The organism is Polaromonas potterensis, from assembly GCF_033446725.1.
Classification (GTDB): Bacteria; Pseudomonadota; Gammaproteobacteria; order Burkholderiales; family Burkholderiaceae_C; genus Polaromonas.
The window spans coordinates 112,171-471,696 of sequence record NZ_JAWQLX010000001.1 but is presented as its reverse complement, the minus strand read 5'-3'; the positions used below and the strand labels follow the sequence as shown (position 1 = coordinate 471,696).

At 62.2% G+C, this 359,526-nt stretch carries 343 protein-coding genes, 3 pseudogenes and 2 riboswitches; of the genes and pseudogenes, 183 read left to right on the top strand and 163 right to left on the bottom strand.

All coding sequences use genetic code 11. From position 1 onward, the window contains the following. The coding region (locus tag R6254_RS02275) for an autotransporter-associated beta strand repeat-containing protein (RefSeq protein ID WP_318404076.1) at window positions 1-4,266 on the top strand (4,266 nt) is incomplete at its 5' end. 98 nt (window positions 4,267-4,364) lie between these two features. Here the strand turns inward: R6254_RS02275 and R6254_RS02270 are convergent. Then, window positions 4,365-4,541: a hypothetical protein gene (locus R6254_RS02270; RefSeq protein ID WP_318404074.1), complete on the bottom strand. Its 177-nt coding sequence runs from the start codon at window positions 4,539-4,541 to the stop codon at window positions 4,365-4,367. A 153-nt stretch (window positions 4,542-4,694) separates the two neighbouring features. Here R6254_RS02270 and R6254_RS02265 point away from each other — a divergent pair, with 153 nt between their 5' ends. Further along, window positions 4,695-5,546 (top strand): metallophosphoesterase, encoded by an 852-nt coding sequence (locus tag R6254_RS02265; RefSeq protein WP_318404072.1) that lies wholly within the window; start codon window positions 4,695-4,697, stop codon window positions 5,544-5,546. Between the two features lie 169 nt (window positions 5,547-5,715). Continuing rightward, window positions 5,716-6,267, top strand: coding sequence for a hypothetical protein (locus R6254_RS02260; RefSeq protein ID WP_318404070.1), 552 nt, complete (start codon window positions 5,716-5,718; stop codon window positions 6,265-6,267). A gap of 4 nt (window positions 6,268-6,271) precedes the next feature. Here R6254_RS02260 and R6254_RS02255 read toward each other — a convergent pair whose 3' ends face one another. Both R6254_RS02255 and R6254_RS02250 read right to left on the bottom strand, forming a co-directional pair. Next, window positions 6,272-9,088, bottom strand: coding sequence for an ATP-binding protein (locus R6254_RS02255; RefSeq protein WP_318404069.1), 2,817 nt, complete (start codon window positions 9,086-9,088; stop codon window positions 6,272-6,274). 313 nt (window positions 9,089-9,401) lie between these two features. Further along, the gene (locus tag R6254_RS02250) at window positions 9,402-10,226 is read right to left on the bottom strand and encodes a M14 family zinc carboxypeptidase (protein ID WP_318404067.1); all 825 of its coding nucleotides are present in this window, start codon (window positions 10,224-10,226) and stop codon (window positions 9,402-9,404) included. Window positions 10,227-10,326: 100 nt separating this feature from the next. Here R6254_RS02250 and R6254_RS02245 point away from each other — a divergent pair, with 100 nt between their 5' ends. Genes R6254_RS02245 through R6254_RS02235 form a run of 3 tightly spaced genes read left to right on the top strand, consistent with a single transcriptional unit; the run spans window position 10,327 to window position 12,281 of the window. Then, on the top strand, window positions 10,327-10,845 hold the full coding sequence (locus tag R6254_RS02245; RefSeq protein ID WP_318404065.1) for a flavin reductase family protein: 519 nt from the start codon (window positions 10,327-10,329) through the stop codon (window positions 10,843-10,845). Window positions 10,846-10,849: 4 nt separating this feature from the next. Then, window positions 10,850-11,359, top strand: coding sequence for a BON domain-containing protein (locus tag R6254_RS02240; protein ID WP_318404064.1), 510 nt, complete (start codon window positions 10,850-10,852; stop codon window positions 11,357-11,359). A 19-nt stretch (window positions 11,360-11,378) separates the two neighbouring features. After that, window positions 11,379-12,281 (top strand): DMT family transporter, encoded by a 903-nt coding sequence (locus R6254_RS02235; RefSeq protein ID WP_318404062.1) that lies wholly within the window; start codon window positions 11,379-11,381, stop codon window positions 12,279-12,281. Between the two features lie 12 nt (window positions 12,282-12,293). Here R6254_RS02235 and R6254_RS02230 read toward each other — a convergent pair whose 3' ends face one another. After that, a complete protein-coding gene (locus R6254_RS02230; RefSeq protein ID WP_318404061.1) occupies window positions 12,294-12,971 on the bottom strand; it encodes a GntR family transcriptional regulator in 678 nt (225 codons plus the stop codon). A gap of 50 nt (window positions 12,972-13,021) precedes the next feature. Here R6254_RS02230 and R6254_RS02225 point away from each other — a divergent pair, with 50 nt between their 5' ends. The 3 genes from R6254_RS02225 (at window position 13,022) to R6254_RS02215 (ending at window position 15,973) form a co-directional block, all read left to right on the top strand. Continuing rightward, window positions 13,022-13,771 (top strand): enoyl-CoA hydratase/isomerase family protein, encoded by a 750-nt coding sequence (locus tag R6254_RS02225; RefSeq protein ID WP_318404060.1) that lies wholly within the window; start codon window positions 13,022-13,024, stop codon window positions 13,769-13,771. A 67-nt stretch (window positions 13,772-13,838) separates the two neighbouring features. Continuing rightward, window positions 13,839-14,807 (top strand): Bug family tripartite tricarboxylate transporter substrate binding protein, encoded by a 969-nt coding sequence (locus R6254_RS02220; RefSeq protein WP_318404058.1) that lies wholly within the window; start codon window positions 13,839-13,841, stop codon window positions 14,805-14,807. Next, window positions 14,804-15,973 (top strand): CaiB/BaiF CoA transferase family protein, encoded by a 1,170-nt coding sequence (locus R6254_RS02215; protein WP_318404057.1) that lies wholly within the window; start codon window positions 14,804-14,806, stop codon window positions 15,971-15,973. Before R6254_RS02220 ends, R6254_RS02215 begins: the two co-directional genes overlap by 4 nt. A gap of 16 nt (window positions 15,974-15,989) precedes the next feature. Here the strand turns inward: R6254_RS02215 and R6254_RS02210 are convergent, their stop codons facing one another. Together R6254_RS02210 and R6254_RS02205 are read right to left on the bottom strand one after the other, a co-directional pair. Continuing rightward, on the bottom strand, window positions 15,990-16,442 hold the full coding sequence (locus R6254_RS02210; protein WP_318404056.1) for a YbaY family lipoprotein: 453 nt from the start codon (window positions 16,440-16,442) through the stop codon (window positions 15,990-15,992). Then, entirely contained in the window at window positions 16,442-18,553 is a 2,112-nt protein-coding gene (locus R6254_RS02205) for an acetoacetate--CoA ligase (protein ID WP_318404055.1), read from the bottom strand. Before R6254_RS02205 ends, R6254_RS02210 begins: the two co-directional genes overlap by 1 nt. Before the next feature lie 97 nt (window positions 18,554-18,650). Between R6254_RS02205 and R6254_RS02200 the strand changes: the two genes are divergently transcribed. From R6254_RS02200 to R6254_RS02165, 8 genes are all read left to right on the top strand, one after another. Beyond that, window positions 18,651-19,391 carry a TetR/AcrR family transcriptional regulator gene (locus tag R6254_RS02200; RefSeq protein WP_318404053.1) on the top strand — a complete coding sequence of 247 codons (741 nt, stop codon included), beginning with the start codon at window positions 18,651-18,653 and terminating at the stop codon, window positions 19,389-19,391. After that, the gene (locus tag R6254_RS02195; protein ID WP_318404051.1) at window positions 19,388-20,353 is read left to right on the top strand and encodes an ABC transporter substrate-binding protein; all 966 of its coding nucleotides are present in this window, start codon (window positions 19,388-19,390) and stop codon (window positions 20,351-20,353) included. The genes R6254_RS02200 and R6254_RS02195 overlap by 4 nt, the downstream gene beginning before the upstream one ends. 8 nt (window positions 20,354-20,361) lie before the next feature. After that, entirely contained in the window at window positions 20,362-21,126 is a 765-nt protein-coding gene (locus tag R6254_RS02190; protein ID WP_318404050.1) for an ABC transporter ATP-binding protein, read from the top strand. Next, window positions 21,126-21,887, top strand: a complete 762-nt coding sequence (locus R6254_RS02185; protein WP_318404048.1) for an ABC transporter permease — start codon at window positions 21,126-21,128, stop codon at window positions 21,885-21,887. The genes R6254_RS02190 and R6254_RS02185 overlap by 1 nt, the downstream gene beginning before the upstream one ends. After that, window positions 21,887-22,723, top strand: a complete 837-nt coding sequence (locus R6254_RS02180) for an ABC transporter permease (RefSeq protein ID WP_318404047.1) — start codon at window positions 21,887-21,889, stop codon at window positions 22,721-22,723. The genes R6254_RS02185 and R6254_RS02180 overlap by 1 nt, the downstream gene beginning before the upstream one ends. A gap of 38 nt (window positions 22,724-22,761) precedes the next feature. Then, the gene (locus tag R6254_RS02175) at window positions 22,762-23,568 is read left to right on the top strand and encodes a cyclase family protein (RefSeq protein WP_318404046.1); all 807 of its coding nucleotides are present in this window, start codon (window positions 22,762-22,764) and stop codon (window positions 23,566-23,568) included. Between the two features lie 87 nt (window positions 23,569-23,655). Continuing rightward, window positions 23,656-24,996, top strand: a complete 1,341-nt coding sequence (gene fahA / locus R6254_RS02170; protein ID WP_318404045.1) for a fumarylacetoacetase — start codon at window positions 23,656-23,658, stop codon at window positions 24,994-24,996. Window positions 24,997-25,108: 112 nt separating this feature from the next. Then, window positions 25,109-26,401 carry a solute carrier family 23 protein gene (locus R6254_RS02165; protein ID WP_318404044.1) on the top strand — a complete coding sequence of 431 codons (1,293 nt, stop codon included), beginning with the start codon at window positions 25,109-25,111 and terminating at the stop codon, window positions 26,399-26,401. 35 nt (window positions 26,402-26,436) lie between these two features. Here R6254_RS02165 and R6254_RS02160 read toward each other — a convergent pair whose 3' ends face one another. After that, window positions 26,437-26,781 carry a hypothetical protein gene (locus R6254_RS02160; RefSeq protein WP_318404042.1) on the bottom strand — a complete coding sequence of 115 codons (345 nt, stop codon included), beginning with the start codon at window positions 26,779-26,781 and terminating at the stop codon, window positions 26,437-26,439. A gap of 131 nt (window positions 26,782-26,912) precedes the next feature. After that, window positions 26,913-28,202: an AsmA-like C-terminal region-containing protein gene (locus tag R6254_RS02155; protein ID WP_318404040.1), complete on the bottom strand. Its 1,290-nt coding sequence runs from the start codon at window positions 28,200-28,202 to the stop codon at window positions 26,913-26,915. Between the two features lie 90 nt (window positions 28,203-28,292). Here R6254_RS02155 and R6254_RS02150 point away from each other — a divergent pair, with 90 nt between their 5' ends. Together R6254_RS02150 and scpC are read left to right on the top strand one after the other, a co-directional pair. Continuing rightward, a complete protein-coding gene (locus R6254_RS02150; RefSeq protein WP_318404349.1) occupies window positions 28,293-28,715 on the top strand; it encodes a hotdog fold thioesterase in 423 nt (140 codons plus the stop codon). 204 nt (window positions 28,716-28,919) lie between these two features. Beyond that, on the top strand, window positions 28,920-30,446 hold the full coding sequence (gene scpC, locus R6254_RS02145; protein WP_318404038.1) for a succinyl-CoA:acetate CoA-transferase ScpC: 1,527 nt from the start codon (window positions 28,920-28,922) through the stop codon (window positions 30,444-30,446). 98 nt (window positions 30,447-30,544) lie between these two features. On the opposite strand, the gene R6254_RS02140 is transcribed toward scpC, so the two are convergent. Further along, entirely contained in the window at window positions 30,545-31,111 is a 567-nt protein-coding gene (locus R6254_RS02140) for a cob(I)yrinic acid a,c-diamide adenosyltransferase (RefSeq protein ID WP_318404037.1), read from the bottom strand. Window positions 31,112-31,295: 184 nt separating this feature from the next. Here R6254_RS02140 and R6254_RS02135 point away from each other — a divergent pair, with 184 nt between their 5' ends. Next, window positions 31,296-31,655 (top strand): EF-hand domain-containing protein, encoded by a 360-nt coding sequence (locus tag R6254_RS02135; protein ID WP_318404036.1) that lies wholly within the window; start codon window positions 31,296-31,298, stop codon window positions 31,653-31,655. Window positions 31,656-31,694: 39 nt separating this feature from the next. On the opposite strand, the gene R6254_RS02130 is transcribed toward R6254_RS02135, so the two are convergent. From R6254_RS02130 to R6254_RS02100, 7 genes are all read right to left on the bottom strand, one after another. Continuing rightward, window positions 31,695-32,510 carry a mechanosensitive ion channel family protein gene (locus R6254_RS02130; RefSeq protein ID WP_318404035.1) on the bottom strand — a complete coding sequence of 272 codons (816 nt, stop codon included), beginning with the start codon at window positions 32,508-32,510 and terminating at the stop codon, window positions 31,695-31,697. Window positions 32,511-32,665: 155 nt separating this feature from the next. Next, window positions 32,666-33,364 (bottom strand): M48 family metallopeptidase, encoded by a 699-nt coding sequence (locus tag R6254_RS02125; RefSeq protein ID WP_318404034.1) that lies wholly within the window; start codon window positions 33,362-33,364, stop codon window positions 32,666-32,668. Then, window positions 33,357-36,668 carry a type I restriction endonuclease subunit R gene (locus tag R6254_RS02120; RefSeq protein WP_318404032.1) on the bottom strand — a complete coding sequence of 1,104 codons (3,312 nt, stop codon included), beginning with the start codon at window positions 36,666-36,668 and terminating at the stop codon, window positions 33,357-33,359. The genes R6254_RS02125 and R6254_RS02120 overlap by 8 nt, the downstream gene beginning before the upstream one ends. A gap of 36 nt (window positions 36,669-36,704) precedes the next feature. Next, a complete protein-coding gene (locus R6254_RS02115; RefSeq protein WP_318404031.1) occupies window positions 36,705-37,988 on the bottom strand; it encodes a restriction endonuclease subunit S in 1,284 nt (427 codons plus the stop codon). 73 nt (window positions 37,989-38,061) lie between these two features. Continuing rightward, a complete protein-coding gene (gene dinD, locus R6254_RS02110; protein WP_318404029.1) occupies window positions 38,062-38,916 on the bottom strand; it encodes a DNA damage-inducible protein D in 855 nt (284 codons plus the stop codon). Further along, a complete protein-coding gene (locus tag R6254_RS02105) occupies window positions 38,913-40,475 on the bottom strand; it encodes a type I restriction-modification system subunit M (RefSeq protein WP_318404027.1) in 1,563 nt (520 codons plus the stop codon). Before R6254_RS02105 ends, dinD begins: the two co-directional genes overlap by 4 nt. After that, window positions 40,472-41,065 (bottom strand): restriction endonuclease subunit S, encoded by a 594-nt coding sequence (locus R6254_RS02100; protein WP_318404025.1) that lies wholly within the window; start codon window positions 41,063-41,065, stop codon window positions 40,472-40,474. The genes R6254_RS02105 and R6254_RS02100 overlap by 4 nt, the downstream gene beginning before the upstream one ends. 179 nt (window positions 41,066-41,244) lie before the next feature. Here R6254_RS02100 and R6254_RS02095 point away from each other — a divergent pair, with 179 nt between their 5' ends. The 5 genes from R6254_RS02095 to R6254_RS02075 all read left to right on the top strand — a co-directional run bounded on the left by R6254_RS02095 (window position 41,245) and on the right by R6254_RS02075 (window position 45,670). Further along, window positions 41,245-42,669, top strand: a complete 1,425-nt coding sequence (locus R6254_RS02095) for an FAD-binding oxidoreductase (RefSeq protein WP_318404023.1) — start codon at window positions 41,245-41,247, stop codon at window positions 42,667-42,669. A gap of 216 nt (window positions 42,670-42,885) precedes the next feature. Then, window positions 42,886-43,605: a hypothetical protein gene (locus R6254_RS02090; protein ID WP_318404021.1), complete on the top strand. Its 720-nt coding sequence runs from the start codon at window positions 42,886-42,888 to the stop codon at window positions 43,603-43,605. A 63-nt stretch (window positions 43,606-43,668) separates the two neighbouring features. Beyond that, window positions 43,669-44,103: a ribonuclease HI family protein gene (locus tag R6254_RS02085; RefSeq protein WP_318404019.1), complete on the top strand. Its 435-nt coding sequence runs from the start codon at window positions 43,669-43,671 to the stop codon at window positions 44,101-44,103. A 71-nt stretch (window positions 44,104-44,174) separates the two neighbouring features. Continuing rightward, window positions 44,175-44,705 carry a GFA family protein gene (locus R6254_RS02080; RefSeq protein ID WP_318404018.1) on the top strand — a complete coding sequence of 177 codons (531 nt, stop codon included), beginning with the start codon at window positions 44,175-44,177 and terminating at the stop codon, window positions 44,703-44,705. Between the two features lie 272 nt (window positions 44,706-44,977). Continuing rightward, window positions 44,978-45,670, top strand: a complete 693-nt coding sequence (locus tag R6254_RS02075) for an alpha/beta hydrolase (protein ID WP_318404017.1) — start codon at window positions 44,978-44,980, stop codon at window positions 45,668-45,670. Window positions 45,671-45,818: 148 nt separating this feature from the next. On the opposite strand, the gene R6254_RS02070 is transcribed toward R6254_RS02075, so the two are convergent. Beyond that, window positions 45,819-46,874, bottom strand: a complete 1,056-nt coding sequence (locus R6254_RS02070) for an MBL fold metallo-hydrolase (RefSeq protein ID WP_318404016.1) — start codon at window positions 46,872-46,874, stop codon at window positions 45,819-45,821. Window positions 46,875-47,293: 419 nt separating this feature from the next. Between R6254_RS02070 and R6254_RS02065 the strand changes: the two are divergent. From R6254_RS02065 to sorU, 5 genes and pseudogenes are all read left to right on the top strand, one after another. Further along, a pseudogene (locus tag R6254_RS02065) lies at window positions 47,294-47,464 on the top strand (FAD-linked oxidase C-terminal domain-containing protein); the annotation flags it as partial. Between the two features lie 202 nt (window positions 47,465-47,666). After that, the gene (locus R6254_RS02060; RefSeq protein WP_318404348.1) at window positions 47,667-48,212 is read left to right on the top strand and encodes an RNA polymerase sigma factor; all 546 of its coding nucleotides are present in this window, start codon (window positions 47,667-47,669) and stop codon (window positions 48,210-48,212) included. Between the two features lies 1 nt (window position 48,213). Next, window positions 48,214-48,888 carry a hypothetical protein gene (locus tag R6254_RS02055; RefSeq protein WP_318404014.1) on the top strand — a complete coding sequence of 225 codons (675 nt, stop codon included), beginning with the start codon at window positions 48,214-48,216 and terminating at the stop codon, window positions 48,886-48,888. Beyond that, window positions 48,885-50,096 carry a SorT family sulfite dehydrogenase catalytic subunit gene (gene sorT, locus R6254_RS02050; RefSeq protein WP_318404012.1) on the top strand — a complete coding sequence of 404 codons (1,212 nt, stop codon included), beginning with the start codon at window positions 48,885-48,887 and terminating at the stop codon, window positions 50,094-50,096. The genes R6254_RS02055 and sorT overlap by 4 nt, the downstream gene beginning before the upstream one ends. 104 nt (window positions 50,097-50,200) lie before the next feature. After that, window positions 50,201-50,551: a SorU family sulfite dehydrogenase c-type cytochrome subunit gene (gene sorU, locus R6254_RS02045; protein ID WP_318404011.1), complete on the top strand. Its 351-nt coding sequence runs from the start codon at window positions 50,201-50,203 to the stop codon at window positions 50,549-50,551. Between the two features lie 162 nt (window positions 50,552-50,713). Here sorU and R6254_RS02040 read toward each other — a convergent pair whose 3' ends face one another. Continuing rightward, a complete protein-coding gene (locus R6254_RS02040) occupies window positions 50,714-52,006 on the bottom strand; it encodes a M20/M25/M40 family metallo-hydrolase (RefSeq protein ID WP_318404010.1) in 1,293 nt (430 codons plus the stop codon). A 314-nt stretch (window positions 52,007-52,320) separates the two neighbouring features. Between R6254_RS02040 and R6254_RS02035 the strand changes: the two genes are divergently transcribed. From R6254_RS02035 to R6254_RS02015, 5 genes are all read left to right on the top strand, one after another. Next, window positions 52,321-52,842, top strand: coding sequence for a sugar dehydrogenase complex small subunit (locus R6254_RS02035; protein WP_318404008.1), 522 nt, complete (start codon window positions 52,321-52,323; stop codon window positions 52,840-52,842). 10 nt (window positions 52,843-52,852) lie between these two features. After that, the gene (locus tag R6254_RS02030; RefSeq protein WP_318404006.1) at window positions 52,853-54,493 is read left to right on the top strand and encodes a GMC family oxidoreductase; all 1,641 of its coding nucleotides are present in this window, start codon (window positions 52,853-52,855) and stop codon (window positions 54,491-54,493) included. Then, window positions 54,490-55,878 carry a c-type cytochrome gene (locus R6254_RS02025; protein WP_318404005.1) on the top strand — a complete coding sequence of 463 codons (1,389 nt, stop codon included), beginning with the start codon at window positions 54,490-54,492 and terminating at the stop codon, window positions 55,876-55,878. The genes R6254_RS02030 and R6254_RS02025 overlap by 4 nt, the downstream gene beginning before the upstream one ends. 37 nt (window positions 55,879-55,915) lie before the next feature. Then, a complete protein-coding gene (locus R6254_RS02020; RefSeq protein WP_318404003.1) occupies window positions 55,916-56,302 on the top strand; it encodes a nuclear transport factor 2 family protein in 387 nt (128 codons plus the stop codon). A 66-nt stretch (window positions 56,303-56,368) separates the two neighbouring features. After that, complete coding sequence (locus R6254_RS02015; RefSeq protein ID WP_318404001.1) at window positions 56,369-57,304, top strand: homocysteine S-methyltransferase family protein; 936 nt, start codon at window positions 56,369-56,371, stop codon at window positions 57,302-57,304. Window positions 57,305-57,316: 12 nt separating this feature from the next. Here the strand turns inward: R6254_RS02015 and R6254_RS02010 are convergent, their stop codons facing one another. The 7 genes from R6254_RS02010 to mnmG all read right to left on the bottom strand — a co-directional run bounded on the left by R6254_RS02010 (window position 57,317) and on the right by mnmG (window position 64,556). Continuing rightward, complete coding sequence (locus tag R6254_RS02010) at window positions 57,317-58,255, bottom strand: ParB/RepB/Spo0J family partition protein (RefSeq protein WP_318403999.1); 939 nt, start codon at window positions 58,253-58,255, stop codon at window positions 57,317-57,319. A 34-nt stretch (window positions 58,256-58,289) separates the two neighbouring features. Further along, on the bottom strand, window positions 58,290-59,552 hold the full coding sequence (locus R6254_RS02005; protein ID WP_318403997.1) for a serine hydrolase domain-containing protein: 1,263 nt from the start codon (window positions 59,550-59,552) through the stop codon (window positions 58,290-58,292). Between the two features lie 8 nt (window positions 59,553-59,560). Then, window positions 59,561-60,127: an RBBP9/YdeN family alpha/beta hydrolase gene (locus R6254_RS02000; protein WP_318403995.1), complete on the bottom strand. Its 567-nt coding sequence runs from the start codon at window positions 60,125-60,127 to the stop codon at window positions 59,561-59,563. An 89-nt stretch (window positions 60,128-60,216) separates the two neighbouring features. After that, entirely contained in the window at window positions 60,217-61,155 is a 939-nt protein-coding gene (locus R6254_RS01995; RefSeq protein WP_318403993.1) for a ParA family protein, read from the bottom strand. After that, entirely contained in the window at window positions 61,152-61,778 is a 627-nt protein-coding gene (locus R6254_RS01990) for a LysE family transporter (protein WP_318403991.1), read from the bottom strand. The genes R6254_RS01995 and R6254_RS01990 overlap by 4 nt, the downstream gene beginning before the upstream one ends. Before the next feature lie 109 nt (window positions 61,779-61,887). Next, on the bottom strand, window positions 61,888-62,559 hold the full coding sequence (gene rsmG / locus R6254_RS01985; protein WP_318403989.1) for a 16S rRNA (guanine(527)-N(7))-methyltransferase RsmG: 672 nt from the start codon (window positions 62,557-62,559) through the stop codon (window positions 61,888-61,890). Continuing rightward, window positions 62,559-64,556: a tRNA uridine-5-carboxymethylaminomethyl(34) synthesis enzyme MnmG gene (gene mnmG, locus R6254_RS01980; protein WP_318403987.1), complete on the bottom strand. Its 1,998-nt coding sequence runs from the start codon at window positions 64,554-64,556 to the stop codon at window positions 62,559-62,561. Before mnmG ends, rsmG begins: the two co-directional genes overlap by 1 nt. A 326-nt stretch (window positions 64,557-64,882) precedes the next feature. Here mnmG and R6254_RS01975 point away from each other — a divergent pair, with 326 nt between their 5' ends. The 5 genes and pseudogenes from R6254_RS01975 (at window position 64,883) to R6254_RS01955 (ending at window position 68,430) form a co-directional block, all read left to right on the top strand. Next, entirely contained in the window at window positions 64,883-65,461 is a 579-nt protein-coding gene (locus R6254_RS01975) for an NADPH-dependent FMN reductase (RefSeq protein WP_318403985.1), read from the top strand. A gap of 92 nt (window positions 65,462-65,553) precedes the next feature. Further along, on the top strand, window positions 65,554-66,564 hold the full coding sequence (locus tag R6254_RS01970) for a Bug family tripartite tricarboxylate transporter substrate binding protein (RefSeq protein ID WP_318403984.1): 1,011 nt from the start codon (window positions 65,554-65,556) through the stop codon (window positions 66,562-66,564). A 102-nt stretch (window positions 66,565-66,666) separates the two neighbouring features. Continuing rightward, complete coding sequence (locus tag R6254_RS01965; RefSeq protein WP_318403983.1) at window positions 66,667-66,939, top strand: YkgJ family cysteine cluster protein; 273 nt, start codon at window positions 66,667-66,669, stop codon at window positions 66,937-66,939. A gap of 172 nt (window positions 66,940-67,111) precedes the next feature. Further along, window positions 67,112-67,492: pseudogene (locus R6254_RS01960) on the top strand (hypothetical protein); the annotation flags it as partial. A gap of 59 nt (window positions 67,493-67,551) precedes the next feature. After that, window positions 67,552-68,430 carry a hypothetical protein gene (locus R6254_RS01955; protein ID WP_318403980.1) on the top strand — a complete coding sequence of 293 codons (879 nt, stop codon included), beginning with the start codon at window positions 67,552-67,554 and terminating at the stop codon, window positions 68,428-68,430. Between the two features lie 39 nt (window positions 68,431-68,469). On the opposite strand, the gene R6254_RS01950 is transcribed toward R6254_RS01955, so the two are convergent. The 6 genes from R6254_RS01950 to R6254_RS01925 form a co-directional block, all read right to left on the bottom strand. Next, window positions 68,470-69,924: an aldehyde dehydrogenase gene (locus tag R6254_RS01950; protein ID WP_318403978.1), complete on the bottom strand. Its 1,455-nt coding sequence runs from the start codon at window positions 69,922-69,924 to the stop codon at window positions 68,470-68,472. 28 nt (window positions 69,925-69,952) lie between these two features. Next, the gene (locus R6254_RS01945) at window positions 69,953-70,723 is read right to left on the bottom strand and encodes an ABC transporter ATP-binding protein (protein ID WP_318403977.1); all 771 of its coding nucleotides are present in this window, start codon (window positions 70,721-70,723) and stop codon (window positions 69,953-69,955) included. Then, on the bottom strand, window positions 70,720-71,466 hold the full coding sequence (locus tag R6254_RS01940) for an ABC transporter ATP-binding protein (RefSeq protein WP_318403976.1): 747 nt from the start codon (window positions 71,464-71,466) through the stop codon (window positions 70,720-70,722). The genes R6254_RS01945 and R6254_RS01940 overlap by 4 nt, the downstream gene beginning before the upstream one ends. Continuing rightward, window positions 71,459-72,439: a branched-chain amino acid ABC transporter permease gene (locus R6254_RS01935; protein ID WP_318403975.1), complete on the bottom strand. Its 981-nt coding sequence runs from the start codon at window positions 72,437-72,439 to the stop codon at window positions 71,459-71,461. The genes R6254_RS01940 and R6254_RS01935 overlap by 8 nt, the downstream gene beginning before the upstream one ends. Before the next feature lie 8 nt (window positions 72,440-72,447). Beyond that, entirely contained in the window at window positions 72,448-73,323 is an 876-nt protein-coding gene (locus R6254_RS01930; RefSeq protein WP_318403974.1) for a branched-chain amino acid ABC transporter permease, read from the bottom strand. Between the two features lie 101 nt (window positions 73,324-73,424). Further along, window positions 73,425-74,624 (bottom strand): amino acid ABC transporter substrate-binding protein, encoded by a 1,200-nt coding sequence (locus R6254_RS01925; RefSeq protein WP_318403973.1) that lies wholly within the window; start codon window positions 74,622-74,624, stop codon window positions 73,425-73,427. 195 nt (window positions 74,625-74,819) lie between these two features. Here R6254_RS01925 and R6254_RS01920 point away from each other — a divergent pair, with 195 nt between their 5' ends. From R6254_RS01920 to R6254_RS01910, 3 genes are all read left to right on the top strand, one after another. Further along, window positions 74,820-75,797: an AraC-like ligand-binding domain-containing protein gene (locus R6254_RS01920; RefSeq protein WP_318403971.1), complete on the top strand. Its 978-nt coding sequence runs from the start codon at window positions 74,820-74,822 to the stop codon at window positions 75,795-75,797. Between the two features lie 104 nt (window positions 75,798-75,901). Continuing rightward, window positions 75,902-76,672: a class II aldolase/adducin family protein gene (locus R6254_RS01915; RefSeq protein WP_318403970.1), complete on the top strand. Its 771-nt coding sequence runs from the start codon at window positions 75,902-75,904 to the stop codon at window positions 76,670-76,672. A gap of 55 nt (window positions 76,673-76,727) precedes the next feature. Then, the gene (locus R6254_RS01910) at window positions 76,728-77,618 is read left to right on the top strand and encodes a bile acid:sodium symporter family protein (protein ID WP_318403968.1); all 891 of its coding nucleotides are present in this window, start codon (window positions 76,728-76,730) and stop codon (window positions 77,616-77,618) included. A 6-nt stretch (window positions 77,619-77,624) separates the two neighbouring features. On the opposite strand, the gene R6254_RS01905 is transcribed toward R6254_RS01910, so the two are convergent. The 3 genes from R6254_RS01905 to R6254_RS01895 all read right to left on the bottom strand — a co-directional run bounded on the left by R6254_RS01905 (window position 77,625) and on the right by R6254_RS01895 (window position 79,648). Further along, window positions 77,625-77,879 (bottom strand): hypothetical protein, encoded by a 255-nt coding sequence (locus R6254_RS01905; protein WP_318403967.1) that lies wholly within the window; start codon window positions 77,877-77,879, stop codon window positions 77,625-77,627. A 35-nt stretch (window positions 77,880-77,914) separates the two neighbouring features. Continuing rightward, window positions 77,915-78,100, bottom strand: a complete 186-nt coding sequence (locus R6254_RS01900) for a DUF1328 domain-containing protein (RefSeq protein ID WP_318403965.1) — start codon at window positions 78,098-78,100, stop codon at window positions 77,915-77,917. Window positions 78,101-78,310: 210 nt separating this feature from the next. Continuing rightward, window positions 78,311-79,648: a hypothetical protein gene (locus R6254_RS01895; RefSeq protein ID WP_318403963.1), complete on the bottom strand. Its 1,338-nt coding sequence runs from the start codon at window positions 79,646-79,648 to the stop codon at window positions 78,311-78,313. Between the two features lie 136 nt (window positions 79,649-79,784). Between R6254_RS01895 and gstA the strand changes: the two genes are divergently transcribed. After that, window positions 79,785-80,393 carry a glutathione transferase GstA gene (gene gstA / locus R6254_RS01890; protein ID WP_318403962.1) on the top strand — a complete coding sequence of 203 codons (609 nt, stop codon included), beginning with the start codon at window positions 79,785-79,787 and terminating at the stop codon, window positions 80,391-80,393. 354 nt (window positions 80,394-80,747) lie between these two features. Beyond that, a complete protein-coding gene (locus R6254_RS01885; protein WP_318403960.1) occupies window positions 80,748-81,851 on the top strand; it encodes an alkene reductase in 1,104 nt (367 codons plus the stop codon). A 21-nt stretch (window positions 81,852-81,872) separates the two neighbouring features. Here the strand turns inward: R6254_RS01885 and R6254_RS01880 are convergent, their stop codons facing one another. The 4 genes from R6254_RS01880 to R6254_RS01865 all read right to left on the bottom strand — a co-directional run bounded on the left by R6254_RS01880 (window position 81,873) and on the right by R6254_RS01865 (window position 86,284). Continuing rightward, a complete protein-coding gene (locus tag R6254_RS01880) occupies window positions 81,873-82,463 on the bottom strand; it encodes a hemerythrin domain-containing protein (protein ID WP_318403958.1) in 591 nt (196 codons plus the stop codon). A 108-nt stretch (window positions 82,464-82,571) separates the two neighbouring features. Then, window positions 82,572-83,900, bottom strand: coding sequence for a carbohydrate porin (locus tag R6254_RS01875; RefSeq protein ID WP_318403956.1), 1,329 nt, complete (start codon window positions 83,898-83,900; stop codon window positions 82,572-82,574). A gap of 54 nt (window positions 83,901-83,954) precedes the next feature. Then, window positions 83,955-85,370: a sensor histidine kinase gene (locus R6254_RS01870; RefSeq protein ID WP_318403954.1), complete on the bottom strand. Its 1,416-nt coding sequence runs from the start codon at window positions 85,368-85,370 to the stop codon at window positions 83,955-83,957. Between the two features lie 215 nt (window positions 85,371-85,585). Next, window positions 85,586-86,284 carry a response regulator transcription factor gene (locus R6254_RS01865; RefSeq protein ID WP_318403952.1) on the bottom strand — a complete coding sequence of 233 codons (699 nt, stop codon included), beginning with the start codon at window positions 86,282-86,284 and terminating at the stop codon, window positions 85,586-85,588. Window positions 86,285-86,364: 80 nt separating this feature from the next. Here R6254_RS01865 and R6254_RS01860 point away from each other — a divergent pair, with 80 nt between their 5' ends. The 4 genes from R6254_RS01860 (at window position 86,365) to R6254_RS01845 (ending at window position 92,938) form a co-directional block, all read left to right on the top strand. Further along, a complete protein-coding gene (locus R6254_RS01860; protein WP_318403950.1) occupies window positions 86,365-87,651 on the top strand; it encodes a TolC family protein in 1,287 nt (428 codons plus the stop codon). 58 nt (window positions 87,652-87,709) lie between these two features. Further along, on the top strand, window positions 87,710-88,966 hold the full coding sequence (locus tag R6254_RS01855) for an efflux RND transporter periplasmic adaptor subunit (RefSeq protein WP_318403949.1): 1,257 nt from the start codon (window positions 87,710-87,712) through the stop codon (window positions 88,964-88,966). Next, complete coding sequence (locus R6254_RS01850) at window positions 88,963-92,073, top strand: efflux RND transporter permease subunit (RefSeq protein WP_318403948.1); 3,111 nt, start codon at window positions 88,963-88,965, stop codon at window positions 92,071-92,073. Before R6254_RS01855 ends, R6254_RS01850 begins: the two co-directional genes overlap by 4 nt. A 328-nt stretch (window positions 92,074-92,401) precedes the next feature. Continuing rightward, complete coding sequence (locus tag R6254_RS01845) at window positions 92,402-92,938, top strand: Spy/CpxP family protein refolding chaperone (RefSeq protein WP_318403946.1); 537 nt, start codon at window positions 92,402-92,404, stop codon at window positions 92,936-92,938. Between the two features lie 82 nt (window positions 92,939-93,020). Here the strand turns inward: R6254_RS01845 and R6254_RS01840 are convergent, their stop codons facing one another. From R6254_RS01840 to R6254_RS01830, 3 genes are all read right to left on the bottom strand, one after another. Next, the gene (locus tag R6254_RS01840) at window positions 93,021-93,392 is read right to left on the bottom strand and encodes a glutaredoxin family protein (RefSeq protein ID WP_318403944.1); all 372 of its coding nucleotides are present in this window, start codon (window positions 93,390-93,392) and stop codon (window positions 93,021-93,023) included. Between the two features lie 137 nt (window positions 93,393-93,529). Then, on the bottom strand, window positions 93,530-94,045 hold the full coding sequence (locus R6254_RS01835) for a hypothetical protein (protein ID WP_318403942.1): 516 nt from the start codon (window positions 94,043-94,045) through the stop codon (window positions 93,530-93,532). A gap of 158 nt (window positions 94,046-94,203) precedes the next feature. Further along, entirely contained in the window at window positions 94,204-94,662 is a 459-nt protein-coding gene (locus tag R6254_RS01830; RefSeq protein ID WP_318403941.1) for a hypothetical protein, read from the bottom strand. Between the two features lie 484 nt (window positions 94,663-95,146). On the opposite strand from R6254_RS01830, the gene R6254_RS01825 reads away from it, so the two are divergent. The 4 genes from R6254_RS01825 (at window position 95,147) to R6254_RS01810 (ending at window position 99,471) form a co-directional block, all read left to right on the top strand. Continuing rightward, a complete protein-coding gene (locus R6254_RS01825) occupies window positions 95,147-96,010 on the top strand; it encodes an endonuclease/exonuclease/phosphatase family protein (protein ID WP_318403940.1) in 864 nt (287 codons plus the stop codon). A 172-nt stretch (window positions 96,011-96,182) separates the two neighbouring features. Further along, window positions 96,183-97,430, top strand: a complete 1,248-nt coding sequence (clsB, locus tag R6254_RS01820; protein ID WP_318403938.1) for a cardiolipin synthase ClsB — start codon at window positions 96,183-96,185, stop codon at window positions 97,428-97,430. Beyond that, a complete protein-coding gene (locus R6254_RS01815; protein ID WP_318403936.1) occupies window positions 97,427-98,392 on the top strand; it encodes a lysylphosphatidylglycerol synthase domain-containing protein in 966 nt (321 codons plus the stop codon). Before clsB ends, R6254_RS01815 begins: the two co-directional genes overlap by 4 nt. Window positions 98,393-98,676: 284 nt before the next feature. Continuing rightward, entirely contained in the window at window positions 98,677-99,471 is a 795-nt protein-coding gene (locus R6254_RS01810) for a TIGR03915 family putative DNA repair protein (RefSeq protein ID WP_318403935.1), read from the top strand. Between the two features lie 3 nt (window positions 99,472-99,474). On the opposite strand, the gene R6254_RS01805 is transcribed toward R6254_RS01810, so the two are convergent. Both R6254_RS01805 and R6254_RS01800 read right to left on the bottom strand, forming a co-directional pair. Next, window positions 99,475-99,777: a hypothetical protein gene (locus R6254_RS01805; RefSeq protein WP_318403933.1), complete on the bottom strand. Its 303-nt coding sequence runs from the start codon at window positions 99,775-99,777 to the stop codon at window positions 99,475-99,477. Between the two features lie 20 nt (window positions 99,778-99,797). Continuing rightward, window positions 99,798-100,136, bottom strand: coding sequence for a hypothetical protein (locus R6254_RS01800; protein ID WP_318403932.1), 339 nt, complete (start codon window positions 100,134-100,136; stop codon window positions 99,798-99,800). 206 nt (window positions 100,137-100,342) lie between these two features. Between R6254_RS01800 and R6254_RS01795 the strand changes: the two genes are divergently transcribed. Together R6254_RS01795 and R6254_RS01790 are read left to right on the top strand one after the other, a co-directional pair. Beyond that, complete coding sequence (locus tag R6254_RS01795) at window positions 100,343-100,777, top strand: MerR family DNA-binding transcriptional regulator (protein ID WP_318403931.1); 435 nt, start codon at window positions 100,343-100,345, stop codon at window positions 100,775-100,777. Continuing rightward, entirely contained in the window at window positions 100,774-101,217 is a 444-nt protein-coding gene (locus tag R6254_RS01790) for a PaaI family thioesterase (RefSeq protein ID WP_318403930.1), read from the top strand. Before R6254_RS01795 ends, R6254_RS01790 begins: the two co-directional genes overlap by 4 nt. Window positions 101,218-101,287: 70 nt before the next feature. Here R6254_RS01790 and R6254_RS01785 read toward each other — a convergent pair whose 3' ends face one another. Then, window positions 101,288-101,704 carry a PPC domain-containing DNA-binding protein gene (locus R6254_RS01785; RefSeq protein ID WP_318404346.1) on the bottom strand — a complete coding sequence of 139 codons (417 nt, stop codon included), beginning with the start codon at window positions 101,702-101,704 and terminating at the stop codon, window positions 101,288-101,290. Between the two features lie 177 nt (window positions 101,705-101,881). On the opposite strand from R6254_RS01785, the gene minC reads away from it, so the two are divergent. The 3 genes from minC to minE all read left to right on the top strand — a co-directional run bounded on the left by minC (window position 101,882) and on the right by minE (window position 103,886). Further along, a complete protein-coding gene (gene minC / locus R6254_RS01780; RefSeq protein WP_318403928.1) occupies window positions 101,882-102,637 on the top strand; it encodes a septum site-determining protein MinC in 756 nt (251 codons plus the stop codon). A gap of 166 nt (window positions 102,638-102,803) precedes the next feature. After that, a complete protein-coding gene (gene minD / locus R6254_RS01775; RefSeq protein WP_318403926.1) occupies window positions 102,804-103,619 on the top strand; it encodes a septum site-determining protein MinD in 816 nt (271 codons plus the stop codon). A 6-nt stretch (window positions 103,620-103,625) separates the two neighbouring features. Beyond that, entirely contained in the window at window positions 103,626-103,886 is a 261-nt protein-coding gene (minE, locus tag R6254_RS01770; protein WP_318403925.1) for a cell division topological specificity factor MinE, read from the top strand. Window positions 103,887-104,008: 122 nt separating this feature from the next. On the opposite strand, the pseudogene R6254_RS01765 reads toward minE, so the two are convergent. Beyond that, window positions 104,009-104,140: pseudogene (locus tag R6254_RS01765) on the bottom strand (carboxymuconolactone decarboxylase family protein); the annotation flags it as partial. A 63-nt stretch (window positions 104,141-104,203) separates the two neighbouring features. Between R6254_RS01765 and R6254_RS01760 the strand changes: the two are divergent. The 3 genes from R6254_RS01760 (at window position 104,204) to R6254_RS01750 (ending at window position 106,977) form a co-directional block, all read left to right on the top strand. Beyond that, window positions 104,204-105,010 carry an alpha/beta fold hydrolase gene (locus R6254_RS01760; RefSeq protein ID WP_318403923.1) on the top strand — a complete coding sequence of 269 codons (807 nt, stop codon included), beginning with the start codon at window positions 104,204-104,206 and terminating at the stop codon, window positions 105,008-105,010. A gap of 139 nt (window positions 105,011-105,149) precedes the next feature. Continuing rightward, window positions 105,150-105,965 carry an alpha/beta hydrolase gene (locus R6254_RS01755; protein ID WP_318403922.1) on the top strand — a complete coding sequence of 272 codons (816 nt, stop codon included), beginning with the start codon at window positions 105,150-105,152 and terminating at the stop codon, window positions 105,963-105,965. Between the two features lie 37 nt (window positions 105,966-106,002). Next, on the top strand, window positions 106,003-106,977 hold the full coding sequence (locus R6254_RS01750) for a magnesium and cobalt transport protein CorA (RefSeq protein ID WP_318403920.1): 975 nt from the start codon (window positions 106,003-106,005) through the stop codon (window positions 106,975-106,977). Between the two features lie 10 nt (window positions 106,978-106,987). Here the strand turns inward: R6254_RS01750 and R6254_RS01745 are convergent, their stop codons facing one another. The 5 genes from R6254_RS01745 to R6254_RS01725 form a co-directional block, all read right to left on the bottom strand. Next, window positions 106,988-108,211 (bottom strand): FtsX-like permease family protein, encoded by a 1,224-nt coding sequence (locus R6254_RS01745; RefSeq protein ID WP_318403919.1) that lies wholly within the window; start codon window positions 108,209-108,211, stop codon window positions 106,988-106,990. Next, the gene (locus R6254_RS01740; RefSeq protein ID WP_318403918.1) at window positions 108,208-108,924 is read right to left on the bottom strand and encodes an ABC transporter ATP-binding protein; all 717 of its coding nucleotides are present in this window, start codon (window positions 108,922-108,924) and stop codon (window positions 108,208-108,210) included. The genes R6254_RS01745 and R6254_RS01740 overlap by 4 nt, the downstream gene beginning before the upstream one ends. Beyond that, window positions 108,921-109,343, bottom strand: a complete 423-nt coding sequence (locus R6254_RS01735; RefSeq protein ID WP_318403917.1) for a hypothetical protein — start codon at window positions 109,341-109,343, stop codon at window positions 108,921-108,923. The genes R6254_RS01740 and R6254_RS01735 overlap by 4 nt, the downstream gene beginning before the upstream one ends. Window positions 109,344-109,375: 32 nt before the next feature. Continuing rightward, window positions 109,376-110,677, bottom strand: a complete 1,302-nt coding sequence (locus R6254_RS01730; RefSeq protein WP_318403916.1) for a M20/M25/M40 family metallo-hydrolase — start codon at window positions 110,675-110,677, stop codon at window positions 109,376-109,378. Window positions 110,678-110,807: 130 nt separating this feature from the next. Further along, window positions 110,808-111,386 carry an NnrU family protein gene (locus R6254_RS01725; protein ID WP_318403915.1) on the bottom strand — a complete coding sequence of 193 codons (579 nt, stop codon included), beginning with the start codon at window positions 111,384-111,386 and terminating at the stop codon, window positions 110,808-110,810. 202 nt (window positions 111,387-111,588) lie between these two features. On the opposite strand from R6254_RS01725, the gene R6254_RS01720 reads away from it, so the two are divergent. Then, a complete protein-coding gene (locus R6254_RS01720; RefSeq protein ID WP_318403914.1) occupies window positions 111,589-112,221 on the top strand; it encodes a hypothetical protein in 633 nt (210 codons plus the stop codon). A 158-nt stretch (window positions 112,222-112,379) separates the two neighbouring features. Here R6254_RS01720 and R6254_RS01715 read toward each other — a convergent pair whose 3' ends face one another. From R6254_RS01715 to dnaA, 5 genes are all read right to left on the bottom strand, one after another. Beyond that, window positions 112,380-112,991: a 3'-5' exonuclease gene (locus R6254_RS01715; protein WP_318403913.1), complete on the bottom strand. Its 612-nt coding sequence runs from the start codon at window positions 112,989-112,991 to the stop codon at window positions 112,380-112,382. A 94-nt stretch (window positions 112,992-113,085) separates the two neighbouring features. Continuing rightward, complete coding sequence (locus R6254_RS01710; RefSeq protein WP_318403912.1) at window positions 113,086-114,084, bottom strand: HNH endonuclease; 999 nt, start codon at window positions 114,082-114,084, stop codon at window positions 113,086-113,088. A 46-nt stretch (window positions 114,085-114,130) separates the two neighbouring features. Further along, window positions 114,131-116,758 carry a DNA topoisomerase (ATP-hydrolyzing) subunit B gene (gene gyrB, locus R6254_RS01705; protein ID WP_318403910.1) on the bottom strand — a complete coding sequence of 876 codons (2,628 nt, stop codon included), beginning with the start codon at window positions 116,756-116,758 and terminating at the stop codon, window positions 114,131-114,133. Window positions 116,759-116,862: 104 nt separating this feature from the next. After that, window positions 116,863-117,969 carry a DNA polymerase III subunit beta gene (gene dnaN / locus R6254_RS01700; protein WP_318403908.1) on the bottom strand — a complete coding sequence of 369 codons (1,107 nt, stop codon included), beginning with the start codon at window positions 117,967-117,969 and terminating at the stop codon, window positions 116,863-116,865. Between the two features lie 270 nt (window positions 117,970-118,239). Next, window positions 118,240-119,634: a chromosomal replication initiator protein DnaA gene (gene dnaA, locus R6254_RS01695; protein WP_318403906.1), complete on the bottom strand. Its 1,395-nt coding sequence runs from the start codon at window positions 119,632-119,634 to the stop codon at window positions 118,240-118,242. 978 nt (window positions 119,635-120,612) lie between these two features. Here dnaA and rpmH point away from each other — a divergent pair. From rpmH to R6254_RS01660, 7 genes are all read left to right on the top strand, one after another. Further along, on the top strand, window positions 120,613-120,747 hold the full coding sequence (gene rpmH, locus R6254_RS01690; protein ID WP_077595646.1) for a 50S ribosomal protein L34: 135 nt from the start codon (window positions 120,613-120,615) through the stop codon (window positions 120,745-120,747). 49 nt (window positions 120,748-120,796) lie between these two features. Continuing rightward, window positions 120,797-121,207, top strand: coding sequence for a ribonuclease P protein component (locus R6254_RS01685; protein ID WP_318404344.1), 411 nt, complete (start codon window positions 120,797-120,799; stop codon window positions 121,205-121,207). After that, the gene (gene yidD / locus R6254_RS01680) at window positions 121,204-121,557 is read left to right on the top strand and encodes a membrane protein insertion efficiency factor YidD (protein WP_412103088.1); all 354 of its coding nucleotides are present in this window, start codon (window positions 121,204-121,206) and stop codon (window positions 121,555-121,557) included. The genes R6254_RS01685 and yidD overlap by 4 nt, the downstream gene beginning before the upstream one ends. Continuing rightward, window positions 121,554-123,275 (top strand): membrane protein insertase YidC, encoded by a 1,722-nt coding sequence (gene yidC / locus R6254_RS01675; protein ID WP_318403901.1) that lies wholly within the window; start codon window positions 121,554-121,556, stop codon window positions 123,273-123,275. The genes yidD and yidC overlap by 4 nt, the downstream gene beginning before the upstream one ends. Before the next feature lie 40 nt (window positions 123,276-123,315). Continuing rightward, on the top strand, window positions 123,316-124,764 hold the full coding sequence (gene mnmE / locus R6254_RS01670) for a tRNA uridine-5-carboxymethylaminomethyl(34) synthesis GTPase MnmE (RefSeq protein ID WP_318403899.1): 1,449 nt from the start codon (window positions 123,316-123,318) through the stop codon (window positions 124,762-124,764). Window positions 124,765-124,877: 113 nt separating this feature from the next. Beyond that, a complete protein-coding gene (locus R6254_RS01665; protein ID WP_318403897.1) occupies window positions 124,878-125,369 on the top strand; it encodes a Crp/Fnr family transcriptional regulator in 492 nt (163 codons plus the stop codon). 362 nt (window positions 125,370-125,731) lie between these two features. Beyond that, on the top strand, window positions 125,732-126,388 hold the full coding sequence (locus R6254_RS01660) for a hypothetical protein (RefSeq protein WP_318403896.1): 657 nt from the start codon (window positions 125,732-125,734) through the stop codon (window positions 126,386-126,388). 90 nt (window positions 126,389-126,478) lie between these two features. On the opposite strand, the gene R6254_RS01655 is transcribed toward R6254_RS01660, so the two are convergent. Together R6254_RS01655 and R6254_RS01650 are read right to left on the bottom strand one after the other, a co-directional pair. After that, complete coding sequence (locus R6254_RS01655) at window positions 126,479-127,057, bottom strand: adenine phosphoribosyltransferase (RefSeq protein ID WP_318403895.1); 579 nt, start codon at window positions 127,055-127,057, stop codon at window positions 126,479-126,481. A 56-nt stretch (window positions 127,058-127,113) separates the two neighbouring features. Next, window positions 127,114-129,132, bottom strand: a complete 2,019-nt coding sequence (locus R6254_RS01650) for a monovalent cation:proton antiporter-2 (CPA2) family protein (RefSeq protein ID WP_318403893.1) — start codon at window positions 129,130-129,132, stop codon at window positions 127,114-127,116. Between the two features lie 117 nt (window positions 129,133-129,249). On the opposite strand from R6254_RS01650, the gene R6254_RS01645 reads away from it, so the two are divergent. From R6254_RS01645 to R6254_RS01630, 4 genes are all read left to right on the top strand, one after another. Next, entirely contained in the window at window positions 129,250-130,242 is a 993-nt protein-coding gene (locus R6254_RS01645; RefSeq protein ID WP_318403892.1) for a KpsF/GutQ family sugar-phosphate isomerase, read from the top strand. Between the two features lie 106 nt (window positions 130,243-130,348). Continuing rightward, entirely contained in the window at window positions 130,349-130,951 is a 603-nt protein-coding gene (locus R6254_RS01640) for a KdsC family phosphatase (RefSeq protein WP_318403891.1), read from the top strand. A gap of 53 nt (window positions 130,952-131,004) precedes the next feature. Continuing rightward, window positions 131,005-131,628: an LPS export ABC transporter periplasmic protein LptC gene (gene lptC / locus R6254_RS01635; protein ID WP_412103094.1), complete on the top strand. Its 624-nt coding sequence runs from the start codon at window positions 131,005-131,007 to the stop codon at window positions 131,626-131,628. An 87-nt stretch (window positions 131,629-131,715) separates the two neighbouring features. Further along, window positions 131,716-132,492: an SDR family oxidoreductase gene (locus R6254_RS01630; RefSeq protein ID WP_318403888.1), complete on the top strand. Its 777-nt coding sequence runs from the start codon at window positions 131,716-131,718 to the stop codon at window positions 132,490-132,492. A 136-nt stretch (window positions 132,493-132,628) separates the two neighbouring features. Here the strand turns inward: R6254_RS01630 and rbp are convergent, their stop codons facing one another. Together rbp and R6254_RS01620 are read right to left on the bottom strand one after the other, a co-directional pair. Further along, complete coding sequence (gene rbp / locus R6254_RS01625) at window positions 132,629-133,096, bottom strand: RNA-binding regulator (protein WP_318403887.1); 468 nt, start codon at window positions 133,094-133,096, stop codon at window positions 132,629-132,631. A gap of 834 nt (window positions 133,097-133,930) precedes the next feature. Further along, window positions 133,931-135,022, bottom strand: coding sequence for a LacI family DNA-binding transcriptional regulator (locus R6254_RS01620; RefSeq protein WP_318403886.1), 1,092 nt, complete (start codon window positions 135,020-135,022; stop codon window positions 133,931-133,933). Window positions 135,023-135,111: 89 nt separating this feature from the next. Between R6254_RS01620 and R6254_RS01615 the strand changes: the two genes are divergently transcribed. The 10 genes from R6254_RS01615 (at window position 135,112) to R6254_RS01570 (ending at window position 143,309) form a co-directional block, all read left to right on the top strand. Next, window positions 135,112-136,110, top strand: coding sequence for a Bug family tripartite tricarboxylate transporter substrate binding protein (locus tag R6254_RS01615; protein ID WP_318403885.1), 999 nt, complete (start codon window positions 135,112-135,114; stop codon window positions 136,108-136,110). Window positions 136,111-136,471: 361 nt separating this feature from the next. Continuing rightward, window positions 136,472-136,636, top strand: coding sequence for a hypothetical protein (locus tag R6254_RS01610; RefSeq protein WP_318403883.1), 165 nt, complete (start codon window positions 136,472-136,474; stop codon window positions 136,634-136,636). Between the two features lie 56 nt (window positions 136,637-136,692). Then, a complete protein-coding gene (locus tag R6254_RS01605) occupies window positions 136,693-138,021 on the top strand; it encodes an ATP-binding protein (RefSeq protein WP_318403882.1) in 1,329 nt (442 codons plus the stop codon). Between the two features lies 1 nt (window position 138,022). Then, complete coding sequence (locus R6254_RS01600; protein WP_318403880.1) at window positions 138,023-138,382, top strand: response regulator; 360 nt, start codon at window positions 138,023-138,025, stop codon at window positions 138,380-138,382. Beyond that, complete coding sequence (locus R6254_RS01595; protein WP_318403878.1) at window positions 138,379-139,797, top strand: ATP-binding protein; 1,419 nt, start codon at window positions 138,379-138,381, stop codon at window positions 139,795-139,797. The genes R6254_RS01600 and R6254_RS01595 overlap by 4 nt, the downstream gene beginning before the upstream one ends. Window positions 139,798-139,799: 2 nt before the next feature. Further along, entirely contained in the window at window positions 139,800-140,279 is a 480-nt protein-coding gene (locus R6254_RS01590) for an ATP-binding protein (RefSeq protein ID WP_318403876.1), read from the top strand. Between the two features lie 26 nt (window positions 140,280-140,305). Beyond that, window positions 140,306-140,650 carry an STAS domain-containing protein gene (locus R6254_RS01585; protein ID WP_318403875.1) on the top strand — a complete coding sequence of 115 codons (345 nt, stop codon included), beginning with the start codon at window positions 140,306-140,308 and terminating at the stop codon, window positions 140,648-140,650. Continuing rightward, window positions 140,647-141,534 (top strand): patatin-like phospholipase family protein, encoded by an 888-nt coding sequence (locus tag R6254_RS01580; RefSeq protein ID WP_318403874.1) that lies wholly within the window; start codon window positions 140,647-140,649, stop codon window positions 141,532-141,534. Before R6254_RS01585 ends, R6254_RS01580 begins: the two co-directional genes overlap by 4 nt. Window positions 141,535-141,567: 33 nt before the next feature. Next, window positions 141,568-142,767, top strand: a complete 1,200-nt coding sequence (locus R6254_RS01575; RefSeq protein ID WP_318403873.1) for a PP2C family protein-serine/threonine phosphatase — start codon at window positions 141,568-141,570, stop codon at window positions 142,765-142,767. A gap of 29 nt (window positions 142,768-142,796) precedes the next feature. Continuing rightward, window positions 142,797-143,309: a GNAT family N-acetyltransferase gene (locus R6254_RS01570; RefSeq protein ID WP_318403872.1), complete on the top strand. Its 513-nt coding sequence runs from the start codon at window positions 142,797-142,799 to the stop codon at window positions 143,307-143,309. 35 nt (window positions 143,310-143,344) lie between these two features. Here R6254_RS01570 and R6254_RS01565 read toward each other — a convergent pair whose 3' ends face one another. After that, window positions 143,345-144,547, bottom strand: coding sequence for an ammonium transporter (locus R6254_RS01565; protein ID WP_318403870.1), 1,203 nt, complete (start codon window positions 144,545-144,547; stop codon window positions 143,345-143,347). 173 nt (window positions 144,548-144,720) lie between these two features. Continuing rightward, a riboswitch (yybP-ykoY riboswitch) is annotated at window positions 144,721-144,915 on the top strand. Between the two features lie 5 nt (window positions 144,916-144,920). Between R6254_RS01565 and R6254_RS01560 the strand changes: the two genes are divergently transcribed. The 6 genes from R6254_RS01560 to otnI all read left to right on the top strand — a co-directional run bounded on the left by R6254_RS01560 (window position 144,921) and on the right by otnI (window position 150,784). Next, window positions 144,921-145,484 carry a TMEM165/GDT1 family protein gene (locus R6254_RS01560; protein WP_318403869.1) on the top strand — a complete coding sequence of 188 codons (564 nt, stop codon included), beginning with the start codon at window positions 144,921-144,923 and terminating at the stop codon, window positions 145,482-145,484. A gap of 276 nt (window positions 145,485-145,760) precedes the next feature. After that, window positions 145,761-146,930 (top strand): homoserine O-succinyltransferase MetX, encoded by a 1,170-nt coding sequence (gene metX, locus R6254_RS01555; protein WP_318403867.1) that lies wholly within the window; start codon window positions 145,761-145,763, stop codon window positions 146,928-146,930. Beyond that, window positions 146,924-147,532: a methionine biosynthesis protein MetW gene (gene metW, locus R6254_RS01550; RefSeq protein ID WP_318403865.1), complete on the top strand. Its 609-nt coding sequence runs from the start codon at window positions 146,924-146,926 to the stop codon at window positions 147,530-147,532. Before metX ends, metW begins: the two co-directional genes overlap by 7 nt. Then, a complete protein-coding gene (locus R6254_RS21995) occupies window positions 147,529-147,954 on the top strand; it encodes a hypothetical protein (protein WP_318403864.1) in 426 nt (141 codons plus the stop codon). Before metW ends, R6254_RS21995 begins: the two co-directional genes overlap by 4 nt. A gap of 40 nt (window positions 147,955-147,994) precedes the next feature. Then, window positions 147,995-149,929: a SulP family inorganic anion transporter gene (locus R6254_RS01540; protein WP_318403863.1), complete on the top strand. Its 1,935-nt coding sequence runs from the start codon at window positions 147,995-147,997 to the stop codon at window positions 149,927-149,929. A 30-nt stretch (window positions 149,930-149,959) separates the two neighbouring features. Continuing rightward, window positions 149,960-150,784 carry a 2-oxo-tetronate isomerase gene (gene otnI, locus R6254_RS01535; RefSeq protein ID WP_318403862.1) on the top strand — a complete coding sequence of 275 codons (825 nt, stop codon included), beginning with the start codon at window positions 149,960-149,962 and terminating at the stop codon, window positions 150,782-150,784. Here otnI and R6254_RS01530 read toward each other — a convergent pair. Continuing rightward, window positions 150,768-151,604 carry a DUF72 domain-containing protein gene (locus R6254_RS01530; RefSeq protein WP_318403860.1) on the bottom strand — a complete coding sequence of 279 codons (837 nt, stop codon included), beginning with the start codon at window positions 151,602-151,604 and terminating at the stop codon, window positions 150,768-150,770. The genes otnI and R6254_RS01530 overlap by 17 nt on opposite strands. 182 nt (window positions 151,605-151,786) lie before the next feature. Between R6254_RS01530 and R6254_RS01525 the strand changes: the two genes are divergently transcribed. Both R6254_RS01525 and R6254_RS01520 read left to right on the top strand, forming a co-directional pair. Next, on the top strand, window positions 151,787-153,340 hold the full coding sequence (locus R6254_RS01525) for a M20 family metallopeptidase (protein WP_318403858.1): 1,554 nt from the start codon (window positions 151,787-151,789) through the stop codon (window positions 153,338-153,340). 31 nt (window positions 153,341-153,371) lie between these two features. Beyond that, window positions 153,372-154,265, top strand: coding sequence for an alpha/beta hydrolase (locus R6254_RS01520; RefSeq protein WP_318403856.1), 894 nt, complete (start codon window positions 153,372-153,374; stop codon window positions 154,263-154,265). Window positions 154,266-154,367: 102 nt separating this feature from the next. On the opposite strand, the gene R6254_RS01515 is transcribed toward R6254_RS01520, so the two are convergent. The 8 genes from R6254_RS01515 to R6254_RS01480 form a co-directional block, all read right to left on the bottom strand. Continuing rightward, a complete protein-coding gene (locus tag R6254_RS01515; RefSeq protein ID WP_318403854.1) occupies window positions 154,368-154,835 on the bottom strand; it encodes a YidB family protein in 468 nt (155 codons plus the stop codon). Between the two features lie 304 nt (window positions 154,836-155,139). Beyond that, the gene (locus R6254_RS01510; RefSeq protein WP_318403853.1) at window positions 155,140-156,309 is read right to left on the bottom strand and encodes an MFS transporter; all 1,170 of its coding nucleotides are present in this window, start codon (window positions 156,307-156,309) and stop codon (window positions 155,140-155,142) included. Window positions 156,310-156,424: 115 nt separating this feature from the next. Continuing rightward, complete coding sequence (locus R6254_RS01505; protein ID WP_318403852.1) at window positions 156,425-157,639, bottom strand: hypothetical protein; 1,215 nt, start codon at window positions 157,637-157,639, stop codon at window positions 156,425-156,427. Beyond that, complete coding sequence (locus R6254_RS01500) at window positions 157,611-160,457, bottom strand: ATP-binding protein (RefSeq protein ID WP_318403850.1); 2,847 nt, start codon at window positions 160,455-160,457, stop codon at window positions 157,611-157,613. Before R6254_RS01500 ends, R6254_RS01505 begins: the two co-directional genes overlap by 29 nt. Beyond that, window positions 160,435-161,142: a hypothetical protein gene (locus R6254_RS01495; protein WP_318403849.1), complete on the bottom strand. Its 708-nt coding sequence runs from the start codon at window positions 161,140-161,142 to the stop codon at window positions 160,435-160,437. Before R6254_RS01495 ends, R6254_RS01500 begins: the two co-directional genes overlap by 23 nt. Next, window positions 161,139-162,497, bottom strand: coding sequence for a hypothetical protein (locus tag R6254_RS01490; RefSeq protein ID WP_318403848.1), 1,359 nt, complete (start codon window positions 162,495-162,497; stop codon window positions 161,139-161,141). The genes R6254_RS01495 and R6254_RS01490 overlap by 4 nt, the downstream gene beginning before the upstream one ends. Then, window positions 162,494-163,222 carry a 16S rRNA (uracil(1498)-N(3))-methyltransferase gene (locus tag R6254_RS01485; protein ID WP_318403847.1) on the bottom strand — a complete coding sequence of 243 codons (729 nt, stop codon included), beginning with the start codon at window positions 163,220-163,222 and terminating at the stop codon, window positions 162,494-162,496. The genes R6254_RS01490 and R6254_RS01485 overlap by 4 nt, the downstream gene beginning before the upstream one ends. A 97-nt stretch (window positions 163,223-163,319) precedes the next feature. Beyond that, window positions 163,320-164,387: an aminoglycoside phosphotransferase family protein gene (locus R6254_RS01480; RefSeq protein ID WP_318403846.1), complete on the bottom strand. Its 1,068-nt coding sequence runs from the start codon at window positions 164,385-164,387 to the stop codon at window positions 163,320-163,322. Window positions 164,388-164,496: 109 nt separating this feature from the next. Here R6254_RS01480 and R6254_RS01475 point away from each other — a divergent pair, with 109 nt between their 5' ends. From R6254_RS01475 to rsmA, 3 genes are all read left to right on the top strand, one after another. Then, window positions 164,497-166,956 carry an LPS-assembly protein LptD gene (locus R6254_RS01475; RefSeq protein WP_318403844.1) on the top strand — a complete coding sequence of 820 codons (2,460 nt, stop codon included), beginning with the start codon at window positions 164,497-164,499 and terminating at the stop codon, window positions 166,954-166,956. Continuing rightward, on the top strand, window positions 166,949-168,370 hold the full coding sequence (locus R6254_RS01470; protein ID WP_318403843.1) for a peptidylprolyl isomerase: 1,422 nt from the start codon (window positions 166,949-166,951) through the stop codon (window positions 168,368-168,370). Before R6254_RS01475 ends, R6254_RS01470 begins: the two co-directional genes overlap by 8 nt. 154 nt (window positions 168,371-168,524) lie before the next feature. Then, window positions 168,525-169,301 (top strand): 16S rRNA (adenine(1518)-N(6)/adenine(1519)-N(6))-dimethyltransferase RsmA, encoded by a 777-nt coding sequence (rsmA, locus tag R6254_RS01465; RefSeq protein WP_318403841.1) that lies wholly within the window; start codon window positions 168,525-168,527, stop codon window positions 169,299-169,301. Between the two features lie 339 nt (window positions 169,302-169,640). Here rsmA and R6254_RS01460 read toward each other — a convergent pair whose 3' ends face one another. The 3 genes from R6254_RS01460 to R6254_RS01450 form a co-directional block, all read right to left on the bottom strand. Continuing rightward, entirely contained in the window at window positions 169,641-170,042 is a 402-nt protein-coding gene (locus R6254_RS01460; RefSeq protein ID WP_318403839.1) for a barstar family protein, read from the bottom strand. 53 nt (window positions 170,043-170,095) lie between these two features. Continuing rightward, the gene (locus tag R6254_RS01455) at window positions 170,096-170,503 is read right to left on the bottom strand and encodes a guanyl-specific ribonuclease (protein WP_318403838.1); all 408 of its coding nucleotides are present in this window, start codon (window positions 170,501-170,503) and stop codon (window positions 170,096-170,098) included. A 187-nt stretch (window positions 170,504-170,690) separates the two neighbouring features. Further along, window positions 170,691-173,009 (bottom strand): NADP-dependent malic enzyme, encoded by a 2,319-nt coding sequence (locus R6254_RS01450; protein ID WP_318403837.1) that lies wholly within the window; start codon window positions 173,007-173,009, stop codon window positions 170,691-170,693. A gap of 335 nt (window positions 173,010-173,344) precedes the next feature. Here R6254_RS01450 and R6254_RS01445 point away from each other — a divergent pair, with 335 nt between their 5' ends. Then, a complete protein-coding gene (locus R6254_RS01445; protein WP_318403836.1) occupies window positions 173,345-173,659 on the top strand; it encodes a hypothetical protein in 315 nt (104 codons plus the stop codon). Window positions 173,660-173,880: 221 nt separating this feature from the next. On the opposite strand, the gene R6254_RS01440 is transcribed toward R6254_RS01445, so the two are convergent. The 4 genes from R6254_RS01440 to murU all read right to left on the bottom strand — a co-directional run bounded on the left by R6254_RS01440 (window position 173,881) and on the right by murU (window position 176,954). After that, a complete protein-coding gene (locus R6254_RS01440) occupies window positions 173,881-174,117 on the bottom strand; it encodes a DUF2061 domain-containing protein (RefSeq protein ID WP_318403835.1) in 237 nt (78 codons plus the stop codon). A 289-nt stretch (window positions 174,118-174,406) separates the two neighbouring features. Continuing rightward, window positions 174,407-174,799, bottom strand: coding sequence for a glutaredoxin family protein (locus R6254_RS01435; RefSeq protein WP_318403834.1), 393 nt, complete (start codon window positions 174,797-174,799; stop codon window positions 174,407-174,409). A 57-nt stretch (window positions 174,800-174,856) separates the two neighbouring features. Next, entirely contained in the window at window positions 174,857-176,242 is a 1,386-nt protein-coding gene (locus tag R6254_RS01430) for an aminopeptidase P N-terminal domain-containing protein (RefSeq protein WP_318403832.1), read from the bottom strand. A gap of 19 nt (window positions 176,243-176,261) precedes the next feature. Then, the gene (gene murU, locus R6254_RS01425) at window positions 176,262-176,954 is read right to left on the bottom strand and encodes an N-acetylmuramate alpha-1-phosphate uridylyltransferase MurU (RefSeq protein ID WP_318403831.1); all 693 of its coding nucleotides are present in this window, start codon (window positions 176,952-176,954) and stop codon (window positions 176,262-176,264) included. A gap of 210 nt (window positions 176,955-177,164) precedes the next feature. Between murU and tkt the strand changes: the two genes are divergently transcribed. Both tkt and gap read left to right on the top strand, forming a co-directional pair. Continuing rightward, on the top strand, window positions 177,165-179,267 hold the full coding sequence (tkt, locus tag R6254_RS01420; RefSeq protein ID WP_318403829.1) for a transketolase: 2,103 nt from the start codon (window positions 177,165-177,167) through the stop codon (window positions 179,265-179,267). Between the two features lie 53 nt (window positions 179,268-179,320). Continuing rightward, window positions 179,321-180,319 carry a type I glyceraldehyde-3-phosphate dehydrogenase gene (gap, locus tag R6254_RS01415; RefSeq protein WP_318403827.1) on the top strand — a complete coding sequence of 333 codons (999 nt, stop codon included), beginning with the start codon at window positions 179,321-179,323 and terminating at the stop codon, window positions 180,317-180,319. Window positions 180,320-180,412: 93 nt separating this feature from the next. Here gap and R6254_RS01410 read toward each other — a convergent pair whose 3' ends face one another. Together R6254_RS01410 and R6254_RS01405 are read right to left on the bottom strand one after the other, a co-directional pair. Next, the gene (locus tag R6254_RS01410) at window positions 180,413-180,829 is read right to left on the bottom strand and encodes an ABC transporter substrate-binding protein (RefSeq protein WP_318403825.1); all 417 of its coding nucleotides are present in this window, start codon (window positions 180,827-180,829) and stop codon (window positions 180,413-180,415) included. Between the two features lie 323 nt (window positions 180,830-181,152). Next, complete coding sequence (locus R6254_RS01405; protein ID WP_318403823.1) at window positions 181,153-181,800, bottom strand: response regulator transcription factor; 648 nt, start codon at window positions 181,798-181,800, stop codon at window positions 181,153-181,155. Between the two features lie 328 nt (window positions 181,801-182,128). Between R6254_RS01405 and R6254_RS01400 the strand changes: the two genes are divergently transcribed. From R6254_RS01400 to R6254_RS01375, 6 genes are all read left to right on the top strand, one after another. Continuing rightward, on the top strand, window positions 182,129-183,259 hold the full coding sequence (locus R6254_RS01400; protein WP_318403821.1) for a sensor histidine kinase: 1,131 nt from the start codon (window positions 182,129-182,131) through the stop codon (window positions 183,257-183,259). Between the two features lie 316 nt (window positions 183,260-183,575). Beyond that, the gene (locus tag R6254_RS01395; protein WP_318403820.1) at window positions 183,576-184,307 is read left to right on the top strand and encodes a hypothetical protein; all 732 of its coding nucleotides are present in this window, start codon (window positions 183,576-183,578) and stop codon (window positions 184,305-184,307) included. After that, complete coding sequence (locus R6254_RS01390; RefSeq protein WP_318403819.1) at window positions 184,304-184,927, top strand: GTP-binding protein; 624 nt, start codon at window positions 184,304-184,306, stop codon at window positions 184,925-184,927. The genes R6254_RS01395 and R6254_RS01390 overlap by 4 nt, the downstream gene beginning before the upstream one ends. Next, window positions 184,893-185,279 (top strand): roadblock/LC7 domain-containing protein, encoded by a 387-nt coding sequence (locus tag R6254_RS01385; RefSeq protein ID WP_318403817.1) that lies wholly within the window; start codon window positions 184,893-184,895, stop codon window positions 185,277-185,279. Before R6254_RS01390 ends, R6254_RS01385 begins: the two co-directional genes overlap by 35 nt. Further along, window positions 185,276-185,647: a hypothetical protein gene (locus tag R6254_RS01380; RefSeq protein ID WP_318403815.1), complete on the top strand. Its 372-nt coding sequence runs from the start codon at window positions 185,276-185,278 to the stop codon at window positions 185,645-185,647. The genes R6254_RS01385 and R6254_RS01380 overlap by 4 nt, the downstream gene beginning before the upstream one ends. A gap of 70 nt (window positions 185,648-185,717) precedes the next feature. Further along, on the top strand, window positions 185,718-186,077 hold the full coding sequence (locus R6254_RS01375) for a hypothetical protein (RefSeq protein ID WP_318403813.1): 360 nt from the start codon (window positions 185,718-185,720) through the stop codon (window positions 186,075-186,077). Window positions 186,078-186,203: 126 nt separating this feature from the next. Here the strand turns inward: R6254_RS01375 and R6254_RS01370 are convergent, their stop codons facing one another. Further along, the gene (locus R6254_RS01370) at window positions 186,204-187,088 is read right to left on the bottom strand and encodes a LysR family transcriptional regulator (RefSeq protein ID WP_318403812.1); all 885 of its coding nucleotides are present in this window, start codon (window positions 187,086-187,088) and stop codon (window positions 186,204-186,206) included. 109 nt (window positions 187,089-187,197) lie between these two features. On the opposite strand from R6254_RS01370, the gene R6254_RS01365 reads away from it, so the two are divergent. Both R6254_RS01365 and dkgB read left to right on the top strand, forming a co-directional pair. Continuing rightward, a complete protein-coding gene (locus R6254_RS01365) occupies window positions 187,198-188,400 on the top strand; it encodes an MFS transporter (RefSeq protein WP_318403811.1) in 1,203 nt (400 codons plus the stop codon). 29 nt (window positions 188,401-188,429) lie between these two features. Next, on the top strand, window positions 188,430-189,233 hold the full coding sequence (dkgB, locus tag R6254_RS01360; protein ID WP_318403810.1) for a 2,5-didehydrogluconate reductase DkgB: 804 nt from the start codon (window positions 188,430-188,432) through the stop codon (window positions 189,231-189,233). On the opposite strand, the gene R6254_RS01355 is transcribed toward dkgB, so the two are convergent. Further along, window positions 189,199-189,831 carry a GNAT family N-acetyltransferase gene (locus R6254_RS01355; RefSeq protein WP_318403809.1) on the bottom strand — a complete coding sequence of 211 codons (633 nt, stop codon included), beginning with the start codon at window positions 189,829-189,831 and terminating at the stop codon, window positions 189,199-189,201. The two genes, dkgB and R6254_RS01355, sit on opposite strands and share 35 nt — an antisense overlap. Then, window positions 189,831-190,232, bottom strand: a complete 402-nt coding sequence (locus R6254_RS01350) for a hypothetical protein (RefSeq protein ID WP_318403808.1) — start codon at window positions 190,230-190,232, stop codon at window positions 189,831-189,833. The genes R6254_RS01355 and R6254_RS01350 overlap by 1 nt, the downstream gene beginning before the upstream one ends. A gap of 162 nt (window positions 190,233-190,394) precedes the next feature. Between R6254_RS01350 and R6254_RS01345 the strand changes: the two genes are divergently transcribed. Genes R6254_RS01345 through R6254_RS01335 form a run of 3 tightly spaced genes read left to right on the top strand, consistent with a single transcriptional unit; the run spans window position 190,395 to window position 194,038 of the window. After that, window positions 190,395-192,059 carry a CHASE2 domain-containing protein gene (locus tag R6254_RS01345; protein WP_318403807.1) on the top strand — a complete coding sequence of 555 codons (1,665 nt, stop codon included), beginning with the start codon at window positions 190,395-190,397 and terminating at the stop codon, window positions 192,057-192,059. Then, window positions 192,049-192,408 carry a hypothetical protein gene (locus tag R6254_RS01340; protein ID WP_318403806.1) on the top strand — a complete coding sequence of 120 codons (360 nt, stop codon included), beginning with the start codon at window positions 192,049-192,051 and terminating at the stop codon, window positions 192,406-192,408. Before R6254_RS01345 ends, R6254_RS01340 begins: the two co-directional genes overlap by 11 nt. Beyond that, window positions 192,395-194,038: a M48 family metallopeptidase gene (locus R6254_RS01335; protein WP_318403805.1), complete on the top strand. Its 1,644-nt coding sequence runs from the start codon at window positions 192,395-192,397 to the stop codon at window positions 194,036-194,038. Before R6254_RS01340 ends, R6254_RS01335 begins: the two co-directional genes overlap by 14 nt. 60 nt (window positions 194,039-194,098) lie before the next feature. Here R6254_RS01335 and R6254_RS01330 read toward each other — a convergent pair whose 3' ends face one another. The 9 genes from R6254_RS01330 to R6254_RS01290 all read right to left on the bottom strand — a co-directional run bounded on the left by R6254_RS01330 (window position 194,099) and on the right by R6254_RS01290 (window position 199,983). Next, window positions 194,099-195,148, bottom strand: a complete 1,050-nt coding sequence (locus R6254_RS01330) for a pirin family protein (RefSeq protein ID WP_318403803.1) — start codon at window positions 195,146-195,148, stop codon at window positions 194,099-194,101. Between the two features lie 192 nt (window positions 195,149-195,340). Further along, complete coding sequence (locus tag R6254_RS01325) at window positions 195,341-196,102, bottom strand: ABC transporter permease (RefSeq protein ID WP_318403802.1); 762 nt, start codon at window positions 196,100-196,102, stop codon at window positions 195,341-195,343. Next, window positions 196,099-197,055, bottom strand: a complete 957-nt coding sequence (locus tag R6254_RS01320) for an ABC transporter ATP-binding protein (RefSeq protein WP_318403801.1) — start codon at window positions 197,053-197,055, stop codon at window positions 196,099-196,101. Before R6254_RS01320 ends, R6254_RS01325 begins: the two co-directional genes overlap by 4 nt. A gap of 119 nt (window positions 197,056-197,174) precedes the next feature. Further along, window positions 197,175-197,576, bottom strand: coding sequence for a GFA family protein (locus R6254_RS01315; RefSeq protein ID WP_489685525.1), 402 nt, complete (start codon window positions 197,574-197,576; stop codon window positions 197,175-197,177). Between the two features lie 36 nt (window positions 197,577-197,612). Continuing rightward, window positions 197,613-197,798 carry a hypothetical protein gene (locus tag R6254_RS01310; RefSeq protein ID WP_318403798.1) on the bottom strand — a complete coding sequence of 62 codons (186 nt, stop codon included), beginning with the start codon at window positions 197,796-197,798 and terminating at the stop codon, window positions 197,613-197,615. A gap of 20 nt (window positions 197,799-197,818) precedes the next feature. Further along, complete coding sequence (locus R6254_RS01305) at window positions 197,819-198,307, bottom strand: DUF1579 domain-containing protein (RefSeq protein WP_318403796.1); 489 nt, start codon at window positions 198,305-198,307, stop codon at window positions 197,819-197,821. A 57-nt stretch (window positions 198,308-198,364) separates the two neighbouring features. Then, window positions 198,365-198,805: a VOC family protein gene (locus tag R6254_RS01300; protein ID WP_318403794.1), complete on the bottom strand. Its 441-nt coding sequence runs from the start codon at window positions 198,803-198,805 to the stop codon at window positions 198,365-198,367. Window positions 198,806-198,863: 58 nt separating this feature from the next. Further along, window positions 198,864-199,490, bottom strand: coding sequence for a glutathione S-transferase family protein (locus R6254_RS01295; protein WP_318403793.1), 627 nt, complete (start codon window positions 199,488-199,490; stop codon window positions 198,864-198,866). A gap of 19 nt (window positions 199,491-199,509) precedes the next feature. Next, entirely contained in the window at window positions 199,510-199,983 is a 474-nt protein-coding gene (locus R6254_RS01290; RefSeq protein WP_318403792.1) for a VOC family protein, read from the bottom strand. Between the two features lie 113 nt (window positions 199,984-200,096). Here R6254_RS01290 and R6254_RS01285 point away from each other — a divergent pair, with 113 nt between their 5' ends. Further along, window positions 200,097-200,744: a TetR/AcrR family transcriptional regulator gene (locus tag R6254_RS01285; RefSeq protein ID WP_318403791.1), complete on the top strand. Its 648-nt coding sequence runs from the start codon at window positions 200,097-200,099 to the stop codon at window positions 200,742-200,744. Window positions 200,745-200,932: 188 nt separating this feature from the next. Here the strand turns inward: R6254_RS01285 and R6254_RS01280 are convergent, their stop codons facing one another. Both R6254_RS01280 and R6254_RS01275 read right to left on the bottom strand, forming a co-directional pair. Further along, window positions 200,933-201,823, bottom strand: a complete 891-nt coding sequence (locus tag R6254_RS01280; RefSeq protein ID WP_318403790.1) for a DMT family transporter — start codon at window positions 201,821-201,823, stop codon at window positions 200,933-200,935. A 152-nt stretch (window positions 201,824-201,975) separates the two neighbouring features. Then, a complete protein-coding gene (locus R6254_RS01275) occupies window positions 201,976-202,857 on the bottom strand; it encodes a pirin family protein (protein WP_318403789.1) in 882 nt (293 codons plus the stop codon). A 122-nt stretch (window positions 202,858-202,979) separates the two neighbouring features. Here R6254_RS01275 and R6254_RS01270 point away from each other — a divergent pair, with 122 nt between their 5' ends. Further along, the gene (locus R6254_RS01270) at window positions 202,980-203,990 is read left to right on the top strand and encodes a LysR family transcriptional regulator (protein WP_318403788.1); all 1,011 of its coding nucleotides are present in this window, start codon (window positions 202,980-202,982) and stop codon (window positions 203,988-203,990) included. A gap of 26 nt (window positions 203,991-204,016) precedes the next feature. Here R6254_RS01270 and R6254_RS01265 read toward each other — a convergent pair whose 3' ends face one another. Continuing rightward, window positions 204,017-205,156: a flavin-containing monooxygenase gene (locus tag R6254_RS01265; RefSeq protein WP_318403787.1), complete on the bottom strand. Its 1,140-nt coding sequence runs from the start codon at window positions 205,154-205,156 to the stop codon at window positions 204,017-204,019. A 168-nt stretch (window positions 205,157-205,324) separates the two neighbouring features. Then, window positions 205,325-206,017 (bottom strand): Crp/Fnr family transcriptional regulator, encoded by a 693-nt coding sequence (locus tag R6254_RS01260; RefSeq protein WP_318403786.1) that lies wholly within the window; start codon window positions 206,015-206,017, stop codon window positions 205,325-205,327. A 165-nt stretch (window positions 206,018-206,182) separates the two neighbouring features. Here R6254_RS01260 and R6254_RS01255 point away from each other — a divergent pair, with 165 nt between their 5' ends. From R6254_RS01255 to R6254_RS01235, 5 genes are all read left to right on the top strand, one after another. After that, a complete protein-coding gene (locus R6254_RS01255; protein WP_318403785.1) occupies window positions 206,183-207,076 on the top strand; it encodes a M24 family metallopeptidase in 894 nt (297 codons plus the stop codon). Window positions 207,077-207,102: 26 nt separating this feature from the next. Further along, window positions 207,103-208,362 carry an SMP-30/gluconolactonase/LRE family protein gene (locus R6254_RS01250; protein WP_318403784.1) on the top strand — a complete coding sequence of 420 codons (1,260 nt, stop codon included), beginning with the start codon at window positions 207,103-207,105 and terminating at the stop codon, window positions 208,360-208,362. A gap of 60 nt (window positions 208,363-208,422) precedes the next feature. Continuing rightward, the gene (locus R6254_RS01245; RefSeq protein ID WP_318403783.1) at window positions 208,423-209,115 is read left to right on the top strand and encodes an aspartate/glutamate racemase family protein; all 693 of its coding nucleotides are present in this window, start codon (window positions 208,423-208,425) and stop codon (window positions 209,113-209,115) included. A gap of 11 nt (window positions 209,116-209,126) precedes the next feature. Next, window positions 209,127-209,426 (top strand): hypothetical protein, encoded by a 300-nt coding sequence (locus tag R6254_RS01240; RefSeq protein WP_318403782.1) that lies wholly within the window; start codon window positions 209,127-209,129, stop codon window positions 209,424-209,426. A gap of 257 nt (window positions 209,427-209,683) precedes the next feature. Further along, window positions 209,684-210,325, top strand: coding sequence for a hypothetical protein (locus R6254_RS01235; RefSeq protein ID WP_318403781.1), 642 nt, complete (start codon window positions 209,684-209,686; stop codon window positions 210,323-210,325). A gap of 44 nt (window positions 210,326-210,369) precedes the next feature. Here R6254_RS01235 and R6254_RS01230 read toward each other — a convergent pair whose 3' ends face one another. Then, window positions 210,370-210,939 carry a DUF1439 domain-containing protein gene (locus R6254_RS01230; RefSeq protein WP_318403780.1) on the bottom strand — a complete coding sequence of 190 codons (570 nt, stop codon included), beginning with the start codon at window positions 210,937-210,939 and terminating at the stop codon, window positions 210,370-210,372. A gap of 163 nt (window positions 210,940-211,102) precedes the next feature. Here R6254_RS01230 and R6254_RS01225 point away from each other — a divergent pair, with 163 nt between their 5' ends. Continuing rightward, entirely contained in the window at window positions 211,103-211,411 is a 309-nt protein-coding gene (locus R6254_RS01225; protein WP_318403779.1) for a hypothetical protein, read from the top strand. A gap of 200 nt (window positions 211,412-211,611) precedes the next feature. Beyond that, window positions 211,612-212,100: a hypothetical protein gene (locus R6254_RS01220; protein WP_318403778.1), complete on the top strand. Its 489-nt coding sequence runs from the start codon at window positions 211,612-211,614 to the stop codon at window positions 212,098-212,100. 142 nt (window positions 212,101-212,242) lie between these two features. Here the strand turns inward: R6254_RS01220 and R6254_RS01215 are convergent, their stop codons facing one another. Together R6254_RS01215 and R6254_RS01210 are read right to left on the bottom strand one after the other, a co-directional pair. Continuing rightward, window positions 212,243-212,509 carry a hypothetical protein gene (locus tag R6254_RS01215; RefSeq protein ID WP_318403777.1) on the bottom strand — a complete coding sequence of 89 codons (267 nt, stop codon included), beginning with the start codon at window positions 212,507-212,509 and terminating at the stop codon, window positions 212,243-212,245. A 185-nt stretch (window positions 212,510-212,694) separates the two neighbouring features. Beyond that, window positions 212,695-213,471: a tRNA-uridine aminocarboxypropyltransferase gene (locus tag R6254_RS01210; RefSeq protein WP_318403776.1), complete on the bottom strand. Its 777-nt coding sequence runs from the start codon at window positions 213,469-213,471 to the stop codon at window positions 212,695-212,697. A gap of 229 nt (window positions 213,472-213,700) precedes the next feature. Here R6254_RS01210 and R6254_RS01205 point away from each other — a divergent pair, with 229 nt between their 5' ends. Then, a complete protein-coding gene (locus tag R6254_RS01205) occupies window positions 213,701-214,249 on the top strand; it encodes a ferritin-like domain-containing protein (RefSeq protein WP_318403775.1) in 549 nt (182 codons plus the stop codon). Window positions 214,250-214,298: 49 nt separating this feature from the next. Here R6254_RS01205 and R6254_RS01200 read toward each other — a convergent pair whose 3' ends face one another. From R6254_RS01200 to R6254_RS01140, 13 genes are all read right to left on the bottom strand, one after another. Continuing rightward, window positions 214,299-214,907: a class I SAM-dependent methyltransferase gene (locus tag R6254_RS01200; RefSeq protein ID WP_318403774.1), complete on the bottom strand. Its 609-nt coding sequence runs from the start codon at window positions 214,905-214,907 to the stop codon at window positions 214,299-214,301. Between the two features lie 252 nt (window positions 214,908-215,159). Continuing rightward, complete coding sequence (locus R6254_RS01195; RefSeq protein WP_318403773.1) at window positions 215,160-215,543, bottom strand: VOC family protein; 384 nt, start codon at window positions 215,541-215,543, stop codon at window positions 215,160-215,162. 305 nt (window positions 215,544-215,848) lie between these two features. Further along, window positions 215,849-216,478 (bottom strand): STM2766 family helicase-associated protein, encoded by a 630-nt coding sequence (locus tag R6254_RS01190; protein ID WP_318403772.1) that lies wholly within the window; start codon window positions 216,476-216,478, stop codon window positions 215,849-215,851. Window position 216,479: 1 nt separating this feature from the next. Further along, on the bottom strand, window positions 216,480-218,495 hold the full coding sequence (locus tag R6254_RS01185) for an STM2767 family DEAD/DEAH box helicase (RefSeq protein ID WP_318403771.1): 2,016 nt from the start codon (window positions 218,493-218,495) through the stop codon (window positions 216,480-216,482). A gap of 158 nt (window positions 218,496-218,653) precedes the next feature. Continuing rightward, window positions 218,654-220,468 carry a DEAD/DEAH box helicase gene (locus R6254_RS01180; RefSeq protein ID WP_318403770.1) on the bottom strand — a complete coding sequence of 605 codons (1,815 nt, stop codon included), beginning with the start codon at window positions 220,466-220,468 and terminating at the stop codon, window positions 218,654-218,656. A 544-nt stretch (window positions 220,469-221,012) separates the two neighbouring features. Further along, entirely contained in the window at window positions 221,013-221,264 is a 252-nt protein-coding gene (locus R6254_RS01175; protein ID WP_318403769.1) for a GlsB/YeaQ/YmgE family stress response membrane protein, read from the bottom strand. A gap of 283 nt (window positions 221,265-221,547) precedes the next feature. After that, a complete protein-coding gene (locus tag R6254_RS01170; RefSeq protein WP_318403768.1) occupies window positions 221,548-222,528 on the bottom strand; it encodes a Bug family tripartite tricarboxylate transporter substrate binding protein in 981 nt (326 codons plus the stop codon). A gap of 45 nt (window positions 222,529-222,573) precedes the next feature. Further along, the gene (locus R6254_RS01165) at window positions 222,574-224,148 is read right to left on the bottom strand and encodes a bifunctional 3-(3-hydroxy-phenyl)propionate/3-hydroxycinnamic acid hydroxylase (protein WP_318403767.1); all 1,575 of its coding nucleotides are present in this window, start codon (window positions 224,146-224,148) and stop codon (window positions 222,574-222,576) included. Continuing rightward, entirely contained in the window at window positions 224,148-225,011 is an 864-nt protein-coding gene (locus R6254_RS01160; RefSeq protein ID WP_318403766.1) for a fumarylacetoacetate hydrolase family protein, read from the bottom strand. The genes R6254_RS01165 and R6254_RS01160 overlap by 1 nt, the downstream gene beginning before the upstream one ends. A gap of 66 nt (window positions 225,012-225,077) precedes the next feature. Beyond that, a complete protein-coding gene (locus R6254_RS01155; protein ID WP_318403765.1) occupies window positions 225,078-225,608 on the bottom strand; it encodes a GlcG/HbpS family heme-binding protein in 531 nt (176 codons plus the stop codon). Window positions 225,609-225,661: 53 nt separating this feature from the next. Beyond that, on the bottom strand, window positions 225,662-226,561 hold the full coding sequence (locus R6254_RS01150) for a VOC family protein (RefSeq protein WP_318403764.1): 900 nt from the start codon (window positions 226,559-226,561) through the stop codon (window positions 225,662-225,664). Next, on the bottom strand, window positions 226,558-227,595 hold the full coding sequence (locus tag R6254_RS01145) for an amidohydrolase family protein (protein WP_318403763.1): 1,038 nt from the start codon (window positions 227,593-227,595) through the stop codon (window positions 226,558-226,560). Before R6254_RS01145 ends, R6254_RS01150 begins: the two co-directional genes overlap by 4 nt. A gap of 12 nt (window positions 227,596-227,607) precedes the next feature. Further along, on the bottom strand, window positions 227,608-228,033 hold the full coding sequence (locus tag R6254_RS01140) for a GlcG/HbpS family heme-binding protein (protein ID WP_318403762.1): 426 nt from the start codon (window positions 228,031-228,033) through the stop codon (window positions 227,608-227,610). A gap of 109 nt (window positions 228,034-228,142) precedes the next feature. Here R6254_RS01140 and R6254_RS01135 point away from each other — a divergent pair, with 109 nt between their 5' ends. Then, window positions 228,143-229,054, top strand: a complete 912-nt coding sequence (locus R6254_RS01135; RefSeq protein ID WP_318403761.1) for a LysR family transcriptional regulator — start codon at window positions 228,143-228,145, stop codon at window positions 229,052-229,054. A gap of 66 nt (window positions 229,055-229,120) precedes the next feature. Here the strand turns inward: R6254_RS01135 and R6254_RS01130 are convergent, their stop codons facing one another. From R6254_RS01130 to R6254_RS01085, 10 genes are all read right to left on the bottom strand, one after another. Continuing rightward, window positions 229,121-229,735 (bottom strand): DUF799 domain-containing protein, encoded by a 615-nt coding sequence (locus R6254_RS01130; RefSeq protein ID WP_318403760.1) that lies wholly within the window; start codon window positions 229,733-229,735, stop codon window positions 229,121-229,123. Between the two features lie 20 nt (window positions 229,736-229,755). Beyond that, entirely contained in the window at window positions 229,756-230,118 is a 363-nt protein-coding gene (locus tag R6254_RS01125; protein WP_318403759.1) for a DUF4810 domain-containing protein, read from the bottom strand. Between the two features lie 10 nt (window positions 230,119-230,128). Beyond that, window positions 230,129-230,461: a hypothetical protein gene (locus R6254_RS01120; protein ID WP_318403758.1), complete on the bottom strand. Its 333-nt coding sequence runs from the start codon at window positions 230,459-230,461 to the stop codon at window positions 230,129-230,131. Then, a complete protein-coding gene (locus R6254_RS01115) occupies window positions 230,458-231,465 on the bottom strand; it encodes a CsgG/HfaB family protein (RefSeq protein WP_318403757.1) in 1,008 nt (335 codons plus the stop codon). The genes R6254_RS01120 and R6254_RS01115 overlap by 4 nt, the downstream gene beginning before the upstream one ends. Window positions 231,466-231,822: 357 nt before the next feature. Beyond that, a complete protein-coding gene (locus R6254_RS01110; protein ID WP_318403756.1) occupies window positions 231,823-232,302 on the bottom strand; it encodes an aminoacyl-tRNA deacylase in 480 nt (159 codons plus the stop codon). 202 nt (window positions 232,303-232,504) lie between these two features. Next, the gene (locus R6254_RS01105) at window positions 232,505-233,764 is read right to left on the bottom strand and encodes an MFS transporter (protein ID WP_318403755.1); all 1,260 of its coding nucleotides are present in this window, start codon (window positions 233,762-233,764) and stop codon (window positions 232,505-232,507) included. 130 nt (window positions 233,765-233,894) lie between these two features. Next, a complete protein-coding gene (locus R6254_RS01100) occupies window positions 233,895-234,674 on the bottom strand; it encodes a cyclase family protein (protein ID WP_318403754.1) in 780 nt (259 codons plus the stop codon). 63 nt (window positions 234,675-234,737) lie between these two features. Further along, window positions 234,738-235,721, bottom strand: a complete 984-nt coding sequence (locus tag R6254_RS01095; RefSeq protein ID WP_318403753.1) for a Bug family tripartite tricarboxylate transporter substrate binding protein — start codon at window positions 235,719-235,721, stop codon at window positions 234,738-234,740. Between the two features lie 46 nt (window positions 235,722-235,767). Next, window positions 235,768-236,241 (bottom strand): hypothetical protein, encoded by a 474-nt coding sequence (locus R6254_RS01090; protein ID WP_318403752.1) that lies wholly within the window; start codon window positions 236,239-236,241, stop codon window positions 235,768-235,770. Then, window positions 236,238-237,374 (bottom strand): aminotransferase class V-fold PLP-dependent enzyme, encoded by a 1,137-nt coding sequence (locus R6254_RS01085; RefSeq protein WP_318403751.1) that lies wholly within the window; start codon window positions 237,372-237,374, stop codon window positions 236,238-236,240. The genes R6254_RS01090 and R6254_RS01085 overlap by 4 nt, the downstream gene beginning before the upstream one ends. Window positions 237,375-237,409: 35 nt before the next feature. Between R6254_RS01085 and R6254_RS01080 the strand changes: the two genes are divergently transcribed. Continuing rightward, on the top strand, window positions 237,410-238,102 hold the full coding sequence (locus R6254_RS01080; RefSeq protein WP_318403750.1) for a Crp/Fnr family transcriptional regulator: 693 nt from the start codon (window positions 237,410-237,412) through the stop codon (window positions 238,100-238,102). A 278-nt stretch (window positions 238,103-238,380) separates the two neighbouring features. Here the strand turns inward: R6254_RS01080 and R6254_RS01075 are convergent, their stop codons facing one another. The 5 genes from R6254_RS01075 to R6254_RS01055 form a co-directional block, all read right to left on the bottom strand. Next, a complete protein-coding gene (locus R6254_RS01075) occupies window positions 238,381-239,703 on the bottom strand; it encodes a TRAP transporter large permease (RefSeq protein ID WP_318403749.1) in 1,323 nt (440 codons plus the stop codon). Then, window positions 239,700-240,230 (bottom strand): TRAP transporter small permease, encoded by a 531-nt coding sequence (locus tag R6254_RS01070; RefSeq protein WP_318403748.1) that lies wholly within the window; start codon window positions 240,228-240,230, stop codon window positions 239,700-239,702. The genes R6254_RS01075 and R6254_RS01070 overlap by 4 nt, the downstream gene beginning before the upstream one ends. Window positions 240,231-240,260: 30 nt before the next feature. Next, on the bottom strand, window positions 240,261-241,238 hold the full coding sequence (dctP, locus tag R6254_RS01065; protein ID WP_318403747.1) for a TRAP transporter substrate-binding protein DctP: 978 nt from the start codon (window positions 241,236-241,238) through the stop codon (window positions 240,261-240,263). An 82-nt stretch (window positions 241,239-241,320) separates the two neighbouring features. After that, the gene (locus tag R6254_RS01060) at window positions 241,321-242,907 is read right to left on the bottom strand and encodes an indolepyruvate oxidoreductase subunit beta family protein (protein ID WP_489685524.1); all 1,587 of its coding nucleotides are present in this window, start codon (window positions 242,905-242,907) and stop codon (window positions 241,321-241,323) included. Further along, window positions 242,904-245,090: an indolepyruvate ferredoxin oxidoreductase subunit alpha gene (locus R6254_RS01055; protein ID WP_318403746.1), complete on the bottom strand. Its 2,187-nt coding sequence runs from the start codon at window positions 245,088-245,090 to the stop codon at window positions 242,904-242,906. Before R6254_RS01055 ends, R6254_RS01060 begins: the two co-directional genes overlap by 4 nt. A 236-nt stretch (window positions 245,091-245,326) precedes the next feature. Here R6254_RS01055 and R6254_RS01050 point away from each other — a divergent pair, with 236 nt between their 5' ends. Beyond that, the gene (locus tag R6254_RS01050; protein ID WP_318403745.1) at window positions 245,327-246,259 is read left to right on the top strand and encodes a LysR family transcriptional regulator; all 933 of its coding nucleotides are present in this window, start codon (window positions 245,327-245,329) and stop codon (window positions 246,257-246,259) included. 113 nt (window positions 246,260-246,372) lie between these two features. Here R6254_RS01050 and R6254_RS01045 read toward each other — a convergent pair whose 3' ends face one another. From R6254_RS01045 to R6254_RS01035, 3 genes are read right to left on the bottom strand one after another with little or no spacing between them, the layout of a single operon-like run. Then, window positions 246,373-247,035, bottom strand: a complete 663-nt coding sequence (locus tag R6254_RS01045; protein WP_318403744.1) for an SPOR domain-containing protein — start codon at window positions 247,033-247,035, stop codon at window positions 246,373-246,375. Next, a complete protein-coding gene (locus R6254_RS01040) occupies window positions 247,029-247,886 on the bottom strand; it encodes a biotin--[acetyl-CoA-carboxylase] ligase (RefSeq protein WP_318403743.1) in 858 nt (285 codons plus the stop codon). Before R6254_RS01040 ends, R6254_RS01045 begins: the two co-directional genes overlap by 7 nt. A gap of 43 nt (window positions 247,887-247,929) precedes the next feature. After that, entirely contained in the window at window positions 247,930-248,619 is a 690-nt protein-coding gene (locus R6254_RS01035) for an SET domain-containing protein (protein WP_412103087.1), read from the bottom strand. 74 nt (window positions 248,620-248,693) lie between these two features. On the opposite strand from R6254_RS01035, the gene R6254_RS01030 reads away from it, so the two are divergent. Beyond that, window positions 248,694-249,218 (top strand): TlpA family protein disulfide reductase, encoded by a 525-nt coding sequence (locus tag R6254_RS01030; protein WP_318403741.1) that lies wholly within the window; start codon window positions 248,694-248,696, stop codon window positions 249,216-249,218. Then, window positions 249,215-252,169, top strand: a complete 2,955-nt coding sequence (locus R6254_RS01025; RefSeq protein ID WP_318403740.1) for a DNA topoisomerase III — start codon at window positions 249,215-249,217, stop codon at window positions 252,167-252,169. The genes R6254_RS01030 and R6254_RS01025 overlap by 4 nt, the downstream gene beginning before the upstream one ends. Before the next feature lie 81 nt (window positions 252,170-252,250). Here R6254_RS01025 and R6254_RS01020 read toward each other — a convergent pair whose 3' ends face one another. Continuing rightward, the gene (locus R6254_RS01020) at window positions 252,251-253,243 is read right to left on the bottom strand and encodes an ABC transporter substrate-binding protein (RefSeq protein ID WP_318403739.1); all 993 of its coding nucleotides are present in this window, start codon (window positions 253,241-253,243) and stop codon (window positions 252,251-252,253) included. Window positions 253,244-253,322: 79 nt separating this feature from the next. Here R6254_RS01020 and R6254_RS01015 point away from each other — a divergent pair, with 79 nt between their 5' ends. The 7 genes from R6254_RS01015 (at window position 253,323) to R6254_RS00985 (ending at window position 260,069) form a co-directional block, all read left to right on the top strand. After that, window positions 253,323-253,976: a TetR family transcriptional regulator gene (locus tag R6254_RS01015; protein ID WP_318403738.1), complete on the top strand. Its 654-nt coding sequence runs from the start codon at window positions 253,323-253,325 to the stop codon at window positions 253,974-253,976. Window positions 253,977-254,012: 36 nt separating this feature from the next. Beyond that, a complete protein-coding gene (locus R6254_RS01010) occupies window positions 254,013-255,380 on the top strand; it encodes an L-serine ammonia-lyase (RefSeq protein ID WP_318403737.1) in 1,368 nt (455 codons plus the stop codon). Between the two features lie 98 nt (window positions 255,381-255,478). Further along, window positions 255,479-256,291: an ABC transporter permease gene (locus R6254_RS01005; protein ID WP_318403736.1), complete on the top strand. Its 813-nt coding sequence runs from the start codon at window positions 255,479-255,481 to the stop codon at window positions 256,289-256,291. Continuing rightward, the gene (locus R6254_RS01000) at window positions 256,288-257,352 is read left to right on the top strand and encodes an NAD-dependent epimerase/dehydratase family protein (protein WP_318403735.1); all 1,065 of its coding nucleotides are present in this window, start codon (window positions 256,288-256,290) and stop codon (window positions 257,350-257,352) included. Before R6254_RS01005 ends, R6254_RS01000 begins: the two co-directional genes overlap by 4 nt. After that, window positions 257,339-258,184: a GNAT family N-acetyltransferase gene (locus R6254_RS00995; RefSeq protein WP_318403734.1), complete on the top strand. Its 846-nt coding sequence runs from the start codon at window positions 257,339-257,341 to the stop codon at window positions 258,182-258,184. The genes R6254_RS01000 and R6254_RS00995 overlap by 14 nt, the downstream gene beginning before the upstream one ends. Before the next feature lie 32 nt (window positions 258,185-258,216). Beyond that, the gene (locus R6254_RS00990) at window positions 258,217-259,284 is read left to right on the top strand and encodes a dihydrodipicolinate synthase family protein (protein WP_318403733.1); all 1,068 of its coding nucleotides are present in this window, start codon (window positions 258,217-258,219) and stop codon (window positions 259,282-259,284) included. After that, window positions 259,281-260,069, top strand: coding sequence for an ABC transporter ATP-binding protein (locus R6254_RS00985; RefSeq protein ID WP_318403732.1), 789 nt, complete (start codon window positions 259,281-259,283; stop codon window positions 260,067-260,069). Before R6254_RS00990 ends, R6254_RS00985 begins: the two co-directional genes overlap by 4 nt. Window positions 260,070-260,158: 89 nt before the next feature. Here the strand turns inward: R6254_RS00985 and R6254_RS00980 are convergent, their stop codons facing one another. The 5 genes from R6254_RS00980 to R6254_RS00960 form a co-directional block, all read right to left on the bottom strand. Then, window positions 260,159-260,962: a gamma-glutamyl-gamma-aminobutyrate hydrolase family protein gene (locus R6254_RS00980; RefSeq protein ID WP_318403731.1), complete on the bottom strand. Its 804-nt coding sequence runs from the start codon at window positions 260,960-260,962 to the stop codon at window positions 260,159-260,161. 176 nt (window positions 260,963-261,138) lie between these two features. Beyond that, a complete protein-coding gene (locus R6254_RS00975) occupies window positions 261,139-262,590 on the bottom strand; it encodes a sensor histidine kinase (RefSeq protein ID WP_318403730.1) in 1,452 nt (483 codons plus the stop codon). 149 nt (window positions 262,591-262,739) lie between these two features. After that, window positions 262,740-263,414 carry a response regulator transcription factor gene (locus R6254_RS00970; RefSeq protein ID WP_318403729.1) on the bottom strand — a complete coding sequence of 225 codons (675 nt, stop codon included), beginning with the start codon at window positions 263,412-263,414 and terminating at the stop codon, window positions 262,740-262,742. A gap of 108 nt (window positions 263,415-263,522) precedes the next feature. Then, window positions 263,523-264,449 (bottom strand): N-formylglutamate amidohydrolase, encoded by a 927-nt coding sequence (locus R6254_RS00965; protein WP_318403728.1) that lies wholly within the window; start codon window positions 264,447-264,449, stop codon window positions 263,523-263,525. Between the two features lie 131 nt (window positions 264,450-264,580). After that, window positions 264,581-265,546: a tripartite tricarboxylate transporter substrate binding protein BugE gene (locus R6254_RS00960; protein WP_318403727.1), complete on the bottom strand. Its 966-nt coding sequence runs from the start codon at window positions 265,544-265,546 to the stop codon at window positions 264,581-264,583. A gap of 110 nt (window positions 265,547-265,656) precedes the next feature. Between R6254_RS00960 and R6254_RS00955 the strand changes: the two genes are divergently transcribed. After that, window positions 265,657-266,598 carry a LysR substrate-binding domain-containing protein gene (locus R6254_RS00955; protein ID WP_318404338.1) on the top strand — a complete coding sequence of 314 codons (942 nt, stop codon included), beginning with the start codon at window positions 265,657-265,659 and terminating at the stop codon, window positions 266,596-266,598. Window positions 266,599-266,611: 13 nt separating this feature from the next. Here the strand turns inward: R6254_RS00955 and R6254_RS00950 are convergent, their stop codons facing one another. Then, window positions 266,612-267,112, bottom strand: coding sequence for a MarR family winged helix-turn-helix transcriptional regulator (locus R6254_RS00950; protein WP_318403726.1), 501 nt, complete (start codon window positions 267,110-267,112; stop codon window positions 266,612-266,614). Between the two features lie 165 nt (window positions 267,113-267,277). Here R6254_RS00950 and recA point away from each other — a divergent pair, with 165 nt between their 5' ends. Together recA and recX are read left to right on the top strand one after the other, a co-directional pair. Continuing rightward, on the top strand, window positions 267,278-268,399 hold the full coding sequence (recA, locus tag R6254_RS00945) for a recombinase RecA (RefSeq protein WP_318403725.1): 1,122 nt from the start codon (window positions 267,278-267,280) through the stop codon (window positions 268,397-268,399). A 103-nt stretch (window positions 268,400-268,502) separates the two neighbouring features. Next, complete coding sequence (gene recX, locus R6254_RS00940) at window positions 268,503-268,976, top strand: recombination regulator RecX (protein WP_318403724.1); 474 nt, start codon at window positions 268,503-268,505, stop codon at window positions 268,974-268,976. Window positions 268,977-269,003: 27 nt separating this feature from the next. Here recX and blaOXA read toward each other — a convergent pair whose 3' ends face one another. Both blaOXA and argC read right to left on the bottom strand, forming a co-directional pair. Next, window positions 269,004-269,807 (bottom strand): class D beta-lactamase, encoded by an 804-nt coding sequence (gene blaOXA / locus R6254_RS00935; RefSeq protein ID WP_318403723.1) that lies wholly within the window; start codon window positions 269,805-269,807, stop codon window positions 269,004-269,006. A 107-nt stretch (window positions 269,808-269,914) separates the two neighbouring features. Next, entirely contained in the window at window positions 269,915-270,826 is a 912-nt protein-coding gene (gene argC / locus R6254_RS00930) for an N-acetyl-gamma-glutamyl-phosphate reductase (protein ID WP_318403722.1), read from the bottom strand. Window positions 270,827-271,027: 201 nt separating this feature from the next. On the opposite strand from argC, the gene sucC reads away from it, so the two are divergent. The 12 genes from sucC to R6254_RS00870 all read left to right on the top strand — a co-directional run bounded on the left by sucC (window position 271,028) and on the right by R6254_RS00870 (window position 285,883). After that, the gene (gene sucC / locus R6254_RS00925; RefSeq protein ID WP_318403721.1) at window positions 271,028-272,188 is read left to right on the top strand and encodes an ADP-forming succinate--CoA ligase subunit beta; all 1,161 of its coding nucleotides are present in this window, start codon (window positions 271,028-271,030) and stop codon (window positions 272,186-272,188) included. A 17-nt stretch (window positions 272,189-272,205) separates the two neighbouring features. Continuing rightward, entirely contained in the window at window positions 272,206-273,099 is an 894-nt protein-coding gene (gene sucD, locus R6254_RS00920) for a succinate--CoA ligase subunit alpha (RefSeq protein WP_318403720.1), read from the top strand. Between the two features lie 136 nt (window positions 273,100-273,235). Further along, window positions 273,236-273,937 (top strand): TerC family protein, encoded by a 702-nt coding sequence (locus tag R6254_RS00915; protein WP_318403719.1) that lies wholly within the window; start codon window positions 273,236-273,238, stop codon window positions 273,935-273,937. Between the two features lie 350 nt (window positions 273,938-274,287). Continuing rightward, entirely contained in the window at window positions 274,288-274,527 is a 240-nt protein-coding gene (locus tag R6254_RS00910; RefSeq protein WP_318403718.1) for a CHASE2 domain-containing protein, read from the top strand. A 15-nt stretch (window positions 274,528-274,542) separates the two neighbouring features. Next, window positions 274,543-275,331: a Stp1/IreP family PP2C-type Ser/Thr phosphatase gene (locus tag R6254_RS00905; RefSeq protein WP_318403717.1), complete on the top strand. Its 789-nt coding sequence runs from the start codon at window positions 274,543-274,545 to the stop codon at window positions 275,329-275,331. A gap of 40 nt (window positions 275,332-275,371) precedes the next feature. Then, complete coding sequence (locus R6254_RS00900; RefSeq protein WP_318403716.1) at window positions 275,372-276,022, top strand: FHA domain-containing protein; 651 nt, start codon at window positions 275,372-275,374, stop codon at window positions 276,020-276,022. Window positions 276,023-276,085: 63 nt separating this feature from the next. Continuing rightward, the gene (locus R6254_RS00895) at window positions 276,086-278,335 is read left to right on the top strand and encodes a CHASE2 domain-containing protein (protein ID WP_318403715.1); all 2,250 of its coding nucleotides are present in this window, start codon (window positions 276,086-276,088) and stop codon (window positions 278,333-278,335) included. A gap of 33 nt (window positions 278,336-278,368) precedes the next feature. After that, window positions 278,369-279,160, top strand: a complete 792-nt coding sequence (locus R6254_RS00890) for an MBL fold metallo-hydrolase (RefSeq protein WP_318403714.1) — start codon at window positions 278,369-278,371, stop codon at window positions 279,158-279,160. Next, window positions 279,157-281,562, top strand: coding sequence for a GspE/PulE family protein (locus tag R6254_RS00885; RefSeq protein ID WP_318403713.1), 2,406 nt, complete (start codon window positions 279,157-279,159; stop codon window positions 281,560-281,562). Before R6254_RS00890 ends, R6254_RS00885 begins: the two co-directional genes overlap by 4 nt. 161 nt (window positions 281,563-281,723) lie before the next feature. Beyond that, a complete protein-coding gene (locus tag R6254_RS00880; RefSeq protein ID WP_318403712.1) occupies window positions 281,724-282,257 on the top strand; it encodes a pilin in 534 nt (177 codons plus the stop codon). A gap of 84 nt (window positions 282,258-282,341) precedes the next feature. Beyond that, window positions 282,342-284,003: a PglL family O-oligosaccharyltransferase gene (locus tag R6254_RS00875; protein ID WP_318403711.1), complete on the top strand. Its 1,662-nt coding sequence runs from the start codon at window positions 282,342-282,344 to the stop codon at window positions 284,001-284,003. 590 nt (window positions 284,004-284,593) lie between these two features. Further along, entirely contained in the window at window positions 284,594-285,883 is a 1,290-nt protein-coding gene (locus tag R6254_RS00870) for a PglL family O-oligosaccharyltransferase (RefSeq protein ID WP_318403710.1), read from the top strand. Window positions 285,884-285,919: 36 nt separating this feature from the next. Here the strand turns inward: R6254_RS00870 and moaC are convergent, their stop codons facing one another. Then, the gene (gene moaC / locus R6254_RS00865; RefSeq protein WP_318403709.1) at window positions 285,920-286,408 is read right to left on the bottom strand and encodes a cyclic pyranopterin monophosphate synthase MoaC; all 489 of its coding nucleotides are present in this window, start codon (window positions 286,406-286,408) and stop codon (window positions 285,920-285,922) included. 45 nt (window positions 286,409-286,453) lie between these two features. On the opposite strand from moaC, the gene tfpZ reads away from it, so the two are divergent. Next, a complete protein-coding gene (gene tfpZ, locus R6254_RS00860) occupies window positions 286,454-287,236 on the top strand; it encodes a TfpX/TfpZ family type IV pilin accessory protein (protein ID WP_318403708.1) in 783 nt (260 codons plus the stop codon). 61 nt (window positions 287,237-287,297) lie between these two features. Continuing rightward, on the top strand, window positions 287,298-288,821 hold the full coding sequence (locus R6254_RS00855; protein WP_318403707.1) for a M48 family metalloprotease: 1,524 nt from the start codon (window positions 287,298-287,300) through the stop codon (window positions 288,819-288,821). On the opposite strand, the gene R6254_RS00850 is transcribed toward R6254_RS00855, so the two are convergent. The 3 genes from R6254_RS00850 to R6254_RS00840 form a co-directional block, all read right to left on the bottom strand. Then, window positions 288,780-289,130 (bottom strand): phage holin family protein, encoded by a 351-nt coding sequence (locus R6254_RS00850; RefSeq protein ID WP_318403706.1) that lies wholly within the window; start codon window positions 289,128-289,130, stop codon window positions 288,780-288,782. The genes R6254_RS00855 and R6254_RS00850 overlap by 42 nt on opposite strands. Before the next feature lie 81 nt (window positions 289,131-289,211). Next, window positions 289,212-289,661 (bottom strand): hypothetical protein, encoded by a 450-nt coding sequence (locus R6254_RS00845; protein ID WP_318403705.1) that lies wholly within the window; start codon window positions 289,659-289,661, stop codon window positions 289,212-289,214. A gap of 84 nt (window positions 289,662-289,745) precedes the next feature. After that, window positions 289,746-290,468: a TerC family protein gene (locus R6254_RS00840; RefSeq protein ID WP_318403704.1), complete on the bottom strand. Its 723-nt coding sequence runs from the start codon at window positions 290,466-290,468 to the stop codon at window positions 289,746-289,748. Between the two features lie 474 nt (window positions 290,469-290,942). Here R6254_RS00840 and R6254_RS00835 point away from each other — a divergent pair, with 474 nt between their 5' ends. Beyond that, window positions 290,943-291,374: a DUF3717 domain-containing protein gene (locus tag R6254_RS00835; protein WP_318403703.1), complete on the top strand. Its 432-nt coding sequence runs from the start codon at window positions 290,943-290,945 to the stop codon at window positions 291,372-291,374. Between the two features lie 83 nt (window positions 291,375-291,457). Continuing rightward, window positions 291,458-291,766 (top strand): DUF2007 domain-containing protein, encoded by a 309-nt coding sequence (locus R6254_RS00830; protein WP_318403702.1) that lies wholly within the window; start codon window positions 291,458-291,460, stop codon window positions 291,764-291,766. A gap of 119 nt (window positions 291,767-291,885) precedes the next feature. Here R6254_RS00830 and purB read toward each other — a convergent pair whose 3' ends face one another. After that, the gene (purB, locus tag R6254_RS00825) at window positions 291,886-293,274 is read right to left on the bottom strand and encodes an adenylosuccinate lyase (protein WP_318403701.1); all 1,389 of its coding nucleotides are present in this window, start codon (window positions 293,272-293,274) and stop codon (window positions 291,886-291,888) included. A gap of 158 nt (window positions 293,275-293,432) precedes the next feature. Between purB and R6254_RS00820 the strand changes: the two genes are divergently transcribed. Beyond that, a complete protein-coding gene (locus R6254_RS00820; RefSeq protein WP_318403700.1) occupies window positions 293,433-294,065 on the top strand; it encodes a glutathione S-transferase N-terminal domain-containing protein in 633 nt (210 codons plus the stop codon). A gap of 154 nt (window positions 294,066-294,219) precedes the next feature. Here R6254_RS00820 and R6254_RS00815 read toward each other — a convergent pair whose 3' ends face one another. The 10 genes from R6254_RS00815 to R6254_RS00770 form a co-directional block, all read right to left on the bottom strand. After that, window positions 294,220-294,669, bottom strand: coding sequence for a nuclear transport factor 2 family protein (locus R6254_RS00815; protein WP_318403699.1), 450 nt, complete (start codon window positions 294,667-294,669; stop codon window positions 294,220-294,222). Continuing rightward, on the bottom strand, window positions 294,666-295,448 hold the full coding sequence (locus R6254_RS00810; RefSeq protein ID WP_318403698.1) for an SDR family NAD(P)-dependent oxidoreductase: 783 nt from the start codon (window positions 295,446-295,448) through the stop codon (window positions 294,666-294,668). The genes R6254_RS00815 and R6254_RS00810 overlap by 4 nt, the downstream gene beginning before the upstream one ends. Before the next feature lie 92 nt (window positions 295,449-295,540). Next, window positions 295,541-296,044, bottom strand: a complete 504-nt coding sequence (locus R6254_RS00805; RefSeq protein ID WP_318404336.1) for a DUF3833 domain-containing protein — start codon at window positions 296,042-296,044, stop codon at window positions 295,541-295,543. A 53-nt stretch (window positions 296,045-296,097) separates the two neighbouring features. After that, a complete protein-coding gene (locus R6254_RS00800) occupies window positions 296,098-297,375 on the bottom strand; it encodes an MFS transporter (RefSeq protein ID WP_318403697.1) in 1,278 nt (425 codons plus the stop codon). Further along, window positions 297,372-297,983 (bottom strand): chalcone isomerase family protein, encoded by a 612-nt coding sequence (locus tag R6254_RS00795; protein ID WP_318403696.1) that lies wholly within the window; start codon window positions 297,981-297,983, stop codon window positions 297,372-297,374. Before R6254_RS00795 ends, R6254_RS00800 begins: the two co-directional genes overlap by 4 nt. After that, window positions 297,899-299,164: a cyclopropane-fatty-acyl-phospholipid synthase family protein gene (locus R6254_RS00790; protein WP_318403695.1), complete on the bottom strand. Its 1,266-nt coding sequence runs from the start codon at window positions 299,162-299,164 to the stop codon at window positions 297,899-297,901. Before R6254_RS00790 ends, R6254_RS00795 begins: the two co-directional genes overlap by 85 nt. Then, a complete protein-coding gene (locus tag R6254_RS00785; RefSeq protein ID WP_318403694.1) occupies window positions 299,161-299,946 on the bottom strand; it encodes a DUF1365 domain-containing protein in 786 nt (261 codons plus the stop codon). Before R6254_RS00785 ends, R6254_RS00790 begins: the two co-directional genes overlap by 4 nt. Then, window positions 299,943-301,271: an NAD(P)/FAD-dependent oxidoreductase gene (locus R6254_RS00780; protein WP_318403693.1), complete on the bottom strand. Its 1,329-nt coding sequence runs from the start codon at window positions 301,269-301,271 to the stop codon at window positions 299,943-299,945. Before R6254_RS00780 ends, R6254_RS00785 begins: the two co-directional genes overlap by 4 nt. 334 nt (window positions 301,272-301,605) lie before the next feature. Then, the gene (locus tag R6254_RS00775; RefSeq protein WP_318403692.1) at window positions 301,606-302,199 is read right to left on the bottom strand and encodes a glutathione peroxidase; all 594 of its coding nucleotides are present in this window, start codon (window positions 302,197-302,199) and stop codon (window positions 301,606-301,608) included. After that, entirely contained in the window at window positions 302,196-302,474 is a 279-nt protein-coding gene (locus R6254_RS00770) for a hypothetical protein (RefSeq protein WP_318403691.1), read from the bottom strand. Before R6254_RS00770 ends, R6254_RS00775 begins: the two co-directional genes overlap by 4 nt. Before the next feature lie 67 nt (window positions 302,475-302,541). On the opposite strand from R6254_RS00770, the gene R6254_RS00765 reads away from it, so the two are divergent. Both R6254_RS00765 and rfaE2 read left to right on the top strand, forming a co-directional pair. After that, the gene (locus R6254_RS00765; protein WP_318403690.1) at window positions 302,542-303,411 is read left to right on the top strand and encodes a ferritin family protein; all 870 of its coding nucleotides are present in this window, start codon (window positions 302,542-302,544) and stop codon (window positions 303,409-303,411) included. Between the two features lie 32 nt (window positions 303,412-303,443). Further along, complete coding sequence (rfaE2, locus tag R6254_RS00760) at window positions 303,444-303,944, top strand: D-glycero-beta-D-manno-heptose 1-phosphate adenylyltransferase (RefSeq protein ID WP_318403689.1); 501 nt, start codon at window positions 303,444-303,446, stop codon at window positions 303,942-303,944. 40 nt (window positions 303,945-303,984) lie between these two features. Here rfaE2 and R6254_RS00755 read toward each other — a convergent pair whose 3' ends face one another. Continuing rightward, complete coding sequence (locus tag R6254_RS00755; protein ID WP_318403688.1) at window positions 303,985-304,350, bottom strand: SPW repeat protein; 366 nt, start codon at window positions 304,348-304,350, stop codon at window positions 303,985-303,987. 106 nt (window positions 304,351-304,456) lie between these two features. Continuing rightward, window positions 304,457-307,372, bottom strand: a complete 2,916-nt coding sequence (glnE, locus tag R6254_RS00750) for a bifunctional [glutamate--ammonia ligase]-adenylyl-L-tyrosine phosphorylase/[glutamate--ammonia-ligase] adenylyltransferase (RefSeq protein ID WP_318403687.1) — start codon at window positions 307,370-307,372, stop codon at window positions 304,457-304,459. A 101-nt stretch (window positions 307,373-307,473) separates the two neighbouring features. Between glnE and R6254_RS00745 the strand changes: the two genes are divergently transcribed. From R6254_RS00745 to R6254_RS00730, 4 genes are read left to right on the top strand one after another with little or no spacing between them, the layout of a single operon-like run. Then, window positions 307,474-311,673 carry a YhdP family protein gene (locus R6254_RS00745; protein ID WP_318403686.1) on the top strand — a complete coding sequence of 1,400 codons (4,200 nt, stop codon included), beginning with the start codon at window positions 307,474-307,476 and terminating at the stop codon, window positions 311,671-311,673. Between the two features lie 2 nt (window positions 311,674-311,675). After that, a complete protein-coding gene (locus tag R6254_RS00740; RefSeq protein WP_318403685.1) occupies window positions 311,676-312,482 on the top strand; it encodes a carbon-nitrogen hydrolase family protein in 807 nt (268 codons plus the stop codon). After that, window positions 312,479-314,548, top strand: coding sequence for an ATP-binding protein (locus tag R6254_RS00735; RefSeq protein WP_412103086.1), 2,070 nt, complete (start codon window positions 312,479-312,481; stop codon window positions 314,546-314,548). Before R6254_RS00740 ends, R6254_RS00735 begins: the two co-directional genes overlap by 4 nt. Before the next feature lie 8 nt (window positions 314,549-314,556). Next, window positions 314,557-315,183: a response regulator transcription factor gene (locus tag R6254_RS00730; RefSeq protein ID WP_318403684.1), complete on the top strand. Its 627-nt coding sequence runs from the start codon at window positions 314,557-314,559 to the stop codon at window positions 315,181-315,183. A gap of 4 nt (window positions 315,184-315,187) precedes the next feature. Here the strand turns inward: R6254_RS00730 and R6254_RS00725 are convergent, their stop codons facing one another. Continuing rightward, window positions 315,188-315,346 (bottom strand): hypothetical protein, encoded by a 159-nt coding sequence (locus R6254_RS00725; RefSeq protein ID WP_318403683.1) that lies wholly within the window; start codon window positions 315,344-315,346, stop codon window positions 315,188-315,190. Between R6254_RS00725 and mltA the strand changes: the two genes are divergently transcribed. Both mltA and R6254_RS00715 read left to right on the top strand, forming a co-directional pair. After that, window positions 315,294-316,496 carry a murein transglycosylase A gene (gene mltA, locus R6254_RS00720; RefSeq protein ID WP_318403682.1) on the top strand — a complete coding sequence of 401 codons (1,203 nt, stop codon included), beginning with the start codon at window positions 315,294-315,296 and terminating at the stop codon, window positions 316,494-316,496. The genes R6254_RS00725 and mltA overlap by 53 nt on opposite strands. Before the next feature lie 26 nt (window positions 316,497-316,522). Further along, window positions 316,523-316,831 carry a hypothetical protein gene (locus R6254_RS00715; RefSeq protein WP_318403681.1) on the top strand — a complete coding sequence of 103 codons (309 nt, stop codon included), beginning with the start codon at window positions 316,523-316,525 and terminating at the stop codon, window positions 316,829-316,831. Between the two features lie 8 nt (window positions 316,832-316,839). Here the strand turns inward: R6254_RS00715 and R6254_RS00710 are convergent, their stop codons facing one another. Next, on the bottom strand, window positions 316,840-317,874 hold the full coding sequence (locus tag R6254_RS00710; protein ID WP_318403680.1) for a LysR family transcriptional regulator: 1,035 nt from the start codon (window positions 317,872-317,874) through the stop codon (window positions 316,840-316,842). A 175-nt stretch (window positions 317,875-318,049) separates the two neighbouring features. Here R6254_RS00710 and R6254_RS00705 point away from each other — a divergent pair, with 175 nt between their 5' ends. After that, window positions 318,050-318,922 carry an alpha/beta hydrolase gene (locus R6254_RS00705; protein WP_412103093.1) on the top strand — a complete coding sequence of 291 codons (873 nt, stop codon included), beginning with the start codon at window positions 318,050-318,052 and terminating at the stop codon, window positions 318,920-318,922. Between the two features lie 19 nt (window positions 318,923-318,941). On the opposite strand, the gene soxR is transcribed toward R6254_RS00705, so the two are convergent. Further along, window positions 318,942-319,403 (bottom strand): redox-sensitive transcriptional activator SoxR, encoded by a 462-nt coding sequence (gene soxR / locus R6254_RS00700; RefSeq protein ID WP_318403678.1) that lies wholly within the window; start codon window positions 319,401-319,403, stop codon window positions 318,942-318,944. Window positions 319,404-319,482: 79 nt separating this feature from the next. Here soxR and R6254_RS00695 point away from each other — a divergent pair, with 79 nt between their 5' ends. Genes R6254_RS00695 through R6254_RS00685 form a run of 3 tightly spaced genes read left to right on the top strand, consistent with a single transcriptional unit; the run spans window position 319,483 to window position 325,442 of the window. Next, complete coding sequence (locus tag R6254_RS00695) at window positions 319,483-320,703, top strand: efflux RND transporter periplasmic adaptor subunit (RefSeq protein ID WP_318403677.1); 1,221 nt, start codon at window positions 319,483-319,485, stop codon at window positions 320,701-320,703. Between the two features lie 44 nt (window positions 320,704-320,747). Then, on the top strand, window positions 320,748-323,993 hold the full coding sequence (locus R6254_RS00690; protein WP_318403676.1) for an efflux RND transporter permease subunit: 3,246 nt from the start codon (window positions 320,748-320,750) through the stop codon (window positions 323,991-323,993). Between the two features lie 27 nt (window positions 323,994-324,020). After that, window positions 324,021-325,442, top strand: a complete 1,422-nt coding sequence (locus R6254_RS00685; RefSeq protein ID WP_318403675.1) for an efflux transporter outer membrane subunit — start codon at window positions 324,021-324,023, stop codon at window positions 325,440-325,442. Between the two features lie 203 nt (window positions 325,443-325,645). Here the strand turns inward: R6254_RS00685 and R6254_RS00680 are convergent, their stop codons facing one another. Continuing rightward, the gene (locus R6254_RS00680; RefSeq protein ID WP_318403674.1) at window positions 325,646-326,131 is read right to left on the bottom strand and encodes an Lrp/AsnC family transcriptional regulator; all 486 of its coding nucleotides are present in this window, start codon (window positions 326,129-326,131) and stop codon (window positions 325,646-325,648) included. Between the two features lie 183 nt (window positions 326,132-326,314). On the opposite strand from R6254_RS00680, the gene R6254_RS00675 reads away from it, so the two are divergent. The 5 genes from R6254_RS00675 to R6254_RS00655 all read left to right on the top strand — a co-directional run bounded on the left by R6254_RS00675 (window position 326,315) and on the right by R6254_RS00655 (window position 335,896). Next, complete coding sequence (locus R6254_RS00675) at window positions 326,315-329,896, top strand: indolepyruvate ferredoxin oxidoreductase family protein (protein WP_318403673.1); 3,582 nt, start codon at window positions 326,315-326,317, stop codon at window positions 329,894-329,896. A 177-nt stretch (window positions 329,897-330,073) separates the two neighbouring features. Then, a complete protein-coding gene (gene yajC / locus R6254_RS00670; RefSeq protein WP_318403672.1) occupies window positions 330,074-330,406 on the top strand; it encodes a preprotein translocase subunit YajC in 333 nt (110 codons plus the stop codon). Window positions 330,407-330,475: 69 nt separating this feature from the next. Then, window positions 330,476-332,380, top strand: a complete 1,905-nt coding sequence (secD, locus tag R6254_RS00665; protein WP_318403671.1) for a protein translocase subunit SecD — start codon at window positions 330,476-330,478, stop codon at window positions 332,378-332,380. A gap of 27 nt (window positions 332,381-332,407) precedes the next feature. After that, entirely contained in the window at window positions 332,408-333,364 is a 957-nt protein-coding gene (gene secF / locus R6254_RS00660) for a protein translocase subunit SecF (protein WP_318403670.1), read from the top strand. Between the two features lie 27 nt (window positions 333,365-333,391). Then, on the top strand, window positions 333,392-335,896 hold the full coding sequence (locus R6254_RS00655) for a DUF1631 family protein (RefSeq protein WP_318403669.1): 2,505 nt from the start codon (window positions 333,392-333,394) through the stop codon (window positions 335,894-335,896). A gap of 120 nt (window positions 335,897-336,016) precedes the next feature. Here R6254_RS00655 and R6254_RS00650 read toward each other — a convergent pair whose 3' ends face one another. The 3 genes from R6254_RS00650 to R6254_RS00640 all read right to left on the bottom strand — a co-directional run bounded on the left by R6254_RS00650 (window position 336,017) and on the right by R6254_RS00640 (window position 339,002). Further along, a complete protein-coding gene (locus tag R6254_RS00650; protein WP_318403668.1) occupies window positions 336,017-336,538 on the bottom strand; it encodes a Smg family protein in 522 nt (173 codons plus the stop codon). Window positions 336,539-336,624: 86 nt separating this feature from the next. Beyond that, window positions 336,625-337,749, bottom strand: coding sequence for a DNA-processing protein DprA (dprA, locus tag R6254_RS00645; protein ID WP_318403667.1), 1,125 nt, complete (start codon window positions 337,747-337,749; stop codon window positions 336,625-336,627). Between the two features lie 32 nt (window positions 337,750-337,781). After that, window positions 337,782-339,002 (bottom strand): LysM peptidoglycan-binding domain-containing protein, encoded by a 1,221-nt coding sequence (locus R6254_RS00640; protein WP_318403666.1) that lies wholly within the window; start codon window positions 339,000-339,002, stop codon window positions 337,782-337,784. 188 nt (window positions 339,003-339,190) lie between these two features. On the opposite strand from R6254_RS00640, the gene def reads away from it, so the two are divergent. The 6 genes from def to R6254_RS00610 all read left to right on the top strand — a co-directional run bounded on the left by def (window position 339,191) and on the right by R6254_RS00610 (window position 343,958). Beyond that, entirely contained in the window at window positions 339,191-339,703 is a 513-nt protein-coding gene (gene def, locus R6254_RS00635) for a peptide deformylase (protein WP_318403665.1), read from the top strand. Between the two features lie 171 nt (window positions 339,704-339,874). Continuing rightward, entirely contained in the window at window positions 339,875-340,840 is a 966-nt protein-coding gene (fmt, locus tag R6254_RS00630; protein ID WP_318403664.1) for a methionyl-tRNA formyltransferase, read from the top strand. Between the two features lie 73 nt (window positions 340,841-340,913). After that, complete coding sequence (locus R6254_RS00625; RefSeq protein ID WP_318404333.1) at window positions 340,914-341,603, top strand: AzlC family ABC transporter permease; 690 nt, start codon at window positions 340,914-340,916, stop codon at window positions 341,601-341,603. Then, entirely contained in the window at window positions 341,600-341,935 is a 336-nt protein-coding gene (locus R6254_RS00620) for an AzlD domain-containing protein (RefSeq protein WP_318403663.1), read from the top strand. The genes R6254_RS00625 and R6254_RS00620 overlap by 4 nt, the downstream gene beginning before the upstream one ends. 183 nt (window positions 341,936-342,118) lie before the next feature. Next, window positions 342,119-343,312 carry a phosphoglycerate kinase gene (locus R6254_RS00615; protein ID WP_318403662.1) on the top strand — a complete coding sequence of 398 codons (1,194 nt, stop codon included), beginning with the start codon at window positions 342,119-342,121 and terminating at the stop codon, window positions 343,310-343,312. A 160-nt stretch (window positions 343,313-343,472) separates the two neighbouring features. Continuing rightward, window positions 343,473-343,958 carry a hemerythrin domain-containing protein gene (locus R6254_RS00610; protein WP_318403661.1) on the top strand — a complete coding sequence of 162 codons (486 nt, stop codon included), beginning with the start codon at window positions 343,473-343,475 and terminating at the stop codon, window positions 343,956-343,958. Between the two features lie 35 nt (window positions 343,959-343,993). Here R6254_RS00610 and R6254_RS00605 read toward each other — a convergent pair whose 3' ends face one another. Next, entirely contained in the window at window positions 343,994-345,109 is a 1,116-nt protein-coding gene (locus R6254_RS00605) for a fatty acid desaturase (protein WP_318403660.1), read from the bottom strand. 236 nt (window positions 345,110-345,345) lie between these two features. On the opposite strand from R6254_RS00605, the gene pyk reads away from it, so the two are divergent. From pyk to R6254_RS00575, 6 genes are all read left to right on the top strand, one after another. After that, entirely contained in the window at window positions 345,346-346,779 is a 1,434-nt protein-coding gene (gene pyk, locus R6254_RS00600) for a pyruvate kinase (protein ID WP_318403659.1), read from the top strand. Between the two features lie 205 nt (window positions 346,780-346,984). Continuing rightward, window positions 346,985-347,818 (top strand): alpha/beta hydrolase, encoded by an 834-nt coding sequence (locus R6254_RS00595; RefSeq protein WP_318403658.1) that lies wholly within the window; start codon window positions 346,985-346,987, stop codon window positions 347,816-347,818. A gap of 120 nt (window positions 347,819-347,938) precedes the next feature. Continuing rightward, window positions 347,939-349,003 (top strand): class II fructose-bisphosphate aldolase, encoded by a 1,065-nt coding sequence (gene fba, locus R6254_RS00590; protein ID WP_318403657.1) that lies wholly within the window; start codon window positions 347,939-347,941, stop codon window positions 349,001-349,003. 93 nt (window positions 349,004-349,096) lie between these two features. Further along, window positions 349,097-350,005 (top strand): phosphoribosylaminoimidazolesuccinocarboxamide synthase, encoded by a 909-nt coding sequence (locus R6254_RS00585; protein ID WP_318403656.1) that lies wholly within the window; start codon window positions 349,097-349,099, stop codon window positions 350,003-350,005. 68 nt (window positions 350,006-350,073) lie between these two features. Next, window positions 350,074-350,166, top strand: a riboswitch (S-adenosyl-L-homocysteine riboswitch). A 16-nt stretch (window positions 350,167-350,182) separates the two neighbouring features. Beyond that, complete coding sequence (gene metH / locus R6254_RS00580; protein WP_318403655.1) at window positions 350,183-352,990, top strand: methionine synthase; 2,808 nt, start codon at window positions 350,183-350,185, stop codon at window positions 352,988-352,990. 188 nt (window positions 352,991-353,178) lie between these two features. After that, window positions 353,179-353,994 (top strand): outer membrane lipoprotein, encoded by an 816-nt coding sequence (locus tag R6254_RS00575; protein WP_318403654.1) that lies wholly within the window; start codon window positions 353,179-353,181, stop codon window positions 353,992-353,994. Between the two features lie 132 nt (window positions 353,995-354,126). Here R6254_RS00575 and R6254_RS00570 read toward each other — a convergent pair whose 3' ends face one another. After that, complete coding sequence (locus tag R6254_RS00570; RefSeq protein ID WP_318403653.1) at window positions 354,127-355,665, bottom strand: YifB family Mg chelatase-like AAA ATPase; 1,539 nt, start codon at window positions 355,663-355,665, stop codon at window positions 354,127-354,129. Window positions 355,666-355,872: 207 nt separating this feature from the next. On the opposite strand from R6254_RS00570, the gene R6254_RS00565 reads away from it, so the two are divergent. The 4 genes from R6254_RS00565 to R6254_RS00550 all read left to right on the top strand — a co-directional run bounded on the left by R6254_RS00565 (window position 355,873) and on the right by R6254_RS00550 (window position 359,499). Next, entirely contained in the window at window positions 355,873-356,655 is a 783-nt protein-coding gene (locus R6254_RS00565; RefSeq protein ID WP_318403652.1) for a TorF family putative porin, read from the top strand. 37 nt (window positions 356,656-356,692) lie between these two features. Then, on the top strand, window positions 356,693-357,031 hold the full coding sequence (glnK, locus tag R6254_RS00560) for a P-II family nitrogen regulator (RefSeq protein ID WP_318403651.1): 339 nt from the start codon (window positions 356,693-356,695) through the stop codon (window positions 357,029-357,031). A gap of 28 nt (window positions 357,032-357,059) precedes the next feature. Further along, a complete protein-coding gene (gene amt, locus R6254_RS00555) occupies window positions 357,060-358,466 on the top strand; it encodes an ammonium transporter (protein WP_318403650.1) in 1,407 nt (468 codons plus the stop codon). A gap of 166 nt (window positions 358,467-358,632) precedes the next feature. Next, window positions 358,633-359,499 (top strand): aldose 1-epimerase, encoded by an 867-nt coding sequence (locus tag R6254_RS00550; protein ID WP_318403649.1) that lies wholly within the window; start codon window positions 358,633-358,635, stop codon window positions 359,497-359,499. Window positions 359,500-359,526: the final 27 nt, after the last annotated feature.

The window sequence follows — 359,526 nt, the reverse complement described above, 5'->3', positions numbered from 1 at the left end:
GGCGGGGTCGTCAACAACGCCAAACTGGCCTTCAACCGCACCGGTACGCTGACGATCGCCAACGCCATCTCCGGCAGCGGCTCTGTCCAACAACTTGGCACGGGCACCACCGTCCTCACGGGCGCCAACGCCTACACCGGCGTCACCACCATCACCGCCGGTACCCTGCAGGTTGGCAGCGGCGCCGGCACCGGCACTCTCGGCACTGGCAACGTCACCGTCGCCACCAACGCCAAGCTGGCCTTCAACCGCACCGGTACGCTGACGATCGCCAACGCCATCTCCGGCGCCGGCTCTGTCGAACAACTTGGCTCTGGCACCACCGTCCTCACGGGGACCAACATCTACAACGGCGTCACCAGCGTCAAGGCCGGCACGCTGCAGGCCGGCAAGGCCAATGCGCTGTCGGCCAACAGTGCCCTCACGCTGGCTACGGGAGCCGCCCTGAATCTGAATAATTTTTCTCAAACCATAGGGTCACTGGAAGGCAGCGGCAACGTCAACCTGGGTTCAGGCACGCTCACCACCGGCGGCAACGACACCTCAACCACCTACGGCGGCATCATTAGCGGCACCGCCGGCAAGCTCACCAAGGTGGGCACCGGCACGATGATCCTGACGGGCGCCAACACCTACGGCGGCGGCACCACCGTCAACGGCGGTGTGCTGCAAGGCAACACCACCAGCCTGAAGGGCAACATCGCCCTCAATAACAACGCCAATGTGGCGTTTGACCAGGCCACGGCCGGCACTTATACCGGCGCCATGAGCGGCATCGGCTCGCTCACCAAGACAAACAGCGGCACGCTGACATTGACCGGTGCCCATACCTACAGCGGCGGCACCACCGTCAGCGGGGGGGTGTTGCAAGGCAGCACCAGCAACCTGCAGGGCAACATCCTCAACAATGCCAATGTAACGTTTGAGCAGACCACAACCGGCACCTATGCCGGCGCCATGAGCGGCACCGGGGCACTGACCAAATCTGGCACGGGCACACTGATTCTTGGGGGTCTTTCGGGCGCCAACACCTACAGCGGCGCAACCCTCGTCAACAGCGGTGGCACCCTGCAGGTCGGTGCGCTCAATACGCTGTCGGCCAACAGTGCCCTCACGCTGGCCACAGGCGCCACCCTGAACCTGAACAACTTCAGCCAAACCATAGGTTCACTGGCCAACGGCGGCAACGTCACCCTGGGTTCGGCCACCCTCAGCACCGGCACGAACAACACCTCGACCACCTATGCCGGCGTCATCAGCGGCGCAGGCGGGCTCGCCAAGGGGGGCTCGGGCACGATGACGATGACGGGGGCCAACACCTACAGCGGCGCCACCAGCGTCAACGCCGGCACACTGACCGTGAATGGCAGCAACGTCAACTCCGCCGTCACCGTCAACAGCGGCGGCACCCTCAGCGGCGGCGGCACGGTCGGCAGCACCACCATCAACACCGGCGGCACGCTCAAAGGCAGCGCCGGCCAGGTGCTCACCACCGGCGCGCTGGTGCTGAACAACGGTGCCAATGTCGATGTGGCCCTGGGCACCCCCAGCAACACCGGCCTGTTCCAGGTCAACGGCGACCTCACACTGGGCGGCAAATTGAACGTCAGCGACCTGGGCGGTTTTGGTGCCGGCGTGTACCGCATCTTCAACTACAGCGGCGCCCTCACCAACAACGGCTTCCTGGTTGGCACGGCGCCAGGCGGCTCGGCGCTGACAGTGCAAACAGCGGTGGACAAACAGGTCAACCTGGTCAATACGGCGGGGCAGACCCTGAATTTCTGGGACGGCAACGCCTCTGCGAACGCGAACAACGGTGTGATCAACGGCGGCACGGGCACCTGGACCGCCAACGCTGGCAACTGGACCAATGCAAACGGCGCACTCAACGCGCCCATGACCCCGACACCGGGTTATGCGGTGTTCCAGGGCACGGCGGGCACCGTGACTGCCAGCAACAGCCAGGGCGCCCTGGCCGTGACCGGCATGCAATTCGCCAGTGACGGCTACACACTGAAAGGCGATGCGATCACGCTGAGCGGCACGCAAGCCATCATCCGGGTGGGCGACGGCAGCGGCAACAAATACACCGCCACCGTCGGCACCACACTCACCGGCAGCGCCGGGCTGGAGAAAACCGATGTGGGCACCCTGGTCCTGACCGGCGCCAACACCTACAGTGGCGGCACCACGGTCAGCGGCGGTGTGTTGCAAGGCGATACCACCAGCCTGCAGGGCAACATCACCAACAACGCCAATGTGACTTTTGACCAGGCCGCGGCCGGCACTTACGCCAGCGTCATCAGCGGCAGCGGCAGCCTGAGCAAACAAGGCACCGGCACCCTGATCCTGAGCGGGGCCAACAGCTACAGCGGCGGCACCACCGTCAGCGGCGGTGTGCTGCAGGGCAACAGCAGCAGCCTGCAAGGCAACATCGTCAACAACGCCAATGTGAGCTTTGACCAGAGCGCGGCAGGCACTTATGCCGGCGTCATGAGCGGCACCGGCGCTTTGAACAAAATCGGCAGCGGCACGCTGACCTTGAGCGGCATCAACAGCTACAGCGGCGCGACCAGCATCAACGCCGGCACGTTGACCGTGACTGGCGCTATGGCCAACTCGGCCGTCAGCGTCAACAGCGGCGCCACACTGAGCGGCAACGGCACGGTCGGCAGCACCACCATCGCGGCCGGCGGCGTGTTGTCACCGGGCAACCCCCTGGGCACACTCAGCGTCAAGGGCAATGCCACTTTTGCGACCGGCTCCACCTACCGCGTGGAAGCCAATGCCGCCGGCAATGCCGACCGTGTCAACGTGAGCGGCAGCGCGACGATCAACGGCGGCAAGGTCGATGTGCAAGCCGGTGCCGGCACCTATGCGGTCAACACCATCTACACCGTGCTCAATGCCGCGGCTGGCCGCACCGGCACCTTTGCCGGCGTCACCTCCAACCTGGCCTTCCTGACACCGACGCTGGGCTACGACGCCAACAACGTTTTCCTGAGCCTGACACGCAACGACGTCACCTACAAAGCCATCGCCGCGACCCCCAACCAGGGCAGCACTGCGGGCGCGCTGCAGAACGCGATCAGCGGTGCGACGGGCGACATGAACACGGTGCTCACGGCCCTGACCAGCCTGTCGGCCGAGCAGGCCCGTGCGGCTTATGACTCGGTCAGCGGCAACAGTCTGGTCGGCCTGCGTGGTGCGGGTTCCAGCTTCACCGCCGGTTTTGGCAACCAGATGCAGGCCCGTATGGGCGCGATGCAAAGCAGCAGCAGCGCTGACGGCGTGGCCAACTCGTTCAGCAACCGGCCGGTGCTGCTGGCCGCGAACGACCATGTGTCGGACCTGATGGCAGCCGGAACGGTGTCGGACTCGCCACAAAATTTCTCGCTGGCCGGTGGCGCGGCTTCTTCCAACCTTCCGTCAAAGAATGATCCCGCCAACGGCTTCTGGCTGCGCGGCAACGGCGGTTTCCAGCGCACCAGCAGCGACAACAACGCCGGCGCCAGCAAGGTGCGCAACAGCGGCCTGAGCGCGGGGTTTGACACCGAAGTGCGCGAAGGTCTGCGTGCCGGTGTGGCCCTGAGTGGCGGCAGCTCCGACCTGACCAGCGGCAACAGCAGCAGCGGCCAGTCACGCGGCAATGCCGTGGCGCTGTACGGCAGTTATGCCAGCGGCCCGTGGAACTTCAGCGGCTCGACCAGCCTGGCGCTTGGCCGCAACCACATGGACCGTGTCGTCACGGTGGGCGCCATCAACCGGGTGGCCTCGTCCGACTTTGGCAGCCGCACCTTGTCGGCTTATGGCGAAGCGGCTTATTCGATGGCGATGACGGGCGGCTGGACCTTGCAACCGCTGGCCGGGCTGTCGCTGAGCCGCAGCAAGGCCGATGGTTTCACCGAAACCGGTGCCGGTGCCTTGAACCTGCAGGTCGCGGGCCAGACCACCACCTCCACCAAATCCTTGCTGGGTGCCAAGGCGGCGTTTGAGGCCGGCAGCGTCCGTCTGGAGCCACGGGCCATCTGGGCGCATGAGTTTGGTGACTTGAATGCGCCTATGACGGCGCAGTTCCAGGGCGCGGTGAATGCATCACCCTTCCAGGTCTCGGGTGTGGCGCTGAAACGTGACACCTTGATCCTGGGCTTCGGGGCTTCGGGCAGCTTCGCCAAAAACATCGACCTGTTTGCCGATGTGCAGGCCGAACACAACAGTCGCCAGAACAACCTGGCGGTGCTGGTGGGTTTGCGGGCGCGCTGGTAAGCACCAGAAGTCCCGGGAGGCCGGTTTACAAGAAAATCGGCCTCTAGCCCATACCATTCGGGCACAAACAGCTACGCTATTGATAGCGAATCAAACCTTCAGCGGACCACACTGAGATAGGCAAATGCGGCGCGGCGCAGCTCCTGGGCCTGCTCCGGGTTGCGGCCGGCACGGTCACCGGCGCTTTCCATCAGTTTTTGCGCAAAGTCCTGGGCCGGGGCCAAGGCCTTGGAAAAAGGCAGCAAACGGGCGAGTCGAGCGATTAGCGTGTTCATGACAAAGTCACCTCAAGATGTTGAAAAATGGCGATGACTTGAGATTAAGGGTTTTCCCTAGGTTTGCAAGCCTGGAAGCGCCCGATTCCCATGCATAAAACGCATAGTTGCCGCAGCGGGCGGGCATAGCCGGGTTTCCCGCACAATCAAGGGGTGAATATCCAGCTCCTTTCCGACCTGCACCTTGAGTCCAATCCGCACTTCAAGGCCCAGTCCCTGCCCGGCGCCGACCTGCTGGTGCTGGCCGGAGACATAGGCTCTTACCAACAGGGCTCAAAGCTCAGCGAACTGGACATCAGCGACTTCGGCCTGGCGCGTTTTTCGCCCCTGCCGGTGGCGCAAGGCGGCGCGGGCTGGCCGACACCGGTGTTTTTCCTGCCCGGCAACCACGAATACGACGGGCTGGATTTTGAGGCCACCCACACACGCCTGCGCGAGACCTGCGAGCGTCTGGGCATGGTCTGGCTGGAGCGTGAAACCGTGGTTTTTCAGGGCCTGCGTTTTGTCGGCTGCACCTTGTGGGCCGACTTTGATGCACTGAGCGCCGACGCCGCCCGCGCCGGCGACATCACGCTGGGCGAGCAACTCCTGGCGCGGGAAAAAGCCTTTCGCGCGGCCAATTTTTACCTCAACAAAAACCACAGCTTTCACAAGGGCGAACCCATGCTGGCTGACGCCGTGCGCGAACAAGGCCTGCAAAGCCAGGCTTGGCTGCGGCAGGCGCTGGCCCAGCCCTTTGACGGTCCCACCGTGGTCATCACCCACTTTGCACCCAGCCTGCTCAGCGCCGACCCGCGTTATGGGCTGACCCCCGGCACAGCGGGATTCTGCAATTCGATCGACGAGTTGCTGCCGCTGGCCCAGCTCTGGCTGCACGGTCATTTGCACTGCCCCATCGACTATGTCAAAAGCGGCTGCCGCGTGGTGGCCAACCCGCTGGGGTATGCGCGCAATGGCGAGCAAGACGGCTACCAGCCCCATCTTCTGATCAAAATCGGGGCTTAGCCTTACCCCTTGGGCGCAAGCAGCTATTAAATCAATAGCATCCAAAACAAACGCAGCCACACGCCGATCCGCTCACGGTTTGTTTCAAATCTGCGCTCCTTTTTTTTGCCGCCGCTGTATCTTGTATTCACACCCGGGTGCTGTTGCCACAGGTGTGCGGGAGATGATCATGAGAAAAACCTGGACTTCCACCCTGGTCTGGCTGATCGCTGTGTCGGCCGCCCTCTTGCTGGCTTGGGTCGCCCCCAATGAAACCCGCGTGATGGGCCAGTTGCCCGTACTCACGGTCAACATCCCGGACCGGCAGGCGATGGCCCTGCCCCATGGGCTACCGGCCGAACGCACCTTGGCCCTGATCACTTTCCGCGGCACCCAGCAAGCGTCTATTGAAGGCTGGATCCATGGCCTGCGGCTCAAGGACGACCCGACCATCGTCTGGGTGCGTATGCCGGTGCTGAACGACCCCGGCGACGCTGACAAGCGCAGCGCCCTTGAAACCAAGCTGTCACGCAAGTACGCGGCCGATGCCGAACACGACCGGCTGATACCCGTCTTCACCGACCGTGAGCAGTTTGTCCGCGCCGCCGGCCTGAACGGCACCGACCAGGTCTACGCGGTGGTGCTGAACCGCCAGGGCGAGGTGCTGGCCCGGGTCGAAGGCGGGTTTGACGCCGGCAAGGCGCAAAACCTGCGCGAAACCCTGCTGGCACAGAACTTCTAGCGCGTCATGCGAGTACAGGCTGGGCCAGCCCTGGCGCCTGGCCCAAGGTGAAATAAAACGTGGCCCCCTGGCCCGGGGCCGACTCGGCCCAGACCCGGCCGCCATGCCGTGTGATGATGCGGTGCACCGTGGCCAGGCCCACGCCGGTACCGGCAAACTCGGTCACCGTATGCAGGCGCTGGAAGGCGCCAAACAGCTTGTCCGCATAGGTCATGTCAAAACCCGCGCCGTTGTCATGCACGGCATACACGGCCTGGCCGTCCGGGCCGCGCGCACAACCGAAGGTGATGCGGGCCTGCGGCTGCTTGGAACTGAACTTCCAGGCATTGCCCAGCAGGTTCTCCAGCACCTGCTGCAACAGGCGTGGATCGCCCTGGGCCCGCAGGTTGGGCGCGATCGCCAGTTGCACTTTCCGGTCGGGCTCACGCTCGCGGTAACCGCTGAGCACGGCATTGGCCATGGCACTCAGGTCGGCCCGGTCCCAACGCAGGCTGATGCGCGAGACCCGGGCCAATGACAGCAGTGCGTCGATCAACTCACCCATTTGCGCCACCCCGGCGCGTATGCGGCTCAGGTAATGCCGGCAACTGTCGCTGACCGCGCTGCCTTCGTTGAAGTCCTTCTCGAGCAGGCCGCTGAAACCATCGATGGCGCTGAGCGGCGTGCGCAAGTCGTGGGAGACCGAGTACGAAAACGCCTCCAGCTCCTGGTTGGCCATCTGCAACTCCGCCGTGCGTTGCCGCACGCGCTCTTCGAGTCCGGCGTTGAGGCGCAGGATTTCTGCCTGGGCCTGCTGGCGCTCCAGGCGCGAGCGGACGTTGCCAATGCCGAAGGCCAGGTTATCAGCCAGCTCCTGCAGCAGCTTGATTTCGTCGTCGGCGAGTTTTTCCACCGACGCGGAGTACAACGCCAGCAAACCGAAAGTGCGGCGGCTATCGCGCAAAGGCAAGACCACGGCGCTGCGGTAACCACGCCGCGCGGCCTCCTCCGGCCAATGGAAGTGGTTGGCGCCCCGCGTGATGTCTTCGCTGACCTTGGCCTGGCCGCTGCGTATGGCCTGGCCGGCCGGCCCACGACCGTTGGGCTGCTCGGCGTCCCAGCTCAGCTGAATGGTGGACAGGTAACCCGCCTCGTGGCCGGCATGTGCCATCGGCAGGATGCTGCGTTTCGCATCGTCCTGTGCATACCCGACCCAGGCCATCTGGTAGCCGCCCACATCCACCGCCAGGCGGCACACCTGCTGCAGCAGGCCGGCTTCGTCGTCCATGCGGGTCAGGGCTTCATTGCAGCGGTTGAGCATTTTCAATGCCCGGTTGGTGCGCGCCAGTTCCTGGTCCGCGAGCTGGCGCTCGGTGATATCGGTGAACACCACCAGCCCGCCTATCAACGCCTGCCCCTGGTTGCGCAGCGGCCGCAGGTTCATGCGCAACACCCGGTCGCCGCTTTTTTCGCTGCGCAGCTGCAAGTCCCAGTTGTCTATGCTTTCGCCGCGTATGGCACGGCTCAGCGGCCTGTCGTGCGGCGTGTAAATCGTCTGGCCGTCCGGCGAAATCAGCGTGTGGTGCTCACGCCAGTCCGTCAGCGTGGTGCCCGCCTCCACGGCAGGAAAAAGTTTTTTCGCCGCCGCATTGAACAGCAGGAAACGGCCATCGACATCGGCCGCAATCACGCCTTCACTCATGCTGTTGATGATCAACTCCAGCAAGTCGTGTTCCTTGCCGATGCGGGCCAGCGCGCCATCCAGTTCTCCCTGACGCAGCTGCAATGATTCGGCCATGCGGTTGAAGGTGCGGGCGAGGTGGCCCAACTCCCCCTGGCCCACCGGCCCGACCTCGACCCGGGCCGCCAGGTTGCCGACGGCCAGCTCATTGGCTTCGTGCAGGATGGCCTGCACCGGCGCGACGATCAGGCGCCGGCCCATCCACCAGGCGCACCCCATGCCGAACAAGGCCGTGCCGAGCAGGACGACCAGTTCCAGCACAAACACATGCCAGGATTTCGCGGCAATCAGCGCACGCGGCATGCTGACCACCACAAACAGCGCGCCGCTCGCGGCACCCGGCACGGGCGCAAAGGCGTAGAGACGCCGATGGCCTTCGGCATCCAGCGCTTCATCGGTGCCGGTCTGCGGGTCTTGCAAAAACCTGCGAACCGCGGCATCGCGCTGCACCGTGCCGACCAGGGCGCTGTCCGCAGGGTGTGTCGCCAGGATGGTGCCCTTGCGGTCGGTCAGGCTCACGCTGACGCCCGCATCAACGGTAACCTCGGCCAGCGCGGCGCTGAACGCATGCACGTCCACGGCGGTGAAGGCCACGGCGCTCAAGACCCCGGTCGGGCTGTACACCGGCATCACAAAACCCACACCCGCCTTGCCGATGCTGCGTTCGGCGCCGTAGTCGCCAATCTCGAATTGCCGGCTGACCAAAACCCGCTTGAACAGGGGGTGCGCACTGGCATTGATGCCGACCCGCATAGGCCGGGAATTGCAGATGACCGTGCCATCTGTCGCCGCCACACCCAAGCCGGCATAGGCCGGCTGCAGCGCCTGCAGGCTGCGCAGGTAGTCACCACACAAATCGGCCTGCTTGTTTTGAACGGTAGCGGAGTTGGCGATGTCGCCCAGCAACTGCTTGGCGGACTCCACCAGCGGCTGCTGGTGCGCCGCGACCAGCAGGGCATCGGACTGCAGACGGGCCTGGGCCAGCCGCAAAGCCGTTGCCTGGTTGTCGGCAGAAACCCAGCCAAACAGGCCGAACACCGGCGTGAGCGCCACCCCGACCAGCAACACCAAACGGGAGCGCAGCCCCCATGAACTCAACATGCCATCGCCTTCTTGTGCCTTTCTATTTTTCACAGGCGCCGTGCAGCCTGCTCGGCCGGCCGGACGACCCTGTCGGCCCCGTGAAACTGCGGCTGACATCGTAGCCCTGAGGACCAAACCTGGACCAGGTTCGCCGCGATGTTTTTTGCCAAACTTCGAAGCGCTCACCCCTTGTCCAAAACACACACGCCATCGCGTCTAGCTCTGCATGGGCGCCCCGGGTCCCTTTTTATAACGTGTGACAGCCATCCCCTCAAGGACTAACGGCTGGTTTTCCTAAAAATTCAGCCTGGGGCCGGCTCGCAGCGCCACCTCATGGTACGCGCGGTGAACGCGGCGGCGCATCAGGGCCCAGGCGTTCGCCCATCCAGCGCAACAGATCCAGCCACATCTGGCGCGTTTCGGCGTCCAGCGGTGTGCGTGTCGCGTTGGGCAGCTCGATGGTAACCACCGGCACGCCCTTGTGCACCCCCCCGTAGTTGCCCAGCGATCCCGGAAAGATCCCGACCTGGTCGAGGTACAGGCGCCCGAGTCGGGACGGCGGCACCGAGGGGCCGTCAAAATCCAGCACGCCATAAGGCGCATGAATGCTGACAATCAGGTTCGGTTGGAAGCGCTGCATCTCGCTGTGCAAAAACGCCGACTCCGGCTCCGACAGCGGCTGGTGGCCCGGCCAGCGGCGCGGGTCCTTGCGCGTGCGTTTTTCCCAGTAGACCTTGGCATCCCGCGCCCAGTTCGGTGTCGGGAAGTTGCGGTTCAGGTCCACGCCATTGGCATTGACGCGGCGCGGCGGCGTGGCCAGCAGGCCGTCGGGATTGAGCGCGGGGATAAAACGCCAGTGGATGGCCTGCGACCAGGGCGCGGCCGTCTGCTCGGCCAGCGCGATCCAGTGCAGCGCCACGGCAGCCGAAGACAACTCGTCGCCATGGATGGCGCCCAGCACCAGCACACGCAGCTTGCTGTCTTCCGGCTGGATGTCGCGTGCCCACAAGGTCCGGCCCTGAACCGACCGCGCCGTCGTGGCCTGAAGCTGGGCGGCCTCGCACAGGCTGCGCTTGACGTTCGGGAGTTTACGAACAAAGTCGTCACAAGGCCCCGCCGCATGGGCGCCAGCCGCTATAAAAAAGGAAGCGGCCAAGACGGCAGCGGGCCAACAGATTCGCATCCAGCAATTTTACGCGGCGGACCGTGGCCGTCGGGGCCGGGCGGCTGCCTGACGCTTCAGGTAAATTAGCCGGATGTTGCCCCCTGCTCCCCCACGTCAAGCCAGCCGACCGAGTTTTTCACCGCGCGAGTTCCGCGCCGCCTTGGGCATGTTTGCCACCGGAGTCACGATTGTTACTGCGCGCACCGCCAGCGGCGAGCTGGTCGGGCTGACGGCCAACTCCTTCAACTCGGTCTCGCTGACGCCGCCACTGGTGCTCTGGAGCCTGGCACAGGCGGCCGGGTCCATGCCCACCCTGAGCGCCGGCTCCCACTACGCCATCAACATCCTCGCGGCCGACCAGAAAGAACTGGCCGAACGTTTTGCCGGCAAACGCGATGGCCGCTGGACTGATGTGGACTGGACCGAAGGGGTGGGCGGCGCACCGCTGCTGACCGGGGCCGCCGCCACCTTTGAATGTTTCAACCGCAGCCGTTATGAAGAAGGTGACCACGTGATTTTTGTCGGCGAGGTGGAGCGCTGCAGTCACCGCGCCGGCGCGGCGCCGCTGCTGTTTCACGGCGGCCGCTTTTACACCGAACACCCCTTGTAAGCCCATGGCGCGGACCTGGCGACCCTTGACCTGCCTGCTTGGCATACTGGCCGCCCTGCTATCCACCAACGTCCGCGCACAAGCCCCACCCGAGAAAAAGAACTGGTTTGACGACCCGTTTTTCCAGCTCAGCAGCGGCCTGACGGCCTGTCCGGTGCCGCTGGGGCCGATGCTGACCGAGGAAGAACAACGCCAGCAAGCCCACGGCCGCATCGAACGCGGCACCCGTTGCTTCAGGGCCGGCCAGTGCCAGGATTTCAATGCCTACCGCTACGACAAAACACTGGCTGTGCCGGTGCAGGCCGCACTTCAGGCTGTGCCTGGGGTGGCCAGCAGCAGCGTCTGGGTCACCATCCAGCGGCGCTGGGTGTTTCTCGAAGGTTGCGTGTCGCAGCCCGCCCTGATCCCGCGCCTGGTGCAGGCGGCCCAGGCCGTGCCGGACGTGGAAGCCGTGGTGCCCCTGCTGATGACAGGCACCCGGGCCAAACCGCGTTATGCGGTCCAAGCGCCCTGAATTTCAACCTTTTTTCTATATGACCTCACGCAAAACCCAGCTCGACACCTTGTCCATGTCCCTGCTGCTGGCCTGCTGCCTGTTCTGGGGTTTCCAGCAGGTGCTGGTCAAGGCCACGCTGGTGGAAGTGGCGCCGGCTTTCCAGGCCTCGCTGCGTTTTGCGGGGGCGACCTTGCTGCTGCTGCTCTGGTGCGCCTGGCGCGGGGTCAAGCTGTTTGCGGCCGACGGCTCATTGCGTGCGGGCTTGCTGGCCGGCGGCCTGTTTGCGGCCGAATTTGCCTGTCTGTATGTGGGCCTGCAATACACCAGCGCCTCGCGGCTCACGGTGTTTCTCTACACCTCGCCGTTCTGGGTCGCCGCCCTGCTGCCCTTCTGGGTCAAGTCCGAAACCCTGAGGCCGGTGCAATGGGTGGGCCTGGCCTGTGCGTTTGCGGCCGTGGCGTTTGCCTTGCGGGAAGGTTTCAGCGCCGGTGCGGCCTCGACCTGGGTCGGCGACACCATGGCGCTGGTCGCCGGCATGTTGTGGGGACTGACCACGGTGGTGATACGTGCCTCGTCGCTGGCCAAGGTGTCGGCGGAAAAACTGTTGTTCTACCAGGTGGCGGTCAGCACCTTGGCCTTGCCGGTCTTGTCGCTGGCGCTGGGCGAGGCCTGGGTCTGGTCCTTCAGCCCGTTTGCCATCACCTCGCTGGTGTTGCAAACCGTGGTCGGCGCTTTTGCCAGCTACCTGGCCTGGATGTGGATGCTGGGGCGTTACCCAGCCACCAAAATTTCCGTGTTTGTGTTTTTAACGCCGCTGTTTGCGCTGCTGTTCGGCGCCTGGTGGCTGAAAGAAACGGCAAGCCCCAGCCTGCTGGCCGCGCTGGTGCTGGTGGCGCTGGGCATTGTGCTGGTGAACCGCAAGCCGCGTGTCGCCGCCTGACTTGTAGCTAACTCACTGCAGCTTGTGGCTCAGCACCAGGTCGGCAAACACCTTGCCGCCTTGCGAAATATGCTCGCGCATGGCCTCGGCCGCGGCCTCGGCGTCACCCGCCAGGATGGCGCTCACGACCGCCTCATGTTCGGCCTGTGAGCGGGCCAGCCGCCCCGCCTTCTCGAACAACTGCCCCCTGAAGGCGGACATGCGCAGCCGCACCGTGCGTGTCTGCTCCACGATAAACGGGTTGCTGCTGGCCGTGTAAATCACCTCGTGCAGCGTGGCGTTGGCGCGCTCATAAGCCGCTGCATCCTGGGCCGCGGCCTGCTCGGCCGTGCCCTGCAAGGCCAAGCGCAAGGCCCCGGCCAATGCCGGGTTGAGCCGCAGGGCGGCCAGCCGGGCCAACACACCCTCCAGTTCCCCCAGCGCTTCCATCATGGCCACCAGTTCACTGGCGCTGGGCCGGTGCACGTAAATCCCCGTGCGCGGAATGATGTCGACCAGCCCCTTGGCGCCCAAGAGCAACAAGGCCTCACGCACCGGGGTGCGTGAGGTTTCAAAGCTTTGCGCCAGGGCTTTTTCGTCAATCGCCATGCCGGGCGCCAGCCTTCCGGTCTGGATGTCCTGCTCCAGTTGCAAACGAATGCGGTCCTGCAAACGGTCGGGGTCTAGGGTTTTTACGGGTTGCCGAGTCATAGGGATATCCATTAAATTTTCAGATATATCTAATAGTCAATCTAATACACATGCTACCCCTGCTTCACATCGATGGCCCCATCGCCAGCATCACGCTGAACCGCCCCAAGGTCGCCAACAAACTCACGCCGGACGACTTGCCGGTCCTGATTCGCCACTTTGAGACTGTCAACCAGGCACCCGAGGTGCTGGTGCTGGTCCTGCAGTCCCAGGGAAAACACTTTTGCAGCGGCTATGATATATCAGAGGTCGGTCAAAGCCAAAACAAAGGCAGCGCCTTTGGCGACATGGTGGATGCACTGGAGGCCTGCCGGGCCGTCACCATCGCCTCCATCCACGGCGGCATTTATGGCGGCGCAACCGACATGGCCCTGGCCTGCGACTTCCGGGTCGGCGGTCAAACCGCGGAGATGTTCATGCCGGCCGCCCGCCTGGGCCTGCACTTCTACGAAAGCGGGCTGACGCGTTACGTGACCCGTCTGGGCCTGGACACCGCCAAACGCCTGTTCCTGACAGCCGAAAAACTCAAGGCCCAGGCCATGCGCGACTGCGGTTTCCTGACCCAGCTGGTCGACGGCCCCTCGCCCGAGGCCGCGGTGCAAGACCTCAGCCAGACCCTGGCCGCCATGGCACCTATCGCCCTGCTGGGCATGAAAAAACATCTGAACCTGATTGCCCGGGGCCAAACCGACCCGGACGCGATCGCCCGCGAGGTGCAACGCAGCATCAGCTCGGACGACCTGCGCGAAGGCGGCCTGGCCTGGCGCGAAAAACGAGCACCGCTGTTCCACGGCCGATAAAACCGGCCGCCGACCCGCATCCACAGCCTTGGGCGCGGGGTCTCAAAAAAACCATAGGAGACAAACCATGAACAAAATCCGATCCACGCTGGGCCTGGCCCTGCTCGCCCTGTGCACCGGGGCCCTGGCGCAAGGCTACCCGAGCAAACCTATCACCCTGGTCGTGGGTTTTCCGCCCGGCGGCGGGGCCGACACCGTGGCCCGTCTGGTGAGCGACAAAATGGGCCGCATCCTGGGCCAGCCCATCATCATCGACAACCGCGCCGGCGCGGGCACCACCATAGGCTCCGACCTGGTGGCCAAGGCGCCCGCCGACGGCTACACGCTGTTACTGGGCAGTGCCAACCTGTATGGCTCGGACCAGCTGCTGTACAAAAGTGTCAAATACGATGGCGCCCGCAGTTTCACGCCGATTTCGCGCTGGTCGTCCGCGCCTCTGCTGCTGGCCGTCAACAAGGATTTCAGCGCCCAGTCGGTCAACGATGTGATCCGGCTGGCACGCCAGAGCCCCGGGAAACTCACCTATGCCTCGTCCGGCAGCGGCGTGATCACGCATCTGGCCGGCCTGTCTTTCACGCAAGCCACCGGCATCGACATGTTGCATGTGCCCTTCAAGGGTGGTGCACCCGCCATCCAGGCGGTCGCCGCCGGTGACGTACAAATGACTTTCGGCACACCCCCGTCCATTCTTCCGCTGGTGCAAGCCGGCAAGCTGCGGATTCTGGCGGCCACGACGGCGCAGCGCTCGGCGCTGTTTCCCAACTCGCCGGGCATGGCCGATGCCGGTGTAAAGGGTTATGACTTCACGTTCTGGTTCGGGTTGTTCGGCCCGGCCGGTTTGCCCGCAGACATCAGCAAGAAGCTGTTTGATGCCAGCGTCGAAGCCCTGAAAGATCCGGAGGTCAAGGCCAGGCTGGAAAAGTCGGGCAATGAAGCGGCACCGTCGGCCTCCATCGAGGCCTTCCGCGAGTGGGCCCTGGCCGAGGGGCGTATCTCCAAGGGACTGACACAACAATCCGGAGCCTCCTTGCAATGACAAATGTCTCCGCCGTGCCCGCCGACGCGCCGCTGCGCGGCATCACCGTCGTGGATCTGACACGGGTGCTTGCCGGTCCTTTCTGCACCCAGATGCTGGCCGACCTCGGTGCCCGCGTCATCAAGGTCGAGCAGCCCGGCCAGGGTGACGACGCGCGCCAGATCGGCCCCTTTGTGGATGGGCAATCGGCTTATTTCATGTCGGTGAACCGCAACAAGGAATCGATTGCGCTGGACCTGAAAGCGCCGGCCGACCGCCAGGTTTTTGAAGCGCTGCTGGAAGGCGCCGATGTGCTGGTGGAGAACTTTCGGCCCGGCACCATGGAAAAACTCGGCTACGACTGGGAGATGCTGCACCGTCGTTACCCGCGCCTGGTGTTCACCTCCGTCTCGGGCTTTGGCCAGACCGGCCCCTACCGCACCTTACCGGCCTACGACATGGTGGTGCAGGCCATGAGCGGCATCATGAGTGTGACGGGCGCGCCCGACGGCGCCCCGGCGCGTGTGGGCGTGTCCATCGGCGACATGGGCGCCGGCCTGTATGCGGTTATCGGAACGCAGTCTGCCTTGCTGAAACGCGAACGTTCCGGCTTGGGCGAACGGGTCGACGTCTCCATGCTGGACTGCCAGGTGGCGCTGCTGGAGAACCCGATTGCACGTTACAGCGCCAGCGGCCAGGTGCCGGGTCCCATCGGCTCACGCCACCCGTCCATGACGCCCTTCGATGTGTTCAAGGCCGCGGACGGCTGGTTTGTCATCGCGGCCGGCAGCGACGCGGTGTTCCAGCGCCTGTGCCCCTTGTTGGAGCTGCCGGCCTTGCTGGAGGACCCGCGTTTTGCCAGCAATGCCGCACGTTGTGAACACCATCAGGCGCTGAAAACGCTGCTGGAGGCCCGCCTGGCCAGCGCGTCGCGCGCGCACTGGGGCGAACTGCTGACCCGCAACGGCATTCCCACCGGGGAATACAACACGGTGCCGGAGATCATGGCGCACCCGCAGGTCAAGGCGCGGGGCATGTTGACCTCGGTGTCCACCGCCGGCGGCACCGCCCTCACGGTGGCGGGCAACCCGGTGCGTGTCGGCAGCCATGGCGCGACGGTGCGCAGCCAGCCGCCCCTGCTGGACCAGGACCGGGCCGCAATCCTGGCCGAACTGGGTAGCCGTTAAAGCCGTCCGCTCTGGCTCAGGGCCGGGCGACCATGTGCAAGATCAAGTCAACATGGTTGCCCTTGCCTTGTGTGAGCACCGGGTAAATCTTGTCGTTGATAAACAGCAACTTGCCGCCCTGCTCGATACGTGCGGCCACGGCATAACGCATGCGGGGGTCAACTTTTGCGGGGTCCACCGTCAACTCGAAAGACAGCGGCACCTGGCTGCGCGTCGTGAAACGCTGCTCGGCCAGGATGTCGGCCTTGGTGTCCATGCGCGAGACATCACGCAGCTGCACAATCACCTCGCTATCGGGCGGCAGTGCGATACGCTGCAAATAAGAAATCGTGCCACTCACGCGCAAGCCGGTGGCTGCGGCCGGCGCGGCGGGCGTTGTGGCCGGCGGCGAAGAGGCCGGGCCGGTGGCACAAGCCGTCAATAAACCGAACACACCCAGCGCGGCCATCGTCATCAGTCGTCGTTTCATCATGCCCTCTTGCTCAGGTAGTTTTCCGAAAACTGAACATACCACGCCAGGCAGGCCGGGTTGGCCATGGCGTCGCGGTTGACGACCTTCTCCAGCGGCTGGCCCAGCAGCAGTTTCTTGATTGGCAACTCCTGCTTTTTGCCCGACAGGGTGCGCGGGATGTCGGCCACCTGAAAAATCGCGTTGGGCACAAAACGCGGCGACAGCGCGGTCTTGATCGCGTTGTTCAGCTTGGCCCTCATGGCCTCGTCCAGCGCCACACCTTCACGTAACACCACAAACAGCGGCATGTAACTGTCCTTGCCCAAATACTCCAGATCGACGACCAGCGAGTCGATCACCTCGGGCAAGGCCTCGACCGCGCTGTACAACTCGCTGGTGCCCATGCGCAGGCCGTGGCGGTTGATGGTGGCGTCGGAGCGGCCGTAAATGATGCAGCCGCCCGCCGGTGTGACCTTCAGCCAATCGCCGTGGCGCCAGACATTCGGGTACATGTCGAAATAACTGGAGAGGTAACGCGCATTGCCCGTGTCACCCCAGAAGTAGAGCGGCATGGACGGAATCGGCTGGCTGCAGACCAGTTCACCCACTTCGCCGATGACGGGCTGGCCGGCTTCGTTCCAGGCCTCGACGGCGCAGCCGAGCAGTCGGCATTGCATCTCGCCGGGGACTTGCGGCAGCTCGCGGTTGCCGCCTATAAACGCACCTGCGAAATCTGTACCACCCGAGATGTTGCACCACCAGATCGGCTCCCCCACGCTTTTCACTTCGTGTAATGCGCTGCCCCCTGAGGGGGTGGTGCTTGCTTGAGGCGGCCCGGCGCGGCGCACGTCCGGTGTGCCTATCTTTTCAAACTGCGCCGTACCCCAACGCTGCGACTCTTCCGACAAAGGTGAACCGGTGCTGCCCAGCGCACGCACTTGCGTCAGGTCACCACAACGCGACAGGTCTATACCGGCCTTCATGCAGTTGGCAAAAAAGGCCGCGCCGGCGCCGAAAAATGTGGCGCCGACTTGGGCGCCAAAACGCCACAAGGTGGTCCAGTCCGGCTGCTCCTTGCTGCCGCCCGGGTTGCCGTCGTAAATGCAGCAGGTCGTGCCATTGAGCAGGCCGCTCATCTGCGCGTTCCACATGACCCAGCCGGTGGAGCTGTACCAGTGAAAGCGTTCGCCCCAGGAGTTGGCCGCGTAGCTGCAACCGACGTCGTTGTGCAGCGTTTTCAACGCCAGCGCCACGATCACGGTGCCGCCGTGGCCGTGAACAATCGGTTTGGGCAGGCCGGTGGTGCCGCTGGAATAAACAATCCACAAGGGATGGTCAAACGGCAGCCAGAGCGGTTCAAAGGCCTGGGTTTGTGCATCATTTCGTGCTGTAGCCCTTTCAAACAGGACGCAATCAGCTATCGAATTGCTAGCGTTTAAATTGTTGTGAAGAATCACATGTTGCACGCTGGGCAAGGCCGCGCGCAACTCGGCAAGCACGGCGCTCCGGTCAACATCGCGCCCGCCATAAGTCACGCCGTCGCAGGCAATCAGCACCTTGGGTTCAATCTGCTTGAAGCGGTCCAGCACGGCGTTGGTGCCCATGTCGGGCGCGCAAATACTCCAGACGCCACCGATGCTGACCACGGCCAGAAACGCCACCATGGCTTCCGGAATATTCGGCAGATAAGCGGCCACACGGTCACCCGGCAACACCCCTTGCGCTTGCAAATGCAGCGCCAGCGAAGCGACCTGGCGGCGTAGCTCCGGCCAGCTCAACGCGCGCGCTTGCTCGCCGCCTGCCAGGCTTTTTTCGTTGTGGCTGATCAAGGCCGGAAAACCGGCGGCATGGGCTTTGCCCACATGCCGGAACACCTGCTGCGCGTAGTTGAACTGCGCACCCACAAACCAGCGTGCGCCCGGCATTTTCCTGTCGGCCAGCACGGCGCTGTGCTTTGTGGGCGACTGCAGTTCAAAGTAGTCCCAGACACTTTGCCAGAACGCGTCGAGGTCGGTGACCGACCAGCGCCACAAGGCATCGTAGGAATCAAACGACAGCCCGCGCGTATCGCGCAGCCAGTTCGTGTAAAGCCGGATCTGGGGAATAAAGGAAGGGGAAGTGGGGGCCATGCGCCACAGGTTAGCGCGGGCCGGCCGGATCGCCAAACTTAAATTATCAGGGTTTGTACGGGTGTGCAACTTTCTTGTACAAGCGTTCAATACTGGCATGACACCGCCCGTGAAACCGTCGTCCTCCGCAACACCCCACGCCCGCAAGGCACGGGATGCAGCGCCCCGCCCGGACCGCAAGCAGGCGATTTTGCTGGCCGCGGAAAAGCTGTTTGCCACACACGGTTACCACGCGGTGACGATACGCCAGATTGCCGACGAGGCCGGCGTGCCGTTGGCGCTGGTGGGTTATTACTACGGCCAGAAGCACGAGCTGTTTCACGCCATCTTTGTGCACTGGTCGGGCACCATCGAACAACGTCTGGCCGAACTCGCCGAAGCCCAGCGGCTCCCGCACGATCCGCACAAGCTGCACCGCATCGTCGAAGCTTTTATCGGACCGGTGCTGCGCCTGCGCGCCAGCCCCGAGGGTGAGTATTACGCGCGCCTGGTGTCCCAGGGCTTGAGCGTGCACTCCGAGGTGGGCGACCCGGTGCTGCGCGAATTTTTCGATCCCCTAGCGCATGCCTTCATCGCCGCACTGCAGCAAACACTGAGCGCCGACAGTCCCAGCGTCACACGCAGCACGGTGGCCTGGTGTTACCAATTCGCCCTCGGCGCCTTGTTACACCACATCCATGACCAGCGTGTCACCCGCCTGTCCGGCGGCGACGTGTTGGCCAACGACCCGGCCGCCGCACCGCTGCTGGTGGCCTTCATCGTCCACGGCATGCGCGGCGTCATCACGCATGCCGCCGTTCCTCTTCCCCCGTCCGCCAAAAAAAGGAGACAACCATGACCCCGTCCCAACCCTTGTTCACGCTCAATCGCCGCAGCCTGCTGGGCAGCGCAGTGGCCGCCCTGGGCGCCGCCACCTTGCCGGCGCAAGCACAAAGCGCCACCAAGATTGTGTTTGGTTACACCGCCGTGAGCGACTTTGTCACCGTGTTTGTGGCCAGCCAGGAAGGCTACTTCAGCAAACGCGGCCTGGACGTGGAGCCCAAGTTCATTCCGCTCAACCCCTCGATCCCGGCCGCGATCCAGTCCGACTCTTTGCAAATGGGCGGCCCCACACCCTCGGTGCATCTGCAGGCGGTGGACGCCGGCCTGGACCAGGTGGTGGTGGCCGGCGGCAATGTGGGCAGCAAGAGCAACACCAACCTGGCTTTTGTCGCGCGTTCGGGCAGCGGTATCAAGACGGCCCAGGACTGCATAGGCAAAAAAATCGGCGTGCCCGGCCTGGGTGCTTTTTTGCATGTGACCTTTCGCGCCTGGCTGAAAAACAGCGGTGTGGACTACACCAAAGTCACTTTCGTTGAAGCCTCTTTCCCGCAACACAGCGACCTGCTGCGTGGTGGCTCGGTCGATGGCGTGGTGACGGCCGACCCCTTCATGTCGCGCATTCTGGCGGCCAACACCGGTTACGTCGCGTCCTACTACAGCACCTTCCTGACCGAAGGCATGCCCAGCATTTTGTTCACCGCGCGGCGCGACTGGGCGCAGAAAAATCCGCAGGCCGTGAAGGCTTTCCGCGAAGCCGTGGTGGAAGCCGCCGCCTTCGTCAACAACCCGAAAAACGACAAGAAAGTGCGCGAACACATCGGCAAATTCATCAAGCTGCCACCCGAGGTCTTGGCCACCATGCAGGTCGGCACGCCCGGCCCGCGGATCAGCGAAAAACAACTGGTCTACTGGCGCGACATGATGCGCGAGCAGAACATGCTCAAGACCGACATCAAGCTGTCGCAACAACTGGTGTAAGGCGAAGCATGACACTGTTGCGTTTCGACCAGGTCGCGATCCAGCTCGGCGGCCGCGAGATTCTTTCACCCACCTCTTTCGAGGTCAAGCGGGGTGAATTTGTCTGCATCATCGGCCCCTCGGGCTGCGGCAAAACCACGCTGCTGCGCGCGGCCGCCGGCTTTCTGACCCCGAGCGCCGGCGCGGTGCTGCGGCACGGCAAGCCAGTGACCGAGCCTTCGCGTGAAGTGGCTTTTGTGTTCCAGGACTATGGCCGCGCCCTGCTGCCCTGGCGCACGGTGGCCGGCAATATCGCGCTGGCGCTGGAGGCCGCCAAAGTGGCACCGGCGCAGCGCCAGGCACGTATCGACGAAGTGCTGCGCACCGTCGGCCTCACAGCCCATGCGCAAAAGTTTCCGGCCCAGCTGTCGGGCGGCATGCAGCAACGCGTGCAGATCGCGCGTTGCCTGGCGCAACAACCCGAACTGATGATGATGGACGAACCTTTTGGCGCACTCGACGCGATGACACGCGCCGGCCTGCAGGACGAGTTGTCGCGGCTGGTACGCGACAGCGGCCTGACGGTGCTGTTTGTCACACACGACCTGGAGGAAGCGATTTACCTGGGCGACCGGGTGGTGGCGCTGCGTGCCAATCCCACGGCGCAAGCGCCCAGCCTGGCCGCGATGATCAACGTTGAAATTCCGCGTCCGCGCGACCAGCTCACGACCAAGGAACACCCCGAATTTTTGCGCCTGCGCCGCGAGCTGTACCAGTTCCTGGGGCACCACTGATGGCCATCCGTTTTCTGCAAACATTGCGCGCGCTGGTATTTCCGGCGCTGCTGCTGATCACCTTCGAATGGTGGGTACGCGGCCTGGGCGGCAGCAGCGATGCACTGGCACCGCCCAGCGCCGCCTTCCTGACTTTTCTCAGCGCGCTGCAGGGCAAAGACCTGTGGCAAGCCACAGGTTTCACACTGGGCACGGCCGGCCTGGGCCTGTTGCTGGGCGCCGGCCTGGGCATGTTGCTGGGGGTGATACTGGGCCTGTCGCCACGCGCCGCACGTATGAGTTTTTTGTCGGTCGAGGTCTTGCGGCCTGTGCCCTCGGTGGCGCTGATCCCGCTGGCCATGCTGGTGTTCGGCTTCGGCCTGCGTATGGAGCTCTGCGTGGTCGCCTTCGCCACCTTCTGGCCCATGTTGATTCTGTCGCAGGCAGCGGCGCGCCAGGTGGAACCCACCTTGCTCGAAGTCGCCAACGCACTCGGCCTGGGGCCAGTAGAACGCGTCTGCAAAATTGTGATTCCGGCCATGGTGCCGCGGCTGTTTGTCGCCTTGCGGCTGGGTGTCGCGATTGCGCTGGTGGTCGCGGTCACGGTGGAAATCGCCGCCAACCCGCACGGCATGGGTTACGCCATGATGATTGCGCAACAAAGCATGGATCCCGCGCTGATGCTGGCCTGGCTGTTCTGGATAGGCCTGACCGGTTTTGCCATCAATGCAGCAACTCTGTACTTGCAGCAGCGGCTGGCACGCCACATGGGAGCGCTGTGATGAGCCAAGGGATAGAAGCCACTGTGCCCGCGAGTTTCTCAGCAACAAAACCGGTGCGGCGCATACCCTGGTTGCCCGCGCTGGAGTCCGCCAGCGTGCTGGCTGCGCTGCTGGTCCTGTGGTGGCTGGCCAGCCACTTCCAGTGGGTGAACAAGGTTTTTCTGCCCACGCCCGAAGCCACCCTGGCGGCGCTGGCCCAGGGCCTGAACCTGGCGCCTGGCGACGTGCCCGGCGAACTCGGGGCCTTCACCCTGGGCACGGTGCAACGTATGTTGAAAGGCTGGTTGCTAGCATCGCTGCTGGGCATAGGCCTGGGTGCGCTCATCGGCATCTCGGCCACGGCGCGCGCCTGGGTTTTGCCCACCCTGGAGTTCATCCGGCCGCTACCGGCCTCGGCCATTTTACCGCTGGCGATTTCCATCTTCGGCCTGAGCGGCAGCATGGTTTTGTTTGTGGTGGCGTTTGGCTCGATGTGGCCGGTGCTGCTGGCCACCATCCATGGTTTTGCCAGTGTCGAGCCACGGCTGCGCGAAGTGGCGGCCGCGCTGCAAATGCGCAAGAGCGCTTTTATCTGGAAGGTGGGCCTGCCCAGCGCCATGCCCGACATCCTGGCCGGCATGCGGCTGTCGATGACGGTCTCGCTGATCCTGGCGGTGGTCGGCGAAATGATCGCCTCGCAGAACGGCCTGGGCCAGGCCATTCTGCTGGCGGCACGGTCTTTTCGCGCCAACGAATTGTTCGCCGGCATCGTTTTGCTGGGCGCCATCGGTTTTGTCAGCAACGCCTTCCTCGCCTTGGCCGAAAAACGGCTGCTGCGCTGGCAGCGCCGCCACTGAATCTAGTTTTTCATCCCGTACACCTTAGGAGAAGCACCATGGCCCGTAGATTTGTAGACTTGTCGATCTTTCTGGAAAACGATGTGCTGAGCGACCCGCCGGCCTTCCAGCCGAAGATCGAATATTTCACCCACGAAAACACCGCCGAACAAATTGCGAGTTTTTTTCCGGGCCTGCGCAAGGGCGACCTGCCCGATGGCGAAGGTTGGGCCGTGGAAAAGGTCAGCCTGTCCACCCACAACGGCACGCATCTGGACGCGCCCTACCATTTCCACTCGACCATGGACAAAGCGCTGGGCGAGAAAAAACCAGCGATTGCCATCCACGAGGTTCCGCTGGAATGGTGTTTCCAGCCCGGCGTGAAACTGGACTTTCGCCACTTCCCCGATGGTTATGTGGTGACCGCCGCCGATGTGGAAGCCGAACTCCAACGCATCGAGCACACGATACAGCCGCTGGAAATTGTGTGCGTGAACACCCGGGCCGGTTCGCGTTATGGCAACCCCGATTACGTGTCGTCCGGTTGCGGCATGGGTTACGAGGCCACCATGTATTTGCTGGAGCGCGGCGTGCGCCTGACCGGCACCGACGCCTGGAGCTGGGACGCGCCTTTTGTGCACACCGCCAAACTCTACGAAGAAACCAAAGACGCCTCGCTGATCTGGGAAGGCCACAAGGCCGGCCGCGATATTGGTTATTGCCACATCGAAAAAATGCACAACCTGGAAGCCCTGCCGGCCAACGGTTTTTTCATCAGTTGTTTTCCGCACAAGATTCGCGGCGCCTCGGCCGGCTGGACCCGTGCGGTGGCGATTTTTGATGACGCGCTGATGGCCTCGCGCTGAAACCGCGCGCCTGCCCCAATTTTAAGAAAAATTGACCTCTAGCCCTTATCCTATAAGCGCAAACAGCTACTAATTTGATAGCAAATCATGCACACACTGAATCACACCCATGACGCCGGCGCCCGCAGCTGGCTGGCCTCGGCCAATAGCGCTGGCGCCGACTTCCCGATCCAGAATTTGCCGTTCTCGGTGTTTCGCCGCCAGGGCAGCAACGAGGCTTTTCGCGGCGGCGTCGCCATCGGCGACCAGGTGATTTGCCTGGCGGCGCTCGCGCAATCCGGCGCCTTGCAAGGCCTGGCCGCCGAGGCCGCCACGGCCTGCGCTTTGCCTGCCTTGAATGATTTTTTTGCGATGGGGCCCGCCGCCTGGAGCGCCCTGCGCCACGCGCTGTTTGCCGCGCTCAAGGACGGCGCCAGCGGCCCGGCCAGCGACGCCGTGCGTGCCGCGCTACACCCGCTGGCCGGCATCGAACACACGGTGCCGACGCACATCGGTGACTACACCGACTTCTACACCTCCATCCACCACGCGCGCAATGTCGGCGCTCTTGCGCGTCCGGACGACCCGCTGACCAGCAACTTCCAGTGGATCCCGATTGCTTATCACGGCCGTGCCTCCAGCATCGGTGTCAGCGGCCAGACATTTCACCGGCCCATGGGCCAGGCGCTGTCCGCACCACCCGCGCCCGGCACGAAGCCGCAGCCGGTCTACGGCCCTTGCGCGCGCCTGGATTTCGAGCTTGAACTCGCGATCTGGATAGGCCAGGGCAATGCCCAGGGCGAGACCATTCCGCTGGCGCAGGCCGACGCACATATCTTCGGCTACGGCCTGCTCAACGACTGGTCGGCGCGCGACATCCAGTTCTGGGAAATGGCACCACTAGGCCCTTTCCTGGGCAAAAATTTCTGCACCACGATTTCGCCGTGGATCGTCACGCAGGAAGCACTCGCGCCCTACCGCCTGCCCTTCACACGTCTGGCCGATGAGCCGCAGCCGCTGGCCTACCTGGACGATGCGGGCAACCGCGCGCGGGGCGCCTTGTCGATCGAGCTTGAAGTGCAGGTCGAGTCGCAGCAGATGCGCGACCAAGGCCTGGCGCCTTCGCGCATCACACGCACCAACTTTTGCCACCAGTACTGGAACGTGAGCCAGATGGTCACGCAACACGCCATGGGCGGCTGCAACCTCAACCCCGGCGACCTGTTCGGCAGCGGCACCATCTCGGGGCCGACGCAAGACCAGGCCGGCGCCATCATCGAGCTGACCCAGGGCGGCAAGGCGCCGATCACGCTGACCAGCAGCGGCGAGCAACGCGCCTTTTTGCACGACGGCGACGCCGTGATCCTGCGCGGCTGGTGTGAAAAACCCGGCTTCGCACGGATTGGCTTCGGCGAAAGCCGGGGCACGGTGTTGCCGGCGCGGGCTTAAGCCCCGGTCCTTGGCCGGCGCGCTGCGTTTGCAGGCTCGCGCACATCCACTCTTGTGTGAGGCCAACATTGCCCCTAGCATTGCGGCACTTACAACTTGAGGAGAGAGATTGATGGGAATGTTGAGCTGGACAGAAAAAAGCAGCGCCGTGTTGCAACAAGGCGGTGTGATCGGGCCCGATGAGCGCCTGCCTTGGCCGCAAACCTCGGTGATGGGTGTGCAACACGTGATCGCGATGTTCGGCTCCACGGTGCTGGCACCGCTGCTGATGGGTTTTGATCCCAACATCGCGATTTTGATGAGCGGCATAGGCACGCTGATCTTCTTCATCATCACCGGCGGCAAGGTGCCCAGTTACCTGGGCTCCAGTTTTGCCTTCATCGGTGTGGTGATTGCCGCCACGGCCTACGCCGGCAAAGGCGCCAACGCCAACATCGGCGTGGCGCTGGGCGGCATCATTGCCTGCGGCGCGGTCTACACCCTGGTCGGTTTCATTGTGCAGGCGGTCGGCACCCACTGGATCGAACGTTTTATGCCACCCGTGGTGACCGGCGCGGTGGTCGCGGTGATTGGCCTGAACCTGGCCAGCATCCCCGTCAAAAACATGGCGGCCAGCAACTTTGACTCCTGGATGCAGGTGGTGACCTTTGTCAGCGTCGCGCTGGTCGCCGTGATGACACGTGGCATGGTGCAGCGCCTCTTGATCCTGGTCGGCCTGATCATGGCCAGCGTGATTTATGCGCTGCTGACCAACGGCCTGGGCTGGGGCAAACCGATCGATATCTCGGGCATCGCCAGCGCCGCCTGGGTCGGCATGCCGAACTTCACAGCCCCCGTGTTCACGGCCAACGCCATGATGCTGATCGTGCCCGTGGTGATCATTCTGGTTGCCGAAAACCTGGGTCACATCAAGGCCGTGACGGCCATGACCGGCAAAAACCTGGACGTCTACATGGGCCGCGCCTTCATCGGCGACGGTGTAGCGACCATGGTGTCGGGCAGCGCTGGCGGCACGGGTGTCACCACCTATGCCGAAAACATAGGCGTGATGGCGGCGACCAAGATCTACTCCACCGCCGTGTTTGTGGTGGCGGCGCTGATTGCCGTGGTGCTGGGTTTCAGCCCCAAGTTCGGCGCGCTGATCCAGGCGATTCCGCTGCCGGTGATGGGCGGCGTGAGCATCGTGGTGTTTGGCCTGATCGCGATTGCCGGCGCCCGCATCTGGGTCACCAACAAGGTGGACTTTTCGGACAACAAAAACCTGCTGGTCGCGGCCATCACCTTGGTGCTGGGCACCGGCGACTTCACCTTGAAGTTCGGCCAGTTCGCGCTGGGCGGCATTGGGACCGCCACCTTTGGCGCCATCCTGCTTTACGCCTTGCTGAACCGCCAGGCCAAAAGCTGATCCCCTGGGCGGGGACTAAGAGCCTGTTGACGCTCTTAGGTCGATGATGAGGCTGCCTTGGCTTGCGCCAGGGCGGCCTTTGTTTTTTTCAGCTCCAGCTCCAGGCTGGCGCGTTCATCAATCTCCTGCTCCAACACCTGATTCACCTGCGCCAGGTCCTCGGCCGAAGACTGGATACGGGTTTCCAGCAAGTCGGTTTTCTGCAGCGCCTGCGCAACTTCACCGCTTTGCAAATCGTCAGGAATTTCCTGCTTGAGCACGGTGTTGATCACAAGCAACTCGTCGGCCGATTGCGCCACCGTGTCTTTGACGGCGGCGTTCTGATCCAGCGCACGCTCCAGGGGCGTGGTCGCGGTAGAGGTTTTAGAGGGCTGGGGCATGGTGGAAGTTAGGGTTTGGGTGGGTCACAGCAGGCGAAGCGCCTCTCAGAACCGCTGCCAATATACCCCGCGTTGGGTTCGGCCCAAGCAAAGTCCCGCACCACGAGCGGGTTTTATGCAGCCATGTGGTTTCAAGGCGGCGACTTCCCGGGCGAGATTTTACCGCCTTTAGTGGGCTCGGACGGCGAGCTGAACAGCTTGCCCAGAGTCGCGCCCAGCCGGGCACCGATAGCCGTGCCGACACCGGGCAACACCGCCGTGCCCAGCACAGCGCCGGCCACCACACCCCGGGGCACCGAGACTTTCACCTTGTCCAGCGGGCCGCTGAGTTGCAGCGGCACCCCGACCACGCCATCCACCAGATCGACCGCAAACTCGGCCGCGATCTGCCGGTTGGCGATGCGGGCCTGGCCGGTCGCGGTGAGCGCACCTGAACGCGCGGTGATGCCGGTGTAAGTCACCACCATACCCTGCGGCGTGTTTTGTGTGTCAAGCTGGCCGGCGACGGCGTCCAGCGCGGTTTGCCCCTCGTGATTTTGGCCGAAACTCCGGATGGCCTTGTCCAGGTCCAGGCGCAGCAAGGTGGCGCGGCCCATGGTGAAGCGGGTTTGGGTGTGCAGCGATTGGGCGAGTTGGCCCAGCGTATCACCACTGGCCGACAAAGTGGTTTCGCCCGACACCTTGCCGGCCACCACAGAACGGCGGTTGAAGGCCGCCAGCGCCTGCGTCAGCTCGATCTCGCGCGGCTGCAACTGGCCGTCCAGCTGCAGCCGACCCTTGGCGCTGGTTTGCAGTTGCACCTTGCCATGCGCCGTGCCGCCGCCGCTATGGATGCGAAGCGTCCACACATCGCCCGGACCTTGCCGGCTCAGGGCCAGGTCAGTCGCGGGCTGAACACCCGGGCGCCTGAGCTGTGCCGTGCGCGGCCGCCAGGCTGGGTCGAAGTCGACCTCGCCCTCGTAGACCACAGCCACGCCGCGGCGCGACACCCAGCTCAGCTCACGAAACACCAAACGCGCCAGGGGAATACGCCCGACATCGGCGTGGGCCACGTCCAGCGTCTGGTCCAGCGCGCGCAAGGCCACTTGCGGCACCACGGCGCCGTCCAGCTCCAGGCGATTAACGATGAGCCGGCGATCCAGCAAGGCCGCCAGATTCGGATAAACCGTGATTTTTTTCGCCGTGATGGCTTGCGGCTGCTGGGTCGCCATATCGATCAGCACCACGGCCGGCACAGGCAGCAATTGCCAGCGCAAAGCGCCTACCGTCACCGGGACGCCCAGACGGCGCTGCAACTCGGTCGCGGCCCTGGCCGCCAACGATGCATCATTGGGCAGCCACAGCGCCAGGGCCAGCCACGCGGCGCCCGCCAGCGTTGCCAACACCCCGGCGCCCACCATCCATTTGTGTCTAGCTTCCATGTCAGCCCCAGCTTAGCCGCCGGGTCAGGCCCGCCGTGTAGGCTGCAATCTCTTTATAGTCAAGGCATTCAAGCCATGGGGACATTTGCAATGCGTATCTGGAAACAAGACATTTCGCTCGAACTGCTGACTGCCAATAACGCCAACAGCGCGGTGACCCACCTGGGCATCGAATTTCTGGAAGTCGGCGACGACTTCATCCGCGCCCGTGTGCCGGTCGATGAACGCACGCGCCAGCCGTATGGGCTGCTGCATGGCGGCGTGTCGGTGGTGCTGGCCGAAACACTGGGTTCTTGCGGCGCCGCATTTGCCGCGCCCGCCGGCCATCGCACCGTGGGCCTGGACATCAACGCCAACCACCTCAAGGGCACCACCAGCGGCTGGGTCACCGGCATCACCCGCCCCGTGCATATTGGCCGCAGCACGCAGGTCTGGGCCATCGAGCTGACCAACGACGCTGGCGAGTTGACCTGTGTGTCGCGTATCACCATGGCCATGTTGAGCCCACGTTAAGCATCCAATCGGCCTCCAGCCCCTGAGGGACGGGCGCCAACAGCTATGGATTCAGGAGCGGGTGCCGGCTGAGCCCGCCATCGCCCACGAAGTCCGCGCTGTCATCTAGGGTTTACCCTAGGTCCAAGGCCGCCGGCTGCTAAGATTTGGGGCTTCAGTTGTGCGCCGTTGCGCCTTCATCCTCTCTTACGGAGCCGTCCCCCGATGTCCATCGTTGACCGTGTGCGCCACCCTGGCCTGCAATCCCGAATCATGTCGGCTGAAGCGGCCGCCGCGCTGATTCCTGCCGGCGCCAACGTCGGCATGAGCGGCTTCACCGGCGCTGGCTACCCCAAGGCCGTGCCGCAAGCCCTGGCCAAACGCATCGAAGGCCTGCACGCCGCCGGCGAAGAGTTCCGCATCAGCATCTGGACCGGCGCCTCGACCGCGCCCGAGCTCGACGGCGCGCTGGCGCAGGTCGATGGCATCGAGATGCGCCTGCCCTTCCAGTCGGACCCGATCTGCCGCCAGAAGATCAACTCCGGCCAGATGCATTTCGCCGACATGCATTTGTCGCACGTGGCGCAACACGCCTGGTTCGGCTTTCTCGGCCACCTCCATGTGGCGGTGATCGAAGTCGTCGGCATCCTGCCTGATGGCCGGCTGATCCCTTCGATGGCCGTGGGCAACAACAAGACCTGGCTGGACCTGGCCGACAAGGTCATCATCGAGGTCAACACCATGCAGCCCGAGGGCCTGGAAGGCATGCACGATGTGTATTACGGCACGGCGCTGCCGCCGGATCGCAAGCCGATCCCGCTGGTCTACCCCGACGACCGCATCGGCGAGCCCTACCTGCGCTGCGACCCGGACAAAATCATCGCCATCGTCGGCGCGCACCAGGCCGATCGCAACTCCGGCTTTGCCGCGCCCGACGACAACTCCCAGCGCATCGCCGCGCACATCATCAACTTCCTGCAGCAAGAGGTCAAAAAAGGCCGGCTGCCCGAGAAGCTGCTGCCGCTGCAGTCCGGCGTGGGCAACGTCGCCAACGCCGTGCTGGCGGGCCTGAACGACGGGCCGTTTGAACACCTGACCGGTTTCACCGAGGTCTTGCAGGACGGCATGCTGGACCTGCTGCGCTCGGGCAAGATGGACTTCGCCTCGGCCACCGCTATCTCGCTGAGCGCCGAGGCGCTGGCCGACTTCACGGCCAACCTGGACTTCTACCGCGAACGCATCGTGCTGCGCACGCAGGAGATCAGCAACCACCCCGAGCTGGTGCGCCGCCTGGGCATCATCGCCATGAATGCCATGATCGAGGCCGACATCTACGGCAACATCAACTCGACCCACACCATGGGCTCCAACATGATGAACGGCATAGGCGGCTCGGGCGACTTTGCACGCAACGGTTATCTGTCTTTCTTCGTCACGCCCTCGGTCGCCAAGGGCGGCAGCATCTCTTGCATAGTCCCCATGGTGTCACACGTGGACCACACCGAACACGACGTGCAGATCATCGTCACCGAACAAGGCCTGGCCGATCTGCGCGGCCTGTCGCCACGCCAGCGCGCCAAACTCATCATCGAAAAATGTGCACACCCGGATTTCCGCGAAGCCTTGCTGGATTACACCGAACGCGCCTGGACAGACGGCCCCGGCCGCCACACGCCGCATTTGCTAGACGAAGCCCTGTCCTGGCATCAGCGTTATGTGAAGACCGGCGACATGCGGGCGACCCCGGCCTGAAGCCGCGCGGCGCGCGTTTCTTAAGAGAAATCAGCCTTCAGCCCTTATGGGATGGGCGCAAGCAGCTATTCAGTTGATAGCAACAAAAGCCGCTGCGCTTATTCGCTGGCGGCGCGGGCCAGACGTTCGCTTTTCCAGTACACGTCGTCGCCGCCGTTCATGCGGTTGAGCACACGCGACAACACAAACAGCAGATCGCTCAGGCGGTTCAGGTACTGGCGCGGCGACTCTTTCAGGGTCTCCAGCTTGTCCAGCGCCACCACCGCGCGTTCGGCGCGGCGCGCCACCGTGCGGCAGACATGGGCTTGTGAAGCCGCGCGCGAACCGGCCGGCAAGATAAATTCAGCCAGGCGCGGCAAGGTGGCGTTGTAAGTTTCCAGCGCCGTGTCCAGTTGCGCCACGGCTTCGGGCTTGAGCAACTCAAAGCCAGGAATCGACAACTCGCCGCCCAGGTTGAACAACTGGTGCTGCACGTCGACCAGCAACTCGCGCACATCGGCCGGCATCTCTTCACACAGCAGCACGCCGATCTGCGAGTTCAACTCGTCCACATCACCCATGGCATGCACCCGCAAACTGTCTTTGGAGACCCGCGTGTTGTCGCCCAGCCCGGTGGTGCCGTTGTCGCCGGTGCGGGTGGCGATTTGTGAAAGTCTGTTGGCCATAAGGAACTCGATGAAAGGTGGTGGACGCCTAAGCGCAAAGCCATCGCGGGCAAGGTTACGCGAGGCAAGAAAATGTGAGGTCGTACGCCATCATGTCAGCAAGGAAACACCCTGCAAAAGTGCTGGTCGCTTGTCAGTTGCTGCGATGCAATAACCCCTTCGTTTCATCTCCAAGGTCATCGGCATGCGCGTTCAAAAACATTCTATTCCCAACTTCGGCGTCCCCAGCGTCTGGCTGCTCGCTGCCTTGATCATGGGTGCCGCCGGCGCCGTGCGGGCACAAACTGCCCCCTCACCGATGGAAAACCACACACCCCCAGCGCACATCGCCACAGCGGGAACCTCCGGCACCATCCCGCCCAATACGATCACCAACCGGGAGCTGGATGCGGCCTTCAACCGGGCCGATACCAACCACGACGGCCGGCTGACACGTCAGGAGGCGGAACGGTTTCCGGCCCTGGAGCAACGTTTCGAGCAAATCGACAGCAACCACGACTCGTTCATTTCGCGCGACGAATTCATCAAGGCCGCAGGCTCCTGATCCCCTCAAGCGCCTGCGCCGGGCGCAGGCGGCTGTGCCTCAGACCGGGTACACCTTCACCGGCCGCGTGGCGACCGGGAAGCCGGCGGCACCCAGGGTGTCGGCAATGGTTTTGTTGGTGTCGAAATAGACCTGCCAGTAGTGGTTGGTATGGCAATGCGGGCGCACCGCCAGCTTGGGGCCAAACTCGTTGAACTCCAGGATCTCCACATCCACGCCGGGCGTTTGGGTGATGTTGGCCACCTGGGACACGGCCTCCTTGAGCAGGGCGATGGCTTTGTGCATATCGGCGCTGCCGGCCAGTTGCGCCACCAGTTCCACGCGGCGGTAGGGATTCGCGGTGTAGTTCTTGATATCGCCGCCCATGACCTTGCCATTGCCCACAATGGTTTTGACATTGTCCGGCGTGTTGATGGTGGTGCCGAACAAACCGATCTCCAGCACCGTGCCCTCCACCCCGCCGGCGTTGACATAGTCGCCCACCACATAAGGACGCAACACCAGCAGGAAAATGCCGGAAGCAAAGTTGCCGAGCAGCCCGCTCCAGGCCGCCCCAATCGCCACACCCGCGCCCGCCACCAGGGCCGCAAAACTCGTGGTCTCCACCCCGAAGTAACCCAGGATGGCCACCACCAGGATGATGTTCAGCGCCACCGTGATCAGACTCACCAGATAACGCTGCACCGTGGGGTCTATCTCCTGCCGCGTCATGCCCGCGCCCACCAGGCGTGTCACCAGGCCAATCAGCCAGCGCCCGATGATAAAAACGATGATGGCACCAATCGCCTTGAGACCAAAGGCCACCAGGATGGGTTGGGCCTGGTCTACCCAGCTGGTCAATTTTGCCGAATCCATGGCGCTACTCCATAATGTTTTATTGTTCGAAGCCTCGGGCATCTTAGGAGGCCGCTGGTATCCTGTAAACAACGCCCGAATCTGTGCGCCGTGACCGTTGCAGCAAAAAAACTCCTACGTGACATACGGCGCAGGTCTTACGACACAAATCAGCACTAACGAATCGTCGCCTCCAGCAATTGTTTGCGCGCTACCCACTGCGGGCAAACCTCAGTCAGCAAGGAAAAAAAACTTTCTGAATGGTCAGGATGCACAAGGTGACAAAGCTCGTGGTAAATCACATAGTCGATGCAAGCTGCGGGGGCCTGAATAAGCCCGCTATATAGCGTCATGGTGCCTCGCCGGGACAAGCTGCCCCAACGCTTGACCAGTTGCTGCACGCGCAAGGCTGGCTGCACAAAGCCACTGAATCGGTAATGACGGTGGCACTGCCCCAACTGTCGCCCAAGAATGTCTTTTGCCTGCTCATGGCGCCACCGCAGCACCTGGGTCTCGATGACTTCTGGCGTCACCAGCGTATCTGGGTGCAACTTGACAAGAAAGTCCGTGCCGGACAGCGTGACACCATCGTCCGTGGAAATTTCTATGCGTAGCTTGTATCGCCTGCCAAGATGCAAATGTGATTCGCCCATGACCCATGCACGCTGTGGTGTCCGCGGCTCAAAGCGTTGAAAAAAGGCTTTTTGCTCCGCAATCCAGCGCTCTCGCTTGATCAGTACTGCTTGAATTCGTTCTTGACTACATCCCAAAGGTGCCCGAACAATGACCTGCCCTGTCGGGTGTACCTCCACCGACAAAGTTTTGCGCCGGGCCTCGGTCGCAAAAACCTGAACGTCATCAAAATCGTCAACCATTGATACCCCGGTTTTTGGCCAATGCCAGCGCCTGATCAATGACGGCGTCCATGTGCGCCGTGCTCAACTTCACACCGCGCTCACCGCCTACGACGTCATACAGAAAATGATCCAGCTCAATGCGCGTCTGGTTCATAGCCTCCAGATTACGCCAGAAGTCCACCACGTTGTGCTCTGCGAGCACCGCAAGCGCGGCCTGCGCGGTGTCTTGCGCCAGCATCACACTTTGCTCTGGTGGCACGACGTCATCAAAAATTTTCTTGGCCAAACCAAACAATGCAATGCCATGGTCATTGCCACGCAGACTGGTCGGAATATCGTCGCGCGGCCGGTCCAGCACCGCGGAGCGAGCCTCTTTGGCTTTTTGCAAATAAGCCAACTCGTTAATACGTTTGGCGCGATAGTCGTCTATGGCCTGCTGAATCATGCGGGAAAACTTCTCGTAATACGCAGGGTCTACCTTGATGCGCTCTTCAATCACCCTTTTGGTGTTGAAGGCGATGATGTCAGCTTGTGCGGCGGGCGTAATGGCCTCCTGCTCGTCTATCGCGCGCTTGAGCGCCGCATCGTCCAGGATGTTCACCGCAGTCTTTAACACCAACACGTCATTCGCCTGCAAGTGTGTGTCCAGCAGCTTGCGAATGCGCGGTTCGTAGTCACGCTTGAAGTCCACCGCATCGGCAAAGCGCAATTGCGCCGCCTGCTTGAGTTTTGCAAAACGCAGCATGTCCGCCTTGTAACGGTCAATCACTGCTAGCGCGGTACATGCCAAAAAACGTTCACTGGACAAGGCCAGTTGTAGCAGGCGACCGAATGCACTTAAACGTTCGTAAAAATCATGGCGCACATCATCGTCGCGCAGAGTTTCAAGATAAGCGTTGGTGTCATGCTGGTTGGCAACCTGACGGAACAGCTCCAGCAAATGGGCGTGCGCCTCAGGCAATTGGGCCACCTCGGTTTGCATGCTGACCAGCATGCCTGCCAGGTCATTTTCGTCAAACCCAGCCAACGCCTGGTAGCTTGAAATCGCTTTGTCCAGCTCTTCCAGCACGCCGGCGTAATCAATGATCTGGCCGAAGTCCTTCTCAATCGTGGCACCAACGGGCTCCGTCCCATCCTCATCATCTGCGGCCTCTATCGGCGCTTCATACAGCCGGTTCACCCGTGCAATAGCTTGTAGCAACGTGTGTTCTTTGAGCGGGCGTGTCAGGTATAGCACCCGGTTCCGCGGCGCATCAAATCCGGTCAACAGCTTATCCTTGACGATCAGCAGCTCGGGCGTATCGCCATGCTTGAACGCATTGATGAGCGCCTTGTTGTATTGCTCTTCATTGCCGTGGCGCTTCATCATCTTGTCCCAGAAGCGGTACACCGCCTCGGTCGGCTCGTCGTCCACGTCTTCGCGGTCAGGGCGCCCGGCGGGGCCGGAAATCAGCACCTCGCAGCTCACATGGCCAATCTCATCGATGTACTCCTTGAGCTGAATCGCCGCCGCCCGGCTAGCCGCCACCACCTGCCCCTTGAACGGCGTGCCCTGCCAGGTGGTGCGATAGTGCTCGCTGATGTCAAAGGCCAGCATGTACAGCGTCGGGTTGGCCTGCTGAATCATTTTTTCGCGGGCGTACTTGCGCTTCAGGTCGCCCTTTTGTGCCTCGGACAAGCCCGCCGTCTGGCGCTCAAACCATTTGTCAATCGCGTGCTGGTCCTGTGTCACATCGACCATGCGGCTTTCGTACAGCAGCTTGACCACCGCGCCGTCACGCACGGCTTCGTCCATGGTGTAGCTGTCAATCAGACCTCCAAATTTGGTGAGCGTGTTGCGCTCACGCCGCGTGACCGGCGTACCGGTAAAACCGATGTAGCAGGCGTTGGGCATCAGCAGGCGCATCTTGGCCGCCAGCGAGCCAAAGTTGGTGCGATGGCCTTCGTCCACCAGCACAAAAACGTCAGGCAAATCCACCGCAAAGCTTTTTGCCAGGGTGCTCACGCGGTCAAACTTTTGGATCAGCGTGGTGATGATTTGCGACTTGGGACTTTGCACCAGCGCCAGCAATTCGCGCGCCGTTGCGGCACGCTTGGGCTCCAGACCACAGGTCTTGAAGGTCCCTTCAATCTGTTTGTCCAGGTCGTCCCGGTCCGTCACCAGCACAATGCGCGGATTCACCAGCCCCTGCTGCAGCGCCAGGCGGCGTGCCAGCATCACCATGGTTAGCGACTTACCCGAGCCCTGCGTGTGCCACACCACCCCGCCTGAGCGCCGCTGTGCACCGGTAGGCGTTACTTCCCAGTGAGTAATGCGCTCCATGATGCGGTCTATGGCCCGCACCTGCTGGTAACGCGCCACTTTGCGGATGCCCCCGTCAAACACTGTGTAATGAAACACCAGCGCGAGCAAGCGCTGGGGCGATAACACTGCGGCTAACGTACGGTCTTGCTCCGTCACACTGCGCGCCACCAGGTACGAGGCCGTGTCTTCCGCCACGCCAGGTTGCGGCCGCCCACCACTCAGGCGCTGCACCAATTCAAACAAATCGGCTTGCACGTCGCGAGGCAGCGGCTGCGCCAGCATGCGCGCGATGGATGCATCTTCGGCGTCCTCGCGCCAAGTGGACCAAAACTTGGCAGGGCTGCCCACGGTGCCTACGCGGGCCGAGTGGCCATTGATGGCCAGCAGCATCTGCGCCATCACAAACAGGTGCGGAGCCTGACTCTCGCCCTGATAAGTGATGAGCTGAGCCACGCCTTGCGCTACCTCCACGCCAGGGGCCTTGCATTCGATCACGGCCAGCGGAATGCCGTTGACGAACAGCACCAGGTCACAGCGGATGGTGTTCTGGCTGCGGCTGCGCTGCACCACCAACTCGGGCGACACCTGAAACGTGTTGTCCAGCGGATGCTGCCAGTCGATGTAACGCAGCGAGCGGCCACGCGAGTCGCCGTCAATGGTTTGCTCCAGCGTGGTGCCCAGGGTCAACAGGTCGTACACCGCCTCGTTGGTGCGCAGCAGCCCGTTGTAGGGCACGCTCTTGAGGCGCTGGATGGCGGTGCTGAGGTTTTCCTCGCTGAACAGATGCTCCCCCGTGGTGGTGTGGATGCGGTTGAAGCGTTTGAGCGCGTCGCGCAGCACATCGTCCAGCACCACATTCAGCAGTCGCGACCCGCGCAACTGCCGCGCCTTGGCCGGGCTCAGGTACTGCCAGCCCATGGCCAGCAACAGTTGCAGGGCCGGCGCCTGGCTGGCCATAACCTCGCTGGGGTCAAAGTCCGGGTCCGGCGGCGGGCTGGGAGCTGGGGCAGTAGTCATAGTAGAGCGATGGGTGAGGTTGAACGCGTTGATTCGCTACTTTTTTGATAGCTGCTTGCGAAGAGTATTCGCGGACTGAAGGCCTTTTTTGCTTGAAGATTTTCTCTGCGCAGACGGTTCCGGCAAACACCACTCGCCGGACAGCAGCTTTTGCATGAGGGCGCGCTTTTGGGCCTTTAACTCGTCAAGCTGCCGTCGCCGCAACGTGAGTTCCGTGTTCATATCTCGGAGAACTTCGGCCATTGCCCGCTGTTCATCGATGCCTGGCAGACTCACACGAGTATTGAAAAAGTCGGTCGCCGTGACGTTTAGTAAGCCATGGCTGCGTGCGCCTTCATGGGCAATGGCTCTCAATTCGCGATTGAGCAGCCCAGCGTCAAGCAAGCCAACCAAGAAATCAGAGTCCGTCTTTTCTTCGTCTGCAATGCCGAAGCACAGACACAGGGTAGACACAATTCCTTCGTCAAAAGCATCCAGTCGTTTGATGGCTCCAAAGGGGTAACCGATTGCAGCACTTCGGTTGTATGCAAACTCGCCACGCTGCAAAAGCAGGTAATGTTCGTTGTCGGTGGCAGCGATTTGTTTGGCGAAGTAGCTGCTTTGCTCCACCAGCCCACGCTGTGCAGAAACGGTGAGCGGTACCAAGCACGCGGTTGTGTTCTTGCGCGTAATGCGTTGCAGTACAGAACCGAGGCGAATCGGTTTCCACTTCCCCTTGAACCCCTTCAATCGCCTACGTCCGGTCAGCAGTTGTTGCATCAGGCCTTGTTTACGGCGTTCGAGCATGGCAACCACGGAAGACGTTGTTTCTATAGCCGCATCCCAATCGCTAAGGACTTGGGATACCAAAATTTGGAAACTAATCGGGGGCGCATAGACCTTAAAAGAACGCAGCAACGTAGCATTTAGATTATTTTGGCCACTGCTGTTGGAGAGGAGCCGAAGCTGCTTATAGCGGTACAGGAGCTGTTGAAACAGAAAGCGCGCATCCATCGCTGCCGTGGGAATCAGCGCCGCGCAATTCTGATTAATTGCAGCGTCAAAATTTAGCAATGCAACTTGGCCACGCGTCTTACCCTGACCAACCATTGCAAGCAAGATGGCATCTTTCGGAATCAGCTTTGACCCAAGTTGGCGTAATCCTTCGGGCGTAATGAACTCGTCAATGTCGGCTGCGTTCACCTCGCCGTTCTGCACTTGTGTGGTTTTGACCCAAGGAATTTCACCACCCCAAAACTCTGGGCGTGCACGAGACGGAGTTCCACCGGAAGTAATCCGCGCAACGCTCCCTAGTGGACGAAGCGTCATGTCAAGCCCCATGCGGCTTTCCGGACAACTATCAAGTAATCCTTAATAGTTGGATGCGTGGTGAAAGACCACATTCTGCGAGCGCTCATGCCTTGCCCTTCCCCGGCAACTGCTTCGCCTTCTCACGCTCAATCTGCTGAATGCTCTTGTCGGGCACGGGCATTTTCTCGGGCATGGTGCCGCCCAGCTCCTTGATGGTTTGCCGAACTTTGGCACCCACTTCGTGGTGGGTTCGGTTGGCTTGGGTTTTGCCCTGAATACCTTCGCGCTTGAGTTTCTCTTCGGTTTGCGTGGCGCGGAACAGGTTGGCGGCCAGCTCGGTGCTACCCATGTGGTCGAGGATTTTATGACTCTTTTTCAGGCCCTTGACGGCGTGGATATTTTTGGCGCCCAAGCCACCGTACAGACCTTTGTAGCCATGGTCCTGGAATACCGCATATTCGATCGGTGTTTCCACGCCTGCGCCTTTAGCTGCAGCAGAGAGGGCCTTGTTGTGTTCCGCGAGGTCGTTACGAATGGAAAGTCGAAGTTCATCTTCCGAAAGTTCGCTCAAACTGCCGGCGTCGCTCAGTTCCTGCCTGCGCGTCTGTAGCGCGAAGTAGGTTTGCCCATGGGCAATGACGGGCTTGCTGGGGTCCCCATTTTGAACGACCAGATAACAGGCGTACCGCGAGAGCTGAATGTCGTCCACCGTTCGCTGTGCGCCAGAACCGATCTCGACCATTTTGCTGACATCAGCAAAATGGTCAGCTTCGAGGTGCCCGCTTTGTCGGCAGGCCTCACGGGCCTTGTCCACCACCTGCAAGAAGTTGCGGTATTGAACGTAGTCAAGCACGGTGGCAAGTTCACGGGCCAACCAGTGTTCGCTGCCGTCAGCATCCGCGTGGCGTATGTCTTCAAATACGGTGCGTGGCACGGCAGTTTGGAGAATCTTCTTCATAGCCCTAACTCCTTCAGGTGTTGCTTCATCTTCACACGCACGGCGGCCAACTCGGCTTCCAGGCGGTCGATTTCGTGTTCGGTCTGCGCGAGGTCGATTTGCGCCTCTTCTTCGTAGGTATCCACGTAGCGCGGGATGTTGAGGTTGTAGTCGTTCTCGGCAATGGCGGCGCGGCTGACCAGACTGGTGAACTTGTCCACGCCTTTACGGGCACGCACTGCGGCCACGATGTGCTGGATGTGCGACTCTTCCATCTGGTTCTTGGTTTTGGCGGGGCTGAACTGGCTGCCGGCATCGACAAACAGCACGTCGTCTTCGGCCTCGCGCTCGCCACCACGCTCGCGGGCGCGATCAAACAACAAAATAGCGACGGGGATGCTGGTGGTGGGAAACAGGTTACCGGGCAGGCCGATCACAGCATCCAGCAGGTTGTCTTCAATCAGGCGCTGGCGGATGCGGCCCTCGGCCCCGCCCCGGAACAACACGCCATGGGGCACCACGACAGCGATGCGACCACGCTGGGGCAGCGCGACTTCCACCATGTGGCTGATAAAGGCAAAGTCGCCTTTGCTTTTGGGCGGAATACCGCGCCAGAACCGGTTGAAGCGGTCATGCTCGGCAACGTCTGCGCCCCATTTGTCCAGGCTGAAGGGTGGATTAGCCACCACGATGTCAAAGCGCAAGAGACGGTCGTTTTCGACCAACAGAGGGTTGCGCAGGCTGTCGCCACGCTCGATGCGCGCGGAGTCAAAGCCATGGATGAACATGTTCATGAGCGCCAGTGCGTAGGTGCTTTGGTTGAGCTCTTGCCCATACAGCGACACATTGCGATTGCCCACTGCGGTGGCCGCCTCCAGCAGCAGTCCGGCGGAGCCGCAGGCCGGGTCACAGATGCGCATACCGGGCTGTGGGTTGGCCAACACCGCCAGCAGGCGCGAAACGGCCATGGGGGTATAGAACTCGCCGGCTTTTTTACCCGCATCCGACGCGAAGCGCTCGATCAGGTATATGTAAGCGTTGCCGATGACATCTTCATTGACGCGGCTCGGGCTCAGGTCCAGATCAGCGAAGTCTTCCAGCATGGTTTTGAGGCGGCCATTGCGCTCTTTGGGATTGCCTAGGCGGTCGGTGTTGAAGTCGATGTTCTTGAACACGTCATCCAGCTTGTGCCGGTCGTGGTTGGCCTCGGCGATGTGACGCAAGGTAATGTCGATGAGTTCACCAATGTTGGGCGCGCCACGACGCTCCCAGAGGCTGGTGAAGTCCGCCCGGAAGCTGTCGAGCACTTTTTTGGTTTTGGGGTCGGTGAGGGTGACCATGGGCAACACAAAACGGTCGCGTTCCATGAGACGGGCAATGCGCTCTGGGTCTTTGCCGTATTTCTTTTCATAGCTGACGTAGTGGTCGTGCCAGACGTCGCTGATGTACTTGAGAAACATCGCCGTAAGGATGTAGTCCTTGTACTGAGCTGGGTCGATGGTTCCACGAAAGGTGTTGCAAACGGCCCAGGCCTTGCGGAAGATGTCTTGAGAGCTTGTATTGGTCGTGTTGGTGGTCATGTTGTGGTCACTTCCTGGGCCTTTGCCCAAAGAACTTGTTCTGCATACGCTTTGTTTTTTTTCATGAGCGCCTCCGAGAGCGCTCGCTCTTCGCGCAGGAGGCGAGCGACTTCTGCGATTTCGTGCTGCACGCGCATCGGCGGCATCGGAATCTGCAAATTCCTCAAGCTTTCCATCGACACCATACGGATCATGCTGCCGCGTGCCTGGGCATTGATGTCGCGCTGAACGGCTGGGGAATTGAGTAACCAGTGCAAATACCAGCCATGCGTTTGTTTCGGATTTTTGATACGAATGCGCACCAGCGGGGCGGCAAATATGCAGGGCTGGGCCACGGATTCCACATAGATGGCCTGCGTGCTCACGCCGCGCGGTCGAAAAAGCAGATCCCCCGCTTCGAGCTGCAATCTGGAAACGTCTCCGGTGAAATCTATCTGCGGCAGCACTGAATCCAGCACGAGTGCGTCACCAATGCTGTGGGCCATCGAAACAACCCGCACGGGACCAGCTGACTCAAGGGCAAGCGAGGTCCTGAATGGATGTCCGGCAGATAAATCCGCCACCTCCGACAAAATAAATACATGGTGCATGCTGCATATCATAAATGACAATTATGAATGTATGCCATGTAGTACGACTCATACTGCAATTACACTTTTCCACCCAGAGGATATTCCTGGTCAGTTGTTCTTTTTTGGGGTCGATTTACAAAAGCCGCCTTAGCAAACTAGATAAAGACTGAAAATAAGAAACTCAAATTGGAGACACAATGAACGCCCCCATCCATCCCGATCACCTGCTGCCCCAACTCAATCTGCGCGACACGCCCTCAGCGCTGATAGACGCGCTGAAGACCCGTTTTGCCGAACGTTGTTCCACCGCCCTGGTGGTGCGCGAGCAGCATGGCCGCGACGAATCCTCGTTTGCCGCGCCACCACCCGCCGCCGTGGTGTTCGCCGAAAACACCACCGACGTGGCCGATGCCGTGAAACTGGCCAGCCAGTACAACGTTCCGGTGATTCCTTTTGGTGTCGGCACCTCGCTGGAAGGCCATTTGCTGGCCGTGCAGGGCGGCATCAGCATCGACCTGAGCCGCATGAACAAGGTGCTGCATATCAACGCCGAAGATTTGACGGTGACCGTGCAGCCCGGCGTGACACGCAAACAGCTCAACGAAGAAGTCAAAAGCACCGGCCTGTTTTTCCCGATTGACCCGGGCGCCGATGCGACCTTGGGCGGCATGAGCGCGACCCGCGCCAGCGGCACCAACGCCGTGCGTTACGGCACCATGCGTGAAAACGTGCTGGCACTGGAAGTGGTAACCGCCAGCGGCGAGGTCATACGCACCGGCACACGCGCCAAAAAATCATCGGCCGGTTATGACCTGACCCGCCTGATGGTGGGCAGCGAAGGCACTTTGGGCGTGATCACCGAAGTCACCGTCAAGCTTTACCCCTTGCCGGAAGCGATCTCGGCCGCGATCTGCTCTTTCCCCAGCATCGAAGCCGCCGTGCGCACCACGATTGAAGTGATTCAGCTGGGTGTGCCGATTGCGCGCGTGGAACTGATAGACCACAACACCGTGCGCATGGTCAACGCCCACAGCAAACTCGGCTTGCGCGAAGAACCCATGTTGCTGATGGAGTTTCACGGTTCACCCAGCAGCGTGAAAGAACAGGCCGAGCTGGTGCAGGAAATTGCCAGCGGCCATGGCGGCAACGCTTTTGAATGGGCCAGCACGCCCGAAGAACGCACACGGCTGTGGACGGCTCGGCACAACGCCTACTTTGCGGCCATCCAGAGCCGGCCCGGCTGCCGCGCCATTTCCACCGACACCTGCGTGCCGATCTCGCGCCTGGCCGATTGCCTGCTGGAATCCGTGGCCGAGGTGGATGCCAGCGGCATCCCTTATTTCCTGGTCGGCCATGTGGGCGACGGCAACTTCCACTTCGGCTACCTGATCGATCCGACCATTCCCGAAGAACGCGAAGTCGCCGAAGCCCTGAACCACAAACTGGTGGAGCGCGCCCTGAGCCTGGAAGGCACGTGCACCGGCGAACACGGCGTGGGCCTGCACAAGATGGAATTCCTGGTCACCGAAGCCGGCAACGGCGCGGTCGACATGATGCGCACCATCAAGCGTGCACTCGATCCGAAAAACATCATGAACCCGGGCAAGATTTTCACGCTGTGAGCGTCGGGGCACAATCGGATCGCTCTTTTTTTGATGGCTGTAAACGCACAACCAACGAGGGCAAAACCTCGGCTTGACCCATAAATGCCCCGGACAAACCGTTTTTGATTCAGTAGCGCTTGCGCCGCCCTCATGCGACGCCCAATTCGCCAATGCCCGGTATCGGCGGCGGATTCAACCGGTCGATGCAAGCAGGCGCTCTGATGAGCGCTCGACATGCCCTATAGCAAACAGTTCTTCGACCTTCAATTTCACTTCGCGTCCCGCGTGGCGACGCTGTCGGGGATGCCTCTGGCAAGCGCGCTCCTCGATTACACGAACTTTTATATTCGATTTGGCCTCGGCCGCGAGTTCGACGCTGCCCATCCAGCTTGGCGGGAATATCTGAATGGCCTGGAGCGCCCGACGGACCAGGAAGACTGGACATTCAGCTTCTATCGGGCTTGTCGCCAAGATGTCAGGCCGCCATCGGTCATTGCGAGCGTTGGCTGCTTCTCATACGCCCGCTTGGGTAGCGACCACATCCGCCTTCACTTCCAGAACACTGAAACTGAGGGGCATTCCCCGTTGGCGTTGGAGCGTCGCGAGCATAGGCTGGCTGAGCTACGGACACTATTTTCGATGGTCCGCCAAAGTGAGCATCCGCAGGCACGAGTGGTGGGGACGTCGTGGTTATACAACCTTACTGCCTATCGACGGCTCTTCCCGGAGGCGTATCTCGCTACGGCAGTGGTGACCGGACCACGATTTAGAAACATGCCGCTGTGGGGCCAGTTTCTGGATAGACATGGGGCGGTGAAGCAAGGCTTGGCGGCTCCATTCCTGCGTCGGCTTGCCAATCAATCGACTCTGGATGAGCTTTCCTTGTGCTTTCCATTCCAAGCTCTCGAGCTCGAAGCGCCCGTATCTGCGTTCTATGTCTTTCATGGGCTGTAACCGGCGAGCACCCGTGACACCCCAGAAGACAAGGCAGAATACAGCCAAAAGCGGACATTGCACATGAATCCTTGGGTTGTTTACTGTGATGGCAGCGCCGTTCCCAACCCCGGTCGTATCGGCCTTGGAGCGGTGTTTACCGAGCCTGATGGCACGCGTCACACGCTTTCGCAAGCGGCGCATGAGGACGGCTGCAACAATGAAGCGGAGCTAAAAGCGCTGCTGGCGACTCTTCAGGAACTGAAGTTACGTGGTGCGGACACGCTTCTCATCCATTGCGACAACAGTGTCGTTGTCGAACAGGTCAGCGGCACAGCCAAGCCGATTGCCCGACTGGCTTCCTTGTTTGATGAAGCGCGAACACTGTTCAATTCGTTCGACCAGGCAAACCTGGTGTGGATACCGCGCCATCGAAACAGCGAAGCTGATGCACTCGCTCGTGCGGCACTAGGGATTGCTGAAAAGCGCGTCGTCAAAGTCTCCAAGAAACGACGTTAGTTCCCGGCAAGCTGAGGCTACAGTCGGCCATCACCTGCCATTCAATGTAGATCCCAGAAAACAGCTGCTCGATGCCGCTCTCGACCCAAATCGAGCATTCGCGCCTCACCCAAAAAACCAACACCATCTGCAAAACCGAAGGCAATAGCTGTTGTCAAAATAACTGTATTTATGTACAGTTATTCTTTTTCAACGAGAGGGAAGAAATGCTTAAAGGTAGCTGCTGCTGCGGAGCCATCAAGTTCACGCTGTCTAGTCCACCAACGATGATGGGTACATGTCATTGCACTCGCTGCCGCAAAGTTGGTGCCACTACGTTTGTATTCGTAAAACGTGACTCTTTCGAACTCGTTTCCGGCTCGGACTCCATCGCCACCTTCAAGCCAGAAGCTCCTTACAAGTACAACCGCTGCTTCTGTTTGCACTGTGGTACGGCTCTTGGTGAGGTAACGTCCAGCAGCGAGTCCTTCCCAGTGGCAGCCAATTGCTTCGACGACGAACTGGCCCTAACCAATCTTTTTCATGAGTTTGTCAAAGAGAAGCCAAATTGGTACGGCATATGTGACGAGGCAAAGCAGTTTCCGGGGCATCCACACAATTAACGTCACGTCCGTTCCTGGTCGGGTACAGCAGTCGCTATGGTTGGCATCTCCTCCTGTTTACTGTGGTTGCAGTTCCTCCGCCTTGGTTCATGGTCAGAGTTTTCTCCTCCAAGGCACCTTAGGACGACGGCACACGGCCAGCAGCGGACTCCCGGCATCCGCACAGAATCTGCCGATGAGCAGACGCTGGGACGGTCACGATGAAAGTGCTTGACGTCCAATACATCGCATAAAGCCCTATCGAAATCACTTGCCAAGAGGAGCAATTTTCAATGTTGACGCAGACGCTGCAAGACGGAGTTCATTCATTTGAGGTCTCAGTGCGCAAAGCCGCCCCAGGTTCTCCGGTGGTCCTTTTCGCAGTGGGATTGGGTGGTCAGCCGGAACGGCTCTCTACGCTCCTGGACGCCTTGACTGAATCTGGGTGCACGGTCGTCGCACCGCATTTCGATCGACTTGCTTCGACCACCCCAACAATGGAGGAGTTGACCCTCCGGGCAAGACGCCTCTCGCTCACACTCGACGCATTCGTTGAACCCACCGCTAAAGCAATAGGTGTGGGGCATTCGATTGGTGCAGCTACCCTCGTCACGATGGCCGGAGGTCAAATGTGGTTGGGGCCAGGTCGGCGCGTCAGCATCGCACCGGACAGCCGCTTGGCTCGTCTAGCCCTTTTGGCACCACCAACCGGATTTTTTCAAGCTCCGGCAGCACTCGATGCCGTACGAATCCCGGTTTTGGCCTGGGTGGGCTCGGCGGATAGCATCACTCCTCCAGCCCAAACGGAATGGCTGGCGCGTGCCATGCGCGATTGGACCGCAGTGGATGTCCGCATCACCGAAGGGGCCGGCCATTTCTCGTTTATGGACATCCCGCCGCCACACACCACGGAGTCGCTACCCAACAAGCAAGCGTTTCTCCGAGAGTATTCAAGCGAGATTTGCAAGTTCGTGGCGGCTAGCTAGAAAGCGAATTGCGACAAGTGGTGTGCGCATTTCTGCGGCCCCGTGCGCTCTATCAAGCACAAGATGTACATCAGTGCCTTGCTGACTCGAAAGACGGAAATGGGCCCAAAGCGGGTGCTCAGGCGGATCAAATTGCCCACCAACGCGATCAGTAGCGATAACGGGGTTTGAGCACGCGCGTCTCGCCAATCGCCATGACAAGAAACGCTTCGTCCGACACGCCTTGGGTACGGCGCTCGGCCGCCAGGGCTCTGGGCGGCTCGTCCAGCGCCTCGTCGGTCAATTCAAACGTGCCCCAATGCACACCGAGCGACTGCTTCGCGCCGAGGTCGCGGTGGATCTTGACTGCTTCTTCTGCATTCACATGTTGCGTCGCCATGAACCAGCGCGGCTCATAGGACCCGATGGGGAGCAAAGCGATATCGAAGCCACCGCCCTGCTCCGGCCTTTGCCGCGGCGCAAAACGGCTGCGCATGTCGGTGAAGTCCCGCGAGTAGCCGGTGTCGCCCGCATAAAAAAGGTGACAGTCTGGTGCGAAGACGGCAAAGCCGCCCCACAGCGTTGTCATCCGGTCGGCCAAGCCGCGCGCCGACCAATGTTGCGCCGGTACCAGCATGACTTCCACCTCGCCGCAGGGTCCCTGCAGCCTATGGCTTTGCCACCAGTCCAGCTCCACGGCGTGGTGAATGCCGCGCGCCGCCAACCAAGACTTGAGGCCCAAGGGCACGATGAACAAAGGCGGACCGCCACTCTGCCGGTTCAGCGCATCCACCGATGCTTCATCCAGATGGTCATAGTGGTTGTGTGAGGTCAGGACCAGATCCACATGCGGCAAGTCAGGCACCGGGATGCCGGGCGGCTGATGGCGTTTCGGACCCAGGAAGGAAACCGGTGAGGCGCGCTCCGAAAAGATCGGGTCGGTCAACAAGGTCAGCCCGCCCAGTTGCGCCATCACTGTCGCGTGGCCTATCCAGGTGATCGCTGGCTGCATCTGGGCCGCCGCCTTGGCGTTGCGGTGCAAAAAATCAAGGTCGGGTGCCAGCCTGGGGGTGGGCGCCTGCGGCGGTGGTGGCAGGCCCCGGCGCGATGCGTTCCAGCGCCAGCGCAACACCTCGGCGAGGCTTTTCGGAGTGAACTCGGTGTGGACGTTCTGAAATCCTTGCGGGCGGTGATGCGGCTTGTCCGGGTCGTAGTTGGGATTCATGCCCGCCAGAATACGGGGGTTCGCAGCATCTCGCTACTCAGCCAGGCGCAACAACTCGTCGGCGTCCCAGTTGTCGTAAGCATGTGTGCCGTAATGCAATGCCTTGATCTGGCCTTGCGGGTCAACCAGGAAATCAGCCGGCAACCCCAACACGCCGTTTTCTGCCTTTTTATACAGCTTGCCGGTGCGGAGGACGCCGCGCAGTCCGGCCCAAAGAACCGCGGGATGCAGAGCTGACCATCAGCCGCTTTCGCGCCCTCCCGAGCGAGCGTTATCCCTGCCTGATCGAGATCGCGGGCGCCGCCATCGAAAGTGATGCTGAAACTGAATTTCGCGCCGGCCTGGACGCGCTTCTCACCGGCCTTGCAAGCAGTCCATGAATCGCTCATCGTCGGCGGTCATGCCTTGGAATGGGCCAGCGCGCCCTGAGCCTGGAAGACACTTGCACCGGCGATCACGGCGTGGGCCTGCACAAGATGGATTTCCTGGTCACCGAGGCCGGCGACGGCGCGGTGGACATGATGCGCACCATCAAACGGGCGCTGGACCCGAAAAACACCATGAACCCCGGCAAGATTTTTACGCTGTGACCGCGTGTCGCGTCAGGGCCTCGCGATAGCTTCGCGAGGCCCTGCCTGTGGAGCCATTTTTTAAGCCAAATCAACCTCTAACCCTCACCCCATCTACGTGATCAGCTATCAATTTTGATATTTCAGGCGCCCGCTACTGGCGCCACCGAAAATTATTTTGCATCCGAGGGAATAAAACACCGCGTTCCACGCTCTTATGCGCATGATCCTGACGGCGGAGTCCCGCTACAACCAATGGGTGCGCGAGCACTACCGCTTTTTGCTGCGCAGCGCCTGGGCGCTGATGGGCTCGCGCGCGGTTGCGGAAGACGTGGTGCAAGACTGCTTCACCAGCGCCTGGAAACACCGCAAGCAGTTGCGCGACCCGGCGCTGGCGCGTGCCTGGCTGTTCCAGATCATGCGGCGCCACGCCTTGCGTCACATGGCGCCACAGCCGCTGGCGCTGGAAGACGCCGACCTGCTGGCCGACGAAACCGCGCCCGAAGGCAGCCTGGACGACCAGCTGGACGTGGTCAAGGCGCTGACACGTATCGCGCCCATCCACCGCGAGGTGCTGGTCCTGTTTTATTTCGACGACATGCCCACCGCGCAGATGGCGCAGGCGCTGGAAATCGCGCCCGGCACCGTGCTGTCGCGACTGGCGCGGGCGCGTGAAGCGCTGAAAACCGCGATGCGACCCGCCGCCTCCGCCCTCACCGCGGCCACCTTGGCCCCGGTGTCCCTGGACAGACGTCTGCGAAAGGTCTGAGATGCCGAATCAACGCCCCCCAGACAGCGCCTTTGATTTGCGCGCCCGCGCCGAACTGGCCCTCGCCTTCGACCCCGGCCAACCGCCCGCGCAACTGTTTCGCCACACGCCGCTGTGGTCGCGCCGCGGTGTGCAGCGTGCGGTGGCCGCCCTGTTGCTGGCCGCCACCGGGACCACGGCCGTGCTGGCCATGCGCCCGCCGGCCCTGGTGCGCAGCGCCATCGAACACGAATATTACGAACGCACCTTGCGCGGCAGCTTCATCGACAGCAGCCAAGTCCTGCAACACCTGGGCCTGAGTCCCACACAGGCGCTGCCGGGTTACCCGCAACTGATTCGCCCCTGCGACATCGAAGGCCACCTGGCCTACCACCTGACCTCCTTCTTTGAAAAAGGCGGCATGGTCACGGTGTTTGCCTTCGACGATACGACCGCCCTGCCCGAAGCCAGCGGCTGGTGGGGCAATGTGTATTGGCAAGTCATCACCGCGCGCAACGGCAAACCCCTGGTGCTGGTGGCACAAAAAGAAAAAGCCCTGGGTGTGGCGCAAGCCGCGCTGCAGGCCGCGCCGCCGCCCATCTCGTCCAGCGTCAGCTCCCCTCGTCCACCCACGGCGATCGCGCCGCTGGGGCCCTTTGTTTTTCCCACCCCACCCCCTTCACAGGAGACTCCATGACTGTTGCCCTCACTTCCCTGCCACGCCGCCGCCTGCTCACGGGCAGCGCCACCGCGCTGGCCGCCGCCGGACTGGCCAGCTGGTCACAAGGCGCGCTGGCGCAGGCCGCCGCGGCCAAGCCGCTGCCGGCCTATGTGGGCTGGAAGAATGCGTCCGACGTCATCGTGCACAGCAGCACCACGCTGGAGACCAAACGCAGCGCCTTCGGCACCAGCGGCATCACGCCCAGCAGCCAGCTCTACATCCGCAACAACCTGCCGGCGCCCGACGCCGCCATCGTGGCCGACCGTGACGCCTGGGAAATCGCCGTCGGCGGCGTGAAAAATCCGCGCAAGCTGAGCGTGCGCGAACTCAAGACCCTGGGCCTGGAGACCGTGACCACGGTGTTGCAGTGTTCGGGCAACGGCCGCGGCTTCTTCCCGAGCAAACCCAGCGGCACGCCCTGGACGGTGGGCGCCGCCGGCTGCGTGGTCTGGAGCGGCGTGCCGGTGCGTGCCGTGGTCGAGTCCCTGGGCGGTGTGAGCGCTGGCATGCGTTACCTGACCGGAACCGGCGGCGAAAAGCTGCCCGAAGGCATTGACCCCAAAAGCATCATGGTCGAGCGCTCGGTGCCCGCCGCCGCCATGCAGGATGCCTTGCTGGCCTGGGAAATGAACGGCGAACCGATCCCGCTGGCCCATGGCGGGCCGCTGCGTCTGATCGTGCCGGGTTACCAGGGCGTAAACAACATCAAGTACATCAAGCAACTGGCCTTCACGGCGCAGGAGAGCGACGCCAAGATCATGTCGCACGGCTACCGCATGTCGCCCCCAGGTGGCAAGGGTGACCCGAGCCAGCCTTCGGTGCAGGAGATGAGTGTCAAGTCCTGGATCAACTCGCCCCTGCCCGAAAGCGGCACGCTGGCCGCTGGCGGCGCGGTGCAAATCCAGGGCGTGGCCTTCGGTGGCCTGCATGCCGTCAAGGGTGTGGACGTGTCTATCGACGGCGGCAAGACCTGGCAGAAGGCCCGCTTTGTCGGCCCCGACATGGGCAAATACGCCTGGCGCCAGTTCGTGCTGCAGGCCAAGCTGCCCGCCGGCACACACACCCTGGCCAGCCGCGCCACCGACCTGGCCGGCAATGTCCAGCCCGAGACGCGTGGTGAAAACCAGAGCGGCTACAACAACACCAGCTGGGCCGACCACGCGGTCAAGGTGACTGTGGCTTAAGCGGCCGGCCCACTACCGTTTCACAGCGCTGGTACACCCTGGCCCCCGGGCCTGGGTGGGCCGCTGCTTGACGCAACCCCCTTCCTTTTTAAAACACCATCGCCATGATTTTCAAGACCTCCTCCTCCCGCCACCTGCGCGCCCTGGCCCTGCCGGCGCTGCTGCTGAGCTGCGGCCTGGCCGCTGCCGCAGGCAACGCCGACCAACTGGCCATCGGCAAAAAACTCTTCACCACCTCTGTGCCCGCCTGCGCGGTCTGCCACACGCTCAAGGACGCCGGTGCGGAAGGCGCTGTCGGCCCGGTGCTGGACGAATTGCAACCCGATGCGGCGCGTGTCGCCAAGGTCTTGCGCGATGGCCTGGGCAGCATGCCGTCCTTCAAGGCCAGCTTGAGCGAAGCGCAAATCCAGGCGCTGTCGGCCTACGTCGCCCAGGCCAGCCGCGGCGGGAAATAACCGGCGTCAAGTTGCGGCCGGCATGACGATGCCGGATCAACCAGACAAGCACTGACAGCACAAAGCCCTGGCGAGTTTCCTCGCCAGGGCTTTGTTTTTGATGACTGCCAGCTCTGGTCTAGCAAGCACTTCAGGCGAATTTCACCTGAAATGTGGCTTGCCTTATTTCGCCTTGCCTTGCGACAGGTCCATGACCATGCGCGTGGCCAGGTACAGGCGCGGCACGATGGTGTTGATCTGCACGTATTCGGCGTCGTTCGAATGTGCGCCATAACCACTCAGGCCCATGCCTTCAACCACGCCGCCCTTGGTCTGCAAAGCGGCAAATGCGGCATCGGTGCCGCCACCGGTTGCCACATCAAGCACCTTCATCGGCAGGCCCAGCTCTTCGTAGATGGCCTGGCCGAGCTTGGCCACGCTGCGGCTGGCGGCCGTGGCTTCCAGCGGTGGGCGGCGCACTTCAAACTTGAGCTGCACCTTGGAGGCGGGCAGCAGCTTGTTTTTGACCTTGTCCTGCAACGCGGTTTGCAGGGCGGTGAAGTCGGACACCTTGAGCGCGCGCGCATCGGCCTGGGCCTTGGCCAGGGCCGGGATCACGTTGCGGTTGGTGCCGACCTGGGCCACGGTCCAGTTCAGCTTCAGGCCATTTTCGGGCTTCGACAAGTCCTTCATCTGCAGCAACTGGTGCGACAGCTCGTACAGCGCGTTCACGCCGTCTTCGGGCTTGGCGCCGGCGTGGGACGATTTGCCTTCGACCGTCAGGTAGGCCGCGCCAATACCGCTGGTCGCCAGGCGCAGGCTGCCGTCGGTGCCGCCGCCTTCAAACGACAACACCACGTCCTGGTCCGCGGCCACGCGGGTGATGGTGCTGCGCGCGCCGGGCGAGCTGATTTCCTCGTCGCCGTTGATCAGCACGGTGAGTGTGCCGTAGTCCTTGAACTGGAGTTTTTGCAGCATCGCCACGGTGTGGATGATGGCCGCCACGCCCTGTTTGTCGTCCGAGATGCCGAGGCCGTAGGCGCGCTCGCCGTCGATGCGGAAGGGCTGGTCTTTCAGCATGCCGCGCAGGTAAACCGTGTCCATGTGCGCAATCATCATGATCTTGCGTGTGCCCTTGCCCTTGAACTCTACCTGCACCATGGGGCCGACCTTTTCCGGCGTGTCGTCCATGCGGTAGACATCGCTGGGCTGCAACACCTGCACCTGGCCGCCCAGTTGTTTGAAGCGCTCCGCCACCAGCGCGGCGATCTTCGCCAGGCCTTCCATGTCCTTGCTGCCCGATTCGATGTGCACCAGGTCACGCAGCGTGTCGAGCAGGGGCTGCTGCTGCTGCTGGGCCAGCGTATACACCTCGGCCACCGGGGCGGCGTACGCAGCGCCTGCGGCCAGGGCCAGCGCCACGGCGAGCACGCGTGGGCGGAAAGATGGGAAATGGACAAGGGCACCAGAACGCATAAACCACCTTCAAAATAATAAGTAAAAACCGATTATCACGGCCACTCGGCCTCACACACGCGCAGCGCCGAGAAAGATCATCGCCGGCGATGCTTTCATTTTGATAGCTGCTTGCGCTTATCCGGCAAGGGCCACAGGCATATTTGGCTTGAATTTTGGTCTCAGGCCGCAGCGTACCTACGAAGCCCGCCGATGCCGCCTTCGTACGCGGGTCACGGCTGGACTCATGAAAGGCTGCTGTGTTTTTGCAATTTCGGCCGGAAAGCGTAGGATGCCAAAAACAAGAAATAAAACCACAAAGGCAGGTACGCGCGATGAATACTCTCGACGACTTGCTGGACAACGCCGCCAGCCCTTCCCAGCCCACACGGCGTGTCTTGCTGGTGGGCCTGTTATCGGCCTACACTGCCTCCCTGATTCCCTGGGCGCTGGCGCAACCGGTGGCCAACGCAGAGCTTGGTTCGTTTGTCGCCGTCTCTTCCCTGCTGGCCGGACGCCAGGCGCTGGATACCGTTCTGGCGACACGCCTGTATGACGCGTTAAAGGCGGACGATCCCGGCTTTCCGGCGGGCGCCCAAGCCCTGCTCACGCTGATCAACGAACGCAAAATCGATCCCCTGCAATTGCAGCAGTTGCTGGACAGCGAACAGTCGCCACTCGCTGCGCTGCCGCGCAAAATCGTCACCGCCTGGTTCATGGGCATCGTCGGCAGCGGCGACAAGGCGCGTTGCCTGGCTTATGAACATGCGCTCAACGCCGCGGTGGTTGAAGATCGGTTGAAACCGCCGACCTACGCGTACGGTGTTTACGCCAGCTGGGAACAAAAACCAACCTGAGGAGCGCAACATGGCAGAGCAGTTGTCGGCTGACTTCGTTGTCATCGGCTCCGGAATCCTGGGCTCCATCACGGCGCAGCATTTTTTAAAGCGCGGTGCCTCCGTGCTGATCCTGGAGGTGGGGCCGCGTGTCACGCGCGATGAAATCGTTGTGCGTTTTCGCAACTCCCCGCGCAAAAGCGACTGGATGTCGCCCTATCCGCCGGCCCCCTGGGCACCCCATCCGGTGTACCAGCCCAAGGACGACGGCTACCTGGTCCAGGCCGGCCCCTATCCTTACCCCGCCGAATACATCCGCGTGGTCGGCGGCACAAGCTGGCACTGGGCGGCACAAGCCTGGCGCATGGTGCCCAACGACTTGCGGATCAAGAGTCTGTATGGCGTGGGGGTTGACTGGCCTTTCAGCTACGAAGAGCTGGACCCGTATTACCAGGAGGCCGAGGAGATCATGGGGGTTGCAGGCGCGCCCAACACCGGCTCGCCGCGCAACAAGCCGTTCCCCATGCAGCCCGTGGCCGAACCTTATGCCATGCGCCGCCTGCGTGAGCGGCTGGCACCGGTCTATGCGGTGGTGGGCAACACGGTCGCTCGCAACAGCCGCACTTACGCCGGCCGGCCCGCCTGCTGCGGCAACAACAGCTGCCAGCCGATTTGCCCGATTGATGCCCAGTACCACGGCGGCATTGCGGCGGCAGACGCCGAAGCTGCCGGCGCCAAACTGGTCCCGAATGCCAATGTTTACCGGATCGAACATGACGCGCAGGGGCGCATCGCGGCGGTGCATTATTACGACCCCGACAAGGCCAGCCACCGCGTCACCGGCAAAACTTTTATTCTGGCGGCCAATGGCATCGAAAGCCCACGACTCTTGTTGCTCTCCGCCAGCGACAAATACCCTCAAGGCCTGGCCAACAGCTCCGGCATGGTGGGCCGCAACCTGATGGACCACCCCAGCACCTCGCTGAGTTTCGATGCCGAAGAAGAGTTGTGGCTGGGGCGCGGACCGCAAAGCCCCAACTCCATCAACACCTTGCGTGATGGCGCCTTCCGCGCCGAACATGCACCGTACCGCCTGGACTTCACCAACATCTCGCGCGTGGCCGGCGCCACGCAGTCCCTGATCGACCAGGGTATTTATGGCCCGGAGCTGGAAAAGCGCTTGCGCTACAGCGCCGCACATGAACTCAACGTCAAGAACGTGCTGGAGGTGTTGCCGCACCCGGACAACCGCATCAGCCTGAGCGACCAGAAAGATGCCATGGGCATCCCCAAGCCGCAGGCGCACTACGCCATCGACGAGTACACACGCAAAGGCGCCGAGGTGTCCAAGGCCGACTTTGCGCGTATTGCCGAACTGATGGGCGGCAGCAACCTGCGCTACAGCAAGGAAGGCAGCTTCGCGAACAACCAGCACATCTGCGGCACCATGAGCATGGGCAAGGACGCTAAAACCTCCGTCGTCAACGAGTTCGGCCGTTGCCATGACCACGAGAACCTGTTCATCACCAGCACCGGCGTGTTGCCGACCGCTGGCACCTGCAACTCGACACAAACCGGGCTGGCGGTGGCGCTGCGCACGGCGCAACACATCTTGCCGAAAAGTGCAGCCCCCAGCACCCCGGCTGCATCCACGCAAGGGGCCACGCGATGAAAGCGCTGACGCACCTGGTCCTGCCTCTCGCCGCGCTGCTGCTGGCGCTTCACGGCCCGGCTGCAGCCCAGGCAGCAGCTAACGCCGACCCCGCGCTGGTCCAGCGCGGCCAATACCTGGCCACGGCCGGGGATTGTGTGGCCTGCCACACCGCCCCCGGCGGCAAAACCATGGCCGGCGGCCTGTTGCTGCCGACGCCGCTGGGGGCCATCGTGGCGACCAACATCACGCCGTCGAAAACCCACGGCATAGGCAACTACACGCTGGCGCAGTTCACCGATGCCTTGCGCAAAGGCGTGCGCGCGGACGGGCAGCACCTCTACCCGGCCATGCCTTACACGTCTTACGCGCTGGTCACCGATGACGACGCCAAGGCCATGTATGCCTACTTCATGCAGGCGGTTGCGCCCGTCGATAGCGCGCCGCCGGCCACAGCCCTGCCCTTCCCCTTCAACATCCGCTTGTCCATGGCCGCGTGGAACCTGTTGTTTCTCGACAGCCGGACCTTCTCCCCCGATGCCAGCCAAAGTGTCGCGTGGAACCGCGGCGCCTACCTGGCACGCGGACTCGCACATTGCAGCACCTGCCACAGCCCGCGCAACCTGATGATGGCGGAGGACTTCTCGCGCGACCTGGGCGGCGGCGATGTCGGCCCCTGGCATGCGCCCAACATCACCTCGGACAGCAACAGCGGCATAGGTGGATGGAGCGAGCAAGAGCTGGTGAGTTATATGCGTCAGGGTTATGCCGCCAACAAGGCCCAGGCCTCCGGCCCCATGGCCGAAGCGATTGACCACAGCCTGCGCCACCTGAGCGAGGCCGATTTGCGCGCCATGGCGGTCTATCTGAAAACCGTGCCGGCGCAACGCGATGCGGCCGATACCCAAGCGGTTTACGCCTGGGGCCAGGCCTCCGACGATCTGAACAGCCTGCGCGGCGTGGCCCTGCCCAAGGACCTCAACGAGATGACAGGCCCGCAACTCTACGACGCACACTGCGCCACCTGCCACCAGGCCCGCGGCCAGGGCAGTTTCGACGGCGGCCTGCCGCCGCTGTTCCACAACACGGCGCTGGGCCGCGCCAACACCAACAACCTGGTCATGGTGATGCTGGAAGGCATTCAGCGCCAGGCCGACACGACCGAAATCCGCATGCCAGCCTTTGCAAAAACCCTGTCCGACCGCCAGATCGCCACCCTGGGCAGCTACCTGGGCCAACGTTACGGTAATCCGCAAGCCCGCGTCAGCGCCGAGCAGGTGAAAAGCTTGCGCGCCGGTGGCGACTCGTCCAACCTGGTCTGGATGGCGCGGCTGGGCATGCTGGCGCTTGTTGTGCTGGTGATCGCCGCGTTTTTTGGCCTCAGGCGGCGCCAGCCCGAGCAGTAAGCGGACGGGTCAGCAGACTCAACTACAAGGAGTGGGCATGAGCACGCAACTGGAACGCAACAAACACAACGTCACGAGTTTTTACGAGTTGATGTTCAACCAGTGCCAGCCGGCCGAGGCGGTGCGCCATTTCGTCGGCCTGGCCTATACCCAGCACAACCCACAGGTCGCCGATGGCATCCCGGCCTTCATTGCCTACTTCGAACATATGGCCAGGGAATACCCCGGCAAACGGGTGCACTTCAAACGCGTGATCGCCGAGGGCGACTACGTGGTCCTGCACTGCCGCCAGGAATGGCCGGGCGGCGACGACTGGGCCGGCATCGACATTTTCCGCCTCGACCATGAGGGCAAAATTGTCGAACACTGGGATGTGCTGCAGCAGGTGCCCAAAACCGCGGCCAACAGCAACACCATGTTTTGAAAGCCCCGGTGTACTTGCCTGCGGCCGCAAGCCGATGCTGAGACTTCCTTGCGATTGGTGGAACCCATGCCCAAACCCGCGCTTCCCCAACTCGACGGCGGCTTGTTCCTGAGCGACGGCGGTCTTGAGACAACGCTGATCTTCCTCGAAGGCGTCCTGCTCCCCCACTTCGCGGCCTTTGTGTTGCTGCGCGACCCTGCCGGATGCGAACAACTGCGCGCCTATTACCGGTCATACCTGGCGCTGGCGGCCGCCACACCCCAAGCCGGGTTCGTGCTGGAAACACCGACCTGGCGGGCCAATCCCGATTGGGGCCGCCTGCTCGGCTACGACCCCGCAGCGCTGGCGCAGGCCAACATCGCCGCCACACATCTGGTCAGTGAACTTCGCGATGAATGGCGCTCACGCCTGGCGGGTCCGATCGTACTCAGCGGCATCATCGGGCCGCGCGGTGATGGGTACAAGGCCGACGCGCCGGACAACGTGGCCGCAGCGGCGGACTACCACGGCGAACAGGCCGAGGCGTTGCGCGACGGCGGCGTGGACATGCTGGCGGCGGTCACCATGACCACCAGCGCAGAGGCCCTCGGCATCGCGCGCGCCGCACGCTTGCTGGGTCTGCCGCTCGCGATCTCGTTCACGCTGGAAACCGACGGTAGGCTGCCCAGCGGCGAGACATTACGCGCCGCCATCGAAACCGTGGACGCAGACACGCCGCCGGCCTACTTTGCCATCAATTGTGCGCACCCGCTTCATATGGCAAGCTGTTTTGAGCCAGGCGGGTCCTGGACGGCGCGTATTCGCGGCCTGCGCGCCAACGCGTCGACACGCAGCCATGCCGAACTCGACGCAGCGACCGAACTGGACATCGGCGACCCGCTGGACCTGGCTGGCCGTTACCGCCGCTTGCGTGCCCCCCTGCCCGCGCTCAATGTACTCGGCGGTTGCTGCGGCACCGATCTGCGGCACCTGCGCGCGATACGCGACGCCTGGGTGCAATAAAGCCGGCGCGGCTTATTTGCCGCCGCGCAGGCGTTCGATCAATCCGTTGAGTTCATCCAGGGAGCTGAACTGGATCGCCAGCTCGCCCATGTCTTCACGCCGGCCATTGCGTTTGACCTGCTTTTTGACACGCACCTCGACCTCGGCCATCAACAGGTCGGCCAGCTCTTCCTCGACGCGGCGGGTGTCACGGGATTTTTCCTTGTGAACTTTTTGTGGCCTCAGGGAAAACTCGGCGCTGAGTTTTTTGACCAGGCTTTCGGCTTCACGCACCGACATTTTTTTCGCGGCAATCTGGTTGCCAGCGGTGATTTGCGTGGCGCGGTCCAGGCTCAACAAGGCCCGTGCATGGCCCATATCTATGTCGCCGGCCATCAACATGGTCTGCACCGGATCGGCCAGATTCAGCAGGCGCAGCAGGTTGGACGCGGCACTGCGGGAACGCCCGACGGCCTGCGCCGCCATTTCGTGAGTGAGCCCAAACTCTTTCACCAGGCGTTGCAGGCCTTGGGCCTCTTCCAGCGGGTTCAGGTCTTCACGCTGGATGTTTTCAATCAGCGCCATGGCCGCGGCCGACTCGTCGGGCACGTCGCGCACCAGCACCGGCACGCTGTCCAGGCCGGCAATTTTGGCGGCGCGGAAGCGCCGCTCGCCGGCAATGATTTCGTATTTGCCGTCGTTGATACCGCTGCTCAGGCGCCGCACCAGAATGGGCTGCATGATGCCCTGGACCTTGATGGACTCGGCCAGCTCGTAAAGCGCGCCTTCGTCCATGCGGGTGCGCGGCTGGTACTGGCCGGCGACCAGGTCGCTGAGCAGCAAGGAGGCCGGCAGCCCCGGACTGCTGGTGCTGCCCGGGCCGTTTTCGAGCACATTGGCCGACTCGCCGACGGTGGGGCCCAACAAAGCCTGCAATCCGCGGCCCAAGCCTTTGGGTTTTTTCGTGACCATGGTTTCCTTTTTTCTCAGATATTGGATAAGTGGCTTATTCGGCCGTGCTGCCGCCCAGCGACTGCAACACGCCGCGCCACAAGGCGTCACGCTCTTCATAAGGCTGGGCGTCCTGCCGGCCGCTGGCACGCTCCCAGACCGAGGTCAGCACCAGCACCACGCCGCTGGCGGGCTGCACGTAAACGGCCTGGCCGTGGATGCCCTGCATCGCAAACGTGCGCGCCTTCAGCGGCATCAGCCAGAACTGGTAGCCATAACCGAAATACGGCGTGGCCTGGCGCGGTTTGAACGCCGGCGGCTGGCGCGCGGGATCGGTGGCGTCCAGCAGGTAGTCGCGTGGCAGCACTTGTTGTGTGCCCACCTGGCCGTCGTGGGCCAGCAGCAAACCCAGCCGGCCCCAGTCACGCAGGCTGGCATTGAAGGCGCCATGGGCTTGTTCCTGCCCATCGACACCGACACGCCAGAAGGCGTCGTGTTCCGCGCCCATGGGTTGCCACAGCCACTCCTTGGTGAGTACGCTCATGTTTTTGCCGGTGGCGGCGACCAGCACACGGCCCAGCACATCGGTTTCGGCGCCGGCATAGACAAATTTTTCACCCGCCGGCGAATGCCGGTCGGTGATGGACTTCAGCACATCCAGCGGCTTGCCGGCGCCAGGGGCACCGGCACCCGCACGCGCCAGACGTGCGACATCGTCCTGGCCGTCATAACGTTCCGTGAACGTGAGGCCGGAGCTCATGCGCAGCAGCTGGCGGATGGTGGTGGCGCCGTAGGGGCTGCCGGCCAGGGCGCTGACGTATTTGTCGGCCGGATCGTCCAGCGAGGCGATCAGGCCCAGCGCGTTGGCCTTGCCCACCAGCAAGGAGGTCACGCTTTTGGCCATGGAGAAGGACAAAAAGCGCGCATCGTCCTTGCGGCCGTAGCGGTAATGTTCGGCGACGATTTCGCCGTTTTTCAGCACCAGCAAACCGGTCGCACGCTGACGCTCCAGGTACTCGGCCAGGGTGTAGCTGAGGTTGCGATAGCGGTAACGGATGGCCGGCGCTTGCGCGGCCTGCGGCAAGGCGCTGGCCTGCGCCGCGTGTGGCACCCCCCGGGTCAGGATACCGGGCACCTTGTTCAGCGCCGACCAGGCACCCACACGGTAGGGGTTGTCGTACCAGGTGCGGACCGTGCCCAGCGGGTAGTTCTGCGCCTGGCCCAGCAGCACTTCATCGGGTTCGGCGCTGGCCGGCGTGGCCAGCGCGGTGAAGGCGGCCAGCAGCAGCGCGGCGCGGCCAACCATGGTGCGGGGCATGCGGGCTTTCAAACCGCAGCCTGAGGCATGGGTGCCGCCAGCGCCTGCAGGCGCTGCAGCCGGGCGTGGACCTCGGGCCAGTCGCCCAGGCCGCTGTCGGCGTTGAGGTGGCCCAGGGGGCCGGCATCGATAAACTCGGCGCCCCAGGCCCCGGCGAATTCACGGGCGCGCTCAGGCCGGCAATAGGGGTCGCGGCTGCTGGCCAGCACCACGGCTGGAAACGGCAGCGTCTGCAAGGGCACCGGCGCCCAGCTCGTGAGCATCTGCCGCACTTCTTCGCGGTCCACGTCGGGCGGTGCCACCAGCAATGCGGCCTTGACGCGGTGGGTGTTGCGCGAGTGCGCGGCCCAGGCCGCGGTGAGGATACAGCCCAGGCTGTGCGCCACCAGCACGACGGCTTCGTCGCTGCCCAGCACCACGTCCTCCAGCCTGGCCACCCAGTCGCCACGCAGCGGCCGTTGCCAGTCGTGCTGCTCGACGCGCTGGTAAGCGTGCGCCGTCTCCCACAGGCTTTGCCAGTGGCCAGGGCCGCTGTTTTGCCAGCCGGGAAGAATCAGGACATTCGAAGGTTTCATGGTTGCCGTGGCTTACTTGCTCTGTTTTTGATAGCTACTTGCGCTCATCCCATATGGGCTAAAGGCCAATTTCTTATATAAATCAGGCCTCACATGACCTTGATGCGCTGCACCATCTCTTCGGCAAACGCGACAAAGGCCTGCGCGCCTTTGGACGAAGGATCAAACACCACGCCGGGCAAGCCGTAGCTGGGCGCTTCGGCCAGGCGCACATTGCGCGGGATCACGGTGTTGAAGACCTTGTCGCCGAAATGCTCCTTGAGCTGCTCGCTGACCTGCTGCTGCAAGGTGATGCGCGGATCAAACATCACGCGCAGCAGCCCAATGATGGCCAGGTCCTTGTTGAGGTTGGCGTGCACCTGCTTGATGGTGTTGACCAGATCGGTCAGGCCTTCGAGCGCAAAATATTCACACTGCATGGGCACGACCACGCCATGGGCGCAGCACAAACCGTTGAGCGTCAGCATGGACAGCGAAGGCGGGCAATCGATCAGCACGAAGTCATAGTCGGTGGCGACGGCTTCCAGGGCCCGCTTCAGGCGCTTTTCGCGGCGCTCGACTTCCACCAACTCGACCTCGGCACCGGCCAGCTCGCGGTTCGCGCCCAGCACGTCGTAGCCGCATTTGTCGCTATGCACACGCGCCTCGGCCACCGAGGCCGATTCGAGCAAGACGTCGTAGACCGTGAGTTCCAGCTTGCGTTTGTCCACGCCCGAACCCATGGTGGCATTGCCCTGCGGGTCCAGGTCAATCATCAGCACACGCTGGCCGACCTTGGCCAGGCCCGCTGCCAGATTGACTGAGGTGGTGGTTTTACCCACCCCGCCCTTCTGGTTGGCCACACAGAAAATTTTGGCTTTTTTGGCACCCACCGTTTTCACCTCCAGGGAGGGGTCAGCGCCCGAGGCGGCTGAGTTTGCGGGGGGCGGCCCGTCGCTGCGTTCGTTGGCCCCATTGGGGATCAACTTTTCCGGGGGCATGCCGGCAAAAAAGTGAGCGGTGGGCAGGGGCTGGGGTTCTGTGTTCATTTGGAGATGGCCAGCTTGATACCGAAGGCAATCAAAAACACGCCCGCGGCTTTTTCCAGCGCGGTCGAGATTTTAGGATTGGCCCGGATACGTTCGGCCAGGTAATAGGTGAGCAGCACGGCGATCAAGCCATACAAAAAGGTCAGGCTTGCAATGGTCGCGGCCATCACGGCAAAGGTTTTCAGGCCCTGGTGCCGGGCCGGATCGACAAACAACGGGAAAAAAGCCATGTAAAAAACAATCGCCTTGGGATTGAGTAAGGTGATCAGCAAGGCCTGGCGAAAGTAGTGGTGCGGCTTGATCTGCAGAAGGGGCGCATCGCCGGGTTTGGCCAGCAACATCTTGAGGCCGAGAAAAGCCAGGTAGGCCGCTCCCAGCCATTGCACCGCATGAAAGGCCGTGGGGTAAGCCGCCATCAAGGCCGACACGCCGGCCACCGCGGCCCAGAGCAGGAGCTGGTCACCGGCAATCACGCCGAAGGTGGCGCCCATGCCGCCGGCCAGGCCGCCTTTGCCGGTCGAGGTGATCAGCGCCAGGTTGCCGGGCCCGGGAATCAGCAGAAACACGATGATGGCGACAACAAAAGCACCGTAATCGGCAACGCCGAAAAATGAGCCCAGCATGGAAATCCCCAGAAATTGAGGTCTCGAGTTTACGTCAGCCCATGCGGCTGGCCTTCAGCGGATTGAACAAATCAACGCTGACTGGCCACTTCAACGCGGCCCGACCGCTTCAAACCGTGGGTTTAACCGTGGGTTGGGGCCGCAACCAGACGATGCAGCGCTCGGCATCCAGGCCGGGCACCCGCAGTTGTTCCACGTGAAACACCTCGACGGCTGGCGCCAGAGCGGCGATTTCGTCGGCCGGGTGTTTGCCTTTCATGGCCAACCAAACCCCGGTGGGGGCCAGCGCCCCGGCCGACCATTGCGTGAAATCGACCAGCGAGGCAAAGGCCCGCGAGCAGATCACGTCAAAGGGCTGGGCCACGTTTTCCACCCGGGCGTGCAAACCGGTCAGGTTCGGCAGCTTCAGTGCCAGGGCGGCCTGCTTGATAAAGGCGGCTTTTTTGGCCACCGTGTCCACACAGGTCACGGCGATGGCGGGACAACAGATGGCGATCACCACACCCGGCAAGCCGGCGCCCGAACCCACGTCCAGCAGGCGGCTGCCCTGCCCCAGCCCAACTTGCTGCAGATGACGCTGCAAGGGGGCGATGGCCGCCAGGCTGTCCAGCAGATGATGCGTCATCATTTCCGCCGGGTCGCGCACTGCCGTCAGGTTGTAGACCTTGGTCCATTTGCCAATCAGTGCCTGGTAATCCAGCAACTGGCCCACTTGCTGGTCGTTCAGCTCCAGCTGCAGCGCTTTCAGGCCCGCGCGCAAATCCTGTTCAGCGCCCGACATCAGGCGTCGGCCTGCGCGGCGGCAGTCAGGGGGGTGGTGTTTTTCCAGAGGTTTTTCTTCAGGTGCACCAGCAGCAGCGACACCGTGGCCGGCGTGATACCCGAGATACGTGAAGCCATGCCCAAGGTTTCCGGCCGATGTTTGGCCAGAGTTTGCCTTGCCTCGAAACTCAGGGCCGAGACCTGCAGGTAGTCCAGGTCGGCGGGGAGTTTGAGGTTTTCGTAATGTGAGGCACGTTCCACTTCGGTTTTCTGCAGGTCGATGTAGCCGGCGTATTTGACGGCGATTTCGATCTGCTCGATCACACTGCGCGCCATGTCGGCCTCCGCCGATGTTTCACGTGAAACAGCCGGTGCCAGTTCGGGATTCACATACTTGCCTTCGTTCAGGGACATCAGCGCGGCGTAGTTCACATCCGGGCGGCGTAGCAGGTCCAGCAGGTTGTACTCGTGTTCAATCGCCTTGCCCAACACCCGCTCGGCCTCGGCCACCGGCAGGCTGCGCGGGTTCACCCAGATGGCGCGCAGGCGTTCTGTTTCACGTGAAACAGCGTCGCGTTTGCGGTTGAAGGCATCCCAGCGCGCATCGTCGACCAGGCCCAGCTCCCTGCCCTTTTCGGTCAGGCGCATGTCGGCATTGTCTTCACGCAGCATCAGGCGGAACTCGGCCCGGCTGGTGAACATGCGGTAAGGCTCGGTCACACCCTTGGTGATCAGGTCGTCCACCAGCACGCCCAGGTAGGCCTCGTCGCGCTTGGGCAACCAGGCCTCCTTGCCCTGGCATTGCAGCGCGGCATTGATGCCGGCAAACATGCCCTGGGCCGCCGCCTCTTCGTAACCGGTCGTGCCGTTGATCTGGCCGGCGAAAAACAAGCCGCCAATGGCGCGGGTTTCAAAGCTGGTTTTCAGCGCGCGCGGGTCGAAGTAGTCGTATTCGATGGCGTAGCCAGGCCGCAGGATGTGGGCGTTTTCCATGCCGACCATGGAGCGCACCAGGTCGTACTGGATGTCAAACGGCAGGCTGGTCGAGATACCGTTGGGGTAAATCTCGTGGGTGCTCAGGCCCTCGGGCTCCAGGAAAATCTGGTGGCTGTCCTTGTCGGCAAAACGGTTGATCTTGTCTTCCACGCTTGGGCAATACCGCGGGCCCACGCCGTCGATCTTGCCGGTGAACATGGGGCTGCGGTCAAAACCGGAGCGGATGATGTCATGGGTGCGTTCATTGGTATGTGTGATCCAGCACGACACCTGTTTGGGATGCGCGATCTGCCCGCCCATGAAGCTGAACACCGGCACAGTCCCGGCGATGCCGCCCGGCATGCCGTCACCGGGTTGTTCGGTGCATTTGCTGAAGTCGATGCTGCGGCCGTCAATCCGCGGCGGCGTGCCGGTTTTCAGGCGCCCTTGCGGCAGCTTGAGCTCTTTCAGGCGTGCACTCAGCGACACCGCCGGCGGGTCCCCTGCCCGGCCCGCCGCGTAGTTGTTCAGGCCGACATGGATCTTGCCGTCCAGGAAGGTCCCAGCCGTCAGCACCACCGTGCGCGCACGAAACTTGATGCCGACCTGGGTCACGGCGCCCACCACGCGATCCCCTTCGACCATCAGGTCGTCCACCGCCTGCTGGAACAGCCACAGATTGGGCTGGTTCTCGATCATGCGGCGTATCGCGGCCTTGTAGAGAATGCGGTCGGCCTGGGCACGGGTCGCACGCACGGCCGGGCCCTTGGAGCTGTTCAGGATGCGGAACTGGATGCCACCCTCGTCGGTCGCCAGCGCCATCGCGCCGCCCATGGCATCGACTTCCTTGACCAAGTGGCCCTTGCCAATGCCGCCTATCGAGGGGTTGCAGCTCATCTGCCCCAGGGTCTCGATGTTGTGCGTCAAGAGCAGGGTCTTGCAACCCATGCGGGCGGAAGCCAATGCGGCCTCGGTCCCGGCATGGCCGCCACCGACCACGATCACGTCAAATTCTTGCGGATAAATATAAGGCGAGTGCATCACGCCTCCTTCAATAAAGCGGCCTTCAGGCCAGATGCCTGTACGCCATGGAGCTGCCCGATTTGGGTGAATGACCCGGGCCGGTCACGCCTGCTGCGGCCGGCGCAGCAAGGCGACCAGCCTGCCTTGCAGGACCAACAAAGCATTTTATCAGGCAGGCCTTGTTTAGTGCTGCGCCACGGACTCTGCCTTGCCCGTCTGGCCTCGATGATTGGCCGCTTAATTGCTATGAATTTAATAGCTGTTTGCGCTTGTCACTCATGGGCGGGAGGCCTAAAACGCTTGAAGCCCAGCCCCAGGGCGGCTACCGCGCCACAATACCCATCATGAAACTCCTCATCTTCGCTGGCAGCACCCGCCAAAACTCCTACAACCGCAAACTCGCGCAGGCCGCCGCCACGCTGGCACGTGCCAGCGGCGCCGAGGTCACCCACCTCGAACTGGCCGACTTCGACATCCCGATGTACAACGCCGACCTCGAAGCCCAGGGCACGCCGCCCGACGTCATGAAGCTCAAGCAGTTGATGTTCGAACACCCGGCCTGGATCATCTGTTCGCCCGAATACAACGGCAGCTACACCGCCCTGCTCAAAAACACCATCGACTGGGTCTCCAGCCCGGTCAAGAGCGACCCGGCCTGGCAGGAGGGCTTCAAGTCTTTCCGCGGCAAGGTGGTGGGTGTGCTCAGCGCCTCGCCCGGCGGCTTGGGCGGCCTGCGCTCGCAAAGCCACCTGGTGCCGCTGTTGCTCAACGCGCAATGCTGGGTCGCCCCCAAGGCCTTTGCCTTGGGCCACGCCGGTGAGGCCTTTGATGCCGACGGCAAGCTGCAGAGCGAAGCCCACCTGAAAAATGTGCAGGCGGTGATTGACCAGGTGCTGTTCGCCAGCAGCCGGCTGGCCAGCTGACACACGGACGCCCGCATTAGCGGAACCACGTAGGCCGAGGTCTCATGTGCGGGCCTATATTGGGCCCCACGATAACAACCGGGAGACCACCCATGCAAGACCTCAAAACGCGCCGCAGCGCCCTTCAATTCGGCCTCAAGGCCGGTAGCACCCTGGCGGCCGTCTCGGCCTTTCCCGGCCTGCTCAGCACGGCCCACGCGCAATCCGCCTGGCCCAGCAAGCCGATCCGCCTGCTTGTGCCTTTTGCGCCCGGCGGCAGCTCTGAAATCGTGGCGCGCTCCGCCGCCAATGAAATTGGCAAAAGCCTGGGCCAGACCGTGTATGTGGAAAACAAGCCCGGTGCCAGCGGCAACATCGCCATGCAGGAATGCGCGGCCTCGACCGACGGCCACACCATGATCCTGGGCCATATCGGCACGTTTGCGGTCAACCCCTATATTTTCGACAAGCTGCCGTTTGACACCAACAAGGACTTCAAACCCATCTCGCTGCTGGCCAAGGTGCCCAGCCTCTACGTGGTCAACGCCAACCTGCCGGTCAAAAACCTCAAGGAATTCATCGCCCTGGCCAAGGCCAAACCGGGCCAGCTCAACTACGGCTCGGCCGGCAACGGCAGCGCCGGCCACCTGGCTTTTGAATACCTGAAGATGGTGACCAACACCTTTGTGCTGCATGTGCCCTACCGCGGCACCGGCCCACAGCTCACCGATCTGCTGGCCGGCCGGCTTGACGCCGCCAGCGTGGGCGCGCCGGCCATCCTGGCACACATCAAGTCGGGCAAGTTACGCTGCATCGCCACCGGCACCAAGGAGCGCCTGCCGCAACTGCCCGATGTACCGACCGTGGCCGAAAGCGGTTACCCCGGCTTCGAGATGACCCAGTGGTACGGCCTGAATGCCCCGGCCAACATGCCGCAAACCGCCATAGACCGGATTGCCGAGGCCTGCGCCAAAGCCATGCGCAATCCGCTGGCCACCGAACGTTTGCGCGGCGACACGGCCCAGCCCGTGGGCGACACACCGGCACAATACGCCGCCTTCATCAAGACCGAGCAGGCACGCTGGAAGCTGGTCGCCGACCGCGCCAAAATCAAACCGGATTAAACCCCCCACACGCCCGGGCCTGGCGATTTAATGGTCAAATAGGGCTCTAGCCCAATCAACACGGGCGCAATAAGCTCCTGTTTTGATAGCGAATCGCCGCCCATGAATTGCCGACCCGGCTGCGGTGCATGCTGCATCGCCCCCTCCATCAGCTCGCCCATCCCCGGCATGCCCCAGGGCAAGCCGGCCGGGGTGCGCTGCGTGCAACTGGACGAGGCCAACCGCTGCCGCATCTTCGGCCTGCCCACGCGGCCGGCGGTGTGTGGCCAGCTGCTGCCCTCGGCCGAGATGTGCGGCGCCAGCGCGCCAGCGGCGCTGAGGTGGCTTACTTCGCTGGAGTTGGCCACAACGCCTCATCTGTTATCCCGGACCTGATCCGGCCTCCAAAGGGTTGCTCGTGCGGGGTGGCGTACCCGCGCATGCTGCCGGCCACCATCTCCGGCGACAATCGGGCCCAGCAGCCAAACAGAAGGGAACCCCTTGCGCCAGGCCGACGCCTTGTCAGCCTGCCTAAGGCGACCTCACAACGGAGGAGGAGGAGATGCTCGTGGACAAGAAGAAGCTTTCCGAAAGCGACATTTGCGACAAGTTCATCCGTCCGGCCATGGAACAAGCCGGATGGCACGGCATGGACCAGATTTACCGCGAATTTCCCCTCCGGGCCGGCCGCATGGTGGTAAGAGGCAACAAGGCGCAGCGCGACAAGTCCACGGTTCTCTTTGCTGACTATGTCTTGTGCCTGAAGCCGAATATTCCATTGGCCGTTGTTGAGGCAAAAGACAACCAGCACGCGATAGGCGCGGGCATGACGCAGGCCGTCAATTACGCCCAGTTGCTGGACGTCCCATTCAGCTTCGCCAGCAACGGCGACGGCTTTGTTTTCCGTGATGCCACCCTGGCCAACGGCGTGCTGGAGCAAAACCTCACCGCCGCCCGCACCCAGCAGTCACTGCTGGCGGAGGCATTAGTGAAAAACGAGTCATAGTGATGTTCGATCAGGCCGAGGCGTTCTTGTCGCTGCTAGATCGCTTCAAGCGGTACTGGGCCAAGCGCAAGCAAGCGCCCGCAGAAGAGTCTGTTGCCAGCCGGTTTTTGCGCCTGTTTGCTGCGCACGGTGTTCACCGCAATCAGATTCCGCGCTTCTTCGGCCATGGATTGCAATTGCGCGATGTGCAGGAGGAAGCCACGTTGATGCACTTTTTGACAGATGCGCATCTAGCGGACGCATGCGATCTCTTTGGCGTGGAGCGCCAATGGCTGGAGCGTGGCGAGGGCCATGCGCACAAGCGTCACCACTTCTATTTACAGCCTGTGCAGTTCGGGCGGTTTCTGGACGGCCTTCTCGCCAGTAAAAATCTGCCAGACATGGAAATGAACGCAACCCTGTTTGGGGTGTTGGCGTCCAGGGATCTGGAAAGCTCATTGGTTCTGTCAGAGCCGATCGGGTTGCTGAACGAAGAAGTGATTTACCGCTATCACTTTGTGGACGGCGGACCGCTGGGATACTGGAAGGCCCGAGTGAGTGCTGCGGCACTTGTGGCACAGGCCATCAATCGCAACGTTTGGGTGATTGGCCGTCTTTGCGATACCAAGCTGTTGCGCGAACTGACTTATGTCAAAGACCTGGTGGGTATGCACGAACATGAGCTGCTCATGGAAAACTCACGCCGCTTTGAAGTTGAAGACTGGCTTTTGGAACCGGCGGTTTTGCTTGAGGGACTGGACCCGGAGAGAAACAACTTCGGAGTCACCTCTGCGCTGAAATTTTGGCTGCAATTCAACGCCGATGGCTTGACGAAAATTCCCTATAGCCAGCCCGATACCGAGGCGCGGTTTGCAGCCACTCTTGAAAAGGCCACCGGATAGGTCTGCGCAACAAATCCCAGAGTCGCCGGCCAACCCAGATCAGAACGGGTAATGACGCGGCGTGGTCTGGATCGTGATCCAGCGCAGCTCGGTGAACTCGGCCACACCGGCCTTGCCGCCAAAACGCCCCATGCCGCTGCCCTTGACGCCGCCAAACGGCATTTGCGCCTCGTCGTGCACGGTCGGGCCGTTGACGTGGCAGATGCCCGAATCAATGCGCTGCGCCACCGTGAAGGCCCGCGCCACGTCGCCGCCAAACACCGCCGACGACAGGCCGTATTCGTTGTCGTTGGCGCAGGCCACGGCCTCTTCCACGCCGCTCACACGCACCACACATTTGACCGGGCCAAAAGTTTCTTCGTGGTAAATCTTCATCGCCGGCGTGACGTGGTCCAGCACCGTGGCCGGCATCAAGGTGGTGTCGGATTTGCCGCCACACATCAGTTTGGCGCCCTTGGCGAGTGCATCGTCGATCAGCGCATTGCAATGTGTGACCGTGCTCATGCCCACCACCGAGCCCAACACCACCGGTTCGGGTTTGCGCGGGTCGCCCAGCGGCAAGGCCTTGGCCTTGGCGGTGAAACGTTTGACAAACTCGTCGGCAATTTTTTGGTCCACGATGATGCGTTCGGTGGACATGCAGATCTGCCCGCTGTTGGCAAAACTGCCAAAGGCTGCGCCATTCACAGCGTCGTCAATGTTGGCGTCGTCCAGGATCACCAGCGGCGCCTTGCCGCCCAGCTCCAGCACCACCGGTTTGAGGTAACGGGCGCAGGTCATCGCAATGATTTTGCCGACCCGGGTCGAGCCCGTGAAGTTGACACGCCGCACCGCCGGATGGGCCACGATGGTTTCCACCACCACCGCCGCATCTTCCGGCGCATTGGTGATGTAGTTCACCACGCCGGGCGGAAAGCCGGCATCCAGGAAGGACTCGACGATCAGCTGATGCGTGTGCGGGCAGTTTTCCGAGCCCTTGAAAATCACCGTGTTGCCGCAGGCCAGCGGCGTGGCAATCGCGCGCACGCCAAGAATCACAGGCGCATTCCACGGCGCGATACCCAGCACCACACCGGCGGGCTGACGCACACCCATGGCCAGGCTGCCGGGCACGTCGGAAGGAATGACCTCACCGCTGATTTGTGTGGTCAACGACGCTGCTTCGCGCAGCATGCCGGCGGCCAGCATCACGTTGAAACCGGCCCACATGCCGGAAGCGCCGGTCTCGGCCGCCACCGCCTCAATAAACTGTGGCGCTTTGGCTTCGAGGGCATCGGCGGCCTTGAGCAACAAGGCACGGCGCGCACTCGGGCCGGTCTGGCTCCAGGACTTGAAGGCCTCGGCCGCGGCTTCCACCGCCATCAAAGCATCAGCCGGCGAGCAGGCCGGCGCACGGGTCGCCACACTGTTGTCTAGCGGGTTGCGGCGCTCAAAGGTCGCGCCTTTCTCGGCGCTTACTTTCAAGCCGTTGATCAACATGGTCAGTTCAGACATTCGGGTACTCCATCAAACAAGGAAAAATTCAAACCGGGCTGGCCGGTGCCGCCGCACCGGCGCCAAGATAGGCTTCGCGGATCACCGTCGAACGGGCCAGCAAGGCGGCCGGCCCGCTGGCCACCAAGGTGCCGCGTTCCAGCACATAACCGCGGTCGGCCACGGCCAGCGCCTTCTTGACGTTTTGCTCCACCATCAAGACGGTGGTGCCGGCATCGGCAATGCGGCGCGTTATCGCCAGCAACTCGTCCACCATGCGCGGCGCCAGGCCTAAGGAAGGTTCGTCCAGCATCAGCAGGCGCGGTGCACTCATCATGGCGCGGGCCACGGCCACCATTTGCTGCTCGCCGCCACTCATGGTGCCGGCCAGTTGCTGCGCCCGTTCGCGCAATTTCGGGAAATCGTTGAACGCCTGTTCCAGCCGTCGGGCGCGTTCGGCGCGGGCCACCAACCAGCCGCCCAGCTCCAGGTTTTCCGTCACTGTCATCTGCGGAAACAACTGCCGGCCCTCGGCCACCAGGGCCATGCCGCTTTTCACTATTTCGTTGGTCTTGGTGGGCAAGGCTGCACCATTGAGCAGCACATCGCCACCACGCGGAATCAGCCCGGCCAGCGCCCGCAGCAAGGTGGTTTTGCCGGCGCCGTTGGGGCCGAGGATCACGGTCAGGCCAGGTTTGATCTCCAGCTGCAAATCACGCAACACCAGGAAAGCACCGTAACCGGCACTCAAACCTGACACCTGGAGATGGGCGCCCTGGTTTTTCGCGCCTAAAACAAAAGGAGGAGCAAACCACATCATGCTGTCGCCTCTGCCATCTCATCGCCCAAATAAGCTTCAATCACCTCGGTATTGCGCACCACCTCCTGCGGCGTGCCGTCGGCAATTTTTCGCCCCTGGTGCAACACGATCACGCGTTCCACGTGGCGCAGCAAGGTGGTGACTGCGTGTTCAATCCAGACCACGGTCAAACCCAGTTCGTCGCGCATGCGTTTGATCAGCAAGGCCATGTTTTCGACCTCCACTTCCGTGAGGCCAGCCGCCACCTCATCGAGCAGCAACATGCGCGGGCGGGTGGCCAGCGCCATGCCGATTTCCAGCAGGCGTTGCTGTGAAGGGGTGATGTCACCCGCCGGCAAAGCCGCCTGCGCGCTCAGGCCGATCAGCGCCAGAATGCTGGCGGCATCACGCAATTGCCGGGCGCCCTGGCGATGCCGGCCAGCAAACTGCAAACCGAAGTCGATGTTGGCCGTCACCGTCATGTCGGGAAACACACGCGGTGTCTGGAAGGTGCGCGCAATGCCTGCCGCCGCATAACGGTGCGGGCCTTGGCCGCTCAACTCACGCCCGCCCGCCAGCAACTGGCCCGAGGTCGGCGCGGTCACACCGGAGATGGCGTTGAAAAAAGTGGTCTTGCCGGCGCCGTTGGGGCCGATGATGCCGACCAGCTCGCCGGCGTGAAAAGTGGCGCTCACGCCGTCGACCGCCGTCAGGCCACCAAAACGCACTGTGACTTCACGGGCTTGCAACAAGACTTCAGCCATGGTCGCGCCCCTTGTTGGAACCCAGGCTACGCAGCCAGCCGCGGCTGTCCTGCCACCAGGCCGTGAAGGTGCTGCCACGCAGCGACGCCAGGCCACCCGGCAGGTAGAGCACACTCAGGATCAGCAACAGGCCCAGCGACATCATGTAGACCTGTGGTGCCTGCAGGCGCAAGGTCTCGGCCAGCACGCTGAACACCACGGCGGCGATCAGCGGCCCCCAGAGCGTGACCGCGCCACCTATCAACGCAATCAGCACGGTCTGGAAACCGATGAAAGGATTGAACACGGTGTGCGGATCGATGTAAGTCCAGCGCACGGCCATGGCCGCGCCCACGGCACCGGCAAAAGCAGCGGTCATGGCAAAACCGGCAATCTTGATCAGGCGTGTGTTCACGCCCAGGGTTTGCGCACGTTGTTCGTCAGCGCCTATACCCATCAGCGCCAGGCCGAAGCGGCTGCGCCGCACCACAATCGACACCAAGACCGCGAGCACGGCCAGGCCCAGCACTGTCAGGTAAATCGTGTCGCGATCCGGCACCACGGTCAACACGCGGCCCACGGTGCCGGTCACGGCTTTTTCAAAGTAGGTCACGGCATGGCGTATCAGCTCGGTCATGCCAAAGGTCAGGACCGCGAAATAAGTGCCACGCAAATGCAGCACGGCCGCCCCCATGACCACCGCCACCACGGTGGCCAGGCCGGCGCCCAGGGCGATGGCGGCCAGCCAGGGCAGGCTCTCCAGCGCCACGGCGCTGGTGTACGCGCCTATGCCGAAAAAAGCCGAGGTCGCCAGCGAGAGGTAACGCGTGTTGCCGCAAAACAGGCCCCAGCTTGAGGACAAGGCCACGTACATCAGGCAGGTCAGCGCCATCGACACGACAAACTCGCTGCCGTAATGCGGCAGCGCCATCGCCCAACCGGCAAAAGCCAGCAGCAGCAGCAGGTCGCGAACCAGGATTTGTTTATCTTTCACTTTTCTTTTTATTTCGCAAACAGGCCGCGAGGGCGCAAGAGCAGCACGGCAATAAACACGCTGTATGACAACAAGGCTTTCAGCGAGGGGTTGGTGAAATGCATGCCTAAGGCCTCGATCACCCCCAGCAGCAGGCCGCCGGCCAAGGCGCCGCTCATGCTGCCGAAACCACCCAAGGTGATCACAATCAGCGCGGTCACGGTGTAGGGCTCGCCCATGGACGGCGTGATGGTGTAAGCCATGGACAGCAGGCAGCCGGCCACACCCGACAGCCCCAGGCCAATGCCAAACATCAGCGGGTGCAGGCGCTGGGTGTCTATGCCGACCAGTTGCGCACCTGTTGGCGACTGCATCAGCGCACGCACCCCTTTGCCCAGCAAGGTGTAGCGCAGCAACACAATCAGCGCGCCGCTGAACACCAGGGCCAGGCCAAACACCAGCAACTTGTTGCCGGCAAACTGGGCTTCGCCAAACTTCACCGGCTCGGTCAGGTAGTCGTAACCGCGCAGGTCGCCGCCCCACATGAAGGAGGCAAAGTTTTGCACCAGAAACATCAGACCGAACGCCACCATCAGGCCGCGCGCCTCGAAAATGTCGAGGTTAGGCGAAGTGGCGGTGAGCCGGCGGAAACACAACTTGTGAATCACCAGTCCCAGCGCCATCAGGATCAAAAACGAGACCGGCACCATCAGCAGCGGCGACAAGCCCAGCGAGGTTTGGGCCATCCAGGTCAGGTAGGCGCCCAGCATCAAGAACTCGCCATGGGCGATGTTCAGGATGCGCATCAGACCGTACTGCAGGTTCAGCCCGAGCGCGACCAATGCGTAAATGCCGCCGGTGATCAGACCGGAGGCCAGCAGTTCAAGCCAGGATGTAAAGGACATGGGGTCGCAAAAAAGTCCGTTCGCAGCGAGACTGCCGAAGCGCGGGTGACAGCAGCTTCGACAGACTCAGCCTGAACGGTGGGGGTGGCAGGTCTGGCGGTTTATTTCCAGGCGGACTTGTTTGGGTTGAGCTTGGCCGTGGCCAGGTTGGTTGGCCAGACCACCTCGAATTCGCCGTTTTGCCACTGGCTCACGGTGCCTGGCACCGCAGTGTTTTCACTGCCGGTGAACTTGACGTCGCCAATGATGGTTTTGTGGGTGTTGCCCGCGATGTAGTCACGCATCGCCTTGCGATCCAGGCCCACCTTGGCGACCGCCGCCTGCATGACCTCCAGGCCGGCCCAGCAATGGCCGCTGGCCCAGCGATCAGGTTCCTTGCCGCCAAACTTCTTGGTGTGGGCATCGAAGTAAGCCTTGGCACCCGGGCTGGTCTTGCTGTTCCACGACCCCATGCCAATCACACCTTCGGCGCCGGCCGGTGTCATGACGTTTTTGTAGAGCTGGAAAGCCGTGCCGACCGAGGCGTAGAAAAACTTCGGATTGAAGCCAATCTCTTTCGCCTGCTTGCTCGCCAGAATGGTGTCAGGCGGGTAGGTGATGCCGATGAAGGCATCCGGGTTCAGGCTCTTGATGCCGCGCAACACCGGCGACAAATCCTTCACGCCCAGCGGGTAACTCTTGCGCTCGACCACCTGGATGCTGGTTTTTTTCAGCGCATTGTTCAGCGCCGCAAAATTCTCCAAGCCGAACAAGTCATCCATGTACACAATGGCGACGGTTTTGGCACCGTTGGCCACCAGCATGTCCACCAGCGCGCCCATCATGCGGTCGGGCTGCTGCAAGATGGAAAAGAAAAACGGCAGGTTCATGTCGATCAGCTTGCGCGACAGGGCCGTGGGCGCCATCAACGGATAAGCAAAACGGTTGGCCAGCGGCGCAATCGCGAAGTTGGCATTGCTGCCCCAGGGCGGCAGGATCAGGTCGACCTTGTCGCTGCCCATGAGTTTTTCATAAGAACGCACGCAGGTTTCGATGTCGCTGCGGTCGTCCGAGCTGATCAGCTCAATAGTGCGTTTAACACCCTTGACATCGAGGCCGCCTGCCGCGTTGACTTGTTCGGCCCAGAGTAAATAGTTGGGCTCCTGGCTGACCTGTGCACCACCCGTCCACGGGCCTGTGCGGGACATGGCGTAACCGATACGCACCGGTTTGGCCTGGGCCCACAGTTGCGGGGCAAAAGCAGCGGCGCCCAGGGCGGCGGCAGCGCCTTTGAGCAAATGACGTTTGGATGGCTGGACCATGGTGTCTCCTGTGTAGCTGCGGAAAAAGGGATGGTAGGCAAAGCTCGGCCTGGCCGCTTTGCTGAACGTGCACAAAACGCTAGTCCAGCAGCGCATACACGCTGGGGTTAACCCTTGGGAAGACAACACACCACAAGCAGGCCCAGCACCCATAATCTTTCCCATGGCCCCTGGGGCTTTTCATTGGAGACATGCATGACCGCGGCCACAGAGGTATCCACCGACAACGTCAGCCCGCGCGAGCGTGCGCCGGTGTGGCGTGAATGGATATGGAAACATTTCGGCGGCCTGCAGTCAGACCTCTATGGCGACACCGACTTCGACGGCCACATGGCCTCGGGCCGCGCCGGTGATGCCATCCTGACCAAGTTAGAGGCCAACCGCCACCGCGTGGTGCGCACGTCCGACATGGTGCGTGCCAGCGACGCCGGTTACCTCAAAATTGTCGCGCCCATGCAGGGCCGCGCCGGTGTCGAACAAATGGGGCGCCAGGCCTGGGTCAGCCCCGGCGGCTGGACGATTTACGACACCACCGGTTGTTACGCGGTCGACAACCCCGACCGTGTCGAACACCTGATCGTGATGTTGCCCAAGGCCCAGATCGCCGAACGCGGCCTGCCCCTGCACAGCTTGATGGCACGCCACGTGGGCGGCGCCAGCGGCATCTCGCGCGTGGCGCTGACCACCATGCGCAGCACCTACCAGGAGCTGCCCAACATGAGCGCCGCCGCCGCCCAGGGTGCGGGCGAGCTGATTGCGCAACTGGTGCGGCTCTCGCTGATCGAGCTGGCCGGCCAGGGCACGGCGGTGACCCAACGCGAAGCGCTGAAAGACCGCATACGCGCTTACGTCGCCGTCAACCTGCGCGACCCGTCCTTGTCGATCGAGCAGATTGCGCAGGCGCTCAACTGCAGCAAGCGTCATTTGCACAACGCCTTCAGCGACGAAGACGACACCCTGGCCAGCTACATCCTGAGGCTGCGGCTGCAGGCCTGCAGCCGAGAGCTGCAACACACCGGCCCGCAGGCGCGCGCCATCACCGACATCGCCTTGTCCTGGGGTTTTAACAACCTCTCGCACTTCAGCCGCGTGTTTCGCGGCCACACCGGACAAAGCCCCAGCGAGTTGCGCCAGGCCGCCCAACAAAGCGCGGCGGGTTTGCTTCCGCATTGAGGCTTCAGCATTAAATAGGCCTCCAGCCCAATACCTACGGGCGTAAGAAGCTCTTTTATTGATAGCGAAAAATTGTTCATTCCGTCCTCACCAGGAGACCCGCCATGCACATCCCCTCCCTCAAAGAAGTTGTCAGCGCTGAAGAGTGGCAGTTACGCTGCGAACTCGCCGCCTGTTATCGGCTGGTGGCGCTCTACGGCTGGAGCGATCTGGTGTTCACCCACATCAGCGCCAAGTTGCCCGAGTCGGTCGCCGGCGCGGGCAGCCACCATTTCCTGATCAACCCTTATGGCCTGATGTTCGACGAAATCACCGCGTCCAGCCTGGTCAAGGTCGACGACAAATGCAACAAGGTGATTGAATCGCCCTTCCCCGTCAACCCGGCCGGTTTTGTGATCCACAGCGCGGTGCACGAAGCGCGCGCCGACGCCGGCTGTGTCTTGCACACCCACACCCGCGCCGGTGTCGCCGTCAGCGCGCAAAAAGCCGGCATCCTGCCCATCAGCCAGCAATCGACGTTTGTGCTGGGCTCGCTGGCTTATCACGCGTACGAAGGAGTGGCTTTCCGCGACGATGAAAAACCGCGCCTGCAGGCCGACCTGGGCCATGCCAACTTTTTGATGTTGCGCAACCATGGCTTGCTGGTCGTGGGCAAAACCATTGCCGATGCGTTTTTGAGCATGTACACCTTTGAAAACACCTGCCGCATCCAGATCGACGCGCAGGCCGGCGGCGAACTGACCGAGGTGAACCCGCTCATCGTCAAAGGCGTGGCCGAAGCCATGCGCGTGCAGACCGGCGGCCTGGGCGGCGCTTTTGTCTGGCCCTCGCTGATCCGCAAGCTGGATCGCCTCGATGGCAGCTACGCGACATGAGCCGCCGGGCCGCTCCCAAGGCGAATACCGCAACGCGCAGCGTGGAGGTCACGTCATGAGCGGTTCACCGCTGGTGACCCAGTTGCTGGTGGCCGCGCTGGCCCTGGTGATGTTGGGCCTGGGCCTGTCGCTGAGCACGCAGGACTTCACACGTCTGTTCAAACATCCCAAGGCCGTGGTCGTGGCCTTGCTGCTGCAAATTGTGGTGCTGCCGCTGGCCTGTTACGGACTCATCGTTGCGCTCCAGGTGCCGCCCTTGTTTGCCGTGGGCCTGATGCTTCTGGCCGCCTCGCCAGGCGGCATCTCGGCGAACTTGTTCAGCCATTTGTTTGGCGGCAACGTGGCCATGAATATTTCGCTGACTGCCATCAACACCGTCTTGTCCATCGTCACTTTGCCCTTGATCAGCAACTGGGCCATCAGCACCTTTGCCAAGACCGGCCAGGTCGTGCCGCTGCAAACCAGCAAGGTGGTGGAAGTGATTGCCGTGGTGCTGATTCCGGTTGTCATCGGCATGTGGGTGCGCACCTTGAAGCCGGGTTTTGCGGCCCGCTCCGAAAAACCCATGAAAATTTTCAGCGCGGTGGTGCTGGCCGTGGTGGCGATAGGCGCCTTGCTCAAGGAATGGCAGGCGTTGAGCAGCAGTTTTGCAAGCCTAGGCCCGGCCGTCGTGGCCTTCAACCTGATCAGCTTGCTGGCCGGTTATTACCTCTCGCGCGTGGCCGGTCTGGACAAACCCATGGCGACCGCCATCAGTTACGAAATCGGCATCCACAACTCGACGCTGGCGATTTTTGTGGCGCTGGCGGTGCTGGGCAATTTCCAGCTTGCGTTGCCGGCCGCGATTTATTCGGTCAGCATGTACCTCACCGCGACCTTGTTCGGCTTGCTGGTGTTGCGGCGTAGCGGCAAGCCGTCCGTGCCAGCGCTCACGGCCAGCACCTAGGTTGCCTCAGGCGTCACGGTCGGGGCCAGGCGCAGCATCCTTGTCGCTCGGCTTGCGGCTGCCGCGGGAGAACCAGTTTTTGCAGGTCACCCACAAAACCTGGGCTGCACGCTCCAGTGTGTCCAGCGCCAGGTCGCGCCGGTTGCGCGCACGCAGGCGTGCCACCAACAGCAACTCGGCAATACTCGCGCGTTTCACTTCGTCGCGTCGCGCGACTTCTTGTGGTTTTTTTTCGGGCGTGCGCCCCTTCAACCCGGACATGACAGCACCGGTTTTTTCAGGAAAAAGAACAGCATCTATTTGAGGGCCTTTTTCACCGCACCCACACCCAGGGCCGCGAGCACAACAAACACCACGGCCAGGATCAGGAACAGACCGAACAAAATTTTGGCAATGCCGGCCGAGCCGGCGGCGATGCCGCCAAAGCCCAGGGCTCCGGCGATCAGGGAAATAATCCCGAAAATAATGGCGTACTTCAACATGGTTTCTCTCCAGGAGTTCAGTCGCGCCACGTGCGCGCGATGGATGAAGTCCATGGTAGGCGGCAGGCTGGTGACACCGGATCAGCAGCGGGCCCCAGCGCTTGTAGGACAAGACCGGGCATGCCTGCTTTTGCTCTTTTATTCATAGCTGCTTGCACCCATTCAGCAAGGGCCAGAGCCCGTTTTATATGATGAAAAGAAGGCAAGCCCCTATTTACCGAACAGTTTTTTCAGCCCTTGCCCGAGTCGGTCCCCCAGCTGCAACCCGGCACCCGTGCCCGCGCCCGGCATCACCGCCGTGCCTATCGCCGCGCCCAGCAGCGCGCCGCGTGTCAGCGTGACTTCGGGTGCATCCAGCGTGCCGCTCACCATCAGCGGCACACCCACGGCGCCGCCCAGGGCTTGACCCAGCTTGCTGTCGCCGGCCAGGTTCACGCTGAGTCGTCCGCTCAGGGTTTTGGCCGGCGACACCGCCACGTTGCCCGTGGCACTCAAGGCGCCCGAGCTGGCCACCAGATTGCTCAGTTGCAGCGCGCGGCCCTGCGAATGAAGCTGGCCGGCCAAGGTGTCCAGGCGGGTCTGCCCGCCGCGGTTCAGGCCCACGGTTTGCACCGCCTTGACCAGGTCCAGGCCATGCAAGACCGCGTCCTTCACGGTGAAACGCGTTTGGGTCTGCAAGGCGTCCACCAGAGCGACTGTGGTGGCCGCCTTCGCGTTCAGCGTGGTCGAGGCTTCGAGCCGGCCACTGAGTGGCTTGTTAGGCGCCGTCAGGGCCGCCACCTCCACGCCACGCGTTTCCAGTTGGCCCTGCACCACCAGCATGGGGCCGCCCTGGGCCGCCGGCTGTTGTTGCAGGCCAATCCGGCCCGCCACCGTGCCGCCACCCACCGTGACATGCAGCCCCCACTGGCCGGCCTCTTCACGCTGCAGCCTGGCCTGCAGCCCGTTCAAATGGCCTTGCACTACTTTCAGCGTGGCGTCGTCGGGCAGGCTGTCGGTACCCAGGCGTACCTCGGCATCCAGCGTGGTGCTGGCGCCTTTGAGGCTGACCCAGCGCACACCTTCCAGCACCGCGCGGCGCGGCAACCAGTCGCTCACCGCGACCTCGCTGTCCACCTTGGCGTTGTGAGCCTTTCCAGCCTCTGACCCAAATGTGGCGGGCGTGGCTTGCTTATTTTTTTGTAGCGACAGAAAGATCGCATCGACCGCCTGCTGCGGCAACACGGCCTGACGCAAGACCAGCGTGGCGATTTCCAGCCGGCCCCGCAACAAAGCGGACCAGCCCGGCCGCACCTCCACCCGGGCCAGGGTCAGGGTCGGTTGGCTCAACACACGAAGATCACGCACCGCCACCGCCGGAAGCGGCCACAAGGCGACCTCGATGCCGCCCAGCAGCACCGGCAGGCCCAAGGCCGCGGACGCCTCACGCTCCATGCGCTGGCGGAAATCGTCACTGCCGACCCAGCTGTGCAAGGCCAGCGCCACAACGCCCACGATCAGCAGCGCGGCGAGGATCAGCCCCGCCCCCCATTTGAAAAATCTTGCCATCCGCCTATTGTGGCGAGTTCCCCGGCTGCCAGTGCTCCGCAGCAGAAAAAGCCGGCACGCGCTAGCATGCAAGGTCGTGCGCGGCGCCTGCCTCTGTGCAGACCCGCGCCACCGCTGTCTTCTTTACAAGGAAACCATGAAACTTTATTACTCCCCCGGCGCCTGCTCCCTGTCGCCCCACATCACCCTGCACGAGTCGGGCCTGGCCTTTGAACATCTGCTGGCACCCACCAAAACCCACCAGCTGGAAGACGGCACCGACTACTACACGATCAACCCGCTCGGTTATGTGCCGCTGCTGGAACTCGACGACGGCACCCGCATCACCGAAGGCCCGGCCATCGTGCAATACATCGCCGACCAGGTGCCCGACAAAAAGCTGGCCCCGGCCAATGGCACGGTCGCCCGCGCCCAGCTGCAATCCTGGCTCAACTTCATCAGCACCGAACTGCACAAGGGTTTCGGCCCGCTGTTCAACCCGGCCACGCCCGCAGAATACAAAACCATGTGCATCGACAAAGTGCAGTCGCGCCTGAAATGGGTGGACCAGCAACTGGCCGGCAAAAACTACCTGATGGGTGAGGCTTTCAGCGTGGCCGACCCCTACCTCTTCACCGTGACCAACTGGGCACCCCGTGTCGGCGTGGACATCTCCGACCTGGCCAACATCGCCGCTTTCCGCGAGCGCATGGCCGCGCGTCCGGCGGTGCAAACCGCCATGAAGCATGAAGGTTTGCTGAAGTAAACCCATCGCGACCATGACCCCGCTTTCGCTGATGCGCTCAGGATCAACGGCGGGGCGTGACGACGTTGCCGGCCATGGCCTGATCTACGCAAGGAGACGGTCAGTCAGTTGCCCCGTCGCCACACACGCGGCCAAATGAGGTCCCCCTCCATCGCCCAGCGGGGCGAGGGAGGGTTAGGGGTGGGAGTGGGGAGTTCGCCCTACTGCCCATGAAAAACCCGGGGCGCAGCGTGATGCCGTCAGACACTGCGCGTTCACCTTCGCCGCTAACACGAATCCAGCAGCCCGTGTTGCGCAGACCCATTCATATCGGCCCACACTGCAGCTTGTTTTCACTTTCCGGATTGCTACCCCATGCCTTCTTTGTTCGACCTCGTCCAGGCCGGTGACCTGCAGCTGGCCAACCGCATTGCCCTGGCGCCGCTCACGCGCAACCGCGCACCCGACGCCATCCCCACCGCGCTGATGGCCGAGTACTATGCCCAGCGCGCCAGCGCCGGCCTGCTGATCACGGAAGCCACCGCCATCAGCCACCAAGGCCAGGGTTACTCCGATGTGCCCGGCCTGTACGCCCCCGCACAACTCGCCGGCTGGAAACAGGTCACGGACGCGGTACATGCCGAGGGCGGCAAGATCGTGGTGCAGCTCTGGCATGTGGGCCGCGTCTCACACACCGATTTGCAACCCGACGGTGGCCAGCCGGTCGCGCCGTCGGCCATCACCGCCAACACCAAAACCGTGTTGATCCGGGACGGTGTGCCAACCTTTGTCGACACCTCCGCGCCGCGTGCGCTGGCCGCCGACGAGTTGCCCGGCATCGTGCACAGCTACCAAGTCGCAGCGCGCGCTGCAGTGGACGCCGCTGGTTTTGACGGTGTCGAAATCCACGGCGCCAACGGTTACCTGCTGGACCAGTTTCTCAAACGAGGCTCCAACCAGCGCAGCGACAACTACGGCGGCAGCATAGAAAACCGCGCGCGCCTGTTGCTCGAAGTGACACGTGCCATCACCAGCGCCATCGGCGGTGGCCGCACCGGCATCCGCCTGTCACCGGTCACGCCGGCCAACGACGCTTACGACGCCGATCCACAACCGCTGTTCGACCACCTCGTGAAACAGCTGGCCACGCTGGACCTCGCCTACATCCACATCATCGAAGGCGCGACCGGCGGCCCGCGTGAACTGGACGATAGACCGTTTGACTACGCGGCCCTGAAAGCCGCTTACCGCGCGGCCGGCGGCCAAGGCGCATGGATGGTCAACAACGGCTATGACAAGGCGCTGGCGGAACAAGCCGTGGCCGAGGGCGCGGACATCGTCGCCTTTGGCAAGCCCTATATCGCCAACCCGGACCTGGTGGCGCGCCTGCGCAGCAATGCGCCGCTCAACACGCCCGACAAAATGACGTTTTACGGCGGCGGCGCCAAGGGTTACACCGACTACCCGGCCCTGGCCTGAGCGCCGTCTTCAGGCACCTGTTCAGGTGCCTGAAGCCCCCAACCCGATAGGGGCCGGGGTGGTCATGACGATACGGGTAAACAGGCGGTCATAAATCGCATCAAACGGATACCGGCCGCTGAGCGGGTCGCGGTTCAGGCCAAAAGCCGCGTCCAGTTCCTGCCAGTCCGCGGCATCCAGCCCCTTCTCCGCCGCCGGCAGGATCACGGACTCTTCAAGCCGCATGTGATCCAGGTAATAGCTCACATACTTGCGGGCCGCCGCCTCGAAGGATGCCCTGCGCGTTTCACCCAGCAGCTCCCAGGCGATCAGTTCGTGCTGAAGTTCACGCACCGCCAGTTCGCCACTCATGTGCTCACGCTCAAGGCGCTCCACCGTCGCCATGGTTTCCGGCGCCGCCCGGACCACCTTGGGAAACAGCAAATTCGACTCCTTGGGATGGTGCTGGCGTTCGGGAAACTCGTCTATGTAAAACAGCATGGCGCGCAGCACATCAAAAAATGTTTCTGCTTGATCGCCGGGGCCCCGGTCCAGCATCATCAGCATGGACCTGAGCATGCTGGACAAGGCCGCGTGTTCGTCGCGGATGATGCGAAGGCTTGCGTGGGACATGGGGGAGGCTCCGGGAAAATTCAGTTCTCCCAGCATCCCATCAAGCCCGCACCACAGCCTTGATACAGGTCAAGGCTGCAGCGCAAATCTGGCCCGGGGCCTGCGCCGCTAAAACTCCGTGTGCAGGCGTACCGACAGGACCTTCACCGGTCCGCGGTCTGCGTTGTAGGCGGGGTTGCGGATGTATTGCAGGCCCAGGCTGAGCGCGCTGTTCTTCAGCGTATCCAGCGCCAGGCTGTAGTAGCCCTCAACAATGGCTTCCGGCCGGTAGTTCAACCGGCCATCCCCGACAAAAAAGCCGCTGCCGCCCGCCGCCAAAAAGGCCTGGTGTGGTGCCGACAAGCCATTGCGCGCATAAGCCAGGCCCAGGGTGTCTTTCGCGCGGCTCCAGCTGGCGCCCTGGATGGCCACGCCCAGCGACAGCGAACGGTCAATTTCAGCGAAGGCATAGGTTTCCGAAGCGCCGTCGTTGCGGCCCAGGCGCGCAAACAGGCCGACGTTGTCACCCAGCGACTGTTCCAGGTTGATGCCCCAGCCCTGCTTGACACGCAGCCGTCGCACCGTGGCGATGTCGGGCACACCACCGCCCGCATTGGCCAGCGCGTCGGCAAACCCGCCCATGATGGCGCGATTGCGGAAATACAGCAGCTTCAGCGTGCCCGGCCGACCGGCCAGGCTGTAGGCCTTTTCCAGCTCATACTGGTCACCGTAATGTCTCTGCCAGGCATGGTCCAGCGCCAGACCGTTGGACTCTTTGGGTTGCATGAAACGCCCGGCCCGAAGCGCCCAATCCCCCCGGTAATACTCCAGCGCCGCGCCCCAGGAATACCCGCGCGAATCCGCCGCAAAATCATAGGCGCCGTGCGTCAGGAAAGACCAGTTCATGAACTGCGTGCGCGGGTCATGGGCATACGTATTGGCATCAAAAATATCCGACACGGCCAGGTTGCCGGCCGTCAGCACCATACGGTCCTTGTCGCGCCAACCTGCCAGCTGGTTGGCGCCGGAGGCAACCGCCTCGCGCTCGCCGCCCTCACCACCCATATGCCAGGTCTGGCGCACAAACAGCCGGGCGCGGTACAGGGTGGGATTGCTGCCCGCGGTTTTTTGCAGTTCGGCATTGCTCAAGCCGCCCAGCCCGGTCAGGTGCGACATGGGCACGCCCTGCACCAGCTCGGGGTTGACATACAGCTCGGTGTCCGGCGCCAGACGCAGGCCCAAGTAAGCCGTGGACGTGAAGGAATAACTTTTTTCAGCGCGCGGCGACAGGCTGTTGACACCTGAATAAGCCGCCGGAAATCCGGGTTTGGTCTGCCACAGATAAGTGGCCTGGAGTTTGGCGTTCCAGCGTTCTGCTTCAGGCGCGTCCTGCGCTGAGGCGGCCAAGGGCAGCAGAGCTGCCAGGCAAAAAGGCAGCGTTCGCAAAGACCGCTTCATGGGCATGACTTGGATTCTCAGGGGCAAAACCGGGAAGTGTAGGCCCACCAAATGTCAGGGTAAAGACCCCGTCTCGTCCACGGGTCCGAGCGCAAACCTCACGCTGGCACGCAACCCCGGCTCACCGGTGATCGTCTCCAGGCTGAAGTGAGCACCCAGCAACTCCGCATAACGGCTGACAATGGCCAGCCCCAGGCCGGCGCCCGCCCCGAGTCGCTGGCCGGCCGGCCCCATGGTCCAGCGCTTGCGCAACTGCGCGGTGTCGGGCTCACGCATGCCCGGGCCGTTGTCGGTCACCGCCAACACGGCCACGCCATCGTGTTGCGCCACCGTCACCGTCACGTGCGGGTGTTCGGCGATGCCGTAACGCAAGGCGTTGTCGAGCAGGTTGCCAAGAATGCCTTCGAGCAAGGCCACATCGGCTTGCACCACCACGAGATCGTCCAGGCCTTCACCGCCCAAGTCCACCCCGGTGGCATCGGCCTTGGGCAGGAAACGCAGCAACACATTGCGCGCCAGCTCGTTCAGCGCCACGGGTTCCAGCCGCAGGCCGGCGCGCGCCTCGTCGGCCAGCGCCAGCGCCAGCAGCTGGTCAATCAGGTGGCTGGCCCTGGCCTCGCCCTCGGCAATGCCTTGCAGCTGCTCGCGCCAGACCTGCGGGTCGGCCTGGGACAAGGCGTAGCTGGCCTGCGCGCGTATGCCGGCCATCGGGGTGCGCAACTCGTGCGCCACGTTGCCGGCGAATTCGCGCTGCGCGCCTATGCTCTGGTCCAGCCGCGCCAGCATGGAGTTGACGGCCAGGCCCAGATGTTCGACATCGCGGGTGCTGGCGCCCTGGGTCACGGAGGGCGGCACCGGTGTCAGGTCGCGGGCATCACGGCGGTCCACCGCGCTTTGCAACTCGGCCAGCGGCTGCAAGTCGCGCTGGATCACCCGCAACAGCCAGCCGGCCAGAAACACCAGCAGCAGCACCTGCGGCACCACGGCATACAACAACATGCGGTGCAGCAGGCGGTTGCGGCTGGCAGCGGTTTGCGCCACCACCACCTGGAACTCGACCGGGTCGCCACGGCGCAAGGTGGTGGCACGCAACTCGCGCCCCTGATAACGGATGTCGGCAAACACATAGGCCGCGGTTTCCGACAGCGGCAAGGCATGCAGCCCGGGGTGGCCGGCCACCAGGGAGCCATCGGGCCGCAACACGGCAAAAAAGATGGCCTCGCTCTGGTCAAACAACAGCTTGGCGATTTCCGGTGGCGTCAGGTTCAGTTCCGGGCCCGAGGGACCTTTGCGCACATTGGCCGCCACCGCATAAGCGTCGTCCAGCAGCGAACGGTCATAGGCCTGCCCGGCAAAATAATTGGCCACCGACAGCGCCACCGCCGTCCCCAGCGCCCAGGTCAACACCAGGGGCAAGACCACATGACGCGTCAAGCGGCTGCGCAAGGAAGGCTTTAATAGAGCCCCCACGCTTTTCACTTCGTGTAATACGCTGCCCCCCAAGGGGGCCGGCCTGGCTTGGGGCGGCCTGGCGCTGGACTCATTGACGCCCCCACGTTCATTCACTTCGTGTAATTCTCTGCCCCCCAAGGGGGCCGGCCTGGCTTGGGGCGGCCCGGCGCTGGCGGCCGTGGCCCCCACGCTTTTCACTGAGCCCGCCGCGTCATCGGCGTCTGGCGGATGTGTCATGTGCTGGCCGCGTCCTCTTCCAGCACGTAACCCAGGCCGCGCAGGGTGCGAATACTGGCACCGCTGCCGGCTAGTTTCTTGCGCAGGCGCGAGATAAAAGCCTCCAGCGCGTTGTCACCCAGCGCGCCGTCGGTTTCGGACAGTTTGTCGGACAAGACCCGTTTGCTGACCACGCGGCCTGGCGGTGTCATCAGTTCCCACAACACCTCGAACTCGCGCGCGGGCAGGTCCCAGGCCTGGCCCTGCAGGAAAAAGCGGCGTGTCTTGCGCTCCAGCACCAGCAGGCCCAGGCTGACACGGTCGTCGGTGCCGTGGACGCGGCGCACCAGGGCGCGCAGACGCGCCTCCACCTCGGCCAGATCGAAGGGTTTGCCCAAATAGTCGTCGGCCCCGGCGTCCAGTCCGTCAATCCGTTCCTGCGTGCGGTCACGTGCCGTCAGCACCAGCACCGGCGTGCGGTCACCGCGAGCACGCGCCTCACGCAGCACCACCAGGCCATTGCCCAGGCCGCTGCGTTCATGTGTGGACACTGGCAGGTTCAGGTCCAGCAAGACCGCGTCAAAAGGCTGGACCCGCCACCAGTGGCGCGCCTCGTCCAGGGTGCTGGCGATGTCCACCCGGTGCCCAGCGCTGGCCAGGCTGCGCAGCATCAGGCCGCGCAACACCGCATCGTCTTCAACCAGGAGGATTCGCATGGACTCGGGACACCTTCTACGCAAAATTACGCAGTGACCAGGTCAGCCACCGGTCAGCCACTGCGGGCGATAAACACGGCATGAGCATACGACAGTTAATCTTCGCAGCCGGCCTGGCCGTGGCCCTGCCGACCATGGCCCAAAACGCCGCCGCGACCGCCCCCCCTCCACCCGCCACGTCCAGCCTGTCCCTGGCGCAAGCGCTGCAAGCGGCGCGCAACAACCTCGACGTCTCGCTGGCGCGCCGCGCGCTGGCGGCCGCCCAGGCCGATATCACCGCGGCCGACCATGCGCCGGCACCGGTCCTGTCGGCCAAGGCCTCGCAGATGGACTTGCAAAACGGCATAGGCGGCGGCAACGTCCTGACGCAAAAACGCATCGACAAATCCGTCGGCCTGGACTGGACCTGGGAGCGCGGCGACAAACGGGTGTTGCGCACCCGGGCCGCGCAGCGCAATGCCGATGCCGCCCAGTCCGACGTCGAGGACGCCCTGGTGCTGCAACAGCTGGCCGCCAGCGCCGTTTTTTTTGATCTCTTGTCAGCCCAGGAGCGTATCGAGCAGGTCAGCGCCCTGGAGCGCAGCGCGCTGCAGATCGCCGCCACGGCCGCACGCCGCGTGACGGCCGGCGACCTGGCCGCACAGGACGCGGCCCGCACCGACATCGAGGCCCAACGTGCCAGCACCGATCTGCGCACCGCCCAACTGGACCGCCAGCGCGCAGCCCTGACCTTGGCACAACTGACCGGTTTCACCGGGCCCGGCGTGTTGCAAGCGCAGCCCGACTGGCCGACACGCCAGGCCATGGACGCCGTCACTGGCAATAGCGCCTTGTATCCGGCGATTGAAGCCCGCGCCGATGTGATGGCCGCACGGCAACGGGTGGAAGCCGCGCAGGCCGCGTTAGACGTCGCCTCGGCGCAAAAGAAAGCCGACATCACCGTGGGCAGTTCCCTAGACCATTACCCCGGCACCTCGACCCGCTTGCTGGAGCTGCGCTTGCAAATGCCGCTCTACGGCCTGTTCGGCGGCTACAACTTCCAGGGCGAAATCGCCAGAGCGCTGGCGCAACTCGATGCGGCCCAGGACCTGCTGGAAAAAACCCGGCGCGAAGCGAGCGCGGACCTGCAGCGCCTGCAGCAGGAACGCGAAAGCGCTGCCGCCCGCGCCCTCAGCTACGAGCGCACCATCCTGCCGCGCGCGCGCCAGGTCGCGGAAATGGCCGAGCTGGCCTACAACAAGGGCGCCTTGTCCCTGACCGACCTGATCGACGCACGCCGCACCTTGCGCACCATCCTGCTCGAAGAGCTGGCCGCACGCACCGACCACGCCAAGGCGGCCCAGGCCTGGCAGCTGCGCCAGCCCTAACCGTCCCCCATTCCCGACGCCCCGCCGGACCGGCCCTTTTCTTTTTCGGACCTCCATCGTGAAACGTACCCTTCTTCTCACCCTCTCCGCCTCGGCGCTTGCCCTGTTATCGGCCTGCAATGAACCCGCGCCACCCCCGCCCGAGGTGCTGGCGCCGATTCTGCAAGGCAACCAGCTGCGATTTCCGCCGGGTCACCCCCAACTCGCCTTGCTGGGGGTCATCAACGCCGCGCCCAGCAAGGCGATCACGGTGGAGCTGCCGGCCCGGCTGGTCTGGAACGAAGAACAGACCCAGCGTATCTACCCGGCCTTTGCCGGCCGCGTGACCGCCATCAAGGCCGATGTCGGCCAGCCCGTGAAAGCCGGCAGCTTGCTGGCCCAACTGGCCTCGCCGGATTTTGGTGGGGCCCAGGCCGACACCGCCAAAGCCCAGGCCGACGCCCGGCTGGCGCAAAAATCCTTGCAGCGTCAACGCGAACTGTTCGAGGCCGGCATCATCGCCCGCAAGGACCTGGAGCAGGCCGAGGCCGATGCCGCACGTTCAGCCGCGGAAAGCCAGCGCGCCGAGGCTCGCACCCGGATGTATGGCGGCGGCAGCGGCAACGTCAACCAGCAGTTAGGCCTGTTGGCCGGCATCACCGGTGTGGTGGTGGAACGCAACCTCAACCCCGGCCAGGAAGTCCGGCCCGACCAGTCCGGCCCCGGCGCGCCGGCGCTGTTTGTGGTGACCAATCCGACCTCGTTGTGGGTGCAAATCGACGCGCGCGAATCCGAGGTCGGCACCCTGCAACCCGGCGCCGCGTTTGAATTGCGCATCGCCGCCATGCCGGGTGAAAAATTTGAAGGCCGCGTCACCGCCGCTTCCGACTTCATCGACCCGGCCACCCGCACCATCAAGATCCGCGGGCTGGTGGCCAACCCCGGACGCAAGCTCAAGGCCGAAATGCTGGCCACGGCCCGCATCGAACGCATGCTGGGCCCGGGCGTGCTGATTCCCGCGCAAGCAGTGTCGCTGTGGGGCACCCAACACATGGTGCTGGTCCAGGTGCAGCCGGGCGTGTTCGAGTCACGCGAGGTTGTGCTCAGTTACGAAGGCCCGCGCGAGGCCGTGGTGTCGCGTGGACTGGAGGCCGGCGAACAGGTGGTCAGCGAAAACACCTTGTTGCTGGCGCGTGAGTTCCGCCAGGCCCAGGAAGACGCACGGCCTGAAAGAAATGATAAAAAAGCGGCTCCAGCCCCCCAGGGGACTGCGTCAGCAGCTATCAAAACAGTAGCGCCTGCGGTGCTGCCTTCCCGCACACAGGCTCAACGATGAAACGGCTGATCCACTACGCGCTGCACCAGCCGCTGTTCATCGTCCTGGGCACGGTGATTTTCGCCATTGCCGGCATCATCGCCTTCCAGAATCTGTCGGTCGAGGCCTTTCCCGATGTCACCGACACGCAGGTGACGGTGATTGCGCTCTACCCGGGCCGCGCCGCCGAAGAGGTGGAAAAACAGGTGACGCTGCCGATCGAAGTCGCGCTGTCGGGACTGCCGAACGCGATCCGTGTGTTCTCGCACACCCAGTTCGGCCTGTCCTTCACCGTCGTCACCTATGACGACAAGGCCGATGTGTTGCAGGCGCGCGCCCAGGTTGGCGAACGCCTGCGCTCGGTCGACCTGCCGCCCGGCGTCGAGCCCACGATCGCGCCGAATGCCTCGGCCGTCGGCGAAATCATGCGCTACCGGGTGCGCGGCGACGGCCTGACCACCACAGAGTTACGCACCATCGAGGACTGGACCGTCGAACGTACCTTGCGCCAGGTTCCCGGCGTGGCCGACGTGGTGGCCATGGGCGGCTTCATCAAGCAGTATGAGGTGCAGCCCGACCTCGACAAGTTGCGCGCCTACAAACTCACCTTCCAGAACCTGCTCGACGCGTTAGGTCGCGGCAATGCCAATGCCGGCGGCAGTTATGTGGCGCAGGGCACGCAGCAATACGCCATCCGCGGCATCGGCCTGCTGCGTTCGTCCGACGACATAGGCCGCATCGTGGTCTCGGCCAAAAACGGCACGCCGGTGCTGGTGCGCGACATCGCCCAAGTCACCGTAGGCGCGGTGCCGCGGCTGGGCACCGTGGGCCAGGATCTGGACGACGATGTGGTCACCGGCATCGTGGTCATGCGCAAGGGCGAGAATCCCAGCGTGGTGCTCAAGGGCGTGAAGGAAAAAATCGCCGAACTCAACAGCCGCGTCCTGCCCAAGGGCGTGCAGATTGTTCCCTACTACGACCGCACCTGGCTGATGGGCAAAACCCTGACCACGGTGTTCCGCAACCTGGTCGAAGGCGCGCTGCTGGTCTCGCTGGTGCTCTACCTGTTCCTGTCCAACATCCGCGCCAGCCTGGCCGTGGTGGTGGTGATCCCGCTGGCCTTGCTGGCGACCTTTCTCGGCCTGAAAATCATGGGCGTGCCGGCCAACTTGCTGAGCCTGGGCGCCATGGACTTCGGCATCATCGTGGATGGCGCGGTGATCGTGATTGAAAACATCATGCACCGCCTGTCCGAAAGAAAAGAAGGCATGAGCGATGCGCAGCGACGCAATGTCATCATCGACGCAGCCACCGAAGTCGGGCGCCCCACGCTGTTTTCGATGTTGATCATCATCGCCGCGCACATCCCGATTTTTGCGCTGCAACGCCACGAGGGCCGCATCTTCCAGCCCATGGCACTGAGCGTGACCACGGCGCTGATCGGAGCCCTGATTTTCTCCCTGACCCTGGTGCCGCTGCTGGCCTTCTGGATGTTACGCAAAAAGCTGCCGCACGGTGACAACCGCCTGGTGGCCAAATGCAAACGCGTGTACACACCGGTGCTGGACTGGGCGCTGGGCCATCGCCGCCTGGTGGTGATCGCCGCGCTGGCCGCCTTCGGCCTGTCGATTCTGGTGGCTTCCCGGCTGGGCTCGGAGTTTCTGCCCGAACTCAACGAAGGCACGATCTGGGTCAACGTGCGCCTGCCCTCCAGCGTCTCCAACGACGAGGCCACACGTATCCTGCGCAATGTGCGCAAGGCGCTGCTGACGGTGCCGGAAGTGCGCACCACCGTGTCCAAGGCCGGCCAGCCGGAAGACGGCACCGATCCCAAAACCATCAGCATGGGCGAGGTGTTTGTGGACGTCAAACCGCAAGAGGAATGGCGCAAGGGCCTGACCAAGGAACAACTGATCGACGAGATGGACAAGGCCGTGTCGGCGCTGCCCGGCATGCAGCCGACCTTCTCGCAACCGATTCGTGACAACGTGCTCGAGTCGATCTCGCAGATCGACGGCCAGATCGTGATCAAGGTGGCCGGCGATGACCTGGTCGAACTCAAACGCATCACCGAAGCCATTGAACGCGAGGTCAAGCAGGTCAAGGGTGTCTTCCGCGCCGAGATCGACCGCGCCGGTGACCTGCCACAACTGGTGATCGACATCGACCGCGACCGGGCCGCGCGCCTGGGCGTGAACGTGCAGGATATCCAGGACGTGATCGAAGCCGCGCTGGCCGGCAAGGCGGCCACCCAGCTCTGGGAAGGCGAACGCAAGTTCGCCCTCGCCGTGCGCCTGCCGGAAAGCCAGCGCGTCATCGCCAACCTGCCGCAGACCCTGATCCCCACACCCGACGGTGGTTACACCCAGCTCGGCAGCGTGGCCACCATCCACCAGACCAGCGGTGCCATGAACATCGCCCGCGAAGCCGGGCGCCGCACCATGGCGATTGGTATTTTCATCAAGGGCCGCGACATGGGCTCGGTGGTCAAGGACATGCAGACCCGCGTCGACCAGAACGTCAAGCTGCCGGCCAACTACAACATCGGCTGGTCGGGCGAGTTTGAAAACCAGGAACGCGCCATGAAGCGGCTGTCAGTGGTGGTGCCGCTGTCGCTGCTGCTGATCTTCGTTTTGCTGTTCGACGCCTTCAAGTCCCTGCGCATGGCCGCGCTGATTCTCATCAACGTGCCGCTGGCGCTGATTGGTGGTTTCGTGGCGCTGTGGGTGTTTTCCATCCCGCTGTCGGTGTCGGCGGCCATCGGTTTTATTGCGCTGTCGGGCCAGGCCGTGCTCAACGGCGTGGTGATGCTTTCGGTGTTCCAGCAACTGCAGAAAGCCGGCCACAGCGTGGTCGAGGCGGTCAAGCTCGGCTCCATGCAGCGCCTGCGCACCGTGCTGATGACGGCCATGCTGGCCGCGCTGGGCCTGCTGCCCATGGCCTTGTCGCACGACATTGGTTCGGAGACACAGCGGCCGCTGGCCATCGTCATCATCGGTGGCCTGATCACGGCCACCTTGCTGACACTGGTGCTGCTGCCGGTCTTGTACGTGGCCTGGTTCAGCAAGGATAAAAAGCCGGTCGCCAGCGACAAGACCGCCGCACCGGCGCTTGAGGCCACGCCGTGAGTTCAACCGCCCGTGCAGCGCACCGCCGTGGTGCTGCTGCACGGGGCAGTCCGCAGCGCCTCATTCGCTACAAATTTAATAGCTGCTTGCGCATATAGGACAAGGGCTGCAGGCCTTTTTCATGCGCAATCCGAGGCACAAAAGCGCCAGGCCGGAGCGGAGGCGCCTGGCCAGGACCCGGTGGCGAAAGACGCTGCAAATTTGCAAAAAACTTTACAAAATCCTCACGCACGCGTTATGGCGCGCTTACACAGGCCGCGCAAACTTCTCTTCAACCTGACGCCAATTCCCGGTCGCAGGCTTTGTCTTCTCTTGAAAGGAAGCTCTCATGACATCCGTTTTCAAACCCCTGAAGTCCGTCAACAGCCTGATCCTGGTCGGCATCATGGCCTCTATGGGACTGGCCGCCACAGCACAAACCGTGGCGCCTGTCCAGCCAGCCCCGTCGACAGCTGCGGCAAAAGCCGGCGAACACCGCCACGACCCGGCCAAGATGCAGGAGCGCATGGCCAAACGTGCGGCCGAGCTGAAAGCCAAACTGGCCATCACGCCGGCCCAGGAAGGCGCCTGGTCGGCCTTCACCGCCGCCATGAAACCAGCGGCACGCGATAACGCGGCACGTCCCGACCGCGCCGCCCAGCGCGCCGAATTCGCCAAGCTGACCACGCCCGAACGTATTGACAAAATGCGTGCGATGCGCACCCAGCGCATGAGCGAGATGAATGCGGCCATGGACAAACGCGGCGAGGCCACCAAGACTTTTTATGCGGCACTCAATACCGACCAGAAAAAAGTCTTTGACAGCCAGCCCATGGGCCACGGTGGCCCGCGCCATGGCCACCACGGTCAGCACCACAAAGGCTGAACGCTGATACGCTACACCACAGCGACCCCCCGGCCCGCCGCTGCGTCTTCCCGACGTGGCGGCGGGCTTTTTCTTGTGGTGCTCAGCCGCCGGCCAGCAGCGTTGTGAGTTCCCCGCTGGCGATCAGCTGGTCCAGGTCGCTGGCCCCACCTATCAACATACCGCGCACAAACACCATGGGCAAGGTCGGCCAGCCGGTCCACATCTTGAGGGCATTGCGCGGACGCCAGTTGCTCAGGTAGTTGCCGTATTCCAGGTAGTGGTGGGCCACACCGGCGGCGTCCAGCGCGCGGCGCGCTTGGCGCGGAAACGGATTCAGGCCCATGCCCACCACCACCACGGCATGGGCCGCCACCGCGGCCTGCACCTCCAACACGATGGCTTGTTGATGCTGGGCAACTTTGGCCCGAATGGCGGGATGGATGCTGGATTCGTCAAGAATGGCGCGGGGCATGGTGAGGTCCTTCAAGGAATAACGGGTTCCGCAGCTTAAGGCATGACGCTGGCGCCGCCACGCAAAAAAAAGACGCCCGACTTCTTGCGAAGCGGGCGCTGTTGCCAAGCCCTGTCAGGGCGGGTGAAGAAACTGAATTATTGGGGTGCTGTCTTGACCGTGCTGCTGGGGCCCGTGTCCATGCCTTTGCCCGTGCTGTTGGCCGTTGCATCACGCTTGGCCTTGCGTGCCGCTTTGCGGTCGGCACGGGCAGCCTTGCGTTCGGCAGAGGTCGACGATTTGGCCCCGGCGGCCGGTGCACCCGACACGCTGGAGTCACCTTGTGCCGACGCACCGGCCTTGCTGCCACCGGGGATTTCGGCTTTCACGTCCGCGCGGGTGGTGGCCGACATGCCGCCGCTTGCACCGGTCTTGGCTGCGCCTGAAGGCGTGCCACCGCCCTGGGCCGGTGCACCGACTTTGGCGCCGGAGCGGGTGTTGATTTCGCTTTTGACATCCGCACGGGTGTTCGGCATGGTGCCCGCATCCACCGCCGGGGCCACGGTGGTGGCGCCGCCCTGGGCCTGAACCGGTGCAGCGGGGGTCTGTGCCACCGCAAAACCGGACACGACCATCATGCTGGCCAGAAGAATCGACGTTGTTGACTTATGCATCTCAATTTCCTTTGAATTTTTGAAGGGGAGTCGCTCGGGAGGTCCCTCAAGTGACCCCACACCTTCAATGTGGGGCCGGGATCAAGCACTTGTTATCAGTGCAAAGGCTGCTTGTGTGTAGGACCGTTGTCCCGCAACAAGCTGGTTTCCGCCTAGGCTTATTGCGGCGGACGAGCCACCTGGCCAGCCGTGTTGCCCGAGCCCTGCATATTCACCGACGCACTGCCGGCGGATTTAGCGGGCAAGGCGTTTTGGATGCCGCGGTCCGCACGTTCGGCGACGCTACCGACGCTGTTGCCCACGGCACTGCCGGCGCGTTTGGCCGTGCGTTTGGCCGTGCGTTTGGTCGCATCAGCGGCCTTGCCCATGGCGCCTTCCACCCGGTTGGCGGTCCGGCTTACCGTGCCTTTGACACCGCTCGAACTTTGCGCCGCGACCGGGGTCTGGGCGGACGTGCTGCCATTCACGGTGGCCATGGCATGGGCGCGCGCATCGCTGTCGATCTGGCTGTTGGTGCCGTCTCGCACACCGCCCCCCATCTGAGCCTGGGCCGCAAAAGCCAGCGTGGCACTCAGCGCCACGGCGACGGGAAGAACACGCATAGAAAATTTGTTCATGTCTAACTCCTGATAAAAAGCCCCAACCGGACAAGGCCGGCTGTGAACTCCTGGGAACGAAAAATCATCCGGCAAAGAAACACCACCTGATGCGGCGAGTCCCTTGCCAAGCCAGGCCCATGAAGGCTTGCTTGGTATGAATTTAGCGCCGAGGCGCCAAGCGGCCTATCGGCGGGCCTCGTCCGGCAACGTAGGACGCCACCTCTTCAAAATCTTCAAAATTTCGCCGAAAGACCTTAGAGCCTGTTCCCGGTCTACAGGGGCCGCGTTGGGACGCAATCGGGCGGTCTGCGGCGTTGCAAAATCAGCCAAGGCACACGCCTTGGCTTGGGTTTTGCGCCTTGCATCCCATCCCGACAATCTACTTGCGCGACCCCCTGTAGACCGGGAACAAGCTCTAAAACACGGCAAATAAGCTTGCTGTCCTACGCCGGTCCGGAGCCAGGTCGCGCAACAATGTCTCTTTGCCATTTCCTTGTCCCTCATGCATCCTCCCGAATCCCTCATCCAGGTCAATGAAGCGGCGGCCGTCGCCGTGCCTTTGCGCAGCGATGACGATGCACTGGCCGCTACCCAGCAAGCCATTGCCACCGCCTCGCTGAGTTTTTCCATCAAGGTGTTGACGGTCAACATCCACAAAGGCTTCACCTTCTTCAACCGCAAGTTCATCCTGCATGAATTGCGCGAGGCCGTGCGCACCGTGGGTGCCGACGTGGTGTTCCTGCAGGAAGTGACCGGCACCCACGCCAAACACGAAAGCAAGGTGGCCAACTACCCGGTCACACCGCATTACGAGTTCCTGGCCGACAGCATCTGGCCGCAGTTTGCGTATGGCCGCAACGCGGTCTACACCAACGGCCACCACGGCAACGCGGTGTTGTCCAAGTTTCCCATCATCCGTTTCGAAAACCGCGATGTGTCCATCAGCGGACCCGAGCGGCGCGGCCTCTTGCATTGCGTCCTGGAGGTGCCGGGCCGCGACACGAATGTGCACGTCATTTGTGTGCACCTGGGCCTGGCCGAATCCCACCGCATCAAACAACTCAAGATGTTGTGCGACCTGGTGCACAAAGACATCCCCGCCAGCGCGCCAGTGATCGCCGCCGGCGACTTCAACGACTGGCGCCGCCGCGCCCACGATGTGCTGGCGCAAGGCGCCAACATGCACGAGGTGTTTGTGCAGGCCAATGGCAAGGCCGCCCGCACCTTCCCCGCACGTTTTCCCCTGCTGCAGCTGGACCGCATTTATGTGCGCAACGCCATCGGCCACGCGCCCGTGGTGTTACCGATCAAACCCTGGTCGCATCTATCCGACCACGCGCCGCTCGCGGCGGAAATTGAATTATGAAAATGGCTCCCACGCTTGTCACGGCGTGTGCCTTCGGCGGTGCGCTGCCCCCCGAGGGAGCCCCCACCCTAGCAGCCGGGGCCGCGGAACCGGCTTTGCCGGGCCGCAGGCGCAGTGCCCCTTCGGGGGGCAGCGCATTACGCGAAGCGAAAAGCGTGGGGGCCTTGACCTTATGACCCCCTGGATCGGCGGCAACCACTTCACCTTGCTGGAAAACGGTGAGGCCTTTTTCCCCCGGGTGTTCGCGTCTATTGCTGCGGCTCAGCGCGAGGTGCTGCTGGAAACCTTCATCCTGTTTGAAGACAAGGTTGGCACCGCCCTGCAGGCGGCCCTGCTGACGGCGGCGCGGCGCGGCGTGCAGGTCGACCTCACCATCGACGGTTACGGCTCACCCGATCTGTCGACTGCTTTTATCTCGGCGTTGACACAGGCCGGCGTGCGGGTTCATGTGTTTGACCCGCAGCCCCGGCTTTGGGGCTTTCGCACCAACCTGTTCCGGCGCATGCACCGCAAAATTGTGGTGGTCGATGGTGCACGTGCGTTTGTAGGCGGTATCAATTATTCGGCCGACCACCTGGCGGACTTCGGCCCCCTGGCCAAACAAGACTATGCGGTGGAGATCGAGGGGCCGCTGGTGGCCAACATCCACTACTTTGTCCGGGCCCAGCTGCTGATCGGCCAGCGCCACCCGCATCGTTATAGACGCCACCTGTTCCGCCGCACGCCGGCCCCCTCGGCCAGCAGCAGCCTGCCGGCGGCGGGCAGCGCCGAAGCCCTGTTTGTCACCCGCGATAACCGCGAGCATCAAAACGACATCGAACGCCACTACCGCATCGCCATCCGCGGTGCGCGGCGCCGCATCATCATCGCCAACGCCTACTTTTTTCCCGGCTACCGCCTGCTCAAGGCGTTGCGCAAAGCCGCGCGACGCGGCGTGGAGGTGCAACTGATCCTGCAGGGCGAACCCGACATGCCGATTGTCAAAACCGCGGCCAACATGCTGTACCACCACCTGCTGGGCGCTGGCGTGAAAATTTACGAATACCGCGAGCGCCCCTTGCACGGCAAGGTCGCGCTGACAGACGACGAATGGTCGACGGTCGGCTCCAGCAACCTGGACCCGCTGAGCCTGTCACTCAACCTCGAAGCCAACGTCATCATCAAGGACCGGGCCTTTAACCAGCAACTGGGCGAGCACCTGACGCAGTTGATGGAAAGCAGTTGCAAACAAATCCATGCCGCAGACCTGACCGAGTCCGGCGCCTGGGTCACGCTGCGCAGTTTTTTTGTGTTCCATTTGTTGCGCCGCTACCCGGCCTGGTTTGGCTGGCTGCCGGCCCACACGCCGCGCCTGATGCCGGCCGAACATCTGCTGGCCACGCCAGGCACCGACCGCGTCAGCGAAGGCCAGGCCTCATGAGCCGCGACCAGGTGCTGGACGGCCCCGGCAAGCCCTGGTGGCCCTGGCTATTGCGCGCACTCACCGTGGCGTTTTTTGCACTGGTGCTCTGGTTGCTGGCCGCGCAGGCGCGCGCCATCGCCTGGGACGAGGTCTGGGCCACCTTGCGCAACTACCCACTGCGCGCACTGGGCTTTGCTGCCGCGCTGGCCATCAGCAGCCTGACGCTGTACAGCAGCTTTGACCTGCTGGGACGACGTTACACCGGCCACACCTTGCGTGCACCCACGGTGATGGGGGTCACCTTCATCAGTTATGTGTTCAACCTCAACCTCGGCTCGCTGGTCGGCGGCGTGGCCTTTCGTTACCGCCTGTATTCGCGGCTGGGCCTGGACACCGGCGTGATCACCCGCGTCATGTCCCTGAGCATGTTGACCAACTGGATTGGCTACCTGTTGCTGGCCGGTTTCATTTTTGGCTTTTACACCCCGGCCCTGCCGCCTGACTGGAAAATTGGCAGCGCGGGCCTGCAGCTGCTGGGTTTTGCCCTGCTGGCGATTGCACTGGCCTACCCGCTGCTGTGTGCTTTTTCCCGGCAGCGCAGTTTTGCCGTGCGCGGCCATGAATTGGAGCTGCCGTCCTGGCGGCTGGCGCTTCTGCAACTGGGCATGGGTGCCGCCAACTGGCTGCTCATGAGTGGGGTTGTCTTCATGCTGTTGCAGCAAAAAATCGCATGGCCCACCGTGGCCGGTGTGTTGCTGGTCGCCGCCGTGGCGGGTGTCATCACCCATGTACCGGCCGGGCTCGGAGTGCTCGAAGCGGTGTTTGTGGCGCTGCTGTCGCACCTGATGCCCACCACCGAGCTGCTGGCCGGGCTGGTGGCTTACCGCGTCATTTATTACCTGCTGCCGCTGACGGGGGCCAGCCTGCTCTACCTCGCCACCGAAAGCCGGGCAGCACAACAGGCGCCCATCGACCGCTGACGGCACAGCTGGCGGCCCTTAAGCCCTGTTTACGCCCTGTTGGCCACCAAAGCCTGGTTTTGGCTACGTGTCAGGGGATATATCCGTGCAAAAATCCCCAAATAACTGTATATTAATACAGTGTTTTCACAAACTAACCCCATCACCTGGCCTTACGCCGGCCGTCTGCCCGTCCTTGAGCAGGCCGCGCCAACGGCGGGCGTGACCTTTGCGCCCTGGCCTACAGCGCAGGGACAGCTACTTGCGCCACCATGGCTGTTGAGTGCAGAAACAAGGAGCAAGCCATGGGTGTGATGAACGACTGTCTGACCAGCGACCTTTTCCCCGAAGCCCCGCTGCCCATCCCCTTGCAGGGTCAAACGGATTGGCCAGGGTTTTGCCATGCCGCACAGGGATTGCTGGCGCAGCACATCCGGCCCGGACAAGTCAGCTGGTGCTGCAGCGACGACACGCGTCCCCACCTTCCCGTGTCCGGCCACAGCGCGCAGCTCTCTTTGCCGCCCGAATTTCTGGCCCCGGGTGAAGCCGTCATCCAGCACCGCGACCCCGACCGTTTCAAGCTGCTGTACCGCCTGCTCTGGCGCCTGCAACAGGAGCCTGATTTACTGCACCAGCCGCTGGATACCGACTGGGTCCTGGCCCAAAGCCTGGCGCAAGCGGTAGGCCGTGACATCCATGAGCTCAAGGCCTTTGTGCGCTTTCGCCGTGTGCAGGACGAAGCCTTCAGCAACCAGCCCGCGATCGGGCCGCTGCATGTCGCCTGGTACCAGCCCCAACACCACATTGTTGAAACCGTCGCACCCTTTTTTGCACGGCGCTTCCGGCAAATGCGCTGGGCCTTGCTGACGCCCGAATGCAGCGCCGAGTGGGACGGTGCCCAGCTGCATTTCGGCCCCGGGGCACAAAAAGCCAATGCCCCCGCGCTCGACGCCGGCGAGCAACTCTGGCTCCGATATTACCGACGCACCTTCCACCGCCGGACCGTGCGATCAGGCGGTGGGCCCTGCCAACCTGCTGACAGACAAGAAGCCACGGACAGAACTGAACCGGCCGACCTGTTCCGCCTGCTAGCGGCTTGAAGCTTAAGGCCTGCGGAGGTTGGGCTGGGGAGTCGTGCCCGGTGTGGGCACCACCACATCACGGTCGTCCCTGCTGCCGGGCGGCAACACCGGGCGGGTGCTGGAGTCGCGCGGATCATCCGGACCCGGCGCCGGCACCGTGGTGTCACGGACATCCGGCGGCAAGGTGGGCCCCGGCGGCAAACTCTCGCGAAACGCCGGATTGCGGTTGATACGTGGTTTGGGCGCCGGTGCCTCACGCTGCGCAGCGGCGACAAACCCGCTGGCCAGCAGCAACACCAGCAAGATCGGCAAGCGCCTGTTCATGTTCACTCCCCTTGTCGAATTCAGTTGACCGGGCCGTCGCCCCGGTGCACGGGTACATCGGTGTGCAGCGGCTTCTGGCTGTTCGGCTGCATGCCCGGACTCATCTCGGGCCGGAAGTCCGGCCGCATGTCGGGCTTGAGTTCTTCCGGCTTCATGCGTGGTTTCAATTGTGGCCTGATCCTGGGTTTGATGTCGGCGGGCAGCGGCGCACTGGCACCGGGCCACGCGGGCTTGACACCCATTTCCGGCGGCACCTGAGTGGCGTTGTCGGGCAGGGTGCTGGGTTGCGCTGCCACGGCCGCCGAAATGCCCAGCAGCACCATCAGCAGCACGGATTGGACAACAGGGTTCTTGTTCATGGTGGCTCCTTCTCAACACGGTATGCGCGGCGGTGGGCCGAACGGTCTGGTCCACATCTTCAAGGTAAGTCCGCCTGCTGCCGGTTTTTATCGGTAGCCCACCCGCCTCCCTGTAGGACCGGTCCGCCTGGCGCCCCAAGCACCGTGGCGCACAGGTGACAGAACCACAAGCTTCGTGCAGGGCGAGGCTTGCTAATCTTGGCGTCATGCAAATCTCCGAACTGGCCCAAGGTACTGGCGTTTCCGTGCATGCCCTGCGCCACTACGAAAAACTGGGCCTGCTGCAGCCCGCACGCCGCGCCAGCGGCTACCGCGACTACAGCGAAGCCATGCGCCGCGAAGTCGTGTTTATCGCCATGTCGCGCAGCATCGGTTTTTCGCTCAAAGCGATTGCCGCGCAGCTTCCCGCCTACCGCAGCGGCCGGTTGAGCGTTGAACACATGGCCGAGGCCATGCAAGAGCGGGTAGCCGACATCGACAGCCAGATCGACCAACTCAAAACCCAGCGCCACACGGTGCTTGCCCACATCGCGTGGATGAAAAAACAGCAGCGTGCACAAGCGACCAACAAGACCCCGCCGCCCTGGCCCGCCGTCCAACGCAGGCCAGCACCCACCACGCCAAGGAAACCCCAAGCATGACCACCACCTCTCCACCATTCCAGCAACTTGAACAGCGGGTGCTCGCCATGCCCATGGCCCGCACCCTGGGCTTGTTCTTCAAACACATCGCGCCCGGAGAAGTGGAGGTCGAAATCCCGGTGCTGGATACCTTCACCTTCCGACCCGGCCAGTTGCAGGCCACCGCGGTGTTTGCCGTGGCTGACTTTGCGGCCGTGGCAGCGGCCGGCACCTTGCTGGCGCCGGGCTGGACCCATGCCACGGTGGACGCCACGATCAAACTCGTCGCGCCCGCCCAAGGTGTGTTGCTGCGTGCGCGCGGCCGGGTGCTCAGCGCCGGCAAATTGCTCACGGTGTGTGCCGCCGATGTCTACGCCGTCAGCCCCGAGGGCGAGGAGACCTTGTGCGCCACCTTGCTGGGCACGGCACGCAATCTCAACACTGCGACACGGCCCGTGTGACGCTATGGTCTTGATAGCTGCTTGCGACCGCCCTTCAAGGGCTACAGGCCTTTTTTTCTTAAGAAATCGGCTATTCGACTGGATCCAGCCGCCGCACCACCAGCTCCTGGAAACCGGTGCTCACATCGGCCTCGCGGCTGAACTGCCAGCCCGGCAGCAGCGCCAGCACCACCTCGGCCGTGGTGCGCACCACGCAGCCGCGCATCACATGGCCGCCGCGCACACGGCCTTGCCCATCGGCCACACTCGCATGTAAATGCGGGCCGTCGACACTCAGGGTACCCGACAGGCTCAAGAGTTCCAGCGGTGTCACCCACGACGTGCCGGCGGCCTGGTCTGCATAACGCAACACGGCACAGGACAAACTGCCCACCGCCGAGAGCACACAGGCCGCACCCACACCCTCCGCGTGTAAGGCGCGAAACGCCGCTTCCAGCGCGCCGCGCAAGTCCTCACCGGGCTGCAGACGCAAAACATGGACTTGCACAGGCATGGCGGACTCCTCAAAAACCAAGGCCAAGCCCTTATCCTCCCACAAGCCCCCACGTTTCATTCCCTCACAACTGCGGCAGGCCCCGCTGTTAAGATTCTTCACTTTCCGGGCTACGCTTTTCAGCGAGCGCTTTTTCCTGTTTTTCCCGCGACGACGCGACGCCTATTGCCCATGACCGTTGCCCTCCCGGCCAGCAGCCCCGCCAGTTTCGAAATCAAAAGCGCCAACCTGCCCCTGGTCGCACTTTTGCTCAAGTCCACCGACCTGGCCGCCTTGTCCCGCGACCTGACGCTGCGTTTCGGCGACATTCCCGACTTTTTTGACAACGACCCGCTGGTCATCGACCTCTCGCCGCTGGCCGCCGACACCACACCTATCGACTTCGCGGCGCTGGTGGCGCTGATACGCCCTTACCGCGTGGCACCGATTGCCGCACGCGGCGGCAGCCCGACCCAGATGGCCGCGGCCGCAGCAAGCGGCCTGGTGGCCGCGCCGGACGCCCGGGTCCATGTGCCGCCGTCGCAACCCGCACCCCAAAACACCCCCAAGCCGGAACCACCCCCGGCCGAGGCCCCGCCACCCGGCGCCCTGATCATCGACAAGCCGTTGCGCTCCGGCCAGCAGGTCTATGCACGCGGCCGCGACCTGGTGGTGCTGGCCATGGTCAATCCCGGCGCCGAAGTGATTGCCGACGGCCACATCCATGTGTATGCGCCTTTGCGTGGCAAGGCCATGGCCGGGGCACGCGGCAATGCCGATGCGCGTATTTTTTCCCTGTGCCTGGAGCCCGAGTTACTCTCGATCGCCGGCATTTACCGCACCAGCGATGTGCCCCTGCCCGACGGCATGTGGGGCCAAGCCACACAAGTGCGGCTGGTGGCCGGCCCCGGCGGCGACAAACTCGTGATGGAGTCCATCAAAGCATGAGATCGTCCCCACACTTGTCACTTCGTGTACTGCGTTGCCCCCCGAGGGGGCTTATTTTCCTTGGGGCGGCCCGGCGGAAAATGGCCATACCCCCACGCTTGTTTCTGCGTGTATTGCGCTGACCCTCCCACCCTTCACCAGTTAATTCCCAAAGGACTTTTTACCCATGGCAAAAATCATCGTGGTTACCTCCGGCAAGGGTGGCGTGGGCAAAACCACCACCAGCGCCAGCTTTGCAACCGGCCTGGCCCTGCGCGGCCACAAAACCGCCGTCATCGACTTTGACGTCGGCCTGCGCAACCTGGATCTGATCATGGGCTGCGAACGCCGCGTGGTGTACGACCTGATCAACGTGATCCAGGGCGAAGCCAACCTGAACCAGGCGCTGATCAAGGACAAGCAGTGCGACAACCTGTTTGTGCTGGCCGCCTCGCAGACCCGCGACAAGGAAGCGCTGAGCAAGGAAGGTGTCGAGAAAGTCCTGAACGACCTGGCCGCCATGGACTTTGAATACATCATCTGCGACTCCCCGGCGGGTATTGAAACCGGTGCGCTGATGGCCATGCATTTCGCCGACGAAGCGCTGGTGGTGACCAATCCCGAAGTGTCCTCGGTGCGCGACTCCGACCGCATCCTCGGCATGTTGTCGAGCAAGACCAAACGCGGCATGGAAGGCGGCGACCCGATCAAGGAACACCTCTTGATCACCCGCTACAACCCCAGCCGCGTCGACCAGGGCCAGATGTTGTCGCTCGAAGACATCAAGGACATCCTGCGTATCAAGCTGATAGGCGTGATCCCCGAGTCCGAGTCCGTGCTGCAAGCCTCCAACCAGGGCGTGCCCGCCGTACACATGACCGGCAGCGACGTGTCCGAGGCCTACAAGGACGTGATCGCCCGTTTCATGGGGGAAGACAAGCCGCTGCGTTTTATCGACGCGCCCAAGGCCGGCTTTTTCAAACGTGTCTTTGGAGGCAAGTAAAACGCCATGGCTTCATTTTTGTCCTTCCTGCTCGGCGAGAAGAAAAAGACCGCCAGCGTCGCCAAAGAGCGGCTGCAGATCATCCTGGCGCACGAACGTTCGGGCCGCCAGGGCCACGAGCCCGACTACCTGCCGGCGCTGCAGCGTGACCTGATCGCGGTGATTTCCAAATACATCAACATCAGCCCCCAGGACATCAAGGTCCACCTGGAGCGCCAGGACAACCTGGATGTGCTGGAAGTCAAGATCGAGCTGCCCGACAAGTGAGACGGGTGGCGAATCACTCGCTCCCGATTTGATAGCTGCGTGCGCCCACTCTGTTTGGGCTAGCGGCCTGTTTCTCTTAAGAAATAAGTAAAAACAGCCACCGGGCCCCGCCACCATACAAGCGCGGCGGGCTCAACTACCTGCGCCGAATGCACGGTGAGACAACCGTCGCAAGGCGTGGTGAGCGCCACGGCCAGCGCGATCAACTCGCGTGTTTTGGTATCCAGGTGCCCGCGTGAAAACCCGGCTGACGCGGCGGGCGGGCAGAGGTAAATTGGGCCCATGGTCAGCGCCTGATCCACCAGAAAGCACACCCCATGTACCACCGCCTGCTCTTGGCCCTCGGCCTGTTCCTCGTCATCGCCTTCGGCAGCAGCGCCGTCCAGGCCCAGCCACGTATAGGCGTGTTGATGTTGCACGGCAAAAATCCCGGCAACAACATGGACCCCAACTTCAGCCCCATGAAAGCCACTTTCGAGCGCCAGGGCTGGCTCGCCACCGTGCCGGACATGCCCTGGTCACGCGGCCGTTACCTGGACGGCCACTGGGACAAAGCCATGGCTGAAGTGGCCGGCCATGTGAAAACCTTGCGCGAGCAGGGCGCGACGCGTATTGTCATCGTCGGCCACAGCATGGGGGTGCCCGCGGCGCTCAGCCACGCGGTGCGCGCCGGCGACATTGATGCGCTGGTGCTGCTGGCGCCCGGGCATTCGCCCGAGGGTTATTACACCCAGTCCCGGAACACGGTGGTGCACGACAGCGTGGACGAGGCCCGCGCCCTGGTGGCGGCCGGCAAGGGCGATTCACGTGAGCGTTTCAGCGACATCAACCAGGGCCGGCAACAAACCGTGGTCACCACGGCCAAGGATTTCCTGTCCTACTTCGACCCCCAGGGCGAGGCCGAGATGTCGCTGACCGCACCGCGCGTGCCGGCCACGACCGCGGTGATGACGGTGATTGGTGAAAAAGACCCACTGTTCAAGCGGGTCAAGACTTATTACGTCGACAAGCTGCCCGCCAACCCGAAAAACAAATACCTGGAAGTCTCAGGCGGCCACCTGGACACACCCCGTGTCGCCAGTGACGACATCATCACCTGGATCAAAACTGCTGTCACCGACTAGGGCTGCCCCAATTGCTATCACTTTCATAGCTTCTTGCGCTTATCCTATAAGGGCTAACGGTCGATTTGGCTTATAAACCGCTGACTTGCCACCCCTGATCCCAGAAGACACAATTCGTCAACCCACTCAGGAGAAGCTGATGACACCCGATCGCCGCACCTGGCTTCGTTACAGCCTGAGCATCGGCCTGCTCTGCCTGGCCCTGGCCGGCCAGGGTGCACTGGCGCAAACCACGCAGAAGGTGGTCGACATCCCCAGCCGCCCCGGCGTCACGCAGCGTTTTGTCTACATCAGCCCGCCCGCGCCCAAAGCCGCGGTCATCCTGCTGGCCGGCGGCCACGGCGGCCTGCAGATCTCGGCCAACGGCGCTTATACCTGGGGCGCCGGCAACTTCCTGGTGCGCACGCGCCAGCAGTTTGCCGACGCCGGCCTGGCCGTTGTCGTGATCGATGCGCCGTCCGACCGCCAGTCCTCGCCCTACCTCAGCGGCTTTCGGCAAACGCCGGAACACGCGGCCGATGTCCTGGCCGTGATCGCCTGGCTCAAGCAGCAGGCCCCGGTGCCGGTGTGGTTGGTCGGTACCAGCCGCGGCACACAGTCGGCCGGCGCCATCGCCACGGTGGCCAGCCCGGCCCAGGGCGGGCCCGACGGCCTGGTGCTGACCGCCACCATCCTGACCGACGACACGGGCCGCGCCGTGCCCAAGATGCCGCTGGAAAAACTGGCCATCCCGGTGCTGGTCGTGCACAACACACAAGACGGCTGCAAACACTGCGCTTTCAGCGACATGCCGCTGCTGATGACGCCACTGGCCAAAACCCCCAAGGCCGAACTGATCACCCTGAGCGGCGGCCAGAGCCAAGGCGACCCCTGCGAAGCCAAGGCTTACCACGGCTTCAACGGGCTGGAGGCCGAAGCGGTCGGCAAAATCAGCCACTGGGTGCTGACACACTGACCGCCCGGGCAGCGCAGTCTATTTTTGGGAGAAGCTCATGCTGATCAACTGCGTGGTGTATCAAAACGGCAGCAAACTCGCCGACATTCCCATCGGCGACATCAGCGAGCACCTGGCCCATCCCGACACCTTTGTCTGGGTCGCCTTGCAAGACGCCACAGCGGCGGAGCTGGAAGAGATGCGCCAGGAGTTCGGCCTGCATGAACTCGCGGTGGAAGACGCACAACATGGCCACCAGCGGCCGAAAATCGAGGAGTACGGCAGCTCGCTGTTTTCCGTGTTGCACCTGGTCGAGCCTATGCCCGGTGACGCCTCGGAGATGCATGTCGGCGAGGTCGACATCTTCACCGGCCACAACTACGTGTTGTCGGTGCGAAACCGCAGTTCGATCAGCCTGCTGGGCGTGCGTGCACGTTGCGAGCGCGAGCCCGAGCTGCTGCGGCACGGCTCCGGCTTTGTCCTGTATGCCTTGATGGACGCGATTGTGGACCGTTATTTTCCCGTGATCGACAGCTTCGAGACCGAGCTGGAAACCATAGAGCGCGACATTTTCACCAAAGGCACGGCACGTTCCAACATCGAGCGCCTGTACGAACTCAAAGGCCGCGTCCTGGTTTTAAAACATGCGGTGGCGCCGCTGCTGGAAGGCGCCAGCAAATTGCATGGCGGTCGCGTGCCGCAAATCTGCGCCGGGGTGCAGGATTATTTTCGCGACGTGGTGGATCATCTGTCGCGTATCAATGCCTTGATCGACACCATGCGCGACACCATAGGCACGGCCATCCAGGTGAATCTGGCCATGGCCACCATCGAGGAAAGTGAAGTCACCAAACGCCTGGCCGCCTGGGCCAGTATTTTTGCGGTGTGGACAGCTTTTGCCGGTGTCTGGGGCATGAACTTCGAACACATGCCCGAACTCAAGTGGGAGTACGGCTACCTCATCGCCCTGAGCACCATCCTCATCGCCTGCGCCCTGCTGTATTGGGGCTTCAAACGCGCACGCTGGTTATAGATTCAGAGCGTCAATACTCTTTCATCGCCGCGGACAAAGACACACGCTGCATGTGCCAGGCCGGCAAGGAGGCCAACACCAGGCCGACCACCAGAATCGCCAGTGCCATCAGCCACTCGGTCTCGCCCAAGGTCGGTCGCAAGGCCACACCGGTCAGATGCGCCAGCCAGGTGCTGATGCCAAACGACAGCGCGTAACCGCCGGCCAGCCCAAGCAGCACACCCAGGCCGACCAGCAAAGCGGTAAACCCCCAGGCCATGGCAAACACATAACGCCGCGGCGCACCCAGCGCACGCAAGGTCACAAACTGCGGCATCAACAGGCGAAACAAAATAAACACGCTGGCAATGATGGACAACAACACCAGCGCCTGGGTCACCAGGGCCAGCAGACTCATCAGCTGGCGCATGTCGCCGAGGATGGAATACAGCTGCACCAGGGCTTCCGCCGGAAAAAAAGCCATGGACTCCTTGCCGGTGTAGGCACGCCGCAATTTGTAGGCATTGGCCAGGTTGCCGGTGTGCACCACCGCCGCAGGAATGCCGGGTGTGTGGGCCGCGTCAAAAGGCGCGCCCAGTTGGGTGGACTCCGGCGCATGGCCGGCCGGCAAGTTGTGCAAGGCCCAGACCAGCTCCACCGGCACCGTCACGGCCTTGTCCCAGGGCGAGCCGGTCGGCTTCATGCGCCCGACCACGGTCACCGTGACCTCATGCGCATCAAGGTGGTCATCCCCGCCGTGTTCTTCACCACCATGGTGCACCCCATGCGCCGGCTGAAAGGTGTCACCCACCTTGAGAGCCGATGCGGCGCCGACCACGGCTTCATGACGCGCCGCAAACAGCCGGCCCTCGGCCAGCCCACCGGACAGATGTTCCACCAGGGCCGCGATCACACCGACCACCGGTGCGCCGCGATAGCTGTCACCAAACGCCAGCGGCGACACAAAACTCGCGCGGCTGTCATTCAGCAAAGCCGCTGTCAAGGTCGGGCTCAACAACTGGCTGGAGCCGGGCCGCAGGAAGACCCCGGTCATCAAGGCGTCGGTGCGGCTGCCGGGCGGCGCCACAATCATGTCGAAACGGTCCGCCGCCAGGGCGCTGCCGCTGCGCAAGGCCCGCTCTTGCGAAACAATCGCCACCGACAGGGTCACACCCGCGGCCACCAGCAAAACAAAGGCCAGGGCGCTGAAACGATAACGCGTGAGAGCGGCGCGAATGCCGGGCCAGGGATTCATGATGACACCGCGTCTGCAAAGGGTTGAGAAAGAACTTGACCCGCGCTCATGCGTATCACCTGGTCGGCCAGTGCCGATAACTTGTGGTCATGTGTGACCGTCACCACGGTTTTGCCGGCCTGCGCCATGGCTTTGAGTTCATCGGCAATACGTTGCCCGTTGCTGGGGTCCAGGCTGGCCGTGGGTTCGTCGGCAAGAATAATGGGCGGGTCCAGCAACAAGGCGCGCGCCAGCGCCACCCGCTGCTGCTCACCCCGTGACAACCGCGCCACCGGTCCGGCGCGCAAAGGCACCTCAAACCGTGCAAGCAAAACCCGGGCACGTTCACGCAAGGCCTCGGGCAAACGTGCGCGCTGAAACTGCGCCGGCAACAAGGTGTTGCTCAAGGCATCCAGCTCATCGATCAGGCGAAAGTCCTGGAACACCATGCCGCAATGGGCCAGGCGCCACGCATCGCGTTGCCTTTCGCCGAGCTGGTTCACCACGGTGGTGCCAAAACGAATCTCGCCCTGCTGCGGCACCACAATGCCGGCCAGCGCATGCAGCAAGGTGCTTTTACCGGAGCCCGAAGGACCGACGATGGCGGTGAGATGGCCAGGTAAAAATTCGGCGCTGACATCGTGCAGCGCCTGGATGCTGGCGCCGCCGGCATCGGCAAAAACAGCGCAGACCGAGCGCGCGCTCAGCCCGCTGTGCAAAACGTCTGCACTCATAAACGCTGAAAGCTGGCGTCGACCAGACGGACACGGCTGACAAAACCGGTCGCAGCATCTGTCTGCGGTCCGATCTCCAGCCGGCCCACAACCTGGATCAGGTCACCGGGCTTGACCGCTTCCTGGCGTTTTTTCATGCGTACAAAAATAATGGTGTTGATCCACTCGTCTTCGGAGGCACAAAACGGACAAGTCTCCACCGGCGAGTTGGACAACACAAAAAAGTCGGATTCAACTTTCAGATGCGGCGCCATGAAGCCCTGCATGCTGATGGTTTTTCCGTTGAGCTGTTTGGCGGTATTTGAAAAACTCAAATCGTCCTTGTACAGCTCAAACATCCGAATCCGAGGCGGCGCGGCCCACAAGGCCGGCGCCACCGAACACAGAGCGAGAGAAACCGCGAGCTGACGGCGATTCATAAGCGGCTTCTCCACACCCTGCGGCGCCATGTTTACTCCATGCCCGTGGTGGCCAGCACAATGCTCAGGCTGGTCGCCATGGCTTTGACCATGGGTTCTTTTTCGACATCGACCCACTCGTCCAGCGAATGCGAACGGCCGCTCTTGTCCGGAGCCATGCGGCCGATGGTGATCGCGGGAATACCCAGGCTCATGGGCAGGTTGGAATCGGTCGAACTCCAGTTGTAAGCCACCTTGTAGCCGCCGGCCTCGATCGCCGCCTTGGCGATCTGCACCAGGTCGGACTTGGCATCGGTGTTGCCGGCCGGCCGGTCGCCGATCAGCTTGGCCTCGACCTTGATCTTGCCTTCCTTGGTGGAGCGTGCAAAGTTTTCGCCCTCGGCCGCTTCCTCTACCAGCTTGAGCAGACGGTCTTCAACACGTTTGAGTTCGATGACCGACTCCGAACGCATATCCACTTCCATCCAGCCGCTCAGCGGAATCGAGTTCACCGAGGTGCCGCCGCCGATCAGGCCAATGCTGTAAGTGGTCTTGGGCGTGGCCGGCACCTGGATGCGCGAAAACTCATTGGCCGCCTGGCCCAGCGCAAACATCGGGTTCACCAGGCCAAACGCGCCAAAGCTGTGGCCACCAGGACCGCTGTAAGTCACGCGGTAACGCTTGGAACCCACGCCGCCGTTGGTGATCTGGCTGACGCTGCCGGACTCCAGCGAAAAGAAGCTCTTGATCTTGTTCTTGTATTCACCCTTGGTGAACAAATGGCGCACGCCGCGCAGATCGCCCGGGCCTTCTTCACCGACCGTGCCGACAAACAGGATGTCGTCACGTGTCTTGATGTTGCCGGCCTGCATGGCGCGCACAAAACCCAGCAACACGGCCAGGCTCATGGTGTCATCGCCCACGCCCGGTGCGTACAACTTCGTGCCCTGGCGCTTGACCTTCACATCGGTCCCGGCGGGAAACACCGTGTCCAGATGCGCCGACACCACCACGACTTTGCCGTCGCTGCGTGTGCCCTTGCGAAGTCCGGTCACATTGCCTTCTTCGTCAATCTTCACATCGGCCAGGCCCACCGCCTTGAGCATCTTGGCAAACTCCTTGGCGCGGGCTTCTTCCTTGAACGGCGGCGCAGGAATTTCGGTGAACTTGATGCCGTCTTCCACAATGCGGCCATGCTCCTTGTCGATCGTGGCCGCCGCCGTCTTGAACGCCGGGCTGGCCAGAATACGCTCGATGTCGGCCGTGTGGCTGGCGGTTTGCGCCATGGCGTAAGAACCGGCAAAAGCCGCGCTCAGGGCGAGCGCCAGCGATGAAAAACGAACTGCGATGTGCATAAACTTAAACTTTCTCCGGATGAATAATTGTTATCAAGAACGTGGATGATAAATCGTGCGCCGGCGATCAAACCGGTGAACAGACACATGCAATGTGTGTGCCACAACGCATCGCGCTGCGACAGCCGCCTCAACCGATAGGCCGGATACCGATCAGCAGGCCATGCGCCCAGAAGGCAACCACCGCCCAGGCCGCAACACCCACCCCCACCGTGATCACAGTGCCGGCCGCCGTGCCCGCCGGGTACACCGTCCCCGCCGCACGATCACGCGCCCGTGCCGCACGAAAACTCAGCGCCGCCCACACCAGAAAAGCCCCGAACAACACCACATGCGCCAGGTTGCCATTGGCCAGCAAATGCGCCAAAGCCCAGACCTTGACCGACAGCACCATGGGGTGGTGCAGCCGCGCCTTGATCGCATTGCGTGGCACATAAGTCGCCGCCAGTAACACAAAAGCAATCAAGGTCAACAGCGCCGCCAAGTGCCGCATGCCGCGAGGTGGCATCCACAACTGCAACGGCTGCTGCCGCGCCAGGCTAAAGCCCCAGACGATCAGCACAAAACCAACGATGGACAACAACGCATAACTGCCCTTCCACGCCTTTTCACCGATACGGGCCATGGTGGCCGTGCGCCAGTCGTCCGCGAAGATGCGTATGGAATGCACGCCCAGAAAAATCACCAGTCCCAGAATCAGTATCGCCATCACATTCCCCTTGAAGTTTGAGCGCGATTATGAACGTGTCGGGCTTGAGACGCTACTAAATAAATAGCTGGTGGCGCTCATAGGTAAAGGGCTGGAGGCCGATTTGGCTTGCAACTCGGGATCTCTTCAGCCGCGCCATCATTAGCCCGCACGCGGTGTGCGCTATCGTTGGGCCACAAACACAAAAATGCAGGAGGCAACCATGGGCTTGATGGACCGCGACTACATGCACGACAAAGGTCGTCAGCGCCCTTTCAGTCCACCACCCGATCGCTTCAGTACGTTGAGCATGGTGTTCATTTTTGTGATCGTGCTTTTCCTTGTCTACCAAGCGGCCGACTGGAAGCTCAACCAGCGCGCTGCGGACATCGCCAGCCAAAAGCCCGTCGCAACCGTCGCGACCATGCCCCGTCCTGCTGAACCACCCGTTCCACCATCTCCGCAAACACCCAGCTATCAAAACGAGTCTGACACGATAGGCAACGCCCGCACCGTCACCAAGTGCGTCGTGAATGGAAAAACCACTTATGGAGACAACTCCTGCGCGCATGGCGCCGTCACCAGCCAAGTCACAACCCGAGCTGACCACAACCTGATGGTGGCCGTCCCGCCGCCGACGGTCACCCATACGGAAACGACTTTCAGCCAGGAAATCGTTGTCAGGCAAAGCGCTCCCTCGATTGACAACAGCACGGCTCAATGCGAAGCCATTGATGCGAAAATTAAAGGGCTAGATGCCATGGCACGCCAACCGCACAGCGGGCAAATGCAAGACTGGATAAAAGGAGAGCGAAAGAAGTTAAGGGATGAACAGTTTCGCACTCCTTGCCAATAAAACGCTCAAGACAGCGCCAGGCGTACCGACATAAAGAAGCGATTGAAGAGTCGATATTTTTAGCGTCTTCGAACCTCAAACTTTGTATATCGGTCGAAGCTAGCTATTGAATTAATAGCGCCTCACCTGTTTTTCCGATGCAGGCATGCCGCCGCAACTCAGGCGCCCGCGTATTGCGCCATCAACGCCCGGACCGCCGGTTTGGCGCAACGCTGCAAGGCCATCAGCAAGGCATGGTCCGGTCTGGCCACACCGTGGCGGCTGCGCAAGTCATTCTGAATCTGGCCCAGCAAGGCCGCCGCCATTTCTGCGTCGGCCAGCGCCCGGTGGGCACGACCGCCACGAGGCAGCCGGTGGTAGTCGACCAATACGCCCAGCTTGTGGCTGGGTGCCTGGGGATACAACCTTCGGGACACCAACAAGGTGCAGGCAAAGGCTTGCGCCGCTGTCTCGCCCGCACGCCCCAGTTCGGCCTCCCAGAACTTGCGGTCAAAAGCAGCGTTGTGCGCAACCATGGGTGCCGTGCCGACAAAACGATTGGCCTGCGTCATCACCGTGGCGGCATCGGGTGCGGCCGCCACCATGGCGTTGTTGATGCCCGTGAGGCTGGTGATGAAAGCCGGAATATGCACGCCCGCATTCATCAGGCTCTGAAAACGGTCCACCACCCGGCCGTCCTCGACCAGCACGATGGCCACCTCGGTGGCGCGGTCGCCCATGGCCGGCGACAGACCGGTGGTTTCAAAGTCGATGACGGCGATGAGGCTCATGTGCAGCGCTCAGACCAAAGCGCCATGTCGGCGGCGCACATCGCGCGCCTTATCGAAGGTAAGCATATGGCTGCCGCCCGCTCTGAAAATACTTTTAGCCCGTTATAGATGTTCGCGACTTCGCAACTTTTGCTTCAAGAAAAATTTTCTCACGATGAAACTGGAGGAATTTCTTCTGCCCTTCCGAAAAGGCGCCCACATTGCTAAGTAAGTCTGCGTTCAAGCCCATCTTCGCCATTGCTGGCCGGTTCGCAACGGGTGATACCAACACATCACCGTTGTCTTCGAAACTGAGAAACCCTCGGTCAAACAGCGAATCAACATCAGGTGTCAGCAGCAAGCCATTCTCACCATCAAGTCGTTCCTCATTGTTAGAGTCACGCCACGGCTTGCTATGACTCGCACGCAAGTACTCCGGCTGTGAAACCCGTGTCACCCTGCATGCTCGCTCCACAGAAGCAACACGCTGACGAAACAATCCTTGACCTCGTCTGGCAAGAACGATCGCTTGCTTCTCGGTTTCCCTCAGAAGTTCACTGCTTCGAACCAATGTGAGCTGATGTTCTTCCCAGACTAACTGCCCGAGATTCGGGGTGGTTAACGAGAATTCTTCGACCCGCCAGTTCTGAACAATAGCGCGGCCTTCAGACCCAATGAGGTCAACCAACAAACTACCCAGAGAGACTGAAAGCTCCGTGAGATAAGTACTCTGCTGGCCATGTCCGTTGGCTCTCAGAGGGGCGTATTTTTGGGCCAGATATGGTCTTAAAAGATCCATATGCTCCGCAGGTTTTATCGATCCATGAAGTTCGGAAAAACGAACCTCAACTCTCCATCCCACTAAGTCCCAATAGGCTCCAACCGCACCGAACTCCAGTGGCTTAGGGGCTTCGTACGCATGAGACTGAGCAATACCAATCGCTTTAATAACGGTATCGCAAAACGAGAAAATCACATCGCCGGGAGAAACTTCCCGCATGAACTCGTAGAACGGATTTCTCGCACCATTCGCTTTGGTTTTTGGCGACCAAAGGTACCCTCCCGGGACCTCGTGTTTGTAAGTCTGATTTTGATTTACCCACCAATAACGCATAGTTGATTACGCTATGTCGCTAAAGGTGAGTTCATCAATTTCTGAATCAAACGTCGATATTCGCAGCCCGCAACGCATTCGCCTCGATGAATTCGCGGCGCGGCTCGACCTCATCACCCATCAACATGGTGAACACGTGATCGGCTTCGATCGCGTCGTCGATCTGCACACGCAGCAGGCGACGCACGGCGGGGTCCATGGTGGTTTCCCAGAGCTGGGCGGGGTTCATCTCACCCAGGCCTTTGTAACGCTGGCGTGCGGTGGCGCCTTCGGCCTGCAGGATCAACCAGGCCATGGCGTCGCGGAAGGTTTCTACTTTTTCTTCCTTCTGGCGATCACCCTCGCCGCGTGTGACCCTGGCGCCTTCGCTCATCAAGCCCTTGAAGGTGGAGGCCGCTTCGGCCAACGCCGCGTAGTCGGCACCGTGCACAAAGTCCTGGGTCAACACGCTGCTCTTGACGTTGCCATGGTGGCGGCGGCTGATGCGCAGAATCGGCTTGTCGTTGCGGGCGTCAAACTCGCCGGCCACTTCGGCGGTGGGCAGTTGCGCCTGCAGCGCGGCGGCTGAACGTTCGGCGTCTTCCACGGTGTCCAGGTTCAAGGCCACGCCGTCGGCAATGGCTTTGAGCGCTTCGGCATCCATGTAGCCACGCAGGCGCGCAATGACGGACTCGGCGAGCTGGTGCTTGCGCGCCAGTTCGGCCAGCGTGTCGCCGCTCAGCACAGCGCCCTGGCCGTTGGAAGGATCGGCGCCGGTTTGCACCACGGCATCTTTCAGCGCAATTTTCAGCAGGAAGCTGTCGAGTGCCGGGCCGTCTTTGAGGTATTGCTCTTCCTTGCCGGACTTGACCTTGTACAGCGGCGGCTGCGCAATGTAGATGTGGCCGCGTTCGACCAGCTCAGGCATCTGGCGGTAGAAAAAGGTCAGCAGCAAGGTGCGGATGTGCGCGCCGTCCACGTCGGCGTCGGTCATGATGATGATGCGGTGGTAACGCAGCTTGGCCACGTTGAAGTCATCGTTGCCGGTGCTGCCACCGGCTTTGCCGATGCCGGTGCCCAGGGCGGTGATCAAGGTCAAGATTTCGTTGCTGGTCAGCAGCTTTTCATAACGGGCTTTTTCCACGTTCAAAATCTTGCCGCGCAGCGGCAAAATCGCCTGAAACTTGCGGTCGCGGCCCTGTTTGGCAGAGCCGCCGGCGGAGTCACCCTCGACGATGTAGATTTCGCACAGCGCCGGGTCTTTCTCCTGGCAGTCGGCCAGCTTGCCGGGCAGGCCCATGCCGTCCAGCACACCTTTGCGGCGTGTCATGTCACGGGCTTTGCGGGCGGCTTCGCGGGCGCGGGCCGCTTCAATGATTTTGCCGACGATGATTTTTGCATCGTTCGGGCGTTCCTGCAGGTAGTCGGTCAGCAGCTTGCTGACGATGTCTTCGACCGGGCCACGCACTTCGCTGGAAACCAGCTTGTCTTTGGTCTGGCTGGAGAACTTGGGCTCGGGCACCTTGACGCTCAACACGCAGCACAGGCCTTCACGCATGTCGTCGCCGGTGACCTCGACCTTGGCTTTTTTGGCCAGTTCGCTGTCGTCGATGTATTTGTTGATCACCCGTGTCATCGCGGCACGCAAGCCGGTCAGGTGGGTGCCGCCGTCACGCTGCGGAATGTTGTTGGTGAAACACAGGACTTGTTCGTTGTAGCCGCTGTTCCACTGCATCGCCACTTCGACACCGATGTTGGTGTTCTGGTCGCTCTGACGGTCGCCCATGGCGTGGAACACGTTGGGGTGCAGAACCGTCTTGCCCTTGTTGATGAAGTTGACAAAACCGGTGACGCCGCCTGCGCCGGCAAAGTCGTCTTCCTTGCCGCTGCGCTCGTCCTTCAGGCGGATCTTCACGCCGTTGTTCAAAAAGCTCAGCTCGCGCAGACGCTTGCTCAGGATTTCGTAATGGAAGTCGTTGTTCTGCTGGAAGATGTCGGTGTCCGGCAGGAAGTGCACTTCGGTGCCGCGTTTGTCGGTATCACCCAGGACCTGCATAGGCGAAACCTCGACACCGTCGATTTTTTCGATGATGCGGTTCTGCACAAAACCCTTGGAAAACTCCATCACATGAACTTTGCCTTCGCGACGAATCGTCAGGCGCAGCATTTTGGACAGCGCGTTCACGCAGCTCACGCCCACGCCGTGCAAACCGCCCGAGACCTTGTAGCTGTTCTGGTTGAACTTGCCGCCGGCGTGCAGCTCGGTCAGTGCAATTTCGGCCGCGGAACGTTTGGGCTCGTGTTTGTCGTCCATCTTGATGCCGGTCGGGATGCCCCGACCGTTGTCCACCACGCTGATGGAGTTGTCCAGATGGATGGTGACCATGATGTCGTCGCAATGACCGGCCAGCGATTCATCGATCGAGTTGTCGACCACCTCGAACACCAGGTGGTGCAAACCGGTGCCGTCCGAGGTGTCGCCGATGTACATGCCGGGACGTTTGCGCACGGCCTCCAGGCCTTCCAGGATCTGGATCGAACCTTCGCCATACCCTTCGGACGCGCCGGCCTGGTTGGAGTCGATCTTGGGCTGGAAGTTGGAACTTCCTTCGCCACCCTCACCGGAATGAACACCTTCAATTTCACGGCCGGCCTCTTTGGGAGTGGCGTCGCTGGAGTGATTTGTTTCGGTCATAACTAACTTTTCTCAATCTCTTGAATGACCCAAGCTGCTTTTGAGGGCGAGTTGGGTTTTACGCTGACGGTCATTTTGGGCCGGAACGACAGGTCTTTTTTTGCTTAAATCCGCATCGGCATGACGACGTATTTGAACGCGGCATTGTCCGGAATGGTCAACAAGGCCGAGCTGTTGGAGTCCGCCAGCTCGATCTTCACCATGTCCTGGTCCATGTTGGCCAGTGCATCGATCAGGTAGGTCACGTTGAAGCCGATTTCGATGGCATCACCGCCGTAATCGATGTCGAGTTCATCCACCGCTTCTTCCTGCTCGGCGTTGTTGGACGCCACACGCAGGGTGCCGGGTTCGATGTTCAAACGCACGCCCTTGAACTTCTCGCTGGTCAGAATGGCGGTGCGCTGCAGCGAGGCCAGCAGCGGCACACGGCCCAGGGTGACGATGTTTTTGTGGTTCTTCGGGATGACGCGGTTGTAGTCCGGGAATTTGCCTTCGACCAGCTTGGTCACAAACTCCATGCCCTCGAAAGAGAACTTGGCCTGGTTGCCGGCGAACTGCATCTCGATCGCGCCTTCTTTGTCGTTGAGCAGACGTTGCATTTCCAGCACGGTCTTGCGCGGCAGGATCACTTCCTGGCGCGGCACTTCGACGTCCAGCGTGGCCGACGAAAACGCCAGGCGGTGCCCATCGGTGGCGACCAGGCTGAGCTGTTTGCCTTCGGCGACAAACAAAATGCCATTGAGGTAGTAGCGAATGTCGTGTACCGCCATCGCAAACGAAACCTGGTTCAGCAACTCTTTCAGGACTTTTTGCGGTACCGAGAAGCTGGGGCCGAAATTGGCCGCTTCCTGCACCAGCGGAAAGTCTTCGGCAGGCAAGGTCTGCAGCGTGAAACGGCTTTTGCCGCCTTTCAGGATCAGCTTGTTCTGCGCCGACTCCAGCGACACGGTCTGGTCGCTGGGCATGGAACGCAGGATGTCGATGAGCTTGCGTGCACCCACGGTGGTCGTGAAGTTGCCGGTGTCGCCATCCAACTCGGCTGTCGTGCGAATCTGAATTTCAAGGTCGCTGGTCGTCAGCTGCAATTGCGATCCGGTTTTGCGAATCAACACATTGGCCAGGATGGGCAGTGTATGCCGGCGCTCCACGATGCCTGCAACCGACTGCAGAACTGCCAAAACTTTATCCTGAGTAGCTTTGAGAACGATCACTGTCTTAACCTCTTATTTCTTTAATTCAAATTAGTAGTAGTAGATAAGGGCAGCACCTATCTGTGGACAGGTCTATTTTCTTCTTTTTGATCAAGGACTTGGCGCTTGTTTAACCTTGTGGTCAGAAGACCCCCAAACCCTGCTGACCGGTATGAACAACTTTTGGAAATTCGGCGCCCCTGTGGATAAGCCATCAGTTCTTCAAAAGTTGTCCCCATGGTTGTCAGGCAGGCCTGGAACCGGGGAAGCATGGCTGAAACAGGAGTCATGTCAGCCTTTCAGGGTTTGTTCCAGCACATGTAATTGCTGGTTGAGTTCGGTCATGAGCTGGCGTTCGGCCGCCATTTTGCGAACCGCATGTAACACCGTGGTGTGGTCGCGGCCGCCAAACAGCTCGCCAATCTCGGGCAGGCTCTTCTGGGTCAGTTCCTTGGCCAGGTACATGGCGATCTGGCGCGGCCGGGCAATGCTGGCCGGCCGCTTTTTCGAATACATGTCCGCGACCTTGATCTTGTAATAGTCGGCCACGGTTTTCTGGATGTTCTCGACCGAGATCTGCCGGTTTTGAATCGACAACAGGTCGCGCAACGCCTCGCGAGCCAGCTGGATGGAGATTTCCTTGAGGTTGAAACGCGAATAAGCCAGGATTTTGCGCAGGGCGCCTTCCAGCTCACGCACGTTGGAGCGCACGTTTTTGGCAACAAAAAACGCCACCTCTTCCGGCATCACCGTACCTTCGGCCTCGGCTTTGCGAATCAGAATCGCCACGCGCATTTCCAGCTCGGGCGGCTCAATCGCCACCGTCAGGCCGGAGTCAAAACGTGACACTAGGCGCTCATGGATGTCCGTCAAACCCTTGGGATAGGTATCGCTGGTCATCACAATGTGTGATTTTTTGGTCAGCAAGGCCTCAAAGGCGTTGAAAAACTCTTCCTGCGTTCTGTCCTTGTTGGCCAGAAATTGCACGTCGTCGATCAACAAGAGGTCCAGGGAGTGATAACGCTCTTTGAACTCGTCAAAAGTCTTGCGCTGGTAGGCTTTCACTACATCCGAGACAAACTGCTCGGCATGGATGTAAAGAACCTTGGCCGCCGGGTTGTCGGCCATCAGCTTGTTGCCGATGGCATGCATCAAGTGGGTTTTGCCCAGACCGACGCCGCCATAAATAAACAAGGGGTTGTAAAGCTGGCCCAGGCTGCTGGACACATGCATGGCGGCGGCGCGCCCCATGCGGTTGGCCGTGCCTTCGATCAGGGTGTCAAACGTCAGCGCGGTATTCAGCCGGCTTTTGAAAGGCGCTCCCGGGGCTTCTTCGGGTACGCCCAGTCCGGCAGGCTCGGACACACCGTTGCCTTCAAAGCTGCGGGTCAGGGGCGCTGAACGGACAACGGCTTCGCGCTGGGCAAGCGCCAGTTCAAGTGGAATGCTGTGGCCGGAGATTTTTTCCAGCAAGGCGGAAATACGGCCGGCGTATTGCGCACGAATCCAGTCGAGCTTGAAACGGTTGCCGACTTGAATCGTGACTTTGGACAGGTCGGTGGCGACCTCGGCCACCAGCGGACGAATCCAGGCGTTGAACTGCTGCTCAGGCAACTCCTGAGCCAGATGATCTACACAGCTTTGCCACAGGTCCTGGCTGGAACTGAGAACGGATCCCTCACTCATACGCGGTTCTGGCTGGTTGGTCGCAGTAGCCAGCATGCTTTTGCTTGTGGATATTATTAAATTTTGGCACCCCGCATTGTAGTCGGGCGGCCTAGTTATCCACAAAAATTTCCCCTGGGTTTCAACCTAGTCCCAGGCCGGCGTCCCATTCTCTTTGTGTTAGCGCCAAGACCAGCCTCTTATTTGTGAGCTCTCGTTTTCGTACACGAATGCCCGAAAAAAACAGGGTCATTGATCAAAACAGAGTCAATCAAAATAAATCTGGCGCGATATGAAATTAATACTTTTGAATTAATTTTTTACACCGATTCGACCAAAACAACAACCATGGGGACAACTTTTGAACAACCTATGACTTATCCACAGGAGAAGCCAAATAGCCAAAGTTGTTCATATTCGGCAGCGGACTTCAGCGTTCTCTCACCACATGGTTAAACAAACGCCAAGTCCTTGATCAAAAAGGAAAAAATGAAGCTATCCACAGAATGAGGCGGCCCTTACTATTACTACTATTTTGAATTAAAGAAAAGAAGATAGAGACAGGGAACAACTTCCCCGCGCAAAAACTCCGGCAGTGGTTTGTCTTTTCGCGCGTTCCGCGGCTCAAAAAACAAATTTTTTCGCCGTGCACGGCGAAAAAAAGCGTCTCTTGCAGCAAAAAAAAAGTTTTAGGCTGGAATTTGCCTCTGGGCCTGCCGCTGACCAGGCCTCTGATCTCTGTCTTTACGTCCAATGCCGGCGCTAAGCTGTTGCCAGCGTTGGGAAATCTGCGATAATCATGGGTTTCCCCGATTCGTAGCGGATTGATACTGCCTGCGTGACCTTGTTTGCCGAGTCCATTTCATGGCTTTGGCGCAGGTTGTGCCGGTCTGTTGCAAGTCCTGCGGACTTGCAAAGCTGGTCGTGTTGTACGACCACCAAGATCATTCGAATCACCCAGGGAAAGCTTTTGTAGCTAACCGGCTCGTAGGACCCATCATGAAACGCACATACCAACCTTCCAAAGTCAAGCGCGCACGTACGCACGGCTTTTTGTCACGCATGAAAACGCGTGGCGGCCGCGCAGTGATTGCTGCCCGTCGCGCCAAAGGCCGCAAACGCCTGGCTGTTTAAACCTGTTTTTGACAGGTTTCTGTTGCTATTGAGCTGACGCTTGGCGCTAGTGCAGCGGCTTCAAACCCGTCCCCAGTTCCAGGCCGTCCTTGCCGGCGCCATTGTTGCAAGAACAACGCATTTCGCATTGCACCGCAATGTGCTGAATGTCATGAACGCGCAAACCGTGTCCGCCAAGACCCACGCAACATCAGACTTGTTTCCGATTCAGGACACATGGGTGGGGGCGATGGTGCCCAAGCGCTGGGCCAAACGTGCCGTCACGCGCAACGCCATCAAAAGACAGATCTACACCGTGAGCGCTGATTTTTTGCCCCAAGCTTCCCAGGCTGCCTGGGTGGTTCGCCTGCGCCGCGATTTTTCCCGTAAAGAATTTGTCAGTGCCAGCTCCGAGGCCCTCAAGCAGGCCGTTCGCAGTGAAGTGTTGGCCCTGATGCGCGCCGGAGCGCCAGCAGCATGAGTGTCTTGACCACGCTGCGCGGTACCTTGTTCAAGCTGAGCCGGCTGCCGCAAAAAACACTGGTGACGCTGGTCAGAGCTTATCGCCTTTTGCTCAGTCCCTGGCTGGGTTCGTCCTGTCGTTTCGAGCCCACCTGCTCGGCCTACTCCTTGCAGGCGCTGCAGCAGCATGGGGCGACCAAAGGCAGTTACCTCACGCTTTACCGCCTGGCGCGCTGCCATCCCTGGTGCAACGGTGGTTACGATCCGGTGCCCTCCTCGGCGCGGGACCCGTCATCCGCTCACGTTTCCCTTTTCACCCGTCTGGTCACGCCCGTGACTTCGATCTCCTCTAAAAAGAAACCGTCATGAACGACATACGCCGCACCATTCTGTGGGTGATTTTTGGTTTTTCCATGATCCTGTTGTGGGATCAGTGGCAGGTTTTCAACGGCAACAAGGCGACCTTTTTCCCGTCGTCCGCGCCAGCGGTGAGCAGCGCGGCACCGGTCGGAACGCCAGCCGCCTCCGCCAGTGTGCCCACGGGTGTGGCCAGCAGCAGCGTGCTGCCCTCGGCGCAAGTGCCGGGCACGGCCATGCCAAGCGCCCTGCCCGCCACCACGCCGTCAAACACCAAAGAACGCGTGGTCGTCAAAACCGATGTGTTGACCCTGACTTTTGACACCGAAGGCGGCACGCTGGTCGGTTCGGCCTTCACACATCTGAAGGACATGGAAGACAAAAGCGCCGGTTTTGTGTTGCTCGACGAAAGCCCATCACGGGTGTATGTGGCGCAGTCCGGCCTGATTGCCGGCACCAGCGGCGGCAGCTTTCCCACCCACAAAACACCGATGGCCGTTGTGCCCGGCGAGCGTCAGCTCAAAGACGGCCAGGACAGCCTGGAAGTCAAATTCGAGTCGGCCGAGATGGACGGCGTCAAGCTGGTCAAAACCTACACGCTCAAGCGGGGTGACTACAACATGACGGTGCGCCACGATGTGGTCAACGCCGGGACCAGTGCGATTTCGCCGCAGCTCTACCTGCAATTGGTACGCGACGGCAACAAGCCGCCGGGCGAGTCCTCGTTTTATTCCACCTTCACCGGTCCGGCGCTGTACACAGAAGCCAAGAAATACCAGAAGGTCGAATTCAAGGACATTGAAAAGAACAAGGTCGACGTCGAGAAACACGCGACCAATGGTTATGTGGCCATGGTCCAGCATTATTTTGCAAGCGCCTGGATTCTTCCGGACGGCATTCCGCGCGACATTTTCCTGCGCAAGGTCGACACCAACCTCTACGCCGTCGGCATGATCACGCCGCTGGACGCGATTGCCCCCGGCACGACAAAAACCGTGAACGCCACCTTTTTTGTCGGTCCCCAGGAAGAAAAGAAACTTGAGGCCATCGCTCCCGGACTGGAACTGGTCAAGGACTACGGCTGGCTGACGATTCTGGCCAAGCCGCTGTACTGGTTGCTGGACAAGCTGCACGGCTTTATCCACAACTGGGGCTGGTCCATCGTGGCGCTGGTGGTGTTGCTGAAAATCGCGTTTTACTGGCTCAACGCCAAGGCTTACGCCAGCATGGCCAAGATGAAGGCGATCAATCCCAAGATCATGGAAATGCGCGAGCGCCTGAAAGACAAGCCGCAGGAAATGCAGCAGCAGATGATGAAAATCTACCGTGAGGAAAAGGTCAACCCCATGGGCGGCTGCTTCCCCATCATGATCCAGATTCCGGTGTTTATTGCGCTGTACTGGGTGTTGTTGTCCAGCGTCGAGATGCGTGGTGCACCCTGGATTTTGTGGATCAAGGATTTGTCTTCGCCCGATCCTTTCTACATCCTGCCGCTGTTGATGACGGCCACCACCATGTTGCAGACGGCCTTGAACCCGACGCCGCCGGATCCGATGCAAGCCAAGCTGATGTGGTTCATGCCGTTGATTTTCAGCGTGATGTTCTTCTTCTTCCCGGCCGGTCTGGTCTTGTACTGGATCACCAACAACATTCTGTCGATTGCACAGCAGTGGGTGATCAACACCCGCATGGGTGTGCCGCCGCAGTTTAATTTGCCGAAGTTCAAATAAGTTAAAGGGCCGCTACCGCGGCCCTTTAACATTGCGGTTTATGCTGGCTCGCCATCACCACCCCATTGCTGCCATTGCCACCGCGCCCGGACGCGGTGCGGTTGGCATTGTGCGCCTGTCGGGCAGACAGCTGGCACCGGTGATTTCCGCAATTTGTGGCCGTGCTTTGTCGCCGCGCCAAGCCAGTTATCTGCCTTTCCGCGACGCGAAGGGCCAGGTCATCGACCAGGGCCTGGCGATTTATTTTCCCGCGCCCCATTCCTACACCGGTGAAGACGTGCTCGAACTGCAGGCCCATGGCGGGCCGGTGGTGCTGCAGTTGTTGCTGGCACGTTGCCTGGAAGCCGCCGCCGACCTGGACCCGTCTAGCGGCCAGCCACGGCTGGCCGGTTTGCGCTTGGCCCAGCCTGGCGAGTTCACCGAACGGGCCTTTCTGAACGACAAAATTGATTTGGCGCAGGCCGAGGCGATTGCCGATTTGATAGACGCCAGCACCGAAACCGCCGCACGTTCTGCCGCGCGTTCCTTGTCGGGCGAGTTTTCCAAAGAAGTGCATGTGTTGCTGGACCAGCTGGTGCACCTGCGCATGCTGGTGGAAGCTACCTTGGACTTCCCCGAAGAAGACATCGATTTTCTGCAAAAGGCCGATGCCCAGGGCCAGCTGGCCAGACTGCAGCAAACCCTGGCTGGCGTGATGCAACGTGCGCAGCAGGGGGCGATTTTGCGTGAAGGCATCAAGGTGGTGATTGCCGGGCAACCGAATGCCGGCAAAAGCTCACTGCTCAATGCCCTGGCTGGCGCTGAACTGGCGATTGTCACGCCGGTGGCCGGCACCACACGTGACAAGGTCACCCAGCTGATCCAGATCGACGGCGTGCCGTTGCATGTGGTGGACACGGCGGGCCTGCGCGACAGCCTGCTGCCGGAAGTCGACGAGGTGGAAAAAATCGGCATTGAACGCGCCTGGACCGAAATCCAGAGTGCTGATGCCGTGTTGTTTTTGCACGACCTGACGCGTCAGCAAACCCCCGAGGATTTGCGCATCGCCCTGAACTACAAGGCAGCCGACACCGTCATTGCCGAGACCATTGCCGCTACCCTGCCTGCCAACACACCGGTGATCGATGTCTGGAACAAGTCCGACATGGCCAGCCCGGCCATGTTGGCCGCGTTAGCGTCGGGTGTGGTCATTTCCGCCAAAACCGGCACCGGTTTGCAGCAGCTGCGCCAGCAACTGCTGCAGGTGGTGGGCTGGCAGGCGGCGCCCGAAGGCGTATTTATGGCCAGAGAGCGCCATGTGCGTGCCTTGCGCCAGGTGGCGGCGCAACTGGCGCAAGCCGCAGCGCAGTTACACGCGAAAGTGCCGGCGCTGGATTTGCTCGCCGAAGATTTGCGCCAGGCCCAGAATGCCTTGAGCGGTATCACCGGCGAGTTCACGCCCGACGACTTGCTGGGCGAAATTTTCTCCAAATTCTGCATCGGCAAATAAGCCTGCCGGGACGGCGGCTATACCCTGACAGGTTGGTTTTTGATGTATCAACTGTAAGTGGGCGTTAGCGTCTCTTGTAGCAGGCTGAGGCGGCAGCGTATCTTTCATTCACCATGAATGTCCCTCTGCCCACGCCTCTTCGTTTTGACATCCAGGGCCTGGTTGATGCGATGACACACAGCCAGGCCAGCGACGCCTTGCGCTGCCAGTTCAGCCCACAGCAGTGGGAAATTTTGGCCAGTTATATGCAGCCGTTTTCCATGCAGCAGGGCCAAACCCTGATCGAGCAGGGCACGGCAGACCAAACCCTGTATTTCATTGAAAGCGGCACCCTGAGTGTCCATTATGAAGATGACAAAGGCCGGGTCCGGCTGGCGCTGGTGGCCGCCGGCACCGTGATCGGGGAAGCTGCGTTTTTCTCGCGCCTGCCGCGCAATGCCACGGTGCAGGCCGCCAATGCCTGCAAGCTCTGGAGCCTGACCGCCCTGCGTTTCAAGGAACTCGGCAACCGGCACAGCCCGGTGGCGCTGGAGCTGAGTCTGGCCATGGCCGCGGTGCTGGCCAAACGGCTGTACAACCAGCCCAAACGTGTGATCGCGACTTGAGGCTGGCCAACAAACGCTATTGTTTCGATAGCTGCTTGCGCTTACCTGATAAGGGCTGCAGGCCATATTTTTATCATTATTGGACACACGCCGCGATCTGGCGTGGTGCGCCCGCCACCCCGCAGCAGAAGAAAACAGTTTCTGACCAGCACGCGGGGGACAAGCCGCGCAGGACTCAGTAAACTGCAGGCTTGGCAAGCACGACATTTTTGCAACCTACCCGATGGCCGCGTTCGCGGCCGTCGTTTTTGAAGCCTTAGCCCATGTCCTTTTTCAGTTGGTTTTCCGGCCAATCCCGCAGGGGCGTGAAGGCTTCTGGCAAACGTCAATCGGATCCAAGCCGCGACCCGCGCAGCCGGCCCATGACCGGTACCCGGGACCAGGCCGCTGTGCCAGCAGCAGTTGCCCCGCGCAGCAGCACCCACAAGTCACACCGCCATGCCCAGCGCGAACTGCTGTACACCGTGGTGCGTGAGTCCATGATTCGCGCCGGCGTGTTGTCGGCGAGTTACAAGTTCAAGGTGTTGTCGCTGGACCCGCGCGGTGACCAGTTCATGGTCATGATGGATTTGGCGCAGGCGGTCGGCGGTCACACCGAACAACTGGCCGACATCGAGTTCATGATCGCGCAAAGCGCCAAGGCGCGTTACAACATCCGCGTGACGGCGGTGTACTGGCGCATGAACGAGCTGGTGTCGGTGGCTCGGCCCGTTGCTGGCGCGCAGGCGCACAGCCGCCCCGCCCCGCTGCAGCAGGCCGAGGCCGCCCCGTCCGTTGTGGCCGGGTTGAAACCGGCGGCGGCGCTTTATGAGCCGATCGAGGCCGACGAGGTGGCGGCCTTCAAGCAGGCGCTGGCCGCGGCATCGGCCCAGGGCACACCGCTGCTGGCCAGCCGTGTGATGAAGCACAACAGCCCGCGCTCCTACACCTTGCTGACCGGCTTTGAAGACACCGAAATGCCGGAGTCGCCAGCCCAGGCCCCTGCGCTCAGCGCCACGCAGTATGGCGAGTTGAACTGAGCCATTCTCGTTGAGTTAAGAGAAAAATAGGCCTCTAGCCCAATCACCACGGGCGCAAGAAGCTATCTATTTGATAGCGATTGAAGTGCCTCAGTGCCCGCCGAAATCCAGCAGGGTGAACAGCGGCAAACCGGCGGCCGTCAACTTGGCGGAACCGCCCAGCTCCGGCAAATCCACAATCGCCGCGCCCTCCATGACGGTGGCCCCCAGCTTTTCCAGCAGTTTTTTTCCGGCCATCATGGTGCCGCCGGTGGCGATCAAGTCGTCGATCAGCAGCACCTTGTCGCCCGGCTTGACGGCGTCGGTGTGTAACTCCACGGTGGCGCTGCCGTATTCCAGCTCGTAGGTTTCCTGCACCGTCGTGAAAGGCAGCTTGCCTTTTTTGCGTATCGGCACAAAACCGACATTGAGTTCGTACGCCACCACGGCGCCCAGGATAAAACCGCGCGCATCCAGCCCGGCCACCACGTCCGGGCGCAAGTCTTTGTCCATGTAGCGGTGCACAAAGGCATCAATCAGCACCCGAAAAACCTTGGGGTCCTGCAACAGCGGCGTGATGTCGCGAAACTGCACGCCGGGCGCGGGCCAGTCCGGCACGGTGCGGATGTGGCTTTTCAAATACTGGTTGACCGTCAGATGGCTGAGCGGTGCGGTCGGTTTGGCGTTCATGGGGCAGGCCTGAGAAGGTGGGGCCTTATTTTGCCTTGAGTCTGATGCGGGCGGGCCTATCCCCGCGCAGTGGCGGCGGCTTTGTCAGCGCGGCCGCGCAGCAACTTTTCCTCGGCGATGGCCAGCGCCGCCGGTTTGCCCGACAAGACCAGGGTATCGCCACCGGCCAGCAAGGTGTTTTCGTCAAGAACCTGCACCTTGCCGTTGCTGCGCCTGAGGCTGACCACCCGCACGCCCACCGTGTGCAAGGCCATGGCGTCCAGCGCCTGACCGGCGGCGCGGGTGACCAGCGGCAGTGTCACGGTGGCCAGACGTTCCTGTTCCAGCTCATTCACCGTGTCGTCGTCGGCGCCGCGAAAATAACCGCGCAGCAGGTTGTAACGCGCATCGCGCTGGTCTTGCACCACACGAATCACGCGGCGCATGGGCACACCCACCAGCGCCAGCGCATGGCTGGCCAGCATCAGGCTGCCTTCGATCGCTTCGGGCACGACCTCGGTGGCACCGGCGGCTTGCAGTTTTTCCAGGTCATGGTCGTCGACCGTGCGAATGATCACCGGCACGGTGGGTGCGTGGGCGCGGGTGTTGGCCAGTACCTTGAGTGCGCTGGCGGTGTCCAGGTAGGTCACGACCACGGCGCTGGCCCGGGCCAGACCGGCGGCCATCAAGGCCTGCAGCCGCACCGCGTCGCCAAACACCACCGAGTCGCCGGCGGCGGCGGCCTGGCGCACCCGGTCCGGGTCCAGGTCCAGCGCCATGTACTGGATGCCTTCGCGCTCCAGCATGTGGCCCAGGTTCTGGCCGCAACGGCCGTAGCCGCAAATGATCACGTGTTTGTCGGCATTGATGGACTTGCGCGCAATCGTGGTCATCTGCAGCGACTGTTGCAGCCATTCGCTGGCGACCAGTTTCATCACGATCTGGTTGCTGTACATGATGATGAAAGGTGTGGCCAGCATCGACAAGACCATGCTGGCCAGGATGGGGTTGAGCAGGGCCGGCGGGATCAGGCTGTTTTGTTGCGCCAGCGCCAGCAGCACAAAGCCGAACTCACCGGCTTGCGCCAGGTACAAGCCGGTGCGCAGCGAGACCCCGGACGTCGCGCCCAGCAGGCGCGCCAACACCGTGACCAGCACCAGCTTGAACACCACGGGCACGATCAGCAGTAGCAACACCAGCGGCCAGCGCTCCAGCACGATGTGCCAGTCCAACATCATGCCTATGCTGATGAAAAACAGGCCTAGCAAGACATCATGAAAAGGCCGGATGTCGGTTTCCACCTGGTGTTTGAACTCGGTTTCCGAAATCAGCATGCCGGCAATAAACGCGCCCAATGCCAGGCTCAGCCCGGCCCGCTCGGTCAGCCAGGCCAGCGCCAGGGTGACCAGCAGCAGGTTCAGCACAAACAACTCGTCGCTTTTGCGCCTTGCCACCAGGGTCAGCCACCAGCGCATCACTCGCTGGCCGCCTGTCATCAGCAAACCCACCAGCAGCGTGGCTTTGAGCCCGGCGATGGCCAGGGCCGTCAGCAGTTGGTCGGGCGAAGAACCCAGGGCCGGAATCAGCACCAGCAGCGGCACCACGGCCAGATCCTGGAACAGCAACACGCCCATCACCCGTTTGCCGTGTTCGGCGTCCATCTCCAGCCGTTCGGACAAGAGCTTGACCACAACGGCCGTGCTGCTCATGGCAATCGCGCCGGACAAGGCCAGCGCGGTTTGCCAGGGCATTTTCCACAAGCTGGGGGCGAGTGCGGCCAGGAACAGGGAGCCGAAGGTGGCCAGCAAAATGGTCAGCACCACTTGCAGCAGGCCCAGGCCAAACACATGGCGGCGCATGGAGCGCAGCTTGGGCAGGTTGAATTCCAGCCCGATCACAAACATCAGAAACACCACGCCGAACTCGCCAAGGTGGCGCACACCGTCCGAGTTTTGCGCCAGCGCCAGCGCGTTCGGGCCAATCACCACACCGACGGCCAGGTAACCCAGCATGGGCGGCAGCTTGAGCGAGCGGCAAGCGACCACCCCCAGCACGGCGGCCAGCAGGTAAAGCAGGGTCAACTCAAGCGCAGTCATGCGTGATGGTAGCTGATGCGCCTGGCGGGTTTTGGCTGGAAAAACTGTGCTTTATTGCCCTTGTTCGGCCCGTACACACCGGCCGTGTGCCTTTGCGCTCCTCTATAGAATGCGGGCATGAGCTTTGATCCCGCGAATTTTGACCCTGCGCAAGCGCTGGCGCTCGCCCACAAGACCTTTGACATCGAAGCCGCCGCCGTGCTCGGCCTGAAAAGCCGCATCGGCCCCGAGTTTGCGCAAGCCGTGCAACTGATGCTTAACTGCAAGGGCCGGGTGGTGGTGATGGGCATGGGCAAAAGCGGGCACATCGGCCGCAAGATCGCCGCGACCCTGGCCTCGACCGGCACGCCGGCGATGTTTGTGCACCCGGCCGAAGCCAGCCATGGCGACCTGGGCATGATCAAGGCGGTCGACGTGGTGCTGGCGATTTCCAACAGCGGCGAAAGTGAAGAACTCACCGCCATCCTGCCGGTGTTGCGTCGGCAGGGTGTGCCGCTGGTGGCCATCACCGGTGGCCAGACCTCGACCCTGGCCGAATACGGCAGTGTCACGCTGGACAGCAGCGTCACGCAGGAAGCCTGTCCGCTGAACCTGGCGCCCACGGCCAGCACCACCGCGCAACTGGCCATGGGTGATGCGCTGGCGGTGGCTTTGCTCGATGCGCGTGGCTTCAAGGAAGAAGACTTTGCCCGCTCCCATCCCGGCGGCGCCTTGGGCCGCAAGCTGCTGACCCATGTCAGCGATGTGATGCGCACCGGCGACGCCATCCCGGCGGTTGGGCTGCAGACCAGCTTCACCGATTTGATGCGCGAGATGAGCAACAAAGGCCTGGGCGCTTCGGCCGTGGTCGACGAGACACGCCGGGTGCTGGGCATTTTCACCGACGGTGATTTGCGCCGACTGGTGGAAAAAGGCGTGGACTTGCGCGCCAGCAAGGCCGCAGACGTCATGCGCCCCAACCCGCGCACCCTGCATGCCAACGCGCTGGCCGTGGAAGCGGTCGCGTTGATGGAGCAGTACCGCATCACCAGTGTGCTGGTGGTGGACCACGACGGTGTGTTGTGCGGCGCGCTGAACAGCAACGACCTGATGCGCGCCAAGGTGATATGACCCCCACGCTTGTCGCTTCGCGTACTACGCTGCCCCCCGCGGGGGCTGAACTTGCTCGGGGCGGCCCTTCGCTGCGTTCGATCATGTCCGACTGGAAGAATTGTTGATGCGTCCCCACCTGCCCGCGCTGAACTTTGCACCTGAACTGCTGCTGCTGGCGCAAAACGTCAAAGTGGTTTTTTTTGATGTCGATGGCGTGCTGACCGACGGCGGCCTGTATTTCAGCGAGTACGCGCCCGGCGACGCCCGGATCACGCCTCAGGCCGACGCCCCGAGGGCGGCCGAAACCATCAAGCGTTTCAACACCCTGGACGGTCATGGCATCAAGCTGCTGCAAAAAGCCGGCATCACGCCAGCGGTGATCACCGGGCGCGACAACGCCGCCTTGCGCTCCCGCTTGCAGGCCCTGGGCGTGACACACGCGCATTTCGGCACCGAAGACAAACGCCCTGCGGCCGAGAGCACGCTGAAAGAGCTGGGCCTGGCTTGGTCAGAAGCAGCCTTCATGGGTGACGATTGGCCCGACCTGCCGGTGATGCGCCGCGTCGCTTTCAGTTGTGCCCCGGCCAACGCCCATGCGGAGGTCAAGGCCCTGGCGACTTATGTCACAGAGGCGCGCGGTGGTGACGGTGCGGTGCGCGAGTTGTGCGACCTGCTGATGGTCGCCAGCGGCCGTTATGCCAGCTTGTTGCAGGAGTACACGCAGTAATGGCCGCCAGCCAACTTGGGTCTACCGCGAGTGCCCTGCCCAACTGGCACCACCTGCTCGACAAAATCTCGCGCGGCTGGGAGCGCACCGCCATCTACATCCCGGTGTTGCTGATGGGACTGCTGGCGCTGGGCACCTACTGGCTGGTGAGAAACACCCCTGACGCGCTGGTGCCGGAAGGCCCGAAGGCGGTCAGCGCCGAGCCCGATTACTACATGCGCCAGTTCGGCATCAAGACTTTCGACGAAACCGGCCAGCTCAAAAGCGATGTGTCGGGCATCGAAGTGCGCCACTACCCCGAGACCGACACGCTGGAAATCGACAAGGCCTTGATCCGCAGCTACAACGTCGATGGACGGCTGACCACCTCCACCGGCAACCGCGCCCTGACCAACGGCGACGGCTCCGAAGTCCAGCTGATTGGCAATGCGCACGTGGTGCGCGAGGCCTACCAGGACCCCAATGGCAAGGAGGTCGCGCGGCTCGAGTTTCGCGGCGAGTTCCTGCATGTGTTTGTGAATGAAGAACGCGTCAAATCGCATTTGCCCGTGGTGATCACGCGCGGCAGCGACCAGTTTGCCGGCGACAACTTTGCCTATAACAACCTGGATCGGGTGGCCGACCTGAAGGGCCGTGTGAAAGGTCTGCTGGTGCCGCGCAATGGCGCCGCGCCCTGAACGCGTTTTTTTGTTCAGAGCGTGAGCGCCCGCTGGGCAGTCGCAGATCGCATCGACAAGTCAAACCAATAAAGCGGAGGGCCCAGCATGTCCAAACTCGTTTTTATCACCGGGGCCTCCAGCGGCATCGGTCAGGCATTGGCCTGGCGGTTTTTCCATGCCGGTTACCGGCTGGCCCTGACCGCACGCCGCACTGCCGAGCTTGAAGCCTGGGCTTTGGCTCAGGGAATCAGCGCGGACCGCTATAAAATTTATAGCGCCGACGTGTCCGACAGCCACAGCATTGTGGCGGCCGGACAGGCCTGCCTGGCCGCCCAGGGCGTGCCCGACGTGGTGATTGCCAATGCCGGCATCAGCATAGGCATGGACACCGCAGTCCGCGAAGACCTGGACGTGATGGCGCAAACGTTTGCCACCAACAACGTGGGCCTGGCGGCCACCTTTCATCCCTTTGTCGACGCCATGACGCAGCGCGGCTCCGGCGCCCTGGTGGGTATCGGCAGCGTGGCGGGCATTCGCGGCCTGCCGGGGCACGGCGCTTATTGCGCCAGCAAGGCGGCGGTGATTGCGTATTGCGAGAGTTTGCGCGGCGAGTTGCGCGCATCGGGCGTGAAGGTGCTGACCTTGTGCCCCGGTTATATCGACACGCCGCTCACCCAGAAAAACCGATATGCGATGCCGTTTTTGATGCAGCCGGCGGACTTTGCCGACCAGGCTTTTGCAGCGATCGAGGCCGGCGCCAGCTACCGTGTGATTCCCTGGCAAATGGGCGTGGTGGCCAAATTGCTCAGGCTGCTGCCCAATGCCTTGCTGGACAAGGCCCTCGCGGGCCGGCCGCGCAAACACCGCCAGGCCGAGCGTTAAAACCAGTTGCTATTAAATAAGTAGCTGCTTGCGCCCGCTACATATGGGCTAGAAAGCAAAAAGGCTTCAAAACCGAAGTCTTGAAGCCTTTTCAAGCGGTCTTCAGTCAGAGACTGAAGAGGCTGTCTGACAGGGCTTAGTAGCCGCCGCGTCCACCACCGCCGCCGCCGCCGCCGCCGGAACGGCCACCACCGCCGCCGCCGCCACCGTACGGGCTACGGAAACCGCCGTCGCTGCCGCCGCCGGAACGACCGCCACCGCCGCCGTAACCACCGCCGCCGGAACGATCACCGCCGCCGCCGCCACCACCGTAACCACCACCACCGCCGAAGCCGCCGGTGCGGGGAGGACGTGCTTCCATCGGACGTGCTTCGTTGACAACAACGCTACGGCCGCCCAAAGGCTGGCCGTTCATGCCGGCGATTGCGGCTTGAGCTTCAGCATCGTTGCCCATTTCCACAAAGCCAAAGCCTTTGGAGCGACCGGTGTCGCGTTCCATCATGACTTTAGCGCTGGTGACAGCGCCAAACTGACCGAAGGATTGTTGCAAGTCTTCGTCGCGCACTGAATATGGCAGATTGCCGACGTATAGTTTGTTGCCCATGAAGGGACTCCTCTAAAACACAATAAAAAAGCGATGGGGTCCCGATAGCACAACAAATCTTAAAACGTACCGCTGTAGCGCGCGAAACTGACCGATCACCTAACCTGTGTGGATGTTATCCACACTGGCATATTATGCGTCAGATACGTATATGACAAGCAAGCATCGTTTCTACCTAGTCCCGTGAAGCCGCGCAGGCAGGGACTTTGCGGCTGGTTTTGCCCATGCGGGCTTGCTTGGGCGAGGCGCTCGTATCGCCTGTCAGCTTGAACCGCCGGAACGGGCGAAGAGACCTTCCCAAAAATAGAGTCTTGTCAGGAAGTTTGCACCTACTTTATTTTTTGAATGTCGTGGCAGGACGCCCGAACCGAACCAGGCAGCGCGCGCCGATTCATTTTTACATTTGAATACAAAGTACGACCTTAAATTCCCTAAGACTCGTAAATAAGTAGGTCAGGAATGCCCGGAACAGGCCCTTGCTCAGCGCTGGGTCTGCCGGTTTTTCTCATTTCCCTCTGGGCGCGTAGCCAATTTTCAAATGTCAGGGGCAGGCATCGCGGGCCAGCAGGCGCCGCATTTGCGCATTTTTATACACTAAATCAGGCTTTTTTCTAATAGGAATGGGCGTGAGCAGCTATAAATTCAGGAGCGATTCGGCGGCCCCGGTGGTAGAAAACCATAGAGTCTGTCCAGTGGCCGCCAGCATCATCCCTCTGCGCATCGGGTTGAGGATGTGCAGCGCGAACACAACACAGGCCGGCGCCATGAGAGCCTGACGTTGGGCAGGCGCAGCTGCTGGTCGGGGAAGCGCGGGGCCGCATGCGGGACGGCGGCTCAGGCGGAATCGCGCATGACCAGCTGGAAAGGCTGTTCAAAGTCGCGGCTCGGCCGGTCCGCGTCAGGGCCGTCCAATCGTGCGATCAGCAACTCGGCCGCAAAGCGGCCTATGGCCTGTTCGGATCGGCGCACCGTGGTCAAGGCCGGCTGCAGCAATTGCGCGGCGGGAATGTCATCGAAACCGGCCACCGCGACATCGTCGGGAATACGTCGCCCTGCTGCACGCAGCGCGGCCATGGCGCCTATGGCCAGCAGGTCGTTGGCGGCGAACACAGCGCTGCAGCGGAAGTCGCCAGCCAGTTCGGCGGCCATGGCGCGCGCACCTGCGGCTTGTGTGAAGTCATCGGCGGTGATGGTGTGGCTCGTCAGCCCCGCTTGCTGCATCGCCGCCTGAAAGCCGCGTTGGCGCTCTGCGCCCGGGCCTATCGGGCAGGACAACATGGCGATGTGTTGGTGTCCTTTGTCGATCAGGGCCTGCGTCATGGCCCGCGCTGCCGCCGCGTTGTCGATATAGAGCTTGTCGATACCGGGCGACGGCCTGTAGGCCTGGCTTTCCACCTGAACCACGGCAATACGGCCGCGCACGGCCTTCAGCAGCTCGGCTTCGTCAATGTGGAAGAACACCGCCAACACGCCGTCCACATGACCCTGCGACAGCCACTGCAGCGCTCGGTGCTCGCGCTCGGGCGCGCCGTCGGTGTCGAAGATCATGGTGTCGTAGCCCGCCGCATCGGCGGCGGACTGGAACCCCCGCACCAGGGCTGGATAGGTCGGGTTCGTGATGTCGGGGACGATGCAAGCCAGCGTATGTGTGCGCGCAGACTGAAGATTACGGGCCATGCGGTTGGGGACATAACCGAGCTGCTGCGCGGCCTGCAGTATGCGATCGCGCGCCTCCACCGACACCGTAGACGGCTCCACGCCGTTGAGTACCAGGGACACGGCGGTTTGTGACATGCCCGCGGCCACGGCTATGTCGCGCTGCGTGGGCCGTCGCTGCGCCATCGCGGACGCCTTGGCCTGGCTGACGGACACCGCCGAGGGGCTGGCCTCAGCGGGTGCGGGTTGGTGCTTGGTGGGGGTTTTCATGAGTGCTTGCAAGCCGTAATGCGTATTACGATTGTGCACCCCCTGTCTGCTTCCTGGGCAGCGTCACGCCCCGAACAGAGGATTCCGCCATGAACATCTCGCGTCGCACATTCGCTTTGGTGGGCATGGGTGCAGCGTCGCTCACCGGCAGCCCGCGTCTTCGCGCCCAGACCCGCAGCGACCATCTCACCATCCTGGTGGCGCAGCCCGCCGGTGGCGTGACAGATGTATTCGCACGCGCAGTCGCTCCGGCGCTGGGCCGGGGGCTAGCGCGTGTCGCGGTGGTGGAGAACGTCATCGGCGTGAGCGGCGCCATGGCCGCCAAGCGCTTGCTGGCGGCCGTGCCCGACGGCAGCACGCTTTTTGTGGGCTCTCCCTCCGAGACCGTGCTGGCGCCGCTTACCTTGCGCGCGGTCCAATACAAAGCCACGGACTTCCGGCTCTTGGGTCTGATCAACGATTCGCCCTTGGCGCTGTACGCGTGCAGCGACTTGCCTGCAAACAACCTGGACGAACTCGTGGCCCTGGCGCGCAAAGGCAGAGACAGCGGCGACAGGCCCCTGAGCTACGGCAGCACCGGGCAGGGCTCCCTGTTCCACCTCGTGACGGAGAGGTTGCTGTCCGCCACGGGCATCAAGGCCATACACGTGCCCTACCGCGGCGGCATGCCCATGTTGAAAGATCTTCAGGGCGGCAGCATTGACTTCACGATGCTGCCTGTGGACGCGCTGCTGGGAAACATGGTCGCTGGCGGCAGGATGAAGGTGTTGGGCGTCACGTCGGCACAGCGGCTCGCGCGTTTCCCCGAGGCCGCGACCTTCGACGAAAGCCGATCGGCGCCGGCCATCGGTCGCCCCAGCATCTGGGTTGGCCTGCTGGTGCCGGCCACGCTGAGTGAAAACATCAGCGTGCAGCTGCACAAAATCGTCACCCAAGTACTCGGCGATGCGGAGGTGCGCAAGGCCATCGATGCCGCTGGGGGGGCCGTGCCGCCTCCGATGTCGCTGGTGGACGCCGCGCGCTTCTACGCCGCAGACACCGTGAGGTTGCAGGCGCTGGCCAAGGCTGCACACGTCGAGTCCATCTAGTCGTCGAGGCAGTTTCAGCCGTCCCGACTTCTCTATCGCTGGGTCGTCGCGCAGCATTCAGCTTTGTGTCACAACGCCGGTCCATAGACCTGCAGGCGTGCGTGTGCGACCCGGGCGTTGGGTAGTCTGAAAGAAAAGTGCCCGTCATGCTTGCCCATCAAGCGCCAATAGCTATCAAAAAGATAGCGAACGACACCGTAGCCGTGAGCTGCGCCGCCTGGGTGACGGCCGAAATTCGCGCTGCGCCGACGTCCCGTTAACAAATGGAGGCATCAAACATAATACGTATTATAATAATTTCCGCCCTTGTCCTGTAGCGGCCCCCACGTGAGCTGCTCGTCCCTCTGGAGAGATTCGCGTCATGAACATCTGCTATCGCCATGTCTGCAGCCACGCCACCGGGGCGTGGCTGGCCGTTGCGGCGCTGGTGCCGGGGCGCAGCAACGATGCAGGCTTAGCCGCTTTTTGTCCGCACGGGGCGTCACTGGCGCTGTCCACCATGAATCTGCACAGAGCCCTTCCTTGAATACCGCCGCGCAACATCTTCCGCGCCATAGGGCGCGACACCGCGTCCACCCCACCGTGCGCCTGGACTACGGCCTGCGCATCATCGGGCACGGGTTCTGTGCCGCAGTGGCGCTTTCGGTGTTGCAACTGCGTCCCGTCCCCGTCGGCATCCTGGCGCTGATCTGCGGCATTGCCTTGTTGTGGCCACATCTGGCCTATCAGTTGGCGAGCCGCGCGCACGACAGCAAGGCCGCCGAGCAACGGAACTTGCTGGTCGACACCTTCCTGATGGGGGCGTTCACCTCCTTGACCGGCCTCGATCTGTGGATTGGCGTGGTGTCCTTCACCGCCATCAACGCCGCCAACCTGAGCATAGGCGGGCTGCGTCCGGGCCTGCTCGGCGCCGGATGTTTCGCACTCGGCATTGTGGTTGCGGGGCTAGGCACTGGGTTCGAGGTCTTGCCGGTACCGCTGTTGGCGCAAGTTATGACGGCACTCGCTGTCGTCACCTACACAGCTGCGTTCGGCCTGGCGTCCCATTTCCAGACGCGCCAGGCCATTAACGCCAAGCGCGAGGTTCATGCGCGCAACCAGGTCATCGAGCAACAAAAGGCGGACCTCGAACAGGCCCGTGAGATTGCCGAGCGAGCGCGTGAGCAGGCAGAGGCCGCCAACCTCACCAAGAGCGCCTTCCTGGCCAATATGAGTCATGAGCTGCGCACGCCGCTCAATGCCGTCATCGGCTACACCGAGATGCTGGAGGAAGACTTCGCGGACCGTGGCGAGTTCGACAGTGCGCTTGCCGACCTGGGCCGCATCAAGGGTGCGGCGCGGCATCTGCTGCAAATGATCAACGATGTGCTCGACCTCTCGAAAATTGAAGCGGGCAAGATCGAAGTACATGTCGAGTCTTTCGAGCTGGCCGAACTGCTGGACCAGGTGAACTCGACCACGCAGCCCCTGCTTGCCATCAACCGCAACCGTTTGCAGGTGCATTGCGCGCAAGGCCTGGGCTTGATGCAGTCCGACTTGACGAAGCTGCGACAGGTGCTGATCAACCTGGTCTCGAACGCGACCAAGTTCACCAGTGATGGCAGCATTTCGATAAACACCACTGGCGGACTCGACGCGGGTGGCCGTCCCATGGTGGTGTTCGAGGTCAGCGACACCGGTATCGGCATGACTCCCTCGCAGTTGGAGCGGCTGTTCCAGCCCTTTGTGCAGGCGGACGCCGAGACAACACGAAAGTACGGCGGCACGGGCCTGGGCTTGGCCATCAGCCGCCGGCTGTGCCGCATGCTGGGCGGCGACGTGACCGCTGTCAGCACCTTCGGCGAGGGCAGCCAGTTTCGCGCGGCCGTGCTCGCGAAAATGCCTCTGGTCGACAACGCCGCCGCGGACTGACATGCCAAAAATCCTGCTGGTCGAGGACAACGAGCTCAACCGGGACATGTTGTCGCGGCGACTGCTGCGGCGCGGCTATGAGGTGGCGATGGCTTTCGACGGTTCGCATGCCCTGAGCGCGGCGGCCAGCGACCGGCCGGCACTGATCCTGATGGACATGAGCCTACCCATCATGGACGGCTGGGAGGCCACACGTCGCCTGAAGGCCAACCCCGATTTGCGCGAGATCCCGGTGATCGCGCTCACCGCCCATGCCATGGAGGGGGACCGCCAGCGCGCGCTGGACGCAGGCTGCGACGATTTCGACACCAAACCGATCGAACTCGAACGCTTGCTGGCAAAGATCGAGGGGCTGTTATGACGTCCTTGCCCGGCCTGCCTGCGGCGACAGAGGTCGCTTACGCACCCGATTCCCCGCGCACGGCCAAGGACGTGTCGGTCGCGCCACGGCGCCTGTACGGCGGGGTGCGCGTGAACTACCCGGTGCGTATAGGCGCCCATTTGGCCGCCGGCCTGTTGCTCGGCTCGGTTTTCACCACGCAGCCGCCGACCGCGCTGTGGTGGGCGGGGCTGGTCATGCTGACCTGGCCGTATCTGGCCTATTGGCTGAGTTGTCGCGCCATCGATAGCCGACGCAGCGAGATGCGCGCCTTGCTGGTTGACTCTTGCCTGATCGGCATCTACGGCGGACTCTCGGGCCTCAACCCCTGGATCATCGTCGCCCTGGGGGGGGCCATGCATGCATCGAACCTCGGTTCGGGCGGAATGGGCCACGCCTTGCGCGGCCTGGTGGCCATGGCGATCGGCATCGTCATAGGCGCTGCCGCGACGGGCTTCGAGTTCCGTCCCGACACCTCCTTGCTGACCATTGCCTTGTCGGCCGTGGCCGCGGCGCTCTACCTGTCGCTCTTCGGCCACGCGATTTATGCCGAATCACTGCGCACCGCCAGAACACGCGCGGCCTTGGAAGAGCGCAATCGCGAGATCGAAGCCCAGGCCGTGCACCTGGAACAAGCGCGCCAGGAGGCCGAATTGGCCAACAAGGCCAAGAGCGCTTTTCTGGCGAATATGAGCCATGAGCTGCGAACGCCGCTCAATGCCGTGCTCGGTTACGCCGAGTTGCTCGAAGAAGAACTGGCCGACAACACAACACCTACGGCCCGCGCCGACCTGGGCCGCATCAAACATGCGGCCAAGGATTTGCTGGCCATGATCAACGCCGTGCTGGACCTGACCCGGCTGGACGCCAACAAGATCCAGCTCAACCTTGAGGACTGCGACCTGCGCGGCTTGCTCTTGTCCGTCGAGACCGTCGTGCAGCCTATGCTGATCGCCAACGGAAATCGCCTGTATGTCGACATCCAGCCGGGTCTGGCCTTGATCCATGTGGATGCGCAGCGCCTGCGGCAAGTATTGGTCGCGCTGGTGTCCAACGCCGCCAAGTTCACGGCCCAGGGGAACGTGCGGCTACGCGCGTTCACGCGCGAGCCACAAGCCGGGGCGCTGGAAGTGCGCTTCGATGTCGAAGATACCGGCATCGGCCTGAGCGCCGAGGAAATCGGTCAACTGTTTCAGCCCTTTCTCCAGGCCGACGAAGGCAGCACGCGGGCCTTTGGCGGCAGTGGCCTGGGCTTGGCGATCAGCCGTCGCCTGTGCCGTCTGATGGGCGGCGACATTGAAGTGCGCAGCACGCCCGGCGCGGGCTCCTGCTTCAGCGTCTGGCTGCCCCAGCCGGTGTCTTCGCCACAGTCAGCGCCACCGCCATCGGAGCACTAGGCATGACAGAGCAGCACACCGCACCCGCTAACGTGATAGATCGCATCGTGTGCAAGGCCGAACTCGCCAAGCTGCCGGCGCTGCTGGCCCTGATGGCGGCCATATGTCAGCGCGAGCAAATTGACGCGTCAAGTTGCCACGACCTGCAACTCATCGTCGAGGAGGCCTGCGTCAACGTCATGCACCACGCCTACCCAGCAGGCCAGGCCGGCCCATTGAGTTTGGAGGTCCGGGTCGTGCATCAGGCGCATCAGGGAGGTCCACGCCGCATCGTGTTGACACTGGAAGACCAGGGCCGACCTTTCGACCCCTTGTTGGTCGCACCGGTGGACGCCAGCGCCGCGGTCGAGGCGCGAGCGCTGGGCGGCCTGGGCGTGCACCTGATCCGACAACTCTCAGACCGCCAGCACTACCAACGCCACCCAAGCCGCGGCAACGTCCTCTCCGTCGAAAAGTACCTGTCGCTGACCACGACCCCATGACCCCCATTGAATCCTGGAGAACGCACTTGCAAATCACCATCACACCACACGACACAACGTTTGTCCTGGCCATCACCGGCAGCATAGACAGCCTGAGTGCCGACGAATTGACCCAACGCTTTGCGGAATCGATTGCTCAGGGCAACACACGTCTGGTGGCCGATTTTTCGCTGGTGAACTACACCAGCAGCGCCGGCCTCAGGTCCCTGCTGGGCACGGTCAAGAGTTGCCGACTTGCCGGTGGTGACCTGCGTATGGCCGCGGTGCAGCCTCAGGTCCAGCGCGTGCTCGAGATCGCCGGCTTTACCAGCATTCTCAAAATCTTTCCCGACGTGCGCCACGCGGTGGAGAGCTTCACGGAGGCCGCATGAAGCGCGCGCCGATTCAGGGTCCGACGGTCACGCTGGTGATCGGCTCGGGCAGCGTCAAGTGCGCGGCCTCCATCGGTGTGGTCAAGGCACTCTCCGACGCAGGCATAGGCATCGATCGCGTGGTCGGCTGCAGCGGCGGCGCCTTGTTCGCGGCCGGGGTGGCGCTGGGTTTCGACGCCGCCAGGATGACGGACATCACCCTGCGTACCTGGACCCGCAAGATGACCTCCAAGCGCAACAACATGGGTTTTTTGCGCCTGCTGGCACCCAAAATTTTCGGTTTTCAGCCGGACAGTTTTGGCTTGCGTGACGATGGCCCCATGCTCTCGGCCTTTCGCGAGGTGTTCGGGCAACAGCGCATCGAGGACACGCCGATTCCGCTGCACATCACGGCCACCGACTTCATGAATGGCGAACTGGTCGACATCACCCGCGGTGACCTCGTCGATGCGATTCGCGCCAGCGTTTCGCTGCCCCTGGCGTTTGCGCCAGTCAAGCTGGAAGGCCGGCTGCTGATCGATGGCTACATGGCCGACCCGCTGCCGATCAGCGTAGCGATGAAGAACGGCAGCCGCGTGATCGTCGCGGTGGGTTTCGAGAGCCCCTACCAGGACAACATCCGCAGTGCGGGACGTTTTGCGGCCCAGCTCAGCGCGATCCTTGCGAACAATCTGCAAAAGTCGCGCCTGGCTTTTCAGAGTGCGGTGCACCACTCCGAGATGATTCTGATCCTGCCGCAGTTCAAGCAACGCGTGCGCCTGTTCGATACCGACAAAGTGCCTTACATCATCGAAGAGGGCGAGCAGGCCGCCTTGCAGCAACTGCCCTATTTGCGCGCGCTGCTCGATGCAGATCGCGAACGTGTTGCCGTTGTCACGGCCTGAGGCCGTGGCTAACCCCATGCGGGCCCTGGCCTGATGTCCAAGCCGACGCCAACACCGACGGAACACCTGGAGCGCCAGATGTGCATCCTGGTGGTCGACGACCTCGAGCTCAACCGCGACCTGCTGGTGCGCCGCATCCAACGGCTGGGGCACGAGGCGGGCACGGCCATCAACGGACGCGATGCACTCGACAAGCTGCAGCAGCAGGACTGGGACCTGGTGTTGCTGGACATCACCATGCCCGAGATGGACGGCTACGAAACCCTGCGCCGTATCCGGGCCGATCCCCTGTCGGCGCAGCTGCCCGTGGTGATGGTCTCGGCCATCGACGAAAGCGAAAGTGTGGTGCGCTGCCTGGCGCTGGGGGCTGACGACTACCTGCCCAAGCCCTTCAACCCCGTGGTGCTGCAGGCGCGCATCGAATCATCCTTGGCCAAGAAGCGTCTGCAGGATCACAAGAGCCAGCTGCTGCAGGCGCTCTCCCGCGAATTGCAGATCGGCCAGCGCATCCAGCAAGGTTTCCTGCCCGCGGAACTACCGAGCCTGGCGGGGTGGTCGCTGGGCGCCAGCTGTACGCCGGCCCGACAGGTCGGTGGCGATTTCTACGATGCCTATTCGCTGCCTGGAGGCGCGCTCGCGTTTGTGGTCGCCGACGTGTGTGACAAGGGCGTGGGTGCGGCGCTCTACATGGCGCTGTTCCGCACGCTGCTGCGCGCGGTGGCCTGCCAGGCGGCGCTCGAGGAGTCCCCCCCCGCGACGCTGGTGCGCAGCGTGGCTTTCGTCAATGACTACATCGCCACCGTGCACGGGCACGAAAACATGTTCGCCACGGTATTCTTCGCCCTGCTGGAGCCGGACAGCGGGCGTATGCATTACCTCAATGCCGGCCATGAAGCGCCGTTTGCCCAGCAGGCAGAAGGCGGCCCCATGACGCGGCTCGACATCACGGGGCCAGCGGTGGGGCTGTTGGCCGGCAACCGTTGTGCCGTGCAGACCTTGACGCTGCAGCCAGGCGCCAGGCTGCTCCTCTACACCGACGGGGTGACCGAGGCGCGAGGTGTGTCTGGACCTTTTGGCGAAGAGGCGCTGGGGCAGGCGCTGGCCCGTCAAGCTGGCTCGGCGCAGGAAATGGTCGACAGCGTGCGCGCGCAGCTGGCTGCGCATGTGGACGCGTTCGAGGCGCATGACGACGTGACCTTGTTCGGTTTGATACGTGAATCTGTCGGGCCATGAACATCGTGAATCCACCGGAGTGCGCCACCATGAATCAGCCTGTGCGACCTACCGTGTTCGTGCGCCGTGTGCGCGTGGAGGATGCCCAGACCATGCAGGGATTTTTGCTGGGCCTCAGCGTTCCGTCACGACGAAACCGCTTCCATGGGGGCATCAGCGGCGCCTCGCCCAAGTTGGTGGCCTATCTGGTGAATGCCGACAACATCCGGCATGCGGCCTGGGTGGCCTGCATCTGGGGTGCCGATGGCGAGGAAATCATCGGCGAGGCGGGCTGGTTCATCGTCGACCCTGAACGCGGCAGCGCCGAGTTGGCCCTGAGCGTGCTGGACGGATGGCAGGGCACAGGGGTGGCGAGCCGGCTGATGACCACCCTCATGGATGGCGCACGCGACGCCGGCTTGTGTCACCTCTACGGCGACGTGCTCGACGTGAATCTGCGGATGCTGGCCTTCATGCGCAAGCACGGACTGGAGGCCGGTTTTGATGAGCCGCCAGACCGGGGTGTGCAACGTGTCAGCTGTGAGCTGACGAAAAGGGTGTAGACCCAATCAACTGGCGCTATTGTTTTCTATCAACCTTACCAGTTGACCTCGCGGTCCGGCGTGGAGCCGATGCGGTGTATGGACAGGTCAGCACCTTGGAATTCTTCTTCCTGGCTCAGGCGCAGCCCCAGGGTCATTTTGATCAGGCCGTAGACCACAAAACCTGCCAGCAACGCCCAGGCGATACCCATGGCGCTGCCAATCAGTTGTGCGCCCAGGCTGACACCGCCCAGCCCACCCAGGGCCTTGCTGCCAAAAATGCCGGCCGCCACGCCGCCCCAGGCACCGCACAAGCCGTGCAGCGGCCAAACACCCAGCACGTCGTCGATCTTCCATTTGTTCTGGGTCAAGGTGAACATCAGCACAAACACGGCGCCAGCGATGCCGCCTGTGACCAGCGCGCCCAGCGGGTGCATCAGGTCCGAACCGGCGCAGACGGCCACCAGGCCGGCCAGCGGGCCGTTGTGCACAAAACCCGGGTCGTTTTTGCCGATGGCCAGCGCCGCCAAGGTGCCGCCCACCATGGCCATCAGCGAGTTCACGGCGACCAGGCCGGAGATCTTGTCTATGGTTTGGGCGCTCATGACGTTGAAGCCAAACCAACCCACGGTCAAAATCCAGGCGCCCAGCGCCAGAAAAGGAATGCTGGACGGCGGATGTGCCGAGATGCCGCCGTCCTTGCGGTAACGGTTGCGGCGTGCGCCCAGCAGAATCACCGCTGGCAAGGCCAGCCAGCCGCCCATGGCGTGAACCACGATGGAACCCGCAAAGTCATGAAACTCCGTGCCGGTGAGCGATTTGATCCAGGCCTGCACGCCAAAATGCTGGTTCCAGACAATCCCCTCGAAGAAGGGGTAGACAAAACCCACAATCACCGCCGTTGCGATCAATTGCGGGTAAAAACGCGCTCGTTCGGCAATGCCGCCGGAAATGATGGCCGGAATCGCCGCGGCAAACGTCAGCAAAAAGAAGAACTTCACCAGCTCGTAGCCGTTTTTGAGGGCCAGTTGTTCGGCGCCTACAAAAAAATGCGTGCCATAGGCCACGCCGTAACCGACGACAAAATAAACCACGGTAGACACGGAAAAGTCCACCAGGATCTTGACCAGGGCATTGACCTGGTTTTTTTTGCGAACCGTGCCGAGCTCCAGAAAAGCAAAACCGGCGTGCATGGCCAGCACCATGATGCCGCCCAAAAGAATGAACAAGGCGTCCGAGCCCTGTTTTAGTGCGTCCATAAGCCCCTCTCTTTAGTGGTTTGAGTTGTTTCAGTGCAAAAGCGAATCAGAAAAAACAATAGCACCAAAATCAAGCAAAAACTGCGCCATAGGGGTGCGCACCAACTTGGATGCCCTATGCCCGGGGCTTTCAGGTCAAAGCGATTAGGGGCTGGGCGGCCCGGTTAGAATAGACGTCTGTCATTGGGGAGTAGCCACCCTGCACTTCTGCACGGGGCTTGCGTCAACAGACTTGCCCGGCCGTCAACGGCTGGACATGGCGCAAGCGGCTCCAGCGCATTTGCCTGGAACTCAGCGAGACCTTTGACTGCACAGCCTCCGCTTCAGGCCGGGGATGCTATGCAGTCATGGGTATTCGGCCGGAGTTTTTTGAATGCAAGCTTTCCTCGTCTCCACGGGCATCGTCGCCCTCGCCGAAATGGGCGACAAAACACAATTGCTGGCCCTGGTGCTGGCCGCACGTTTTCGCAAGCCCTGGCCGATTGTTCTCGGCATTTTTGTCGCTACCGTCGCCAACCATGCCCTGGCCGGCGCACTCGGCGCCTGGGTCACCACCCTGCTCAGCCCGCAAACCCTGCGCTGGATTCTGGGCGTGTCTTTTATTGCCATGGCGATCTGGATGCTGATTCCCGACAAACTCGACGATGAAGACACGGGGAAGGCGCCGCGCCTGGGTGTGTTTGCCACCACCGTGCTGGTGTTTTTCCTGGCCGAAATGGGCGACAAAACCCAGATTGCCACCGTGATGCTGGCCGCGCGTTACGAGGCCTACTTCGCGGTGGTTGCCGGCACCACCTTGGGCATGATGCTGGCCAATGCGCCCGTGGTCTGGCTCGGTGAACGTGTCACCCGCCTGGTGCCGCTGCGTGTGGTGCATGTGGTGTCTGCCCTGATTTTCGCCGGGCTGGGGCTGGCGGCGCTGCTGATCAAGGCCTGACCGGAACAAAGAGCCACTGCTGGCGAGCGACCGTGGAGGCGTTGCCCTGCAAGCAGGGACCGGGGAACTGGCTCCACCAGGCCGCCGGCGCAGCGGCGCCCTCGGGGGGCAGGGAGCTACACGCGGTGAGCGATCGTGGGGGTATACTTTCTTAGCGCCGATTTGCTCAGCTTGCGGGCGCTTAAAAAGTTCAGCTAAAGACGACATCCAGAACCCGGACTCGCTTTGAGCGATGCCGGGTTTTCTTTTTGTACGTTGTTTGTTACGGGCCTCATCTTGACGCTAGTTGCCACGCCACAGTCCATGCATTTCGCCGATGTTTTGCCCTTGCAAAGCGGCGCGGCCATTCGGGCCTATGACCTGAGCTACGAGACCTACGGCACGCTCAATGCCGACAAGTCCAATGCCGTGTTGATTTGCCACGCGCTCAACGCCTCGCACCACGTGGCCGGCGTTTACCTCGATGCCAGCGGCGCGGTGCTGCCCAAGTCCGAGGGCTGGTGGGACACCATGATAGGTCCCGGCAAACCGGTGGACACGGACCAGTTTTTTGTCATCGGCGTGAACAACCTGGGTTCGTGTTTCGGCTCGACCGGGCCCATGCAGATCAATCCCGACAGCGGCGAAATTTACGGCGCTGACTTTCCGGTGGTGACGGTGCAGGACTGGGTGGACGCGCAGGCGCGCCTGCTCGACGCCTTGGACATCCAGACCCTGGCTGCGGTGATGGGCGGCAGTCTGGGCGGCATGCAGGCGCTGAGCTGGACCTTGCAATACCCGGATCGTGTGCGCCACGCCGTGGTGGTGGCCAGCGCGCCCAACCTGACGGCCGAAAACATCGCCTTCAACGAAGTGGCGCGCCGCGCCATCGTCACCGACCCGGATTTTCACGGCGGCCACTTTTACCGCCACGGCGTCTTGCCCAAACGCGGCCTGCGCATTGCCCGCATGATTGGCCACATCACCTACCTCAGCGACGACGTGATGAACGAGAAGTTCGGCCGCAAGCTCAGAAACCTGGTGGCGGCAGACGGCACGTCCAGCGACGAAGCCGGCATTCGTTACACCACGCAGGAAGTCGAGTTCCAGATTGAAAGTTATCTGCGTTACCAGGGCGACAAATTCAGCGAATATTTTGACGCCAACACTTATTTGCTGATCACCCGGGCGCTGGATTATTTTGACCCGGCCCAGGCTTTTGGCGGCAACCTGACCCAGGCGCTGGCGCAGGCCAAGGCTCAATTCCTGCTCGTGAGTTTCACCACCGACTGGCGCTTTTCGCCGTCGCGCAGCCGCGAAATTGTCAAGGCCTTGCTGGATAACCAGCGCGACGTGAGTTACGCCGAGATCGACGCGCCGCATGGCCATGACGCCTTCTTGCTCGACGACTCGCGTTATATGAACGTGGTGCGCTCCTACTTCCAGGGCAAGGTGGCGGCATGTTGAACCCGGCCCGCCAGCTTTCTGCCGACCAGTTGTCAATCGCCCGCCTGGTGCCGCCGGGCTCACGTGTGCTGGACCTGGGTTGCGGCGACGGCGCCATGCTCGACTACCTGACGGCCGAATGCGGCTGCACCGGTTATGGCGTGGAAATTGACGATACCAATGTGCAGGCCTGTATCGCACGTGGTGTCAACGTGATCCAGCTGAATCTGGACGAAGGCCTGGCCATGTTTGGCGACGCGAGTTTTGACGTGGTGTTGCAGATCGACACCTTGCAACACCTGCGCAATGCCGAAGTCATGCTGCGTGAAACCGCACGTGTGGGCCGCATCGGCATCGTCGCCTTCCCCAATTTCGGCCATTGGCCGAACCGCCTGGCCGTGTTGCGTGGCCGCATGCCCGTGACCCGGGTGCTGCCTTACCAGTGGTATGACACGCCCAACATCCGTGTCGGCACCTTGCAGGACTTCGAGGCCCTGGCCTTGAAAAACCGGCTGGAGATTCTGGATCAGTTTGGGCTGCAGGACGGCCAGGAAATTCGCTTCTGGCCCAATGCACGCGCCAGCCGTGCGGTGTTCAAGTTTCAGCGAACCGACGCCCCATGAAGCAGCGGGCGTCCGACAGCCCGAGCGTTCCCAACGCGCCCAGCGCCATTTCCTTCGGCGCAGCTTTTCGTTTCTGGTTACAGCTGGGTTTTATCAGCTTTGGCGGCCCGGCCGGGCAGATTGCCATCATGCACCGCGAGCTGGTCGAGTCCACACGCGGCAACCAGCAACTGACCGCGCCGCTGGCGGCCGTGACGGCTGCCGTGGTGGGCGTGATTGCCAAGCTCGCTCTGTTTTTTATAGCTGCTGTCGCTTATCCAGCGGTGGTTCAAGGGCTATTTGACACACAACCCGACTGGATGGCACTGACGCTGGTCCTTGCCGCCGCGCTGGCGTTATGGCAGCTCCAATGGGGCGTGATCACGGTCATCGCAGTTTCGGCGGGGATCGGCCTGTCGTTGCGCCTGCTCGGTCTGGCCTGAGTGATGCGACGCGCAGTCGACCCAAGTTATGCTCAAGCCCATGCAAGGTCAACTGGAAAAAAATAACGCCCCCACGCTGTTGGAGCGCCTGTTCGGCAGTTGGGTCCGAACCGTCACACGAAACACGTTACGTGTCGACGCCATGGCGGGTTTGCTGGGCGCCGTGCTGGTGTTGCCGCAAGGCATTGCCTTTGCCACGCTGGCCGGCCTGCCGCCCGAATACGGGCTGTACACCGCCGTCGTGCCCTGCATCATCGCCGCGCTGTTTGGCTCCAGCTGGCATGTCATGTCGGGACCGACCAATGCCAATTCGCTGGCCCTGTTTGCCATGTTGTCACCGCTGGCCATGGCCTTCAGCCCGGCCTATATCCAGCTGGCGTTGGCCGTCACGGTTTTGGTCGGCATCATGCAGTGGCTGATAGGCGCTTTGCGCCTGGGCAGCCTGGCCAACTTTATTTCCCCGGCGGCCTTGTTCGGTTTCACCTCCGGGGCCGCCTTGCTGATTGCGGTCTACGCCCTGCCGGATCTGCTGGGGCTGGCACCGGCCGCGGAGCATGGCGCCGGGGCGGTGCTGGCGCATGTGGGCTCGCAGCTCGGCCATGCACAAGCAGCGGCCTTGGTTGTGGCGGCGATCACGGCGGCCGCAGCGATTGCGGTGCGCCGGCTGCGGCCCAGCTGGCCCTTCATGCTGGTGGGACTGGTGGTGTCGACGGCGCTGGCGGTGTTTTGGTTCCAGGTGATGGTGCCGGAGCCGGTCACGCCGGCCATGGCCCTGCGCACCGTGGGCACCATCGCCACGCCCTGGCCCCGTTTCGAGGTGCCACATATCAGCTGGGCCTCGGTGCCGGATCTGCTGGGCCTGGCTTTTGCGCTGACGATTGTGGCTTTGGGTCAGGCGATCTCGATTGCCAAGGCCGTGGCGGCGCGTTCCGGCCAGCGGATTGATGCGAACCGCGAGTTTCGCGGCCAGGGCCTGTCCAACATCGTCGGCGGATTTTTCTCCTGCTATGTGTCTTGCGGTTCCATGAACCGCTCCATGCCCAATCTGCAAGCCGGTGCGCGCACACCGCTGGCGTCGGTGTTTTCTGCCTTGTTGCTGCTGGGCCTGGTGGCGGTCAGCGCATCCCTGCTGGCGCAAATCCCGATGGCGGCGCTGGCCGCGCTGCTGCTGATGGTGGCCGTGGCCTTGCTGGACCTGACCCGCTGGCGCCAGTTGTTCAGGCTGAGCCGCACCGAGTTTGCGGTGGCGCTGGCGACCATGGTGGCCACCGTCACCATCCGGCTGGAAATGGCGATTTTGCTGGGTACCCTGTTGTCGCTGATGTCATTTTTGTACCGCACCTCCAAACCGGCGATGCGCACCATGGGTTTTGACAGCACCTCGCCGGACCGGCAGTTTGTGGTGATCGACGACGAAGTGAAAAACGGGGGGAGCCCCTCTTCACCAGAAGGGGCCGCGGAACCGGCTTCGCCGGGTCGCAGGCGCAGCGCCCCCTCGGGGGGCAGCGAAGTACGCGCAGCGGCGAGCGTGGGGGCGCATTACTTGCCGGAATGCCCGCAGCTCAAGTTGCTAAGGATGGAGGGCGAGGTGTATTTTGGCGCGACCCAACATGTGGCCGACACCTTGCACGCCTTGCGCCACGCGCCGCAGCCGCAAAAACATCTGCTGGTGATGGGCAAAAGCATGAACTTCATCGACCTGGCCGGTGCGCAGCTGTGGGAGGCCGAGTTGAATGCACGCCGCGCCATGGGCGGTGATTTGTACTTTCACCGGCCGCGCCCGGAAGTGCTGGAAATGTGGCAGACCACGGGTTTCACCAGCCTGCTTGGGCCAGACCACCAGTTCGCCGACAAACGCAGCGCCATCGCCACGATTTTTCCCAAGCTGGACCCGGCTATTTGCCAACAATGCACGGCGCGTATTTTCTGGGAATGCCGCAGTGTGCCGGGTCCCGACCTTACCCCTTCACCCTGATCTTTTTCTTCCACCCCTTCTACTGACGCCATGCCCCAATTTGCCGCCAACCTCAGCCTGATGTACACCGAACTGCCCTTTCTGGACCGCTTCGAGGCGGCCGCCAGCGACGGCTTCAAGGCGGTCGAGTATCTGTCGCCTTACAGCTGGCCCGCCCAGGAACTGGCGGCGCGTTTGCAGGCCAACGGTTTGCAGCAGGTCTTGTTCAATGCGCCGCCCGGTGGCCAAGATGCGGCCAGCATCGAGCAGGCCTGGAGTGCCGGCCGCAAGGGCACGGCCTGCCTGGCCGGGCAGGAAGCCGAGTTCCGTGCCGGTCTGGCGCTGGCGCTGGATTATGCGGGCGTTCTGAATTGCCCGCGGATTCACCTGATGGCCGGCGAGGTGCCTGAGGGCATGACACGCGAAGCGGCGCAGGCCACGTATGTGGCCAACCTGCGCTTCGGCGCGGCCGAGGCCGCCAAGGTCGGTATCGAGGTGTTGATCGAACCCATCAACACCCGCGACATTCCGCGCTTTTTTCTAAACCGGCAAGACCATGCCCATGAAATCCTGGCCCTGGTCGGCGCGCCCAACCTGAAGGTGCAGATGGACCTGTACCACTGTCAGATTGTTGAAGGCGACGTGGCGATGAAGCTGCGCAAATACCTGCCCACCGGCGGTGTCAGCCATTTGCAGATCGCCGGTGTGCCCGAGCGACAGGAGCCGGACATCGGCGAGTTGAACTACCCCTATCTGTTTTCCGTGATCGACGAGTTGCAGTTTGCCGGCTGGATAGGTTGTGAATACCGGCCACGTCTGGGCGGCCAGCCTGGCGGCACCTCGGCCGGGCTGGGCTGGCTCAAGCCTTATCTGTAGCACGCGCCCAGCCCAGGCGCTCCAGCAGGCCCATGGCGGCGGCAGGCGCCCGCTCCTTGGCGCCGTTGATAAAAAACACAAACACCTCGCGCGGTGTGCCGGCCGGCGCCGGCTTTGACACGCGCGGCAAGTCCGGCGGCTCGCTGCCGTCGGCCCAGGTGCGGGCGGCCTCGGCCCAATGGTCCAGCGCCTTGGGCGCATAACCGCTCTTGAACCTGGTTTCGCTGCGCATCAGCCGTGCGTACACAAAATCGGCTGTCAGGTCGGCAAACCTCGGGTAATCGTCCGAGTCGCAAAACACCGTGGCACATCGGTACCGGCGTGCCAGCGCCAGATATTCTTCGGACATGAAGCTGGGGTGGCGTACATCCAGCACGTGGCGCAAGGGACAACCGTCCACCTCGGGGGGCAACAGGGCCAGAAAGGCCTCGAAGTCCTGGGCCTCGAATATTTTGCTGGGCATGAACTGCCAGACGATGGGCCCCAGTTTGTGGCCCAGTTCACTGATGCCGCTTTCGACAAAACGGGTGATCGATTCGCCGGCACCCGCGAGTTCGCGGCGCTGGGTGACAAACCGGCTGGCCTTGAGCGACAACACAAAATCCTCGGGGGTCTCCTGCCGCCATTTGGCGAAAACAGGCGGCTTGAAGCTGCTGTAATAAGTGCCGTTGACCTCGATGGCGCTGAGTTGCCGGCTGGCGTAGCCCAGCTCCTGGCTGTGCGGCAGGCCGGCAGGATAAAAGTTGTCGCGCCAGGGCGCATACGTCCAGCCGCCTATGCCGATACGAACACCTGTGTGCGGAGGGTCGAATTTTTTCAAGGCAGAACTCCTGCAAGAGAGGACGAGGTGTTCACATGGTTGCAGAAAATGACCCGGCCTGCCGCTGCGCTTCGCCAGCGGGCTGGCGAGATGTGACAGGCGCAGGTACAGTGAGAGCCTGTCTACACTCTCAGGCCAGAGTTCAGCGGCTTGTCCCGCAGCCGCCCACCACCGGAGTTTTTATGAACGCCCCCCTGCACCGCGAAATGCCCGCCGGCCTCCTCGATTCCGCCCAAGCCCTGTCCGATGTGAGCGCCCAATGGGACGGCGACATCGTCCGGCAAATTTCCGACTACATCACCATTCCCGCCAAGTCGCCTTCCTTCGACGCCGACTGGGCCAGCCACGGCCACATTGACACCGTGATGCGTAATGCCGCGGCCTGGGTCGAGGCGCAAAAAGTCGAAGGCCTGAAGCTGGAGATCGTGCGCCTGGAAGGCCGCACACCGGTGCTGTTTTTTGAAGTGCCGGCCTCATCGGGGGGCGACTTGAGCGCCGCCGGGCCGCCCCAAGGCGCGAAGGCCCCCTCGGGGGGCAGCGAACCACACGCAGTGGGGAGCGTGGGGGCCCGTAAGACGGTGTTGATGTACGGCCACCTCGACAAACAGCCCGAGTTCACCGGCTGGCGCAAGGACCTCGGGCCCTGGACGCCCAAATACGAAGACGGCAAGTTGTTTGGCCGCGGCGGCGCCGACGATGGGTATGCGGTGTACGCCAGCATCGCGGCGATCCAGGCCTTGAAGGCGCAGAAGGTGCCCCATCCGCGCATTGTGGGCCTGGTGGAAACCTGCGAGGAAAGCGGCTCCTACGACTTGCTGCCGTATGTCGATGCGCTGCGCACGCGGCTGGGGGATGTGGGCCTGGTGATTTGCCTGGACTCCGGCGCCGGCAACTACGACCAGCTCTGGTTGACCACCTCCTTGCGCGGCATGGCCAGCGGTGTGCTGAAGGTTGAAATTTTGACCGAAGGTGTGCATTCGGGCGACGCCAGCGGCCTGGTGCCGTCCAGCTTTCGCATCATGCGCCAGGTGTTGGACCGGCTCGAAGACAGCAAGACCGGCCGCCTGTTGCCGGCCAGTTTTCACTGCGAGATTCCGGCCGAGCGTCTGCAGCAGGCCCAGGCCACGGCGAAAATTCTGGGTGACGAAATTTACAAACGGTTTCCGTGGGCGCATTACGACTGCGGCGGCGCCACCACCTTTGCGCTGCCGACCACCACCGACCCGGTCGAGGCCTTGCTGAATCGCACCTGGAAACCCACCTTGAGTGTGACCGGCGCCGATGGTTTTCCCGAGATGGGCAATGCCGGCAATGTGTTGCGGCCCTACACCGCCTTCAAACTGTCGCTGCGTTTGCCGCCGCTGGTGGACGCCGCCAGCGCGGTGCAGGAGCTCAAGACTTTGCTCGAAGACAATGCGCCCTACCAGGCCAAGGTCACGTTTCAAAGTGCCGGCGGCGCCACTGGCTGGAATGCGCCCAGCACCGCGCCTTGGTTTGACAAGGCACTGAACGAGGCCTCGCAAGCCTATTACGGCGCGCCTTGCGGCACCATTGGCCAGGGCGGCACGATTCCGCTGATGAGCATGTTGAGCCGGGGTTTCCCCAAGGCGCAAATGATGGTCTGCGGTGTGTTGGGTCCCAGGAGCAATGCGCATGGACCGAATGAATTCCTGCATGTGCCCTACGCCAAAAAAATCACCGCGGCCGTGGCAAATGTGATGGCCCAGATGCCATAAGCGTCCGTTAAAAGTTAATTTCAGGAATCGCATGTACAACCCGGTATTGGCGCCTTTCACGGCCCGCGACGGCGAAAATCTGGCGCTGTACGAGTGGCCACAAGACGCCTGGGAGGCCGAAACCGCCTTGCCGCCGCGCGCCGTGGTACTGATTGTTCACGGGCTGGGCGAACACGCCAGCCGTTACGGCCATGTGGCGCGCCGCCTGATCGACTGGGGTTTTGCGGTGCGTGCGTATGACCAGCGCGGCCACGGCGAGTCCGGCGGCGAACGCGGCGCCTTGTCCAGCGAGGCCTTGTTGCTGGAAGACCTGGCCGAGGTGGTCGACAACACCCGGCTGCGCGCCCAGCGTTTGCCTGGCCGGGATGGGGCGACCGGCCCGCTGCCGCTGATTTTGCTGGGCCACAGCCTAGGCGGCCTGGTGGTCGGGCGTTTTGTCTCGCTCAAGCTGCGTCCGGTGGAAGGCCTGGTGATGTCTTCACCGGCGCTGGATCCGGGGCTCAGTGCCTTGCAAAAACTGCTGGTGGCCACCTTGCCGGCGATTGCGCCCAATCTGCGTATCAACAACGGCCTGAATCCCGAATTCATTTCGCACGATACGCAGGTGGTGCGCAATTACCTGGCCGATCCGCTGGTGCACGCAAAAATCTCCGCGCGGCTGGCCAAATTTATTGCGACCGCCGGGCCGGCCACCGTGGCTGCGGCCGCCGGCTGGACCACGCCCACCCTGCTGATGTATGCGGGCGCGGACAAACTGGTGAATCCGGCCGGCAGCCGCGCCTTTGCGGCGGCGGCAGCCAGCAACGGTGCGGCCCAGGTGGTCACGGCCCACTGTTTCGACGACATGTTCCACGAACTGTTCAACGAGGCCGACAGCGCGCCGGTGTTTGCCACGCTGAAAGACTGGCTGGACCGCCATTTCTAAGGAAAAAAGGTCTGTAGCCCATATGGAATGGGCGCAAAAAGCTATCAAATCAATAGCGAGTAAGCGGGGTCGGCCAGGCGGCCCGCGCGGTTCAAGGTCTGCTTAGCGTTTGTTCAGCAGACCGCCCAACATGCCCATCAGGTCGCCGGTAGTACCCAGCCCTTGCTCCGGGGCCTGGCCTTGCGGCGTCAGATGATCAATCAGGCCGGGCAGGATGTTGGACAGCTGGCCGGCGGCTTCGCCCGGGTCCACACCCAGTTTTTCGGCCAGGCCGGACAAGGTGTCCGGGCCCAGCACGTTGCTGAGCTGCTCGCCGGAGATCGGCTGGTTTTGCCCGCTGCCGACCCAGGACCCCACCACGTCGCCCAAACCGGCTTGTTGAAACTTTTGCAACAAACCGCCCAGGCCGCCTTGGGGGCTGTCATTGCTCAACATGGCCGTCACGGCCTGGAGTAATTGGGGGTTGCTGGTCACCATGTTGATCAGCCCACCCAGGCCGCCGCCGGCAGCACCGGCTTGGGCTTGTTGCCCATTCATGACCGCGCCTAAAACTGAATCGAATAAACCCATGATCGTGCTCCAGTGAGTAAAAACAAAAAGGCCAAAGAGCCTGTTTACGATCTAAAGGGGGTCGCGCAAGTGGATTATCAGGATGGGATGCAAGGCGCAAAATCCAAGCCAAGGCTTGTGCCTTGGCTGATTTTGCAACGCCGCAGACCGCCTGAGAATCCACTTGCCCTGCGGGTTGGGACGAAATCGGGCGATTTGCCCACCAAATCCCTTGCATGGGCATCAGCCCATGCTGCGTGATCTTGGCGAGCAACTCATCCCGATTGCGCCCCAACGCGACCCCCTTTAGATCGTAAACAGGCTCTTAGGCATTCTGCGGCTGGCGCTGCGCCAGTGCAAGCCAGCCCAGCGCCAGCGCGGTCAGGCCCAAGGGCAGCAAGGAGCCGAGGTTCAGCAAGGTCCAGCCCTGGGTGGTGACCAACACGCCGGACACCAGGGACGACAGGGCCAACACCGCAAACACGCAGAAATTCAGCGCGCCTTGCGCCTTGTCTTTTTCTTCCGGGCGGTAAGCGGTCAAGGCCAGGGTGGTGCTGCCGGTGAACAGGAAATTCCAGCCCAGGCCGAGTAAAAACAGCGCGATCAGAAACTGCTGAAACTCGACGCCCGACAGTGCAATCAGCACACACACAATATTCAATACCAGCCCCACCGCCATGATGGGCAGGGTGCCAAACCGTTTGATCAGGTGGCCGGTGAAAAAGCCGGGTGCAAACATGCCGATCACATGCCACTCCAGCACCAGGGCCACGTCGGAAAACGGCAGGCTGCAAAGTTGCATGGCTATCGGCGTGGCGGCCATCAAGAGGTTCATCACGCCATAACCCAGCGCACCGGCTGCGGCGGCGACGATGAACACCGGCTGGCGCATGATTTCGCGCAAGGGTCGGCCACCGCCAGCGGCGTGTTGTACCGGCGCTGGCGGAAACTGCACGGCAGCGAGCAGCGCCATCGCCAGCAGGGCCACACCGGCCAGCGCCAGGTAAGCGCCGGCAAACGGCACCTCGGTCAGGGTCCGCGTGTGGGCCGCCAAGTTCGGCCCGGCGACGGCGCCAATCAGGCCGCCGGCCATCACCAGGGAAATGGCTTTTTCCCTGAAGGCCGGTAGCGCCAGCTCGGCGGCGGCGAAACGGTAGAGCTGCGCGTTGGCGTTGTAATAACCGGCGACCACGGTGGCCGTGACCAGCAGCCAGAAGTTCCGGCTGTAAGCCGCATAACAGCAGAGCAAGGCCGAGGCGATGGCCACCAGCAGTCCGAGCTGGAACGAGGTTTTTCGGCCAAAAAGGCGTTGTGTACGCGCCACCAGCCCGGTCGACAGCGCGCCGCCCACCACATAACCCATGACTGGCAAGGTCGCCATCCAGCCCAGCGGCGCCAAGGCCAGGCCGACCAGGCCGTTGATGGCGATGAAGGTGACGTTGTTGGTGAGGAACAGGCCTTGACAGACGGCGAGCAGCCAGAGATTGCGGTTCATGTTTCAGAGTGTATAGAACGCCACCGAGAGCCGGGGCAATTTCTTAAGAAAAAAGGCCTGTAGCCCATACAACACGGGCGCAAGCAGCTATCAAAAGTGGAGCGACTGCGCCACCTCACAACCAGCCCTCCTGCTCGGCCTTGTGGCCGGCGTCTAGCAGGTAGTCACGCAATCCCTGCAATTCCACGGGCAGGCCGGGCTGGGCCTGCAGCTCTATCAGCACCCGGTGGTCGTAGTCGTTCAGGGGCAAGGTCTTGCCGTCTTGCCAAAGGGCGGGCGCCATCTGGGTACTGCGCCAGGGCAAGCCGGCTTGTTCCCAGAGCGCGCCGGCGGTCAGGGCAATCTGGATGCCGGCGGGATCGGGGTCGCAACTGATGCGGCCGGGCGCCGGGGCTTGTGCGATCAGCCAGGCCACCGCCGTTTGCCAGTCGTGGCCGGGCCGGCCCGGCAACCAGATCAGGCAGACACCGGCTTCCAGCTGGCGCGCCTGGCGCTCGAAGCTGGCGCGGTTTTCAATCAGCCAGTAGCTGCTCGGGCCAGCCGTGACGGTCAGCGGCGAGGCAAACTGGGTACTGGGCAGGCCGCAAAAAACCATGCTGCGCAAGTCCATTTGGAAATCCTGCCGGCGCAGCGAGAGCGCGCCACCCAGCCACAGCAGGGGCGCAAAGCGGGCGATGCCCAGCGCTTCCAGCGGCAGCTGTGTCTCCAGCCAGGCCCATTCGGCGTTGGTGATGGCTTTGGTGTGGCCGCGTGCGGACAGCGCAAAGTCCTGGCGCAGGCCGTCACGTTGTTCGTCGCGCCATTGGGCCAGGGCCTGCAACAGCTGGGCGCGGGCCTGCAGCGTGGTTTGGGGCAAAGCTGCGTCCAGGCCGTGCTGCACGGCGACGGACAACTCGGGATGGCTTTGTGCCAGGCGCTGCAGTGCTGCGCGTACATCCTGGTGCGCGGCTTCGCGTTCCGGCGCCGCCACCAAGCCGGCGGCGCGTTGCAGCGCCGGCAGGTCGCGCCAGACCACGCGCCAGGGCTGCCACTGCGCGTGGCGAAACTCTTCTTTCAACGCGATGGCGCCGGCGCCCAACAAGGCCTGCAGCAAGCTGTCGGCCGCGTCCAGCTGTTCGGCGCCTGCGGCGTCCAGCAACACCTGCCAGCTACGCTCCTGCGCCTCGGCTTTGAGCCAGCGCAGCAGCACCGCGTGCTGGGCCGCGCTCAGCGGCGGCAGTCCGGTGACGCCGCTGAAGGCTGCGGTGGATTGTCGCGTGCGGCGGTTTTTGCCGCTGGCCACCGTGGCGATCATCGTTGCCTCAGCCGCCAGTTCCGGTGCCGGCCACACTCATCTCCGGCAGGCCGCGCCGCTTGGCGACCGCAATCGGCGGCGCCCAGCGCTGGTCGCGCGGCTTTTTGCTGGTGACCAGGGTGATCTCGGCCGGCTCGAACACTTCCAGGTTGTGCGTGATGGGCGTGGTCAACACATATTGCGCCTGGGTCGAGCGCAGGAAGTGGCCGACCAACTGGATGTTGCGCACGTCGAGGTGGGCAAAAGGTTCGTCGATGAACACAAAACCACCCGAGGCGTTGTCCTCGTCCTTGAGCAGGCCGACCAGCAGGATCAGCGACTTGATGACCTGCTGGCCGCCCGAGGCTTCGCCATCGTTCAGGCCTATGCTGCCCTTGCCGTCGAAGTTGAAGTTGACCTTCAGGCCGGCCTGGGTCAAGACGGTATCGTCGTTTTCCAGCGCTGGCAAATCGGCGGCCACATCGACGCCGGCCAGCGCACCCAGCTCCTGGATGTTCTTGCGGTAACGCCGCACGGTGCTGCGCAAGACCTCGATATAACTTTCGCGCGCGTTAAAAACCGCGCTGCCGGCCTGCGCATTTTTGACCTGGTGATCGTCCAGGTTGAAACCCTGGTCGCGCACCGTGGCCTCCATGCGCCGGTAACGTTCTTCGACCGTGGCGTCCTGCTCCCAGGTGTCCTGCGCCAGGTCTTCTTCCACGGCCTGCAGCCGCAGGCGGGCCTGGGTGGCGTTCTGATACGTGGCGGTCAGTTCGCGCAGCTTGTCGGGTGTGATCCACGTGGCCGGGAACTGGCGCTTGCGCTGCCGGGAGGTATCAATCTCCACCGAGAGCTGGGTCCGGCGCTGCTGCCAGTCTTGCGCGGCGTGGGCGGCCTCATTGGTTTTTTTCTGCAGGTTTTGTTGCAGCGACCGGTAGGCGCTGTCGCTTTGTTGCTGGCGCAGGCTGGCCGCGCGGTGGTCCTGGTCCAGCTGCTGCCAACGTGTGGCGGCGCTGATACGCGCCTGTCTGGCGGCCGGCAGCGCGCGCCGGGCGTCGGCAAACTCTTCGCTGCGCCGCGCCAGTTCTTCGGCGGCGGTGTGGCCGGCCAGGCTTTGCCTGGCGTCTTCGATCTGCCGTTTGAGCTCGCGCAGTTTTTCGGCGATCGGCGCCTGGGCCGCGTCGCCGCGTTGGATGTCACGTTCGCAGGCCTCACGTTGGGCCTGCAGGGCGGCGACGCCAAACTGGTAGTCACGCGGCTCGACCCAGACCGAACGCGCGCCGCGGCCGTCGTGCATATAAGCCTGCTCGGTGATCCAGGCGCCACCACTCTTCTGGCCTTCGCGCGGGTTGCTGACGCAGCGCAGGTTCTCCAACTGCTGGACCAGCCAGCGCGGCACCTTGGCGTCAAACTGCACCTGTGCCAGCAGCGAGTCGGCCGGCGCCTGGGCCACGCGGTCGGTGCCGACCGCGATGTAGTGGCGGTAACGCTCGCGTTCGGCGAGTTCGTAAGCCTTGACTTCCTGAGCGTGGTCGTCAAGCAGCACCATCCAGCGGCTGGGCCGCAACATGCCTTCGATGGCGGCACGCCAGCGTTCGTCGCGCACCTCGACGATGTCGGCGAGAAAGCCGTGTTCAATCTTCTCGGCCTGCAGGCGCTGGCGGAAACGCCGCGCTTCTTCGGGCGGCGGCGGCGTGCGTTGGCCTTGCAAGGATTCGAGCAGGGCCAGGGCTTTCGCCTGGCGGCCGCGCAACTCGCTGAGCTGGTCTTCGAGCGCGGATTTGTCGGTTTCCAGCCCACCCAGCCGGGTGTTGACAGCGCCGGCGTCGGCTTCGTCGGAGGCCAGGCTGGCGAGTTCGGCGGCGCGTTTTTCCAGCAACTCGAGCGGACGCTCCTGATCGCGCGACTGGTCGCGCAGGGTGGCGGCTTCGTTGCGTTCACCGAGCAGGCGGCGTTCTTCGGCCTCGGCTTGGGTGCGGGCCTGCAGCAGTTCCAGCAACTGGGCGTTGTGCGCGTCGCGTTCGGCCTGGCCCAGGCGGGCGGCGATACGCTGGCGGTACAACTCGCGGCTGCGTTTGCTCAGGTCCTGGCGTTCGCCGTGCCAGGCCAGCACCGGCAGCACTTCGGTGGCCAGGCGCTCGCGCTCCTGCACCTTGTGTTGCCAGTTTTTGTAGTTGGTGACCTTGTTCTGCAACTCGGCCAGTTGCGCCTTGCTGTGGTCCAGCTCTTTTTCAGCCTGCTGCATTTCGCGCGTCAGTTGCTGCTGGTGTTCACGCGCCGTGTCATAGGCGTTGAGCACTTCCTGGTCGCCAAACACGTCGAACACCAGGCGCAACAGCTCGCGTGGGCTGTATTCGCAGAGGCGGTCGGTCTGGCCTTGCTCCAGCGACAACACCTTGGCAATCGCCGGCGACAGGCCAGCCGCCGACAGCAGCCGGTTCCAGGCTTCTATGCCCATCAGGCCCAAGTCCTTGTCGGGCGTGGCGGTCAGCGTTTCTATGCTGATATCGCCTTCGAGCACGGCATAACGGCGCTGCCAGTCGCCGCCGTTGCGGTCTATGCGGCAGACCAGCGTGACCTGGTCGCTGTAAATCAGGCGGCGCGCAAAAGGCCGGCTCGAGGTCTGGCGGTTCTGCGGGCGGTTGTCGACCACGGCGCGCAGCCAGGCCACGTTGGCGCCGGCGTGCCGGGCATAGGTCTTGTAGTCGCGCGGCTGCGAACATTTGAGACCCAGCAGCGTGCGCATGGCGTCCAGCAGCGTGGTTTTGCCGGAACCGTTGGGCCCGGCGATGGTGATGATGGAGGCGTCCAGCGGCAGGCTGACACGCTGGCAGTAGTCCCAGTGGACGAGTTCAAGACTCTGAAGATGAAACATGGGCAGGTGGGGTGGGCGTCGGGTCGCCTGGAGGAGAGGTGGGCTGCTGGGCTTGTTCGCGCGCCAGCACATCGGCGAGTGCGCCGTTCAGGATGCGGGGCGCCAGCACGTCATAGTTCAGCAACACGTCGAGCAGCGGGCCTTCGGCGATGTCGTCCTGCTTGCGCAGGATAAAGCCGTGGCGCTCGAGCAGCTTGAGGTTGGTGTCGAGCCGGGTTTTTTTGCCAAGCTGGTTGCCATAGTCTTCCAGCAGGGTTTTGTAGGACAACACCGGGCTGACGCTGCGGGCCGACGGCAGCGGTTTGCTGCCGGCAAACATCTCGTTTTGTGGCACGTCGGGGGCGACGCGGCTGGTTTGCCGCTCGCGTTTGGGCAACACGATCAGCGACCAGACCACGACCAGCAGCGCGATCGCATCACGCGGCAGCTCCAGGTTGTTGTTGGCGTTGATACCGGCCTCGCCCAGCACGCTGCCTTGCGCCGCGGGCAGCAGTGCCAGGCAGACATGGTCGGCGTAGATGTTGTCCATCCAGCGCAGGCCGACCTGGGCCAGGCGTTGTTCGATTTGGCCGAACAGTTCGGCGTCGGACAGGGCGCGCCGCACCCGCACATGGGTGCGCGGCAGGTATTTGCATGAGAGCAGCTCTGCAATCAGCAGGCCGGCATTGTCCGTGGCATCACTCATGGGGCGTTGGTGGGGTCAGGGGTCATGGGATGAAGCAGTCCTTGCGAAAGGTGGGAGACGGCCGGATGGTCCAGGGCTTGCAGCTCTGTGCCCCATTCGGCGCGCCAGGGCTGGCGCGCCAGATCGCCGGTGGCGCCGGCCAGGCCGCGGGCTTGCGCGTCGCCCAGCAGCGGAATCAGTTGCGCCTTGTACGCCACTTGGGCGTAACGTGAAGGGGCGCCCAACGAGCCCAGCAAGGCCTCGGCCAGCGGGTGTGGCCCGGCGCTGTCGCCCTCGGCCAGCAGTCCCCATTGCGCCAGCAAGCTGGACAACTCCGCGAGTTCTTGCGGCAGGGCGACGGTGCCCAGGTTGCCTTCGGGCGCGATCTGGGCCGCCGGCAGCGGGTCGGGCGCGCTGGCCTGGGGCCGGTCGCGTTCGAATTCGGCCTCGGTCACGTCGAGCATTTCATGCGGCGCCAGCACGGCCAGGCCGACCGGCCTGGCCATGGCTGCTTCGGCCAGTGGGTCCAGCGCCGTCACGGTCTGCAGCCAGCGTTTGACGTCGGTGCTGGTGACACCGGTGGTGCCCAAGGTGACACGCTGGCGGTCCACCTGTTGCAGGGCCCGGTTGAACTGGCTGGCCATGGCCAGCAGGCGCGACTGGGCCTGGCCCAGGCCGCGGGCGGCTTTTTCCAGCGCCACCTGGCCGCGTGCGTTGCCGATGATGGCGCTGATCGCATCCGAGGCCCGGTCTATCAGGCGCGCGGCGCGGTCATAACGTTTGCGTGCTTCGCGCAGGCGAAACTCCGAACCGCTGGCAATCGCGTCCTGGAACTCCCCGTGTAATCGGCCCAATTGGGCTTGCAGCATCTGCACCTGCCGGCCGTCCAGCGTGCCGAGTTGGTCCGCGCCCACGACTTGCCCGAGCAGACCGGCGAGTTCGTCGTCCTGGTCGCTGCTCAGCGGTCCCAGCACGGCGGCCACTTGTTGCGCCAGCGTGGTGATGCCGTGGTGGCGCTGGGTTTCGTCCCAACTCAGCAAGCCGAGCTCGCGGAAACGTTTGAGGACCAGGTCCAGCGCCTCCGGGCGAATCGCGTGAAACAAGGGGTCGAGTTGCTCCCGTGTCAAGGTGGCTTCGGCCTGGCCCATCAGGGTGAGAAACACCCAGAGGCGCAGGCGCACCAGGCCGGGCGGGCCATAAAACAGCCCACGCATGGCGTCGATCTGCGCGGACTTCTGCTCCATCTGCCAGGCCAGTGAGGAGTCGCTGGCATGGTCGGCATCGCGAAAATAATCGGCCAGCGGGGTTTCAGCTTCCAGGCCGACGGGGGGCGGCAAGTCCGCGCCCCAGGACGCTTGTCGACTCGTGGCCGTCATTGCGCCAGGATGGCCAACACGGCCAGCGGTGCGGTTTCGGCGCGCAGAATACGCGTGCCCAGCGTGACCGGGACAAAACCGCGGGCCACGGCCGCGTCTTCTTCGGCCGCACTGAGGCCACCTTCGGGGCCGCTGAGCAGGGTGACGGGTGCGGTACTGTCCCAGGCCGCCAGTGCCTGCGCCAAAGGCTGGGTACCGGCGCGCAGCGACAACAACAGCCGGGGCGCGGCGCTGGATGCCGGCAAGGCGGCGACCCAATCGACCAGCGTCTGAATGTCCAACATCTGCGGCAGGCGGTTGCGGCCACATTGTTCGCAGGCGGCGATGGCCACCCCTTGCCAATGTGCGAGTTTTTTCTCGGCACGTTCACCCTTGAGGCGCAACACCGAACGTTCGGCCATCAGCGGCGTGATGCTGGTCGCACCGAGTTCGGTGGCTTTTTCGACCAGCCAGTCCATGCGTTCATTGGCCGGCATACCGACGACCAGGTGGATGGCGCGGCCGATTTCGCGTTCCACGGCGCTGTGGGCCTTGACCAAAACTTGCACGTCGCTGCGGCCCATGCGTTCAATCGTCGCTTCAAATTCGCCGCCCTGGCTGTTGAACAGGGTGATGGCGTCGCCCGGCTGCAGGCGCAAGACCTGCACATGGCGCGCCGCACGTTCCGGCAAAGCCAGGGATTCACCGGGCTGCAGCGGTAGGTCGGCGTAGAAGCGGGCCGTCATGGGCGGGCTTTCGACAACACGGACTCGCTATTAAATAAATAGCTGCTTGCGCCCGTCCCTGCTGGGCTGAGGGCCTGTTTCTTCATGAAAAAGAGTGTCAAAACGTATAACCTACCCGGGTCTCGTTGCCTTCGATCTGGTCGAGCAGCACCATCAGCGGGCCTAACTGGCGGTAACGGGCGCAGGTGGAGCGGGCGTAGTTGATAAAACGCGGTGTATCCGCCAGGTACTTGGGTTTGCCGTCGCGCAGGGTCAGGCGCGCAAAAATGCCGAGGATCTTGAGGTGGCGCTGCAAGCCCATCCACTCCACGGCGCGGTAAAACTCGCCAAAATCATCACCCACCGGCAGGCCGGCCTTGCGCGCCTGTTCCCAGTAACGCACGGTGATTTCGAGCACAAAGTCTTCCGGCCAACTGATAAAGGCGTCGCGCATCAGGCTGGCGATGTCATAAGTGATGGGGCCGTAGACGGCGTCCTGGAAGTCCAGTATTCCCAGCTGGCCATTGCTGTCCAGCATCAGGTTGCGCGGCATGAAGTCGCGGTGCACATAAACCCGGGCGCCATTCAGCGACTGCAGGTTGCTGGCCTTGATCTGCGCAAAGGCCTTGTCCAGTGTGGCTTGCGCCGCGGCGTCCAGGGTGATGCTGCGGTGTTTGGCGACATACCAGTCGGGAAATAGCGCCAGCTCGCGCGATAACAAGGCCTCGTCGTAAGCCGGTAAAACGTCCGGCCGGGAAGCCAGCTGCCAGCTGATCAGCGCATCCACCGCATCTCGGTACAAGGTATAGGCGCGCTGCGTTTTGTTGGCTTCGGGCTGCTGCGCTATCACGTCCAGCATGGTTTGTGCGCCGAGGTCGCTCAGCAACATGAAACCCTGAGGCTGGTCCCAGGCCAACACGCGTGGCGCGTTCAGGCCGGCCTCGGCCATCAAGGCGGCGACCTGGACAAAGGGTTGGCAGTTTTCCTGGGCTGGCGGGGCATCCATGATGATGCAACTGGCGCCATCAGCCGTGCAAATCCTGAAATAGCGGCGAAAACTGGCGTCGGCGGACGCCAGTTGCAAGGTTTCGGGCAACAAGCCGTGGGTCGGGGTGCTGGCCTGGAGCCAGGCGCCAAAAGCACCGGCACGGGCGCTGTCTGCCCAGGCAATGAGGGAGTCGGTCATGCGGTCTTTCGGCCTGCCTGAAGGATAAGAATCAAAAGATGGGGAGGGGCTTGGGTGGGCATAGGATAATCGGGCCTGATTTTATAAACGGGTTTATCTCATACTTCCGATGCATCGCGCATCCCGCTCGCGCTTTATTCTCTCCCCGGTGGCCCGTGCCGCGCTCAGCCTGGTGTCTTGCACCGTGCTGGGCCTGGGGCATGGGAGCATGGCTTACGCCCAAAACACCACCCCGGCCCAAGAGCAGTTGGAGAAGGCCGCGGACGCACCTGCGCCGGGTCCGCGCCAGGGCAACGGGATGCCGGCTCAGCTGAAAAGCTCCCCCATGCTGGCCGAAACACCGCCAGGCGGCCCGGGGGTGGAGCTGCCGACCTTTGTGTTTGGCGACCGCATGTCGGGCCGGCCGTCGCTGGAAACCACGATTGACGGGAATGCCGAATTACGCCGCGGCGGCTCGGCAATACGCGCTGACTGGCTCGAATACAACCAGCCGGCCGACGTGATCAAAGCCCGGGGAAATGTTCGTGTCAACAGCAGCGGCAACCTGTTCAGCGGGCCGGAGCTGGAGCTCAAGCTCGACACCTTTGAAGGTTTTTTCACCCAGCCTGATTACAAATTTTTGCAAAACAGCGGGCATGGCGCGGCCACACGGGTGGATTTTCTCGACGACAAACGTCTGGTGGCCTACGACGCCACCTTCACCACCTGCCAGCGCGGCGAAGGGCCGAGCTGGATGCCGGCCTGGATCGTCAAGGCCAGCAGCATCAAGTTCGACAAAGAAGCTGAAATGGGCGAGGCCTCGGGCGGCGTCCTGCGTTTCATGGATGTGCCCATTCTGGCGGCTCCCACCTTCAGTTTTCCGCTCAGCGACAAGCGCAAATCCGGCGTGTTGCCGCCCACCATCAGCCTGAACAGCGTCAGCGGGATGAGTGTCACCACGCCTTATTATTTCGACATCGCGCCCAACCGCGATGCGACGTTTGCGCCCACGCTGATGAGCAAACGCGGCGTGGACCTGGCTGGCGAGTACCGCTACCTGGAGCCGACTTACAAGGGCGAGTTGCGCGCCAACCTGATGCCCAACGACACCTTGCGCAACAGCAACCGCTGGTCCTACAACTACCTGCACAACGGCACCTTCAACACCGGATTGGCGGCGATAGGCGGGGTTGGCATCAACCTGAACGTGAACCGGGTCAGCGACGACAACTACTGGCGCGATTTCCCGCGTGCCAACAGTTCATTGACGCAGCGGCTGCTGACCAGCGATGCCAGTCTCAACTGGGGCAGAGGGTATTTTTCAACCGCGGTGCGTACCCTGAAATACCAGACCCTGCAGGACGTGAACTCGCCCATCGTTCCGCCTTATGACCGCATGCCTCAGCTCACGGCCGCTTACACGCGCGTCAATGTGCCCGTGGGGGGGCTGAGCGGGCTGGACTATTCGATCAGCACCGACTACACGCGGTTTGAAGCCGACCGCTTGTTGACCCGGCAGCCGAACGCCAACCGGACTTTTGCTCTGGCCCAGATCAGCCGGCCCTGGATACGGCCGAGCGGTTACATCACGCCCAAGCTGATGTTGAATGCGACCACCTACCAGTTTGATGGGCCGCTGATCAACGGCGCCAGTTCGGCGTCCCGTGTCGTGCCGACTTTCAGCCTGGACAGCGGCCTGACCTTCGAGCGTGACACCAGCTATTTCGGCCAGGCCTTCACGCAAACGCTGGAGCCACGCGCTTTTTATGTGCGCACGCCTTACCGCAACCAGAGTTACCTGCCCAATTACGACTCCGGTGCCAACGCGTTCAACTTTGCGACCTTGTTCACGGAAAATGAATTTGTCGGCAACGACCGTATTTCAGACTCCAACCTGCTGACGCTGGGGGTCACCTCGCGCCTGCTGGACCCCGACACCGGCGCCGAGGCCTTGCGCCTGGGCGTGGCCCAGCGTCTGCGCTTCAAGGACCAGCAGGTCACCTTGCCCGGGGTGGTGCCGGTATCCGAACGTCTGAGCGACCTGCTGTTGGGCGCGACCGTCAATTTGACCAAAGCCTGGTCGCTGGACACCACGGTCCAGTACAACCCGAAAACCAATCTCTCGGAACGTTCGACCATAGGCGGCCGTTACAGCCCTAGCAATTACCGCGTCATCAATGCGGCTTATCGCCGCCAGCGCAATGTCAGCGAACAATATGATGTGGGCTGGCAATGGCCCATCAATGATTTGTGGGGCGACAAGGGCAAAGACCTGGGCGTCGGACGCGGTCAGGGCCCGGGCCGCTGGTACAGCGTGGGGCGCTTGAATTACAGCGTGCCCGACAAAAAATTCGTCGACATGGTGCTGGGCGTCGAATACGACGGCTGCTGCTGGATAGGACGGATTGTGTTGGAGCGGACCCAGCAAAGTACCATTGCCAACAGCACGCGCCTTATGTTCCAGCTGGAACTCGTCGGGTTTTCGCGCATAGGCGCAAATCCCCTGAAAACCCTGAAAGCCAGCATTCCGCGTTACCAATTCCTGCGCGAGCAGAGTGTGACGCCAAGCCGTTTTACCAACTATGACTAAACCCAGCTTTTCCCAGCGCCTGAGCCTTCGCCCGTCAACCACCATGGCTTTGGCCTTGGTGCTGACTCTGCCTGCGATGTTGGCGCAGGCCCAAACCCTCAGGCCGCCTGGCCAGTTGCGTGCGACTCCTGGTTTGGGCGCGCAAAGCCTGGGCCTGGGGAGCCGCGCCGGCGGACAACAGCAGGCCGACTACATCGTGGCCGTGGTCAACTCCGAGCCGGTCACCAACAACGAGGTGCGCGCCCGCCTGTTGCGCACCGAGCAGCAAATGCTGCAACAAGGTGCGCAGGTGCCACCGCGAAATGAACTGGCGCGCCTGCTGCTGGAGCGCATCATTGTGGAGCGGGCCCAGTTGCAACTTGCCAAGGAAACCGGTGTGCAGATCAGCGACAGCATGGTGGACGACGCCGTGCTCAACGTCGCCCGACAAAACCAGATGTCGGCCGACGAGCTGCGCCGGCGCCTGACGGCTGAAGGCCTGGTGTTTTCCCAGTTTCGCGCCGACCTGCGCAATGAGATTTTGCTGAACCGCGTGCGTGAACGCGAGCTGGATGCCCGGGCCAAAGTCAGCGAGCAAGAGATCGACCAGTTTCTGCGCGAGCAGGAAAGTGGCGGCGCGGCAGGTGCCTCCGCGCTGGAAATCAACCTGGCGCAAATCCTGGTGGCCGTCCCTGAAAACGCCAGCCCCGAACAGGTCGCGGGTTTTCAGGCCAAGGCTCAACTGGCGGCAGAACGCGCCCGCAGTGGCACCGATTTCGCCGCGCTGGTCAAGGAGTTTTCCAATGCGCCCGGCGGCAGCCGGGACGGCCAGATGGGGCTGCGCGCGCCCGACCGTTATCCCGAACTGTTTGTAACCGCGACGCAAAATCTGCCTGTGGGCGGTGTCGCCGGCCCACTGCGCAGCGGTGCCGGTTTCCACGTGCTCAAGGTGCTGGAGAAAAAACGTGCCGGTGCACCGGCCGCCACCGTGGCCGAAACCCGGGCCCGCCATATTTTGCTGCGCACCGGCCCCCAGCTCAGCGAGGCGGATGCCGTGGCCCGCTTGGCGGACTTCAAAAAACGAATTGCCGCCGGCCAAGCCGATTTTGCGGCACTGGCCCGCGAACACAGCCAGGACGCCTCCGCCAAAGACGGCGGCGACCTGGGTTGGGCGGGGGCTGGCATGTTTGTGCCCGAGTTCGAGGAACGTATGAACGGCCTGGCCCCCGGTCAGGTGGCCGATCCGTTGGTCTCGCGTTTTGGCGTGCATCTGATTCAGGTGCTGGAGCGGCGCAATTCCAAGCTGTCCACACGCGAGCAGCGTGAAGTTGTGCGCGGCCTGCTGCGTGAGAAAAAATTTGAAGAGGCTTATACCGCCTGGGCGCAGGAAGTGCGCGGCCGCGCTTATGTGGAATACCGGGATCCGCCGCAATGAATGTGACCCCCACGCTTGTCGCTTCGCGTACTACGCTGCCCCCCGAGGGGGCTATTTTTCCTAGGGGCGGCCCGTCGGAAAAATGTCTGCTCCCCATGAGTAGCGTTGGTGTACCTGCGTCTACTTCCGGGTGCGGGCATCAGCCTGGGGGCGCATGAAACACATCCCGCGCAAGCGCTTCGGCCAGCATTTCCTGACGGACCAGGGCATCATCGAGGACATCGTGCAGGCGATTGCCCCCAGGGCCGGTCAGTCCATGGTGGAAATTGGCCCTGGCCTGGCGGCACTGACCCAGCCCTTGGCCGAACGCCTGGGCCACTTGACGGTGATTGAACTGGACCGCGATCTGGCGCAACAATTACGCGCGCACCCGTTATTGACGGTGGTCGAGTCCGATGTCCTCAGGGTGGACTTTGCGGCGCTGGCGGCCACTATGCCGGGTAAAAAAATACGCGTTGTCGGCAACCTGCCTTACAACATCTCCACACCCATCCTGTTTCACCTGCTGGAGGCAGTCGAGGTCATCGAAGATCAGCACTTCATGCTGCAAAAGGAAGTGATTGACCGCATGGTGGCCCGGCCCGCCACCAGCGACTACGGCCGCCTGAGCGTGATGCTGCAGTGGCGATACGCCATGGAGAACGTGCTGTTTGTCCCGCCTCAGAGTTTTGATCCGCCGCCCCGCGTGGACAGTGCGGTGGTGCGTATGGTGCCCCACGCCGAACCAGCCAAGCTGGATGCCTTGTTATTGAGCGAGGTGGTGCGTGTGGCCTTCAGCCAGCGCCGCAAACTGCTGCGCCATTCGCTGGGTCAGTGGCTGGCGCAAAAACAATACGACCAGCCGTTTGATGTGCAGCGGCGGGCCGAAGAAGTGCCGGTGGCCGAGTATGTGGCGCTGGCACAGGCTTTGGGTGCGGCGGCCGCTTTCTGAGGATTGGGCGGGGCATCGCAGTCGCTATGAACTTAATAGCTGATTACGCCCTGCCAGTAAGGGCTAAAGGCCGATTTAGCTCTTAATCTGGTGGCAAAGCTCGTAGTTTTGTCCCGCGCATAAAAAAAGCCCGTTGAAGAACGGGCTTTTTTGTGAGCGGTGTCGCCAGGCGTCAGGCCGCTGCCAACCAGTAACCCGCGTTAAACGGGCTGCTCATACGTAACGCCAAGGGCGACACGTCTAGCAGTTTGTCGGTCGGCATCGGTTCTTCACCGTCGATGCTGTTTGCTTGCTGGGCCTCATTCGCCCGATCCCCTTGGCCAATGTCTGGGGAGCGGGCTACAGAAAAGAATAGAAACATCTGAACGGGATCTTGCGATCCGCCCAGTAGTCCGCGGCATCCCGGAAGATGTCCAGTAATTGCTCGCGCGCTTCCTTGTCGAATTTGGCGTTGGCAGGAATCTGCTCAAGCACCACGATAAAGCCGGGCTGCGGGCCGGACTTGTGAACCAGGTCCGTCATGCAGTCGTACAGCGCATCAAAGTTTTTGCCGAAATGCGCCGGGAATGTGTACTGTGTCGCCAGCATGTCCAGAACTTCCTGCTTGCTCTGGGCATTGCCCAGGTTGGCATACAGGAAATGCTGGTTCAGCTGTGTCGCGGCATCCTGCAGCTCCTGCACGCGGAAAGCGCGTATGGATTGCACGATATTAGGTCTAACAGTACGAAGTGGTATATCCATCTCCGCTTCTCTTTCTTAAGTCAAAAACTCAAAGTTGATGATCACTGCAGAATTTATTGAATAATTCTGCGAAAACTCGCGTAGTGATCATCGGTGTAATAACAAGCATCAGGCGTCGTGGGTACAAATCCACCACAAATGATGCGCCGGGCGCCCCGACTGCGTTCACCGGGTGTTTGAACGGTGTATTCGCGGTAGTAACCGCGGTTTTTGGCAGGAAGAATTCTTTCCCGATTGCCAAACACCGAACCGTCCTTGTCGTACTTGAACGGCCCACCCTGGTAAATCAATCTAACCATGTTGCGACCCTGCACGGGCAACTCGGCGATAGCGACGGTGCTGATTCCGGTGCCGGATGTGGTCCCCTTGGCTTGCACCAGATCGGGGCTGAACCCTGTGCCCAAAGCCGCCAGCATGACGGCCATGGCCAGTTGCCAACCAGCCCAACTTTTTCGCAACATGAAAAAACGTCTTTCTTGAACCGGATCAAGCCGCCAAACCTTTTGACAGGTGCCGGGTTAACCCTTAAATTTCAAGAGACAGAGTTTGACGCATCCGGGCAAAAATTGCAAGTGCCTGCTCAAAGTTTAGGCAGCCCGGAGTGGGGTTGTTGCGAATCTAAGTTAGTGCTAGCTGTCTATTACGGGCTTATCTGGATGCGTTGGCATCCGCCACCGTCAGGGCTGTCATGTTGACAATCCGGCGCACGGTGGTACTGGCGGTCAGGATGTGTACCGGCTTGCTGGCACCCAGCAACACGGGGCCAATGGCAATGCCGCCGCCGGCAGCGGTCTTGAGCAGGTTGTACGCAATGTTGGCGGCATCAATATTGGGCAGCACCAGCAGATTGGCTTCACCGGCCAGGGTGCTGTTGGGCATGATCGCGGCCCGGGCCGTCGCGTCCAGCGCCACGTCACCGTGCATTTCGCCGTCCACTTCGAGCCAGGGCGCGTTTTCGCGCAACAGTTCCAGCGTGCGGCGCATTTTCAGGGCGCTGGGCAGGTTGGACGTGCCAAAGTTGGAGTGCGACAGCAACGCGGCCTTGGGTTTGATGCCAAAACGCATCATTTCCTCGGCGGCCATGGTGGTGATTTCCGCCAGTTGCTCGGCCGTGGGGTCGTAGTTGACGTGGGTATCGACCATGAAAACCTGGCGATCGGGCAGCAGCAGGCCATTCATGCAGGCATAGGTGCAGACGCCGGGGCGTTTGCCGATCACTTGGTCCAGGTAGTCCAGGTGGTGGGCGGTGGTGCCCCAGGTGCCGCAAATCAGGCCGTCGACGTCGCCTTTGTGCAGCAACATGCCGCCAATCAGCGTGAGGCGGCGGCGCATCTCGATCTTGGCCATCTGCACCGTGACGCCTTTGCGCTCCATCATGCGGTGGTAGGTTTGCCAGAAGTCGCGGTAGCGGTGGTCCTGCTCGACGTTGACCACGTCGTAGTCCAGCTCTTCCTTCAGGCGCAGGCCGAATTTTTCAATGCGCTGGGCGATGATGGCGGGCCGGCCGATCAGCGTCGGGCGGGCCAAGCCTTCGTCCACCACGATCTGGCAGGCGCGCAACACACGTTCTTCTTCACCTTCGGCATAGGCCACGCGTTTTTTGCTGGCTTTTTTGGCCGTCGCAAAAATCGGTTTCATGGTGGTGCCCGAGGCATAGACAAAGCTCTGGAGTCTTTCGCGGTAGGCATCCATGTCGGTGATGGGACGCTGCGCCACCCCGCTGTCGGCTGCCGCCTGCGCCACGGCGGGCGCAATTTTGATCATCAGGCGCGGGTCAAACGGTTTGGGAATCAGGTATTCCGGGCCAAAAGCGAGTTTTTCGCCGAGGTAGGCGGCTGCCACCACCTCGCTTTGCTCGGCCTGGGCCAATTCGGCAATCGCATGCACCGCGGCAATTTCCATCTCGATGGTGATGGTGGAGGCGCCGGCGTCCAAGGCGCCCCGGAAGATATAGGGGAAACACAGGACGTTGTTGACCTGGTTCGGGTAATCGGTGCGGCCGGTGGCCATGATGGCGTCGTCGCGCACGGATTTCACGTCTTCCGGCGTGATTTCAGGGTTCGGGTTGGCCAGCGCAAAAATGATGGGCTTGAGCGCCATTTTGGCGACCATTTCTTTCTTGAGCACGCCGCCGGCCGACAGGCCCAGAAAGATGTCCGCGCCTTCGATGATCTCGCCCAGGCTGCGGGCCGAGGTTTTCTGGGCGAACTGGATCTTGTCCTCGTCCATCAGCTCGGTGCGGCCTTCGTAGACCACGCCGGCCAGATCGGTCACATAAATGTTTTCACGCGGAATGCCGAGCTTGAGCAGCAGGCCCAGGCAGGCCAGGGCTGCCGCGCCTGCGCCCGAAGTCACCAGTTTGACCTGGGACGGGTGTTTGCCGACCACCTTGAGGGCGTTGAGGATGGCCGCACCGACGGTGATGGCCGTGCCGTGCTGGTCGTCATGGAACACCGGAATTTTCATGCGCTTGCGCAGCTCGCGCTCGATGTAAAAACAGTCGGGCGCCTTGATGTCTTCGAGGTTGACCGCACCAAAGGTGGGCTCCAGCGAGGCAATGATTTCCACCAGCTTGACCGGATCGGTTTCGTTGATCTCGATGTCGAAGACGTCGATGCCGGCGAACTTCTTGAACAACACGCCCTTGCCCTCCATCACCGGCTTGGCCGCCAGCGGGCCAATATTGCCCAGGCCCAGCACGGCCGTGCCGTTGGTGATCACCGCGACCAGGTTGCCGCGGCTGGTGTATTTGAAGGCGGCATTCGGGTCCTTGACGATTTCCTCGCAAGGAGCGGCCACGCCGGGCGAATACGCCAGGGCCAGGTCACGCTGGTTGACCAGCTGTTTGGTGGCCGCGATCGCGATTTTCCCGGGGGTCGGGAACTCGTGGTATTCCAGCGCGGCGCGGCGCAATTCGTCGCGTTTTTCCTGGTTGTTATTAGGGGCGGCGGGCACAACTTCGGGCATTCAATGGTCTCCTGAGCAGTGGCCCCGGCAGGGCCGAATCTTTGTAAGGTCTGCGATTGTAGGCCGACGCTTGGGGAAACCCTAGTAAGTGAATTTACGCAAACAGGTGCAGTGCTTTTGACTTTTTCACAAAGCTGCTTGGCGTGCCGCTTGTAGCGATCCGCCGTGAATGTCACTTCTGGTGGGGGTATGTCGCAAATAATCCGGGGTTCATGTCGAATCCCTGGAGACACCCCGCTGACCCAGGCCAGCGCAAAGAGACGCAACATCGAAGAGAAAATTTCCCAAGCCCAAATAGCTGTATATTTATACAGTTACCAATAGGAGCTTTTTTTATGAACGAACCATACGGCGTCAGCCTTCATGGCATGGATGGCTTGCCCGCTGCGGAGAGGGTTTCGGCGGAGTTGCGGTTTATCAAAGAATTGAACCGCGGTCTGGGCGGCGCGGACGCGGTTGTGGAGGCGTATCGCGCGTGGCGTGATGCCTGCGAGTGTGACGCCAGTGAATTGAGCGCTGCCATGGCAAGCCTGGCCGTGAAGTGGCCCAAGGCTTTTGAGACGGCGCAGCGCGCTGGTTTGAAGAACATCGGTGAAAGCGATGCGCATTTTGAACTTCACCTGACGCCACAAAGTGCCGCAGTCTGCTGAGCACAGGGGTGCTTGTGCGGCTAGGCCAGGTGCTGCTTATTTCGCAAGCAGCACCCTGCAAAGCCAATGGTGGCGCCACATTTTCATGTTGTGCCACTACTTATCCACAAAGTTAACCCCGATTCGGGCGTGCAACTTTGCGGGGTTAAACCTCTATGGCGGGCTGTAAGCCCTTCCGCAGCACAGAGGGCAAATGCAAGCCCATGAACACCCGAAACGAGTCAGGCCGCAGCCGGGACTGAGGTGGCTGCACCTTGGCCTCCCCAGCGCTGCCAGGCTTTTTCGTGGAAGAAAAAGGCAAAGGCCTGCACCGTGGGTTCCAGCAGGCTCAGGGTCAGCGCCAGCAAAAAGTTGCCTGTGACCGCATAGGCCACCAGGGCCGCCACGGTCACGTGAAGCACGTAATAGCTGGCGGTTTTTTTCAGGGTGGGCAAGTTGCTGCGAACAAGTTTGGCCATGGTTGGGCTCCGGGCTGATTGCAAAAAATGGACAAAACTATCGATATGAATTAAATGATATGAATTGACTATCATTTTGGCCAATTGGTTTTTGCTAAAGCCTGGATAGTGCGGGTGGCACCTCTGCATCGGGCGCCTACACGAAGTCTATGAGAAAAAGGCCTCTGGCCCAGGTAAGATGAGCGTGGTTAGCTATGAATTTAATAGCGTTTCAGGCTTTCGCTGAAAGCTTGGAGGCCGCCGAACCCGATGAACTGGCTCTTCGGTCAGGCGGCCTGGTGAATTCAAGTCAAGCCGCCGCAAACCGCCCGCGCAGATAAGCCACAATTTTTTCCGAGTCGTAAAGCCACTGGCTGTGGCCGTTGTCGTCGGTGATCTGGAGGCAAGGCACTTTGGTCTGGCCGCCGCCCTGCAGCAAGGCTTGGCGGGTGACACCTTCTTGCTGCGCGTCAAGGCGCTGGATAGTCAAGGACAGGCGGCTGATTTCCTGCCTGACCTTGATGCAGAAAGGGCAGGTTTTGTATTGGTACAAGACCAGGGCCTGACACTGCTGATCGACTTTTTCCTGCGCGGCTGGCGCGCGGTTCAGGCCTTTCGGTCGGGTCAGTGTTTCCTTGAGCAGCAGCACCGGGCCGAGGATGAGGCGCAGGGTTTTGAAGAAGTAGCGGACAAAAATTTTCATGGCCAATTTTAGAGGCCACGTTACGCCGGCTTTGCGCCGCCCTGCTTCAACGCCGCTTTAACCCCGCATCAAGGCTTCAATCTCATCGGCTTTCACCGGCACGCCGCGTGTCAGCAGTTCGCAGCCTTTGGTGGTGATCAGCGCGTCGTCTTCAATCCGGATGCCGATATTCCAGAACTCCTTGGGCACACCTTTGGCGGGCCGCACGTAAATGCCGGGCTCCACGGTGGTCACCATGCCGGGCCGCAGTATGCGTGAGGGTTTGCGCATCACGCTCTGGCCCAGCGCGTCTTTTTCTTCGCGTGCTTTGCTGCCGGGTTCGGTGTAGTCGCCGCAGTCGTGCACGTCCATGCCCATCCAGTGGCCGGTGCGGTGCATGTAGAACTGGCGATAGGCGCCCGAGGCCAGCACGTCATTGACCTGGCCGTGTTTGTTTTTGGCCAGCAGGCCGGTGTCCAGCATGCCTTCAACCAGCACACGGGTGGCGGCATCGTGCGGGTCCATGAAACGTTTGCCGGGTTTGGTGACCGCGATGGCGGCTTCTTGCGCGGCCAGCACGATGTCGTACAGCGTGCGTTGCGCCGGTGTGAACTTGCCGTCGGCCGGGAAGGTGCGCGTGATGTCGCTGGCGTAAGCGTCGAGCTCGCAGCCGGCGTCGATCAGGCAGAGATCGCCCGGCTTGAGTTCGGCGTTGCCGGCACGGTAGTGCAAGACGCAGGCATTGGCGCCGGCCGCGACGATGCTGGTGTAGGCCGGAAACTGCGAGCCGTGGCGGCGAAACTCGTGTAACAACTCGGCTTCCAGGTGGTATTCACGCAGGCCGCCTTTCACGGGCTGACGCAACATGGCGGCCGAGGTTTGCATGGCACGCACGTGGGCACCGGCGGAAATTTTTCCGGCGCGGCGCAGGATGGCGATCTCGTGGCTGTCCTTGAACAGCCGCATCTCGTCAAGCAGCTTGCACAGGTCGTGCTGGCTTTGCGGGCACTCGGCGCCCAAACGCACGCGCGCGCGCACCTGATTCAGCCAGCCGTCAACCTGTGTCTCCAGGCCCTTGTGGGTGGCAAACGGAAACCACACAGCCTGCTGGTTGGACAGCAGGGCCGGCATTTTTTCTTCGAGGGTTTCCACGCTGAACGCCGCATCCACCCCCAGCGCCGCCGGTGCCGCCTTGGGCCCCAGCCGGAAGCCGTCCCAGATCTCGCGTTCCAGGTCTTTGGGCCGGCAAAACAAGGTGCTGCGGCCATTGGCTTCAATCACCAGCCAGCCCTGGGGTTCGTCGAAACCGGTCAGGTAATAGAAGTAGCTGTCGTGGCGGTAGGGGAAGTCGCTGTCGCGGTTGCGTGCCAACTCGGGCGCGGTGGGCAGCAAGGCCACACCGCCGCCGGCGGCTTTGAGGGCGCGTGCCACGGCGGCGCGGCGTTTTTCGTAAATCGTGGTCATGCGTAGAAGCGCCTGGTTGTCAACGGTGGGTGTTCAGCTCGGCCAGACGTTCGGGGGTGCCCACGTCGGTCCATGGCCCTGAATATAGCGCCGCCGTGACCTCACCGCTTTGCATGGCCTGGCGCAGCAGCGGTGCCAGCGCCGCTTTCTGGCCTGCCGCTGTGTGTTTAAAAAGTGCGGGACGGTACAGGCCCAGGGTGCTGTAGGTGAACTGTTCCTCGGCCCGGGACAGCGCCCGCCCTTCGGGGCTGATGCCAAAGTCACCACTGGGGTTGTGCGGCGGGTTGGGCACCAGGTAGATGTGCGCGAGTGCGCTGGCGGCCGCAAAACGCTGCGCATCCAGGGCCGGAAAATCAAAACCCGGCATGAACACATCGCCGGCCACCAGCCAGAACGGCGCGTCCTGCAGCAGCGGCAAGGCGGTGGTTATGCCGCCTGCAGTTTCCAGTGCGCCGCCATACAGCGCGCCTTCGTGTGAATAACGAAGGCGCAAGCCAAACGTACTGCCGTCACCCAGCGCGGCTGGAAACTGCTCTTCCAGCCAGGCGGTGTTGATCACCACATCGGTGACGCCGGCACGCGCCAGGGCCTCCAGGTGCCAGACGATCAGCGCTTTGCCTTGCACTGGCAACAGGGGTTTGGGGTGGTGGTCGGTCAGCGGTCGCATGCGTTCGCCGCGACCGGCGGCCAGAATCAGGGCTTGGGTGCTCATATTGATTTTGATTATCACCTTTTTATAAGCCAAATTGGCCTACAGACCTTATGTTACGGGCGCAAGCAGCTATTGAATTGCTAGCGACTGGGGTGTTGATCCTTAGTCGTATCGCCGACCTGCGCGCTGCGCCAAGTCGCCGCAGCGGCACTGCCGGCGGGCACATCCCGTAAAATCCGGGTTTTCCCGCGTGCGCCCGCCATCTCCACCATGGCCTGCCGGACAAGGGATTTGCCTCATTACCCACCTGGACTTCAAGCAATGGCTGACAACACTTCATCCCTCATGGCCAACTCCATCCGTGCTCTGGCCATGGATGCCGTGCAACAGGCCAACTCCGGCCACCCCGGCGCGCCCATGGGCATGGCCGACATCGCTGTGGCGCTCTGGGGCCAGCACCTCAAACACAGCCCGCAGAACCCGAACTGGTTTGACCGCGACCGTTTTGTGCTGTCCAACGGCCACGGCTCCATGCTGATTTATGCGCTGCTGCACCTGACTGGCTACGCCTTGTCAATGAAGGAGTTGAAGAACTTCCGCCAGCTGCACAGCCAGACCCCGGGCCACCCCGAGTTCGGCTACACCGCCGGCGTGGAAACCACCACCGGCCCGCTGGGCCAGGGCCTGAGCAATGCGGTCGGCATGGCGCTGGCCGAGAAGCTGATGGCCAAAGAGTTCAACCGTGAAGAGCACAAAGTAGTGGATCACCACACTTATGTCTTCATGGGTGACGGCTGCCTGATGGAAGGCATCAGCCACGAAGCCAGCGCGCTGGCCGGCGCCTGGAAGCTCAATAAGCTGATCGCGCTGTACGACGACAACGGCATCTCCATCGACGGCCAGGTCGCGCCCTGGTTTGTCGACAACACGCCGCTGCGTTTTGCCGCCTACGGCTGGAACGTGATCGGCCCGATCGACGGCCACGACGTGGACGCGGTGTCGCGTGCGATTGCCGACGCCAAAAACAGCGCCGACAAACCGACGCTGATTGTCTGCAAGACCCACATCGGCCAAGGCTCGCCGAATCGCGCCAACACCGCCAAGGCTCATGGCGAGCCGCTGGGCGCCGAAGAAATCAAGCTCACGCGTGAAGCGCTGGGCTGGCCTTACGCGCCTTTCGAAATCCCGCAGGAAAGTTATGAGGCCTGGGACGCCAAGGCCACGGGCCTGGCGCTGGAAACCGATTGGGACGCCCGATTCGCCGCCTACCAACTGGCCTACCCCGAGCTGGCCGCCGAGTTTGTGCGCCGCATGAAAGGCGACTTGCCCAAGGCTTTCGCGCAGATCGCCGTGGACACCGTGGTGGGCGCACACACCAAGTACGAAACCGTGGCTTCGCGCAAGGCCTCGCAACTGGCCCTGGAAGCCTTCACCGCCGGCCTGCCGGAAATGCTGGGCGGCTCGGCCGATTTGACCGGCTCCAACCTGACCAACACCAAGTCCACCCCCAGCCTGCGTTTTGACCTGGCCGGCGAGGTGGTGCAAACCGAGGCCGCCGACGGCAGCAAAATCGGTGGCCGCCACATCAACTACGGCGTGCGCGAATTCGGCATGGCCGCCATCATGAACGGCATTGCGCTGCACGGCGGCTACATCCCTTACGGCGGCACTTTCCTGACCTTCAGCGACTACAGCCGCAACGCCATCCGCATGGCCGCGCTGATGAAACTGCGTGTGGTGCATGTGTTCACCCACGACTCCATCGGTCTGGGTGAAGACGGCCCGACGCACCAGTCGATTGAACATGCGGCCAGCCTGCGTCTGATCCCGAATCTGGACGTCTGGCGTCCGGGCGACACGGCCGAAACCGCCGTGGCCTGGGCCGTGGCCTTGCAAAACAAAAACAAGCCGACAGCGTTGTTGCTGAGCCGCCAGAACCTGCCTTACGCCCCGAAAAACGACCTCGGCGAAATCAGCAAAGGTGCTTACGTGCTGGCCGAACCGGCCGAAGTGGGCCTGAACAAAAAAGCCCAGGCCGTGATCATTGCGACCGGTTCCGAAGTGCAACTGGCGCTGAAGGCGCAAGAGCTGCTGGCCAGCACCTACAAAATCGCCGTGCGTGTGGTTTCCATGCCCAGCACCACGACCTTTGACAAACAAAAAACCGCCTACAAATCGGAAGTCTTGCCCGAAGGCCTGCCGCGTATCGCGGTGGAGATGGGTGTCACCGACGGCTGGTGGAAATACGGCTGCGCTGCCGTGGTCGGCATCGACACCTATGGCGAATCCGCACCTGCACCGGTCCTGTTCAAACACTTCGGCTTCACGCCGGAAAACGTGGCCGACACCGTGCGCAAGGTGTTGAAGAAATAATTCCGCATTCAGCGTAAACCGGGTTTTGTATTAACTTTTCTGGAGAGACAAGCATGACGATCAAGGTAGGCATCAATGGTTTCGGTCGCATCGGCCGCAATGTGTTCCGCTCGGCGGTGCAGAGCTTTGGCGATATTGAAATCGTCGGCATCAACGATTTGCTCGAGCCCGACTACCTGGCCTACATGCTGCAGTACGACTCGGTGCATGGCCGCTTCAAGGGCGAGGTTTCGGTCGAGGGCAACACCTTGATCGTCAACGGCAAAAAAATCCGTTTGACGCAAGAGCGCGACCCGGCCAACCTGAAGTGGAATGAAGTCGGCGCGGAGGTGGTGATCGAATCCACCGGTTTGTTCCTGGACAAGGCCTCGGGTGAAAAACATCTGGCCGCCGGCGCGAAAAAAGTCATCTTCTCGGCACCGTCCAAAGACGATACCCCGATGTTTGTGTTTGGTGTGAATGACAAGACTTACGCGGGTCAGGCCATCATCTCTAATGCCTCCTGCACCACCAACTGCCTGGCGCCTGTGGCCAAGGTGCTGAACGACAAGTGGGGCATCAAGCGTGGCCTGATGACCACCGTGCACGCCGCCACCGCCACGCAAAAAACCGTGGACGGCCCGAGCAACAAGGACTGGCGCGGCGGCCGCGGCATTCTGGAAAACATCATTCCTTCCAGCACCGGTGCCGCCAAGGCCGTCGGTGTGGTGATTCCCGAGCTGAACAAAAAGCTCACCGGTATGTCTTTCCGCGTGCCGACCTCCGACGTGTCGGTGGTGGACCTGACCTGTGAGCTGAACAAGGAAGCCACGCTGAAAGAAATCTGCGCCGAAATGAAAGCGCAAAGCGAAGGTGCGCTCAAGGGCATCCTCGGTTACACCGAAGACAAGGTGGTGGCCACCGACTTCCGCGGCGATACCCGCACCTCGATTTTTGACGCCGACGCCAGCATTGCGCTGGACAGCACCTTCGTCAAGATCGTGGCCTGGTACGACAACGAATGGGGCTACTCCAACAAGTGCCTGGAAATGGTGCGCGTGGTCAGCAAGTAAGACGTTTCTCGCGTCCAAAAAAAAGCCAACGCTGGCAACAGCGTTGGCTTTTTTCATGGGGCTGGGCCTGGCGCGGGTCCAGGCCCCAGGGGTTTATATGGCCGCGGAGCGCGCCTGTTCAGCCTTGCGTTTGGCTTCGTCGGCCTTTCGCTGCAGTGTGTGTGCTTCTGCTTCGGCGGCTTTGGCCTCGGCTTTCTTGGCGTTTTTGTCCGGTGAACCGGCGATGGCATTGCCCACCATGGAGCCGGCCACGGCGCCCACGGCAACAGCCCCCAGGGTGCCCATCATGCCGGGACCGCGTACGGGTGCGGCAGCAGGCGCCGCTGTGGCCGCTGCCGGTGCAGCCGCAGGGGCTGCTGGCGTGGCGGCTTTGACCGGGGCCTTGGGGCTGGCCGATACACGCGGTTTGACGCCGCCCCCCATACGTTTGGCATGGGCCAGCGAGGGCAAGCTCAGCGATGCGATGGACAGAACAAGGAGGGAGGCGGTGGTGCGAAAAGAAAGAGTCACGGTTTTCCTGAAAGGTCAATCGAGTAAAAAACATGGCCGGGTGGGCCACAGGAAAGCGGAGGGATGACGAGGCCGGCGTCTTTGAGACATAGCTCGGGGTCGGACGCCGGAGTTTCAAGCCATGAAGAGGGTTGACAGGCCATGCGTCGCACATCGCAACCGTTGGGCACCGACGTGGAGTAAATTTTTATGAGGCGGGGCGCCCCGGCATTGTAGGGTGGGTGCTGCGGCGCGGACGGTCGACTTCGGCGATAGATGCTGCACGGTTTCACCGCTGGGCGCGCTGAAGCCCCTACACCGATGGCCCCGCGAGCCGGTGTGGATCACATGCGGGTGATCGCAAACGCAATCAGTTCTGAGCCGCTTTTCAGGCGCAGCTTGCGCTTGATGTTGGCGCGGTGAACATCAATCGTGCGTGAGCTCAGGCCCAGGACAAAGGCAATTTCTTTGGTGGTTTTTCCGTTCCGGAGTTTTTCGAGCACCTGCACCTCGCGGGCACTCAACGGAACGTCCGCATCGCCACTGCCTGGCTGGACATGGATGGGCGAGCGTTTCATCACACGGTTGAGCATTCGCGCGTTGACCTTCGGGCTTACCCAGGTCTCGCCGCGCAGCAGCGCAAAGGCCGCCGGCACCACCGTGGCGTGTGCGTTTTCCTTCATCACATAACCCTTGGCGCCCAGCGCCAGCACCTGCTCGGCATAAATCAGTTCATCGTGCATGGACACCACCAGCACCGGTCTGTGGCCTTGCGCCTGCACCACCGCGGCCACCGTGTCCAGTCCCTTGGACTCACCAAGCGACATGTCGCTGATGACGAGGTCGGGCCGCAGTTCGCCGATCTGCCGCAAGCCGGTCGCCAGGTTTGCGGCCGCGCCGACCAGCCTGAGCGAAGGTTCGTAGCTGGCAATCAAGGTCTCCAGGCCAAAACGAACAATGTCGTGATCATCAAGAACAAATACTGACTTCATGGGCGGGGTGTCAGTCTCTATGTTGTGGGCTTTGAAGCCATTCGCATTAAGCTGGCGGCCTTTTGAATTCACCCTGGAATACTTTGGTATTCGCTTGTGTTTTCAGAAAGATCGTTGGCGTGTTTGCTGTGCAACGCAAGGCCTTGCAAAGCAAACACGCAGAGCTTAACGGGAGTTGATGTGGATACGGTGTGGTCTTAGGTATGAGTACTTAGCAGCCGTCGCATAAGCCTTGCTGACGGACGTGCCGACGGTCGCAACGTTCTCATTTTGACGCACTCCATTCGCGCGGACTCCCGTACCATGGACCTTGCCTGAGTCATGGACGATGAACATAAAAAGCACACAACAACAAGGACAAGAAGCCGGCTCCACCAGCGCTGGCGTGGCCATGGTGCACGCACCGCTGGGCGAACAGCTTCCGCACGTGCTGCGCGCCATGGTCGAAGGCCTCCACGCTGGCGTCCTGATTTCCAATGAGCGGCAGGTGATTTATTCCAACCCCGAGATCAGCCGCCTGCTCGGTTATGGCCCCGATGAATCCCTGGCCGGTATGTTGATCACCGACCTGGTCGCCGACGGTGATCAGCAACTGGCCCTGCAGCGCCGAAAAGCCGTGGTGGCGGGCCGGCGCATTCCCACCGGCTGGCTCAAGCTCAAAGGCAAAGACGGCGAGCTGGTGCAGATGATGCCCAAACTTTCCTGCGTGATCTTGAACGGTCAGCCGCATTTCATCACCGCGGTACATCGTGCGTCCGATCACCACCTGCTTGAAATCCAGGCACGCAAGGCCCGCGCCGGTTACGAGCGCCTGCTGGCCACTGAACTGGACAAGCAGCAGTCGGCGATTGCCCGCGAGTTGCATGATTCGTTGGGCTCTGAGCTGACCGGCATCTCCCTGATGCTGGGCAGCCTCAAAGGCCTGGTGCCCGACGATGCCGTGTTGTCAGTGCGCCTGGACAATGTGATGGGCCAGTTGCAGGGGGCGATTGAAATGACACGCGGCCTGGCGCGCGGCCTGATGCCGGTGGACACGTATGCGGGCGGTTTCGGGCATGCCATGGAAAGGCTGGCCAGCGACTGGACGTTGCTCAAGGGTGTTCCCTGCGAATTCAGGATGAGCGGGCCGTTCGACGATGTGCCGGCCGAGACCGGTGTCCACCTCTACCGCATTGCCCAGGAAGGGATTGTCAATGCGCTGCGCCACGGCAAGGCCACACGGATCCGGCTCAAACTCACCGATCGTCGGCCCGACTTGATGCTGGAAATTGAAGACAACGGCATTGGTTTTGGGGCCAGCATCATCAGCGCTGGCATGGGTGTTCGTTCCATGATGGCGCGCGCCGAAAGCATAGGCGGGCGCATCGAATTTTCGCCAGGCCGGCGCAGCGGCAGCTGCGTCAAAGTGATCTGGCCAGCGGATCGGTTTGCGCCCAACCTTCGTCTGCCACACGATTAAATCACCGGGCGTTTGCGCGCGGCGGTGCTTGCCACACCTCGGCGGGCCGTGGCATGTTCCTGAGAATTTTGTGTGTTGACCGGCTAGCGTATTCAGCTAGGCCTCAGCTGTAGAACTACCTAATCCAGCCAGGTCCCCCCCGTCACACTGAATCGGCGCTATCACAAATAAACAGGGGGTGGTACTGTGCAAAAGATCAAAAATAGCCAGCGCGAATGGGGTGTTGCTTCGACCTGTGACGTCGTGGCATCGGCCTGGTTCAAGCCAAGGCCGTGCCGCCATGCGGCCACCCGGCCAACGGAGGCGCAGCTGCATCATGCCTGACGTCTCACCTGGCCTACGTACGCCCTCCTTCCGCTACACCTTGCGCCAGATCGCCTCGCGTGACGAGATTGTTTTCAAGTCCGTCGTGCGGGTGCTTCAGGGCAAAACCCGGCATGTCTGGCAACACACCGACGGCGCAGACGCTGACCTGTTTGTTCTGGGAACACAGGTCACGGGTGAGCCAACCAGAATCGAGGATTTGGCCGGCCATGTGCTCATCCGTGTCAGCGCTTCAGCAGGCACGGACTTTCGCGGGCTTAGCTTGCCCCTGCGGATTGCCGATGTCATCAGCCACCTGGACCAGGCCGGCGATGAAATCGCCAGTCGCGCCGCGCGGCCCGCAGGTCCGCAAGCCGTTGATGCGCCGGCGCCTGTGCAGGTACTTTTCAATCAGCGCGTCTCCCTGACGCGTTGGCCGGAGCCGGCCCTGCTGCAGCGCGATAACCGTTACCTCAAGCTGGCCACGGCGCTGACAGGCCAACCCGTCAGCCTCACCGAGCTGGCCGACCGCACCCAGTTTCCGCTGGTGTTGTGCCAGACCTTTGTGGATGCCCTGAGAGCCGTCGGGCTGCTGCGTGTGATGGACGAGGTGCGGGACGCGCCGGGCCACATTCACACCGCTGCGCCCACGGCTCAGAGGAACCCTCCCGTCGAATACCTGGGTCTGATTGCCCGCATCCGTTCGCGCCTGGAGATGTTGGTCAGGACACCCACCGCCAAATGAACGAATACAAAATCCTGCTGACCGGCACCACAGGCGCCGGCAAAACAACGGCGATTGCCGCGATCAGTGAAACCGCGCCGGTGCGCACCGACGTCAAAAACAACGACACCGCGTTCGACAAGGCCACTACCACCGTGGGGCTGGACTACGGCGAACTCACCCTCGACAACGGCGACAAGCTGCGGCTGTATGGCACGCCCGGGCAAGAGCGGTTTTCTTTCATGTGGCGCATCCTGGCGCAGGGCGCGCTCGGTATCGTGGTGCTGATCGACAACGCTCGGCCCGACCCGCTGGCCGACCTCGCGGTTTATCTGCAGGGCTTCAAGGACTTGATACGCGACGCCGCCTGCGTGGTGGGCGTGGGGCGCATGGAGACCCACCCGGAGCCCGGCCTGGACGCCTATGCCGAGGCCTTGCATGCCGCTGGTGTGTTGTGCCCGCTGCTGCCCGTGGATGTGCGCGAGCAGCAACAAGTCCTGATGTTGATGGACCTGTTGCTCACCCAGTTTGAAAGCAAGTCACCGGCCGAGGGTTTACCGGGCATGGCCCCGGATGCCACGGCCTTCCAACCTTCCAGAAAACACCATGACGCTACCACCGCATCTGACTACGCTGGCTGAAAACGCATTGAAGAGCCTGATGCGCCAGGTGCATGGCGCCGTGGCGGCGGTGGTCTCCACCGCTGACGGTTTTGATCTGGCCTCCCGGGTGGAAAACGCCAGCGACGGCGCCAAGCTGGCGGCCATGGCCAGCTCCATCGCCGCCATCTGCAGTGTGGTCGGCGAAGAAAGCCAGGTCGGGGCGCACGAGAGCATTTCCATCGAATCCGAAAACGGCTATGTCGTGATGATTCACGTCGCACATGCGGTGTATCCCATGATCCTCAGCGTGGTGGCCAACAAAAACGCGGTCCTCGCACAAATGGTGTATTTCACCAAGCAGACGGCGCAGCAACTGGGTGAGGCGCCGTGATCCCGCTGATCGACCAGTACCTCTCTGAGCTCGCCGCCTTTGACGGCATCCAGGGTTGCTCGCTGGTGGAGTGTTCGTCCGGCCTGGTCTTGCACAGCGCCGGCGAGTTCGCCGATGTCGAGCCGCTCAGCGAAGCCGCCGTGGAGTTTTGGCGCATCCATGCACGTGTCAAGGAAAACCTGGTGGCCCTGGGGCGTTTGAACCTGGCCATGTTGGCTTTCCAGAACGGCTGGCTGGCGCTGACGGCTTGTCCCAGTGACCCGTCCTTGTTGCTGGTGGCCGTCACCCGCACGCAAGCCGTGGACTGGCAGGGCTGGTTGCGGCATGCACGGGCCTCGGGGCCATTCGCCGAGGGCCTGTCTTCCTGAAAAATTTGTTCAATCCTGTGGTGTGCGCAGCTGCAGGATTTTTTTATAACGCGCGAAGGAGAAACTGACAATGGCAACAATCAAGCAAGCGATGGAAGAACTTTTGACACTGGACGGCGCCATGTGTGCCGCGCTGGTGGATTCGTCAAGCGGGATGATCCTGGGCCAGATCGGCAGCGGGGTGGACCTGGAAGTCGCCGCCGCCGGCAACACCGAAGTGATGCGCGCCAAACTCAAAACCATGCGTTCATTGGGGCTCAACGATGTGATCGAAGACATCCTGATCACGCTCGGAAAACAGTACCATCTGATTCGTCCCATGGGCCGCAACGAGGGCTTGTTTCTCTACGTGGTCCTCGAAAAATCCAAGTCCAACCTGGCCCTGGCTCGCCGCAAGGTGCAGGACGTGGAAAAAGAACTGGTGCTCTGAGTCGGCACCCACTGACCGCGGCGCCGGCAAGGCCAGACGAGTGCCTGCCCGGTCCGTTCTGTATGCCCTTTTTTGCGCCGTCGGGCGCATTTTTTTGACCTGTTTATTTGGCTACCTCGACGTATGTCATTGCAGGCGCGCGGCAATGAAATCCAGAAAGGCCGTGATGCGCGAGGACAGCGCTGTGTTGCGGTAATACACCGCGTTGACCGCCTGCCGCACTTCCACCGTGTCGCGCGTGAGTAGCTGCACCAAATCACCGCGCGCACGGTCGGCTTCGCTCATGAAGTCGGCCAGGCAGACAATGCCTACGCCGGCCAGCGCCAGATGCCGCATGGTTACGCCGCTGGAGGCGCTGAAGGCCAGGGTCGCGGCGTAGCTGTCGCCCTGCGGCCCGCGCAGCGGCCACTGGTTCAATGTGGCCAATTGGCTGTTGCCTATGAGGGCATGGTTGGCGAGGTCTGCCACACGTTTCGGCTTGCCATGCTTTTCAAGATAAGCCGGGCTGGCCAGCACACGCAGTCGGCTGCTGCACAGCGGCCGCGCATGCAAGGTCGAGTCGCGTAGCGGCCCTATGCGTATCGCGATGTCGGTGCGTTGCGCCAGCAAGTCCACGTTCAGCTCGTCGGTGTTGAGCTCCAGGCGAATTTGGGGAAACAAGGTGCTGAACTCGGGCACCAGCGGCACGATGGCGTGCAACATGAAGGGCGAGGCGGCATTCACGCGCAGCAGCCCGACAGCTTGCTGGCGCCGCGCCACCAGTTCGTCCTCGGCCTCGTCCATCGCATCCAGGATGGCACGTGTGCGTGCCAGAAAGGTCTGGCCTTCTTCGGTCAGCTCCAGCCGCCGCGTCGTGCGGCGCAGCAAGGTGGTGGCCAACTTTTTTTCGAGACGCCCCAGCGCCCGGCTGATGCCCGACACGGTCTGTCCCAGCTGGTCGGCCGCCGCCGTGATGGAGCCGGTGTCGACCACCGCGCGAAAGGCCAGCAGTTCTTCGAGGGTGGTTTTCATGGTCGCCTCATTGTTGACTTTGAGTCAATAATATTCTGCGTGAATACGGCTTATTCTGCAAGGATAAAAATCCCACACTACAGGCTTCGTGAAAATTACGGAGCCTTTTATGCCTATTGCCCTTCTCGCGCTGACCATCAGCGCTTTCGCCATCGGAACGACCGAGTTCGTTATCGTTGGTCTCTTGCCCACCGTGGCGGCCGACCTGAACATCGGCCTGCCTTCCGCTGGCCTGCTGGTCAGCCTGTATGCGCTCGGTGTTGCCATAGGCGCACCGGTGTTGACCGCGCTGACCGGCAAGCTGCCGCGCAAAACCCTGCTACTCGGTCTGATGGCGCTGTTTACACTCGGCAACCTGCTGGCCTGGCAGGCGCCCGGCTACAACTCGCTGGTGGCCGCGCGTATTTTGACTGGCCTGGCGCACGGTGTGTTCTTCTCCATCGGCTCGACCATCGCCACCGGTCTGGTGCCCAAGGAAAAAGCCGCGAGTGCGATTGCCATCATGTTCACTGGTTTGACGGTGGCGCTGGTCACCGGTGTGCCGCTGGGCACCTTCATCGGCCAGCATTTCGGCTGGCGTGAGACCTTTCTGGCGGTGTCGGCGCTGGGCGCCATCGCTTTTGTCGTGAGCTTGCTGTTCATTCCACGCAGCATCCAGCACACACCGCCGGCATCATTGACGCAGCAGTTCAAGGTCTTGACCCAGCCGCGTTTGCTGCTGGTGTATGCCACCACGGCCGTGGGTTACGGCGGCTCTTTTATTCCGTTTACCTTTCTTGCGCCCATTCTGCAGCAGGCCGGTTTTGGCGTCGGTGCTGTCGGCTGGGTGATGCTGGTCTACGGCGTGTCGGTGGCGGCCGGCAACATCTGGGGCGGCAAGCTGGCCGACCGCAAGGGGCCGATTGCCGCGCTGAAACTCATCTTCGCCTTGCTCGCAGCCGTGCTGCTGGTCTTTAACTTCACCGCGCCGCACCCTTCTCTAGCGGTCGCCACCGTGTTTTTATGGGGCGCCGTGGCGTTTGGCAACGTGCCTGGCCTGCAGGTGTATGTGGTGCGCCAGGCTGAACGCCACACGCCGCAGGCGGTGGACGTGGCCTCGGGCCTGAACATCGCCGCCTTCAACCTCGGCATCGCTTTTGCGGCCTGGGCCGGCGGCCTGGTGGTGACCCACCTTGGCCTGATGCACACACCCTGGATAGGTGCGGTCGTGGTGCTGGGTGCGCTGGCCCTGACCTACTGGAGCGGTCGCCTCGATACCAGAGACGGCGTGCCGGTCCGCGCGGCCAACGCTAGCCCTGTGGTTGCGCACTAATTTATTTAACAATCAACAAGGACATCACCATGAGCATCCCCGCCTTCGGTCTCGGCACCTTCCGGCTCAAAGAGCAAGTCGTTATGGACTCCGTCAGCAACGCGCTTGACCTCGGTTACAGCGCCATAGACACCGCGCAGATCTACGGCAACGAAGCCGAGATCGGCCAGGCCATCGAAGCCAGCGGCGTGCCGCGCAGCGAACTGTTTCTGACCACCAAAATCTGGACCGAACACCTCGCCAAAGACCGCGTGATGCCCAGTCTCAAGGACAGCCTGGCCAAGCTGCGCACCGACCATGTCGACCTCACGCTGATCCACTGGCCATCACCGGGCGCTGCCGTGCCGCTGGCCGACACCCTGGGCGCCTTGATGGAGGCCAAGGCACAAGGCCTGACGAAACAGATTGGCATTTCCAACTTCAACATCGCCCTGATGCAGGAGGCGATAAACATCGTTGGCGCAGCCAACATCGCGACCCAGCAAATCGAGCTCAGCCCCTACCTGCAAAACCGCAAGCTGGTGGACTTTGCACGCAGCCAGGGCATCCACATCACCTCCTACATGACGCTGGCCTACGGCAAGGTGCTGCAAGACCCGGTGATCCAGCAGATCGCGACGCGACATGGCGCGACCACGGCGCAGGTGGTGCTGGCCTGGGCTCTGCAATTGGGTTACGCGGTGATTCCCTCATCGACCCAGCGCATTAACCTGCAAAGCAATTTGCTGGCGCAGCAGTTGCGCCTGACGGATGAAGACATGGCGCAAATTGTCGCGCTGGACCGGGGCGAACGCCTGGTTAATCCCGAGGGGCTGGCGCCCGCCTGGGACTAGGTGAAGGTTCTCCGCGAAGCCGGCTCAGCAAGCCGGCTTTGACCGTCGGCCACTCGGTCTCCAGAATCGAGAAATAAACCATGTCCCGCCTGCGCCCCGATGCGGTCACCAAGTGTTGGCGAAAGACGCCTTCTTCGACCGCGCCCAGGCGTGCCAGCGCCTTGCGCGACGCTTCGTTGAGCACCTCGGTCTTGAACACCACGCGAATGGTCTGCAAGGTTTCAAACGCGTGGGTCAGCAGCAGGCGTTTGGCCTCGGTGTTGGCGCCTGTGCGCTGGCAGGCCGGTGCCAGCCAGGTGGCGCCTATTTCGAGTCGGTCATGGGCCGGCGCGATGTCCATGTAACGCGTGCTACCGATCACCTCGCTGGTGTCGCTGTGGAGGATCACAAAAGGCAGGCTGACGCCGCGCCGCTGATCATCCAGCGCCTGGGCGACATAGGCGCGCATGTCGTCCTCGCTGCTGATGGGCGCCGGCTGCAGTCGCCAGAGTTCAGGGACCAGCCCAATCCGTGCCAGCGCGGGCACATGGGCAATGGTCAGGGGTTCCAGCCGGACATGCTGTCCGGACAATGTGACGGGCTGGAGCGGCGCCTGCATCAGCGCGCCAGCGTCAACGTCAGCCCCACCACGGCAACGATGGCGACCACCACCGTCACGCCGGCCAACAGCAACAGTCGCACGCGGCTGAGTTCGATGCGCTGAATCAACTGGGTGTTCTGCTCGGCCAGGGTTTTGATCAACTCGGACGAGGCCAGCATCTGGTTGTGCAGTTCGTCCGCAGCTTCTTCCATGGCGGCGATACGCGCTTGCAAGGTGGCCATGGCCTGCGCCTCGGGCGACAGCGCGGCCGTGGCTTCTTCATCCGGCAGCGCCTGCGGCGGCGGTTTTTTACCGACAGCCTTCCACAGTTTTTTGGCGCCATCGGCCACCTTGGGCGCGTTGTTGATCACGTCCGACCAGGGAACCATTTGCAAAACTGCCAGCCATCCAATCGCCATCAAGCCACCTCGTGTGAAATGCGGCGCCGGTGACTGTCATCCGCGCCTGCCCGCCAGGGCTTGCTGAGTTTACTTGGCCCGCATAAAACCGCAGGGACTCGGGCTGAATCAGTGTGTGATACCGGATAGACTGCACAGGCGCTGCGTCACGGCACACACACCATGGCGACTCGTTTTCAACAGTACGGCAGCATGATAAAAATATTAGCGGATGGGTGGGACAGCTTTTTGGAGGTATTCAAGAAGGCATTTCAGGTCATTGATGACAAGTCAGCGTTGCGTGGTTGGACGCCGTGGGCGCTGGTGTGGGCGTTGCTGATCCTGATGGGCGTGTCGTTTGGCATGCTCTGGCTGGGAGACAAGATCAACGACAGCGGCATGGCGTTAACCCGCTTTATGGCGCGCGCGCAGGCGCCGCTAACAGCCCAGTTCGCTTACCCCGCCAAGGCACGCGACCGGATAACGGTCGTGATGTACGACCCGCAATTTCTCCAAAGCAGTGCCAGTGCCTGGCCTATCAGCTACCAGGACCACGCCGACGCGCTTCTGCGTTTGGCCTCAGACCCCAAAGCTCGTCCCAAGGCGATCCTGCTGGACATCACTTTCGGACAAGAGCGTGATGATCCAACGATCACGGCTCTGAACCAGGCCTTGTGCACCCTGCGCTACAAGTACAAGGTACCGGTCTTCCTGGCGGCGATGTCCTCTCCTGACAACGGACGCCTGACGGTACGCGCGGGCTTGGGCGCGAATCTTTCTGGCAGCGAGCCCACCTGTTTCACGCTGGTGGGAGTAGATTACCTGCCCGACTCCCTGGACGGCCTCGCCTGGAGCTATCCGCTGAGTCGTCATCTGACCGACAGTGGCTGGCAACCCGGGCCAGCGGATCAATCCGCGCAGCAGCCCAGCTACCGCAGTGCGGCCATGACGATCGCGCAGGACGTGGCGCATCTGGACCTGGGCGAAGAAACGGCGCCCATGGCATTGGTGTGGGGACACAACTCGGCCCCTCAGGCCGACAGGCCGGAACGTTTGCAACACTGCCGCCCGGGTCAGCCGGAACTGTGGACCTTGATTCCCGGTGTCTTGCGCCGACTGTGGGAAGACGCTTCCTCTGCGCCCCTGTGCCCTTATCACCGGACGCTCTCCATGGCCCAGTTGGGTGAGTTGCCGGAAGACAAATTGGCGCCTTATCTGGCGGGACGTTATGTCCTGGTGGGCGCCAATGTGCCGGGCTACAACGATTTTGCCGAATCACCCGTGCATGGGAAGCTGCCCGGGGTCTACATGCATGCCATGGCGCTGGACAACTTGTTGACCTATGAGGGCAACTACAAACTGAGTGCCGAATGGACGCTGCCGCCAGCGTGGCCGTTGCTGGCGCCAGGTTTGCTGGCCGTCAGCGCCGTTTTTGCGGTACATCTTTTTTGGAGTTGGTTCCTGGGCCAAAAAAGGTTTCACTTGCATGAGCGCTACCAATGGACAAGAGAGATCGTCCGAAAACTGACTGATCCTTGCCCGATCAAACGGACACAACGGGTGGCACAGTTGGTGGCGACCGGGCTGGCCTGGCTGCTGCGGTTGTCGCTTCAAACCGTGGCGGCCATGGGCTTGATTGCCTTCTTGCAAGGGTGGTTCCGCATCGGCATGTTGCCTGTGGTTGAACTGGTCAGCATGACGCTGCTCGCCGAAGGTCTGGGCTATATGAAAAAAATGAAATGGACGTTGTTTGGGCCACCAGCGTCCAACCCTCTGCGAAGCGACGAACCGTGCAAACATTCCGCAGCCTGTGCTGCTGCCCTGAAAGAAAAAAGACATGAACCCTAAGCAAGTTTTTCTCACGGCCTTGCTGGCCTTGCCCGTTCAGGCGGTGATGGCGCAGGACAAAATCGTCGCGCCCAGTCCCAGCAGTCGTACCAGCCTGGACCTGTATGAACAACCCGGTGCCGCGCAGGCCGTTCGCCAGATCACGATGGGAGAGGCAGGCCTGCCCTTGATCATCCAGGCCACCAAAACCGGCTACCACCAGGTGCTCATCGCCGGCCAGGCCTACTGGTTGCGTGGCTTGCAGGTGCGCATCAGCCGTGGCAGTACCGCGGGTTGCGGTACGGCTTCCCGCGCCATGCCGGGCGCGACCATTGCCACGCCAGGAGCCGGTAAAGATGCCTGTAAATAAGATCACCGTGCGTCGATGGCGCAACCTGAAGGCGAGCGCTTTTGTGGCCACCCTGGCCTTGCTTGCGGGTTGCAAGACCATGCCCACGAGCTTGGCGGAACTGCCGTTTGCCAGCCAGTTGGGCGCTGCACCCCTGAGCCCCACCGCGGCCTTGCCGCCGCCTAGCGAACGTACCTGGCCCACTGTGGCGCAGGACGAGCTCAATCAACGGGCACGTGGCTTCGGTCTGGTGAATGCACCGGAGATGCAGCGTTATTTGAATGGCCTGTATGCCCGCATCAAAACCCAGGCTGGTGTGCCGGACTGGCCAGGCAGTGTTCACATTCTCGCCAACGAAGCCCTACAGGCTTATGCCACTGGGGCTGGCAATCTGTATGTTTCTTTGCCGTGGCTGAATTCAGTCCAGAGTGAGGATGAACTGGTGGCCCTCTTGAGCCACGAATTTGGCCATGTCTACCTGCATTACCACCAGTTGGAGGGCGCTGTCGCCAATGCGGATGCGACCGCCAGCTTGTTGGCGCTGGGGGTGGCACTGGTCCAAAAAACAACGCAAGCCACGGGCTGGACGGACGTCGACAGCATGGCGACCGCTTACGTCCTGGGGCGCGGGCTGGTCACCACGGTCTATGGGCGGTCGCAGGAAAGCGCCGCGGATAATTTCGGCCTCAATGTTTCGTTGAAGCTGGGCTACTCCTACGAACATGGCATGAAGGCTTTTCTGGAGCGCATGGCAAGTTGGGAAGAAAAAAACGAAGCCAATGAAAAGGAAAAACAAGCGCAAATTCTCAAGATGGTTAGGGAGCGAGCCATCAGCAAAATCGCCAAACAAAACCCGACACCCAACAGCGCGCTGAGTGTGTCCCTGGCCCAATCGCAAGGTGAGGTCAGTGCCAATGTGGACAGCGCCTTGCAGCAGTTTGCGTTTGAACTCAACAAGGTGTCAGAGAAGCTGCGCAGTGACCATCCGCTAACGGTTGAGCGAATGGATACCTTGGCCTTGGCCGTCGCGTCCATTCCGGAACTTCACATCGACAAAGAACCGGTGAGCCGATCCCTTGAAGCGGCGCGCAAGGAAAAGCGCACGGCGACGCTTTTGAGCAATTACGCGCTGGCACTCGCGGTGCTCAAAGCCCCCGGTGATCCTGGTGCGCTGGCACAGGCGAGGAAAGCCACCACCGGGGTGACGGCCAGCCACGCGCTACCCCTGTATGCGCTCTACACCGTCTTGAGCAAGCAACCGGCCACGGCGAGAAATAGACGCATTGACCCGGGCCAGGTGCTGGAGGCCAATTTCAAATCGGAGTCCGACCGGGCTTGGAAAATTTACCAGACACGCAGCAGCGGGCTTCAAGAGGGACGGCAAACCGCCGCTGCCAAAAAAGTGATGGATCAAGGTTTGAGTTATTTCCAGAACGCCGAGGAAGCTTGGCCTGAGGCCATCCGTTTTTACGGCGAGACGCAGGGCTGGGACGACGCCAAGCGGATGGCCCAAAATTGCGGCAAAAATTTTCAGCGCATGACCTCGCGCTGCAATGAAGCCTCAGCCTCCCCTGCCGAACGGGCGACAGCCGAGCGCAAGCTCAAAGAAAAAAGCGGTCAGTTCATGCAGAAAATGCTCAAGACACCCTAGGCCTGGCTGGCGCGTCACCTGCGGGCGGTTTGGACCAGGGGTTTTGAGGACAAAGGGTGCTTAGGATTCCGGGTTTTCCTCGCGCCCGTCCGGGTGCCTGGCAAAGCGCGCCGGGTCGCGCCCGTGCACAGGCGCGTCGCTGTCAAACGACCAGCCACCAAACTGCGTGCGCCGGTAGTCGGCCATGGTCTGCATGATTTCTGCCTGGGTGTTCATCACAAAGGGGCCGTATTGCGCCACCGGCTCGCCAATGGGTTTGCCCTGCAGCAGCAAAAATTCACTGAGCTCGCTGCCGTTGATCAGCTCTACCGCCGCATCGGCGCGCAACTCGATGGTCGACGCACTGTTCACGTCCTGGCCGGCGATGTTGACCGACTGGCCCTTGAAAAAATACAGGCTGCGCCGCGTGCCTTGGCCTGTGGCTGCGGGCAAGGTCCAGCGCGCGCCGGGCGCCATGCGAATCGTCCAGATCGCCACGTCGGCGTCGGCCTGCGCGGCCCAGGAATCAGGCGGCGGCGCCAGCGGTACAAGTGACGTAGTTGCGTCCTGGCCCGTGGCCTGCAGTTGCCCCGCGATGACCGCGACTTCGGTCGTGCGGCCGTCTGCATCGGTATCCACCCGGCGCGGAATTTTTTCCGACCAGAACATGGTGAAGTAGGGCTCGGCCATCTTGCTGCGTGCCGGCAAGTTCAGCCAGATCTGGAACAGCTCCAGCGGATTGGGCGCATCTTCCTTGAGCAGCGGAAACATCTCGGAGTGAACAATGCCCTTGCCGGTGGTGAGCCACTGCACATCGCCCTGGCCAAAACGTGCTTCGGCACCCAGCGAATCGGCGTGGTCGATCAGGCCCTTGCGCGCAATCGTCACGGTTTCAAAACCGCGGTGCGGGTGTGGCGGAAAACCCGGCACCTGTTCGCCGTGGTACATGCTCCAGCCATCCTTGCGGCTGAAGTCCTGGCCGATGGCGCGGCCGGCCAGCGAGGCGGCTGGCCCCATATCGGCATTCGCCGGAGGATAGGCGTCGTCGTGGTAGGCGCAGAACAGAAAAGGATCGATGGTCTCCCATGGAAAACCAAGAGGCTTGATCTGGAGGACGGGGCTGGCGGGCATGGCGGGGCCTTTCGGGCGTGAGCTTTCAAACCAATGAGATGAGGCAGGCCGGCACTTTTTCAAGCACTGGCCAGCCGCGCGTTTGTGCCAAATTTATAAGCCAAATTGGCCTTCAGCCTTTGCTGGACGGGCGCAATCAGCTATAAAATAGATAGCGATAGATGGGCACCTGGCGCGCTGCGCCGGGGGGCCTCAGGCCTTGAGCTTCCAGCCGGTGCGGAAAATCCACCCCACCGTGCCCAGGCAAAGCGCCAGAAAGCCGAGGATGGCGGCCACGCTGATGCCCACATTGACATCGGCCACGCCGTAAAAACTCCAGCGGAAGCCGCTGATCAGGTAGACCACCGGGTTGAACAGGGCAATCTTCTGCCAGATCGGTGGCAACATGTTGATCGAATAAAACGCGCCGCCCAGAAAGGTTAGCGGCGTGACGATCATCATCGGGACGACCTGCAGCTTCTGGAAGTTGTCCGCCCACAGCCCGATGATGAAACCGAACAGGCTGAAGGTCAGCGCGGTCAGCAGCAAAAAACACAACATCCAGAAGGGGTGCGCAATGCTGTAAGGCACGAAGAGGCGCGCCGTCGCCAGGATCAGCAGGCCCAGCAGCACCGACTTGCTGGCCGCCGCGCCCACATAACCCATCACCACCTCCATGGACGACACCGGCGCCGACAACAGCTCGTAAATCGTGCCCGACCATTTGGGCATGTAGATGCCGAAGGCTGCGTTGGAAATGCTCTCGTTGAGCAGCGACAGCATGACCAGGCCGGGAATGATGAAGGCGCCGTAGCGGATGCCGTCGATGTCGCCCATGCGTGAGCCGATGGCCGCGCCGAAGACGACGAAATACAGCGAGGTCGAGATCACCGGCGAGGCGATGGACTGCATCAGGGTGCGGAAAGTGCGCGCCATCTCGAAGCGGTAGATGGCGCTGATGCCGTGCCAGTTCATGCGGCCTCCTTTTGCAGGGCTTGCGCAGGCGGGGCCGCGTGCACCAGGCTGACGAAGATGTCCTCCAGCGAGCTTTCACTCGAATGCAGGTCCTTGAAGTCGATGCCCAGGCCGGCCAGGCGCTTGAGCAGCTCGCCGATGCCGATTTCCTCCTGCTGGGTGTCGAAGGTGTAGACCAGCGTGTTGCCGCCCTCGGTCAACTCCAGCGGCAGCCCGGCCAGCGCCGCGGGAAGGGCTTGCAGCGGCGCGCGCAACTGCAGCGTGAGCTGCTTCTTGCCCAGCTTGCGCATCAGCACCGCCTTGTCCTCGACCACGATCAGCTCGCCCTTGCTGATCACGCCGATGCGGTCGGCCATTTCCTCGGCCTCCTCGATGTAGTGTGTGGTCAGGATGATGGTGACACCTTTGTCACGCAGCTTGCGCACCATCTGCCACATGCCCTGGCGCAATTCGACATCGACGCCAGCCGTGGGTTCGTCGAGAAACAAAATCTGCGGCTCGTGCGACAGCGCCTTGGCAATCAGCACCCGGCGCTTCATGCCGCCCGACAGCGTCATGATCTTGTTGTCCTTCTTGTCCCAGAGCGACAGGTCGCGCAGCACCTTCTCGATGTGCGCCGGATTCGGGGGCTTGCCAAACAGCCCGCGGCTGAAACTCACGGTGGACCAGACGGTTTCAAACGCGTCGGTGGACAACTCCTGCGGCACCAGGCCGATCTTGGCGCGCGCCGCGCGGTAGTCGCGAACAATGTCGTGCCCGTCGGCCGTCACGCTGCCCGAGCTGGGCTTGACGATGCCGCAGACGATATTGATCAGCGTGGTCTTGCCGGCGCCGTTGGGGCCGAGCAGGGCAAAAATTTCTCCTCGCTGGATGTCCAGGTTGACCGAACGCAGTGCCTGGAAGCCCGAGGCGTAGATTTTGCTCAGCTGGCGAATGGAAATAATGGCGGGCACGCGGCGCTCCTGAGGTCGTGACGAAGCAGATGAAGGTGATGGCGCATGGGCCTGCGCCACTTTAACCGGATCGCGTGAAGACTGCCCAAGCCCTGTGCGCCGGGCTTCAAGCCCCTTGATCACAAGTAGCTTGTGATCAAGGGGGCTGCGGACCAGTTGTCGTGTTTGCCGTCCACATAGATGATGGGCACCGCGGCAAGCTCTTTGGGTGTCACATCGTCCAGGCATCCCAGATTCACGCCATAGATCTGATGGCCCTCCGGGCTGCGGCCGATGCCAAACGGTCGGACGCCGCAGTGTTTGCAGAAATAGTGCTCATTGCGCCTCGTGTTGAACAGGTATTTTGTCAAGTCCGACTGGCCGGACAAAAGACGGAAGGCGCCTGGCGCGACGATCGCTGGCCAGAAGCGATTGCGTGAACAGATCGAGCAATTGCAGCGGTAGGTGTTGGCACGCATGTCGATGTCCGCCTCAAAGCGGATCGCGCCGCAGTGACAACTGCCGTGGTACGTTTTTTTCATTGCGCTGCGTCTAAAAAACTCATGAATAGGCATAACTCAGAACCGGCTACCCGTCGCTCCCGCGGTGCAGTTCAGGCCGTTGTCACCGCCGCTGACATTCGGATCAATTTTCAGCGGGTGCAGGCCGCGCGCAGGCCGGTTGTCGTCGCTCCCGTTCGGGAAACAAAGTTCGTTTTTCTTCGCCAGCTCGCGCGGCGGTGAGAGTTGCGGGGGTGTGCTCATAGGCATGGTCCAAAAAAATGCTACTTCGCCCGCCGGTAGGTCGCCGTCATGAAACGTTGCCACGAGCCATCGGCTTGCTGGGTCTGTGAATGCAGGGTGCGCTCGTCCCTGCTTTTGATGGTGATGACGTCCTGGTAATGCGCCGTCGTGCCATCGCCCGTGAAGCTCGGTCCTTCGGTGTCCAGCGTCAACACCTTGCCCGATGCGTCCAGCGTGCCGCGGTAGACAAACATGCCACTCATCATGGAGCCGGCCCAGTGGCCGACAAACGCTTTTTTTGCTGTGTCATAACCCAGCGACATCAACATTTCACAAGGGCCACCGCCAGGCATCTCGCCCTTGCCCTCGCAGACCACCCACAGGTCGCCGAGGCCGCGCACGTTTTCCGTGCCCGCGCTTTTCATAGGCGGTTCGCCTGGCGGGGCGTCGCACTCGCCTTCCATGGTCCATGGGCCCAGCAGTTGTTGCAGCCAGACATGTTCTTTTTGCGCTTGGACAGGGTATTCCATCAGAGGTATCTCCTTCTTGGTAAAAATTAGAGGACTGGCCGCGACGTGCCAGCGCGCTCACTTCTCAGGTTTCGGGTGGATCACCATCCACGACACACCAAAGCGGTCGGCGACCATGCCGAAGCTGTGGGCAAAAAAGGTTTCGCTCATGGGCATCTGCACCTGTCCGCCTTCGCCCAGCGCCTTGAACAGGCGCTCGGCCTGCGCCGCGTCGGTGGCGGTGATGGACAGCGAAAAGCCCTTGAACTCGGTCTTGCCCTGCGCCATGCCGTCCGAGGCCATTACCTGCGTGTCGCCGATGCGGAAGTTGGCATGCATGATGTGATTGCCGGTGATCTTGCCGGCGTCCGAACCGCCCGCACACATCTCCGGCGACGGCGGCACTGGGCTGTCGCTGAAACGCATCATCGCCGTCACTTCGGCGCCGATGGCGGTTTTGTAAAAGTTCAGGGCCTCTTCGCAGCGGCCATCAAAAAACAAATAGGGCTGGACTAACATGGAAATCTCCTTTTGACAGAGGTGGTGGGGGGAATGCAAGTGATCGGCTCGGTGCGCATCAGGCGCGTGCGGCCGACGTGGCGGTGAAGGGCTCGCGCCAGGCTTCAAGCTTGTTGAGCTGCTCATGCCAGCGCCGGATCTCCGGAAAGTCGGCCAGCGGCAACTTCGCCTCTTCGGCATAGGGCAACGTGATGGCCGCCGCAAAATCGGCCACGCTCAGCGCCTCGCCCACCAGGTAGCGGCGCCCGCGCAGGTGGGCCTCCAGCACGGCGGCGTAACGCAGGAAACCCTGGGTCGCCTTTTGCACCTCGGCGGCGTCGGGCGGGCCGATGCCAAAGCGCGGCTTGACGATGTGTTCAAAGTACAGCGTGCCGGCTTGCGGCGCAAACTCCGTGGCGTCCCACATCAGCCAGCGCATCACCTCGATCTGGCGCTTGTCCCGGGGCCACAGGTCCGAGCCGGCCTTGGCGGCGAGGTAACACATGATGGCGTTCGACTCCCACAAGGTGGTGTCGCCGTCCACCAGCACCGGCACCTTGGCATTCGGGTTCATCGCGCGGAAAGCGGGCGTCCGGTGTTCTCCCTTTTCCAGCGCGACGAAGACAAACTCTATCGGCAGGCCCAGGTATTTCGCCACCGCGCAGGCTTTGCGCGGGTTCAGGGTGTCCGAGAAATAAAGTTTCATGGTGGTTTCCTGCCGGGCCTCAGGCCGCGTCATAGGCTTGCTGCAGCTTTTTGATGTCCAGCTTGACCATCTGCATCATGGCTTTCATGACACGCCCGGCCTTGACCGGGTCCTTGTCGCCCATCAGCTTGAGCAGCACGCTGGGCACGATTTGCCAGGTCACGCCGAACTTGTCCTGCAGCCAGCCGCACTGCTGGACGGTGCCGCCGGTGGAAAGTTTTTCCCACAGCTCATCGATTTCTTCCTGCGTCTTGCAGTCGACAAACAAAGAGAGGCCGGGGGCAAAGCCGAAATCCGAGCCGGCGTTGAGCACCATGAACTGTTGCCCCTCGATCTCGAAAGTACCCGTCATGAACGAGCCTGCCGCGCCCGGCCCGGTGTCGCCGTAACGGCGGACCTCGCCGGCCTTCGCGTTTCTGAAGACCGAGGTGTAGAAGTGAAAGGCGTCTTCGGCCTGGTGGCCGAAGGTCAGAAATGGGGTGATCTTTTGCATGAAAAGTCTCCTGGGGTGGCTTGCCTGAAGGGGAAAATCGACGTATTGTGTACACCGTCCACAATAGAATAACAAAGACAATGGACAGTGTCCACATCAAAAAGTAAGCAGTCATGACAAATGCATCCAGGCCGCCCGCCGCCCGCAGCACCTACCGCCATGGCGACCTGCGGCGTGTGTTGCTGGAGGCCGGCATCGCGCTGGCGCGCAGCGGCGGGCCCGATGCCGTGGTGCTGCGCGAGGCCACACGCCGTGCCGGCGTGGCGCCCAACGCCGCCTACCGCCACTTCGCCAGCCGCCAGGCCCTGCTGCAGGCGGTGCGCGCCGCCGCCCTGTCGGCCGTGGCCGGGGCGATAGAAGCCGAACTGGCGGCCCTGCCCCCCGGCCTGCCCCCCGCCGACCTGGCCCGCGCCAGCGTGCGTGCGGTCGGCACCGGCTACCTGCGTTTTGCCCAGGCCGAGACGGGTTTGTTCCGCACCGCCTTTGGCCCGTCGGACGATTTGAAAGAAGCCACACCCGACCCGGCCCGGGCCGGCCACAGCGGCCTCAACCCCTTCCAGCTGCTGGGCGCCGCGCTCGATCAGATGGTTGACGCCGGCGTGATGCCGCCCGAGCGCCGACCCGGCGCGGAGTTCCTCGCCTGGTCAGCGGTGCACGGCCTGGCCATGCTGGTGATTGACGGGCCGCTGGGCCCGGTCATCGGCCCGCAGATGCAGCAGGTCGGCCAGCGCCTGCTGGACATGGTGGAAAAGGGCTTGTAGCCGCCGTACGCTGCCCAGCGCCCGGTTTGTATGAAAAACAGGGCGCTAGCCCATATTGAATGGGCGCAAGCAGCTATCAAAAAAGGAGCGATGGCCAGCCGCTGCGGGGACGAAGACACTGCTGGCCCCCTGTGAACCCCTGAGGCGTGGGCGATTTCCGCTTCAGGGTTTGACCGGCATCACCGGCCTCAGGAGTGTTTCGCCGGGTGACGCGGCTGCGTTTTGCGACGGTGCTGGCGCTGCGCTTTGGGCACCCACTGACTCAGCAGCAGCCCGGCCACCACAATCACGGCGCCCACGATCTGCAAACCGGTGGGGACAAAACCCTTGATCAGCGCGTCCAGCACAAAAGCGGTGATGGGCACCAGCAGAAAGAAGGGCGCAACCACCACCACGCCGACCTTGGCGATGGCGCCGAACCACAGCACAAAAGGCACGGCCGTCAGCAGCACCGCCAGAATCACAAAACCCGCGACGTTGGTGGCCGTGAGGGTGTTGGGCCAATCACCGGCCAGCAAGGCCACCAGCAAAAGTTCCATGCCCGCCACCAGCAACTGCCAGCCGGTGAAGGCCAACATGGAGATAGGCGGCTTGCCCCATTTGTTCATCAGCACGCCGCCCAGCGCCAGCGACAGCGTTCCGCCCAGCGCGGCGGCCACACCGATCGCATCCAGCCCGGCATCACCTTTGAGCACCACCAGCGCCACACCGGCAACGCCTATCAACACGCTGGCAATCTTCAGCAGGCTGGGTTTCATTTTCAGAATAGCCCAGCCCAGCAGGATGGCAAACAGCGGCCCCAGCGCCTGAAAGATGGCGGCCACGCCGCCGGGCAAACGCATGGCTGAGATAAACAGCAGCGCAAAGAACAGGCCGGCGTTTAAGGTGCCCAGAACGATCAGCTTGTTCCACCAGCCCGGCGGCGGCAGATGGCGGGCCAACAGCAGCAGCGCAAAGGCGCCGCCCAGGGCGCGCACGGCGGCGACCAGCAAGGGGTTGTGCGGCAGCAAGGTCGTCGAAACGACATAGGTGAAGCCCCAGAGCATGGTGGCGACGGCGGCAGAAGTTTTCGGGCCCATGAGAAGCTCCAAGGGTGAGGATGGACAGAAACAATAAAGGCCTGCGGCGCGCCCATGCGTATCGCGGCAGGCCCGGTGGGGCTTGGTAGGGTGGGTGGGTTGGCGCCCCGATCCGACCCCTTGCGGGGGCCGGATCAGGACGCCACTTCAGCTCAGCGCGTGGCCTGGCTGATACGGCCGAAGCGGCCGGCGTTGAAGTCGCTGATCGCCGTGGCGATCTCGGCCTGCGTGTTCATCACAAACGGACCGTGACCGACAATCGGTTCGTCAATTGGTTCACCCGTCAGCAGCAAAATCGTCGCATCGCTGTTGGCCTCCAGGCGCAGGCTGTCGCCGGCGCGTTCCAGCAGCGCCATCTGCGCCTCACGCACCACTTCGCCATTGACCAGCACCGTGCCATGCAGCACCACCACGGCGGCGGTGTGGCCCTCGGGCAAGGTCAGGGCCGCTTCCTTGCCCTGGCCCAGGCGCACATCCCACACATTGATGGGGGTGAAGGTTTGCGCCGGTCCTTTGTGGCCGTCGTACTCCCCGGCAATCACACGCACGCTGCCGGCGCCTTCAGGCAAAGCCACAGACGGGATCTGCTGGTCGACGATGCCCTGGTAATGCGGCTCGCTCATTTTGTCCTTGGCCGGCAGGTTGACCCACAGCTGCACCATCTCGAACGGGCCACCCGATTGCGTGAACGCCGGCGAGTGAAACTCCTCGTGCAGAATGCCCGAGGCCGCCGTCATCCACTGCACATCGCCGGGGCCAATCGTGCCGCCGCTGCCGGTCGAGTCCTGGTGCGTGACCTCGCCCTTGTAGACGATGGTCACGGTCTCGAAACCGCGGTGCGGGTGCGTGCCCACGCCGCGTTTCTCGTCGGGCGTGCTGGCGGGCTTGAACTCCGCCGGGCCGGCGTAGTCCAGCAGCAAAAACGGACTCACATGCTGGCCCAGCGTGTCGTAGGTGAACAGCGAGCGCACCGGAAAACCATTGCCCACCCAGTGCTGACGGGGGTTGCTGTAAATGCCCAAAACCTTCTTCATGAGCTGCTCCTTAAAAAGTGGCAGAAGAAAAAACTGCCATGAGGTGAAGATAAGGCTGGAACGATGAAGCCAGTAGTGGGCAAAATTTGCCATCAGCGTTCTATTTAAGGAACAATGACCTTATGCAAGACCTCAACGATCTTTATTACTTTGTGCAGGTGGTGGAGCACCAGGGTTTTGCGCCCGCCGGCCGCGCGCTCAACATCCCCAAGTCCAAACTGAGCCGGCGTATCGCCTTGCTGGAAGAGCGCCTGGGTGTGCGCTTGATTCAGCGCTCGACCCGGCGTTTTGCCGTGACCGAGATCGGCCAGGCTTATTACCAGCATTGCCTGGCCATGCTGGTCGAGGCCAACGCCGCACAGGAGGTGATAGACCGCGTGAGTGCCCAGCCGCAGGGCACGGTGCGCATCAGCTGCCCCACTGCCTTGCTGGACTACCAGATCGGCGACATCCTCGCGCGTTTCCTGGCCGCCTGCCCGCGGGTGCAGATGCAGCTGGAAAGCACCAACCGGCGCGTCGATGTGATCGGCGAAGGTTTTGACATTGCCATCCGTGTGCGTTTCCCGCCGCTGGAAGACAGCGGCCTGGTGATGCGGGTGCTGGGTGACAGCACACAACGCCTGGTGGCCAGCCCGGCGCTGCTCCAGGCCCACGGCCTGGTCGCGCCGCTGCTGCCGGCCGACCTGGTCCACCTGCCCAGCCTGGACGAAGGCCCGCCGCACCGTGAGCATGTGTGGCAGCTGCTGGGCCCGGACGGCGCGACGGCCACCCTGCAGCATCAGCCGCGCCTGATCAGCGACGACAGGCTGGCGCTGCGCCTGGCCGCGCTGCAGGGCGTAGGTGTGTTGCAGTTGCCGACCATGATGGTGCAACACGATTTGCAGCAAGGCCGGCTGGTGGATGTATTGCCTGACTGGCGGCCACGCGCCGGCATCGTGCACGTGGTGTTTCCGTCGCGCCGGGGCTTGTTGCCGGCGGTGCGGGAACTGATCGATTTTCTGGCGACTGAATTCGCCCAACTCGCGCCGGTAGCGCCGGGCCGCGCGCCAGCGCTCGCACAAGCAGCGCCGGCTGTTTCGACTGAAGTTTCAAGAAAAAAAGGCCTGTCGCCCAAGCAGGACGGGCGCAAATAGCTATCAAAAAAATAGCAAAAGAGGCATCAGCCTGGCCTGGCCGCAGAAGGCTGACGATCCTGCTGCTGCTGGATGTGGTCGGCGATGCGTTGCGCCTCCAGGCCGATCTCGCGCAACATCCCTGTCGGCGAGACAAAAAAACCGCTGAAATAAAGGCCGGGCTCGCGCGCCGTGTCGACGGCGTCCGCTGCTTGCCCGGCGCTGGGCGCGCTCTCCGGCGGCGCCAGAAAACGGTCTACCTGCGGCCGAAACCCCGTGGCGGCGACGACCGCATCAAAGCCTTGCCAGCGACCGTCGTCGAAACGCACGCGGTGTTCGCCCATCTCGCGGACATCGCCGCGCACCTCGATGTGGCCCTCGCGCACCAGCCGCAGGGTGCCGATGTCGATGAGCGGAATGCGGGCCTTGGTCCGGATCTGCGTGATCGGCCCCATCGGCAATTTGCGAAAACCGAGCCGGGTGATGTCGCCCACGGTCAGCCGCACCAGCGGCGCCGCCAGCGCATCGGCGACACGCGCGGGCAAGCGGCTCAGCGCGATACCGATGGCCAGCACGGGCAGGCCCAGGATTTCGCGCGGGATGACGTTCACCGGGCCGCGCACCGCCAGGGTCACACGCGCGCCGGACGCATGCAGATCGATCGCGATCTCGCCGCCGCTGTTGCCAAAACCGACCATCAGGACGTTCTGGCCGCGAAAGGCCTCGCCATTGCGGTAGGTACTGCTGTGCAGGATGCGGCCGCCAAAACGTTCCTGCCCCGGCCAGTGCGGCAGCTGGGGCACGGCGTTGTAGCCGGTGGCCACGACCACGCGCCGCGAGTGGTAGAGACCGGCCGCGGTGGCCGTGGTCCAGCCGCCGTTGCCCGGCCGCACCGCCTGCACCTCCTGGCCGAAATGTGGTGCCAGCGCGAAGTGCTGCGCATATTGCTCCAGGTAGTCAATCACCTGCTGGCGCGACGGGTAACGCGGCGTGCCGGTGGGAAAAGGCAGGTAAGGCAGGGCGGAGTGTGCGCGATCGGTGTGCAGGTGCAGCCGGTCGTAGTGACGTCGCCAGCTGGACGCGACGTCGGGTGCCCGCTCCAGCATCAGAAAAGGCAGGCCGCGTCGCTTCAGGCAGGCCCCGACCGCAAGGCCAGCCGGCCCGGCGCCGATCACGAGTGTGTCCACCTGGTGTTCCATGGCTGCGGCCCCCCGTCTGAAGACGCCCCGATTTTCCGCCGCGCCGGCCCGGCTGTCCAGATGGCGCCGATGGACATGCGAAATGGGCCTGTAGACCATGAGAAACGGCCGCAAGCAGCTATAGAAACAATAGCGCCTCCAGGCGCAGACCTGTTCTCAGCGTTGCGCCAGTTGAGCCAGCGCCGCGCGGTCAAACACCGCGATGCGCCCATAGTCGATACGCAGCAAGCCCTGTTTTTCCCAGAGCTTGAGCTGGCGGTTGATGCTCTGGCGTGACACGCCGAGTTGTGCCGCCAGGTCTTCCTGCGACAACGGCACCACACCGCTGTCGCCCGAGGCGCCGCCGCCCTGCAGCAAGGCCGTGATACGTCTGGCCAGGCGTGCCGGCAGCGGCATCAACACCGTGTCGTCTATCCAGGCCAGCGCCAGGCGCAGCCGGTGGCAAACCAGCCGCGTCAGCGCCAGATGGACCTCGGGGTGTTTGGCCGCCAGCGGCCAAAAGGTCGCGGCCGGCAACACGGCGACTTCGCAATCGCCCACAGCATGGGCCGCATACACACGCGGCAGGCCGTCGAGCAGGGAGACCTCGCCAAACCAGTGGCCGGCTTGCAGCAGGCCCAGCACAAACTCGCGGCCCGACGCGCTGGTGATGCTGGTGCGCACCGCACCCGTCACCATGCCGAACATCGCGTCGGGTGCCGAGCCATAAGCGAACAAAGGTTCGCCGCGCGAGAGCTTGCGGCGTTGCGAGGCCTGCAGCAGCAGATGGGCCACGGGCTCGGGCAGGTTTAAAAGTCCGGGAATGGCCGCGCCGGCGGCGACGAGTTGGGGCTGGTGTTGAATTGCCAAGATGGGACAGTGTTGGTGAAGCGTCCAAACCATACTAGCAGCAGCCTGGCCGCCTCGAGGCAGGTAAAAACGAGGAGACAAAACATGAGCCCCCACGTTCACAAACGTTCACGGCCCCCCGAGGGGGCGCATGCCCCCTTTGGGGCGGCCCGGCAGGAGGCATAGATGCCTATTGGCTACCACCCCGCACAACGCGGGCCCATCACCCGCGCCTACCGCGCCCTGTCCGGCTGGCTCTCGAAGCGGCCGTCCAGCGCCGACCAGCTCGCCGACGACGAAGCCCGCGCTGGCTTTCAGCGTGCGCAGCGTCTGGCTTACGACTGCGTGACGCACGTAGCCACGCAGCTGCGTGTCGGCATGACCGAGATCGAGGCCGCCGAACGGCTCGACCAATACCTGATCGCGCACGGCGCGCAGCGTTACCTGCACCGGCCTTTTGCCTGGTTTGGCGAACATGCGCGTTTTGACGGCTACAGCGCTTACGGTGATTACCACCCGAGCGAGCGCAAGCTGGCCGAAGGCGACACCGCCATCCTCGATGTCTCACCCATGCTCGATGGCTACATCGGCGACGTGGGTTATGCCTGCGCACTCGGCGACAACCCCGAGCTGAGCCGCGCGATGACTTTCATGCGTGAGTTGCGTGCGCGTATTCCGGCCATGTTCACCAGCGCCATGACACCCAAAGACATCTGGGCCGAGGTCGATCGTCTGATCCAGGAGGCCGGTTACGACAACGTGCATGCCAAGTACCCGTTTTGTGTGCTGGGCCACCGTGTCTACCGCGTCAAGGTCAAGCCCGGGCGTGGCCTGCGACTTCCCGGCGGCCACATGGGCTGGTTCAGTGTGCAGGCCAACATGGCTTTTTTGAACCACGGCGTTTTCAGCCAGTTGCTGACACCCGAACACACCGGCACCAAGCTCGGTCTGTGGGCGATTGAGCCGCACATAGGCTGGACTGGCAACGGCGCGAAGTTTGAAGAAATCCTGGTGGTTGAACCCGGCCACGCCTACTGGCTCAGCGACGACGTGCCACATGTGGCGCCAGCCACGTGGTGAACCCCATCACTAAAAAGGAGTACCCCATGCGTATCAAGAAAATTCTTCTCTCCGTGCTCGCCCTGCTGGTGCTGGCTTTTGCTGCCTGGTGGGTGCGTGCCGCGCCAAGCATTCCTGTGCAGGTGGCCGAGGACCAGTACCCGCTGACCGCCGTGTCCGACGCGATGCAAAAAGTGCGCAGCACCGGCGACGACGTGCGTTTGAGCGCCACCACCACCCCCGGCGACTTGCCGGGTTACGACGACGTGGTGCTGCAGGAGGCCCATGGCCGCGCCTGGGTCACGGCCATGGACGGTTACCTCTGGCGTGTGGACCTGGCCAGCGGCAAACAGGAGCGCTGGGTCAAGGCGCCGCTGATTCCTTCGGGCGCACGCGCCGACCCGGGCAATCCCGAGGTCTTGTACTTCTGCGCCTCGCGCCTGTATGGCGTGGTGCACCCGGCTGGTGAGCAGCCTGGCCTCTACAAGTTGCATATTCCGAGCCGCAAGATTGAAGCCGTGGCCCTGCAGGTGCCCAGCACCACCGAGCCACCCGAGCACGAACGTGTGGCGGCGGAGCAAGGCGCGGCCTATCTGACCACCGCCGCCATGACGCCCGCCAACAGCCGCCCCATCGCGTTTTGCAACGACCTGGACATCAGCGCCGACGGCAGGCGTATTTATTTCTCCGAGCCTTATGCGTCGGCCGACGCCTCCATGGGCGGTGGCGCCTTCAACGAAGCGATTGCCCGCTCGCGCAACAGCCGCTTGTGGCTGATCGACCTGGACCGCGGCGCGCGTTTGGTGGCGCAGGGTTTTACGTTTATGGACGGCGTGCTGATCGAGCCCGGCAACAAGGGTGCGAAAGAAGACACGCTGCTCGTCACAGAAACCACCAACTTCCGCCTGCTGCGCCTGCACCTGGCCGGCGCCAAAGCCGGCAGCCATGAAGTGCTGCAGGACTCCTTGCCCGGCTTGCCCGATGGCCTGGACCGCGACCCGCAAGGCCGGCTCTGGATAGGCCTGATCAAGGAGCGCAGCGCCGTCAGCACCTGGGTGCACAACAACAACTGGATCAAGCCGCTGCTGGTGCGCCTGCCGCACTCTTTGCTGCCGGTGCCCAAACGCACCGGCCTCATGGCCCTGAGCCCCGATGGCCGCACGCCGCTGTACCTGAGCATGCACGACGGCAACACCGTGCCCGATATTTCAGTCGTCAGCGCGGGCCGCAAGGCCTTGTACCCGGCGCGTTTCAAGGTCGACAGCCGGGGTTTTGTGGCCATGCCTTATCCGGAAACGCTGCGTTAAGAAAAGTGAGCAAGGGCTGGCGCGGCAATAATCCAGAAGACACATCCTGGAACCCCTGCCATGCCCCAGCACATCGGTATTGTTGGCTGCTCCGCCGAAGGCGCAGCACTTTGTTATCGCACCATTTGCGCCGAAGGCGCGCAGCTGCTAGGTCCGCATGCCCACCCCGAGGTCTCCCTGCACACGCCTTCACTCGCCTTGTATGTGGACTGCCTGAATCGCGGCGACGTTCAGGGTGTGGCGGCGCTGATGCTGGCTTCTGCCCACAAACTCGCGGCCATGGGTGCCGACTTTCTGATCTGCCCCGACAACACCATCCACCAGGCCTTTGCCCTGGTTGAGCCGCACTCGCCGCTGCCCTGGCTGCACATCGCCGAGGTGGTGGCTGCGGAGGCCGCCAGTCGCGGCTTCAAACGCATTGGCATCACCGGCACACGCTGGCTGGTGGACAGCGAGGTCTACCCGGAGAAGTTCACTGCACGCGGGCTGGACTATCTGCGGCCGAGCCATGCAGAACGCGACGAAACCAGCCGCATCATCATGGACGAGCTGGTGGCCGGTGTTTTCAAACCCGAATCCGTCGCGTATTTCCAGCAGGTGATGACGCGTATGAAAAACCAGGGCTGCGACGCCGTGGTCCTCGGCTGCACCGAAATTCCGCTGATCATGAACGACGCAAATTCGCCGCTGCCCACGCTGGACTCCACACGCCTGCTGGCGCGTGCTGCGCTGCGCGTAGCTTCAACGTTGTAGGACCAAGCACGATGAAGCAGTTTGAAACTTCTGATATGGCAAGCGGGGGATTGGCGCTAGTTTTAGAGCCAGTCGCTGACGGGGTGCAATTTCCCGAACTCGCAAGGAAGTGGGCTGAGATTTTGAATGCGGAGACGGTATCTGCGCCAGTCGTCACACTCGACGGGTGTCTTTTAGACGTGAAAATTGATGGCGGCGAGTTTTGGATAACTTATGACATTTGGCAGCACGGTATTCATCTTGAACCAAAGGATAAAGAATCCAATCGCATCGTACTTTCATTGCAAAAGCAACTGCAAAGGGGCCTATAACTCTTTGCACGACATCGACACGAACGCTTGCCTGCCAGCGCGGCGTCAACTGCGCCTCCCGCACTGTGATCGCATAGCTACGCATGCCATTTTTTAGAAAAAATCGGTGAAGGTTCGGGCTAAAGATTTTGTGCAATCTGCCGATATCACTGGATTCATCCCCCGTGCCACAAGGTTGCGCGAAGGCGGGCTCTATACCCAGGCAGGCGGCGTTGTCTCAGACGTCAAACCATCCTGCGCATCTCTAAAGACAACGCATGCTCGATATCTTGAACATCGCTTACCTGGCAAGTATTCTGCTCTCCAGCATTACCTTGTATCCCGACGGCGAAACCACCATCTCCCGGGAGATGGACTCCTACACCCCTATCACCTTCTACCGTGAATGGTGGCGTGAGGACGGCAAAGACAAGTGTTCCTTCAAGGGGGTGCTGGTCCCCTACACCCGCACCTGGCCCGAAGAGGTCAAGCGCGGAGAAGATATCGAGGTTCTCCCGCCAGAGCCTGACAAGGTTGCCGGCTACGTGGCCCTTGTCAACCGCCAGGCGTGTGTGGGCAAACCCCCAGTCGCCATCTTTCGAGCCGGGCTGGCCCGCCCCCGCAAGCTGCTTTTTGGCAACTTCCAACTGGACAAACACGGCTTCTTTCCGGCCGGCGACATGCTGGAATCTCCTGCGGACAAAATTCCGCCGTGGCTTCCTCAGGTCATAGCACGCATGGCGCTTCTGGCGCAGAAGGACGACGCGGCCAAAAGTTTCCTCGCCGCCTCCGCCAGCGAGTTGGACAAAGTGCTGCCGGGTCGCACCGCGAAGGCGACACCGGAGGTAACAGGGGCAGGCGTTGACGCCAGAACCGCGACGCAGGTCAACGCTCCCCAGGACCCGCCGACCAGCAACTGATACCCACGTTTGCAGCAATAGACGACCGATGCGGCCGGTACGGTTCAGAGCTGCCGTTTGGTGACAAAACCGATCAGCAAGCCCTTGTCCGTCACCGTGATGGTTCCCGGCTCCAGGCCCAGGCCATCGGCCAGCATCAGGTCTTGCGGTCTGAGTTTGTGCAGCACCACTTCCAGCAAGGTCTGGCTGGCCAGCGCCTGGCCATAGGTTTGCAGCAGCGCGGCCGGGCCAGGTGACAGGCCGGCCAGCTGCAAGTTATTGACACGTATCTGATGCGCACGTATCGACTGGTCCTTGGCCTCATAACGCAGCGCAAAATCCACGTCGAAGTTGCCGGTCGTGCTGCGCGCCAGGGCCGGGCCGGTGGCCTCGACGGGCATCTCGGCGCCCAGCCGGTTCAGCGCGGGCAGCAAACGCAGACGCGGTGTTTGCAGGGTCAGGTCCAGCAGCCCGCCCAGCGCATAACGCACGGGGAAACGCTGCGCCACGGCCTCCTCTAATTGCGCGCTGGCCACCGTGTAGCTGGGCTGGGCATGCGCTTGCTGCAAAGCCATCCAACCCATGCCACCCAGCGCCAGCCGGGCCGCCCCCTGTATCCATTGTCTGCGCTTCATCTGTGGGTCTTTCGCCAAAGTATTCATTGTGCCCACCAGGCGTCGTGCACACCTTGTAACCTGCATACACGTCTTCACCCAAATGAGATATCAGGGCGATACCTGACAGGCGCGCAATAGAGGGACCTGACCAGCACGCTTGGCCGGGTGTCAGGACATCACTATGAAAACGCTTCTTTCCCTGCTGGCCATGGCGGCCCTGTCGGGCTGCGCGGTCTACCCATCCGCCGCTTACGACACCTATGACGGCAGCGTGGTGGCGCCTTATGGCGTGGTGCAGCCGATGTACATCTATGGCGGCGGTCTGTATCCGTACGGCGCTTATGGAGCTTATGGCGCTTACCCCCTAGGCTACTACCGGTTTCACCCCGGCGTCTTTCCACATCACTCGTCGCAGTTTCATGCGCCTGGCGCAGGTCATGGCGCGCGCGGTGGTATGCGCGGCGGGTCAGGTGGTTCGCACCGGCACTAGCGATTTTTATCTCCCTGCTTGACGCCTGTACCCAGGCTCTGGCCACCAGGGGTGCGCCATGCTGCATGCGCCGTGTAAAGCGCAGACCACGTGTTGCAACAGTGTGTGTGTTGCGTCAACAGAAGGGCAGTGCGCTTCGTTGAACACGTGCTTCTCTTGAAATCAACTGCTTTTAAACGAACCGAATCCAAAGGGCTTTTATGAACAAATTACTCGCTACCCTGATTGCCACCTTGTTTGTTGGTGTTGCTTCTGCACAAACACCAGCGCCTGTGGCACCTGCCACACCCGCCGTGGTCAAGGCAGAAGCCAAGGCCGACAAATCAGTCGCCGCCGCCGTCAAGAGCGAAGCCAAGGTGGACGCCAAGGCAGACACCAAAGTTGAAAAGGCAGAAGTAAAAGCCGCTGCCAAAACCACCCAGGCCCACGACAAGGCTGCCAAGACCAAAGCCAAGGCCCACGACAAGGCTGCCAAGGCGGATGCAGGCGACAAAACCAAGGCAACAGCCACGGCTGAAAAAACCGATGCCAAGGCCGACGCCAAAGCAGACAAAGCTACCGTCAAAGCCGAAGCCAAGCTTGACACCACCAAGGTGAACGCCACCGCCGACAAGGCCACGGCCAAACTGGACACCACGGCGGTCAAGGCCGAAGCCAAGGCTGATGTGAAAGCGGCCGGCAGCAAGTAAGAAAACCGCCGCAAGTTGCAAAACTTGCACGCGCAAAAAAGACAGGCCTGGCCTGTCTTTTTTATGGGTGATTCATGGCCGGATCAAGCCCGCGCTGGTGCACACCAGGCGGTGGCCTGGGCACACAGGCCGTTACCCAGCCTTAAGCCGATCGAGCCGATCGGCCCACCACCGACCAGCCCGCATGCAGGTTGGTCTTGTCGTTTTCGTATTCCCAGCGGGTACCGCAGCGGTCGCAGCAGTAACTGGTGATGGTGATCAGGCCGTGGCGGCGCGTTTCGTGGCGGTTGTTGCCCTGCACCAGCTCGGGGTGGCCGGGGGCCTTGCGCCAGTTGCGCTGGATGCCGGCGCACGAGTCGCACAGCTCCATCTTTTTCAATTCATTTTGGCGGTTCGGGTCTTCGGTCATGGTGCTGCTTTAAAGGGACGCTGGGCTTGGATTGTCGCCCCTTGGCTAGCCACGGCCGAAGCACCTGCTGGGAAGCAGGTTATCCCCCAGGCCTGCAGGGCGTCAAAATTTAAGAAAAACAGGGCTCCACCCCTTATGGGGTATGCGCAAGCAGCTATCAAATTGGAAGCGAGCTTGCCATGCCGCTAAGGCAGGCGCAGGCTGCGCAAACGCTGGTGCGCCGCGTCTTCCAGGTCTACGGGCCGCTGGCTTTTGGCATTCAGGTAGTGGTTGGTGAACACATCCAGGTAAGCCTCCAGGGTCTGCGCCGCATGGGGCTCACCGGCCAGCTCCAGGCACAGGGCCGCCACTTCCGAGGTGCAGAAGTGGTCATCACGCTGCGAGCGGCGCAGGCGGTAGCGCGAGAGTTGCTCGCTCTGCAGGCTGAGCACGGGGAAGCTGTCCAGGTAAGGGCTTTTGCGAAACATCTTGCGCGCCTCGGGCCAGGTGGCGTCCAGCAACACAAACAGCGGCCGCCTGGCGGCTTTGGCTTCCAAAGTTTCGGTGGGCAGCACCGCCGTCACCACCCGCCCGGGGGCTACAAACTCGCCCGGAAACACCAGGTAGGGCTGCCACTGCGGATCGGCCAGCAGGGCCAGCAGCGCCGGGTCCACCTCGGTGCGCGCCCAGCCAAAAGCAAAGGTGTCGGCCACCACATCGGCAATCAGCCAGCCCGTGTTGCTGGGCTTGAGCGGCTCCACGTCGGCCATGAGCAGACACACCCCCGCACGGGTAGGCACCGCCGGGCGCAAGGCACACAGGCAGTGGCTCAGGACCAGGCGGCAACCGGCGCAGCGTTCACCCCGCGGGCCGCCACGGGCCAGAAAAGGTTTGGAGCTGCGCGCCAGACGCGCGCTGCGCAGGCGAGAGACCGCGTGGGCCGGGTGGGGTGGTGGGCAAAGAGTGGGTTGGGCAATGGTCACCCAGGCGATTGTGCCGCTCCCCGGCGTGCAAGCCAGCCAGCGCCGGGTTCGCCGCGCCAGATGCGGGGTTGTCTGACAGACACCAGCGCGCCGCCGGCGTAGCGTGGTACCGGGCCCTGGGTGCGCCTCGTTGAGCTAGCCAGGTCCGCAGAGCCACCGGCCGCACGCCGCGAAGGCTCTGAGCGCAACGCCATTGACGAGTCAGCCCAACACATGAAAGAGGCCCCCCATGAGCATTAATCAGAAAACATCTCCCCACACGCCCTTGACCCTCGACCTCCAGAGGCTGGACGCTGCCAAGCACAGTCTCAAGGACGGGGCCGTCACACCCAGCGTGGAGCCATGGCGCAAGGACATCATCGCGATGCTCAACGACTCGCTTGCCACCGAAATCGTGTGCGTGTTGCGCTACAAGCGCCATTACTACACGGCCAAGGGCCGGAGCTCGCCCGCGATTGCCGATGAATTTTTGGTGCATGCCAATGAAGAGCAGGCCCACGCCGACAAGATCGCCCAGCGCATTGTGCAGCTGGGTGGCGAGCCCGACTTCCAGCCCGACACCCTCACGCAGCGCAGCCACGCCGACTACAACGACGCGAAGGACCTGAGCACCATGATCCGCACCAACCTGATTGCCGAGCGCGTCGCCATCGAGGCTTATACGCAGATGATCGAGCTCATCGGCGACAAAGACCCCAGCACCCGCCGACTGGTGGAGTCCATCCTGGAGCAGGAGCAAGAACACGCGGACGAACTGGCCGATTGGCTCGACAAATAAAGTGGGCGGCGGCCGTCTCAGTCCCGCGTAGCGCTGCGGGCGCCTATGCTCAGCGGCGGCCCGCACATTCCAGCTCGAACAGCGGCACATCCAGCTTGCGGCTCAGCCACACACCGCCGCCCAGGTCAATCAGGCTGTCCTGCAGGCCGCGTCGGTACAGGTCCGCCCGGTGGCGATACAGGCGCGGGTCGGCCAGTTCATCGTCAATGATGTCGCGGTCATAGTCCTCGCGCGTGGCGGCCTCCACATACAACGCGCCCCGGCTCAACTTGCCCAGGTTGTGCAGGGCCAGCTTCAGGTCCGCCGGGCTCAGGTAGGACAACACGGCCTGGCAGATCACCAGGTCAAACGGTTCGGCCGATGAATAGTCCACCACCGAGCCACGCTCCCAGCCAAAACGTTCACACAGGTACGCGCTGAACTCCACGCCCTGGTAACTGGCATCGGGAAAATGTTTGGCCACAATCTCGCGCCACACGCCAATGCCGCAGCCCACGTCCAGCACCCGCTTCACGGGCACGCGCAGGTACTTGAGGTAGCTGCAGACAAAGTTGCCCAGGCGCTCGACATGGCCAGCGTCTATCACGCTGGTCTTCTTGTCGAAGTAGTAGCGCTGGTAATACGCCTCGTCGAACCATTGATCACTTGCAGATTTCACGCACTTCTTTCTTCCTCAGGCCGTCAGCCATGCCACGCCGGCCACGGCAACAGTACACGCGGCATTCGGCAACGGGTGACGGGCAAGGCGCCCGGCCGCATGTTGGAGAGTATGGCGCAGGGGGAATGGCGGGGTGCGCGGGTGCGGTATGGGGCGCTTTGGGGCTGTAACGCTGGCCCCGCCCGGCATTCTTTGGCCCGGCCCCGGCGCGCGAGATGCACGCCGAGGAGGCGGCGCGACGCGCCAATGGCTTTACGTTTTGGCGGGACGGTGCAACACGCAGAGCTTGTTGCCGTCGGGGTCGCGCACGTAAGCCAGGTACAACATGCCGCTGGGGCCTTCACGAAAACCCGGTGGCTCTTCGCAACTGGTGCCGCCGTGGGCCACACCCGCCGCGTGAAAGGCATCAGCCTGCTCAGGCGTCTGCGCGGTAAACCCGATGGTGCTGCCATTGCCGTGGTTGGCGAGCTCACCATTGATGGGTGTGGAGATGGCGAAGGTTCCGCCCGGGCTCCGATAGAAATAGCGGTTCTTGTTGGCAAAGCCCGGCTTAATGCCCAGCGTGCCAAGCAGTGCGTCGTAAAACTTCTTTGAAACTTCAAGGTCGTTTACGCCGACCATTACATGACTGAACATTTTTTGTCTCCGCGGGATGCCCGGGAATCGGGCGGGTTGGGTTATGCGTTTGGGAATCGTAGTGGATCGGGAGCGCCTGTTGCTCAGGGCGTCGGGAGCACTTCTGCCATCAGTCAGCTGGTGCTGCTGGGATTCAGCGGCTCAATGTCGGACATGATCGGGAAAACACGGCCCGCATGGGCAGCGAGGGGCGCACGGCGCACATGCGGTGGCCGGGCGCCGGCGGCCGTCACAACGTGCATTGCAAGAGCCGCCATGGGCATGTAGATGTTGGATGGGTGTTTTGCGGTACCGTGCCCGAGATGCTATTTAGCTTCAGATAGATAGTGGCAATTTGTGTTCACGTCTAGTACGTCTAGAAAGGCATCCAAAGAAGCGCCTTGTGTCATACCAATTTTGAAAGTGTTGCTAGAGCTGTAAAAAATATCTAGATGGTGCAGAGGATGAAGCTGTCCATTTTCTCTCGCAGGATCGCTGTCATAACGTATGTAGCCGTCTTCGTGCATTAGAAGCTCTCGAAAAAAACACCAGAAGTCCTCATCGCCTTCACATACTTCAATTATTGGGTCTGCAAACCTGTAAACATCGCGACCATCCAACGAATCTGTTGAGCCCAAAATGGCAAGAACCTGAGATGCGACCTGGCTCGTGATTTTTTCGTGGTGGATGGACCTAAATTCCAAAGCGCCATCTTTTTCAGTAGTCACGAACGGGAAGCTAACCGAAAACATATTTTTCTCAGTAAGAAAAAACAGCCGGCTCATTTTGGAAACCTGGAGAACGATGTGGCTTATCGGTTTAATTGGTGGGAGCGGCGGCAGCATCATTAACTTCATGCTGTGCATTAATGTTTCGATGACGTCTCGCTTGGACCTTATTACCCTCAGCATTTCTTTTGACTGATAAGTATCTAATTGAAAATCGTAACGCTTCACGTCATTCGCCTTGCATCACTTTGTAGTTGAACACGATAGCCTCTCGTAGGCGATCAAATTCAAAATCTTCTGTGAACAATTTCTTTATAGCATCGAGAAGATTTTCTCGATAAATAGGAAGAACATTTAGCTCTTCAAATATTCGATGTGACATGTCAAAAAAGGACTCTGACTCGGCCGAGTACTTAATGGTTGCGCTGATACGATTTTTCTCTGCAACTGTGGGGACGCTCACGTTAATGCACCCCGTTTCATTGATAATTCGCAGCCCCGCCTCAATCGCGGGAAGTACCGCAGCATTCTCCATCTCCGATAGGACCAAATATGTCTGAATAAATGATCTGGTCAACGTCATGTAGATCGAATTTCGATATGAATAACTACTTGTTATTCGCTTGGTAACGCAGATCACAAAAGGAAATTCCAACCCTTTAACGTTATTTTTATTACTAACAAATAGGGTGTCTTTAATTCGGCGCTTTGACTCATGCGCAATATTCACAGGCCAGCCGAATTCTCGCGGTATACGTATTTTTAGCGTATCTGCCAATGGAAAAGATATGTCATTTGGGTCTAAAAGAATGATGCCAATGTCGTCCGGACTAACAGTCGGATTTTCTTTCTTTATTTGTTGAATGCATACGAGTATTTGATTCACCGCACAATCGCGAAATTCACCTTCCCCGGTTTTTGAAATAAGAACGCTAGGCACGCTTCTGCGATCAACGTCCTCGAATCTTCTTAGTGGTTCGCGCTTGAGGTGATAACTGCCCTGGGCGGGATCTTTGTTTACCAAGTACCCACAGGCAGCCCATTCACGATCCTCCAGCCAGCGCAATTTCTTTTGTTCGAAAAGTCCCATCCCCACACCGTGGGCGAACATTAGCGTCTTAGGGTCAGTTCTGTAGCACTTTGTTAAGAGATAGTCGGGCTCAATTGCAAATGTGATGTTTTCATCAAAAATGCTTTGGAATACGTCTCCAGCTATATACATGGTGGATTCTGTTACCAGCTGGCAAAGCTGAAAAAAGGAATCTGGGAAATCTTGACTTTCGTCGATAAGACAGAAGTGGAATGCATATTCCTTTACGGGGTTCTTGGCAAAGTGCTCTAGAGCCAGCTTGCAAGCTTGGTCGAATGACATATACCGGCTATAGCGCTGGAACGGGATGCCGTACTTCGCGCAGATGTATCTATAGATTCCAGAATGCTGATCCGATTGAGAGCCCCAAGCGTGTGTACACCAAAGGCGTTCATTCCAAAGGATCTGCAGTTCGACCTTCATAAAATCGAAGAATTCCGGGATTCGCCGCTTTAGGCTGTCAGCCAATATTTTGTTGTGACAGGTGAATGCGATCTTGCACTCCGGGAATGACAAATAAATTTCTTTGAGCTTGTGCAGCAAAAGCTCGGTCTTTCCGGTGCCCGATAACCCCTGAATGCGGATGCTTGACTTGGTTGGCGGCTGGTAAACGAATCGTGTTTGATCGCCATCAAACAGCAAGATTTTCTGCTTTACTTGATCGAGTAGTGTTTGCGGCAAATCCACTCGGACTTTATCTATGTCGTTAATACTGCCCGTTAGCAACGAGATAAGTAACTCGCATATCCTTTGGCGGTCTGCGCTCTCAATTTTTAAAGATGCCAGTAGTTTCTCGACATCTTGGCCTGTTTCATATTTGGTGTCTGTAATCAAGTCGTCCCGCCACGCTTTGGGACGCCCTATAGCATTTTTATAGCGGTACTTATCTGAAATCGAGCCCAAATCCTCGATGAAGTCATCAACAAAATTGCTAAAAGCATCTTCGTCATCAGAGAAGTTTAGAAAAACAATTTTGTGCTTGGGAACTAGCAGTACTAAGGCGTCTCTGTATGCGTAGGAGTACTTGTTGTCCCCCAATGGACGATTTAGTATGTATGCCTGTGTTTTCGTCTGCTCGCAATACGCACTGACGGCGTCGATAAAGACGCGATTTTTTTGGTTTTTTTCCGCTTGCAGGTAAAAGAAACTGCTCATATGACGCCCAGTCCTTGGGTTATTTTGTTGAAATTTTGGCGCGTGTAGTCGATACCAATATTACGCTGAGACTTATCTGGTTCCAAATGCAAATATGCTCGGTACTTCTGAGTACCCATGCGATCATCAAAGTGGTGCCAGAGTCTTAATGCCACCACTTACTGCAACCTTTGTCCAAACCCGGCCTCGCCACTCGCCGTAATCAGCAACTTGTGAGTGGCACGCGTCGCCGCCACATAGAACACTCGGGCCGCTTCTTTTTCGTCCTCTCCCGCTGCCGGCATGTGCCCCAAACCTGGAAGCGCCACTACGGGAAACTCCAGACCCTTGCTGACCTTCATGGTCATCACCTGGATAGCGTCCGCGCCGGGTCGATACTCGCCTGATTTCTTGCGCACGTGATGCGGCAAGCCGCGCTGGCGAAGTGCATCAGCGCACAGGTCCATGGTTTTCCAATCGGCGCATAGCACGGCCATGTCGCCCCACGCGTGGCCTTCCTTGTGTGCGTTGCTGAGCTGATCGGCAATGGCAAACGCCTCATCACGCAAAGCAGGCAAGCGAATAATCAGCGGTGCCTGACCATCACGGCCGCAACTGATGGGTTGGAGCAGCGGAATACCGTCGTCGTCCTTGTCATCTGCCGTCAATAAATCAGCGGCAATCAGGCTGGCGGTCTGCAGAATCTGTTTGGTGTTGCGGTAGTTGATCTTCAGAATGGTGGTGCGGCCCTGAGCTTGCACACCCACGCTCTTGAAGCTGAAGTCTTTCTTGCGGCTGCGTTCGTAAATGCTTTGAGCATCGTCATAAAGCAGCAGCAGGCTGTTCGTCGTTGGGTCCACCATTTGCGTGACGAGCTTGAGCCATTCGGGTGCAAAGTCATGACCTTCATCTATCAGAATGGCCTGGTACTGGCCGGAGGGAATGTGCTTCTGGTCAACGCCTTTGATGATGCGTGTCACAAACTCTTCCATGAGTTTGTCGGTGCCCATCTTCTCGGTCGGCAACAGGTTGTAGGCCTTGAGTTGATCGCGGCACCATTTGTGAAAATGCCGCGCATGCACCTTGTCACCCAAGCCTTTGGCTTCCATCACTGAGGCGAGCTTTACGGCCAGTGGCTCGTTGTAGCAAAGAATCAATATAGGTTTTGAAGCCGGCGTGTGTGCCTTGGCCAAGTACTCGGCGCGGTAACCAAGAATCATAGTCTTGCCCGAGCCGGCCACGCCGTGAATCACGCGATGGCCGTCGCCCAGACTGCGGGCTAGTTGCTCTTGCTGCAAATCCATCACGCGCATGATGCTGGGCAGTTCGGCCTCCGCATCGCTGTCGTCGAACAGCGCGCCTTGCGTTTGCACGCGCACTTGCGGAAACATGATCCAGCGCACTCGGTCGAGTTGCGGCAGCGACATGACACCGCCAAACGAGTGAGGGAACATGTTCCACAACCGTTGCTGAAAAACTTCGGCATCGACGCTCTCGGGCATTTCGTCCGAGCAGATCACGTAATGCGGCTCGATGGCATCGCCGAGTCCGGCGTCATCAAACTGCTTGCGCGTGATGCGGGTGAAGACCACGCCGTGGCCCCACGGGAAGGCGAGCTTGCCTTGATGTGCGCCGCTGGGCTGAACCAGTTGTGGGTCACGCTCCAGCGCGTTCACCACCTGAATGGCGCAATGTCGCGCCTGTGCCAGTGGATTGATCACGACCTTGGGCTGCCCGTCGGGAATGATCTCCCACGATTGCCGGGTCGCGTTCTTGATGGTGTCGAGCTTCCAGTCCTTGGTTTCAAGAATCAGCAGTCCGCGCCGCGGATGCAGCACCACAAAGTCAGGGTGCGACTGCTTGGGTCCAATTGGCACGTCGTACCAGAGCAAGTAGTCGTCATCTAGCTTTTGTTCCAGCCGTTCGGCCAGTCTGCGTTCGCCGGAGGTCATGCGTGAAACACATGTCCCGATCGAAGGAATAAGAGTCGCCATCCGGAATTCACCACCTAGTTAACAATTCGTAACGGTCATCATGACCGCGAATTCTGAGCACTCATCGGTTTCCCCGCTTTCACGTACCCCAAAGGTATTCATTCGGAGGAAAACCCCTAGGGAATTAGTTCACCAGGAATGTGGCGCGCGGCGTAATTGGCGTTCTGCAAATGCAGAAACCAGATTTTTTAAGAAAAAAAGGCCTCTAGCCCAGGTGGGACGGGCGCAAGCAGCTATAAAAAGCGTAGCGATGAGGGGTGAGGTCGGCCAAGGTCTCGCCAGGCAAGTTGTGTGCAGGCGGAGTTTGAGGTTTGGGCCGACGTCAACGCAGGCGACCGTGACGACGCGGTGCGCGCTTGTTCAAGACACGTCGGGCTGGCCGTGCACCGGGATGCAGGGATGGGAAGAGGCGGAGAAAGACAGGGACGGGCCGGAGGCGAAGGGCCTGAAGATACAAGTCAAATTGGCCGCTAGCCCTTATCTGTCGGGCGCTGCCAGCTATTGTTTCAGTAGCGTCCGGCGTCCACACCGCGGCGCGCGAAGTTCATCCGCGTTTGCCGCTCACCAGTCGGTAGATGTAGAGCAGGACGATGGCGCCCAGCACGGCGGCGATAAAGCCGGCCGACTGGCCGACCTGGTACCAGCCCATGGCGCGGCCGAGAAAGGTGGCAATGACGGAGCCGACGATGCCGATGATCACCGTGATGATGAACCCGGCCGGGTCGCGCCCGGGCATCAGGAACTTGGCCACCAGGCCGATGATGAAACCAATGAGGATGGTCCAGATGATGCCCATGGCGGTCTTTCCAAAGGAGTGGAGGAAGGGCTCCAGCTTCTCCCGTGCGCAGCCGGCGGCCTATCGGAGAAGCGACTTCCGCGGTGTAGGACCATGCGGATAACGGCGGCGCCTGGCAGGCCGGGCGTCTTCAGCGGTCGGCGGGTGGCTTGTCCGTACGGGCCGGCGCGTAGGCCTCTGGTTGATGCATCAAATCGACCGCTAGCCCATGACCTGATTTTGATGGCCGCTATAAAAAGCGTAGCATCTGCAGCCCGCCACGGCGGGGCGGGCTGCGCCAGGCTTACTCGGGCAGCACGCCGATTTCTTTGGTGATGGCGGCCCAGCGTGCATGTTCGCCGGCCAGGAAGGCCGTCACCTGGTCCACCGACAGGCCGGGCTCGGCGATTGGGCCAATGGTGGCGATGCGATCGGCCACTTCTTTATCCGCCAGCAGGGTGCTGATGTCGCGGTTGGCGCGGGCGATGGCCGCTTGCGGTGTGCCTTTGGGCGCGACCAGCGCAAACCAGCCCACCATGTCGAAGCCGGGCAGCAGTTCGGACAGCGCCGGCACCTGCTCCCAGCCCGCCACGCGTTTGAGCGAACTGGTCGCCAGCACGCGCAGCCGACCCTGCTTGGCGAGCTGCGCGGTGGAGGCCAGGTCGGCCACCATCGCGTCGATGTGTTTGCCCATCAGGTCTTGCGAGCCCACGCCTACCGACGAGTACGAGACCAGGTTGGCCTGGGCGCCCGAGCGGGCGTTGAACAGGCGCGCGATCATGCCGCTGAAGGTGCGCGGGCCCTCGTTGCCCAGCGTGAGTTTGCCGGGCTCGGCTTTGGAGCGGGCGATCAAATCTTCAATCGTCTTGAGCGGCGAGCCGGCTTCGACCAGGATGGCAAACGGGCTTTTGGCGACAAAGGCCACGGGCACAAAGTCTTTCTGCGGGTCGTAGGGCAGGGTCTTGAACAGCAGCGGGTTGGTTACCAGCGCGGCGGTGGTCGCGAAGTAAAAGGTGCTGCCGTCGGCCGGCGAACGTGCGGCCGTCAGTGCGCCGGTGATGTTCTGCCCGCCGGGTTTGTTGTCGATCACCACGGGCTGGGCCCAGCTTTTGGCCAGGCGGTCCGACAGCAGGCGCGCCACATTGTCGGGGCCGGAGCCGGCCGGCTGCGACAACACAAACTTGACGGGCTTGTCCGGCCAGGCCTGGGCGCGCGCGAGCGGCAGCCAGCCTGCCATGGACAGGGCGGTGAGGGAAAGGGCGAAGTGGCGGCGCTTCATGCTCATGGTGTTGTCTCCTGGGGTTGTTGTTAATCGTCTTGAGTCAAAAGTTCAGGCGGTGACCGCCGTGCGGGCCGCGTGTTGCGCCCAGCCGGCCAGCAGCTCATCAACGCCATCGGCCGAGTGGGCGACGCCGAACACATAGTGGTCGGGGCGCACCAGCGCTGCCTGGCACTGATGGCGGGCCATCCAGTTCGCCACGACGCCGTCAGCCTCAAGCCAGGCCTTGTCGGCTATGTCCACCAGCGTCAATGCGCTGGTCGTGGCGTGCTGTTGGACGCTATCCCTGACGGCGCTGCTGGCGCCTGCAGCGAGCACCAGCCGCCAGCCTGTGCCTGCAAGCTGGTCCAGCCGCGCCCGGCCTTCGGGCCGCAGGATCCAGGGCTGGGGAAAGAGCGTGCCGCGCGCGGCGTGGGTCTGTCCGGCCAGGCAACTGGCCGAAGCCTGCACGCCGGCAATCGACGGTTGCACGTCTTGCCGCGGCGTGGGCTGGACTGCGCCGCCGGCCTGCGCGAGCAGGGCCTGGTCGCGCTCACGCGCCGCAGCGGGGTCGCGCTCGCCGATGAGCTGGCCGATGTGTTTGATGCGGCTGGTCAGTTCGGTGACATGCGTCTTGCGTTCGGGGCTGTAGGTGTCGAGCAATGCATCCGGCGCTTTGCCCGCGAGGACGGCGTCCAGCTTCCAGCAGAGGTTGGCCACGTCGCGTATGCCCTGACACATGCCCTGGCCGAGAAACGGCGGTTGCTGGTGGGCGGCGTCGCCGGCGAGGAAGACGCGACCACTGCGCCACTCGCGCGCCACCAGCGCATGGAAGCGGTAGCTGGCCTGGCGCCACAGCGTGGCGTCTTGCGGGGTGATCCAGCGCGCCAGCAGCGGCCAGGTGCCTTCGGGGGTGGCCAGGTGCTGCGGGTCTTCGCCGGCGTTGATGGAGATCTCCCAGCGCCGGTGCTTGCCGGGTCCGATGAGGTAGGAGCAGGGCCGCTGCGGCTCGCAGTACTGGGCACTGTGCACGGGCAGTTTGGCCAGCCCGTGTTCGTTGACCAGCACATCAACCACCAGCCAGGGTTCGTCAAAACCCAGGTCATGCAATTCCAGGCCGGCCAGGCCACGCAGCGTGCTGGACGCGCCGTCGCAGGCGATGACGTAGCGGGCCTGCACCGTGGAGGCACTGCCCTGTTCATCGCGCAGGCTCAGGGTGGCGTGCTCGGCGCTCTGCTGCAAGCCGGTCACGGTCTGGCCCAGCGCAACCGTCACGCTCGCCAGGGTGCCCACGTGACGGCGCAATACCTGCTCGACGCGCGGCTGCGTGAACACCAGCGAGGGCGGGTAACCCAGCGGATACGGCGGCGCAACGGTGGACATGCGTTTGATCAGCGCGCCGTCCACGCCGTAATACAGCGAGTCGGTGAAGGGTTCCATGAAGGCGGCCAGCTCGTCGGCCAGTCCCAGCTCCTGGAAGACGCGCATGATTTCATGGTCGAGGGCGATGGCGCGCGGCTTGTCATAGACCTCATGCTGGCGGTCGCAGACAAAGGTGCGCAGGCCGCGCCGGCCCAGCAAGGCGGCGGCCACGGCCCCGGTGGGGCCGAAGCCCACAATCGCGACGTCATATACCGGCTGCGTCATCAGGCGGCCTCGTCCTCGATGGTGTTGGTCAACACGCCGATGCGTTCGATCTCGATTTCAACGGTGTCGCCGTGTTTCATCCAGACCTGCGGTGTGCGCGCCTGGCCCACACCGGCCGGTGTGCCCATGACGATCACGTCGCCGGGCTCCAGCGTCATGCATTCGGTGACGAGCTTGATGGTCTCGGCCACGCCCCAGATCATGTCGCGCGTGTTGGCGTCCTGCATCACCTGGCCGTTCAGGCGGGTCTGGATACGCAGCTCACTCGCGCCCGCAGGCAACTCGTCGGCGGTGACCAGCACCGGGCCAAAGCCGCCGGTGCGGTCGAAGTTTTTGCCAATGCTCCATTGCGGCGTTTTCTTCTGGTAGTCGCGCACCGAGATGTCGTTGAAACAGGTGTAGCCGAAGACGGCGTCGAGGGCGTTGTCGAGCGTGGCGTGTTTGACGGTTTTCCCGATCACCACCGCGACCTCGGCTTCGTAGTCAAAGCGTTCGGAAACGCGCGGGCGCAAGGCCTTGCCACCGGCCGCCAGTAGCGACGAAGCGGAGCGCAAGAAGAACCACGGGTATTCGGGCTTGTCGCGCCCGCCTTCCTTGGCATGGTCGAAGTAGTTCAGGCCCAGGCAGATGATCTTGCCGGGTTCTGGCACCAGCGGGGCCAGTGTCAGGCTGTCGAGCTTCAGGCGTGGTGCGCTGCCGGCGAGTGCGGCGGTAGCGGCTGCGGCCAGGTCAACACCGGCCGCCAGCGCGGCGCGCAGGTCGGCAGGCACTTGCGGCTGGGCCGCGTTGAGGTCGATCACGTCCTGGCCATTGACGAGGCCCAGGCGGGCTTGTCCGTTGTGGAGAAAAGTGGTGAATTTCATGAAGTCTCTTGAGGGGTGGAGGTGGAAAACGAGAAGAAAAAAAGAGGAATCACACGCTGGTGTGACTTAGCGAAATTGCTCAGCACCGGCTTTTGCAACAACGCCATCCTGAGCGCCGGTGCCGCCTGAAGCGCCGATCGCACCGATCACCTTTCCGTCGGCGATGAGCGGAAGGCCACCTTCGACGGGGTTGGCATTGGCGAGCCCGAGCAGGTAGGTATTGCCTGCCGCCAGCATGTCGCCGAAGACCTTGGTGGGGCGCTTGAACATGGATGCCGAGCGTGACTTCTCGATGGCGATCTGTCCGCTGGCGCTTTGGGTGTCATCCATCTTTTCGAACAAGACCAGGTCACCGGAGGTGTTGGTGATCGCAACGGCCATGGTCCATCCGTTCTTCTGTGCTTCAGCCAGGGCGGCCGCGGCAACCTTGCGGGCACTTTCCAACTGAATGGCTGGCCCGTAAGACGGCGGACGCACCTGGGTTTGCGCCATCGCTGGCGCGGCAAGGCCGGCCAGGACCAGACAGAGCAGTGCCGCGATTCGACCGACGGCGGGTGTCATGGCGCGGGTGGAAATGAAAGGGGGTTTTGAATTCATGGCTGTCTCCATCTGGTGGTTGGGTGCAGGGTTCACGGGAAATGGGGCAATGCTCAGGACGGCACAAACAACACGGCGCGCTGGGCTTCTTTCAGTCGCGCGCTGGGGGGCGGGGAAATGCCCCACTGGTCCACGCGGCCGGGCGGCCACTTCCAGTCATCGGGCGCGCCCACGCGGTAGCGGTCATCGATCTGCTGCACATCGGCGGTGTATTCAATGACCACGCCAAAGGGGTCGATGAAATAGTTGAAGGCGTTGTTGCCCGGACCGTGGCGGCCTGGGCCCCATTCGATGGCGTGGCCGGCGTCTTTCATGCGGCCTCCGCCGCGCATGACGGACTCAAGTTCGGGCATCAGAAAGGCGATGTGGTTGAGCGCGTCGTTGTCGGTGTCGCCCAGTGCGATGCTGTGGTGGTCGGCAGCACAATTGAGGAAGGCCATGATGCGGGTGCGGTCCACCAGTCGAAAGCCCAGCGCCTGCTCGAAGAAGGCCTGCGCCTTGGGTACGTTGTGTGCATTGAGCACGGCGTGTGCCAGCCGTATCGGACTGTCCTTGGCAGCGTCGATGTCGCTGTGCTGGCGGTCGCCGTGCACGACCTGGATCAGCCGGCCGTCCGGGTCGCGCAGCGTCAGGCCCATGCCGCCCGCCGGATCGTTCAGCGGTGCGAGCGGCACGGCGATGCTGCCACCGGCTTGCAGCGTGGCGGTTTCGATCTCCGCCAGTGCCGCCTGCGAACGTGCGCGCAAGGTCACATGGCGGATTTGCGCGACATCGCCGCCGGCGTGGATGGACAGCAGGTGGTGGTCCGGGCCGGTGCCGCGCAGGTAGATGGCGTCGGCGTCGCGCGCCACGACGCGGAGCTTCCACACCTCGGTGTAAAAAGCTTCGGCCTTCGCCAGGTCGGGCAGGTGCAGGGCGACGCTGCGCAGCGCCTCTATCCAGGGAGAACTCATGAGGGTGTCCTTGTGGGCAGGCCGAGAAAGGTCTCGGCGTTGCGGTGAATCAGTCGCTCGGCGCTGGCGCTGTCGAAGCCGGCGGCCTCGACACGCTGCACCGGCGTGCGGTCGTGGAAATTGAAGGGGTAGTCGGTGCCCAGCATCAGTTGCGTGTCGCCGAATACACCCGCCAGGTGGCGCAAGGTCGCGCCGTCGAACACCAGGGTGTCGAAGTACAGGCGGCGCGCCTGTTCGGTGGGGGCCGTCTTGATTTGCTCCGTGAGTGCGGGAAATACCGACCAGCTCTGCTGCAAGCGCGGCAGCAGGCTGGCCAGGGTTCCGCCACCGTGGCTGAAGGCGATGCGCAGTTGGGGGTGGCGCAGCATCAGGTTGCTGGTGATCACCGACGCCGCGGCCAGGCCCACATCGGTGGGGTAAGCCAGCACCTGCTGCAGCGGCGGTGGGCCCACCAGGCGGTCCATGCCGGTGGGTTTGAGCGCATGCACAAACACCGCGGCACCGAGTGCTTCGCAGGCCGCAAAAAAGGGCTGGAAGCGTGGGTCGCCGATGGGCACACCGTTGATGTTGCTGCCGATTTCGACACCGGCAAAACCCAGCGGTTCCATCACGTAACGCAACTCGGCCAGGGCCATGTCCAGGTCTTGCAAGGGGACGGCGCCCAGGCCGATCAGCGCGCCATCGGACTCGGCCACCATGGCGGCGATCTGCTCATTGAGGTAACGCAGCAGCTGCTGCGCATCGGCGGGCTCGAACCAGTAGGAGAGCAGCTCCGGCATCGGCGAGATCACCTGCCGGGCCAGGCCCATGGCGGGCAGGTCGGCCAGGCGTCGTGACGGGCTCCAGCATTTCTCGGACACCGTGCGGTAGTTTTTACCGGCGATCATGATGTGGCGGTGGCACAAGCCGCCGGCCTCGGGTGCGGCAGCGGTGGACGGCCACAGCGATGGCATGGTGCGGCCCCGGTGAGTGGGAAAGTTTTCCGGCACGACGTGCGCGTGCACGTCGATGCCGCAGTGGCAGAGGGGGCGCATGCGACGGGCGCCTTACGCGTGTTGCAGGCCGACAGCCTGTACACCCGCGATGCAGATGGCCTCGTCTTCGTCACCGGTGCCGCCGGAGGCGCCTACCGCGCCCAGCACCGCCCCCTGCGCATTCTTGATCAGGACCGCGCCGGTTTGCGCGAGAAAGCGGCCCTGCGCCGTGGCGGCCAGGGATACAAAAAAGGTGGGGTTGTCTTTGGCGCGCTTGGCCAGCGTGCGGCTGGCTGCGCCCATGCCGATCGCGGCCCAGGCCTTGCCGGTGGCAATATCCACGCGGAACATGCTGGCACCGTCTTCGCGCTGCGCGGCCTTGAGATGGCCGGCCGCATCCAGCACGACCACGGCCATGGGTTTGTAGCCGGCCTGGCGGGACGCGTCGAGTGCCGCGGCCAGGATGATGTTGGCCTGTGCCAGTGTCAGGTGTGTCATGTGCTTTGTCTCCTGCGGTTTCGTTGCGCAACGGGTGGCGCTGCAGCGAAGTGTAGGGACGGCTTTTGTATCCAGCTAGTCGATGTTGTGAATACATACAATCCATGCCATGGATATACGTACCATCGACATGAACCTGCTGGTGGTGTTTGACGCCATGACGACGCACCGCAACGTGACGCGCGCTGGGGAAGCCATTGGCCTGAGCCAGCCCGCCATGAGCGCGGCGGTGGCGCGGCTGCGCGGCTGGTTTGACGACCCGTTGTTTGTGAAGACCGGCGCCGAGATGAAACCAACGCCACGGGCGCTGGAACTGGCCGGGCCGGTGCGCCGCGTGATCGACACCGTCAAGGGCGAGATTCTTCAGCGCTCAGGTTTTGATCCCGCGACAACGGACCGGACCTTCACCCTCATCACGCCAGACATCGGCGAGGTCAATTTTGTGCCCAAGCTGCTGGCGCGGATGTCCCGGGAGGCGCCGCAGGCGCAGTTGCGCACCGTGGCCAAGTCCCGGCCGGCCGCGGCCGAGGCGCTGGAGTCGGGTGCCGCCGACCTGGCGATCGGGTATTTTCCGGATCTTCAAAAGGCGGGATTTTTCCAGCAGAAATTGTTCGGCAGCGCGCATGTGTGCATCGTGCGTAGCGGCCATCCCACGGTCGGTGAGCGGCTGACGCTCAGGGAGTACATGGCGCTGTCCCATGCGGTGGTGCGGCCTGATGGACGCGAACATGTGTTCGAGCAGTTTTTTGACCAGCGCGGCCTCAAGCGCCGGGTCGTGCTGGAGTTGTCGCATTTCATGAGCCTGCTGCCGGTGATTGAAAGTTCGGACCTGATGGCCACCGTGCCCCGCGACCTGGCCGATGTCTGCCGGCGTTACGGCACCATCCGCGTGCTGGAAACACCCATCAAGTCGCCGGTGATTGCCGTCCACCAGTTCTGGCACCGGCGCGTTCACAAGGACCCGGCCAACCTCTGGCTGCGCAGCATGGTGCAGGCGCTGTTCACGACCAGTCAGACCTGAGGCTGGCTCAGGTCGCCGTTTGGGCGGCCGCGGGGACTTCCCTTAAGCAGGCGGCCCGACTGGCGGCTACTTAATCAGTGGCGTCCGGTAGGGGCCATCCGGTAAAGGATTGACGCCCATGACAAACACCTGGTGATTGGCTTGCTGGGTCAGCGGCATGTAGTTGGGCGCAACGCGCGTCAATGCTGCGCTGATCACGGCGGAAAGAATCATCCCAAGCGGTGAGCCGCCGCTGTTGTTGTTTTGCGGCGCATATTGCATGCGTTTGTTTTCTTTCCAGATTTCCGTTCCGTCCTTGCTCACGAGGCGATAGTCAAAGTCCACGGTCACGGTGGTGGTGATAAGCGCGTACTGAGCGTCCCACCGGTTGATCGACACATACAGGACCGCGTCGGCACCAAAAAGTTTGGCCAAGGACTCGGTCGGTTGCTGATGAATGCGCTCACCTTCGTAGTAGCCTTCTTGTTCGAGCACATATTTGGTGGTGTTCACCGGAAAGACGTAGTAGCCTTTTTCTGCAATCGGCATGGGCAGCGCCGCCAACACGTAGTTGGGCGCATCGACGTCCAGGGATTTGTTGATGGTCGGCACAACCAGGATGGAGCGAGGCGCGGCGGCCTGGAAAGCGCTCATGTCCTTTTTCGTGGGCTGGGTGACACAACCGGTCAGGAAGACCGCCATCAGGAGGCAAAGAACGGCTCTCATTGTTGGGCTTCTTTCTTGGATTTTTCACGACGCTCAATGTTTTGAATCATGGCGGTCATCAAGCCGCTGCTTTCAGGCCATGCGTCCCGCTCTTTCGTATACAGGGCCGCGGCTTTGTCTGCGGAGCCGGCCTGCAGGTAAAGCGTGCCCAACTCGGCGTAAAGGCCGGGCGCCATTTTTTGTTTGGACTTCTCCATCTCGGTCATATGGGCTTCCAGCTTCAGCCGCATGGCTTCCATTTTGGTGGGGTCCTTGTAGCCGGCGTAGAGCGCCTGGTCGTAACCGCCCCATTGGTAAAGCGTGGGCGTGACGCAGCCGGAAAGCGCCAGTGCGATCGGCAAGAGTGATAAAGCGCGCATGTCTGCTTCCTTATTTCGCAACGAAGGTGCGGCTCACGCCATCACCCACATAAAACTTTTCTTCAAGAATGAGCTGGCCGCCCAGGGCGAGGGTGAGCACATGGGTGCCGGGAAGAATGCGCAGTGCGGCCGTGCCTTCGACGTAGTTGCCGACCGATCCCATGTCCAGTCCGTCGAGAATGACTCTGGCGTTGCGTACGTTGTCGTCCGCTGGTTTGAACGAAATCTGGGGCCGCATGTCCGAGATGCCTTGCTTCTCGGTGGGCATCTGGGTGCAAGCGCCCAGCAGCAAGGTGCTGGCGATGGTGGCGCCGATCAACAGGCTTGTCAGAACATTTTTCATGGTTGGGCTCCTTCGTAGCGGACCAGCAATTGGTCCGGCCGGTAGCTCCCCAGGGAGCCGGACGCCATGGATGCGACAGACCCTTCGTTGAGTTCGTTGTCGCCGAACAGCGCATCAACCCGCACCAGCGCAATCAGCTGGCCGGGGAGCGTCACGATCGCACCTGTTTGTGGAGACTTCACCTGCTCGCCCTGGGTATGAACGGAAAACTGCATGCCGGGCTTGATACCCTGGCTCTTGCCTCCGCCCAGGAAGACCCGGTTGCCGTCAGCTTTGAGGATGTAGGTTTGCCAGGGGCGCGCACGCATCTCGACAGACAAGCGGCTGACCGCCTCGGCGACGGCCTGCCGAACGGCTGCGTCGTTCAATGTGCCGTCGTATCCGGCTTGCGAGCCGAAGCCGAAGGTCGAGGCCGTCTCAGTGGATGCTTCACCGGCGCCCGAGGCGGCAAAAAACACATGGCCGGTGTTGACGTCCACGGCGCGTACATCAACCTTGGCAAAAGCCACCTGGCGTTTGCTCGACGAGACAAAACCTGACGCACCGACGGTCTTGCGGCCGAATTCGGTGAGTGATCCGATGACCAGCGCATCAACGCCGACAAGGTTCAGCTTGGTGTCGGTCAGGCGGCCTTCGGCCTGGATGCGCCCAATATCGGGACGCTCAAAAACCAGATAGGCACCGGACTCGGTGAGCGCCTTGCTCATCAGGTCAGAGACCTGTTTGCCCAATGGGTCACCGCTGCGGTCTCGCAGCAGTGATTGCCCGTAGTTCGTCTCATTGGTGATACGTCCCAGGGCAATTTTTCTTTTGAGCGTGGGCGCCGCGGGCGCTTGTGCCATGACGGCTTGCTGGGCGGCCTTCTGCGTAGCCAAGGCCTGCGGCGCTTCCATTTGCGTTAGGGGCGGCGTTTGAACCGCACATCCCGACAGGCCGGCCACCAGTGCCATGGCTACCGGCAGGCCCAGACGGCCAAGCCTCCCACTTGCAGTTTCTGCAATCATGCAACTCCCCTTTTGACTTATTCATGCGGACGGTAACTCGTTGTCAGCCGCTTACAGTTTGTGACAGGGGATCATGCCTCTAAAGCCGAGGGTTCACCATAGCTTTAGCTCTGCAATGCACGTATTTCGGCAGATGAATGTTGTGAATAATTAACAAAAAAAGGCACGTCTTCTGACCTGCCATACCGGAGAAGCTCATGATTGAGGGAGGAGAGGGCCTTCTTGCCAATTGACACGGGTGTGGCTTGCTGCAAAAAGCGATTAAGCGCGCAGCATGGCAAATTCAGGCCGCAGCGCAAACGCGATCACCCCGCCGCCAGCCACGCGGCAAAACGAATCAGCGCGGCCGGACCAACCTCAATGCGTCGGGTACTTGCAGAACTGGCCGTGGCGTTGCGCGCTCATCAGGGCGTGGAAGTTCTCGTGCGACATGCGCAGCAGGCGTTCGTGGTCGCCGCCTTCCATGTACACGACTTCGCTTTCTTCAAGCTCGTCATCCACCACGGTTTCAATGCCCCAGGGCATGCCGATCGAGGGCACGGCGCCGGGCTCGCAGCCTTTGAACAGCATGGCCACGCGGTCTTCGTCGGCCAGTCGCAACTCCTTTCGCTGGAGCATGCGTGCCAACTCGCCCACACGCACGGCTTTGTCGGCGGGGATCACGGCCATCACGAAGCCGGCGTCGTCTTCCAGAATCACCGACTTGGCCAGGTGGCAGGCCATGACGTTGGCGCTGCGGGCCGTCTCTGCACTGGTGCGGCTGTGTGCATGCGGAACAACCTCATAGCGCGCACCGCGCTGGTCGAGGTAGGTGGCTAGGTTTGAGGGAATGGACATGGCAGCCTCCTGGAAAAAATAGACCTTCCGGGGCCAGACAGCACTTGGGCCCGTGCAGGCATTGATCAGTTTAGGCCGATTAATGCCGCGTTGCCACTGGGGTATTTCAGGCGAGGCGGCCAGCTGTCAATTCACGATAAAAAATGCCTTTAACCCATATGGTGCGGGCGCAAGTAGCTATAAAAACAGGAGCGAATGAGCGTCAGCCCGACTTGGGTGGCCCGGGCAGCAGCGTGAACGCCAGCGCGCCCGCCAGCAGCAGCGCGGCAATGCTGGCCAGCACGGCCGTGTAGGGCTCGATGCCGCGGGCGCTGGCCATCGAAGCGACGATGCCGGTGAACCATTGCACGGCGGCCACGCCGAGAAAGATGGCCATGGTGAACACTGCCATGGCGCGGCCGGTCATGGCCGCGGGGTAGGCGGCGCGCACGTCGGCATACTGCAGCACCATGAAGCCCGAGAGCACACCGATCACGACGGGGCCGATCACGTCGATCAGGGTGCTGTGTGTCATGGCAAAGGCCGCAAACAGCGCGGCCAGCAGCAGCGTGAACCCGGTGATCCAGCGGCGGCGGTGGACGGGGCCGGGGTCGAAACGGCCAAACAGTGGCGGGCCGAACAGCGAGGCCAGCGACATCACCAGCGCAACATTGCCGCTTTGCACCAACGAAAAGCCGTGGCGCTCCATCAGCATCGGCCCCAGCCATAAACCGCGCAGTGCGATGAAGGACGCGTAGCCCACGCTGGCCAGCAGCATGATGCCCAGCGTGTGCGGCAGCATGAACAGTGCCCCGAAGCCGGCGAAGGCCTCACGCATCGATTCCTTCGGATGCACCGCGTGTGCTGCCTGCGCCGGCTCATGCACCAGACCCCAGATCAGCAACCAGGCCAGCGCCGCAATACCGCCCAGCACCCAAAATCCCATGCGCCACGACGTCGCCTCGATCAGCCAGGCCAGAGGCGTGCCGGTGAGCAACATGCCGATGCCGCCCAGGCCCAAGGTCAGGCCGGAGATCGCCGCAAAACGGTCGGCCGGAAAATTGCGCGCAATGAAGACGGTGCAGACCAGGAAGGCCGGCGCGCAGCCCACGCCGATCAAGACCTGCCCCAGCACCAGCACACCGTAACTGCCGGACAGCGCCGACAGCGCCGAGCCCGCAATCGCCACCGGAAAAGCCGTGAGCACCGTGCGCCGCACGCCGTGCAGGTCAATGCCTATGCCCATGAACAGTTGCATGGCGCCAAACGCAAAGTGAAAGGCGCCGGCAAACAGGCCCAGCGCCTGCGCGCTCAGATGAAAGTCATCGCGTAGCGGCGAGGCCATGATGGCGGCCACGCTGCGGTAAGCCTGGCTGAGCGCAAACGCGGTGGTCAACGCAAACAGCATGACCCAGACGGAACGGGGCGAGGCGGTGGCCGGTGAGGTGACGCTGGCGGCCAAGGGCGGAGGAAGAGAACTCATGCCTTGAGGTTACACGAGCGGGTCGTTTTCCGCCGGGGCGGCGGCCGGGCGCCGAGGTTCAAAGAAATTTACGCCTCTAGCCCAATCAGGACGGGCGCAAGCAGCTATTAAAACAGGAGCGGCTGCAATGTCAGTCCGCAACCAGGGCCAGCACACGCAGCGGACTGCCGGAGCCCTCGCGGATCTTCAAGGGTGCGGCCACGATCAGTGCGCCGGTGACGGGCAACTGGTCGAGGTTTTTCAGGCATTGCAAGCCGTAACGGTTGGCACCGTGCATCAGGGTATGGCAGGGGTAGGCCAGCGGCCAGCTGTAAGACTGGCCGGCATCGGTGTTGATGGTCTCGACGCCGAAGCCGTGCACCTGGCGTTCCTTGATCAGCCATTCCACGGCGGCCTGCGTCGGGCCCGGTGTGTGGGCGCCGTCCTCGCGCATGTTGACAAAGGCGGCGGGGTCGCTCAGGCGCTTGGACCAGTCGGTGCGAAACAGCAGCCACGCGCCCTCCGGGATGCGGCCATGTTTGCCTTCCCAGGCTTGCAGGAAATCCGTGGTCAGTAGCCAGTCGGGGTCTTGCGCCACTTGCGCGCTGGCGTCCACCACCACCGCCGGGGCGATAAAACTGGCGGGCGGGATGGTGTCGACGGTGTTGTGGGGGTGGTCCTTGCCGGTGACCCAATGCGCGGGTGCATCGAAATGGGTGCCGGTGTGTTCGCCGCAGGTGAAGTTGTTCCAGTACCAGCCCGGCCCGGCTTCGTCGTACCTGGAGATATGTTCCATTTTGAAGCCGGCCACCTGGCCGAACTGAGGTGGCAATTGCAGCGCCGGAAAGTCCTCGCTCAAGGTGTGTGTCAGGTCAATGGTGCGGACGGCTTGGGTGCGCATGGCCTGGGCCAGTTGGGTCAGGAGGGTCATGGGAAAGTCCAGTCAGGAAAAAAGCCGGGCGCGATGCGCCCGGGATGAATCGTGGTGCGGGGTTTATTGCGGCTTGAAGCCGGACTCGCGGATGACCTGCTCCCAGTGGCGGGTGCCATCCACCACCCATTGCTGCACTTCCTTGCCGGGTACCGCGGACACTTCGTCGCCGATCTTCGCGAGTTTGTCTTGCAAGTCGGGCTGGGCCAAAACGACTTTCATCGCGTCGTCGAAACGTGCGACAAAATCCGCCGGCAAACCCTTGGGCCCAAAAAACGCCAGCCAGGGGTTTTTGTCGATGCCGGTGTAGCCGAGCTCGCGAAAGGTCGGAATCTCCGGCGCGGCCTGGCTGCGGGTCTGGCCAGAACTTGCCAGAATGCGCACCTTGCCGGCGCGGTGGTGTTCGATCAGTTCGGTCATGGAGGCGATGGCCATGGGCACCTGGCCGGCCAGCAGGTCCTGGACCATGGGTGCACCGCCCTTGTAGGGAATGGAGTTCATGGTGACGCCAAACGACTTGCCGATGATGTGGCCAATAAACTGCGGTACGCTGCCGGCGGCCGGAATGCCGTAGTTGCTGGCGCTGGGGTTGGCCTTGAGCCAGGGGCCGAGTTCGGCCATGGTTTTCACGCCCGTGGTGGTGCTGACGGCCAGCACGTTGTAATACGAGGCCACGCCCGACATGGCCGTGAAATCGCTCACCGGGTTGTAGCCGGCGGCGGCGATGGTGAGGGGAATGATCACCTGCGTGTGGTCGATCGACAGCATGATGGTGGAACCATCGGCCGGCGCGGCCTTGGTCAGTTGCGCGGCGATCTGGCCGCCGGCGCCGGACCGGTTCTCCACGATGAAGACCTGGCCGCCCAAGGCTTTGCTGAGCCTGTCGAGAATGGCACGTGCGACCACGTCGGTGTGGCCGCCCGGGGGAAAGCCCACCAGCACACGAACCGTCCCGGTGTAAGGTTTGGCGCTGGCCGGGGTAGAGAGCGTCAGTGCGGGCAGAAACAGCCCCGCTGCAAGCGCTTGGCTGAAAAGGCGTCGGGTCATGTTGGTTTCCTTCAGGGTGGGTTTGCAAAGAACGGGGGAAAACTGTTTACGTGTTGTCGCGCAGGACGGCACTTGCCGCCTGCAGGGCCAGGCGCGCTTCGATCAGCAACACCTCTACCTCGTGGCAACGCACCAGGCGCAGCCAGCGTGCGTCGTCCATGCCCGGGCTGCGTATCGCGTGCAGGCTGACCTGGCAGCAATCGGCACCGCGACCCAAGGTTTCCCCGGCTTGCACCACCGCGCTGATGCGCGGCTGCAGTGCGTCGGGTGAAGAACCCACGTGGTAGTCGATCGTCAGGCGGGCCAGGTCGCCGACCGGGCGCACCCAGCTGGGCTGGTCGTCGAACAGCGACTGGCCGCGCACCACACCCTCGCCCACGGCGACGGTGTGCCAGGCACCCAGCGCCCACTGCCCGAGCGCCAGGCCGTCGGCGAGAAAGGCGAAGGCCTGCTGTGCCGGCACCTGGCACAACACAGAGGCGCAGTGCGCTTCAGGGGGCGGCGGTGGGGTGGCCATCATTGGGTCAACCTTGCCAGCTCACGCAGGGCGCCGACCACTTCGTCGGCGGTGTTGTAGAAGTGCGGCGCGATGCGGATCACGTCGTTGCGGGCAGACACGACGTAGCCGGCCTGCAGCATACGTTCTTCCACCTGCGCGGCGTTGGGAATCCTTATGGCGGTGTTCGCCCCTTTGCTGCCGGGTGCGACCGGGCTGGCAATCGACAGCCCCAGGCGGCCGGCCTCTTCGATGGCGACGCGGGACAAGTCGCCCAGGTAGTGTTCGATGGCCGGGATGCCGATCTCGTTGAGCAGGCGCATGCCGGCACGGGCCACGCTGGCGCACATCATGGGCGGTGTGCCGGTGTGAAAACGTGTTGCGCCGGCGGCGAAGTCCAGTTTGGTCGGATCGAACTCAAAGGGATTCACGCGGCCGAACCAGCCGGTGACCGAGGGTGTGAGCCGCCGTGCGAGCTCGGGTCGCACATAAAGAAAGGCAATGCCGGGAATGCCGAGCAGGTATTTTTGTGCGCCGCTGGCCAGGATGTCGATGTCCTGCGCGGCGACATCGATGGCCATGCTGCCGGCCGACTGGTAGGCGTCGACAAACTGGATCGCGCCCTGTTCCCTGGCCTGGCGGCCGGTGGCCGCCACGTCGACGAGTTGGCCGTCGTAGAAGCAGGCCTGGGACACCGAGACCAGCGCCGTCTGGCTGTCGATGGCACGGGTGATGCGGCTGGTGGCGTCGGTGTTGCCGGCTTGCGCCTGCACAAAACGCAGCTGTGCGCCGCGCGGCTGCTGGGCCAGCCAGACATGGCAGATCGAGGGGAAATCCAGCGTGGTGGTGACGATGGTGTTGCGCTCCGCATTCAAACGCAAGGTCGAGGCAATGCTGGACGCGGCATCGGACACACTGCCCAGCACCGCCACGTCATCGACGTGGGCGTGGATCATGCGGGCGAACTCCGCACGGGCGAGTGCGACCTGTTCCATCCAGTAGCCCCAGTCGGCGCCGCGCCGCTGCCAGACGTCGAGGTAGTCGTTGATGGCGCTGCGCACCGGCAGGCTGAGCGCGCTTTGCGAACAACTGGACAGCTGTGCGGTGTTTTCCAGAATGGGAAAGAGGGATCGATAGGACGAGAATGGATGTTTCATGGAATGACGCTATACCGCAGAGAGGCTTTCAGGCGATGGATGGAAATGAAAAACGGACCAGCGCTCCCTCGGCGTGGATAGAGCTGCCGGGTTTTACCTGGGCGGGCTTGACCGGCGAAGGCACACGCACGCTGCGGTTCGCCAAAGGCCAAACGCTTTTTTCGCAAGGCGACGCGGTGCACCACGTGTATGTGGTGGAGCAGGGCCGGGTCCGTTTGGTGCTGATGTCGGCGGCTGGTCATGAGAAACACATGGCGATCGTCGGCACCCACGGCATGGTGGGCGAGTGCAGTGCTTTTCTGGACGGCAAACACTCGTTGACGGCGGTGGCTTCGTCGGACGTGGTGCTGCGGCAGGTGGAGCGCGAACAGCTTCTGGCGTGTCTCGGCCGCGATGCCAGCTGCTTGCGCCAGGTGCTCTGGCTGGGCAACGTCAAGCTGCGTATTCTGGCGAACCAGAACCTGTTGCTCAGCCACGCAAGTGCTGCGCAACGGGTCGCCTACCATTTGGTGCAGCTGGCGGAGACGTATGGCGAGGCGGTGGCCGATGGCATTGCGCTGCGCATCTCCTTCACACACCAGGAGATGGCCAACCTCGCCGGCCTGAGCCGGGTCATGACATCGAATGTCCTGATCCAGCTGCATGAGGACGGGCTGGTGGACAAGGTCGGAGCACATTGCGTGATACATGACATCCAGGGTTTGAGGCAGCGCACCATTTCTTTGTGAAACAGGGATGAATTTCCGCCTAGCTTAGAACCCCCGTGCTGCGCCGTATGTCAACGGCTTTACAAGCGCAGAAATTTTTTGAAGAATGGCGCGCTGAAGTCGCGCAAGACCTGTGTGCCCTGCGGAAAGAAGCCGCTTCAGCACAACGGAAAAACCGCCTGGGCGGGCGGTTTTCTTAAGCCTTTTAGGCCTCCAGACCAATGGATATGGGCGCAAGAAGCTATCAAAAAGGGAGCGACTGGCGCGCCAGGGCAGCGCGCCAGCAGCGAGAGGTCCGCTTAACCAATCAGCCTGGGCAGCCAGGTCGCGATCTGCGGAATCCAGAACACGGCGATGAGCAGAATCAGGCTCATCACCACATAAGGCACGACCGCCATGAAGATATGGCCCATGGTGACCGAGGGCGGCGCCACGCCGCGCATGGTCATCAGCAGCAGGCCGTGCGGCGGCAGCAGCAGGCCCAGTTGCATGCAGATCAAAAACATCACGCCGAACCAGATCGGGTCTATGCCCAGCGCCTGCACGATGGGCATGAAGATGGGCAAGGTGATCATCATCATGCTGACCTGGTCGACAAAAATGCCGAGAAAAATCAGCATCAACATCATGCCGACCACAATCATGTTGGTCGACAGGCCCTGGCCGGTGATGAACTGCACCATGCCATTGCTGGCGCCCGAAAAGGACAAAATTTGCGCAAAGGTGGTGGCGCCCAGGATGATGAACAAAATCATGCCCGAGATACCGGCCGTGCCCTTGAGCGCTTTTAGCACGGCCTCCCTGGTCAGGGCGCGGTAACACACGGCCAGCAGCATGGTGGCAAAAGCGCCCAGCGCCGCACATTCGGTGGGTGTGGCCCAGCCGGCGGCCAAGGCACCGACCACCACACCGAAGATGGACAGCGTCGGCAACACATAGGCAAAAAATAGATGCCAGCGTGCCCAGCCGCGATGTTGCACGACCTCGTCCTTGTCGGCGGGTGCGAGCTGCGGGCTGATGCTGACACGAATCACAATCCAGGCCACAAAAGCGATGGACAAAATCACGCCGGGAATCACACCGCCTATCAGCAGCTTGGAAATCGAGATGCCCGAGAGTGAACCCAGCAACACGGTCAGCGCCGAAGGTGGAATCAACATGTCCACCGCACCAATGGCCATGATGGGGCCGGCGGCAATGGTCGGGTGGTAACCGCGCGACAACATGATGGGCAACATCAACGAACCCAGCATGGCGGTGGTGGCAATCGTCGAACCCGAGATGGCCGAGAACACCGTGCCCGCCACCACAGCCACCACGGCCAGGCGGCCCGGCACATGTTTGATCAGGCGCTCCACACCTTCAATGACTTTCAGCGCCAGGCCCGTGTGAAACAGGATTTCACCCATCAGCACAAACAGCGGAATCGGTGTCAGTGAAAACGCCGTGACTGAACTCACGCTGCTGCGCGCCAGCTGCATCAGCCCGGGCTCGCCGCCCATGTAGAGCCAGGCACCGATGATGTTGATGGTGATGAAGGTCAGCGCCACCGGCATGCCGATAAACAGCAACACGGTGGAGCCACCCAGCATCAGCCAGGCGGCTATGCCCCAGGCACTCATGCCGACCCCACGGCGTCGTGGCGCGGTCCGCGCTCGGCGCGCTGCAGGCGAATCATGCGAAAAATCATTTCAATTCCAAGCAAAACAAAAACCAGCGGCAAAGGCGCCAGCGCCCACCACTCGGGGGTGACCAGGGTCTTGATGTTGACGGCGCCCGATACATAACTCGACCAGGCGGCCTGCGTGCCAAACCAGGCAATCACGATGCAGCAAGCAAAACCGATCACATCGCCCACCCATTCGAGGTACCAGGCGAGCTGGCGCGGAATCGCCTGCAGCATGATGTCGACCCGGATGTGCTGGCCCTGGCGCAGCAGCCAGGGCGCGACACACATGGTGATGAGGTAAAGCATCAGCTCGGAAACCTCGGTGCTCCAGGCCAGACCCATGGGCAGGCCGGGGATGGCGAGGTTGCGCAGCGCCACGTCCACCACGATGAGCAACATCATGGCCATCAGGATGGCGCAGCCGAGCAGGGCCAGGCGCTCCAGAAAACGGCCGTACAAAAGCGAGATCCGGTCTATCACCTGGCGTGTTCCTGAAAGAGCCCGAGGGGCTTATTTGGAGAAAAGAGCTTTGAAACGCGCCGCCACTTCGGGGCTTTGTTTGGCAGCACCGGCCCAGCCGATTTCATACGCCTTGTCGTAAAAAGCCTTGGTGGCGGCGGCATCAAACTTGATGGTCTGGATGCCGGCTTTTTCCTGGCGTGCGGTTTCTTCCTTGCCGTACTGGGTCCAGAAAATGTTTTGTGCTTCCAGCGCCAGCAACTGTTTTTGCAGGTAGTTGCGCTGTGTATCGTTGAGCTTTTTGTAGGCCGGCAGGTTCATGGTCAGCGAGACTTCGGCGTCATAAAAACCGGGGTCCACGCGGAACTTGGTTTTTTCGTGCCAGTTCAAATCGAAGATGCCGCCAATCGGCCAGCCATAACCGTCCACCACGCCGCGCTCCAGTGCGGTGTAGACCTCGCCCGGCGGGGTGGTGACCACGCTGGCGTTGAGGGTCTGGAAGAAGTCGCGATACACCGGCGAGATGCGGATCTTCTGACCGGTCAGGTCGGGCTTGTCGATCTTCTTGTTGGTGTAGATGTGAAAAGGCTGGTTCTCCACCATACGCGCCAGGTATTGCGTGTTGCCTTTTTCATTCCAGACCTTGTTGATCGCATCAAACGCGCCGTTCTTGCGCTGCTCGGCCACGGGGATTTGTGTGAGTTTGAGGAAGTCGGCTTCGGGCATGACGTTGGTGTAAAACGCGCCGGTGTTCATGGCCATGTCCACCACGCCGGTCTTCACCGCATTGCCGGCCTCAAAGGTCGGGATGGCCTTGGGGCCGCCCAGGAAGTTGATCTGCAGGACACCCTTGCCTTCGGCATTGACCTTTTGTATCCACGGCAGCAGGCGCTGCACGTAGATGCCGTTTTCAGGAAAGGCGCTGACGAGCCGCAGCGTGACTTCCTGCGCGAGCGCACCGGCGGAAAAGCTGGCGGCCAGTAGCAGGGCTGCGGCGGTCCGGGCGGGTTGGAAGGAACTGATTTTCATGGGTCTTGTCTCCTGTTTTAGTTAGCGGTTGATGGTCCTGCTTGCACACAATCCCGTCAATGCGGGGAATCACGACGGTCGCTCACACGGTGGCCGCCAGCATGTGTTCCAGCGCCTTGCCGCTGTCATCGGCCAGCGCGGCCTGGCTCAATGCCTGCAACTGCTGCGCACCTTGCGGCATGGTTTGCAACTGCGGCAGCTTGGCCATGACACGTTGGTAACTGCGCCAGCCGCGTGCATGGGTATCGCCATACCCTTTGACCAGGCGCTGCGAACGCGCCACCTCCAGCGCCAGCGCCGGCTGTGTGGGTGCCAGCCGTGTGATGGTCGCCAGCCAGTCGTCAATGCGCTGGTGCTCGACCTGAAAACGCAGGGACCTGGGGCGCAGTGGGCGCATGGCCGCAATGGTGTACAGCAGCAAATAACCACGGATGGAACTGGTCTGCACAATGCGGCCCTTGCGCGTGAAAGGCGCTATGCAGGCGCGGGCCCAAGGTGTGGCCAGCAGCCAGCGGCCCAGGCCGGCGGGCAACGTGTCGGCAATTTCTTCGACCCGTGGATGCAAAAACTCGTTGATGCCCAGGTGTTGGGTCTGGCTCAGTTTGACTTCGCCGCCCACGCGGTTAAAACGCGAACGCCGTGTTTTGAGGTCGGCCACACGCACGGTGTCTTCGTACGACATCCACAAGGCGAGGTGGCGTGCGGTGTCGTCCATCAGATCGGCAGCAAGTTTGGGGTCGGTTGGCAGGCTGGCCAGCAGCGGCTGCAGGCGGTCCAGGTAACTGGTGGCGTAAGCCACGTCCTGGTAGTCGGCTGCACGGGTGATGCCGGCGGCCAAGGTGGCGTGGTTGGCCGGCGGAAAGTCTTTTTGAATGCGTTGGGCCAGTGCCGCCAGGCGGGAACCAACGGGCGGCATGGGCGCGACAAGTGGGGCGGCAGGCACAGGCTCCGGGGTTTGCTGTGCTACTTCAAACCCTGCGGCAAACGCTTTCAGGCTGGACTTGACCCCGACACCACCGCGTGTGATGGTGTCTTCAAACTGGGCGCGGGTAAAAGGCAGACGGCCAGTGGCGGCCAAGGCGCCGTACAAGGTGGGGCTGATCAGGCTGCCGGTGTTTTCGGCCAGTTGGGCAAAGTCGGCGCTGACAAACAGTTGGGCAGCGGCTTGGCCGCCGGCCAGCAGCTTGTCGGAGTTGACCCGGCCGTCGCCCATGGCCGTGCGTTCTGTCATCGAATACACGCGGTGCGTGGACGCAATAAACGTGGTGCGCTTGGCCGTGACCAGGCCACGCTGCAAGGCGCGGCCGGCCTCCATCAGTTCCGACGCAATCACGATATCAACTTCGCCTGGCACCGGGCTCAATGCCATGGTCGGCAGGCGGCCCACAGGTGCGCCCGCTTCGGGGAACATTTCCAGGTAATACACCGTGGCGCCCGTGCGTTGCGCCACGCCGGGCACCGACGTTGTCTGCGCGAAATAGCCGTTTTGTTCGGCAAGGTCGACCAGCCAGTCGGCCAAGACGCCACCGCCCTCGCCACCCATGGCCAATATCGCTATGGTGATGGAACGGCTTTGAGCCCCCACGCTTTTCACTTCGTGTAATGCGCTGCTCCCCAAAGGGGCTGAACTTGCTTGGGGCGGCCCGGCGCTGCGTTCGGTGGTGTTCATGCTGCAATCCCTTCCAGACGACGCTCAATGCGGTTTTGCAGCCAGCCAATCACGCTGGTGCGCAGTCGCAACTTGACGCGATCCCAGGCCGTTGGGTTGTTGATGATTTCGGCGCGGTAAAACGAGGGGCACAAGACGGCGGCGTGCGCCACCTCCCCACACAGGCCGCAGCCCACGCAGCTGTCTATCACCGTGGCAATCGGGTCGCGCCGCAGCGGGTCGGGATTCGGTTTGATGGTCAACGAGGGGCAGCCCGACAGGCGTATACACGAGTGGTCGCCGGTGCAGGTATCGGGGTCTATGCCGAAACGTTCACGCACCACACGTTCGCCGCCGGCAATCATCTTGCGAATTTGCGGCTTGACGCGGCGCTGGCGGTTCAACATACATTCGCTTTGCGCAATGATGACCTTGGGGCCTTTTTCTTTGGTGGTCAAGGCCTCGCGCAACACATTGCGCATCTGTTCCAGGCTGTAGGTGTTGGTCACCGTTTTGGCCCATTTCACACCGACGCCGCGCACGGCTTTTTCAATCGGGTTGTTGGTGCTGCGTATCGGGTTGAGGGCTTTGGACGACAACACGTCCTGCCCACCGGTGGCGGCCGAATATCCGTTGTCCACCACCAGCAAGACGTTGTCGGTCTGGTTGAACACCGCATTGCCGACACCGCTGGTCAGGCCGTTGTGCCAGAAGCCGCCGTCGCCCATCATGGCAATCGTGCGTTTGGACGTCTCACTGGTGTTAAAGGCCGAGGCGCCGGCCCAGCCCAGGCCATATCCCATGGTGGTCGCACCGATGTTGAAGGGCGGCAGTATGGAAAACAGATGGCAGCCAATGTCGCAGCTCACATGGTGCTGGCCCAGCTCGCGCTCAATCAACTTCATCGCGGTGAAGATGGGGCGCTCCGGGCAACCGGTGCAAAACGAGGGCGGTCGGCCTTGCACTTCATCCGAGGCGGCCTGAATGGCAAAAGCCTTGGGGTTGCCGTCCAACAGCGCCAGGCCGCTGGACGCCGGCCGGGCTGCCAGCGGCAACTCGTGGCCTTGCAAGAGCTCGGGTGCATAGATCTCGATAAAACGTGCGATGCCTTTGAGCACCACGCCGCCTGTGTACTCACCGGCCATGGGCAAGACGTCCTTGCCGTGGACCTTGGTTTGTAGGTCTGCCTTGCGCAGCATGGAGTTGACGTTTTGCTCGATGAAGTCGGGCTGGCCTTCTTCCACCAGCAAAATGCCGCGTTTGCCGGCACAGAATCGTTTGAACTCGTCGTCGATCAGCGGGTAGGTGATGTTGAGCACATACAGCGGGATTTGCGTTTCGCCAAACGCATCGGCCAGGCCCAGCAATTCCAGCGAACGCAAGACGCTGTTGTACAAACCGCCTTGCATGACGATGCCGAAGTCTTTCGCATCGGCGGCAAAAAACTCGTTGAGCTGGTGCTGCTGGATGAACTTCACCGCGGCGGGCCAGCGCTCGGTGATTTTTTCCTGTTCCTGGGTGTAGCTCGCCGGTGGCAACACGATGCGGCTGGCATCACGCTGCGGATTTTCTATCGCGTCTTTCAGCGTGAAGCTGGGCCGTTTGTTGGCCTTGGTCGCAAAACGACCGTGCACGTGGCAGGCGCGTATGCGCAACTCCAGCATCACCGGTGTGCGGCTGGCTTCGGACAGCTCAAAACCCATCTCGACGGCACGCACAATACTTTCGAGGTTGGGACGCGGGTCTATCAGCCAGACCTGCGACTTCATCGCAAATGCATGGGAACGCTCCTGCATGATGCTGGAGCCTTCGCCATAGTCTTCACCAACGATCAGCATGGCGCCGCCGGTCACGCCGCCCGAGGCCAGGTTGGCCAGTGCGTCCGAGGCCACGTTGGTGCCGACGGTGGACTTGAAGGTCACGGCGCCGCGTAAGGGGTAGTTGACGGAGGCGGCCAAGGTGGCGGTGGCGGTGGCTTCCGAGGCGCTGTGCTCGAAGCGCACACCCAGTTCCTGCAGGATGTCGTTGGCATCGGTCAACACATCCATCAGGTGCGAGATCGGTGCGCCCTGGTAGCCGGCCACATAGGCCACACCGGATTGCAGCAAGGCCTTGGTGACGGCCAGGATGCCTTCACCGCGAAACTCGTCGCCGTCGCCCAGGCGCAGTTTTTCGACTTCGTTGGCAAACGAGCGCTCAGCCATGAGGCGTACCCGAGGTGGCGCGTGGGGCCGGATGAATCTGTTTTTGCTGCATGAATATCACCGTGAGGTCCGAGGACGCCGTGCGCCGGCAAAGGGTTGGCGGCATGGCGGCGTTCTTGTTTCAGGCGAATTTACGCAGGACCATCACATCCGGCAAATGGATTATTCTGATGCAGCACATCTGTTTTGTGAATAATTCGGGAGAACCCTGAGAATTTTCCACCAAGGATGTCGCGATGAATTTCCGTCAGCTCGACCTCAACCTGCTGCGTGTGCTGGCAGCGATTCACCGCACCGGCTCGGTCACCCTGGCCGGCAAGGCCTTGTCGCTGTCCCAGCCGGCGACCAGCAATGCGCTGGCGCGGCTGCGCGACTTTTTTGAAGATGAGTTGTTTGTGCGTGCGCCCTCGGGCTTGAAACCCACCCGCCTGTGCGAACAGTTGGCGCCGGCGGTGCTGGCGCAGTTGCGGGCGCTGGAAAGCGTGGTCACGGGCCACGAAGAGTTTGAGCCGGCGCACAGCGACATGCACTGGCAGCTCTCGCTGTCGGACCTCGGAGAAATGCTGTTTTTGCCGGAGCTGGCCGGGGCCATGCGCAGCGAGGCGCCGGGCGCGCGCCTGTCGAATATCTCGGTGGCATCGACCGATGTGGCGGCCGCGCTGGAGGCGCGCGAGATTGACCTGGCCATCGGCATCTTGCAGCCCAAACACCGGGGCATACGCACCGAGCTGCTGTTTTGTGAACATTACGTGGCGATTGCCGCGCCGCAGTGGCGGCCGGCTTCCGGCCGCAGCGGCCGCACCCTGACGCCGCAACAACTGGCCGAGGCGTCGTTTGTGGTGGCTTCGCCCACCGCAACTTTTCACGGCAGTGTTGAACAGATGCTGGTGCGCATGAAGCTGCAGGACCGCATTGTGCTCAGGGCGCGCCACTTCGGCGCCTTGCCCGATCTGGCGCTGAGCTCGGATCTGTTGTCCATCGTGCCGGAAATGTATGCACGCAAGCTGCGCCAGCGTTACGACTTTCGGGTCTGGGGTATTCCCAGCGTGCCGGCCTACGAGGTTCGCCTGGTCTGGCACAGCAGCACCGACAAGGACCCCGCGCACCAGTGGATGCGGGCGCTGGTGCACAAGCTGTTCAAGCGGCCGCTACGTGCGGAAGCGGTGTGAACCACGTTTGCCGCCCCGGCTGGGCTCGGGTTGTGCATAAAATAAGCCTCTAACCCTTTAGTAGCGGGCGTAAGAAGCTATCAAAACGGGAGCGACTGAGGTCGTGACAAACCTCAGGAGCAAGGCTGCAACGCCTTGCCCTCAAATTGTGGTTTGAGCGCGTCCAGCCGGGCGTGTTGGGCGGGATCGACGGCGGCGAGTTTGAGGGTGTGGCCGTGGGTTTCGGCGCGTTCCTGCACCACCCTGGCGGTGCGCACGCCCTTGGTGGCGATCCGCGCGAGCTCCTTGTCGGCATCGGCCTGCAAGGGGAAACTGGCCAGTGCCAGCCCGGGTGCTAGGGCCGGGTTGTGGACGGCCCGGAAAGCCACGCCTAGCTGGCGCAGTTCACCGCGTTTTTTGACCAGGGACTCTTCGGTGTATTTGCCCATGTAGACAATCCAGCGCGCCGGCTCGGTGCTGCTTTCCAGCTGCCAGCTGCCAGTCGGCAGCGCGGCTTCCAGGCGAGGGCGCAGGCTGCTGATTTGTTGATCGTTGAACAGGCCGGCTTGCAGACACTCAGACGGCGGGGTGTTGGCGCTGGCCGAGGGGCCGTTGTCCAGCTTCTTGACTTCCTCCGGCGTCAGCAGGCGGATGCTTTCGGGATGGATCTGGGTGCCCAGTCGCTGCGGCTCGGTTTGTACCGCCGGTGCCAGGCCGTAAGAAGCCAGCAGGCCTTGCGACCAGGCCCAGTAGCCGGCGTTGGCCAGCACCAGCAGCAGGACCCCCAGCCTCAACATGCGGGCGGGTGGCCGGCGATGGGCCGAACGCTGACTTCAGAACTGGTGATTGCTTGCATGCCAGCCGCAGTATGCACCAGCAGCGCGCCGTTTTCGCCAACGCCGTGGGCCATGCCTTCGGTGCCGTCGGACAGGCGAACAGCGCGCCCGGCCAGTGCGTCACGCAGCGCAAAACGCGCCTGGAAGGGCGCAAAACCAAACAACTCGAAAGCCTGTAGGGCCTGCACCAGCGGCGCGGCCACCTGTGCCAGGGCCTGTGCCACGTCCACGTCGGGCAACAAGTCCTGCAGCGCGCCAGGCGGCAGAGGCGCGGCCTGGCCGGGGACCGCGGCGGTGTCGGCCAGTGCCAGCGGACGGATGTTCAGGCCGACACCGATGACCACATAACGCAACTCGCCCCAACTGGCGGTTTCGACCAGGATGCCGGCCAGCTTGCGTTCGCCCTGGGCATTGCTCAGCCACAGGTCGTTGGGCCATTTCAGGCGGATCTGCGGCTGGCCGCCGTGCTTGGGTTCCAGGCTTTCGGCGAGGCTGATGCCCACCGCCAGCGACAGGCCGGACCAGTCGGCCGGCTTCAAGGGCAGGCCCAGGGAAAAGGTCAGGCTGTCGCCGACCCGGCTTTGCCAGCCGCGTCCCATGCGGCCGCGGCCGGCGCTTTGTTGTTCGGCCACCAGCAACACGGGTTCGGCGGCAGTCGGCCCGGCGGCGCGGAAACGCCGCATCAGCTCGCTGTTGCTCGAATCAATCTGCGGCAACACCTCGACCGTGAAGCCGGGCAAAACCGGCGCCACGGCCTCCCAGATGGCCTCGGCGGGCCAGCGGATGGGGGGGGGCGGGGCGGCGGGGCTCACGGCAGCAGCCTGGGGGCGTGATGATGGACGCGAAGGCGCCGCCTCAAGCCTTTTTGCTTTTCGCCGGTTTGTCGGCTTTTTTATCTTTTTTCGGGCTCTTGGCCGTCTTGGCCTTGTCGACCTTTTTCACCTTCACGGCCTTATCCGCCTTGGCGGCCTTTTTGGCCGACTTTTTGGCTTTGGCGGCCGGTTTGTCGTCTTTGGGCGCGAGCAAGGTGCCGCGGCAATCCGGGGCGCCACACCAGCAGGGGTACTCGGCCTTGAGTTTCTTGGTGTAGGGCGCGTCGATGATCAGGCCGTAGTCGTAAAACAGCTCTTCGCCGGCCTTGATGTTGCGCAGCGCCTTGATAAAGACGCGGCTGCCTTCTTCGTCGGCTTCGCAGTTCGGGTGGCAGCTGTGGTTGATCCAGCGCGAGGAGTTGCCGCCGTACTTGGCATCGATCACGTGTTTTTCGTCGATGTGGAAGTAAAACGTGTGGTTCGGGTCTTTCGGGTCGTGGGGATGGCGACGCAGCGCTTCTTTCCAGGTGACCACTTCGCCGATGTATTCGATCAGGGTTTCGCCTTCCGCGAGGTCCTGCACGGCAAACACGCCCTTGCCATGTACACCTGACACACGGGTTTGAATGCGGCGGCCCGCGGCTAAAACAGGGCCGGCGGCCGGGCTGGAAGAGGGGGCTAAGACCAGAGTTTTTGACACGGCGGTTTTTTTTGGTATGGTTAATTCATGCATGTGCGCACACCTGCGGGTGCGCGCGTGCGTACGCGCGAAGCCGTATTGTAGTGATGCGCCCGGAAAGTCCCTAGATGTTCAATCGAAGAAACCTGATTCAGTCCCTTGCCGCGCTGGCCACGCCCGGTCTGGCCGCGCGTGCCTGGGCCCGCGGCTCGGAAAGCCCCTTGCCGCCGCTGGGCAGCACCTTGAAGCTGCCTGCCCTGACCTTGCTGGACGGGCGGGCCTGGACCCCCGCCGCGGTGGGTGGCAAGACGCTTGTGGTGTACTGGTGGGCCAGCTGGTGCCCTTTTTGTGCGGTGCAGTCGCCGCATATCGAGGCCTTGTGGCGGGCCCAGCGGGCCCAGGGGCTGGAGGTGCTGGCCTTGTCGATTGATAAACAGCCTGCCGCCGCCGTTAACTATATGAAGGCCAAGGGCTACAGCTTTCCCGCAGGCCTGGTAACCCCCGAGGTCGCCAAAATCCTGCCGAAACCGGCCGGACTGCCGGTGGTCGTGGTGCTGAAGCTGGCGGCCGACGGCCGCAGCGGAAAAGTCGTATTTGCCGAAGCCGGGGAAATGTTCCCCGAAGATGTACAAGGTTTGAAGAAGTTCTTATGAAAACTCTGGTGATTGCAGAAAAGCCCTCGGTGGCGCAGGACATCGTGCGTGCCATCACGCCGACGGCGGGCAAGTTCGAGAAACACGACGAGTATTTCGAGAGCGACGACTGGATCGTCACCTCGGCGGTCGGCCACCTGGTCGAGATCCAGGCGCCCGAAGAATTTGACGTCAAACGCGGCAAATGGAGTTTTGCCAACCTGCCGGTGATTCCGCCCTACTTCGATCTGAAGCCGATGGACAAGACCAAGACGCGGCTCAACGCCATCGTCAAGCTGGCCAAACGCAAGGACGTGGGCCAACTCGTCAACGCCTGTGACGCGGGCCGCGAGGGGGAGTTGATTTTCCGGCTGATCCAGCAATACGCCAAAAGCAAACACCCGGTCAAACGGCTTTGGCTGCAGTCCATGACGCCGGCCGCGATTCGCGAAGGTTTTGCCTCCTTGCGCAGCGACGAACAAATGTTGCCGCTGGCCGACGCCGCGCGTTGCCGCTCCGAAGCCGACTGGCTGGTGGGTATCAACGGCACCCGCGCCATGACCGCCTTCAACTCACGCGACGGCGGTTTTTTCCTGACAACGGTGGGCCGGGTGCAGACCCCGACCTTGTCGGTGGTGGTCGAGCGCGAGGAAAAAATCCGCAAGTTTGTCAGCCGCGACTACTGGGAAGTGCATGCGAGCTTTCGGGCCGAAGCCGGTGACTACCCCGCCAAGTGGTTTGACCCGAAGTGGAAAAAAGCCGCGGCCAATGCTGACAACGCCGAACCCGATGCCGAACTGAAGGCCGACCGGGTCTGGACCGAACGTGAAGCCCTGGCGATTGCCGAGGCTGTGCGCGGCCAGACCGCCAGCGTCACCGAAGAAAGCAAACCAACCACACAGGCCTCGGGCCTGCTGTTTGACCTGACCTCTTTGCAGCGCGAGGCCAACGGCAAGTTTGGCTTTTCGGCCAAAACCACGTTGTCGATTGCGCAAAGCCTGTACGAGCGCCACAAGGCGCTGACTTACCCGCGTACCGATTCACGCGCCTTGCCCGAAGATTATTTGCCGGTGGTCAAGCAGACCTTTGAAATGCTGGCCGACAGCGACATGAAACACCTGGCGCCGCATGCGGCGACGGCGCTGAAGGGCAACTACATCAAGCCAACCAAGCGTGTGTTTGACAATGCCAAGGTGAGTGATCACTTTGCGATCATCCCTACGCTGCAGGCACCCAGCGGCCTGAGCGACGCCGAACAAAAACTCTACGACCTGGTGGTGCGCCGCTTCATGTCGGTGTTTTTCCCAAGTGCCGAATACCTGGTGACCACGCGAATTTCGCAGGCGCTGGGCCACAGTTTCAAGACCGAGGGCAAGGTGCTGGTCCGGCCGGGCTGGCTGGCGATTTACGGCAAGGAAGCCGAAGACGAAAACACCGACGAAAAAGACAGCAAGACCCTGGTGCCGGTCAAACCCGGCGAGATGGTCCTGGCCGAAACAGTGGATGCCAAGGGCCTGAAAACCCGGCCCCCCGCGCGTTATTCGGAAGCGACCTTGCTGGGCGCCATGGAAGGCGCCGGCAAGACGATTGACGACGACGAGTTGCGTGAAGCCATGCAGGAAAAAGGCCTGGGCACGCCGGCCACCCGCGCCGCGACGATTGAAGGTTTGATCGCCGAGAAATACATGTTGCGTGAAGGCCGCGAGCTGATCCCGACCGCCAAGGCCTTCCAGCTCATGACCTTGCTGCGTGGCCTGGGCGTCGAAGAGTTGTCGCGCGCCGACCTGACCGGCGAGTGGGAATACAAGCTGGCGCAGATGGAACAAGGCAAGTTGAGCCGCGAGACCTTCATGGCCGAGATCGCCGCCATGACGGAAAACCTGGTCAACAAGGCCAAGGGTTACGACAAGGACACGATTCCCGGCGACTACGCCACCCTGCAAGCGCCCTGCCCCAACTGCGGCGGTGTCATCAAGGAAAACTACAGGCGTTACACCTGCACCGGCAAAAGCGGTCTGAACGCCGAAAGCGGCTGCGGCTTCTCCTTCGGCAAAACCCCGGCCGGCCGGACCTTTGAAGTGGCCGAGGTCGAGCAGTTTCTGCGCGACAAACGCATTGGCCCGCTGGACGGCTTTCGCTCCAAGGCGGGTTGGCCTTTCACGGCCGAGATGGTCATCAAGTTCGACGAAGAAACCAAAAACTACAAGCTGGAGTTCGATTTCGGCGACGACAAAAACGCCGAAACCGGCGAGATTGTGGACTTCAGTGCGCAGACCTCGCTGGGCCCCTGCCCCAAGTGTGGCGCCTCTGTTTTCGAGCACGGCAAGAACTACGTCTGCGAAAAATCAGTGCCCACCCTGGCCCAGCCGACCCCCAGCTGCGACTTCAAGACCGGCCAGATGATTCTGCAGCAGCCGGTGGAGCGTGAACAAATGGTCAAGCTGCTGACGACCGGCAAGACCGACCTGCTCGACAAGTTTGTATCCATGCGCACACGCCGTCCCTTCAAGGCGATGCTGGCTTGGGATGCCGAAGCCGGCAAGGTCAACTTCGAGTTTGCCCCGTCGAAGTTTCCGCCGCGCAAACCGGCGGCCGCGAAAACCGGTACGGTGAAAACACCCTTTGGCAAGACCGTCGCGGTGAAGTCGGCGAAAGCGCCTGCCGCCAAGAAAGTCGCCGCCAAAAAGGTCGCCGCCGCCAAAACCGCTAAACCCAAAGTTGCACGTGTCGCCAAACCAGGCTCAGGCCTCAAACCCAGCGATGCCCTCGCCGCGGTGATTGGCGCCGAGCCGGTGGCGCGTACCCAGGTCATCAAAAAACTCTGGGATTACATCAAGGCCGAAGGCTTGCAGGACGCCGCCAACAAACGTGCGATCAATGCCGATGCCAAGCTGCTGGCCGTGTTTGGCAAGCCGCAGGTGACGATGTTCGAACTGGCGGGGATTGTCGGCAAACACCTGAGCGCGGAGTAAACGGTCAGGCGCTGTCCGGGCCTGCTGCGACCGCCGGCCATGCGTGGATGGCCGGGTGGCAGCGGGACGGTCAGAAGGCGATCAATTCGCCGTCATTCGCAGGTTTTTGTCGAGGAAGTCGTTGGTGAACAGCGTGGCCGGGTCGAAAGGTTTGTCGATGCCGATCAGGCTTTGCACCAGGTCGTAGTCGGCCTTCACCCGTGCGCTATCAAAGCTGCCCAGGGCGACCTTGGTGGTGGTGTCGTCGCGCATCAGTTGTTTGATACGTGACCACTGGTTGCGCTGGTTGTCAGGGTTCAGGCCGCTGACTTCCGCGGTCAGGGCTTTCAGGCAGGGCTCAAAGTCCTGGACGCAAGCGGCATAGGCGCGCTGGGTCACGGCGACGAATTTCTTCATGCGTTCGGGGTTGGCTGCCAGGTAGGCACCATTGGCGACAATGGAGTTGCCGTACACATTCACGCCCATCGAACGCCAGGCCACAAAACCCAGGTCGGCGCCGAATTCTTGCGCTTTCAGGTCGTGTTCGTTGTAGAAGTCGCTGATGATGTCGACGGACTTGCTTTTCAGGGCCGCCACCTTGGCCGGCGGGCTGATGTTGACAAAGGTCACGGCATCCGGCGCCAGACCTGTTTTCTTGGCGAAGGCCGGCCACATCATGCGGGAGGCGTCACCCGGGGGGTTGCCGATCTTGCGGCCGGCAAAGTCTTTGGGACCGGTGATGCCGGAGGACTTGAGCCAGTAAAAACCTTGTGGCGAGTTGGCATACACCACCATCACGGCCTTGAGGTCCGCGCCCTTGCCCTTGGCCTGCATGGCTGTGGGCAGGTCGGCGATACCGACGTTGGAAGCGCCCGCCCCCACACGTTGCGCCGCCACACCGGAGCCTTTGCCGGCCTCGATCTTGAGGTCAATCCCGGCTTCGTTGTACCAACCCTTGGACTTGGCGTAATAAATCGGCGAATGATCCGCGGTAGGTGTCCAGTTCAGCACCAGGCTCATGTTGTCTGCGGCCATGGCCAAAGGGGCACTTGTCGCCAACAATAGGGTGGTGGCGGAAATTAACAGTCTTCGCATGGGTTCAACTCCAGAATGAATGGGTTTGTGGTTGAGCGGTTTACAATTTATATTACCAACTGTTTGGTTGAAATGCAATATGGCCACTTCCTTGAAAACTCCAGGCGCTCCAGCGGCTACCAAGCGTGATGCTTCGTCGGCCAGGGCAGCCCTGATTGCGGCTGCGGTGGCCGAGTTCTCGCGCAAGGGTTTTGCCGGCGCCCGCGTGGACGAGATCGCCGTGTCGGCCGGTGTCAACAAACAACTGGTGTATCACTACTTCGACAGCAAGCAGGGCTTGTACCTGGTGGCGCTGGAGTCGGTGTATGCCGAGATCCGCGAGAAGGAGCAAAAGCTCTCGCTGGGTGCGCTGGAGCCCCTGGACGCCATGGCCCAGCTGGTGGGTTTTTCCTTTGATTACCTGGCCGAACACCCGGAGTTCATTGCGCTGCTGACCGATGAAAACCGCAACCAGGGCAGCCACATCCTGGCGTCTGAGCGCCTGCAAAAAATGCATTCGCCCTTCATCGAGATGCTGGAGGCGACGCTGGCGCGTGGAGTGGCTCAGGGTGTTTTCCGCAAGGACTTTGATGCGATCAATCTCTACATCTCGATTGCCGGCATCTCGTATTTTTTCTTCTCGAACAACCACACCTTGTCGGCTATTTTTGGCAAGCCACTGGGCTCGCGCGGGGCGCTGGTGCAGCGCCGCCGCCATGTGATCGAGTTTGCCCTGAACGCCTTGCGGCCCTGACACCAGGACGCGGCTCACCCCGGAGTTTTTTCACCGATGACCCTGAGCGTCCTGGATATTTTCAAGATCGGCATCGGCCCGTCCAGCTCCCACACCGTGGGCCCCATGCGCGCCGCCGCCCGTTTTGTGCGTGGCCTGGCGCAGGACGGCTTGCTGGCACAGACCGCCGGCGTGCGGGCCGAGTTGTATGGCTCGTTAGGCGCCACCGGCAAGGGCCATGGCAGCGGCAAGGCCGTGATCCTGGGGCTGCTGGGTGAAGAGCCGGACCAGGTCGACACGACCACCATCGACACCCGGCTGGCGCAGATACGCAGCCAGCAAAGCCTGGCCTTGTTGGGCTCACAGCCGGTGTCTTTTGTCGAGGCCGAACACCTGCTGTATTACCGCAAGACCCTGCCGTTTCATCCCAACGGCATGCGCTTTGTGGCGATCGCCGCGGATGGGGTCGAGTTGCGCAGCCGGGATTATTACTCGGTGGGCGGCGGTTTTGTGGTGGACGACAAGGCGCAAGCCCTGGTCAGCGTCAGCCTATCCCTGCCGCATCCCTTCACCACCGGCGACCAGTTGCTGGCCTTGTGTCGCGACCAGGGTATGTCCATCAGTACCTTGATGCGTGCCAATGAAAATGTCTTGCGGCCCGCCGACCAGACCTCAGCCGGCCTCGCCCGTATTTGGGCGGTGATGCAGGAATGTGTCCGCAATGGCTGTGCCCATGACGGTGTGTTGCCTGGCCCCATGCGGCTCAAGCGCCGCGCGCCCGACTTGTTGCGCCAGCTCAACAGCCAGCCTCAGGCCGGGCTGACCGACCCGCTGGTGGTGCTGGACTGGGTCAGTCTGTACGCGCTGGCCGTCAACGAAGAAAATGCCAGCGGCGGGCGTGTGGTGACGGAACCGACCAATGGTGCGGCCGGCATCATCCCGGCCGTCCTGCATTACTACACGCGGTTTATCCACGGCGCCAATGCCGAGGGCGTCGAGCGTTTCCTGCTGACGGCCGCCGCCATTGCCATTCTGTACAAGGAAAACGCCTCGCTCTCGGGGGCCGAAGTCGGTTGCCAGGGCGAGGTCGGTGTGGCCTGCTCCATGGCCGCCGGCGCGCTGGCCGAGGTCATGGGCGGCACCCCGGCACAAGTCGAAAACGCCGCGGAGATTGGCATGGAGCACAACCTGGGTTTAACCTGCGACCCGGTGGGCGGCCTGGTGCAAGTGCCGTGTATAGAACGCAACGCCATGGGCGCGACCAAAGCCATCAACGCCGCACGCATGGCGCTGCGGGGCGACGGCAGCCACTCGGTCTCACTCGATCAGGTCATCAAGACCATGCGCGAAACCGGCGCCGACATGAAGACCAAATACAAGGAAACCTCACGCGGCGGTCTGGCTGTCAACGTGATCGAGTGTTAGCTCGGCGGGCGTATTTCTAATTAGTTCAACTGGTTGGTTGACAAGCGCTTGCGTCAAATTTATGATTTGACGATGACTGCTTGCGCGAAGGAATTCACATGACGGCTCCCCTCAACGGTGCGGTGATCACGACCGCCCCGTCCCTGGAGGCCAGCGGGCCGCCGTGGCGACGCTGGCTGGCGATTATTGGCATCCACCTGGCCGGTGTCGCGCTGTGGGAGGCCCTGGTGCGGATTTTTGCCATCCAGTCTTTTATTCTCCCGGCGCCGTCGCAGGTGTTGGCAACCTTGGGCAACCCCAACCTGCGCTGGCTCAGCAACACCGCCGTCACGGCCATCGAGGTGTTTGGCGGTTATACGTTAGGCCTGGTGTTTGGCATTTTGTGTGCCCTGTTGTTTGTCACCAGCCGCCGCCTGATGATTCTGGTGTTCCCGCTGCTGGTCACCTTGAACATGATTCCCAAGGTGGCGCTGGGGCCGCTGGTGATTGTCTGGTTCAGCTACGGCATAGGCCCCAACATCCTGATCACCTTCAGCCTGTGTTTTTTCCCGATTCTGCTCACCACCATTCGCGGCCTGAACGAAACCGAGCCTGAACTGCTGGACCTGGTGCGTGCGCTCAAGGGTTCGCGCTGGCAGCTGTTTCGTTACATCCAGTTGCCTGGCTCCCTGCCTTATGTGTTTTCCGGCATGAAGGTCGGCACCATCCTGGCCGTGGCCGGCGCCGTGGTGGGTGAGTTCATCGCTTCCGACAAAGGTCTGGGTTATCTGATGATCCAGGTCCAGGCCTCGCTGGACACGCCGGCGGTTTTTATGGCCGTGTTGCTCATCACCGGGCTGGGCGTGTTGCTTTACCTGCTGGTCCTGTTGCTGGAGCGGCTTTTTATCACCCAAGACGCAAGAATCCAATGAACCACACGCCTGCCACCTCCCTCGTCGTGCTCGACGACCTGCCTTTCCCCGACAGTTTTGCCGATGAACAAGCGCTTGAAAACTACCTGGCCACCCCTTCGCGCGACCTGATCCGTGACCTGGCCAGCCTGGATGGCGACCTGATGATTCTCGGCGTAGGCGGAAAAATGGGGCCCACCCTGGCGCGCCTGGCGCGCAACGCCATGCCGGGACGGCGTGTGATCGCCGTGGCGCGTTTCAGCGAGGCCGGCGTGCGCGAGATGCTGGAGCAACACGGCATAGAAACCATCAGTTGCGACCTGCTGGACCGCAACGCCATGGCCGCGCTGCCGCCCTGCGCCAACGTGGTGTTCATGGCCGGGCGCAAGTTTGGCGCCGACGGCAACAACCCACTCACCTGGGCCATGAACACCCATGTGCCGGCCCTGGTGGCCGAGACCTTCAAGGCTTCGCGCATCGTGGCGTTTTCCACGGCCTGTGTGTATCCCTTTGCCCCGGTGAACAGCCAGGGTGCGGCCGAAGACTCGGTGCTCAGCCCACCCGGCGAATACGCGAACTCCTGCGTCGGCCGGGAGCGTATGTTTGAACATTTTTCGCAAGTGCATGGCACGCCGGGTCGTTTGTTCCGCCTGAGTTATGCGATCGACCTGCGTTACGGCGTGTTGGCCGATGTGGCCACCAAGGTCTGGCGTGGCGAGCCGGTCGATGTGACCATGGGCCATGTCAACGTCATCTGGCAGGGTGACGCCAACGCCCAGGCCTTGCGTTGTTTGGCCGTGGCCACGGTGCCAACCTCGCCGCTCAACGTGAGTGGGCCCGAGACCACCTCCATCCGCTGGCTGGCCGAGGAGTTTGGGCGCTGCTTCGGCAAGCCGGCCCAAATCGTAGGCGAAGAAGCCGACACCGCCTGGCTCATGAACACCGGCGAAGCCGAACGTCTGTTTGGTTACCCGCGTGTGTCGCTGTCGCGCCAGATCGGCTGGGTCGCCGACTGGATTTCCCGCGAGCAGCGTTTGTATGGCAAACCGACCAAGTTCGAGTCACGTGATGGCAAGTACTGAGACCGCGTTTGCCGTCGAAAGCCTGGACGCGCTGACACCTGCCGCCCAGGCCGAACTCGAGACGCTGGTCTTGCAAAGCGGTTGGAACCAGACGCCGCAGGACTGGGCGGTATTTGCGCGTGAAGGCACGATTTGTGTCGTGCGTGATGCGCAGGGCCGCATCATCGCCAGCGGCGCGGTCTTGCCGCACGGTGCCGAGGTGGCCTGGATCAGCATGGTTCTGGTGGCGCCTGATTTGCGCGGCCAGGGCCTGGGCCGTGCGGTGTTTAGCCATTGCCTGGGCCTGCTGCAAGCCGCCGGGCGCACGGCTTACCTGGACGCCACGCCGGACGGCGAACGCCTGTACCGCCAGTTCGGTTTTGCCCCGGTCTACCGGCTCACACGCTGGCAGCGCGACGCTGTGCCAGAAGCCGTGCCGGCTGGGCGCAGCGCCGTGTCGCACGACGCGCAAGCCCTGGCGGCGCTGGACGCGCAGGCTTTGGGCGCGCCGCGTACAGCATTGCTGGCTGACTTTCTGGCGCGGCCCGACACGGCTTGCGTGCGCAGCACCCAGGGTTTTGCCATCGTGCGCCGCGGACGTATCGCCCACCAGATCGGCCCCTTGCTGGCGTTGGACCAGCCCAGTGCCGCCGAGCTGTTGGGCCGCGCCGTGTTAGGCCTGGCGGGCCGGGTGTTGATCGATGTGCCCGATGAGCGGGCCCAACTGGGCCAGGCGCTGCGTGCCGCCGGTTTCACGCCGCAGCGCGGCTTTATGCGCATGGTGCGGGGTGAGCAGCCGCTGCGCGGACAAAGCCATTTCATTCATGCCATCGCGGGTCCGGAATTCGGATAAGCCGCAGCACCACCACCGACACAGGAGTCCCCATGCCCTTGAAACGATCCGACCTGCCCGAAGACGTGCTGGCGCTGCTGGCGCAGGGCACGGTGATCCCGGCCCACCCGCTGGCCCTGAATGCCCAGCGCCAGTTCGACCGCCAGCGCCAGCGCGCCTTGACGCGTTATTACGTGGACGCTGGCGCCGGCGGCCTGGCCGTGGGGGTGCACACCACGCAGTTCAGCATCCGCGAGCGTGGCCTGTACGAACCTGTGTTGCGCGCCGCCATGGAAGACCGCCTGGCCTGGTCCAGCCGGCCCATGGTCATGATTGCCGGCTTGTGCGGCAGCACGGCCCAGGCGCGGGCCGAAGCACAAACCGCCGTCGGCCTGGGTTACCACGCCGGCCTCTTGAGCCTGGCCGCGCTGGCCCAGTGTTCTGAAGACGAATTGATTGCCCATTGCGAAGCCGTGGCGCAGGAAATTCCGCTGATCGGTTTTTACCTGCAGACGGTGGTGGGCGGGCCGATTTTGTCCAGCGACTTCTGGCGCCGTTTTGCGCTGACCCCCAATGTGCTGGCGATCAAGGTTGCGCCTTTCAACCGCTACCGCAGCATCGATGTGGTGCGCGGCCTGGTCGATGCGCGGGCCGAGGAGCGGGTGTTTTTGTACACCGGCAACGACGACCACATCGTGCTGGACCTGGCCTTGCCTTTCACCGCCATGCGTGAGGGCCAGCCCGTGACGGTGCGTTTTCGCGGCGGCCTGCTGGGCCACTGGTCGGTCTGGACCGCCAGCGCGGCGAAACAACTGGCGCAGATCAAGGCCGAACTGGCGGCCAAGGGCGGCGCCTTGAGCCCGGAACTGTTGGCACTGGATTCCCGCGTGACCGATTGCAATGCGGCTTTTTTCGACGTGCGCAACAACTTCCACGGCTGTATCGCCGGCTGCCACGAGGTCTTGCGGCGCCAGGGCCTGCTCGAAGGCATCTGGTGTCTGGACCCGGCCGAAGGCCTGGGCGCCGGCCAGTCCGAAGAAATCGACCGCATCTACCAGGCGCATGGTGACCTCAGTGACGATGCCTTTGTGCGCGAAAACCTGCAGCGGTGGTTGTCATGAGCCTGACCCTGCCGTCGCAAGGCGAGCCCCTGATCAGCATGCGCAATCTGCGCAAGGTTTACCGCAAGGGGGCGCAGGAGTTTCTGGCAATCTCCGACGTCACCCTGGACATCCACGAAGGCGACATGGTGTCGCTGGTCGGCCCCTCGGGTTGTGGCAAATCCACCCTGCTGAAAATACTCTCGGGCCTGCACGGCCACGACGGCGGCACGCTGCAGATAGGCGGCGCCGACGGCAAGGCCTTCAACGCCGGGCGCGATGTCGGCATGGTGTTTCAGCAGCCGCTGTTGCTGAAGTGGCGCAACATCCTGGAGAACGTGCTCTTGCCCGCCGACATTCTGGGCTTGCCGCGCAAGGCGGCGGTGGAACGTGCCCACGGCCTGCTCGACATGGTGGGCCTGAACGGTTTTGCCAACAAGTTTCCCTACGAGTTGTCAGGCGGCATGCAACAACGCGCCTCGATTGCACGGGCGCTGATCCACGACCCCAAGCTGGTCTTGATGGATGAACCTTTTGGCGCGCTGGATGCCTTGACCCGCGAGAAGATGAACCTGGAAATGTTGCGTATCTGGGAACAAAGCCGCAAGACGTTTGTGGTCGTGACCCACAGCATCCAGGAGGCGGTGTTTCTCGGCTCGCATTGCGCGGTGATGACCGCCGGGCCGGCGCGTATGGCCGATTTTTTCCCCATCGATTTGCCCGGGCCGCGCAAGTTACACCTCAAGACCACGCCGGCCTTCGGCGCTTATGTGACGCGGATTTACGATCTGCTGGGCGTGGAATAGGCCGGGTCGCGAGTTGCTATTAAATTGATAGCTTTTTGCGCCCGTTCCATATGGGCTAGAGGCTTATTTTCCTTGAGGATTCGCAGGTTTTATGCCGGTGCCGCCTGTTTTTTCTTGGCCGTGGCCACGGCGTCCAGAAAATCATCCAGCAGGGCGCGGTCGTCAATCGTGTCCGAGCCGGGCTGGTGAAACTCGGGGTGCCATTGCACGGCGGCGATATAACTTTTGGCCGGGTCGCGCCGGCGTATGGCCTCGACCAGACCGTCGCTGATGCTGAAGGCTTCGGCCTGGAACTCGGGTGCCAGGTCCTTGATGGCCTGGTGGTGGATGCTGTTGACACGTACCCGTTCCACACCCGGGTACAACAGGGACAAGCCCGAGCCATGGACGATGTCCACGCTGTGGTAATTCAGGTCGTAGGACGCGGCATCGCGGTGGCGGAAAGATTCCGGCACCTGGGTCTCCACATCCTGGTACAAGGTGCCGCCAAAAGCCACGTTGAGCAATTGCAGGCCGCGGCACACCCCAAACACCGGTTTGCCCAGGCCTTCAAACGCCGTGACCAGCGCCTTGTCGTATTCGTCGCGCAGGCGGTCGCCGCTCCAGCGTTCTTCCAGCGGGGTTTCGCCATAACTGCCGGGCCAGACATCGGCGCCGCCGTGTAAGACCAGGCCGTCCAGCCACTGGGCATAGTGTTCAAACGTCACGTCGCCGCGCTGGGTGGCGCCGGTCGGGCAGGGCACCATGACGACCATGGCGCCTGAGGACATCAGCCAGTGGGCAATCGACTGCTCGACGTATTGCAGGGTTTTGCCGGTGAACAGGGAGCGGGCGTGGTCGGGGTGGGAGAAGCAGGCTGACAGGCCAATCTTCAGGCGTCGGGCTGCGGGCATAAGGTGTCCTCAAAAAAGTTGCGCAAGTCCAGTGTCCTCCCGCGCGGCGGGGTCGGGCTATAGGACAAAACCGCATTTTGCGGTGCCTGTCTGCGACTCACTCTGTTTTTGATAGCTGCTTACGCCCATTGCATCTGGGCTGGAGGCCTATTCGATGCATCAGGCCAGGCCCATGCCTAGACAGCTTCCGCCGGCCTGTCCATGCCGACAAAACGCACGGTCACCCGTGTGCCCGGCGACTGCGGGTGACCGGCGACACTCGCGTCATCGATGCTGATGGTGGCGCCGTGTTGTTTGGCGATTTCCAGAACAATCGCCAGGCCCAGGCCGGAGCCGTCGACGTTGGTGCCCAGGGCGCGGTAAAAAGGCTGGAAAACCAACTCGCGTTCGGACTCCGGAATGCCTGGCCCCGAGTCTTCCACCAGCAGCACAATCACGCCGCTGAAACGATCGGTCAGCAACCGCACCGTGACGTGGCCCCCTTCGGGTGTGTAGTTCAGCGCGTTGTCCAGCAGGTTGCGCACCAGCTCCTTGAGCAAGGTCGGGTTGGCCTCCAACTGGCTGGCGCGTTCGCCGGCGGGCGGGCCTTCGTAGCCCAGGTCGATGTGTTTTTCCAGCGCGCGCGGCACCGAGTCCTGGATCGCTTCCGAGATCACCTGCACCAGGTCCAGCGGGTGTTTGGCCAGGCTGCGGCCTGTGGTTTCGGCGCGGGCCAGGGCTAACAACTGGTTCACGGTGTGGGTCGCACGGATGCTGGCGCGGCCTATGTGTTTCAGCGATTTTTTCAGCTCGTCGGCGTCGGTCTCGCGCTGCGCCAGGTCGGCCTGCATGCGCAAACCCGCCAGCGGGGTTTTGAGCTGGTGGGCGGCATCGGCCAGGAAACGTTTTTGTGTGGTCAGCGAGACCTTGAGCCGGCTCAGCAAATCGTTGATCGACGAGACCAGCGGCGCCACTTCTTCCGGCACCACGGTTTCGTCCAGCGGGCTCATGTCGTCGGGCTTGCGTGCACGTATGCGTTTTTCCAGCTGGTCCAGCGGCTTGATGCCGCGCACCAGCGCCAGCCAGACCAGCAACACGGCCAGCGGCAAGGTGACAAACTGCGGCACCATCACCCCCTTGACGATTTCGGTGGCCAGGGTTTTGCGTTTGCCCAGGGTTTCGGCGACCTGCACCAGCATGGGCCGGGCGCCCGGCACATCGACCTTGATCCAGGTGTAGGCCACACGCACTTCCTCGCCCTGCACCATGTCTTCGCGCAGGCGCACCTCGCCGTCAAAAGCACTTTCTTCGTCGGGCGGTGGTGGCAGGTCGTGTTCGCCGCTGAGGAATTCGCCGCGTGTGCCCATCACCTGGTAATACACCAGGTCGGTGTCGTCGGCCCGCAAAATCTCACGCGCCGGCGCCGTCAGGTTGAACTGCACCTGCTTGTTTTTGACGACGATCAGCTTGGCCAGGGCCTGCACGTTGTATTCCAGCGCGCGGTCAAACGGTTTGCCGGCGATGTTTTGCGCGACCAGCCAGGTCAGCGCCAGGCTGATGGGCCACAGCAGCAGCAGCGGCGTGAGCATCCAGTCGAGAATCTCGCCAAATAAACTGCGCCTTTCACGCTGGAAGAGTCTGAGAGCCACAGATCAAAAAGCGTGGGGGACGTTCGTCCGCCGAGCGTCCTCTTCACGCCAGCAAGGGCCGCGGAACCGGTTTTGCCGGGCCGCAGGCGCAGCGGCCCCCTCGGGGGGCAGAGAGCTACGCGCAGCGAGCGAACGTGGGGGCTCCATCTCTAGCCGGGGATTTTTTCGAGACAATAACCCAAGCCGCGCACCGTGGCGATGCGTATCGGTCCTTTTTCAATCTTCTTGCGCAGCCGGTGGATATACACCTCGATCGCGTTGTTGCTGACCTCTTCGCCCCATTCGCAGAGGCGCTCGACCAGTTGGTCCTTGCTGACCAGCCGGCCGGCACGCTGCAGCAGCACTTCCAGCAGGCCCAGCTCGCGCGCCGAGAGTTCCAGCATCTGGCCGTCTATGGTGGCCACACGCCCGGCCTGGTCGTAAATCAGTGGGCCGTGTTTGATGGTGCTGCTGGCGCCACCCATGCCGCGCCGCGTCAGGGCGCGTACCCGGGCTTCGAGTTCCTGCAGCGAAAACGGTTTGGCCATGTAGTCGTCGGCGCCGTAGTCCAGGCCTTTGACCCGTTCTTCCACGCTATCGGCGGCGGTCAGGATCAGCACCGGCATGGCCGAGCCGCGGGCGCGCAAGCGTTTGAGCACCTCCAGCCCGTGCATACGCGGCAGGCCCAGGTCCAGGATCAGCAAATCGAACTCGGTGTTGGTCATCAGCGCGGCATCGGCTTCGCTGCCGCTGGCCACGTGGTCGGCCGCCGCGCCGGAAGCGCGCAAGGTGCGTAATAGGCCATCGGCCAGAACCTGGTCGTCTTCGGCAATCAGAATGCGCATGCTTGTCTCCGGTTGTAGGGGCGGCCTTGGAAAGCCGTCTATCGCCGCATTTTACGGCGGCCCTGAACGGGAGGAGACGCGGCCTGTCGCCGCTGCCGCTTGGCGCGCTTAACGCGGGTCCGTGGCCAGTAGCTTGAGCACCAGGGCTTGCAGGTCGGTTTGCAGGCGCGCCATGCCGGCTGGATCGAGCGCCAAGGTTTGCTCGTCCATGTAGAGCTTGCGGTTGATCTCGATCTGGATGCTGTGGCGATGCTGGGCCGGGTCGCTGTAACGACGCACCAGTTCCACACCCTTGTAGGGGTAGTTGTATTCCACGCTGTAACCACAGGCACGCAGGTGTGCGCAAATCATCTGCGACAGGGCCGGGTCGGCGCTGCTGCCATCGCGGTCGCCAATCACAAAGTCGGCATGCACCAGGCCCGGGAAGTTGGTGGCGTGGCTGGCGGCCACGGCCGGCATGGAGTGGCAGTTGATGTGGATGCTGTAGCCGTGGCGCGCATGGGCGGCGGCTATGGCTTGCTGCACGGCGGCGTGATAGGGCTTCCAGCAGCGATCAATACGTGCACGCACCTCGTCCACGGTGAGCAGGCGCTTGTAAATGGGCTCGCCTTCGTCGGTGAACTTCCAGATCAGGCCTTTGCCCAGACGCACCTTGGACAAGACCTCGGGGTCGGTGGCCAGTGGCTCGGTCCAGATACCGTCCAGCAGCGAGGTGTCGAGTTCGGTGGTGTTGCGGTTGGCGTCCAGGTAAATACGCGGGAAATGCGCTTCCACCCAAGCCACGCCCAGGGCCGGTGCGAAGCCGTAAATTTTTTCCACATGGGTGTCTTCGGCCCGGCGCAGGGTCGGCAGGTCGCAGACGGAGCCGAAATCGGCCGGGTAGACGGTGCCGCTGTGCGGCGAGTCCAGCACCAGCGGCGTGTTGCCGGCGTGCTGGCTGACCATGGCCGACGCGGCCGTGGTGGGGGTCGATCCCGACGCGCCCGGCTGGGCGTGCTGGAAACGTTGGTTGATGAGTTTCAGTGCTGCGTGCATGGGGGAAATCCGTGAAAGCGCGCCGGGTGGAAAGCCGTCGAGGCAAGCCGGCGCAGCAGGCCTGGTCAGCCATGCTAGCGCTGACCGTGTCGTCACGGTCAGGGCGGCACAACAAGACCTGGCGGGTGGGCTTAGTCCAGGCTGACCTTGGCGTAGGCGGCCACGCCCTTCATTTTCTTGATTTCTTTCACGATTTGCGCAGAGAAGTCCTTGGACGTGGTGCCCGAGGGGTACAGGCCTTGCGCGGCCATACGCTGGCGCACGGCCGGGTCTTGCAGGGCCTGGGCCACGGCTTGCTGGATACGTTCCACGGCAGCGGCCGGCGTGCCGGCAGGGGCCACCAGACCGAACCAGGACGGGTCGTTGTTGATGGGGTAACCGAGCTGGGCGTAGGTCGGCACCTCTGGCAACACGTCCAGACGCGTCGGCCAGGACACAGCCAGGGCTTTGAGCTTGCCGGACGCGATATGCGGCAGCGACGAGGCGACCTGGTCGAAATACACAGGCACCTGGCCGCCCAACACGTCGTTGATGGCCGGGCCGGCGCCACGGTAGGCAATGTGCACCATGGAGGTGCCGGTGCTGCTCTTGAACAACTCGCCCCACATGTGGCCAATCGTGCCGTTGCCGGGTGTGGCGTAAGACACTTTGCCGGGGTTGGCCTTGAGGTATTTCACCAGTTCGGCGAAATCTTTCACCGGCAGGATCTTGGGGTTGATCACGATCACGCCCGGGGCTTTCACGAGTTCCGTGACGCCCACAAAGTCCTTGATCGGGTCGTAAGGCAGCTTGCTGTAAACCGCAGGGTTCACGCCATGGGTGGACAGTGTGGCCACGCCGACGGTCAGGCCATCGGGTGCGGCGCGGGCCACTTCAGCCATGCCGATGGAGCCGCCGGCACCGCCGCGGTTTTCCAGCACCACGGGCTGCTTCAGGATGCGCGACAACGCTTCCTGCAGGCCACGCACGCTCATGTCGGTGGCGCCGCCAGGTGGGAAAGGGATGATCACACGAAGCGGTTTGCCTTCTTGGGCGAAAGACATTCCAGGAATGAAAGATGCGGCAGCCAGGGAAGCGAGCAGATGACGACGTTGCATGAGGGAGTTCTCCAATGAATGAGGGCAAGATTAATCGAATTGAGGTTTATTAAAAAGCAATTCATGTGCCTGACATCATTCCAATATGGAATGTTATGATGCGATTCACCATGTCTTTGCGCCGGCTCACCCCTCCTTTGCATTTGCTGCGGGCGTTTTCCACCGTGACCCGTTTTGGCGGGGTCTCGCGGGCGGCCGAGGCCTTGCACCTGACCCAAAGTGCGGTCAGCAAACAGGTCAAAGAGCTGGAGTCCTGGGTCGGTGTGCCGCTGTTTGAGCGCAGCCGCAAACGCCTGGTGCCCACACCGGCCGGCGAACATTACGAAAAAGCCGTGCGTGGCGTGCTGGCGCAGTTAGAGGCCGCCACGCTGGAGCTGATCACCAGCGACGACGGTGGCGGCGCGCTGCATTTGTCCAGCCTGCCGACTTTTGGCGCCAAGTGGCTGATTCCCCGCCTGCCCCAGTTCCAGCAACTGCACCCGCAAATCACCCTGCACTTTGTGCCTTATGTGCACAGCTACGACTTCGAGCGCCCCGAACTCGACTGCTCCATCCTGTTTGGCGAAGGGCATTGGCCGGGCGCCCGGGCGCATTACCTCACGGGCAACGATGTGGCACTGATTGCGCCGCGCACCCGTGTGGCCGACTGGCCGATTGCCTCGCCGCAGGACGTGTCCCGCTACACCTTGCTGCGCCACGTCACGGTGCCCGAGGCCTGGCTGCGCTGGAGCGAAACCCATGGCGTGACGGAGTTGAATTCACTCGCCGGGCCGCAGTTTGACCAGTTCCAGACCATGATCCGCGCCGTCATGGCCGGCATGGGTCTGGCGCTGGTGCCGCGTTGCCTGGTGCAGGACGAAATCACCGCCGGCATGGTGCGCGAGCCGCTGGCGGGCGGCGGTTACCAGAGCGACATGGGTTACTGGTTTTGTTACCCCGAAGCCCGGCGCCAGATCCCGACCCTCAGCTGTTTTCGCGAGTGGCTACTGACGGTTGCCGTGCCACCTACGGCCGCGCTGCCGCTCTTGGCAGGCCCGGCCGTGCTGGGCTGAAGGGTTGCTGGGTTCATGCGCCGGAGGCTCCGGCGTAGGCCTCCAGTCCAATCGCCACCACCGTGGCCACGTTGTTGCCGACTTCCTCGCGGAACTCGGCCTCGGCCTGGGCCACGGCATCCCGAAAGGCCTGCAGCCAGGCCAAACCTGTGGGCGTGAAACACACACGCCGCGCGCGGGCGTCGTGCGGGTCGGCCTCGCGTGTGACCAGGCCCCAGGCTTCACACTGGTCCACCAGATCCCCCATGGCCTGTTTACTCATGCCGGCACTTTGCGCCAGGTCGGTCAGGCGCGAACCACCCACCGCCAGGTGCCGTGTGATGTGGATGTGCGCCGCGCCCACTTGCGCCCGCGCCGCCAGGTTGGACAGCGCCAGCGGCACATCCACATTGCGCGCCATCAACACCAGCACACGTTCGTCAAAGCGGCGCAACGCATGGCCCAGCAGGCGGCCCAGGTGGGTCAGGCGCCAGTTTTCTTCATCGACGGGGCTGGGGGCGGGGTTGGCATCCATGCCCAAAATGATAAACCATTTGATCAGGCAAACTGACTAAAAACAGGGTTTACTTATTTATACGGCACCAATAAAGTACTGGTCATGCATCCAGCGCTGTGATTAAAAGCAGAGGCTGACGGTGATGCCCCAGTTTTCAACACATTGATTTTCAAGGAGATTTCCATGGACCTGCCGAACAAAGCCAACCCCGCCCTGAACACCGAAAAAGCCAAAGCCCTGCAAGCGGCCCTGGCCCAGATTGAAAAGCAGTTCGGCAAAGGCACCATCATGAAGCTGGGCGCCGGCGAGGTGATCGAGGACATCCAGGTTGTCTCCACCGGTTCGCTGGGCCTGGACATTGCCTTGGGCGTCGGTGGCCTGCCACGCGGCCGGGTGGTTGAAATCTACGGCCCGGAATCCTCCGGCAAAACCACGCTGACCCTGCAGGTGATTGCCGAAATGCAAAAGCTGGGCGGCACCTGCGCCTTTGTCGATGCCGAACACGCGCTGGACATCCAGTACGCACAAAAACTCGGCGTGAACCTGCAGGAGCTGCTGATCAGCCAGCCGGACACCGGCGAGCAGGCCCTGGAAATTGTCGATTCGCTGACCCGCTCCGGCGCGGTGGACCTGATCGTGGTCGACTCGGTGGCGGCGCTGACGCCCAAGGCTGAGCTTGAAGGCGAAATGGGTGACTCCCTGCCCGGCCTGCAAGCGCGTTTGATGAGCCAGGCGCTGCGCAAGCTGACGGCCCACATCAAAAAAGCCAATTGCATGGTGATTTTCATCAACCAGATCCGCATGAAGATCGGCGTGATGTTTGGCAGTCCGGAAACCACCACCGGTGGCAATGCGCTGAAGTTTTACGCCTCGGTGCGCCTGGACATCCGTCGCATCGGCTCCATCAAGAAGGGCGAAGAAGTCGTCGGCAACGAAACCCGGGTCAAGGTGGTCAAAAACAAGGTCGCCTCGCCCTTCAAGATGGCGGAGTTCGACATCCTCTACGGCGAAGGTATCAGCCGCCTGGGCGAGGTGTTGGACCTCGGTGTGGCCGGCCACATCGTTGAAAAAGCCGGCGCCTGGTACGCCTTCAACGGCGAAAAAATCGGCCAGGGCCGCGACAACTCGCGTGAATTCCTGAAAGAAAACCCCGAACTCGCGATCGAGATCGAAAACAAGGTGCGTGAGTCGCTGGGCATTCCCTTGATCCAGGACGCGGTGGGCGGCAAACCTGAAAAAGCAGAGAAGCCCGAAAAAGCGGAAAAAGCCGAGAAGGCTGAAAAAGCGCCCAAAACCGCCGCCTAAAGGCTGGGTTTGACCCCGGTTGAGCATCAAATCGGGGTCTAGCCCTTAGTCCATCAGCGCAAGCAGCTATTAAAACAGTAGTGAGTCAATGTCCATGCCGCGCATGACCTCGGACAAATCGGCCCCGGCCTCCGGCTTCGGCCTGTCCTTGAAAGGCCGGGCCCTGCGTTATCTTGCGGCGCGCGAACATTCACGCGCCGAGCTGGAGCGCAAGCTGGCCACCCATGCCGAGTCGCCCGAGCAGCTTTCGCAAGTGCTGGACGAGTTGCAGGCCAAGGACTTCATCAGCGAGGCGCGGGTGGTTGAGTCGGTGCTGAATCGGCGCGCCGCCCGTTTTGGCGCGGCGCGTATCCGCCACGAGTTGCAGGGCAAGGGGCTGGCGCCCGAAGCCGTGGCCAACGCCGTCAACAGCCTGAAAGCCAGCGAGCTCGAACGTGCCCGCGAAGTCTGGCGCAAAAAATTTGGCGAACCGGCTGCAGATGCGGCCGCCCGTGGCAAACAAATGCGTTTTCTGGCGGCGCGGGGTTTCGGGTCGGAGGCGATCCGCCGCGTGGTGTCGCAGGCGGACGAGGACTAACTCACGCCGCAGACGCCCGGTTCGGAGTTACATGGCATCCAGCACGGACGGCAGTTCCTGCAAAAAGGCCTCCCGGGTACGCAGTCCCGGGCTCATGGCCTCTTTTTTCTGATCCTGGATCTGGCGCACAAACACCAGGGTGCGCGGGCCTTTGACGGCCCAGCCGACAAACCAGCCGTAGGCGTGATCCCAATCTTGTGAACCATCGGCCAGGGTGGGCGCGCCGGCTCCGGTCTTGCCGTGCACGGTCCAGCCATTGGGCAAGGTGTGGATGGCGGTGAGCTGGCTGGTCATGGCGTAGGCCTGTGCAGAAACCGGCAACTCGCGCCGGACCAGCTTTTTCAGGAAGTCCACTTGTTCCAGCGGTGAAATCTTCAGGGAAGAACTGAGCCAGGCGCGGGTCAAGCCGTCCTTCTTGCCGGGTGCGCCGGACACGTCGGCATTGCCATAGTTGAAGGCGTGCACATAAGCCCGGAAGCGGTCTTCACCCAGTGACTGCGTGATCTGCTGCGAATACCAGACCACCGAGTGTTGCATCCAGCCCGAGGGCGTGGTGGTGCCTTTCCATGCGGGAATCCAGTCCGGGTAGCCTTCCCGAAATGGCAGCGCCGGCGACAACTCGTCTTGGAGAAATCCGGCGTCATAGCCCATCAGGCTGATGGCGATCTTGAAGGTCGAGGCCGGGGTGATGCGCCGGTTGCAAACCCCTTCCTGCTTCAGCAGCCGTCCGCTCGTGGCATCGGCAAACACCGTGCAGGCGGCTTCGGCACGCATCGAAACAACAAGGGTGGCGGCACAGGCGGCCAGGAGGGCGGGTGCACGCAGTCGCATCGTTAATCGTTCATGAAGGCCGGTGAGGCGAAAAGTTATGCATCAAGCAGGCTGCCGGCCCAATCAGGGCGGGCGCAAGAAGCTATCAATTTGGTAGCAAAAGCGGCTTACAGGCCCAGCATCAGCTGCAGGTTCTGGACGGCGGCGCCGGAGGCACCCTTGCCCAGGTTGTCCAGCCGCGCAATCAGCAGCGCGTGGCGATACGTTTCGTTGCCAAACACACGCAACTCCATTTTGTTGGTGTCCTTGAGCGCCAGGGCGTCCAGCTTGCCGGACTCGGGCGCGGCCTCCACCGTCACCCATTCGCTGCCGGCGTAATGCTTGGCCAGCACCTCGTGCAGTTGCGCGGCCGTTGGTTGGCCGGGCAGCAGGTCCAGGTGCAACGGCAGTTGCACCAGCATGCCTTGAATGAAGTTGCCGACCGAGGGAATAAACACCGGGCGGCGCGTGAGGCCGGTGTAAAACATGATTTCTGGCAGGTGTTTGTGTTCCAGGCCCAGGCCGTAAAGCTCGAACGCCGGGGCGTTGCCGCTCTCGTAGGCTTCAATCATCTGGCGGCCACCGCCGGAATAACCACTCACCGATGGCAGGCTCAGGGGGAAGTCGGCCGGCATCAGGCCGGCATCCACCAGCGGGCGGATCAGCGCAATTGCACCTGTGGCGTAACAGCCCGGGTTGCCGACCCGGTCAGCGGCGGCCACGGCGGCAGCTTGTGTCCGGGTTAGCTCGGGAAAGCCATAGACCCAGCCCGGCGTGGTGCGGTGGGCGGTGGAGGCGTCAATGATTTTGGGCTTTTTGCCCGGCAGGGAATCGATCATGGCGACCGACTCACGTGCTGCGTCGTCGTGCAGGCACAAAATGACAAGGTTGACCTGGGCCATCAGCTCGCGTTTGGCGGTCGCATCCTTGCGCAGAGCGGGAGCGATGCTGACCAACTCAATCTGCGGCATGGCTTGCAGACGCTCGCGGATCTGCAGACCCGTGGTTCCCGCTTCACCGTCGATAAAAACCTTGGCCATGGTGGCTTATTCCCTTGTGGAAAGTGCGTATTACTAAAGTATAAATTCGGCACAAGAATTGTGCATCGCAACATGATACAGTTCTGCGCTGCTGCGTGCAGTGATCGAAGGCCTTCCATTTTGGTGAATTCTGCGGAATGTGGCAGACAAACATCAGATCATGCGAGCGCCCCCCATTTACCGACTCCTGGAAGTAATTTCATGAAAATTCACGAGTACCAAGGCAAGGAAATCTTGCGCAACTTTGGTGTCCCTACGCCGCGTGGCATTCCCGCGTTCACAGTGCAAGAAGCGGTGGAAGCCGCTCAAAAACTCGGCGGCCCGGTGTGGGTGGTCAAGGCCCAGATCCACGCCGGTGGCCGTGGCAAGGGTGGCGGCGTGAAGGTGGCCAAGACCATTGAAGACGTCAAACGCATCGCTGGCGAAATCCTGGGCATGCAGCTCAAGACCCACCAGACCGCCCCCGAAGGCCAGAAGGTTCGCCGCCTCTACATCGAAGACGGTGCCGACATCCAGAAGGAATACTACGTTTCCCTGGTGACCGACCGCGCCACACAAAAAGTGGCCTTTATCGCGTCTAGCGAAGGCGGCATGGACATCGAGGAAGTGGCGCATGCCACGCCCGAAAAAATCATCACCGAATACATCGATCCGCTGACCGGTCTGGGCGCTGAACAAGCCACCAAGATCGCCAACGGCATCGGCCTGCCTGCCGAGTCCACCGCCCAGGCCGTGGACATCTTCCAGAAGCTCTACAAGTGCTACATGGACACCGACGCATCGCTGGTCGAAATCAACCCCCTGAACCGCGACAGCAAGAACGCCCTGATGGCGCTGGACGCCAAGTTCAACTTCGACCCCAACGCCCTCTTCCGCCACCCTGAAATCGTGGCCTTCCGCGATCTGGACGAAGAAGATCCGGCCGAAGTCGAGGCTTCCAAGTTCGACCTGGCCTACATCTCGCTGGACGGCAACATCGGTTGCCTGGTCAACGGTGCCGGTCTGGCCATGGCCACCATGGACACCATCAAGCTGTTCGGCGGCGAGCCGGCCAACTTCCTGGACGTTGGCGGTGGCGCCACGGCTGAAAAAGTCACCGAAGCCTTCAAGATCATGTTGAAGAACCCTGAAGTCAAGGGCATTCTGGTCAACATCTTCGGCGGCATCATGAAGTGCGACACCATTGCCGAAGGCGTGATTGCTGCCTGCAAGGCCGTGAACCTGTCGGTTCCGCTGGTCGTGCGCATGAAGGGCACCAACGAAGACCTGGGCAAGAAAATGCTGGCCGACTCCGGTTTGCCCATCATTGCCGCAGACACCATGGCTGACGCCGCGACCAAAATCGTGGCCGCCGTCAAGTAAGCCCAGGAGAAACAAGCATGTCGATCTACATCAATAAACACACCAAAGTCATCACGCAGGGCATTACCGGCAAGACCGGTCAATTCCATACGCGTATGTGTCGCGACTACGCCAACGGCAAGGAATGCTTTGTCGCCGGCGTGAACCCCAAGAAGGCCGGCGAAGATTTCGAAGGCATCCCGATTTACGCCAATGTGACCGAGGCCGCCCAGGCGACCGGCGCCACCGTGTCGGTGATTTACGTGCCGCCCGCAGGCGCAGCCGCCGCCATCTGGGAAGCCGTGGAAGCCAACCTCGACCTGGCCATCTGTATCACCGAAGGCATTCCTGTCCGTGACATGCTGGAAGTGCGCAACCGCATGAAGGCCAAGGAAGCCGCCGGCGGCAAAAAGACCCTGTTGCTGGGTCCGAACTGCCCGGGTCTGATCACGCCTGACGAGATCAAGATCGGCATCATGCCCGGTCACATCACCAAAAAAGGCCGCATCGGCGTGGTTTCGCGTTCCGGCACCTTGACCTACGAAGCCGTGGCACAGCTGAGCGAACTGGGCATTGGCCAGTCGTCCGCCGTGGGCATTGGTGGCGACCCGATCAACGGCCTGAAACACATCGATGTGATGCGCGCCTTCAACGATGATCCGGACACCGACGCCGTCATCATGATTGGCGAAATCGGCGGCCCCGACGAAGCCGAAGCTGCTGAATGGTGCAAGGCCAACATGAAGAAACCAATTGTTGGTTTCATCGCCGGCGTGACGGCACCTGCCGGCAAACGCATGGGCCATGCCGGTGCGCTGATCTCCGGTGGTGCCGACACGGCGGATGCCAAGCTGGCCATCATGGAAGCCTGCGGCTTCACGGTCACGCGCAACCCCTCCGAGATGGCCAAGCTGCTCAAGGCTTTGCTGTAAGGCGATTGCAAAAACTTGACTTCGGTCAAGTGCATAAGCAGTAATACCAATCGTGATAAGCCGCATTGCGGCTTAGACTCTAAAAAAACGAAAAAGCGCTCCCCAGCGCTTTTTTTAATTCATAACAGGAGTTCTCATGTTTTTCGGTCTCGACCTCGCGTCCCCTCTTTTCTGGAGCGCCTTCGGCTCCATCATGATCGCCAACATCGTTTTGTCAGGCGACAACGCCGTGGTGATTGCCATGGCGGCCAGAACGCTGGAGCCGCATCAGCGCGGCAAAGCCATTTTCTGGGGCAGCGCCGCGGCGATTGTCATGCGGATTATTCTGACCATCGTGGCGATCCAGCTTTTGAGCCTGCCTTACCTGAAGATGATAGGCGCGGTCCTGCTGGTCTACATCGGTGTCGATCTGCTCAAGGGCGAAGACAACGGCGATGAATCCGGCCAGGAAATCAGCGGCATGATGGCGGCTATTCGCACCATCCTGCTGGCCGACCTGGTGATGAGTCTGGACAACGTGCTGGCCGTGGCGGCCGCCGCCAAGGGCAACCTGCCGCTGCTCGTCCTGGGCCTGCTGGTCAGCATCCCGTTGATCGTTTTTGGCGCCACCTTGCTGACCAAGGTCATGGAGCGTTTCCCCATCATCATCACGATCGGCGCGGCCTTGCTGGGTTTCCTGGCCGGCGAGATGTTGTTGACCGATCCGACCGTGACCAGCCGTTTTGGCCCGATTGCCGAGCAAACCGTGACCTTTGGCGGCATCCTGGGCGCTGTGTTAGTGGTGGCGCTGGGCACTTACCTGCAAAAACGCAGCAAGAGTCCAGTCACCGGCGCCTGACTTTCCCCTCCGCCTGCCGGCCACGTTTGAGGTGGACCGGCAGGCCGCAACCTTTGAAAACCCGGGCCATGGCCCGGGTTTTCTGTTTTTGGCGGCCCCTTTCAGCGCGGCACCCTTGATTCACAACAAATCCGCGACGGGACGTGCAAAAGTGCCTTGTCCGACCCCACGGCGTCTGTTAATGTCCACATCCGGGATATTTGTAACTAATAAGTAACAATCGTCAGCTGACGACAGCGCAAAAAGAAACATAACAGCGGATATGAACAGCGAACCAGGGGCGGGGCGTGAGCACCACATCAAGTAAGCGCAAGCACTTTTGGCGGGCCGGCTGGTTCGTGGGGGGGCTCGTGGCCTTGGCTGTCCCCGTGTTGCATGCCGCCACCGACTTCTTCGCTAGGCTGGAGCGGCGTTATGACGACTTTGCCAGCACCCCTACCTCGCGCCAGCCATCAGAGCGCATGGTGATCATTGCCAGCGATGACCAGAGCATCGCCAACATCGGGCGCTGGTCCTGGCCGCGTGATGTGCATGCCCAGCTGATCGCCCTCTTTTGGATGCCCCGGCAGGCCATGCCGATACAGATTTGAAGCCACAACTACACGATGATTTACGAGATTTGCACCCAGACCGACCCAGGCTTGACGCGGGACAACAACGAAGATGCGCTGACGTTTGATGCCGCGACCAACCTTTGCATTCTGGCCGACGGCATGGGGGGCTACAACGCAGGCGAAATCGCCAGCGGCATGGCCGTCGCTTTTATCCGGTCGGAACTGGGGCGCTGGTTGTCGCAAGCCGGCAAACACGCGAATTCCCGGGAAGTGCGGCGTGCCATGGAAATTTGCGTGGAAAACGCCAACCATTCCATTTTCAACGCAGCCAACTCCAACCCACAATATTCCGGCATGGGGACCACGCTGGTGGTGGCTGTGTTTCAGGGCACACGCCTGATGTTGGGCCACATCGGCGACTCGCGCTGTTACCGTTGGCGTGCGGGCCAGCTTCAGCAAATCACCAAAGACCACTCCTTGCTGCAGGAGCAGATGGATGCGGGACTGATCACGCCGGAACAGGCGCTCACCTCCGTGAACAAAAACCTGGTCACGCGGGCCTTGGGGGTGGAAGACTCGGTGTTGCTGGAAGTCAACGAACACCGCGTGGAGTTGGGCGATATCTACCTGATGTGCTCGGATGGCCTGTCCGACATGATCAGCGACCAGACGATTGCGGCTATTCTATCGGGGGCTAAGCCGTCGCTGGAGCAAACAGCCAAGCTGCTGGTTGCTGTGGCCAATGAGGGCGGCGGGCGGGATAACATTTCAGTGTTGCTGGTGCGCGCCAAAGAGGCCTCGGTCAAACGCGGGCTTCTATCCAGGATGCTGGGGAAGTAGCCAGAGTGAGTGCCATATTAAAAATAGACAGGAGTCGGCCATGCCGAAAATGATCGTCTCTATTGACGGTGTTGTGATTAAAGAGGTACAGCTGACCAAGGACCGTACGTCCCTGGGTCGGCGGCCTTACAACGACATCGTCATCGACAACCTGGCCGTCAGTGGGGAGCATGCTGTTTTGCAGATGTCGGGCAATGAAGTTTTTGTCGAGGATTTGAACAGCACCAACGGGACTTACCTCAATGGCAAAGCCGTCAAAAAACAGCAGCTGGCCAATGGCGACACGGTCGAAATCGGCAAATACAAGATCAGGTATGTGAATGAAGCCACGAATGCCGGCTTCGAGAAAACAATGATCATCAAGGCGGGCTCGCCCGGTTTGGCCGCACCCGCCGCGCTGGCACCCGCACCGGTGGAGGGCAGTGTTGCTTCCAGTGCCGCCATCAAGGTGATGTCGGGCGCCGCCGCCGGCCGGGAGGTCGCGCTGGTCAAGGTGGTGACCACCATTGGCAAGCCCGGTGTGGCGGTTGCCGCCATTACCAAAAGGCCGCAAGGTTTTGTGGTGGCTCATGTCGAGGGGGACAACCGGCCCCTGCTGAATGGCGCGTCCATAGGGGCCGATCCCGTCCCGCTCAAAAACGGCGATCTCCTTGAACTGGCGGGCACGCAAATGCAGTTCGTGCAGCATTGAGTTCGACGTTTTCCTGTCTTTGACCGGAAAATCGTTTTCAAGCGCAGCTCCCCAAGAGGCCTTATGCGACTTTTTTCCCGGCACTGGCCTCGCATTCTTGTCACGCTGATCCCGCTCATTTTTGCCTTGCTGCATGCTGGCGGTGTGCTTCGGCTGGATGTTTTGCAGCGACTGGACGATATTCTTTACGATGCCCGCCTGCGTGCCACCATGCCGCGCACGCTGGATGAGCGCATCGTCATTGTCGATGTGGACGAAAAAAGCCTGGCCGAAGTTGGCCACTGGCCCTGGGGGCGCCACCAACTGGCGGACCTGGTCGAGGAGTTGCTGGGCCGACAGCAAGCCGCCTTGTTGGGCTTTGATGTAGTGTTTGCGGAGGCCGACAACAGTTCCGGCCTGAAGCGGCTCCAGCAGCTGGCCCAGCGTGAGCTGAAAGACCAGCCGGCCTTCATCGACAAACTCAGCCAGCTCCAGGGCAGCCTGGATCACGATGCCCGTTTTGCGAAGGCCATCGAAAAACGGCCGGTGGTGCTGGGGTATTACTTCACCAGCGACCGCGATGGGCGGGTCAACGGCCTGTTGCCTGCTCCGGTGATGGACAGCGAGGCGCTGAAAGGCCGGCCTATCCGTTTCACCAGTTGGAACGGCTATGGCGCCAATATCGACCTGCTGGCGAAGGCTGCGCCCATGGGCGGGTTCATGAACTCGATCACCGAAGGTGATGGGGTGGTCCGCTCCATTCCCTTGTTGGCCGAGTTCAAAGACCAGTATTACGAATCGCTCTCGCTGGCCATGTTCCGCATGCTGGTTGGCTTGCCTGATGTGGCGCCTGGTTTCCCGCAGGAAAAATTCCTGACACGTCATTACCAGGGCCTGGAGAGCATCTTGCTCAAACAAGGCAACAAGTCCCTTGCTATTCCGGTGGACGACCGGGTGGCGACCCTGGTGCCCTTTCGGGGGGCGGGGGGTGCCAATGGCGGCTCGTTTCGCTACATCTCGGCATCCGATGTGCTGGCTCAAAAAATCACGCCAGGCCAGCTGAAGGACAAAATCATCCTGCTGGGCACCACCGCACCGGGTCTGCTGGACCTACGGGTGACACCGGTTGGCGAGACCTACCCCGGTGTTGAGACCCACGCCAATGTGATTTCAGGATTTCTGGATGGCAAGGTCCTGGTGAAACCGGACTACGCAGTCGGTTACGAGGTGCTGATCCTGATCCTGTCGGGCTTGACCCTGGCGTTTGTGTTGCCCGTGTTGTCCGCACCCAAGGCCGTCGCCACCAGCGCGGCCATGGTGGCTGTTCTGGTCGGGCTGAACTTCTGGCTGTATTCGGCCTATGGCCTGGTGTTGCCCCTGGCCACCGCCTTGGTCATGGCGCTCACGGCCTTTGCCCTGAATATGAGTTACGGCTATTTTGTCGAGAGCCGCTCCAAGCGGGAACTGGCCAACCTGTTCGGCACCTATGTGCCGCCCGAACTGGTCGACGAAATGCTCAAAGACCCCGACAGCTACAGCATGCAAGCCTCGGCCAAGGAACTCACGGTGATGTTTTGCGACATGCGCGGTTTTACCCAGATGTCCGAAACCATGGAGCCTACACAACTGCAGGCTTTGCTCAACAGCGTTTTCAGCCGGTTGACGGACCTGATTCGCAGCAACCGTGGCACCATCGACAAATACATGGGGGACTGCGTGATGGCCTTCTGGGGCGCGCCGGTGGACACGCCGGCCCATGCCAGTCTGGCGGTCAAGACCTCGATGGAAATGGTTCAGGCCGTGCGCCAGCTCAGCGAAGAGCACCGAGCCAAGGGCCTGCCTGAGATTGGCATAGGCATAGGCCTGAATACCGGGAGCATGTGTGTGGGCGACATGGGCTCCCATATCCGCCGCAGCTACACGGTGATTGGTGATGCGGTCAACCTGGGCGCTCGCCTGGAGGGGCTGTCCAAAACCTATGGCGTCGATACTGTGGCCAGTGAGTCCACCCGCCAGTTGGCGAGCGACTTTGCCTGGCAAGAACTCGACAAGGTCCGGGTCAAAGGCAAAGACCAGGCGGTGGCGATTTTTTGTCCGGTGGCGCCTTTAGGTCAGCTCGACAAGCAGCTCAGCAGCGAACTGAAAGAATGGACTTTGGCCCTCAAGGCCTACCGCGGCCAGGCTTGGGATGCCTGTGATGTGCATTTGCTCAATTTGCAACGTATGAATGCGAAAAAGTACCTTTACCGGCTGTATGCAGAACGTGTAGCCTCCATGAGGCTGTTGCCGTTGGATCCCGCCTGGGACGGGGCAACCAACTTTGACACCAAATAAACCCTCGCTACAACCGCATCAGACCTCAAAACTATGAAAGTACGTGTACTGGGCTGCTCAGGAGCCATCGCCAAAGACTGCCGGACCACGTCTTTCCTGCTCGATCACGATATGCTGGTCGATGCGGGGACGGGGGTGGGCGACCTCACGCTGGACGAGATGCGCGGCATTGACCATGTCCTGCTCACGCACTCTCATCTGGATCATGTGGCCGCCTTGCCGCTGATGGTGGACGCGATCGCCGCGCAAAGGACGACGCCCCTACAGATTCACGCCTTGCAGGGCACGATTGATGCGCTGCGGGCACATATTTTCAACAACATCATCTGGCCTGACTTCTCAAGAATTCCAACGCCGGAGGCGCCCTTTGTCAGCTTCCATCCGCTGACGGTCGGCCAAAAGCTGCTGGTCGCCGGAAAACATGTAGAAGTCTTGCCGGCGGTGCACACCGTGCCAGCGGTTGGGTATGCGGTGGCTGCCGAGACCGGGTACTGGGTGTTTACCGGCGACACGGAACGCAATCCTGCACTGTGGGCGCGGATCAATCAGCTCAAGGTGGCGATGCTGGTCATCGAAACCGCCTTCAGCAACCGGGAGCGTGAGCTGGCCAAGCGTAGTTTGCATCTGTCGCCGCATGTCCTGGCGAGCGAACTCGATTGCATCGACAAAAGCCGGAATTATCCGATTTACATCACCCATACCAAGCCAGCGGAAACCGATTTGATCATGGCCGAGATCCAGCGCTTTGACCAGACAACCCCGGTCGGCCCCAATGGCACCCACGACATACGCTGGCTGCGGGCGGGTCAGGAGTTTGAACTATGACTGCCGTATTGCCGCGAGATCCCGAAGACCAGTTTTTTGTCTCGCAGAAGCTTCCGCCCCAGGAGCGCGGCGTCACGTTTGAAGTGCTGTATTTTCGCCAGCTGCAACTGGTGACCAACCGCATCCACGAAACCGAGAACATTGACCAGATCATGCTGGAGGCCAGCCAGGACATCTGCAAGTTGTTTAATGCGGACCGGCTGACCTTGTATGCGGTTAATGAGGACCGCAGCGCCATCATCTCCAAAGTCAAGACCGGCCTGAATACCAGCCGCGACCTGAAGTTGCCCATCAGCGTGCAAAGTATTGCCGGTTATGTGGCACTGTCCAGGGCCATGGTGAATATTGCGGATGTTTACGACGAAGACGCGCTTAAGAAGCTGCATCCGAATTTGAGTTTTTTGAAAGAAGTCGACAAACGCTCCGGCTACCGCACCAAACAAATGTTGGTCGCGCCGGTGATGGACGGAAACACCTTGTACGGTGTTTTGCAGGTGATCAATAACCGCAGCGACCAGCCCTTTGCCAAGCTGGAAGAAGAGGGTGCGCAGCAACTATGCAAGACGCTGGGGATTGCGCTTCGTCAGCGCATGCAGCGGCAGGAAGACGGTCTGCGGCGCAAAGCCACCAAATACGACGGCCTGCTGGCCGAAGGGGTGTTGTCGCCGGACGAGTTGCTGCAATGTCTTCACAAAGCGCGCGAAGAAGGTCAGTCGGTCGAGCATCTCCTGCTGACCCGCTACCGCATCCGCCCGGCGCAGCTAGGCGCTTCGCTGGGCAGATTTTTTGGTGTGCCGTACCAGGCGTTTAGCGCCGGGCGTATACGCTCCGAGAGCTTGCATGGCCTGCTCAAGCGGCACTTTATCGAGCAACAAGGCTGGATGCCCCTGGAAGAAACATCGGACGGGTTGACCATCATGTGTGTTGATCCCGAGGCCGTGCGTGGTGCGCGCGTGGTTCCGCAGGTGTTTCCGAAAATAGGCAAGTTCTTTTACTGTGTCACTACACAGACCGAGTTTGACGAGACCTTGGGTCAACTTTTCGGCGCAGGCAACGATGGCGGCTCGATCGACCAGTTGCTGGCCGACATGGACTCGCCGCTGGAGAACGATGCCCATGACGACTCCGCCCTGGAGTCGGCGGCGGCCGACAACGAACTGGTCAAGTTCGTCAACAAGGTGATTGTTGACGCCTACAAGCTAAAGGCGTCCGACATCCATATCGAGCCCATGCCGGGCAAGGCCAAGACCGGCATTCGTTTTCGCATTGACGGCACTTTGCAGCCTTACATCGAGGTGCCGGCCCAGTTTCGCCAGGCCATGGTCACACGGCTCAAGATCATGTGTGATCTGGACATTTCCGAAAAGCGCAAACCGCAGGACGGCAAAATCAAGTTCAAAAAATACGGGCCACTCGATATCGAATTGCGCGTCGCCACCATTCCTTCCTCCGGTGGAGTGGAAGACGTTGTCATGCGGATTCTGGCGGCGGGCGAACCGATTCCGCTCGAAAAGCTGGGACTGACGGCACACAACAAAGAGCGGCTCGAAAAAACCGTCTCCAAGCCCTATGGCCTGTTTTACGTCTGCGGGCCGACCGGTTCCGGCAAAACCACGACGCTGCATTCGATTCTGAAGTTTCTGAATACGCCGGACACCAAAATCTGGACCGCCGAAGACCCGGTCGAGATCACGCAAAAAGGCCTGCGCCAGGTTCAGATCAACAAAAAGGCCGGCATCGACTTTGCGCTGGTCATGCGTGCTTTTTTGCGCGCCGACCCGGACATCATCATGGTCGGCGAGTCACGCGACAAGGAAACCGTGTCCATGGGCGTGGAAGCTTCGTTGACCGGCCACATGGTGTTCTCGACCTTGCATACCAATTCGGCCCCGGAATCCATCACCCGGCTGCTGGACATGGGCATGGACCCCTTCAACTTCGCCGACGCTTTGCTCGGCATCCTGGCCCAACGCCTGGTTAAAAAGCTTTGCGACTGCAAACAAGCGTATCAGCCGAGTTCGCAAGAGCTCAAGGACTTCATCAAGGAATATGCCGAGGAGTTACGCCACACCGATGCCTGGAAAGCAGATGTCGGGGGAGAGTCGCAACTGCTGCTGGATGACTGGATGGACCGGTATGGCAAAGAAGGCCGGCTCACACTTTACAAAGCGGTCGGTTGCGACAAATGCAACCAGAGCGGCTACAAAGGCCGCATTGGCCTGCACGAACTGATGATTGCCGATGACGCGGCCAAAAAACTGATTCAGGAACGGGCGCGCGTTGCGGAGTTATTTTCAGCGGCGGTCAACAGCGGAATGCGCACGCTCAAGATGGACGGTATGGAGAAGGTTTTGATGGGCCTGACGGATTTGAAGATGGTCCGCTCCGTTTGTATCAAATGACAAAAATGTCATTTCATTTGATGTTGTGTGTCAGAAAAAATAACTATTTAGGTGAATGAACAGAAAATTGAGAACTAAATCGCACATTGCATGGCATGAATCGGGTGGCACGAAGTCTGCTCATGCAACTGTGTTAGTTTTTTTAATCAAGGAGTTTTTTCATGAAGCGTTCTATGCAAAAGGGTTTCACCCTGATCGAATTGATGATCGTCGTGGCGATTATTGGTATTTTGGCTGCAGTGGCTTTGCCTGCCTATCAGGATTACACGGTGCGTGCAAAAATGTCTGAAGCGATTCTGGCAGCCTCTGGTTGCCGTACATCCATCACCGAAACTGTGCAATCTTCTAGTGGTAACCTGCCAGCTGCGAACGCTTGGGGTTGCGAAGCTGGCGTCACGGATGCGTCCGGCAACGTCATCCCAAGTCCTTCGACCTATGTTCTATCCGTTGCAACCGATAACACTGGCCTGGTTCAGGTAACCACGCAGGGTATAAAAAATAAAGCGGATGGAACTGTAGGTGGCGTCGTTTCCTTGGCTCCCATGAAAAACACCAACGCTGGTGTTGGCGCCGGTACTGCTGCGCGGCTCGCAAATACCGATTTTGGTGTGACGATTTATCAGTGGCGTTGCGGCAACGCAGCCGATGGCACGACCGTAGTTGCAAAGTATTTGCCGGGTTCTTGCCGCGGCTAATGTGGTGCTGCATTGATCGTTTAATCAACACTGCATAAAACGCCCCTTCGGGGGCGTTTTTGTTTTCTTTTTTATTTTCACCATATGCACTACGCACCAGGGTTGATTTTATTGATGTGCAGTTTTTTGCAGAGCTCTAATGCGCTCCCGTGGAGAGCTGTGCACGGTGAAATTTTTGCTTTTTTAGCGGTACTGATGTGGGGCTGGGGTGTCAGGTGTCGCAACGCTGTTCCGGTGCGCTTGAACATGCCTGTCATTGCATTCCTTGGCATGGGCCTGCTTGTCGCGATTCAATATGCCACAGGGCAAATTGTTCTGAGAGGCGATGCTGCCGTTTTGCTGTTGTATGCCCTGCTGTGTATAGGCGCCTTGCTGGTTGCCCAACTGCATGGTGAGGATGTGGCGTGGCCCACCGCGCTGGCATCTGCGTTGCTTTTGGCTGCGCTGGCGTCGGCACTTGTTGCACTGATCCAGGCCTTAGGCGTGTGGACGGAGTCAGACTGGATATTGCGGCCACCCAGGTTCCGTCGCCCTGGTGCTAACTTTGGACAGGCCAACCATTTAGGGACCCTCTTGGTCATGGGGGCCGCCAGCTTGATTTACCTTGACCAGCGCTTTGGCATCAGCCGCCCCGTGATCTTGCTGTTAAGCCTTTTGCTGCTCGTGGGCATGGGCATTTCGGAATCGCGAACCGGCCTGCTCAGCGGCCTGATTTTATGCTTCTGGTGGTTTGCGCGTCGGCAGGTATTTATCCGTGCCTTGCGATGGCCGTGGGTGGTGATCGGTGTGTTGGCGCTCCTCACCAGCATGTGGGTGTGGCCAACTTTGATTACCCACATTCAAGAAGCAGGCCCTCTGCCTGAAGGGGGGGGGGGGACGATTAACACCACCGCCGGTGTTCGTGTGGAGGTGTGGCAACAATTATGGGAAGCGGTGTGGATAAAGCCTTGGCTAGGCTGGGGGCTTCTGGGTGTCCCCACCGCACACAATGCAGTGCTGCATAGTTACTCCAACAGCTTGCCGTTTTCCTACGCACACAACGTCATCCTGGACATGGCCATTGGTATGGGTCTGCCTTTGACAGTGTTCGCTCTATGTGCATTAGGCGTTTGGGGGGGGCGACGGGTGAGGTCTGTTCAAACGGTGGCTTCTTGGTATGCCGTAGGCTTGCTGATTCCCTTTGCGATTCACAGCTTGCTGGAGTACCCATTTGCCTATGCTTATTTGCTGGTGCCTGCCCTGCTGGCAATTGGCATGTTGGAGCAAAACTACGCTCTGCCTGCGGGAAAAAAGATCTCGAGAAAGGTTCTCGTCGGTGGTTTGATTATTTTTGGTTCGCTATTGGCGTGGGTGGGTGTGGAGTACCTGGAGATTGAAGAGGACTTTCGTGTCGCCAGGTTTGAGTCTTTGAATGTAGGTCAAACACCTGTTGGCTACGAGCGCCCAAATATTGTCCTGCTAACACAGCTCAGGGCCATGGTTGCGGCGACACGAACAACGCCAAGACCCCATATGTCGCATGAGGAAATCGACCTGCTTCGTACCGCCACATTGCGATTTCCTTGGGTGGCGGTTCAAAATTGCTATGCACTTTCCCTTGCCCTGAATGGCAGCCCACAAGAAGCTGTCCGACAACTCAAGGTCATGCGCGCCATGCATGGAGAAAAAGCGTACGAAGGAATCAAAGCCAAGTGGACAGAGCTAGCCAATACCACGTACCCGCAGTTGAAAGCGCTTGAGATATGACACCCACTTGTCAAGACAAAAGACGACAGTTTTTCCATCCTCCGCTCAAGACCGCAAAGTGCTCGCCATGATCCGATCCGCTCTGCATCGTAGTGAGGTCAGGTCTTGCAATCAAGAGTTTTGCCGAGCTGCGTCACGGCCCGGCCTGCTGCCGAATAGTGCACGGCCAAAGCTGTTGAATACGGCATGAAAGCGGTCGCTTGGTGTCCGAAATCGAGCGGAAATGGCGTGTGCTGGCCCTGGTGCACGCGTCCAGGCCGTGGTCGGCAGTGCAAGGATGAACGCGACGGTCGTGCTGCGAGAATTGGCCCTCTATGCCCATGTCGTTCGCGATCGGCGTCCATGTTGGTTCTGCCTCTTGCCGACGCTGAATGAATTCTTCCCTGCCGCACACATTGGGCAGTCGGCTGCTGCCGAATTCTCTGCTTGGCCTATGGCTGCTCCTGCCGTGGCTCAGCCCTTACACCGCGGGCCCCACGCCCAATGCCTGGCCATGGCTGCTTTCGGCACTTTGCGCGGTCATCGTGTGGCTGTTTCGGCGCTGGCTCAATGGTCCTCTAGTTGCTGGCGCTTGGCTGCTGGCAGCCAGTATGAGCGCCGTGCTGGGGCTGCTGCAGTATTTAGGGCTGGAGCAGGCCTTGAGCCCCTGGGTCAGCCAGACATTACCCGGTGAGGCCTTTGCCAATCTGCGCCAGCGCAATCAGTTCGCCACGCTGACCAGCATAGGCCTGGTAGCGTTGATTGCGCTGGCCGGATGGTCCACGCGAGCCGCGCCTGCCGCTCGTTTGCCAGGGGGATGGTTCAGTGTCGTGGCTGTGTTGTTGGCGCTGGGCAACGCCAGCAGCGGTTCGCGCACGGGTTTGCTGCAGTGGTTGCTGATCCCCTTGCTCACTGCCTGGTGGACGCTGCCGGGTCGGCGGCACTTGCTGGTGTTGGCGTTGCAGGCCTTGCAGGCCTTGCTGGCCTATGCGATCGCTGTGCTCAGCTTGCCCTGGTTGCTGGAACTGGTGAGCGGCACGCGTAGCGGCGGCTTGTTTGGCCGGCTGACAGAAGCGCCGACCTGCGAGAGTCGAAAAATATTGTGGTCCAACGTGTTGACGCTGATCACCCAAAAACCCTGGCTCGGCTGGGGCTGGGGTGAGCTGGACTACGCACATTTCATCACGGTGTACCAGGGTCCGCGGTTTTGCGCCATGCTGGACAACGCGCACAACCTGCCGCTGCAACTGGCCGTGGAGTTGGGCCTGCCCGCCGCCGTGGCGTTATGCGGCGGCGCCGGCTGGCTGGTCTGGCGGGCCCAGCCCTGGCGTGAAGCCGATGGGGGGCGGCAAATGGCCTGGGGCGTGCTGGCCGTCATCGGCCTGCACAGCCTGCTGGAGTATCCGCTGTGGTACGGGCCGTTTCAGCTGGCGGTGGGCCTGTGCCTGTGGCTGCTGTGGCCTTCAAGTCAAAAATTTAAGGAAAATAGGCCTCTAGCCCAATATCTGCAGGCATTAATTGCTGTCATTTTGATAGCTACTCTGGCATGTTTGGCCGTCAGCTATTACCGGGTCAGCCAGATTTACCTGCCACCGGAAGCGCGCAGCGCCGCTTACCACGCCGATACCCTGGCCAAAATACAGGGCAGCTGGCTGTTTCAAGATCAGGTTCGTTTTGCGGAGTTGAGCATCACCACGCTCAAGCCCGAAAATGCCCAGGCGATGCATGCCATGGCGCTTGAGCTGCTGCACTATTCGCCGGAGCCGCGGGTGGTGGAAAAGTTGATCGAAAGCGCCGTGATGCTGGGTCGTGATGAGGAGGCTGCGCAATATCTGGCGCGCTTTCGTGCCGCTTACCCTGAGGCGCATGCGCGCTGGCGCCAGGCCCATGCCGCCCCCTAGGCGCTCAGCCAACGGGGCCGACTGGTGCAAGCGCGCTCAGGGCTGCGCCAGGTAGCTGCCGGATTTCCCGCCATGCTTTTCCAGCAGCTTCACCTCGGTCATCGTCATGCCCCGGTCCACCGCCTTGCACATGTCGTAAATCGTCAGCAGGGCGATGTTGACGGCGGTCAGGGCCTCCATCTCGACGCCGGTCGGGCCGACGGTTTCAACGGTTGCCAGGCAGGTGATGCAGGTGTTGGCTGTATCGGGGGTGAAGTCCAGCGCCACATGGGTCAGTGCCAGCGGATGGCACAAGGGAATCAGATCACTGGTCTTTTTGGCGGCCATGATGCCGGCAATCCGGGCGATACCCAACACATCGCCTTTTTTGGCCGTGCCTTCCAGGATGATGGCCAATGTGGCCGGATGCATGACGATGTGGCCTTGCGCCACGGCCACGCGGTGGGTCGCGGGTTTTGCGGCCACATCGACCATGTGCGCCTGCCCTTGCCCGTCAAAATGTGTCAGTGGTGAAGTCGTGGTCATATAGTTGGTTACGAAACCTTTACAAGCATCCCTCATCATAAGAGCATGTCCGCAACCTTAATTTCTTCCTGGAAAAGCCGTTTTTCGGCCGCCGGCATTCATTTGGCGCTCAGCTTGGTGGTTGCGGCGTTGGCCGCATGGCTGGTTTTTGTACTTTGGTACCCTTACCCTTATCGTGATATTTCCGGTGGGCGAGAGCTGTTTTTTATCGTGATCGCCGTTGATGTGGTCATGGGCCCGTTGTTGACGCTGACGGTATTCAACCGCCGCAAGCCAGTCCGTGAGTTGCGTCGGGATTTGACGGTGATTGGTCTTCTGCAACTGACGGCCTTGACTTACGGTTTGTGGACGCTGTCCGTCGCGCGTCCGGTACATCTGGGATTTGAATTGGATCGGTTTCGCGTGGTACATGCGATTGATATTCCCGAGGAGGAACTCAACTTGGCGCCTCCTGCGTTTCGGCAGCTACCATGGACCGGACCGACCTTGCTGTCGGTGCGTGACTTCAACAGCGAAAAAGAAAGTTTTGAAGCCACACTGGTCGCCCTGAAGGGGGGTCCTTTGAGCGCCAGACCTGAACTCTGGCAGAGCTACGAAAACGCCAGGCCAAAAATCGTCAAAGTGGCGAAGCCGCTGAGGGATTTGAAAAACCGTTTTCCCGCGCAGGTGAACGTGATTGATGCGGCCTTGAAGTCCGACTCCGGCAACAGCAACGCAACCCGATTGATTGGCTACGTTCCCATGGTGGGAGGTGACAAATTCTGGACAGTTTTGCTGGATATCAATACCACCGAGGTGATTGCTTTTGTTCCCATTGATTCCTTCTAATTTTTTTAAACAAAAAAGGCGCTTTTGGGGCGTCCGTGTTGCGCTGACTGCTGTCGCTTTTGTGGCGTCTGCCAACCTCTCGCAAGCTCAGACGCCGGTGCGACCCAGTGGCGCGCTGCCGGCGCTGGGGGACACCTCGGAGTTGGCGGTCAGTGCGGAGCGGCGACTGGGCGACCGGATTGCCACCAGCATTTACCGTGACCCGGATTACCTGGACGACCCGGTGCTGGGCGACTACCTGCTGAGTATCTGGCGGCCTTTGATGGTGGCGGCGCGGGCGCGTGGCGAGCTGGGGCCCGAGCTGGAAGAGCGTTTTGCCTGGGACATCATGCAGATCCGCAACCGCACCATCAATGCCTTCGCCTTGCCGGGCGGCTACTTGGGCGTGCACCTGGGGCTGATCAGCGCCGTGGAAACCCGGGACGAGCTGGCCTCGGTGCTGGCGCACGAGTTGAGCCACGTGACGCAGCGCCACATTTCCCGGCTGATGAGCAAACAAAGCCAGCAAATGCCCTGGCTGATTGCGGCCATGATTTTGGGCGCCCTGGCCGCCAGCAAAAACCCCGATGCGGCCATGGCCACCATTGCCGGTGGCCAGGCCATGGCGGTGCAAAACCAGCTCAATTTCTCGCGCGACATGGAGCGCGAGGCCGACCGGGTCGGTTTTGGCGTGATGGCCGATGCCGGTTTTGACAAGCAGGGTTTTGCCAGTATGTTTGACAAGCTGCAGCAGGCCTCGCGCCTCAATGACAACGGCTCCTACCCCTACCTGCGCAGCCATCCGCTGACCACCGAGCGGATTGGCGACGCCAAGGGCCGCTTGCAGCTGGACGCGGGCAACGCCGCAGCCGCCACGGCGCCAACGGCGGCGCAGGCGGCCAACGCCCGCGTGGTGCACGCCATGATGGCCGCGCGTGCGCGCGTGTTGGGCGACAGCAGTGTGGATGGTTTGCGTACTCAGCTGGCCGAAGCTCAGCGGGTGTCGCTGCCGGCTGGTGCGGCCTTGAGCCCGCGTGATGCCGGCGCCTTGTATGGCGGCGCCCTGGCGGCCAGTCAGAAGCGCGATTACACCTTGGCGCGCAGCCTGGCTGCCAAACTGAAGTCGGCCACGACCTCCAACCCGTCGGCCGCCGAGATCGCGGAATGGCTGGCGCTAGAGGTGGAGTTGGCGTCTGGCAACACGGCGGGTTTGGCCCCGCTGGCGAACACCGGCAGCCGTGCGGCGGTGTGGCTGCAGTCCCGGGCCGATCTGGCGGCGGGCCGCGCGCAGGACGCGTCCAACCGGCTGCAAAGCTGGGTGGCCAGCCACCCCAAAGATGCGATGGCATGGCAATTGCTGGCCACGGCTTATGGCAAGGAGGGGCAGACCCTGAGGGCGATCCGGGCCGATGCCGAGAGCCGCGTGGCGCAGCTGGATTACGGCGCGGCGCGTGACCGTTTCAAGGCGGCGCAGGATTGGTTGCGCAGCAACCGCGACAACAGCGGGGCTGGAAGTCACATCGATGCGTCCATCATCGACACGCGGGCGCGCGAGATCGACCAGTTACTCCGAGAACAAGCGCTCCAGGAGCGCGTCGATCGCTAGTTGCAGCGCCGAATAAATCAGCGAACCAATCAGCGCTGCGAAAAACCCCGTGACCTGCAGGCCGCCTATCAGGCTGGCCGCGGCCCAGAACATCAGGGCGTTGATGACAAACAGAAATAGCCCCAGGGTCACCAGTGTCACCGGCAGGGTCAGCAGCACCAGCACCGGCCTGAGCACGGTGTTGAGCGCGCCTAACACCGCCGCGGCAATCAGCGCCGAGGTGAAGCTGGACACCACCACGCCGGAATAAATATACGCCACCAGCAGCAGGGCGGCGGCGCTGAGAAGCCATTTAACAATGAGTTTCATGGTTGCAAGAATAGCACCATGGCACGACCTGCCTGCCGCGAATTGGGCAAGGCGGGCCGTGACTGGAACGGAAGGCGGGTGTTAGTCCGCAGCCAGCAGCACGCCAGCGCCTGCCACCACCGCGGCATAACCCCAGACGCCTTGTGCTTCCTGGGGTTGTTGGTGGGTAACGGGTGGCAAATCCTGGCCCAGTTTGGGACGTCGGGCATCCAGCACGCGTGCAACGCCGTACTGGGTGATCAGTGCATCCGTCAGGTCGCACAGGGGGCCACGCGCGACCTGGGTGATCACCGAATCGCCCGGACCTTGCAGCAGGGGAATGATCTGGGCAAAAACTTTTTCGGCCCACTTACCGCGCCAGCTTTGGCGGGCGCTGTTGGTGACCCACTTGCTGACGTGGTGTGTGATGCGCGGCGCGCAGCCCACCACAATCCAGCGCGTGGGTGTACGTGCCTCTCCGGACGGCAGCATAGGCGTCAGCATTTTCAAGGCGTAAGCGGCTTCATCGATGTAAACGATCATGTTGTCCATAAAGTTCTCCTTGGTTTTACGTGCTATGTGGACTCTCTGGCTGCGCGGCAGGGGCCGTTCTGGCCCCTGCGATTGCTCTGATGTTTATTCAGCGATGAGTTTGTCGCCATGGCTAGACTTGGCGCGGCGCGTGGCCAACCAGCCGCCGCCCAACACACCGGCCACAGCCAGGGCATACGTGCCCCACTGCGCGACGCGCTGCATGGTTTCCGTCGCTGTCGCGGGGCCACCGTAGATGGCGTCCAGCAGGGGCTCGCTGACAATCATCTTGGCGGCGGTAAAGGCCAGCACGGCGGCACCGATGCCGATGATCATGGGGAAACGCTCGACCAGTTTGAGCACCATGGTGCTGCCAAACACCACGATGGGCACGCTGATCAACAGGCCGATGATGACCAGGTCAAACGCACCGTGGGCCGCGCCTGCGACACCCAACACGTTGTCGATGCCCATCAGCATATCGGCCACCACGATGGTTTTCATGGCACCCCAGAAGGTGTTGGCCATGGGGCCTTGATGCTCCTCACCGCCCTGGTCAGCCAGCAATTTGTAGGCAATCCACAGCAGTCCCAAGCCGCCGACCAGCATCAGGCCTGGCACCTTCAGCAGCCAGACCACACCGATGGTCATCGCCGAGCGCACGACGATGGCACCGACGGTGCCCCAAATGATGGCTTTGCGTTGCAAATCTTTGGGCAGGCTACGCGCGGCCAACGCGATCACAATGGCGTTGTCGCCGGCCAGTACCAAATCAATCAGGATGATGGCCAACAAGGCCGACCACCAGGGTGTAGAAAAAAGTTCCATGATCACAGACTCCAAAATCCGAGTTTCGACATGGAAATCCGCAGGCGGATTTCCGGGTTTCGTAGAAACTGGACAGGTCAGTGAGTGGTGCAACACGCAGGTGCCGCGAACGCCTCGATCAAACCTGTACAGGTTTCAATCGAAGGTCTGGCTCGACATGCAGTGTCTGTGCATGTCCAGTAAGCCGGAAGTGTGAACTTCGAATTGACGACTTACTGAAGCGATTTTGCTGTTGTGATGTTATATCTTGTAATGCAGCAAAACGAGGGAGTTACTCCCCTTCGGAATCTGTATTCTAACGAAGGAATCGGGCGGATGGCAAGTTCGGCGCGGCAAGATGGGGCCGGAAGACCCTTTTGCGGGCAAGGCCGCCGCCGGTCTCGCCGATAATTCAAGCTCTGGTTCTGGCAAATCCTTGCCCTTGTCATCTGCGCAGACTCGCCCCCGCCTGTTGTTCGCTGTATTACCCCCCCTATGCCTGGCATCCACATCACCGATATTGAAGCCGCCATTAACTATTGGCGCGAGAAAAAGCCCTCGCCGGACGGCGTGACGCTGGCGCCCGAGTTGCGCGTGTTGGCCGAGGTGTATGCGCTGATGGTTTTTTACCATGAGGACGAGGCCGACGAAGCCGGTTTTCCGTCCCAGGCGCTGGCGGCCTGGCGTACCTGGTACGACACCACGGCCGACACGCCCTGTATTGCGATCTGCTCGACCAGCCAGGGCGACGAGATGTGCAAGGGTTGCGGCCGCACCTTTGAAGAGGTTCAGCGCTGGCCCGAGATGAGCCCGGCCGCCAAACGTGTCACCTGGCGGCGTATCACGCAGGAAGACACGGCCTGGCGCTTTGGCCGTTATGCTGACCGTGCGCTGGAAAAAAAGAACCCGCCGCCGGATTTGATCTGATTGAGTGGTTTCTTAAGCTTTTTAGGCCTCCAGCCCGGACGGGGTCAGCGCAAGCAGCTATCAATTCAGGAGTAAACTGGGCCATGCTCAGACTTGCCCGCGCGCCCAACATCGCCATCGCCACCTTGTGGGCCGATGCCTTGCAGCAGGCCGGCTTCTCGGCCAGTGTCCAGCGTTACTTTTTGAGCAGCGTGGCCGGCGAGTTGCCACCCGACCAGTGCCAGCCCGAAGTCTGGTTGGCCCATGACCACGAAAAACCGCAAGCCCAGGCCTTGTTGCACAGCCTGCAAAACCCGCCGCAGCGGCACTGGTTGTGTGTCTGCGGCGAAACCGTCGAAGGTGGTTTCGAGCAGTGCTGGCACTGCGGCGCCGACATGCCGGCATCTGCCTAAAACGGGACGGCCCTCGCATTTGTAAGCCGGGGCCGCGGAACCGGCTTTGCCGGGCCGCAGGCGCAGCACCCCCTCGGGGGGCAGGGAGCTACGCGCAGCGAGCGACCGTGGGGGCTTGATTAAACCCGCTTGGCCAGCGCCGCCGCCATACCGACATAGCTGCCCGGTGTCATGGCCAGCAGGCGTTCTTTTTCGGCTTCGGGGATTTCCAGCGAACGAATCAGCCCGTGTAAGGCTTCGGCGGTCACGGTTTTGCCGCGTGTGACTTCCTTGAGTTTTTCGTAAGCGCCTTGCACGCCATAACGCCGCATCACGGTCTGGATCGGCTCGGCCAGCACTTCCCACGCATTGTCCAGGTCCTCGTCCAGCGCTTCGCTGTTGAGTTCCAGCTTGCCCAGGCCCACACTCATGGAGCTGTAGGCCAGCACGGCATAACCAAACGCCACACCCATGTTGCGCAGCACCGTGCTGTCGGTCAGGTCACGCTGCCAGCGGCTGATCGGCAGTTTTTCGCTGAGGTGGCGCAGCAAGGCGTTGGCCAGACCGAGGTTGCCTTCGGCGTTTTCAAAATCAATCGGGTTGACCTTGTGCGGCATGGTGCTGGAGCCGATTTCGCCTTCTTTCAGGCGCTGCTTGAAATAACCCACGCTGACATAACCCCAGACATCACGTGCGAAGTCGATCAGGATGGTGTTGGTGCGCGCGATAGCGTCAAACAGCTCGGCCATGTAGTCGTGCGGCTCGATCTGGATGCTGTAGGGCTGGAAGGTCAGGCCCAGGCCTAAGGGCTCGGGCGACTCGATGACGCGGCGGCTCAGCGCCTCCCAGTCGAAGTCCGGCCAGGCCGAGAGGTGGGCGTTGAAGTTGCCGACGGCACCGTTCATCTTGGCCATCAGCTGGACCGACGCAATACGCTCGCGGGCCACGGCCAGGCGTGCCACCACGTTGGCGATTTCCTTGCCCACGGTGGTCGGGCTGGCGGTCTGGCCATGGGTGCGGCTCAGCATGGGCTGCTCGGCGTAGCGGTGCGCCATCTCGCGCAGCTGCGTGATGACCTTGTCCAGGGCCGGCAACAAGACCTGCTCGCGGCTGCTTTTGAGCTGCAAGGCGTGGCTGGTGTTGTTGATATCTTCGCTGGTGCAGGCAAAGTGCACAAACTCGCTGGCGCTTTGCAGCTCTGGCCGGGCTTCGAACTTGGACTTGATCCAGTATTCGACCGCCTTCACGTCGTGGTTGGTGGTCTTTTCGATCTCCTTGATGGCCGTGGCATCGGCGTGGGAGAAATGTTTGACCAGTCCCAGCAAGTAAGTACGTGCTCCGGGGCTGAGGGGCTTGAATTCGGCAAATCCTGCATCCGACAGCGCGATAAACCAGGCGATTTCGACCTGGACGCGGCGGTGCATGTAACCGAGTTCCGACATCAGGGGCCGCAAGGGGGCGAGTTTGGCGGCATAGCGGCCGTCCAGCGGGGACAGGGCGGTGATGGTGAAGCTGGTAGACGGGTTCATGGGTCAATTGTAGGCCGCTCACTTGGGACCCATGCGCCGGCCGATGACCGGCGCTTGGGCGCGCGGTGGGCGCTTCCCGCCAATTTCAGGTCAGGCCGGTTTCTGGCCACGGCTTACTCGATAGAATACAAAAGACTTCGTCCCACGATACAAAATATATGAAACTCATCGGATCCCATGGCAGCCCCTATGTGCGCAAAGTGCGCATTGTGATGGCCGAAAAAAAGCTCGACTACCAGTTCGTGCTGGAAGACGTCTGGGCGGCCGGCACCACCATGTCCGAATTCAACCCGCTGGGCAAAGTGCCTTGCCTGGTCATGGAAGGTGCCAACGGATCGGAAGAAGCCGTGTTCGACTCGCGAGTGATCGTCGAGTACCTGGACACCTTGTCGCCGGTGGGCAAGCTGATCCCGGTGCAAGGCCGCGAACGGGCCGAAGTAAAAACCTGGGAAGCCCTGGCCGACGGCCTGATGGATGCGGCCATTTTGGCCAGGCTGGAAGCGACCTGGTCTGGCCGCGAAGAGCAGCAGCGCAGCCAGGCCTGGATGGACCGCCAGATGGGCAAGATCGAGATGACGGTGCGGGCCATGAGTACCGGCCTGGGCGACAAGCCTTTTTGCAGCGGCATTCATTTGAGCCTGTCCGACATCGCCGTGGGTTGTGCGCTGGCTTACCTGGATTTCCGTTTTGCGCAGATCGACTGGCGCACGCCCCACCCCAACCTGACACGCCTGTACGACAAATTGATGCAGCGCCCCAGCTTCATCGATACCCAACCCCCTTCTCCCTGAGTTTTAAGGGGAGGAGAGGGCTGTAGCCCATGTGTGACGGGCGCAAGATGCTATAAAAATAGGAGCAGCCATGCGCAAGCTCTCCAAGCCAGCCGGGGCCGCGGATCTGGCTTCGCCAGTCCGCAGGCGCAGCGGCCCCCTAGGGGGCAGGGCCTTACACCAAGTGAACGCCCGTGGGGGCAATCTGTTTTTTGAGCCAGCGCATCAGGCTGCCCAGCAGCGGCAGCTTTTCATACAGTTCTTGCGCCGCATCCCAGTAGTCGCGGTGGTAAGTCACCAGGCCCGCGTTATTGAACTTCAGGTGCGAGCTGCCGCGAATGGTCTGCAGCACGGCGGGCTTGTGGTTTTTGAAGTGGAACTCGAAGTCCCAGGTCAAAAAACACTGGGTGCCCTCGACCACCTGGCCGGTCACCACAAAACGCGGCTTGTCCAGCGCCACATACATGTGGCGAAAGATGTGCTGCACCGCAGCCAGTGTATGCACCTCGTTGAAGGGGTCCTTGAAATAAACATCGGCGGCGTACACCGTGTCCATGTGTGTCACGCTGTCCTCGCTCAGGCTTTCAAAAAAATGCACCAGGTGTTCAACTGCGGGGTGGTTCATGGCTTGCTCCACAGGCCGGTGAATTTGCGCACCGCCGGAAAATACAGGGCATAGGGCAGCAGGCGCAGGGTTTTCATCCAGCGTGTGAAACGTTTGGGAAAGTGGATGTCGAATGCGCCGCGCGCCCAGCCGGCCAGAATTTCCGTGGCGGCTTCTTCGGGCCGGATCAGCGCCGGCATGGGGAAGGTGTTTTGCGCCGTCAGCGGTGTTTCCACAAAACCCGGGTTGACCAGGCTCACCCCCAGGCCGCTGCTGTGCAGATCGCCATACAGGGTTTCGGCCAGGTTGATCAGCGCCGCCTTGGTGGGGCCGTAGGCCAGGCTGTTGGGCAGGCCGCGGTAGCCGGCCACGCTGCCGGTCAGACAGAGGTGGCCGCTGCCGCGCCGCAACAGCGCCGGCAGCACCGCGTCCAGCAGATACAGCGCGCCCAGGTAGTTGACCTGCTGGTGCCTGAGCATGTTCGCCAGGTCAAAACCGCTGGCGTTTTGCGCCTTGTAATAACCCGCGCAATACATCACCAGATCCAGCGGGCCGCGGGCCAGCACGGCCTGGGCCGCAGCCGCAACGGCGGCCGGGTCCGTCACATCCAGCGGCAAAGCCACCGCGCCCGGGTGGCTGTGTACAAAGGCCTCCAGCGCCGCGCGGTTGCGGGCCGACACAAACACCGTTGCCCCCTGCGTATGCAAGGCGTGGGCGGTGGCCTGGCCGATACCGCTGGAGGCGCCGACCAGCCAGACGGTTTTGCCGCGCCAGTCGGTGAGGGGGGGGTTGTAGGGCATGGTGGGACTTGTTATAAAAATGATAGCTGCTTACGTATATAAATAAAGGGCTGGAGCCTCTTTTTGCTTGAATATTTCGAAAAAAACGGGTTTCAGCGCTTCACAAAAGACAAAGTGACTTCGCCCAGCCGGACGCCGAACTTGCTCATCACCGCCTTGTTGAGCATGACCTTCTCATTCATCAGATACATCCAGTCGTCGAATTGCACCTCAATCACACGACCGTCTACCGGCAGTTTCAAGGTGTAGCCCCAGCGGAAGGTGTTGCCTTTTTCTTCGCCCAGTGCCTGACCGGCCACATCGGCGGCCGTGCCGGTGTATTTGCCGTCAGCGTCGCGCTTGAGCGTCCAGACGCGGCGGTCGGTGCTGCCGTCCGAATAACTGAAGGCTTCATCGAGCACGCCGGTTTCTTCGCCGGGCGGGCCTTGCCAGCTGCAGCTCATGACCACGGTGAAACGTTTGACGACCTTGCCGGAGCGATCGGTGAACACGCCATACGCATCGATGGTGCCGTTGAAATACGCACGCATGTCGAGCACCGGTTTTTCCGCGGCGTAGTCGCTGAGCTGCGGGCTGGTGCAGCCCGCCAGGCCCATGAGCAGGGGAAGCGCCAGGCTCAGAGCCAGCGCGCCCCGGAGGAGAAAGTGTTTCACGGTGGAACCCCTTGCGGACGTCGGATGACCAGAAAATACAGGCAGGCGGCGGCTGCCAGTTTGAGCAGACAGGGCAGGACGCAGTAGGCCACCAGCAGCGCGTCCAGTGCCTGGGCATCGCGCGCGCCGGGTGCATAACCGAACAGGCCCAGGGCCGGCAGCGCCAGTCCGGCGGCCAGCGCCAGGTTCAGCTTGATCGCAAAATTCCACCAGCCGAAGTAGGCGCCTTCGGCACGGCCCGAGTGGCCGTTGGCCTGGATCACGCCGGCCAGCAATGCGCCGGGCAAGGCCAGGTCGGTGCCCAGTGCAATGCCCGAGAGCGCGCAGACCAGCACAAAGGCCGTGTTGTGTCCGGCGCCTATTTGTGTCGCCCAGCCGAAAGTCGCCATCGCCAGCCCCATGCCCAGCAGCCAGGCCGGCGCCAGACCCATGCGTTTGACCACCGCCAGCCACAGCGGGATGGACACAGCGGCGCATAGGAAATAACTGCCCAGAAACAGCGGCTCCAGCTTGGGTGGCGCCTGTAGCCGGTCCTGGATGAAAAACAGCACCAGGGTCGCCGGCACCGCGCTGGCAATGCCATTGAGCATGAAGACGGCCAACAGGCGGCGAAAACCCGCGTGCCTGAAGGGCAGCCAGATCGACGCGGCGGCGCGCTGGCCGGCCGGCACAGGCTGCGGCCTGCAGGCGTTGGCCCAAGCCAGCCAACCGAGGGCCAGCACGACAAAAAACAGCGCCGTGCTGACCGGTAGGCCAAAGGCCAGCGGCGTGACCGAGGCCAGCAACACGCCGATCAGGCCCAGGCCTTCACGCCAGGCCACGATGCGGCTGCGCTGGCGCTCGTCGCCGCCCAGCATCGCGCCCCAGGACTGGTGCGACACGCTGAGCGCGCTGTAGCCGGCATAGGTCAGCATCAACATCACGCTGGCCCAGACCACCAGCGCCGACGGCGTGTTGACCAGCGGAAAAAACAGCAGCGCAAAACCCAGGGCCAACACCAGTGCGGCCACGGCGCCCAGCCACAACACGGCCCGCGCCGAATGCGCAAACAGGCGGTCGCTCAGGCGGCCTAGCAAGGGGTCGATCAAGGCATCAAACAGCCTGGCGCCCAGCAGCACCGCACCCAGCGTGGCCAGCGGCACGCCGAAGGCACGCGCGTAATGGTTGGCCAAAATCACATACAGGGGCAGCGCCACAAAAGCCAGTGGCAAACCCAGCAAGCCGTAAGCCAGGCCGTTGCGTACGCCGAAGGGGTTTGGCGCGCCAGTGTTCAAGGGGCTGCTCCGGCCAGCAGCGCAATGCGCAGGGCTGGCTCCGAGGTGGTGGGCGCCAGCCAGATGCCAAAAAATAGCTTGGCAAATTCCGCATCCCGGATTTCGCCGCTGGATTGGCCGTTGAGCCAGAAGAACGCGCCCACGCCGGGACGATGGACGCCCATCAGGCGGTCGCCTTTCTTCACGTCGGGCAGCACCCTGGCCATCTCGGCCAGCCATTTTCCAGCGAGTGCTTCGCTGACCGGCGCGGACAGTCGCATCTCGCGGAGGGAGCGTTCGGCGATGGCCTGGCTGTCGAAGCCGCGCAGGTAGCTGAGCTCCAGCGCCAGCGGCTGGGTCGCGTAGTCACCCGCCCGGAAGCCCGGGTTGGCCCAAAGCCGCGCGTCGTAAACCTGGAAGCCCCAGACGCTCAGTCGCCCCTGACCCACCAGTCGCGCCTGCGGCAGCGCGTCCTGCAGTTCGCTGCGCGGGCTGGCATCGGCAGGCTGCGCGAGGGCAGCCCCCGCCAGCAGCAGCGCGGTGATCAGGCCTTGCGCAAGGTGTATTGCACGACGTCGGTGTTGGCCTGGGTGAAAGCGGCTTCGCAGTAGGCCAGATAAAACTCCCATATGCGGACAAACCTTTTGTCAAACCCGAGCTGGAGCACCCGTGACTCTTGCGCCATGAACTGGTCGCGCCACAGCTTGAGTGTGCGGGCGTAGTCCTGGCCAAATGAAAACTCATCCACCACTTCCAGGCCGGCGGCGTTGGCCTGGGCGCGGAACTCTTTCGGGCAAGGCAGGCAGCCGCCGGGAAAAATGTATTGCTGAATGAAGTCGGTGGAGGTGATGTAGCGCTCAAACAGCTCGTCGGCAATCACGATGCTCTGGATGCAGGCGCGGCCGCCGGGTTTGAGCAGGCGCGCCACGGTCTGGAAGTAGTCGGGCCAGTATTCGCGGCCTACGGCTTCGACCATTTCAATCGAGCAGAGCGCGTCAAAAGGTTCTTCGACGGTTGTTTTCCCGATATCTCGGTAATCCTGCAATCGGAGGTCCGCCTTGTCTGCCGCACCCAAGTTGGCCAGGCGTTGCTGCGCCCAGGCCAGTTGTTCGGTGCTCAGCGTCACGCCGACAACCGAGGCCTTAAATTCGGTGGCCGCCATCTCGGCCAGCGCGCCCCAGCCGCAACCGATTTCCAGCACGCGGTCACCGGCTTTCACGCCGGACAGACGCAACGCGCGCCGCACCTTGGCATCCTGCGCATCTTGCATCGAGGTTTCTGGCGTTGCAAAAATCGCCGACGAATAGTTCATCGTGCCGTCCAGCCACAAGGCGTAAAAGGCATTGCCCAGGTCGTAATGCGCGTGGATGTTTTTCTGGCTCTTGGTTTTGGTGTTGCGGTTGAGCAGGTGTTTGACGCGGTAGGCCAAACGCCCCAGCCAGGTGCCGTAGACCACGTCTTCGACTTCCTGGCGGTTGCGGATCAACACGCCGAGCAACTCGCTGAGGTTGTGGGTGGTCCAGTCGCCCGCGATATAACTTTCGGCAAACCCGATATCACCTGATTTCAGCGCGGCGCTGCAGGCCTGCCAGTTGTGCAGCCGCAGGCTGGCGACCGGCGCCTCGCCCGAGCCGAAGTGTCGCAGCGAGCCGTCGGGCAACTGCACATGCAACGTGCCGTGTTTCAGTCGCGTGAGCAACTTCAGCACCGTGCGTGCGGCGGCGGGCGCGCCGCCCGGCAGGGCCAGCAACGGCAGCGTCGAGGACAGGCGCGTGGCCGTGGAAGAAGAGGGGTTGCTGGCGGTATTCATCGGGTGACAAAGCCTTCGGGAGGTTCGGGTTTGCGGGACAAGGGAACACGTTTGCACCACAGCCGCAAGGCCTGCCAGTGGATACGCGCCACCACGCCTAAGGTCATGGCCGGGTAACGCCACAAGGCGCGGCGCAGACTGGCCGGTGTGAGTGCCACCAGCGTGCCGTTCACGCTGGTTTCCAGCAGCGGGCCGCCGGCATCGTCGTAATCGATGCGGGCCACGGTTTTCTGCAACTCGTCGGTGTCGATACGCATGAAGCGAAAGCGATAGCGGCCTTCAACCGTGCAGAACGGCGAGACATGGAAAACCTTGTCCGCGCTGAGTTCCTGGCCGTAGTGCGGGTGGTCCAGCAAATAACAATGGCGCTCGCCAAAGGTGTTGTTGACTTCGACCACAATCGCCCGCAGGCTGCCATCCAGGCGGTGGCAGTACCAGAAACTCACCGGCTTGAAGGTGTAGCCGAAGATGCGCGGGTAGGTGTGTAGCCAGAGTTCACCATGAGCATCGTGGATGCCTTCGCTGTGCAGCAAGGCGTCGAGCCAGCTCACGCAGTCGGCGCGGCCATCGCCGTGGTCCTGGTCGAAAAAACTCAAGGTGCTGCGGCGGTTGCGCGCCAGCACGCCGTTGCCCTGCCGCTGCAGGCTGCGCAGCGGCAACATCAGGAAATACGTCGGGTAGTTGAAGGCGTGATGAGTGGGTTTCAGGCGGGTGTGCCGCACCTGGCCAAACCCGATCAAGGGGGTGTGGGTCGTTGCCTGGCGGTCAGCTGTCTGGCTCACGGGTTTTCTCCGGCGCCGTGCAGCAGCTGTTGCGCGACCTGCAGGCCTGACTTCAGGCCGTCTTCATGAAAGCCATAACCGGTCCAGGCGCCGCAGAAATAAGTGTGTTGCCGCCCTTGCAGGCCGGCCAGCGCCTGCTGCGCGTGTATGGCGGCGCCGTCGAAGACCGGATGTGTGTAGTCATATTCCCCCATGATGTGATTACGCGCGATCGGGCGTACCGGATTCAGCGACACGATCACCGGCTGGGACCAGGGCAGCGGCTGCAGTTTGTTGAGCAGGTAGTGAAGACACACTTGGGTGCTGTCCTTCCGGCTGTCCGGGGCACGTTCGTAGTTCCACGCGGCCCAGGCCAGCGGGTTGGCGGGCAACACCGAGCTGTCGGTGTGTAACACCGCACGATTCGGCTGGTAAGCGATGGCGCCCAGCACCGCGTATTCGGCCGGGCTGGCCTCGGCCAGCAAGGCCAGCGACTGGTCGGCGTGCGCCGCCAGCACCACCTTGTCGAAAGGCTCGGCCTGGCCGTGGGTGACGATTTGTACGCCGCCACGCATGGCTTGGGTGTCACGTGTGATCCGCTGCACGGGGGTGTTCAGGCGTTTGTCGGTGATGCCGGCCGTGATTTTGGCGACGTAGTGTTTGGCGCCGCCGGCCACGGTCCACCATTGCGGCCGGTTTGCCACCTGGATCAGGCCGTGGTTGTGGCAAAAACGGATCAGCGTGGCCAGCGGGAACTGCAACATCTGGTCGGTCGGGCAGGACCAGATACAACCCAGCATGGGCAGGAGGTACCAGTCGCGAAACGCGTCGGAAAAGGACTGGTTTTTCAGGAAATCACCGAGCGGCTGCAACATCGCGGCCTCGGCGCCGTTCTCGGCCAGGGCGCTGGCGAGGCGGTTGAACCGCAGGATGTCGCGCAACATGTGCAGGAACTTGCCGTTCAGCAGGTTGCGGCGCTGGGCGAACACGGTGTTCAGGCTGGCGCCGCTCCACTCCAGGTTGCGGCCAGTGCCGGCCTGGGGCACTTTCACCGAAAACGACATGTCGGACCGGGCGGTCGCCACGCCCAGCTCGGAAAACAGCCGGATCAACTGGGGGTAGGTGCGTTCGTTGAAGACCAGGAAGCCGGTATCGACCCCGTGGGTGAGCTGGCCCTGCGGCGTGGGCAGGGTGAGGTCCACCGTGTGGGTGTGGCCGCCAAAATAGGCGCCGGCTTCAAACAGGGTGATGTCGGCCCGGCCCTGCAGGGCATGGGCGACCGCCAAACCGGAAATGCCGGAGCCGACGATGGCGACTTTGGGCCGGGCCGGAGATGGGGCAGCCATCTCTCAGCGGCCTGAATACAAAAATGCTGCGAAGCGCCCCAGTGCGAACAAGGGAGGGAGGGAGGAGGAGGAGAACCGCCCCGGGATTCCATCCGGACCGCGAGGGCCCAGAAGTCTTCGCAACAAAAACCGATATCTTGGGCATGGCGTTCCAGACGCCGTGCCGATGTGGATATGAGCCTGGGCAGGGCTGTGCAGTTCCCCGGAACCGCCCCCTGGACTGGGTAAAGTTATGTGAAGCCATCGCCGCATCGCTGGCCGGGCCGGGGAAAAACGGAGTGGTAAGGTCATAAAAAGAGCTTGATGCGACGGGGTTTTCGAGGCGCTGGTCGGGCTATTTGGCGAGCAGGCGTTTTTCTATCTCAGCCACAAAAGCCGGATCTTTGGGATCGACCCGGGTGCTGAAGCTGCGTACACCCTGGCCGTCACGCGAGATCACGTATTTGTGGAAATTCCAGGCCGGCGCGCTGCCGGTGGTGTCGGCCAGTTGTTTGAACAGCGGGTTGGCGGCTTTGCCGCTCACGCCGGATTTGGCAAACATCGGAAACTTCACACCAAAGGTGTTCTCGCAAAAATCGGCAATTTCCTTGTTGCTGCCGGTCTCTTGCGCGAAGTCGTTGGACGGAAATCCCAGTACGACCAGGCCTTTGTCCCGGTATTTGGCATACAAGGCCTCCAGGCCTTCGTATTGCGCGGTGAAGCCGCAAAAACTCGCGGTGTTGACCACGACCAGCACCTTGCCGCTGTATTGGCACACGGACTGGGGTTTTTCATCCTGCAGGCGCAAAAAGCTGTGCTGCAGCAGGGGCGTACAGGCCGCTGCCGGCGCTACGGCTGTGGCCGGTGTTGCGGCGTGAATGGACACCGCACCCAGGCTAAGGCCGAGCAGTGCGGTGGCCAGCCAGGCCTTGAGGGAAATAGGGTTCATGTGCTTGCTCCAGTTTGATAAAGGGTGGGTCCAAGGATGATTGTGTCCACGGCAAGGACAAAATCAACAAGCGCCAGCGCCCGCCCCTGTCTGTTCGGAATACGCAGGCCAGGAGCGAACGGATTCAAACCCGGATCAGACACCCGATAATCGGTCAGCAGCACACTGCCGACCTTGGCCGCTACCCAAGGCCTGGGAAACGGTGTAGAACGATTAAAGGCGGCTAAAAAGCTGCAAGTTCTCATGAAATGGCCGCAAAACTCCATTTCAGGCAATTTGTCATATTCAAGCCCTAGAATCGTCTTGAATCTAAGTCGGCGCAGGCCGCGTAAAGGAAGTCTTATGCTTTACCCAGAACTTTTTAAACAACTTGAATCTGTCCGCTGGGACATGGACAAGGACATCCCCTGGGCCAGCTTCGACGCGTCCAAACTGACCGATGAACAGGCCCAGACCATCAAGATGAATGCCATCACCGAGTGGTCCGCCCTGCCGGCCACGGAAATGTTTTTGCGCGACAACAAAGACGACAGCGACTTCTCCGCTTTTATGTCGATCTGGTTTTTTGAAGAGCAAAAACATTCGCTGGTGCTGATGGAATACCTGCGGCGTTTCCGTCCCGAGCTGGCGCCCACCGAAAAAGAGCTGCACGAAGTGCGTTTTGAGTTTGAACCGGCGCCCGCGCTGGAGACGCTGATGCTGCATTTCTGCGGTGAAATCCGGCTGAATCACTGGTATCGGCGCGCCAGCGAATGGCATACCGAGCCGGTCATCAAGCAGATCTATACCCAGCTCAGCCAGGACGAAGCACGCCACGGCGGTGCTTACCTGCGTTACATGAAACGTGCCATCAACAACTTTGGCAACGAGGCCAAGGCCGCGTTCACCAAGGTCGGTGTGTTGATGGCCAGCGCCCGCCGCACCGCGCAGGCTTTGCACCCGACCAATCTGCACGTCAACAAAGACCTGTTTCCGCGCGACACCATCCAGTCGCGCCTGCCCAACCCGGAGTGGCTGGAGCACTGGCTGGACACCCAGATCAAGTTCGACGCGGTCTGGGAGGGCAAGGTGGTTGAACGCATCTTGCACAACATGAGCCTGCTGATGAACCAGAGTTTCAAGACCGTGCAGGAACTCAATCGCTACCGCAAGGAACTGAGCCGGGAGATCACGGCGTCCATCGCGGCTAAGCCGGTCGTTACCCGCGTTTGATTCCGCTCGTTGCCTTCCGTTAAAGTGGCGTGATGCAAACCAGCGTCCCCGCCCTTTTCCATTTCACGCAAAAAATTGTGTCCCGCGCCGAGGCGGCCCAGCGGCGCGCGGCGCTACCCGGGCCGGTGGTGTTTACCAACGGCGTGTTTGATGTCTTGCACCGCGGCCATGCCAGCTACCTGGCCGCTGCGCGTGCGCTGGGTGGCAGCCTGATCGTGGCGATCAACACCGATGCCTCGGCCCGGCGACTCGGCAAAGGGCCGGACCGACCCCTGAACAACCAGGAGGACCGCGCTGTCTTGATGGCCGCGCTGGAGTCCGTCAGCTTGGTGACCTGGTTTGACGAAGACACGCCGCTGGAACTCATCACCGAACTCAAGCCCGACATCCTGGCCAAGGGTGGCGACTACGACATGGACAAACTCGCAGAAACCGCCGTTGTACGGGCTTACGGCGGTCAGGCGCAAGCGCTTCCATTTGTCGATGGGTATTCGACGACGGCCCTGGTCCGCAAGATCAAGGCCGGCGCCTAGTTAGCCCGCAGGCCACCGCAGGTGGCCGGGACTCTGCCGGTCAGTGCGCCATCCGGTTGCGCAGCCAGTTGCTGTAGTCCTTGTCGGTCGCCAGCGTCCACAAGGCCAGCGCCAGGACCACCACGCCGGTGACCACGGCCGCCAGCATGGTGTTGCGCTGTGTGCTAAAGCCCAGTACCCAGGGGGAAGCAATCAGCCATAAGCCGAGAGCCCCTTCCGTCCATTCTTCCCAGGCGCGCGGAACAAAAATCGCGCCCAGCGCGGCCGCGATCAGTGCCAACCCAATCACCACGGCGTTGCTCATGGCCGCCGTGCTGTCCTGGAAGCCCAATGCCCATGGCGATAGAAGTACCCACGCCCCGAGCAGGGCGTTGACGAGGTCTTGCCAATGTTTCAGCGGTTTCATGGGACACCTCCAAGAGCCGGGCGGAGCGCCAGCTAATGAAGGTTGGATCAGGTTCGTGCGGCTTGGTTCCGGGGTGGCCCGGCCAGCTTTATGCGCGAAACCCGGCCTAGGCCGCCGGGATAGTGGGGGCGCCGGCGCCGAAGACTTGGGCCCACAAGGCCAAGACCGCCGCACGTTCGCCTTGCAGCGCGGGCAGCGTGACCTGTGTGGGTTCTTCGTTGAGGCGCGCCCGGTGCTGAACCCGGCGCAACTCGCGGTAAGCGTCGGCCGCTGCTTGGCCCACACCGGGCGGCAGCAGACCGGCGGTCTCGGCACGTTGCAGCAGCGCGATGTTGCCGACGTTGTCGGCCAGTTCCGGATGCCGGCCCGACTGCGACAACACCAGAAACTGCACGGCAAATTCGGCGTCCACCATGCCGCCCGGGCTGTGTTTGACGTCGAAGAACTCGCCGCCGGCGTCGCCCTCGGGCGGCGGCGGTGTATGCGGGCGCTTGATCGGGTGGGCGGCGCGGACCTTGTCGCGCATCGCCATGATTTCATGCTGCAGCGCCGGGATGTCGCGCGGCGCGCTGATCACGGCCTGCCGCACCTGGTCAAAACGCGCGCGTAAGGATTCGTCGCCCAGGATAAATCGGGCGCGTGTCATGGCCTGGTGTTCCCAGGTCCAGGCGGTGTTGCTGCCGCGTTGCTGCTGGTACTTGGCGTAGGCTTCGAAACTGGTGACCAGCAGGCCCGAGTTGCCGTTGGGCCGCAAGGCGGTGTCGATCTCGAACAGGTCGCCTTCGCCGGTCTTGACGGTCAGCCAGTTGATCAGCTTGCGCACAAAAGCGGCATAGACCTCGGGCGCACGTTCGTCCTCGTCTTCGAAGACAAACACAATGTCCAGGTCGCTGCCGTAACCGAGCTCCTTTCCGCCCAGTTTGCCGTAGGCAATGATGGCGAATTGTGGCGTGTCGCGGTGGCGGTTTTTCAGCCGTTCCCAGCACCAGCCGGTGGTGACCTGAAGCATGGTTTCAGCCAGCGCGCTCAAGTCGTCGGCGACCTGCTCGACAGTCAGCGTGCCTTCGACATCGCGCGCCAGTGTGCGGAACACTTCCGCGTGGTGCGCGCGGCGCAGCAGGTTCAGGCAGCTTTCTTCGTCGTCCTCGCCGGTGCGACGCAGGGCGGCCAGGCGCTGCTGCAGTTCCTGGGCGAAGGCGGCGGCATCAAAACGTTCGTGCAGCATGGCCGCGTTGGCCAGCTCGTCGATCACGCCCGGGTGCTGCAATAGGTAACGCGCCGGCCACTTGGCCGCGCCCAGCAGGCGTAACAGACGCTCGTGCACGGCGGGGCGTTCCAGCAACATGGCCAGGTAACTCTCGCGGCGCAGCAGGGGTTCTATCCAGTCGATGATGCGTACCGCCGCGGTTTCATCGACCTTGCCTTCTATCAGCCATTGCGCCGTGCGTTGCACCAGCCGGGTCAGGCGCGCACGGGCGTCGTCGCGCAGGCCCAGCACGCGGGGATGTTCGCGCCAGGCCTCCAGGCGCGCGCGAAATTTGCCGGGCCATTGGTCGGCGAGTTTTTCCAGCAAGTCCTCAAGGTCTTGCGGTGTCGCCGCGGCCGCCTTGCCGCAGCCCTTGCAGTCGGACTTGTTGCCCAGCAAGGTGTCGAACTCCTGGGCCACCAGCTCTCGGTGGGCGTCGAGTTCGCTCAAAAACGGGCAACAGCTGCTGTAACCCATGGTTTGCGCAATCCAGGCCAGGTCCTCGTCACGTGTCGGCAACACATGGGTTTGCTGGTCGTCCAGGTACTGGATGCGGTGTTCGACGCGGCGCAGGAACTCGTAGGCGCGTACCAGCGCCTCCGCGGTGGCCTGTGTCATCAGTCCGGCATGGGCGACCCGCCGCAGCGCGTCGACCGTGGGCCGGGTGCGCAACTCGGGGAACTGGCCGCCGCGCACCACCTGCAGCAATTGCACGGTGAATTCGATTTCACGGATGCCGCCGCGCGACATTTTTACGTCGTTGGCGCGTTCGGGGTGGCCGGCGGCGCGTTTGGCCGCGTGTTCGCGGATTTGCCGGTGCAGCAGGCGTAACGAGTCAAACACGTTGTAGTCGAGGTAACGCCGGAAGACAAACGGCAGGACCGAGCCGCGCATGGCCTGGGCCGAGCCGCTTTGAATACAGTCGCGCGGCGCCACCACCCGGCTTTTGAGCCAGGCAAAACGTTCCCACTCGCGGCCTTGCGCCTGGAAATATTCTTCCAGCGCGTTGAGCGACACCGCCGCCGGCCCCGAATTGCCATTGGGCCGCAGCGCCAGGTCGACCCGGAACACAAAACCGTGTTCCGTGGTGTCGCCAATCAGGTTGTAGATGGCCTTGACCTGCTGCGCAAAATATTCGTGGTTGGAGATGGCCCCCCGGCCGTCCGCGCGGCCTGCGGTCTCGCCATCGTGGTCGTAGACGTAGATCAGATCGATGTCGCTGGAGACATTCAGCTCCCGGGCGCCCAGCTTGCCCATGCCGACCACCCACAACTGTGCGCGCGCGCTGGTAGCCGCATCCGGCGAGCGGGGCGCTTGCGGCGCGCCATACAGGGCGTCCAGCGCCGGCCGCGAGTCGCAAATCGCGATGTCCAGGGCCAACTCGGCCAGCTCGGTCATGGCGGTGGTGACGACTCCCAGCGTGGCCGTCGAAGGCGACGCAGGAGGCGTGGGCTCGATGGAATTTTCCGACGGGCCGCCCCTAGGAAAATTAGCCCCCTCGGGGGGCAGCGATGACACGTCAGTGCGGAGCGTGGGGGCTGGCGTGTCGCAGTCCAGGACGACCAGGCGTTCCATCACCAGTTGGCGCAACACCCGCAGGGCGGCGCCGGTGTCCAGGCCGCGTACCTGCAAGGCGTCGTAAGTCAGCTGCATGCTGGCCCGCACCGGCGCACCCGCCGGCAACAGCGCAAGCTGGTCGGCATAACGGCGGCGTATGCGCTGGACAAAGCGGGAATGGCCCGATGCGGCGGGAGAGGCGGTCGATGGAACGGACATCACACTAGTTAACAAAGACTTCCCTGGGTTGGGTTGAACGGACAGAAGCGCTGAAGGTCATAATTCCCATGTCAATGGATCAAACGACTCTCCCCCCGCCAGTGCTTCCTGCACGAGGTCTCAAAGTTGCTGCTTTCGCCACACGCCTGGCCTTGTGGGGGGTACTGGCTTTCTGGCTCCTGTTCGGTATCGCCTGGGCCGTACTCCACGGCTGGATTGTGCCGCGAATCGGCGAGTTTCGCCCACGCCTGGAAATCGAGGCCAGCCGGGCGCTGGGGGTACCGGTACGCATAGGCCAGATCACGGCCCGTTCCAGTGGCCTGCTGCCTTCATTTGAGCTACACGACGTGGCCTTGCTGGATGCCCAGGGCCGGCCGGCCTTGCGCTTGCCGCGTGTGTTGGCCGCCGTGTCGCCTGCGTCGCTGTGGCGCTTGGGTTTCGAGCAGTTGTACATCGACCAGCCCGAACTCGACATCCGGCGCACCGCGGACGGGAAAATTTATGTGGCCGGGCTGGACGTGTCGCAAAACCGCAGCGATGGCAGCAGCGCCATGGCCGACTGGTTTTTCTCGCAAACCGAGTTTGTCGTGCGTGGTGGCACGGTGCGCTGGCGCGACGATTTGCGTCAGGTGCCGGTGCTGGCTTTGACCCAGGTGGAATGGACCTCGCGCAACCCGGGCCGCCGGCACCTGATGCGCCTGGATGCCACGCCGCCGCCAGCCTGGGGCGAACGTTTCAGCCTGCGCGGGGTGTTTCGTGAGCCTTTGTGGTCGGGCGGCGCTGGGCAGTGGCGTGATTGGGCGGGCCAGCTTTACGCCGAGTTCAGCCGCGTCGATGCCTCCGCGATCAATCCTTACGCCAGCCTGGACAGCCTGGGCATCAAGCTGAAGGCCGGCACCGGAGCCTTGCGCGCCTGGGTGGACGTGGACAACGGGCAGGTGATTGGCGGCACCGCGGACGTGGCCTTGCTGGAAGTGGATGCGCAGTTAGGCCGGGCACTGGAGCCGCTGGCGCTGGAGGCCGTGAGCGGCCGCGTGGGTGGCCGGCAGTTGGCCAACGGCTTTGATGTCGCCACCGAAGGCCTGCAGTTTCGCACCCGCGACGGCCTGCAATGGCCGGGTGGTAATGCGGCCATTGTGTACACCGGGGCCGAAGGCAAGACACCGGCCCGCGGCGAGGTCAAGGCCGACAAACTTGATCTGGCCGCGCTGGCGCAAATTGCCAACCGCCTGCCGCTGGGCCACGCGGCCCATGCCTCGATCGCCGCGCTGGCGCCCAAGGGGCTGGTGGACGTGGTCGAGGCGAAGTGGCAAGGCCCGCTGGACGCGCCCATCAGTTATTCGGCGAAAGGCCGTGTGACTCAGCTGGAAATAGCGGCGCTGGCGGCGGAGGCGCCACCGCCCACCCCGGCTGCGGCCGGCACGCTGCACCATGCGGTGATCGGTCGGCCCGGCGTGCGGGGCGCCACCGTGGACTTTGACCTGAGCCAGCAGGGCGGCCAGGCCAAGGTCAGGATCAACGACGGCGAGATTGCCTTGCCGGGGATTTTTGAAGACCCGCGCGTGTTGTTTGAGCAGTTTTCGGCCGAGGCCCAGTGGAAGCTGATGGGCCCGAAAATAGAGGTGCAGCTGCGCAACATGGTGTTTGCCAATGTCGATGCACAGGGCGTGGCGCAAGCCAGCTGGCATACCGCCGAGGCGGTCACCGCTCATGTGCCGGGCAGTACACACGACACGCGTTTTCCCGGCGTGCTGGACCTGCAGGGCGTGCTCAGCCGGGGCGACGGCAGCCAGGTTCACCGCTACCTGCCTTTGATCCTGCCGGATGCGGTGCGCCACTATGTGCGGGACGCCGTGACCCAGGGCGCGCTGTCGGAAGTCAAATTCAAGGTCAAGGGCAACCTGCATGACATGCCGTTTGCCGACCCGAAACTGGGTGAGTTCCGGGTGTCGGCCAAGGTCGCCAAGGCGGCGTATGCCTATGTGCCCAAATCGATTTTGCCGCGAGATGCTGTGGCCTGGCCGGCCCTGAGTGAACTGAACGGCGAGCTGGTGTTTGACCGCGCTTCCTTGCAAGTGAATGGCGCCATCGGCCGGGTCAGTGGTTTTCCCGGTCTGCAGGTGCTCAAGGCGGACGCGCGTATTCCGGACCTGATGCACGCGGCCACGGTACAGGTCAAGGCCGAACTCAAAGGCCCGCTCGCCGAGGCCTTGGGTTTTGTCAATACCTCACCGCTGGGCAGCATGACCAACAAGGCGCTGGCCAAAACCGTGGCCAGCGGCGCCGCCGACTACCAGTTCCAGCTCAGCCTGCCGCTCAGTGCGCTGGACAAGACCAAGGTGCAGGGCAGCGTCAACGTGCCCGGCAATGATGTGCAGTTCACGCCGGACACGCCACAGTTCACACGTCTGAAGGGGCTGGTGACGTTCAGCGAGAGCGGTTTTGCCATCGTCGGCGGTCAGGGCCGCATGTTGGGCGGCGACATCCGGTTGGAGGGCGGCACACGCGCCGCCTCCACCGGTGCAGCGCGATCGGCGGCCGGCCCAGTGGAGTTTCCGGATGCCAGCGTGGTGATACGCGCCCAGGGCACGCTGACGTCCGAAGGCCTGCGCCAGGCGAAAGAGCTGGGCCTGGCCGCGCGCCTGGGGACCCACGCCAGCGGCACGGCCGCCTACACCGCCAACCTGGGTTTCAGGGCCGGCATGACTGAACTCAGCATCAGCAGCAATCTGCAAGGCATGGCCTTGAGCCTGCCCGCGCCCCTGAGCAAAAGTGCTGACACCACCCTGCCCCTGCGCTTTGACAACACGGCGCTGCGTGAATCGGCCGGGACCGGCCGGCCGCCTACACAGGACCAGCTGTCGCTGACCGTGGGACAGCTGGCTTCGGTGCTGTATGTGCGCGATATCAGCGGACCGGAGCCGCAGGTGATACGCGGCAGTCTGGCCATCGGTTTGCAGCCCGGGGAAAACGCGCCCATGCCGGACAGCGGCGTGGCGGCCAACATCAACCTGGCCACCGTCGACATCGATGCCTGGGACAAGGTGTTGAGCGGCTCCAGCGCGCCGGCGGCGACGCCTGCAGGCACGCGGCTGACCCCGGCCAGCGCGCTGCTCAGCTACCTGCCGACCAGCATGGCGATACGCGCCAAGGAGTTGGCGCTGGAAGGCCGCAAGTTGCACAACGTGGTGCTGGGCGGTTCGCGTGACGGCCTGACCTGGCGCGCCAACATCGATGCGACTGAACTTAATGGCTATGTCGAGTTTCGCCAGCCCGGTGGCGCGGGCGCCGGCCGGCTGTATGGCCGGCTCTCGCGTTTGAGCCTGGGCCAAGGCTCGGCCAGCGAGGTCGAGGCGATTCTGGACGAGCAGCCGGTGAACATTCCGGCACTCGACATCGTGGTTGAAGACCTGGAGTTACGTGGCAAAAAGCTGGGCCGGGTTGAAATCGAGGCGATCAACCGGGGCGCTGGCATGGTGGCCCGCGAAGGCGGGGCCCGCGAGTGGCGGCTGAACAAACTCAACATCATCATGCCGGAGGCCACGCTGGCGGCCACCGGCAACTGGGTGGCTGTCAATGCGCAGCAGGCCCAGGCCGCCGGCGCTTCGCCGCGCGCGGTCGAGCGGCGCCGCACCGTGATGAATTTCAAGCTGGATATTGCCGACTCGGGTGAACTGCTCAAACGTTTTGGCATGGGGGATGTCATTCGCCAGGGCAAAGGGCGGCTGGAAGGCCAGATCGCCTGGGTTGGTTCGCCGCTGAGCCTGGACTACCCCAGCTTGAGCGGACAGTTCAATGTGAATGTGGCGTCCGGCCAGTTTCTCAAGGCCGACCCGGGCATTGCCAAGCTGCTGGGCGTGCTCAGCCTGCAGGCTTTGCCCCGACGTTTGACGCTGGATTTTCGCGATGTGTTTTCCGATGGATTTTCCTTTGACTTCGTGCGTGGCGATGTCAGCATCAAGCAGGGACTGGCCTTTACCAACAACCTGCAGATGAAAGGTGTGAATGCCGCCGTGCTCATGGAAGGCAGCGCCGACATTGCCAAGGAAACGCAGAACCTGACGGTGGTGGTGGTGCCTGAAATCAATGCCGGCACGGCCTCACTGATTGCCACCGTGATCAACCCGGCCATCGGCCTGGGGTCTTTCCTGGCCCAGTATTTTTTACGACGCCCGTTGATGCAGGCCACGACCCAGGAGTTTCATATTGACGGCACCTGGGCCAATCCGAAAATCACCAAGGTCGACCACAAACCCGTGGTCGAGGGCAAGTCCGATGAGGACACAGGGGGGACCCGCTGATCATGCAAGTTGCTGCACTACAAATGGTGTCCGGTCCCAGTCTTCAGGCCAATCTGCACGCGGCCAGGTTGTTGCTGGCCAGTGCTGCCGCGCAAGGCGCCGAGCTGGCCTTGTTGCCTGAATATTTTTGCCTGATGGGCATGAAAGACACCGACAAGCTGGACGTCCAGGAGGCACCGGGCCGCGGGCCGATTCAGGATTTTCTCGCCGAGTCGGCGCGTGAGTTCAAGCTCTGGATTGTCGGCGGCACGGTGCCGCTGCAGGCCAGCGACCGCCAGCATGTGCGCAACAGCTCGCTGGTCTACGCACCTTCGGGCCAATGTGTGGCGCGTTACGACAAGATCCACCTGTTCCGCTTTGACAACGGGCGGGAGCATTACGACGAATCGCGGGTGATCGAAGGCGGCGACCAGCCTGTGACTTTTGAGCTGCCCTCGATCGATGGCCACCGCTACCGGGTCGGCCTGAGCATTTGTTATGACCTGCGGTTTCCCGAGTTGTACCGGGCCATGAAAGCGGATCTGCTGCTGGTGCCCAGCGCCTTCACCTTCACCACCGGCCAGGCCCATTGGGAAATCCTGCTCAGGGCGCGCGCCATTGAAAACCTGGCTTATGTCGTGGCTGCGGCCCAGGGCGGTGTGCATGAGAACCAACGCCGCACCTGGGGCCAAAGCCTGATCGCCGACCCTTGGGGGCAGATCCTGGCGCAGCAGGCCCAAGGCCAGGCGGTGGTCATGGCCGAGGTGTCGGGCGAACGTCTGCAGGCGCTTCGTTTGCAGCTGCCAGCACTCAAACACGGGGTCTTGTGAGTCAGGCTTACGACGAACGCGACGGCCAGGCCGGCCCGTCTTCGGGAGGGCGGCGCTGGAGCCGGCGCTGGGCGCTGTGGGCGGTGCTGGTGGCGTTGCTGATCGGCCTGTTGTCGACCCTGGTCTGGCTGGCCGGGCGTTATGAGTCTAGCCAGGTGCAAAGCCGGCTGGAGCAGGACGCGGTGCAGACCGCCATCGATATCCAGGCCGCGCTGACACGCAACATCCAGAGTTTTCAGGCCCTGCAGGCCAACAATCCGGGCCCGGAGGCGTGGCGCACTCCGGCGACCGAGCTGCTGCACGAACACCGCGAAATCATGCGCCTCGAATGGCGTGACCTGGCACTGGGCACGGTATCTTTTGCCGAGTCGCCTTATCGCCCCTCGGTGTTTGAGCGCCTGGGCCGCGACGGCACGCAGACCGATGTTGGTTTTGCCTGCGCGGCGGCGCGCCGTTTCAACGGCCCGGCCTATTCGAGCAGCTACTTCCTGCCGCAGTCCGACGGGATGGGCATGGAGGTGATAGACATGTGCCTGCCGCTGCTGTCGGCGGGCCGGCTGGCCGGTTACCTGGTGGCGACCTATTCCCTGCCGGACATCTTGTCCGAGCTGGTCGGCAAACAACTCGCGCGTGGCCAGGGCTTGTCGTTCACCGAGGCCGACGGCACACGCCTGGCGATGTACGGCAACCCGACACGTGGCAGCCGGGCCTATGTCGCCCAGCAGTTGCTGGATTTGCCGGGCAACACCGTGGTGCTCAGGGTCGAAAGCCATCTGGGCACCCCCGCGCTGTTTCCGAATTTGTTGACCGCCCTGGTGATGGCCATGTCGGTCGCGCTGCTGGCCGTGCTGGCGCTGCTGGGCCGCGACATGCGGCGGCGCCTGAAGGTCGAACACGACCTGGCCGACGCGCTGGCGTTTCGCAAGGCCATGGAAGACTCGCTGGTGACCGGCATGCGGGCCCGGGACCTGCAGGGGCGCGTGACCTATGTGAACCCGGCCTTTTGCGAGATGGTCGGGCTGGAGGCCGGCGAGTTGCTCAACCGCGGCATGCCCCAGCCCTACTGGCCGCTGGAGCAGGTGGAGGAGTACCAGCAGCGCCAGGCGAGCCGGCTGGAGGTCGGTGCGACCTTGCCGCGCGAGGGTTTCGAGTCGGTGTTCATGCGCCCCGACGGCTCGCGTTTTCCGGTGCTGATCATCGAGGCGCCGCTGATCAATGCCGTGGGCAAACAGACCGGCTGGATGAGTGCGATTCTCGACGTCAGCGAGCAACGCCGCATCGAGGAGTTGTCGCGTACCAGCCAGGACCGGCTGCAGGCCACGGCCCGGCTGGCCACGGTCGGCGAAATGGCTTCGCTGATGAGCCACGAGCTGAACCAGCCGCTGGCGGCGATTTCCAGCTACGCCACCGGCTCCCTGAATTTGCTGCAAAACGCGGCGGCCGACGGCCAGCAGCCGCATGACCGCGAAGACCTGCAACTGGCGATGCGCCGCATCGCCGAGCAGGCCGAGCGTGCCGGCAAGGTCATCAAAAGTGTGCATGATTTTGTGCGCCGGCGCGAACAGGTGCGTGAGCCGATTGCGCCCCGCCTGCTGCTCGATGCGGTGATGCCGCTGGTCAGCCTGCAGGCGCGCAAACTCGGGGTGCGGGTGGTGATGCAGGTGGACATGACCTGCGGGCCGGTGCTCTGCGACCGGACCATGGTCGAGCAGGTGTTGCTGAACCTGGCGCGCAACGGCATGCAGGCCATGCAGGGGCTGGACAAAAGCCGGCGTTCTGAAAAAGTGCTGACGCTGCGGGTGCGGCCGGCGGCGTCCAATGCCCGCAGCCGCTGGGTGGAGTTTGCCGTCATCGACCAGGGAGAAGGTATTTCCGAGAAGGTGGCGCAGCAGCTGTTCACGCCGTTTTTCACGACCAAGGCCGAAGGCATGGGCCTGGGCCTGAGCCTGTGCCGCACGGTGATCGAGCAGCACGGCGGTTTTCTTGGCTTCGAGGCGGCGTTGCCCCAGGGCACCGTTTTTACATTTACATTGCCGGTGGCGGGCGCTACCGCGTCGCCAGCTTAGGAGCTTGCATGGAACCGATACAAAACGCCACGGTGTATATCGTGGATGACGATGCCAGCGTGCGCGAGGCGCTGGCCTGGCTGTTGCGTTCGCGGCGCCTGCCGAGTGAGTCCTTTGACAGTGCCGAGGCCTTTGACGCGCGGATTGCCGGGTCGTTTGAGGTCCGTTCGCCCTCTTGCGTGTTGCTCGACGTGCGTATGGGCGGCATGAGCGGCATGACCATGTTCGAAAAGCTGATTGCTTACGGCCTGCTGCCGACCTTGCCGGTGATTTTTCTGACCGGCCATGCCGACGTGCCGACCGCCGTCGATACGGTCAAACGCGGGGCTTTTGATTTTTGCGAAAAACCTTTTTCAGACAACGTGCTGGTGGACCGTGTCGAGCAGGCGCTGGCGCAGTCGGCCGCCGCCCTGGCCCAGCGCAGCGAACACACCAGCTTGCGGGCGCGCCTGGAGGGCCTGACGGACAGGGAGCGCGACGTGATGCGCCTGGTGGTGGAAGGCCTGCCGAACAAGCTGGTGGCCGACCAGCTCGACATCAGCGTGCGCACGGTAGAGGTTCACCGTGCCCGGGTATTTGAGAAAATGAGCGTCAAGTCCGCGGTGGAGTTGGCTAATTTGCTACGTAATTTATAGCGGGCTATGGCGAGTCGTGCGGCTTTTCCGGCTCGCCGGGTGGCGCCGGGGGGTGGATGTCGCCCTTGAGTTCGCCATTTTTTCGGCCCGAGAACATCGTCCACCAGATGATGAAGACAAAAATCAACAAGGCCCCCAGGGCTTCGAGTAAAAGTAAGGCCATGACTGTTCTTTCCCGGATAACACAAACCGCTGTCATTATCGCTGCCGCCCTGGTGCTGGTGGCCTGCGCCACCGCGCCCCTGCCTTTACCGCCGCCGCCCGCCGGCAGTGTCGAGCCGGCGCGGCCGGACACCGGCGCGGGCCAGGCCGGTGTGCGTCTGCAGGGCAAAAGCCGCTGGGTGCCGGTGTCCTGGGCCGAGTTGCCGGGTTTTGAGGGCGATGCCTTGTTTGAGGCCTGGAACGCCTGGATCAAGAGTTGCGAGCGGCCCGGCCCGGTGTTTGCGCCCTTGTGCGGCGAGGTGCGGCGCCTGAGCATCGCGACCAATGACGAACAACGCGCCTGGATGGTGAGCCGGCTGCAGCCCTACCGCGTTGAAACGCCGCAAGGTGTGGCCGACGGCCTGCTGACCAGTTATTACGAACCCGTGCTCAAGGCCAGCCGCCAGCCCGGCAACAGTTACGCCGTGCCGCTGTACCAGCCGCCGGCCGGGCTGGCCAGCCGCAAGCCCTGGTACACGCGCCAGGAAATCGACACCTTGCCCGAAGCGCAGGCCGCCTTGCGCGGCCGGGAAATCGCCTGGCTGGCCGACCCGATTGATGCCATGTCGCTGCACATCCAGGGTTCGGGCCGACTCGAGATCACCGAGGCCAATGGCGTGAAACGCACGGTGCGTGTGGCGTTTGCGGGGTCCAACGAGCAGCCTTTTCGCAGCATCACCCAGTGGCTCAGCGAGCAAGGCCAGGGCCGCATGAGCCCGCCCTGGACCGAGTCCACCAAAGTCTGGGCCGCGCAAAATCCGCAACGTGTGCCGCAACTGCTGTGGAGCAACCCGCGCTACATTTTTTTCCGTGAAGAAGCCTTGAGCGAGCAGGACGCAGCTTACGGCCCGCGTGGTGCGCAAGGTGTGGCGCTGACGCCGGGCCGCTCGATTGCGGTGGACAAGGAAAGTATTCCTTATGGCACGCCGGTCTGGCTGGCCTCGCGCGGCGCGGCGGTTGACCTGCAGAAACTGGTGATCGCGCAAGACACCGGCAGTGCGATTGTGGGTGCCGTGCGCGCCGACTATTTTGCCGGGACCGGCCCCGAGGCAGGCCAACTGGCCAGCCGCGTGAGCCAGCCTTTGCGCCTGTGGGCGCTGTGGCCCAAGTGAAGCTCCGCATCTTTTGGCCACTCGCGGTGGCTGCCACCCTGACCGCTTGCGCCGGTCTCGGCCCATCGTCCGGCACGCAGTCTTATCGCTGCGCACATGGCCTAAGCTTCCAGGTGCGTTTTGTCGACGACAGCGCCTTGCTCGACGGGACTGGCGGCAGCGAGGTCTTGTTTCGTGACGCGGGCGGCCAGGGCCCGCAACAAACGGTTTACAGCAGCCCGCACCTGCGGGCCGAGTTTGGCCTGGGTGCGCAGGGGCGCGAAGCGCAGCTCAGTTATCCACTGCTGCCGCTGAATGTGCGTTGCGTGCGGGACTCGTCAGTTGCTATTAATTAGATAGCTGCTTACGCCCGTGTTTCCTGGGCTACAGGCCTGAAAGGCTTAAGGATTTGGACTGAAGCCAGGTCAGGGCTTGCGGGAAGCGCGGTGTGCGCCAGGGGCGTGACCCGCGCCGGCGGGAGTGTGCTTTTGCGCTGGATCAGATCGTTCTTGGCAAACAGCTCGGCGATCCAGTCGACAAACACCCGCACCTTGTTGCTCAGGTGGCGATTCGGTGGGTACACCACATGGATGGGCGCCGGCTCCGAACACCAGCCGGTGAACAGCGGCTCCAGCCGGCCGCTGCTGATGTGGTCCTGCACCAGCAAGGTCAAGGTGTGGATGATGCCCAGCCCGGCCAGTGCGGCAGCCACGCCGGCGTTGGAGTCATTGACGGCCAGAAAATGCCGGCCATGCACTTCCACTTCTTCGCCGTCGCGACACAACTCGATCGGAAACAGGCGACCGGTGCGCGGCGAGATATAACGCACCAGGGTGTGGCCCTGTGACAACTCGTCCGGGTGTTGCGGTGTGCCGTGGCGTTTCAGGTAGGCGGGCGCTGCGCAAGAGATGAGGTTGAACTCGCCAATACGCCGCGCCACCAGCGACTGGTCCTGCAACTCGCCGCCGCGCACCACGCAGTCCACGTTGTCGCCAATGATGTCCACCGGCCGGTCGCTCACGCCCAGTTCAATCTGGATGTCGGGGTAACGCGCGTAAAAATCCGGCAGGGCGGGAATGATCACCGCCATGCCTAACGAGCCCGGAATGTCCACCTTGAGCCGGCCGCGCGGGCTGGCCTTGGCGCGTGACATGCTGGACTCCAGCTCTTCCATGTCGCCGAGCAGGCGGCCGGCCCGTTCGTAATACGCCGCGCCATCGGCGGTCACCGTGACCTTGCGTGTGGTGCGGTTCAGCAGCTTGGTGTCCAGCTCTTTTTCCAGCGTCTGGATCAGCCGCGTCACCGTCGCCTTGGGCAGACCTATGGAGTCGGCGGCCTTGGTGAACGTGCCGGCCTCCACAACGCGCACAAAGGCCTGCATGGCAGAAAACTTGTCCATCCTTAAATCCTTTTGACCGGGGGTTGTGAAGAATAGTCGGGAACTGTCAGGAATTCGGGGGGGATTGTTTCACTGGTGAAACAAAGTGTAGACAAAACGCCTCTTTATTGCATGGCCGATAGCGCTTATCTTCTGCGTCATTGCAACAACAAGAGCCCGCTCGCGGTTCCCGATGATGACAAGCCAGCCGCATTCCCGCCCCGGCGCCCCAAAAGCCCCGCCACCTGGCGTGGAAAAGCAAATTCAGATCACGCTTGAAAAAACGTTGGCCGTGCGTGTGTACGGCCGTCGCGGCACGGCGCCGGCCTCCCCGCTGGTGCTGCATTTTCATGGCGGGGCGTTTACCGGCGGCTCGCTGGACAGCGGCGCCTGTGTCGCCAGCCTGCTGGCCGGCGCCGGTGCGGTGGTGGTGTCGCTGGCCTATCCGCTGGCGCCGGCCCATCCTTTTCCCCAGGCGGTGGACAGTGCTTATGCCGCCTTGTTGTGGACCTGGAAAACGCGCCAGAAACTCGCCGGCCCCGGCGCCCCCGTGTTTGTTGCCGGCGAAGAAGCCGGTGGCAACCTCGCCGCCGCCGTGGCGCTGATGGCGCGTGACCGCCAGCAACCGGCGCTGGCCGGCCAGATCCTGCTGTCGCCGATGCTGGACCCCTGCCTGGGAACGCCCTCCTTGCGCGAAGCCGCCGCCGGCCCGGTGGGTTGTGTCTGGGCCGATGGCTGGCAGCGTTACCTGGCGCGCCTGGAAGACGCCGCGCACCCGTATGCCACGCCCGGCGCGGCCTGGCGCCTGACAGGGCTACCGCCCACCTTGCTGGTCACCGCCCAGGACGATCCGCTGCGCGACGAAACGCTGGCTTATGCCACGCGCCTGCGTGCCGCGGGCCTGGCGGTGCAAACCGCGGTGTTGTCCGAGAAAACCGGCTGGCCCTGCAGTTACCAGCAAGCCGCAGGCACGGACGTGGCCTGGGCAGCGGCTGTGCAGCAACAAATGCGTGATTTTTTTGCCAGCGCCGTATCGGCGGCGCTGGATGCTGCGCGCAAGGTGGGGTGATGAAGCCTTGTCGTCGGGGTCAATCCGGGTGGAGCAGCCGTGGCCCCGGGCCTTGTGCCGAAAGCTCGTCCCCGGGATTGCGCAGCGGACAGTCCTTGATGGACAGACAACCGCAGCCAATACAGCCACTCAACTCGTCACGCAGCTGGGTCAGCCGGACGATGCGATCGTCAAGTTCGGCCTTCCAGCGCGCGGACAGTTTGCGCCAGTCGGTGGCGGTGGGTGTGCGGCCTTCGGGCAAGGTCATCAGGGCTTCGTGGATGGAGGCCAGGGGAATGCCGGTGCGCTGAGCGATCTTGATCACCGCCACGCGGCGCAAAACATCACGCGCGTAGCGGCGCTGGTTGCCTGGGTTGCGCCAGCCCTTGATCAGTCCTTTGGACTCATAGAAGTGGATGGTGGATACCGCGACACCACTGCGTTCGGCGACGTCGCCCACGCTGAGTTCGCAGCAATAACCGTTTGCATCAGGGGTTTTCATTCAGTGCTTGACCTCAGGTTAAGTTGAGGTTTTAGAGTAACCGTTTTTAGTTGTCGAATAATTTTTAGAGGGAATTTAAATGCAATCGAATCCATCCAAGGGCTACAAACGCCTTCTTCTGGCCCTTGCCCTGGCGGGGCTGGCCGTGGCCGGTGTCTCCGTCGCCGTGTTGGGGACGTCCAATATCCGTGCCCAACCCAGTGCACCGGTCCAAGCACCGGCGACACCCGTGTCCGTCGCGACGGTGGTGCAAAGTGATGTCGCGGTCTGGGACGAGTTCTCGGGCCGGCTCGAGGCCGTGGAGCGCGTCGACATTCGTTCACGTGTGGCCGGCACGATTCAGGCGGTGCATTTCCGCGAAGGCGCGCTGGTCAAAAAAGGCGAGTTGCTGCTGACGATTGATCCAGCGCCTTATGCCGCTGATGTGGAGCGTGCCGACGCCCAGGTCGCCGCCGCACAAGCCCGTGTGGCACAAGCCCAGGGCGAACATGAACGTTCACAACGCCTGTGGAGCGAGCAGGCGATTTCCAAACGCGAGTTTGACGAACGCGCCAACGGCCAGCGCGAAGCTGCTGCCAATCTGCGTGCCGCGCAGGCCGCCTTGCAAACCGCGCAGCTCAGCATGGGCTACACGCAAGTCAGGGCGCCGGTGGCTGGCCGTGTCGGCAAACTCGAAGTGACGGTGGGCAACCTGGTGGCGGCCGGCCCGGGTGCGCCGGTGTTGACCACCTTGGTCTCGGTCAGCCCGATTTATGCGAGTTTTGACGCCGACGAGCAGGTGGTGGCCCGGGCCCTGAAAGACGTGAATGCCACAGGTGTGCGCAAGCTGGAATTGATCCCCGTGCAGATGGGCACCGCGGCCAGCCCCGACACCCCGTTTGAAGGTCGGCTGCAACTGGTGGACAACCAGGTCGATGCCAAAAGTGGCACGGTGCGCGCCCGCGCCGTGTTCGACAACAAAGACGGCCAGTTGATGCCCGGCCAGTTTGCGCGTATCCGCATGGGCCAGGCCACGCAGGGCAGCGCCTTGCTGATCAATGAACGCGCCGTTGGCACCGACCAGAACAAAAAGTTTGTACTGGTGGTGGGGGCCGACAACAAGGCGGCTTACCGCGAGGTCACGCTGGGTGCGTCGGTCAACGGCCTGCGGGTGGTCAAGAGCGGCCTGGCGGCCCATGAACGCATTGTGGTGAATGGGCTGCAACGTATTCGTCCCGGTGTACTGGTCGCGCCGCAGCCGGTCGAGATGGCGGCCAAAGCCGAGTTGAGCAAACCGGTGCAGATTGCAGCGAAATCCTGAACGCGGGGTTTTGTCCCTGCTTCATCTGAACAAGAAGAATTGTCATGAATCTTTCCAAATTTTTTATTGACCGGCCGATTTTTGCCGGCGTGTTGTCGCTGCTGATGTTGATTGCCGGTCTGGTGGCGCTGCGCGGCCTGCCGGTTTCCGAATACCCGGAAGTCGCGCCGCCCTCGGTGGTGGTGCGCGCCCAGTACCCGGGTGCCAACCCCAAGGTGATTGCCGAGACCGTGGCCACGCCGCTGGAAGAATCCATCAACGGCGTTGAGGGCATGTTGTACATGGGCAGCCAGGCCACCACCGACGGCGTGATGACACTGACCGTGACTTTCAAGCTCGGCACCGACCCCGACAAGGCGCAGCAGATGGTGCAGAACCGCGTCTCGCAGGCCGAGCCGCGCCTGCCCGAGGAAGTGCGCCGCTTGGGCATCACAACAATCAAGAGCTCGCCCAGTCTCACCATGGTGGTGCATCTGGTGTCGCCGAATGACCGTTACGACATCGACTACCTGCGCAACTACGCGGTGCTCAATGTCAAGGACAGGCTCGCGCGTATCCAGGGCATCGGCCAGGTGCAGATCTTTGGCGGCGGCGACTATTCCATGCGGGTCTGGCTGGACCCGCAAAAGGTGGCGCAGCGCGGCCTGTCGGCCAGCGACGTGGTGGCCGCGATACGCGGGCAAAACGTGCAGGCCGCGGCCGGCGTGATAGGCGCCTCGCCGGGGCTGGACGGTGTGGACATGCAGCTCTCGATCAACGCGCAGGGTCGCCTGCAGAACGAGGAAGAGTTCGGCGACATCATCGTCAAGACCGGTGCCGACGGCGCCATCACACGGCTGCGCGACCTTGCACGGCTGGAACTGGGCGCGGCCGACTATGCCTTGCGCTCGCTGCTGAACAACAAACCCGCGGTAGGCCTGGGGGTGTTCCAGGCGCCCGGCTCCAACTCGCTGGAGATATCAGCCGAGGTGCGCAAAACCATGGACGAACTGGCGAAGAACATGCCCGAAGGGGTCGAGTACCGCGTGGCTTACGACCCGACACAGTTTGTGCGCGCCTCCATCCAGTCGGTGATCCACACCCTGCTGGAAGCTATCGCGCTGGTGGTGCTGGTGGTGATTTTGTTTTTGCAAACCTGGCGCGCCTCCATCATTCCGCTGCTGGCGGTGCCGGTGTCGGTGGTCGGCACGTTTGCCGTGCTGCATTTGCTGGGCTTCTCGATCAACGCGCTCAGCCTCTTCGGGCTGGTGCTGGCGATTGGCATTGTGGTGGACGACGCCATTGTGGTGGTCGAGAACGTGGAGCGCAACATCGAGGCCGGGCTCACGCCGCGTGAAGCGACTTACCGCGCGATGCGCGAGGTGTCCGGCCCCATCATCGCGATTGCGCTGGTGCTGGTTGCCGTCTTTGTGCCGCTGGCCTTTATCAGCGGGCTGACCGGGCAGTTCTACAAGCAGTTCGCGGTGACGATTGCGATTTCCACCGTGATCTCGGCCATCAATTCCTTGACCTTGTCACCAGCCCTTGCGGCCTTGCTGCTCAAGAGCCACGATGCGCCCAAGGATGCGCTGACACGCGGCATGGACAAGGTGTTCGGCCGTTTCTTCGCCGGCTTCAACCGCCTGTTCGGCCGTGCTTCTGCGGCCTACGGCACGGGTGTGAAAAGCGCGATCTCGCGCAAGGCCCTGATGCTGGTTGTTTACCTGGTGCTGGTGGCCGCGACGGTCGGTGTTTTCAAACTGGTGCCCAGCGGGTTTGTGCCGGCGCAGGACAAGCAGTACCTGATCGGGTTTGCCCAGTTGCCCGACGGCGCCACCCTGGACCGTACCGAAGACGTGGTCCAGCGCATGGGCGAGCTCATCCAAAAGAACCCGAATGTGGAAGATGCGATTGCCTTTCCCGGCCTGTCGATCAACGGTTTTACCAACAGCTCCAACTCGGGCATTGTGTTCGTCACGCTCAAACCTTTTGCCGAACGCAAACGTGCCGACCAGAGCGGCGGCGCGGTGGCGGGGCAATTGAACCAGGCCTTCGGCAGCATCCAGGATGCCTTCATCGTGATGTTCCCGCCGCCGCCGGTGGAAGGCCTGGGCACCACGGGCGGCTTCAAGCTGCAGCTGGAAGACCGCGCCTCGCTGGGTTACGACACCATGGATGTGGCCGTGAAAGCTTTCATGGACAAGGTCTCGCAAGCGCCCGAGATCACCGGCGTTTTCACCAGCTGGCAGGTCAATGTGCCGCAGCTGTATGCCGACATTGACCGCACCAAGGCGCGCCAGCTGAATGTGCCGGTGACCGACATTTTCGACACCATGCAGATCTACCTCGGCAGCTTGTATGCCAACGACTTCAACAAGTTCGGCCGCACCTACAGCGTGCGGGTGCAGGCCGACGCGGCCTACCGTGCGCGGGCTGAAGACGTGGGCCTGCTCAAGGTGCGTTCGACCACCGGCGAGATGGTGCCGCTGTCGGCGCTGATGAAGGTCAATGCCAGCTTTGGCCCGGAACGCGCCATGCGTTACAACGGCTACCTGTCGGCCGATATCAGCGGCGGTCCGGCACCGGGTTATTCCTCGGGCCAGGCGCAGGACGCGATAGAACGTATTGCAGCAGAAACCCTGCCCAAAGGCATCAGTTATGAATGGACCGAGCTGACTTACCAGGAAATCCTGGCCGGCAATTCTGCGGTGCTGGTGTTCCCGCTGGCCATTCTGCTGGTCTTCCTGGTGCTGGCCGCGCAGTATGAAAGCCTGACCTTGCCGATTGCCATCATCCTGATCGTGCCCATGGGTTTGCTGGCCGCAATGACCGGCGTCTGGATCACGGGCGGTGACAACAACGTCTTCACCCAGATCGGCCTGATGGTGCTGGTCGGGCTGTCGGCGAAAAACGCGATTTTGATTGTGGAGTTTGCGCGTGAACTGGAGTTTGCCGGGCGCACGCCGGTACAGGCCGCCATCGAGGCCAGCCGCCTGCGCCTGCGCCCCATCCTGATGACTTCGCTGGCTTTTGTGATGGGTGTGTTGCCGCTGGTGCTGGCCACCGGAGCGGGTGCCGAGATGCGTTCGGCCATGGGGGTGGCGGTGTTTGCCGGGATGATCGGTGTGACGGCTTTTGGCCTCTTTCTCACGCCGGTGTTTTATGTTGCGCTGCGCCGCATGGCAGGCAACCGACCGCTCAGGTTGCATGGTGAAGTGCCGCACCTGGAAGCTTTTGCAGCCAGCCCCGCTGGCGGGGGTGCTGCCACCCTGCATGCCCAGCCGGCCGCGCCGCTCAAACATCACGAATAACAACAAAGCCAAAAAAAGGAGTTCACCATGAACCATCTGTCTTCAACCCTGCCAAAGCTGCACGCAGCTTTGTTGCCCTTGTTCGCCGCACTGCTGCTGGCCGGCTGCGCCACCAGTGCGTCGGTGGATCCGTCCCGTCTGCCGGTGGCGCCTGCGGCGTTCAAGGAAAACGCCGTTCTGGCCATGTCTGAAAACACCGCGCCTGCGCAGGCGCAAGCCCAGGGCAACTGGTGGACCGTGTTTGCCGACCCGGTGCTGGACCAGTTGGTCGAACAGGCTGGGCGCAACAACAACAGCGTGGCTGTTGCTGCCGGCCGGCTGGCGCAGGCGCGTGCGTTGCTGCGCTCCACCGATGCCGACCGCCTGCCGCAGGTGGGCGCGGGTGCGGGGGCTGTGCGCCAGCAAAACAGCACCACCGGCAATCGGCCGCAAACCATGGTCAGCGCCAGTGCGAATTTTTCTTATGAGGTGGATTTGATCGGCAAACTTTCGCTGGCTTCTGACGCGGCCGCGCTGGACGCCCAATCCCGCGAAGCGCTGCTGCGCAGCACGCAGTTGCTGGTGCAGGCCGATGTGGCGCAGACCTACCTCAAGCTGCGCGCACTCGACTCCGAACGAACGCTGGTGCGCGGCACCTTGCAGGCTTACCGCAACACCTTGCGCCTGACCGAAGTGCGCTTTCGGGAGGGTGACGTGGCCGAGCTGGACGTGGCGCGTGTGCGTGCCGAGGTGGCGTCCACCGAGTCGGAAGGGCTGGCGCTGGACCGCCGCCGTGCCGAGCTGGAACATGCGTTGGCCGTGCTGGTGGGCGAAGCCGCTTCCAGCTTCCAGGTGGCGCCGGTGGAATGGGCCACGGTCTTGCCGGTGATTCCGGCGGGTGTGCCCAGCACGGTGCTGGTGCGTCGACCCGATGTGTCGGCTGCCCAAAACAGCTTGCAGGCGGCCCAGGCCCGGGTGGGTGTGGCCCAGGCCGCCTGGTTTCCCACCTTTGCGCTGACGGCCACCGGCGGTTATGCCGCGCCCGAGATCAGCGACCTGTTCAAGCTATCCACCCGCGCCTGGGGCGTGGGCGCCTTGTTCTCGCTGCCACTGTTTGACGGCGGCCGGCGTGCAGCCGGCGTGCAAAACGCGAATGCCGAACTCGATATTGCCCTGGCCCAGTACCGCGAGCAGGTGTTGGTGGCTTTCAGGGATGTGGAGGACCAGCTCTCGGCTCTGCGCCTGCTGGCCGAGCAGTCCGAGGCGCAGTCACGCTCGGTGGCCTCCGCCACCCGCGCCACGGTCTTGTCCGATGCGCGTTACCGCAACGGCTTTGTAAGCCAGCTCGAACTGCTGGACGCCCAGCGCAGCGAGTTGCGCAACCGCCGCCAGGCCTTGCAGGTGCGTGTTGAGCAGTATCTGGCGACGGTCGGCTTGATTCGCGCGCTAGGTGGCGGCTGGAGTGCTTGAACTGAACACCCCTGTCGGCGTTCACTGCGTGTAAGGCCTTTTCCCCTTGCAGGGGACGGCGCCTGCGGCTTGGCGGAGCCAGATCCGCGGCCCTTGCTTGCAAGCCTGTTGAGTGAATTGCTATCTAATTGATAGCTATTTACGCTTATATGGTAAGGGCTGGATGCCAATTTTATGCATAAGCCCGGCACCAGCGGCCGGTGTTATGCCGTTTTGCCCGACAGGTGGCCCAGCGGCAGCAGGCTGCTGGCCTTGACCTCGCCCAGGGAAAAACTGGTGTGCAGGTCTTTCACGTTCGGCAGGTTGATCAGGCTGCGCAGCGCAAAGCGCGAAAAGCTGTCCAGGTCCTGCGCCACCACCTGCAGCTCGAAGGTGCCGGTGCCGCTGATGTAGTGGCAGGCCACAATTTCGGGCAGTTTGCGGATGGCTTCTTCCAGCACGCGGGTTGCATCGCCGGTGTTGCGTTCGGCGTCCAGGCGGACAAAAGCCAACACGCCCAGGCCGATCTTGTGGCGGTCTATCTCTGCGCGGTAACCCTTGATGTAGCCGTTGTCTTCCAGCGCCCGCACACGCCGCCAGCAGGGCGCGGCACTCAGGCCGACGCGGGTGCTGAGCTCGGCATTGCTCAAGCGGCCATTATTTTGCAATTCATTCAGAATGGCGATGTCAAACTTGTCCAGCGTTTCCATATGTGGCGATTTTAAGCAAGATTCTTTCTTTGGGCCGCTTAATCTGGGCATAAAAAGCAAAGACTTATCTGCCCATCACGCCTACACTTTGCTGGAGCCTAGAGGCGCTTGCCTACCCGGCACACCTGCTTGCAAGCCACCCGCCCACAAAGCGGTTTTCGCCCACGACTGGAGACAAAAACAATGAACGCCCCGCTGCCCGAACACATTCGCAAGTCGCTAGAGACCGTCACGCTCGACGACAAATACAGCCTTGATTACGGCCAGGCCTTCATGAGCGGGGTGCAGGCCCTGGTCAAGCTGCCCATGTTGCAGCGCCAGCGCGACGCCATGGTCGGTAAAAACACCGCCGGGTTTATCAGCGGCTACCGCGGCTCCCCGCTGGGGGGTTATGACCAGGCTTTGTGGAAAGCGTCGAGTTACCTCAAGGCGCAAAACATCGTGTTCCAGCCCGGGGTGAATGAAGAACTCGCCGCCACCGCCCTCTGGGGCACGCAGCAACTGGGTTTTTCGCCGCCGGGCACCAACAAGTTCGATGGTGTGTTTGGCATCTGGTACGGCAAGGGGCCGGGCGTGGACCGTTGCTCCGACGTCTTCAAACACGCCAACATGGCGGGCACCACGCCTTGGGGCGGCGTGATCGCCGTGGCCGGCGATGACCATGTGGCCAAAAGCTCCACCGCCGCGCACCAGAGCGACCATATCTTCAAGGCCTGCGGCCTGCCGGTGTTTTTCCCTGCCAACGTGCAGGAAATCCTGGACTTGGGCATTCATGCGTTTGCGATGAGCCGTTTTTCCGGCGTCTGGGCCGGCATGAAAACGATTCAGGAGATTGTCGAATCCAGCGCCACGGCCATGATCGATCCCGAACGTGTGCAGATCAAGATTCCGACCGATTTCCAGATGCCGGCCGGCGGCGTGCATATCCGCTGGCCTGATGCGGCGCTGGAGCAGGAGGCGCGCCTGTTTGATTACAAGTGGTATGCCGCGCTGGCCTACATCCGCGCCAACCGCCTGAACTACAACGTGATCGAAGGCCCGCACGACCGCCTCGGCATCATCGCCAGCGGCAAGGCCTACAACGACACACGCCAGGCCCTGATCGATCTGGGCCTGGACGATGCCACCTGCCGCCAGCTCGGTATTCGCTTGCACAAGGTGGGGGTGGTCTGGCCGCTGGAGGCGCAGGGCACGCGTGAATTTGCCACCGGCCTGCGCGAGATCCTGGTGGTCGAGGAGAAACGCCAGATCATCGAGTACCAGCTCAAGGAAGAGTTGTACAACTGGCGCGCCGATGTGCGCCCGAATATCTACGGCAAGTTCAATGAGGTGGATGGCGATTTCAGCGGCGGCGAATGGTCGATGCCAAATCCGACGGCCAATACCTTGCTGCGTGCCAACGCCGATCTGTCGCCGGCGCTGATTGCCAAGGCGATTGCGCAACGGGTCAAAAAGCTGGGCCTGGACAGCGACATGACGGCACGTATGGATGCGCAACTGGCGATCCTGGAAGCCAAGGAACGTTCCTTGCAGGTGCTGGAAATCCAGGCCGACCGCCAGCCCTGGTTTTGCTCGGGTTGTCCGCACAACACGTCAACCAAGGTGCCCGAAGGCTCACGCGCCATGGCCGGCATCGGCTGCCATTTCATGGCCTTGTGGATGGACCGCTCCACCATGGGTTTCACCCAGATGGGCGGCGAAGGTGTGCCCTGGGTGGGCCAGCAGCCTTTCACCACCGATCAGCACATGTTTGCGAATCTGGGGGACGGCACGTATTTCCACAGCGGTTCGCTGGCGGTGCGCCAGTCGATCATTGCGGGGGTGAACATCACCTACAAAATTCTGTACAACGACGCGGTTGCCATGACCGGCGGCCAGCCGGTGGGCGAACGGCCCGAAGGCCTGTCGGTGGTGCAGATCGCCCAGGCCATGCGGGCTGAAGGTGCGGTCAAGATTGTGGTGGTCACCGATGAGCCGGAAAAATACCAGGGGGTCAGCCTGGTGGAGGGCGTGACGGTACACCACCGCGACGAACTCGATACCATCCAGCGGCAGTTCCGCGAGATCAAGGGCACAACCGTCATCATTTATGACCAGACCTGCGCGACGGAAAAACGCCGGCGCCGCAAACGCGGCACCATGGTGGATCCGGCCAAACGTGTGGTCATCAACGAGCTGGTCTGCGAAGGCTGCGGCGACTGCGGCGTGCAGTCCAACTGCCTGAGCGTCGAGCCGCTGGAAACCGAATTTGGCCGCAAACGCCAGATCAACCAGTCGACCTGCAACAAGGACATGTCTTGCCTCAAGGGTTTTTGCCCGAGTTTTGTCACCGTCGAAGGCGGGCAGCTCAAGAAAAAAGCCAAAGGCAAGACGACGTCGCCGTTTGAAATGGGTACTTTGCCGGAGCCGCAGATTCCTGCGATCCAGGGGGTTAACGGTCATGTCTGGGGCATTGTGGTGGCCGGCGTCGGTGGCACCGGGGTGATCACCATCGGCCAGTTGCTGGGCATGGCCGGACATATAGAAGGCAAGGGCATCGTCACGCAGGACGCCGGTGGACTGGCGCAAAAAGGCGGTGCGACCTGGAGCCATGTGTTGATAGGCGACAGCCAGGACGACATCCGCACCACCCGCGTCAGCATGGCCGGGGCCGACCTGATCATCGGCTGCGACCCCATCGTGGCGGCCGGCAAGGAAACCGTGCTGCGTATGCGTGAGGGCCGCACCCAGGTGGCGCTCAACACCCACAGCACACCGACGGCGGCTTTTGTACACAACGCCAACTGGCAAAACCCGGCCGATGCCTGCGCCGCGGAAATTGTCAAAGCCGTGGGCCTGGCCGGTGTAGGCGCCTTCGATGCCGACGCGGCGTCCACCAAACTGATGGGCGACAGCATTTACACCAACCCGATGATGCTGGGCTACGCCTGGCAGAAAGGCTGGATTCCGCTGGCGCGTGATTCGTTGATGCGCGCGATTGAACTCAATGCCGTGGCGGTGGACAACAACAAGACGGCCTTCGAGTGGGGCCGGCGTGCCGCCCACGATCTGGCTTCGTTTGAAAAACTGTTTGTCTCCGCGCAAGTCATCGCCATGCCGGCCCCGCGCCAGGGTGTGGCGGAACTGGTGGCGCGCCGTGTGGCCTTCCTGACGGACTACCAGAACGCGGCCTATGCCAAACGTTACGAAAGTTTTGTGAGCCGGGTGCAGCAGGCCGAATCGGCGCTGGGCAAGACCTTGCTGACCCAGAAGGTGGCCAGGTATTTGTTCAAGCTGATGGCCTACAAGGACGAATACGAAGTTGCGCGCTTGCATACCGACCGCAGCTTCCATGACAAGGTGAACGCCATGTTTGAAGGTGACTTCAAGCTCAATTACCACCTGGCGCCGCCGCTGCTGGCAAAGAAAAATGACAAGGGCGAGCTGCAAAAGCAGAAGTTTGGTCCCTGGATGTTGACGGGTTTCAAGGCCCTGGCCAAACTCAAAGGCCTGCGTGGCACCGCGCTGGACCCGTTTGGCCGGACCGAAGAACGCAAGATGGAACGTGCGCTGATCACCCGTTATGAGGCCAGCATCGAAGAAGTGCTGCAAAGCCTGGATGCTGCCAACCATGCGGCCGCCGTCGACGTGGCCCGGATTCCCGAGCTCATCCGGGGTTATGGGCATGTCAAGGCGCGCCATGTGGCGCAGGCGCAGCAGTCCTGGGACGAGGCCATGGCGGCGTTTCGCCAGCCGGCGGCCAGCCCGCGCCAGCTGGCGGCCTGAAGCACGGTTCGGCGGCAAAAACGCAGATTTGGGCGGTATCTGGGCGGATGCCGGCCGGAACAGCCCTGAAAACGCGCGGGTTACAACTTTCCATTCGCCCTCTGCCGCATACAATCAGGCTCTCTGCACCCCCGGCCGTGCGTCGGGGGCGCCCTATTTTTTGTTGTGGAGTCTGCCGTGTTTATTTCTTCCGCGTTTGCCCAAACTGCCCCTGTTGCCGCTGCCGAGGGCGGCATGATGTCCTCGTTGACCAGCATGTTGCCGCTGGTGTTGATGTTTGTGGTGCTTTACTTCGTGATGATCCGTCCACAGATGAAAAAGCAGAAAGAACACCGCGCCATGATTGACGCGCTGGCCAAGGGTGACGAAGTGGTTACCGCCGGCGGTCTGCTCGGCAAGGTCACCAAAATGGGCGAAGCCTACCTGGCCGTGGAAGTGGCCGCTGGCGTTGAAATCCAGCTGCAGCGCAGCGCCATCGTTCAGGTCTTGCCCAAAGGCAGCATCAAGTAAACGGCTTTCCCGCCGAACCGGCCCAGGCCGGTCCCTCCCGTCCCTCAGTTTCCCAGGAACAGTACGCTCATGAATCGTTATCCGGTCTGGAAGTACGCGATCATCGTCGTCGCCTTATTGATTGCCGCTCTTTACACGCTGCCCAACTTCTTTGGTGAGGCGCCTGCGGTGCAGGTCTCCAGCGCCAAGTCCAGCGTCAAGATTGACACGACCACCGTGGCGCGGGTTGAGCAGGCGCTCAAGGAGGCCAATATCGTGGCCGACCTCGTCAGCCTGGACGGCGCCTCGGTCAAAGCGCGTTTTGGCGACACCGACACCCAGCTCAAGGCCAAGGACGCGATTGAAAAAGCGCTGACACCTGACCCGACGTCGCCCTCGTACATTGTCGCCCTCAACCTGCTGTCGCGCTCCCCCGCGTGGCTGACCGCGCTGAACGCTCGGCCCATGTATCTGGGTCTGGACTTGCGCGGCGGCGTGCATTTCATGCTGCAGGTGGACATGCAGGCGGCGTTGACGAAAAAAGCGGAATCGCTGGCCGGCGACATCCGTGTCGTGCTGCGCGAAAAGAACATCCGCCACAGCGGCATCAGCCGCAACGGTCAGGCGATCGATGTCAAATTCCGCGACGCCGGCACGCTGGATGCCGCCAAGAAGATTTTCCAGGACCAGTTCGCTGACCTGCAACTGGTGGATGGCCCCGACGGGACTGAATACAAGCTGACAGCCCGCGTCAAGCCGGAGGCCGCGCGTCTGGTGCAAGAGCAGGCGCTCAAGCAGAACATGGTCACGCTGCACAACCGGATCAACGAGTTGGGCGTGGCCGAGCCGGTGATCCAGCAGCAGGGCCTGGACCGCATCGTGGTGCAACTGCCGGGTGTGCAGGACACGGCCAAGGCCAAGGACATTCTGGGCCGCACGGCCACGTTGGAGATGCGCCTGGTGGATGAAAGCGCGGAAGGCCGCGCGGCGGAAAACGGCTCGGGTACCGTGCCTTTCGGTTCCGAACGTTTTCTGGAGCGTGACGGCCGGCCCGTGATTGTCAAAAAACAGGTGATCCTGACTGGCGACAGCCTGACCGATGCCCAGCCGGGTTTTGACTCGCAAAGCCAGCAGCCCAAGGTCGATTTGACGGTGGACGCCAAGGGCGGGCGCATCATGCGCGATACCAGCCGTGAAAACGTCAAGAAACGCATGGCCATTTTGCTGTTTGAAAAGGGCAAGGGCGAGGTGCTGACGGCGCCTGTGATTCAAAGCGAACTGGGCAACCGCTTCCAGATTTCCGGTTCCATGAGTGTGACGGAAGCCAATGATCTGGCCTTGTTGCTGCGTGCCGGCTCGCTGGCGGCACCCATGGAAATCATTGAAGAGCGGACCATTGGCCCGACCCTGGGCGCAGAAAATATTTCCAAGGGTTTCCACAGCGTGGCCTGGGGCTTTGTGGTGATCGTGGCTTTCATGGTGGCGTATTACATGTTGTTCGGCATGTTCTCCGGGCTGGCGCTGGCGGTGAACCTGATGCTGCTGGTGGCCGTGTTGTCCATGCTGCAGGCGACATTGACCTTGCCGGGCATGGCCGCCATGGCCTTGGCGCTGGGCATGGCGATCGACTCCAACGTGCTGATCAATGAACGGGTGCGTGAAGAGCTGCGCAGCGGCGCTTCGGCGCAGGCCGCGATTCACAGTGGTTACGAACGCGCCTGGGCGACCATCCTGGACTCGAACATCTCGACACTGATTGTGGGCCTGGCCTTGCTGGCCTTCGGTTCCGGGCCGGTGCGCGGTTTTGCGGTGGTGCACGTCATCGGCATCTTGACCAGCATGTTCTCGGCGGTGTTTTTCTCGCGCGGCCTGGTCAATCTCTGGTACGGCCGGCAGAAAAAACTCAAGACGGTGTCCATCGGGACCGTGTGGCGGCCGGCTGTTGACGCGGGTGTGCCTGCCAACACCGGCAAGTCCAGCGCATCGACCCACTAGACAACAGAACAACGAGTAGAGGACGTCATGGAATTTTTCAAAATCCGCAAGGACATTCCGTTCATGCGGCATGCCCTGATTTTCAATGTGATTTCATTCACAACCTTTGCGCTGGCTGTGTTTTTCCTGTTTTCGCGCGGCCTGCATCTGTCGGTGGAATTCACCGGCGGCACGGTGATGGAGGTGAGTTATTCACAGCCGGCCGATGTGGAGAAGGTGCGCGGCACGGTGTCCAGCCTGGGCTTCACGGATGTGCAGGTGCAGAATTTCGGGACAGCGCGTGATGTGATGATCCGCCTGCCGGCGCAAAAAGGCGTGACCACGGCCCAGCAAAGCGAGAAGGTCATAGGCGCGCTGAAGGCCCAGGATCCCGAGGTTGTCCTGCGACGCACCGAATTTGTCGGCCCTCAGGTGGGTGAAGAGTTGGCGCACGACGGGCTGAAGGCGCTGGGCATGGTGGTGATTGGCATCATGATTTACCTGGCGTTGCGCTTCGAGTGGAAATACGCGGTCGCGGCCATCATCGCCAACTTGCATGACGTGGTGATTATTCTCGGGTTTTTTGCCTATTTCCAGTGGGAGTTTTCGCTCTCGGTGCTGGCCGCCGTGCTGGCCGTGCTGGGTTATTCGGTGAATGAATCGGTGGTGATTTTTGACCGGATTCGCGAGAATTTCCGGCGTTACCGCAAGATGAACACCACGCAGATCATCGACAACGCGATCACCTCCACCATCAGCCGAACCATCATCACCCACGGGTCGACCCAGGTGATGGTGCTGTCAATGCTGTTGTTTGGCGGACCGACGCTGTTTTATTTCTCCCTGGCGCTGACCATCGGCATCTGTTTCGGCATCTACTCCTCGGTGTTTGTGGCCGCGGCCCTGGCGATGTGGCTGGGCATCAAGCGTGAAGACCTGATCAAACCTTCGGCGAACAAAAAGGATGAGGATCCGAACGATCCCAACGCTGGCGCCATGGTGTAAGCTGTCCGGCAACAACCCCTCACGGCTGTGGCAGCAAACAACAAAAGAGAACTTCTTCTAGCAAGGCAGGCGCGCCAGCTGTTTGTAGGCCAGGCTGCGCGCATCCTGCCCGAGCTGGCCGCCGGCATCAAGCTCAAGCTCACCACCTTGATGGAGCAGGGCGGCAGTGCACGTGAGATGCAAGACCGCCGTGATGGTTTCTTGTCCTTTCAGGACAATGCGGCGGTCTGGGTCAACGCCACCATCGCCGCCTGGCAAAAAACGCTGCTGCCGACCACGGCCAACACGCCTGCGGCGCTGGACAGCGGGAAATTCGAGCTGATGGGCAACGAGGTGATGGAGAACAAGATCCTGGCCTCGCGCCTGGCCTTGCGCCTGCTCGACAGCGCCAGCTGGGAGCTCAATGATTTGCGCCTGCGCATCCAGAGCCTGGAAGATGTGGCGGAACTTGCCAAAGACGATATTTTTCGCCCCGAAATTTTGTCGCAGCACCTCGTGGAGCAATGGACGCTGGCGCCCTTGTCACGTGAGTTGTGGCTGTCGGTGCAGGATCTTATCCAGCAGCGCCTGACCGGGCACCTGCTGGAGGCCTATCACGCTGCCAACGCTTTCCTGATCAAGGAAAACGTGATGGTGAACATTGATTTGCGGGCCCTGGTCAAACGCACGCCTTCTGCCGTCACTGTGGCGCGGCCCAGCCCTCCTTCCCAGCCGGCAGGCGCACCCCCGAACGGCCGCGCGGCCCCGGTGGGTGAGGCCCGCTACGGCGTTGGCGGCTTAGGTGCCGGGGTGGGTGGGGGTGGCGCGGGGCCTGGCAACGGATCCGGTGGCTCCGGTACCGCCGGCGGTGGCCGAGGCCTTGGGGGCTTTTTTGGTGGCAACGGTGCTGCTGGTGGCTCGGGCGGCAAGGGCGCGGGCAGCGGTGGCGGTGGCAGGCCGACAGGTCGCGATGCCGTACACACCGATTCGGCCGCTGCACGCCATGACATCAACGACGAAACCCGCATGCAAACCGGGACTTCCCCCCTGGCACGGGTGCGCATGCGCGCACAAGGTGTCATGGGCCATCTCAAACGCCTGTTGTCGGACCATGCGGTTGACTTCGACCACAGCCATACCAACCGGCCTTCGCCACAACTGGCGCAGGTATTGGCTCAGGTGCCACCGGGGGTCGGTGACAGCGGTCATGGCTTCGAAGGCACGATACTGGACACCTCCCATCGGGTGTATGGCTCGGCCCACGTCGAGCAGGCCGCGAGCGCCATACGTCAGCGCACCGCGGAGCTGAAACAAGCCGCCTCGACGTCCAGTGAAAAGGCCACCATTGAAATTGTGGCGCTGATGTTCCAGAGCATTCTGGCGGAAGACCGGATTCCGCCTGCCGTGCGGGTCTGGTTTGCCCGGCTGCAGATGCCGGTCTTGCGCGTGGCGCTTTCCGAGCCCGAGTTTTTTGGCTCCTTGCAGCATCCCGCGCGTCGGCTGATCGACCGCATGGGGTCCTGCGTGCTGGGTTTTGAAGCGACGGTCACCGGTGGTGCGCTGGAAATTGAAATCAAGCGGATTGTCCAGGTCATCGAGCAATACCCGGAGACCGGCCGGCGGGTGTTCCAGCTGGTGCATGACGAATTCCAGAAATTCCTCTCAAAGTTTCTTTCGGAACAAGGCAGTGCCGCCCGTGTGGTGAGTGTGGCCCAGCAGCTTGAGCAAAAAGAAACCATGGCCATCCAGTACACCATTGAGATGCGCAACATGCTCAATGACATGCCGGTGCGCGAGGGGATCCGCGAATTCCTGTTCAAGGTCTGGGCCGAAGTGCTGGCCCTCGCCGCCATGAAAAACGGGCCCCAGCACAAAGACACCATCACCCTGAAACAGGCCGCCGCTGATTTGGTGTGGGCGGCCAGCGCCAAACCGAATCGCACGGACAGGGCGCGGGTGATTGCCGACCTGCCCAAGCTGTTGCAACTGCTGCGCCTGGGCATGTCCATGTTGGGCATGAACACATCGGTGCAGGACCAGCACCTGAAGGTCATCAGCGACACCTTGGCCGATGCCTTCATGTCCAAAACGGATGCGATTTCCTTGGAGCGCATCGATGAAATGGCCAAACGGCTGGCGAATCTGGAGGACTACCTGTCCGACGAGGATGTCGGCGACCTGCCGCTGGACACCGAAAACCTGGTCATGATGATAGGGATCGATGCGGCCGATATCGAGGTCATCGCCGATGGCGGCAGCCGGCCCAGCGAAGCCATGCGCGGCTGGGCGCAGGAGCTGCAGGTCGGCGCCTGGTTCAGCCTGGACCACAATGGCCAGGTCAGCCACGTGCAATTCTCCTGGCGCAGCGAGCGCGGGCAATTACATTTGTTTGCGTCCTCCGATGGCCGCAATTTCCTGATTCAGGCCCGCCGGCTGGCAGCTTATTTGCAGGCTGGCTTGCTGGTGCCGACGGAAGAAGAAGCCCTCACCGTGCGCGCCACGCGCGATGCGCTGGCCAAGCTGGATGCGAACCCGGAGCGCTTGCTAGGGTAGGCGTGTCATCCGCAACGAAGAGGGTTCCAGCAGTGCAATTTCCCGCCGGGCCGCCCCAAGGGAAATTAGCCCCCTGAGGGGGCAGCGTATTACACGAAGTGAAAAGCGTGGGGGCTTTTACTAGTGCGCGACGCGGAACTCGGCGTCGTCGCAAAGTTCATCCAGAACCAGGGCGTCGGGCTCTTCGCCAAAACTCCAGTACACCATCAGCACGATGATTTTCAGGTCATCCAGCGCCAGCGGCTCGCCCGGTGCGGCCATGGCGCGGTCCATGACAATTTCCCGCATGTGCGGCGGCAGCACGCCGGAGGACTCCAGGAAACTCACAAAACCCAAGGCCGGCGCCCCCAGATGTTCCTGTTCGGCCACCGAATAAACCCGCAGGCTGCCAGCGGACTGGGGCAGAAAACCGGCCGGGGCGCTGACCGGCGCCAGATCGGTGCTGCTAACTGTTTCAGCGGCTGGCCGACCGACCTGGGTGTTTTGGGCGGCGATGTTCAGGCCGTTGAGCCAGACCAGGGCGGCCTGGATTTCTTCCGCTTCAAAGCCGACTGCGGTGAGCTTGCGGCTCAACTGGTGCAGCTCGGGGCAGGCATCACCTTGCCAATAATTTTCGTAAACGTACACCAACACTTCAAACATGCGTCCAATATAACGCAGTTAAGCGTGGACTCGCTGAATCCTGCCGCAGCGCAGGGCCTTGGCTGGCCGGACTACTGGCCCCTGTGTCAGCCGAGGGCCATGCGCTGAAACAGGCCGCCCGGCAGCTTGGCGACGGTATCGGCCATTTCAAGCGCCAGCAACTGGGCCTGCAACTCGGCCGTGGCCAAGCCGGTGCGGGCCTGCAAGGCGTCCAGGCTGACCGGTTCGTAGCCCATGGCCGACAACAGCGGGTGTTCGGCCGGTGGCTCGTCAGCATCTGCGCCGGTGTCGGCGGGGGCCGCCACGGTATAGGGCAATTTCAGCTCTTCCAGCACATCCTGCGCCGATTCCACCAGTTTGGCGCCTTGTTTGATAAGCGCATGGCAGCCGCGCGACTGCGGCGAGTGGATGGAACCGGGAATGGCAAAGACGTCTTTGCCTTGTTCGGCGGCCAGGCGGGCGGTGATCAGCGAGCCTGATTTCAGTGCGGCTTCGACCACCAGTGTTCCTTGCGCCAAACCGGAAATGATGCGGTTGCGTTTGGGGAAGTTGGCGGTCAGCGGCGGCGTGCCCAGCGGGAACTCGCTGATGATCAGGCCTTGCTGGGCGATGCGGTGGGCCAGATTCCGGTGTTGTTTCGGGTAGACCCGGTCCAGCCCGGTGCCGACCACTGCCAAGGTGATGCCGCCGCCCAGCAGGGCGCCGTCATGCGCCGCGCCGTCCACACCCAGCGCCATGCCGGAGACCACACACAGACCGGCTTCGCCAAACACCTTGGCAAATTGCCTGGCGTTGGCTTCGCCTTGTGGTGTCGGATTCCGGCTGCCGACGATGGCCAGGCAAAGCGCTCTGTTTTCGATAGCTGCTTGCGTCCGTCCATCAAGGGCGCCGAGCATATATAGCATGGAAGGGGGGTCTTCGATGTCCAGCAGGACGGCCGGGTAGGTGGGGTCGCCCAAGGTCACCACACGCCGGTTGTCTGCGGCTTGCAGCCAGTCCAGCGTGGTTTGCAACTGCTCGGCCAGGGTGTCGGGTGTGGCCCGGAGCGCGTCCGCCAACCGGTCGGAGCCGAGCTGGCGCAAAGTGCCGGCGGATTGCTCAAAGATGGCTTGCGCCGAGCCAAAAGTCGCCAGCAGCTTGCGTATGCCGGTATTGCCCAGGCCCGGCGTCAGCGTGAGGCGCAGCCAGGCGCGAAGTTCGGTGGCGTCCACAGGCGGGCGGGGCTGGCCTCTGGCGCTGGATCTCAGTTCGGGTTGGTGAAGCGGTCGCCCACTTTCACACCGTCGCTCACCTGCAGTACCAGGGCGTAAGACAGCTTTTCATAGGTGCGAAAAACAATCAGCAAACCATTTCGTTCATTCGGCAGTCTGATCTGGGTCCGGGCCGAGTCGGTGCGGTCGGTGATGCGCTCACCGCTGTGCAAAACCGCCATCACATGGCCACGTTCCAGGCCGTCCCGGCTGCCGCGGTTGATGGTCACCACCTGGTTGCCGGAGGCATAACGCACGGCGCTGCCGTAAAGCGAGACAATTTGCCCTTCAATCTGGGTGGCGGGCGCCCGCGGAACATAACTGACCAATTCGCGCGGCGGTTCCGGCGCCAGCCGGTCACCCACACGCATTTCTTCCTTGGAGGAAACGATGTTGATGGTGGCCGGGACGGTTTCACTGCTGACCTTGCCGTCCTTGTCGGTCACGTTGGCGGTGGATTCGCCGCGAACCAGCTCGGCCTTGCCGACAAACTGAGCTTCGTAACCGAGGATTTCCCCGGTGGTCGGGTCTTTCAGCGGCGTGGCGTTACGGAAAACACGGAAGTCCAGCGGCTCGCCTTTGGCGTCGCTCAGGGGTTTGCCGCCCTCCTTGCTGCTGTAGACGCCGCGCGCATAAGCGCGGTCGCCGCGGCTCAGCAAGACCCGGCCTTCCTGGGCCGCCACGATGCGCGGCGCCGTGGCAAACGCGGTTTCGTCGACGATCAGGGCTTCGGCCAGGAAAGGCTCAATGGCTTGCGGCGACAAGGTCGGAACGGCCGCGTCCGCCAGCGACTCAAAACGGGTGCGCGGCGAGACCCGCACCGTGCCGCCGGGCTGGCCGTCGGCCGAGGCCGACTGGCGGGTGCGCAAGGTGGCGCGCCCGTTGGACTTGTCCAGGTATAGCTGCTGGCCGGGGTAAATCCGGTGCGGGTTGCGGATGTCCTGCAGGTTCATGCCCCATAACTCGGGCCAGCGCCAGGGGCTGGTCAGAAACAGGCCCGAAATAGCCCACAAGGTGTCGCCGCTTTTGACGGTGTATTCGTCAGGTGCATTGAGGGACAGGTCCGCCAGCGGCACGCCGGTTTGGGCGACCTGGTTGGCCGTGGCCTTTTGGCCGGCGGTGACTGGAAAATTCTGCGCCTGCACACCGGCTGTACTGAGCAGCAGGGCGGTGGCTATTGAAATTTGACTGAACCCACCAAAAATAGTTTGCATCTTGAGGCCCTTGGGGCTGGCATGGCCTTTGGCTATGGGGCCGTGCGCCGTGTTTGTAACTTGATAAATCACTAGCGATTCTGTACTTAAGCCCTTGATTAGGCAACGAATATGCGATTTGGCCGCTGCGCGAATGCTGAAAATTAGCGAAAATTAGCGAAAATAGCGACATCTGATTGCCTGCCACCATGACCTTACTGACCATTCTTCGATACCCTGACCAGCGTTTACATACCGTCGCCAAACCTGTGGCCGCGGTGGATGCGCGCATACGCCGCCTGGTCGACGACATGCTGGAAACCATGTATGACGCCCAGGGCATAGGCCTGGCCGCCAGTCAGGTGGACGTGCACGAGCGGCTGGTGGTGATTGATGTCAGTGAAGACCGCGACCAGCCGCTGGTCCTGATCAATCCCGAAATTGTCTGGTCCAGCACCGAAACCCAAATCAATGACGAAGGATGCCTCTCGGTGCCCGGCATTTATGACGGTGTGGAGCGTGCAAGCGCCGTCAAGGTGCAGGCGCTGGACCTGGATGGGCAGTTGCAAACCCACAGCGCCGAAGGCTTGTTGGCCGTTTGTGTCCAGCACGAGATGGACCACTTGATGGGCAAGGTGTTTGTCGAGTACCTGTCGCCGCTCAAGCGCAACCGCATCAAGACCAAGATGCTCAAGCAGAAGAAGGACGACGAGCGGGGTTAATTCGCCCCCACGTTCGCTCACTTCGCGTAGCTCGCTGTCCCCCTGGGGGGCCGCTGCGCCTGCGGACTGGCAAAGCCAGATCCGCGGCCCTGGCTGGTTGGGGAAGGGCAAGTCTGCCGGGAAATTTCTTTCACGCTGCGTTAGACCTTGGTCATCGACGAAAATAAGACTATGCGTGTTATTTTTGCGGGTACGCCCGAATTCGCCCGTGTGGCCCTGGAGCAACTCCATGCCGCCGGTTTTGACATCCCCCTGGTCTTGACCCAACCCGACCGGCCGGCTGGCCGCGGCATGAAGCTGCAGGCGTCCAGCGTCAAGCAGTTTGCGCTGGAACACAACCTCCCTGTGGCGCAGCCGCGCAGCCTGCGGCTCGACGGCAAATACCCCGAAGACGCGGCCGCGGCACGTCTGGCGCTGGACGCGGCGCAGGCCGACGCCATGGTCGTCGCGGCTTATGGTTTGATCCTGCCGCAATGGGTGCTGGACTTGCCGCGCTTGGGGTGTTTCAACATCCACGCCTCCGTGTTGCCGCGCTGGCGCGGTGCGGCGCCTATTCATCGCGCCATCGAAGCCGGCGACAGCGAAACCGGCATCACCCTGATGCAAATGGACGCCGGTCTGGACACCGGCGATATGTTGCTGGTCGAAAAAATGGCCATTGCGACTACCGATACCACCGGCAGCCTGCACGACAAACTGGCGGCGCTGGGTGGCCGTCTGGTGGTTGAGGCGCTGGAGCTGGCGGCGTGTGGCGGGCTCAGCCCCATGCGACAACCCGAGCAAGGCATCAGCTACGCCCACAAGATAGAAAAACACGAGGCGGCGATTGACTGGACCCAAAGCGCAGCAGTGATCACGCGGCGCATCCGCGCTTTTAATCCTTTTCCGGGCGCGGCCAGCCTGCTGGCGGGGGAAACCATCAAATTCTGGATGGCCACGACCTTGCCGGGCGGTGTTCGGCCCGATGGCGCCGTGCCGGGCCAGGTGCTGGCTGCCAGCGACCAAGGCGTGGACATGGCCGCTATCGATGGTGTGATCCGTGTCACCCGCCTGCAAAAGCCGGGTGGCAAAGCCCTGGAGGCCGCGGAGTTTTTGCGCGGTTTTGTACTGACGCCGGGCATGGTGTTTTCTAAATAACCGCAGATAGAGGAAGAGTGTTGTGACCGCTTTGTTGTTCAGGCACCCGGAGTTTCGCCGGGGTGCGCGCGAGATGCTGTCGGTGGCGCCAGGCATTGCCGCCTGGGGTTTGATGACCGGGGTGGCCATGGTCAAGTCCGGCATGAGTGTGTTTGAAGCCGTGTTGATGGGCGTGCTGGTGTTTGCCGGCAGTTCGCAACTGGCGGCCGTGCCGCTGATGATGGCGGGTGCGCCCATGTGGGTGATTCTGGCCACGGCGTTTTGTGTCAATTTGCGTTTTGTGGTGTTCAGCGCCCATCTACGGCCTTATTTCATGCACCTGCCCCTGTGGCGGCGCTTGCTCAGCGGTTACCTCACGGCCGACCTCAGTTATGTCCTGTTCACCCAGCGTTATCCGCAGCCGGCAGCGCCGGATGACTTGCCGCTGCTGCGTGCCCAGGAGGCTTACCTGGCCGGCAACTGTGGCGTCAACTGGCTCAGCTGGGTAGGCGCGAGTTTGCTGGGCACGGCCCTGGCCAATTCGGTGCCGACACATTGGGGCCTGGGTTTTGCCGGCATCCTGGCGCTGGTCGGCATCATGTGTTCGCTGGCCAGCACACGTTTGCGCCTGGTCTCTGCCGGTGTGGCCGGTGCGGCGGCGGTGGCGGTTTTCGCCTTGCCGCTCAAGCTCAACATCGTGGTGGCCATCGCCGCCGCCGTGGCGGTGTGCCTGCTGCTCGAAAAACCCAAAGCCCCCGTGGCAGAAACCGGCGGTGCGACATGAACCAGACCGATGCCTGGACCGTGGCCACCATCCTCGGCCTGACCGTGGTCACCGTGATTGCCCGCTCGTTTTTCTTTATTTCCAGCAAACCCTGGAGCCTGCCGCACTGGGCGCAGCGCGGCCTGCATTACGCGCCAATTGCGGCCTTGTCCGGCGTCATCATTCCGGAGATTGTCATGACCCAGGGCCAGCTGATCGACACCTGGCAGGACGCCCGGATCTTTGCCGCGCTGGCCGGCGCCGCCTGGTTTTTCTGGCGCAAAGGGGTGCTCGGCACCATTCTGGCCGGCATGGCGGTTTACCTGCCTTTGCACATAGTTCTGGGCTGGTAGGCGTGGCCCCCACGGTCGTTCACTGCGTGTAACTCCCTGCCCCCCCGCGGGGGCTGCTGCGCCTGCGGCCCGGCGAAGCCGGTTCCGCGGCCCCTGCTGGCAGTAAGAACAGCCCCAGGGTGGCGCACCTACAATTTGATGATTTTGGGCGTGTTGGCCCGAACCTTTCACTGCGAGCTTGTCATGAAATTCATTCGTTTCTCCGATCTCTGCGCCCAAGGCCTTGTCAAAGGCCGGCGTGTGTTTATCCGTGCCGACCTGAACGTGCCGCAAGATAACAGCGGCCGCATCACCGAAGACACGCGTATCCGCGCCTCGATCCCCTGCATCCAGATGGCGCTGGACGCCGGCGCGGCCGTGATGGTGACTTCGCACCTGGGTCGTCCGACCGAAGGCCAGTTCAAGCCTGAAGATTCTCTGGCCCCCGTGGCCCAACGCCTGGGCGAGCTGATGCAGCGCGAGGTGCCGCTGTTGTCGGGTTGGGTGGAGGGGGTGGACGTGGCGCCGGGCCAGTTGGTGTTGCTGGAAAACTGCCGCCTGAATCTGGGCGAGAAAAAGAATGACGAAGGCCTGGCCCGCAAAATGGCCGCGCTGTGTGATATTTTTGTGCACGATGCGTTTGGTACGGCGCACCGCGCCGAAGCCTCGACTTACGGCATTGCGCAGTTTGCGCCAACGGCCTGCGCCGGTCCGCTGCTGGCGGCCGAAATGGATGCGATTTCCAAGGCCCTGGCCGACCCCAAACGTCCGCTGGTCGCCATCGTGGCCGGTAGCAAGGTGTCGACCAAACTGACCATCCTCAAGGCGCTGGCCGGCAAGGTGGACCAGCTGATTGTGGGTGGTGGCATCGCCAACACCTTCATGTTGGCCAATGGCCTGCCGATTGGCAAAAGCCTGGCCGAGCGTGAACTGCTGGATGAAGCCCGCGCCGTCATGGCTGCGATGAAGGCGCGCGGCGCCGAGGTGCCGATTCCCAGCGACGTGGTCACCGCCAAAACCTTTGCGGCCGATGCGGTCGCTACGGTCAAGGCCGCGGCCGAGGTGGCGGACGATGACCTGATCCTGGACATCGGCCCCGATACCGCGAAAAAACTCGCCGAGCAATTGATGGCGGCCGGCACCATTGTCTGGAACGGCCCGGTCGGTGTGTTCGAGTTCGCGGCTTTTGAAGGCGGCACCAAAATCATTGCCGAAGCCATTGCCGCCAGCAGCGCCTTCAGCATCGCCGGTGGCGGCGACACCCTGGCCGCGATTGCCAAATACGGCATTGAAAAAGACGTGGGTTACATCTCCACCGGCGGTGGCGCTTTCCTGGAAGTGCTGGAAGGCAAAACCCTGCCGGCCTTCGAGATCCTGCAGCAGCGGGTTGAAGGCTAAGTCGCTATTATTTCGATAGCTGGTGGCGCCCGACCATACTGGGCTGGAGGCCTTTTTCCTTGTAAGTTCCGGATTGGCGCCCGGCCTTTAACGCTGATCTAGATCAAGGCGCTGCAGCACGCAGACCGATAAGCTCCAGAAGCACTTTTGGAGAATCTGCATGGCCCACCTCGAATGGTCCGACGCCTTGTCGCTCGACCTGCCCCTCATGGACGACACCCACCGCGAGTTTGTCGCCCTGCTCGCGATCGTGCAGAGCGCCGCCGACGCGCAACTGCCGGCCGCCTGGCAGCACCTGATCGACCACACCGACGCGCACTTTGGCCAGGAAGACCGCTGGATGGCGGCCACGCGTTTTGCGTCAGCCAACTGCCACAGCCTGCAGCACAAGGTGGTGCTGCAGGTGATGCGCGAAGGCGCGGCGCAGGCCGCTGATGGCAAGCTGGGCGCCGTGCGCACCCTGGCCAGTGAACTGGCGTTGTGGTTTCCGCAGCATGCGCAAAGCTTGGACGCGGCGCTGGCACTGCACCTGCGGCGGGCCGGCTACGACCCTCTCACCGGTGTGGTGAGCCGTCCTGAGGATTTGCCCGCCGGCCTGGTGCAGGGCTGCGGCAGCGCGGACTGTTCGGACGCTGTGTCGGCCTGAGACCGGCCGGCTTGCGTGGCCGGCGGCGCAGCTCCTCAGGGGACCGGTCGCAGTGCGCTGGTGGGTCGGCCCGCAAAGTCGGTCCAGCAGTGGCGCTTGAAGTCATACAACTTGCAGGCGCGCGCCGTGTCGAAATACCAGCGCCAGGAAAAAGGCTGGATCACGATGCGGCCTGGCAACAACTCTTCCAGCCTGGCCTGCGCGACCTTGAGTTTGTAGAGCGGGATGCTCATGTCCACGTGGTGGGCGGTGTGCTCCATGATGTGATGCACCAGCGTACCTATCTGCCAGGGAAAGGTCAGGTGCACCGTCGTCGAGACAAAAGGCTGGGCGCGTTGCCAAGCGGCGCGCTCGTCGTGCCAGCACACCTTGACGTGGGTGTGGTGACCGTAAATCACAAAACCCATCATGTTGAACCAGAACAACAACGGCAGCACAAAACCCAGCAGCAGCAAGAGCAGCGTGGACTGGTCGGTCAGCCAGGCCGCGACCGCCAGCCCGGCGATCCACAGCGCGGCAAAAGCCGTCACCAGCAGGCAGTCCCAGGTGAAGATGGCGCGTCGGGTGTTGCCCAGGCTGGAGGCGCGCGGAAACATCATTTTTTTCCACCACATCTCGACCAGGTAATACATGCCCGGGCCCCAGCCGCTGCGGTAAATCCGTTGCATCAGGCGGCCCAGGGGCGACAAGGCCTGAAACTCTGCTTGTGTGAGTGGCGCCCAGACAAAATCCACACCTTTCAGGTTGGTGAAGCCGTGGTGCACCACGTTGTGGCCCACGTCCCACAGGCTGTAAGCGGTCAGCGAAGGCAAAAAGGCGATGCGGCCCAGCCAGCGGTTGAGCGGGCGGTGGGGCGTGAGGCTGTGGTGACAGCCGTCGTGGCCAATCACAAACAGCCGGCCGATGACAAAACCGGCGGCCAGGCCGCACAACACCTTCAGCCAGACCGCGTCCAGGCCCACCACGCCACCCAGCAAGGCCGCCAGCAGCGCGTAGTCGACAGCGAGCAAGACCAGGGCGCGCCAACTGCTGCGCTCCGCCAGTGGCAGCAGCCAGGCGCGTATGACCTTGCGGTGTGGCAGGTCGGCCTCCGTCGGCAGCGGCTGGGGGGCGGCGGAAGCGGGTACGGGGTGTTCAGGTGGAGAGATCATGGGCGAAGGCGTGGAAGATGTGGGGGGAGTGGCCTGGCCTGGCGGGACCGGAGCGGTGCCGCGTGGGTTCGCAAGCTGACTCTGTGATCCTAGAGGCCGAGCGCTGCGCGCCATCTGATCAAGATCAACACAGCGGCTCTGCCGCGCCGGAAGTTGAGCGGCGACAGGGGGGATTGGTAACCGGCTTGTAACTTTTCCGTGTGAGAATCAGAAACTAAATTACAGGAGACTTAGAGATGCAGCACAGCGCTACCAAAATTGTTGCCACCCTTGGCCCCGCTTCCAGCGATCCGGTGTTGCTTGAAAAAATGATTCGTGCCGGTGTCAATGTGGTTCGCCTGAACTTCAGCCACGGCACGGCCCAGGACCACATCGACCGGGCTGTCATGGTGCGCGAAGCCGCCCAGCGCGCCGGCTGCGAGGTCGCCATCATGGCCGACCTGCAGGGCCCGAAAATCCGCGTCGGCAAATTCGCCGAAGGCAAGGTCATGCTGGTGGCCGGCGCCAAGTTTGTGCTGGACGCCTCGCGCCAGGAACCCGGCGACCTCAAGGGTGTGGGTCTGGACTACAAGGAACTGCCACGCGATGTGCGTGCCGGCGACGTCTTGCTGCTCAACGACGGCCTGATCGTGCTGACGGTGGATGCCGTGCGCGGCGAAGAGGTGATCACCACCGTCAAGGTCGGCGGCATCTTGTCCAACAACAAGGGCATCAACAAAAAAGGCGGCGGACTGACCGCGCCGGCGCTGACCGGCAAGGACATGGAGGACATCAAGACCGCCATGAGTTTCCAGGCCGACTACGTGGCGGTGAGTTTCCCCCAGAACGCGACCGACATGGAAATGGCGCGCCAGCTCTGCAATGTGGCCGCCGCACCTTACAAACACAAGCCCGGCCTGATCGCCAAGATCGAACGCGCCGAGGCGATCCCCAAGCTGGAAGAAATCCTGCAGGTCAGCGACGGCATCATGGTGGCGCGCGGTGATTTGGCCGTGGAAGTGGGCCACGCCGCTGTGCCGGCGCTGCAAAAACGCATGATCAAGCTGGCCCGCGCTTATGACAAACTGGTCATCACCGCGACGCAGATGATGGAAAGCATGGTCCTGAACCCGGTGCCGACACGGGCCGAAGTCAGCGACGTGGCCAATGCCGTGCTCGACGGCACCGACGCCGTGATGCTGAGCGCCGAAACCGCCGCCGGCAAATACCCGCTGGAGACCATTGAAGAAATGGCCAGCATCTGCCTGGAAGCCGAAAAAGCCGAATACGCGGCGCTGGACGCCGATTTCCGCGGCAAAACCTTCACCCGCATCGACCAGTCGATCGCCATGGGTGCGTTGTTCACGGCCCACCACCTGGGCGCCAAGGCCATCGTGGCCCTGACCGACAGCGGCGCCACACCCTTGTGGATGAGCCGCCATGACATCCGTATGCCGATTTACGCACTGACGCCCAACCTGGCGACCCAGCGCAAGATGGCGCTGTACCGCAACGTGCGCCCGCTGCTGATGGACACCAGCGCCGACCGCGACACCGCGCTGGACCAGGCCGAAGGCCACCTGCTGCGCCGCGACATCGTGCAAAGCGGCGACGTCTACGTTATCACCTGCGGCGAACCCATGGGTGCGCCGGGCGGCACCAATATGCTGAAAATCTGCCGGGTGGCGTAGCCCCCACGGTCGCTCACTGCGTGTAGCTCCCTGCCCCCCGAGGGGGCCGCCTGCGGCCCGGCCAGGCCGGTTCCGCGGCTCAGACTGGTGTTAAGCGTCCTACACGGCCTGACGGAATCGGCTGAATCCGGCAGGTCCTTGGCCTGCGTATCAAGGAGTCATGCACAACATTGACACCCCATTGCCAAGACGCTCGCTTATCGCCATGTTGCCTGCGTTGCTCACGGCCTGCTCGGGCGTGGACCTGCTCAACGCCACCGTTCCCACCGACAGCTACCGGCGAACCGAGGGCCTGGCTTATGGGCCTTATTTGCGCCAGCGCCTGGACGTCTACCGGCCCACCCAGGAGGCAACCCGTGCCCCGTTGGTGGTTTTTTTCTACGGCGGCAGCTGGTCGTCGGGCGAGCGCGGCGACTACCGCTTTGTCGGCGAGGCGCTGGCCTCGCAAGGCATCGTGACCGTGGTCGCGGATTACCGCCTGAGCCCGGACGTGCGTTACCCCGCCTTTGTGCAGGACAGCGCCCGCGCCGTGCATTGGGCGCTGGACCACGCCGCCGAGCATGGCGCCGATCCGGCCCGCGTGTTTGTCATGGGGCACAGCGCCGGTGCCTACAACGCCGCCATGGTGGCGCTGGATCCACGCTGGCTGCGGGCCGAAAGACTTTTGCCAACGCGCCTGGCCGGCTGGATAGGGCTGGCCGGGCCTTATGATTTTTTACCCATTGGTGACCGCCAGACCCGGGTGGCCTTCGACTGGCCCGGTACGCCTGCGGACAGCCAGCCGCTTTCACATGCCTCCGCGGCATCGCCGCCCGCGCTGCTGCTGGCCGCGGCCGAGGACCGCGTGGTGAACCCGCAGCGCAACACCGTGGCGTTGGCCAAGCGCCTGCGGGGCAGCGGCGTACGTGTCGACTCGGAACTGTTTGACAGCGTCGGCCATGTGACCCTGCTGGCCGCGATGGCCTCTGTGCTGAGATCGCGGGCACCTGTGCTTGAGCGTGTGAGCGCTTTTGTGCAATCGGCCCCATCCGCCGGCTGATGGACCGGAGAATCCAGGGTCGCCATTGCGCCCCCAGTCCCTGAGGGCATCTCCAGCGGGTAAAATGAGGGAAGTTACCGGTCAGTTACCGATCCGTTCAATCTTCCTGGGGATATTCTTATGGCACTCGTTTCGATGCGCGAGCTGCTGGACCATGCGGCAGTTCACACCTACGGCATTCCGGCTTTCAACGTCAACAACCTGGAACAAGTCCAGGCCATCATGCAGGCCGCTGACGAGGTCAATGCCCCCGTCATCATGCAGGCCAGCGCCGGCGCCCGCAAATATGCCGGCGAAAGCTTTCTCAAGCATCTGATCCAAGCCGCGGTGGAAAGTTACCCGCACATTCCCGTGGTCATGCACCAGGACCATGGCCAGAGCCCCGACGTTTGCCAGGGCGCCATCAACCTGGGCTTCAGCTCGGTGATGATGGACGGCTCGTTGATGGCCGACGGCAAGACCATTGCCGACTACGACTACAACGTCGAAGTCACGCGCAAAGTGGTCGACATGGCGCACGCCACCGGCGTCTCGGTCGAAGGCGAACTCGGCTGCCTGGGCAGCCTGGAAACCATGCAGGGCGACAAGGAAGACGGCCACGGCACCGACGCCGTGATGACCCATGACCAGTTGTTGACCGACCCCGAGCAGGCCGCCGACTTTGTCAAACGCACCCAGCTCGACGCCCTGGCGATTGCCATCGGCACCAGCCACGGCGCTTACAAGTTCACGCGCAAGCCCACCGGCGACATCCTGGCGATTGAACGTGTGAAGGAAATCCACCGTCGTATCCCCAACACCCATCTGGTCATGCACGGTTCGTCCAGCGTGCCGCAAGACCTGCTGGCCATCATTCGCCAGTACGGCGGTGACATGAAAGAAACCTATGGCGTACCGGTCGAAGAGATCCAGAAAGCCATCAAATTCGGCGTGCGCAAGATCAACATCGACACCGACATCCGCCTGGCGATGACGGCTGCCGCACGCAAGTTCATGGCTGAAAACCCCAGCAAGTTTGACCCGCGCGAGTGGCTCAAACCCGCCACAGCGGCTGCCAAGGCGATTTGCAAGCAGCGTTACATCGAGTTCGGTTGTGAAGGCCAGGCCAGCAAGATCAAGGGTGAATCGCTCAGCATCGTCGCCGCCAAATACGCCAAGGGCGAGTTGGTCCAGGTCGTGAATTAAGCAAAAAACGACAAAATCCCGCGCCGGTTTTCGAACGGGCGATAATAAAAAGCTCGCTGATACCAGCGGGCTTTTTTACTTTGGCAAGCACCCATGACCACCGCACTCCACACTTCGGCCCTTACTTCCCTGCCCTTGCTGGCGCGCGGCAAAGTCCGCGACAACTATGCCGTGGGCACAGACCGGCTGCTGATGGTCGCCAGCGACCGCCTGAGCGCTTTTGACGTGATCCTCGGCGAGCCGATTCCGGGCAAGGGTGCGCTGCTGACGCAGATGGCGCTGTTCTGGTTCGACAAGCTGGGCGCTATCTGCCCGAATCACCTGACCGGCGACGCGCCTGAAAGTGTGGTCACGCCGGCTGAAATACCGCAGGTGAAAGACCGCTCCATGCTGGTCAAACGCCTCAAGCCGATCCCGGTCGAGGCCGTGGTGCGCGGCTACCTGGCCGGCAGCGGCTGGAAGGAATACCAGGAGAGCCAGGCTGTCTGCGGCGTGGCCTTGCCGCCCGGCCTGAAAAACGCCTCGAAACTGCCGGCGACTATCTTCACGCCGGCCGCCAAGGCCGCCGTGGGCGAACACGACGAAAACATCAGCTACGAGCAAATGGTCAAGGTGGTGGGGCCGGAGCTGGCCGCGCAGATCAAGGACCTCAGCATCCGGATTTATGAAGCCGCGGCGGCTTTTGCCCTGACCAAAGGCATCATCATTGCCGACACCAAGTTCGAGTTCGGCCTGGATGAAAACGGCACCCTGACCCTGATGGACGAGGTGTTGACGCCCGACTCCTCGCGTTACTGGCCGATCGAAGGTTACGAGCAGGCCTTTGCCGCCGGGCAGAACCCGCCCAGCTACGACAAACAGTTTGTGCGTGACTGGCTGGAGCAGACCTTGGTGAATGGCAAACCCTGGGACAAAACCCCGCCCGCGCCGCGCGTGCCGCAGGACGTGATCGAAAAAACCGCGGCCAAATACCAGGAAGCGCTGGCGCGGCTGACGGCCTGAGCCACCTAAATTTCACGGAAATGGGCGCCGATTTGCGCAAGCGAATCGGCGAGCGTTTAAAATACGTCCAACTCAAGGAGCGTTGCAGCGAAACCCGGTTTCGTCAGGCTTGAGTGACAGCAGGCCGCCGCGGCCTGCCTTTGCAACGGCGCTCACCTTTGATTCCTAAGGTGAGTGATGTCTGAAATTCAAGTCCCCCCGATGAAGCTGTCCGGCCTGGAGCCGGTAAACATTGGTGCCGGTACCCTGTTCGTCAACATTGGCGAACGTACCAACGTGACGGGCTCCAAGGCCTTTGCCCGCATGATTCTCAACGGCGAATACGAGCAGGCGCTGGTCGTGGCGCGCCAGCAGGTCGAAAACGGCGCGCAAATCATCGACATCAACATGGACGAGGCCATGCTGGACAGCCAGGCCGCCATGGTGCGTTTCCTGAACCTGATCGCCAGCGAGCCCGACATCGCACGTGTGCCCATCATGATCGACAGCTCCAAGTGGAGCGTGATCGAGGCCGGCCTGCGTTGCATCCAGGGCAAGGGCATTGTTAATTCGATCTCGATGAAAGAGGGCTTGGAGTCCTTCAAGCAGCAGGCCAAGCTGCTCAAGCGTTACGGCGCGGCGGCCGTGGTGATGGCTTTTGACGAGCAGGGCCAGGCCGACACCTATGCGCGCAAGATCGAAATCTGCGAACGCGCTTACCGCGTGCTGGTCGACGAGCTGGACTTTCCGCCCGAAGACATCATCTTCGACCCCAACATTTTTGCCATTGCCACGGGCATTGAAGAACACAACAACTACGCGGTGGACTTCATCAACGCCACGCGCTGGATCAAGGCCAACTTGCCGGGCGCCAAGGTCTCCGGCGGCGTGTCCAACGTGAGCTTCAGCTTTCGCGGCAACGACCCGGTGCGTGAAGCCATCCACACCGTGTTTTTGTACCACGCGATCCAGGCTGGCATGGACATGGGCATCGTCAACGCCGGCATGGTCGGTGTGTATGACGATCTCGAGCCAACCTTGCGCGAACGTGTCGAAGACGTGGTGCTCAATCGCCAGCCCGTCTACAAGCCGGGCGAGCCCGAACTCACGCCCAGCGAACGCCTGATCGAAGTGGCCGAAACCGCCAAAAGCGGCGCCAAGGACGACACGAAAAAGAACGAGTGGCGCGCCCTGCCGGTGCGCCAGCGCCTGTCGCACGCGCTGGTGCACGGTATGAACGAACACATCGTGCCCGACACCGAAGAAGTCTGGCAGGCCATCAAGGCCGAAGGCGGCCGGCCGCTGCATGTGATCGAAGGCCCGCTGATGGACGGCATGAACGTGGTCGGCGACCTGTTCGGCCAGGGCAAGATGTTTTTGCCGCAGGTGGTGAAAAGCGCCCGTGTGATGAAACAGGCGGTGGCGCATTTGCTGCCTTACATCGAGGCGGAAAAACTGCTGCTCGAAGCCGCCGGTGGCGACGTCAAGACCAAGGGCAAGATCATCATCGCCACCGTCAAGGGCGACGTGCACGACATCGGCAAAAACATCGTCACCGTGGTGTTGCAATGCAACAACTTCGACGTGGTCAACATGGGGGTGATGGTGCCCTGCCATGAAATTTTGGCGCGCGCCAAGATCGAAGGCGCCGACATCGTCGGCCTGTCTGGTCTGATCACGCCCAGCCTGGAAGAAATGCAATACGTGGCCGGTGAGATGCAGAAGGACGACCATTTCCGCATCAAAAAAATCCCGCTGATGATTGGTGGCGCCACCACCAGCCGTGTGCACACCGCCGTGAAAATTTCGCCGCATTACGAAGGCCCGGTGGTCTATGTGCCGGACGCCTCGCGCAGCGTCAGTGTGGCGCAAAGTTTGTTGAGTGACCAGGCCGCCAAATACATCGACGAGCTCAACAGCGACTACGACAAGGTGCGCACCCAACACGCCAACAAAAAACAAATCCCGATGTGGCCGCTGGCCAAGGCGCGTGCGAACAAGACACCGATTGACTGGACCCGCTACACGCCGCCCGTGCCCAAATTTATTGGCCGGCGTGTGTTCAAGAATTTCGATCTGGCGGAGTTGGCCAACTACATCGATTGGGGCCCCTTCTTCCAGACCTGGGATTTGGCCGGCCCTTTCCCGGCCATCCTGAAAGACGAGGTGGTGGGCACCGAGGCGGTGCGGGTCTATGCCGACGCGCAACGCATGCTCAAACGCCTGATCGAAGGCCGCTGGCTGACGGCCAGCGGGGTGATGGGGTTGTACCCGGCCAACAGCGTGGGTGACGACATCGAGATTTATACCGACGAGTCGCGCAGCGAGGTGGCCATGACCTGGTACGGCCTGCGCCAGCAGGCCGAGAAAACCGCCCTTGAAGGCGTGATGCGGCCCAGCCGCTGCCTGGCAGACTTTGTGGCGCCGAAGCAGCTCGCTCCTGAAGTGATAGCTGCTCGCGCACAAGGGGCGGGGGCTACAGGCCCAAAAGACTCACAAATTCAGGACTACATCGGTGTTTTCGCCGTGACCGCCGGTCTGGGCGCCGAGAAGAAGGAAAAATACTTCAACGACGACAACGATGACTACTCGTCCATCATGCTCAAGGCCCTGGCCGACCGCCTGGCCGAAGCTTTTGCCGAAGCGATGCACAAGCGGGTGCGGCAGGACTTGTGGGGTTATGCCGCCGACGAAACCCTGAGTCCCGAGGACATGATCGCGGAAAAATACCAGGGCATACGTCCGGCGCCAGGCTATCCGGCTTGCCCGGACCACAGCGTGAAAAAAGAGATGTTCGAGCTGCTGCAGGCGGCGGACATCGGCATGGCACTGACTGAAAGCCTGGCCATGACACCGGCTGCCAGCGTCAGCGGTTTTTACCTGAGCCACCCGCAAAGTGTGTATTTCAACGTCGGCAAGATCGGTGATGACCAATTGCAGGATCTGGCCCAGCGGCGCGGTGAGAAGGCCGAAGATTTGCAACGTTTGCTGGCGCCCAATTTGTAGCCAAGCAACGTGACCTTTGTCACGGTGGACGGGATTTTTTACTTCCCGTTGAGGGCGACATCCCCTGTCTTTACAAAAAAACACGCGCGGCCGGCGGGCGCCGTGTACCTTTTGGCTGTTTCGCACGTTCAGGTAGGGGGCCCTGTCCGGGCGCTGCGATTCAAGCTTTACAAAAGAAAGGCCGAACCATGAACACCTCCACGGAAAATCTTCAGCCGGGCCAGCAAGCGGCATCGTCGGCCAACAAACCCTTGTGGGCGGCCGTGGCCGTTCTCAGTGTGGCGGTGCTGGGCATGGGCGGCACCATGATTTACAACCAGCGTGCGCAGATACCCCCGGTTGCCACGGTGGCGGCCGTGACGCCGGCCCCGACGGTGGCGGCGCCGCTGCTGGCCGCACCGGCCGCCGTTGCCCATGCCGCCGATGACCTGGCCGAAAAGCCGGCGGCGGCGCCCGCCAAGCCCGCACCGGTACCGATCAAAAAAGTGGTCAAACCCGTGCTCAAGCCCGTACCGGCGCCGGCACCCAGCTATTCCGGCGTGTCGCCCGCGCCTTATCCCGCTCCCGCGCCTGTGGTGGTGGCCGCGCCGGTGTGTGCGGTGTGCGGCAGGGTTGAGTCGGTGACGCCGGTCGAACGTTCGAGCAAGCCGGCCGGTGTCGGCGTGGGAACGGTGGCTGGCGGCGTGCTGGGCGCGGTTCTGGGCAACCAGGTCGGCCACGGCGGAGGCCGGGCCGCCGCCACCATTCTGGGCGCGGTAGGCGGTGGTTTTGCCGGCAATGCGATTGAAGGCCATGTCCGCAAAGAGACGGTGTACCAGGTCGGTGTGCACATGGACGACGGCTCGCGCCGCATGGTGGAAGTGGCGCAGCCCCCCAGCATTGGCAGCCAGGTGACGGTGCAGGGTTCTACGCTGCGCGGCAATGACGGCGTCAGCTACGGCCCGAAACCTGTGGCCGCGCCCGCCACTGTGCAGCCTGCGCGCTCGGATGAATTGAACCGTTGAGCCGGCAGCTTGCGCTGTCTGACGGCACCAAGAGGTGATACCCGGTAAGCGCCAGAAAAAAGTCTGCCCGGCTTGCATCTGGCGCTTTTTTGCGCCCGGTACCGACCCAAAGAGGCACGCTGGTTCGTTCGCTCAATGCGCCGCCTTGAGCACGCGGCGGTATTGCACCGCCTCGGCCACATGGCTGACCTGCACGGTGGCTTCACCGGCCAGGTCGGCGATGGTTCTGGCCACCTTCAGGCAGCGGTGAATACCACGGCCCGACCAGCCCAGGCGGGCAGCGGCGATGTTCAAAAACTTCGCGGCGGCAGCGTCCAGCTGGCATTGCGTGTCAATGGCTTTGCCCTGCAGCGCCTGGTTGCTGCTGCCCTGGCGTGTCATGGCGCGTTCGCGGGCCAGCACCGTCCGCTGCCGGATGTCGGCCGTGCTTTCACCCGGCGCCGTGCCCAGCAACTCATCGGCGCCTAACGTGCCAACTTCCACATGCAGGTCAATACGGTCCAGCAGCGGGCCGCTGAGTTTGCCCTGGTAACGCGAGACCTGGTCCGGCGAGCAGCGGCAGGCGCGCAAGCTGGAGCCCAGGTAACCGCAGGGGCAGGGGTTCATGGCGGCGACCAGCTGAAAACGCGCGGGGAATTCTGCACGTTGGGCGGCGCGCGAAATCGTGATGCTGCCTGATTCCAGCGGCTCACGCAAAGCTTCCAGCGCGGCTCTGGGAAATTCCGGCAATTCGTCCAAAAACAAAACACCATGGTGGGCCAGGGAAATTTCGCCAGGCCGGGGTGGCGAGCCGCCGCCGACCAGGGCCACAGCGCTGGCGGTGTGATGCGGTGAACAGGTTGGGCGTTGGGCCCAGCGGTCCAGTGAAAAGCGTCCGCCCAGCGAGGCAATCGCCGCGCTTTGCAGCGCCTCTTCGGTGCTCATGGCCGGCAGCAGGCCGGCAAAACGCTGAGCCAGCATGGACTTGCCGGAACCAGGCGCACCGACCATCAACAGGCTGTGGCCACCGGCTGCGGCTATTTCCAGTGCCCGTTTGGCTGCGGCCTGGCCTTTGACGTCCGACAGGTCGGGGTACGGTATGTCCTGGTGTTGCGCGCTGGCATGCAGCCGAACCCAGCCGTCCATGGCTTCGGGCAACGTGTCGCCCGGCAGGAATTGCCTGACCACGTCGAGCAGGTGGTGGGCGCGGTAGACCTCGGTGCCCGGCACCAGCGCGGCTTCCTGGGCGCTGCCTTCGGGCAGCACGAGTTTGGGTTTGGCCTGGCCAGCGTCAGCACCCGCCAGCGCCAGGCTCATGGCCAGCGCGCCGCGTATGGGGCGTAAATCGCCGCCCAGGGACAGCTCCCCGGCAAATTCGTAACCGGCCAGCTTGTGGGTATCAATCTGGCCGCTGGCGGCCAGGATGCCCAGGGCGATGGCCAAGTCGAAGCGGCCGGAGTCCTTGGGCAGGTCCGCCGGGGCCAGGTTGACCGTGATGCGCTTGTTGCTGGGAAATTCCAGCCCGGTGTTTTGAATCGCCGAACGCACACGTTCACGCGCTTCCTTGACCTCGGTCTCCGCCAGCCCGACCAGGGTGAAGCTGGGCAGGCCGTTGGCCAGGTGCACTTCCACACACACCGGATGGGCCTGCAGGCCCAGCAACGCACGGCTTTGCACTAAAGATAAGCTCATTGTCCGTTTTCTCCCTGCTTGCGCACCACGAATGCGCATCCGACTCGGCACTAACTTGGTGCGAACCTCTTTTTCTGAGCTACATCTTGTCACACGGCCGCCTCTGTATGAGAAGACGCGCAACTTTGACGCTGCGGAGCTTTGGCACGCTCCATGCTAATTGAAGCTGGCTGCAGTTCCTACTTTTAACTATCAATGGAGTTTTTAATGAAATTGACCACTCAAAAAACGATGCTGGTGATGGCGCTGACCCTGGCAGGCTCGGCATTTGCCCAGACCGCCGCACCGGCGCCGGCACCTGTGCCGGACTCCACGCTGTCCTACAACATCGGTGCCACCACCGATTACCGCTACCGCGGTATTTCGCAAAGTGGCAAAAAGCCCGCTTTGTCGGCCGGTATTGATTACGCCCACAGCAGCGGCTTTTATCTCGGGACCTGGGCGTCGAGCATCACCTGGCTGAAAGACACAACGGCCAACCCCAACACCACCAAGGGTCCGGTGGAAATTGACCTCTACGGCGGTTACAAAGGGTCCCTGGCCGAAGGTGTGGGTTACGACGTCGGTGGTCTCTACTACTGGTATGCCGGCAACAACCTGAAAAAGACCCCAGGCCTGGTGAGCCCCAACACCTTCGAGCTCTATGGCGCCCTCACTGTCGGGATAGTCACGGCCAAGTATTCACACGCCACGACCAATTTGTTTGGCACGGCCAACAGCAAAAACAGCGGCTACCTCGACCTCAGCGCCAACTTTGACCTGGGGTCGGGCTGGTCCATCGTGCCCCACGTCGGCGCGCAAAAAATCAAGAACGGCAATTCGTATACCGACTACTCGGTGGCCGTCAACAAGGATATCGACGGCTTGGTGCTGAGCCTGGCGGTGGTGGGCACCAGTGGTCTGGGTTCTGCCCCTTACACCTTGCCCGGCTCGGGTACACGTGACCTGGCCAAAGATGGCCTGGTCCTCTCGGTCAAGAAAACTTTCTGAAACAAACCGGCATAAACGCTGGGGCAAAGGAGAACATATGAAACTCGTAACGGCCATCATCAAACCGTTCAAGCTGGACGAAGTGCGCGAGGCGCTGTCCGGTATTGGCGTGCAAGGCATCACCGTGACCGAAGTCAAGGGTTTCGGCCGTCAAAAAGGCCACACCGAGCTTTATCGGGGCGCGGAATACGTTGTCGACTTTTTGCCCAAGGTCAAGATCGAGGCGGCGGTGTCCGACGAGCTGGTTGACCGTGTCATCGAAGCCATCGAGGGCGCAGCCCGCACCGGCAAGATCGGCGACGGCAAGGTCTTTGTCTACAACCTGGAACAAGTTGTGCGCATCCGCACCGGTGAAACCGGCAAGGAAGCCCTGTAAGGCTCAACCCTAAAAAGAGAACATTGCCATGAAAAAAATACTTGCTTCCCTTGCTCTGGGCCTGAGTTTGCTGGCCACTGGCGCAGCCGTGCTGGCGCAGGCACCGGTACCGGCCGCCACAGAGTCGGCCGTGGTGGCGCCTGCGGCTGTGGTGGTGGCACCCGCTGCGGTGCTTGTCGCGCCAGCGGCCGTGGTCGTGGCCCCTGCGGTTACACCCAAGCTCGACAGCGGCGACACCGCCTGGATGTTGACCTCCACCATGCTGGTCATCCTGATGGTCATCCCCGGGCTGGCGCTGTTTTACGGCGGCCTGTCGCGCTCCAAAAACATGTTGTCGGTGCTGGTGCAGGTCTTTGTGATCTTCGCGCTCATCACCTTGTTGTGGGCGGTCTACGGCTACAGCCTGGCGTTTGGCGGCGAAGGCACTTTCTTCGCCGGCTTCGACAAGCTTTTCCTCAAAGGTATTGCGGCGGACACCTTGTCGGGCGCCTTGCCGACCATTCCTGAATACGTGTTTGTGGCCTTCCAGTCGACCTTCGCGGCCATCACCGTGGCGCTGATCGTGGGCTCGTTTGCCGAACGTATGCGCTTCTCCGCGGTGCTGATCTTCGCCGTGCTCTGGTTCACCTTCAGCTACATCCCGATGGCCCACATGGTCTGGGGCGGCGGTCTGCTCGGTAAAGACGGCGCACTTGACTTTGCCGGTGGCACCGTGGTGCACATCAACGCCGGTGTGGCCGGTCTGGTGGGGGCTTACATGCTGGGCAAACGTATCGGCTTCGGCAAGGAAGCCCTGACGCCGCACAGCCTGACCTTGACCATGGTCGGCGCCTCCCTGCTGTGGGTGGGCTGGTTCGGTTTCAACGCCGGCTCGGCGGGTGCTGCCAACGGCGTGGCCGGTCTGGCGTTTATCAACACCATCCTGGCCACCAGCGCTGCGACCTTGGCCTGGATAGGCGGCGAAGCGCTGCACAAAGGCAAGGCCTCCATGCTGGGTGCGGCTTCCGGTGCTGTCGCCGGTCTGGTGGCGGTGACGCCAGCGGCCGGTTTTGTCGGCCCGATGGGCTCTATCGTGCTGGGCCTGGTGGCCGGCCTGGTCTGTTTGTGGGGCGTGGGTGGCCTGAAGAAAATGCTGGGCGCCGATGACGCGTTTGACGTGTTCGGCGTGCACGGTGTCGGCGGCATCATAGGCGCCATCCTGACCGGTGTGTTCGCAGCGCCCAGCCTGGGTGGCACTCAGCCCGCCGACTTCGCCATGGGTCACCAGGTCTGGGTGCAGGTCAAGAGTGTGTTGCTCACCGTGGCCTGGTCTGGCGTGGTGGCTTTCCTGGCCTACAAGATTGCGGATCTGCTGGTCGGTCTGCGTGTGAGTGAAGAGGCCGAACGCGAAGGCCTGGACATCACCTCGCACGGTGAAACCGCTTACAGCCGTTAAAGCGGACAAGCCATGGCTGCAGCGCAGCCATGGCGGGAATGGTTAGCGAGAGTCTCCTTTGGATATTGGGCCCGCACGGACTTCAGTTTGGCGGGCCATTTTTTTTGATGATCGGCAAGGCCGACGGGTCGCGTGCCCGATGCACAATGGCACAAGGAGAGTTGCCATGACCGAGTCCATCACCTTGTCCAGTGCCAGCCTGCGTTGTGACATCAAGCCCGATCTGGGTGGCTGTATCAGCGGCCTGTGGCTGGGCGATACACCGGTCCTGCGTTCCACGCCCGCGAACGAGTTGTTGTCGGTGCGTCTGGCCGGCAGTTACCCGCTGGTGCCTTTTTCCAACCGGGTCGGCCATGCCACCCTGAAATGGCAGGGCACCAGTCATCCCTTGGTGCAAAACAATGGGCCGGAACCCCATGCCATTCACGGCCTGGGTTGGCAGCGGCCCTGGCAGGTGCTGGCGCAGAACGACGCGCTGCTGATGCTGGCCTGCGAACACCGGGCCGACGCCGCCTGGCCTTTTGCTTTTGATGCCTCGCAAACCTTTAGGCTCCACGGCAACACTCTCGAGTTGACGCTCAGCATGACCAACCAGTCGGCCGTGCCGGCCCCGGCCGGCCTGGGCTGGCACCCTTATTTTGTCAAACGCCCTGGCAGCCACCTGGTATTTGAAGCCAGCGGGCGCTGGGAAATGAGTGGCGAAAAACTGCCCACGCATCGCCAGCCTTCACGCGGACTCGACGTGGACTGCGCCTCCCTTGATGTGGACCACTGTTTTGACGGCTGGACCGGTGTGGCGCACTTGCGCGACGAGTTGTTGTACACCCGCATCACGTCCAACCTGAGCCGGCTGGTGGTGTTTACCAACAACACGCGCGACTTTGTGGCGATAGAGCCGGTCAGCCATGTCAACAACGCCGTCAATCTGATGCAGGCCGGCGTCGGGCAAGCCGATACGCTGGGTGTCCAGGTGCTGGCGCCGGGCGAGTCCATGAGTGCCCACATGAGTCTCCAGGTGGAGTCTGTGTCATGACCCGCTTGGGATTGATTCTGTCTTGCA

Excerpts from the sequence above, each read along its gene's own strand:
- R6254_RS01255 (WP_318403785.1), top strand. The coding sequence starts at position 206,183 with ATGCCTATTGGCTACCACCCCGCACAACGCGGGCCCATCACCCGCGCC.
- R6254_RS01835 (WP_318403942.1), bottom strand. The coding sequence starts at position 94,045 with ATGCATAAGTCAACAACGTCGATTCTTCTGGCCAGCATGATGGTCGTG.
- R6254_RS01400 (WP_318403821.1), top strand. The coding sequence starts at position 182,129 with ATGAACATAAAAAGCACACAACAACAAGGACAAGAAGCCGGCTCCACC.
- R6254_RS01900 (WP_318403965.1), bottom strand. The coding sequence starts at position 78,100 with ATGTTGAAGTACGCCATTATTTTCGGGATTATTTCCCTGATCGCCGGA.
- R6254_RS01760 (WP_318403923.1), top strand. The coding sequence starts at position 104,204 with ATGTACCACCGCCTGCTCTTGGCCCTCGGCCTGTTCCTCGTCATCGCC.
- R6254_RS01330 (WP_318403803.1), bottom strand. The coding sequence starts at position 195,148 with ATGCCCGCCAGCCCCGTCCTCCAGATCAAGCCTCTTGGTTTTCCATGG.
- R6254_RS01335 (WP_318403805.1), top strand. The coding sequence starts at position 192,395 with ATGCCTGTAAATAAGATCACCGTGCGTCGATGGCGCAACCTGAAGGCG.
- R6254_RS00620 (WP_318403663.1), top strand. The coding sequence starts at position 341,600 with ATGAACCAGACCGATGCCTGGACCGTGGCCACCATCCTCGGCCTGACC.
- R6254_RS01240 (WP_318403782.1), top strand. The coding sequence starts at position 209,127 with ATGAAGCAGTTTGAAACTTCTGATATGGCAAGCGGGGGATTGGCGCTA.
- tfpZ (WP_318403708.1), top strand. The coding sequence starts at position 286,454 with ATGTCCGCAACCTTAATTTCTTCCTGGAAAAGCCGTTTTTCGGCCGCC.
- R6254_RS01995 (WP_318403993.1), bottom strand. The coding sequence starts at position 61,155 with ATGAACACAGAACCCCAGCCCCTGCCCACCGCTCACTTTTTTGCCGGC.
- R6254_RS00550 (WP_318403649.1), top strand. The coding sequence starts at position 358,633 with ATGACCGAGTCCATCACCTTGTCCAGTGCCAGCCTGCGTTGTGACATC.
- R6254_RS00900 (WP_318403716.1), top strand. The coding sequence starts at position 275,372 with ATGCCGAAAATGATCGTCTCTATTGACGGTGTTGTGATTAAAGAGGTA.
- R6254_RS01560 (WP_318403869.1), top strand. The coding sequence starts at position 144,921 with ATGCAAGCTTTCCTCGTCTCCACGGGCATCGTCGCCCTCGCCGAAATG.
- R6254_RS02185 (WP_318404048.1), top strand. The coding sequence starts at position 21,126 with ATGGCCATCCGTTTTCTGCAAACATTGCGCGCGCTGGTATTTCCGGCG.
- R6254_RS01720 (WP_318403914.1), top strand. The coding sequence starts at position 111,589 with ATGGGCTTGATGGACCGCGACTACATGCACGACAAAGGTCGTCAGCGC.
- R6254_RS00795 (WP_318403696.1), bottom strand. The coding sequence starts at position 297,983 with ATGGGAGTTTTATCTGGCCTACTGCGAAGCCGCTTTCACCCAGGCCAA.
- R6254_RS01365 (WP_318403811.1), top strand. The coding sequence starts at position 187,198 with ATGCCTATTGCCCTTCTCGCGCTGACCATCAGCGCTTTCGCCATCGGA.
- R6254_RS01520 (WP_318403856.1), top strand. The coding sequence starts at position 153,372 with ATGTACAACCCGGTATTGGCGCCTTTCACGGCCCGCGACGGCGAAAAT.
- R6254_RS01475 (WP_318403844.1), top strand. The coding sequence starts at position 164,497 with ATGCATCGCGCATCCCGCTCGCGCTTTATTCTCTCCCCGGTGGCCCGT.
- R6254_RS00880 (WP_318403712.1), top strand. The coding sequence starts at position 281,724 with ATGAAGCGTTCTATGCAAAAGGGTTTCACCCTGATCGAATTGATGATC.
- R6254_RS00815 (WP_318403699.1), bottom strand. The coding sequence starts at position 294,669 with ATGAACCACCCCGCAGTTGAACACCTGGTGCATTTTTTTGAAAGCCTG.
- R6254_RS02220 (WP_318404058.1), top strand. The coding sequence starts at position 13,839 with ATGAACAAAATCCGATCCACGCTGGGCCTGGCCCTGCTCGCCCTGTGC.
- R6254_RS00705 (WP_412103093.1), top strand. The coding sequence starts at position 318,050 with ATGACAAGCCAGCCGCATTCCCGCCCCGGCGCCCCAAAAGCCCCGCCA.
- R6254_RS01150 (WP_318403764.1), bottom strand. The coding sequence starts at position 226,561 with ATGAGTTCTCCCTGGATAGAGGCGCTGCGCAGCGTCGCCCTGCACCTG.
- R6254_RS00895 (WP_318403715.1), top strand. The coding sequence starts at position 276,086 with ATGCGACTTTTTTCCCGGCACTGGCCTCGCATTCTTGTCACGCTGATC.
- R6254_RS02075 (WP_318404017.1), top strand. The coding sequence starts at position 44,978 with ATGTTGACGCAGACGCTGCAAGACGGAGTTCATTCATTTGAGGTCTCA.
- R6254_RS02015 (WP_318404001.1), top strand. The coding sequence starts at position 56,369 with ATGCCCAAACCCGCGCTTCCCCAACTCGACGGCGGCTTGTTCCTGAGC.
- R6254_RS01165 (WP_318403767.1), bottom strand. The coding sequence starts at position 224,148 with ATGACGCAGCCGGTATATGACGTCGCGATTGTGGGCTTCGGCCCCACC.
- R6254_RS00755 (WP_318403688.1), bottom strand. The coding sequence starts at position 304,350 with ATGAAACCGCTGAAACATTGGCAAGACCTCGTCAACGCCCTGCTCGGG.
- R6254_RS01445 (WP_318403836.1), top strand. The coding sequence starts at position 173,345 with ATGAACGAACCATACGGCGTCAGCCTTCATGGCATGGATGGCTTGCCC.
- R6254_RS01950 (WP_318403978.1), bottom strand. The coding sequence starts at position 69,924 with ATGTCTGAACTGACCATGTTGATCAACGGCTTGAAAGTAAGCGCCGAG.
- R6254_RS01850 (WP_318403948.1), top strand. The coding sequence starts at position 88,963 with ATGAAACGGCTGATCCACTACGCGCTGCACCAGCCGCTGTTCATCGTC.
- R6254_RS01450 (WP_318403837.1), bottom strand. The coding sequence starts at position 173,009 with ATGCCCGAAGTTGTGCCCGCCGCCCCTAATAACAACCAGGAAAAACGC.
- R6254_RS01370 (WP_318403812.1), bottom strand. The coding sequence starts at position 187,088 with ATGAAAACCACCCTCGAAGAACTGCTGGCCTTTCGCGCGGTGGTCGAC.
- mltA (WP_318403682.1), top strand. The coding sequence starts at position 315,294 with ATGAAGACAAAAATCAACAAGGCCCCCAGGGCTTCGAGTAAAAGTAAG.
- R6254_RS01135 (WP_318403761.1), top strand. The coding sequence starts at position 228,143 with ATGGATATACGTACCATCGACATGAACCTGCTGGTGGTGTTTGACGCC.
- recA (WP_318403725.1), top strand. The coding sequence starts at position 267,278 with ATGGACCTGCCGAACAAAGCCAACCCCGCCCTGAACACCGAAAAAGCC.
- R6254_RS00775 (WP_318403692.1), bottom strand. The coding sequence starts at position 302,199 with ATGAACCCTATTTCCCTCAAGGCCTGGCTGGCCACCGCACTGCTCGGC.
- R6254_RS01730 (WP_318403916.1), bottom strand. The coding sequence starts at position 110,677 with ATGCACATCGCAGTTCGTTTTTCATCGCTGGCGCTCGCCCTGAGCGCG.
- R6254_RS02225 (WP_318404060.1), top strand. The coding sequence starts at position 13,022 with ATGCTACCCCTGCTTCACATCGATGGCCCCATCGCCAGCATCACGCTG.
- R6254_RS02140 (WP_318404037.1), bottom strand. The coding sequence starts at position 31,111 with ATGGCCAACAGACTTTCACAAATCGCCACCCGCACCGGCGACAACGGC.
- R6254_RS01880 (WP_318403958.1), bottom strand. The coding sequence starts at position 82,463 with ATGTCCCACGCAAGCCTTCGCATCATCCGCGACGAACACGCGGCCTTG.
- R6254_RS02105 (WP_318404027.1), bottom strand. The coding sequence starts at position 40,475 with ATGACCACCAACACGACCAATACAAGCTCTCAAGACATCTTCCGCAAG.
- R6254_RS01510 (WP_318403853.1), bottom strand. The coding sequence starts at position 156,309 with ATGAACCGCAATCTCTGGCTGCTCGCCGTCTGTCAAGGCCTGTTCCTC.
- R6254_RS01915 (WP_318403970.1), top strand. The coding sequence starts at position 75,902 with ATGCACATCCCCTCCCTCAAAGAAGTTGTCAGCGCTGAAGAGTGGCAG.
- R6254_RS00675 (WP_318403673.1), top strand. The coding sequence starts at position 326,315 with ATGAACGCCCCGCTGCCCGAACACATTCGCAAGTCGCTAGAGACCGTC.
- R6254_RS01710 (WP_318403912.1), bottom strand. The coding sequence starts at position 114,084 with ATGCGTTATTGGTGGGTAAATCAAAATCAGACTTACAAACACGAGGTC.
- R6254_RS00575 (WP_318403654.1), top strand. The coding sequence starts at position 353,179 with ATGAACACCTCCACGGAAAATCTTCAGCCGGGCCAGCAAGCGGCATCG.
- dinD (WP_318404029.1), bottom strand. The coding sequence starts at position 38,916 with ATGAAGAAGATTCTCCAAACTGCCGTGCCACGCACCGTATTTGAAGAC.
- R6254_RS01000 (WP_318403735.1), top strand. The coding sequence starts at position 256,288 with ATGAACCACACGCCTGCCACCTCCCTCGTCGTGCTCGACGACCTGCCT.
- R6254_RS00615 (WP_318403662.1), top strand. The coding sequence starts at position 342,119 with ATGAAATTCATTCGTTTCTCCGATCTCTGCGCCCAAGGCCTTGTCAAA.
- R6254_RS01050 (WP_318403745.1), top strand. The coding sequence starts at position 245,327 with ATGAATTTCCGTCAGCTCGACCTCAACCTGCTGCGTGTGCTGGCAGCG.
- R6254_RS01955 (WP_318403980.1), top strand. The coding sequence starts at position 67,552 with ATGTTCGATCAGGCCGAGGCGTTCTTGTCGCTGCTAGATCGCTTCAAG.
- dnaA (WP_318403906.1), bottom strand. The coding sequence starts at position 119,634 with ATGAGTGAGGGATCCGTTCTCAGTTCCAGCCAGGACCTGTGGCAAAGC.
- R6254_RS02095 (WP_318404023.1), top strand. The coding sequence starts at position 41,245 with ATGAACGCCCCCATCCATCCCGATCACCTGCTGCCCCAACTCAATCTG.
- R6254_RS02200 (WP_318404053.1), top strand. The coding sequence starts at position 18,651 with ATGACACCGCCCGTGAAACCGTCGTCCTCCGCAACACCCCACGCCCGC.
- R6254_RS00585 (WP_318403656.1), top strand. The coding sequence starts at position 349,097 with ATGACCACCGCACTCCACACTTCGGCCCTTACTTCCCTGCCCTTGCTG.
- R6254_RS00820 (WP_318403700.1), top strand. The coding sequence starts at position 293,433 with ATGAAACTCATCGGATCCCATGGCAGCCCCTATGTGCGCAAAGTGCGC.
- R6254_RS00835 (WP_318403703.1), top strand. The coding sequence starts at position 290,943 with ATGCCTGGCATCCACATCACCGATATTGAAGCCGCCATTAACTATTGG.
- R6254_RS00915 (WP_318403719.1), top strand. The coding sequence starts at position 273,236 with ATGTTTTTCGGTCTCGACCTCGCGTCCCCTCTTTTCTGGAGCGCCTTC.
- R6254_RS01640 (WP_318403891.1), top strand. The coding sequence starts at position 130,349 with ATGCGTCCCCACCTGCCCGCGCTGAACTTTGCACCTGAACTGCTGCTG.
- clsB (WP_318403938.1), top strand. The coding sequence starts at position 96,183 with ATGACCCCCTGGATCGGCGGCAACCACTTCACCTTGCTGGAAAACGGT.
- R6254_RS01905 (WP_318403967.1), bottom strand. The coding sequence starts at position 77,879 with ATGTCCGGGTTGAAGGGGCGCACGCCCGAAAAAAAACCACAAGAAGTC.
- R6254_RS01930 (WP_318403974.1), bottom strand. The coding sequence starts at position 73,323 with ATGTCCTTTACATCCTGGCTTGAACTGCTGGCCTCCGGTCTGATCACC.
- R6254_RS01350 (WP_318403808.1), bottom strand. The coding sequence starts at position 190,232 with ATGGCGATTGGATGGCTGGCAGTTTTGCAAATGGTTCCCTGGTCGGAC.
- R6254_RS02030 (WP_318404006.1), top strand. The coding sequence starts at position 52,853 with ATGGCAGAGCAGTTGTCGGCTGACTTCGTTGTCATCGGCTCCGGAATC.
- dkgB (WP_318403810.1), top strand. The coding sequence starts at position 188,430 with ATGAGCATCCCCGCCTTCGGTCTCGGCACCTTCCGGCTCAAAGAGCAA.
- R6254_RS01270 (WP_318403788.1), top strand. The coding sequence starts at position 202,980 with ATGCAAGACCTCAACGATCTTTATTACTTTGTGCAGGTGGTGGAGCAC.
- R6254_RS01615 (WP_318403885.1), top strand. The coding sequence starts at position 135,112 with ATGAACATCTCGCGTCGCACATTCGCTTTGGTGGGCATGGGTGCAGCG.
- R6254_RS02125 (WP_318404034.1), bottom strand. The coding sequence starts at position 33,364 with ATGGTTGACGATTTTGATGACGTTCAGGTTTTTGCGACCGAGGCCCGG.
- R6254_RS01645 (WP_318403892.1), top strand. The coding sequence starts at position 129,250 with ATGAGCTTTGATCCCGCGAATTTTGACCCTGCGCAAGCGCTGGCGCTC.
- R6254_RS01160 (WP_318403766.1), bottom strand. The coding sequence starts at position 225,011 with ATGAAATTCACCACTTTTCTCCACAACGGACAAGCCCGCCTGGGCCTC.
- R6254_RS01120 (WP_318403758.1), bottom strand. The coding sequence starts at position 230,461 with ATGAAAAATGTTCTGACAAGCCTGTTGATCGGCGCCACCATCGCCAGC.
- R6254_RS01345 (WP_318403807.1), top strand. The coding sequence starts at position 190,395 with ATGGCGACTCGTTTTCAACAGTACGGCAGCATGATAAAAATATTAGCG.
- fahA (WP_318404045.1), top strand. The coding sequence starts at position 23,656 with ATGCACACACTGAATCACACCCATGACGCCGGCGCCCGCAGCTGGCTG.
- R6254_RS00955 (WP_318404338.1), top strand. The coding sequence starts at position 265,657 with ATGTCTTTGCGCCGGCTCACCCCTCCTTTGCATTTGCTGCGGGCGTTT.
- R6254_RS02130 (WP_318404035.1), bottom strand. The coding sequence starts at position 32,510 with ATGGATTCGGCAAAATTGACCAGCTGGGTAGACCAGGCCCAACCCATC.
- R6254_RS01020 (WP_318403739.1), bottom strand. The coding sequence starts at position 253,243 with ATGCGAAGACTGTTAATTTCCGCCACCACCCTATTGTTGGCGACAAGT.
- R6254_RS01755 (WP_318403922.1), top strand. The coding sequence starts at position 105,150 with ATGACACCCGATCGCCGCACCTGGCTTCGTTACAGCCTGAGCATCGGC.
- R6254_RS02055 (WP_318404014.1), top strand. The coding sequence starts at position 48,214 with ATGCCGAATCAACGCCCCCCAGACAGCGCCTTTGATTTGCGCGCCCGC.
- secF (WP_318403670.1), top strand. The coding sequence starts at position 332,408 with ATGGAATTTTTCAAAATCCGCAAGGACATTCCGTTCATGCGGCATGCC.
- purB (WP_318403701.1), bottom strand. The coding sequence starts at position 293,274 with ATGAACCCGTCTACCAGCTTCACCATCACCGCCCTGTCCCCGCTGGAC.
- R6254_RS01830 (WP_318403941.1), bottom strand. The coding sequence starts at position 94,662 with ATGAACAAATTTTCTATGCGTGTTCTTCCCGTCGCCGTGGCGCTGAGT.
- R6254_RS01735 (WP_318403917.1), bottom strand. The coding sequence starts at position 109,343 with ATGAATCGCCGTCAGCTCGCGGTTTCTCTCGCTCTGTGTTCGGTGGCG.
- R6254_RS00780 (WP_318403693.1), bottom strand. The coding sequence starts at position 301,271 with ATGGCTGCCCCATCTCCGGCCCGGCCCAAAGTCGCCATCGTCGGCTCC.
- R6254_RS02060 (WP_318404348.1), top strand. The coding sequence starts at position 47,667 with ATGATCCTGACGGCGGAGTCCCGCTACAACCAATGGGTGCGCGAGCAC.
- R6254_RS00905 (WP_318403717.1), top strand. The coding sequence starts at position 274,543 with ATGATTTACGAGATTTGCACCCAGACCGACCCAGGCTTGACGCGGGAC.
- R6254_RS02240 (WP_318404064.1), top strand. The coding sequence starts at position 10,850 with ATGGCGCGGACCTGGCGACCCTTGACCTGCCTGCTTGGCATACTGGCC.
- soxR (WP_318403678.1), bottom strand. The coding sequence starts at position 319,403 with ATGAAAACCCCTGATGCAAACGGTTATTGCTGCGAACTCAGCGTGGGC.
- def (WP_318403665.1), top strand. The coding sequence starts at position 339,191 with ATGACCTTACTGACCATTCTTCGATACCCTGACCAGCGTTTACATACC.
- R6254_RS00710 (WP_318403680.1), bottom strand. The coding sequence starts at position 317,874 with ATGGACAAGTTTTCTGCCATGCAGGCCTTTGTGCGCGTTGTGGAGGCC.
- R6254_RS01595 (WP_318403878.1), top strand. The coding sequence starts at position 138,379 with ATGACGTCCTTGCCCGGCCTGCCTGCGGCGACAGAGGTCGCTTACGCA.
- R6254_RS01295 (WP_318403793.1), bottom strand. The coding sequence starts at position 199,490 with ATGAAACTTTATTTCTCGGACACCCTGAACCCGCGCAAAGCCTGCGCG.
- R6254_RS01220 (WP_318403778.1), top strand. The coding sequence starts at position 211,612 with ATGAACAAATTACTCGCTACCCTGATTGCCACCTTGTTTGTTGGTGTT.
- R6254_RS00885 (WP_318403713.1), top strand. The coding sequence starts at position 279,157 with ATGACTGCCGTATTGCCGCGAGATCCCGAAGACCAGTTTTTTGTCTCG.
- R6254_RS02080 (WP_318404018.1), top strand. The coding sequence starts at position 44,175 with ATGCCGCTCTCGACCCAAATCGAGCATTCGCGCCTCACCCAAAAAACC.
- R6254_RS01195 (WP_318403773.1), bottom strand. The coding sequence starts at position 215,543 with ATGTTCAGTCATGTAATGGTCGGCGTAAACGACCTTGAAGTTTCAAAG.
- tkt (WP_318403829.1), top strand. The coding sequence starts at position 177,165 with ATGGCCTGCCGGACAAGGGATTTGCCTCATTACCCACCTGGACTTCAA.
- R6254_RS01620 (WP_318403886.1), bottom strand. The coding sequence starts at position 135,022 with ATGAAAACCCCCACCAAGCACCAACCCGCACCCGCTGAGGCCAGCCCC.
- R6254_RS01470 (WP_318403843.1), top strand. The coding sequence starts at position 166,949 with ATGACTAAACCCAGCTTTTCCCAGCGCCTGAGCCTTCGCCCGTCAACC.
- R6254_RS01035 (WP_412103087.1), bottom strand. The coding sequence starts at position 248,619 with ATGCATGAATTAACCATACCAAAAAAAACCGCCGTGTCAAAAACTCTG.
- R6254_RS02025 (WP_318404005.1), top strand. The coding sequence starts at position 54,490 with ATGAAAGCGCTGACGCACCTGGTCCTGCCTCTCGCCGCGCTGCTGCTG.
- R6254_RS00950 (WP_318403726.1), bottom strand. The coding sequence starts at position 267,112 with ATGGATGCCAACCCCGCCCCCAGCCCCGTCGATGAAGAAAACTGGCGC.
- R6254_RS01825 (WP_318403940.1), top strand. The coding sequence starts at position 95,147 with ATGCATCCTCCCGAATCCCTCATCCAGGTCAATGAAGCGGCGGCCGTC.
- R6254_RS01895 (WP_318403963.1), bottom strand. The coding sequence starts at position 79,648 with ATGGCAAGATTTTTCAAATGGGGGGCGGGGCTGATCCTCGCCGCGCTG.
- R6254_RS00730 (WP_318403684.1), top strand. The coding sequence starts at position 314,557 with ATGGAACCGATACAAAACGCCACGGTGTATATCGTGGATGACGATGCC.
- R6254_RS02180 (WP_318404047.1), top strand. The coding sequence starts at position 21,887 with ATGAGCCAAGGGATAGAAGCCACTGTGCCCGCGAGTTTCTCAGCAACA.
- R6254_RS01455 (WP_318403838.1), bottom strand. The coding sequence starts at position 170,503 with ATGTTGCGAAAAAGTTGGGCTGGTTGGCAACTGGCCATGGCCGTCATG.
- R6254_RS00810 (WP_318403698.1), bottom strand. The coding sequence starts at position 295,448 with ATGCCCTACAACCCCCCCCTCACCGACTGGCGCGGCAAAACCGTCTGG.
- R6254_RS01440 (WP_318403835.1), bottom strand. The coding sequence starts at position 174,117 with ATGGCCAAACTTGTTCGCAGCAACTTGCCCACCCTGAAAAAAACCGCC.
- R6254_RS01815 (WP_318403936.1), top strand. The coding sequence starts at position 97,427 with ATGAGCCGCGACCAGGTGCTGGACGGCCCCGGCAAGCCCTGGTGGCCC.
- R6254_RS01095 (WP_318403753.1), bottom strand. The coding sequence starts at position 235,721 with ATGACCCGACGCCTTTTCAGCCAAGCGCTTGCAGCGGGGCTGTTTCTG.
- R6254_RS02010 (WP_318403999.1), bottom strand. The coding sequence starts at position 58,255 with ATGGTCACGAAAAAACCCAAAGGCTTGGGCCGCGGATTGCAGGCTTTG.
- R6254_RS01490 (WP_318403848.1), bottom strand. The coding sequence starts at position 162,497 with ATGACGGCCACGAGTCGACAAGCGTCCTGGGGCGCGGACTTGCCGCCC.
- fmt (WP_318403664.1), top strand. The coding sequence starts at position 339,875 with ATGCGTGTTATTTTTGCGGGTACGCCCGAATTCGCCCGTGTGGCCCTG.
- R6254_RS01215 (WP_318403777.1), bottom strand. The coding sequence starts at position 212,509 with ATGACCGAAGACCCGAACCGCCAAAATGAATTGAAAAAGATGGAGCTG.
- R6254_RS01655 (WP_318403895.1), bottom strand. The coding sequence starts at position 127,057 with ATGAACGCCAAACCGACCGCACCGCTCAGCCATCTGACGGTCAACCAG.
- R6254_RS01665 (WP_318403897.1), top strand. The coding sequence starts at position 124,878 with ATGAATGTCCCTCTGCCCACGCCTCTTCGTTTTGACATCCAGGGCCTG.
- R6254_RS02205 (WP_318404055.1), bottom strand. The coding sequence starts at position 18,553 with ATGGCCCCCACTTCCCCTTCCTTTATTCCCCAGATCCGGCTTTACACG.
- R6254_RS00595 (WP_318403658.1), top strand. The coding sequence starts at position 346,985 with ATGTTGCCTGCGTTGCTCACGGCCTGCTCGGGCGTGGACCTGCTCAAC.
- R6254_RS01435 (WP_318403834.1), bottom strand. The coding sequence starts at position 174,799 with ATGAAAATTTTTGTCCGCTACTTCTTCAAAACCCTGCGCCTCATCCTC.
- R6254_RS01845 (WP_318403946.1), top strand. The coding sequence starts at position 92,402 with ATGACATCCGTTTTCAAACCCCTGAAGTCCGTCAACAGCCTGATCCTG.
- R6254_RS01925 (WP_318403973.1), bottom strand. The coding sequence starts at position 74,624 with ATGGTCCAGCCATCCAAACGTCATTTGCTCAAAGGCGCTGCCGCCGCC.
- R6254_RS01650 (WP_318403893.1), bottom strand. The coding sequence starts at position 129,132 with ATGACTGCGCTTGAGTTGACCCTGCTTTACCTGCTGGCCGCCGTGCTG.
- R6254_RS01280 (WP_318403790.1), bottom strand. The coding sequence starts at position 201,823 with ATGGGCCCGAAAACTTCTGCCGCCGTCGCCACCATGCTCTGGGGCTTC.
- R6254_RS01885 (WP_318403960.1), top strand. The coding sequence starts at position 80,748 with ATGCCTTCTTTGTTCGACCTCGTCCAGGCCGGTGACCTGCAGCTGGCC.
- R6254_RS02155 (WP_318404040.1), bottom strand. The coding sequence starts at position 28,202 with ATGGAAGCTAGACACAAATGGATGGTGGGCGCCGGGGTGTTGGCAACG.
- R6254_RS01340 (WP_318403806.1), top strand. The coding sequence starts at position 192,049 with ATGAACCCTAAGCAAGTTTTTCTCACGGCCTTGCTGGCCTTGCCCGTT.
- R6254_RS02020 (WP_318404003.1), top strand. The coding sequence starts at position 55,916 with ATGAGCACGCAACTGGAACGCAACAAACACAACGTCACGAGTTTTTAC.
- R6254_RS02150 (WP_318404349.1), top strand. The coding sequence starts at position 28,293 with ATGCGTATCTGGAAACAAGACATTTCGCTCGAACTGCTGACTGCCAAT.
- R6254_RS01105 (WP_318403755.1), bottom strand. The coding sequence starts at position 233,764 with ATGAGTTCTCTTCCTCCGCCCTTGGCCGCCAGCGTCACCTCACCGGCC.
- R6254_RS01155 (WP_318403765.1), bottom strand. The coding sequence starts at position 225,608 with ATGAATTCAAAACCCCCTTTCATTTCCACCCGCGCCATGACACCCGCC.
- murU (WP_318403831.1), bottom strand. The coding sequence starts at position 176,954 with ATGAGCACCCAAGCCCTGATTCTGGCCGCCGGTCGCGGCGAACGCATG.
- R6254_RS01300 (WP_318403794.1), bottom strand. The coding sequence starts at position 198,805 with ATGTTAGTCCAGCCCTATTTGTTTTTTGATGGCCGCTGCGAAGAGGCC.
- R6254_RS02040 (WP_318404010.1), bottom strand. The coding sequence starts at position 52,006 with ATGCGTTCTGGTGCCCTTGTCCATTTCCCATCTTTCCGCCCACGCGTG.
- R6254_RS01115 (WP_318403757.1), bottom strand. The coding sequence starts at position 231,465 with ATGATTGCAGAAACTGCAAGTGGGAGGCTTGGCCGTCTGGGCCTGCCG.
- R6254_RS21995 (WP_318403864.1), top strand. The coding sequence starts at position 147,529 with ATGAAGCAGCGGGCGTCCGACAGCCCGAGCGTTCCCAACGCGCCCAGC.
- R6254_RS02255 (WP_318404069.1), bottom strand. The coding sequence starts at position 9,088 with ATGTTGAGTTCATGGGGGCTGCGCTCCCGTTTGGTGTTGCTGGTCGGG.
- mnmG (WP_318403987.1), bottom strand. The coding sequence starts at position 64,556 with ATGCACTCGCCTTATATTTATCCGCAAGAATTTGACGTGATCGTGGTC.
- R6254_RS01715 (WP_318403913.1), bottom strand. The coding sequence starts at position 112,991 with ATGAGCCTCATCGCCGTCATCGACTTTGAAACCACCGGTCTGTCGCCG.
- R6254_RS00790 (WP_318403695.1), bottom strand. The coding sequence starts at position 299,164 with ATGAATACCGCCAGCAACCCCTCTTCTTCCACGGCCACGCGCCTGTCC.
- R6254_RS02230 (WP_318404061.1), bottom strand. The coding sequence starts at position 12,971 with ATGACTCGGCAACCCGTAAAAACCCTAGACCCCGACCGTTTGCAGGAC.
- R6254_RS01310 (WP_318403798.1), bottom strand. The coding sequence starts at position 197,798 with ATGAGCACACCCCCGCAACTCTCACCGCCGCGCGAGCTGGCGAAGAAA.
- R6254_RS01515 (WP_318403854.1), bottom strand. The coding sequence starts at position 154,835 with ATGGGTTTATTCGATTCAGTTTTAGGCGCGGTCATGAATGGGCAACAA.
- secD (WP_318403671.1), top strand. The coding sequence starts at position 330,476 with ATGAATCGTTATCCGGTCTGGAAGTACGCGATCATCGTCGTCGCCTTA.
- R6254_RS01580 (WP_318403874.1), top strand. The coding sequence starts at position 140,647 with ATGAAGCGCGCGCCGATTCAGGGTCCGACGGTCACGCTGGTGATCGGC.
- R6254_RS01500 (WP_318403850.1), bottom strand. The coding sequence starts at position 160,457 with ATGTTTCATCTTCAGAGTCTTGAACTCGTCCACTGGGACTACTGCCAG.
- R6254_RS02210 (WP_318404056.1), bottom strand. The coding sequence starts at position 16,442 with ATGAAACGACGACTGATGACGATGGCCGCGCTGGGTGTGTTCGGTTTA.
- R6254_RS01075 (WP_318403749.1), bottom strand. The coding sequence starts at position 239,703 with ATGAGTGCCTGGGGCATAGCCGCCTGGCTGATGCTGGGTGGCTCCACC.
- R6254_RS01790 (WP_318403930.1), top strand. The coding sequence starts at position 100,774 with ATGACCACCACCTCTCCACCATTCCAGCAACTTGAACAGCGGGTGCTC.
- R6254_RS01010 (WP_318403737.1), top strand. The coding sequence starts at position 254,013 with ATGACCCTGAGCGTCCTGGATATTTTCAAGATCGGCATCGGCCCGTCC.
- R6254_RS00610 (WP_318403661.1), top strand. The coding sequence starts at position 343,473 with ATGGCCCACCTCGAATGGTCCGACGCCTTGTCGCTCGACCTGCCCCTC.
- R6254_RS01140 (WP_318403762.1), bottom strand. The coding sequence starts at position 228,033 with ATGACACACCTGACACTGGCACAGGCCAACATCATCCTGGCCGCGGCA.
- R6254_RS01990 (WP_318403991.1), bottom strand. The coding sequence starts at position 61,778 with ATGCTGGGCTCATTTTTCGGCGTTGCCGATTACGGTGCTTTTGTTGTC.
- R6254_RS01540 (WP_318403863.1), top strand. The coding sequence starts at position 147,995 with ATGCAAGGTCAACTGGAAAAAAATAACGCCCCCACGCTGTTGGAGCGC.
- yidC (WP_318403901.1), top strand. The coding sequence starts at position 121,554 with ATGAACGACATACGCCGCACCATTCTGTGGGTGATTTTTGGTTTTTCC.
- R6254_RS02100 (WP_318404025.1), bottom strand. The coding sequence starts at position 41,065 with ATGCACCATGTATTTATTTTGTCGGAGGTGGCGGATTTATCTGCCGGA.
- R6254_RS00650 (WP_318403668.1), bottom strand. The coding sequence starts at position 336,538 with ATGTTTGAAGTGTTGGTGTACGTTTACGAAAATTATTGGCAAGGTGAT.
- R6254_RS01865 (WP_318403952.1), bottom strand. The coding sequence starts at position 86,284 with ATGCGAATCCTCCTGGTTGAAGACGATGCGGTGTTGCGCGGCCTGATG.
- R6254_RS01800 (WP_318403932.1), bottom strand. The coding sequence starts at position 100,136 with ATGAACAAGAACCCTGTTGTCCAATCCGTGCTGCTGATGGTGCTGCTG.
- R6254_RS02115 (WP_318404031.1), bottom strand. The coding sequence starts at position 37,988 with ATGGGGCTTGACATGACGCTTCGTCCACTAGGGAGCGTTGCGCGGATT.
- R6254_RS01630 (WP_318403888.1), top strand. The coding sequence starts at position 131,716 with ATGTCCAAACTCGTTTTTATCACCGGGGCCTCCAGCGGCATCGGTCAG.
- R6254_RS00960 (WP_318403727.1), bottom strand. The coding sequence starts at position 265,546 with ATGCAACGTCGTCATCTGCTCGCTTCCCTGGCTGCCGCATCTTTCATT.
- R6254_RS02165 (WP_318404044.1), top strand. The coding sequence starts at position 25,109 with ATGGGAATGTTGAGCTGGACAGAAAAAAGCAGCGCCGTGTTGCAACAA.
- R6254_RS01055 (WP_318403746.1), bottom strand. The coding sequence starts at position 245,090 with ATGGCTGAGCGCTCGTTTGCCAACGAAGTCGAAAAACTGCGCCTGGGC.
- R6254_RS01805 (WP_318403933.1), bottom strand. The coding sequence starts at position 99,777 with ATGAACAGGCGCTTGCCGATCTTGCTGGTGTTGCTGCTGGCCAGCGGG.
- R6254_RS01125 (WP_318403759.1), bottom strand. The coding sequence starts at position 230,118 with ATGCGCGCTTTATCACTCTTGCCGATCGCACTGGCGCTTTCCGGCTGC.
- R6254_RS01275 (WP_318403789.1), bottom strand. The coding sequence starts at position 202,857 with ATGAAGAAGGTTTTGGGCATTTACAGCAACCCCCGTCAGCACTGGGTG.
- rsmA (WP_318403841.1), top strand. The coding sequence starts at position 168,525 with ATGAAACACATCCCGCGCAAGCGCTTCGGCCAGCATTTCCTGACGGAC.
- R6254_RS01495 (WP_318403849.1), bottom strand. The coding sequence starts at position 161,142 with ATGAGTGATGCCACGGACAATGCCGGCCTGCTGATTGCAGAGCTGCTC.
- R6254_RS02035 (WP_318404008.1), top strand. The coding sequence starts at position 52,321 with ATGAATACTCTCGACGACTTGCTGGACAACGCCGCCAGCCCTTCCCAG.
- R6254_RS01250 (WP_318403784.1), top strand. The coding sequence starts at position 207,103 with ATGCGTATCAAGAAAATTCTTCTCTCCGTGCTCGCCCTGCTGGTGCTG.
- R6254_RS00640 (WP_318403666.1), bottom strand. The coding sequence starts at position 339,002 with ATGCAAACTATTTTTGGTGGGTTCAGTCAAATTTCAATAGCCACCGCC.
- R6254_RS01060 (WP_489685524.1), bottom strand. The coding sequence starts at position 242,907 with ATGAACACCACCGAACGCAGCGCCGGGCCGCCCCAAGCAAGTTCAGCC.
- R6254_RS00725 (WP_318403683.1), bottom strand. The coding sequence starts at position 315,346 with ATGGCCTTACTTTTACTCGAAGCCCTGGGGGCCTTGTTGATTTTTGTC.
- R6254_RS01745 (WP_318403919.1), bottom strand. The coding sequence starts at position 108,211 with ATGAATCCCTGGCCCGGCATTCGCGCCGCTCTCACGCGTTATCGTTTC.
- R6254_RS01170 (WP_318403768.1), bottom strand. The coding sequence starts at position 222,528 with ATGAGCATGAAGCGCCGCCACTTCGCCCTTTCCCTCACCGCCCTGTCC.
- R6254_RS02005 (WP_318403997.1), bottom strand. The coding sequence starts at position 59,552 with ATGCCCCGCACCATGGTTGGCCGCGCCGCGCTGCTGCTGGCCGCCTTC.
- R6254_RS01945 (WP_318403977.1), bottom strand. The coding sequence starts at position 70,723 with ATGATGTGGTTTGCTCCTCCTTTTGTTTTAGGCGCGAAAAACCAGGGC.
- sucC (WP_318403721.1), top strand. The coding sequence starts at position 271,028 with ATGAAAATTCACGAGTACCAAGGCAAGGAAATCTTGCGCAACTTTGGT.
- R6254_RS01015 (WP_318403738.1), top strand. The coding sequence starts at position 253,323 with ATGGCCACTTCCTTGAAAACTCCAGGCGCTCCAGCGGCTACCAAGCGT.
- R6254_RS01375 (WP_318403813.1), top strand. The coding sequence starts at position 185,718 with ATGGCAACAATCAAGCAAGCGATGGAAGAACTTTTGACACTGGACGGC.
- R6254_RS01305 (WP_318403796.1), bottom strand. The coding sequence starts at position 198,307 with ATGGAATACCCTGTCCAAGCGCAAAAAGAACATGTCTGGCTGCAACAA.
- glnE (WP_318403687.1), bottom strand. The coding sequence starts at position 307,372 with ATGTCCGTTCCATCGACCGCCTCTCCCGCCGCATCGGGCCATTCCCGC.
- argC (WP_318403722.1), bottom strand. The coding sequence starts at position 270,826 with ATGGCCAAGGTTTTTATCGACGGTGAAGCGGGAACCACGGGTCTGCAG.
- R6254_RS01385 (WP_318403817.1), top strand. The coding sequence starts at position 184,893 with ATGACGCTACCACCGCATCTGACTACGCTGGCTGAAAACGCATTGAAG.
- R6254_RS01940 (WP_318403976.1), bottom strand. The coding sequence starts at position 71,466 with ATGGCTGAAGTCTTGTTGCAAGCCCGTGAAGTCACAGTGCGTTTTGGT.
- R6254_RS01085 (WP_318403751.1), bottom strand. The coding sequence starts at position 237,374 with ATGAAACATCCATTCTCGTCCTATCGATCCCTCTTTCCCATTCTGGAA.
- R6254_RS01565 (WP_318403870.1), bottom strand. The coding sequence starts at position 144,547 with ATGGACGCACTAAAACAGGGCTCGGACGCCTTGTTCATTCTTTTGGGC.
- metH (WP_318403655.1), top strand. The coding sequence starts at position 350,183 with ATGTCTGAAATTCAAGTCCCCCCGATGAAGCTGTCCGGCCTGGAGCCG.
- R6254_RS01245 (WP_318403783.1), top strand. The coding sequence starts at position 208,423 with ATGCCCCAGCACATCGGTATTGTTGGCTGCTCCGCCGAAGGCGCAGCA.
- R6254_RS01875 (WP_318403956.1), bottom strand. The coding sequence starts at position 83,900 with ATGAAGCGGTCTTTGCGAACGCTGCCTTTTTGCCTGGCAGCTCTGCTG.
- rbp (WP_318403887.1), bottom strand. The coding sequence starts at position 133,096 with ATGGGCAACAAACTATACGTCGGCAATCTGCCATATTCAGTGCGCGAC.
- gstA (WP_318403962.1), top strand. The coding sequence starts at position 79,785 with ATGAAACTTTATTACTCCCCCGGCGCCTGCTCCCTGTCGCCCCACATC.
- R6254_RS02000 (WP_318403995.1), bottom strand. The coding sequence starts at position 60,127 with ATGAAACCTTCGAATGTCCTGATTCTTCCCGGCTGGCAAAACAGCGGC.
- R6254_RS00685 (WP_318403675.1), top strand. The coding sequence starts at position 324,021 with ATGAACCATCTGTCTTCAACCCTGCCAAAGCTGCACGCAGCTTTGTTG.
- otnI (WP_318403862.1), top strand. The coding sequence starts at position 149,960 with ATGCCCCAATTTGCCGCCAACCTCAGCCTGATGTACACCGAACTGCCC.
- R6254_RS01325 (WP_318403802.1), bottom strand. The coding sequence starts at position 196,102 with ATGAACTGGCACGGCATCAGCGCCATCTACCGCTTCGAGATGGCGCGC.
- minD (WP_318403926.1), top strand. The coding sequence starts at position 102,804 with ATGGCAAAAATCATCGTGGTTACCTCCGGCAAGGGTGGCGTGGGCAAA.
- R6254_RS00995 (WP_318403734.1), top strand. The coding sequence starts at position 257,339 with ATGGCAAGTACTGAGACCGCGTTTGCCGTCGAAAGCCTGGACGCGCTG.
- R6254_RS01145 (WP_318403763.1), bottom strand. The coding sequence starts at position 227,595 with ATGCGCCCCCTCTGCCACTGCGGCATCGACGTGCACGCGCACGTCGTG.
- R6254_RS01590 (WP_318403876.1), top strand. The coding sequence starts at position 139,800 with ATGACAGAGCAGCACACCGCACCCGCTAACGTGATAGATCGCATCGTG.
- gap (WP_318403827.1), top strand. The coding sequence starts at position 179,321 with ATGACGATCAAGGTAGGCATCAATGGTTTCGGTCGCATCGGCCGCAAT.
- R6254_RS01315 (WP_489685525.1), bottom strand. The coding sequence starts at position 197,576 with ATGAAAAAAACGTACCACGGCAGTTGTCACTGCGGCGCGATCCGCTTT.
- R6254_RS01080 (WP_318403750.1), top strand. The coding sequence starts at position 237,410 with ATGGATGGAAATGAAAAACGGACCAGCGCTCCCTCGGCGTGGATAGAG.
- R6254_RS00690 (WP_318403676.1), top strand. The coding sequence starts at position 320,748 with ATGAATCTTTCCAAATTTTTTATTGACCGGCCGATTTTTGCCGGCGTG.
- R6254_RS00765 (WP_318403690.1), top strand. The coding sequence starts at position 302,542 with ATGCTTTACCCAGAACTTTTTAAACAACTTGAATCTGTCCGCTGGGAC.
- R6254_RS02245 (WP_318404065.1), top strand. The coding sequence starts at position 10,327 with ATGTTGCCCCCTGCTCCCCCACGTCAAGCCAGCCGACCGAGTTTTTCA.
- R6254_RS00980 (WP_318403731.1), bottom strand. The coding sequence starts at position 260,962 with ATGCCCGCAGCCCGACGCCTGAAGATTGGCCTGTCAGCCTGCTTCTCC.
- R6254_RS01480 (WP_318403846.1), bottom strand. The coding sequence starts at position 164,387 with ATGACCGACTCCCTCATTGCCTGGGCAGACAGCGCCCGTGCCGGTGCT.
- R6254_RS01860 (WP_318403950.1), top strand. The coding sequence starts at position 86,365 with ATGAGCATACGACAGTTAATCTTCGCAGCCGGCCTGGCCGTGGCCCTG.
- R6254_RS00990 (WP_318403733.1), top strand. The coding sequence starts at position 258,217 with ATGCCCTTGAAACGATCCGACCTGCCCGAAGACGTGCTGGCGCTGCTG.
- R6254_RS01810 (WP_318403935.1), top strand. The coding sequence starts at position 98,677 with ATGGGTGTGATGAACGACTGTCTGACCAGCGACCTTTTCCCCGAAGCC.
- R6254_RS00965 (WP_318403728.1), bottom strand. The coding sequence starts at position 264,449 with ATGCACGCAGCACTGAAACTCATCAACCAACGTTTCCAGCACGCCCAG.
- R6254_RS01920 (WP_318403971.1), top strand. The coding sequence starts at position 74,820 with ATGACCGCGGCCACAGAGGTATCCACCGACAACGTCAGCCCGCGCGAG.
- R6254_RS01130 (WP_318403760.1), bottom strand. The coding sequence starts at position 229,735 with ATGGCGGTCTTCCTGACCGGTTGTGTCACCCAGCCCACGAAAAAGGAC.
- dctP (WP_318403747.1), bottom strand. The coding sequence starts at position 241,238 with ATGAAAATCAGTTCCTTCCAACCCGCCCGGACCGCCGCAGCCCTGCTA.
- R6254_RS01355 (WP_318403809.1), bottom strand. The coding sequence starts at position 189,831 with ATGCAGGCGCCGCTCCAGCCCGTCACATTGTCCGGACAGCATGTCCGG.
- mnmE (WP_318403899.1), top strand. The coding sequence starts at position 123,316 with ATGCTGGCTCGCCATCACCACCCCATTGCTGCCATTGCCACCGCGCCC.
- pyk (WP_318403659.1), top strand. The coding sequence starts at position 345,346 with ATGCAGCACAGCGCTACCAAAATTGTTGCCACCCTTGGCCCCGCTTCC.
- R6254_RS01030 (WP_318403741.1), top strand. The coding sequence starts at position 248,694 with ATGTTCAATCGAAGAAACCTGATTCAGTCCCTTGCCGCGCTGGCCACG.
- rpmH (WP_077595646.1), top strand. The coding sequence starts at position 120,613 with ATGAAACGCACATACCAACCTTCCAAAGTCAAGCGCGCACGTACGCAC.
- R6254_RS00805 (WP_318404336.1), bottom strand. The coding sequence starts at position 296,044 with ATGGGCCTGGCGGGCTGCACCAGCCCGCAGCTCAGCGACTACGCCGCG.
- R6254_RS01100 (WP_318403754.1), bottom strand. The coding sequence starts at position 234,674 with ATGACCCTCCTGACCCAACTGGCCCAGGCCATGCGCACCCAAGCCGTC.
- R6254_RS01970 (WP_318403984.1), top strand. The coding sequence starts at position 65,554 with ATGCAAGACCTCAAAACGCGCCGCAGCGCCCTTCAATTCGGCCTCAAG.
- R6254_RS01390 (WP_318403819.1), top strand. The coding sequence starts at position 184,304 with ATGAACGAATACAAAATCCTGCTGACCGGCACCACAGGCGCCGGCAAA.
- R6254_RS01005 (WP_318403736.1), top strand. The coding sequence starts at position 255,479 with ATGACGGCTCCCCTCAACGGTGCGGTGATCACGACCGCCCCGTCCCTG.
- sucD (WP_318403720.1), top strand. The coding sequence starts at position 272,206 with ATGTCGATCTACATCAATAAACACACCAAAGTCATCACGCAGGGCATT.
- R6254_RS01235 (WP_318403781.1), top strand. The coding sequence starts at position 209,684 with ATGCTCGATATCTTGAACATCGCTTACCTGGCAAGTATTCTGCTCTCC.
- R6254_RS00840 (WP_318403704.1), bottom strand. The coding sequence starts at position 290,468 with ATGGAACTTTTTTCTACACCCTGGTGGTCGGCCTTGTTGGCCATCATC.
- R6254_RS01725 (WP_318403915.1), bottom strand. The coding sequence starts at position 111,386 with ATGGCGATACTGATTCTGGGACTGGTGATTTTTCTGGGCGTGCATTCC.
- R6254_RS01405 (WP_318403823.1), bottom strand. The coding sequence starts at position 181,800 with ATGAAGTCAGTATTTGTTCTTGATGATCACGACATTGTTCGTTTTGGC.
- R6254_RS01460 (WP_318403839.1), bottom strand. The coding sequence starts at position 170,042 with ATGGATATACCACTTCGTACTGTTAGACCTAATATCGTGCAATCCATA.
- R6254_RS01395 (WP_318403820.1), top strand. The coding sequence starts at position 183,576 with ATGCCTGACGTCTCACCTGGCCTACGTACGCCCTCCTTCCGCTACACC.
- R6254_RS00870 (WP_318403710.1), top strand. The coding sequence starts at position 284,594 with ATGAGCGCCGTGCTGGGGCTGCTGCAGTATTTAGGGCTGGAGCAGGCC.
- R6254_RS01225 (WP_318403779.1), top strand. The coding sequence starts at position 211,103 with ATGAAAACGCTTCTTTCCCTGCTGGCCATGGCGGCCCTGTCGGGCTGC.
- R6254_RS00625 (WP_318404333.1), top strand. The coding sequence starts at position 340,914 with ATGCTGTCGGTGGCGCCAGGCATTGCCGCCTGGGGTTTGATGACCGGG.
- sorU (WP_318404011.1), top strand. The coding sequence starts at position 50,201 with ATGATTTTCAAGACCTCCTCCTCCCGCCACCTGCGCGCCCTGGCCCTG.
- R6254_RS00605 (WP_318403660.1), bottom strand. The coding sequence starts at position 345,109 with ATGATCTCTCCACCTGAACACCCCGTACCCGCTTCCGCCGCCCCCCAG.
- R6254_RS00570 (WP_318403653.1), bottom strand. The coding sequence starts at position 355,665 with ATGAGCTTATCTTTAGTGCAAAGCCGTGCGTTGCTGGGCCTGCAGGCC.
- R6254_RS00695 (WP_318403677.1), top strand. The coding sequence starts at position 319,483 with ATGCAATCGAATCCATCCAAGGGCTACAAACGCCTTCTTCTGGCCCTT.
- R6254_RS01840 (WP_318403944.1), bottom strand. The coding sequence starts at position 93,392 with ATGCCCCGCGCCATTCTTGACGAATCCAGCATCCATCCCGCCATTCGG.
- moaC (WP_318403709.1), bottom strand. The coding sequence starts at position 286,408 with ATGACCACGACTTCACCACTGACACATTTTGACGGGCAAGGGCAGGCG.
- R6254_RS01205 (WP_318403775.1), top strand. The coding sequence starts at position 213,701 with ATGAGCATTAATCAGAAAACATCTCCCCACACGCCCTTGACCCTCGAC.
- blaOXA (WP_318403723.1), bottom strand. The coding sequence starts at position 269,807 with ATGCGACTGCGTGCACCCGCCCTCCTGGCCGCCTGTGCCGCCACCCTT.
- recX (WP_318403724.1), top strand. The coding sequence starts at position 268,503 with ATGACCTCGGACAAATCGGCCCCGGCCTCCGGCTTCGGCCTGTCCTTG.
- R6254_RS00985 (WP_318403732.1), top strand. The coding sequence starts at position 259,281 with ATGAGCCTGACCCTGCCGTCGCAAGGCGAGCCCCTGATCAGCATGCGC.
- R6254_RS02085 (WP_318404019.1), top strand. The coding sequence starts at position 43,669 with ATGAATCCTTGGGTTGTTTACTGTGATGGCAGCGCCGTTCCCAACCCC.
- glnK (WP_318403651.1), top strand. The coding sequence starts at position 356,693 with ATGAAACTCGTAACGGCCATCATCAAACCGTTCAAGCTGGACGAAGTG.
- R6254_RS01610 (WP_318403883.1), top strand. The coding sequence starts at position 136,472 with ATGAACATCTGCTATCGCCATGTCTGCAGCCACGCCACCGGGGCGTGG.
- R6254_RS01910 (WP_318403968.1), top strand. The coding sequence starts at position 76,728 with ATGAGCGGTTCACCGCTGGTGACCCAGTTGCTGGTGGCCGCGCTGGCC.
- R6254_RS01090 (WP_318403752.1), bottom strand. The coding sequence starts at position 236,241 with ATGATGGCCACCCCACCGCCGCCCCCTGAAGCGCACTGCGCCTCTGTG.
- R6254_RS01430 (WP_318403832.1), bottom strand. The coding sequence starts at position 176,242 with ATGACCACGATTTACGAAAAACGCCGCGCCGCCGTGGCACGCGCCCTC.
- R6254_RS01185 (WP_318403771.1), bottom strand. The coding sequence starts at position 218,495 with ATGAGCAGTTTCTTTTACCTGCAAGCGGAAAAAAACCAAAAAAATCGC.
- R6254_RS01525 (WP_318403858.1), top strand. The coding sequence starts at position 151,787 with ATGAACGCCCCCCTGCACCGCGAAATGCCCGCCGGCCTCCTCGATTCC.
- R6254_RS02190 (WP_318404050.1), top strand. The coding sequence starts at position 20,362 with ATGACACTGTTGCGTTTCGACCAGGTCGCGATCCAGCTCGGCGGCCGC.
- R6254_RS02175 (WP_318404046.1), top strand. The coding sequence starts at position 22,762 with ATGGCCCGTAGATTTGTAGACTTGTCGATCTTTCTGGAAAACGATGTG.
- R6254_RS02120 (WP_318404032.1), bottom strand. The coding sequence starts at position 36,668 with ATGACTACTGCCCCAGCTCCCAGCCCGCCGCCGGACCCGGACTTTGAC.
- R6254_RS02235 (WP_318404062.1), top strand. The coding sequence starts at position 11,379 with ATGACCTCACGCAAAACCCAGCTCGACACCTTGTCCATGTCCCTGCTG.
- fba (WP_318403657.1), top strand. The coding sequence starts at position 347,939 with ATGGCACTCGTTTCGATGCGCGAGCTGCTGGACCATGCGGCAGTTCAC.
- rfaE2 (WP_318403689.1), top strand. The coding sequence starts at position 303,444 with ATGCAAACCAGCGTCCCCGCCCTTTTCCATTTCACGCAAAAAATTGTG.
- R6254_RS01025 (WP_318403740.1), top strand. The coding sequence starts at position 249,215 with ATGAAAACTCTGGTGATTGCAGAAAAGCCCTCGGTGGCGCAGGACATC.
- R6254_RS01485 (WP_318403847.1), bottom strand. The coding sequence starts at position 163,222 with ATGACGGCCCGCTTCTACGCCGACCTACCGCTGCAGCCCGGTGAATCC.
- R6254_RS01740 (WP_318403918.1), bottom strand. The coding sequence starts at position 108,924 with ATGAGTGCAGACGTTTTGCACAGCGGGCTGAGCGCGCGCTCGGTCTGC.
- rsmG (WP_318403989.1), bottom strand. The coding sequence starts at position 62,559 with ATGTCGGGCGCTGAACAGGATTTGCGCGCGGGCCTGAAAGCGCTGCAG.
- scpC (WP_318404038.1), top strand. The coding sequence starts at position 28,920 with ATGTCCATCGTTGACCGTGTGCGCCACCCTGGCCTGCAATCCCGAATC.
- R6254_RS02135 (WP_318404036.1), top strand. The coding sequence starts at position 31,296 with ATGCGCGTTCAAAAACATTCTATTCCCAACTTCGGCGTCCCCAGCGTC.
- R6254_RS02260 (WP_318404070.1), top strand. The coding sequence starts at position 5,716 with ATGAGAAAAACCTGGACTTCCACCCTGGTCTGGCTGATCGCTGTGTCG.
- R6254_RS02160 (WP_318404042.1), bottom strand. The coding sequence starts at position 26,781 with ATGCCCCAGCCCTCTAAAACCTCTACCGCGACCACGCCCCTGGAGCGT.
- R6254_RS01750 (WP_318403920.1), top strand. The coding sequence starts at position 106,003 with ATGCTGATCAACTGCGTGGTGTATCAAAACGGCAGCAAACTCGCCGAC.
- R6254_RS01570 (WP_318403872.1), top strand. The coding sequence starts at position 142,797 with ATGAATCAGCCTGTGCGACCTACCGTGTTCGTGCGCCGTGTGCGCGTG.
- sorT (WP_318404012.1), top strand. The coding sequence starts at position 48,885 with ATGACTGTTGCCCTCACTTCCCTGCCACGCCGCCGCCTGCTCACGGGC.
- R6254_RS01110 (WP_318403756.1), bottom strand. The coding sequence starts at position 232,302 with ATGTCCATTCCCTCAAACCTAGCCACCTACCTCGACCAGCGCGGTGCG.
- R6254_RS01795 (WP_318403931.1), top strand. The coding sequence starts at position 100,343 with ATGCAAATCTCCGAACTGGCCCAAGGTACTGGCGTTTCCGTGCATGCC.
- R6254_RS01660 (WP_318403896.1), top strand. The coding sequence starts at position 125,732 with ATGACCGGTACCCGGGACCAGGCCGCTGTGCCAGCAGCAGTTGCCCCG.
- R6254_RS00845 (WP_318403705.1), bottom strand. The coding sequence starts at position 289,661 with ATGGACAACATGATCGTTTACATCGATGAAGCCGCTTACGCCTTGAAA.
- R6254_RS02195 (WP_318404051.1), top strand. The coding sequence starts at position 19,388 with ATGACCCCGTCCCAACCCTTGTTCACGCTCAATCGCCGCAGCCTGCTG.
- R6254_RS01230 (WP_318403780.1), bottom strand. The coding sequence starts at position 210,939 with ATGAAGCGCAGACAATGGATACAGGGGGCGGCCCGGCTGGCGCTGGGT.
- gyrB (WP_318403910.1), bottom strand. The coding sequence starts at position 116,758 with ATGACCGAAACAAATCACTCCAGCGACGCCACTCCCAAAGAGGCCGGC.
- R6254_RS01175 (WP_318403769.1), bottom strand. The coding sequence starts at position 221,264 with ATGGGCATCATCTGGACCATCCTCATTGGTTTCATCATCGGCCTGGTG.
- R6254_RS01290 (WP_318403792.1), bottom strand. The coding sequence starts at position 199,983 with ATGCAAAAGATCACCCCATTTCTGACCTTCGGCCACCAGGCCGAAGAC.
- R6254_RS00850 (WP_318403706.1), bottom strand. The coding sequence starts at position 289,130 with ATGAAACTCATTGTTAAATGGCTTCTCAGCGCCGCCGCCCTGCTGCTG.
- R6254_RS00740 (WP_318403685.1), top strand. The coding sequence starts at position 311,676 with ATGCAAGTTGCTGCACTACAAATGGTGTCCGGTCCCAGTCTTCAGGCC.
- R6254_RS02270 (WP_318404074.1), bottom strand. The coding sequence starts at position 4,541 with ATGAACACGCTAATCGCTCGACTCGCCCGTTTGCTGCCTTTTTCCAAG.
- R6254_RS00680 (WP_318403674.1), bottom strand. The coding sequence starts at position 326,131 with ATGGAAACGCTGGACAAGTTTGACATCGCCATTCTGAATGAATTGCAA.
- R6254_RS00875 (WP_318403711.1), top strand. The coding sequence starts at position 282,342 with ATGCACTACGCACCAGGGTTGATTTTATTGATGTGCAGTTTTTTGCAG.
- R6254_RS01285 (WP_318403791.1), top strand. The coding sequence starts at position 200,097 with ATGACAAATGCATCCAGGCCGCCCGCCGCCCGCAGCACCTACCGCCAT.
- R6254_RS01965 (WP_318403983.1), top strand. The coding sequence starts at position 66,667 with ATGAATTGCCGACCCGGCTGCGGTGCATGCTGCATCGCCCCCTCCATC.
- R6254_RS01975 (WP_318403985.1), top strand. The coding sequence starts at position 64,883 with ATGAAACTCCTCATCTTCGCTGGCAGCACCCGCCAAAACTCCTACAAC.
- R6254_RS00830 (WP_318403702.1), top strand. The coding sequence starts at position 291,458 with ATGCTCAGACTTGCCCGCGCGCCCAACATCGCCATCGCCACCTTGTGG.
- R6254_RS00890 (WP_318403714.1), top strand. The coding sequence starts at position 278,369 with ATGAAAGTACGTGTACTGGGCTGCTCAGGAGCCATCGCCAAAGACTGC.
- R6254_RS00565 (WP_318403652.1), top strand. The coding sequence starts at position 355,873 with ATGAAATTGACCACTCAAAAAACGATGCTGGTGATGGCGCTGACCCTG.
- R6254_RS01600 (WP_318403880.1), top strand. The coding sequence starts at position 138,023 with ATGCCAAAAATCCTGCTGGTCGAGGACAACGAGCTCAACCGGGACATG.
- R6254_RS02070 (WP_318404016.1), bottom strand. The coding sequence starts at position 46,874 with ATGAATCCCAACTACGACCCGGACAAGCCGCATCACCGCCCGCAAGGA.
- minC (WP_318403928.1), top strand. The coding sequence starts at position 101,882 with ATGACCGTTGCCCTCCCGGCCAGCAGCCCCGCCAGTTTCGAAATCAAA.
- R6254_RS01180 (WP_318403770.1), bottom strand. The coding sequence starts at position 220,468 with ATGGCGACTCTTATTCCTTCGATCGGGACATGTGTTTCACGCATGACC.
- R6254_RS02090 (WP_318404021.1), top strand. The coding sequence starts at position 42,886 with ATGCCCTATAGCAAACAGTTCTTCGACCTTCAATTTCACTTCGCGTCC.
- R6254_RS02215 (WP_318404057.1), top strand. The coding sequence starts at position 14,804 with ATGACAAATGTCTCCGCCGTGCCCGCCGACGCGCCGCTGCGCGGCATC.
- R6254_RS01575 (WP_318403873.1), top strand. The coding sequence starts at position 141,568 with ATGTCCAAGCCGACGCCAACACCGACGGAACACCTGGAGCGCCAGATG.
- yidD (WP_412103088.1), top strand. The coding sequence starts at position 121,204 with ATGAGTGTCTTGACCACGCTGCGCGGTACCTTGTTCAAGCTGAGCCGG.
- minE (WP_318403925.1), top strand. The coding sequence starts at position 103,626 with ATGGCTTCATTTTTGTCCTTCCTGCTCGGCGAGAAGAAAAAGACCGCC.
- amt (WP_318403650.1), top strand. The coding sequence starts at position 357,060 with ATGAAAAAAATACTTGCTTCCCTTGCTCTGGGCCTGAGTTTGCTGGCC.
- R6254_RS00970 (WP_318403729.1), bottom strand. The coding sequence starts at position 263,414 with ATGCGCATTCTGATTGCCGAAGACGACCAGGTTCTGGCCGATGGCCTA.
- R6254_RS01045 (WP_318403744.1), bottom strand. The coding sequence starts at position 247,035 with ATGTTGAGGCTGGGGGTCCTGCTGCTGGTGCTGGCCAACGCCGGCTAC.
- metW (WP_318403865.1), top strand. The coding sequence starts at position 146,924 with ATGTTGAACCCGGCCCGCCAGCTTTCTGCCGACCAGTTGTCAATCGCC.